This is a genomic window from Bradyrhizobium sp. 2TAF24, assembly GCF_052115025.1.
Taxonomy (GTDB): Bacteria; Pseudomonadota; Alphaproteobacteria; order Rhizobiales; family Xanthobacteraceae; genus Bradyrhizobium_A.
Window position 1 is genome coordinate 225,245 of sequence record NZ_JBFRFW010000002.1, and the last position, 351,764, is coordinate 577,008.

325 protein-coding genes, 5 tRNA genes and 1 other RNA gene (1 of these 331 cut by a window edge) are annotated in these 351,764 nt (G+C 65.8%); 161 read left to right on the forward strand and 170 right to left on the reverse strand.

All coding sequences use genetic code 11. The features are described 5' to 3' along the window. From AB4Z37_RS04330 to AB4Z37_RS04355, 6 genes are all read left to right on the forward strand, one after another. Nucleotides 1-664, forward strand: the 3' portion of a protein-coding gene (locus tag AB4Z37_RS04330; RefSeq protein ID WP_441515452.1) for a pyrimidine 5'-nucleotidase. The gene continues 41 nt to the left of window position 1, outside the view; only the last 664 of its 705 coding nucleotides appear in the window; its start codon lies beyond the left edge, outside the window; the stop codon is at nucleotides 662-664. Between the two features lie 84 nt (nucleotides 665-748). After that, entirely contained in the window at nucleotides 749-1,594 is an 846-nt protein-coding gene (gene dapD / locus AB4Z37_RS04335; RefSeq protein WP_441515453.1) for a 2,3,4,5-tetrahydropyridine-2,6-dicarboxylate N-succinyltransferase, read from the forward strand. Between the two features lie 117 nt (nucleotides 1,595-1,711). Next, the gene (locus AB4Z37_RS04340) at nucleotides 1,712-2,170 is read left to right on the forward strand and encodes a DUF805 domain-containing protein (RefSeq protein ID WP_211974997.1); all 459 of its coding nucleotides are present in this window, start codon (nucleotides 1,712-1,714) and stop codon (nucleotides 2,168-2,170) included. Next, entirely contained in the window at nucleotides 2,171-3,328 is a 1,158-nt protein-coding gene (dapE, locus tag AB4Z37_RS04345) for a succinyl-diaminopimelate desuccinylase (RefSeq protein ID WP_441515454.1), read from the forward strand. It abuts the gene before it with no gap. Beyond that, complete coding sequence (locus AB4Z37_RS04350; RefSeq protein WP_441515455.1) at nucleotides 3,325-3,888, forward strand: phosphorylase family protein; 564 nt, start codon at nucleotides 3,325-3,327, stop codon at nucleotides 3,886-3,888. Before dapE ends, AB4Z37_RS04350 begins: the two co-directional genes overlap by 4 nt. Nucleotides 3,889-4,058: 170 nt before the next feature. Further along, a complete protein-coding gene (locus tag AB4Z37_RS04355; RefSeq protein WP_441515456.1) occupies nucleotides 4,059-4,304 on the forward strand; it encodes a hypothetical protein in 246 nt (81 codons plus the stop codon). 24 nt (nucleotides 4,305-4,328) lie between these two features. Here AB4Z37_RS04355 and AB4Z37_RS04360 read toward each other — a convergent pair whose 3' ends face one another. From AB4Z37_RS04360 to def, 7 genes are all read right to left on the reverse strand, one after another. Beyond that, nucleotides 4,329-12,329 (reverse strand): MBG domain-containing protein, encoded by an 8,001-nt coding sequence (locus tag AB4Z37_RS04360; protein ID WP_441515457.1) that lies wholly within the window; start codon nucleotides 12,327-12,329, stop codon nucleotides 4,329-4,331. A gap of 166 nt (nucleotides 12,330-12,495) precedes the next feature. Beyond that, on the reverse strand, nucleotides 12,496-19,971 hold the full coding sequence (locus AB4Z37_RS04365; RefSeq protein ID WP_441515458.1) for an MBG domain-containing protein: 7,476 nt from the start codon (nucleotides 19,969-19,971) through the stop codon (nucleotides 12,496-12,498). Nucleotides 19,972-19,981: 10 nt separating this feature from the next. Then, a complete protein-coding gene (locus tag AB4Z37_RS04370) occupies nucleotides 19,982-21,793 on the reverse strand; it encodes a ShlB/FhaC/HecB family hemolysin secretion/activation protein (protein WP_441515459.1) in 1,812 nt (603 codons plus the stop codon). Between the two features lie 298 nt (nucleotides 21,794-22,091). After that, nucleotides 22,092-22,829 (reverse strand): tRNA pseudouridine(38-40) synthase TruA, encoded by a 738-nt coding sequence (truA, locus tag AB4Z37_RS04375; RefSeq protein ID WP_441515460.1) that lies wholly within the window; start codon nucleotides 22,827-22,829, stop codon nucleotides 22,092-22,094. Continuing rightward, a complete protein-coding gene (locus tag AB4Z37_RS04380) occupies nucleotides 22,829-23,332 on the reverse strand; it encodes a GNAT family N-acetyltransferase (protein ID WP_441515461.1) in 504 nt (167 codons plus the stop codon). Before AB4Z37_RS04380 ends, truA begins: the two co-directional genes overlap by 1 nt. Further along, a complete protein-coding gene (gene fmt / locus AB4Z37_RS04385; protein ID WP_441515462.1) occupies nucleotides 23,329-24,261 on the reverse strand; it encodes a methionyl-tRNA formyltransferase in 933 nt (310 codons plus the stop codon). Before fmt ends, AB4Z37_RS04380 begins: the two co-directional genes overlap by 4 nt. A gap of 79 nt (nucleotides 24,262-24,340) precedes the next feature. Further along, nucleotides 24,341-24,862 carry a peptide deformylase gene (gene def / locus AB4Z37_RS04390; protein ID WP_441515463.1) on the reverse strand — a complete coding sequence of 174 codons (522 nt, stop codon included), beginning with the start codon at nucleotides 24,860-24,862 and terminating at the stop codon, nucleotides 24,341-24,343. A gap of 173 nt (nucleotides 24,863-25,035) precedes the next feature. Here def and AB4Z37_RS04395 point away from each other — a divergent pair, with 173 nt between their 5' ends. From AB4Z37_RS04395 to AB4Z37_RS04405, 3 genes are all read left to right on the forward strand, one after another. Beyond that, the gene (locus AB4Z37_RS04395; protein WP_441515464.1) at nucleotides 25,036-26,244 is read left to right on the forward strand and encodes a DNA recombination protein RmuC; all 1,209 of its coding nucleotides are present in this window, start codon (nucleotides 25,036-25,038) and stop codon (nucleotides 26,242-26,244) included. Nucleotides 26,245-26,334: 90 nt separating this feature from the next. Continuing rightward, nucleotides 26,335-26,793: a RidA family protein gene (locus tag AB4Z37_RS04400; protein ID WP_441515465.1), complete on the forward strand. Its 459-nt coding sequence runs from the start codon at nucleotides 26,335-26,337 to the stop codon at nucleotides 26,791-26,793. Between the two features lie 62 nt (nucleotides 26,794-26,855). Beyond that, nucleotides 26,856-28,214, forward strand: coding sequence for an AmpG family muropeptide MFS transporter (locus tag AB4Z37_RS04405; RefSeq protein WP_441515466.1), 1,359 nt, complete (start codon nucleotides 26,856-26,858; stop codon nucleotides 28,212-28,214). A gap of 187 nt (nucleotides 28,215-28,401) precedes the next feature. Here AB4Z37_RS04405 and AB4Z37_RS04410 read toward each other — a convergent pair whose 3' ends face one another. The 5 genes from AB4Z37_RS04410 to ffs form a co-directional block, all read right to left on the reverse strand. Next, entirely contained in the window at nucleotides 28,402-28,749 is a 348-nt protein-coding gene (locus AB4Z37_RS04410; protein ID WP_441515770.1) for a hypothetical protein, read from the reverse strand. Nucleotides 28,750-28,877: 128 nt separating this feature from the next. Next, nucleotides 28,878-29,483, reverse strand: coding sequence for a recombination mediator RecR (recR, locus tag AB4Z37_RS04415; protein ID WP_211967464.1), 606 nt, complete (start codon nucleotides 29,481-29,483; stop codon nucleotides 28,878-28,880). Between the two features lie 40 nt (nucleotides 29,484-29,523). Further along, nucleotides 29,524-29,844 carry a YbaB/EbfC family nucleoid-associated protein gene (locus AB4Z37_RS04420; RefSeq protein ID WP_441515467.1) on the reverse strand — a complete coding sequence of 107 codons (321 nt, stop codon included), beginning with the start codon at nucleotides 29,842-29,844 and terminating at the stop codon, nucleotides 29,524-29,526. 69 nt (nucleotides 29,845-29,913) lie between these two features. Continuing rightward, nucleotides 29,914-31,776: a DNA polymerase III subunit gamma/tau gene (locus tag AB4Z37_RS04425; protein WP_441515468.1), complete on the reverse strand. Its 1,863-nt coding sequence runs from the start codon at nucleotides 31,774-31,776 to the stop codon at nucleotides 29,914-29,916. A 177-nt stretch (nucleotides 31,777-31,953) separates the two neighbouring features. After that, nucleotides 31,954-32,044: signal recognition particle sRNA small type (gene ffs / locus AB4Z37_RS04430), an RNA gene on the reverse strand. 93 nt (nucleotides 32,045-32,137) lie between these two features. On the opposite strand from ffs, the gene AB4Z37_RS04435 reads away from it, so the two are divergent. The 4 genes from AB4Z37_RS04435 (at nucleotide 32,138) to AB4Z37_RS04450 (ending at nucleotide 35,077) form a co-directional block, all read left to right on the forward strand. After that, nucleotides 32,138-32,554 (forward strand): HIT domain-containing protein, encoded by a 417-nt coding sequence (locus AB4Z37_RS04435; RefSeq protein WP_441515469.1) that lies wholly within the window; start codon nucleotides 32,138-32,140, stop codon nucleotides 32,552-32,554. Nucleotides 32,555-32,560: 6 nt separating this feature from the next. Next, nucleotides 32,561-33,502 (forward strand): NAD(+) diphosphatase, encoded by a 942-nt coding sequence (nudC, locus tag AB4Z37_RS04440; RefSeq protein WP_441515470.1) that lies wholly within the window; start codon nucleotides 32,561-32,563, stop codon nucleotides 33,500-33,502. Nucleotides 33,503-33,540: 38 nt separating this feature from the next. Further along, on the forward strand, nucleotides 33,541-34,461 hold the full coding sequence (locus AB4Z37_RS04445) for a sugar kinase (protein WP_441515771.1): 921 nt from the start codon (nucleotides 33,541-33,543) through the stop codon (nucleotides 34,459-34,461). A 106-nt stretch (nucleotides 34,462-34,567) separates the two neighbouring features. Then, the gene (locus AB4Z37_RS04450) at nucleotides 34,568-35,077 is read left to right on the forward strand and encodes an Lrp/AsnC family transcriptional regulator (RefSeq protein ID WP_441515471.1); all 510 of its coding nucleotides are present in this window, start codon (nucleotides 34,568-34,570) and stop codon (nucleotides 35,075-35,077) included. A 35-nt stretch (nucleotides 35,078-35,112) separates the two neighbouring features. Here AB4Z37_RS04450 and AB4Z37_RS04455 read toward each other — a convergent pair whose 3' ends face one another. Then, nucleotides 35,113-36,186 (reverse strand): YeiH family protein, encoded by a 1,074-nt coding sequence (locus AB4Z37_RS04455; RefSeq protein ID WP_441515472.1) that lies wholly within the window; start codon nucleotides 36,184-36,186, stop codon nucleotides 35,113-35,115. A gap of 86 nt (nucleotides 36,187-36,272) precedes the next feature. Here AB4Z37_RS04455 and AB4Z37_RS04460 point away from each other — a divergent pair, with 86 nt between their 5' ends. Next, complete coding sequence (locus tag AB4Z37_RS04460) at nucleotides 36,273-37,190, forward strand: LysR family transcriptional regulator (RefSeq protein WP_441515473.1); 918 nt, start codon at nucleotides 36,273-36,275, stop codon at nucleotides 37,188-37,190. Between the two features lie 19 nt (nucleotides 37,191-37,209). Here AB4Z37_RS04460 and AB4Z37_RS04465 read toward each other — a convergent pair whose 3' ends face one another. The 4 genes from AB4Z37_RS04465 to hrpB all read right to left on the reverse strand — a co-directional run bounded on the left by AB4Z37_RS04465 (nucleotide 37,210) and on the right by hrpB (nucleotide 42,483). Next, complete coding sequence (locus AB4Z37_RS04465; RefSeq protein ID WP_441515474.1) at nucleotides 37,210-37,437, reverse strand: hypothetical protein; 228 nt, start codon at nucleotides 37,435-37,437, stop codon at nucleotides 37,210-37,212. A gap of 272 nt (nucleotides 37,438-37,709) precedes the next feature. Next, complete coding sequence (locus AB4Z37_RS04470) at nucleotides 37,710-39,209, reverse strand: phosphomannomutase/phosphoglucomutase (RefSeq protein WP_441515475.1); 1,500 nt, start codon at nucleotides 39,207-39,209, stop codon at nucleotides 37,710-37,712. 148 nt (nucleotides 39,210-39,357) lie between these two features. Further along, a complete protein-coding gene (locus tag AB4Z37_RS04475; RefSeq protein WP_441515476.1) occupies nucleotides 39,358-39,876 on the reverse strand; it encodes a TIGR02281 family clan AA aspartic protease in 519 nt (172 codons plus the stop codon). 132 nt (nucleotides 39,877-40,008) lie between these two features. Continuing rightward, the gene (hrpB, locus tag AB4Z37_RS04480) at nucleotides 40,009-42,483 is read right to left on the reverse strand and encodes an ATP-dependent helicase HrpB (protein WP_441515477.1); all 2,475 of its coding nucleotides are present in this window, start codon (nucleotides 42,481-42,483) and stop codon (nucleotides 40,009-40,011) included. 174 nt (nucleotides 42,484-42,657) lie between these two features. On the opposite strand from hrpB, the gene AB4Z37_RS04485 reads away from it, so the two are divergent. Further along, a complete protein-coding gene (locus AB4Z37_RS04485; RefSeq protein WP_441515772.1) occupies nucleotides 42,658-43,710 on the forward strand; it encodes an acyltransferase family protein in 1,053 nt (350 codons plus the stop codon). A gap of 13 nt (nucleotides 43,711-43,723) precedes the next feature. On the opposite strand, the gene AB4Z37_RS04490 is transcribed toward AB4Z37_RS04485, so the two are convergent. Then, nucleotides 43,724-44,695: a quinone oxidoreductase family protein gene (locus AB4Z37_RS04490; RefSeq protein ID WP_441515478.1), complete on the reverse strand. Its 972-nt coding sequence runs from the start codon at nucleotides 44,693-44,695 to the stop codon at nucleotides 43,724-43,726. A gap of 107 nt (nucleotides 44,696-44,802) precedes the next feature. On the opposite strand from AB4Z37_RS04490, the gene AB4Z37_RS04495 reads away from it, so the two are divergent. The 11 genes from AB4Z37_RS04495 (at nucleotide 44,803) to AB4Z37_RS04545 (ending at nucleotide 55,222) form a co-directional block, all read left to right on the forward strand. After that, nucleotides 44,803-45,654 carry a LysR family transcriptional regulator gene (locus AB4Z37_RS04495; RefSeq protein ID WP_441515479.1) on the forward strand — a complete coding sequence of 284 codons (852 nt, stop codon included), beginning with the start codon at nucleotides 44,803-44,805 and terminating at the stop codon, nucleotides 45,652-45,654. A 68-nt stretch (nucleotides 45,655-45,722) separates the two neighbouring features. After that, entirely contained in the window at nucleotides 45,723-48,725 is a 3,003-nt protein-coding gene (gene polA / locus AB4Z37_RS04500) for a DNA polymerase I (protein WP_441515480.1), read from the forward strand. A gap of 11 nt (nucleotides 48,726-48,736) precedes the next feature. After that, nucleotides 48,737-49,369 (forward strand): LysE family translocator, encoded by a 633-nt coding sequence (locus AB4Z37_RS04505; RefSeq protein WP_441515481.1) that lies wholly within the window; start codon nucleotides 48,737-48,739, stop codon nucleotides 49,367-49,369. Nucleotides 49,370-49,567: 198 nt separating this feature from the next. Next, entirely contained in the window at nucleotides 49,568-50,200 is a 633-nt protein-coding gene (locus AB4Z37_RS04510) for a LysE family translocator (RefSeq protein WP_441515482.1), read from the forward strand. A 124-nt stretch (nucleotides 50,201-50,324) separates the two neighbouring features. Beyond that, the gene (locus AB4Z37_RS04515) at nucleotides 50,325-50,894 is read left to right on the forward strand and encodes a chromate transporter (protein ID WP_441515483.1); all 570 of its coding nucleotides are present in this window, start codon (nucleotides 50,325-50,327) and stop codon (nucleotides 50,892-50,894) included. After that, nucleotides 50,891-51,421, forward strand: a complete 531-nt coding sequence (locus AB4Z37_RS04520) for a chromate transporter (RefSeq protein ID WP_441515484.1) — start codon at nucleotides 50,891-50,893, stop codon at nucleotides 51,419-51,421. Before AB4Z37_RS04515 ends, AB4Z37_RS04520 begins: the two co-directional genes overlap by 4 nt. 116 nt (nucleotides 51,422-51,537) lie before the next feature. Then, complete coding sequence (gene pyrE, locus AB4Z37_RS04525; RefSeq protein ID WP_441515485.1) at nucleotides 51,538-52,101, forward strand: orotate phosphoribosyltransferase; 564 nt, start codon at nucleotides 51,538-51,540, stop codon at nucleotides 52,099-52,101. 108 nt (nucleotides 52,102-52,209) lie between these two features. Beyond that, nucleotides 52,210-53,613: a sodium:proton antiporter gene (locus tag AB4Z37_RS04530; RefSeq protein WP_441515486.1), complete on the forward strand. Its 1,404-nt coding sequence runs from the start codon at nucleotides 52,210-52,212 to the stop codon at nucleotides 53,611-53,613. A 201-nt stretch (nucleotides 53,614-53,814) separates the two neighbouring features. After that, the gene (locus AB4Z37_RS04535; protein ID WP_441515773.1) at nucleotides 53,815-54,552 is read left to right on the forward strand and encodes a DUF2865 domain-containing protein; all 738 of its coding nucleotides are present in this window, start codon (nucleotides 53,815-53,817) and stop codon (nucleotides 54,550-54,552) included. Nucleotides 54,553-54,806: 254 nt separating this feature from the next. After that, nucleotides 54,807-54,986, forward strand: a complete 180-nt coding sequence (locus AB4Z37_RS04540) for a hypothetical protein (RefSeq protein ID WP_441515487.1) — start codon at nucleotides 54,807-54,809, stop codon at nucleotides 54,984-54,986. Continuing rightward, nucleotides 54,983-55,222: a hypothetical protein gene (locus AB4Z37_RS04545; RefSeq protein ID WP_441515488.1), complete on the forward strand. Its 240-nt coding sequence runs from the start codon at nucleotides 54,983-54,985 to the stop codon at nucleotides 55,220-55,222. The genes AB4Z37_RS04540 and AB4Z37_RS04545 overlap by 4 nt, the downstream gene beginning before the upstream one ends. A 14-nt stretch (nucleotides 55,223-55,236) precedes the next feature. On the opposite strand, the gene AB4Z37_RS04550 is transcribed toward AB4Z37_RS04545, so the two are convergent. Beyond that, nucleotides 55,237-55,557, reverse strand: coding sequence for an NIPSNAP family protein (locus tag AB4Z37_RS04550; RefSeq protein ID WP_441515489.1), 321 nt, complete (start codon nucleotides 55,555-55,557; stop codon nucleotides 55,237-55,239). 130 nt (nucleotides 55,558-55,687) lie between these two features. Between AB4Z37_RS04550 and AB4Z37_RS04555 the strand changes: the two genes are divergently transcribed. Then, nucleotides 55,688-56,389, forward strand: coding sequence for an ArsR/SmtB family transcription factor (locus AB4Z37_RS04555; protein ID WP_441515490.1), 702 nt, complete (start codon nucleotides 55,688-55,690; stop codon nucleotides 56,387-56,389). A 3-nt stretch (nucleotides 56,390-56,392) separates the two neighbouring features. Here AB4Z37_RS04555 and AB4Z37_RS04560 read toward each other — a convergent pair whose 3' ends face one another. Continuing rightward, on the reverse strand, nucleotides 56,393-56,758 hold the full coding sequence (locus AB4Z37_RS04560) for a hypothetical protein (RefSeq protein WP_441515491.1): 366 nt from the start codon (nucleotides 56,756-56,758) through the stop codon (nucleotides 56,393-56,395). 177 nt (nucleotides 56,759-56,935) lie between these two features. Between AB4Z37_RS04560 and ligD the strand changes: the two genes are divergently transcribed. Further along, nucleotides 56,936-59,686 (forward strand): DNA ligase D, encoded by a 2,751-nt coding sequence (ligD, locus tag AB4Z37_RS04565; RefSeq protein WP_441515492.1) that lies wholly within the window; start codon nucleotides 56,936-56,938, stop codon nucleotides 59,684-59,686. 25 nt (nucleotides 59,687-59,711) lie between these two features. Here the strand turns inward: ligD and AB4Z37_RS04570 are convergent, their stop codons facing one another. The 3 genes from AB4Z37_RS04570 to bla form a co-directional block, all read right to left on the reverse strand. Further along, entirely contained in the window at nucleotides 59,712-60,605 is an 894-nt protein-coding gene (locus tag AB4Z37_RS04570) for a haloalkane dehalogenase (RefSeq protein WP_441515493.1), read from the reverse strand. After that, nucleotides 60,602-61,195 (reverse strand): TetR family transcriptional regulator C-terminal domain-containing protein, encoded by a 594-nt coding sequence (locus tag AB4Z37_RS04575; protein ID WP_441515494.1) that lies wholly within the window; start codon nucleotides 61,193-61,195, stop codon nucleotides 60,602-60,604. Before AB4Z37_RS04575 ends, AB4Z37_RS04570 begins: the two co-directional genes overlap by 4 nt. A gap of 138 nt (nucleotides 61,196-61,333) precedes the next feature. Further along, nucleotides 61,334-62,221, reverse strand: a complete 888-nt coding sequence (gene bla, locus AB4Z37_RS04580) for a class A beta-lactamase (protein WP_441515495.1) — start codon at nucleotides 62,219-62,221, stop codon at nucleotides 61,334-61,336. Nucleotides 62,222-62,326: 105 nt separating this feature from the next. Here bla and AB4Z37_RS04585 point away from each other — a divergent pair, with 105 nt between their 5' ends. Then, nucleotides 62,327-63,208, forward strand: a complete 882-nt coding sequence (locus tag AB4Z37_RS04585) for a LysR family transcriptional regulator (protein ID WP_441515496.1) — start codon at nucleotides 62,327-62,329, stop codon at nucleotides 63,206-63,208. Between the two features lie 85 nt (nucleotides 63,209-63,293). Here the strand turns inward: AB4Z37_RS04585 and AB4Z37_RS04590 are convergent, their stop codons facing one another. Both AB4Z37_RS04590 and AB4Z37_RS04595 read right to left on the reverse strand, forming a co-directional pair. Continuing rightward, nucleotides 63,294-64,907 carry a phosphoenolpyruvate carboxykinase gene (locus AB4Z37_RS04590; protein ID WP_441515497.1) on the reverse strand — a complete coding sequence of 538 codons (1,614 nt, stop codon included), beginning with the start codon at nucleotides 64,905-64,907 and terminating at the stop codon, nucleotides 63,294-63,296. A 258-nt stretch (nucleotides 64,908-65,165) separates the two neighbouring features. Then, nucleotides 65,166-65,897 (reverse strand): HugZ family pyridoxamine 5'-phosphate oxidase, encoded by a 732-nt coding sequence (locus AB4Z37_RS04595; RefSeq protein ID WP_441515498.1) that lies wholly within the window; start codon nucleotides 65,895-65,897, stop codon nucleotides 65,166-65,168. A gap of 282 nt (nucleotides 65,898-66,179) precedes the next feature. On the opposite strand from AB4Z37_RS04595, the gene AB4Z37_RS04600 reads away from it, so the two are divergent. The 5 genes from AB4Z37_RS04600 to AB4Z37_RS04620 all read left to right on the forward strand — a co-directional run bounded on the left by AB4Z37_RS04600 (nucleotide 66,180) and on the right by AB4Z37_RS04620 (nucleotide 70,259). Next, nucleotides 66,180-66,881 (forward strand): response regulator transcription factor, encoded by a 702-nt coding sequence (locus tag AB4Z37_RS04600; RefSeq protein WP_441515499.1) that lies wholly within the window; start codon nucleotides 66,180-66,182, stop codon nucleotides 66,879-66,881. A 156-nt stretch (nucleotides 66,882-67,037) separates the two neighbouring features. Next, nucleotides 67,038-68,873, forward strand: a complete 1,836-nt coding sequence (locus tag AB4Z37_RS04605) for a stimulus-sensing domain-containing protein (RefSeq protein ID WP_441515500.1) — start codon at nucleotides 67,038-67,040, stop codon at nucleotides 68,871-68,873. Further along, entirely contained in the window at nucleotides 68,870-69,400 is a 531-nt protein-coding gene (locus AB4Z37_RS04610; protein ID WP_441515501.1) for an HPr kinase/phosphorylase, read from the forward strand. The genes AB4Z37_RS04605 and AB4Z37_RS04610 overlap by 4 nt, the downstream gene beginning before the upstream one ends. 134 nt (nucleotides 69,401-69,534) lie before the next feature. Continuing rightward, on the forward strand, nucleotides 69,535-69,936 hold the full coding sequence (locus AB4Z37_RS04615; protein ID WP_441515774.1) for a PTS sugar transporter subunit IIA: 402 nt from the start codon (nucleotides 69,535-69,537) through the stop codon (nucleotides 69,934-69,936). A 5-nt stretch (nucleotides 69,937-69,941) separates the two neighbouring features. Further along, on the forward strand, nucleotides 69,942-70,259 hold the full coding sequence (locus tag AB4Z37_RS04620) for an HPr family phosphocarrier protein (RefSeq protein ID WP_441515502.1): 318 nt from the start codon (nucleotides 69,942-69,944) through the stop codon (nucleotides 70,257-70,259). Nucleotides 70,260-70,288: 29 nt separating this feature from the next. On the opposite strand, the gene AB4Z37_RS04625 is transcribed toward AB4Z37_RS04620, so the two are convergent. Further along, nucleotides 70,289-71,905, reverse strand: a complete 1,617-nt coding sequence (locus AB4Z37_RS04625; protein ID WP_441515503.1) for a glycosyltransferase family 39 protein — start codon at nucleotides 71,903-71,905, stop codon at nucleotides 70,289-70,291. A gap of 158 nt (nucleotides 71,906-72,063) precedes the next feature. Here AB4Z37_RS04625 and lepA point away from each other — a divergent pair, with 158 nt between their 5' ends. Then, nucleotides 72,064-73,869 carry a translation elongation factor 4 gene (gene lepA / locus AB4Z37_RS04630; RefSeq protein WP_441515504.1) on the forward strand — a complete coding sequence of 602 codons (1,806 nt, stop codon included), beginning with the start codon at nucleotides 72,064-72,066 and terminating at the stop codon, nucleotides 73,867-73,869. A gap of 66 nt (nucleotides 73,870-73,935) precedes the next feature. Here the strand turns inward: lepA and AB4Z37_RS04635 are convergent, their stop codons facing one another. After that, nucleotides 73,936-76,167: a putative bifunctional diguanylate cyclase/phosphodiesterase gene (locus tag AB4Z37_RS04635; RefSeq protein WP_441515505.1), complete on the reverse strand. Its 2,232-nt coding sequence runs from the start codon at nucleotides 76,165-76,167 to the stop codon at nucleotides 73,936-73,938. Nucleotides 76,168-76,550: 383 nt separating this feature from the next. On the opposite strand from AB4Z37_RS04635, the gene mepA reads away from it, so the two are divergent. Then, nucleotides 76,551-77,483, forward strand: a complete 933-nt coding sequence (gene mepA, locus AB4Z37_RS04640; RefSeq protein ID WP_441515506.1) for a penicillin-insensitive murein endopeptidase — start codon at nucleotides 76,551-76,553, stop codon at nucleotides 77,481-77,483. Between the two features lie 46 nt (nucleotides 77,484-77,529). Next, nucleotides 77,530-78,357 (forward strand): substrate-binding domain-containing protein, encoded by an 828-nt coding sequence (locus tag AB4Z37_RS04645; RefSeq protein WP_441515507.1) that lies wholly within the window; start codon nucleotides 77,530-77,532, stop codon nucleotides 78,355-78,357. A gap of 5 nt (nucleotides 78,358-78,362) precedes the next feature. Here the strand turns inward: AB4Z37_RS04645 and AB4Z37_RS04650 are convergent, their stop codons facing one another. Then, nucleotides 78,363-79,061, reverse strand: a complete 699-nt coding sequence (locus AB4Z37_RS04650; RefSeq protein WP_441515508.1) for an ABC transporter permease — start codon at nucleotides 79,059-79,061, stop codon at nucleotides 78,363-78,365. A 214-nt stretch (nucleotides 79,062-79,275) separates the two neighbouring features. On the opposite strand from AB4Z37_RS04650, the gene AB4Z37_RS04655 reads away from it, so the two are divergent. The 5 genes from AB4Z37_RS04655 to modC all read left to right on the forward strand — a co-directional run bounded on the left by AB4Z37_RS04655 (nucleotide 79,276) and on the right by modC (nucleotide 82,491). Then, the gene (locus AB4Z37_RS04655) at nucleotides 79,276-79,485 is read left to right on the forward strand and encodes a TOBE domain-containing protein (protein ID WP_441515509.1); all 210 of its coding nucleotides are present in this window, start codon (nucleotides 79,276-79,278) and stop codon (nucleotides 79,483-79,485) included. Nucleotides 79,486-79,487: 2 nt separating this feature from the next. Further along, nucleotides 79,488-80,012: a hypothetical protein gene (locus AB4Z37_RS04660; protein ID WP_441515510.1), complete on the forward strand. Its 525-nt coding sequence runs from the start codon at nucleotides 79,488-79,490 to the stop codon at nucleotides 80,010-80,012. 165 nt (nucleotides 80,013-80,177) lie between these two features. Continuing rightward, nucleotides 80,178-80,963, forward strand: a complete 786-nt coding sequence (modA, locus tag AB4Z37_RS04665) for a molybdate ABC transporter substrate-binding protein (protein ID WP_441515511.1) — start codon at nucleotides 80,178-80,180, stop codon at nucleotides 80,961-80,963. Nucleotides 80,964-80,966: 3 nt separating this feature from the next. Further along, nucleotides 80,967-81,662, forward strand: a complete 696-nt coding sequence (gene modB, locus AB4Z37_RS04670) for a molybdate ABC transporter permease subunit (protein WP_441515512.1) — start codon at nucleotides 80,967-80,969, stop codon at nucleotides 81,660-81,662. A 166-nt stretch (nucleotides 81,663-81,828) separates the two neighbouring features. Beyond that, on the forward strand, nucleotides 81,829-82,491 hold the full coding sequence (gene modC / locus AB4Z37_RS04675; RefSeq protein ID WP_441515513.1) for a molybdenum ABC transporter ATP-binding protein: 663 nt from the start codon (nucleotides 81,829-81,831) through the stop codon (nucleotides 82,489-82,491). Here modC and AB4Z37_RS04680 read toward each other — a convergent pair. After that, the gene (locus AB4Z37_RS04680; RefSeq protein WP_441515514.1) at nucleotides 82,488-84,284 is read right to left on the reverse strand and encodes a potassium/proton antiporter; all 1,797 of its coding nucleotides are present in this window, start codon (nucleotides 84,282-84,284) and stop codon (nucleotides 82,488-82,490) included. The genes modC and AB4Z37_RS04680 overlap by 4 nt on opposite strands. Nucleotides 84,285-84,583: 299 nt before the next feature. Here AB4Z37_RS04680 and AB4Z37_RS04685 point away from each other — a divergent pair, with 299 nt between their 5' ends. The 3 genes from AB4Z37_RS04685 (at nucleotide 84,584) to map (ending at nucleotide 87,570) form a co-directional block, all read left to right on the forward strand. Continuing rightward, the gene (locus AB4Z37_RS04685; RefSeq protein WP_441515775.1) at nucleotides 84,584-85,870 is read left to right on the forward strand and encodes a mechanosensitive ion channel family protein; all 1,287 of its coding nucleotides are present in this window, start codon (nucleotides 84,584-84,586) and stop codon (nucleotides 85,868-85,870) included. A gap of 5 nt (nucleotides 85,871-85,875) precedes the next feature. Further along, the gene (sfsA, locus tag AB4Z37_RS04690) at nucleotides 85,876-86,604 is read left to right on the forward strand and encodes a DNA/RNA nuclease SfsA (RefSeq protein ID WP_441515515.1); all 729 of its coding nucleotides are present in this window, start codon (nucleotides 85,876-85,878) and stop codon (nucleotides 86,602-86,604) included. Between the two features lie 138 nt (nucleotides 86,605-86,742). Beyond that, on the forward strand, nucleotides 86,743-87,570 hold the full coding sequence (gene map / locus AB4Z37_RS04695) for a type I methionyl aminopeptidase (protein ID WP_441515516.1): 828 nt from the start codon (nucleotides 86,743-86,745) through the stop codon (nucleotides 87,568-87,570). Nucleotides 87,571-87,607: 37 nt separating this feature from the next. On the opposite strand, the gene AB4Z37_RS04700 is transcribed toward map, so the two are convergent. After that, nucleotides 87,608-88,102, reverse strand: a complete 495-nt coding sequence (locus tag AB4Z37_RS04700; protein ID WP_441515517.1) for an anthrone oxygenase family protein — start codon at nucleotides 88,100-88,102, stop codon at nucleotides 87,608-87,610. A gap of 190 nt (nucleotides 88,103-88,292) precedes the next feature. Here AB4Z37_RS04700 and AB4Z37_RS04705 point away from each other — a divergent pair, with 190 nt between their 5' ends. Then, nucleotides 88,293-88,943: a TetR family transcriptional regulator gene (locus AB4Z37_RS04705; RefSeq protein ID WP_441515518.1), complete on the forward strand. Its 651-nt coding sequence runs from the start codon at nucleotides 88,293-88,295 to the stop codon at nucleotides 88,941-88,943. Between the two features lie 21 nt (nucleotides 88,944-88,964). On the opposite strand, the gene AB4Z37_RS04710 is transcribed toward AB4Z37_RS04705, so the two are convergent. Continuing rightward, on the reverse strand, nucleotides 88,965-89,591 hold the full coding sequence (locus AB4Z37_RS04710) for a TetR/AcrR family transcriptional regulator (protein ID WP_441515519.1): 627 nt from the start codon (nucleotides 89,589-89,591) through the stop codon (nucleotides 88,965-88,967). A 110-nt stretch (nucleotides 89,592-89,701) separates the two neighbouring features. Between AB4Z37_RS04710 and AB4Z37_RS04715 the strand changes: the two genes are divergently transcribed. Then, entirely contained in the window at nucleotides 89,702-90,445 is a 744-nt protein-coding gene (locus AB4Z37_RS04715) for an SDR family NAD(P)-dependent oxidoreductase (RefSeq protein ID WP_441515520.1), read from the forward strand. A gap of 315 nt (nucleotides 90,446-90,760) precedes the next feature. Here the strand turns inward: AB4Z37_RS04715 and AB4Z37_RS04720 are convergent, their stop codons facing one another. Then, complete coding sequence (locus tag AB4Z37_RS04720) at nucleotides 90,761-91,717, reverse strand: alpha/beta hydrolase fold domain-containing protein (RefSeq protein ID WP_441515521.1); 957 nt, start codon at nucleotides 91,715-91,717, stop codon at nucleotides 90,761-90,763. A gap of 208 nt (nucleotides 91,718-91,925) precedes the next feature. Between AB4Z37_RS04720 and AB4Z37_RS04725 the strand changes: the two genes are divergently transcribed. Together AB4Z37_RS04725 and radC are read left to right on the forward strand one after the other, a co-directional pair. Continuing rightward, the gene (locus AB4Z37_RS04725; protein ID WP_441515522.1) at nucleotides 91,926-92,591 is read left to right on the forward strand and encodes a TetR/AcrR family transcriptional regulator; all 666 of its coding nucleotides are present in this window, start codon (nucleotides 91,926-91,928) and stop codon (nucleotides 92,589-92,591) included. Nucleotides 92,592-92,721: 130 nt separating this feature from the next. Beyond that, nucleotides 92,722-93,438, forward strand: a complete 717-nt coding sequence (gene radC / locus AB4Z37_RS04730) for a RadC family protein (RefSeq protein ID WP_441515523.1) — start codon at nucleotides 92,722-92,724, stop codon at nucleotides 93,436-93,438. A gap of 25 nt (nucleotides 93,439-93,463) precedes the next feature. Here the strand turns inward: radC and AB4Z37_RS04735 are convergent, their stop codons facing one another. Continuing rightward, nucleotides 93,464-94,456, reverse strand: a complete 993-nt coding sequence (locus AB4Z37_RS04735) for a glycoside hydrolase family 19 protein (protein WP_441515524.1) — start codon at nucleotides 94,454-94,456, stop codon at nucleotides 93,464-93,466. A gap of 213 nt (nucleotides 94,457-94,669) precedes the next feature. Between AB4Z37_RS04735 and AB4Z37_RS04740 the strand changes: the two genes are divergently transcribed. The 8 genes from AB4Z37_RS04740 to AB4Z37_RS04775 all read left to right on the forward strand — a co-directional run bounded on the left by AB4Z37_RS04740 (nucleotide 94,670) and on the right by AB4Z37_RS04775 (nucleotide 104,273). Then, a complete protein-coding gene (locus AB4Z37_RS04740; RefSeq protein WP_441515525.1) occupies nucleotides 94,670-95,398 on the forward strand; it encodes a response regulator transcription factor in 729 nt (242 codons plus the stop codon). A gap of 158 nt (nucleotides 95,399-95,556) precedes the next feature. Then, on the forward strand, nucleotides 95,557-96,969 hold the full coding sequence (iaaH, locus tag AB4Z37_RS04745; RefSeq protein WP_441515526.1) for an indoleacetamide hydrolase: 1,413 nt from the start codon (nucleotides 95,557-95,559) through the stop codon (nucleotides 96,967-96,969). Between the two features lie 30 nt (nucleotides 96,970-96,999). Then, entirely contained in the window at nucleotides 97,000-98,181 is a 1,182-nt protein-coding gene (locus AB4Z37_RS04750; RefSeq protein WP_441515527.1) for a substrate-binding domain-containing protein, read from the forward strand. Between the two features lie 20 nt (nucleotides 98,182-98,201). Further along, the gene (locus tag AB4Z37_RS04755; protein ID WP_441515528.1) at nucleotides 98,202-99,056 is read left to right on the forward strand and encodes a branched-chain amino acid ABC transporter permease; all 855 of its coding nucleotides are present in this window, start codon (nucleotides 98,202-98,204) and stop codon (nucleotides 99,054-99,056) included. Next, the gene (locus tag AB4Z37_RS04760) at nucleotides 99,034-100,767 is read left to right on the forward strand and encodes a branched-chain amino acid ABC transporter ATP-binding protein/permease (RefSeq protein ID WP_441515529.1); all 1,734 of its coding nucleotides are present in this window, start codon (nucleotides 99,034-99,036) and stop codon (nucleotides 100,765-100,767) included. The genes AB4Z37_RS04755 and AB4Z37_RS04760 overlap by 23 nt, the downstream gene beginning before the upstream one ends. Next, nucleotides 100,764-101,462 (forward strand): ABC transporter ATP-binding protein, encoded by a 699-nt coding sequence (locus AB4Z37_RS04765; protein WP_441515530.1) that lies wholly within the window; start codon nucleotides 100,764-100,766, stop codon nucleotides 101,460-101,462. The genes AB4Z37_RS04760 and AB4Z37_RS04765 overlap by 4 nt, the downstream gene beginning before the upstream one ends. A 138-nt stretch (nucleotides 101,463-101,600) precedes the next feature. Next, nucleotides 101,601-103,076, forward strand: coding sequence for an MFS transporter (locus tag AB4Z37_RS04770; RefSeq protein WP_441515531.1), 1,476 nt, complete (start codon nucleotides 101,601-101,603; stop codon nucleotides 103,074-103,076). A gap of 138 nt (nucleotides 103,077-103,214) precedes the next feature. Beyond that, nucleotides 103,215-104,273, forward strand: a complete 1,059-nt coding sequence (locus AB4Z37_RS04775; protein WP_441515532.1) for a class I SAM-dependent methyltransferase — start codon at nucleotides 103,215-103,217, stop codon at nucleotides 104,271-104,273. A gap of 27 nt (nucleotides 104,274-104,300) precedes the next feature. On the opposite strand, the gene AB4Z37_RS04780 is transcribed toward AB4Z37_RS04775, so the two are convergent. Genes AB4Z37_RS04780 through AB4Z37_RS04800 form a run of 5 tightly spaced genes read right to left on the reverse strand, consistent with a single transcriptional unit; the run spans nucleotide 104,301 to nucleotide 108,669 of the window. Next, nucleotides 104,301-105,020: an AprI/Inh family metalloprotease inhibitor gene (locus tag AB4Z37_RS04780; RefSeq protein ID WP_441515533.1), complete on the reverse strand. Its 720-nt coding sequence runs from the start codon at nucleotides 105,018-105,020 to the stop codon at nucleotides 104,301-104,303. 2 nt (nucleotides 105,021-105,022) lie between these two features. Then, a complete protein-coding gene (locus AB4Z37_RS04785) occupies nucleotides 105,023-105,994 on the reverse strand; it encodes a 2-hydroxyacid dehydrogenase (RefSeq protein ID WP_441515534.1) in 972 nt (323 codons plus the stop codon). Continuing rightward, complete coding sequence (locus AB4Z37_RS04790) at nucleotides 105,994-106,830, reverse strand: ABC transporter permease (protein WP_441515535.1); 837 nt, start codon at nucleotides 106,828-106,830, stop codon at nucleotides 105,994-105,996. The genes AB4Z37_RS04785 and AB4Z37_RS04790 overlap by 1 nt, the downstream gene beginning before the upstream one ends. Continuing rightward, the gene (locus AB4Z37_RS04795) at nucleotides 106,827-107,642 is read right to left on the reverse strand and encodes an ABC transporter ATP-binding protein (protein ID WP_441515536.1); all 816 of its coding nucleotides are present in this window, start codon (nucleotides 107,640-107,642) and stop codon (nucleotides 106,827-106,829) included. The genes AB4Z37_RS04790 and AB4Z37_RS04795 overlap by 4 nt, the downstream gene beginning before the upstream one ends. 7 nt (nucleotides 107,643-107,649) lie before the next feature. Next, nucleotides 107,650-108,669, reverse strand: coding sequence for an ABC transporter substrate-binding protein (locus tag AB4Z37_RS04800; protein ID WP_441515537.1), 1,020 nt, complete (start codon nucleotides 108,667-108,669; stop codon nucleotides 107,650-107,652). 197 nt (nucleotides 108,670-108,866) lie between these two features. On the opposite strand from AB4Z37_RS04800, the gene AB4Z37_RS04805 reads away from it, so the two are divergent. The 4 genes from AB4Z37_RS04805 to AB4Z37_RS04820 all read left to right on the forward strand — a co-directional run bounded on the left by AB4Z37_RS04805 (nucleotide 108,867) and on the right by AB4Z37_RS04820 (nucleotide 112,958). After that, the gene (locus AB4Z37_RS04805; protein ID WP_441515538.1) at nucleotides 108,867-109,700 is read left to right on the forward strand and encodes a creatininase family protein; all 834 of its coding nucleotides are present in this window, start codon (nucleotides 108,867-108,869) and stop codon (nucleotides 109,698-109,700) included. A 147-nt stretch (nucleotides 109,701-109,847) separates the two neighbouring features. Then, complete coding sequence (locus tag AB4Z37_RS04810) at nucleotides 109,848-110,111, forward strand: hypothetical protein (protein WP_441515539.1); 264 nt, start codon at nucleotides 109,848-109,850, stop codon at nucleotides 110,109-110,111. A 334-nt stretch (nucleotides 110,112-110,445) separates the two neighbouring features. Then, the gene (locus tag AB4Z37_RS04815; RefSeq protein WP_441515540.1) at nucleotides 110,446-112,422 is read left to right on the forward strand and encodes a carbohydrate porin; all 1,977 of its coding nucleotides are present in this window, start codon (nucleotides 110,446-110,448) and stop codon (nucleotides 112,420-112,422) included. 182 nt (nucleotides 112,423-112,604) lie between these two features. Beyond that, on the forward strand, nucleotides 112,605-112,958 hold the full coding sequence (locus AB4Z37_RS04820; RefSeq protein WP_441515541.1) for a VOC family protein: 354 nt from the start codon (nucleotides 112,605-112,607) through the stop codon (nucleotides 112,956-112,958). 42 nt (nucleotides 112,959-113,000) lie between these two features. On the opposite strand, the gene AB4Z37_RS04825 is transcribed toward AB4Z37_RS04820, so the two are convergent. The 7 genes from AB4Z37_RS04825 to AB4Z37_RS04855 form a co-directional block, all read right to left on the reverse strand. Then, a complete protein-coding gene (locus AB4Z37_RS04825; RefSeq protein ID WP_441515542.1) occupies nucleotides 113,001-114,626 on the reverse strand; it encodes an FMN-binding glutamate synthase family protein in 1,626 nt (541 codons plus the stop codon). A gap of 212 nt (nucleotides 114,627-114,838) precedes the next feature. Further along, nucleotides 114,839-116,461: an inorganic phosphate transporter gene (locus AB4Z37_RS04830; RefSeq protein WP_441515543.1), complete on the reverse strand. Its 1,623-nt coding sequence runs from the start codon at nucleotides 116,459-116,461 to the stop codon at nucleotides 114,839-114,841. Nucleotides 116,462-116,766: 305 nt separating this feature from the next. Next, nucleotides 116,767-117,378 (reverse strand): PAS domain-containing protein, encoded by a 612-nt coding sequence (locus AB4Z37_RS04835; protein ID WP_441515544.1) that lies wholly within the window; start codon nucleotides 117,376-117,378, stop codon nucleotides 116,767-116,769. 209 nt (nucleotides 117,379-117,587) lie between these two features. Next, entirely contained in the window at nucleotides 117,588-119,909 is a 2,322-nt protein-coding gene (locus AB4Z37_RS04840) for a xanthine dehydrogenase family protein molybdopterin-binding subunit (RefSeq protein ID WP_441515545.1), read from the reverse strand. Nucleotides 119,910-120,146: 237 nt separating this feature from the next. Beyond that, nucleotides 120,147-120,398, reverse strand: coding sequence for a hypothetical protein (locus AB4Z37_RS04845; RefSeq protein ID WP_441515546.1), 252 nt, complete (start codon nucleotides 120,396-120,398; stop codon nucleotides 120,147-120,149). A gap of 249 nt (nucleotides 120,399-120,647) precedes the next feature. Next, a complete protein-coding gene (locus tag AB4Z37_RS04850) occupies nucleotides 120,648-121,958 on the reverse strand; it encodes an MFS transporter (protein WP_441515547.1) in 1,311 nt (436 codons plus the stop codon). Between the two features lie 98 nt (nucleotides 121,959-122,056). Continuing rightward, complete coding sequence (locus tag AB4Z37_RS04855; protein WP_441515548.1) at nucleotides 122,057-122,965, reverse strand: dihydrodipicolinate synthase family protein; 909 nt, start codon at nucleotides 122,963-122,965, stop codon at nucleotides 122,057-122,059. 192 nt (nucleotides 122,966-123,157) lie between these two features. On the opposite strand from AB4Z37_RS04855, the gene AB4Z37_RS04860 reads away from it, so the two are divergent. Then, complete coding sequence (locus AB4Z37_RS04860) at nucleotides 123,158-123,856, forward strand: GntR family transcriptional regulator (protein ID WP_441515549.1); 699 nt, start codon at nucleotides 123,158-123,160, stop codon at nucleotides 123,854-123,856. An 83-nt stretch (nucleotides 123,857-123,939) separates the two neighbouring features. On the opposite strand, the gene AB4Z37_RS04865 is transcribed toward AB4Z37_RS04860, so the two are convergent. The 6 genes from AB4Z37_RS04865 to AB4Z37_RS04890 all read right to left on the reverse strand — a co-directional run bounded on the left by AB4Z37_RS04865 (nucleotide 123,940) and on the right by AB4Z37_RS04890 (nucleotide 129,365). Then, nucleotides 123,940-124,016: transfer RNA gene (locus tag AB4Z37_RS04865), tRNA-Arg, on the reverse strand. Between the two features lie 205 nt (nucleotides 124,017-124,221). Beyond that, nucleotides 124,222-124,869 carry a hypothetical protein gene (locus AB4Z37_RS04870; RefSeq protein ID WP_441515550.1) on the reverse strand — a complete coding sequence of 216 codons (648 nt, stop codon included), beginning with the start codon at nucleotides 124,867-124,869 and terminating at the stop codon, nucleotides 124,222-124,224. 358 nt (nucleotides 124,870-125,227) lie between these two features. Further along, nucleotides 125,228-126,823 carry a rhomboid family intramembrane serine protease gene (locus AB4Z37_RS04875; protein ID WP_441515551.1) on the reverse strand — a complete coding sequence of 532 codons (1,596 nt, stop codon included), beginning with the start codon at nucleotides 126,821-126,823 and terminating at the stop codon, nucleotides 125,228-125,230. Nucleotides 126,824-127,025: 202 nt separating this feature from the next. Continuing rightward, on the reverse strand, nucleotides 127,026-127,541 hold the full coding sequence (locus AB4Z37_RS04880; RefSeq protein WP_441515552.1) for a hypothetical protein: 516 nt from the start codon (nucleotides 127,539-127,541) through the stop codon (nucleotides 127,026-127,028). Between the two features lie 589 nt (nucleotides 127,542-128,130). Beyond that, on the reverse strand, nucleotides 128,131-128,469 hold the full coding sequence (locus AB4Z37_RS04885) for a hypothetical protein (RefSeq protein ID WP_441515553.1): 339 nt from the start codon (nucleotides 128,467-128,469) through the stop codon (nucleotides 128,131-128,133). 191 nt (nucleotides 128,470-128,660) lie between these two features. Then, complete coding sequence (locus AB4Z37_RS04890; protein ID WP_441515554.1) at nucleotides 128,661-129,365, reverse strand: GNAT family N-acetyltransferase; 705 nt, start codon at nucleotides 129,363-129,365, stop codon at nucleotides 128,661-128,663. A 278-nt stretch (nucleotides 129,366-129,643) separates the two neighbouring features. Between AB4Z37_RS04890 and AB4Z37_RS04895 the strand changes: the two genes are divergently transcribed. Continuing rightward, entirely contained in the window at nucleotides 129,644-130,180 is a 537-nt protein-coding gene (locus AB4Z37_RS04895; RefSeq protein WP_441515555.1) for a hypothetical protein, read from the forward strand. Between the two features lie 24 nt (nucleotides 130,181-130,204). Here the strand turns inward: AB4Z37_RS04895 and AB4Z37_RS04900 are convergent, their stop codons facing one another. The 3 genes from AB4Z37_RS04900 to AB4Z37_RS04910 all read right to left on the reverse strand — a co-directional run bounded on the left by AB4Z37_RS04900 (nucleotide 130,205) and on the right by AB4Z37_RS04910 (nucleotide 134,641). Further along, on the reverse strand, nucleotides 130,205-131,980 hold the full coding sequence (locus tag AB4Z37_RS04900; protein WP_441515556.1) for a hypothetical protein: 1,776 nt from the start codon (nucleotides 131,978-131,980) through the stop codon (nucleotides 130,205-130,207). Nucleotides 131,981-132,381: 401 nt separating this feature from the next. Then, nucleotides 132,382-133,572, reverse strand: a complete 1,191-nt coding sequence (locus tag AB4Z37_RS04905) for a metallophosphoesterase family protein (RefSeq protein WP_441515557.1) — start codon at nucleotides 133,570-133,572, stop codon at nucleotides 132,382-132,384. Nucleotides 133,573-133,768: 196 nt separating this feature from the next. Then, complete coding sequence (locus tag AB4Z37_RS04910; protein ID WP_441515558.1) at nucleotides 133,769-134,641, reverse strand: FkbM family methyltransferase; 873 nt, start codon at nucleotides 134,639-134,641, stop codon at nucleotides 133,769-133,771. Between the two features lie 144 nt (nucleotides 134,642-134,785). Here AB4Z37_RS04910 and AB4Z37_RS04915 point away from each other — a divergent pair, with 144 nt between their 5' ends. Next, entirely contained in the window at nucleotides 134,786-135,958 is a 1,173-nt protein-coding gene (locus AB4Z37_RS04915) for a beta-propeller fold lactonase family protein (protein ID WP_441515559.1), read from the forward strand. Nucleotides 135,959-136,191: 233 nt separating this feature from the next. Here the strand turns inward: AB4Z37_RS04915 and AB4Z37_RS04920 are convergent, their stop codons facing one another. The 8 genes from AB4Z37_RS04920 to AB4Z37_RS04955 form a co-directional block, all read right to left on the reverse strand. After that, complete coding sequence (locus AB4Z37_RS04920) at nucleotides 136,192-136,383, reverse strand: hypothetical protein (protein WP_441515560.1); 192 nt, start codon at nucleotides 136,381-136,383, stop codon at nucleotides 136,192-136,194. A gap of 71 nt (nucleotides 136,384-136,454) precedes the next feature. Next, a complete protein-coding gene (locus tag AB4Z37_RS04925; RefSeq protein WP_441515561.1) occupies nucleotides 136,455-136,874 on the reverse strand; it encodes a c-type cytochrome in 420 nt (139 codons plus the stop codon). 71 nt (nucleotides 136,875-136,945) lie between these two features. Then, a complete protein-coding gene (locus tag AB4Z37_RS04930; protein WP_441515562.1) occupies nucleotides 136,946-137,239 on the reverse strand; it encodes a GYD domain-containing protein in 294 nt (97 codons plus the stop codon). A gap of 78 nt (nucleotides 137,240-137,317) precedes the next feature. Then, on the reverse strand, nucleotides 137,318-137,692 hold the full coding sequence (locus AB4Z37_RS04935) for a cytochrome C oxidase subunit IV family protein (RefSeq protein WP_441515563.1): 375 nt from the start codon (nucleotides 137,690-137,692) through the stop codon (nucleotides 137,318-137,320). A gap of 9 nt (nucleotides 137,693-137,701) precedes the next feature. Beyond that, nucleotides 137,702-138,424: a heme-copper oxidase subunit III family protein gene (locus AB4Z37_RS04940; RefSeq protein WP_441515564.1), complete on the reverse strand. Its 723-nt coding sequence runs from the start codon at nucleotides 138,422-138,424 to the stop codon at nucleotides 137,702-137,704. Between the two features lie 19 nt (nucleotides 138,425-138,443). Continuing rightward, nucleotides 138,444-139,148 (reverse strand): cytochrome c oxidase subunit 3, encoded by a 705-nt coding sequence (locus AB4Z37_RS04945; RefSeq protein WP_441515565.1) that lies wholly within the window; start codon nucleotides 139,146-139,148, stop codon nucleotides 138,444-138,446. Next, a complete protein-coding gene (gene ctaD / locus AB4Z37_RS04950) occupies nucleotides 139,145-140,920 on the reverse strand; it encodes a cytochrome c oxidase subunit I (protein ID WP_441515566.1) in 1,776 nt (591 codons plus the stop codon). The genes AB4Z37_RS04945 and ctaD overlap by 4 nt, the downstream gene beginning before the upstream one ends. 54 nt (nucleotides 140,921-140,974) lie before the next feature. Then, nucleotides 140,975-141,817, reverse strand: a complete 843-nt coding sequence (locus AB4Z37_RS04955) for a cytochrome c oxidase subunit II (protein ID WP_441515567.1) — start codon at nucleotides 141,815-141,817, stop codon at nucleotides 140,975-140,977. A gap of 485 nt (nucleotides 141,818-142,302) precedes the next feature. On the opposite strand from AB4Z37_RS04955, the gene AB4Z37_RS04960 reads away from it, so the two are divergent. The 3 genes from AB4Z37_RS04960 (at nucleotide 142,303) to AB4Z37_RS04970 (ending at nucleotide 144,654) form a co-directional block, all read left to right on the forward strand. Further along, a complete protein-coding gene (locus tag AB4Z37_RS04960) occupies nucleotides 142,303-143,112 on the forward strand; it encodes a DUF2189 domain-containing protein (RefSeq protein ID WP_441515568.1) in 810 nt (269 codons plus the stop codon). A 237-nt stretch (nucleotides 143,113-143,349) separates the two neighbouring features. After that, complete coding sequence (locus AB4Z37_RS04965) at nucleotides 143,350-143,844, forward strand: hypothetical protein (RefSeq protein ID WP_441515569.1); 495 nt, start codon at nucleotides 143,350-143,352, stop codon at nucleotides 143,842-143,844. Between the two features lie 390 nt (nucleotides 143,845-144,234). After that, a complete protein-coding gene (locus tag AB4Z37_RS04970; RefSeq protein WP_441515570.1) occupies nucleotides 144,235-144,654 on the forward strand; it encodes a DUF1810 domain-containing protein in 420 nt (139 codons plus the stop codon). A gap of 398 nt (nucleotides 144,655-145,052) precedes the next feature. Here the strand turns inward: AB4Z37_RS04970 and AB4Z37_RS04975 are convergent, their stop codons facing one another. Then, nucleotides 145,053-146,132 carry a LuxR C-terminal-related transcriptional regulator gene (locus tag AB4Z37_RS04975; RefSeq protein ID WP_441515571.1) on the reverse strand — a complete coding sequence of 360 codons (1,080 nt, stop codon included), beginning with the start codon at nucleotides 146,130-146,132 and terminating at the stop codon, nucleotides 145,053-145,055. 272 nt (nucleotides 146,133-146,404) lie between these two features. After that, nucleotides 146,405-146,959: a hypothetical protein gene (locus AB4Z37_RS04980; RefSeq protein WP_441515572.1), complete on the reverse strand. Its 555-nt coding sequence runs from the start codon at nucleotides 146,957-146,959 to the stop codon at nucleotides 146,405-146,407. 134 nt (nucleotides 146,960-147,093) lie between these two features. On the opposite strand from AB4Z37_RS04980, the gene AB4Z37_RS04985 reads away from it, so the two are divergent. The 7 genes from AB4Z37_RS04985 to AB4Z37_RS05015 all read left to right on the forward strand — a co-directional run bounded on the left by AB4Z37_RS04985 (nucleotide 147,094) and on the right by AB4Z37_RS05015 (nucleotide 156,568). Beyond that, a complete protein-coding gene (locus AB4Z37_RS04985) occupies nucleotides 147,094-147,645 on the forward strand; it encodes a hypothetical protein (RefSeq protein ID WP_441515573.1) in 552 nt (183 codons plus the stop codon). Between the two features lie 296 nt (nucleotides 147,646-147,941). Then, nucleotides 147,942-148,832, forward strand: coding sequence for a hypothetical protein (locus AB4Z37_RS04990; RefSeq protein ID WP_441515574.1), 891 nt, complete (start codon nucleotides 147,942-147,944; stop codon nucleotides 148,830-148,832). A gap of 134 nt (nucleotides 148,833-148,966) precedes the next feature. Continuing rightward, the gene (locus AB4Z37_RS04995; RefSeq protein WP_441515575.1) at nucleotides 148,967-150,892 is read left to right on the forward strand and encodes a hypothetical protein; all 1,926 of its coding nucleotides are present in this window, start codon (nucleotides 148,967-148,969) and stop codon (nucleotides 150,890-150,892) included. A gap of 60 nt (nucleotides 150,893-150,952) precedes the next feature. Beyond that, nucleotides 150,953-153,052, forward strand: coding sequence for a type I secretion system permease/ATPase (locus AB4Z37_RS05000; RefSeq protein ID WP_441515576.1), 2,100 nt, complete (start codon nucleotides 150,953-150,955; stop codon nucleotides 153,050-153,052). Nucleotides 153,053-153,205: 153 nt separating this feature from the next. Beyond that, entirely contained in the window at nucleotides 153,206-154,462 is a 1,257-nt protein-coding gene (locus AB4Z37_RS05005; protein WP_441515776.1) for an HlyD family type I secretion periplasmic adaptor subunit, read from the forward strand. Nucleotides 154,463-154,481: 19 nt separating this feature from the next. After that, nucleotides 154,482-156,059, forward strand: coding sequence for a GNAT family N-acetyltransferase (locus AB4Z37_RS05010; protein ID WP_441515577.1), 1,578 nt, complete (start codon nucleotides 154,482-154,484; stop codon nucleotides 156,057-156,059). Between the two features lie 164 nt (nucleotides 156,060-156,223). Further along, on the forward strand, nucleotides 156,224-156,568 hold the full coding sequence (locus tag AB4Z37_RS05015) for a GrlR family regulatory protein (RefSeq protein ID WP_441515777.1): 345 nt from the start codon (nucleotides 156,224-156,226) through the stop codon (nucleotides 156,566-156,568). A 10-nt stretch (nucleotides 156,569-156,578) separates the two neighbouring features. Here the strand turns inward: AB4Z37_RS05015 and AB4Z37_RS05020 are convergent, their stop codons facing one another. After that, complete coding sequence (locus AB4Z37_RS05020; RefSeq protein ID WP_441515578.1) at nucleotides 156,579-157,586, reverse strand: 2-dehydropantoate 2-reductase; 1,008 nt, start codon at nucleotides 157,584-157,586, stop codon at nucleotides 156,579-156,581. Nucleotides 157,587-157,820: 234 nt separating this feature from the next. On the opposite strand from AB4Z37_RS05020, the gene AB4Z37_RS05025 reads away from it, so the two are divergent. Together AB4Z37_RS05025 and AB4Z37_RS05030 are read left to right on the forward strand one after the other, a co-directional pair. After that, nucleotides 157,821-158,438: a YidB family protein gene (locus AB4Z37_RS05025; protein WP_441515579.1), complete on the forward strand. Its 618-nt coding sequence runs from the start codon at nucleotides 157,821-157,823 to the stop codon at nucleotides 158,436-158,438. Nucleotides 158,439-158,540: 102 nt separating this feature from the next. Then, a complete protein-coding gene (locus AB4Z37_RS05030; RefSeq protein ID WP_441515580.1) occupies nucleotides 158,541-158,825 on the forward strand; it encodes a GlsB/YeaQ/YmgE family stress response membrane protein in 285 nt (94 codons plus the stop codon). Between the two features lie 33 nt (nucleotides 158,826-158,858). Here the strand turns inward: AB4Z37_RS05030 and AB4Z37_RS05035 are convergent, their stop codons facing one another. Further along, entirely contained in the window at nucleotides 158,859-159,641 is a 783-nt protein-coding gene (locus tag AB4Z37_RS05035) for an SDR family NAD(P)-dependent oxidoreductase (protein WP_441515581.1), read from the reverse strand. Between the two features lie 276 nt (nucleotides 159,642-159,917). Here AB4Z37_RS05035 and AB4Z37_RS05040 point away from each other — a divergent pair, with 276 nt between their 5' ends. Genes AB4Z37_RS05040 through AB4Z37_RS05050 form a run of 3 tightly spaced genes read left to right on the forward strand, consistent with a single transcriptional unit; the run spans nucleotide 159,918 to nucleotide 163,040 of the window. Beyond that, a complete protein-coding gene (locus AB4Z37_RS05040) occupies nucleotides 159,918-160,979 on the forward strand; it encodes an acyl-CoA dehydrogenase family protein (protein ID WP_441515582.1) in 1,062 nt (353 codons plus the stop codon). 54 nt (nucleotides 160,980-161,033) lie between these two features. Next, complete coding sequence (locus AB4Z37_RS05045; RefSeq protein ID WP_441515583.1) at nucleotides 161,034-162,194, forward strand: acyl-CoA dehydrogenase family protein; 1,161 nt, start codon at nucleotides 161,034-161,036, stop codon at nucleotides 162,192-162,194. Between the two features lie 24 nt (nucleotides 162,195-162,218). Beyond that, the gene (locus AB4Z37_RS05050) at nucleotides 162,219-163,040 is read left to right on the forward strand and encodes an enoyl-CoA hydratase/isomerase family protein (RefSeq protein WP_441515584.1); all 822 of its coding nucleotides are present in this window, start codon (nucleotides 162,219-162,221) and stop codon (nucleotides 163,038-163,040) included. A gap of 28 nt (nucleotides 163,041-163,068) precedes the next feature. Here the strand turns inward: AB4Z37_RS05050 and AB4Z37_RS05055 are convergent, their stop codons facing one another. The 4 genes from AB4Z37_RS05055 to AB4Z37_RS05070 form a co-directional block, all read right to left on the reverse strand. Beyond that, nucleotides 163,069-165,228 carry an acetate--CoA ligase family protein gene (locus tag AB4Z37_RS05055; RefSeq protein WP_441515585.1) on the reverse strand — a complete coding sequence of 720 codons (2,160 nt, stop codon included), beginning with the start codon at nucleotides 165,226-165,228 and terminating at the stop codon, nucleotides 163,069-163,071. A gap of 64 nt (nucleotides 165,229-165,292) precedes the next feature. Next, nucleotides 165,293-166,081 (reverse strand): hypothetical protein, encoded by a 789-nt coding sequence (locus AB4Z37_RS05060; RefSeq protein WP_441515586.1) that lies wholly within the window; start codon nucleotides 166,079-166,081, stop codon nucleotides 165,293-165,295. A gap of 2 nt (nucleotides 166,082-166,083) precedes the next feature. Beyond that, on the reverse strand, nucleotides 166,084-166,872 hold the full coding sequence (locus tag AB4Z37_RS05065; RefSeq protein WP_441515587.1) for an enoyl-CoA hydratase: 789 nt from the start codon (nucleotides 166,870-166,872) through the stop codon (nucleotides 166,084-166,086). A 73-nt stretch (nucleotides 166,873-166,945) separates the two neighbouring features. Further along, nucleotides 166,946-168,169, reverse strand: coding sequence for an ABC transporter substrate-binding protein (locus tag AB4Z37_RS05070; protein ID WP_441515588.1), 1,224 nt, complete (start codon nucleotides 168,167-168,169; stop codon nucleotides 166,946-166,948). Between the two features lie 350 nt (nucleotides 168,170-168,519). Here AB4Z37_RS05070 and AB4Z37_RS05075 point away from each other — a divergent pair, with 350 nt between their 5' ends. Then, a complete protein-coding gene (locus tag AB4Z37_RS05075) occupies nucleotides 168,520-169,278 on the forward strand; it encodes a thermonuclease family protein (protein WP_441515589.1) in 759 nt (252 codons plus the stop codon). 109 nt (nucleotides 169,279-169,387) lie between these two features. Continuing rightward, a complete protein-coding gene (locus tag AB4Z37_RS05080) occupies nucleotides 169,388-170,836 on the forward strand; it encodes a M48 family metalloprotease (protein WP_441515590.1) in 1,449 nt (482 codons plus the stop codon). A gap of 189 nt (nucleotides 170,837-171,025) precedes the next feature. On the opposite strand, the gene AB4Z37_RS05085 is transcribed toward AB4Z37_RS05080, so the two are convergent. From AB4Z37_RS05085 to AB4Z37_RS05105, 5 genes are all read right to left on the reverse strand, one after another. After that, nucleotides 171,026-171,799, reverse strand: a complete 774-nt coding sequence (locus AB4Z37_RS05085) for a CarD family transcriptional regulator (protein ID WP_441515591.1) — start codon at nucleotides 171,797-171,799, stop codon at nucleotides 171,026-171,028. A 484-nt stretch (nucleotides 171,800-172,283) separates the two neighbouring features. Then, nucleotides 172,284-172,622: a ferredoxin FdxA gene (gene fdxA, locus AB4Z37_RS05090; RefSeq protein WP_441515592.1), complete on the reverse strand. Its 339-nt coding sequence runs from the start codon at nucleotides 172,620-172,622 to the stop codon at nucleotides 172,284-172,286. Nucleotides 172,623-172,760: 138 nt separating this feature from the next. Then, nucleotides 172,761-173,033: an RNA-binding S4 domain-containing protein gene (locus AB4Z37_RS05095; protein WP_441515593.1), complete on the reverse strand. Its 273-nt coding sequence runs from the start codon at nucleotides 173,031-173,033 to the stop codon at nucleotides 172,761-172,763. Nucleotides 173,034-173,053: 20 nt separating this feature from the next. After that, the gene (locus AB4Z37_RS05100; RefSeq protein ID WP_441515594.1) at nucleotides 173,054-176,395 is read right to left on the reverse strand and encodes a helicase-related protein; all 3,342 of its coding nucleotides are present in this window, start codon (nucleotides 176,393-176,395) and stop codon (nucleotides 173,054-173,056) included. Between the two features lie 318 nt (nucleotides 176,396-176,713). Continuing rightward, nucleotides 176,714-177,490, reverse strand: a complete 777-nt coding sequence (locus tag AB4Z37_RS05105; RefSeq protein WP_441515595.1) for a DUF3108 domain-containing protein — start codon at nucleotides 177,488-177,490, stop codon at nucleotides 176,714-176,716. 455 nt (nucleotides 177,491-177,945) lie between these two features. On the opposite strand from AB4Z37_RS05105, the gene rpmB reads away from it, so the two are divergent. Then, nucleotides 177,946-178,239, forward strand: coding sequence for a 50S ribosomal protein L28 (gene rpmB, locus AB4Z37_RS05110; RefSeq protein ID WP_441515596.1), 294 nt, complete (start codon nucleotides 177,946-177,948; stop codon nucleotides 178,237-178,239). Nucleotides 178,240-178,326: 87 nt separating this feature from the next. On the opposite strand, the gene AB4Z37_RS05115 is transcribed toward rpmB, so the two are convergent. Genes AB4Z37_RS05115 through cobS form a run of 3 tightly spaced genes read right to left on the reverse strand, consistent with a single transcriptional unit; the run spans nucleotide 178,327 to nucleotide 182,278 of the window. Continuing rightward, entirely contained in the window at nucleotides 178,327-179,376 is a 1,050-nt protein-coding gene (locus AB4Z37_RS05115; protein WP_441515597.1) for an esterase-like activity of phytase family protein, read from the reverse strand. 5 nt (nucleotides 179,377-179,381) lie between these two features. Continuing rightward, nucleotides 179,382-181,274 carry a cobaltochelatase subunit CobT gene (gene cobT, locus AB4Z37_RS05120; protein WP_441515598.1) on the reverse strand — a complete coding sequence of 631 codons (1,893 nt, stop codon included), beginning with the start codon at nucleotides 181,272-181,274 and terminating at the stop codon, nucleotides 179,382-179,384. An 8-nt stretch (nucleotides 181,275-181,282) separates the two neighbouring features. Then, complete coding sequence (cobS, locus tag AB4Z37_RS05125) at nucleotides 181,283-182,278, reverse strand: cobaltochelatase subunit CobS (protein WP_441515599.1); 996 nt, start codon at nucleotides 182,276-182,278, stop codon at nucleotides 181,283-181,285. Nucleotides 182,279-182,554: 276 nt separating this feature from the next. Between cobS and AB4Z37_RS05130 the strand changes: the two genes are divergently transcribed. From AB4Z37_RS05130 to AB4Z37_RS05140, 3 genes are read left to right on the forward strand one after another with little or no spacing between them, the layout of a single operon-like run. Then, nucleotides 182,555-183,199, forward strand: coding sequence for a DedA family protein (locus AB4Z37_RS05130; protein WP_441515600.1), 645 nt, complete (start codon nucleotides 182,555-182,557; stop codon nucleotides 183,197-183,199). A gap of 26 nt (nucleotides 183,200-183,225) precedes the next feature. Next, nucleotides 183,226-184,242 carry a ribonuclease T2 family protein gene (locus AB4Z37_RS05135; RefSeq protein ID WP_441515601.1) on the forward strand — a complete coding sequence of 339 codons (1,017 nt, stop codon included), beginning with the start codon at nucleotides 183,226-183,228 and terminating at the stop codon, nucleotides 184,240-184,242. A 29-nt stretch (nucleotides 184,243-184,271) separates the two neighbouring features. Next, nucleotides 184,272-184,946: a DUF2161 domain-containing phosphodiesterase gene (locus AB4Z37_RS05140; RefSeq protein WP_441515778.1), complete on the forward strand. Its 675-nt coding sequence runs from the start codon at nucleotides 184,272-184,274 to the stop codon at nucleotides 184,944-184,946. A gap of 4 nt (nucleotides 184,947-184,950) precedes the next feature. On the opposite strand, the gene AB4Z37_RS05145 is transcribed toward AB4Z37_RS05140, so the two are convergent. Further along, a complete protein-coding gene (locus AB4Z37_RS05145) occupies nucleotides 184,951-186,171 on the reverse strand; it encodes a citrate/2-methylcitrate synthase (protein ID WP_441515602.1) in 1,221 nt (406 codons plus the stop codon). A 79-nt stretch (nucleotides 186,172-186,250) separates the two neighbouring features. On the opposite strand from AB4Z37_RS05145, the gene AB4Z37_RS05150 reads away from it, so the two are divergent. Further along, nucleotides 186,251-187,342 (forward strand): citrate synthase/methylcitrate synthase, encoded by a 1,092-nt coding sequence (locus AB4Z37_RS05150; RefSeq protein ID WP_441515603.1) that lies wholly within the window; start codon nucleotides 186,251-186,253, stop codon nucleotides 187,340-187,342. Between the two features lie 86 nt (nucleotides 187,343-187,428). Here the strand turns inward: AB4Z37_RS05150 and AB4Z37_RS05155 are convergent, their stop codons facing one another. Then, nucleotides 187,429-188,058 (reverse strand): J domain-containing protein, encoded by a 630-nt coding sequence (locus tag AB4Z37_RS05155; RefSeq protein WP_441515604.1) that lies wholly within the window; start codon nucleotides 188,056-188,058, stop codon nucleotides 187,429-187,431. Between the two features lie 266 nt (nucleotides 188,059-188,324). Between AB4Z37_RS05155 and AB4Z37_RS05160 the strand changes: the two genes are divergently transcribed. Beyond that, complete coding sequence (locus tag AB4Z37_RS05160) at nucleotides 188,325-188,597, forward strand: BolA family protein (RefSeq protein WP_441515605.1); 273 nt, start codon at nucleotides 188,325-188,327, stop codon at nucleotides 188,595-188,597. A gap of 68 nt (nucleotides 188,598-188,665) precedes the next feature. Here the strand turns inward: AB4Z37_RS05160 and AB4Z37_RS05165 are convergent, their stop codons facing one another. Genes AB4Z37_RS05165 through AB4Z37_RS05175 form a run of 3 tightly spaced genes read right to left on the reverse strand, consistent with a single transcriptional unit; the run spans nucleotide 188,666 to nucleotide 191,749 of the window. Beyond that, entirely contained in the window at nucleotides 188,666-189,976 is a 1,311-nt protein-coding gene (locus tag AB4Z37_RS05165; protein ID WP_441515606.1) for an HlyC/CorC family transporter, read from the reverse strand. A gap of 13 nt (nucleotides 189,977-189,989) precedes the next feature. Next, entirely contained in the window at nucleotides 189,990-191,129 is a 1,140-nt protein-coding gene (gene aroB, locus AB4Z37_RS05170) for a 3-dehydroquinate synthase (RefSeq protein ID WP_441515607.1), read from the reverse strand. Then, nucleotides 191,126-191,749 carry a shikimate kinase gene (locus tag AB4Z37_RS05175; RefSeq protein ID WP_441515608.1) on the reverse strand — a complete coding sequence of 208 codons (624 nt, stop codon included), beginning with the start codon at nucleotides 191,747-191,749 and terminating at the stop codon, nucleotides 191,126-191,128. The genes aroB and AB4Z37_RS05175 overlap by 4 nt, the downstream gene beginning before the upstream one ends. 264 nt (nucleotides 191,750-192,013) lie before the next feature. Here AB4Z37_RS05175 and AB4Z37_RS05180 point away from each other — a divergent pair, with 264 nt between their 5' ends. From AB4Z37_RS05180 to AB4Z37_RS05200, 5 genes are all read left to right on the forward strand, one after another. Further along, nucleotides 192,014-192,160, forward strand: a complete 147-nt coding sequence (locus AB4Z37_RS05180) for a histidine kinase (protein ID WP_441515609.1) — start codon at nucleotides 192,014-192,016, stop codon at nucleotides 192,158-192,160. A gap of 234 nt (nucleotides 192,161-192,394) precedes the next feature. Further along, on the forward strand, nucleotides 192,395-193,381 hold the full coding sequence (gene xerD, locus AB4Z37_RS05185; RefSeq protein WP_441515610.1) for a site-specific tyrosine recombinase XerD: 987 nt from the start codon (nucleotides 192,395-192,397) through the stop codon (nucleotides 193,379-193,381). A 203-nt stretch (nucleotides 193,382-193,584) separates the two neighbouring features. After that, entirely contained in the window at nucleotides 193,585-194,547 is a 963-nt protein-coding gene (locus tag AB4Z37_RS05190; protein ID WP_441515611.1) for an acetyl-CoA carboxylase carboxyltransferase subunit alpha, read from the forward strand. A 278-nt stretch (nucleotides 194,548-194,825) separates the two neighbouring features. Beyond that, complete coding sequence (locus tag AB4Z37_RS05195) at nucleotides 194,826-196,319, forward strand: L,D-transpeptidase family protein (RefSeq protein WP_441515612.1); 1,494 nt, start codon at nucleotides 194,826-194,828, stop codon at nucleotides 196,317-196,319. A gap of 168 nt (nucleotides 196,320-196,487) precedes the next feature. After that, complete coding sequence (locus AB4Z37_RS05200) at nucleotides 196,488-197,180, forward strand: aspartate/glutamate racemase family protein (RefSeq protein ID WP_441515613.1); 693 nt, start codon at nucleotides 196,488-196,490, stop codon at nucleotides 197,178-197,180. A gap of 69 nt (nucleotides 197,181-197,249) precedes the next feature. Here AB4Z37_RS05200 and secA read toward each other — a convergent pair whose 3' ends face one another. Next, nucleotides 197,250-200,084 carry a preprotein translocase subunit SecA gene (secA, locus tag AB4Z37_RS05205; protein ID WP_441515614.1) on the reverse strand — a complete coding sequence of 945 codons (2,835 nt, stop codon included), beginning with the start codon at nucleotides 200,082-200,084 and terminating at the stop codon, nucleotides 197,250-197,252. Between the two features lie 550 nt (nucleotides 200,085-200,634). On the opposite strand from secA, the gene AB4Z37_RS05210 reads away from it, so the two are divergent. The 3 genes from AB4Z37_RS05210 (at nucleotide 200,635) to mutT (ending at nucleotide 203,410) form a co-directional block, all read left to right on the forward strand. Beyond that, nucleotides 200,635-201,570, forward strand: a complete 936-nt coding sequence (locus tag AB4Z37_RS05210; RefSeq protein ID WP_441515615.1) for a peptidylprolyl isomerase — start codon at nucleotides 200,635-200,637, stop codon at nucleotides 201,568-201,570. A 200-nt stretch (nucleotides 201,571-201,770) separates the two neighbouring features. Continuing rightward, a complete protein-coding gene (gene argJ, locus AB4Z37_RS05215; RefSeq protein WP_441515616.1) occupies nucleotides 201,771-203,012 on the forward strand; it encodes a bifunctional glutamate N-acetyltransferase/amino-acid acetyltransferase ArgJ in 1,242 nt (413 codons plus the stop codon). Next, nucleotides 203,009-203,410 carry an 8-oxo-dGTP diphosphatase MutT gene (mutT, locus tag AB4Z37_RS05220; protein WP_441515617.1) on the forward strand — a complete coding sequence of 134 codons (402 nt, stop codon included), beginning with the start codon at nucleotides 203,009-203,011 and terminating at the stop codon, nucleotides 203,408-203,410. Before argJ ends, mutT begins: the two co-directional genes overlap by 4 nt. A 163-nt stretch (nucleotides 203,411-203,573) precedes the next feature. Here mutT and AB4Z37_RS05225 read toward each other — a convergent pair whose 3' ends face one another. Next, nucleotides 203,574-204,449: a methyltransferase domain-containing protein gene (locus AB4Z37_RS05225; protein ID WP_441515618.1), complete on the reverse strand. Its 876-nt coding sequence runs from the start codon at nucleotides 204,447-204,449 to the stop codon at nucleotides 203,574-203,576. 147 nt (nucleotides 204,450-204,596) lie between these two features. Between AB4Z37_RS05225 and AB4Z37_RS05230 the strand changes: the two genes are divergently transcribed. The 5 genes from AB4Z37_RS05230 to AB4Z37_RS05250 are packed head-to-tail and all read left to right on the forward strand — an operon-like array spanning nucleotide 204,597 to nucleotide 207,604. After that, on the forward strand, nucleotides 204,597-205,412 hold the full coding sequence (locus AB4Z37_RS05230; protein WP_441515619.1) for a ComF family protein: 816 nt from the start codon (nucleotides 204,597-204,599) through the stop codon (nucleotides 205,410-205,412). A 27-nt stretch (nucleotides 205,413-205,439) separates the two neighbouring features. Further along, nucleotides 205,440-205,730, forward strand: coding sequence for a glutaredoxin 3 (gene grxC / locus AB4Z37_RS05235; RefSeq protein WP_441515620.1), 291 nt, complete (start codon nucleotides 205,440-205,442; stop codon nucleotides 205,728-205,730). 50 nt (nucleotides 205,731-205,780) lie between these two features. Then, entirely contained in the window at nucleotides 205,781-206,629 is an 849-nt protein-coding gene (locus AB4Z37_RS05240) for a carbon-nitrogen hydrolase family protein (protein WP_441515779.1), read from the forward strand. Continuing rightward, nucleotides 206,626-207,096, forward strand: a complete 471-nt coding sequence (locus AB4Z37_RS05245; protein ID WP_441515621.1) for a DUF1178 family protein — start codon at nucleotides 206,626-206,628, stop codon at nucleotides 207,094-207,096. The genes AB4Z37_RS05240 and AB4Z37_RS05245 overlap by 4 nt, the downstream gene beginning before the upstream one ends. 43 nt (nucleotides 207,097-207,139) lie before the next feature. Beyond that, the gene (locus AB4Z37_RS05250) at nucleotides 207,140-207,604 is read left to right on the forward strand and encodes an EamA family transporter (RefSeq protein WP_441515622.1); all 465 of its coding nucleotides are present in this window, start codon (nucleotides 207,140-207,142) and stop codon (nucleotides 207,602-207,604) included. A gap of 9 nt (nucleotides 207,605-207,613) precedes the next feature. Here the strand turns inward: AB4Z37_RS05250 and ubiG are convergent, their stop codons facing one another. Continuing rightward, on the reverse strand, nucleotides 207,614-208,366 hold the full coding sequence (ubiG, locus tag AB4Z37_RS05255) for a bifunctional 2-polyprenyl-6-hydroxyphenol methylase/3-demethylubiquinol 3-O-methyltransferase UbiG (RefSeq protein ID WP_441515623.1): 753 nt from the start codon (nucleotides 208,364-208,366) through the stop codon (nucleotides 207,614-207,616). A gap of 40 nt (nucleotides 208,367-208,406) precedes the next feature. Continuing rightward, nucleotides 208,407-208,592, reverse strand: coding sequence for a hypothetical protein (locus AB4Z37_RS05260; RefSeq protein WP_441515624.1), 186 nt, complete (start codon nucleotides 208,590-208,592; stop codon nucleotides 208,407-208,409). Between the two features lie 333 nt (nucleotides 208,593-208,925). Between AB4Z37_RS05260 and AB4Z37_RS05265 the strand changes: the two genes are divergently transcribed. The 5 genes from AB4Z37_RS05265 to AB4Z37_RS05285 all read left to right on the forward strand — a co-directional run bounded on the left by AB4Z37_RS05265 (nucleotide 208,926) and on the right by AB4Z37_RS05285 (nucleotide 216,172). Beyond that, on the forward strand, nucleotides 208,926-210,182 hold the full coding sequence (locus AB4Z37_RS05265; protein WP_441515625.1) for an aspartate kinase: 1,257 nt from the start codon (nucleotides 208,926-208,928) through the stop codon (nucleotides 210,180-210,182). 423 nt (nucleotides 210,183-210,605) lie between these two features. Beyond that, on the forward strand, nucleotides 210,606-212,873 hold the full coding sequence (gene ptsP / locus AB4Z37_RS05270; protein WP_441515626.1) for a phosphoenolpyruvate--protein phosphotransferase: 2,268 nt from the start codon (nucleotides 210,606-210,608) through the stop codon (nucleotides 212,871-212,873). A gap of 33 nt (nucleotides 212,874-212,906) precedes the next feature. After that, the gene (prfA, locus tag AB4Z37_RS05275) at nucleotides 212,907-213,986 is read left to right on the forward strand and encodes a peptide chain release factor 1 (RefSeq protein WP_441515627.1); all 1,080 of its coding nucleotides are present in this window, start codon (nucleotides 212,907-212,909) and stop codon (nucleotides 213,984-213,986) included. Nucleotides 213,987-214,012: 26 nt separating this feature from the next. Further along, nucleotides 214,013-214,888 carry a peptide chain release factor N(5)-glutamine methyltransferase gene (gene prmC, locus AB4Z37_RS05280; protein WP_441515780.1) on the forward strand — a complete coding sequence of 292 codons (876 nt, stop codon included), beginning with the start codon at nucleotides 214,013-214,015 and terminating at the stop codon, nucleotides 214,886-214,888. Between the two features lie 555 nt (nucleotides 214,889-215,443). After that, nucleotides 215,444-216,172, forward strand: coding sequence for a DUF4167 domain-containing protein (locus AB4Z37_RS05285; RefSeq protein WP_441515628.1), 729 nt, complete (start codon nucleotides 215,444-215,446; stop codon nucleotides 216,170-216,172). Nucleotides 216,173-216,260: 88 nt separating this feature from the next. Here AB4Z37_RS05285 and AB4Z37_RS05290 read toward each other — a convergent pair whose 3' ends face one another. Continuing rightward, a complete protein-coding gene (locus tag AB4Z37_RS05290; RefSeq protein ID WP_441515629.1) occupies nucleotides 216,261-217,016 on the reverse strand; it encodes a class I SAM-dependent methyltransferase in 756 nt (251 codons plus the stop codon). A gap of 208 nt (nucleotides 217,017-217,224) precedes the next feature. Between AB4Z37_RS05290 and gloB the strand changes: the two genes are divergently transcribed. Beyond that, on the forward strand, nucleotides 217,225-217,992 hold the full coding sequence (gloB, locus tag AB4Z37_RS05295; protein ID WP_441515630.1) for a hydroxyacylglutathione hydrolase: 768 nt from the start codon (nucleotides 217,225-217,227) through the stop codon (nucleotides 217,990-217,992). Beyond that, the gene (locus AB4Z37_RS05300; RefSeq protein WP_441515631.1) at nucleotides 217,992-218,429 is read left to right on the forward strand and encodes a cupin domain-containing protein; all 438 of its coding nucleotides are present in this window, start codon (nucleotides 217,992-217,994) and stop codon (nucleotides 218,427-218,429) included. The genes gloB and AB4Z37_RS05300 overlap by 1 nt, the downstream gene beginning before the upstream one ends. Nucleotides 218,430-218,511: 82 nt before the next feature. On the opposite strand, the gene yddG is transcribed toward AB4Z37_RS05300, so the two are convergent. The 3 genes from yddG to AB4Z37_RS05315 form a co-directional block, all read right to left on the reverse strand. Continuing rightward, nucleotides 218,512-219,381 (reverse strand): aromatic amino acid exporter YddG, encoded by an 870-nt coding sequence (gene yddG / locus AB4Z37_RS05305; protein ID WP_441515632.1) that lies wholly within the window; start codon nucleotides 219,379-219,381, stop codon nucleotides 218,512-218,514. Between the two features lie 109 nt (nucleotides 219,382-219,490). Beyond that, entirely contained in the window at nucleotides 219,491-220,216 is a 726-nt protein-coding gene (gene phbB / locus AB4Z37_RS05310) for an acetoacetyl-CoA reductase (RefSeq protein ID WP_441515633.1), read from the reverse strand. Nucleotides 220,217-220,406: 190 nt separating this feature from the next. Beyond that, a complete protein-coding gene (locus AB4Z37_RS05315; protein ID WP_441515634.1) occupies nucleotides 220,407-221,582 on the reverse strand; it encodes an acetyl-CoA C-acetyltransferase in 1,176 nt (391 codons plus the stop codon). 509 nt (nucleotides 221,583-222,091) lie between these two features. Between AB4Z37_RS05315 and phaR the strand changes: the two genes are divergently transcribed. Then, nucleotides 222,092-222,700 (forward strand): polyhydroxyalkanoate synthesis repressor PhaR, encoded by a 609-nt coding sequence (gene phaR, locus AB4Z37_RS05320; RefSeq protein WP_441515635.1) that lies wholly within the window; start codon nucleotides 222,092-222,094, stop codon nucleotides 222,698-222,700. 107 nt (nucleotides 222,701-222,807) lie between these two features. Here the strand turns inward: phaR and AB4Z37_RS05325 are convergent, their stop codons facing one another. Then, nucleotides 222,808-224,574 carry an EAL domain-containing protein gene (locus AB4Z37_RS05325; protein ID WP_441515636.1) on the reverse strand — a complete coding sequence of 589 codons (1,767 nt, stop codon included), beginning with the start codon at nucleotides 224,572-224,574 and terminating at the stop codon, nucleotides 222,808-222,810. Between the two features lie 199 nt (nucleotides 224,575-224,773). On the opposite strand from AB4Z37_RS05325, the gene AB4Z37_RS05330 reads away from it, so the two are divergent. After that, nucleotides 224,774-225,055: a hypothetical protein gene (locus tag AB4Z37_RS05330; RefSeq protein WP_441515637.1), complete on the forward strand. Its 282-nt coding sequence runs from the start codon at nucleotides 224,774-224,776 to the stop codon at nucleotides 225,053-225,055. 148 nt (nucleotides 225,056-225,203) lie between these two features. Here AB4Z37_RS05330 and AB4Z37_RS05335 read toward each other — a convergent pair whose 3' ends face one another. The 3 genes from AB4Z37_RS05335 to mtgA form a co-directional block, all read right to left on the reverse strand. Continuing rightward, nucleotides 225,204-225,815, reverse strand: a complete 612-nt coding sequence (locus AB4Z37_RS05335; protein WP_441515638.1) for a hypothetical protein — start codon at nucleotides 225,813-225,815, stop codon at nucleotides 225,204-225,206. 193 nt (nucleotides 225,816-226,008) lie between these two features. After that, nucleotides 226,009-226,194, reverse strand: coding sequence for a 50S ribosomal protein L32 (gene rpmF / locus AB4Z37_RS05340; RefSeq protein WP_441515639.1), 186 nt, complete (start codon nucleotides 226,192-226,194; stop codon nucleotides 226,009-226,011). Between the two features lie 153 nt (nucleotides 226,195-226,347). Continuing rightward, nucleotides 226,348-227,055 carry a monofunctional biosynthetic peptidoglycan transglycosylase gene (mtgA, locus tag AB4Z37_RS05345; protein WP_441515640.1) on the reverse strand — a complete coding sequence of 236 codons (708 nt, stop codon included), beginning with the start codon at nucleotides 227,053-227,055 and terminating at the stop codon, nucleotides 226,348-226,350. Between the two features lie 231 nt (nucleotides 227,056-227,286). On the opposite strand from mtgA, the gene AB4Z37_RS05350 reads away from it, so the two are divergent. The 3 genes from AB4Z37_RS05350 (at nucleotide 227,287) to AB4Z37_RS05360 (ending at nucleotide 230,593) form a co-directional block, all read left to right on the forward strand. Beyond that, a complete protein-coding gene (locus AB4Z37_RS05350) occupies nucleotides 227,287-228,210 on the forward strand; it encodes a polyprenyl synthetase family protein (protein ID WP_441515641.1) in 924 nt (307 codons plus the stop codon). Nucleotides 228,211-228,230: 20 nt separating this feature from the next. Further along, nucleotides 228,231-228,911 (forward strand): DUF1345 domain-containing protein, encoded by a 681-nt coding sequence (locus AB4Z37_RS05355; RefSeq protein WP_441515642.1) that lies wholly within the window; start codon nucleotides 228,231-228,233, stop codon nucleotides 228,909-228,911. 74 nt (nucleotides 228,912-228,985) lie between these two features. Continuing rightward, complete coding sequence (locus AB4Z37_RS05360) at nucleotides 228,986-230,593, forward strand: Na+/H+ antiporter (RefSeq protein WP_441515643.1); 1,608 nt, start codon at nucleotides 228,986-228,988, stop codon at nucleotides 230,591-230,593. A 353-nt stretch (nucleotides 230,594-230,946) separates the two neighbouring features. Here AB4Z37_RS05360 and ispG read toward each other — a convergent pair whose 3' ends face one another. The 3 genes from ispG to AB4Z37_RS05375 are packed head-to-tail and all read right to left on the reverse strand — an operon-like array spanning nucleotide 230,947 to nucleotide 233,718. Next, entirely contained in the window at nucleotides 230,947-232,221 is a 1,275-nt protein-coding gene (ispG, locus tag AB4Z37_RS05365) for a flavodoxin-dependent (E)-4-hydroxy-3-methylbut-2-enyl-diphosphate synthase (protein ID WP_441515644.1), read from the reverse strand. 12 nt (nucleotides 232,222-232,233) lie between these two features. After that, on the reverse strand, nucleotides 232,234-233,175 hold the full coding sequence (locus tag AB4Z37_RS05370; protein ID WP_441515645.1) for a DMT family transporter: 942 nt from the start codon (nucleotides 233,173-233,175) through the stop codon (nucleotides 232,234-232,236). A 36-nt stretch (nucleotides 233,176-233,211) separates the two neighbouring features. Continuing rightward, on the reverse strand, nucleotides 233,212-233,718 hold the full coding sequence (locus tag AB4Z37_RS05375) for a Fur family transcriptional regulator (protein ID WP_441515781.1): 507 nt from the start codon (nucleotides 233,716-233,718) through the stop codon (nucleotides 233,212-233,214). Nucleotides 233,719-233,927: 209 nt separating this feature from the next. On the opposite strand from AB4Z37_RS05375, the gene AB4Z37_RS05380 reads away from it, so the two are divergent. From AB4Z37_RS05380 to AB4Z37_RS05395, 4 genes are all read left to right on the forward strand, one after another. Then, nucleotides 233,928-235,037 carry a patatin-like phospholipase family protein gene (locus AB4Z37_RS05380; RefSeq protein ID WP_441515646.1) on the forward strand — a complete coding sequence of 370 codons (1,110 nt, stop codon included), beginning with the start codon at nucleotides 233,928-233,930 and terminating at the stop codon, nucleotides 235,035-235,037. A 131-nt stretch (nucleotides 235,038-235,168) separates the two neighbouring features. Continuing rightward, nucleotides 235,169-235,636 carry a MarR family winged helix-turn-helix transcriptional regulator gene (locus AB4Z37_RS05385; protein ID WP_441515647.1) on the forward strand — a complete coding sequence of 156 codons (468 nt, stop codon included), beginning with the start codon at nucleotides 235,169-235,171 and terminating at the stop codon, nucleotides 235,634-235,636. After that, nucleotides 235,629-236,774, forward strand: coding sequence for an HlyD family secretion protein (locus tag AB4Z37_RS05390; RefSeq protein WP_441515648.1), 1,146 nt, complete (start codon nucleotides 235,629-235,631; stop codon nucleotides 236,772-236,774). Before AB4Z37_RS05385 ends, AB4Z37_RS05390 begins: the two co-directional genes overlap by 8 nt. Nucleotides 236,775-236,821: 47 nt before the next feature. Next, nucleotides 236,822-238,336, forward strand: a complete 1,515-nt coding sequence (locus AB4Z37_RS05395) for an MDR family MFS transporter (protein WP_441515782.1) — start codon at nucleotides 236,822-236,824, stop codon at nucleotides 238,334-238,336. 177 nt (nucleotides 238,337-238,513) lie between these two features. Here AB4Z37_RS05395 and AB4Z37_RS05400 read toward each other — a convergent pair whose 3' ends face one another. Continuing rightward, nucleotides 238,514-239,131 carry a class I SAM-dependent methyltransferase gene (locus tag AB4Z37_RS05400; protein WP_441515649.1) on the reverse strand — a complete coding sequence of 206 codons (618 nt, stop codon included), beginning with the start codon at nucleotides 239,129-239,131 and terminating at the stop codon, nucleotides 238,514-238,516. A 175-nt stretch (nucleotides 239,132-239,306) separates the two neighbouring features. On the opposite strand from AB4Z37_RS05400, the gene AB4Z37_RS05405 reads away from it, so the two are divergent. The 3 genes from AB4Z37_RS05405 (at nucleotide 239,307) to AB4Z37_RS05415 (ending at nucleotide 242,795) form a co-directional block, all read left to right on the forward strand. After that, nucleotides 239,307-240,287: a 3-oxoacyl-[acyl-carrier-protein] synthase III C-terminal domain-containing protein gene (locus tag AB4Z37_RS05405; RefSeq protein ID WP_441515650.1), complete on the forward strand. Its 981-nt coding sequence runs from the start codon at nucleotides 239,307-239,309 to the stop codon at nucleotides 240,285-240,287. Nucleotides 240,288-240,745: 458 nt separating this feature from the next. After that, nucleotides 240,746-241,582: an MBL fold metallo-hydrolase gene (locus tag AB4Z37_RS05410; protein WP_441515651.1), complete on the forward strand. Its 837-nt coding sequence runs from the start codon at nucleotides 240,746-240,748 to the stop codon at nucleotides 241,580-241,582. After that, nucleotides 241,569-242,795 (forward strand): hypothetical protein, encoded by a 1,227-nt coding sequence (locus tag AB4Z37_RS05415; RefSeq protein WP_441515652.1) that lies wholly within the window; start codon nucleotides 241,569-241,571, stop codon nucleotides 242,793-242,795. Before AB4Z37_RS05410 ends, AB4Z37_RS05415 begins: the two co-directional genes overlap by 14 nt. Before the next feature lie 84 nt (nucleotides 242,796-242,879). Here the strand turns inward: AB4Z37_RS05415 and AB4Z37_RS05420 are convergent, their stop codons facing one another. The 9 genes from AB4Z37_RS05420 to AB4Z37_RS05460 all read right to left on the reverse strand — a co-directional run bounded on the left by AB4Z37_RS05420 (nucleotide 242,880) and on the right by AB4Z37_RS05460 (nucleotide 252,455). After that, nucleotides 242,880-244,145, reverse strand: coding sequence for a glycosyltransferase (locus AB4Z37_RS05420; RefSeq protein WP_441515653.1), 1,266 nt, complete (start codon nucleotides 244,143-244,145; stop codon nucleotides 242,880-242,882). Then, nucleotides 244,142-244,783, reverse strand: coding sequence for a hypothetical protein (locus AB4Z37_RS05425; protein ID WP_441515654.1), 642 nt, complete (start codon nucleotides 244,781-244,783; stop codon nucleotides 244,142-244,144). The genes AB4Z37_RS05420 and AB4Z37_RS05425 overlap by 4 nt, the downstream gene beginning before the upstream one ends. Further along, nucleotides 244,776-245,921: a glycosyltransferase gene (locus tag AB4Z37_RS05430; protein WP_441515655.1), complete on the reverse strand. Its 1,146-nt coding sequence runs from the start codon at nucleotides 245,919-245,921 to the stop codon at nucleotides 244,776-244,778. Before AB4Z37_RS05430 ends, AB4Z37_RS05425 begins: the two co-directional genes overlap by 8 nt. Continuing rightward, nucleotides 245,918-246,889 carry an NAD-dependent epimerase/dehydratase family protein gene (locus AB4Z37_RS05435; RefSeq protein ID WP_441515656.1) on the reverse strand — a complete coding sequence of 324 codons (972 nt, stop codon included), beginning with the start codon at nucleotides 246,887-246,889 and terminating at the stop codon, nucleotides 245,918-245,920. Before AB4Z37_RS05435 ends, AB4Z37_RS05430 begins: the two co-directional genes overlap by 4 nt. Nucleotides 246,890-247,289: 400 nt before the next feature. Then, complete coding sequence (locus tag AB4Z37_RS05440) at nucleotides 247,290-248,645, reverse strand: NtaA/DmoA family FMN-dependent monooxygenase (protein WP_441515657.1); 1,356 nt, start codon at nucleotides 248,643-248,645, stop codon at nucleotides 247,290-247,292. A 21-nt stretch (nucleotides 248,646-248,666) separates the two neighbouring features. Then, nucleotides 248,667-249,758 carry an LLM class flavin-dependent oxidoreductase gene (locus AB4Z37_RS05445; RefSeq protein ID WP_441515658.1) on the reverse strand — a complete coding sequence of 364 codons (1,092 nt, stop codon included), beginning with the start codon at nucleotides 249,756-249,758 and terminating at the stop codon, nucleotides 248,667-248,669. A 16-nt stretch (nucleotides 249,759-249,774) separates the two neighbouring features. Further along, complete coding sequence (locus AB4Z37_RS05450) at nucleotides 249,775-250,539, reverse strand: ABC transporter ATP-binding protein (protein ID WP_441515659.1); 765 nt, start codon at nucleotides 250,537-250,539, stop codon at nucleotides 249,775-249,777. A gap of 21 nt (nucleotides 250,540-250,560) precedes the next feature. Then, nucleotides 250,561-251,559, reverse strand: a complete 999-nt coding sequence (locus tag AB4Z37_RS05455; RefSeq protein ID WP_441515660.1) for an ABC transporter substrate-binding protein — start codon at nucleotides 251,557-251,559, stop codon at nucleotides 250,561-250,563. 50 nt (nucleotides 251,560-251,609) lie between these two features. Further along, nucleotides 251,610-252,455: an ABC transporter permease gene (locus AB4Z37_RS05460; RefSeq protein ID WP_441515661.1), complete on the reverse strand. Its 846-nt coding sequence runs from the start codon at nucleotides 252,453-252,455 to the stop codon at nucleotides 251,610-251,612. A 158-nt stretch (nucleotides 252,456-252,613) separates the two neighbouring features. Here AB4Z37_RS05460 and AB4Z37_RS05465 point away from each other — a divergent pair, with 158 nt between their 5' ends. Next, nucleotides 252,614-253,648 carry an aldo/keto reductase gene (locus AB4Z37_RS05465; protein WP_441515662.1) on the forward strand — a complete coding sequence of 345 codons (1,035 nt, stop codon included), beginning with the start codon at nucleotides 252,614-252,616 and terminating at the stop codon, nucleotides 253,646-253,648. A 512-nt stretch (nucleotides 253,649-254,160) separates the two neighbouring features. On the opposite strand, the gene AB4Z37_RS05470 is transcribed toward AB4Z37_RS05465, so the two are convergent. Next, the gene (locus AB4Z37_RS05470; RefSeq protein ID WP_441515663.1) at nucleotides 254,161-257,346 is read right to left on the reverse strand and encodes an autotransporter domain-containing protein; all 3,186 of its coding nucleotides are present in this window, start codon (nucleotides 257,344-257,346) and stop codon (nucleotides 254,161-254,163) included. Between the two features lie 193 nt (nucleotides 257,347-257,539). Then, a complete protein-coding gene (locus tag AB4Z37_RS05475) occupies nucleotides 257,540-258,568 on the reverse strand; it encodes an NAD-dependent epimerase/dehydratase family protein (protein WP_441515664.1) in 1,029 nt (342 codons plus the stop codon). Between the two features lie 774 nt (nucleotides 258,569-259,342). Here AB4Z37_RS05475 and AB4Z37_RS05480 point away from each other — a divergent pair. From AB4Z37_RS05480 to AB4Z37_RS05490, 3 genes are read left to right on the forward strand one after another with little or no spacing between them, the layout of a single operon-like run. Next, complete coding sequence (locus tag AB4Z37_RS05480) at nucleotides 259,343-260,683, forward strand: DNA methyltransferase (protein ID WP_441515783.1); 1,341 nt, start codon at nucleotides 259,343-259,345, stop codon at nucleotides 260,681-260,683. Beyond that, complete coding sequence (locus AB4Z37_RS05485) at nucleotides 260,680-261,831, forward strand: DUF262 domain-containing protein (protein WP_441515665.1); 1,152 nt, start codon at nucleotides 260,680-260,682, stop codon at nucleotides 261,829-261,831. The genes AB4Z37_RS05480 and AB4Z37_RS05485 overlap by 4 nt, the downstream gene beginning before the upstream one ends. Next, nucleotides 261,818-262,582, forward strand: a complete 765-nt coding sequence (locus AB4Z37_RS05490; protein ID WP_441515666.1) for an MAE_28990/MAE_18760 family HEPN-like nuclease — start codon at nucleotides 261,818-261,820, stop codon at nucleotides 262,580-262,582. Before AB4Z37_RS05485 ends, AB4Z37_RS05490 begins: the two co-directional genes overlap by 14 nt. Nucleotides 262,583-262,868: 286 nt before the next feature. Here AB4Z37_RS05490 and AB4Z37_RS05495 read toward each other — a convergent pair whose 3' ends face one another. Continuing rightward, a complete protein-coding gene (locus tag AB4Z37_RS05495; protein WP_441515667.1) occupies nucleotides 262,869-266,663 on the reverse strand; it encodes an AAA family ATPase in 3,795 nt (1,264 codons plus the stop codon). 233 nt (nucleotides 266,664-266,896) lie between these two features. Beyond that, nucleotides 266,897-267,523 carry a hypothetical protein gene (locus AB4Z37_RS05500; RefSeq protein WP_441515668.1) on the reverse strand — a complete coding sequence of 209 codons (627 nt, stop codon included), beginning with the start codon at nucleotides 267,521-267,523 and terminating at the stop codon, nucleotides 266,897-266,899. Nucleotides 267,524-267,770: 247 nt separating this feature from the next. On the opposite strand from AB4Z37_RS05500, the gene AB4Z37_RS05505 reads away from it, so the two are divergent. Continuing rightward, on the forward strand, nucleotides 267,771-268,028 hold the full coding sequence (locus AB4Z37_RS05505) for a hypothetical protein (protein WP_441515669.1): 258 nt from the start codon (nucleotides 267,771-267,773) through the stop codon (nucleotides 268,026-268,028). Beyond that, nucleotides 268,025-268,681, forward strand: a complete 657-nt coding sequence (locus AB4Z37_RS05510) for a nucleotidyl transferase AbiEii/AbiGii toxin family protein (protein WP_441515670.1) — start codon at nucleotides 268,025-268,027, stop codon at nucleotides 268,679-268,681. The genes AB4Z37_RS05505 and AB4Z37_RS05510 overlap by 4 nt, the downstream gene beginning before the upstream one ends. A gap of 83 nt (nucleotides 268,682-268,764) precedes the next feature. On the opposite strand, the gene AB4Z37_RS05515 is transcribed toward AB4Z37_RS05510, so the two are convergent. Both AB4Z37_RS05515 and AB4Z37_RS05520 read right to left on the reverse strand, forming a co-directional pair. Beyond that, a tRNA-Ser gene (locus tag AB4Z37_RS05515) sits at nucleotides 268,765-268,854 on the reverse strand. 426 nt (nucleotides 268,855-269,280) lie between these two features. Then, the gene (locus AB4Z37_RS05520) at nucleotides 269,281-270,522 is read right to left on the reverse strand and encodes an ROK family protein (protein WP_441515671.1); all 1,242 of its coding nucleotides are present in this window, start codon (nucleotides 270,520-270,522) and stop codon (nucleotides 269,281-269,283) included. 873 nt (nucleotides 270,523-271,395) lie between these two features. Here AB4Z37_RS05520 and rplU point away from each other — a divergent pair. The 3 genes from rplU (at nucleotide 271,396) to AB4Z37_RS05535 (ending at nucleotide 272,927) form a co-directional block, all read left to right on the forward strand. Next, nucleotides 271,396-271,782 (forward strand): 50S ribosomal protein L21, encoded by a 387-nt coding sequence (gene rplU / locus AB4Z37_RS05525; RefSeq protein ID WP_441515672.1) that lies wholly within the window; start codon nucleotides 271,396-271,398, stop codon nucleotides 271,780-271,782. 116 nt (nucleotides 271,783-271,898) lie between these two features. After that, nucleotides 271,899-272,171, forward strand: a complete 273-nt coding sequence (rpmA, locus tag AB4Z37_RS05530; RefSeq protein ID WP_211968979.1) for a 50S ribosomal protein L27 — start codon at nucleotides 271,899-271,901, stop codon at nucleotides 272,169-272,171. 165 nt (nucleotides 272,172-272,336) lie between these two features. Then, complete coding sequence (locus AB4Z37_RS05535; RefSeq protein ID WP_441515673.1) at nucleotides 272,337-272,927, forward strand: GNAT family N-acetyltransferase; 591 nt, start codon at nucleotides 272,337-272,339, stop codon at nucleotides 272,925-272,927. A gap of 310 nt (nucleotides 272,928-273,237) precedes the next feature. On the opposite strand, the gene AB4Z37_RS05540 is transcribed toward AB4Z37_RS05535, so the two are convergent. Next, nucleotides 273,238-274,143, reverse strand: coding sequence for a DMT family transporter (locus AB4Z37_RS05540; RefSeq protein WP_441515784.1), 906 nt, complete (start codon nucleotides 274,141-274,143; stop codon nucleotides 273,238-273,240). 266 nt (nucleotides 274,144-274,409) lie between these two features. Here AB4Z37_RS05540 and AB4Z37_RS05545 point away from each other — a divergent pair, with 266 nt between their 5' ends. Both AB4Z37_RS05545 and obgE read left to right on the forward strand, forming a co-directional pair. Next, nucleotides 274,410-275,813, forward strand: coding sequence for an amidohydrolase (locus tag AB4Z37_RS05545; RefSeq protein ID WP_441515674.1), 1,404 nt, complete (start codon nucleotides 274,410-274,412; stop codon nucleotides 275,811-275,813). Between the two features lie 111 nt (nucleotides 275,814-275,924). Then, nucleotides 275,925-276,974, forward strand: a complete 1,050-nt coding sequence (gene obgE, locus AB4Z37_RS05550; RefSeq protein ID WP_441515675.1) for a GTPase ObgE — start codon at nucleotides 275,925-275,927, stop codon at nucleotides 276,972-276,974. A 277-nt stretch (nucleotides 276,975-277,251) separates the two neighbouring features. On the opposite strand, the gene AB4Z37_RS05555 is transcribed toward obgE, so the two are convergent. From AB4Z37_RS05555 to AB4Z37_RS05570, 4 genes are all read right to left on the reverse strand, one after another. Further along, nucleotides 277,252-278,091: a M48 family metallopeptidase gene (locus AB4Z37_RS05555; RefSeq protein WP_441515676.1), complete on the reverse strand. Its 840-nt coding sequence runs from the start codon at nucleotides 278,089-278,091 to the stop codon at nucleotides 277,252-277,254. A gap of 235 nt (nucleotides 278,092-278,326) precedes the next feature. Further along, a complete protein-coding gene (locus AB4Z37_RS05560; protein WP_441515677.1) occupies nucleotides 278,327-279,682 on the reverse strand; it encodes a polyhydroxyalkanoate depolymerase in 1,356 nt (451 codons plus the stop codon). 223 nt (nucleotides 279,683-279,905) lie between these two features. Further along, complete coding sequence (locus tag AB4Z37_RS05565) at nucleotides 279,906-280,730, reverse strand: ABC transporter permease (protein ID WP_441515678.1); 825 nt, start codon at nucleotides 280,728-280,730, stop codon at nucleotides 279,906-279,908. Then, nucleotides 280,727-281,524, reverse strand: a complete 798-nt coding sequence (locus tag AB4Z37_RS05570) for an ABC transporter ATP-binding protein (protein ID WP_441515679.1) — start codon at nucleotides 281,522-281,524, stop codon at nucleotides 280,727-280,729. The genes AB4Z37_RS05565 and AB4Z37_RS05570 overlap by 4 nt, the downstream gene beginning before the upstream one ends. Before the next feature lie 368 nt (nucleotides 281,525-281,892). Between AB4Z37_RS05570 and AB4Z37_RS05575 the strand changes: the two genes are divergently transcribed. The 3 genes from AB4Z37_RS05575 (at nucleotide 281,893) to AB4Z37_RS05585 (ending at nucleotide 284,754) form a co-directional block, all read left to right on the forward strand. Continuing rightward, the gene (locus tag AB4Z37_RS05575) at nucleotides 281,893-283,215 is read left to right on the forward strand and encodes an ActS/PrrB/RegB family redox-sensitive histidine kinase (protein ID WP_441515680.1); all 1,323 of its coding nucleotides are present in this window, start codon (nucleotides 281,893-281,895) and stop codon (nucleotides 283,213-283,215) included. Nucleotides 283,216-283,370: 155 nt separating this feature from the next. Further along, the gene (locus AB4Z37_RS05580) at nucleotides 283,371-283,940 is read left to right on the forward strand and encodes an ActR/PrrA/RegA family redox response regulator transcription factor (protein ID WP_441515681.1); all 570 of its coding nucleotides are present in this window, start codon (nucleotides 283,371-283,373) and stop codon (nucleotides 283,938-283,940) included. 205 nt (nucleotides 283,941-284,145) lie between these two features. Further along, the gene (locus AB4Z37_RS05585; protein WP_441515682.1) at nucleotides 284,146-284,754 is read left to right on the forward strand and encodes a biliverdin-producing heme oxygenase; all 609 of its coding nucleotides are present in this window, start codon (nucleotides 284,146-284,148) and stop codon (nucleotides 284,752-284,754) included. Nucleotides 284,755-284,815: 61 nt separating this feature from the next. Here the strand turns inward: AB4Z37_RS05585 and AB4Z37_RS05590 are convergent, their stop codons facing one another. Next, the gene (locus tag AB4Z37_RS05590) at nucleotides 284,816-285,304 is read right to left on the reverse strand and encodes an MmcB family DNA repair protein (RefSeq protein ID WP_441515683.1); all 489 of its coding nucleotides are present in this window, start codon (nucleotides 285,302-285,304) and stop codon (nucleotides 284,816-284,818) included. Nucleotides 285,305-285,593: 289 nt separating this feature from the next. Between AB4Z37_RS05590 and AB4Z37_RS05595 the strand changes: the two genes are divergently transcribed. The 4 genes from AB4Z37_RS05595 (at nucleotide 285,594) to AB4Z37_RS05610 (ending at nucleotide 291,010) form a co-directional block, all read left to right on the forward strand. Next, complete coding sequence (locus AB4Z37_RS05595; protein ID WP_441515684.1) at nucleotides 285,594-288,068, forward strand: EAL domain-containing protein; 2,475 nt, start codon at nucleotides 285,594-285,596, stop codon at nucleotides 288,066-288,068. A gap of 69 nt (nucleotides 288,069-288,137) precedes the next feature. Beyond that, nucleotides 288,138-288,797 carry an MBL fold metallo-hydrolase gene (locus AB4Z37_RS05600; RefSeq protein ID WP_441515685.1) on the forward strand — a complete coding sequence of 220 codons (660 nt, stop codon included), beginning with the start codon at nucleotides 288,138-288,140 and terminating at the stop codon, nucleotides 288,795-288,797. 100 nt (nucleotides 288,798-288,897) lie between these two features. Further along, a complete protein-coding gene (locus tag AB4Z37_RS05605; RefSeq protein ID WP_441515686.1) occupies nucleotides 288,898-290,544 on the forward strand; it encodes a tannase/feruloyl esterase family alpha/beta hydrolase in 1,647 nt (548 codons plus the stop codon). A gap of 193 nt (nucleotides 290,545-290,737) precedes the next feature. After that, on the forward strand, nucleotides 290,738-291,010 hold the full coding sequence (locus AB4Z37_RS05610; protein WP_211968961.1) for a hypothetical protein: 273 nt from the start codon (nucleotides 290,738-290,740) through the stop codon (nucleotides 291,008-291,010). Nucleotides 291,011-291,056: 46 nt separating this feature from the next. Here AB4Z37_RS05610 and AB4Z37_RS05615 read toward each other — a convergent pair whose 3' ends face one another. Then, a complete protein-coding gene (locus tag AB4Z37_RS05615) occupies nucleotides 291,057-292,466 on the reverse strand; it encodes an MFS transporter (protein ID WP_441515785.1) in 1,410 nt (469 codons plus the stop codon). Between the two features lie 367 nt (nucleotides 292,467-292,833). Beyond that, nucleotides 292,834-292,989 carry a hypothetical protein gene (locus tag AB4Z37_RS05620; protein ID WP_441515687.1) on the reverse strand — a complete coding sequence of 52 codons (156 nt, stop codon included), beginning with the start codon at nucleotides 292,987-292,989 and terminating at the stop codon, nucleotides 292,834-292,836. A gap of 317 nt (nucleotides 292,990-293,306) precedes the next feature. On the opposite strand from AB4Z37_RS05620, the gene AB4Z37_RS05625 reads away from it, so the two are divergent. The 5 genes from AB4Z37_RS05625 to AB4Z37_RS05645 all read left to right on the forward strand — a co-directional run bounded on the left by AB4Z37_RS05625 (nucleotide 293,307) and on the right by AB4Z37_RS05645 (nucleotide 298,219). After that, nucleotides 293,307-294,653, forward strand: a complete 1,347-nt coding sequence (locus AB4Z37_RS05625) for an adenylate/guanylate cyclase domain-containing protein (protein ID WP_441515688.1) — start codon at nucleotides 293,307-293,309, stop codon at nucleotides 294,651-294,653. 7 nt (nucleotides 294,654-294,660) lie between these two features. Next, nucleotides 294,661-295,818, forward strand: a complete 1,158-nt coding sequence (locus AB4Z37_RS05630) for an alpha/beta fold hydrolase (RefSeq protein WP_441515689.1) — start codon at nucleotides 294,661-294,663, stop codon at nucleotides 295,816-295,818. A gap of 31 nt (nucleotides 295,819-295,849) precedes the next feature. Beyond that, entirely contained in the window at nucleotides 295,850-296,038 is a 189-nt protein-coding gene (locus tag AB4Z37_RS05635; protein ID WP_441515690.1) for a hypothetical protein, read from the forward strand. A 42-nt stretch (nucleotides 296,039-296,080) separates the two neighbouring features. Next, nucleotides 296,081-296,485 (forward strand): YccF domain-containing protein, encoded by a 405-nt coding sequence (locus AB4Z37_RS05640; RefSeq protein ID WP_211968957.1) that lies wholly within the window; start codon nucleotides 296,081-296,083, stop codon nucleotides 296,483-296,485. Between the two features lie 309 nt (nucleotides 296,486-296,794). Continuing rightward, nucleotides 296,795-298,219 carry an amidase gene (locus tag AB4Z37_RS05645; protein WP_441515691.1) on the forward strand — a complete coding sequence of 475 codons (1,425 nt, stop codon included), beginning with the start codon at nucleotides 296,795-296,797 and terminating at the stop codon, nucleotides 298,217-298,219. Between the two features lie 245 nt (nucleotides 298,220-298,464). On the opposite strand, the gene AB4Z37_RS05650 is transcribed toward AB4Z37_RS05645, so the two are convergent. Further along, entirely contained in the window at nucleotides 298,465-298,770 is a 306-nt protein-coding gene (locus AB4Z37_RS05650; protein ID WP_211968952.1) for a hypothetical protein, read from the reverse strand. A 227-nt stretch (nucleotides 298,771-298,997) separates the two neighbouring features. Between AB4Z37_RS05650 and AB4Z37_RS05655 the strand changes: the two genes are divergently transcribed. Both AB4Z37_RS05655 and AB4Z37_RS05660 read left to right on the forward strand, forming a co-directional pair. Beyond that, a tRNA-Arg gene (locus tag AB4Z37_RS05655) sits at nucleotides 298,998-299,074 on the forward strand. 170 nt (nucleotides 299,075-299,244) lie between these two features. Continuing rightward, nucleotides 299,245-300,246 (forward strand): tyrosine-type recombinase/integrase, encoded by a 1,002-nt coding sequence (locus AB4Z37_RS05660; RefSeq protein ID WP_441515692.1) that lies wholly within the window; start codon nucleotides 299,245-299,247, stop codon nucleotides 300,244-300,246. Between the two features lie 128 nt (nucleotides 300,247-300,374). Here AB4Z37_RS05660 and AB4Z37_RS05665 read toward each other — a convergent pair whose 3' ends face one another. Next, nucleotides 300,375-301,250 (reverse strand): hypothetical protein, encoded by an 876-nt coding sequence (locus tag AB4Z37_RS05665; protein WP_441515693.1) that lies wholly within the window; start codon nucleotides 301,248-301,250, stop codon nucleotides 300,375-300,377. Between the two features lie 598 nt (nucleotides 301,251-301,848). On the opposite strand from AB4Z37_RS05665, the gene AB4Z37_RS05670 reads away from it, so the two are divergent. The 7 genes from AB4Z37_RS05670 (at nucleotide 301,849) to AB4Z37_RS05700 (ending at nucleotide 311,422) form a co-directional block, all read left to right on the forward strand. Further along, entirely contained in the window at nucleotides 301,849-304,599 is a 2,751-nt protein-coding gene (locus AB4Z37_RS05670) for a restriction endonuclease (protein WP_441515694.1), read from the forward strand. A gap of 873 nt (nucleotides 304,600-305,472) precedes the next feature. Then, nucleotides 305,473-305,688 (forward strand): hypothetical protein, encoded by a 216-nt coding sequence (locus AB4Z37_RS05675; RefSeq protein WP_441515695.1) that lies wholly within the window; start codon nucleotides 305,473-305,475, stop codon nucleotides 305,686-305,688. A 206-nt stretch (nucleotides 305,689-305,894) separates the two neighbouring features. Beyond that, nucleotides 305,895-307,844 carry a hypothetical protein gene (locus tag AB4Z37_RS05680; protein WP_441515696.1) on the forward strand — a complete coding sequence of 650 codons (1,950 nt, stop codon included), beginning with the start codon at nucleotides 305,895-305,897 and terminating at the stop codon, nucleotides 307,842-307,844. A 241-nt stretch (nucleotides 307,845-308,085) separates the two neighbouring features. Beyond that, a tRNA-Arg gene (locus AB4Z37_RS05685) sits at nucleotides 308,086-308,162 on the forward strand. A 472-nt stretch (nucleotides 308,163-308,634) separates the two neighbouring features. Next, a complete protein-coding gene (locus AB4Z37_RS05690; protein ID WP_441515697.1) occupies nucleotides 308,635-309,030 on the forward strand; it encodes a vitamin K epoxide reductase family protein in 396 nt (131 codons plus the stop codon). Between the two features lie 17 nt (nucleotides 309,031-309,047). Further along, nucleotides 309,048-310,589 (forward strand): radical SAM protein, encoded by a 1,542-nt coding sequence (locus AB4Z37_RS05695; RefSeq protein WP_441515698.1) that lies wholly within the window; start codon nucleotides 309,048-309,050, stop codon nucleotides 310,587-310,589. Next, on the forward strand, nucleotides 310,586-311,422 hold the full coding sequence (locus AB4Z37_RS05700) for a class I SAM-dependent methyltransferase (protein ID WP_441515699.1): 837 nt from the start codon (nucleotides 310,586-310,588) through the stop codon (nucleotides 311,420-311,422). The genes AB4Z37_RS05695 and AB4Z37_RS05700 overlap by 4 nt, the downstream gene beginning before the upstream one ends. On the opposite strand, the gene AB4Z37_RS05705 is transcribed toward AB4Z37_RS05700, so the two are convergent. From AB4Z37_RS05705 to AB4Z37_RS05760, 12 genes are all read right to left on the reverse strand, one after another. Next, nucleotides 311,406-311,690 carry a DUF427 domain-containing protein gene (locus tag AB4Z37_RS05705; protein WP_441515700.1) on the reverse strand — a complete coding sequence of 95 codons (285 nt, stop codon included), beginning with the start codon at nucleotides 311,688-311,690 and terminating at the stop codon, nucleotides 311,406-311,408. The genes AB4Z37_RS05700 and AB4Z37_RS05705 overlap by 17 nt on opposite strands. Before the next feature lie 127 nt (nucleotides 311,691-311,817). Continuing rightward, nucleotides 311,818-312,360 (reverse strand): carboxymuconolactone decarboxylase family protein, encoded by a 543-nt coding sequence (locus AB4Z37_RS05710; protein ID WP_441515701.1) that lies wholly within the window; start codon nucleotides 312,358-312,360, stop codon nucleotides 311,818-311,820. A gap of 24 nt (nucleotides 312,361-312,384) precedes the next feature. Next, nucleotides 312,385-313,053, reverse strand: coding sequence for an NrsF family protein (locus AB4Z37_RS05715; RefSeq protein ID WP_441515702.1), 669 nt, complete (start codon nucleotides 313,051-313,053; stop codon nucleotides 312,385-312,387). Then, the gene (locus AB4Z37_RS05720) at nucleotides 313,050-313,682 is read right to left on the reverse strand and encodes a sigma-70 family RNA polymerase sigma factor (RefSeq protein ID WP_441515703.1); all 633 of its coding nucleotides are present in this window, start codon (nucleotides 313,680-313,682) and stop codon (nucleotides 313,050-313,052) included. The genes AB4Z37_RS05715 and AB4Z37_RS05720 overlap by 4 nt, the downstream gene beginning before the upstream one ends. Next, nucleotides 313,679-314,188, reverse strand: a complete 510-nt coding sequence (locus AB4Z37_RS05725) for a DoxX family protein (protein ID WP_441515704.1) — start codon at nucleotides 314,186-314,188, stop codon at nucleotides 313,679-313,681. Before AB4Z37_RS05725 ends, AB4Z37_RS05720 begins: the two co-directional genes overlap by 4 nt. Continuing rightward, on the reverse strand, nucleotides 314,185-314,973 hold the full coding sequence (locus AB4Z37_RS05730; RefSeq protein ID WP_441515705.1) for an HvfC/BufC N-terminal domain-containing protein: 789 nt from the start codon (nucleotides 314,971-314,973) through the stop codon (nucleotides 314,185-314,187). Before AB4Z37_RS05730 ends, AB4Z37_RS05725 begins: the two co-directional genes overlap by 4 nt. Further along, entirely contained in the window at nucleotides 314,957-315,841 is an 885-nt protein-coding gene (gene bufB / locus AB4Z37_RS05735; RefSeq protein ID WP_441515706.1) for an MNIO family bufferin maturase, read from the reverse strand. The genes AB4Z37_RS05730 and bufB overlap by 17 nt, the downstream gene beginning before the upstream one ends. A gap of 48 nt (nucleotides 315,842-315,889) precedes the next feature. After that, complete coding sequence (locus AB4Z37_RS05740; protein WP_441515707.1) at nucleotides 315,890-316,234, reverse strand: BufA1 family periplasmic bufferin-type metallophore; 345 nt, start codon at nucleotides 316,232-316,234, stop codon at nucleotides 315,890-315,892. Between the two features lie 129 nt (nucleotides 316,235-316,363). Next, nucleotides 316,364-317,104, reverse strand: a complete 741-nt coding sequence (locus tag AB4Z37_RS05745; RefSeq protein ID WP_441515708.1) for a DUF6969 family protein — start codon at nucleotides 317,102-317,104, stop codon at nucleotides 316,364-316,366. 118 nt (nucleotides 317,105-317,222) lie between these two features. Further along, nucleotides 317,223-317,420 (reverse strand): hypothetical protein, encoded by a 198-nt coding sequence (locus AB4Z37_RS05750; protein WP_441515709.1) that lies wholly within the window; start codon nucleotides 317,418-317,420, stop codon nucleotides 317,223-317,225. 39 nt (nucleotides 317,421-317,459) lie between these two features. Next, nucleotides 317,460-318,179: a cytochrome c biogenesis CcdA family protein gene (locus tag AB4Z37_RS05755; protein ID WP_441515710.1), complete on the reverse strand. Its 720-nt coding sequence runs from the start codon at nucleotides 318,177-318,179 to the stop codon at nucleotides 317,460-317,462. Nucleotide 318,180: 1 nt separating this feature from the next. After that, on the reverse strand, nucleotides 318,181-318,561 hold the full coding sequence (locus tag AB4Z37_RS05760; protein ID WP_441515711.1) for a thioredoxin family protein: 381 nt from the start codon (nucleotides 318,559-318,561) through the stop codon (nucleotides 318,181-318,183). 155 nt (nucleotides 318,562-318,716) lie between these two features. Between AB4Z37_RS05760 and AB4Z37_RS05765 the strand changes: the two genes are divergently transcribed. Next, nucleotides 318,717-319,277 carry a peroxiredoxin-like family protein gene (locus AB4Z37_RS05765; protein WP_441515712.1) on the forward strand — a complete coding sequence of 187 codons (561 nt, stop codon included), beginning with the start codon at nucleotides 318,717-318,719 and terminating at the stop codon, nucleotides 319,275-319,277. Between the two features lie 12 nt (nucleotides 319,278-319,289). On the opposite strand, the gene AB4Z37_RS05770 is transcribed toward AB4Z37_RS05765, so the two are convergent. Both AB4Z37_RS05770 and AB4Z37_RS05775 read right to left on the reverse strand, forming a co-directional pair. Then, complete coding sequence (locus AB4Z37_RS05770; protein WP_441515713.1) at nucleotides 319,290-319,919, reverse strand: TlpA disulfide reductase family protein; 630 nt, start codon at nucleotides 319,917-319,919, stop codon at nucleotides 319,290-319,292. Next, nucleotides 319,916-320,245 carry a hypothetical protein gene (locus tag AB4Z37_RS05775; RefSeq protein ID WP_441515714.1) on the reverse strand — a complete coding sequence of 110 codons (330 nt, stop codon included), beginning with the start codon at nucleotides 320,243-320,245 and terminating at the stop codon, nucleotides 319,916-319,918. Before AB4Z37_RS05775 ends, AB4Z37_RS05770 begins: the two co-directional genes overlap by 4 nt. 173 nt (nucleotides 320,246-320,418) lie before the next feature. On the opposite strand from AB4Z37_RS05775, the gene AB4Z37_RS05780 reads away from it, so the two are divergent. From AB4Z37_RS05780 to AB4Z37_RS05800, 5 genes are all read left to right on the forward strand, one after another. Further along, nucleotides 320,419-320,859 (forward strand): DUF6789 family protein, encoded by a 441-nt coding sequence (locus AB4Z37_RS05780; RefSeq protein WP_441515715.1) that lies wholly within the window; start codon nucleotides 320,419-320,421, stop codon nucleotides 320,857-320,859. A gap of 113 nt (nucleotides 320,860-320,972) precedes the next feature. Further along, nucleotides 320,973-321,659 (forward strand): haloacid dehalogenase type II, encoded by a 687-nt coding sequence (locus AB4Z37_RS05785; RefSeq protein ID WP_441515716.1) that lies wholly within the window; start codon nucleotides 320,973-320,975, stop codon nucleotides 321,657-321,659. A 24-nt stretch (nucleotides 321,660-321,683) separates the two neighbouring features. Beyond that, nucleotides 321,684-321,950: a nitrate/nitrite transporter NrtS gene (gene nrtS / locus AB4Z37_RS05790; protein WP_441515717.1), complete on the forward strand. Its 267-nt coding sequence runs from the start codon at nucleotides 321,684-321,686 to the stop codon at nucleotides 321,948-321,950. Nucleotides 321,951-322,032: 82 nt separating this feature from the next. Continuing rightward, a complete protein-coding gene (locus tag AB4Z37_RS05795; RefSeq protein ID WP_441515718.1) occupies nucleotides 322,033-322,236 on the forward strand; it encodes a GDCCVxC domain-containing (seleno)protein in 204 nt (67 codons plus the stop codon). 162 nt (nucleotides 322,237-322,398) lie between these two features. Continuing rightward, nucleotides 322,399-323,061, forward strand: coding sequence for a hypothetical protein (locus AB4Z37_RS05800; RefSeq protein WP_441515719.1), 663 nt, complete (start codon nucleotides 322,399-322,401; stop codon nucleotides 323,059-323,061). 163 nt (nucleotides 323,062-323,224) lie between these two features. On the opposite strand, the gene AB4Z37_RS05805 is transcribed toward AB4Z37_RS05800, so the two are convergent. Beyond that, entirely contained in the window at nucleotides 323,225-324,583 is a 1,359-nt protein-coding gene (locus tag AB4Z37_RS05805; RefSeq protein WP_441515720.1) for a tyrosine-type recombinase/integrase, read from the reverse strand. A 131-nt stretch (nucleotides 324,584-324,714) separates the two neighbouring features. On the opposite strand from AB4Z37_RS05805, the gene AB4Z37_RS05810 reads away from it, so the two are divergent. Continuing rightward, nucleotides 324,715-324,807: transfer RNA gene (locus tag AB4Z37_RS05810), tRNA-OTHER, on the forward strand. On the opposite strand, the gene AB4Z37_RS05815 is transcribed toward AB4Z37_RS05810, so the two are convergent. From AB4Z37_RS05815 to AB4Z37_RS05825, 3 genes are all read right to left on the reverse strand, one after another. Beyond that, a complete protein-coding gene (locus AB4Z37_RS05815; RefSeq protein WP_441515721.1) occupies nucleotides 324,778-326,436 on the reverse strand; it encodes a recombinase family protein in 1,659 nt (552 codons plus the stop codon). The genes AB4Z37_RS05810 and AB4Z37_RS05815 overlap by 30 nt on opposite strands. Continuing rightward, nucleotides 326,433-326,822 (reverse strand): HVO_A0114 family putative DNA-binding protein, encoded by a 390-nt coding sequence (locus AB4Z37_RS05820; protein ID WP_441515722.1) that lies wholly within the window; start codon nucleotides 326,820-326,822, stop codon nucleotides 326,433-326,435. Before AB4Z37_RS05820 ends, AB4Z37_RS05815 begins: the two co-directional genes overlap by 4 nt. A gap of 191 nt (nucleotides 326,823-327,013) precedes the next feature. Continuing rightward, entirely contained in the window at nucleotides 327,014-327,328 is a 315-nt protein-coding gene (locus AB4Z37_RS05825) for a hypothetical protein (RefSeq protein ID WP_441515723.1), read from the reverse strand. A gap of 220 nt (nucleotides 327,329-327,548) precedes the next feature. Between AB4Z37_RS05825 and AB4Z37_RS05830 the strand changes: the two genes are divergently transcribed. Both AB4Z37_RS05830 and AB4Z37_RS05835 read left to right on the forward strand, forming a co-directional pair. Beyond that, nucleotides 327,549-327,689 (forward strand): hypothetical protein, encoded by a 141-nt coding sequence (locus AB4Z37_RS05830; protein ID WP_441515724.1) that lies wholly within the window; start codon nucleotides 327,549-327,551, stop codon nucleotides 327,687-327,689. Nucleotides 327,690-327,854: 165 nt separating this feature from the next. After that, entirely contained in the window at nucleotides 327,855-328,817 is a 963-nt protein-coding gene (locus AB4Z37_RS05835; protein ID WP_441515725.1) for a LysR family transcriptional regulator, read from the forward strand. Here AB4Z37_RS05835 and AB4Z37_RS05840 read toward each other — a convergent pair. From AB4Z37_RS05840 to AB4Z37_RS05905, 14 genes are all read right to left on the reverse strand, one after another. Continuing rightward, nucleotides 328,814-329,032, reverse strand: a complete 219-nt coding sequence (locus AB4Z37_RS05840; protein WP_441515726.1) for a DUF2274 domain-containing protein — start codon at nucleotides 329,030-329,032, stop codon at nucleotides 328,814-328,816. The two genes, AB4Z37_RS05835 and AB4Z37_RS05840, sit on opposite strands and share 4 nt — an antisense overlap. A 1-nt stretch (nucleotide 329,033) precedes the next feature. Further along, a complete protein-coding gene (locus AB4Z37_RS05845) occupies nucleotides 329,034-330,191 on the reverse strand; it encodes a TrbI/VirB10 family protein (protein ID WP_441515727.1) in 1,158 nt (385 codons plus the stop codon). Beyond that, nucleotides 330,188-331,174, reverse strand: a complete 987-nt coding sequence (gene trbG / locus AB4Z37_RS05850; protein WP_441515728.1) for a P-type conjugative transfer protein TrbG — start codon at nucleotides 331,172-331,174, stop codon at nucleotides 330,188-330,190. The genes AB4Z37_RS05845 and trbG overlap by 4 nt, the downstream gene beginning before the upstream one ends. Then, the gene (trbF, locus tag AB4Z37_RS05855) at nucleotides 331,171-331,860 is read right to left on the reverse strand and encodes a conjugal transfer protein TrbF (protein WP_441515729.1); all 690 of its coding nucleotides are present in this window, start codon (nucleotides 331,858-331,860) and stop codon (nucleotides 331,171-331,173) included. The genes trbG and trbF overlap by 4 nt, the downstream gene beginning before the upstream one ends. Beyond that, nucleotides 331,857-333,200, reverse strand: a complete 1,344-nt coding sequence (trbL, locus tag AB4Z37_RS05860) for a P-type conjugative transfer protein TrbL (protein ID WP_441515730.1) — start codon at nucleotides 333,198-333,200, stop codon at nucleotides 331,857-331,859. Before trbL ends, trbF begins: the two co-directional genes overlap by 4 nt. A 3-nt stretch (nucleotides 333,201-333,203) precedes the next feature. Beyond that, the gene (gene trbK-alt / locus AB4Z37_RS05865; protein ID WP_441515731.1) at nucleotides 333,204-333,491 is read right to left on the reverse strand and encodes a putative entry exclusion protein TrbK-alt; all 288 of its coding nucleotides are present in this window, start codon (nucleotides 333,489-333,491) and stop codon (nucleotides 333,204-333,206) included. Between the two features lie 22 nt (nucleotides 333,492-333,513). After that, on the reverse strand, nucleotides 333,514-334,272 hold the full coding sequence (gene trbJ / locus AB4Z37_RS05870; RefSeq protein WP_441515732.1) for a P-type conjugative transfer protein TrbJ: 759 nt from the start codon (nucleotides 334,270-334,272) through the stop codon (nucleotides 333,514-333,516). Further along, entirely contained in the window at nucleotides 334,269-336,707 is a 2,439-nt protein-coding gene (gene trbE, locus AB4Z37_RS05875; RefSeq protein WP_441515786.1) for a conjugal transfer protein TrbE, read from the reverse strand. The genes trbJ and trbE overlap by 4 nt, the downstream gene beginning before the upstream one ends. 10 nt (nucleotides 336,708-336,717) lie before the next feature. Then, nucleotides 336,718-336,999 carry a VirB3 family type IV secretion system protein gene (locus AB4Z37_RS05880; protein ID WP_441515733.1) on the reverse strand — a complete coding sequence of 94 codons (282 nt, stop codon included), beginning with the start codon at nucleotides 336,997-336,999 and terminating at the stop codon, nucleotides 336,718-336,720. Beyond that, nucleotides 336,999-337,331: a TrbC/VirB2 family protein gene (locus tag AB4Z37_RS05885; RefSeq protein ID WP_441515734.1), complete on the reverse strand. Its 333-nt coding sequence runs from the start codon at nucleotides 337,329-337,331 to the stop codon at nucleotides 336,999-337,001. The genes AB4Z37_RS05880 and AB4Z37_RS05885 overlap by 1 nt, the downstream gene beginning before the upstream one ends. Beyond that, complete coding sequence (gene trbB, locus AB4Z37_RS05890) at nucleotides 337,328-338,308, reverse strand: P-type conjugative transfer ATPase TrbB (RefSeq protein WP_441515735.1); 981 nt, start codon at nucleotides 338,306-338,308, stop codon at nucleotides 337,328-337,330. Before trbB ends, AB4Z37_RS05885 begins: the two co-directional genes overlap by 4 nt. Before the next feature lie 144 nt (nucleotides 338,309-338,452). Beyond that, complete coding sequence (locus AB4Z37_RS05895) at nucleotides 338,453-338,914, reverse strand: CopG family transcriptional regulator (RefSeq protein ID WP_441515736.1); 462 nt, start codon at nucleotides 338,912-338,914, stop codon at nucleotides 338,453-338,455. Between the two features lie 10 nt (nucleotides 338,915-338,924). Next, nucleotides 338,925-340,913, reverse strand: a complete 1,989-nt coding sequence (locus AB4Z37_RS05900) for a conjugal transfer protein TraG (protein WP_441515737.1) — start codon at nucleotides 340,911-340,913, stop codon at nucleotides 338,925-338,927. A 121-nt stretch (nucleotides 340,914-341,034) separates the two neighbouring features. Continuing rightward, nucleotides 341,035-341,349, reverse strand: a complete 315-nt coding sequence (locus tag AB4Z37_RS05905; protein ID WP_441515738.1) for a DNA -binding domain-containing protein — start codon at nucleotides 341,347-341,349, stop codon at nucleotides 341,035-341,037. A gap of 107 nt (nucleotides 341,350-341,456) precedes the next feature. On the opposite strand from AB4Z37_RS05905, the gene AB4Z37_RS05910 reads away from it, so the two are divergent. Beyond that, nucleotides 341,457-341,741, forward strand: a complete 285-nt coding sequence (locus AB4Z37_RS05910) for a helix-turn-helix domain-containing protein (RefSeq protein ID WP_441515739.1) — start codon at nucleotides 341,457-341,459, stop codon at nucleotides 341,739-341,741. Here the strand turns inward: AB4Z37_RS05910 and AB4Z37_RS05915 are convergent. The 14 genes from AB4Z37_RS05915 to AB4Z37_RS05980 form a co-directional block, all read right to left on the reverse strand. Beyond that, nucleotides 341,738-342,235, reverse strand: a complete 498-nt coding sequence (locus tag AB4Z37_RS05915) for a GNAT family N-acetyltransferase (RefSeq protein WP_441515740.1) — start codon at nucleotides 342,233-342,235, stop codon at nucleotides 341,738-341,740. The genes AB4Z37_RS05910 and AB4Z37_RS05915 overlap by 4 nt on opposite strands. A gap of 4 nt (nucleotides 342,236-342,239) precedes the next feature. After that, the gene (locus AB4Z37_RS05920) at nucleotides 342,240-342,524 is read right to left on the reverse strand and encodes a type II toxin-antitoxin system TacA family antitoxin (protein ID WP_441515741.1); all 285 of its coding nucleotides are present in this window, start codon (nucleotides 342,522-342,524) and stop codon (nucleotides 342,240-342,242) included. A gap of 74 nt (nucleotides 342,525-342,598) precedes the next feature. Beyond that, nucleotides 342,599-344,806 (reverse strand): relaxase/mobilization nuclease domain-containing protein, encoded by a 2,208-nt coding sequence (locus tag AB4Z37_RS05925; protein WP_441515742.1) that lies wholly within the window; start codon nucleotides 344,804-344,806, stop codon nucleotides 342,599-342,601. A gap of 133 nt (nucleotides 344,807-344,939) precedes the next feature. Further along, nucleotides 344,940-345,857, reverse strand: coding sequence for a lytic transglycosylase domain-containing protein (locus AB4Z37_RS05930; protein WP_441515787.1), 918 nt, complete (start codon nucleotides 345,855-345,857; stop codon nucleotides 344,940-344,942). A 5-nt stretch (nucleotides 345,858-345,862) separates the two neighbouring features. Next, a complete protein-coding gene (locus AB4Z37_RS05935; RefSeq protein ID WP_441515743.1) occupies nucleotides 345,863-346,198 on the reverse strand; it encodes a DUF736 domain-containing protein in 336 nt (111 codons plus the stop codon). Between the two features lie 35 nt (nucleotides 346,199-346,233). Next, nucleotides 346,234-346,779 carry a S26 family signal peptidase gene (locus AB4Z37_RS05940; RefSeq protein ID WP_441515744.1) on the reverse strand — a complete coding sequence of 182 codons (546 nt, stop codon included), beginning with the start codon at nucleotides 346,777-346,779 and terminating at the stop codon, nucleotides 346,234-346,236. After that, the gene (locus AB4Z37_RS05945) at nucleotides 346,776-347,294 is read right to left on the reverse strand and encodes a DUF2840 domain-containing protein (RefSeq protein ID WP_441515745.1); all 519 of its coding nucleotides are present in this window, start codon (nucleotides 347,292-347,294) and stop codon (nucleotides 346,776-346,778) included. The genes AB4Z37_RS05940 and AB4Z37_RS05945 overlap by 4 nt, the downstream gene beginning before the upstream one ends. Next, complete coding sequence (locus tag AB4Z37_RS05950; RefSeq protein WP_441515746.1) at nucleotides 347,291-347,545, reverse strand: ribbon-helix-helix protein; 255 nt, start codon at nucleotides 347,543-347,545, stop codon at nucleotides 347,291-347,293. Before AB4Z37_RS05950 ends, AB4Z37_RS05945 begins: the two co-directional genes overlap by 4 nt. Then, nucleotides 347,542-348,195, reverse strand: coding sequence for a ParA family partition ATPase (gene parA / locus AB4Z37_RS05955; protein ID WP_441515747.1), 654 nt, complete (start codon nucleotides 348,193-348,195; stop codon nucleotides 347,542-347,544). The genes AB4Z37_RS05950 and parA overlap by 4 nt, the downstream gene beginning before the upstream one ends. Then, a complete protein-coding gene (locus AB4Z37_RS05960; protein WP_441515748.1) occupies nucleotides 348,192-349,220 on the reverse strand; it encodes a replication initiator protein A in 1,029 nt (342 codons plus the stop codon). The genes parA and AB4Z37_RS05960 overlap by 4 nt, the downstream gene beginning before the upstream one ends. Further along, a complete protein-coding gene (locus AB4Z37_RS05965; RefSeq protein WP_441515749.1) occupies nucleotides 349,221-349,490 on the reverse strand; it encodes a helix-turn-helix transcriptional regulator in 270 nt (89 codons plus the stop codon). 154 nt (nucleotides 349,491-349,644) lie between these two features. Next, the gene (locus AB4Z37_RS05970) at nucleotides 349,645-350,127 is read right to left on the reverse strand and encodes a DUF2285 domain-containing protein (protein ID WP_441515750.1); all 483 of its coding nucleotides are present in this window, start codon (nucleotides 350,125-350,127) and stop codon (nucleotides 349,645-349,647) included. Nucleotides 350,128-350,233: 106 nt separating this feature from the next. Further along, on the reverse strand, nucleotides 350,234-350,431 hold the full coding sequence (locus tag AB4Z37_RS05975; protein WP_441515751.1) for a transcriptional regulator domain-containing protein: 198 nt from the start codon (nucleotides 350,429-350,431) through the stop codon (nucleotides 350,234-350,236). A gap of 311 nt (nucleotides 350,432-350,742) precedes the next feature. Beyond that, a complete protein-coding gene (locus AB4Z37_RS05980) occupies nucleotides 350,743-351,585 on the reverse strand; it encodes a DUF932 domain-containing protein (RefSeq protein WP_441515752.1) in 843 nt (280 codons plus the stop codon). Nucleotides 351,586-351,764: the final 179 nt, after the last annotated feature.

Consider the following 351,764-nt stretch of genomic DNA (forward strand, 5'->3'; position numbering starts at 1 on the left):
CACCTGGGTGTTCGACCTCGACAACACGCTCTACCCACACCACGTCAACCTGTGGCAACAGGTCGACGCCCGCATCCGCGACTACGTCTCCGCCTATCTCAAGGTCTCTCCCGAGGAGGCCTTCCGCATCCAGAAGGACTATTACCGCCGCTACGGCACCACCATGCGCGGCATGATGACCGAGCACGGCGTCAAGGCCGACGACTTTCTGACCTATGTCCACGCCATCGACCATTCGCCGCTCGAGCCCAATCCGGCGATGGGCGCCGCGATCGCCGAGCTGCCCGGCCGCAAGCTGATCCTGACCAACGGCTCGCGCGACCATGCCCGCGAGGTGCTGGCGAGGCTGGGAATCGCCACGCAATTCGAAGCGGTGTTCGACATCATCGCCGCCGAGCTCGAGCCCAAGCCCGCGCTCAAGACCTACCGCCGCTTTCTCGACCTGCACGGCGTCGACCCGGCGCGCGCGGCCATGTTCGAGGACCTCGCCCGTAACCTGACGGTGCCCCACGACCTCGGCATGACCACGGTGCTGGTGGTGCCGGACGGAACGAAGAGCGTGGTGCGCGAGGACTGGGAGCTGGAGGGCCGCGACGCCGCCCATGTCGACCATGTCACCGACGACCTGACCGGCTTTCTGCAGAGGCTACTGCCGAAGCGGTAGGCCTCCCGCGCTTGACTCTGCCCGTCCAAATCCCGACAAAAGCCTCCATCACACGCGCTCCCGCCGCTTTACAAGGAACGAGATATGTCCCTGTCCGCCCTCGAAACCACCCTGAACGCAGCCTTTGACGCGCGCGACACCGTGAGCGCCGCGACCAAGGGCGAGGTGCGCGAGGCCGTGGACCACGCGCTCGACCTGCTGGACAAGGGCGAGGCCCGCGTCGCCCAGCGCCAGGACGACGGCAAGTGGCAGGTCAACCAGTGGCTGAAGAAGGCCGTGCTGCTGTCGTTCCGCCTCAACGACATGAGCCCGATCCCGGGCGGCCCGGGCGGTGCGAGCTGGTGGGACAAGGTGCCCTCCAAGTTCGAAGGCTGGGGTGAGAACCGCTTCCGCGCCGCCGGCTTCCGCGCCGTGCCCGGCGCCATCGTCCGCCGCTCGGCCTTCATCGCCAGGAACGTGGTGCTGATGCCGTCGTTCGTGAACCTCGGCGCCTATGTCGATGAATCGACCATGGTCGACACCTGGGCGACGGTCGGCTCCTGCGCCCAGATCGGCAAGAACGTGCATATCTCCGGCGGGGTCGGCATCGGCGGCGTGCTGGAGCCGCTGCAGGCCGGGCCGGTGATCATCGAGGACGACTGCTTCATCGGCGCGCGTTCGGAGGTCGCCGAAGGCGTCGTGGTGCGCAAGGGCGCGGTGCTGTCGATGGGCGTGTTCCTCGGCGCATCGACCAAGATCGTCGACCGCGAGACCGGCGAGGTGTTCATCGGCGAAGTGCCGGCGTACTCCGTGGTGGTGCCGGGCGCGCTGCCGGGCAAGCCGCTCAAGGACGGCTCGCCGGGGCCCTCGCTCGCCTGCGCCGTCATCGTCAAGCGCGTCGACGAGAAGACCCGCTCCAAGACCAGCATCAACGAACTGCTGCGCGACTGACGCCCAGCACGCGCCGCGGTCACCGTGACCGCGGCGGCCTGTACATCGGATCTGTCATTCGCGTTGGCATCTTCAGGAGATGCGAATGACAGAGCCGGAACTCCAGGGAGACGCGGCGTGGACTGGCAGATGTTCTTGTTCAGCACGGCTGGACGTATCCCGCGGGCCAGATACTGGCTCGCCCTGCTGTTCTACGCGGTGATCATCTTCGCCGGCTTCGCCTGCGCGCTGCTGCTGCTCACCAGCAGCTCCGACATCGCCTCGGTACTGCTTTATGTCGGCGGCGGGCTCTTGTTCCTGCTGCTGTATTTCTCCGTCAATGCCGTCGCCATCAAGCGACTGCACGACCGCGACAAGAGCGGCTGGTGGACGGTGGCGTTCGTGGCGCTGCCGGGCCTGCTGTACGGCGCCAGCAACGGCCTCGTCACGCCGGACAGCAGCCGCGTCCTGCGCATCGCCGCGCTGCTGCTGTTGCTGTGGGGCCTCGTCGAGCTCGGCGGCATCCGCGGCACCAAAGGCCCCAACCGCTTCGGCGACGACCCGCTCGATCCCTCCGCCGAGCCGACAGGATCCTGAATGACGACCGACTCGCTCTCCATCGCCCGCGACCTGCTGCGCTGTCCCTCCGTGACCCCGGCGGAAGCCGGCTCGCTCGGCGTGCTCGAACGCCTACTCAAGGACGCCGGCTTCGAGGTGCACCGCATCACGTTCAGCGAGCCGGGCTGGCCCGATGTCGAGAACCTCTATGCGCGGATCGGCACGACGGCGCCGCACCTGACCTTCGCCGGCCACACCGACGTGGTGCCGGCCGGCGACGAGGCCGCCTGGAGCCACGGCCCGTTCGCGGGCGACGTCAAGGACGGCGTGCTCTACGGCCGCGGCGCTGTCGACATGAAGGGCGCGATCGCTTGCGCGGTCGCAGCGACCCTCGACCATCTCGCCACCCGCGGCGGCACGCCGAAAGGCTCGATTTCGTTCCTGATCACCGGCGACGAGGAAGGCCCCGCGGTCAACGGTACGCCCAAACTGCTGCAATGGGCGGCGGAACGCGGCGAAAAATTCGACCACTGCGTGCTCGGCGAGCCGAGCAATGTCGACGTGCTCGGTGACAGCATCAAGCTGGGACGGCGCGGCTCGCTGTCGGGCACGGTCACGGTCGACGGCGTGCAGGGCCATGTCGCCTATCCGCACCGCGCCGCCAATCCGGTGCCGGATATCGCAGCCATCATCACCGCGCTGTCGTCGGAGCCGCTCGACCACGGCGACGAACATTTCCAGGCCTCCAACCTCGAATTCGTCACTGTCGACGTCGGCAATCCGGCCTGGAACGTAATCCCCGGCCAGGCCAGGGCGCGCTTCAACATCCGCTACAATGACTGCCACACCGAGGCATCGCTGAAGGCGCTCGTCGAGGAACGCCTCGCGAAAGCCTGCGGCAACCGCATCAAGGCGCATATCGCCTGGGAGCCGTCCAACTCTGGCGTGTTCATCGCCAAGCCCGGTCCCTTCACCGACATGGTGATCGGCGCGATCGAGGAGGTCACTGGCCGCAAGCCGGCGCTGAGCACCGGCGGCGGCACCTCGGACGCGCGCTTCATCACCCACTACTGTCCGGTGCTGGAGTTCGGCCTGGTCGGCCAGACCATGCACCAGATCGACGAGCGCACGCCAGTCGCCGATCTCGAAAACCTGACCAAGGTCTATCGCCGCGTCCTGGATCGCTACTTCGCATGACCGTGCTCGTCGTCACCGCGCTGCGCAGCGAGCTGAATGCAGACCGGGCTCCTGACGGGGTTCAGGTGGTGTTCGGCGGGGTGGGCAAGGTCAACACGGCGCTCAACACCACCATTGCGCTGCTCAAGAGCAAGCCGACTTTGGTGGTCAACTACGGCACCTGTGGCAAGATCAATCCGCGCCTGCATGGCCTCCTCGAAATCTCGGAGGTCATCCAGCGCGACATGATGGCGATGCCGCTGGCGCCGCGCGGCGTCACCCCGCTGAGCGACGACGACGCCGTGCTCACGTCCGGCCACGGCACCGCCCTATGCGGCACCGGCGACAGCTTCGTCACGACGAGCGACCCCTGGCTGATCGAGCACAAGGTGGATGTCGTCGACATGGAACTGTTCGCCATCGCCCGGGTCTGCAAGCACTTCGGCGTCGCTTGGCGCGCCTTCAAGTTCATCACCGACGGCGCCGACGACACCGCCCACAACGACTGGACCGCGAATGTCGCCGATGGCGAGGACCTGTTCTGGGACGTGCTGCGGCGGGACGTGCTCGGCCGTCCCTGAACGCGCCGGCCCCGGGCACCATCGAGTTAAGTCAGCCTCACTCACCTCTCTGACCTGCCACCCGCCGGCGCCGGCCGGGATCGTCGTTGCGCGCGTGCCCGGCGTATGCGACGCTCTGTAGCGCTACAACGTCAGATCCTCGAAGACCGCACATGGATCAGAGCCTAGCGATGAAACAGCAATCCCCGACGCGCTTTGCGGCCATCAGCCTCCTGATCGCAGGAAGCCTCGTCACCACGCCGACCTTCGCGCTCAATGAACGCAGTGGCATGCCGCGCGAGCCGCGCAGCGTCCGCGCCATCTGCGCCAAGGAGAGCCAGGGCTATCACCTGCCCTATCGCGGCTGGGTGACCAGAAATCGACTCGCCTTCAACACCTGCCTGCGCGAACACGTGCACGAGATCTGGCCCGGCTGATCCGCCGCGCCCGCCGATCCGGCCTCAGAGCACGCTGAAGCACACGCTGCCGAAGCACACCACGGGCCGGTCGGCCCGCGGGTCGGCGTAGAGAACGTGGCCGTCCCCCGCTGCCGCCGGCTGCGGCGCGCCGAAGAAGGCGATCACACCGGCAGGCAGCGGCGCCGGTGGCGCGACCGGGCTCTGCAGCGTATCGAGAACCGCCGACAGCGAGTTGGCCGGCGGACGCGGCTGCACCGTGAGGTTCGCCCCCACATAGGTCAGGACATAGTTGGCGGACGGTCTGGCGAGGCTGCCCTGGGTGATGGCGTAGGTCCCCGCCGGCGAATTCATGTCCGCCGCCGTTGCCAGCATGCCGCTCAGCGTGTCGCCGTTGACGAGGCCGCGACCGCCGACGCGGTAGGTCAGTGCCGGATTGGCGTCGCCACTGGTCCTGCTGAGGGCGTCGGCCGTCACGGTGATGGGCCGCGGCGTCACCGTCAACGTCCCGCCGGTGAAGCTCGTCAGCGTGTAGTTGGCCGACGCCGCCAGCGTGCCGCGCAGGATGGCATAATCGCCGATATTGCTGGTCGCGGTTGCTGCGGTGGTGAGGCTGCCGGACAGCATGTCGCCATTGACGAGGCCGGCGCCGCCGACCACGTAAGTCAGCGACGGAATGGCATCGCCGTAGACTCGCGACCGGTCGTTCGCGGCCACCGTGATGGCGCGCGGCGTGATCGCCAGCGCCGTCGTATTCCCCGACGCCTGGACGAAGATGTAGTTGCCGTTGTTCGCGGTCAGCCCCGAACCGGTGATGGCGTAGCTGCCAACGCCGGACGCCACGTTGGCGCTGCTCGCGAACATCGCCGTGCCGGTGGTCGCGGTCACCAGCGTCTCGTTGTTGACGAAGCCCGTGACGGTCCCGGAGAACGCCGGGTTGGCGTCGCCATACGACCGGGTGGCCGCATTGGCGGTATAGGTCAGCGTCGCCGGATTGATAACGAACGCCGCCGGGTGCGCAGCAAACGCCAAGGTGTAGTTGCCGCCGGCCGACAGCGAGCCGAGCGTGTAGGCATAGGGGCCACCCGCAACCGTCTCGCCGGCGACACGGCCGAGCGCACCGGTCAAGGCGAGGCCGCTGTCGTCGATGCCGAGACCCGCGTTCACCACCCGCCCGCTCGCGCTGTAGGTGAAAGTCGGGTCCGCACCGCCATAGGTCTTCGACTGTCCGCCGGTCGGCGTCACGGTCAGCGTCGCCGGCGTCACCGTCAGCGTGTTGCCGGCATAGGTGATGGCATAGTTCGCATTGTTGGCGTTGGTCACGCTGCCCTGGGCGATGGCATAGCCTCCACCGACGACGTTCTCTCCGCCCGCACGGCTCAGCGTGCCCGACAGCATGTCGCCGTTCACCAGGCCGTTGCCGCCCACCGTGTAGGAAAGCGTCGGGTCGCCGGTGCCGTAGACCTTGCTCTGGGCGTCCGCCGTCACGGTGATGGCACGGCGTCCGATCGACAGCGCCGTTGAATTGCCGGATGCCTGAACGAAGACGTAGTTGCCATTGTTGGCGATCAGGCCGCTTCCCATGATGCCGTAGGATCCGACCCCCGACGTCGCGCCGGCGGTGCTCGCGAACGTCGTCGTACCGGTGGTGGCGCTGCCGAGGGTGTCGCCGTTGACGAAGCCGGTGACGGTGCCGGAGAACGCCGGATTGCTGTCGCCATACTGCCGCGATGCCACATTGGCGGTGTAGGTCAGTGTCGCCGGATTGATGGCGAATGTCGCAGGGCTGGACGTGAACGCCAGCGTGTAGTTGCCGCCGGCCGACAGCGAGCCGAGCGTGTAAGCATAGGGGCCACCCGCAACCGTCTCGCCGGCGACACGGCCGAGCGCGCCGGTCAGCGCGAGGCCGCTGTCGTCGATGCCGAGCCCCGCATTCACCACACGGCCGCTCGCGGTGTAGGTGAAGGTCGGATCCGCCCCGCCATAGGTCTTCGACTGCCCGCTGGTCGGCGTGATGGTCAGCGTCGCCGGGGTGATGCTCAGCGTGTTGCCGACATAGGTGATGGCATAGTTCGTATTGTTGGCGCTGGTGATGCTGCCCTGGCCGATGGCATAGCCGCCGCCGACGACATTCTCGCCGACGACGCGGGTCAGCGTGCCAGTGAGGGTCTCGCCGCTGACCAGACCGGCGCCGCTGACCAGGTAGGTCAGGGACGGATCCGCGCTGCCATAGACCTTGCTTTGGGCGTCTGCCGTCACCGTGATGGCACGTGGTGTGATCGCGAAGCTTGCCGGATTTGTCGCCATCGCCAGCGTGTAGTTCGATCCTCCGGAGAGCGTATTGAGGGTGTAGCTGTAGGGGCCACCAACCACCGTCTCACCTGCGACGCGTCCCAGCCTGCCTGTCAGCGTGAGGCCGCTATCGTCAATTCCGAGCGTTGCGTTCACCACCCGACCGCCCACTGCGTAGGTGTAGGTCGGATTCACATTGCCGTAGGTCTTGGACTGGCCGCTATTGGGCGCGATGGTCAGCGTCGCCGGCGTAATCGCGAAGCTCGCCGGATTCGTCGCCATCACCAGCGTATAGTTCGACCCGGCGGAAAGGGTGTTGAGCGTGTAGCCGTAAGGACCGCCGGCCACGTTTTCGCCGGCCGCGCGGCCGAGCCCGCCAGTCAGCGTCAGGCCGCTGTCATTGATGCCGAGACCCGCGTTCACCACCTGACCGCTCGCGGTGTAGGCGAAGGTCGGGTCCGCCTGGCCGTAGGTCTTGGACTGTCCGGCGGTCGGGGCGATCGTCAGCGTCGCCGGCGTGATCGCGAAGGCCGCCGGGTTCGCCGCCATCACCAGCGTGTAGTTGGCGCCGGCCGACAGCGAGCCGAGGGTGTAAGCGTAGGGGCCGCCCGCAACTGTCTCACCAGCCGTACGGCCGAGCGCACCTGTCAGCGTGAGACCGCTGTCGTTGATGCCGAGGCCGGCGTTCACCACCTGCCCGCTCGCAGCATAGCCGAAGGTCGGATCGGTCTGGCCGTAGACCTTGGACTGGGCGCTGGTCGGGGCGATCGTCAGCGTCGCCGGGGTGACGGTCAGCGTATTGCCGGTATAGCTGATGGCGTAATTCGGATTGTTGGTGTTGGTGACGCTGCCCTGGCCGATGGCATAGCCGCCACCGACGACATTCTCGCCGGCGATACGGGTCAATGTGCCTGTCAGTGTATCGCCGTTGACCAGGCCGCCGCCACCGACCGTATAGCCAAGCGTCGGATCGGCGCTGCCGTACACCTTGCTCTGGGCATTCGCCGTCACCGTGATCGCACGTGCGTTGATGGTGAGATTGGCGCCCGTGAACGTCGTGATCTGGTAGTTGGCGCTGGCGTTGCCGAGATCGCCGGCCGTGATGCCATAGACACCGACGCCCCTCGACGTCGTCGCCGACGTCGCCAGCGCGCCCGACAGGCTGTCGTTGTTCACGAGCCCCTGTCCGCCGACGGTATAGGTCAGCGCCGGGTTGGCGTCGCCGTAACTGCGCGACTGGGCATCGGCCGTCACCGTGATCTGCCGTGGCGTGATGGTCAGATTGGCGCCGGTGTAGGAGGTGATCGTATAGTTGGAATTGCCGAGGGTGCCCTGCGTGATGCCATAGGTGCCGATACCCGTGGCCGAGGCCGCCGACGTCGCCAGTGCTCCCGACAGCGTGTCGGTGCCGACAAGACCGTTCACCGAATACGTGAAGGTGGGATTGGCATCGCCATAGACGCGCGACGCCGCACTGGCGGTCACCGAGATCGAGCGCGGCGTGATGGTCTCATTGGCGCTGACATAGGTGATGGCGTAGTTGGAATTGCCGAGCGTGCCCAGGTTGATCGCATAGTTGCCGACGTTCGACGTCGAGCTCGCCAACGTCGACAGCCCGCCCGTGAGCACGTCACCGTTCAGCAGGCCGCCGTTGGTGATCTGGTAGGTCAGCGTCGGATCGGTGGTGTCGCCATAGACGCGGGTTTTCGCATCGGCCGTGATCGTCAGCGGTCGCCCGGTCACCGTGAACGTGCCCGGAATATAGACCAGCCGGTAGACGTTGCCCGACGGGCTCGTCACCGCGGCTCCGGATGCGGTGATGGCATAATCGCCGACATTGGAGAACTGGCCGACCGAGGTGAAGAGGCTGGCCAGCGTGGCGAAGCTGTCGCCCGGCTTCAGGTTGCCGTAGTGGGTCGCCGTCAGCGCCGGGTTGGCGTCGCCGTAGTTGCGGGTGACGGCGTTGGGAGCGATGGTCAGCACCGTGAGGAAGGCGTAGAGTTCCGGATAGTGCGCAACGGTGGCGCCGTTGTTCTGTCCGACCTGGTTCGGCGGCGCCCAGACCCCCTGGAAGTCCCAGCCGCTAAAGAGCGTCTGGTAGTTCGAAAGATCCTGCAACTGGGCGGTTGTCTGGCCGGTGGCGTTGAAGGTGTAGAGATTGGTGCCATAGCCCTGGGACATGCCGGTTGTCGTCGTGTCCCAGAACGAGTTCGTAACCCGTCCGATACCGCTGTTGTATCCGACCAGTCCGCCCAGGTCCGATGTGCCGCTGACCGCGCCGGTCGCGTAGGTGCGGGTGATGGTGCCTTGGTTGTAGCCGGCCAGACCGCCCACCTCGGAGCTGCCCGCAAGCCCCGTGACGGTGCCGCTGGCATAGGCGTCGCTGATCGTGCCGAAGGACTGGTTGATGCCGACAAGACCGCCGACGTTCTGCAGACCGCTGACCGTGCCACCGGCATAGGACTGGCTGATCGTTCCGAAATTCGTGCCGACAAGGCCACCCACATAGATACCGGTGCCGGTCCCGGTCACCGATGCCGTGGAATAGCTCTGCGAGAGGATGTTGACGTTGGTCCCGACCAGACCGCCCACACTTTGCGTTCCGGAGACGGTGCCGGTCGAATAGACGTTGGTGATCGTGCCGAGGCTGCGGGCGGCAATCACACCCACCTGATTTCCTCCCGACACCGTCGCGTTGACGACGCCGAGATTCCTGACGATCCCTTCCGCCTCGATAATGCCGAACAGGCCGGCGAGGTCGCCACGGCTGATCGACAGATTCGCGATGGTGTGACCGCCGCCATCCAGCACACCTCGGAACTGGACCGCGCTGCCGATCGGCACGAAGCCATAGCCGTCGCCGAGCACATTGGAGGTGAACCAGTTGCCGGAGCTGCTGCCGAGCGCGGCGGACAGGTCGATGTTCCGCATCAGCGTGTAGGACGCGGTCGGCGCCAGTATCATCAACTGCAGCTGATGCGCATTGCCGATGCTGGTGGAATACTCGCTCAGCAGGAACGGCCGTGTCGCGCCATGGAGGCTGTAGGGGTTGTTCAGCGAGCCATCGGCGTCGACGATGACGAAGCCGGACGCCCCGGGCGTGGTGCCGAAGGTGAGGCCGGGCATGTTGGCCGAATTGGCGAACTGGCCCGTCGTCAGGCCGGTCGCCTGGAAGGTGCCGGTCGCGCCACCGTTGCCGTTGCTCTTGCCGGTGGTCTGGGTGTCCCAGTAGGAATTGGTGACGCTCGCTCCACCCGACACGTCGTAGCCGACAAGACCGCCGCTCTGAGGGTTGTACGTGGCCGTGACGAGACCGGTTGCGTAGGTCTGCGTGATCGGACCCGAATTGGCCCCGACCAGTCCGCCAGCAGTGTAGCCGAAAACGCTTCCCGTCGCGTAGCTCTGCGAGATCGAACTGTTGTTCTGCCCGACAAGACCTCCCGCCGCCCCGCCCTGGGCCGACACATTGCCGCTCGCGTACGAACCGACGATGGACGCACCGTTGTAGCCGACCAGACCACCGGCATTGTCGCCGCCGGAGCCCTGGCCGCGCAACGTGTTGGTCACGTTTCCGGTGGCGTAGGAGAATTGGATGACGCCGCCCGCATTGTAACCGGCCAGTCCGCCGGAATACCGATAGCCCGAGACGCTGGCGCTCGAGAAGGAATTGGTGATGGTGCCATTGTTCTGACCGACGAGCCCACCGACATAGATGTTGCCGGTGATCGCTCCGCTGGTGACGCCGAAGTTCCTGATCTGGCCGCTGTTGCCCGTGAACAGGCCGATGACGTTGGTCGTCGGCCGATTGACCGTCAGGTTGGAAACCGCGTAATTCTGTCCATCGAAGACGCCAGAGAACGGCGTTCCGGAATAGGCGTAGCTGGCGTTCATCGACAGCGTGCCGATCGGCTTGAAGCCCGCGCCGCTGTTCCAGGTCGACGTCACGCTGGCGTCAATATCGCGTCCAAGCGCGTAAGCCCCCGACAAGTTGTTGTTGACGTTCTGCAGGTCATAGACGTTGTTGACCAGCATGTAGGCGGTCAGCGAACCGCCGCCGGCGACCTTGCCGCTGTAGTCGGTCGCCGTCGCGTAGCTCGTGGCATTGACCGACGGCGTGCCCGTGGCGGGATTGCTGGCCGGATTGTAATAGATGTTCACCGCGCCGGAGGTCGACACCTGGATGCCGGCGCCGAACGTGACAGTTCCGCTGCCCATCCCGCTGTTGTCGGCACGCAGGTTGACCGCCGCGCCACCGGAATTGGCGATGGCGGCGTTGACGTTGACATTGTGGTAGGCACTGAGCGTCAGGCTGTTGCCGCTCGACCAGTTGACGGCATTGGCGACGGTGATGTCGCCGGCATCGGTGCCGGCGCTGCCGAAGCCGCCGGTGGTGATGGTGACGTTGGCCGAATTCAACGCCATCTGCAGCGTGGCGACGCTGATGACGCTGGTGCCCGTGGCCGAGATGACTTTGGTGCCGTTGACGTTCGCGCTTCCCTGGTTGGCATCGGTGCCATTGGAGATCACGACGTTGTAGGGATCGAGCAGCAGCGTGCCGAGGCGCCCTTTGGGAGCCGACAGGTCGGTCACGCCGGCGTAGCGGAGCACGCCATGGCTCGAAACCTCGGCTTCGCCGCCGTTGCCGCCAGTATCGCCGCCGCGCGCAGAGATGGTGCCTGCGAAATTGGTCTGGACATCCGACCACACCACCACGTTGCCGCCGTTGCCGCTCCCCGTGGCGTCGGCCTTGATGGTGCTGGCCGCATCCATCGTCACCGTCCGGGCATGTTGCAGCGTGCCGCCGCCCTGACGGTCGCCGCCGACCTTGACGGCGCCGCCACCCGTGCGGCCCGACGCGTCGAGCTTCGCACCGCGCAGCGCAATGTCCCTGCCGGTCACCGTGATGGTACCACCCTTGCCGCTGCGCGACGCCGTGGTCAGCTTGCCGCTGACCGCAACCTCACCGCCCTCGCCGCCGCCGATCTCGATCGCGCCGGTCTTGCCGCCGATCGAGCGCGCCTGCACCAGGCCGGAGATGTTGATGGCGTTGCGCGCCGCCTCGCGCGCCGTCGCCGCACTGATGATCACGGCGCCACCATCGGCCTTGATGGTGCCGGAGCTCTCGATCAGCGCGCCGGAGGTCTTGGCGTTGGTCGGCGCCGCCACCTGCAGGAAGCCATCGCCGGAGAAGTCGAGCGTCGCCTGCTCGCCGGAGCCGAGCCCGACCTTGCCGAGCGGCACATAGATCTTGCCGCTGTTCGAGACGGTGCCGCCGATCAGCGCCATGTAGCCGCCGCGGCCGACCGTGATGGTGCCGGCGTTGCTGACCGCCGCCGACGCGCCATTCCCGCTAAGCGAGCGCTTGCCGTTCATGAAATCGGCATCGGAGATGCCGAGCGTCGAGGCGACGAAGCCGCCGCCGGTGGTGACGGTGCCGCTCGGGGTGATGGCGATGCCGTTGGGATTGACGAGGTAGACCTGGCCGTTGGCGGTCAGCGAGCCCGCGATGCTCGACGGCGTGTTGCCGGTGACACGATTGAGGATCGCCGACGACGCGTTGGGCTGGTTGATGTTGACTGCATAACCCTGGCTAATTGAAAAACTCTGCCAGTTGACCACCGCGCTCTGGCTGCTCTGGTTGATGGTCAGCGTCGTCGCCGACGGCTGCGACACGCTGGCGCTGCCCGCCGCGACGCTGCCGCCGGTCGGCAGGTTCTGCGCAGAGGCCGTGACCACGAGGCCGGGTGCCGTCAACGCTGAGGTCGCAAGCAACAGCGCAAGGTGCGGCGCGCGGGAACGGACACGCGAACAAGAGCCAAAAGGAGCCGAGCGCATCATCTTATTCTTTCAAACCCTGAAACAGGACGTCGCGAGATGATTGTTTGGTCGCGGCGCCGCTGCGGCCATGACCGAATTCGATTTAGAGAGCGCCAAAGCACATGCCCCCGACGCAGACGAACGCCTGGTCGGAGCGAGGATCGGCATAGAACGTGGCAACGCCGTTTGCTGTCATGATCCGCGGCGCGCCCTGAACGGCGGTCACGCCGACCGGCAGCGCCACCGGCGTGGCGTTGGGGGCGAAGAGACGATCGATGATGGCGGAGTAGTTCAAAGCCGGCCGCGGCTGCACGATCAGATTGGCGCCGACATAGGTGAGCAGATAATTGGCCGAGGCAGCGACCGTGCCCTGGGTGATGGCGTAGCTGCCGACCAGCGAACTCGAATCCGCCGAGGTCGCCAGCGCGCCCGTCAGGATGTCGCCGTTGGCGAGGCCCGCGCCGCCGATGACATAGGTCAGCGCCGGGTTCGGCTCGCCATTGAACTTCGTTTTCACATCGGCAGTCACCGTGATCGGCCGTTGTGTCACGGTGAGCGTTGCACCGGTGAAGCCGGCCAGCGTGTAGTTGGCGGACGCCGCGAGGGAGCCCTGCGTGATGGCATAGCTGCCGACATTGCTGGTCGCGGTCGCCGACGTGAAGAGAGCGCCGGACAATGTGTCGCCGTTCACGAGGCCCATGCCGCCGATCGTGTAACTCAGGGAATTGGCGTCGCCATAGATGCGGCTCCGCGCATCCGCTGACACCGTGATCGTGCGTGGCGTCACGGCCAGCGCCGCCCCGGTGTAGGTCAGCGCGTAATTGGCCGAGGCCGCGAGCGACCCCTGGGTGATGGTATAGCCGCCCACGTTGCTGGTCGTCGTTGCTGGCGAGGCGAGGCTGCCGGACAGCGTGTCGCCGTTCACGAGGCCGGCGCCGCCGAGCGTGTAGGTAAAGGCAGGATTGGCGTCGCCATAGATGCGGCTCTTGGCATCCGCCGTCACCGTGATCGCCCTCGGCGTCACGGTCAGTGTCGCGCCGGTGTAGGTCAGCGCGTAGTTCGAAGAGGCCGCGAGCGAGCCCTGCGTAATGGCATAACCACCAATATTGCTGGCTACAGTCGCCGTCGAAGCGAGGCTGCCAGACAGCGTGTCGCCGTTGACCAGACCTCCGCCGCCGATGGCGTAGCTGAAGGCCGGATTGCCGTCGCCATAAGCCCGGCTCTGCGTGTCCGCCGTCACGGTGATGGCGCGCGGCGTGACCGACAGCGCGGTGGTGTTGCCAGCCGCCTGGGCGAACACGTAGTTCGCCGTGGCGGCGGTCAATCCCGAGCCTGTGATGTCGTAGCGGCCGACGCCCGAGGTGCTTGTGGCGCTGGTCGCGAACGTCAGGGTGCCGGTGACGGCCGTGGCCTGGGTATCGCCGTTGACGTAACCGATGACAGTGCCCGACAGCGCCGGGTTGGCGTCGCCATACTGCCGCGTCGCCGCATTGGCCGCATAGGTCAGGGTCGCCGGCGTGATGGTCAGCGTGTTGCCGGTGTAGGTGATGGCATAGTTCGGGTTGTTGGCGTTGGTGACGCTGCCCTGGCCGATGGCATAGCCGCCGCCGATCACGTTCTCACCGGCGGTGCGGCTCAGCAATCCTGACAGCGTGTCGCCGTTCGCGAGGCCATGGCCGCCGACCGTGTAGCTCAGCGCCGGATCGGCCGCGCCATAGACCTTGCTCTGCGCGTTGACCGTCACCGTGATGGGCCGCGGTGTCACGGTCAGATCCGCCGCCACATACGACACCGCGTAGTTCGACGACGCACTGAGCGATCCCTGCGCAATGCCATAAAGGCCGACGCCGGACGTCACGGTCGCTGACGTCGTCAGCGAACCGGAGAGCGTGTCGCCATTGACCAGGCCTGAACCGCCACCGGGCCCGCCGACCGAATACGTCAGGACCGGATTGGCATCCCCATAGTAGCGCGATTTCCCATCGGCGGTGATCGTGATCGGCCGCGCGGTGATGCTGAGATCGGCGCCGGCGAAGGTGATCGCGTAATTGGCGTTGGAGAGAGTTCCGCGCGTGATCCCATAGGCGCCGACACCAGAGGCCGTTGTCGCCGAGGTATCGAGCGATCCGTTCAAAGTGTCGCCGTTGACGAGGCCCAGACCCCCGACCGCATAGGTCAGCGCCGGATTGACATCTCCGTAGTATCGCGACTTCGCATCCGCCGTCACGGTGATCGCGCGCTGGTTCACCGTCAGCCGGCCGTCGTTGGCGAACCTGAATGCATATCCGCTCCGGCTGGTCAGCGTGCCCCGCGCGACGTCGATGGTGTAAGGCGAGCCGGCGACATTGGCCGTCGCGTCGGCGCCGGTCGATGTGACGCTGGCCATGCCGTAGTGCGCCGTCCCGGCGCTGTCGCCGAGATACACGCCGGCGATGCCGGCGTCATAGCCCGTGATCACGTAGTTGCCGGCGATCGCGGCGCTGGCATCCTCGCCATAGGTCTTGCTGGCGTCCGTCGAGGTGACGGTGAGGGTCCGCGTGGCGGAGAAGACGTAGCGGCTGCCAGCGAGCGGGACGCTGCCGGGCGCCAGCGTCGCAAAGGTGTTGCCGAAGATCGCTGTGCGGCCGCTGTCCAGATTGCCGAACGTGTCGCCGGCCGGATTGGCGGAATAGACCAGCCAGCGCCCGCGGGTCGCCGTCACCGCATCCGAGCCGCGATTGTTGATGAAGGCCCCGCTCGCCGCGAGCACCGGGCTGGTGCCGCTCACCGTCACGTCGGAGGCGATGGTGAGATCTCCGCCGGTCGAAACAGTCACTCCGCCGGATGTCGCGACTCCGCCGGTCGTCGCGCCCGTCGCATTCCCGAGCGAGCCGATGGTCAGGCTTCTGGTGTTGATGACGGTCAGGTCACCGGCATTGGCGGCCAGCGTGCCGACCTGGTTGCCTCCGGCATTGAGCGTGAAGGAGCCGGATCCGGTGAGCAGCAGCCCGCCGGCGGAAACGGCCGCGCTCTGCGTCACCGTGCCGCTGGACGACAGCGCCAGTGTTCCCGAGAGCGACAATGCCTGATCGAGGGCGAAGCTCGACGCCCCGCTGTCGATCTGGCGATTGGCGAGGGCTATACTGGATACTACGGTCGAGCCGACGGTCGTGCTGAACGCCGTGTTGAGGGCCGACAGCGAGCCGATCGAGCTGCCCGACGTGTCACGACGCCAGCCGTCGGTCAGATTGAGATTTGTCGTCAGTTGGCCAACAGCGCCGGTGCGGAACGCGATCGCGCCGCTCGAATCCGACGTCGAGGCGGCAATGCCGCTCCCGTTGGCGACCGTCCCCGCAGGCGCGAAGACATAGTAATAGCCGTTGACACCCGTCGACGCCGAACCCACGACCACGCCGCCATTGGTGACCGACACGGTCGTCTGCCAAGGAGAAACGCCGTTCTGCCGGGTGGCGTAGCCGGACACGGCCTGCACGCCGTTCGGGAAGAAGCTCTTGAGGTACGGATAAAGTCCGCTGGCGCCACCCGCGAATGCGCCGCCAAGGCCGCTTGCGCCGCCCGACTGGAATTGGGCCGTGGTCAGATCTTGGCCGCCCCCGCCCCTGCCGGTGGTGGAAGTGTCGGCATAGACATTGGTCAGCGCAAGACCGCTCCCCCCGCCGATCAGGCCGCCGGCGTACACGCCGGCGGAAGGGCCGGTCGCATAGCCGTTGGTCAGCGAACCGCCGTCGCCACGGCCGATCAGTCCGCCGGCATAATTTCCCGCCGCGGCGCCGGTGGCGAAGACATCACGGATGGTGCTGTTGGTCGCCCATCCGACAAGCCCGCCGTTCCTTACGCCGCCGCTGGACGACCCGGTCGCAAACGAATTCACGAGCAGGCTGCTGAACAGATCACCGATCAGCCCCCCGGCGCTTCCCCCAGAGACTGGTGTGGTAGCGTAGGCGTTGGCGACGACGCCACCGTTGTTGACTCTGGCGACCAGCGCGCCGCTGGAATAGCCTCCCGTCACCGAACCGCCGATCACGCCGATATCCCGCACGGTGCCGGTGAGATAGCCGAACAGCCCAGCATAAGTGCTGCTATTGATGGTCAGACCGGTAACGGTGTGACCAAGACCATCGAACGTACCGAAGAAACTGCCGACGATCGCGTTCGAATAGCTGCCGGTCGGACTGAGCGAATTTACCAGCGCATAGTTTCCGCTGCCATTGTTGATGCCGGCGAGGTCATCCATCGTGTAGAGCAGCTGATAGCTCTGGCCGTTAATCGACAGCGTGCCGCCGGCGCTCGCTGTTGCGGCGGAGCCGTCGGCGTTGACATAGGTCAGCGGCGCGCCGATCGCGAACGTCAAGTTCGTGGGGTCGCTCGCGTCGTAGCCGAGCGCCGCCGTGCTTGACCCCCGCATCGTGACCGGAGCGTTGATCCTGAGTGCTCCTGCACTGTTGAGCGTCAGGCTTCCGCCATCCTGGATGGTGATCGCGCTGGAGACGATGAGCGGCGCGCCCGATGTCGTGGTGCGCGCGGCAAAGCTGCTCGCATTGATCGCCTGGTCGACAGTGAAGCTCGCCCCCGTGGCGGTGATATCGTAGACGGTCGCCCCGTTGATGGCCGCGATCGCGGCCGCGTTGCCGCCTGCTGCTGCCGCGACGTTGGTCTTGACGTTGGACAGCAGCGTTGCCGACGTCGGCGCTGTCAGCCGCTGGCCGTAGAGATTGACGCCACCTTGGGACACAGCGCCGGTCGCCGTGGTCAGCGTGGCGGAATTCGCGTTGGAATAGCTGAGCAGGCTCTCGCCGTTGTACAGCGCGCCCGGCGCGAAGGCGAAATAGTAATAGCCGTTCGCGCCCGACGAGATCGTTCCGAGACTGGTGCCACCCGCGACGAGACCGATCGATGCGCCGGCGAGCCCGGTCGTGCCGCCGTCGGAATAGGCTGTTCCGGACACGACTTGCGGACCGCTCGGATAGAAATTCGACAGATAGGGATACAGCCCCGCACCCGCGCCCCAGACCGTGGACGACAATCCCGGCGGCAGAGCCCCCGACTGCAGGTCGGCCGTGGACAGGCCGCCTGCCTGCACCGCGCCGTTGACGTCGTAGCCTGCGGCGGCCGATGTGCCGCTGGTATGCGCGTTCCAATATAAGTCATAGCTGAGGCGAGGGGTGGCCGGCGCGACGTAACCGGCGATGCCGCCGACATACCCGCCGCTGCTGATCACCATGCCGGTGAACAGGCTTTGCTGGATCCCGCCGCCCTCGAGGCTGCCCACCAGACCGCCGACATACTGACCGGCGCTGACCATGCCTGATGCGACGCTGGTCTTGATCAGTCCGGTGTTCCGTCCGGCCAGGCCGCCGGCGTACTGTCCGCCCGTCGTCACATCGCCGGTGGCGAAGCTCGACTGGATCGTGCCCGTGTTGAAGCCGATGAGGCCGCCGACGTATTGCGAGCCATAGACGGTTGCGGAGGAGTAGCTGGTCTGCACCACGCCGCCGTTGTTGCTTCCGGCGAGGCCGCCGGTGGTGAGGTTGCCGTTCACCGAACCGCCGACCAGGCCGAAGTTCGACAGCGTGCCGAACAGCACCCCGATCATGCCGTTGTTGCTGAGGCCACCACCTATGTTCAGGTTCGAGACGGTGTGGCCGAGGCCGTCGAGCTTGCCGCCGAACCCGCCCATTAGTTGCTGATTGTAGGTGATCCCGCTGGCGTCGAGATTGGTGGCGAGCGCGTAGTTGCCGGTAATACCGGCGCCGTAGGTTGCGATCGTGGCGCCGGTCGTCGAATTGATGCCGTCGATGGCATCGAAATTGGCCATCGAATAGACCAGCGTGTACGTCGTGCCGTTCAGCTTGAACGTGCCGCCATTGTTGGTCGCGCCGTAATCGATCGAGGCGCCGCGCGCGAACGTAAGGCCGGTGGTGCTGACATCCGCGACCGGGGCGGCGGTGATGTTGACGGTGCCTGCGCCGGTGACGCTGATGGTCTTGTTGACCTGGACGCCGCCGCTGGCGTTGAGGAGCAAAGTGCCGGAACCATTGAGGGTCACGGGCGCATTGACGACGACATTATGAGCGGCGTTCAGCGTCAACATCGTGCCGGACGACCAGGCAACTGGGGCCACGACGGTGATATCACCGGCCTGCGATCCCCCCGACCCCGTCGTCACGTTGACATTACCGAATCCCAGCGCCGCTTGCAGCGTGCCGACATTGATGATGCTGTCATTGCCGGTTGCGGAAAAGCCTGACGTATCGGCGCCATTCGAGATGATGACGTTGTAGGGATCGAGCAGCAGGGTGCCGAAGCTGCCCTTCGTCGCGGAGAGGTCCGTGAGGCCGGTATAGCCGAGCTTCGCCTTGCCCGAGACTTCCGCCTCGCCGCCATTGCCACCATCGGCGCCGCCGCGAGCGGAGATTCTGCCGGCGAAGTTGGTCTGGACATCCGACCACACCACCACATTGCCGCCGTTGCCGATGCCGGTGGCGTCGGCCTTGATGGTGCTGGCGGCATCGATGGACGTGGTCTGCGCACGCTGCAGCGTGCCGCGGCCCTGGCGGTCGCCACCGACCCTGACATTGCCGCCACCGGTCTTGCCGGAGGCATCGAGCCGGGCGCCGGCGAGCGTGATGTCCTTGCCGGTCACCGTGATCGTGCCGCCCCTGGCCTTGCGCGACGCCGTCGTGAGCTTGCCGCTGACCGTGACCTGCCCACCCTCGCCGCCGCCGATCTCGATCGCGCCGGTTCTGCCGCCGATCGAGCGTGCCTGCACCTGCCCGGAGATGTTGACGGCATTGCGCGCGGCCTCGCGCGCGGTCGCCGCGCTGATGATCACGGCGCCGCCGTCGGCCTTGATGGTGCCGGAGCTTTCGACCATCGCGCCGGAGGTCTTGGCGTTGGTTGGCGCTGCGACCTGCAGGAAGCCGTCGCCGGAGAAGTCGAGCGTCGCCTGCTCGCCGGAACCGAGCCCGACCTTGCCGAGCGGCACATGGATATTGCCGCTGTTCGACACGGTGCCGCCGATCAGGGCCATATAGCCGCCGCGTCCCACCGAGATGGTGCCGGCGTTGCTGACCGGCGCCGACGCGCCATTGCCGCTAAACGAGCGCTTGCCGTTCATGAAATCGGCATCGGAGATGCCGAGCGTCGAGGCCACGAAGCCGCCGCCGGTGTTGACGGTGCCGCTCGAGGTGATGGCGATGCCGTTGGGATTGACGAGGTAGACCTGGCCGTTGGCGGTCAGCGAGCCCGCGATGCTCGACGGCGTGTTGCCGGTGACACGATTGAGGATCGCCGATGACGCGTTGGGCTGGTTGATGTTGACTGCATAACCCTGGCTGATCGAAAAGCTCTGCCAGTTAACCACCGCGCTCTGGCTGCTCTGGTTGATCGTCAGCGTCGATGCCGACGACTGCGACACGCTGGCGCTGCCCGCCGCGACACTGCCGCCGGTTGGCAGGTTCTGCGCCGAGGCCGCGGTGGCGAGAGCCGGTGCCGTCAGGGCCGTGGTGGCGAGCAGCAACGCCAGCCGCCGCGGCCTGAGCCGGAACCGCAGGGAAGCTGTCACGACTGCCGAACGCATCGCGCGCCTCTCAAAACCGGAATGCGGATGTGACGACGACGCGCTGGTTGCTCGCCGCGGTGTTGCTCTGGCCATGGCCGTATTCGATCGCCAGCGTGCCGTTGCTCAGCGTCCCCGGCACGGCGCCGCCGAAGCGCACGCCGCCGCCATAGGCGCTGGCGCGGGTGACGGCCTGTTCCAGCGACGTCGGATTGACCTGGCGCACCTCGCCATAGGCGCCGAACACATAGGGCATCGCGACCACGCCGAACGGCACGTTCTGGATCGGCAGCGTCCAGGGCGAGATGATCTCGCCGCGCGCCACGAAACCGCTGTCGCCGATGATCGATCCCGTATCGAACGCCGATAGGCCGCCGGCATCGGCGATGCCGAACCGTTCGCTGGCGAGCAGCGGCTCGCCGAACGACGTCTGTCCGCGCAGCCCGACACTGACCGCAAGGTGCTCCATGAACGACTGATAGTAGTTCAGCGAGGCTTCGAGCTTCTGGAACTGGGCATCGGCGCCGTTGCGCGACAGCGGCAACACCGGCGTAGCATCGCTGAGACCGCGCGCGCCCAGCCCGTTGACCCCGAACGACGCCTTGACGCGCCCGCTCAGCGTCGCACCCCACGGCGCGTAGTAATCTGCCTCCTGGGTGAAGCGGACGATCCGCAGCCGGTCCTGCGACAGCGGCACGGGATTGGCGCCGACGAACAGGCTGTTGGTTTCGCTCTGGGCGTCGAACGCCAGTTCCTGGCTGTAGTTGAGCATCCGGCTGCGCAGCCACGAATAGCGCAGGCGCAGCGACAGGCGGTCGAACACGTCCGTCGACGCCACGTTCGACTGCGGCAGCGGCGTCGTCCGCGACTGGGTGTATTCCGGATTGAATGTCAGCCCGTCGATGAACACCGGGACCACCACGCCCGCCGCCAGCGAGCGGTTGCGCGGATAGCGACCGAAGAAGTCGCCGTCCTCGGGATGGCCGTTGGCGCGCAGGTAGACCAGCTCGCCGAGACCGGCGACGCTGTTGAGATCGACGCCTGCGCCCCAGAACGTGCGCCCGAGGGCCCTGGACAGCGAGTTGTCGAACGATACCACGCCGCTGACCGGCTGGTACTTGGCGTCGATGACGAGCACCGTCGCGCCCTGGCCCTCGCCGGGCGCCAGCGTCGAGCGCAGGATCACGCCCGGCGTGTCGCCGGCCAGCAGCAGCGCGCGCTCGATCTGGCGCTGCGTGACCTGGTCCCTGCCGCGCAGCGGCTCCAGCAGCGTGGCGATGCGGCCGCGCACCCGCTCCGGAACGTCCTTGAGCTCGATGCGCTGGATGTAGCCACTGACCACCAGGAGCCGCAGCCGGCTACCGTCGACCAGCTTCTGCGGTGGCAGGATGACGCGCGCCAGCACATAGCCCGCCGCGGCATAGGCCGCCTCGAGATCGCGCGCGGCAGCGAATATCTCGGCACCCGAAACCGATCGACCCGACAGCTTCGCCTCCAGCGCCGCGGTGGCGCTCCTCAGCTCGGCGAGGCCGCCTTCGACCCGCACGCCTGCGAGCTTCACGAACAGCTTCTCGGCGCCCGCGGGCGTGCCGAGGCCTGGCCCGCCGTTCAGCGAAAAGCCACCGGGCCGCTCCAGATCCGGCCGAAAGCTTGGCGGCGTGATCTGGGACGCGGTCTGGGCCTGCGCCGGCATCGCGGCGGACATCGCCAGCGCAACCCCGGCGAGGAGCGCAGCGATCCGGCCGCCATGCTGCGGGGCGAGGGCCGGCGATCCCGGGGCATCGGGACGGACCCGGCCAGCGGATTCGCCGGAGCGCACGGTGCGCAGCATCAGCAACGACAAGACTTCGCCCTCACAATCCAACGTCCACGAGCGAAGGGATGGCGAACATCCAGCCCGCCGGTGGTCCGGCAAGAGGCGGCTCGCTCTGTCGACGCTTCGCACGCGTTTTTTGTGCTTTGATTGGCGGATTTTGTCTTCTCAACCGGTGCAAGCCAACGGGCGCACAGGGCAATTTCAGAAAATATCAGATCCTCTGAATCTCACATAAGAATCGATATTCGCTGTGTTTTTCGCCGCAAGCGAGGCTTCGCGACGCCCTCGCGTGAATGCCCCGGAAGAAGGCCGAAATCGCGGGTGATCAGTAGTCGACCCGCATCAGATAAAGCCCCTCCGGCGGGGCCACGGGGCCGCAGGCGGCACGGTCGCGCGCGTCGAGCGCCGCCTTAAGGTCGGCGGGGCTCCAGCGCCCCTCGCCGACCCACACCAGCGACCCAACCATCGAGCGAACCTGGCTGTGCAGGAACGAACGCGCCGACGTCACGATACTGACATGGTCGCCCTCGCGGATCACGTCGAGCTGGTCGAGCGTTCTGTCCGGCGACTTCGCCTGGCATTCGGTATCGCGGAAGGTGGTGAAGTCGTGTTTGCCGACCAGCGCCTGGGCAGCCAGATGCATGGCCGCGGTGTCGAGCGGCTTCGGTACCCGCCAGGCAAAGCCGAAGTCGAGCGCGAGATCAGCCCGCCGGTTGATGATGCGATAGAGGTAATGGCGCTTGATCGCCGAGAACCGCGCCTCGAAATCATCCGCCACGCGCTCGGCCGCCAGCACGCCGACCGGCTTCGGCCGCAGGTGGGCGTTGAGGCCGTCGCGCACCACGTCGGTACGGAAGTCGCGCGACAGATCGACATGGGCAACCTGCCCCCTGGCATGCACGCCAGCGTCGGTGCGGCCGGCGCCATGCACCCGCACCTCCTCGCCGCTCAGCGCCTTCACTGCGGCCTCCAGCACCCCCTGCACCGAGGGATGGTCGTCCTGCACCTGCCAACCGCGGAACGGCCGGCCGTCATATTCGACGGTGAGCTTGTAGCGCGGCATCAGGCGGCCCCCAGCCTCTCGAACGCTGCAGCATAGGCGATGCGTCCCCGGTCGGGCGCGCCCGACGCCAGTGCCAGCGCCTGGAAATAAGGCCCGGCATAGTCGCAGGCGAATCCCGCAGCCGACGCCGCGGAATAGCCGAAGCGGCCATAATAGGCGGGATCGCCGAGCACGAACGCAATGGTCTCCCCGCGCGACTGCAGCCGCTGATGCCCGTCCTCGATCAGCGCCTGGGCAATGCCCTTGCACCGATACGCGGCATCGACCGCGATCGGCGCGAGGCTTGCGCCGGCGATGCGCTGGCCGTCGTGAAGGATCCACAGCCGCGAGAAGGCCACATGCCCCACCAGCACGCCGTCCTGCTCGGCAACCAGCGACAGCTGCAGGTCGCCGTCGTCCCGCAGCCGGTCGACCAGATCCGCCTCCGCCGGCGCGCCGAACGCATCGCGCAGAATGCGCTGGATCACGACGCGGTCCGAGGCGGTTTCAGGCCGGATGTTCATGGCAGTTTCAGCCCGGGCCGCACCGGCGTGCCGCGCAGGAAGACGTCCGCCTTCATCGGCTGCTTGCCGGCGCGCTGCAGGTCCAGGATCCGGATCGCGCCATCGCCGCAGGCGATCGTCAACTGATCGTCCAGCACCGTCCCTGCCACGCCGGAGCCGGCGGCCGGCGCGCAGCGCAGCACCTTGACGCGCACCACTTCGCCCTCGAGCGGCATCTCGCACCAGGCGCCGGGAAACGGCGACAGGCCGTGGCAGTGCCGCAGCACTTCGTGCGCCGGGCGGCGCCAATCGATCCGCGCCTCGGCTTTGTCGATCTTGGCGGCGTAGGTGACACCCTCGCTCTTCTGCGGCGTCACCTGCAGCGTGCCGCGCGCGAGCGCGCCCATCGCCCGGCCCATCAGGTCGGCGCCGATTCGCGCCAGCTGGTCGTGCAGGTCGGTGGCGGTCATCGCATCGGTGACGGCGACGCGTTCGGCCATGGCGACGTCACCGGTATCGAGGCCGACGTCCATCTTCATCACCATGACGCCGCTCTCGCTATCCCCGGCCATGATCGCGCGGTTGATCGGCGCGGCGCCGCGCCAGCGCGGCAACAGCGAGGCGTGCAGGTTGAAGCAGCCGAGCGGCACCGCCTCCAGGATCGCCTGTGGCAGGATCAGCCCATAGGCCAACACCACCGCGGCGTCGGCGCCGAAAGCACTGAACGCCGCCTGGGCGTCCTCGGTCTTCAACGTCTTCGGCGTCAGCACGGCAAGACCGAGCCGCCGCGCTTCGCGCTCGACCGGTGTCACCTGCTCCTTCATGCCGCGGCCAGCCGGCTTCGGCGCCCGGGTGTAGACGGCAACGATGTCGTGGCCTTGCGCCACCAGTTCCAGCAGCGTCGGCACCGCGAAATCGGGCGTGCCCATGAAAATCAGGCGCAGGGACATGGTGGGGCCTTGCTAGGTTCGCACGCGGACAAGGGGAAAGCGCCGGCCAGCCCGAGACGGCGGACCATGCGGGGCGGCCTCAGCCAATCGCCCGCTGCTTCGCCGCCTTGGTGAACTTCTTCATCACGCGGTCGCGCTTGAGCTTCGACAGATAGTCGACGAACAGCACGCCGTTGAGATGGTCGATCTCGTGCTGGATGCAGGTGGCGAACAGGCCGGTCGCCTCTTCATCATGCACCTTGCCGTCGAGATCCAGGTAACGGATGCGCACCGTGGCGGGCCGCTCGACCTCTTCGTAGTATTCGGGAATCGACAGGCAGCCTTCCTCGTAGACCGAGAGTTCCTCGGACACCGAGAGGATCTCCGGGTTGATGAAGACCCGCGGCTGTTTCTGCTCGTCGTCCTTCTTCGACAGATCCATGGTGATCAGCCGCACGGGCTCGGCGATCTGGATCGCCGCCAGCCCGATACCGGGGGCGTCGTACATGGTCTCGAGCATGTCGTCCGCGAGCTTGCGCACCTGCGGCGTGACTTTTTCGATCGGCTTCGACACCAGGCGAAGCTGCTTGTCGGGAAGAATGATGATTTCACGAATGGCCATGGCGCGCGATGTAATCCGGGCTCCCGCCGCGGTCAATTGCGGGGCCGCAAAAGCAGCCCCGGCGGAGCGCACTCGATATTTACCATTGATTAACCATGAATTTTAACCGGTCCTTCATCAAAAATGTTCCCTCTTCGTTCGCATTCAAGGCCGAATCGAGCTAGAAAAGCCGTATGAACGAGATCCTGTTTGTCATCGACGGCACGCCGGTCCGCGCCGGCCTCGCCCTCCTGGTGTTCGGCATGCTGGTTGTGGCCATGCTGCTGGTCATCGCCATCGTGATCGCGCGTGGCAGCGGGCGCAGCCAGGCAACGGCCATGGCCCAGGCGATTCGCGCCGACGAACTGGAGGAGCGCGTGGCACAACTGCTGCGCGTCCAGACCGAGGCCCACGGGCGGATCGATGCCATGGGGCAATCCCTCGCCGGCCGGCAGGCCGAAATGGCGCGGGCGGTCAGCGAGCGGCTGGATGCAGTCGGCCATCGCGTCGGCCAGTCCATGGAACAGACCACGCGCCACACCGCGGAAAGCCTGCGCGTGCTGCACGAGCGCCTCGGCATCATCGACAGCGCCCACAAGAACCTGACCGAGCTGACCACCCAGGTGACGACGCTGCGCGACGTGCTCGCCAACAAGCAGGCCCGCGGCGCCTTCGGCCAGGCGCGCATGGAAGCCATCGTGCAGGACGGCCTGCCGAAGGGTGCCTACGAGTTCCAGCACACGCTCTCCACCGGCAAGCGGCCGGACTGCGTCGTCTACCTGCCCGACCAGCGCCCGCTGTGCATCGACGCCAAGTTCCCGCTGGAATCGGTGACCGCGCTACGCGAGGCCCGCAGCGAGGAGGAAAAGAAGCAGGCGGCGCAGCGCCTGCGCCAGGATGTGATGAAGCATGTCGGCGATATCGCCGACAAATATCTCATCGCCGGCGAGACCCAGGATACCGCGCTGATGTTCGTGCCGTCGGAGTCGGTTTATGCCGAGATCCACGACGGTTTTGACGACATCGTGCAGAAGGCCTATCGCGCCCGCGTCGTGCTGGTGTCGCCGTCGCTGCTGATGCTGGCGATCCAGGTGATGCAGCAGATCCTCAAGGACGCGCGGATGCGCGACGCCGCCGACCAGATCCGCACCGAAGTCATGAACATGATGAGCGATGTCGAGCGCCTGCGGGACCGCGTCAGCAGGCTGGGCGCCCATTTCGACCAGGTCAGCGAGGACGTCCGCCAGGTCCTGATCTCGGTCAACAAGATCGGCAAGCGCGCCGCCAAGATCGAGGAGCTCGACTTCTCCTCTCCCACCGAGAACGACGCACCGGCATCCAAGGCCGCGCCGGAGCTGTTCGCTGTGCCGCCTCCCTCCCGCAAGGTGCGCGCCGGCGAATGACCACGCGCCATACGGTCCCTTGACGGGGCCGCATAGGACGCGTGTCCTTGGCGACCAATGCCATCCGCCGCTGCCCCTCCCGGAGTTCGCATGACGCCCTATGACCGCCTCGCCGCACTCGGACTGACCCTGCCCAAGGCCGCGCCGGCCGCCGCCAACTACCTGCCGTTCCTGCGCCATGGCAACGACCTCTACATCGCGGGCCAAGGCCCATTCGACGCCGCCGGACACCTGCATACCGGCAAGGTCGGGCGCGACCTGACCGTCGAGCAGGCCTACGAGCATGCGCGGCTCACCGGCCTCAACGTGCTGGCGCAGGTCCACGCCGCGACCGGCGATCTCGGCCGCGTCGTGCAGGTGGTCAAGGTGCTCGGCATGGTCAACGCCACCGAGGATTTCAGGGATCACCCCGGGGTGGTCAACGGCTGTTCCGACCTGTTCGTCGCGGTGTTCGGTGACGCCGGCCGGCACCCCCGCTCCGCCGTCGGCATGAGCTCGCTGCCGATGGGCCTGAGCGTCGAAGTCGAGGCGATCTTCGCGATCCGCTAGGCCGCCGGCGGCCGGTTCGCCGCATTGGCCCTCGCCCGCCAAATCAGATAGGGGGAAGGACGATGACCGCCGCCCCCGAGGACACTGTGAAGCCGCCCGCCGCGCGCGCATCATGGCGCGAGACGCTCGCGGTCTATCTGCAACCGCGCGTGCTGGTGGTGCTGTTCCTCGGCTTCTCGTCAGGCCTGCCCCTGGCGCTATCCGCGTCTACCCTGCAGATCTGGATGCGCGAGGCCGGCATCGACCTCGGCGCCATCGGCCTGCTGACGCTGGTCGGCACGCCCTACACGCTGAAGTTCATCTGGGCGCCGCTGGTCGACGCACTGCGGGTTCCGGTGCTGGGCAACCTGCTGGGCCGTCGCCGCGGCTGGCTGGTGCTGTCGCAATTGCTGCTGATCGTCGCGATCCTGCTGCTCGCGCTCGCCGACCCCGGCCGTTCGCCGTTCTACGCGGCAGTCGCCGCCCTGCTGGTCGCCACCGCCTCCGCGACGCAGGACATCGTCGTCGACGCTTTCCGCGTCGAGAGCCTGCCGGAAAGCGAGCAGGCGGCCGGCATGGCGGCCTATGTCGCGGCCTATCGCATCGGCATGCTGGTGTCGACGGCCGGCGTGCTGTTCCTGGTGAGCGGCCTGCAGGGCATCGGCCTCGACGCCAATCCGGCCTGGAAATGGGGCTATGTCATCATGGCCGCCACGGTGCTGATCGGCACGGTGACGGCACTGCTCGCGACCGAACCCGAGCAGTCCGCGCGCTCGGAGGCGGCACTCGGCCACGGCAGCGGCCTGATGCGGGTGCTCGTCGCGGCCCGCGGCGCGTTCGGTGAATTTCTCGGCCGCAAGGACGCGATCGCCGTTCTCGCTTTTGTCGTGCTGTTCAAGTTCACCGACGCGTTCTCCGGCGCCATGACGGCGCCGTTCGTGATCGACCTCGGCTTCAGCAAGGCCGACTATGCCGCGATCGTCAAAGGCGTCGGCCTCGCCGCCACGCTGATCGGCGGCTTCGCCGGAGGCTTCGTCGCCCGCGCCTACTCGCTGCCGGTCAGCCTGTGGATCGGCGGTGCGGTACAGGCGATCGCCAACCTGTCGTTCTCATGGCTCGCAGCGGTCGGCGTCAATCACTACGCACTGGCGCTGGCAATCACTGCCGAGAACTTCACCAGCGCCATCGGCACTGTGATCTTCGTCGCCTACCTCTCGGCGCTGTGCAAGAGCCCGCTGCATACCGCCACGCAGTACGCGCTGCTGACGGCGCTGGCTGCGATCGGGCGCACCTACCTGTCCGCCGGCGCGGGCTACGTCGCCAAGGCGACGGGCTGGCCGCTGTTCTTCGTAATCTGCGTGCTGGTGGCCATCCCGAGCCTTGTGCTGCTGACATGGCTGCAGCGGCGCGGGCATTTCGAAACGCTCGGGCGACGCGCATAAAGAGATTTCCATCAATGCGATCCGCCCCCCTGAGGTGCGCGCGAAGTGAGCCTCGAAGGGCGACGGCCCGAGCGGCAGCTTCGTGGACCGCTCATCCTTCGAGGCGCGCAAGGGCGCGCACCTCAGGATGACGGATGAAGGCTCAATGCCGGATGAAAGCTCATGACGCGAGGAACTTTCGCCGCCGTCAATGGCTGGTGACCAGGCTCCACTTCGACACGATGGCGTCGCTCATCTGGCCGGCAAGCTCGGCGCACGACACTTCATCGGCCTTGATCGACACCTGCTTGCCGATGAAAGCCTTCAGACGGCTCGCCTCGGCGTCGTTGCTGGTCACGATCTGGAACGTCTCCGGCCCGGTCTCGAGATTGCACAGGCCGTTCGGCCCCGGCAGCCGGCGCGGCTCGGTCACGAGTTGGAAGGTGTTGACCCGCTTGCCCTTGGCATCGCGGTTGCGCATCGCCCGCAGCTCGCCCGACAGCACGCCGCCCGACTTGAGCGCCTGCTGCGCGGATACCTCCACCGACATGCCCATCAGCGCGAGGACAAACACGACGGAAGCGAGGACGGCGTTCGTCAGTTTCAGCAGCATGGCAACCAGGTCTCGTTTCCGTTCGGTGGTGACGGGATGAAGAATGACGGCGCGATGGCGCGCGGAGGACTTCAGAACAAGGTCCGCTGCCGCATCGCCGCCGACAGGGTTCCTTCGTCGAGATAGTCGAGCTCGCCACCGACTGGCACGCCATGCGCAAGCCGCGTGATCCGCACCTCGGCCTCCTGCATCAGATCGGTGATGTAGTGCGCGGTTGTCTGGCCATCCACGGTGGCGTTGAGGGCGAGCACGATTTCAGTCACCTGCTTGTCGTGAGCGCGCCCGACCAGCGCGTCGATGGTCAGATCCTGCGGGCCGACCCCGTCCAGCGGCGACAGCGTGCCGCCGAGCACGTGATAGCGGCCCTGCGTGGCATGAGCACGTTCCAGCGCCCACAGATCGGCAACGTCGGCGACCACGACGATGATCGACGAATCCCGCCGCGGATCGGTGCAGACCGAACATGGATTTTGTGTGTCGATGTTGCCGCAGGTCTTGCAGACCTGAATGCGGTCCATCGCCACCTGCAGCGCCGACGTCAGCGGCGCCATCAGCGCTTCACGCTTCTTGATCAGGTGCAGCGCCGCGCGGCGCGCCGACCGCGGGCCGAGGCCCGGCAATCGCGCCAGCAGCTGAATCAGACGTTCGATCTCGGGACCGGCAACCGCACTCGGCATAACAGGCTCTTCAGAGGTCAGACACGGATCGAACGAGCGCTCAGGTCAGCCCCAGGCCCGGCGGCAGCGGCAGCCCGCCGGTCAGCGCCTTCATCTTTTCCTGCACCGCCGCCTCCGCCTTGCGGCGCGCATCGTTGAGGGCGGCGACAATGAGATCCTCGATCATCTCGCGATCTTCGGGCTTGATCAGCGACGGATCGATCTTGATCGCCTTGACCTCCATCTTTGCGGTCATGCGGGCTGCGACGAGGCCGCCGCCGGCAATGCCTTCGACCTCGGTCTGCTCGAGCTCGTCCTGCATCGCCTTCATCTTCGATTGCAGCTGCGCGGCCTGCTTCATCATGCCGAGAAAGTCAGCCATGGGATCCTCTTCGTGACTGGTGCGGGACGACTGATCCCGCGACGTGATCAAAGATCTGAAAAACGAACGTTAGTCGTCGTCATCCTCGCCGTCGAACGGCTCGGTCGCGTCCTCGGCACCGGCGCTCGGCTGCGGCGCAGGCGCGTGACGCACCTCGATAATTTTCGTGCCGGGAAACCGGCTCAGCACCGCCTGCACACGGGGATCGGCCTCGGCCGCACGCTCGCGCTCGCTTCGGATCATCTCGCGCTGGGTGCGCAGCGTCGGCTCGCCCTCGGCGTTCGAGACGATGACCACCCAGCGCCGCTCGGTCCACGCTTCCAGCTTGCGCTGCAGCTCGTTGGGCAGGCCGCGCGGCGCGTTCGGCTCGAGCGCGATCTCCAGCCGGCCGTCGTCGAGACGGACGAAGCGCACATCGCGCTCCAGCGTCTTCTGCAGCAGGATGTCGCGTTTGCCGACGTAATTCACGACCTCCGGAAAACTGCGCAAGCTGACCACGGGCGGCGCCTGTACGTTCGGCACCGGCGGCGTCACCAGTTGCGGGCGCGGCGTGCCGTCGCCGCTGGCGCGCGCCATCGCGACACCGCCCTGAGGGGCAGGTGTCGCCGCGCGCAGCACAGCAGCTGGCGTCATGCCGATCTGCGCGCTCGCGCCGCCACCCGACGGGCTCGCTGCGCCACGCGCGCCACCACCCGAGGCGACCGGCGAACCGCCGCCGTTCTGCTCGATCATCCGGATCGCTTCGTCCGGCGTCGGCAGGTCGGCGACATAGGCGATGCGCACCAGCACCATTTCCGCGGCGGCCTGCGGCCGCGTCGCGGCCTGCACCTCGGCAATGCCCTTGAGCAGCATCTGCCACATCCGCGACAGTACCCGCATCGACAATTTGGCGGCAAACTCGCGGCCGCGCGTACGCTCGGTTTCGCCGAGCGCGAGGTTGTCGGCGGTGGCCGGCACCACCTTGATGCGGGTGATGAAGTTGACGAACTCGGCAAGGTCGCTCAACACCACCACCGGGTCGGCGCCGGTGTCGTACTGATCACGGAATTCCTTGAAGGCGCTGGCGATGTCGCCGCGCGCCAGCGCCTCGAACAGGTCGATCACGCGGGTGCGGTCGGCGAGGCCGAGCATCTGGCGCACGTCCTCGGCGCGCACCACGCCGGCGGCATGGGCGATGGCCTGGTCGAGCAGCGACAGCGAATCACGCACCGAGCCCTCCGCGGCGCGGGCAATCGCCGCCAGCGCCTCCGGCTCGATCTGCACCTCCTCCTTCGCGGCAATGTTGCCGAGATGGGTCATCAGCACATCGGCATCGACCCGCCTCAGGTCGAAGCGCTGGCAGCGCGACAGCACGGTGACCGGAACCTTGCGGATTTCCGTGGTCGCGAACACGAACTTGGCGTGCTCCGGCGGCTCCTCCAGCGTCTTGAGGAAGGCGTTGAACGCCTTCTCCGACAGCATGTGGACTTCGTCGATGATGTAGACCTTGTAGCGGGCGCTGGACGGCGCATAGCGCACGCCGTCGGTGATCTGGCGCACATCGTCGATGCCGGTGTGCGATGCGGCGTCCATCTCCAGCACGTCGATGTGACGGCTTTCCATGATCGCCTGGCAATGCACGCCCGGCGTCGGCATGTGGATGGTCGGCCCGGTGACCGAGCCGTCCGCCAGCGTGTAGTTGAGCGCGCGCGCCAGGATGCGAGCGGTGGTGGTCTTGCCGACCCCGCGGACGCCGGTCAGAATCCAGGCCTGCGGGATGCGCCCGGCTTCGAACGCGTTCGAGACCGTCCGCACCATGGCCTCCTGGCCGATCAGGTCGGTGAAGGTGGTCGGCCGGTACTTGCGGGCGAGAACGCGGTAGCCGCGCGGGGCCACGGAGCTGGAACCGGCCTGATCGTTCGTGTCGGCTCCGGAGGGTCCAGCATCAGCCATCGAACGATCCGCGTAAAAGTGGTCTCTGAGTGATCCGAGCCCCCGCTTGTCCAGGGATCGCGACGATCGGCGGTTACCGCGAGCGGCGCCACGCGTCGCGGGCCTTGGGGGGCATTTCGGACCAGACGGGCGGGCCTTTGGCCGAAAAACCGCTACGGCGGGGGTTTATCAAAGGTGGGAGACTGACGAGCGACCCGATCCGGTTCTCGTTAGGGCTGCTTCCTTCCGGACCTGACCCGGTTGGCGAGTGGCTCGTCCACCGCCAATCTCCCACCCCTATTTGGCGCCAAAGCGGGCGGAAAGCAAGCGCGGTGCAACAACTTCTGCTAGGGTCCGCGGCAGGATCTCGATTGGAAATCGCATGCCTGCCGCCTGGTCGCTCCACCCCCAGCTCGAAAAAGACACCATCAACGTCGGCGACCTGCCGCTCAGCCGGGTGCTGGTGATCCAGGACGCCAACTATCCCTGGTTGTTGCTGGTGCCACGCCGTCCGGACGTGGTCGAGATCATCGATCTCGACGAGGTGGAGCAGGCACAATTGATGACAGAGGTGACCCGCGTCGCCCGCGTGTTGAAAGACGTCACCAAATGCGACAAGTTGAACATCGCGGCGCTGGGCAATGTGGTGCCGCAGCTTCATGTCCACATCATCGCGCGACGGAGCACTGATGCGGCCTGGCCCAGGCCGGTCTGGGGCGCGACCCAGCCCCTCAAGCATGACCCGCAGGAGGTTGCGGACTTCATCAGTGCGCTTCGACGCAAAATCTGGCTCGGCTGACCGTCAATGACAATCACGAACGCGACATTCCCGGTGGGCGCACCGGGATTCTCCACGCATCCGATCGATCGTGCGGCCCACCTGCGCGAGGACGTCGACAAGCTGCTCGCCCTCGAAGATCACAGCCACGCCCGTGCCTATGTGGTGCACCGTGATTCGCTGTTGATTCGTCGCAATGGCGGCTCACCGACCGCCCTGCTCACGCTGGAGGAGGCGCGTGCCTACGGCGCCAATCCCGGCACCGTGTTTCTTGGGTTGAGCGACGGCAAGCCGGTGTTCGGCATGGGCATTGCGGCAAACTCGGTCGAAGCGCTGCTGACCCATGAGGAGGTCGCGGTCAACGACCTGCGCGGCGCGATCACGCAAGGGCTGCTGCCGGTGCACGAGCTCTCCACCATCGCGATGGCGAAGGCGCTGGTCGGCTGGCATCAGCGCCATGGCTTCTGCGCCAATTGCGGCCAGCGCAGCGTGATGGCGAGCGGCGGCTGGCGCCGCGATTGCCCGAACTGCAAGACCCAGCACTTTCCGCGCACCGACCCGGTCGTGATCATGCTGGTGACCGACGGCGAGCGCTGCCTGCTCGGCCGCCAGTCGCAATTCCCGGCCGGGATGTGGTCGTGCCTTGCCGGCTTCGTCGAGATCGCCGAGACCATCGAGGACGCGGTGCGCCGCGAGGTGCTGGAGGAAGCCGGCATCCAGTGCACCGACATCGCTTACTACCGCGCCCAGCCCTGGCCTTATCCGTCGTCGCTGATGATCGGATGCACCGCGCGCGCCACCACCACCGACATCGTGGTGGACAAGACCGAGCTCGAGGATGCACGCTGGTTCGATCGCGCGGAGGCGGCACTGATGCTCAAGCGCGAACACCCGGACGGCAAGCTCGGCCCGCATCCCGTGGCCATCGCCTACCACCTGCTGGCGCAGTGGGTGAACGCCGCCGCCTGACGCGACCGCAGCTTGCGACGTCGCGGGCAAGGATGACGATGATCACTGCCGATCGCCCCTCGCCGCTCATCCTTTGCGTCGGCATGCCGGTGCGCGACCTGGTGTTGCGCATCGACACGCTGCCGTCACCCGGCCGCAAGATCCGGGCCAGCGAGTTCGACCAGATCTGCGGCGGCAACGCGCCGAACGCCGCGGTCGCGATCGCGCGGCTGGGTGGGCGCGTGCGTCTGACCGGACCGGTTGGCGAATCGACCGCCGACACGCAGCCTGTTTTCGCCCTGCTCGACCGCGAAGGCATCGACCTCAGCCACATGGTGCATGTGCCCGGAGCCACGACACCGGTCTCCAGCATCATGATCGACGCCGCCGGTGAACGTACGGTGGTGACCTATCGCGATCCAAAACTCTGGAACGTCATCCTGCCCGAGGCGGACACGCTGCTCGACGGTGTCGATGCCGTGCTCACCGAAAGCCGCTGCTCCGACTTCGTCGCCCCGTTGTGCCGGCAGGCGCGCCGGCGCGGCCTGCCTGTAGTGCTCGATGCTGATCGGGTGATGACGCTGGATGAAGAGGTGCTGGCGCTATCGACCCACGTCATCTTCTCGGCGGAAGCCCTGCACGCAACCGCCGGCAGCGACGACTTTGCCGACGCGCTGGCGCGCATCGCCGGCCTCACGCCGGCCTTCCTTGGCGTCACCCGCGGCGCCGATGGCGTCGACTGGCTCGACGCACAGCACCGGCTCCAGCGCGTGCCGTCGTTCCCGATCACCCCCATCGACACACTGGGCGCGGGCGACGTGTTCCATGGCGCCTTCACCCTGGCCATCGCGGAAGGACAGTCGATCACGCGCGCCCTGCGCTTCGGTTCCGCCGCGGCCGCCCTCAAATGCGCCCGCTTCGGCAGCGCTTTTGCCACACCGCAACGTCTTGAAGTTGAAGCTCTTTTAGCCGACGCCTGAATGGCGTAACGCGCCCGGACGCGCTCCAGCCGCAGAGGCCTTGCGCGAGAAGAATTTTCTATATATGAGGTAGATTATCCCAATTATTGGAAAAAAGTTCTTCGTCATGACTGACCTGGCCATCGCCACCCCAGACACCCACCGCCGGCTCGATGCCATCGACCGCAAGATCCTGACCGTGCTGCAGGACGACGCCTCCCTGTCCGTCGCCGAGATCGGCGATCGCGTCGGCCTGTCCTCGACCCCCTGCTGGAAGCGCATCCAGCGCCTCGAGGCCGAGGGCATCATCCTGCGCCGCGTCGCCCTCGTCGACCAGAACAAGATCGGGCTCGGCATCTCGGTGTTCGTCTCGATCGAGAGCGGCGACCACTCCGAGGCCTGGCTCAAGAAGTTCGCCGACGCCGTCAGCGCCATGCCGGAAGTGATGGAGTTCTACCGCATGGCCGGCGACGTCGATTACATGCTGCGTGTCGTCGTCGCGGACATGCAGAGCTACGACGTCTTCTACAAGAAGCTGATCAGCTCGGTGCCGCTGAAGAACGTCACCTCGCGCTTCGCCATGGAGAAGATCAAGTCGGTGACGGCCCTGCCGGTGCCGCCGGTCAGTGCCGCCTGACCGCCACGGCGCCCGCCGACCGGCGGGCGCGGCCGTCACGCGAACAGGTGGACAGCACCGAGGCTCATCAGCAGCAACAGCAGCAGCGACAGCGTGACAGCCGCGGTCACCTTGCCGCCGACCCGGCCGAGCACGCGCACATCGACACCGAGCCCGAGCGCGGCCATCGACACCACCGTCAGAAAGCCCGCGATCTTGGTGATCGGCGCGATCGCCGCATCGGGCACCAGTTCCAGCGAGCGCAGCGCCGCGAACGCCAGGAAGCCGAGAATAAACCATGGCACGAGGCGGAACAGCGACAGCCGCTTCGGCACAGCCTCATCCGCGCTCTCGCCGCGCAAGGCGCGGCCGAACAGCGAGAAGCCGACCACGACCGGACCGAGCATCAGCACCCGCACCAGCTTCACCAGCGTACCGACCTGGGTGCTGACGAGGCCCGCCGGCACAGTGGCCGCCAGCACTTGCGGCACAGCATAAACCGTCAGCCCCGAAAGGATGCCGTACTGGTTCGCCGACAGCCTGAGCAGCGGAATCAGCAGCGGCAGCCCCAGCACCATCAGCACACCGAGCACCGCGGTGAACGAAATCGATGACGCGATGTCCTCGCCGTCGGCGCCGATCACCGGCGCCACCGCGGCAATGGCCGAGTTGCCGCAGATCGAATTGCCGCAGGCGATCAGGATCGACAGGCGGGTCGGCAACCCCAGCGCCCGCGCAATGACATAGCTCGTGGCAATGGCGACGATGACGATCGCCACGATCACCCCGATCAGCAGCAGGCCGGACGCGGCGACCGCCGCGAAACTGATCGACGCGCCCAGCAGCATCACCGCGAGCTCCAGCAGTTGCTTGGCGCTGAAGGCCACCCCTGCGCGCCAGCGCGCCGACGGCTCCCACGCCGTCCGCAGCGCCGCCCCCAGCAGGATGGCGATGACCAGGGCCTCGACATAGGGATGCGCGAGGCTGAGAGTTTCGACCTCCTGCAGGCCCAACGAAACCAGCGTCACCGCGAGGCAAAGTACGACGCCTGGCAACAGGCCGGCGAGGGATCGGATCCTGCGGTTCCAGCCATTGTCCGAGGGAACGGGCGGCTTGAGGGCGTTTGGCACTTCGATCTCCAGATTTGGAAGATTTTATGCGCCAATCAGCCATTGAAAGATAATATCTTTTCCTCTTAGGCCGATAGAGAAAAGTAATGCCCCTGAACCTGCACTTGCTCCGCCTGTTTGCCACCGTCGCACGGGCCGGCAGCTTCTCCCGGGCGGCGGAGATCCTGCACCTCAGCCAGCCGGCCATCTCCAAGGGCGTCCGCGACTTCGAGGAGCAGGTCGGCTGCCGGCTGCTGGACCGCGAACCCAAGGGCGTGCGGCCGACCGCCGAGGGACTGGCACTGGCGCGTCATGCCGAAACGCTGTTCGCGGCGGAACGCGCCGCCGAGGAAGAGCTGCGCGCGGTGCGCAACCTCGACAGCGGCACCCTGAGAGTCGGCGCCAGCACCACCATTGCCACCTACATGATCGCTGACGGCCTCGCCCGCTTCCACCGCAGCCATCCCAACATCGATCTGCACCTCGTCATCGCCAACACCCGTGACATCGCCGATCTGATGCTTGGCCACGAAATCGAGATCGCGCTGGTCGAGGGTCCGGTGGAGGACGACAAGCTCCTCGCACGCGCCTGGCGCAACGACGTCATGGAGTTGATCGTGGGGCGGGATCACCCCTTCGCCGCCGCGCGCCAGCCGCTCGATCGCGCCCGGCTCGCCGAGGAGATCCTGATCCTGCGCGAGCCCGGATCGGGCAGCCGCGAGGTCGTCGCGCAGGCGCTCGCCACCCACGGAATCGCGCCGGCGCGCACACTGGAAATCGGCAGCACGGAGGCCATCAAGCAGGCTGTTGCCGCCGGGTTCGGCGTCTCGATCGTCTCCACCGCCACCGTGGCCGACCAGGTGCAGCTCGGCAAACTGCGGCAGGTGCCGATCGACGGCGTCCATATCGCACGCACGCTCTGGCAGCTCGATATGCCGGGCCGGGTTCAGATGCCGGCTGCGCGCGCATTCGAGCGGCTGATTCAGCCGCCGGCAGATGCGGCCGCGGCCAGCAACGGCGCCTGACGGCGCGGATCGCAGAGGATCAGGAGAGGACGCCGGCGACCACGCCGTGCAGGTAGGCAACCGCGGCATCGAAGCGGAACGCGACTTCCGGATGGAAGTAGGCGGCCCGCGCCGCGACAATCACCGCAACCAGCGACCAAAACACCAGGTTGCCGCTGCGTGCCAGCCACGCACCGGCAGGCCGCCGATCGACGGCGATCGCGGCAGGAACGGGCTCCCCGAAAGGATCAAAACTGGTCTGCGGCATGAGTTGCTCAGGGCGTTGAAATCACACGTATTATCTCGTTTGCCGGGGGCGCGGTGCAATGGATGCATCGCTGCGATTTTCGCGCCGAAGCTAGCTGTTCCTTCTTTGAAAACCGCCCACCGGAGAACTTCCTTTTCCAGCCGCTTTCGGCGGCCCTCACCCCTCGGTTTCCCCAAGTCGAGACGCTCTCGCCTGCAAGCCGGCAAAAAAGGCTCCGCCCGCAGCCGCGGACGGAGCCTTGAAGCACACCTGCGGAGGCCAGGCCCTTCCGCTCAGATCTTCTGGTTGTACTCACCAACCTCGGGATGCGTACGCAACACCGAATCCATCGCCTCGAACATGTCCCGCATGCGCTGCTCAGACACCGGGCTCTCGACCACCACGACGAGCTCCGGCTTGTTGGATGAGGCGCGCACGAGGCCCCAGCTGCCGTCCTCGACAGTGACGCGCACGCCGTTCACCGTGACGAGATCGCGGATGGCCTGGCCCGCCACCTTGGCGCCCTTGGCCTTGGCGTCCTCGAAATGCCTGACCACCTTGTCGACGATACCGTACTTGGTCTCGTCGGCGCAGTGCGGCGACATGGTCGGCGACGACCAGGTCTTGGGCAGCGCGTCCTTGAGATCGGACATCGTCTTGTCGCCGGCGCGATCGAGCATCTCGCAGATCGCGATCGCCGACACGAGACCGTCGTCATAGCCGCGGCCGACCGGCGCATTGAAGAAGAAGTGGCCGGACTTCTCGAAACCCGCGAGCGCCTTCAGCTCGTGGGTGCGGCGCTTCATGTAGGAGTGGCCGGTCTTCCAGTAAGTTGTGGTCGCGCCCTGCTTCTGCAGCACCGGATCGGTGACGAACAGCCCCGTCGACTTCACGTCGACGACGAACTGCGCGTTCTTGTGCAACGCCGACATGTCGCGCGCCAGCAGCACGCCGACCTTGTCGGCGAAGATCTCCTCGCCGGTATTGTCGACGACGCCGCAGCGGTCGCCGTCGCCATCGAAGCCGAGGCCCACATCGGCCTTGTGCTGGAGCACTGCGTCGCGGATGGCGTGCAGCATCTCCATGTCTTCGGGGTTCGGGTTGTATTTCGGGAAGGTGTGGTCGAGCTCGACGTCGAGCGGGATCACCTCGCAGCCGATCGCCTCCATCACCTTGGGCGCGAAAGCGCCCGCGGTGCCGTTGCCGGCGGCGACCACCACCTTGAGCTTGCGCTTCAGCTTGGGGCGATTGGTGAGGTCGGCGATGTAGCGTGCCGGGAAGTTCTCATGGAACTGATACGAGCCGCCGCTGCCGGTCCTGAAGTCGGCATTCAGCACGATCTCCTTGAGACGCGTCATCTCATCGGGACCGAAGGTCAGCGGTCGGTTGGCGCCCATCTTCACGCCGGTCCAGCCGTTGTCGTTGTGGGACGCCGTAACCATCGCCACGCAGGGCACGTCGAGGTCGAACTGGGCGAAGTAGGCCATCGGCGTTACCGCCAGACCGATGTCGTGGACCTTGCAGCCGGCGGCGAGCAGGCCGGAGATCAGGGCGTACTTGATCGAGGCCGAGTAGCCGCGGAAATCGTGGCCGGTGACGATCTCCTGCTTCTGGCCGAGCTCGGCGATCAGGGTGCCGAGGCCCATGCCCAGCGCCTGAATGCCCATCAGGTTGATTTCCTTGCTGAACAGCCAGCGCGCGTCGTACTCGCGGAACCCGGTCGCCTTCACCATCGGCTCGGATTCGTAGGCATAGGTGTTCGGGGTCAGCGCGGCTTTCGGCTTCGGAAACATCAAAAAGGCCTCGTCATCGGGGAAAGGTGAAGCCATAGCGGAGGCCGGAAAGTCTGAAAAGACCCTCAGCCCGCAATGGCTTCGGAAGGCGGGTCGGCAGGATGGTAGGGGTCAATTGCGGCGCAACAGGTCCGGCTTCGTGACGGATTTATTGCAGGACCATCTGGCCATTGGCGAACTCGAACCGCTTCAGACGGGAGAGATAGGACAGGCCGAGCAGGTTCTCGCTCAGCACACCTTCCGGCAGCACCAGGGCGTCGACGTCACGCACCACGAGACCGCCGACATCGATGCTGGCGAGGCGAATTCGGGCCCCCTTCACGGTGCCGTTGGCAGTGGTCACTGTCGCGTTGAAATCGCCGCGGGACGGCCGCATGCCGATCCGCGCCGCGTCATTCTCGGTCAGCGCGACCACCGAGGCGCCGGTATCGACCATGAAGTTGATGCGCTGGCCTTCGATACGACCATCGGTCTGGAAATGGCCACGCTGATCCCGGGGAATGGTGACGGCGCGGCCACCGGAGGCCGTCGCCTGGACTGGTGCGACCGGGGCCGGCGCCACGGCCGCAGCGTGTGCGGGCGCCGCCGACGTCAGCCGGTCGGCGAGCTGAGCCATAAGGGTTCCGGCCACGATCATGATGGCGGCAAAGATCATAATGCTACGCATGACGCATACACCTGCCTGACCCGCCCGTCGGCGGGATCAAACCATGCCAACCGCGAAGCCGCCGCTGAACGCCGCACCGAGCTTCCCTATTTCAGCGAAAAGGGTGAGCGAAGCGTTAATGACGGCAGTCCGTCAGGTGCCCCGCGGCTTGGCGCGCCGGGTCGGAGCAGCGGACGCCGGATCCTCCGGCCAGGGGTGGCGTGGATAGCGGCCGCGCAGGTCCGAGCGCACGGCGGCGTAGCTGCCGCGCCAGAAGCCGGGCAGATCGCGCGTGACCTGCACCGGCCGGTGCGCCGGCGACAGCAGCTCGACCACCAGCGGCACACGGTCCTGCGCCACCGAGGGATGGCGGTTGAGGCCGAACAGCTCCTGCAGGCGCACCGAGATCTTGGCGCCCTCCTCCGCCTCGTAGTCGATCGGGATCATCGAACCGGTCGGCGCCTCGAAATGGGTCGGCGCCTCGCGGTCGAGCCGTCCACGATCCTGCCACGGCAGCAGGTTCATCACCGCGTCCGACAGATCACCGGCGGACAGCTGCGACAGCGCGGTCTTGTCGAACAGCGCCGGCACCAGCCAGTCGTCGCGGCGTGCGGCGAGCGCCGTGTCCGAGAGGTCCGGCCACTCGTCCGGCGCCGCGGCACGCAGGAACATCACCCGGTCGCGCCACTGCTTGAGCGGCTTGGACCATGGCAGCCGATCGAGCCCGCGATCGATCAGCCCCTGCGCCAGCACCGTGGCGCTCTCCGCCGACGGCGTGATCGACAGCGGCTGCTCGGACAGCACGATGGCATGCAGGCGGGTGCGGCGGCGCGCACGCAGCGCCGCGGCATTGCGGTCAAAGGTGATCTCGTCGTCGGTGGTGATATGGCCGGCGAACTGCGCTTCGATCTCGGCAAGCGTGATCGGCGCCGCGAGCAGGATGCGTCCCTGCGCCGCGGTGCCGGTCAGCTCGGCGACAGCGACGAACGGCGCACGCGCCAGCGCCGACGTCGGCTCGATCGCCGCGCCGCGGCCGTTGGCCAGCACGAAGCTGCCGTTGCCGCGGTTGCGCGCGACACGGTCGGGAAAGGCCAGCGCCAGCATCACACCGGTCGACGGCGGCGACAGATCCGGCGCCTCCCCCTCCGTCGCGGCGACCTGCCCAGCCCAGCGTTCGGCGAGCTGGCGCGCCTGCGCCGCGCGCGGCGAGCGGTCGCGGCGGAACTGATCGCGCCGGGCCTCGAGGTCGACGCTGTCGCCGCCGAGCCCGCGCTCGGTCAGGATCGCGGCGATGGCCGCGGCCTCAGCCCCGCCGCCCAGGCGATGGGAATCCACGATCATGCGCGCGAGCCGCGGCGGCAGCGCCAGCGCACGCAGGCTTTTGCCTTCAGCCGTGATCCGGCCATCGGCATCGAGCGCATCGAGTTCTTCCAGCAGCCCCCGCGCCTCGCTCAACGCCGGCCCCGGCGGCGGATCGAGGAAGGCGAGCTGGCCGGGATCGCGCACACCCCATTGCGCGAGGTCGAGCAGCAGCGGCGACAGGTCCGACGACAGGATTTCCGGCCGCGTATACGGCTCGAACGACGCGGTCTGCGGCTCGTCCCACAGGCGGTAGCACACGCCCGGCTCGGTGCGGCCGGCGCGGCCGCGCCGCTGATCGACCGCGGCGCGCGACGCGCGCACGGTTTCGAGCCGCGTCAACCCGATATCCGGCTCGTAGCGCGGCACACGCGCGAGCCCGCAATCGACCACGATGCGCACACCTTCGATGGTCAGCGACGTCTCGGCGATCGAGGTCGCCAGCACCACCTTGCGGCTGCCCCTGGGCGCCGGCGCGATGGCGCGGTCCTGCGCCGCGGCCTCCATGGCACCGAACAGCGGCACCACCTCGATGCTGGCGTCATGAATGCGCTCGGACAGCATGGTCTGGGTGCGACGGATCTCGGCCGCGCCGGGCAGGAACGCGAGCACCGAACCGGTGTCCGCACGCAGTGCCGCGGCGATCGCGTCCGCCATCTGTCGCTCGATGGTGAGGTCGGTCTTGCGCCCGAGATAGCGCGTCTCGACCGGGAAGGCGCGGCCCTCGCTCTCGACCACCGGCGCGTCGCCGAGCAACTTTGCCACCCGCGCGCCATCGAGCGTCGCCGACATCACGAGGATGCGCAGGTCCTCGCGCAGGCCCTGCTGCGCGTCGCGCGCCAGTGCGAGGCCGAGATCGGCGTCGAGCGAGCGCTCGTGAAATTCGTCGAACAGCACCGCGGCGATACCCGACAACTCGGGATCGTCGAGGATCTGCCGGGTGAAGATGCCTTCCGTGACCACCTCGATCCGGGTGCGCCGCGACACCTTGGAGCCGAAGCGCACGCGATAGCCGACGGTCTCGCCGACCTTCTCGCCCAGCGTCTTCGCCATGCGTTCGGCGCTGGCGCGCGCGGCGATCCGCCGCGGCTCCAGCACGACAATCTTGCGCTCACCGACCCACGGCGCATCGAGCAGCGCCAGCGGCACGCGCGTCGTCTTGCCGGCGCCGGGCGGGGCCACCAGCACGGCGGCGCTGCGCGCGGCGAGTGCCGCGGCGAGATCGCCGAGCACGGCGTCGATGGGAAGGGGACTGTCGAAGGTGCGCAACTCGGGAACCGTGGCTCTGCGGCAGCCGCATGGTTAACGGGGCGGGCTGCGGCAGCCTCATACCAGAGGGCCGCCGCGCTGGCGAGCGATGCTGGCACAGCGCTTGTATCCATAAAGGGAGCGGAAACCCCTGTGGACGATAGTGGCACCATGGCGGCACAGAACGGCACATCGATGGCTCAGGACGGAACGGCCGCTTCGGGCGCGCCGCGGATCGACTTCGTCGACTATGCCAAGGGCATCTGCATCATCATGGTGGTGATGATGCACTCGACCCTCGGGGTGGAGGCCGCCGCCGGCCGCGAGGGCTTCATGCATCTCGTGGTGGCGTTCGCCAAGCCGTTCCGGATGCCGGACTTCTTCCTGATCTCGGGCCTGTTCCTGGCGCGGGTGATCGATCGCGACTGGCGCACCTATCTCGACCGCAAGGTGGTGCATTTCGCCTACTTCTACGTGCTGTGGATGGCGATCCAGTTCGGCGTCAAGGCGCCGGTGTTCGCCGCCGAGCAAGGCTGGAGCCATGTCGGCCTGCTCTACCTCAAGACCCTCATCGAGCCGTTCGGCACGCTGTGGTTCATCTATCTGCTGCCGATCTTCTTCGTCGTCACCAAGCTGACGCGGCGGGTGCCGCCGATCGTGGTCTGGGCGATTGCCGCCGGCCTCGAGATGATGCACATCCCGCACACCGGCTCGACCATCATCGACGAGTTCGCCGCGCGCTTCGTCTACTTCTATTCCGGCTACCTGTTCGCCAACTACGTCTTCGCGCTGTCGGATGCGGCGCGCCGCCACAGCGGCCTCGCGCTCCTCGGCCTCGCGGTATGGGCGTTCGCGGACGCCGGCCTGGTGTACATCGGCGTCAGCGAATGGCCGCTGATCTCGCTGGCGCTCGGCTATGCCGGCGCCTGCGCGATCATCGTGATCGGCACCCTGCTCGCCAAGGTGCGCTGGCTCGACGCGCTGCGCTATTGCGGCGAGCACTCCATCGTCATCTATCTCGGCTTCTTCCTGCCGATGGCCGCGACGCGGACGCTGCTGCTCAAGACCGGCGTCATCGCCGACATCGGCGTCGTGTCACTTCTGGTCAACATCGCCGGCGTGCTCGGCGCGCTCGCGATGTGGTGGGCCGTGCGCGGCACCCGCCTCAACTTCCTGTACGAGCGCCCCGACCGCTTCTGGATCGCGCCGCGCGTGCTCCGCCGCCCGGCGCTGCAGGCGGCGGAGTAACGCGACCGACGCGTCACGGCACAAGGTAGAGCGCGCCGCTGGTGCGGCCCGCCTCGAGATCCGCTTGCGCCTTCGCCGCTTCGTCGAGACGATAGGGCACGCCTTCCCCCTGCAGGACACCGGCCTCCAGCGCGGCGAGCACGGCCTCCGCGGCGCGGCGATAGTCCGCCACATCGTTCATGTAGGCGAGCACGCTCGGCCGGGCGAGCATCAGGCTGCGTCGCGGTCCCAGCTCGCTGACCTCGACCGGCGGGATCGGCCCCGCCGCCTGGCCGATGCTCGCCACCACACCGAATGGCCGCACGCAGGCGAGGGTCCGAGCGAGCGTGCTGCCGCCGACCCCGTCGAACGCGACATCGACACCGCGCCCGCCGGTGATTTCGGCAACCGCCGCGCCGAAATCGGCATCGCGGCCGACGATCACATGCTGCGCACCGGCGGCGCGCGCGCTGGCCGCCTTGGCCTCCGAGCCGACTGTCCCGATCACGGTGGCGCCGAGATGCACGGCCCAGCGCGTCAACAATTGCCCCAGGCCTCCGGCCGCGCTGTGCGCCAGCACCACAGTTCCCGGAGCAACAGGATAGACCCGGTGCAGCAGCATATGGGCCGTGATGCCCTTGACGAATACCGATGCCACCAGCGCGTCCGACAGCGTCGCCGGTAATCTGACGCCGCGCCACGCCGGCAGGATGCGCTCGGCGGCGTAGGCGCCGACCGGGGTGCCGGCGTAAGCGATGCGATCGCCGACCGCGAGCGACGTCACACTGGCGCCAACCGCCTCGACCACACCGACGCCCTCGACACCCGGAATCCCGGCCGCCGGCATCGGATAGAGCCCGGCCCGCTGGTAGATATCGACGAAATTGACGCCGATCGCGGTCTGGCGGATGCGGATCTCGTCCGCTTCGGGCACGGGCAGTTCGACGCTGGCGACCTCGAACTGCTCGACACCGCCGGGTGCGCGCACCCGGACAACCCTGGTCATGGCCATAGCTCTTCTCCTTGTCTCATCCATTGAGATCGAGACTATGGCGACGCCGCCGAATATGCGAAATTGCCCAGATCTGCATTTAGCATGTGAGATTTCGCACAATGACTGACTGGGAGGACCTGCGTCACTTCGTGGCGCTGGCGCGCGAGGGCACGCTGTCCGCGGCGGCCCGCACGCTCGGCGTCGACCACGCCACCGTGGCGCGGCGCGTTGCCGCGCTCGAAGCCTCCACGGGCCTCAAGCTGGTCGATCGCCGCGCCCGAACCACGACGCTGACAGACGACGGCCGGCGCATCGCGACCGTCGCCGCGCCGATGGAGGAAGCCGCATTCGCGGTCGGCCGCGCCGCGCAGGCGGCACAGCCCGGTGTCGACGGGGAGGTGACGATCAGCGCACCCCCGACCTTCGCGAGCGCGGTGATCGCTCCGCAACTGGTACGGCTGCGACAGCAGTATCCCGGCATCCGCATCAGGCTGATGGGCGAGAAGCGCCGGGCGTCGCTCAGCCGCCGCGAAGCCGACCTCGCATTGCGGCTGCTGCGGCCAGTCGAAAGCGGGCTGTTCGTGCGCAGGATCGGCAGTTTCGGCTTCAGCCTGTACGGCACGCCGGCCTACCTGAAGGAGACCCCGCCGCACGCCCTGGCTTTTATTGGCTATGACGCCACCATGGCGGACTCGCCCCAGGAAATCTGGCTCCGCACAATCGTGGGCAATCGCGAGGTCGTGCTGCGCACCAACGACCTGGAGGCTCAGATCGCCGCCGCGCGTTCCGGTCTCGGCCTCGCCGCGCTGCCGCACTATCTCGGCGACGGCGATGCCCGACTGCAGCGCCATGCGGTGACGCAGAAGCCGATCAGCCGCGATGTCTGGCTGCTGGTGCATCGCGACCTGCGCCAGGTGCCGGCGGTGCGCGCGGTGATGACCTTCCTGACGGAATGCATGAAGGCCGGATGACAAAAATTCCGGTGCGCAGCCGTGCCGGAACAGGTGCCATTCCCGGCAAAACTCCCTACATTGCCGCCATGTCCAAAAAGCCCAGCACCGCCGCCGCGACCGCCACGCCCGTGTCCGCACCTGTGTCCGCGCCTGCCCTGAAAAAGGGCGACCATCTGTTCCTGGTCGACGGCTCGTCCTACATCTTCCGCGCCTACCACGCGCTGCCGCCGCTCAACCGCAAGTCCGACGGATTGCAGGTCAACGCGGTGCTCGGCTTCTGCAACATGCTGTGGAAGCTGTTGCGCGACATGCCGAAGGACAACCAGCCGAGCCATCTCGCCATCATCTTCGACAAGTCGGAAGTCACCTTCCGCAACGCGCTTTATCCCGACTACAAGGCGCACCGGCCGCCAGCGCCCGAAGATCTCATCCCACAGTTCGGCCTGATCCGTGAGGCGGTGAAGGCGTTCGAACTGCCGTGCCTGGAGCAGGCCGGGTTCGAGGCCGACGACCTGATCGCGACCTATGCGCGCGAGGCCGACCAGCGCGGCGCTACCGTCACCATCGTCTCGTCGGACAAGGACCTGATGCAGCTCGTGACCGAGCGCATCGTGATGTACGACACCATGAAGGACCGCCGTATCGGCATTGCCGAGGTGATCGAGAAATTCGGCGTCCCGCCGGACAAGGTGGTCGAGGTCCAGGCGCTGGCCGGCGATTCCGTCGACAACGTACCTGGCGTGCCCGGCATCGGCATCAAGACCGCAGCCCAGCTGATCACCGAATATGGCGACCTCGAAACGCTGCTGGCGAAGGCCGGCGAGATCAAGCAGCCCAAGCGCCGCGAGGCGCTGCTGGAGAATGCCGAGAAGGCGCGCATCTCGAGGAAGCTGGTGCAACTCGACGACCGTGTCGCACTGGACGTGCCGCTCGACGACCTCGCCGTGCACGATCCGGACGCGCGGCACCTGATCGCCTTCCTCAAGGCGATGGAGTTCACCACGCTCACCAAGCGCGTCGCCGACTATGCCGAGGTCAACGCCGCCGAAATCTCTGCCGACAGCGGGCTGAAGAGCGCGACGGCTCCCGCCGCGGAAGCAGAGCCGCTGCTGCCGCTCGATGGCGGCGGCAAGCCTGCCACGACGCCCGCGCCGTCCCCGGCGAAGGCGCCGGCTGGCGCGCTGACGCCGCAGATGCTGGCGGCGGCGCGCGCCGAGGCGGGGCAGAACAGCAAGTTCGACGCCAAGGCTTATGCGTCGGTCCGCACCATCGACGAATTGAAGACCTGGGTCGCCCGCGCCAAGGAGCTCGGGCATGTCGCCGTCGACACCGAGACCACCAGCCTCGATCCGATGCAGGCCGAGCTGTGCGGCTTCTCACTGGCGCTCGGCCCCAATGACGCCTGCTATGTGCCGTTGATCCACCAGCAGGGCGGCGAAGGCGCCGGCCTGTTCGCAGGCGGCCTTGCCCCCGACCAGATCAAGCCGGCGGACGCGCTCGCGATCATCAAGCCGCTGCTGGAAGATCGCGGCGTGCTGAAGATCGGCCAGAACCTCAAATTCGACGCGCTGGTGTTCCTGCAGCACGGCATCGCCATCGACCCGATCGACGACACCATGCTGATGTCCTACGTGCTCGACGCCGGCCGCGGCGCGCATGGCATGGACCCGTTATCGGAGAAGTGGCTGGGGCATGCGCCGATCGCCTTCACCGATGTCGCTGGCTCCGGCAAGAATCAGGTCACCTTCGACCAGGTGCCGATCGACAAGGCGACCGAATACGCCGCCGAGGACGCCGACGTCACGCTGCGGCTGTGGGAGGTGCTGAAACCCCGCTTGATCGCCGAGCGCATGAACACCGTGTACGAGACGCTGGAGCGGCCGATGGCCGGCGTGCTGGCGCGCATGGAGCGCCGCGGCATCTCGATCGACCGCCAGGAACTGGCGCGGCTGTCCGGCGACTTCGCCCAGACCGCGGCACGGCTCGAGGCACAGATCCAGGAGATGGCCGGCGGGCCCATCAACCCCGGCAGTCCGAAGCAGCTTGGTGACGTGTTGTTCGGCAAGATGCAATTGCCCGGCGGCACCAAGACCAAGACCGGCGCGTGGTCGACCTCGGCCTCGATCCTCGACGATCTCGCCGAGCAGGGCCACGAGTTTCCGAAACGGATTCTGGAGTGGCGCCAGGTCACCAAGCTGAAGTCGACCTATACCGACCTGCTGCCGACCTTCGTGCATCCGCAGACCAACCGCATCCACACCTCCTACTCGCTGGCGTCCACCACCACCGGACGACTGTCGTCATCGGAGCCCAACCTGCAGAACATCCCGGTGCGAACCGAGGATGGCCGCAAGATCCGCCGCGCCTTCATCTCAACGCCTGGCCACAAGCTGGTGTCGGCGGACTATTCGCAGATCGAACTGCGCCTGCTCGCCGAGATCGCCGACATCCCCTCGCTCAGGCAGGCGTTCCAGGACGGCCTCGACATTCATGCGATGACGGCCTCAGAGATGTTCGGCGTGCCGATCAAGGACATGCCGGCAGAAGTGCGCCGCCGCGCCAAGGCGATCAACTTCGGCATCATCTACGGCATCTCGGCGTTCGGCCTCGCCAACCAGCTCGGCATCCCCCGCGAGGAGGCGTCGAGCTACATCAAGAAGTATTTCGAGCGTTTCCCCGGCATCCGCGCCTACATGGACCAAACCCGCGACTTCTGCCGCGAGCACGGCTATGTGGTGACGCTGTTCGGCCGCAAGTGCCACTATCCCGACATCCGCTCGCCCAACCCCTCGCACCGCGCCTTCAACGAGCGCGCCGCGATCAACGCCCGCCTGCAGGGCTCGGCCGCCGACATCATCCGCCGCGCCATGATCCGCATGGAAGACACGCTGGCGGCGAAGAAACTGTCGGCGCAGATGCTGCTGCAGGTGCATGACGAACTGATCTTCGAGGTGCCCGACGACGAGGTCGAGAACACCCTGCCCGTGGTGCAGCAGGTGATGCAGGATGCGCCGTTCCCCGCGGTCGTGATGTCGGTGCCGCTGCATGTCGACGCCCGCGCCGCCCACAACTGGGATGAGGCGCACTAGCGGGGCGCGTCATGGACACCGCCGCGCTCGTCAGCTGGGCCGCGTTCGCGCTCACGGCCCTGGTCATCGAGATCACGCCAGGGCCGAACATGGCCTATCTCGCCGCGCTGTCGCTTACGAACGGCACGCGGGTGGGTTTCGCGGCGGTCGCAGGCATCGCCCTCGGGCTATCGGTCTATGGAATCGCCGCGGCACTCGGCCTCGCGGCACTGATCGACGGCTCACCCCTGCTCTACGAAGCGTTGCGCTGGGCCGGCGTGATCTATCTGCTCTGGCTTGCGTGGGATGGCTGGCGCAGCGAAGCTGAGACCAGCTCGACCGCCACCGACGATCCGATTCGGCCCGCCGTCGCGTTTCGGCGCGGCCTCGTGACCAACCTGCTCAACCCGAAGGCCGCAGTCTTCTACATTGCGATCCTGCCGGACTTCGTCCGCATCGATCTCGGCGCGGTCGGGATGCAGACGCTCGCGCTCTCGGCGATCTATGTCGGCGTCGCCACCATCGTCCATCTGTCGATCGTGCTGTTGGCCGGCACCTTGCAACACCGGATCGACACCGCCGACAAACGTCGCACCGTCCGGCGCATCCTCGCGCTGCTCCTGGTCGGCATCGCCGTATGGTTCGCCATCAGCACCCAGCGTTAGGACGAGCAGAGGGAACCAGCCCCCGTCAGGACAACACGGTGATCCGGCGGAGATCGATGCAATTGCACCGAGCCCGCGGCTGTCGCGACGCAATTGGGCCCGCACCATGCAGGCCAGCCTTTCCTTCACGCGCCTACTTCGAGCCGACGCGATCGGCTATCCATCTGGCTGCCGTCCTCGCGCCACCGGACCACCATCATGCCTTCGTCCACATCACTGCTTGCCTTCACGCTCGTTGCGTTCGCCATGGTGCTGACACCGGGGCCGAACATGATCTACCTGCTGTCGCGCTCGATCACCCAGGGGCCGATGGCGGGGATCATCTCGCTCGGCGGCGTCGCGCTCGGCTTCGTGGTCTATATGCTGTCTGCCGCATTCGGCATCACAGCCTTCATGATGGCAGTACCCTACGCCTATGACGCGTTGCGCTTCGCCGGCGCCGCCTACCTGCTGTGGATGGCATGGCAGGCGCTCAAGCCGAACGGCCGCTCGCCGCTGGAAGTGAAGACGCTGAGCATCGACAGCCCGCGGCGGCTGTTCACCATGGGCTTCCTGACCAGCCTGCTCAACCCGAAGATCGCGATGCTGTATCTCGCGCTGCTGCCGCAGTTCATCGATCCGGCGCATGGCGTGCTGACCCAGTCGCTCGTCCTCGGCATGATCCAGATTGTCGTGAGCGTCAGCGTCAATGCGCTGATCTCGCTGACCGCCGGCGCGATCGCGCTGTTCTTCCGGACGCGCCCGACCTGGCTGAAGCTGCAGCGCTGGCTGATGGGAACAGTGCTCGCCGGCCTTGCGCTGCGGATGGCACTGGAGGCGCGCCGGGCGTGAGCCTGAGGCTGAAGTCATATTCTAAACGTATGAAAATTGCCTGATCCATATATTGGACAGGTGGCGGACTGTGCTTTACGCCGTCTCTTGAGCCGCCCGGCCATCGCTGGACGGGGAGACCGCCATGGACGCAGCTGCCCAAGTTCCAATTTCTGGCACCCGTGAGCCACCGACCGTCGGAGCACTGTTCAGCGGCTTCCTCATTCTCGGGCTGACCGGCTTCGGCGGCGTGCTGCCGCTGGCGCGACGCATGATCGTCGAGGACCGCCGCTGGCTCACCTGCGCCGAATTCACCGAGCTGCTTGGCCTCTGCCAGTTCCTGCCCGGCGGCAACATCATCAACCTGTCGGTGGCGATCGGCTTGCATTTCCGCGGCATCCCCGGCGCGCTGGCGTCGCTGACCGGGTTGATCGCCGCGCCGACCGCGATCGTGGTGCTGCTCGGCCTCGTGTACGACCGTTTCCAGAACGAGCCCCACATCCAGCACCTGTTCGCTGGCCTCGCCGCAGCCGCGGCCGGCCTGCTGGTGGCCATGGCTGCGAAGATCGCCTGGCCGATCCGCCGCCGCCCCATCGTGATCGCAATCGCGCTGCTGTGCTTCATCGCCATCGGCTGGCTGCGCTGGCCATTGCTGCCGACCATGCTGGGGCTGGCGGCGCTCAGCATCCTGGCGACCTGGAGGCTGGAGCCATGACGGCAATCCTGATCGCCCTTGCCGTCATCTTCGCCCAGCTGTCGCTGCTGGCCTTCGGCGGCGGCAACACCGTCCTGCCGGAAATGCAGCGGCAGGTGGTCGACATCCACCACTGGATGACAGCCCGCGACTTCACCGCGATGTTCGCGCTGGCCCAGGCCGCGCCCGGGCCGAACATGATGATCGTGCCCCTGGTCGGCTGGCATGTCGCAGGCTGGCCGGGCCTGCTGGTGACGTCGCTGGCGAAGTTTGGCCCGAGTTCCGTCCTCACCGGCGTCGTGATGCGCTTGTGGCAGCGCTTCAAGGACCACCCCTGGCGGCGCATCATCCAGGCCGCCCTCGTGCCCATGACCGTCGGTCTGGTCGCCGCCAGCGCCATGCTGATCGCCGAGGCCTCCGACCACGAATGGATCCTGGTCGCGATCACCGCGGGCTGCGCGATCACGGCGCTCACGACACGGCTCCACCCGCTCTGGTTGCTGGCCGCAGGGGCCCTGATCGGCTTGAGCGGGATCGGGCTGCCCTGAGTGACAGGCCGGCCACGGTCAGGACGGCTGGCGCCTGTTGAGGGGCAGACACGGCTCTGGCGTTGCCGGCCCGGCCCCGCTAAAACTCGGCAAATTCCCGAGCCCGAGATCCGTCCGTGTCCAAATCCGCCGCCCGCGCCCGCCTCGCCGACATCATCGCCAAACGCTCCTTCGGGCGCGGCGAGATCACCCTGGCTTCGGGCCGCAAGAGCGATTTCTACTTCAACCTCAAGCCGACGATGCTGCACCCCGAGGGCGCCTCGCTGCTGGCGGAGCTGACCTATGAGGCGCTGAAGGACGACAACCTGGACTATGTCGGCGGCCTCGAGATGGGCGCGGTGCCACTCGCCGGCGCCATCGCCCAGTTGTCCTGGATCAAGGGCCACCCGATCGCCGCCTTCTTCGTCCGCAAGAAGCCGAAGGAGCACGGTGCGCGGCTCGCGGTCGAGGGCCTTGCCAGGGGTGAGACGCTGGAGGGCAAGCGCGTGGTGATCGTCGAAGACGTCACCACCACCGGCGGCTCCGCCATCAAGGCCGTCGACGCGGTGCGCGACGCCGGCGGCGAGATCGCGCTGGTGCTGACCATGGTCGACCGTGAGGAAGGCGCCACCGAAGCCTTCCGTGACGCCGGCATTCCATTCCGCTCGCTCTACAAGGCCAGCGAGTTCCTCAAGCCGTGAGACTGCGGCCGCAGGTCGCGCCGCCACTGTTGCTGCACGACTGTCCTGCCTTTGCGATCCCGGGTGTTGGATGCTAGGCCAACCCCCAGTTCTCGATGGGGCTTGGTCATGGTGTCACGGCTGCTCGCCGCCGCAATATTCTCCCTGCTGACCTCGTCCGGCGCCCTGGCCGCCTCGGACGCCGCGCTCGACGGCGCTCGGCTGAACTGGGCCTGGGCCTTGCCGTTCGCCGGCATCCTCGTCACCATCGCCACAGGCCCGCTGCTGTTCCCCCGTCTCTGGCATCACCACTATGACAAGCTGTCGCTCGCCTGGGCTGTCGCGACGCTCACGCCGATCGCCGCCCTCTACGGCGCACCCGCCGCCGGTGCCGCCCTCGTCCATGCCGCGCTCGGGGAGTATCTGAGCTTCATCGTCCTGATCTTCGCGCTGTATGTGGTGGCGGGCGGTATCCTCATTTCCGGCAACCTGCGCGGCACGCCGCTGGTCAACACCGCCCTGCTCGCGTTCGGCACCGCGATCGCGAGCGTGGTCGGCACCACCGGCGCCGCCATGATCCTGATCCGGCCGCTGCTGCGCGCCAACGCGCATCGCCCGTCGAACGCCCACGTGGTGGTGTTCTTCATCTTCCTGGTTTGCAATATCGGCGGGGCGCTCTCGCCGCTCGGTGACCCGCCGCTGTTCATCGGCTTCCTCAAGGGCGTCTCGTTCTTCTGGACCACGCAGCATCTGTGGGCGCAGACCCTCCTCGTCAGCGCAGCCCTGCTCGTGGTGTTCGTGGTGATCGACATCGGGCAGGCGCGGCGCGAGCCAGCCACGGGCAAGGCCCCGCCACTCGCCTTGCAGGTTCACGGCCTGATCAACCTCTTGCTGATCGCGCTGATCATCGCCGCGATCCTCGGCTCGGCATTCTGGCGGCCCGGCGTGACGTTCGACGTCTACGGCACCCCGCTCGAGCTGCAGAACCTGCTGCGTGACGCCGCGCTCGTCGTCATCGCCCTGCTGTCGCTGTGGCTGACGCCGGACGAGCATCGCGACGCCAACGGCTTCAGTTTCGAACCGATCCGCGAGGTCGCAATCCTGTTCGCGGCGATCTTCATCTGCATCATTCCGGTGATGGCGATGCTGCAGGCCGGCGCTGCCGGGCCGTTCGCGCCGCTGCTCTCCGCGGTCACCATGCACAATGGTGAACCGCACAACGTGATGTACTTCTGGCTCACCGGCATGCTGTCGGGCTTCCTCGACAATGCGCCGACCTACCTGGTGTTCTTCGGTCTTGCCGGCGGCGATGCGGCCGAGCTGATGACGACGATGGCGCCGACGCTCGCGGCCATCTCCATGGGCGCCGTCTACATGGGCGCGCTGACCTATATCGGCAATGCGCCGAATTTCATGGTCTACGCCATCGCCGGCGAACGCGGCGTCAACATGCCCGGCTTCTTCGGCTACATGGCGTGGTCGTTCGTGATCCTGATTCCGATTTTCATCGTGTTGTCACTGTTCGGCATCTAGCGATTCGCTTACCGCATTACCGTCAGCAACATCGACGCACGGCGGCGGTCCGACCGTGCTCACTCACCGCTCGTTTACCATCTTTCGATAATGTGAGCGCGCCGGGGTGGATACGCCCTGGCGGCATGGGAATGGCATGGCGTGGAGTCGGCGGTGCTCGAGAAATCTGACGTTGTGCGCCGCCTGGTGCTGACCGCCGCCATGGCTCTCGCCGCCGGCGCGGCGATGCCTGATCGCGCCTCGGCCGGCTTCCTGGACTTCCTGTTCAACGGCGGTCCCGCCCAGCGCACCCCGCAGGCCAACACGTTCGATCCCTTCGGCCTCAATCCTGCTCCGCCGCCCGCAACCGCCCCCGCCGCCCCACGCGCCGATGCCGGCCGCACCACCGGCTACTGTGTGCGCGGTTGTGACGGGCGCTATTTCCCGGTGCAGGCCCGCGGCGGGATGTCGCCTGCGCAGGTGTGCCAGGCCTTCTGCCCGGCCAGCACCACCAAGGTCTATTTCGGCAGCACCATCGACGGCGCCATCGCCGCGACCGGCGAACGCTATCCCGACAGCGACAATGCCTACGCCTATCGCAAGGCGCTGAAGGCCGACTGCACCTGCAACGGCCGCGATCCGACCGGGCTCGCGCCGATCGACATCTCGCTCGACAGCACCCTGCGCCCAGGCGATGTCATCGCCACCGCGGACGGCCTCGTCGCTTATTCGGGAGGGCGAGGCGGCGGCACTGCCGACTTCACCCCGGTCGCCAGCTATCCGGGATTGACCGCAGAGGTTCGCGCCAAGCTCGGCGTGATGAAAGTGACGCCGATCAGCGCCGATCTCTCCGATTCGTCAGCTGCCGCACCGACGGACGCGCCGCGAAGCACGCTGCCGCCTGGCACGACAGTGCCGAAGGGTGGGGCGCAGAAGCAGAAGCGCGCTGGCCTCGACTGATCGGCGGACCGCGCTGCCGTTAGGGAGCCCACCGGTCGCCCTTGTGACGGGGATTTCCGGCCCAGACCACGCCGACCTTGAACGCCGGATCCGGCGCAAGTGCGCGGCGCCATGTGTCGCATTTCGCCGGATCCGGAGCGCGGTAGGGCACGTCCGCCGGAATCCGCGGCATCCTCCCGCCGCCCCTGCCCGTCCAGCGCAATGGCCAGATTGAGCGCTGCCTGCAGCGAAGCCGGCATGGACCGCAGGACCTTGTGGCGGGCCGCTTCGGCCTCGACAAAGCGGCCGAGCATACACAGTGCGGCAGCGAGCTGGACACGCAGCTCGACATCCCGCGGCTGCAGCGCGACACCGCGCTGGAACGCCGCGAGAGCGCCCTCCTGCTCGCCCTTCACCACCAGCGCATCGCCAGCGTGCCGAAGGCCCGTGCGTGATCCGGCGCAAGATCGAAGACCCGCTGCAACAGCACCGCCCCCGGGCCGCCCGGTCCGACACAAAAGGCAATGACCGCCGCCAGATGCAGCGCATCGACATGGTCAGGCTCGACCGCGAGGAAGCCGTTGCAGACGACCTCGGCCTCGCCAGGCCGGCCACGTCATGGCCGACGGCCGTCTCCAGCATCGCGCTGACGGATGGCAGGACGATTTCAGGCGCACCGCGAGCCGATTGACCGGCCGGCGCCCGTCATCCGGCGGGCGCCGCCTCCACCTGCCGCAGGAACGTGCGCTCCTCACCCAGAATGAAGCGCTGCTCGGTCGCAAACGTAAAATTGTCCCGTCCGGCGGCATCCGCACGAAGCCGCGCCCGATAAGCTTCATAGTCCGCCAGCGACGGAAACGAGATCAGGCCGAATGCAATATCGTTGGTTCCCTCATGCGGCATCCAGTAGCCAATGAGGCTGCCGCCACAGGCGGGAATGATCTCGAGCCAGCGACGGGCATAGGCCTCGAACGCCGCGGCCTTGAACGGATCGATCCGGTAACGAATGAAGACGGTGATGGTCATTGCAGCCTCGCTGACGTGATGGGGAGCACGACCCTAACCGGGCCCGCGCGAGGAATGGTTCGACCGATATCGAAGCGTCTCCTCGATTGCGCGATTGCCGGCGCCACCAGTCCTCGACTACGCTCGCCTGATGAAGACAGGCCCTGATATCGCGTTGCTTGGCTCCCTGATCGGCGACCCGGCGCGCGCCAACATGCTCACCGCGCTGATGGACGGTCGCGCACTGACCGCGAGCGAGCTCGCGCAGGAGGCCGGCGTGACCCCGCAGACCGCCAGCTCGCATCTTGCCAAGCTGCAGGCCGGAGGTCTGCTGTCTCCCGAAAAGCAGGGCCGCCATCGTTACTTCCGCATCAGCGGGGAGGAGGTCGCCGCGGCACTCGAAGCGCTGATGGGACTTGCCGCCCACGCCGGCCATCGCCGCGTCCGTACCGGGCCGAGGGACCCTGCCATGCGCGAGGCCCGCGTCTGCTACGATCACCTCGCCGGCGACCGCGGCGTGCAGATGTTCGATCACCTGACACGGCGCGGCCTGATCAGCTACGACGAAGCCGAACTGTCGTTGACCGTGAAAGGGCAGCGTTTCGCGGAAGATTTCGGAATCGACCTCGCGGCGATCAGCAGCTCACGCCGACCACTGTGCAAGGCCTGTCTCGACTGGAGCGTGCGCCGCAATCATCTCGCCGGCGCGTTTGGCGCCGCGATGCTCGACCGCTTTTACGAGTTGAAGTGGGCGCGCCGCGAAAAGAATTCGCGCGTGGTCAGCTTCAGCCGCCGTGGCGCCGAACAGTTCGACACGCTGTTCGCCGCCCCCCGGCGCAGCACCGGCACATAGCTCTCAGCCGTTCTGGGTCGCCATGGCCGTCACCAGCGACACACTGCCGTCGACCGGGCTCGTCACCGCGGTGCGGATCTGCGCTTGCCCCTGCTGCGCCAGCGTGAACTTGGTGTCGCCGATCCGGAATGAGCTGTCCTTGATCAGGACGTTCTGATAGCTGACCGTGGCACCGCTCTGGTACTTCACCTGGGCACGAAAACCGTCGACGTTCGAGACCTGGATCGAGAACTTCTGGTTGTTCGAGTAGGTGCCGCTCCAGGTGCCCTGATAGCTGGCCGGGTCGACATTGACATAGGGCGTGTTCGACGACGGCGAGAACGACGCGGTAGCGTAGCTGGACTGGAGGATGCTGTAGATATCCGACATGGCCGCGCCTTGATGCTTGCGTGTCGATGCCATTACGATGATGCGTGGTTAACAAAACCTTGCTGCCGCCTCCCGAAGGGGGGCGCGGAAATGTCACGAAACAAAAATCCGGCGGTACCGGCTCGAAACCGTCCTTGTTACCGCCGCGGCGCGGCGTCATGAAAGCAAAGGTGGATCTTGGCTCCACGGAAACCGGCCTCCACAAAGGCGCCCGGAACACCTCGGGCCTCGCGGCCGTCGGCTTCGCCCAAGCGCGGCGCGGCCACCTCCCCGTCCCGGACGGCTGCCGATCCCAAGCTCTCCACCTATCGCGCCAAGCGCGACTTCTCTCGGACCGCCGAACCCCGCGGCGACGTGCGCATCGCGGCGGCGCCGCAGTTGCGCTTCGTGGTGCAGAAGCATGATGCCACACGGCTGCACTATGATCTGCGTCTCGAGCTCGATGGCGTGTTCAAGTCATGGGCCGTGACGCGCGGCCCTTCGCTCGATCCCCATGACAAGCGTCTCGCGGTCGAGGTCGAGGATCATCCGCTCGACTACGGCGACTTCGAAGGCACGATTCCCGATCGGGAGTATGGCGGCGGCACCGTGCAGATCTGGGATCGCGGCTACTGGCTGTCGCACGATCCGCACAACGGGCTTGCCAAGGGCGACCTCAAATTCGCGCTCGCCGGCGAGAAGCTGCAGGGCGAATGGGTGCTGGTGCGGATGAAGCACGACCGCAGCGGCGGCAAGCGCACCAACTGGCTGCTGATCAAGCACCGCGACGCCTATTCCAGGATCGGCGACGGCGATGAACTGCTCAAGCGGGACCGCTCGGTGGCGTCGGGCCGCACGCTGGCCGACATCGCGGCGGGGACGGGCCCACGGCCCAAGCCGTTCATGCTGACGAAGGCTGTCATGGCCGCGGATGCGGTGTGGGATTCGAGGGAAGGTCTCGCCGCACAGATCCGTGCATCTGCCCGCGCTCCGAAGGGGCGTCGTGCCGAACCCACGCTCACTGGCGAAGCCGGCGCGCTGCCTGCCTTCGTCGATCCACAGTTGTGCACAACGGTCGACCATCCGCCCTCCGGAGACGGCTGGGTGCATGAGATCAAGTTCGACGGCTATCGCCTCCAGATGCGCATCGCACGTGGCAGCGTTGCGCTCAAGACCCGTAAACAGCTTGACTGGGCGGACAGGTTTCCCACCATCGCGAGGCACGCGAAACGCTTGCCCGATGCGATCATCGATGGCGAGGTGGTGGCGCTGGACAGCGAAGGCAGGCCGGACTTCTCCGCGTTGCAGGCAGCGCTGTCCGAGCGCGATGACCGCGACCTCGCCTTTCTCGCCTTCGACCTGTTGTTCATCGATGGCACCGACCTGCGCCAGCAGCCGCTGCTGGCGCGCAAGGCGCGCCTCAAGGAGCTGATCGAGGCGCAGTCGGCTACGGCACAGAAGATCATTCGCTATGTCGCGCACTTCGATGTGGACGGCGCGGCGATGGAAGAGGCGGCGCGTCGGCAGCTGCTCGAGGGCGTCATTTCGAAGCGTGCCGACGCGCCCTACCGTTCCGGCCGGACCGACAGCTGGACCAAGGCCAAGACCCGCCCCGGGCAGGAGGTGGTGATCGGTGGCTGGAAGACCACGGGTGGCAAGTTTCGCTCGCTGATGGTCGGCGTGCATCGCAGCGGACATCTCGCCTACTGCGGCCTCGTCGGCACCGGCTACGGCAAGGCTGCGCTGAACATGCTGATGCCCGCGCTGAAGGCCGCGGCCGCGAACAAGAGTCCGTTCAGCGGCGACAATGCGCCGCGCGGCGGGCGCGACGTGCACTGGGTGACGCCGGCGCTGGTGGCCGAGATCGCGTTCGCGGGGTGGACCGACGGCCGCAACGTACGCCAGGCCGCATTCAAGGGCTTGCGGCTGGACAAGTCGGCGGACGAGGTGACGGACGAAGCCGGCGACAGTCCGGCGTCCCGCACCGCCGCACCGACCAGCCCTGCAGCAACCAAGAATGCGGCTCGCTCCGCGCCGGCATCAGGCACGAAAGCCGTTGCCGTCAGAGGCGTCACCATCTCCAGTCCAGACAAGGCGCTGTGGCCCGACGCAGGCGATGGCGCGCCAGTGACCAAACACGATCTGGCACTGTACATGGCAGACATCAGTGACTGGCTGCTGCCGCACATCGCCGGGCGTCCCTGCTCGATCGTCCGCGCGCCCGATGGCATCGGCGGCGAAACGTTCTTCCAGCGCCACGCCAGCAAAGGCATGTCGCCCCACCTGACCGCGACGCGGGTTTCTGGCGAGCGGCAGCCCTATCTGCAGATCGACAGCGTCGAGGGGCTGGTCGCAGTGGCGCAGACCGCGGGCCTGGAGCTGCATCCGTGGAATTGTGCGCCCGGCGACCCGCAGGTGCCGGGCCGGCTGGTGTTCGACCTCGATCCCGCTCCCGAGGTCGACTTCGCCCGCGTGATCGCCGCCGCGCGCGAGCTGAAGGACCGCCTTGCCGCCGTCGGTCTCGAAAGCTTTTGCAAGACCACCGGCGGCAAGGGCCTGCACGTGGTGACACCGCTGCTGCATGACAAACGTCATGCAGCCACGTGGCAGGAAGCGAAAGCGTTCGCACAGGCGGTCTGCCGGCAGATGGCCGACGACAGCCCGAAGCTCTACCTGATCAACATGGCCAGGAAGCTGCGTGACGGCCGGATCTTTCTCGATTACCTGCGCAACGACCGCATGGCGACCGCGGTCGCGCCGCTGTCGCCACGCGCTCGTCCGGGCGCGACCGTGTCAATGCCGCTGACCTGGGCGCAGGTGAAGGCCGGTCTCGATCCCAGCCGCTTTACCGTGCGGACCGCGCCCGGCCTGATCGGCAAGAGCAAGGCGTGGGCCGGCTACGACGCGGCAGCGCGGCCGTTGAAGGCCGCGCTGAAAACCTTTCTTTGAACTTCTGCGGCGCAGCGGGCGCCGGTCATGCGGCCTTCGGCAGGAGACGGCGCGCCATCCAATCGGCGATGCCGCGACCGATCGCATCGGCGTGATCTTCCTGCAGATAGTGCGCGCCGGCGCCGAGCTCGACCAGTTCGCAGTCGTGCAGCTTCGCCGCGAAGGCCTGCGCATCGGCCGGCGACACCAGCGCCCCCGGAGTCACCGAGAACAGCAGCTTGGGATAGCGCGAGGCCGCGAGTGCCGCATGGGCCGACGTCAGCGCATCGTGCACCGCCGGCGGCTGCCCCTCGATCGGCAATTCGTTAGGCAATTTCAGGATCGGCTTGCGCGACTGCGGTGTCGGGAACGGCGCGCGATACGCGTTCATCTCCTCGTTCGACAGCTTGCGCAGCACCGAGTTCGGCAGCACCCGCTCGATGAACACGTTGTCGTGCAGGATCAGTTGCTCGCCCTTGCCGGGCGTGCGGAAGGCCTGGAACAGGGCTCGTGCTTCCGGCCGCTGGTGAAACTGATCCCATGTCGCGAACGGCCGGATGAACTCCATGAAGGCGAGACCGGCGACATTGTGCGGATGGCGTGCCGCATAGTGGAATGCGAGCGCGGTGCCCCAGTCCTGTGCGACCAGGATGACATTGGTCAGGCCGAGCGCAGCGATGAAGGCGTCGAGATAGCGCACCTGATCGGCAAAGCTGTAGTCGATGTCGGGCTTGCCGGACGTCCCGTAGCCGATGAGATCCGGCGCGATGCAGCGCGCCTGCATGGCGACGTGCGGAATGATGTTGCGCCAGATGTAGGACGATGTCGGATTGCCGTGGAGGAAGACGATGGTGGGTCCATCAGTGCCCGCCGAGGTGTAGGTCATCATCGAGTCGAGAACGGAAATCTGGTGCGAAGCGAGCTGCGAATTGCGGGTCATGGCCTGGTCTTTCCGAAAATCGTTGCGAGGGCAATAGACTTGAAACGTTCGAGCGGCGCGGGACTGCGATCGACTTTCATGCGCAGCATCGCGCCCTGCCATGAGGCGAGAAGGAAGTCGGCGAGATCATCCGCCGCGAAGGCGTCGGTGATCTCGCCCGCGGCCTGCGCCTCGGCGATGCAGTCCGCAAAAGGTTGGCGCCAGAGCACGAAGATGTCCGACAGGCGCGCGCGCAATCGCTCGCTGGTGCCGGCCGTCTCCAGGCTGAAGTTGCCGATCAGGCAGCCGCGCGCGAAGTCGGCCTCGGCGAGTTTGGTGGTGATGAGGTCGAGATAGCGCTTGAGGCGCGCGGTCGGTGGCTGCGCGGCGTCACCAAGCGCCTCCGCCACCAGGCCCTGCACATAGGCGAAGTAGCGATCGAGCACCTCCAGCGCGAAGTCCTCCTTCGAGCGGAAGTGATTGGTGAAGGACCCCTGGGGAGCCTTGGCGGCCGCGACGATGTCGCGGACGCCGGTTGCTGCGTATCCCCCGGCCCAGATCAGGTCGTGGCCGGCTTCGAGGATCTGTTGCTTCAGGGATGCTTTTGCCATGTCCATATTTAATACGTACGTACGTATTAAAGTCAAGCCTGATGTTTCCTCCCGCCGGCGTCCCCGCGAGCATCAAAAAAGGGCGGCCAATCAGGCCGCCCTCACCACACCGCGACGCGAACGCCAGCCCCCGGCCGATCAGCCCCCGAGCGCCGAGACGGCCGCCCGCCCGACCGCGGCGATGGTCGCGTTCTGCTTCTTCTCGTGAGCCTGGGTGAGATAGACCGCGACGATAATCGGGGCGCGCTGCGGCGGCCAGATCACAGCGACATCGTTGGCCGTGCCGTTGCTGCCGCTGCCTGTCTTGTCGCCGACACGCCAGCCCGCCGGCATGCCGGCGCGCAGGCGTGAATCCCCAGTGGCGCTGGCGCGCAGCCACGCGATGAGCTGGTCGCGGGACACCGGCTGCAGCGCATGGCCGAGTGTCAGCGCCTGGACGCTGTGGGCCATGGCGCGCGGTGACGTGGTGTCATTGTCGTCGCCCGGCTTCCCTTCATTGAGCCCCGGCTCGACGCGGTCGAGCCGCGTCACCTCGTCACCAAGGCTGCGGGCAAAAGCCGTGATCGCCGAAGGGCCGCCGAGGCTCGCAACCAGGAGATTTGCGGCGGTGTTGTCGCTGCGGGTCATCGCCGCCTGACAGAGTTCCGCCACCGACATCCCGTCGCCATCGATCAGCTCCTTCGTCACCGGCGAGAACGGGACGAGGTCGCCACGGCTGAACCGGATGCGCCGCGCAAGGTTCTCCTTGCCGGCATCGACGCGCGCCAGGATGGCGCCGGCGACCAACAGCTTGAAGGTGCTGCACATCGCAAAGCGTTCACCCAACCGCTGGCCGAACAACGCACCGTTTGCCGTGTCCAGCACGGCGACGCCGAGCCGGCCGCCGCTGTCGCTTTCCAGCACTTTCAGTTCCGCGAGGAACTGGTCCATGGCGGAACCTGCGGCCCGCGCACCGCGCAGGCTCGCCAGCGCGCTGGAACCCGCCGCGGCGAGGCCCGCCGCCACCACAAATCGTCTCGTCAACATGTCTTCGAAACCCCATCCATTCGGTGGCGGCACCTTGGTCGCGATGGCCCGCCTTGACAAACGATCAATCATCGGACGAGACATTAGAAAAATTTGGGTCACGACATGCGATCATCCCACCTGCCGCTCAACGCGCTGCGCGCCTTCGAAGCCGCCGCAAGGCAGCTCAGCTTCACCCGCGCCGGCCTCGAACTGCGCGTGACGCAGGCCGCCGTCAGTCACCAGGTCAAGAGCCTCGAGGACCTGCTCGGCGTGCAGCTGTTCCGCCGCCTGCCGCGCGGCCTTGCGCTCACCGACGAAGGACAGGCGCTGCTGCCGGCGATCGCGGATTCGTTCGACCGCATTCGCGCCACTCTCGACCGCTTCGAGGGCGGCTACTTCCGCGACGTCGTCACCGTCGGCGTGGTCGGCACCTTCGCCAGCGGCTGGCTGCTGCCGCGGCTCGCCGCATTCGAGAAAGCCAACCCGCGCATCGACCTGCGGCTCCTCACCAACAACAACCGCGTCGACATCGCCGGCGAGGGCCTCGACTTCGCGATCCGTTTCGGCGACGGCGCCTGGCATGGCACCGAGGCGGCACGGCTGTTCGCCGCGCCGCTGACGCCGGTGTGTGCGCCGAAGATCGCCAAACGCCTGCGCCGGCCGTCGGACCTCAAGCGCGAGGTGCTGCTGCGTTCCTACCGGCCGGACGAATGGCCGCTGTGGTTCGCCGGCGCCGGTCTCGTCTGCCCGACCCTCAAGGGCGCGATGTTCGATTCCTCCATCATCATGGCGGAAGTCGCCGCGCGCGGCGCCGGCGTCGCGCTGCTGCCCCCCAGCATGTTCGCCGATCACCTGCGCCAGGAGCGGCTGGTGCGGCCATTCAAGACCGACATCCACACCGGCGACTACTGGCTGACCTCGCTGCGCTCGAAGCGGCAGACGCCAGCGATGCAGGCGTTCAAGGACTGGCTGATTGGTGAGGCCGGCAGGATGGAGCGCGCCTGACACGCGCAGCGCCGCTGGCCTGCGGCCATGAAAAAAGGGGCGGCCCGACGGGCCGCCCCTTCATCATTCACGATAACGCGTCGGCTCACTCGGCCGCGAGCTTGACGTCCGGCGCGGCGGCGCGGACATCGGCATCGACCTTGGCCTCGAACTTGGCGAAGTTCTTCTGGAACATGGCGACGAGGTTGCGCGCCGTCTTGTCGAACTCCACCTTGTCCTTCCAGGTGTTGACCGGATCGAGAATCTCGCTGGAAACGCCGTCCAGCGCGGTCGGCACCGCGAAGCCGAAATACTTGTCGGTGCGGAATTCGGCGTTGCGCAGCGAACCGTTGAGCGCCGCGGTCAGCAGCGCGCGGGTCACCTTGATCGGCATGCGGCTGCCGATGCCGTACTTGCCGCCGGTCCAGCCGGTGTTGACCAGCCAGCAGTCGACATTGTGCTTGGCGATCAGCTCGCGCAGCAGGTTGCCGTATTCGCTTGGGTCGCGCGGCAGGAACGGCGCGCCGAAGCAGGTCGAGAACTCGGGCTCAGGCTCGGTCACGCCGCGCTCGGTGCCGGCAACCTTCGCGGTGTAGCCGGACAGGAAGTGGTACATCGCCTGCGCCGGGGTCAGCTTGGCGATCGGCGGCATCACGCCGAACGCGTCGGCCGCGAGCATCACGAGGTTCTTCGGCTGGCCGGCGCGGCCGGTCTCCGAAGCATTCGGGATGAAGTCGAGCGGATAGGCCGAGCGGGTGTTCTCGGTCTTCGAGCCGTCGTCGAAATCGACGACACGGGTGATCGGATCGAACACCACGTTCTCGAGCACGGTGCCGAAGCGCTTGCTGGCGGCATAGATCGCCGGCTCCGCTTCTTCCGACAGCTTGATGCACTTGGCGTAGCAGCCGCCTTCGAAGTTGAAGACGCCGCTCGCGCCCCAGCCATGCTCATCGTCGCCGATCAGCGTGCGCTTAGGATCGGCCGACAGCGTCGTCTTGCCGGTGCCGGACAGGCCGAAGAAGATCGCCGTGTCGCCATTGGGCCCGACGTTCGCCGAGCAGTGCATCGGCATCACGCCCTGCGCCGGCAGGTAGTAGTTCAGCGTGGTGAACACCGACTTCTTCATCTCGCCGGCATAATAAGACCCGCCGATCAGGACGATCTTGCGGGCGAAATCGATGGCCACGACGTTCTCCGAGCGCACGCCGTGACGTTTCGGGTCGGCCTTGAAGCTCGGCAGATCGACGATCGTCAGCTCGGGCGAGAACGACGCCAGTTCAGAAGCCTTCGGGCGGATCAGCAGGGTGCGGATGAACAGCGAGTGCCAGGCGAGCTCGGTGTAGACGCGCGTCTTGATGCGGAAGTCCGGATCGGCGCCGCCATAGAGGTCCTGCGCGAACAGCGTCATGCCTTCGGCATGCTTGATGAAGTCCTGATACAGCGCCTCGAACTGCTCGGCGGTGATCGACTGGTTGCCGGCCCACCACACGTTGTTTTCGGTGGTGGCGTCACGCACCGTGAACTTGTCCTTCGGGCTGCGGCCGGTGAACACGCCGGTTTCGGCACACAGCGCGCCGTCGGCGGTCAGCTCGGCTTCACCGTTGCGGAGCGCGTGTTCGTAGAGCGCAGGCGTACCCAGATTCCAGTTCACACCCTTGAGGTTCTTGAAACCGAATTTGTCGGCGCCGTACGCGCCGTTGTGTACGCCAGTCTCTTGCACAGATAGTCCTCCTTGAACCCGCGAATCGCCTGACGCCCAGCGACGCCTGACACCCCTCTGGTCGCGGTGACCGAATGATGACGGTCGGCTCCAATCCGCGATCTAATAGTGCTCAACACGTGGGTTGCCAAGCCGATCCCGGTCAATTTGGTTTATTCAAACCCCGGAAAAACATGATGCATTGCGGAATCTAGGAGGATTCTCCGCGACCATGATGCGTGAGCCATCAAGGCGCCGGGAAACCGAGCAAAAGCTCCCTCAACATGCCCTGGCGCGCTCCGCCAACTCCTTCAGCACCTTGCGCAGATCTGCCGGCGCGACGATCCGCCGCGGAAACGCAAGACGCAGCACCTGCTGATCCTGCTGCAGGTCCATGCCTTCGGGATCACAGCCGACGCAGCGCCAGTCACCGGCCGCAGCACCGAGCAGGCGAGATGCGTACAGCGACATGGTCTCGCGATGATCCGTATTCATATGGCTGAGAATATCTTCCTCGGCCGCCAGCAGCGCATCGGCGCCGCTGAGATCGGTCAGCACCTGCGCCGGGACGAGGTCGACGATCCGCCCGAAGCCGGCAACCAGATGCACGGACACGATCCGGATCACGAAGAACGAAAAATCCTTAAAATTGACAAAGGCTTCCGCGGATGGATGGGCGGCCAGATAGCGTCGCCTGAGCGGATCGACCGCCACTTCGCCGACCGCCTCGGCAACACCACCGGCCATGATCCGGGAGCCTTCCAGCGGATCGCCGGCACGGCGCTCGTCCAGCATCAGCGACACCCGCGGGTCTGCCATCAGGTTGCGGGTGTGCAGCGCGAGGCGCGAAATCAGCAGGATCGGCGCACCGTCAGGCGCGCTCGCGACTGTGACCAGCGAGCAATAGGGATCACCGGACCCGGCCATCAGGGTCGCCAGCGCACCCTGGCGGCTGCGGCGCAGCAGGCTGCGGGCAAGCTGGCCGGGATCGAAGTCGGCGTCGGGTGTCATGGGAACCTGCTATTTTGAAATTAAAGGGTTTTTTGCCGGGGTGATTGGGATTATATAACTTTGGAACCGCCGACGGCGCAGGAACGTTTCTGGGAACTCGGTCACATTTCAGCCCAGCTTGCATTGCTCGCTGGCCCCGATCGAAGGTCGTTTTGAGGCCTTTTCCGGTTGAGCGTTCTCTGGAAGCGTTTTTGTCGAAGCGTCTTGAAAAGCGTCTTTAAGCAAAACGTCTCGGGACGAGGAGCGCTCGCCGCCATAGCCACCGAGTTTGAAAGCAGGCTCATGCCCACAATCGCCTTGGTCGACGACGACCGCAACATTCTGACTTCCGTTTCGATCGCGCTCGAAGCCGAGGGCTATCGGATCATGACCTACACGGACGGGGCTTCGGCGCTCGACGGTTTCCGTACCAGTCCGCCGGATCTCGCCATCCTCGACATCAAGATGCCGCGCATGGACGGCATGGAGACGCTGCGCCGGCTGCGCCAGAAGTCCGACCTGCCGGTGATCTTCCTGACCTCCAAGGACGAGGAGATCGACGAGCTGTTCGGCCTGAAGATGGGCGCCGACGACTTCATCCGGAAGCCGTTCTCGCAGCGCCTGCTGGTCGAGCGCGTCAAGGCCGTGCTGCGCCGGTCGATCCCGAAGGATCCGACCGCCACGCCGAAGGAGGCCGACCCCAAGGCGCTCGAGCGCGGCCTGCTGCGGATGGATCCGGAGCGGCACACCTGCACCTGGAAGAACGAGCCGGTGACACTGACCGTCACCGAGTTCCTGATCCTGCAGGCGCTCGCCACCCGCCCCGGCGTCGTCAAGAGCCGCAACGCGCTGATGGACGCGGCCTATGACGACCAGGTTTATGTCGACGATCGCACCATCGACAGCCACATCAAGCGGCTGCGCAAGAAGTTCAAGATGGTCGACGACGATTTCGAGATGATCGAGACGCTGTACGGCGTCGGCTACCGTTTCAAGGAAACCTGATTACGGTCACGCGGGCCGAGGCCGCCAGCGGTGGCTCCGGCCCGGCTCTGTGGGAACCTGGTCCGTACCGTTCCGATTGGACCGGCGTGCGTGCTGGGATAAACTGACGTCGAGGTCCGCGCGCCGGGCCCGACGCAACAACCAGGCCGCTTCCCTTTGCTTGATCGCCCTGTTCAAGATCGCGATTCGGACACGGACGACGACACCCTGCCGCCGGTCCTGGAGGCCGAAGCCGACGCGACGGAGCTTGCGGAGGCCAAGCCCGCTCCCGGCTGGCAGCGTCCGCTCGGCTGGCTGCGCCGCGCCGGCCAGTACATCTTCGCGCTCAGTTTCTCGAGTCTCACGCGCCGCATCGTCTCGCTCAACCTCGCGGGCCTGATCGCGCTGGTCGCCAGCATTCTCTACCTGTCCCAGTTTCGCGCCGGCCTGATCGACGCCCGCGCGCAGACCCTGATGACGCAGGCCGAGATCATCGCCAGCGCCATCGCCGCCTCGGCGACCGTCGAGACCAACACCATCACGATCGACCCCGACCGTCTGCTCGATCTCAAGCCTGGCGAAACCTACGGGCCATCGGAAGACGTGCTGTCCGGCCTCGACTTCCCGATCAATCCCGAGCGGGTCGCGCCGGTGCTGCGCCGCCTGATCTCGCCGACCAAGACGCGGGCGCGGATCTATGACCGCGACGGCGTGCTGGTGCTCGACAGCCGCAGCCTCTACGGCCGCGGCGACGTCTTGCGCTTCGACCTCGCGCCGCCGTCGAGCGAGAAGCCAGGGCTCGTCGAGCGCATCACGATCGCCGTGCGCACCTGGCTCAACCGCGGCGACCTGCCGCTCTACCGCGAACTCGGCCCGGAGAACGGCAACGGCTATTCCGAGATCGGCGACGCCTTGAACGGCCAGAAGGCCAGCATGGTGCGCATCAACGAGCGCGGCGAGGTGATCGTCTCCGTCGCCGTGCCGGTGCAGCGCTTCCGCGCCGTGCACGGCGCGCTGATGCTGTCGACCCAGGGCGACGACATCGACCAGATGGTGACCGCCGAGCGCCTCGCGATCCTCAAGGTGTTCGGCCTTGCCGCCGCGGTCATGATCATGCTGTCGCTGCTGCTGGCGAGCACCATCGCGGGCCCGGTGCGGCGACTCGCCGACAGCGCCGAGCGCGTCCGCCGCCGCATCAAGACCCGCGTCGAGATTCCCGATTTCACCGGCCGCCGTGACGAGATCGGGCATCTTTCGGGGGCGCTGCGCGACATGACCGAAGCGCTCTACAATCGCATCGAGGGTATCGAACGCTTCGCTGCCGACGTGTCCCACGAGCTGAAGAACCCGCTGACTTCGCTACGGTCCGCCGTCGAGACGCTGCCGCTCGCGCGCTCCGACGCCAGCCGCAGCCGTCTGCTGCATGTCATCGAGCATGACGTGCGCCGGCTCGACCGGTTGATCTCCGACATTTCCGACGCCAGCCGTCTCGATGCCGAGCTGCAGCGGCAGGATGCCGCGCCGGTGGACATCCGCCGGCTGCTGAACACGCTGGCCACGGTCGCCAACGAGACCAGCCACAGCAACAATGTCCGGGTTCAGGTGCGCTTCGAGGGCAATCCGCAGGACTCGTTCTCGGTCCCCGGACACGACTCGCGGCTCGGCCAGGTGGTGTCCAACCTGCTGTCCAACGCCCAGTCGTTTTCCACCAGCGGCGCCTCGGTCCGGGTGCTGTGCCGCCGCGTCAAGAACAACGCAATCGAGATCGTGATCGACGACGACGGGCCGGGCATTCGTCCCGGCGCGCTGGAAAAGATCTTCGACCGCTTCTACACCGACCGACCGGAACAGGGCTTCGGCCAGAACTCCGGCCTTGGCCTGTCGATCTCCAAGCAGATCGTCGAGGCCCATGGCGGCCGGATCTGGGCCGAGAACCGCGCGGGCAAGCCCAACGCCAGCGGCGATACGCCGATTGCCGGCGCCCGCTTCATCGTCAGGCTGCCGGCGCTATGACGGCGGCTGCGGACCCGAGCATTCACGCCTCCGCCGTCAAGGTGGGCGACCGGGCGGTCCTGATTCGCGGCCCGTCGGGATCGGGCAAATCGCGCCTCGCCTTCGATCTGATTGTGGCCGGCCGGGCCGGGCAGATTCCGCCGGCGACGCTCGTCGGCGACGACCGGGTCCTGCTCGCGAAGCAGGACGCCCTGCTGATGGCCCGCCCCGTTGCCGCGCTCGCCGGACTGATCGAAATTCGCGGCCTCGGCCTGCGCCGGTGCGACTTTGTGCCCGAGGCTCCGGTTGGTCTGGTGGTCGACCTGGCGGCGCCGGATGCGGAGCGAATGCCCCCCGCAGTGGCGCTCGAAATTCGCTTAAAAGGTATTATAACACCAAGAATTCCGGTCGGCAGCGGTTTCGCCGCTTTTCCATTAGTGGTGGCGGCACTGCTGACGCCTCCCGGCTCCGTACCAGATCCTCGACCTTCGCATGATTGCCGGAAGGAGTTTGGTAACCATATAAGCCCCACTATCGCCACCGAATAGACCGCGTCCACCGCCCCTTCGGCAGCCCCGGAAGGCGCAGGATAGCGTCAACATCCCCCCTTGCCTCGGGGCTCTGGATGGTCAAGATGTGGCCCTTTCGTGCGGTGCACCAATGCACCCGCGAGGAGTCTTCGATGATTGGTTTAGTCCTAGTGACCCATGGGCGCCTTGCCGACGAGTTTCGGGCCGCGCTTGAACACGTGATGGGTCCTCAAAAACAGATCGAGGCGATCACGATCGGCGCCGAGGATGACGCTGACTTGTGTCGCAGCGACATTATCGAGGCCGTGAAGCGCGTCGATACCGGCCAGGGCGTCGCCATCCTCACCGACATGTTCGGTGGCACGCCGTCCAACCTCGCGATCTCGTGCATGAGCCGCCCCAAGGTGGAGGTGCTCGCCGGCATCAACCTTCCCATGCTGGTGAAGCTCGCCAAGGTCCGCGACGACCTGCCGCTGCCCGACGCGATTGCCGCCGCCCAGGAGGCCGGGCGCAAATACGTCACCATCGCCAGCCGTGTGCTTGCCGGCAAATGACAGCGATGGCGGACAACGGCGGCAAACCCGACACCCTGTCCACGCTGCCCGGCGTGTTCGTTCGCGAAGTCCCCATCACTAACAAACGTGGCCTGCACGCACGCGCGTCTGCCAAGTTCGTGCAGATGGTCGAGCAGTTCGACGCTGATATCACCGTCACCCGCAATGGCGAGACGGTCGGCGGCACCTCGATCATGGGGCTGATGATGCTGGCCGCCGGCATCGGCACCACCATCCTGATTTCCGCGAAGGGCCCTGAAGCGGCCAACGCGCTCGAGGCCATCACCGCCCTGGTCACCAACAAGTTCGGCGAAGACGAGTAGCGCGTCGCAGTCGGCGTGCGCGCCGCCGGCTACTGTGCGAGCGCTGCCGGCGGCACCACATAGACCTTCCAGCGCACCAGCGGACCGGACGCCCCGTGGAAGAAGCGGCGGGCCGAGATGTTGAGCTGCTCAGCATTCGCCGCATGCTTCGCCATCCAGGCCTCACAGATCCCGAGGCGATAGTCACCCTGATCGCAGATGCCGATGAACCCAAGGCGTTTGGCCTCGTCGAGCGAGGTCAGCCCGGACGACCAGAGTTCGCCGGGCGTCAACGGCGCCGGATGGTCGGGACTGTAGAACACCATCGGCTGACCGGCTTCCGTGGTGGCCGCGACCACAGCCCAGCGCGAACGGAAGCGCGTGTGCCAGATGTCGGTCAGTTGCTGGGCGAACTGCGCCGTCGGCGTCGAGGTCGAGCCGATGCCTGCGGTCTGCTTGACCGAGCTCTGCGCGATCAGCGGCGCCACCACCAGCGCGACCAGGGTCATCGCCAGCCAGATCAGCACCAGCCGGCCGATGGCGATGCGTTGCACACGCAGGTGCGGAATCGCGAGGCACGCCAGCGGCACCAGGAAGAACAGCGGAATGCCCCAGTCGGTCTTGATGTAGATCGCGAAGGCCACCGCCGCGACGGGCGGCACGAGGCCGATGATCCCCTGGATCATCCAGACATTGCGGGCCTGCGCGAGGTCGACGCCCGTCGAAGCCTGCGACATGCGAATCATCGAGCGCCACCACGGCTGGTTGAGCGGCTGCCAGAACAACGCGCCCCAGCCCGCGAGCAGCACCGGCGTGAGCAGGGCAATGTTGTGGCCGACATACAGCAGTGCAAACTGCGCCGCGCGGGTACGGGACCCCAGCTCATAAACGTCGCCGGCATAGGTGAAGGGAGCGAAGTTCACCTGGACCAGCCACCAGACATGGGGAGCAAGACCGGCGATCAGGACCACCAGCGCCACCCACGGCGCCGGGGAGCGGATGAACCGCATCCGATCCGGATGCGCCAGCACCGCGAGCCCCGCCGCGCCGATCACGGTGAACGCCCAGTACTTCGTCATCACGCCGGCGACCGCCGCAAGCCCGAGCCAGACGCCGGCACGCACGCTGCGCCGCTCGAACGCGGACAGGAACGCGAGCACGATCAGCGGCAGCGTCACCAGTTGCAGCAGGTCGGTGTTGTACTTGAAGCCCTTGAAGTTGAAGATCGGATAGATCGCCAGCATCACGACGGTGAGGAAAGCCCGGCGGCGATCGACTACACGCACGGCAATGTACCAGCAGACCACCAGGCCGACGCTGACCGTCGCCATCGCCAGCGCATAGCTCGACCAGTCTGTGACCGGGAAAACCCTGAACCAGAGGCCGGCGACCCATCCCGACAGTGGCGGGTGCTTGCCATAGCCGAGCAGGAACTGCTGCCCCCAGGCAAAGGCCTCGGCGACGTCCATGTGGACATCCTGGGCCGCCTTCAAGGCCGTCAGAATCACCGTCCAGAGCGCCGCGTGCAGGGCCGCGAACCAGATCACGGCCGCGGGCGCGGTGCTTTCGTCCGTCGCCCACAGGGCGAGCCGGGCCGCCAGCAGCCGCACCCCTCTCCCGCGCCGCGCCCGCGTGGGCAGGGCCTTGATCGATTGAACGTCCGTCATCGCGCCATCCTTGGTACGTTAGCTAGAGCATTTTCCGGCGCGGAGGAATCGGGATTGCGGCTCGGACCTTAGCAGGAACGCTATGGAAGCCTGAAATCTGGCCGGATTCGGGCCGCAAGGCGGTTGCCGCTGAGGACCGCCAATGCTATCCCGCCGCAATGGTTACGACGCCGATTTCCAACATCCGCAACTTTTCCATCGTCGCCCATATCGACCATGGAAAGTCGACCCTTGCCGACCGCCTGATCCAGCTGACAGGGGGATTGGCGGAGCGCGAGATGAAGGAACAGGTGCTCGATTCGATGGATATCGAGCGCGAGCGCGGCATCACCATCAAGGCGCAGACCGTGCGCCTGAACTACCGCGCCAAGGACGGCAAGGATTACATCTTCAACCTGATGGACACCCCCGGCCACGTCGACTTCGCCTACGAGGTCAGCCGGTCGCTGGCGGCCTGCGAGGGCTCGCTGCTGGTGGTGGACGCGAGCCAGGGCGTCGAGGCGCAGACGCTGGCCAATGTCTATCAGGCGCTCGACAACAACCACGAGATCGTGCCGGTCCTCAACAAGATCGACCTGCCCGCCGCAGAACCGGACAAGATCAAGCAGCAGATCGAGGACGTCATCGGCATCGATGCGTCCGACGCGGTGATGATCTCGGCAAAAACCGGGATCGGCATCGGCGACGTCCTCGAGGCGATCGTCACCCGCCTGCCGCCGCCGAAAGGCGACCGCGATGCGACGCTGACGGCGCTGCTGGTCGACAGCTGGTACGACGTCTATCTCGGCGTCGTGGTGCTGGTGCGTATCGTCGATGGCGTTCTCAGGAAAGGCCAGCGCGTCCGCATGCTCGGCACCGGCGCGGCCTACGACGTCGAACGGGTCGGCTTCTTCACGCCCAAGATGCATCAGGTCGACGAGCTCGGTCCGGGCGAGATCGGATTCATTACCGCGGCCATCAAGGAGGTCGCGGACACCCGCGTCGGCGACACCATCACCGACGACCGCAAGCCGGTCGCCCAGATGCTGCCGGGCTTCAAGCCGGCGATCCCGGTGGTGTTCTGCGGACTGTTTCCGGTCGATGCCGACGATTTCGAAACATTGCGCGCCGCCATGGGCAAGCTGCGGCTGAATGACGCGAGCTTCTCGTTCGAGATGGAGACCTCCGCGGCGCTCGGCTTCGGCTTCCGTTGCGGCTTCCTCGGCCTGCTGCACCTCGAGATCATCCAGGAGCGGCTGTCGCGCGAGTTCAATCTCAACCTGATCGCGACCGCGCCGTCGGTGATCTACAAGATGAGCCTGACCGACGGCGAGGAGATCGAGATCCACAACCCGGTCGACATGCCGGACGTGGTCAAGATCGCCGAGATCCAGGAACCGTGGATCGAGGCCACCATCCTGACGCCGGACGATTACCTCGGCAGCGTGCTGAAGCTGTGCCAGGACCGCCGCGGCAATCAGAAGGAGCTCACCTATGTGGGCGCCCGGGCGATGGTGAAGTACGAGCTGCCGCTCAACGAGGTGGTGTTCGATTTCTACGACCGCCTGAAGTCGGTGTCGAAAGGCTACGCCTCGTTCGACTATCATCTCACCGACTACCGTGCCGCCGACCTCGTCAAGATGCAGATTCTGGTCAACAACGAGCCGGTCGATGCGCTGTCGATGCTGGTGCACAGGACCCGCGCCGAAGGCCGCGGCCGCGCCATGGTTGAGAAGATGAAGGAGCTGATCCCGCCGCACATGTTCCAGATCCCGATCCAGGCGGCGATCGGCGGCAAGGTGATCGCGCGCGAGACGGTGCGCGCGCTGCGCAAGGACGTCACCGCCAAGTGCTATGGCGGCGACATCACCCGCAAGCGCAAGCTGCTGGAAAAGCAGAAGGAAGGCAAAAAGAAGATGCGGCAGTTCGGCAAGGTCGACATCCCGCAGGAAGCCTTCATTGCTGCGCTCAAGGTCGACAGCTGAGGCGCGTCGCCTCGAACCGTCCCAACTCCGCCCGCAGGCGCCGTCTCACGGCGCGTGCCACCGGCTTCATGCCACCAGATTGGTCTCGGACGGCGCCTCTTCGTCGCGCGCCAGCCGTTGCGCCCGCAGCAACTGCACGATCTCGTCGTTCGGCCGCGCCCGGCTGAACAGGAAGCCCTGCCCTTCGTGGCAGCCCTCCGTGCGCAGGCAGCTCAGCTCCGCTTCCGTCTCCACTCCCTCGGCAGTAATGGTGACGCCGAGCCCCTTGCCGAGGCTGATGATGGAGCGCACGATCGCCTGTGCATCGCTGTTGGCGCCGAGATCGCGCACGAACGACTGATCGATCTTGATCTTGTCGAACGGGAAGCTGCGCAGGTAGCTCAGCGACGAGTAGCCGGTGCCGAAATCGTCCATCGAGATCCGCACACCCAGGGCGCGCAGCGCATGCAGGGTGGCGATCACTTCGTCGCTCTTCTCGAGCAGCAGCGTTTCCGTGATCTCGAGCTCCAGGCGCCGCGCCGACAGGCCGGATTGCTTGAGCGCGTCCATCACCACCGACAGCAGATTGCCGGCACGGAACTGGAGCGGCGACAGGTTGACCGCCACACGCACGTCGTCCGGCCAGGTTGCGGCATCCATGCACGCCCGCCGCAGCATAATCGAGCCGACCGCGTTGATCAGGCCGGTTTCCTCGGCCACCGGAATGAACTCGCCCGGCGACACCATCCCCCGCTCGGGATGCGGCCAGCGCACCAGCGCCTCGAAGCCGGTGACGCGGCCGCTCTTGAGATCGACCAGCGGCTGATAGTAGGGCTGCAGCACGCCGCTCTCGATCGCGGCGCGCAGCTCGGTCTCGATCCGGCGGCGCGCCTGTGCACTGGCATCCATGCCCGGCTCGAAGAAGCTGTAGGTGCCGCGCGCCTCGCGCTTGGCCCGCGACAGCGCCATGTCGGCGCTCTTGAGCAGCTTCTCGGTATCGTCGCCGTCGCCCGGCGCCAGCGCGATGCCGATACTCGCGCCGATCACCACCGAATGGCCGTTGAACAGATAAGGCTGGCTGATGACGTCGAGCAGTCGCTTGGCCAGCGGCACGATGTCCTCGGGGCGTCCGATCGGGGTCTGCAGGATCGCGAACTCGTCGGAGCCGAGCCGCGCCACGGCGTCCTCCTCACGCAATGACGATCGCAGCCGCTTGGTGACGCTGCGCAGCAACTCGTCGCCGATGTCATGGCCGAGCGTGTCGTTGATGGTCTTGAAATTGTCGAGGTCGAGAAACAGCAGTGCGATCTTCTCACCCGAGCGGCGGGTGCGGGCGAGCACTTCATCCAGCTTCTGTCGCAGCAGGTTGCGGTTGGGCAGGCCGGTCAGGCCGTCATGCTGGGCCACGAAGCTGAGACGCTGTTCCGCGCGCTTGCGCTCGGTAATATCCATCAGCGCCAGCAGCACCACCGGCCGGCCGTCGTAGATCAGATGACGCGAGTAGATCGCAAGATCGATCAGCGTGCCATCGGCCTTGACGTGCTTCCAGGTGCGGGCTGAGCTTTCATCGCCGCTGCGATCGCCAGTCCAGGGCAATTCCGCCTCGAACGCCTGGATGTGACGGATGGTCAGCTTCTCGAAGTCGGTGCGGCTGTAGCCATAATGGGCGATGGCCGCATCATTGACGCTGAGAATATGGCCGGCCGCCGGATCGCACACGATCATCGGCACCGGATTGCCTTCGAACAGCAGGCGGATCGATGCCTCGCGCTGCTTCAGCTCGGTGATGTCGACGCGCAGACCGATGATGCCGCCGTCGCCGGTCATCCGTTCTTCGATCAGGATGCAGCGGCCATCGGCCAGGATCTGCTCGTGCCGCCCGTCCGGGCGATGCAGCTTCTCAAGCCGGTCGGCGAGCCATTCCTCTTCACGCCCCGCGGCCTCGACATAATCGCCGCGCTGAACACCGATGCGCAACGTATCCGAGAGCCGCGCACCGGGCTCGAACAGGTCGGCGCTGCGCCGGTAGATTTCGGCGTACTTCTTGTTCCAGAGGATGTAGCGGCCGTCGGAATCCAGAAAGACGATTCCTTCGGGCAGGATATCGATCGCCTCACGCAGCCGCTCATGGGCCCTGCGCGCATCCGCGATGGCCGCGTCTGCTTCGGCGCGAACCCGGTCGACATCGGCGCCACGCGCCGCTCGCTCGCCGCGCGCGACAAGCCGGGGCTCCGGCCGTCGCGACAGGCGCGCGACCGACCGACCGAGCGGCTTGGTCGTTCTTTTCTTTCCGATGATTTTGCGCCGCTTCTTCGGCATTCCAGACGCCCTGCACTCGCATCCTGCGATCCAGTGTTGTCGGCCAAGTGTCTGAAAAAACGGTATCTTGCGCCGCGTACACCGTGCGCGCGTCCGCAAAACTACGCCCCCACGGCGGCGATCCGCTGCCCGTTTCCTGGGCGCGCGCTCTCCTTCCACGCGATTCCTGCCGAAATTTCATTCAAATGACACGGCAAGGCGTGCTTTGAGCACCTGGACGGCTGTCGTTGAACAAATTCGCGCCTGCCACCCGATCCGCCGGCGCGAACGATTGTCGCAGTATCGCGGACCGCCCATTCATGTTCAGGGTTAATCGTGTGTTGATATCGGCATGCCAGCCTGCATAAGGCAGATCACCGCGAGTTGAGCTATAAAGCCCGCGCATGTCGATCCGCCGCCTGATTCTCGCCGTCCTGCTGCCGGCCGTTGTCGCGGCCTCCCCGGGAGCGTTCGCCCAGGACAAGGGCACGCTCGATCCCAAACCATTGCCTCCGCTGGCCCATCCCGACGATCCCGCGACCGCGGCAAAGGAGCTGTTCGGCCGCAAGGTGCAACCGGCGGCACTGGCGCCGCGTGCGATCGGCTTCTATGCCAAAGGCTGCCTCGCGGGGGGCGAAGCACTCCCGATCAACGGTCCGACCTGGCAGGTCATGCGCCTGTCGCGCAACCGCAACTGGGGCCATCCGGAGCTGATCGCCCTGCTCGAACGGTTATCCGCCAAGGTGCACAAGGCCGCCGGCTGGCCCGGCCTGCTGATGGGCGACATGGCGCAACCGCGCGGCGGCCCGATGATCACGGGGCATGCCAGTCACCAGATCGGCCTCGATGCCGATATCTGGCTGACGCCGATGCCGAACCGGATGCTGTCGCGCAACGAGCGCGAGGAGATGTCCGCCGTCAACATGGTCTCGACCAGCCGCCTCGACATCGATCCCAAGGTCTGGACCCCAAAGCACCTGCAAGCCATCCGCGCCGCGGCGGAGGAACCGGAAGTGGAGCGGATCTTCGTCAACGCAGCAATCAAGAAGGCGCTGTGCCGCGAGGCCGGAAGCAACCGCGCCTGGCTCTCCAAGGTACGTCCAATGTACGGGCACGATTATCACTTCCATGTCCGCATCAAATGCCCGCCCGGTAATCCGGATTGCACCCCACAGGAGCCGCCGGCAGCAACGGACGGCTGCGGCCATGACCTCGATTACTGGTTCAGTGATGCGGTGCTGCATCCCAAGCCGCCGCCGACCCCGCCGAAGCCCAAACCGCCATTGACGCTGGCTGATCTCCCCGCCGCCTGCAAACAGGTGTTGCAGGTGCCGTGATCCGCTGGCGGCTTGCCGCTGCGCGCCGCGCATTTCCGGAGAGCCAATGATCCGCCTGTCGTGCTTCCCCGCACTCCTCGCCGCCATCGCCGTCCTGGCGCTCGGCGGCGACGCCACGGCCCAGCAGCGCACGATCACCGTCGCCTCCACGACCTCGACCGAACAGTCCGGCCTGTTCACGTTCCTGCTGCCGCGCTTCACTGCGGCGAGCGGCATCGCGGTCAAGGTAGTAGCCGTCGGCACCGGCCAGGCGCTCGACATCGGCCGTCGCGGCGACGCCGACGTGGTGTTCGTCCACGACAAGCCCGCCGAAGAGACATTCCTCGCCGAAGGCTACGCCGTGCGGCGCTTCGACGTCATGTACAACGACTTCGTGGTGATCGGCCCGAAACGCGATCCGGCGCATATCGCTGACACTGAGGATGTCCTCGCCGCCTTCCGGCGCATCGCCGAGGCGCAGGCGCCGTTCATTTCGCGCGGCGACCGTTCGGGCACCCATGCCGCGGAGCTGCGCACCTGGAAAGACGCCGGCCTCGACATCGATGCCATCAAGGGCGCCTGGTATCGCGACATCGGCCAGGGCATGGGCCCTGCGCTCAACATGGCCGCCGCCACCAGCGCCTATCTGCTGTCCGATCGCGGCACCTGGCTGTCATTCCGAAACAAGGGTGACCTGAGCATCCTGGTGCAGGGCGACCGGCGGCTGTTCAACCAGTATGGCGTGATGCTGGTCAATCCCATGAAGCACCCGCAGGTCCATGCCGCCGACGGCCAGGCCTTCGTGGACTGGCTGATCTCGGAGGACGGCCAGGCCACGATCGCCGCCTACAGGATCGGCGGTGAACAGCTGTTCTTCCCCAACGCCGGCCAATAGCGCTTCTAGCTCTCGCCGATGCGGCTGTTGACGACAAACGCCACCGCGCTCACCAGCACGCTGAGCGCGATCAGGACAAGGCCGAGCGCCAGCGCCAGCTCGAGCGCGCCCTTGCCGGTCTCCAGCGCGATCGCCGTGGTCATGGTGCGGGTGTAGCCGCGGATGTTGCCGCCCACCATCATGATGGCACCGACCTCGGCAATGGCGCGGCCGAACGCCGCCAGGAAGGCCGTCAGCAGCGACGCGCGGCCGATCACGAACAGCAACTGAAGGCTGCGTGCCTTCGACAGGCCGTCAAGGCGCATCAGCTCACCATATTCGCTCCAGAGCACGCTGACCGGCCGGTGCACCAGTGCAATCACGATCGGCACAGTCAGGACCACCTGGGCCAACACCATCGCGCCCGGCGTGAACAGCAAGCCGGCGAACCCGAATGGCCCGGAACGCGACAGCAGCAGATAAATGGCAAGGCCGACCACCACCGGCGGTAACCCCAGCAGCGCATTGACGAGGATGATCAGTGTGTGGCGGCCGCCAAACCGGCCCACCGCCAGCAAGCCGCCGAGCGGCGCGCCAATGACCATCGCGATCAGGCTCGCCGACAGGCTGACGCCGAGCGACAGGCCGACGATTCCGAAAAGGTCGGAATCGAACGCCCCGATCAGGGCGAGACTCGATGCGGCGGCATGGAGGACGTCGGGCATTCGCTGTTATCTAGCCTGTCGCACGCCCTGGCACCACCACGCCGACAGCCGGAGTTGCCGCGGCTACACCGTTTCCATGACCGGCAAAACCGTCTAAGAAAGCGAGGTCGTGACCCTGCACGGGCACGATCCCACCGGAACGGCGGTTCCCAGCGATTTCAAAGGCCATCAGACCGTTCATCGAACGGCATGAGGCTTCGCTTGCGAGGACCGCATGCGCATCAGTGCACGCAACCAGATCAAGGGCACCGTCGTCGATATCACCAAGGGCGCGACCACCGCCCATGTTCGCGTCGACATCGGCAATGGGCAGATCATCACTGCCGCCATCACCAACGAAGCCGTGGACGAACTCGGCCTCAAGGTGCAGGGCTCCGCCACGGTCGTCATCAAGGCATCCGACGTCATGATCGGGGTCGACTGATCATGCGCCGCTTCATCCTGACCGGCGGCGCCCTGGTCGCCGCCAGCGCGGCATGGGCCGCCGAGCCCAGCGGCTGCGACAAATTCAAATGGCCGATCGATCGTGAGCGCGCGATCCTGCGGTCGGAGCCGCTCAAGGTCGAATCCGGCGCCACTGCCGCGCCTGCGTCCACACAGCCGGTCCGCATCGCGCTGCGGCCGGCCGCGGAGGCGCAACTCCCGACACCGCCGGAACGCGCACCCCGCTCCTCCGACACCTATGCCGGCTATATCCGGCTCCCGGCGCCGCCAACCGCCGGCACCTACACCATCAGCCTGTCGGCGGCGGCCTGGCTCGATGCCGTCCAGGACGGCAAGCCGCTGAAGACCGTGGCCTTCAGCGGCGCGACCGATTGCGACGGCATCCGCAAGGTGGTCACGTTCGCGCTGCAGGCGGCACCGCTGGTGGTGCAGGTCAGCGGTATGGCCGCCAACTCCATCACGGTCGCGGTGACACCGGCTAGCGCCAGGCCCGCGAGCGCCCGGTGAGATGTGACGCCATAACTCTTTGACCGCGCAACCATTCCTGCTAGTTTGCCGGCGTTGTCCGGGCCTACCGTAAGTGGCCGGGACTGCGGGACGGCGCTCCTGCGGATCAATCTCGACCACTGACGCGGGAGCCGGATGCGCGCCCGCCGACGGAGCGCATGCATCATGTTCAGTCTCATATCCCGCCTGCTCGTCGCAGCATTGCTGTTCGGCGCGAACTTCTCCCCGACCTTCGCTGAGGACAAGACCCTGACGGTGTTCGCCGCCGCCTCGATGAAGAATGCGCTCGACGATATCGATGCTGCCTACACCGCCAAGACCGGGGTCAAGGTCGCGGCGAGCTATGCCGCGAGCTCGGCGCTGGCGCGCCAGATCGAGCAGGGCGCGCCCGCCGACGTGTTCCTGTCCGCCGACACCGACTGGATGGACTACGCCACCCGGAAGAAGACCATCAACGACGCGACGCGGGTCAACCTGCTCGGCAACAAGATCGTGCTGATCGCGCCCAGGGATTCCACCACCGCCAACGTGGCGATCGGCGCTGGCTTCGACCTCGCCAGGCTCGCCGGCGACGGCCGCATCGCCACCGGCGACGTGCAGGCGGTGCCGGTCGGCAAATACGCCAAGGCCGCGCTGGAGAAGCTCGGGGCGTGGGAGGCCGCAGCGCCGAAGTTTGCGATGGCCGACAGCGTGCGCGCCGCGCTCACCCTGGTGTCGCGCAAGGAGGCAGCGCTCGGCATCGTCTACGAGACCGACGCCAAGGTCGATCCCGGCGTGAAGATCGTCGGCGTCTTCCCGGAGGGATCGCACCCGGCGATCATCTATCCGGTGGCTGCGACCACGACGGCGAAGCCCGAGACCGGCGGCTATCTCGATTTCCTGCGCTCGACGACCGCGCGCACGATCTTCGAGAAGTACGGTTTCACCGCGCTGACCCGCCCCTCCACCTGAGCCGTGTTCGACATCTCTCCCCCCGAATGGACCGCGATCCTGCTTTCACTCAGGGTCGCCACCGTCGCCACGCTGATCGCGACGCCGATCGGTGTCGCGATCGCCTGGCTGCTGGCGCGCCGCGAGTTCTGGGGCAAGGCGCTGCTGGATGCGATCGTGCACCTGCCGCTGGTGCTGCCGCCGGTGGTCACCGGCTATCTGCTGCTGCTGTCCTTCGGCCGCCGCGGCCTGTTCGGCGGCTGGCTCGCCGACCATCTCGGGCTGGTGTTCTCGTTCCGCTGGACCGGCGCGGCGCTGGCCTGTGGCGTGATGTCGTTTCCGCTGCTGGTGCGCCCGATCCGGCTGTCGATCGAGGCCGTCGACCGGCGGCTCGAGCAGGCGGCGAGCACGCTCGGCGCGGCGCCCTGGCGTGTGTTCCTGACGGTGACCCTGCCACTGGCGCTGCCCGGTATCCTCGCCGGCATGGTGCTCGGCTTTGCCAAGGCGATCGGCGAGTTCGGCGCCACCATCACCTTCGTTTCCAACATTCCCGGCGAGACCCAGACCATCTCATCCGCCATCTACGCCTTGATCCAGACACCGGAGGGCGATCGCGCCGCGTTGCGGCTGGTCGTGGTCTCCGTCGTGATCGCGATGGTCGCCTTGATCGGGTCCGAGTGGTTCGCGCGGCGCGCGACCCGTAGGCTGCATGGGCACTAGTGGAGCGGATTTGACATTCGCGCGGCCATCGCCGCGAGTCGCGACGCGAATGTCAAATCTGAAAGCTCCACTAAAAATATAAACTTGCGAGTGTCATTATCGCTTCGCAAGTTCGTACGGAGGTCGACTGGAATGCAACGAACTTGCGAAGCGGGACACTAGCACGATGCTGCGCGTCGACGTCTTCAAACGGCTTGGCGAAGTCGCGATCGAGGCGGCATTCGAGAGCAAGGGCAGCGTCACCGGCCTGTTCGGCACGTCGGGCGCGGGCAAGACTTCGCTGGTCAACATGATCGCCGGCCTGCTGCGGCCGGACCGCGGCAGCGTATCGATCAACGGCGACGTCATGGACGACACCGCCAAAGGCATCCATGTGCCACCGCACCGCCGCCACATCGGCTACGTCTTCCAGGACGCGCGACTGTTTCCTCATATCAGTGTCCGCAGCAATATCGACTACGGGCGGCGCATGAACGGCTTAGCCCATGATCCGGGGGCAGAACGGCATGTCGTCGACTTGCTCGGCATCGAGGCCCTGCTCGACCGGCGTTCCGGAGGACTTTCCGGCGGCGAACGCCAGCGCGTGGCGATCGCCCGCGCATTGCTCGCCAAACCCAAGCTGCTGCTGCTCGACGAACCGCTGGGCTCGCTCGACGCCGAGCGCAAAGCCGAGATCCTGCCGTATCTCGTGAAGCTGCGTGACGAGGCCGGTGTGCCGATGGTGTATGTCAGCCACGACGTCGGCGAACTGCGTGTGCTCGCCTCCCATGTCGTGGTGCTGAAGCGTGGCCGCGTCGCCGCGACCGGTGGCCCGGAGATCCTGGCCTAGCTCTCGACCAGCGACGTCCACACCCGCCGCAGCGCCGTCTTGACCACCGCCACGCGGGTCGGCGGCGGTGCGGGCGGCTCCTCGTCCTCCGGCAGGCGCAGACCCACCACGTTGACCCGGTTGCCGCCGATGTTGCGGGCAACCAGAACGATGGAATCCAGCGGCAGCGTCGCACCGACCTTCGGCGCATGATCGAGGTGCACGTCGAAATAGTCGGCGAGCGTCAACGCTACCTCCTGCGGGGCGACCTGGACACCATAGGTGTCCGACAGCGCACCGAGCGTGATCTCGCCGGACACCATGAAGTCGCCCAGCAGATGCGGATCGGGCGCGACCACCACCGCCATGTCGCTGAAGAAACGATCCAGCGCCTCGGCCTTTTCCGGCGGCGCCAGCAGGTAGAGATAGTCGCCGGCCACCACCGACCCGGCTTCGGTCGGCGACAGAATCCTTTCCTTGCGGATCACCAGCGTCGGTTTCGACCACGACGGAATGATGCCGCGCCGCACGAACAGGCTGTTCGGCCGCACCGCATAGCCGACCAGTTGCTGCTCGAGCTGTCCGGGCAGGTCGAGCTCGACCCGCCGCGGCGCCCGATCCGTCCGCGGCAGCGCCACATGCAGGCGCCGCGCCGCCGCCGCCAGGGTCCAGCCCTGCAGCAACAGCGAGATCACCACGATCACGAACGCCACATCGAAATAGAGGTAAGCTTTGGGCATGCCGACCAGCAGCGGGATCGACGCCAGGAAGATCGCGACCGCGCCACGCAGGCCGACCCAGGCCATGAACAGCTTCTCGCGCCAGTTGAAACGAAAGGGCGCGAGGCACACGAACACCGCGAGCGGCCGCGCCACCAGCATCAGCACCGCGGCCACCGCCACCGCCGGCAGCACACTGCTGACCAGCCGCTGCGGCGACGCCAGGAGGCCGAGCAGCACGAACATGACGATCTGCGCCAGCCAGGTGGCAGCGTCGAGAAACACCACCACCGAGTTGTGCGCCCGTGTCGGCCGGTTGCCGATCACGATGCCGGCGAGGTACACCGCCAGGAAGCCGGAGGCATGGAAGATCTGAGCCAGCCCGAAGATCACCAGCGCGGCGGTGGTCACGAACGGTGCATGCAACCCCTGCGGCAGCGCCACGCGGTTGAGCCCGAGCACCACCAGACGGCCGCCGGCGAAGCCGACCGCGGCGCCAAGGACTGCTTCCTTGATGAACTCGATGGCCACCTGCCCGGCCGAGCTGTGGCCGACCGACAGGACCTCCACCAGCATCAGGGTGAGGAACACCGCGAATGGATCGTTGGTGCCGGATTCCGCTTCCAGCGTCGCGCCGACACGGGGACGCAGGCGCAGCCCCTGTGCATGCACCAGCAGGAACACCGCGGCTGCGTCCGTGGACGCGACCACGGCGCCCACCAGCAGCGCCTCGGTCCAGCTGACGTCGAGTGCATAATGAGCGACCGGCGCGGTGATCAGCGCGGTCAGCAGCACGCCGACCGTCGCCAGCATCATCGAGGGGGCCAGCACCGTCTGGATGTTCTGGAATTTGGTCTTGAGGCCGCCGTCGAACAGGATCAGCGCCAGCGCGACCGAGCCCACCAGATAAGTCGTCCCGACATCGCTGAAGGCAAGACCGCCCGGCCCGGCTTCGCCGGCGAGGATGCCGAGGCCGAGGAAGACCAGCAGCAGGGGCGCACCGAACCGCAGCGCGACGAGGCTGGACAGGATGCCCGCCATCACCAGGACTGCGCCGAGAAGGATGGCGATGCTGAACGTGTCGAGAGACGCCATTGTCCGCCTGAAATGCGTGGATTTGCATCCATATCGCCCCCTTGCCGGCAGGCCAACCCATTTCTCACACATCACAAAAGGGCCGGATTTACCGACCTTAAGTCCCGCGCAAGCCCGTGGCGGATGGCTCTCCCGGGTCGGATATGGAATTCTGCGGCGGCATCGAATCACGCGCCGCGCCCGGCCCGGGACATTGCAGGCGAGACCGAGAACGACGCGGTGCCGGACATCGAGCAAAGACTGGAGAACTGAACTTGGCTGACGACAAGGCGGCGACGGACCTGAGCGCATTCTACGACATGCTGCAGGGCGCATTTCGGTCGGTTGGCGCCGAAGTCACCTCGCCCTGGTTCTACACCCAGCTCGGCCTGATCATGGCGGCGGCCGGCGTCGCCATGGGCCTCGCGGCGGCGCTGCGGTCGCGGATCGACGTCACCTCGGTGGCCATGGGCTGGCCGACGCCGCTGCGGCTGCTGGTCCGTGTGCTGCTGCAGAGCACGACCACGGCCTTCTTCGCCGTCATCACCCTGATCATGCGGATCGTCATGGTGACGATGACCTGGCCGAGCCGCAGCTATCTCCTGATCACCGCGGCGAGCCTCGCCTTCGCCTGGCTGATCATCCGCCTCGCCACCAGCGTGATCCGCAACGAGTTCGCGGTCCGCTTGTTGTCGGTATCGGCCTGGACGGTTGCTGCGCTCAGCATCATCGGCCTGCTCGACCAGACCCTCGACGCGCTCGACTCGGTGGCGGTGGTGCTCGGCGGCATCCGCGTCTCTCCGTTGCTGGTGATCAAGACCACGGTGGCTATGGCGGTCGCGCTATGGCTCGCCAGCGTCGTCAGCAAATTCCTGGAAAGCCGGATCAACAGCGCGAGGGACCTGACACCTTCGCTGCAGGTGCTGCTGGTCAAGATGGTGCGGCTGCTGTTGATCGTCATTGCGGTCGCGGTGGTGCTGTCGGCGGTCGGCATCAACCTGTCGTCGCTCGCGATCTTCTCCGGCGCGGTCGGCGTCGGTCTCGGCTTCGGCCTGCAGAAGATCGTCGCCAATTTCGTCAGCGGCATCATCCTGCTCGCCGACAAGTCGGTGAAGCCGGGTGACCTGATCACCGTGGGCGATAATTTCGGCCGCATCAGCGCCATGAACACCCGCTACATCTCGGTCGCTGCCGGCGACGGGCGGGAATTCCTGATCCCGAACGAGGACCTCGTCACACAGAAAGTGACGAACTGGACCTACACCGACAAGAACACGCTGGTGAAGGTGAAATTCCGCACCAACTACGACGCCGACCCGCGCGCGGTGTGCAAACTCGCGGTCGACATCGCCGTCGCCACGCCCCGTGTCACCAAGCTGAAGCCGCCGACCTGCCTGATCACCGAATTCGCCGACTACGGCATGAACTTCGCGCTGACGTTCTGGATCGCCGATCCGGACGCCGGCATGGACAATGTGCGCAGCGACGTCATGCTGGCGCTGTGGGACGCCTTCAAGCGTGAGGGAATCCGCGTGCCCTACCCGGTGCGCGACATCCGGGTGCGCGGCCCGCTGCCCGTCGACGCCGTGCTCGAGCAGCCGAACTGACGCCGATGCGGTTTGCCAGCGACCTCGTGCCGGCCACCCTGCTCCGGCGCTACAAGCGCTTTCTCGCCGACGTTGCGTTCGCCGACGGCAGCACCACCACGGTCCATGTCGCCAATCCCGGCGCGATGACCGGACTGCAGCCGGCGGGCGCACGGGTCTGGCTGTCGAAGTCTCAGAGCAAGACGCGCAAGCTGCCGTATTCGTGGGAGCTGGTGGAGGCTGATTTCGGCGCCGGCCCCGAGCTTGTCGGCGTCAACACCGCCCATCCCAACACCATTGTCGGCGAGGCGCTCGCCGCCGGCGCCATCGCCGAGCTGTCGGGCTACGCCACCATCCGCCGCGAGGTGAAGTATGGCCAGAACTCCCGGGTCGACTTCCTGCTGGAGGACCCGCAGCGGCCACCCTGCTATGTCGAGGTGAAGAACGTTCACCTGATGCGCCAGCCCGGGCTCGCCGAATTCCCCGATTCGGTCACCGCCCGCGGCGCCAAGCATCTTGACGAGCTCGCGGCGCTCGCAGCGACCGGCATCCGCGCGGTGATGCTGTATGTGATCCAGATGGGGTCGGCGACCGCCTTCACCCTCGCTGGGGACATCGACCCGGCCTATGGCCGGGCTTTCGACCGCGCCCGGTCGGCCGGCGTCGAAGCGCTGGCCTACACCTGCGCCCTTTCACCGACGGAAATCGTGCTGGCGCAGCCGGTTCCACTGCGAATCCCGCCTCTGGCAGGCTAGGCCGCGTTCGCCGCAGGGCGGCCACCCGCCGCAGCCCCTGCCGGATCGCTTGCGTCGGCGGCCGCAAGGCTTAAATTAGCGTCAGATCCGCCCCGCGGGGCGCCCCTTCCCCTCCACTCCTGTCGTGAAGAATCCCGGATGAACTACGTTGAAGCCACCGACGTCTCGCTGCGCAAGACCGGCCAGATCAAGCTGTATGGACCGGCGGCGTTCGCCGGCATGCGCAAGGCCGGCGCGCTGGTGGCGCAGTGCCTCGACGAGCTGGTCGCGCTGGTGAAGCCCGGCCTGCCGACCGCGAAGATCGACGACTTCGTCCGCGAGTTCGCCTTCAGCCATGGCGCGTTCCCCGCGACGCTGATGTACCGCGGCTACCGCTATTCGACCTGCACCTCGATCAATCATGTGGTCTGCCACGGCATGCCCGGCGACCGCCTGCTCAAGGAAGGTGACATCGTCAATATCGACGTCACCTTCATCGTCGACGGCTGGTACGGCGACTCCAGCCGGATGTATCCGGTCGGCCCGATCGCGCGAAAGGCCGAGCGGCTGATCGAGGTCACCTACGAATCACTGATGCGCGGCATCGCCGCGGTGAAGCCCGGCGCCACCACCGGCGACATCGGTCATGCGATCCAGAGCTTCGTCGAGCCGCAGCAGATGAGCGTGGTGCGCGATTTCTGCGGCCATGGCCTCGGCCGCCTGTTCCACGACGAGCCCAACATCATCCATGTCGGCCGTCCCGGCGAAGGCGTCGTGCTCAAGCCCGGCATGCTGTTCACCATCGAGCCGATGATCAATCTCGGCAAGCCGCACGTCAAAATCCTGTCCGATGGCTGGACCGCGGTGACACGCGACCGCTCGCTGTCGGCGCAGTTCGAGCACTCCGTCGGCGTCACCGCGACCGGCGTCGAGATCTTCACGCTGTCGCCGAACAAGGTCGACAAGCCGCCGTTCGTCACCGCCTGAGCGGCCGCACGAAGCGCCCTCGCAGAGCCGGGCGCGATCAGCGATCGCGCCCCAGCATCAGCACCGCCACGAATACGATCGCCGCGCCGAGCGATGCGAGCGTGCGCACGTGGTTCCAGAACGTCCACGTCTTGAGATAGTCGGCCCACAGCGCCAGCGCCGCCGCGCCACCCGCCGGCGCCGCGGCGAGCGCGTCGTTGAGCGGCACGTTGCACACCATCGTCACGCCGACACAGCCGATCAGGTAGAGCACCGCTGCGGCCAGCAGCAGAACGCCGTCGGCCTGCCCCCAACTGCCCCAGGACGCGATCGCGAGCGCGAGGCAGAGACCACCGGTGCCGAGGAAGGCGAGCATGAACAGCGGGTTGATCACCGTCACATTGATCGCGTTCATCGCCGCCATGCCCTGCTCGGGCGCGAGACGGCCGAGCGCGGCCATCACGAAGGTGGAGAAGGCGAAGAAGATGCCGGCGACAAGACCACTGCCGATCGCCGCAGCGAAAGTCCCGGCCACGAGCGCGCGCTCAAGCATGACAGCCTCCCCACGCAGCGATACGGGCTTCTGCGACAACCCGCGACTGCGCCTGGCCACAGCGTCCCGTGACGCCTGGAAGTGAGGTGGATGTTCCGGATTGATTTGCCATTTTCCCGCCTCGGCATAAAGTGAGGAATGCTCACTTTATAAAAGTGATAATCCCTCACCTTTTACGAGTCAAGCCGGAATGCCCAGGCCACGACGCACCCCGGACCGGGTCGACACAGAAGCTCAGGCGGATCCGCCCGTCCGCAGCCTCGCCCAGCAGCGCAGCCGCGACCGGCGCGACCTCATCCTCGCGGTCGCGTCGGATCTGATCGCGGGCCATGGCAGCGATGCGATGAAGATGAGCGAGGTGGCGCAGCGCGCCGGCATCTCGATCGGCTCCCTTTACCAGTACTTTCCCGACAAGCGCGCCATCATCCGCGCCCTCGCCGAGCGCACCCACGCCGAGAGCCGGACGTGCATCGAGGCAGCGCTGCTGAATGTCGGCGATCTCAAGGGCCTGCAAACCGCGTTCGCCGGGCTGATCGATCAGTACTACGCGCTGTTTCTCGCCGAGCCTGTGATGCGCGACATCTGGTCAGGCACCCAGGCCGATCCGGAGCTCCGCGCGCTGGAGCTTGCCGAGAGCCGCGCCTGCGCGGCGCTGCTCGGCGCCATCCTGGCGCGCATCCATCCGGCGGTGCCGCGCCCGCGCATCGACGCCACGGCGCTGATGGTCTGGCAGCTGGGAGAAGCGGCGATGCGGCTTGCGATCTCGCTGGAGCCCGCGGAAGGCCGCGAGGTGGTCGAGGCCTACAAGCGCATGACCCGCCACACGCTGGCGCAGCCGTGATGCACGCCGCGCGTCCAAGCCTCAGCCGTTGACCGCCGGCGCAACAGCGCCGATCAGCGCCGGCCACGCCGCCAGCGCGGCGCGGGCAATCGCCTCGAGTTCACGCCGGCTCGCGCCGTCGCGAGCCTGGATCGACATGCCCTGCTGCACCGTGACGTAGTATTGCGCGATCGCCGCGATGTCGGCCGTCGGCACGATCTCGCCGTCCACGATGCCTTGCTGAAGCCGCTCCTTGAGGCCCGTCACCGCTTCCGCGCGCATGGCGATCAGCGTCTGGCGCACGCTGTCGGAGTGCTCGGCCGGATGCAGCGCCGACAGCACGATGAGGCAGCCCGGCGGCTTGCTGCGCCGCGTGAACACCCGCGCCGTCGACATCAGGTAGCTCTCGACCGCCGCGAACGCCGTCGGCGCGCTCGGCACGCCGCCCCAGATCTCCTCGCCTTCGGTGGCGCTGTAATGCCGGAGCGCGTCGCGGAACAGCTCCTCCTTGCTGCCGAACGCGGCATAGAGGCTCGGCGAGGCGATTCCCATCGCCTGCGTGAGGTCGGTCATCGACGTGCCCTCATAACCCTTGCGCCAGAACACCTCCATCGCACGGGTCAGGGCCGCCTCCTTGTCAAAAGCTCTCGGTCGACCACGTTCGGCCATGGGTCCATGTCCACCCGATATCTGTATCGATCAATAAATAATTCCCTTGACTCGACGATGCAACCACCTAGTTTCTGTGCCGATCGATACATAATTCAGGAAAACTGATCATGAGCGGACTTCTTCAAGGCAAACGCGCCCTGGTGACCGGCGCGAGCCGCGGCATCGGCGCCGCCATCGCACGGCGGCTCGCCGCCGACGGCGCTGACGTCGCCATCACCTATGAGCGGTCCGCGGAGGCCGCCGGGGCGGTGGTCGCCGAGTTCAAGGCGCTCGGCCGCCGCGCCCTCGCCATCAAGGCCGACAGCGCCGATCCCGTCGCGGTGCGCGCCGCCGTGGACCAGGCCGCGCAGGCATTCGGCGGCCTCGATATCCTCGTCAACAACGCCGGCATCTTCCGCGCCGGCTCCCTGGACGACATCACCCTCGATGACATCGACGCCACGCTGGCGGTGAACGTGCGTGCCGTCATCGTCGCGTCTCAGGCCGCGGCGCGGCACATGGGCGACGGCGGCCGCATCATCTCGATCGGCAGCAGCCTCGCAACCCGCGTGCCGGACGCCGGCATGAGCCTGTATTCGATGAGCAAGTCGGCGCTGATCGCATGGACGCAAGGCCTTGCGCGCGACCTCGGCGGCCGCGGCATCACCGTCAACCTCGTGCACCCCGGCTCCACCGATACCGACATGAACCCGGCCAACGGTCCGCATGCGGAGGCGCAGCGCTCGCGCATGGCGATTCCGCGCTATGGCCGCGCCGAGGATGTCGCTGCGCTCATCGCTCTGGTCGCCGGCCCTGCCGGCCGTTCGATCAACGGCGCCGGCCTGACCATCGACGGCGGCGCCAACGCGTGAGCGCCCGCGCGGCAGGCGCTGACGATCACGGTGATCGTGCCGGCGGCCGCGACGATTGTCGTGGTCGCCAGCACGCGAGGCATGGTTCGCCTGCGGTTCGCGCCTGCCTGGGACCATGCGCGCCGCGCGCGGTCTCCCGCGCGCGACGATGGCGTCAATTGGCGGCGTGGACGGACGGACGCTTCTGCGCCCATGGCGCGGCCAGCTCGACCTGACGGGCCAGATTCAGCAACACACGGAGGCCGCCGGCGCTCCCGTGACATTGAAGAGCGGCGTGAAAGGCAGCGGATCGAAAATGCAGCGGCACGATGCTCATCAGCCGAGCGAGGCTCGGAGGAATTCGAGGATCTCGGCGCGCGCCACTTCAGCTTGCGGCTCTATTCCGGGCAGGGTGAGAAACGCGTGCTGCGCACCGGGATATTCGGTGAGCCGGACGGATGTCCCGGCAGCGCGCAATCGTTCGGCATAGTCGCGGCCGTGATCGGCCAAAGCATCCTCGGTCGGAACGACGACGAGCGCGGGCGGCAGGCCGCCGAGATCCTCGGCGTGGATCGGCGACACTTCGCGGGCGTCCGCGCCCGGCGGAACGGCAAGCCGCTGCAGCCAACGCAGCAGCGGCATCGCGCGGCTCGGACTGTACGCATAGCGCGTCATGGAAGGGTACGCGAACATCGTTTCTGTCACGTCGGCAACTGGATTGACCAGCACCTGTGCCCTGCAGCGAAGTCCGGCGGCCCTGGCCCGAAGGGCTGTCAGTGCCCCGATCAGCGCCCCGCAACTCTCGCCGAAGATGGCGATGCGTGATGCGTCGACGCCCCACTCGGCAGCGTGCTGCGATAGGTGGTGAAGCACATCCCAGCCATCCGCAGCCGCCGCCGACAGCGGCATGTCGCGATGAAGAAGGCGGTGCTCAACCGAGACAACGACCGCAGGCAACCCGGCTGCAATGGAGCTGTTGGCCCAGTCGCACTGCACGGCTGTCCCCACAAAGCCACCACCATGGACATGGAGCACGAGTGGCAATGGCGCGTGTCCCGACCGGCCTGGATTGATCATGGCTGGTCGGTACACCCGGACCAGTTGCTTTCGCCCCGGCAGGACGACCTCCTGCCACGCGATCGCCACGTTGGCATCGGGCTCCCCGAGGAAGGCTCGGGCTGCGCTGGAGGCGCGGAAGCGGTTTTCCGCGGCGACGTAAACTTCCAGGTCTGCATCCGTGATGGCCGACCAGTCAGGCTCGGCCGGACGGCTGATAGCCGTGACGTCATTCATGTGTCCCGCTCCCTCTCACTGGGGGCCGGATTGTCCTGCATCTGCCTCTCCGCCCAGCGAGCGAGGAGCAGGACCCAGTGCGCAAGCCGGCCTGCGATATCGCTGCTCCGCAGCGATGCACCCTATTATGCACTCACTGAGTGCATTATCAAGTGCATTGCTGGTGCTGCATGGCGTCCGTATGGTGAGCGCCCAAACGGAGAGGGGCATGACAGGCCGAAGGCGCTGGACGACCGAGGATATTTTGGACGCCACGGAGCAGTCGCTGCGGACCGACGGCGCCGAAGCCTTCAGTGTGCGCAAGGTGGCCGCAGCGCTGGGAACGGATCCATCGAGCCTCTATCGCCACTTCCGCGACAAGACCGAGCTGCTGCGCGCGCTCACCGACCGTGTCCTGAAAACGGCGATGGACGATTACCGCGGCGAGGGCGACTGGAAGCAGCGCATCGTCGGTTTGGCACTCCGCTTGCGGGAGACGTTTGGCGAACGTCCTGAACTCGCGGCGATCTGGGGACGTTATGCGTCGGGTGGCGCCGGATCCCGGCAGGTGGTGGAAGACATCCTGCAGGCCTTGCAGATGTCGGGCCTGCCCGACGAGCAGATCCCGCTGCATTACCATCGGATCGTGCTGCTCATCGCCGCGCTGATCGTCTCCGATGCGGGGATCGGCACCATCGCCGCCGACGAGTACGAGCGTGGCCTGGAGCTGTTCCGTGTCACCGTGCTGGGCGCCGATCCCGAGCGCTTTCCTGCCCTGGCGCGTTTCTCGCGCGACCTGCTGCCCCTGGGGGCCGAACGCCGCGCGGCGTTCGAGGCAATCCTCCGCGCTCAACTCGCCGAGATCGAAACGAAAATCCCCCGCAAGGCAGGCTGAATCCGCGTGGCAGGTCCCGCCGCGGAGGCCCCCGCGGCCATTACCCGGCGCGACAGCGTGCATTTGCCGGTTGCAAATGCCATGCGTCGCGGCAAGGTGGAGGCCTTGCCGGGAGCGCGTGCCAGTCTTCATGTCCAGCACCGATGATACCGCCCGATCGCCCGAGCCGGCGGACACGCCGCATTACCACGGCCATCGCGAACGGCTGCGCGAGCGTTTTCGCAACGCCGGCGCCGATGCCCTCAGCGACTACGAGATGATGGAGCTGGTGCTGTTTCGCGCACTGCCGCGCCGCGACGTCAAGCCGCTCGCCAAGACCCTGCTCGCCGCCTTCGGTTCGTTCGCCGAAGCGGTGCATGCGCCGCCGGCACGGCTGCGCGAGATCGACGGCGTCGGCGACGCGGTGATCGGCGAGCTGCAGCTGATCGCCGCCTCGGCCGGGCGCATCGCCAAGGGTCAGCTCAAGAAGCGCACCGCGCTGTCGTCGTGGAGCGACGTCGTCGATTATTGCCGCACCGTGATGGCGTTCGCCGACAAGGAGCAGTTTCGTGTCCTGTTCCTCGACAAGCGCAACCAGTTGATCGCCGACGAGGTGCAGCAGGTCGGCACCATCGACCACACCCCGGTCTACCCGCGCGAGGTCGTCAAGCGCGCTCTCGAGCTGTCCGCTACCGCGGTGATCCTGGTCCACAACCACCCCTCCGGCGACCCGACGCCGTCGCAGGCGGATATCAAGATGACCAAGGCGATCGTCACCATCGCCGAGCCGCTCGGCATCGCCGTGCACGATCACATCATCATCGGCAAGAATGGCCATGCCAGCCTGAAGAGCCTGCGGCTGATGTGAGCGGACCGCGTCATGCGGCCGCCGGTCAGTTGCCCGGAAGCGCCCGCTGCCCCTTCTCGAAGGCGTCGACGAAATCCTCCAGGCCGAAGCTACCGCCGTTGACCGCCCGCCTTGCAGCGCGCAGATCATGACGCGACAGTGCAGTGCGGATAGTGGTCTGATGATCCCACAGGAATTGCGCGAGGATGCGCCCGGCGAGCTCACCGTCATTCGCTCGCTCCGGATCAGCCACCAGGTCGATCCCAATCTCGTCACCAATCCGTCGGTAGTTGGCCCGCCCCGTGAGCTGCACGAAGCCGCGCCCCTTGAAGCGTGCGCCATCGCCGGGCTCGATGTTGCCGAGGTCTCGCCGATTTTCATAGAGATCGAACGGAGTGTCGCGGGTATTGAACCGGCTTATGCCCTCCGACACCGGTACGAAGCGTGCGGCTTCGGCGCGGATGGTCGAGAGCGCCATGTTGAGCATCTGCGGATCGGTCAGTCCTGCCCGCTGCAGGCCGCGGAGCACGAACGGCAGGTTCTCGCGGATGTTGCCGAGCCTCGTGAATGGAAACAGCTCCTTGACGCTCTCCGGCGTCACCCCGCCGCGATGATCGTCGCTGTGCGGCAAGGTGAAGGTGAGGCCTTGGGCCGAATGCCCCCCGCCAGCCGGGCAAGTGCCCGGACCGTACCCCTCATAGAACATCGCCCGGCATTTTTCGCAGAACCGCCAGTTGCCTTGTGCGGTCGGCGACACCTTCGTGGAATGCGGCAACGTGAACGTCACACCTTGGGCTCTATGCCCGCCGCCTGCCGCACAGGTTCCTGCCCCATAGCCTTCATAAAACATCACACAGCAGCGCTGGCAGAAGCGCCAGTCACCCTGCGCACGCCCAGTGGCGGCGGCGCTGTGGGGCAGTGTGAAGGTGAGCCCTTGGGCGACATGGCCGCCGCCGCCCGCGCAGATTCCAGCGCCGTAGCCCTCATAGAACAAGGAGCGGCATTTCACGCAGAATCGCCAGCTGGATTGCCACGGCATGCGATGCGTCCCGCGATCCCTGGAGGCCACCGATCCGGCCGGCTCATCGCGCATGAGTCACGGCCGCGAACCAACAGGTTCAATTTTGCGTTGGCCCGCCGGTGACGACCACAGTCTCGCAATATTTTGCCAAGTCCCCGCCCGACCACCTTGGCACGTCCCTTGCTCTACGACAGAATTACCGTCGGAGGATCGACCAGGGAGACGGCAGCGATGACAACCATCAGAGATGTCACGTCCGATGAATTGCAGTTGTTCGGCGCGATCGTCGGCCGGCTGGAACGGCTGACACCGGAGACCGACCTGCGCGCCGCCGTGCTCGGCGACGTCATCCGCCTGCTGCGCGCCGATTTCGGCGCCTCCTATGTCTGGCGTTCCGAACTGGTGCGCTTCCAGCATCGCGTCGGCCACAACATGGATCCGGACAACCTCAAGACCTATGACGAGTGGTTTCAGTTCCACGACCCGATGACAGCGCAGCTGCGGCAGTGCCGCCGCGCCACCTTCGTCGAGCAGGTACTGCCGCGCCGCGAGATGGTCCGGACCGAGTTCTACAACGACTTCCTTGCCCGTGACGGCTTGCACCACGGCATCAACATGTACGTGTTCGACGGCGACCAGGATCTCGGCGACTTCCGCATCTGGCGCAGCGCCCATCGCCCGGATTTCGAGCAGCGCGACCTCGACCTGCTGGATGCGCTGGAGCCGTTCCTGCGCCGGGCGCTGCAGCGCGGCGCGCAGCGCTACGAGCAGCTGACCCCACGCGAGAGCGATGTCGCCGCTCTCGTCGCGCGCGGCTGCACCGACCGTGACATCGCCCGCCTGCTCAACATCGGCTTTGCCACCGTGCGCACCCACATCAACCGCGCGATGCAAAAGCGCTGCTGCGCCAACCGCGCCGAGCTGGCGGCCCTGATCGCCCGCGAGGGCCTGAACGCCTGACACCGCATTCGCGGCGGGCCTGAACGGCCCGCCTTGTGCTCATGGTGCGGCGCGATATGACCCGTTGCGCCCAAACATCCACATTTCTGTCGATACCGCCAGCCCTGACCGGTCGCTAGCATCCTCACCCCGAAAACCGGTGTCGTGAGGCTTGCTCCATGAAGGCGTACCATGAACTCGATGTCGTCGCGGCGGCGCAAGCGATCCGCGCCGGCGAGGTGACGGCGGAAGCGCTGACTGAGGCGCTGCTCGCGCGCGCGCAGGCGCACGCCGACCTCAACGCCTTCACCGCGCTCGATGCCGACCAGGTGCGCCAGGCCGCACGCGCCGCCGACCGGCAGCGCCAGGCCGGCGGCACACTCGGCCCGCTGCATGGCGTGCCGATCGCGCTCAAGGACAACATCAACACCACGGCACTGCCGACCACCGCCGGCACGCCGGCGCTGCGCCAGCACCGGCCGAAGCGCAACGCGCCGGTCGCCCAGGCGCTGTTCGATGCCGGCGCCATCCTGTTCGGCAAGACCGGCATGCACGAGCTGGCGTTCGGCATCACCTCGAACAACGGCGCCTTCGGCGCCATCCGCAATCCTTATGATCCCACCCGCATTCCCGGCGGCTCGAGCGGCGGCTCCGGCGCCGTGGTCGGCGCGCGCCTCGTGCCCGCGAGCCTCGGCAGCGACACCGGTGGCTCGGTGCGCGTGCCTGCCGCGTTCTGCGGCGCCTTCGGTTTCCGGCCCTCGCTGCTGCGCTGGGCGCAGGACGGCATCGTGCCGATCTCCACGACCCGCGACACCGCCGGGCCACTGGCGCGCCGCGCGGCGGATCTTGCGCTGATCGACAGCGTCGTGACCGGCGAGACGCCGGTGAGCGTGCCGGCTTCTCTCAAGGGGCTGCGGGTCGGCGTGCCACGCACCTACTTCTGGGAAGACATCGACAGCGAAACGCGACGGCTGTGCGAAGCCGCGCTTGCCACCATGAAGGAGGCCGGCGCCGTGCTGATCGAGGCCGACCTGCCCGACGTGCAGGCGCTCGACGAAGCCGTGGGCTTCAGCGTCGCCCTCTACGAGGTGCACCGCGATCTTGACCGTTATCTCGAGAAGGAAGGGCTGAACATCCGCTTCGCGGACATCGTCGCCGGCGCCGCCAGTCCCGACGTCAAGGGCATCCTCGGCTCCGTGCTCGATCCGGCGACCGCCGTGCCGGAGGCGATCTACCGCGAAGCCCGCGACACCCACCGGCCGCGGCTGATCGAGGCCTACCGCAGCTACTTCGCCGCGGGCATCGACGTCATGGCGTTCCCGACCACGCCGCTGCCGGCGCCGCCGCTCGGCGAGGACGAGACCATCACACTCAACGGCCGCGCGGTGCCAACGTTCATCACCGTGGTGCGCAACACCGGCCCGAGCAGCAACGCCGGCATTCCCGGTGTCAGCATCCCGGTCGGCCTGACCGCGGCGGGGCTGCCGGTCGGCCTCGAGCTCGACGCCGCCGCAGGGCGCGACTGCGACCTACTCGCCTGCGCGCTGGCGCTCGACACGCTGCTGCCGCCGCTGCCGGCGCCATCACGCTAACCACGACAAGCACACACAGGGGGAACGACCATGCCGAAATCCTTGATGCTCAGCCGCCGCAACCTGTTACGCACCGCCGCCGCAGGCGCGTTCGCCGCCAGCCTGCCTGCCGTGATCCGCTCCGCGTCCGCCGCCGGTCCGCTGAAGATCGGCGTCTTCGTCTCGGACTCCGGCCCCGCCGCGCTGTTCGGTCCGGCACAGCGCGCCGCCGCCGAACTCGGCGCCGCCACCGTCAATGCTGCCGGCGGCGTTCTCGGCCGGCAGGTCGAGATCGTCTATGCCGATGGCGGCGCGGCGCCGGCCGAGGCTTCCAAGAGCGCGGTACGCCTGCTGCTCAGCGACAAGGTCGAGCTGATCTTCGGCGCCCACGACAGCGCCGTGCGCCAGGGCGTCGAGAACGCCGTCAAGGGCAAGGTGCCCTACGTCTATACGCCGGTGTTCGAAGGCCAGGACTGCTCGGAAAATGTCTACTTCCTCGGCGAGACGCCGGAGCAGCAGTTGCAGAAGTCGCTGCCCAAGCTGGTCGAGCTGGCGAAGGGCAAGACCTTCTACCTGATCGGCGACGACTATGTCTGGGCCCGCACCACCAACGAGCAGGCCAAGAAGTTCATCGCCGCGCTCGGCGGCACCGTGGTCGCAGAGGACTACTATCCGTTCGGCGCGCCCAACAAGTTCGAAAGCTCGGTGACCAAGATCAAGAGCGCCAAGCCGGCGATTGTGCTGGAAACCCTGGTCGGCGGCGACAACGTCAACTTCAACCGCACCTTCGCCGACTTCAACCTGTCCGACGACATCCTGCGCATGTCGTGCCTGCTGGAAGAAAACACCCTCGCCGGCATCGGCAAGGACGCCAGCAAGAATCTCTACTCCAGCCTCGGCTATTTCGCTGACATCGACACCCCCGAGAACAAGGCGTTCATCGGCGCGCTGACCAAGAAGTACGGCGACAAGGCGCCGCAGCAGTGCACCATCTCCAAGGGCCTGTATGACGCCTTCGTGTTCTCGGCCGCCGCCGCCACGAAAGCCAAGTCGCTGGACGCCAAGGCCTTCGCCGCCGCGGCCGACGGCCTGTCGTTCGACACCCCGAGCGGCACCATGACCGTGCGTCATCGCCATACCGACAAGAACGTCTTCCTCGCGCGTTGCGACGGCACCAAATTCACTGTCGTCGAGACGTTCAAGGCGGTCGCAACGCAACAGACCTGCAGCTGAAGGCGGACAGAAGGTCGCCGATGGATCCTGTCGTCGTCACCCAGGCGATCAATGTCGTCTATGAAATCCTGATCCTGGCGCAGGTCGTGCTCGGCCTCGCCGTGGTGATGGGCCTGCTCAATGTGCTCAACATCGCCCATGGCGAGTTCGTCATGGTCGGCTGCTACACCGCCTATATGGTGCAGAAGGCAGGGCTGCCGTATCTCGCGGCGGTTCCGGCCGCCGCGATTGTCTGCGGCGCCATCGGCCTCGTGGTCGAGCGCGTGCTGATTCGGCCATTGCGCTATGATCCGTTCGAGACCCTGCTCGCCACCTGGGGGCTTGGGCTGCTGCTGCGCAAGCTGGTCGAACTGGCGTTCGGCCGCGGCTTTCGCAGCGTCGACATTCCCATCAGCGGCTCGGTGACGATCCTTGGCGAGGCCTATCCAGCCTATCGCCTGCTGCTGATGGCGATCTCCATCGCGGTGCTGGCGCTGCTGTTCGTGTGGTACGCCCGCGCCCCGACCGGCGCACGCATCCGCGCCATGGTCGGCAACCCCGTGCTCGCGGAGGCCGTCGGCATCCGCACCCGCCAGCTCGCCCGCAACACCTTCGTCGCCGGCACCGCCTGGGCCGGCATCGCCGGCGTGATGATCGCGCCGCTGACACCGGTCGAGCCATTCATGGGCCTGACTTTGATCGTCAACGCATTCTTCGCGCTGGTGGTCGGCGGCATGGGCACCATCACCGGGCTCGTTGCCGGCTCCGGCATCATCGGCGGCCTGCAAAGCGGCCTCTCGGCGGCCGTCAGCCCGACCACCGCCTATCTCGCCATGCTTCTCCTTTCCATCCTGTTCCTGTGGCAGCGACCCCGTGGCCTCTTTCCTCGGCCGTAATGGCCTCGTCCTCGCGCTGCTGCTCGCAATCCCGGCGTTCGTCGGCGATTTCTGGGCCTACCAGCTCGGTCTCTATCTGCTGTATGCGCTGGCGGCGATCGGCGTCGGTCTCGCCTGGGGGCAAGCCGGCATCCTGCCGCTGGGGCAGGGCCTGTTCGTTGCCTTCGCGGCCTACCTCACCGCCTACGGCCTGTTCGGGTTGGGGGCATCGCCGCTGGCCTATGGCCTGCTGCCGCTCGCGGCGCTGGCCATGGCAGCCCTCGGCTTCGTCTTCGCCGCCGCCGTGTTTCGCGGCCGCACCGAGAGCGGCCCGTCGTTCTCGCTGATCACGCTGGCGTTGACCCTCGCCGCGTTCCAGGTCGCGACCACCTGGACGAGCGTCACCGGCGGCTTCAACGGCCTGCGCAATGTTCCGGGCCTGCCCGGCCTCGACGGCTTCCTCGACCTTTACTACCTCATCGCCGTGATGCTGGCTCTGGGCATCGCCGGCGTCGACTGGCTGCTGCGCGCGCCAATCGGCGCGCTGTGGCGCGCGGTCGCCGAGAACGAACGCCGCCTCGCCTTCCTCGGCTATGATACGCCGCGGATCAAGGCCGCGGCGTTCGCCGTGGCCTGCGGTCTCGCCGGCCTTGCCGGTGCGCTCTACGCGCCGCAGCAGAATCTCGTGACCCCGGATCTCGCCGGCTTCGCCTTTTCCGGCGACCTTGTCGTGTTCGCCGCGGTCGGCGGCCGCGCCACTGTGCTCGGGCCCGTCGCCGGCGCCGTCGCAGTCGGCATCCTCTCCGCCGAATTACGCGATCGCTTTCCATGGTGGGAGATTGTGGTGGCGCTGTTCTTCATCGTCGTGGTGTTGCGCCTGCCCGGCGGCCTGATGACTTTGATCGAGCCGCTGAGGCGCTGGCTGCCGCTGCGCGCCGGCAAGATTCCGCCGCATGCCGCTCCACTCAAGCCGCGCAAGGCGGCGCCGCTCACCGTCGCCTTTGACGACGTCCATGTCCGCATGGGCGACGTCACCATTCTCGACGGCCTGACGCTGACGACGGGCGCGCAAGCGATCCTCTGCGTGATCGGCCCGAACGGCGCCGGCAAGACCTCGACACTCAATGTGCTGACCGGCGCGCTACCCATGCGGGCGGGCCGCCTCGTCATCGATGGCCAGAATGTGCCGCGGCCGCGCCCCGCCACGGTGGCGCGCACCGGCGTCGGCCGCAAGTTCCAGACGCCATCGGTGTTTCCGCGCCTGACCATCGCCGAGAACCTCGCGATCGCGTTATGGAGCGGCCGCTGCGGCTGGTTCGACCTGCTGCGCCCGAGCCTGTTCGGCTGGACCACGCCGGTGCTCGACGAAATGCGTCATCGCTTTCCGTTCCTGTCGGACGCCGACAAACCAGCCTCGGACCTCTCCCATGGCGAACGCCAGATCCTTGAACTGACCATGGCGCTGGCAACCGAACCACGCCTGCTGCTGCTCGACGAACCCTGCGCCGGGCTCTCCCACGAGGAGACCGGCGCGGTGATCGACGCGGTACGCTGGGCACAGCAGCATCTCGACTTGCGGATCATCATTATCGAGCACGACATGGAGCTGGTACGCCGTCTCGCCGACCGCGTGGTGGTGCTGCACCAGGGCCGCTTCCTTGCCGACGGCAGCGTCGAGCAGGTGCAGACCAATCCGGACGTCCGCGCCGTCTATGTCGGAGGCACGCGATGACCGACACCGCCATACTCGCGCTCGACCGCCTCTGCGGTGGCTATGGCTCCGGCCTCGTGGTGCGCGGCGTCACCGCGGCGGTCCGTGCCGGCGAAGTGCTGTGCGTCCTCGGCCGCAACGGCGTCGGCAAGTCGACGCTGGCCAAGCTCGCCTCTGGCTTCCTGCGCCCGTCGGACGGCACCGTGACGATGGCGGGCCGCGATATCACCACGCTGTCGCCGTCGCACCGCGCGCGGCTCGGCCTGACTTACTGCCCGCAGGAGCGCGTCGTCTTCGACGATCTCACCGTCGCTGAAAATCTGACGCTGATGCGGCCGACACGGGATCTTGCCGCCTTCGAGCCGTATTTCTCCGTGTTCCCACGGCTCGCCGAGCGGCGGCGCCAGCATGCCGGCACGCTGTCTGGCGGCGAGAAGAAACTGCTGTCGTTCGTGCGCGGCCTTGCCGCGGACACCGGCCTCGTGGTGATCGACGAGCCGACCGAGGGCGTGCAGTACGAGAACGTGATCCGCATGGCCGACCTGATCGCCGAGCGCAAGCGGCAGGGCACCGCGTTCCTCGTGATCGAACAGAACCTGACCCTGGTCGAACGCATCGCCGACCATCTTGTCATCATGGACCACGGCGAGGTCGTGCGCACGGGAACCGCCGCCGAGCTCGCGGGCGACGATGTGCTGGCGCACCTCACCGTGTGAGGCAGGTTGCCGCGGCTGCGCGACCCCGCGGCGGATCCGTCCCGCGCGACCTTGACCTCAACCCGGGTTGAGGTTCTATCAAAGGGTCGGCGTTCGGGGCCCACCCGCGCCAGAACTTCATCTCACCGGAGCCGACTCTTGTCTTCTTTGTCCAATTCGTCCAAGGCAGTCGCACGCGCCGTGGCGGGGGATACCGCCAGCGCAGCCACCACGCCCCAGGGCTGGGCGACACTGCTCGGCGGTCGCAATGCAATCTCCTCGCTGGTGCTTGCCGGCGGCGTGGCGCTGCATGCGATCAATGTGTTCCTGACGACCACCATGCTGCCGTCGATCGTCCGCGACATCGGCGGGCTCAGCTACTATGCCTGGAACACGACGCTGTTCGTGATCGCCTCCATCATCGGCGCCACCTGTTCGGCGCGCCTGTTGCAGCTGCTGCGACCACGCGGCGCCTATGTCACTGCCGCGGTGCTGTTTGCGCTTGGCGCGCTGGTGTGCGGCTTGGCCCAGGCGATGCCGGTGATGCTGGCCGGGCGCACGGTGCAGGGCCTCGGCGGCGGTCTCCTGATCTCGCTGTCCTACGCCATGATCCGCCTGCTGTTCCCGCAGCCACTATGGCCCCGCGCCATGGCGCTGGTGTCCGGCATGTGGGGGATCGGCACCCTGGTCGGGCCGGCGCTCGGTGGCGTGTTCGCCGAACTCGACGCCTGGCGCAGCGCATTCCATGTGCTGATCCCGCTGGCGCTGACCTTCGCCGCCATCGCCGCGGTCGTGCTGCCGCGTGATGTCGACGCGCGGCATCCGTCCCCGCTGCCGCTGCTGCAGATGGCCCTGCTGGCCGCTGCGGTGCTCGCGGTCTCCGCCGGCAGCATCTCCACGCGCCCCACCTGGAATGTCGCGGGCCTTGCGGCCGCCGCCGCGCTGTCGCTCCTGATCGTCCGCAACGAGCGGCGGAGTCCGCGCCGGCTGTTGCCGCGCAATGCGTTCCGCCGCAATGCGCCACTCGGCCTCGTCTATGCCGTGATGTCCCTGCTGGCGATGACGGTGACCAGCGACGACGTGTTCGTGCCGCTGTTCCTGCAGGTGCTGCACGGCCAGTCGCCACTGATCGCCGGCTACCTGTCCGCCCTGATGGCAGGCGGCTGGACGGTCGGTTCGGTCACCAGTTCGAACTTCGCCGGGCGGAAGGTGCGGCGGATCATTGTCGCCGCGCCATGCGTCTCGCTGGTCGGAAGCCTCGTTCTGCTCTGGCTCATGCCAGCGGCGAGTGCGGACACAGCGCACCTCGTTATCCTCGCCGGCGGCCTGTTCAGCCTTGGCCTTGGCGTCGGCATGGCCTGGCCGCACCTGCTGACCTGGGTGCTGACATTCGCCCCACCCGATGAGCAGGATCGCGCTTCGGCTTCGATCACCACCGTGCAGCTCTATGCGACGGCTGTCGGCGCCGCGGCGGCAGGGCTGGTCGCCAACACCGCAGGCCTGGTCGACCCGGGCGGAGCGGTCGGCACGGCCCGCGCGGCGCTGGCGCTGTTCGCCGTCTTCAGCGTGGCGCCGGTGCTGTGCCTCGCGATCGCCCTGCGCCTCGCACGCCTGTTGGCGGTCGCAGCGCGATGAGCGACAGGCCGGCACGGCAGGCCTGCTGACCTTTCACCCTCTTCGAAAGAAGGAGCCCCATCCGCCGGACGAACCATGAACTTTACGACCGGCGGGTGGTCTCATCATCGTGTCTTCGTCTTGCGACCGGAGGACGCGATGCAGCAACCTGACCAGACCAAGCTCGATGCTTTTCTCGGCCGAATGGTGGGCGATCTCGGCAGCATCGCCACAGGCGCCCTTGTGGTGCTCGGCGATCGTCTCGGTTTCTATAAAGCCATGCGGGACTCCGGCCCGATCACGTCGGAGCAGCTCGCCAAACGCACCGACACCTATGAGCGCAACGTGCGTGAATGGCTGGCTGCGCAAGCCGCCGCCGGCTATGTCGACTATGACCGGGATTCCGACACATTTTCGCTGAACGCGGAGCAGACGACGGTGTTCGCCGACGACGACAGCCCCGCCTTCATGGCTGGCGCCTTCGAGGTGCTCGCGGCGCTGTGGATCGACGAGCCGAAAGTGGCCGACGCTTTCCGCAGTGGACGCGGGCTGCCCTGGCACGATCACAGCGCGTGCCTGTTCCGCGGCACCGAGCGCTTCTTCCGCCCGGGTTACAACGCCAACCTGGTGCCATCCTGGCTGCCCGCGCTCGACGGCGTCGTGGAGAAACTCGAGCGCGGCGCCGAGGTCGCCGATGTCGGCTGCGGCCATGGCGCCTCGACGATCGTGATGGCCCGGGCGTTTCCGAAATCGCACTTCACCGGCTTCGACTATCACTCGCCCTCGGTGGAGCGTGCCCGCAAGTCCGCCGCCGAAGCCGGTGTCGCAGGCAACACACGCTTCGAGATCGCGACCGCCAAGACGTTTCCCGGCAGCTATGATCTCATCGCGTTCTTCGACTGCCTGCATGACATGGGCGATCCGGTCGGCGCCGCACGGCATGTGCATGAGGTTCTGACACCGAATGGCACCTGGATGATCGTGGAGCCGTTCGCGCACGATCAGCTGACCGCGAACCTCAATCCCATCGGCCGGGTGTATTATGCCGCGTCCACGATGATCTGTACGCCGGCATCACTGGCACAGGAGGTCGGCATGGGCCTCGGCGCGCAGGCGGGCGAGGTGCGGTTGCGGCAGGTGGTGACCGCCGGCGGCTTCACCCGTTTCCGGCGTGCCGCGGAAACGCCGTTCAACATCGTGCTGGAAGCGCGGCCGTGAAGCGCTCCGCGCCATGTGGCGGCCGGTTTACTGCTTGATGAGGATGAAGGGATCGACACTGTCCGGAACGCGGCGCCACTGCGCGTTGTCGTCGGCCTCGAAGCGCCATATCTCGCCCTTGGCCGAGATCAACTGCAGCTCGCCGCGCTCCAGCCGCCAGCTCACCGGCCCGAAGCCCGTCACCGCCGGATCGCAGCGCGGCTTGAGGTAGACCGTAAAGATATCGGGGGCGATCTCGGTGTTGGTCAGCGTCAGGCTGCAGATCGCGCGGTCGTTGCCGCGCACCACCGACCAGTCGCCGATCAATTGGTCGGTCGACTTGGCGAGTGCCCGCGCCGCGGCAAGGTTCTGCAGGAGGTAAACGCCCTCACCCGTGCGCCGGCCCTCGAAGATGCCGCTCTCCACCTCGGTGACGTCGATCACCGGCTCACCCTTGGCATCCTGCAGCCGCACGATGTCGAGACCCCTGATACTCCAGGTCGCAATCTCACGGGTGAAGGGCAGCGCCTCGGCGCAACCCTTCTCGAGCTCGAGTTTCATCGCGCCGCCGCCGGCCGGATCGGGCTTGAGTGTGATCACGCAAGTCTTGCTGCGCTCGGCCGTGGCGAGTTCCCACTGGCCGACCATGTCGTGGGCGAGCCCCTGCGGATCGTCGCCACGCGCCGGCAGGGCCGTGACCGCGAGCAGCGCCAGCGCGCCGGCCAAGGGCCGACGCCACCGGATCGCCTGCACCGCGGCCCGCGCCATGTTCAGCGTCCCTTGACAGGGGTTTCCGCAATGGGGGTCAGCGGCGGCTTGCCGTCGAACCAGAGCTGGAGGTTGTCGACCACCAGCTTGTCCATGGCGTTGCGGGTGACGATCGAGGCCGAGCCGACATGAGGCAACAGCACGGTGTTCTGCAGCGCGCGCAGCTCATCGGGCACGTTCGGTTCATTGGCGAACACGTCGAGGCCGGCACCGAGGATCTTGCCCGCCTTGAGCGCCGCGATCAGCGCCGGCTCGTCGATCACCGAACCACGCGCGACGTTGACGATGACGCCGTTCGGTCCGAGGGCGTCGATCACCTCGGCATTGACGATCTTCGCCGTCGACGCACCACCCGGCGTAATGACGACCAGCGTGTCGACCGCCTTCGCCATCTCCACGAGGTTAGGATAGTGCTTGTTGTTGACGCCCTTGGCCGGATTACGCGAGTGATAGACCACCGGCACCAGCGACGCCTCGAGCCGGCGCGCAATCGCCTGGCCGATGCGGCCCATGCCGACCATGCCGACGGTACGGCCGCGCAGCGAGCCGACGGTCAGCGGATAGTTCTGCGTCGCCCACTGGCCAGCACGCACGAAGCGGTCGGCGCGCACGAACTCGCGCAGCGTCGCGATCAGAAGGCCCATCGCAACGTCCGCGACCTCCTCGGTCAGCACGTCCGGCGTGTTGGTGACGATGATGTTGTGGTCGCGCGCATGCGCCCAGTCGACATGGTCGTAACCGACGCCGAAGCTGGAGATGATCTCGAGATTGGGAAACTTGTCCATCATCGCCTTGTCGGCGCTGACGAGCCCGGTGACGGCGACGCCCTTGATGCGCTCGGCGACCGCGGGAGTGATACGGCCGAGGTCGCCGTGGCTCTCCGCGGCGTGCACCGTGAACGACGCGCTCAAGCCTTCCGTGACGAGTTTCTTGGGCTGCCCATATATCAGGACGTCGGTCTTCGCGGCGGTCATCAGCTATCCTTTCCAAGCGCGCTTTCGTGCCAGCGTCGTAGCACAAGATATGACGCCAGCGAGAGCGTCATATAAATCACAATACCGGCGACCGAGAGCAGCAAAAGTGCGGCGAACATGCGCGGAATATTGAGCCGGTAGCTCGATTCTGCAATGCGGTAGGCGAGGCCCGAACCAGCCCCTGCCGATCCTGCTGCAATTTCAGCCACCACCGCCCCGATCAGCGACAATCCGCCGGCGATGCGCAGGCCGCCCAACATGTAGGGCAGCGCCGACGGCAGGCGCAGCAGGCCAAGCGTCTGCAACGGGGACGCGCCATACAGCGTGAACAGGCCGGCCAGGTTGCGGTCGACGGATTTGAGGCCCAGCATGGTGTTGGACAGCACCGGGAAGAACGCCACGATCCACGCGCAGGCGACCACCGCCACCGGCTGCGGCAGATAGATCAGCAGCAGCGGCGCGATCGCGATCACCGGCGTCACCTGCAGCACGATCGCGTAGGGCAGCAGCGCATATTCGAGCCAGGTCGAGCGGCTGAACAGCAACGCCAGCACAATGCCGCCGATCGCGGCGGCCACGAACCCCTCCAGCGTCGTCACCAGCGTGACCAGCAGCGAGCTGAACAGCAGGTTCCAGTCCTGCGCCAGCGTGATGACCACGTTCAACGGGCTCGGCAGCACATAGGGCGGAATGGCGTTGATCCGCACCACTGCCTCCCACAGGCCCATCACGGCGGCCAACACCAGTGCCGGCAGCAGCATGCGAAGCAGACGACCGGCCTGTCCCGACGATGTCGGATGCACGGCATCCGGCGCGGATTGATCACGGGAGCTCATGTCGTCCCCTCGCCGCTGGCCCGGGCGAGCGCTGCCGATACCTCACGGCATTGCGCCGCATAGCTCGCCGAGGTGCGGAACGCCTCCAGCCGCGGCTCCGGCGCGACGACGCGAAATTCGGCGCTGACGCGCCCCGGACGCGGTGTCATCACCACCACCCGCTGCGACAGGTAGACCGACTCGAACACCGAATGGGTGACGAACACCACGGTCTTGCGCAGGCTCCGCCACAACGCCATCAGATCGTTGTTGAGACGGAAGCGCGTGATCTCGTCGAGCGCCGCGAACGGCTCGTCCATCAGCAGGATGTCCGGATCGGTGACCAGCGCGCGCGCCAGCGACACCCGCATCTTCATGCCGCCCGACAGCTCGCGCGGATAGACGTCGGCAAAGTCCGCGAGCCCGACCCGCGCCAGCGCATCGCGCGCACGGCTGTCGGCGTCGGCGCGCGCCATGCGCGCGAGCCGCAGCGGCAGGCGGACATTGTCGAGCACGCTGGCCCAGGGCATCAGGGTCGGTTCCTGAAACACGAAACCGATGGCACGGCCGCCTGCCGCCACCGGCCGGCCTGCCACCTGCACAGTGCCCGAACTCGGCCGGCTCAAACCCGCGATCAGCCGCAGCGCCGTCGACTTGCCGCAGCCCGAGGGCCCCAGCAGCGAAACGAATTCACCGCGCCGGATGTCGAGATCGAGCGCGGCAAGCGCCTGCACGCCATTATCATAGATCTTGGCGGCTTCACGGAAACGCACCGCCACGTCCGCCGGCAGGCTGGCCTCGCTGACGGCCGCACCGGCCGTGGAATCCGACATCACGCCATCAGTTCTTGGGACGACGGTCGAGGCCGACGCCCTTGTTGACATAGCGCAGCGTGTAGGAGGCCTTGAAGTCGATGTCGGAGCGTACAACACCGGCACGCACCATCTTGTCGAAGAAATTCGCCATGCGCGCGTCGCTCATCGCACCGATGCCGTCCTTCAGCGTGTCGCCGGAATCGACAATGCCGTACTCCTTCATCTTGGCGACCGAGTAGGTCAACAGTTCGTCGGTCATGTCCGGATTGAACTTCTTGATCAGCGCGTTGCCAGGACGGTTGTCGCCATAGAGATAATTGTACCAGCCGACAATCGAGGCATCGACAAAACGCTGCACAAGATCCGGCTTGTTCTCGGCGAGATCGCGCCGGGTTTCGATCAATGTCGAGTAGGTGTTGAAGCCGTAGTCGGCGAGCTCGATCACGGTCGGCTTGAAGCCGGCCTGCTTTTCGACCGCGAACGGCTCGGAGGTGACGTACCCCTCCATCGCACTCTTCTTGTCGGCGAGGAACGGCTGCGCATTGAAGGTGTAGGGCTTCACATTGGTCTCGTTGAAGCCGTATTCGGATTTCAGCCACTGGAAGTAAGTCTGCATGCCCTCCTTGGAGACGAACAGCGTCAGCGGCTTGAGGTCCTCTAGCTTGCTGACCCTGGCGTCAGGATGGGCCAGGAACACTTGCGGGTCCTTCTGGAACATGGCGGCAACCGCCACCACCGGCACGTTGTTGGCGACCGCATCGAACGACTGCAGCGAGTTCGCGCTCATGAAGAAGTCGAGCTTGCCGGACGCCAGCAGGATGCGGTTGTTGATGTTGGGACCGCCGGAGACGATGGTGACATCGAGGCCATAGCGCGCATAGGTGCCGTCGGCCACCGCCTGGAAGAAGCCGCCGTGCTCGGCCTCCGCCACCCAGTTGGTCCCGAACGAGACCTTGTCGAGCTTGGCGGGCGCCTGTGCCAGCGCCGGCGAGGCCGCTGCCACGAGGCCAACCATCAGGGCACGAAACAGCGCAGCAGGTCTCATCATCGGGCTCCGTCGGCGAACATCGGGAGGGAACGGCCGGATGATCGGCCGCCGTCGCGGCAGGCGACGGCCGCAAGCTACCTTGCAACGCCGCCCAAAGAAATAGCGGCCGGCGAGGGCCGCCTCCCCGCACGGCGATGTCCCCTTGGACGCCACCTTCGTGTAGAAAGCAGCGACACCCCCGGCGAGACCGAACCGTGACCGTGACCAGCCCCGACCATCACCCGCCCCGTGACTGGACTGCCATCCGCTGGAGCGAACTGCCGGCTGGGGCCACCGCCGACTGGATCGCGGTACTGCCGCTGGCGGCCACCGAGCAGCACGGACCGCATCTGCCGATCGAGACCGACACGCTGATCGCCGAGGCGTTCCTCGCCCGCGTCCGCACGCTGCTGCCGCCTGCGATCCCGGCGACCTTCATCCCGGTTCAGGCGGTCGGCCTGTCGACCGAGCACATCGACTTTCCGCAGACGGTGACGCTGTCCACGGCCGCAGCGTTGCGCTCTTGGATGGAGCTCGGCGCCGGCATCGCCGCGGCCGGCATCCGCAAGCTGGTGATGGTGACGAGCCATGGCGGCAACAGCGCGGCGATGTCCGTGGTGGCGCAGGATCTGCGCGCGCAGCACGGCCTGCTCGCGGTGACGACGGGATGGCACCGCTTCGGCCAGCCGGCGGGGCTGTTCACCGACACCGAGGTGCGCCACGGCGTGCATGGCGGTGCCATCGAGACCTCGATCATGCTCGCCGCCTATCCCGAGCGCGTGCGCCGCGACCGCATCGCTGACTTCCGGCCCGCCAGCCTCGACTTCGAGGCGCACTATCGCTGGCTCTCGACCCATCGCCCCGCCCCCTTCGCCTGGCAGGCGCAGGATCTCAATCCCTGCGGCGCAGCCGGCGACGCGACACAGGCCTCCGCCGACAAAGGCGAACTGCTGCTCGACCACGGCGCGCGCGCCTTCTGCGAGCTGCTGGCGGACGTCGCCGGCTTCGACATGGCGGCGCTGCGCAACACGCCACAGCCGCTGCTTTAAGCCCGACATGTCTTGCGAAAGCCGGTTTTGGTTCGATCGGCCGCCAGACTTTTTCTTCATCCGCACCGTCGAACCCGTTCCATCCGGCGTTCGACGAACCGGCATGCACCCCGCTGGGGCGCCCCAACACCGGATGGAGATTAAACCATGTCGATCAAGACCAGGATTGCCGCCCTCGCCCTCGCCGCGCTCACCCTGACCGGCGGCATGGCCGCCACCTCGCGTCCCGCGGAAGCCCGCGGTCTCGGCCTCGGCCTCGGCATCGCCGCCGGCGTGATCGGCGCAGCGGCGGTCGGCGCCGCGATCGCCAATGGCCCCTACTACGACGGCTACGCCTATCGCCGCTGCGGCTGGGTCCGCCAGTACGACGCTTACGGCAACTACATCGGCCGCGTCCGCACCTGCGACTGACACCCCGACGGTGGATCCGCGTCCGACACGGGCGCCTCATCCACCCCGTGTCGTACCCGACCCGCCCGGTTGTCCCCCCGGGCGGGTCATCCTTTTGCCGGGCCGCGACCTCCCGCATCCGTTACATATCTGTCGTAAATCCGCGCCATGCCGGCTTAGGGCGCGCTGCAGGCCCCCTCTCCCCGCCGGTGCAGTTCCTGTGCTGTTGCGGGCATGGCTCACCCCATGAAAATCGACCGCCCTGCGCTTCGGCCTCGGTGGTGCGGGCAGGCCGCCTGTGCCAGAGGAAGACCTCAGGCACGAGACCGCCCCCGAATCGACGGCCCCGGAGACGATGAAGACGCTACTTGCCGGCATCATGCTCGCGGCACTCTGCCGCGAAGCCGCGGTTGCCGCCGACCTCGAAACCATGCCGCTGAAGGCATCTCCAGCGGCCCCGGTCTTCGACTGGACAGGCATTTATGTCGGCGGCCATGCCGGGTATGGCGGCGGCGGCTTCGGCCCCGACACCCATGGCCAGCCGCTGCAGGGAGCGCTCCTGCCCCACAGTTCCACCGGCATGATCGGCGGCTACCAGATCGGCGCCAACCTTCAGCTTCCCAGCCGCCTGGTGCTCGGCGTGGAAGCCGACATGTCATTTGTCTCGCCGGTCGACCGCAACAAGATCGAACGCGCTCCCTTCGACACCAGTCTCGACCATCTCGGCACCATCCGCGGCCGCGTCGGTTATGCCTTCGGAACCTGGCTGCCTTACCTCGCCGCTGGCCTCGCCTGGGGGCGGACCACCGCCACCATCAACGACGCCAACGGCGACGGCATCGACCGCAAGGCCCACCAGCATTACGGCTGGACCGCCGGTGCCGGCGTCGAGGTCGCGCTGTTCGGCAACTGGAGCGGCAAGGTCGAGTACAGCTACACTGATCTCGGCGGCAAGACCTACAGCTTCGATGGTCTCGGCATCCCCGATACGCGGGTCGACCCGAAACTGCAGACGGTCAAGGTCGGATTGAATTACCGGCTGTGGGACGGGCCGCTGTGGGCGCCGACCGGCACGGCCAGCGCGCTGCCGGATTCCGATAGCTGGTCGATCCATGGTCAGACCACCGCCATCCTGCAGGGCTATCCCGGCTTCCGCTCCCCTTACCAGGGCGGCAACAGCCTGCCGGGCGGCGGCCTCGGCCGTGACACCTGGACCGCCGACGCCTTCCTTGGCTGGCGGCTGTGGGACGGCGGCGAACTCTATTTCAATCCCGAGCTGGCCCAGGGCTTCGGCGTCGGCGGCACGCTCGGCCTTGCCGGCTTCCCCAACGGCGAGGCGCAGAAGGGCGGCGCCGAATATCCGAAATTCCGGCCGCAGCGCTATATCTTCCGCCAGACTTTCGGCCTCGGCGGCGAGCAGGAGGACGTCGCCGACGGCCCGATGCAGCTCGCCGGCAAGCGCGACATCGATCGCATCACGGTGACCGTCGGCCGCTTCGCCGTCGGCGACTATTTCGACGGTAACTCCTACGCCAAGGACCCGCGCGCCGACTTCATGAACTGGGCGATGTGGGCGTCTGCCGCCTACGACTTTCCCGCCGACCTGCCCGGCTTCACCCGTGGCGCGGTGGTCGAGCTGAACCGCAAGGACTGGGCGCTGCGCGCCGGCCTGTTCCAGGTGCCGGCCGCGCCGAACAGCGACACGCTGACCTTCAAGGGCGCCGGCTCCGTGGTCGAGTTCGAGGAGCGCCACACCCTGTTCGGCCAGCCCGGCAAGCTGCGGCTCGGCGTCTTCGCCAATCGCGGCATCACCGGCAGCTACAATCAGGCGCTGGCGCTCAACGCCATGGATCCATCGCTCGCCATTAACGACGCGATGGCGAGCCTGCGCCAGGAGCGATGGAAGTACGGCTTCTATCTCAACGGCGAGCAGCAGGTCGCAACCGACATCGGCGTGTTCGCGCGCCTCAGCTGGAACGACGGGCGCAACGAGATCCTGTCGTTCACCGACATCGACCAGAGCCTGTCAGGCGGCATCTCCGTCAAGGGCAGCTACTGGGGCCGCAGCGCCGACACGTTCGGCCTCGGCGGCGCGATCAACGGGCTATCGCGGCCGCACCGTGACTTTCTCGCCGCCGGCGGCAACGGCCTGCTGATCGGCGACGGCGCGCTGAACTACCGGCCCGAACAGATCCTGGAGACTTACTACGCCTACGCGCTCAGCAAGAGCGTGACCCTGACGGCGGACTATCAGCTCATCGTCAATCCCGCCTATAACGGTGATCGCGGCCCGGTGTCGCTGTTCTCCGGACGCGTCCACGCCGAGTTCTAAAGCCTTTTCGAGCGAAGCATGCCCCCGGACCTGATCCGGGGACGGGCACCGGTTCGCGCGAGGAAAGTGCGTCAGAACATGGCTTGGAGCGCGTTCGCGCTTTCATCAGAGGCGGACGCGCTCCAGGATCCGGCTGGAGCCGCCGGCATGACTGCCTCGCTCGCTTCGAACCAGGACGCCCCATGCAGGTCAAACGCATCGTCGCCAACATCGGCGCCACCGACATCGGCAAGGCCCGCGCGTTCTATGGCGACCTGCTCGGCCTCGATCTTGTGATGGACCACGGCTGGATTGCGACATGGGGCTCGGCGCAGGCGATGACCGTGCAGGTCAGTATCGCCAGCGAAGGCGGCTCGGGTACGAAAGTGCCGGACCTGTCGATCGAAGTCGACGATCTCGAGGCCGCTCTCGCGCGCGTCCGGGCCGGCGGCATTCCACTGGAATACGGCCCGGCGGACGAACCCTGGGGCGTGCGCCGCTTCTATGTGCGTGATCCGTTCGGCCGCCTCGTCAACATTCTGACGCACACCGGCTGACCGGCAGCGGCGCGAGGCCGCCGCCCTGTGTAACCGACCGCCTCAGCCCGCCGCCGCGAAGGTTTCCGCCTGAGCCAACGCCCAGGCGCGCTTGAAGCGAGGATCCTCGGTTCCGTTGATGAGTTCGCCCGGCCGCAGTGACGGATAAAGCTTGTCGAACGACATCACCTCGACGCCAGACACGCGCCGCGAGAAATGCACCGGCTTCATTTCGTCGGGATGCATGAATCCGCCGGCCGCCGTCAGCTCGGCCAGCGCGTGCAGTGTCGCATGATGATAGTTGCAGACCCGTTCGAGCTTGTCGGGGATCACCAGCGCACGGTAGCGCGTCGGATCCTGGGTGGTGACCCCCGTCGGGCAGCGATCGGTATGACAGCTCAGCGACTGGATGCAACCGATCGAAAACATGAAGGCGCGCGCGGCGTTGCACCAGTCGGCGCCGATCGCCATGGCACGGGCGATGTCGAAGGCCGTGGCGATCTTGCCCGCCGCGCCGATCTTGATGCGGTCGCGTGCATTGATGCCGATCAAGGCGTTGTGAACGAAGTTGACGCCCTCACGCATCGGCATGCCGAGATTGTCCATGAATTCAAGCGGCGCGGCACCTGTGCCCCCCTCATTGCCGTCCACCACGATGAAATCCGGGTAGATGCCGGTCGCGAGCATCGCCTTGCAGATCGACAGGAATTCCCAGGGATGGCCGACGCAGAGCTTGAAGCCCGCGGGCTTGCCGCCGGACAGGCGCCGCATTTCGGCAATGAACTGCATCATGCCGACTGGCGTCGAGAACGCCTTGTGATAGGGCGGCGAGATGCAGTCCTTGCCCATGGGCACGCCACGGATCTCGGAAATCTCCTGTGACACCTTGGCCGCCGGCAGCACGCCGCCATGGCCGGGTTTGGCACCCTGGCTCAGCTTCAGCTCGACCATCCTGATCTGGTCGATGGTCGCGAGCTTCTCGAACTTCTCCGGATCGAAATTGCCGTCCGCGGTGCGGCAGCCGAAATAGCCGGAGCCGATCTCCCAGATGATGTCTCCGCCCATTTCACGGTGATAGGGGCTGAAACCGCCTTCGCCGGTATCCTGAGCGAAATCGCCCTTCTTGGCGCCGCCGTTCAACGCGCGAACGGCGTTGGGGCTGAGTGCGCCGAAGCTCATCGCGGAAATGTTGAAGATCGAGGCGGAGTAGGGCCTGGTACAGTCAGGGCCGCCGATGGTCAGGCGAAACTTCTCCGACGCCATCGGCTTCGGTGCCATCGAATGGTGCATCCATTCATAGCCCTCCTGATAGACGTCGTTCTGGGTGCCGAACGGCCGTTTGTCGAGGTCCATCTTGGCGCGCTGATACACCACCGCGCGAATGTCGCGGCTGAACGGCTTGCCGTCCTTCTCGCTTTCGAAGAAATACTGCCGCATCTCCGGCCGGATCTCCTCCAGCAGGAAGCGGATATGCGCCGAGATCGGATAGTTGCGCAGCACGGCGTGCCGCTTCTGGATCAGATCACGGAAACCGAGTGCCGTCAGCGCGCCGAACACGACCAGCGGCAGCAGCACGATATCGAAGGCCTTGTGGTCGACGATGCCGATGCCGAGCAGCAGCACGGTCACGACCGAACAGATTGTGAGGACAATGAAACGCGGCGTGAACGGCAGCATCAATGTATCCATAACCACCTCGTCTCCTGGCTCGGCCGGCACTGTTCACCCCCGGTCGCGCGGCCGCCCCGCGGTCGAACCGGGACGAGACTTATACACCATGCGCGGGCCGACAGGACGATCCTGCGTGATGCACTGCATCAAACCGCATGTGACCGGCTTCTGAAATGCGAAGAGCCGCGCAGGACCTGCGCGGCTCCTCAGTCCTCATTGCGATGCGCCGATCAGAGCAGGTGATAGAACAGGTAGTACAGGCTGCCCGACAGCACCATCGCGGCCGGCAGGGTCAGCACCCAGGCCAGGGCGATGTTGCGGATCGTGGCCCACTGCAGCCCCGATCCATTGGCGGCCATGGTGCCCGCGATGCCCGATGACAGCACGTGGGTGGTGGAGACCGGCAGGCCGTAACCATCCGCCGCCGCGATGGTGGCGGCAGCCGTGATCTCGGCGCAGGCGCCCTGGGCATAGGTCAGGTGGGTCTTGCCGATCTTCTCGCCGACCGTGACCACGATCCGCTTCCAGCCGATCATGGTGCCGAGGCCGAGCGCGATCGCCACCGCGATCTTCACCCAGGTCGGGATGAACTTGGTCGCAGCGTCCAGCGTGCCCTTGTAGCCGTTGAGGATATTGACCTCGTCAGCGCTGAGCTCGCTCTCCTTGTCCTTCATCAGGAAGCGGATCGCTTCCGAGGCGAGGTACATGTCGTTGCGGGTGTTGCCGACCGCTTCCGCGGGGAACTTGGCCAGCGAGCCATACTGTGTGACCTGCTGGCTGATGTCGCGCACCAGCACCGCCAGCGAGGGATAGGTGCCCTCGTTGATCTGATGGGCCGCGACATAGTTCGTCACCGCCGGACGCGGGTTGCCGAGCACATTGTAGCCAGCGGCCTTGCCCTCGATCACCTTGCTGGCAGCGGCCGAGCTCGCCACGAAATGCTCGGTCTGGCTCGCCGGCAGCGCGCGGTTGAGCGCGTAGGCGGTCGGCACCGTACCGATCAGGATCAGCATGATCAGACCCATGCCCTTCTGGCCGTCGTTGGAGCCGTGGAAGAACGACACCAGCGTGCAGGTGAGCACCAGGATGCCGCGGATCCAGATCGGCGGCGGCTGGTTGCCCTTCGGCTCGGCGAACAGCGCCGGCGCCGCGCGCAGCATCACGGTGCGCAGCACCAGCAGCAGCAGCGCGGCCAGCGCAAAGCCGAACAGCGGCGACAGCAGCAGCGCCTTGCCGATATTGCCGGCCTGCGACCAGTCCACACCGGAGGTGCCGCTGCGACCGTGCATCAGGGCATTGGTGATACCGACGCCGATAATCGAGCCGATCAGCGTGTGCGAGCTCGACGCCGGCAGGCCGAAATACCAGGTGCCGACATTCCAGGCGATCGCCGCGATCAGCAGCGCGAACACCATGGCGAAGCCGGCGCCGCTGCCGACCTGGAGGATCAGCTCGACCGGGAGCAGCGACACGATGCCGAACGCCACGGCACCGGACGACAGCAGCACGCCCAGCAGGTTGAACATGCCGGACCAGACCACGGCGACATGCGCGGGCATCGAACGGGTATAGATCACGGTCGCCACCGCATTGGCGGTGTCGTGGAAGCCGTTGACGAACTCGAAGCCGAGCGCGATCAGCAGCGCGACGAACAGCATGATGTAGGGCAGCAAGCTGGTCACGCGCGCGCCGGTGGCGTCGACGTCGACATAGATGCTGTAGGCAACGAACAGGAGCGCGGCAGCGACAATGCCGATGTAGATGACACCGGTCAGCGGGTGGAAGCCGCGATCGAGATCCGGTCCCTTCTGCAAGGCAGGCTCGATCGAGCCGGGTAAAGCAACGTCGCTCATGGTTAGGCCCCTGTTAATGGTACTGGGGGGAACCTTGACCGGCGCTGTTGAAATCTCGATGACAGAAACGGGAAAAAGCCGAAATTGCGTCCAGTCCCGCCGTTTTTGGGCCGCCTTCCGCGACGCGGCGAACTTTGATGTCCAAACATTGCTGCGCGGGCGCGCGACGCTATCAATAGCGCCACCGCACACTTGCGTCATCAATAGATAGTCGAAAGTCGCCCGCGCGGACGCCAGTGTCCCCGGTTCGCAAGTTCACCGCACTTGCAGCAACCTCCGTACCAGCTTGCGAACCGATCAGGACACTAGATCACGTCCATCACGATCTGCTCGGCGGCCACCTCGAGCTCCGCCGGGCGGGGCGCTGCCGTCGCGGCCGGGTCGATCACCACCGCCCAGTGCGGCGGCGCGCGATCCCTGACCCGCATCAGCCCCGCCAGAGAAAACCGCCTCTCGGTGCTGCAGGCATGCAGCGAGACCACGATGAAGTCGGGCCTGTCGGCGCTCCCCGCGTAGGGCAGCAGCAGCAGCTCGATGGTCACCGGGCAACCGTCCATGTCGGACACCGGCACGATCGCGAAGATCGGCAGCTCCGCCGCTACACATGCCTTCCAGATCGGCATCGCGACCTCGGCCATTGCCGGATCGAGGCAGTCACGAATGGTGCGCCCGGTCATCGCCGCATCATAGATGGCCCCGACGCGCTCGCCTGCTTTCAGGCAGCGAAAGTCGACGCCATCGCCGCTGCGCACCACTTCGCACAGCAGCAGGTCCAGCGCATCGCCGGCGCGCTCATTCGGCTCGAAGCTCGCGATGGTCGGCACCGCCCTGCCGGACCGCGCGCGAAACCAGTCGCGCACCAGGCTGACCTGCCGGATCGATCTGACGATGCTGATGTGCGATCTCTGGAATTGCATGCGGCTCATCGGCCTCGGAATCTCGAAATCAGGAGGCGGGAAAACGCGACTTATGCAGCAAAACGTCCATGGCGCGCAACGCGCGGACGACAGCTATAAATGATTCGTGTGCGCTGAGAAGCATATGATGACGCCGGCAAAGCACGCGCCAACGCCTGTGTCATCCATCACCGGCCGCGCCGATCGCGACCGGTGTTGAACAATCGATCTCAGGCCGATGGCGCTGCCTGCAGCGCGGACCACACCTTCATCGGCGTCAGCGGCGCATGCAGGTTCTTCACACCGGCGCCGCTCAGCGCGTCCATCACCGCATTGACCACACAGGGCGGGCCGCCGATCGCGCCGGACTCGCCGCAGCCCTTGGAGCCGAGCGGATTGGTGCGGCAGGGCGCCGATTCATCCAGCGTCACGCGGATATCGGGCACGTCGTCGGCGCGCGGGATGCAGTAGTCCTGATAGGTCGCGGTCAGCAGCTGGCCGTCCGGATCATAGACCACGCCCTCATAGAGCGCCTGGCCGATGCCCTGGGCGACGCCGCCATGGATCTGGCCGCCGACCAGCATCGGATTGACGGCGACACCGACGTCATCGACCGTGGTGTAGCGCGCCACACGCGTGATCCCGGTCTGCGGATCGATCTCGACCTCGCAGATATGGCTGCCGTTCGGCCAGCTCGGCCCGTCGACCTTGCCCTCGCTGTCGACGCTGAGTCGTTCGCCGGCCTCTCTCTTGGCGAGATCGAACAGGCTGACGCGGCGGTCCGTGCCTGCGACCGTCAGCCACCCGCCATTGTACTCGATGTCACCGACACCGGCCTCCAGCACATTGGCCGCGCTCTCGCGCGCCTTGGTGATCAGGTCGCTCGCCGACACCACCGCCGCGGTGCCGCCAACGAACAGCGAGCGCGAGCCGACGCTGCCAAAGCCCTGCGCGAGGTCCGTATCGCCCTGCACCACCTGGATCTTGTCCATCGGAATCCCGAGCGCGGCGCTGACCATCTGCGAATAGGCCGTCTCGAGCCCTTGCCCCATCGCCTGGGTGCCGGAATGCAGCACGACGCGACCGTCGCCGGTGGCATGCAGGCTGACCTTCTCGTTGTGCACGGTGCCGCCGGTCCACTCGATGTAGCTGGCAAGGCCGCGGCCGTAGAGCAGGCCCTTCGACTTTGCCGCACGCTTGCGCGCGGCAAAGCCGTCCCAGTCGGCAAGCTCCGATGCGCGGTCGAGCATATGCGCGAACGCGCCGCTGTCGTAGGTCTGGCCGGTCGCGGTGCGATAGGGCATCTGGCCCGGCTTGATGAAGTTGATCTTGCGCAGCTTGCGCGGATCCATGCCGATCTGCCGCGCGGCGGCGTCCATCAGCCGTTCGACGATGTACACCGCCTCGGGGCGACCCGCGCCGCGATAGGCGCCGACCGGCGCGGTATTGGTCATCACCGCCTTGACGTCGATGTGCACCAGCGGCAGGTCGTAGGTGCCGGTGGCGACGAACGGCCCGAGGATCAGCGGGATCAGCACGCCGGTGCCGCTGAGATAGGCACCGGTGCCGCCGATCGAACGCACACGGAATGCCTGCACCCGCCCCTTGGCGTCGAGCGCGAACTCCGCGGTCGACGTCAGATCGCGGCCATGGGTACCGCCGAGGAATTCGTCGGTGCGATCACCGCGCCAGCGCACCTTGCGCTTCAGCTTCACCGCCGCGTAGGCGACGACGCCGTCTTCCGGATAGACGCCGGTCTTCTGGCCGAAGCCGCCGCCAATGTCGCCGACGAGAATATGCACGCTGTCTTTCGGACGCTTCAGCACCGCATCCGCCAGCGTGTCGCGGGTGGTGGTCGGCGTCTGGGTCTGCATGTGCAGCGTCAGGCGGCCGGTCTTGGCATCGACCTCGGCGATGGTCGAGCGCGGCTCCATGGCGGCCGGCGCGAGGCGCTGGCTGACGACATCGAGCGACACCACATGGGCCGCGGCCTTGAACGCCGCCTCGACCGCCGCGGCGTCGCCATAGCTGGTGGCGGCGACGATGTTGTCCGGCGCCTGCGGCCACACCGCCGGCGCACCCGGCGCGATCGCCGCCTGCGGATCGGTGACGGCCGGCAACACCTCATAGTCGACCGCGATCGCTTCCGCCGCAGCCTGCGCGGCCGCGCGCGACGTGGCGACCACCGCAGCGACGGCCTCGCCGGTGAAGCGCACGACCTCGTGCGCCAGCAGGCGGCGCTCGGGGAAGGTCATCGGCGAGCCATCGGGCCGCTTGAACACCGGCAGGGTCGGCAACGAGCCGATGCCATCGGCCATGAGATCAGCGCCGGTGAAGATCGCTTCCACACCGGGCATCGCCCGCGCGGCGGCGGTGTCGATCGCGGTGATGCGGGCATGGGCGTGCGGGGAGCGCAGCAGCACCAGCCACAGCGCGTCGGCATGCGCGATGTCGTCGACATAACGGCCGTGACCGGTGACGAGGCGCTGATCCTCGACACGCCGCACCGGCTGGCCGGCGCCGAACCGCAGCTCCTTGGGCAGAATATTCATCGCGTCATCCCTCTCGCAAGCCGGCCGCAGGAGGCCTCGCCGGCTGGTCGCCGCTCGGGGACGTCAGGCCGTCGCAAGGAATGCCACCCGACGAAATTTCGCGAGGCAACGCACGATGACCCCGCCTCCGGCGGACAGTTCGGTTCGATGTATTGCGACGGCACGATGAACGCAACGGGCAACCCCCATGGCAGTCACCCCGCCGTAACCGGCGTCGCCGCCTACGCACGCGGCGCCTCAGTGTCCATCCACCAGCCTGCGACAGGACGGGCTGAGCTTGTCGTGGTTCTGCAGCAGGCATTGATGGACGGCCATATCGCCATCGCTCATCACCTTGCGGCAGTGACGCGACACATCATGGGAGCAGGCCCGCTCCTGCGCCTTGCGCGTATCGTCCTGGGCACGCGCCGGACCTGCGACGCCCGTGACGGTCGGGACAAGGGCGAACAGCACAGCAAGGCGGGACCATGTCGGCGCGGAATGCTTCATGACGGCCCTCAAGATCTCACGGAATGAAGACCCCTTACCCTATCCGATAGCTGGCCCTGCGGGTACCCAGGAAAGGGCCGCGTGACGCTCCGCACCGCCAGAGTAGCGCTCCGGCCCCGGCCAGACAGCGGGGTTTTCGTGGGCTCGCCATGCTGCATGCCCCGAGGGGGCGACGGCCCGCGCCGGATACGACACCGGGCCTGGCGCTCCTCCGGGCCCGGCAGGCCGCCGGCGACGCCGGCCCAGCCCCTACGCCGCGGACCGACGGTCGACGCGCGACACCGCGACGAACGAGACCACGGCGCACAGCATGATATAAACTGCGATCGAGGCCCAGTTGCCGCTGAATTCGCTCAGCAGCCAGGTGGCGACCAGCGGCGCCGTTCCGCCGGCGACCGCGGCGCCGATCTGGGAGCCGAGGGTGATGCCGGTGTAGCGCACCCGGGTCGAGAAGATCTCCGACATCAGCGTGCCCAGCGTGGCGACGATCGGCGCCCAGATCAGGCCGACAGTGACGACGGTGGCGAGCGTGATGCTCCAGGGCTGGCGCAGGTCGAGCAGATAGAAATAGGGAAACGCGAACGCCGCCATCAGCACGGTGCCGGTCAGAAAGACGGCCTTGCGACCGATCCGGTCCGACAGCCCGCCCATGATCGGGATCATGCAGACGGTGACCAGTGACGCGATGGTGATGGCGTTGAGCACCGTCACCTTCTCGAACTTCAGCGTGCCCGTGGCGTAGCCGACGACGAAGGTGGTGAAGACGTAGAACGGCGCGGTCTCCACGACCTTCGCGCCGGTCGCGATCAGCACCTCGCGCCAGTGATAACGCACGGTGTCGATGAGCGGGATCTTGGCGACATCGCCGCTCTGCTTGGCCTTCTTGAAGTCCGGCGTCTCGTCGATGCCGTTGCGGATCCACAGCCCCAGGAACACCAGCACCGCGCTGAGCAGGAACGGCACACGCCAGCCCCAGGCGATGAATTCGGCGTCCGGCAGGATCGACATCAGCGTCATGGCGAGCGTCGCCAGCAGCATGCCGAGCGGTACGCCCATCTGCGGGATACTGCCGGCGAAGCCGCGACGATTCTCGGGCGCGTACTCATAGGCCAGCAGCAGTGCGCCGCCCCATTCGCCGGAGATGCCGAGGCCCTGGATCACGCGCAGCGTCACCAGCAGGATCGGCGCCCACACGCCGATGCGGTCATAGCCCGGCAGCAGGCCGATCAGGAAGGTCGCAAACCCCATGCAGGACAGCGTCAGCACCAGCGTCTTCTTGCGGCCGATGCGGTCGCCGATATGAGCAAACACGAAGCCGCCGAACGGCCGCACGAAGAACGGCAGCGAGAAGGAGAGATAGGACAGCAGCAGCGCGACGACAGGGTCGTAGTTCGGGAAGAACAGGCGATTGAAGACGAGGCCGGCCACCGTGCCGTAGAGAAAGTAATCGAACCACTCGATGGCGCTGCCGGTCAGGCTGGCGAACAGGACCTTGGTTTTCAGTCCGTCGCCGATAGAGGCCGGCGCGGCGGCCACCTCCACATTGGTCGTGCTGCTCATGTTGATTCCCCCTTATGTCCGATCTTTGATGTTCGGGGGGACGCGACGCGTCCCCCCGCAGGCGATGTCGGATCGCTTGTTGGCGCGGCGCGATGGCCTCACGCGGCCGGGCGCGCGAAGGCCTGCAGATCCGCAATGGTGCGGGTGATGACGGCCAAGACCTGCGCCCGTTCTTCGCCGACCAGCGGCAGGCGCGGCGCGCGGGTCCATTCCGGCGCGCCATAGACGAGGTGCTCGGCGAGCTTGATGTACTGCACCAGCTTGACATGGGTATCGAGATGGAAAGCCGGCGTCATCAGGCGGTAAAGCCCGAGCGCCTCGGCAAAGCGGCCCCTGGCGCAGAGATTGAAGATGCCGACGCACTCCCGCGGCCAGGCGTTGGTCATGCCGGAGACCCAGCCGGTAGCGCCCAGCGCCATGCTCTCGACGATCAGGTCGTCGACGCCGCAGAAGATCTGGAAACGGTTGCCGAGCGCGACATACATGTCGGTGATGCGGCGGATGTCGCCGGTCTCTTCCTTGATGCAGACGATCGACGGCGTATCCGCGAGCTCGGCCAGGATGGCAGGCGTGACGTCGACGCCATAGGCGATCGGGTTGTTGTAGATCATGATCGGCAGCGGCGTCGCCGCGGCGATCGCCTTGTACCAGGCCGCGGTCTCGCGCGGATCGGTCTTGTAGCCGAGGCTCGGGAACACCATCAGACCCTCGGCGCCGAAGCGCTCATAGGCGCGGGCAGAGGCGGTCGCCGCCTCCAGCGAGATCTCGGCAAGACCCGACAGCAGCGGCACGCGGCCGTCGACGACCTCGGCCGCGGCGCGGATCACGCTCTCCCGCTCCTCCGGGCGCAGCGAGGCGTTCTCGCCCAGCATCGGCAGCACGATGACCCCGGACACGCCGCTCTCGATCAGCCGGTTGATGCTGGCTTGCGTCGCCTTGAGGTCGACGGCGCCGTCCTCTCGCATCTTGGTGGTGACGGCAGGGAAAACGCCCTTCCAGACGGTCATCGACAGGTATCCTTTCCTCGTTCGGACCGCTTTGTGTCCGCTTTGTGATTGGATCCAATCTACAATTAGACAAAATCAGATGTCCAGCTTCATTTGCGGGCGGCGGCGTGGTATACTCAACGCCTGAAATAACTTTGTAATTTCAGATTGTTATCCGAATCTGGAGGCAATCTGCCCGACCGATGGCTGAACATGTCGCCGAGACTGCCCTCTCCGAAAGCACACCGGATCAAGCGCCAGAGCATCCCGGACTCGCTGGCGGAGTCCCTGCGCGAACGCATCCTCAACGGCGAGTTCAGGGAGGGCGACCCGCTGGTGCAGGAGACCATTGCGGCCGAATACGACGTCAGCCGCATGCCGGTGCGCGAGGCACTGCGTCAGCTGGAAGCATCAGGCCTCGTCAAGCTGACGACCCACAAGGGCGCAGTTGTCACCTCCCTGCCCAGCGAGCAGATCAGCGAGCTGTTCGACCTGCGAGCGATGCTGGAATGCGACCTGCTGGCGCGGGCGCTGCCCCACATCACGACAGATGATCTCGCCACCTCCCGCGCGGTGCTGGCGCAGCTCGAGGACGCCTATCACCGCGAGGATGTCGGCTCCTGGGGCCGGCTGAACTGGGAATTCCACCGCAGCCTGTATCTGCCCGCCAACCGGGTGCAGACGCTGGCGGTGGTGCAGGGTATCAACCTGCAGACCGATCGCTACATCCGCCTGCAGCTGCTGCTGACCGGCGCGGTCGCCGACGCCGAGGTCGAGCATCGCGAAATCCTGCGGCTGTGCGAGGAAGGCGACGCCGAGCACGCCGTGCCCTACCTGAAGCGCCACATTCTGTCGGCAGGCCGCAACCTGCTGGCGGCGATCAAGGACCGCCACGCCGCGGATGCGGCGTAGCGATGCCGCACGCGCGGGCGGCGTCCATCAGGACGCGCCGCGAAAGCGGCGGAACGTCATTTATCGGCGTGAGGAAAAGGCGCTGGCGATCCCGGGAAGACTCGAACTTCCGACCTACGGTTTAGGAAACCGTCGCTCTATCCGGCTGAGCTACGGGACCGACGGCCCCTGCATAGCAAAGCCGGGACGAAGATGCTACCCGCGCGACGGCGCCTGTCACGATCTCGACGTCACCTGGCTGCCACAAGTCCTGATCGCCTGGTCATGGCATAGCGGCCCGCCTTCACACAGGCCACGACAACGGCGACCAGGCAGCGCAGCCATGGCTGACCGACAATCGCAGCGTCCCAGCCCATGCCAACCGACTACAAACACGCACTTCGATCACTGACCTGCAGTCTGGTCAGCTTTCGGTTCTGATCGACCGACCAATTGACCGAGACTGTCACGCCGCAGACGAGGCTGGACCACTGGTACGTCATCCACCGTGTATCTGGAGGGCACTCGCCGAAGCGAACCACACGACCTTCCCTCGCTTCCAGCCGGCAAGCATAGAGCGCAGGCTCGTCCTTGAAACCCTGCCTTAGCAACACGGACCTCAGCAGCGCTTCGTCCGTACCATGCGGAAATCTGGCGTTGAGGGTATCCGTCATCTGCTGATCTGCACCTGCAAACCGCGCCGCATCGCCGAGTATCGCCGGCGGCCCCCAATTATAGCTGAAGTACAGCCAGACTGCGCCGGCGCCGAAAGGCGAGAATATGAGCGCAAACGAAACCCACAGCGCCCAACGCTGCTCATTGAGCGCAAACTTGCGCAGCGCGAAAGCGAACGATGCGATCAAAAGCACGACCGATACCGGAACAAGGTAAGTGTAGCGGGCCAGTGTGACCGCAAGCAGACCTGTCAGCAGGCTTCCGGCGAAGCCGACCAGATTTCGCCTCACGATCGCCAACAGGGAAGCCGCGATCGACATACAAAGGAAAACAAAAATCCCTTGATCCGGCCAAAACATCCCGCGCTCCCACAGCCGCTGAGGACCAGTAGTAACCTAAACTCTCGCTTCAGTGTAAGCGACCGATAGTGCGCTGGCCTGCTTGAGACCTCGAAACCAGAGGCCACCTATGGGAGCGGACAACCAACCGACAAGCGGATGCCAAAGCGGCACCGCAGCCGTCACGCCTGGCGACCGCAGCAGAACACCCGGACTGCAGGTGCAGCAAAGTGAAGATGCCTGGCGGCCTCGCCGTTGAGCAGGCCATTCTTCGCGCGCCCCCGAATGGCTAAAGCCGCGGTTGAGAACCCGCCGCCGATATCACCTTTTGATGACGTTGCCGCCCTGTCATACGGGGCCTCGGTCCAGCTATCGCGACCTAGCTCCCGCACAGCTGCCGCGCGTCCAACAAACGGCGAACGGGACCATCATGTGACGCGTCGCACACTGGCTTGGCCAACGTCAGCGCCTCGCCGCGACGGGCATCATCGAGCGAGGCTGCCAGCATCGCCCTGAGCGGGACTCCGACCGCCGGCAGAAGCGGCCGCCATGCATCCTCTTCCGCAAGTCCCGCACGAGCCTCTCGCTCGGCGCCGGCACGATCGTTCAGATCGAGCAGGCGCCCGGCGAGCATCAGATGCGCGCGCGGATCACGCGGATACTGCTTCACGAGATCCTGTGCTCTTGCGGTGACTTCCGCGGCACTCTTCGGGTATCGTTCGGCAGGAATGAATTGCGCCATCAAGGAAACGCTCTCGTAGTTTCGCGCAACGCCGAACACCGGATAGGCCAACGCCAGCGTGGACACGCAGGCGATGGCCGCAGCGATCCTGCGGCCGCTCGGCAGCGGTGATGCCGACGACCAGACGGCCAAAATCAACAGCCCGGCCGCCACGCCGCCAACGGCGCCGCCGAAGTGAGCGCCATAGTCGACCTTCTTTCCACTCAGCGCGCCCGTGAGCGGCAGCAATGCCGGAATCAGCACATAGATCGCATTCCTCTGCAGGGTTGCTCTCAGTCGACCTACCGGAAAATGCCGGCTGGTCACCAGCATGGCGGCAAACAGCCCCGTGATCGCGCCGGACGCTCCGACCGAGACGATCGAAGCGCCATTGAACATCAACGATCCCAGCGATCCGCACACCGCCCCCGCGGCATAGATCAGTCCGAACCAGGCGCGCCCAACCAGATGTTCGTAGCGAAGCCCCGCGACGAACAAAGCGACGCAGTTGAGCAGGAGATGCATGATATCGATGTGCAGGAACGGCGCCGAGAGCAGCCGGTACCAATCGCCTGCGATGACGAGCGATCGCGCCAACCCGCCCATCGCCACCAGCGTCGCGATCGACGGCTGCAGCGGCCCGGTCAGCGGACCGACTCCGAACCTGATCTCGGCTGCGAAAACCGCAACCAGCACGGCCAGGATCGCGACCGTCAGGACCGGAAATGTCTTTGGCGCCGTCGCCACCGTGGGCGGCACGAGGTCGGCGTCCGCCTCACGCGGCGACGCCAGGAGACGTTCGATGAAGGCGGCAAGCCCGACCGACCTGATCAGCGGGCGATGCGAGCTCCAGACCCGCCCGGACGCCGGATCGACCGTCATCGCGACGGGAATGACTTTCGCACGCCACTTCCGCTTGTAGGTGTGTAGCCGCTGCTCCTGCCCCGGCGATGGCGGGCCGATCTCGATGATCGTGATCGACAGCGGCATCTTCGCGCCGTTGACACGGCCGGTATAGTGCAGACAGCCGTCGCCGATCTGCCGGACATCCTCGACAGACAGCGCGAACTCCCGGCCCGGATGCGCCTCCCGATCGACCAGGCAGACCATGTTCAGCGTAAGACCATCCGACATGGTCAGCACGACGTCGCTGGCCAGGGCCAGTCCTGTGGCCTTCGGCACATGCGTGATACGATAGCCTTTCTTCGCCACGAGCTGCTTTGCGAGATAGCTGCAGAACGTGTCCACCGACATCACCGAGCCTCGCGCGTGAAGCTCCGGCCCATCACTGTCCGACATTAAAAGCATCCCGATGAAAATAACGACGCCCGCACGGGCAGGCGCCTCGATCAGAAAATTGAATACAAGGAAGACTACACCAAAAACGTACTGCGGAAAGCAGGTTGTGGCGCGGCTGCACAGCCCGGCTGTTCAGGATCCCGCCGTGCGGGCTTTGTCACGGACAGGTCGTCACCTGATTGCTGCAGATCCCGGTCACCCAGCCGCGACGCGGCGGCTCGCCGGTGAGATGCGCCGTCACCTCGGCATACGTGCCCGAGCAGCTGTGGACATGGTCGATGATCGCCGAATCCGGGCCGCTCGATCCGTCGCGCGACTGCAGCTTGGCGGATATGGCGCCATCGGCCTTCGGCGCCCGCCGCAGCTCCGGACGGTTGATCGTAAACCGCACTTTGTCGCCGAACACCCAGCCCGGCCCGGCGAACACCAGTCGATCGCCCTTGCCGCTGCCGTAGTCGACAACCCTGACGTCCCTGACCAGCAGCCAGCCATCGCGGCTGCCCATGATGCGAAATTCGGCCGCGTAGGAATCGCCGTCCTGCTGCTCCGGCGGCGGCACCCGGGCAATGACGGCAGCATCCAGCCGCGGCGCAGCCCGCACATTGAGGCCGGCCGGATCGCTATCGCTCGACCAGCCGGCAATGGCGCAGGCCGTCGCGCCGCTCGTATCCACGGGCGTCTCCGACCGCGCGGCGCCGGCGCAGAGGCAGGCGGTGAGCCCCACGATCGTCAACCCCAACAGTCCTGTTCTCATATGCATCTCGCTTGTCGCGTTTCATATCGGAAAGAGAGTCGCATGAGAAACAAGGGAAGTTCAAAGATGCCGCCCGCCTTCGCAGGTTCCATGGCCCGCCTGCTTCATCCATCGACTGTCCAAAAGTGACGATGGTCACCTTCCGCGGGTAGGACGCTCCCCCTAACGTCCGCTCGGCCCGCCACAGGAGGGGTGATGCGAACGACCGCGCCGATTGGAACAGCCTTGATGATGACCGCGCTCATGCTCGGCGTGAGCGAAACGAGCGCGCGAGCGGACGACGCTCGCGGTGAGCCGTCGCAGCAGAGCGCTGACGTGCAGCAGGATAAACAACGCCCGCAGCCCGTCAGAGTTATTCTGCCGGCCCCGTGGGAGCCGATCGCACCTGCCCGACCGACCACCGCTCAACGACAGTCCCGCACCAACTGAAGCGACGCAGCGGTACGACCAGTGCTCGCAACGCTAGGCGGGTTTCCCGTGAGTCTGTCCAGCGCGTTACCGCCGCTTCTCAGCTCACCGCCAGCCGAAAGCGAATATCCGTGCTGGCAATGACGCGTCGATCAGGCGTCATGATGGCCACGTCCACCACGTGCAGCGACTTCGGGCGGTCGTAGATATATTTGAGATGGGATGGCTGCCCGAATTCGGGTGTGACAATGAAATCCCCGGACCGCAGCGCCCCCACCACCAGCTTGACCGCATCACGGTTCAGGAGCGACGAGCCGAACAGGGCGTCAATGAGCGCCGCCAGCGTCATCCCGTTCGTCAGCATCACGCGCGCAATATCGTCGCCGAAGTCCTGCCTCAGGACGTGAATAATCGCTGCGATGTTCTCAGGATCGCGCATCCCTCCGTTATAGGGCAGGTCCCCGCGCCACATCCAAACGTAGCGGCAAAATCCGGTGGACAAGCGCACGCGACAAAGCCGGCGCGAAATTCGGGAACGACGCCTCGTGGTCGGCCGCGCCTCATCGACACGACGCGAGGTCGAACGCTCCGCAAGGTTCCCAAGCGGCGCGCTCGCTGGCAGACCGTCCGTCACTCCGCCGGAGGCGCGAGCAATCGCCTGAAAAGAAGGCTGCCGCCGGCATGGCGCAACTCCGGATGCCAGGGGATCTCGGCACGCCCGACCTCCTCGAAGCCGGCGCGACGGTAGAGCGCGATGGCGCCGGCGTTGTCCGCCCAGACATGCAGCGTCACCGACGGAAACGACTGGCGGCGCGCGTCGTCGATGACAGCACCGAGCAGCGCCTCGCCAATGCCGCTGCGCCGATGGCCGCGGGCTACGGCGATGTCATTGAGGAAATAGCTGCCGGGATCACAGAGCTCGGTGCGCGGACGCAGAAGCGCTTCGCGCTCGGTCGGCGGCGCGCGACCGGCCTCTTCCTGGATCAGACGCGCCGGAAATGCACTCGCCATGCCGACGATCTGCCCGCGTGACACTGCGACCAGAGCATGCCGGTGTGACATCGTCCCGGTCGGCGCGGCGATCAGGTCGCGGGAGATGCGCAGCGGGTCCGCCGTCGGATCGAGCTCCCGCAGCAGGAACGTAAACGTATCGCCGCCGGCAAGGCCGGCGAGTTTCGCGATCGCCCTGGCATCGTCGATCGTTCCGCGACGAATGACGCAGCGCCGCGACCCCGCAAGGTCTGCCGCGGCGGCCGCGCCAGGCCGCGTCGGGCTTGCCCCCCTCGCGGACGCCGTGCCGTTTCGTTGAGTCGCGGGAGTGATGCGAACGGGCATCGCGCTGTGTTCCACTCGCATCGAGATTGGCGGGTTGAATACCGACGCTAGAAGCGCATCACGCGTGCGCCAAGAGCACAGCGCTGTCGCGACATGAACAGAAGTTATTGGAAACTATTGGAAATATCGCGTCGACACGCGATCCGGCGGGAACCTGCCGCGGCACGACGGCGACACCGCGACGACATCGGCTGGACGTATGGTTGGATTGCGGAGATCCTCAAGGCGCGACAATCTCCGGTATTTCACGTTGCCATTTTCAAGAAGGAGCATTTCTCATGACCCGCCTCATTGCCTGCCTGATAGCATCGGCCCTGATATGCAGTCCGCATCCTGCGCTGTCTGCCGGCGCCTCCGGTGGCAGCGGACTGCGCGGCAAACATCTGGTGCTGTCCTGGAGCGACAATCGCGTCGAGAAGATCATCGCGAGCGGTGAAGAGCACCCGATCAACCAGCGATCGGTCGTCACGGTCTATGTCAGTGCCGAGGGACGCTTCTTCAGCCAGTTCGGCCGCAGCGCCGGACGCGGCATCATCGATCACAAGGAGGTCTCCGGCGACCGCAACATGCTGCACTGGCGGAACGAGGGGGCAGCGCTGATCGCCGATCAGACCTTCGTACGTGGCGTGCGCCGCCTCATCGTCACGTTCGACGCCGGCTACAGCTCCTGCACGCTGCGCGTGCTCCACGGCAAGGAAGCCGGGTCATCGAACATCACGTATCTCACCATGGACCGCAAGGTTCCGGTCGAGGTGGCCACCATCACGGTCACCTCGACATCTTGCAGCATCGCGACGGGCAACCCGTTCGCCTGAACGCGACCGCCCGATACGGCCACGTCAGGCGCCGGGCGTCGCAGCCCGCCGCCTGACAAGCCCCCACATCAGCAGGACGACCAGCGTGATGGCCGCCGCCAGCAGGCTGGTCCAGGTCGCCAGACGCTGCCACAGCGGCTGCGCGAATGCGAACGGCCGATAGTTGCGGAACGCTTCGGCATCGGCGGCCTGAGCCAGCGTGAAATGATCCCCCGGCCGGCATTGGTTCTCGGCACCGAACAGATAGCAGGCGGGATTCTTCAGGTTGAGCACGCCACTGACCGTCTGGTCCACCCGCCCGAGCCGCAGGGGCGCGACAGGAAACTTCTCCCGTCGATAGCCGAGCAGCGGTTGGTAGCAGTCGAGCTGAGAGCCTCCGGCGATCATCGCGTCGTTGGACATCACCATGAAGCGATCGGTATCGACGATCGCCTCGATCGGCGGCACGACGCCCGTGGCGCGAGCGCGCGCATAGGCAGCCTCGATCGGCTTCGATTGATATGGCTGGCCGGCGTAGTAATCCCGTTCGGTCAGCGCATTCTGCAACACCACCCCACCGAGGCAGAGAACCGCAGAGGCCGTGCATAGACGTGGTCTTGCCGCTTCCGGCCACGGTATGCCATCGAGCGCGAGCGAGGCGAGCACGATCACGACCGGGATGTAGGCACAGAAAAAGCGCAGAAGACTGCTGCTGTTGCCGAAGTAGGGCAACGACTTCAGAAAGCCGGTCCAGACCGGCGCGTGCCAGTTCAGCAGCAGGGGACACGCCAGCAGCATCGCGATCGCCAGCAGCATCAGGATACGGTGTCCGGACAGCGGCTTCCAGCGACGGCGATGCACAAGCCCGACGACCACGGCCACCACCAGCAGCAACGCCGGCACGATGGAGACACCGTACTCCCATTCGTTCCGCTCGAACGGCCACATCGTGTTGGCGAGCTGCGCATTGGGATCTGCCGGGACCGACACGAACAGCATCTGCGCCACCATGCGCAGCAACAGCAGGAAATCGGGCACGCCCGGCAGCGGATACTGATCACGCGGGAAATGCGCCAGCAGCGCCAGCTCCGCGGTCAGCTTGCCGGCACAGAGCAGCAGCGACAGGAGGCCGGCGGCGGCGAGCCGCAACCACGGCTCCCATCGCCAGCCGAACCGCAGGGCATGCACCAGCAGGATGACCGCCGTAGCCAGCAGCACCGGCGGAATGCCATGAACCATGCCCGACTGGAACATGTAGGCGAGGCAAAGCCCCGCCACACAGATCCGGCCGAGGCGCGCCAGCACCGGCTCGGGCGCCCTCCCCACCGGCAGCAGCATCAGGACCATCAGTGGCGCCAGCGCGAAGGCATGGAACGTGAGGTGGCCGATCAGCACGCGGTAGATGAAGAAACCGTTGAACACGAACAGCCCTGCCGCCAGCACCGCCGCCGCGCGAGAGGTGCCGAAGCCGACCCGCATCAACCCATACGCCCCGCACAGTGCAATCAAGGCGAACAGGCAGAAAGTGACCTGGATGGCCCGCACCGGCGACATCAGGATCACGAGCGCCTGCGGCAACGAGAGGTAGGCGACATTCGGATCAGGGAAATAGGGAAAGCCGCCGCATTGCGCCGGCGAGAACCATGGCAGGATCCCCACCCCGTTGTGCAGGAACCAGTAGTAGCCGGCCAGCATGTTGGGGAGATGCAGACCATAGTCATGGCCCATCGTCCCGATTGCTGTCGGCAGAAACGGCAGGAAGATGGACAGGCAGGCGAGATACGCAAGGCCGCACAAAAGGCCGGCGACCGGCCGGCTCATGCCTTCTCGATCATCATGGCGCACTTGAGATCTCGCGGGTACATCGACTGGATCGCGCCGCGGCCCGTGGACGCGAACACGTGTAAGGCGAACAAATCCTAACCACCACAACAGGAGACTTTCAGCACCGATTCGCGATGATTGCCAGGCAATGTATCTCACGGAGGCGGCAACGCCATGGGGGATGGCGCAACCCACGAACAGTCCGCAAAGGGATACCGCTATCGGTATTCGAGAACGCCACCGAACGGTATCTTCGCTTGCCGCGGCCGATCATCGGCACATGGTTCGATCACATCGTCCGATGAAAGCGTCGCGCGCGGCCGAATCGTTGTCCGACGGCCGCCCTCCCCGACACCACAGCGCCGCCGGGCTTGCGCCCGGCCGGCGCCGGGACACGATCAGAGCGTTGGGACCGATTTCGGCGCCTTGAGCATGATCGGCGCCGCCGGATAGCTGAAGGTATCGCCGGCTTTGACATGACCGGCGCGGTCGACCTCGATGGTCGCACCGGAAATGGTGTCGTGGTCGATCGTCAGCGTCATGAAGCCCCAGGACTGGGCGGCGACATATTTCAGCACCGCACCGGAATCCTGTGCCGCGTCCCCGGGCGCCGAATGCACCGCATGCAGGTTGTGATAGCCGCCATTGCCACTGACGATGAACGGCGTCGGACCACCCGGCGCGATGGTCTGCTCGATGCGCTGATAGTTATGGACGTGGCCGGACAGCGCCAGGTTGGGCACTCGCCCGGTATCGCGAATCGCGTTCTCGAGCACGTCGGCCATCTTCGAGCTGCCGCTGTGATAGACATCGAACGAATAGATCGGATGATGAAGCGCGAAGATCAGCGCCCGATCCGTCGGCGCGGTGGCGAACTCATTGGTGACCCATTGCTGCTGCACCGAATCGATCGAGCCGCCTTCCGGCACATTGGTGTAGAGGCCAACGATGGTGGCGTATGGCGTGACCAGCGTCCAGTACACGTTCGGCAGATTGAGCTGTACCCGCGGTGCGTCCTTCGAGATCGGATCGACGTCGGGATGCTCCTGCATGAAATACTGCACCCAGCCATCGAGCGATGTCTGCTGCGCGGGGTCATCCACCTCGCCGTCATGATTGCCGGGAATGGAGAAAATCGGCACGTCGTAGTGCGAATAGGGTTCGTAGAACTGGGCGTAGTAATCGTCCTTCATGCCGGTGAAGTAGACGACATCGCCGACATGATAGCAGAACCTCGGCTTTGCACCCCTGGCGTCGGACAGGTGAGAGATCATCTGCTCGGCGACGTTGCTCTGGAACTCGCCGTCCTGCACGCCACCGGTGTCGCCGACCACATGAAACACCATCTTCTTGTCCTGCGCGATGGCCGCGGCGATATCCGGGAAGGACTCGGAGAGGTCGTAATGATAAGGCGGCAGCCCGAGCGGGCGCGGCAGCGGCTGATAACTGACATTGCGATGGCTGACCGGGTGCAACGGGCTGACACCCGAATGGGCCTGCGAGTGCTTCGGCTTGGGCCGCGGCCGAACCTCGCCGGGGCGGATCACACTGCGGGACGCGACGTTGGTGGTCTTTGCGGAATGGGCCATGTCGAAATTCCTCAAATGATCAAAAGCGCGCTCAGAAGCGGCACCGATGACAGCACGGCCAGCGGCGTCACCCAATCGATTCGATTCAAACAGATTTCAATGACATACAAACGGCAAGACGCTGCCGCCGGAGCGTCAGGCCTGGCGCCGCGACGCTCCACGCGCGATCACGGGCAGCGCGATCCAGCCGCCTCGTTCAGCCCGGCGGGTTCGCGCGGCTGCCCTGCACGACAGCGATATAGCGCGCACGCGCATCCGGCGACACTGCGCCGCGCGCGGTCAGATGATGCAGGCAGTTCATCGCGAGGTCGAACGAGCCGTAACAATGATGCGCGATGACGGCGAGATGCTTGAGCTGCTCGACCTCCATCGCATCCGGCTTCATGAAATCGCGGACATAGACCACGTCGGCTTCGACCAGCTGATTGAACGCCGCCGCCGGATTCGACCCCTGCATTGGCGCGATCATCTTCTTGTTGATGGCGGCGAACATGTGCGGGACGAAGCCCAGGCCGCGCAATTCGAGATCGATGTCGCCGAACACCGGCTGGCCCTTGTAGAGCGGGATGAACGACACTTCGGTCTGCACCGCCACCGCTTTCGCGAGGCGCGCGCGGCCGCTCCTGAACACCGACAGTTCCGATCCCTGGATGTCGATCTTCAACAGGTCGAGATCGGCAATCTCGACGATGTCGTCGAGCCTGCGGGTTTCAACCGCGATCTCGCGCACCACCGTTCCAAGCTCGGTGAAACGCGGGAAGTGCCGCAGCGGCACCTCATCCGGCTGCAACAGGCTGGCAAAGCCGATGCCGCGGCAAAGCTTCAGCGTGTGGCTGCCACCATCTCCCACGGCGTAGGGCAGATAGGTTTCCAGATCGCTCTTGGCCGCATCCAGCGGCGCCAGCACATCGGGAAACGGATCGAAGCCGATCAGCCGGCATAACCGCTGCTGCAACAGCGACTTGTAGGGCGGATCACCATCGATCGGGTTGGCGCCGACATCGACGATGCTGGTCAGCCGCGCCGGCTTCAGCAAGCCGACCAATGTATCGCCGATCTCTTGTGCCATCGTCTCGCTCTCTGAACGCCATTCTGCCGCAGCGCAGCGGCGGCGCATGGAGCCGCTCCCCTAGCGCAGGTCTCGGGGAGCAACTAACATGCGACGGAACGCTCAACAATGACACTGCAAAAGCCATCTGGGGAGGACTTGGGAATGTCGATCCGCCGTCATGTCGCAGCCATGCTGGGGACTGCCGCCCTGCTGGGAGTCACTGTGACCATCGCGCAGGCCGCGCCGTTCATGGTCGTCGGCACGGACGAAAAGGCGCAGTGGGATGCCGACGGCAAGGTGCTGTTGTCGCCCGCCGGCAAGGACGCCGTGCTGGTTGTCGATCTCGCCAAGCCGGAAAGCCCGAGGATCGTTGCGACACTGCCACTGAAGAATTCGGTGGTCGGCCCGCCGGTCAACATCGATATCGACCCGACGGGATCGGTCGCCCTGGTCGCCGACTCGGTCGACGTGGTCAAGGACGGCGACGCACTGAAGCAGACGCTGGACAACAAGATCTACGTCATCGACCTCAAGGCCAATCCGGCCAGGCTGGCAGGCACCGTCACCACCGGCAAACAGCCATCGGGCCTCAGCTTCAGCCCGTCGGGCAAGATGGCGATGGTTGCCAACCGGGGCGATAATTCGATCTCCGTGCTGGCGGTCAACGGCACCGACGTCAAGGTCGTCGACACCGTCGCCATGGGCGACAGCGTCTCGCAGGTGGTGTTCACGCCGGACGGCAAGCGCGCGCTTGCCACCAAATTCCCGGCCCACAAGCTCGCGGTGCTCGATATCGCCGGTGACAAGGTCAGCTACAACAAGCTCGACCTGCCCACCGGCCTGTGGCCTTACAATGTCGTGGTCGATCCCAAGGGCAAATTCGCGTTGACCGCGGACAATGGCGGGGCTGGCTCGTCCGATGGCAGCGTCGACACGGTGAGTGTGGTCGATCTTGAGGCCAGCCCGCCGCGCGTGATCGACCGCGTTGTGGTCGGCGACGGCCCGGAAGGCCTCGCGATCAGTCCGAAAGGTGATCTCGCCGTGGCCGCCATCCTGCGCGGCTCCAACATGAAGAACACCTATTTCTACAACAAGACCGGCAGCATCTCGGTGCTGCGGATCAACGGCAAGAAGGTCACCAAGACCCAGGACGTCGAGGTCGGCGGCCTGCCGGAAGCTGCGGCCTTCACGCCGGACGGAAAATACCTGCTGGTCGGCAACTATCTCGACAGCGACTTTTCCATCCTGAAGGTCGCCGGCGGCAAGGTGGTCGACACTGGCAAGCGCTTCAAGGTGCCGGGTCATCCGGCATCGGCACGCATGAGCAAGCAGTAGCTCATCGCGGCCTGCCCGACGCCATCAGCGCCGCCCTCGACCGCGGGGCGGCGCTTTTATTTGGAACCGGCCAGCCAGCGACATCTGACAACGAGACCGCGGGCCGTTGGTCCCGACTGAATGATGTCCCGCGTCCATGTCCTGCTGCTGCCGGGCGCGCTCGTCGACTTCGTGACAACCGATGAGACGGCTGCCCGCGCGGCCGGTTCCGGCAACGGCACCCCACCGCAGGGTCAATGGGTCGCGTCGGACAGCGGATGGGATGGATGCCGTGTGTCGCCGCGCCGGTTCTGCGGGCGGACGTAGATGATCACGGCTTCCGGCCATTCGGCCTTCGCCTTGAGCGCCGCGATCAACGCATCGTCCGCTTCCACCATGAGGCGGTCGGCCTTGCCATGCAGTTTGAACCCGATCGTGAAATGCATCGATCGTCTCCTCTGTCGTCGAGGCACACGCCTCGCTGCAAAGCCCCCCCCTTTTTAAGTCGAAGCCGGCGCTACATCTTGGCCAGCCGGCCTGCATTCTCCAGCGCCGCCTTCTTCTTGCCCGTCGCGTCGAACTGCTTCAGATACGCCAGCAGATCGTCGACCTGCTTGGGATCCTTCACGCCGCCAAAGGCCATCTTGGTCCCTGGCACCTTGGCGCGCGGATCCTTGATGTAGTCGCGGAAAGTGGCCTCGTCCCAGGTCAGGCCGGAGTTCTTGTTGGCGGGCGAATAGTTGAAGCCTTCGACACTGCCGGCCTTGCGGCCGATCACGCCATTCAGCACCGGCCCCACGGCATTCTTCGCGCTCTCGCCGATCTGATGGCAGGCCTTGCACTGGACGAAAATCTTCTCACCAGCCGCCGCATCCTGCGCAACTGCCGGAGCCGCGGCGAGCCATCCCGCTCCCAACACAACGACGAACAAACGCATGCCACCCTCTCCACGGTTGCCACATTCACACTTTCGTCACCGTCGACCGACGGCCGCACTGCATCGCCCGATCAGCCGAGCGACGCGATGATTTCCCGATAGGCCGCTTCCGGAAACGCCTTCAGCGTGCGCGTGCGGATGTACCCGAGCATCCCGAGCTGAAGATTGAACCGCGCCGCTACTGCATCGTCGGGAGCTTCATAGATGGCGACGATGTCATAGTCGCCCATGGTGAGGAAGAACGCCTTGAACTCGCCATCCATGTCCTTGAGGGCCTTCTTCGCCATATCGAGGCGCCGCGGCGAGTCCCGCACGCTCTTCATGCCGTGCTCGGTCCAGTTCGCCAGAACGACATAGGTGGTCATGGCCATTCTCCGTGCGTCACGAAGCCCCCACGAGCCATCGACCGCTCCACCGGGCCCGACTGGTTCGGCACCCGCCCCTCAAGGACCGCGGCCGAAGAATGTCAGCCGGCTGAGCAGCGTGTAATGCGCCTCGAACATCATCATCGCCGTGAACACCAGCACGAAAACCGGCGGCACCAGGATGGCGTAGACGAGCGCCAGCCGCTCCCAGGCCATGTGCATGAACACGGCGACGATCAGGCCGGCTTTCAGGACCATGAACAGCAGGATCAGCGTCCAGCGCAGATAGCCGTGCACGCCGAAATAATCGACCAGATAGGAGCCGGTGCTCAGCACGAACAGCCAGCCCCAGACCACGAGGTACAGCTTGATCGGGTGCTGCTGTCCCTCGGCATGGGCCGCCGGCGCGGCGGCGTGGGCATCGGGCACAGCGTGCAAGGTCACTTCAGCCATGATCGCCTCTCACCACAGATAGAAGAAGGCAAAGATGAACACCCACACCAGGTCGACGAAGTGCCAGTACAGCCCGGTGATCTCGACGATCTCGTAATTGCCCCGGCGACTGGTGAAGAAGCCCCGCCGCTCGCTGTCGAAATCGCCGCGCCAGACCTTGCGGGCAATGATCAGCAGGAAGATCACGCCGATCGTGACATGGGTGCCGTGAAAACCGGTGATCATGAAGAAGCAGGCACCGAACTGCTCGGCACCCCACGGGTTGCCCCATGGCCGCACGCCCTCCATGATCAGTTTCGTCCATTCGAACGCCTGCATGCCGACGAAGGTCACGCCGAACGCCGCCGTCACCAGCATCAGGATCGCGGTCTTGGCACGATCGCGCCGGTAGCCGTAATTCACGGCCATCGCCATGGTGCCGCTGCTGCTGATCAGCACGAAGGTCATGATGGCGATCAGGATCAGCGGAATTTCCTCACCGCCGATTTTCAGCGCGAACACCTCGCTCGGGTTGGGCCACGGCACCGTGGTGGAGGAGCGCGCCGTCATGTAGGACAGCAGGAAGCAGCCAAAGATGAAAGTGTCGCTGAGAAGGAAGATCCACATCATGGCCTTCCCCCAGGAGGCGCTCTTGAACGCCCGCTGATCAGAACGCCAGTCGGTGACGAAGCTGCGCCAGCCCTCCGGCGGCGTCCGGGGGGCTGCAGAGGGGGTCAGCGCGGTCTCGGCCATGGACGCCTCGCTTTTCCTTTCAGGACACCAGTTGGCGACAGGTATCGAAGAACGCCACCATCCAGCCGCTGAGCAGCGCAAGCAGCACCAGCCACACCAGCAACAGGAAATGCCAGTACATCGCGCACAATTCGACGCTCAGCCGCAGGCGCGGCAGGTCGGCGCCACGCCAGGCGCCGGCGATGGCGCGGCCCAGCGCGACAAGCCCGCCAAGCAGATGCAAGCCGTGAACGGCAGTGACCAGATAGAAGAACGAGTTGGCGGGATTGCCCGCGACCCCATAGCCGGCGGCCAGCAGCTGCTGCCACGCCAGCAACTGACCGACCAGAAACACGACCGAGGCGACGCCGGCGGCGAGCAACCCGGTGACGGTCCCTTCCTGATCACCACGGCGGGCCGCGCCTTGCGTCCACTGCAGCACGCCACTGCTCAGCACCAGCACCAGGGTGTTGAACCACACCAGCCAGGGAATCGGCACCGGGCGCCAGTCCAGCAGCGCCATCCGCATCACATAGGCGCTGATGATCAGCGCAAACAGCGACCCGGCGACGGCGATAAACACCCCAAGGCCGACCTTGGCGGTCGGCGGCGACAGCCGGCCGCCACCGGGGAAATCCGCGATCACGCCCTCCTCGAGCCAGGGCTTGGCGGTGAGCCGCTGGTGTGCAAGCCACCAGCCGGCCACAGCCGCAAGCCCGATCACGAAGACAACGATCACCGTCATGTCCGGCTCTCTTCCTCGCTCCAGCGGATCGACGGCTGGTTCTGCGGCACATAGTCGTGGTTGGAGCCGGGCACGCTGTAGTCATAGGCCCAGCGGTACACCACGGGCAGCTCCTTGCCGAAGTTGCCGTGCCCTGGCGGCGTCTCCGCTGTCTGCCATTCCAGCGACGTCGCCCCCCATGGATTGCCGCCGGCCTCCTTGCCGTGACGCAGGCTCCAGATCAGGTTGAACAGGAACACGAGCTGGGCGAACCCGACGATCAGCGCCATCACGCTGATGAAGGCATTGAGATCATGCGCCGAGGCCGGCACGAACGCGGTCTCGCCGATATCATGATAGCGGCGCGGCATGCCGAGCAGGCCGAGATAGTGCATCGGGAAAAAGATGGCGTAGGCGCCAAGGAACGTGACCCAGAAGTGGAACTGGCCGAGCCGCTCGTTGAACATCCGCCCGGTCATCTTCGGATACCAATGATAGATCGCGCCCATCACCACCAGGATCGGCGCAACCCCCATCACCATATGGAAGTGAGCGACCACGAACATGGTGTCGGACAGCGGCACGTCCACCACCACATTGCCCAGGAACAGGCCGGTGAGACCGCCGTTCAGGAAGGTGACGATGAACGCCAGCGCGAACAGCATCGGCACCCGCAGATGGATGTCGCCGCGCCACAGCGTCAGCACCCAGTTGTAGACCTTGATCGCCGTCGGCACCGCGATGATCAGCGTGGTGGTGGCGAAGAAGAACCCGAACGCCGGATTCATGCCGCTGACATACATGTGGTGCGCCCACACCACGAAGCTGAGCGCGCCGATGCCGACGATCGCCCACACCATCATGCGATAGCCGAAGATGTTCTTGCGGGCGTGGGTGCTGATGAGATCAGAGACGATGCCGAACGCCGGCAGCGCGACAATGTAGACTTCGGGATGACCGAAGAACCAGAACAGGTGCTGGAACAGCAGTGGACTGCCGCCGCCGTACTTGGTCTGCTGGCCCATCTCCACCAGCGCCGGCATGAAGAAGCTGGTGCCGAGCACGCGGTCGAGCAGCATCATCACGCTGGCCACGAACAGCGCCGGGAAGGCCAGCAGCGCCATCACGGTGGCCGTGAAGATGCCCCACACCGTCAGCGGCAGACGCATCAGCGTCATGCCGCGGGTGCGCCCCTGCAGCACGGTCACGACGTAGTTCAACCCGCCCATGGTGAAGCCGATGATGAACAGGATCAGCGACACCAGCATCAGGATGATGCCGGCCTCCTGGCCGGGGCTGCCCGACAGGATCGCCTGCGGCGGATACAGCGTCCATCCCGCGCCGGTCGGACCGCCGGGCACGAAGAAGGTCGACACCAGCACCAGCACCGCGAGCAGGTAGATCCAGTAGCTGAGCATGTTGACGTAGGGAAACACCATGTCCCGCGCGCCGACCATCAGCGGGATCAGGTAGTTGCCGAAGCCGCCGAGGAACAACGCCGTGAGCAGGTAGATCACCATGATCATGCCATGCATGGTGATGAACTGCAGGTATTGGTTGGCGTCGATGAACGAAAAGGTCCCGGGAAAGCCGAGTTGCAGCCGCATCAGCCACGACAGCACCAGTGCCACCATGCCGATCGCCAGCGCCGTGCAGGAATACTGGATCGCGATCACCTTGGCGTCCTGCGAGAACACGTACTTCGTCCACCAGCTGTGCGGGTGGTAGAGATCGACCTCCGGCACCTCGGCCGGCGGGATGACGACAACTGTATCGGACGGGATATCGACCATCGCAGCGCCCTTCCCTGTTCATCTCGGGCACGGCGCGAACCATGCCCCCTGTCGTCACCGCGGCCCCTCGCCGTCAGGCCGGTAGGCCGCTTTCCTGATCGGGCGCTGGCCCGACAGCTCGGCGAAGGTGCGCTGCTGCTCCAGCCACGCATGATATTCGCCCTGCTCCTGTACGATCACGGTGCCGCGCATCTGCGCGTGCGCGAGGCCGCACAGTTCGGCGCACAGCACCTCGAAGGTGCCGGTGCGCGTCGGGGTCAGCCAGAAGTAGGTGACCGAGCCAGGCACCATGTCCATCTTGGCGCGGAACTCGGGCACGTAGAAATCGTGCAGCACGTCGATCGAGCGCAGCAGCACCTTGACCGGCTTGCCGACCGGCAGGTGCAGATCGCCGCCATCGATGATGATGTCGTCCTTGCCGTTCGGATCGTCCTGGTTCAGACCGAGCGGATTGTCGGCGCTGATGTTGCGCGCATTGGTGGTGCCGAGCCTGCCGTCCTTGCCGGGCAGACGATAGCTCCAGCGCCATTGCTGGGCCATGACCTCGACGTCAGTCGCCTCCTCCGGCACGGTGACGAACTGGTGCCACACCACGAGGCCCGGCGCGAGCATGGCGGCGACGCCGATAGCCGTGCCGATGGTCAGCCAGGATTCCAGCTTGTTGTTTTCCGGCTCGTACGCCGCGCGCTGCCCCTCACGGTGGCGGAAGCGGAACACGCAATAGGCCATGAATCCGATCACCGCGACAAACACGATGCCGGTGATCCAGAACGTGACGATGATGGTGTGGTCGATGTATTGCCAGTTCGATGCAATCGGCGTCCACCACCATGGGCTCAGGAAGTGGAACACCACCGAGGCAATCGCGACCAGAAGCAGTACAAGTGCAACGGGCATTCCTCGTTCATCCTTGCCTGGCGCGGCTTGGACACGAACTCGGGCATGGCTTCATATCGGCATCGGTGGCGGCTACCGGCGCGCCATCGGTGTGTCTCTTGCCACGCCCATTCCCATCGGCCGCGACGTCAATTCATTAGAGAATTCAGAGAACACGTTACGACCGTCAGTCTCTCCGAGCACACTCACTGAGCTTCAGGCCTGCAGCTAGGATGTTCCCCGGAAGGCGCGGTTGTCAATAGATCGCCCGTGCACGCGCACGGCGATCGGCCGCCGTGACGACGCCGGCCGATTATTTTGCAGTTGCACAATCCACGCGGCCGATGTCCGGCGTCGAACGCCCGTCCTGCACGTGACCGTTGCCGGGAAAGCGGCTAGATTGCCGGCGGGTCGTGACGATGGGGTCCGGCAGAGCTTCCAGCATTCGTTTGCCGAGCGTGTCGCGGCTTCTCGCGGCGCGCTGCGACCGGAGAGGGGCTGCAGCCATGGTGACACGCACTTCAGACAATGCGACGCCGCTCGCACCGCACGCGTCGGTGGACGGCGCACCGATCATCATCCGCAACATCACCACCGCCGACCTCGGCGAGGCACTGCGTCTGGGCTGGGAGGACTTCAAGGCGATCCCGAGCCACGCCGTGATGCTCTGCGTGATCTATCCCGTGCTCGGCCTTGCCATCGCCCGCCTGGTGCTCGGCTACTCGGTGCTGCCGTTGCTGTTCCCGCTGGCGGCCGGCTTCGCGCTGCTCGGTCCGTTTGCGGCCCTCGGCCTCTATGAGCTCAGCCGCCGCCGCGAGCTCGGCGAACAGCCCTCCGCCTGGGACGCGATCCGCGTGCTGCGTGCGCCCTCGTTCGGCGCCATGCTGGGGCTTGGCGTGCTGCTGCTCGCGCTGTTCGTGGTCTGGGTGGCCGCCGCCAATGCCATCTATGTTGCATCCTTCGGCCATCAGCCGGCGGCCAGCATTCCGGACTTCGTGACCCGCGTGTTCACGACACGGGAAGGCGGGATGCTGATCGTGGTGGGCTGCGGCGTCGGCTTCCTGTTCGCGCTCGCGGCCCTCTGCATCAGCGTGGTCTCCTTTCCTCTCATGCTCGACCGCCATGCAAGTGCCACCGACGCGGTGCTGACGTCCCTGCGCGCGGTTCTGGTCAACCCGGTCAACATCGCGTTGTGGGGCCTGATCGTCGCCGTGCTGCTGGTTGTCGGCTCGCTGCCGCTGTTCCTGGGACTCGCGGTCGTGCTGCCGGTCCTCGGCCACGCCACCTGGCATCTGTACCGCCGGATCATCGCCTGAATTCGCGCTGGCCGGCCGCGTGGCAAACAACCGCGGCCGGCCACGGCACGCGCAGCAGCGTCATCGCGACGATGTGAAACAGCGACAGCCTGGCGCAAGGGTGCTTGGCCTGCAGCCTGTCCGATGACGCCGCACGATCACGGCGCGGCGGCAGTCACCCAAATTGCGCCTCTTTTGACAGGAACTAGTTCCACTCGTCGTGGTTGTCAGCGGACTGCTTCAAGGATGAACATCTCAATGCTTCAGCGTGTTTTTTCCCGCCGCGCGGCGGCGGCTGTCGTGCTGTGCTCGATCGCCCTCGCCCCTGCGGCCAGCTTCGCGCAATCCGCGCCGTTCGCGAGCCTTTCCGGCGTGTGGACCGGAACCGGATCGATCTCCCTTTCCGATGGCAGCCGCGAGCGCATCAAGTGCCGCGCGACCTACGCGGTGGGCGACCACGGCAACGGCCTGCAGCAAACGCTGCGGTGCGCCAGCGACAGCTACAAGTTCGAGCTCAGCAGCAACGTCCGCAACGCCAATGGCGTCATTTCAGGTAATTGGACCGAGGCGACGCGCGGCGTCAGCGGCAGCCTCGAGGGCAGCGCCCGCAGCGGCCTGTTCCAGGTCGTGGTGTCCTCGCCTGCTTTCACCGCCAGCCTCAGCCTGGCCACCCAAGGCAACACCCAAACCGTGAAGATCACCTCTCAGGGCACCGAGTTCTCCGGGGTGACCATCACGCTTTCCCGCTCGTAGCCAGGAGCGGCCCCATTCGCCGCCTTGCACGACGGCCACGAACTTCGATCGAAAGCGACCATCGCCCGGACCTTGCGGTCGGGGGGCGGCGGCGCGAACATGTGCGCCGACCATCCGCAGATCACGCGCTGGCCGGTGCCGCGGCGAGCCGTTGCGCCGGAATTTCAGAACAGGTCAGGGTGCCTGCCGCAAGACGACGGGCCTACGGGCACGCGCACCTCTCCGCACCGCTTCCCCCTGGCTTTCCCGGGGGCGATCGTCCCCACGACCTGTACACACCGCTTGCGCGTGCCACTCCGCCCACGCAATCCTTCGTCATCGAATGACCGCCATCGCGCGGCCCGATTGTATGAGTTTGTGAGTCCAACCAGCCGAAAGTCATGTCCCGTCATGGATGACCCATACGCCCTGCAGCGTTTCGTCGACGCCCAGGAACCTGTTTATGGACAGGTACTTGCAGAGTTGCGGGCTGGCGCCAAACGCACCCACTGGATGTGGTTCGTCTTCCCGCAGCTCGCCGGGCTCGGCCATAGCCCCATGGCCAAACGCTATGCAATTTCGTCAGAGCTCGAAGCGGCATCTTATTTGCGCCATCCGGTGCTGGGAACGCGATTACGGGAATGCACACAACTGGTTCTCGCGGTGGAAGGGCGATCCGCGACCGCCATCTTCGGAACGCCGGACGACCTCAAATTCCGCTCATCGATGACGCTGTTCGCACATGCCACCGCCGACAACACGCCGTTCCGGCAGGCGATCGATAGGTATTTCTCCGGACAGTTCGATCAGGCCACCTGCGACCGGCTCTGAGACTGCGATCATCTCCTGCACCGGAACCGCGGCTCGCCGAAAGGCGCTGCAAGACCGTCGCCGGCATCGTGGTTCACCCGCCGGCTGAACGAAACAGGCGGTGGCGATGTACCGTCCGATCATGATCGCGATGATGCCCGCCAGCCCGCGCTGCGCATCATCTCAAGCGCGCCAACCCCTGCCCGGATCGGCGACATCTGCGGATCAGCGATTGGGATGAAGCCGCTTGCCCTGATCGATTGCCTGCGACATCGGTGCGCCGGCACCAATCAGATCCGGTTCGGCGGCGACAGCGAGGCATCGGCCGATGCGACCCGACAGATCCAACACGGCGATCGCTGTCGGCGCAGGAACAGTGAAGTACCGAGGTCGACTGCGGACGAACAGCGTCCGCTCGGTTACGGCTCGGACCCGCTCTGCCCGTCGACATGATCGTCAAACAGGCTGCTGGTCATGACAGCGACTTCCGTGCGGTTGCGCGCGTTCAGCTTCTTCATGATGTGGCGGATATGCACCTTGACCGTGCTTTCGCGCATGTTGAGTTCATAGGCGATCTGCTTGTTCGCCTTGCCGCGGTGCAGGGCCTCCACCACCATGATCTGCCGTGCGGTGAACATGTTGTTGCCGTTGGCCGAGGTGTCGCGGCGCGATGCCAGCAGGCTGCTGACTGGCACGAACGTTCCGCCCGCCTCCACCAGACGCACCGCCTCGATTGCCACGCTGAACGCCATGCTGGTCGGAATGTAGCCGCGAACGCCTTTTTCAAGGGCTTCCATGATGCGATCGCCGTCCTCGACGTCCGACACCACGATCACCGGCACGCTGACGGCGACCTTGCCGAGCGCCTCGATCTCGTCGGCGAGATTCGCGGCCGCCCGACGGCGGCCGTGCGTGAACAGCAAGATGACTGACGGCAGCGGATAGTCGCCCTGCTGATCGAGCCACGCCGCGAGCGATGAAAATGCGACGACCGCATGATGCGTATAGGCGAGCTGCAGGCACTGGGCCAAGCAATCACGGACGAGGACGCGCTCGCCAATCACGACGATCACAGGACCATGCTTGTGGCCACGATCGCCCGCATCATCCAGGCGGGCAAGCAGCGCCTCCGCGTCAACGCCGTCGGCGCGCGCCCGACTGCCTGGATTCGACGATTCCGCGGGGCGCATGCGGGCCGGATGGTCCCCATTCGCCGCCGGACTGGCCAAGGCCTGCGCCCGACCAACCGGCCGGAAAGGATCGACCGATGTCGTGGCGGACGCGTGGCCTTGCAATTCAACCGGCGCAGAGCGATGCGGCTGCCGCGCTGACGCGGACGATACCGTGAAGGGGGCATGTAACGCGCCGCTGCCCGCCTGATCGGCTGCGAAATCTCCCGATCGCCGATCATCACGCGGCTGCTCTATTGTTTCGATTCTGCCGGCCGGCGATGGATGAAGCCCGAATGGCCGGGCACCCTTGGTTTCCGTGAATCTCATGCCAACACCCCTCACAACTGGGCTTCACTGAAACGCGGCGTCGTCGCGCGACCCATCCTTGCACCGCGTACTCGTCCCTCGATTCACCTCCTGATGTTTCGATCTCGCCGGCTTGTCCTCCCGCCCGGCCAACCTCGCCGCATGTCTCCGCCTCGCATCGACAGAGATCGTTTTATTAGATTATGCACGGCAGACTATACCATGTGTTCATGACGATAGGACACAGCGGCACGTTTTGGTGCATGGTGAGCGCCTGAACAACAATCGCGATATCACTGCCGCGGCATTGCCAGCGGAAGTTGCGCTATATATGCGTCGAAGGTATCGCTCCACAGCGCCAGCATCGCATCGCGCCGATCGATCTGCTCAGCCGTACTGACGCTCTCGCCGCTGTCGAGCATCTGCGCCGGGAACGGCACGATGCCCCCCGGCCAGGCATCGTTCTGGAGCACAGCGTGGGCTGCACCACCATAGAGATGCAACCCGAGTGCAAGTGCGCGCTGACGACCGAGCTCGAACTGCTGATGCCGTGCACTGCTCAGCAACAGCGCCTCCTCGCCGATCAATTCAGTCCGCAGGCCTGTTATCTCACTCCAGGCCTGCGACTGGACGCTGCAGAGAGCCTCATCCTGCAACCGCGCAACTTCTCTCTTGGCGACGATGGTGATCAACATCACCATGAAACCGACCAGATACGGATCGAGCCAGGCGATATCAGGGATTCCGTTCAGCCGTGAGCGGCTGCTATCCACCAGCGGCCCGATCAAAGCCACTGCGGCCTTGCTGCCTCTGCGAACGGCCGATGCTGAAAGGGCACGACGCAGCATGTTCGCCTTCCCGGCCAGCCATCAAAGTACGCGCCGGCTCTTGTCTTCCGAACCAGCCTGCGAGAGCATGCGGCCTGTTCCCGCGATCAGCCGGATCATCCATCATCCCGGCCCGGCGGGATCGGAGTGCGATCATGTCCGCAAGCCGGCTGCCTCCGAAACCTGATTTCGCTGCGCTCGAAGCCGCTGCTCCCAGAACCGCGGATCGGCGAACCCTGATCCTGTCGCTGATCGGCGCTCTTGTGTCCAACTGGTCCAACAATGAGAGCCTGTTCATCTACATTCTGATGCTGCTGCTGAACACCGATCAGGCGTCCGCCGCAATCGTATTCGCGACATTGAACACAACCAGGGCACGGCTCGACCTCATTCAGCGACTATCGAAGATCAAAATCAAGGACAAGATGCTGGACAGGGAATTGAATCGTCTGATCGAGCGCTTCAATGAAAGCACGCAGATCCGAAACGAATTCAACCACTGCATGTACATGCTCGATACCAACGGGGCGATTGCTCACACGCAGTCCATGAGACTGATCCAGACACGGCGCGATCTTCAGTTCGGTGAAGTCAAGCCGGTCGATGACGCCCGCATCAAGGAAATGTCAGAGGCCGCTCACGAAATGGCGCGGATCAACCGCGAGATCTGGGACTTCCTGCCGCGCCTGGAAGCGCATCTGCACTGAGACGGGAGCTTCCCCAAGCGTTGTAGAGGTTACATCGGATGGCGTAGCTGCTCATCCATCGAAAGCCATCCGTCGTATCAGCGCCTCTCCCTTTGCCACGTCCCTTTGCCCGCTCGGGCAACTACCCGCTCTGCGCCGGATGGCGGAGGCTTCGGCCGCGGACCAGGGCCCTTCCGCCCCAACTCCGCGCCGGAATAGCCGGCACCGCAACAGCATCGTTGTCCGCAGCAGCCGCCGACGCAGAAGATCAGCGCGCTTGTGAAGGCTGACGGTGCTCCAACCCAACGGAGCCCATCATGGGTAAGCCGAAGTACAAGTATGACCCCACACAGAACCAGGACCAGTCGCAGGCTAATCTGCAAGGGCAACTCCAGGGCCAAGGTCAGGGTCAGTTGAACCTCCAGGGGCAGGGACAGGGCCAGGGCCAAGGCCAGCTCAACCTGCAGGGTCAGGGACAAGGTCAGGGTCAGGGCCAAGGTCAGGGCCAGTCCGAAACGCAGACCGCCACCCAGTCGCTCAAATCCAGCAGTGACAACTGGAACGGCAATGGCAATGCCAATGGCAATCTGAACGGCAACGGCAACCTGAACTTCAACGACAACAAGAACAGCGACAGTAACAGCAACAGCAACACCAACAGCAACGACAACAAGGTCGACAACAGCCTTTGCAACAACGTCGACAACAAGGTCGAGAACACCATCGACAACAAGGTCAACGTCGATGTGAAGATCGATCTCTCTCTCAGCGCCAACGGCCTCAGCGCGCCGGTCAACGATCTGCACGGCATGCACGACTTCAGCGACTCGCTGGTCATGCCGCAGTCCGTGACCCAGACACTCGACGGCAACGGTAGCCTGTTCAACATCGACCAGATCAACAACCTGGTCAGCAATGGCACCGTGTCCGATCCGACGGTCTCGTTCACAGGGTCCGGCTCCTACGAAGACCCGAGCGCGGGCTTCCACATGGACGCCAAGATCACGGGCGGCGAAGCCAAGGTCGAGAACGCCCATACCGGCGATGTCTCGGGCGCCAACGCGTCCGGCATCAACGCCTCGGCTGCCGCGACCCTGACTCAGGATGCATTCACCCAGACCATCACGCTGGGCGCCAACATCCAGTTCAACAGCCTGACTCTGAACAATGCAGGCCACGATTTCACCGACGATCACCACACTGGTTAACGATGAAGGGGACCTGCGCGCGCCCTGCCGCGCAGGTCCCCTGTCGCGTGCGCTTGGCTATGCACTCCGAGAAGAGCGTCCCGTGAAGACCTGAACGGGCGTCGCTTTCCGCACGTCTGCAACAGGAGGCTGCCATGCTGCCCGGCGGCATCACCGAAGCAATCTGGCACTTCTCCGGTTATCTGCATCTGTTTACCGATATCGCCCGCGACAGGGTCACCCTCGACGAGGGGGTCTATCGCGCCCAAGTCGACGATTACACGGCCAAGCTCCCACAGTTCGAGACACCGCCTGCCGAAGACGACATCACCCCTGCACCGGTCCTGCCACCGCCGCCACTCTTCGAGCCGGTCTCATCCACGCACCTCGCACCACTCAGGCACGCGCTGCCGAACGCAGAGATTGAACCCGACGATCTCGCCCCGCCACGTCTGCTGGGCAACCTGCCGATGATGGCCGGGGCCGCCGGCGCGGCCGGTTCAAGCTTCGTCATCACCGTCACCACCCAGCCCGGCGGCGATCAGAGCCAGATGGAAATCCATCAGATCAATGTGATGGACAGCGACAACGCGCTGGTCGTCTCGTCGAATCCGGAGCTGACCGCACTGCTCGCGCAAGAGACCGGCCACGTGCTGGAGCAGATGATCGCGGGCGTCGACCATGCCCTTCCGGTGACCTGGAGTGTTCCGCAAGACAACACCGCGGCAGCATCGTTCGCAGCTACCCACGACCAGGGCTGGAGCAGCGGCGGCGGCCAGCCGGATACCCACAGCGTAACACCTGGCTATTATATCAACGGCGTGCTGCAGGATTCAGCACTTCCCCCTCCCGACCAGGCGCCTCTCCCGACCCCTTGGCAGCCGCCGGTACTGCCGCATGCCATGGGACAATGGGCCTTCGACGGCGGCAACACCAGCATCAACGCCGCCGAGATCGTCGACCTGACGAGCTCCGCGCGGACGATGATCGTGCTCGGCAACTACTATAACACCGACGCAATCTTCCAGACCAATTCGTACTTCAACAACGACCACATCACCATCGCCGGCGGACAGAACACGGCACTCACAACCGGGGGCGATAAAGCCATCAACATCGCCGACTTCATTCAGCACAACGGCGTCTATGCCACGCTGCCGAGCTACTTTGCCGGCCCTCACTGGAGCGTCGATGTCGTCAACGGCGATTACTACAATGTCAGCATGCTGGTGCAGACCAACTATCTCTCCAACAACAACATCACCGTTCAGCAGAGCTGGGATACCCGCTATGAAGTCCTGGCCGGCGGCAACCAGCAGGAAAATCTGGCCCAGATCCACAATGGCGGCTTCGATTACGACCTGATCGTGGTCAAGGGCAGCTTCAACAGCATGAATGTGATCTTCCAGAACAACATTCTGCTCAACAACAACATCATCAAGATGGCCGGTGACGGGATCCATCCATCGCAGACCGTCGATGTCGGCGGCAATCAGCTCACCAACACGGCGACAATCGAAAATTTCGGCGGCAACAGTTTCGAGCAATTCAATCCGTCGCTGCAGGGGCTCGTCAACGCCGTCGCCTCCGGCGCACCCGAGCTCGATCCCGCGCTTGGCAACCTCGTTGCGGGCAACGGCGGCACCTTCCACGTCCTCTATGTCACGGGCAGCTATTATGACGTCAACGCCTTGTGGCAGACCAACGTCGTCGCGAACAATAACGTCGCGCTGCAGCTGCTCGAGCCGCCGTCCGCCGGACCGCTGTCGTTCTACGGCGCGGGCCCCGAGACACAGTTCGTGTCCGTCGGCAACAATATCCTGGCCAACGATGCCGCCATCATCAATGTCCTGCCGACCACGACGAGCGTCGCCGGGCATGTCTATGGCGACACCATCCTGTTCCAGGCCAACCTGGTGTCGCAGAACAACGACCACGTGACCCATGCCAACCCGCAAACGCTGGTCCCCGAGTTGATCGCCTTCATCAGCGGTGATGCCGAAGCACCGACACCGGCGCCGGTGCAGCCGCCCCTCACCGTTCCCGTCCATGAAGATCCGATCGCGAGCATGACGCATTAGGGCACCGTCGGCACTAATGCCGAGCACCATCACGAACGCTCAAGGCTGAGGAGAGCGGAGATGAATTCGCAGGGGAACGAAACACCTCCCGAGGCCCGACATCGGGACGCCGCCAGCGACAATGTGCTTCCATTTGGTCATCGAACCGGCCAGCCTCCCGCCCCGGCGACCTCCGATCCACCACCGAACCTGCACCAGGCTGCATCCTCGTCAGCGGACACGGCTGCGCCACAGCCGAAGTCGATCGCGGCGCATCTCGCGGCGCTGTCCGCGCTGGTCTCCGAACGCGGCCAATCGAACGACGCGCGAGCACCGACGCCACCGCCGACAGCGAAGGCCTCCCCCGGGCCCGGCAGCGGCCGAGGCGGCGGCTCCGCGAATGGTCGCGGCGGCGGTGGCGGTGGCGGCAGCGAGCCACCACGACTGCACCGCCGGTCCAGTGACAACGAGTTCCGCGATGTGCTCAACAGCGGCCTCGAAGCGGTGCGACGCAATCTGATGACCGTCGGCGTGTTCTCGGTGGTGGTCAACCTGCTGGTGCTGTCGATCCCGATCTACCTGTTCAACATGTCGGATCGCGTGCTGACCAGTCGCAGCGTCGACACACTGATGGTGCTGACCACGATCGTGATCTTTGCGATCGCCGCCCATGTGCTGATGGACATGATGCGCCGCTTCATCCTCATGCGGGTCGCCGTCGAGACGGAAGCCAAGCTCGGCGGGCCCGTGCTGAGCGCGGCCGCTAAAGCCGCACAGAACGGCTCCAGCCGCGAGTTCCAGACCCTCGCCGACCTGCAGCACCTGCGCTCGTTCATCACCGGCCCGGTGCTGCTGACGATTTTCGACACTCCGGTCGCGCCGGCCTACCTCACGGTGGTCTTCCTGATCCATCCGCAACTCGGCCTGATCGTGCTGGCCGCCGGCATCCTGCTGTTTATCGTGGCGCTAATCAACCAGCGCGTCACGGCTATTCCGTTCACCCGCGCCAACGCCTTCGGCACCCGTGCCAACCTGCAGGCGGAAGCGATGGCCCGCAACGCACAGGTGATCAACGCCATGGGCATGATACCCGAAGGCGTTCAGATCTGGGGCCAGGAAACGGTGGAATCCCTCAAGGCCCAAGTCGTCGGGCAGGACCTCAACATCCTGATGACCGGCATTTCCAAGTTTCTCCGGCTCTGCACCCAGATCGCGATCCTCGGCTGGGGTGCCTGGCTCGCCCTCGACAATCAGCTCACCGGCGGCATGATCATCGCCGCATCGATCGTCGCCAGCCGCGCGCTGGCGCCGCTGGAAGGCACCATCGAGGGCTGGCGTCACTTCGTCCAGGCCCGCTCGGCCTATGCCAGGATCCGGGCGTTGCTGCAGAACTCGCCGCTCAATCTCGAGCGCCTGCGACTTCCCCGCCCGGAGGGACGGCTCAGCGTCGAGCGCATCCTGTACGTCCCGCCGCCGACCAAGAAGGTGATCCTGAACGGCATCAGCTTCCAGCTCGAACCGGGTGAATCGCTTGCCATCGTCGGCCCGTCGGGCACCGGCAAGACCATGCTGGCGCGCATGCTGGTCGGCTCGATCGTGCCGACCGCCGGCAGCGTGCGGCTCGACATGATGGACCTGCGCAACTGGGATCCGCGCCAGTTCGGCGAGAACGTCGGCTACCTGCCGCAGGACGTGCAGCTGTTTCCGGCCTCGATCAAAGCCAACATCGCGCGCATGCGCGACGACGCCCGCGACGAGGACGTGTTCGACGCGGCCGAGACCGCGGACGTGCACCAGATGATCTCGGAATTCTCACAGGGCTACGAGACGGTGGTCGGCATGGACGGCAGCCCGCTCTCCGGCGGGCAGCGCCAGCGGATCGGCCTTGCCCGCGCGTTCTACGGCAATCCTCGCCTGCTGGTGCTCGACGAACCCAATGCCAACCTCGATGCCAGCGGCGAGGCCGCGCTGGCCCGGGCGCTGGTGCGCGCCAAGGACAAGCGCATGACGGTGGTCACCGTGACCCAACGCCCCGCGCTGCTGCGCAGCGTCGACAAGATCATGATCCTGCACAACGGCGCCGTGCAGGCCTTCGGCGAGCGCGACGAGATGATTCCGTTGCTCACCGGCCGCAAGCCGCCGAACGGATCGCCCAACGGTCCACCCATCATCGACTCATGATCGGTGCAACCAACAAGGTGCAACGCCATGAAATTCCCGATCAAGTTTCCCTGGAAAGCCAAGGCGCCCGGTCATCCGCCGCCCGACCTGCCGCCGTGGTACGCCTCGCTGCCGCGATCGACCCGCGCGCCGACCATCGGCGGCATCGTCATCATGGCTGCCACCGTGATGGGCTTTGGCGTCTGGGGCAACACCGCCCCCATCGCAGGCGCCGTGGTGGCCTCGGGCGTCTTTGTCGCGACCGGCCAGAACAAGACCATCCAGCACCTCGAAGGAGGTGTCATCCGCGACATCATGGTGCGTGAAGGCGACGTGGTGGAGCCGGGGCAGACCTTGCTCGAGCTCGACCAGACCACCGCCCAGGCCGAACTGCGACGACTGTTCCTGCGCAGCATGCGATTGACGGCAATGGACGTGCGTCTGCAGGCCGAGGTGCGCGAAGACGAGGGCATCAAGTTTCCGCTGGAGCTGACAGTGGCCGCGGACGATCCCGAGGTGAAGGCCATCATCGGCACCCAGCTGCTGACCTTCGCAGCCCGGCGCAACAACTTGAAGAGCGACATCGCCAGCATCGACGAAGGCATCAAGGCCCTGAACGAACGCATTACCGGCTCGCGTATCCAGCTCGACAGCGTGCAGCGTCAGATCAAGTTCGTCGTCGAAGAGGTCGGCGAAAAGGAATATCTGCTGCGCAGCGGCCTCGTTCGCAAGCCCGAGGTTCTGCTGCTGCAGCGAACCCAGGCCAACCTGGAGGGCGAAGTCGGCCGCATCATGGGCGACATCGGCGACGCCAAGGAACGCATCGCGCGATCGCAGGAGCAGATCAACGGCGTGCGCAAGAGCGCGATCAAGACCGCCGTCGAGCAATTGCACGAAGTGCGCGGTGAACTGGCTGACGTCAACGAGCGCATGCTGACCGCGCGCGGCGTGCTCGGCCGCACCACCATCGTCGCGCCGGTCAAGGGTGTCGTGGTCAAGCTGCGCTACCACACCCAGGGCGGCGTGGTCGAGCCCGGCAAGCCGATCATGGAATTGCTGCCGCTGCAGGAGGAACTGGTGATCGAAGCGCGCGTGCGGCCGCAGGACATCGACAGCGTCAAGCACGGCCAGCACGCCATGGTGCGGCTGACTGCGCTGAGCCAGCGCGTCACACCAATGATCTCGGGCGACGTGGTCTATCTGTCTGCGGATACCCTCGCCGATGAGCGAAAGTCGCAACAGATCGGACCGACCGATATCTATCTGGTGCGAGTCAAGCTCAACAAGGATGAAGCTGCAGCCATTCCCAGCTTCAGCCCGACGCCGGGAATGCCGGCCGAAGTCTACATCAAGACGACCGAACGCACGTTCTTCCAGTACATCACCAAGCCGATCCACGACAGCATCGCGCGGGCGTTCCGCGAGCGCTGACCGCCACAGGAGGCGTCTGTTGCGCATCGACATCATCGACAGGGTGGAGACCTTCCACCGTCTCAGGGACAACTGGAACGCGGTCTATGATGCCGATGCGGATGCTCAGCTGTTCTTGTCGTGGGAATGGCTCGCGGGCTGGTTGCCGAACCTTTCGACCCCCTGGGTGATCCTGGCGGCACGGGACGACCAGCCGGAGGATGCTCCCTATGTGGCATTCTTTCCGCTGCGTTTCGAAGTCAAGGCCGATGCCGCCGGACACCTGACCAACGAACTGAAGATGGCCGGCAGCTACGCCGCGGACTACACCGGACTGATCGCCCGGCCGGACGCCGAAGCTCGAGCCATCGCCGCCTTTGTACGCCAGATCAGGCAGTTGCACTGGGCGTCGTTCAGCGTCGATAATTTCCGGGGATCGGCGCTGCGGTTCCGCCAGTTGTTGGCTCATTTCTCGCAGGCCACGTTCGTCGCCACCCCGCTCAACCGCGTCAACGCGCACGATCAGGTGGACAACGCCATCTGTCCCTATGCGCAGCTGCCGCCCGACTGGAATGCCTATCTCGACACGCTCAGCGCCAACACCCGACAGAAGATTCGACGGCTGCTCAAGCTGGTGGATTGCGGCGACGCCTACCACATCACCCACACGACTGCAGCAACCGTCCAGAACGACCTGCGGACGCTGCTGAAATTCTGGGAGGCGAGGTGGCGATCTCGCAAGGGCGACTCCGTCGAGGCCCTGGTGCGTTCCAACTTCTTCATGCTGCTGCGCAGCTTCGAACGTGGGTTGTTGCACTTGCCGGTTCTATGGCATGGCGACCGCCCGCTCGCGGCGCTCGCCACCCTGATGGATGCCCGGAAGAGGGCCTTCCTGTTCTACATCACCGGGCGCGACGAAACGTTCGACGGCCCGCCGCCCGGCCTGATCCTGCATGGCCACAGCATCCGCCACGCCATTGCCAATGGCTTCACGCGCTACGATTTCCTGCGCGGCAACGAGCGCTACAAGTACTCGTTTGGTGTCAGCGAGGAGCGCCTGCACTGCCATGTCATCGCGACCCGTGACCATCGCAATCTCGGCGGCAAGCTCGATCCTCACGCGGTAGCCGGCGCACTGAAACTCGCCACCGAACGGCATCAGGCCGGCAAGCTCGCCGAAGCGGAAATCGGATATCGCCAGATTCTCGAGACTGCCCCGCGCGACGACAACACCCTGCACCGCTTCGGCCAGCTGCTGGCCACGAAGGGCGACCACCGCGCGGCGAAGCGTATCTTTGCGCGGCTGATCGAGGTGCGGCCGGACACCTTCAAGCCGCGGCTGTGCCTTGGGCAATCCTGCGAAGCCCTCGGACAGTTCTCGGAAGCCGCCGATGCCTATCGCGAGGTCGCGCGGCTCCAGCCGGATGCTCCGGGCATTGCTGGCCTGCTCAGCCGCGCCCTGCTCAGAGCCGGCCGTAACGAGGAAGCGCTGCGTCTGGTCGCATCGGGGGCGGCGGCACAGCCGCCGATCGATGGTATTCCGCTGCCACAAGATATGCCATCAGCGTCGCCACGTCCTCCGCACACCACCGCGCCGACGCGCGCGATCCCGGCCTGATCCATCGCACATGCCCTTCGTCATGGTGTCTTCATGCGCGTGCTGCGCGCATGTTCGGAGCCATGCCTGCTGGCAGTTGCCGCGCACGGCAAAACAGCACGATCGCCCGTTGCACCGAACCGCCAAGCTGCCCTATGACTGCGCTCGGATGGGTGCATGAGATCATGAAGAACGGTCTCTATTCGATGCACGTCAGGACGCTTGACGGGCATTTCGGCAAGGGCAGCGGCGTCCTCGTTTTCCGCGACGGCACGCTGCTCGGCGGCGATGCATTTCTGTACTACACCGGCAGCTACACCACCGACGGCACCACGCTGAAGGGGGAACTGCTGATCGACCAGCACACCCAGCCACGCGACGTCGCGCCGCTGTTCGGCGGCCGTCCTGTCAGCATCGGCTTCTCCGGCAAGATCGGCGACACCGAGGCGACCGTCGGCGGCACCGCGCTGTTCGGCAAGCAGAGCATTCGTCTGGCGGCCACGCTGCGGCGGGTCGCGGACCTCGATTGAAGCATCCGCATCAGCGCATTGTCGCCCGGATCTGCTGCGGCGTCAGGGCGGGCGATCCCTGGTGTTTCGCTTCGGCGGCCTTGATCAGCGATACCACGCGATCGGATATCGGCGTCGGCAGCTCGTGCCGCTCCGCGAGCGCAATAATCGCACCCTGGAGATAGTCGATCTCCGTGCGGCGGTCGCGCTGCAGATCCTCCCACATCGACGAGCGCGCCTGCGGATCGATCCGAATCATGGCGCCGGCGATCGCGCGAAACAGCGGATCCGGCAGCCGCAGAATGGCCGGCGTCCAGGACGCAGGCAGCGGCGTGGTCGACACCGGCGCGATGCCCTCGGCCGCGAGCACGTCGAGCGCTTCGGCGATCTGATCGGCCAGCAGGCGCCGCCATGACCGCTGCGAGAGCTGATCGCGGAGCGGCAGGCCGGACAGCCCATTGAGCGCGTTGTTGAGATTGACCAGCAGCTTGCCCCACTGCACGCCAAGGATGTTGTCGCTGGCGCGCAATGGCAGCGCAGCCGTCGACAGCCGCGCGGCGGTTGCGGCGGCGTCCGCGGCGATAACGATGTCTCCGGAGGTCGAGCGATGAAAGCGCCCCCGCCCCATCGCCACGACGTTGAACGGCACCATGCCGGCGAGCACCGGCTGCGTCAGACGCCGCGAAAGCACCGGCGCGTTGGCGACGCCGTTCTGCAGGCTGACGATCACCGCATCGCGCGGCGCGTGCGCGGCGATGGTGATCGCCATCCCGGCCGTATCGGCGCTCTTGACGCAGACCAGCACGATCGCAGCTTCGCGAAGGATCGCAGCGTCGTCCGAAACCGTCATCGCACGCGCCGACACCTGCCGGTCACCGCCATCGAAGCTCGTCAGCCGCAGCCCGTGCGCCTCGATTTCATCGACGACACGCGGGCGTGCAAGCAAGCCGACCGGGCGTCCCGCCGCCGCCAGCATGCCACCGACAAAGCAGCCGATGCTGCCGGCGCCGGCCACCACGATCCTGTCCGCTGCCGCCATCCTGCCCCCTTCCCATACCTCTCGGAACCTGCCGTGGCATGAGCAAACACCCTCATGAGGTCCCGCGCACGCCCGCTCCGACGGCTCGGGAGCCAACCTGAACGCCAGCCCAACAGCTCCCGATTCGCTGCAAAATATTCCTCCGCCCGCCCCGTCTTGTCACCTTCACGGGAGCTAACTACTGTTTTGGCTCAAGGGCAGACACCCAAGGCTGACGAGCGACAGGAGACCATCATGGGCTTACTCGACATTCTGAACGGCATGCAGAATGGCCCTCGCGGCCCCAGCGCCCCCAGTGATCCCAGCAAGAGCAGCGGCGGCATGTCGCCACTGACCATGGCGATCCTGGCCTTGCTGGCCTACAAGGCCGTGAAGAAGATCGGCGGCAGCCATCCGACGACCGCGGCTCCCGCAGGTGCACCGCCTGCGCCGACGCCAGCGTCATTGCCGGGCAGCACTGGCGGTCTCGGCGGCCTTGCCAGCAGTCTCGGCGGAAGCTCGGGCGGCGGTCTTGGCGACCTGCTGAAGGGCGGCCTCGGCGGGCTTCTGGCCGGCGGCGCGGCCGGCACCGTCCTCAGCGGCGGCCTCGGCGATCTGCTCAAGCAGTTCCAGGACAGCGGCCATGGCGACACCGCGAGCACCTGGGTGGGTTCAGGCCCCAACAAGGCCATCTCGCCGGGAGACCTCGCCAATGCGCTCGGCGTCGACCAGATCAACGAGCTGGTCTCGCAGAGCGGCATGTCACGCGAGGCTCTGCTGCAGGGGCTGAGCCAGCATCTGCCCGAAGTGATCAACCAGCTGACGCCGAATGGCCGGTTGCCGACCGATCACGAAGCTTCGCACTGGCTGTGACACCCTTCCGCCGGCACCGGTTCGCTTGTGCCGGCCTGATGTTCCGCCGCCCGCGTGCGGGGGATCTCGCAATTTGGCTTCACCCACCGGAAAGGCGTTAGCATGGGCGGCATTCTCTGGATCATCATCGTTGGTTTCGTCGCCGGAATCATTGCACGGCTGCTGTCGCCCGGCCCCAACAATCCGTCGGGCTTCATCCTCACCACCGTCCTCGGAATCGTCGGCGCGTTCCTGGCGACCGCCATCGGCCAGTGGATCGGCCACTATGGCCCGGACCAGGGCGCGGGCTTCATTACCGCGACGATCGGCGCACTGGTCGTGCTGTTCATCTGGAACCGGCTGGTGGCGGCGGGTGTCATCCCCGACCGCGGCGCCGGACCGCGCTGACGCCTCTCGCCCTGATGCGCCCGACCGGGCGCGTCAGGTGGCGAGGTGCATGCCGGCATCCATCCGCACCAGCTCCCCGGTCATGTGGCCCGATTGTGGGCCTGCCAGGAAGCAGACCAGCTCCGCCACGTCCTGCGGGCTGGACGCGACATGCAGCGGCACCTTCTGCTTGACCATGTCGCGCACACGCTGGGCGCCTTCCACGCCGCGGCCCTTCTCGAACCATGGTGTGTCGATATAACCCGGACAGACTGCGTTGACGCGGATCAGCGGTGCCAGCGCACGCGCCAGCGCGATGGTCATCGCATTCAGCGCGCCCTTGCTCGCCACATAGGCCAGCGACGAGCCGATGCCGGTCAGTCCGGCGATCGAGGACACGTTCACCACCGTCGACGAACGCTGGCGTTCACGCGCACCGGCCTCGAGCAGCGGCCGCGCGGCCCGCACCATCTGGAACGGCCCGATGGTGTTGACGCCATAGATGCGCTGAAAGTCGTCGGCCGAGAGCTGATCGAGCAGCGTGTGCTCGACATGCTTGGTGACGCCGGCATTGTTGATGAGCACGTCGAGGCCGCCCCAGGCCGCGGCCGCCTCCGCGATGCGCCGGCAATCGTCGTCGCGCGACACGTCGCCCTGCACCACGATGACCTCTGCGCCCGCCGCGCGGCAGGCCTCTGCCGTGCGCTCGGCATCATCACGGCTCGAGGCGTAGTTGATCAGGACGCGCCCGCCATTCTGCGCCAGCTTCAACGCCGCTGCGGCGCCGAGACCTGACGCCGATCCCGTCACGATGGCCCGCAATCCTTCTGTCGACATCGGCCTCTCCAAAAATCCCGCGCGCCCGCACGCCTTGCCACGAGCGATCAGGCTAGCGCTCATGGCATGACAGGAACAGCCCTTTCACCAAACCGCGCAGCGGAATAAGCGCGCCTCGCGGAATTCGCTCATGCCTGAACCGCAGACGGCATTGCGGCGCGCTGCGCTTGTCAGCCCGCAGCCTTTTCCTCATCATGCGCGCAACATCAGGGAGACCCCGTCCCGGCCCATGACATGGTGTCCGGGATGAGAAGCATGTCTTCTGTCGGAGGATCCGTGACGGAGCCAGAGAACATCGTTGTCGCAACGGCGACGCGCATCTTCACCGATCTCGCCGATGCCCAGGGCATCATCCAGTCGCGCAGCGCCGACTGGAAGGCGCCCCTGTGGCGCGCACTCAGCGACGCGGGGCTGCCGCTGGCCTGGGTGCCCGAAGCCTGCGGGGGATCGGGCGGCGATCTCGCCGACGGCTTCGGCGTGGTGCAGGCGGCCGGACGCGCCGCGCTCGCCGTGCCGCTCGCGGAAACCCTGCTGGCGGGCTGGCTGCTGGCGCAAGCCGGCCTGTCCGCGCCGGCCGGGACGATGACGCTCGCACCGGCCATGCCGAACGATCGCATCGTGCTGACCGCCGACGGCACGCTGAACGGCAGCGTCCGCCACATTCCTTTTGCAGCGGACGCCGAGCATATCGCCGTGCTCGCAGATGGTCCGTCGGGCGTCGTCATTGCACTGGTCGCGGCTTCGGACTGCCGGATCATGCCGGGCGACAGCCTCGCGGACGAGCCGTCCAATGCGGTCGTCTTCACGCGCATCCCGCCCGCGGCCATCGCGCCGGCGCCTGCGGGCTGGGATCGAGCCCTGCTGCTGCAGATGGGCGCTATCGTCCGCAGCCTGCAGATCGCCGGCGCCCTCGAGACCGCGCTCGAAATCACCGTGCGCTACGCCAACGAACGCGTGGCGTTCGAACGCCCCATCGCCAAGTTCCAGGCGGTGCAGCACAACCTGGCGAGGCTCGCCGGCGAGGTCGCGGCGGCGATGACGGCGGCCGGCTCGGCCGCCGATGCTGCGGCCCGCGGCGCCACCGGCGACGCCCTGCTGCTGGAGGCGGCGGCCGCCAAGATCCGTTGCGGCGAGGCAGCCGAAACAGCAAGCGCCATCGCCCATCAGGTGCACGGCGCCATCGGCTTCACCAGCGAGCACGTTCTGCATCGTTTCACGCTGCGGGCGCTCGGCTGGCGCAACGACTTCGGTCATGAGAGCCATTGGGCGGCGGTGCTCGGTGGGCGCGTCGCCGCACGCGGCGCCGACGAGCTCTGGCCGCTGCTGGCTTCGCGATGACCGCGCCCGCCACCATGCGTCGTTCGATAGCTGCGTCCTGGGAGCGCTTTGATCATGTCCGCCGCGCTGCACTTTGACCCGATCCGCCTGCCGCCGGAATGCGAGCAGCTGCGCCACGAAGTCCGTGCCTTCCTCGCCGAGGAGGCGGCCGGCGGCACGTTCGACCCGCACCGGCCGCAGTCTGAGGATTTCGACGCCCCCGGCTTCAGCCGCCGGGTCGGCGCGCGCGGCTGGATCGGCATGACATGGCCGAAAACGTATGGCGGCCATGAGCGCAGCTTTCTCGAGCGCTATGTGGTCACCGAGGAGATGCGGGTCGCCAACGCGCCGACGCGCCGCTTCTTCGTCGCCGACCGGCAGAGCGGTCCGGTGCTGCTGAAATATGCCTGCGAGCGCATCAAGCTCGACATCCTGCCGCGCATCTGCCGCGGCGAGCTGTGCTTCGCGATCGGCATGAGCGAACCGAACTCCGGCTCCGACCTGTTCGCGGCCAAGGCGAAGGCCAGCAGGACCGACAGCGGCTGGCGACTGAACGGCACCAAGGTCTGGACCACCTCGGCCCATGTCGCCGACTACATGCTCGGCATCTTCCGCACCGCGCCGCCGACCAAGGAGAACCGCCGTCACGGCCTCACCCAGTTCCTGATCGACATGAAGGCTCCCGGCATCACCGTCAACCCGATCGGACAAATGAGCGGCCGGCATGATTTCAACGAGGTGGTGTTCGACGACGTGCTGCTGCCGGAAGACCATGCGCTGGGTGAGATCGACGGCGCCTGGAAGCAGGCGACAAGCGAGCTCGCCTATGAGCGCAGCGGCCCCGAACGCTTCCTGGAGACGCACTATGTGCTGACCGAGCTGGTCCGCGCGCTCGGGCCTGCCCCCGATGTGCGCGGCGCCGAAGGAGTCGGTCGCCTGGTGGCGCAGCTGCACACCATGCGGCGGATGTCGGTCTCCGTCGCTGGCATGCTGCAGGCCGGCAAGGAGCCGGTGGTGGAGGCCTCCATCGTCAAGGACATCGGCACCATCTGGGAGCAGCAGCTGCCGCACCGCGTGCGCACGCTGTCCGCCTTCGTCGAGCCCGACGCAACCAATCACGAGACGCTGAGCCGGCAGCTCGACTTCGCCATCAGGATCGCGCCGAAGCTCACCATCCAGGGCGGCACCACCGAGGTGCTGCGCGGCATCATCGCGCGCGGGCTTGGCCTGCGCTGACACTCACGCCACGGAGATTTCTTCATGACCAGCACCACGGGCCTCGACATCGCGCTGGAGCAGACCGGCTTCGTCACCACCATCGAGATCCGCCGGCCGCCGCTCAACTTCTTCGACATCGTGCTGATCCGGCAGATCGCCGACGCGCTGGACAAGATCGACGAGGATCCGGCGACGCGCGCGGTGGTGCTGGCGGCGCAGGGCAAGGCATTCTGTGCCGGAGCCAATTTCGGTGACCCGTCGCGCCGGGAGACCGCGCCCGCCGAGAGCCGCGACAAAGGCCGCGACCCGGCCAGCAACCTCGGCGAGATCAGCCATCTCTATTACGAGGCAGTGCGGATCTTCCGCGCCAGGAAGCCGATCATCGCCGCCGTACATGGCGCCGCGATCGGCGGTGGCCTTGGCCTTGCGATGGCTGCGGACTTTCGTGTCACCTGCCCCGAGGCGCGCTTCTCCGCCAACTTCACCCGGCTCGGCTTCCATCCCGGCTTCGGCCTGACCGTCACTTTGCCGGAAGCGATCGGCCGGACCAATGCGGAGCTGATGTTCTACACCAGCCGCCGCGTCACCGGCGAGGAGGCGCTGAAGATGGGGCTGGCCACCGCGCTGGTGCCGCAGGATCAGGTCCGTGCGGAGGCCATCAAACTGGCGACCGAGATCGCCGAATGCTCACCTCTCGGCGTGATCGCGACCCGCGCGACGGTGCGCCGTGGCCTTGCGGACCGCGTCCGCGCCGCCACGGAGCACGAGCTTGCCGAGCAGACGCGGCTGCGCGCCACCGAGGACTTCCGGGAAGGCGTCAAGGCCACCGAAGAGCGCCGTGTGCCGAATTTCACGGGCCGTTGAAGCTCTCCTGCCGCACACCCTGGAGCCCCTAGGCGGCCGGCAGTGCCGCCACCATCAGGGCATCGAGCACGGTGACGCCTTCGCCATCCCGATGAACGACCACCGGGTTGAGTTCGATCTCGGCCACCACGTGGCGCAAAGCGGCGGCGAGCTGCGACACCTGCGCGATCAACCGCGCCAGTGCGTCGATGTCGGTGATCACCGAACCGCGGAAGCCATGCAGCAGAGGAGCCGATTTCAGCTCATCGAGCATGGCGACCGCCTCGCGCTCGCTCACCGGCGCCGGCCGATAGACCACATCGCGAAACAGCTCGGTCGCAATGCCGCCGAGCCCGACCATCACGATCGGCCCGAAGGTCGCATCGCGTACCGTGCCGACGATGATCTCAACGCCTGCCTTCGCCATCGGGCCGACCAGCACACCGAGCAGATGAGCATCCGGACAGTGACGCCGGGCATTCTCCAGCAGCACATCGTAGGCCTGCTGTGCCTTCTCCGCATCGCGGATGTCGACATGCACACCGCCAACCTCGCTCTTGTGAGCGATGCTGCGGGACTGGATCTTCATCACCGCGGGGAAGCCGACCCGCTCCAGCGCCTCGGGGAGTTCGCCGCGATTGCGCACCAGCACCTCCGCCGGCATGGCGATGCCACAGTCGCGCAGCAGCTGCTTGCTCTCGTACTCCGACAAATTGCCGGACAATCCATCTAGCACGCTGGCGGCCGCGATCTCTCCAGCCGCGACGGCCGCAGCCACGTGCGGCGTGGGAACGAACGCCGCGCGGCGCGTCATCGCGTGCGTCGCACGGCCGAGCGAGGCGAGGCCGGGGAAGACGACGAGGCCGGCCTCGCCAAGGCCGTCGCGCGCGAACTGCGACGGCAATGTATAACTATGGATCAAGATCGGCTTGCGGGCGGCGTCCACGACCGGCTTGATCTCGGCGACCTTGAGCGGCATGCGCGTCTCGCTCGCCAGCGACAGCACCACGACGATGAGATCGACCTCGTCGGACCGTGTCAGCCGTTCGACGATGACCTGCAGCCCGCCGCTGTGCACCGCCTGCGCCGTGATGTCGACGGGATTGCGCGGCGAGCCGTAGGACGGGATCAGCGCCTGGATTTCGGCCTGCAGCGACGGCGACAGTTCGGGGATCGTCAGCCCCTCGCCGGCGAGCGTATCGGCGACCCAGGCGCCGGCGCCGCCCGACACCGTCACCACCGCCACGCGCCCCCCCTTCGGCCAGGGATTGGCGGCGAATGCAGCCGCGATCGCCACCGCCTCGTCGATGTCATGCGCGGCGATCAGGCCATATTTGGCGAACACCGCATCATAGGCCGCATTCCAGCCCGCCATGCTGGCAGTGTGCGAAGCCGCCGCGCGCTCGCCGGCGCTGGTCCGCCCGACCTTGGTGACGATGACCGGCTTGCCGAGCTCCGCCGCCCGCTGCGCCGCCACCTCGAACATCGCTGGATCGCGAATGCCCTCGATGAACAGCAGGATGACACCCGTCGAGGTATCCTGCACCAGATAATCCATCACCTCGCCGGCGGCGAGGTCGGCCTCGTTGCCGGTGCTCATCACATAGCTGACCGCCACGCCCATCGCCTTGGCGCGGTTGTAGATCGCAAAGCCGATGCCGCCGCTCTGCGCCACGATGCCGATGCGCTGCCGCGTCGCGATCAGGCGCGGCGCGTCCGGCCGCACATCCACCGTGGGACTGAAGGTGGCAGCGACGCGCCGCGCCTCGTTGTAGAAGCCTTCGGCGTTCGGCCCGGAAATCCGCATCCCGGTGCGACGCGCGAGTGCGGCGATGTCGCGCTGGACATCGGCGCTGTCGCCGCCGCCTTCGGCGAACCCCGAGGAGATGACCACGGCATTGCGGGCACCAGCCGCCGCGCACTCCTCCAGCGCCGCCAGCACCTGCGGCGCCGGAATGATCACAATGGCAAGATCGACCGGCCGCCCGATCGCCGCGATGGACGGGACACAAGCGAGACCGTCGATCTCGTCATAGCGCGGATTGACCGGATAGATCGCACCCGCATAGCCGTTGCGCCGCAGGAAGGTCAGCAGCAGACCCGGAATCTTGGTGCCATCGCGCGAAGCACCGATGATCGCGATGCTGTCCGGGGAGAAGAAGCTATCCAGCGGATGCGCTCGCGGCGCATCGACGGCGGCCTGGTTCATCGATCACGCTCCTTGTTCTTGTTGTTGCCGGCCGCGCAAGCGCTGGTCCCTCATGATCGGCGCGTCATGGCGATGATGCGCGAGCCCCGACGGTGCGCCAGGTTACCCTGACGCCGCCGATCGCGATGCCGTCAGCCGCGACGGGATAGCCCCTCGCCTGGGCGCTGCGGGCGATGGTGTCGCCATCAGCGGCTTCGAACACGAGGCCGCTCAAGGCATCGGCCGGCCCGGCCGTAAACCGCAGGGCGATATCTTTGAGCGCGATGGTGGGCGCACCACCCGGACCGGTGCCCATCGGGGCGTCGAGAATTGCGCTCCAGTGGCGCGCAAGATCGGCCGGCTCCGGGCTCTGCAGGACGACCTCGACCAGCCGGCGGGTGACATCGGTGCGGATGAAGGTGTGCCAGTGCGGCCCCGCGGGCGGATAGGGACCGCGCAAGTTGTCGCTGCCCGCCGTGTGGTTGAACTCGATGAAGGCGGCACGGCAATCCCGCGGATGCAGTTGCACACCGAGGTAGGGCGGCCGGTCGATCACATGGGCCACCCGCACGCCGATGCGTTCGGCGTGAGCACGCCGCGCGGCGGGATCGTCGCAGGAGAAGATCGCCATGTAGCCGCCCTGCCCTTGCGTCTTCGCCAGGAAGCGGCCCGCGGCGGTGCCCTCCATCGTCGGCGCAACCACTTCCAGCAGGACGGTATCGACGGGCATCAGCGCATTGGCGAGGCCGTAGCGCGCCACGTTCGGATCGCGATAGCAGACGGCGAGGCCAAGGATCGCCGCGAGGTCCCCGACCACCGGTTCGAGCTGTGACGCCACCAGACAGATCTGCCGCAGCCGGAGATCCGCCGCCACGGTCAGTGCCCCTTGAAGACCGCAGGCCGCTTCTCGACGAAGGCCTTGGCCGCCTCCTTGTGATCGGCGGTGTCCGAGCAGCGCGAGTGATGCAGCGCTTCCCCGTCGAAGCAGGCTTCGAGGGAGAGCTGTTCGGCGTTGTTGATGTTCTTCTTGATATAGCCGTAAGTCACCGTCGGCCCGCGCGCCAGCGACATCGCCAGTTCGTGCGCGGCAGCGTCGATCTCCGCGTCCGGCACCACGCGATTGACCATGCCGAGCGCCAGCGCCTCCTGCGCCGTCAGCACCGGCGACAGCAGGTAGAGTTCGCGCGCCCTGGCGCTGCCGAGCAACTGGGTGAGGAAATAGGTGCCGCCATAGTCGCCGGAATAGCCGACCTTGGCGAACGCGGTGGTGATCTTGGCGGAGGCCGATGCCACCCGCAGGTCGCAAGCGAGCGCGATCGACAGGCCGGCGCCGGCCGCGGCACCGTCGATCTGGGCGACCACCGGCTTCGCCATGATGTGCAGCAGACGCGACACCTCCATGCCGCGCCGCAGCTGCGTCACCTTCGCCTCGAGCGATGGCGTCTCGGTCGCGCTCGCCATCGCCTTGACATCGCCGCCGACACAGAAGGTGCCGCCGGCGCCCTTCAGCAGCACCGCCCGCACCTCGGCATCTTCCGCGGCGCGGCGCGCCGCCTCGGCGAGCCCGCGGCTCATGTCGGCGTTGAGCGCGTTGCGCCGCTCCGGACGGTTCATGGTGATGGTCAGGAGGCCGTGGTCGAGCTGCTGCAGAACGATGTCGCTCATGGCAATCTGTCCTTGACGATGTGGAAGCGGTTCGGACGACGGCCCTCGCCGCCGTCCAGGCCGTGCTGCCGCGTTACTTCTTGACCAGCGGACAGCGCGACTCCGACAGCGACTGGAACGCCTGGTCGCCCGGCACGGTGGCGAGCAGCTTGTAATCGTCCCAGCGCCCCCTGGACTCGGCCGGCGACTTGACCTCGAACAGGTACATGTCATGCACCATGCGGCCGTCCTCGCGAATGCGGCCGTTCTTGGCGAACATGTCGTTGATCGGCGTCGCCTTCATGATCTTCATGACCGCCGCGGCGTCGGTAGTGCCGGCCTCCTTGACCGCCTTGAGATAGTGCAACACCGACGAATAGACGCCCGCCTGCGCCGAAGTCGGCGGCCGCTTGACCCGCTCCATGAAGCGCTTGGAGAACGCGCGGGTATCGTCGTTGAGATCCCAGTAGAACGCTTCCGCCAGCAATAGCCCTTGCGAGGTCGGCAGGCCGACGCTGTCGATATCCGTGATGAAGGCCAGCAGCGGCGAGACCTTCTGACCGCCCCTGGTGATGCCGAACTCCGCCGCCTGCTTGATGGCGTTGATGGTGTCGCCGCCGGCATTGGCGAGGCCGATGACCTTCGCCTTGGAGCTCTGCGCCTGCAGCAGGAATGAGGAGAAATCCGAGGTGTTGAGCGGATGCTTGACGCTGCCGAGCACCTTGCCGCCGGATTTCACCACCACATTGCTGGTGTCCTTCTCGAGATCGGCGCCGAAAGCATAGTCCGCGCTCAGGAAGAACCAGGTGTCGAGGCCCTGCTTCACCGCGGCAAGGCCGGTGACGTTCGCCTGGGCAAAGGTATCGAACACATAGTGGACGGTATAGGGGCCGCAGGCTTCGTTGCTGAGGCGGATGGATCCGGGGCCGTTGAAGATGATGATCTTGTTGCGCGCCTTCGCGATCTCGCTGGCGGCGAGCGCCGTGGCGGAGGCGGCGACATCGACGATCGCCTCGACACCCTGGTTGTCGAGCATGTCGCGCGCGATGTTGGCGGAGAGGTCGGCCTTGTTGAGATGATCGGCGGCGATGATCTCGATCCTGCGGCCGAGCACCTGACCACCGAAATCTTCCGCCGCCATCTTCGCCGCGGCCTCGCTGCCGACGCCGGTAATGTCGGCGTACAGTCCGGACATGTCGAGAATGGCACCGAGCTTCAGCGGCGGCTTGTCCTGCGCGCCGGCGGTGCCCGCCGAAAGACACAGCACGGATGCCAGCGCAATGGACGCAACGGTGGCGAAGGACGGTCGTCGTAGCATGGTTTCCCCCTCATGCGACGTCGCTGATGTTTCGACGCCGCTATTTGTTGCGGTGATCATGCCGCAACGCCTGCGACGCGGCAAGTCAAACACTTGTTTGAAACCGCAGGGCTCATCTCCGCGAGCGTCGGCGCAACCACGCGATACGTCCAACCACGCAACAATTCCGCAAAACGGAATGGTTTCTGCCGCTCGCACGCAACATGCAATGCGCCGCGATGGACGACGTCATGCATGCGTCATGTCGCCCGTGCGACCTGTGCCCGGAGAAGATGGTGGCGCGAATACGCTGGACGCGTTGCGACACGCGCGCCACCATCGCCCCGCAGAGACAGAGGGGAGATACGCGCATGCGCCTCGCGCTGTGCGGTCCGCTTGGCGCCATGATCGCGGTCGCGACGCTGATCGCGCCGACGGCGAAAGCGGCCTGTTCCTATGAGGCTCAGGGCGACGGCCACGTCGATGCCATCATCGATGCGCGCACCTTCCGCCTGCAGGACGGCCGCGAGATCCGGCTCACCGGCATCGAAGCCGTGCCAGGCGGAAACACCGCGCCGCTCACTGCGCAGGTCGCGGGACGCGATGTGCAGTTGCTCGGGCCGGACGATGCGCCCGACCGCTATGGGCGGCAATCGGCCATCGTCGTCGCGGCGGGCTCCCAGGCGTCGGTTCAGATCGAGCTGCTGCGGCAGGGATTCGCGCTGTTCTCGGGCTTCGTCGCCGATCGGGCATGCGCCGCGGAACTGACCCAGGCCGAAGCCGAGGCCCGCGTCGCCCGCCGCGGTGCCTGGAACAGCGATATCGCCATAAAAAACGCCGAAAGGCCGGGCGATATTTCGGCCTTGGTGGGGCAGTTTGTCGTCATCGAAGGCAAGGTTTTATCAGTCCGACAGGCCGGAGCGACAATTTATGTCAATTTTGGCCGCCGGTGGACAGAAAGCTTTGCCGCCACTATTTCAAGGCGCATGATTGCGGCGCTCGAGGCCTCTGGCCTGTCGCCAAAATCGCTCGAAAATCGGCGTGTTCGCGTTCGGGGCTGGGTCGAGTTGCGCGGGGGGCCGCGGATCGACGTGCTGCAGCCCGGGCAGATCGAGCTGACCGGTGAATAGTGGCTGCGGGTAGTCATCAGTTTGATTTGAGATTTTTGGGGCGGATGGGACGGAAGTGACGGCGCTGGGAAGACGACCGGAACGTTTCCTGCGGGGAAGGTCCCGCCGCATGCTCGCGGCGCCTGTCGTGCTGGCCGTCCTGCTCGGCCTTGGCGGTTGCGGCGACACCACCCGCTTCCAGACCGCGACGACCCCGGTGGTCTCGGGCACGGCCAAATTCCCCAAACCCGTGGCACAGACCCCTGCCACCGAACGCGAGCATGAACGCATCCTCGCGTCCTATGGCGGCCCTTACAACGATCCGAAGCTGGAGGCGCTGATCGGCAAGACCGTCGACCGTCTGGTCGCCGCGTCGGAGCGCCCGGACCTCTCCTACAAGGTGACGATCCTGAACTCCGGCGCCGTCAACGCCTTCGCGCTGCCGACCGGCCAGCTCTATGTCACCCGCGGCCTGGTTGCGCTCGCGAGCGACACCTCGGAGCTGTCGTCCGTGCTGTCGCACGAGATGGCCCATGTGCTCGCCAAGCACGCCGCGATCCGCGAGGACCAGGCCCGGCAGGCCGCGCTGGTGACGCGCGTGGTCCAGGACATGAGCGACGATCCCGGCCTGACCGCGCTGGCGCTGGCGCGCTCCAAGCTCACCATGGCCAACTTCTCGCGGGCGCAGGAGCTGGAGGCCGACGGCATCGGCGTCGGTATCTCGGCCCGCGCGCATTTCGATCCCTATGGCGCGGCGCGCTTCCTCAGCGCCATGGAGCACAACGCCGCCCTCAAGGCACAGCGCTCCGGCCTCGACCCGCGCTCGCAGGATTTCCTGTCGTCGCACCCGGCGACCCCGGAGCGCATCCAGAACGCGCAGGCCAACGCCCGCCAGTATGCCGGCCCGCAATCGCCACCGCGCGACCGCGATGAATACCTCAATGCGATCGACAACATCGTCTACGGCGAAGACCCGAGCGAAGGCTTCGTGCGTGGCCGCCGCTTCCTGCATCCCAAGCTCGGCTTCACCTTCACCGCTCCGGATGGTTTCTCGCTGGAAAACACCGCCCAGGCGGTGGTCGGGGTGCGCGAGGGCGGCAGCCAGGCGATGCGTTTCGACGTGGTGCGGGTGCCGAGCGAGCAGCCGCTCGGCGAATATCTGGTCTCCGGCTGGATGGAGAACGTCGACAAATCCTCCGTCGAGGACCTCTCGATCAACGGCTCGGCGGCGGCGACCGTGGTCGCGCGCGGCGATCAGTGGCAGTTCCGCGTCTATGCGCTGCGCTTTGGCAGCGAGGTCTACCGCTTCATCTTCGCCGCCCGGCAGCGGACCAACGAAAGCGACCGCAGCTTCCGCGACACCGTCAACTCGTTCCGCCGCCTGACCGCGGCGGAGATCCAGGAAGCGCGGCCGCTGCGCATCCGGGTGATCAACGTCCAGCCCGGAGACACCGTGGAGTCGCTCGCGCACCGCATGGCCGGCGTCGACCGCCAGGCGGAGCGCTTCCGCATCATCAACGGGCTCGACGCCAAGGATACGATCAAGGCGCGCGACCGCGTCAAGATCATCGTCGACTGAGCCCGTTCGCTTCTGATGGAATCGCGAACGCGCTCTCATTTTTTGGTTTGACGCGTTGTCTTCACGCGAACCGGGGCCTCCCCCGGATCAAGTCCGGGGCATGCTTCGCTCGAAAACACGCTCGCTACGCAACAAAAAAGCCCGGCGCATGCGCCGGGCTTTTTGTTCTTGGGCAGTAGGCCGCTGCGATCAGGCCGCCTCGTCCTCGGCGACCGAATCCTCGCCGTCGGCATCGTCCGCATCGGCCTCGCCATCGCCTTCCGCTTCGGCCTTGGCCACACCGCGGCGCGGGCTCTTGGCGAGCGACGCCTCGATCTCCTTTACCGCCTCGGTCTCGGTGATGTGCTGGACCACGGCGATCTCGCGCGACAGACGATCCAGCGCCGCCTCATAGAGCTGCCGTTCGCTGTAGGACTGCTCGGGCTGCGACTCGGAGCGATAAAGGTCGCGGACCACTTCGGCGATGGCGACGATATCGCCCGAATTGATCTTCGCTTCGTACTCCTGGGCCCGGCGCGACCACATGGTGCGCTTGATGCGGGCGCGGCCCTTCAGCGTCTCCAGCGCCTTCTTAACCAGCGCCGGTTCCGACAGCTTGCGCATGCCGACCTGGGCGACCTTGGCGGTCGGCACACGGAGCGTCATCTTGTCCTTGATGAAGTTGATCACGAACAGCTCGAGCTTGGCGCCCGCGATCTCCTGCTCCTCGATCGACAGGATCTGCCCAACGCCATGCGCCGGATAGACCACGAATTCATTGGTCTTGAAGCCCTGACGCTGGGTCAACGGCTTCTTCGGCTCCTCCACGCGCGGCTGCGCGGCCACGGGCTTCACGGCAGGCTTGGCTGCAGCAGGCGCCGCAACCGGCTTCGGAGCGGCCGGCTTGGCGACGGGGGCAGCGGCCTTGGGAGCAGCTGCCTTCGCAACGGGGGCCTTGGCAGTCTTGGCAGAGGTTTTTGGCATTTCACTTCTTGTGTTCTTGGAGGATTTGACAGGCGCAGGTTTCACTGTCGCCTTGTGAGCGGTCGATTTCGAGGCCGCTGCGCGGGCATCCTTCTTGGCGGAACCTTTGGCAGGGCTTTTTGACGCACTACGGGCGGCGGCAGTCGTCTTCTTTGCCGTTTTCGACGAAGCCGATTTGGATGACGCCGATTTAGACGTACTCTGGTTACGCGTTTTGCTGGCCACAACCTGCGCGTGGAACCGCCACGCCCCTGTTCAATGATTATGGGGAACCCAGCGGGCCATAAGCAGGCAACACGGGGTCCGGCTTATTGAATGTGACCAGAATAACACATTTCCCGCAAAAATCAATGATTTATGCGGGTTCGGCAGTGCAGCGAACGCGGCCACTGAAGCCCCGTTCATTAATTAGGGTTAAAAGTCGATTCGGTTTTCCGGAAAATACCCGGAAAAACGGCGCCAACATGGCGCCGCCACCGCAACTTTAGTCGCCACTGCCGGGGTTCGAGGAAAAATACTTCTCGAATTTGCCCTCGACTCCATCGAATTCCTTGGCGTCCGCCGGCTGATCCTTCTTCTGGGTAATGTTCGGCCAGCTCTTGGCATAGTTGGCGTTGAGCTCAAGCCACTTCTCGAGACTGGGCTCGGTATCCGGCTTGATCGCGTCCGCCGGGCATTCCGGTTCGCAGACACCGCAATCGATGCATTCGTCCGGATGGATCACCAGCATGTTCTCGCCCTCGTAGAAGCAATCGACGGGGCAAACCTCGACACAATCCGTGTACTTACATTTGATGCAGTTGTCTGTGACGACGTAAGTCATCCAAGGCTCCGGAACCGGTCTGATATCACGCGATGGCGTAGCGCAGGACGACCGCTGCTGCAAGCCAAGCGCTGCATAGCAGTAACCCGGCCATCACCCAAGTCCTCAGGACTGAGGAGGCGGGGCCGGCGCGCGGCTTCAGACCGGCGACGATCCCTGCAAATCTTCATAGAGTGTCCGCGCCGACGGTGCATCCCCCCTGCGCTCGGCAAAGCCGGCCACTTTCAGCAGCCGCACCGAACGATCGAGCGCGATGGTCAGCACGTCACCCGGCTTCACCGCATGGCCCGGCGAAGTCTCACGCTCGCCGTTAAGACGGACGTGGCCGCTGGAGACCAGCGCCGCCGCGTCGGATCGGGTGCGCACCACCCGCGCGTGCCACAGCCATTTGTCGATGCGCTGACGGTCCACGCGGGCGGTAGATCCCTTGCCTAGCCGTCCTTGCGGTTGGCGGTGAGCTGTTCCTTCAGCGCCGCGAGCTTGGCGAACGGCGAGTTCGGATCGATCGGCCGGTCGCGCTCGCGGGGCGGTGCACTCTGGCCATGACGCTGGCCATGCGGCGGACGTCCTTCGTTGCGGCCGCCGGCATTGCTGCCCCGGAACTTGCCCTTGAAGCCATCAGGGAGGCGTCCGCGCTGCTTGTTGCGGTTGTGCCCCTGCGACTCGCGCGCTGCTGCGCCGTCGCCCGCTTCCGCGGCAGCCTGGTCCTGACGTGGCCTGCGATCGTCGCGACGATCACGCCGGCCGCGGCCCTCGCCGGCTGCGGCATCCGCCCCGGCATGGGACTGGCCCCGACGAGGATGGCGATCATGGCGCGGCCGCCGGTCTTCCGAGCGTCCGCCCGGACGCCAGACCTCGACCAGTTCCGGTTCGGCTGGAGCCGCCGCTTCGGTCGCGGCCTCAGCGGAAACGTGAGCCTCCGTCGCCTCAGCCGCGACCACCTCGCTGGACGCTTCCGCGACCGCAGCGCCGGCTTCGTCGCCGGCCACCGGAGCGTCGACCGCCGCCTCTGCAGCTGGAGCCTCTTCCACAGCAACGGGCACGGCTTCCGGATCGGCAGCGAGTGTCGCTTCGGCGACAGGCGCCGCCAGCTCGGCCGGCGCATCCACAACGGCGTCCGGAACCTCGGCGGCATCAGTCGCCAGCGCGACATCGACCGCGTCGACGGCAACCTGATCCGAAGACACTTGATCGGGAGGCAGCTGATCGGGAGACACCTGGTCCGAGGTTGCCTGATCGGACGCAGCCTCAGCGGCGGGCGTCTCGCTGGCGGCGGCCACCACCGGCTCCGCGGCAGGCGCGGGCGGCAACGGCGGACGCTTCTCCATCCGATAGCCCAGCGCGCGCAGCACCGAGGCAAAGTCCTCGCCGGCCGACCCCGTCAGCGACGTCATCGCCTGAGTCACCGTGAAGCCGCGGCCGTCGAACGCACCCGGCGGCTTGGGGCCCGGCGAATTGTCGCGCCAGGCCAGCGCCGGGCGGATGAGATCGGCGAGGCGCTCCAGAATATCGACACGAACCGCACGCTCGCCGCACTGGCGATAGCCGAGCACGCGGTAGGCATCGCGGTTCAGCGCCTTGTCGACCGGGAACGAGGTCCGGCCGCTGGAGGCCAGGTGCTGGGCACTCGACAGCGCCGAGACATCGACATTGTCCTGCTTGTGCGCCCACAGCAGCGACGCGATGCCGCGGGCCGCCGGCTTCAGCAGCGAAGGGACATAAATATGGTAGGCGCCGAACCGCACGCCGTACTTGCGCAGCGTGGCGCGCGACGGCTGATCGAGATCCTTGATCTCGGCAGCGACCTTCTGCCGCTCCAGGACGCCGAGCGCCTCGACGAGCTGGAAGGCGATGCCACGGGCGATGCCGGTGACGTCCTCGGCCTTGGTCAGCTCGAACAGCGGCCCGAGCAGCTTCTCGATGTGGGTCTTGAGCCACAGGTCGAGCCGGGCCTGCACCGCATCGCGCGGCGCGCCGGTGAGGCGCTCGTCGGCGATGATGCGCACCCGTGGATGCAGCACGTCGTCGGCCGCAACCAGCTTGGCCACCGCGTCGCCGGTCCAGCGCAAGGTGCCGTCGGAGGCCAGCACGAACTGGTCGTCCGGCGCCTTCGACAGCTTGTCGGCGCGTGCATCGATTTCCCCGGCCAGCGCCTTGAGCGCCGCAGCCTGCAGCGCCTTGGCCTCCGACCCCGCTTCCGCGGCATCCGGCGCAAACATGAACCCGTCGAGCCGGCCGATCACATGGCCCTCGACAACGACTTCGCCGGTCTTTCCAATTTCCGTATTCAGCATCGTGTTTTCTCGCAAGCGGCGCATCAATACACTGGTCCGGCGATCAACGAAACGCTCAGTTAGCCGTTCATGCAGCGCATCTGACAATTTATCTTCCACGGACCGGGAAATACCCTGCCAATGCTCAGGGTCGACCAGCCAGTCAGGGCGGTTGGCCACGAAGGTCCAGGTCCGAATCTGGGCGATCCGCCCGGATAACGTATCGATGTCCCCGTCGGTCCGGTCGGTCTGGGCGATCTGCGCCGCGAACCAGTTGTCCGGAATGCGACCTTTTTGCATCAAGAACCCGAACAGGGTTGTGACAAGCTCGGCATGCGCTGCGGGCGCGACCTTGCGGTAGTCCGGGACCTGACAGGCCTCCCAGAGCCGCTCGATCGCCTCGGCGCCGTGCGCCATGTCCCGGACCTCGGCGTCACGGGAGACGTGGTCGAGCACCCGCAGGTCCTCGGCCACCGGGGCACGGGTCAGGGCCTCATGGTTCGGAGACTGCGCCAGCGACACCTGCAGCGCGCCGAGTGAGGAGAAATCGAGCCTGGAATTGCGCCACTGCAGCAGCTTGACGCTGTCGAAGGCATGGTTCTGCAGCGCATCCACCAGCTCGGGCTCGAATGGCGCGCAGCGCCCGGTGGTGCCGAAAGTGCCGTCACGGGTGGCGCGGCCGGCCCGGCCGGCGATCTGGGCGAACTCCGACGGCGTCAGGCGGCGGAACTGGTAGCCGTCATATTTGCGGTCGGACGCGAACGCGACGTGATCGACGTCGAGATTGAGCCCCATGCCGATGGCGTCGGTCGCCACCAGATAGTCGACATCACCCGATTGGAACAAATCGACCTGGGCGTTGCGCGTGCGCGGCGACAGCGATCCCAGCACCACTGCGGCGCCGCCATGCTGGCGGCGGATCAGCTCGGCGATGGCATAGACCTCGTCGGCAGAGAACGCCACGATGGCGGTGCGCCGCGGCTGCCGCGTGATCTTGCGATCGCCGGCGAACAGCAGACTCGACAGCCGCGGCCGTGTCACCATGCTGGCACCCGGCAGCAGCTTCTCGATCATCGGGCGCATCGTCGCCGCGCCCAGCAGCAGCGTCTCGTCGCGGCCGCGCCGGTTGAGAATGCGGTCGGTAAAGACGTGGCCGCGCTCGAGATCCGCGGCGATCTGGATTTCGTCGACCGCGAGGAACGAGACGTCGAGATCGCGCGGCATCGCCTCGACGGTCGAAACCCAATACCGCGGCCGCGGCGGCTTGATCTTTTCCTCACCGGTAATCAGCGCGACCTCTGCCGGGCCGACCCGCGCGACGATCTTGTTGTAGACCTCGCGCGCCAGCAGGCGCAGCGGCAAACCGATGATGCCCGAGGAATGCGCCAGCATGCGCTCGATGGCGAGATGGGTCTTGCCGGTGTTGGTGGGGCCGAGCACGGCGGTGACGCCGGCGCCGGGCGCGCGGCCGCTCGCCTGCGACAAGGGAGACAAGGACATGAGCTTCAGCAATCCCCGGCTAGATCTGTTTCACATTGCGACGCGAAATGCGTGCGGACTTAAGCTCTGGAACGAGTCCGGAACGAACCACGTCCGAATCGCTGACTCGCGCGATGTGCGGACAAGGCGCCCCAAGATGTCGTTGCTCGTCGCAGATTTCCGGCACTACATCGAGATTCCGCCGTGCAAAATCACGTGATACGCGCACCCAAACGTTAACAACGGGGTGCAGCGCCTTCCCGACAGGAGTCAACAGGATTCCTTGCACGATGCGGGCTCCCTTCGGCGATTTTTCCAACGAGCGCTGAGAGCCTTGAGCTACTGCGTTTTCGCTGTCGTCCGCACGGTGGCGGTGGACACGAACTGGGTGGCCTCCAGGGCCGCCATCCCGACCGGCGTCGGCACCAGCACCTTGTAGGGAACGAGCACGCGGGTGCCGGCGATCGGCGCCAGCCACACTTCCATGTTGCGCTGGGCGATCAGGTACTTGATCGCCGGACGGTCGGGCACATAGCCCGCGATCGGCCGGAACGCGATGGCGCAGACCACGACCGGCCCCTGATATCCCTTGGCCGATACCGTCTCGAGGCGCTTGTAGTCGAGACGCAGGTCATAACGCATGCGCCCGTCGAAAATCGCCGCATTCGACTTGCAGGCCTCCGGGCCGACCGGATCGGCCGTCCCCGGCACACGCACCAGGGATCCGGTCATCGGATCGACGACACCATGGCGTTGCGCCTCCGTCACCGGAATGCGCTCCGGCGTCGGCTCGGGCTCCGGCTCGATCGAGCTTTCCTTGACGCTCCCGCCGGTGAGCTGAATGCGGATCGTCTCCGACTTCTTGTCGGTGGTGAGCGTCGCGGTGTAGTTCACCGGTGCAAACTGCCCGTTGACCATCCGCCCCTGTGCGGCGCTGGTGCCGGAGCCGCCGGCAACCGCTTTCAAAAGGCCCGTCGAGCCGCCACTTGCCGAGGCCGAGAATTGATCATCGGAGATATCGATGACCCAGGAGCCCTTGCCGACCTGGATGCCTGCGAGGCTCGCCTCATAGCGGGCTTCGAGCCGCCCCTGGGCGGACGCCGCGACCGGCGCCATCACCACAGCCGCGAGGCATCCGGCGCCCAGCCCGAGCCGAGCCCACGACCAATGGCCACCTATCTGGAAAAACCGATCAACCACCACCAACGGCGAGTCCTGTTCCACACCCTTGAGGCATATAAGCGAACTTTGCGGCAAACACAGCGGCCGCCGCTAAGGCATTTTCCAACAAGGTGAAATTCGGGGCGTCGGCGGGCCCTGCAGTCATCGAGGGAATAGTGCGGCGGCGATTGCGTCGTTAGTATGTTGGGGCCCTCGGCGCCAAAACCCGGCCCTAATCGGCTTAAACGGGCTAAATTACCGGTTCCATTGGTTTCTTCGCGAGGAGCCGGTCGCTTTGGCTTGACGATGGCCGCTGTGCCCCCTATACGTCCGCGGTTCCTGAAATGGACGCGATTTTAAACCCCCGTGCGCCTTAGGGCAGCTTTCGGGGACGACAGAGGATTTCGCCAATGTCCCGGCGCTGCGAACTGACCGCTAAAGGCCCCCAGGTGGGTCACAAGGTGAGCCACTCCAACATCAAGACCAAGCGCCGGTTCCTGCCGAACCTGTGCAACGTCACCATGATTTCCGACGTCCTCGGCCGCTCGGTGCGGTTGCGCGTGTCGACCAACGCGCTGAAAAGCGTCGATCACCGCGGCGGGCTCGATGCCTATCTGCTGAAGGCGAAGGCCACCGACCTCTCGCCGCGTGCGCTCGAACTGAAGCGCCAGATCGAAAAGAAGACCCTGGCCGCAGCGAGCTGATCGCCGGACTGGATCGTGATGAACGAAAAGCCGGGCCTTTGGTCCGGCTTTTTTGTTGTGCGGCTGCGCGCCTCGCCGCCACCCTGATTACGGATCGACCAGCTTGAACTGCAGCAGCAGCGTGCGCTGGAGCAGCGAGAAATTGTCATCGGAGACCATGGTCAGGATGGTGTCGCCGTCCGCACTCTGATGCACGTCGATCCCCTCCATGTTGTCGACCTCGTTGCCGAGATCGGCCTCGAAGATGGTCGGGCCGTCCACCACCTGTCCGGGGGCCACCGCACTCAGCGGAATCCGGCGGATACGGATGCCGACCCCCGAGATGAAGGAGAACTTGCGCTCGAGCAGCAGCAACGTTCCCGACGGCAGCAGCGCCACGTCGCTGACGTCATAGTCCTCGGTGCGGCGGACGCTGAACTGTCCGGGCGACGGCCCTCCGATCAGGAATGCGAGAATATTGCCGGCCGAATCCAGTCCGCGCTCGGAGATCGCCAGCAGCGTGCCACCGAGCGGCATGGTGTGCGGCACGGCGAGGAGCGCTTCCACGCCCTTGTTGTGCGGCAGCCTGCGCAGCAGCGGCGGCGCGCTGATCGGCTCGCCGCGTGCCCGCACCCCGTCCCGACCGAACGTCTCGAACTTCAGGATGTGGTTGACGCGCTCGATCCCGATGTAGGCCGCCGCGCCATCGAACGCGAGCGACTCGGTATCGTACCAGCCGCGACGGGCGATCGGCACACCGTCCGGTCCGAGGATCGGCGCCGCCACCACATTGGCGAGCCCTGCGAGCTGCTTGCCACGATAGACGAAACGGCCGGTGAACCAGTCACCCTTGTCGCTGATGGCGGTGAAGCTTTCGCCGCGCGGATCGAGCCGCAATGCCGACAGTCCGCCGAAGCCGCGGAAGGATGATGTCAGCACCAGGCCACTGACGAACTCGAGCGATCCGAACCGCACCCGTGACGGCTCGCGATGAGAAAAATAGCTGATCGGACGGCTGTTGACCTCGATCGCGACCGGGCCCGACGACACGGCCGTCTGGGCGCCTCCTGGCGACGGCGTCAGCGACGCCGCGACCAGCGCGAGCGCCGCCGCAGCAACCCATGGCAGCAGTCTCCCACGGCCGGATCGCACGGACATCGGGCTCAGGAGTGCAGACGCCGTCGGCTGCGCGGCGCCGCCGGCACCTCTGTTTCGCTGAACAGCTCGGCAAGCTTCTCGGTGATCGCGCCGCCCAGCTCTTCGGCATCGACGATGGTCACCGCGCGGCGGTAGTAGCGCGTGACATCGTGGCCGATACCGATGGCGATCAACTCGACGGGCGAGCGGGTCTCGATCTCCTCGATGATATGGCGCAGGTGGCGCTCCAGATAATTGCCGGGATTGACCGACAGGGTGGAGTCGTCGACCGGCGCGCCGTCGGAGATCATCATCAGGATCTTGCGCTGCTCGGGGCGCCCGAGCAGGCGCTTGTGCGCCCAGTCCAGCGCCTCGCCGTCGATGTTCTCCTTGAGGAGCCCCTCGCGCATCATCAGGCCGAGATTCTTGCGCGCGCGGCGCCAGGGTGCATCCGCGGACTTGTAGACGATGTGCCTGAGGTCGTTGAGACGGCCCGGATTGGCCGGCTTGCCGGCAGCGAGCCAGGCTTCACGCGACTGGCCGCCCTTCCAGGCCCGCGTCGTGAAGCCGAGAATCTCGACCTTGACGCCGCAGCGCTCGAGCGTCCGCGCCAAAATGTCGGCGCAGGTCGCCGCCACCGTGATCGGACGGCCGCGCATCGAACCGGAATTGTCGAGCAGCAGCGTCACGACCGTGTCGCGGAACGTCGCCTGCTTCTCGTGCATGAACGACAGCGGGTGGAATGGATCGGTGACCACGCGCGATAGCCGCGCGGGATCAAGGATGCCTTCCTCGAGGTCGAATTCCCAGGCACGGTTCTGCTGCGCCATCAGCTTGCGCTGCAGGCGGTTGGCGAGCCGTGCCACGATACCCTGCAGATGCGCCAGCTGCTTGTCGAGATAGCTGCGCAGCCGCTCGAGCTCGTCATGCTCGCACAGGTCCTCGGCGGCCACCACCTCGTCGAACTTCGGCGCGAAGGCATGGTACTCCGGCCCGCGCGGCTCGTTGCCGCCGCGGTGCGGCGGCCGCGACGTCTCGCCGGGCGTGTCGTCGTCGCCCATGTCGCCGTCGTCGAACATGTCGCTCGCCGACGCCTGGGCGCTCTCCATCGCGCTTTCGGACAGCTCCTCGCTGGTCGCCTGCGCCTGCTCCGCGCTCATCTCCTGGGCGGCGTCGGTGTCCGGCGAGCCGTCGGCGCCGGACTGATCCTTCTCGCCCTCGCGCTCATCGTCCTGCTGGTCGTCGTCGTCCTGGTCGGCGTTCCGGTCCTCACCGAGTTCGAGCGCCTCGAGCAGGTCGTGCACCGCGTCGCCGAAGCGCTCCTGGTTCTCGGTCAGCTTGTCGAGACGGTCGAGGCGGGCGCCGATCTTGTCTTCGAGAATCGGCCGCCACAGGTCGACCACCTTGCGCGCCGCCGCCGGCGGCGCCTGGCCGGTCAGCCGCTCGCGCACCAGCATCGCCAGCGCGTCGGCAAGCGGCGCGTCGGCACGGTCGGTGATCTCGTCGAACTTGCCGCGATGGAAGTGGTCGTCGAGCATCGCCGTGAGGTTCTTGGCGACGCCGGCCATGCGGCGCGCGCCGATCGCCTCGACCCGCGCCTGCTCGACCGCCTCGAACACCGAGCGGGCCTGCGGGTTCGCCGGCAGCAGCTTGCGATGGACCTTGGGATCGTGGCAGGCGATCCGCAGCGCGACGGAATCGGCGTGACCGCGGACAACGGCGGCATCGCGCCGGCTCATCTTGCGTGCCGGCTCCGGCAGCCGCGCCTTGCCGGGCGACAGGCCCGGCCGCTCGGCCGCAAAGGTGACATCGAGCTCCGGCTGCCTGGCAATGGCGCGCAGGCAGGAGCTGACCGCGCGCTTGAACGGCTCGGTCGGCGCTTCCTTGGAGCTGTTCCGGAACTTGATGTTGGAGGTCATCGCCCCGCTCAGCTCAGTGCGACATTCACCGCGGATTCAGGCAGCTCGGCATTGAAGCAGCGCTGGTAGAACTCGGCCACCAGCGGACGCTCCAGCTCGTCGCACTTGTTGAGGAAGGTGACGCGGAAGGCGAAACCGATATCGCCGAAGATGTCGGCGTTCTCCGCCCAGGTAATCACCGTGCGCGGGCTCATGACCGTCGACAGGTCGCCATTGGCGAACGCGTTACGGGTGAGGTCGGCAAGACGGACCATCTTGTTGACGATCTCCCGGCCTTCTGCCGTGCGGTAGTGACGCGCCTTCGCCAGCACGATCTCCACTTCCTCGTCATGCGGCAGGTAATTCAGCGTGGTGACGATCGACCAGCGGTCCATCTGGCCCTGGTTGATCTGCTGGGTGCCGTGATAGAGGCCGGAGGTGTCGCCGAGACCGATGGTGTTGGCGGTCGAGAACAGGCGGAACGCGGGGTGCGGCTTGATCACCTTGTTCTGGTCGAGCAGTGTCAGGCGGCCGGACACCTCGAGCACGCGCTGGATCACGAACATCACGTCGGGACGACCGGCGTCGTATTCGTCGAACACCAGCGCGACGTTGTTCTGCAGCGCCCACGGCAGGATGCCGTCACGGAATTCGGTGACCTGCTTGCCGTCGCGCACCACGATGGCGTCCTTGCCGACGAGGTCGATGCGGCTGATGTGGCTGTCGAGGTTGACGCGCACGCACGGCCAGTTCAACCGCGCCGCCACCTGTTCGATATGGGTCGACTTGCCGGTGCCATGGAAGCCGGTGACCATGACGCGGCGGTTCTTGGCGAAGCCTGCGAGGATGGCGAGCGTCGTCGCCCGGTCGAAACGGTAGTCCGGATCGACGTCCGGCACATGCGGATCGACTTCAGAATAGGCAGGAACTTCGAGGTCGCTGTCGATGCCGAACACCTGGCGGACCGACACCTTCATGTCGGGCAAGTTGGCCGGTTCGGTCGCGGTCGTCGTGGCGGCGGTCATCAATCCTCCGTGATTTCGGGCGCTCCCGAAGCCAGGCGTATTCGAGCTTGCTACGGTTTGGGCTGCGGGACGAAACCTAGCAGACAGACGCGGCGGGCAGAAGCCCACCTATCAATCAAAGTTTCGTTGCGATATCATTTAGATAAGCTGGGTGAGCTGGTTTGGAAAGGCTGCCCTGCGAATTGGAATGACGATTTCCTTCCCGACGATGCGTTTCCCGTTCGATCCACCCCGTCCGGCCCGGGGGATGCCCCACAACCTGCGAGAGCGCGACCTTTGACATCTCCGTTGTACAGCCTGGTCGCCCTGGTCTCCGCGCATCCGGCCTGGGCTTACGTCACCGTGTTTCTCGCGGCCTTGCTCGAGGCCGTGCCGGTGGCCGGGTCGTTCATCCCCGGCTCCACGGTGATTCTCGGGCTCAGCGCCGTCATCGCGACCGGCGGGCTGCAACTTCCTCCGATGCTGGGCTGCGCTTTCGCGGGCGCGGTGATCGGTGACGGCGCCGCTTTCTGGCTCGGCCACCGCTCCAAGCGCCGGATCCTCCAGACCTGGCCACTGGCGAACTATCCGACCGTCATTCTCCGCAGCGAGGAATTCTTTGCCCGTCGCGGCCTCCTTGCGGTGTTCCTGGCGCGGTTCGTCCCGCCGGTCCGGGCCTTCGTGCCGGTGACCGCCGGCGCACTCGGTATGCCGCCGCGGCGCTTCTTTCCCGTCAACATCGCAGCCGTGGCGCTGTGGGCACCGCTGCATGTGGTGCCCGGCCTCCTGGCTGGATCGGCGCTGAAGCAGTGGGGCACGGCACTGCATCATCACGTCGCCGCGCTCGTGCTGCTGGCGACCGCCGCCGGCGTCGTCGCCTGGGGGATCCGACAATACCTGCACCGCGCCGATCGCCTGAACGACCGAATCGGCATCACATGACCATCCATTCGCGAGGGTATTTGAGAATGCGCCTGCTCCCATTCCTGCCGTCGACCGTGCTGCTGCTCGCGGCGTCCCTGACATTCCAGACACGCGCCCATGCCGACGAGCCGATGCGCGGCACCTTCACGGCCAGCAAGACCTGCCCGGCCGTGCAATCCATTCGCAAGCAGACCAATCCCGGCAATGTCGCGCTCGAGGTCGGCCACGGCTATCGCCTGCTCGCCCGCAACAGGTCGGACGCCACCCACTACCGCGTCGTGGTCGAGACGGCTGACCCACAACAGCGCTGGGTCGCCGTCGACTGCGGTGCGGTGAACGACAGCGCTGCCGTGCCGCCGGCTCCGGCCACGCCGCGCCGAACCGAGGCTCCGCCGAGCGACGGCAAGGCATCCTATGTTTTTGCCATCAGTTGGCAGGCCGCGTTCTGCGAGGGCATGCCGGACAAGGTCGAATGCCGCACACAGACCGACAACCGCTATGACGCCACCCACTTCACTCTGCATGGCCTGTGGCCGCAGCCGCGCGGCAATGCCTATTGCGGCGTCGCCGCCCGGGATATCGACGCCGACAAGTCGCATCGCTGGGAGCAACTGCCAGCGCCGGAGCTGCAGCCGGCCACCCGCACCGCGCTCGAAAAGGCGATGCCGGGCGTCGCCTCTTATCTCGACCGCCACGAATGGACCGAGCATGGCACCTGCTTCTTCGAAAAGTCCGCCGATGCCTATTTCCGCCGCGAGATCGCGCTGATCGGCGAGATCAACACCTCGCCGGTCCAGAAGCTGTTCGCCGACAATATCGGCCGGCAGATCCAGACCAGCGATATCCGCGCCGCATTCGATCAGGGTTTTGGTGCCGGTGCCGGCGATCGCGTGCGCGTCGCCTGCAAGCGCGACGGCAACCGCCGCATCATCGTCGAGCTGACCATCGGCCTGCGCGGCGACGTCACCGACGGCGCGCGGCTCGCCGACCTGATCGCGCAGGCATCGCCGACCGATCAGGGATGCACGTCGGGGATCATCGATCCGGTCGGCCTGCAATAACGCCGCAGACGAAACGCGAGGGGTGCCCCCTGGAAACCGCGCTCTACCTGCCAGTCAAAGCCTTTCTCGAATCCCTCGGCTACGCCGCCAAGGGCGAGATCGGCGGCTGCGACGTGCTGGCGGTTCGCGATGGCGAACCGCCGGTTCTGGTGATCTGCGAACTGAAGCAGCGCTTCAATCTCGAGCTCGTGTTGCAGGGCGTCGATCGCGCCGGTGCCTGTGACGAGGTGTGGCTGGCGGCGCGCGTTTCCGCGCGCGGCGCTGGCCGCGAGAGCGACGCGCGCTTCCGCAACCTCTGTCGCCGGCTCGGCTTCGGCCTGCTCGGCGTCTCCGACACCGATATGGTCGAGGTCATCGTCAGCCCTGAGGCGCCGCAGCCACGGCGCGAACCGAAGCGCCGCTCGCGCCTGCTCGCAGAATACCGCAAGCGCCGCGGCGATCCGGCGCTCGGCGGCAGCACCCGTGTGCCGCAGATGACCGCCTATCGTCAGCAAGCCCTGCTCTGCGCCGCGGCCCTGCAGGCGGGACCACAGCGACGGCGCGATCTCGCCGCCGCGGTGCCCGAGGCGCCGAAGATCCTGCAGCACAATGTCTATGGCTGGTTCGACCGCGTCGAGCGCGGCGTCTACACGCTGACGGACCAGGGCCGCGCGGCGCTCGAACGCTGGCCGCAGCAAGGCGCCGGCACATCGCCCCCCGCATGAAGTCCTAGCGAGGCGCCGGGATGCTGCGCCCCTGCGCCGGTCCGATATAGCGGGCGCGCGGCCGGATCAGACGGCCATAGCGCAACTGCTCGCAGGCATGGGCGATCCAGCCAACGGTCCGCGCCATGGCGAACAGCGCGAGCTCGCTGCCGAGCGGCAGCCGCAGGGTGTGGGTCAGCACCGCCAGCGCATAGTCGATATTGGCGAACTCACCGGTCGCCTCCAGCACCTGAGCCGGAATGTCCTGCGTGAAGCGCGTCGACGCGCCGGCCTTGGCGAGCGCGCGCAGCAGGGCCCGCGCCCGCGGATCGCCCTGCTTGTAGACCCCGTGGCCGAAGCCGGCGAAGCGCTCGCCGAGCGCCACCCGCTCCCGCACCACCGGCGCCACCTCGCCGTCGACCAGCGAGCGCACGAACTGCGCCGCCAGCGCGCCCGCACCGCCATGCTTGGGCCCTTTCAGCGCCACCAGGCCGGCGATCGTCGCGTCATACAGGTTGAGGCCGGTGGACGCCGCGCAGCGCACCGTGAAGGTCGAGGCGTTGAGCTCATGATCGGCGAGCAGCACCAGCGCCCGGCGGATCAGATCCGGCGCGGCGGCCTGATCCGGCGCCCAGGCCCGCGCGATCTGCCGGTGCAGCGGCTCCGCCGACGGCGCGGCGCCGAGCATGGTCGCCACCACGAGGCGCAGAATGCGGCCGCCGGCCATGGCGCGGCCGTCCGGGGCGCGGGTGAACGCCTGGGGATCGGCGCTGGCGGCGAGCGCCAGCACCGCGATGGCGCGATCGATCGGCGCGGCATCGCCGGCTGCAGCCGCGATCACGCGCATCGCCTCGGAGACATGCGGCATGTTGCCGGGCACGAAGGGATCGACACTCGCCGCGTCCCACAGCAGCGTGGCCGCATGTTCGAGGGTATCGGCCTCCGCGAGGCTGATGCAGTTGACCCCGCGATAGATCGGGCCGTCCTCGGTGATGGTCGCCACCGCCGAATCCAGCACCGGCAGGTCGGCATCGAAACTCTTCAACCCGCGCGGCTCCGGCGACGGGATCCGCCGCTCCTTGAGCGCCCGCACGTCTTCCGCCCGATAGCGGCGGCTGCGGGAGTCCGCCGTCGGCTCCGAACGGATCAGCCCGCGGCTGACATAGGCGTAGAGCGTCGCCGGGGAGATCGCGAGCTCGGCGGCGGCTTCCCGGGCCGACAAATAGAGTGAGTCAGCTTTTTTCATATTGATTGATATAATCAAGATTGATCAATCTGTCGAGCAAGCCGACCTTGAAGCGCGTGAACTGGCTCAGGAGGCCCTCATGAATATGCAGATCAGCAAAACCCCGATCGGCCTGGACGGCATTCCCGCCGCCGAGACCGTGCTCAGCCATGTCGATGGCGAGCGCGGCGAGCTGATCATCGCCGGCGAGCGGGTCGGCGACCTCGCCCGCAAGTCCAGCTTCGAAGGCGTGACCGCGCGGCTGTGGTCGAGCGGCACCGGTCAGCCGATCGGCGAGGCTGCGGTGCGCGCCGCGCTCGGCGCCGCCCGCGAGCGCGCCTTCGTCCGCCTGCCGGAGCTGCTGGCCGCGAGCCGGGGGCTGTCGATCGTCGACGGCTTCCGTGCAGCGATTGCCGCGCTGCGCGCCGAGAACGGCCTCAGCCACGAGGCCACCATCGTCGGCGCCTTGCCGGTGATTGCCGGCGCGCTGATCCAGCGCGCGCGGGGCGCCGAGCCCGTGGCACCCGACGCAACCCTCGGCCACGCCGCCGACACGCTGGCGATGATCCATCGCCGCAAGCCCGACAGCCGCGAGGCCGCCGCGCTCGATGCCTATCTCGTCACCGTGTGCGATCACGGCATGAACGCCTCCACCTTCGCCACCCGCGTCGTCGCCTCGACACATGCCGACCTGTTCGCATCCGTTACCGCCGGCTACTGCGCCTTGACGGGCCCGCTGCATGGCGGCGCGCCGGAGCCGGTATTGGAGATGCTGGACGCCATCGGCGACCGCGCGCGCATCAAGCCGTGGATCGACGACGCGCTGGCGCGCGGCGAGCGCCTGATGGGCTTCGGCCACCGCATCTACCGCGTGCGCGATCCGCGCGCGGACGTGCTGAAGGGTGCGATCGAACGGCTGGCGACCAACGGCACCGACCTGCCGTTCGCCGGCGAGGTCGAAGCCTATGCGCGCGAGGCGCTGCGGCGCGAGAAGCCGAACCGGCCGCTCGACACCAATGTCGAGTTCTTCACCGCGATCCTGCTGGATGCGCTGGCAATTCCACGCCAGGCATTCACGCCGATCTTCGCCGCGGCACGCGCCGCCGGCTGGACCGCCCATGCGCGCGAACAGCAGCGCGGCGGCCGGCTGATCCGCCCGAGCTCGGCCTATATCGGACCGCTGCCGGCGTGATCACAGCCACCTTGCCTTGCCCGCCAACAAAAGAGGCCGCGCACAGCGCGGCCTCTTTGATCTCGATGCCCAATATGTCGCAGCGCTCAGCGCTGCAGTGTCTTGAGATAGTTATACGCCTTGATGATCTCGATCAGGCGATCCTCGGTGGAACGGTCGCCACCGTTCGCATCCGGATGATGCTGCTTCACCAGCATCTTGTACTTGGTCTTGATCTCTTCCGTGGTGGCCGAGGCGGACAGCCCCATCACCTGCAGCGCCTTGCGTTCGGCATTGAAAACCTTGCGGGTCTCCTGCTTGGCCGCGCCGCCGGGACCCGGCCGCCAGGAGCCGCGACCGTTCAACTCGCTGAACATGCTGAAGGGGTCGGCCGCGCCGTCGAACTCCTCCGGGCTCGCCTTGCCCTTCACCCCGCCATTGGCGCCCATCTTCCAGGTCGGCCGATGGCCGGTCAGCGCATCCTTCTGATAGCGCGCGACCGCGTCGTCGCTCATCCCCGAGAAGTAATTGTAGGACGCGTTGTACTCGCGCACGTGGTCGATGCAGAACGTCCAGTACTCGCGCTCATGCCCGCGCCCCTTCGGCGCGCGATGCGGGCCCGCCTTGTCGCAGCCCGGCCATCCGCACATCGCCACCTGCTCGCGAACCCGCGGCTGTTTCTGCTGCGTGCGCGGCTTGATACGAATGCTATCGAAGAATTTTGAATCCGAATCCATGGTCGACTATGGCCCCGCGGCGTCAAAAGCTTCAAGTCTTGACACGCATGTTAATGTGCTTAGCTAAAGTCCTGCGCTGACTGCAACGGCGACATCGCGTCGCCAAAAGCTGGCAGCGACATGGCTTGTAATGATGTGGTCGGCAACGTTGAAGCCGACAACATGGACAAGGTCATGGCGACGCCACGACGTCATTGCGTCCACGACCCCCGCCCGCCGATCACAACCTGTCACGTCAACCTGCCACGCCCGGACTTAAGTCGATCATGACGATGAAAGATAACATCACGAAGAAGTTGACCGAAGCTTTCGCGCCGGCCCACCTCGACGTCAGCGATGAATCCCATCTGCATGAAGGCCATGCCGGCCATCGGCCCGGCGGCGAGACGCATTTCAGGATTTATATCGTATCGGACGCTTTCGCTGGCAAGGGGCGGATCGATCGCCATCGCATGATCAACACGCTGCTCGCCGGCGAGCTCGCCGGGCAGGTGCATGCGCTCGCGATCAAGGCGCAGACGCCGACCGAAGCAAATTAGCGTCGATTTTTCCGGTTCATGGAACCCGCCGCACAGCCGGGTGGGACGCGAATGTCAGATCCGCTCCACTAAAACGACGAGCCGGCGCGGCGCCGCCGTGGCGCCGTGGGAACCTCCGCCTCACCCAGCAGTGGCACGATCCGCAGTGCCGTGATGCGGTTGCGCTCGCGCCGCAGCACGCGGAAGCGAAAGCCGTGGAAGGTGAAGCTCTGGCCGCGCTCGGGGATCGAACGCGCCTCGTGGATGACGAGACCGGCGATCGTGGTCGCCTCCTCATCCGGCAGATTCCAGTCCATGGCGCGGTTGAGGTCGCGGATCGGCACCGAACCGTCGACCAGCACCGAGCCATCGGGCTGGGCGCGCACACCGGCCACCACCACGTCGTGCTCGTCGGAAATGTCGCCGACGATCTCCTCGAGGATGTCTTCCAGCGTCACCAGCCCCTCGACCTCGCCATACTCGTCGACGACAAGGGCGAAGTGGGTCTTGCGGCGGCGGAACGCCTTGAGCTGCTCGGACAGCGGCCGCATCTCCGGCACGAACCACGGCGACGCGGCGATGGCATTGACGTCCACCTTGGAGAGATCGCCGTCGGCGGCGCGGATCGCGCGCAGCAGGTCCTTGGCATGCAGCACGCCGACAATGTTCTCCGGCTTGTCCCGCCACAGCGGGATGCGGGTGTATTCGGTCGCCAGCACCTCGCGCACGAGGTCTTCCGACGGCAGGTCGGCATTGATCAGCACCATCTCGGTACGATGGACCATCACGTCGGACACCTGCAGCTCGCGCAGGTCGAGCAGGCCGCCGAGCATGTCGCGGTCCTGCTTCTCGACGCCGCCCTCATGATGGATGAGATCGACCGCGCCACGCAGCCGCTCGGTCGGCGACAGCAGCGGCTGGTTGACGCCGACCGGGATGCCGAACAGCCGCATCATGCCCCGCACCACCGCCTCGATCACGGTCAGCACCGGGCCGAGCAGCATCACCAGAAATTTCATCGGCCGCGCCACCAGCAGCGCCACGCGCTCCGGCGCGTTGATGGCGACCGTCTTGGGCAGCACCTCGGCAAAGATCACCACCAGCACGGTCATGGCGCCGGTGGCATAGAGCACGCCGACCTCACCGAACCAGGCGGTGAAGATGCCGGTGGCGAGCGCGGAGGCGCCGATATTGGCAATGTTGTTGCCGAGCAGCAGCGCCCCGATCATGTGCTCGCGCGCATTGAGCAGCGAGCCGACGATGCCCGCCTCGCGGCTGCCCTGCTTCTGCAGCCGCATCATGCTGGCACGGGACGACCCCGTGAGCGCCGTCTCACTCGCCGAGAAGAAGGCAGAGATGACGAGGCAACCGATCACAACCGCGAATGAGAGCCAGTACATGTCTTTCTTTTGGTCAGACGAGCTTGCGCGCGAGGAATTCGCGCACCACCGCGGGCTCGATATCGGAACGGATCACGGCCTGGCCGATCGCCTCCAGCAGGATGAACGTCAGCCGGCCGCGCTTGACCTTCTTGTCCTGGGCCATCAGCGCCATCAGGGCATCGGCGTCGGCAAGGCCCTCCTGGCGGAAGCCGGCGATGTCCTGCAGATGGGTCGGCAGCCCGACCGCAGCAAGATGCCGCTGGATGCGCGCGGCATCCGCCGGCGCGATCAGGCCGAGTTCGGCGGACAGTTCCGCCGCCAGCACCATGCCGACCGAGACGCCCTCGCCATGGAACAGGCGGTCGGAGAAGCCGGTCGCCGCTTCCAGCGCATGGCCGAAGGTATGGCCGAGATTGAGCAGCGCGCGCTCGCCGGTTTCGCGCTCGTCGCGCGCCACGATCGCCGCCTTGGCGCGGCAACTCGTCGCGATGGCATGCTCGCGCGCGGCGCCGCCGGAAAAGATCTCGGCATGGTTGGCCTCGAGCCAGGCGAAGAAGCCGGCATCACCGAGCAGACCGTATTTGGCGACCTCGGCATAGCCGGCGCGGAACTGGCGCTGCGACAACGTGTCGAGCACCGCAGTGTCGGCCACGACCAGCACCGGCTGGTGGAAGGCGCCGATCAGGTTCTTGCCCTGCGGCGAATTGATGCCGGTCTTGCCGCCGACGGAGGAATCAACCTGGGCCAGCAGCGAGGTCGGCACCTGCACGAAATCGACGCCGCGACGCACCAGCGAGGCGGCAAAGCCGGCGAGGTCGCCGACGACGCCACCGCCGAGCGCGATCACAAGATCATTGCGCTCGATCCTCGCGCCGATCAGCCCTTCGCAGACATCCTGCAGCACGCCATAGCTCTTCGACGCCTCACCCTCGCCGACCACGATGCGCGTCGTGGCGACACCGGCCTGGGCAAGCGCCGCTTCGGTGGGCGCAAGCCAGTGCTGCGCGACGGTGCGGTCGGTAACGATCGCGGTGCGCACACCGGGGCGCAGCGCGGCAATGCGCTGTCCGAGCGAAGCCAGCACGTCGCGACCGATGATGATGTCGTAGGCCCGTTCGCCGAGCTCGACCGCGACAGTGATCGGGGCGGAGCGGTTCAGCGGCGCGGTCATCGGATCTCACTCAGTTGCGGAGTCTCTGCTCCGTCGTGGCACAAATGGTGATAGAGGACGTCGACGCACTCACCGGCGATCTTGTCATGCGGCTCGTCGCGCGACAGCACGGTGAGGTCGGCCTGCGCGTAGACCGGATAGCGCGCATCGATCAGCCGGCGGATGGTCGCACCGGGGTCTTCAGTCTGCAGCAGCGGGCGATCGGCCCGGCGCTTGACCCGGCGCAGGATCACGTCGGCATCGGCCCGCAGCCATACCGACACCGCACGGGCACGGATGCGCGCGCGGGTGTCCTCGCGCATGAAGGCGCCCCCGCCGGTGGCGAGCACGCCAGGCGCGCCCTCCAGCAGGCGGGCGATCACCCGCGCCTCGCCGTCGCGGAAATAGGGCTCGCCATGGTCGGCGAAAATCTCCGGAATGGTCATCCCGGCATGGGCGACCTCGATCTCGTGGTCGGCGTCGGTGAACGGCAGCTGCAGGCGAGCGGCGAGGCGGCGGCCGACCGTCGACTTGCCCACTCCCATCATCCCGACCAGCACGATCGAGCGAGCACCGAGCGCCGCCACGATGGCGGCCTCCCGGCCGGACGAAACGCTCTGCTGTGACGCCGCCTCGATCATCAACCAAACCTTGTGCGCCGGCGGACCGGCGACTGCGATCAGGTTCCTATACTACCCGGATCAACCCGGTTGCCAGAGGCATCGCCCGCGGCGGGGCCGATTCATCCCGTCCCTGGGGCGGAACATCGCCACCGAGCCCAGGTTGCGCCGCGTCGGGCTGCAAAACCGCACTGGAATCATGATATTGTCGGGTCACCCTGGTTCCAAGGCCTGTACAAGGCCCGTATAAGCAACCGCAGCGAGACGAACCGGGGACGCACGTTCATGCCCAGCCTGCTACGATTTCTGGCCGTCGTCGGCGTGATCGGCGGGTTGATCTATGGCGGCATCTTCGCCCTGGCGAACTTCGTCAAGCCGGCCCCGCGGGAAATGACCGTTACGGTGCCGCCCGACAAGTTCCTCAAGCGCTGAATCGGTAACCCGCACCGCGATAGGACACTGGCAACTTTCTGGTCCTAATGTCCGGGTTTGAGGGTCGAAACTCACGCCGCCTTCCCCCTCATCCTGAGGAGCCCGCGTAGCGGGCGTCTCGCAGGATGAGGCCATGCGTTGCAGCCCATCGGCCTCATGGTTGAAGACGCGCGGCCTTTGCCGCGCTCCTCACCAAGAGGAGATAGGCAATGCCGGCCGCACCCAAGCCCGTACATGCGATCTCACACCACCTCCGATGTCCGCCTCACCCAGCTCTTCCTGGACATGCTCGCCGCCGAGCAGGGCGCCGGCGACAACACGCTGTCGGCCTATCGCAGCGACCTCGAGGACTTCTCGGCGTTCCTCAAGCGCAGCAAGTCGGACTTCGCCCGCGCCGACACCGAGATGCTGCGTGGTTATCTTGCCGATCTCGACACCCGCGGTTTCAAGTCGTCCAGCGTGGCACGGCGGCTGTCGGCGATGCGCCACCTGTTCCGCTTCCTGCTTGCCGAGCGCATCCGCGATGACGATCCCGCGGCGATCCTGTCCGGCCCCAAGCGCGGCCGCGGCCTGCCGAAGGTGCTGACCATAGCTGACGTCGACCGCCTGCTCGCTCACGCCAAGACACAGGCCGAAACACCAGACCAGTCGGCGGGCCAGCGCCTGCGCGCGCTGCGGCTCGCCTGCCTGCTGGAAGTGCTGTACGCCACCGGCCTGCGGGTCTCGGAGCTGGTATCGCTGCCGGTCTCGGCAGCGCGACGCGACGCGCGCATGATCGTGGTGCGCGGCAAGGGCGACAAGGAGCGGCTGGTGCCGCTCAACGACGCCGCACGCCGCGCCATGGCGGACTATCTCGCCGCGGCGGGCGCGGCAGCGCCGGCCGCGGCCAGGACAGGCGGAGGCGCGCCGCCGTCGAAATGGCTGTTCCCGTCATCGGGTGACAGCGGCCACCTGACGCGCCAGCACTTCGCCCGTGAGCTCAAGGAGCTCGCCGCCGCCGCGGGTCTTTCGCCTCGTCTCGTCAGTCCCCATGTGCTGAGGCATGCATTCGCAAGCCACCTCCTGCACAACGGCGCGGACCTGCGCATCGTCCAGACGCTGCTCGGCCACAGCGACATCTCGACCACGCAGATCTATACCCACGTGGTCGAGGAGCGCCTCAAGAGCCTGGTGCGCGACCTGCACCCCCTCGCCGACAAGCCGGCTGACACCGGCAGCTAGCTGGCGGCCGGATCGGCGTGTATTGACTTGCGCGGTGCGGGAGTCCAGTTTCGCCCGCCGCTGCCGGCGCCCGCTCGCGGCGCATTCAGCGAAACGGCCATCCGGTCGCCTCGAAATAGCGTTAATCTCTTGAAGATACGCGACTTCTTGACGTGATCCGAATTCCCTTTCACCTGAAAATGCGGTAGCTCAATGGTTCTTTCATGCCGGATGTGATGCGCAGTTATCTCGATTTCGAAAAGCCCGTCGCCGAACTCGATTCCAAGATCGATGAGCTCCGTTCGCTCGCCGCTGGCGGCAGCGACATCAGCGACGAGATTTCCCGCCTCGAGGACAAGTCCCGGCAGGCGCTGGACGAGCTCTATGCCGGCCTCAGCCCGTGGCAGAAGACCCAGGTCGCGCGTCATCCGCAGCGGCCGCACTGCATGGACTACATCAACGCGCTGATCACCGAATTCACGCCGCTTGCCGGCGATCGCAAGTTCGGCGAGGACGAGGCGCTGGTCGGCGGCTTCGGCCGCTTCAAGGGCGAGAGCGTCTGCGTCATCGGCCAGGAGAAGGGCGCGACCACCGAGAGCCGCCTCAAGCACAATTTCGGCATGGCCCGCCCGGAAGGCTACCGCAAGGCGGTGCGGCTGATGGAGATGGCGGATCGCTTTTCGCTTCCGGTGATCTCGCTGGTCGATACCGCGGGGGCCTATCCCGGCATCGGCGCCGAGGAGCGCGGCCAGGCCGAGGCGATTGCCCGCTCGACCGACGCCTGCCTCCAGCTCACCGTGCCCAACGTCGCCGTCGTCATCGGTGAGGGCGGCTCTGGCGGCGCCATCGCGATCGCCACCGCCAATCAGGTGCTGATGCTCGAGCACGCCATCTACAGCGTGATCTCGCCGGAAGCGGCGTCCTCGATCCTGTGGCGCGATTCCACCAAGGCACAGGAAGCCGCCACCAGCATGAAGATCACCGCGCAGGACCTGCTGCGGTTCGGCGTGATCGACAGCATCCTGCGGGAGCCCGCCGGCGGCGCACACCGCGATCCCGACGCGATGATCGCCACAACTAGCGCCGCGATTGCGCTCGCCCTCGACGACCTGCGCCATCTCGACGGCAAGACGCTGCGCGACCAGCGGCGGCAGAAGTTCCTCAACATCGGCCGCAAACTGGGCTGAGAATCCAAGTACGCCCGAACCTCGGGGATCCCGCGCGAAACGGATGCGGGTTCCGGCATTGTGGCTTTTTCTGGGCTTTGGAACCGCGCTTTTCCTGCTCCAGCGCATGCCGCATCCGGGCGTTCATCATTGATTCACCAACCAGCCCCGCAGCTGGCTGGCCGCCGTGAAACGGGTTGCGGCTGATCCCCCTTAAGGATAAAAATTTAGGGATCGGCGCAGGGGCACCGACTTTGACTGGGGTCTGGGGACTCTCCCACCGTTCGCGGAGCTTGGTTTTGAAATCTCGCACGCCCGTTCGCGCGCTTCTCGCATCGGCTGCCGTCGTGGCTGCGATCGCGCTTGCCGGGTGTGATGGCGACAGCCTGTCGACGAACGCGAAGGCCAACAAGCCGCTTCCTGAAAAGCTGGTCACCGAGATGGACCAGAAGAACATGGACAAGGCATCGCCGATGCTGGTCCGCCTGTTCAAGCAAGAAGCCGAGCTCGAGGTGTGGAAGCAGGACCGTTCGGGCCGCTACGCGCTGTTGAAGACCTATCCGATCTGCCGCTGGTCCGGCGATCTCGGCCCGAAGATCCGGGAAGGCGACCGCCAGGCGCCGGAAGGCTTCTACACCATCACGCCGGCGCAGATGAATCCGCAGTCGGCCTATTATCTGTCGTTCAACATGGGTTACCCCAACGCTTTCGATAAGGCACTGGGACGTACCGGCTCGCAGCTGATGGTGCATGGCGACTGCTCGTCGCGCGGCTGCTACGCCATGACCGACGAGCAGATCTCGGAAATCTATTCGCTCGGCCGCGAATCCTTCTTCGGTGGCCAGCGCGCCTTCCAGGTCCAGGCCTATCCGTTCAAAATGACGGCGCAGAACCTCGCGAAGCATCGCAACAACCCGAACATGCCGTTCTGGAAGATGCTGAAGGAAGGCAACGATCACTTCGAGGTCAGCCGCCAGGAGCCAAAGGTCGACGTCTGCGATCGCCGCTACGTGTTCGACGCCCAGGCACCCGCGGGCGCGAGCCGCGCTCCGAATTTCAATCCGACCGGCGCCTGCCCGGCCTACCAGATTCCGGAAGAGCTCGCCGAAGCGGTCCGCGACAAGCAGCGCGAGGACGAGGTCAAGGCCGCCGAACTGACGTCTCGCGGCACGCCGGTGGCGCGGATGAACACCGGCATCGACGGCGGCATGAACGCGGTGTTCGCCGCCAAGCTGCCGAACGGCCAGACCGGCCTGTCCGACACCAACAGCAACTACTCGGTGGCGTCCTACTCCGCTGCGCCCGGCACCATTCCGCCGACGGTCAATCCGCCGCGCGCGCCCGAGCCGGAGCCGACCGCCCCCTTCCTCGGTGCTCCGCCGGCACCGGAGGCCGCCGCGTCGCCGCAGCCGCAGGCGGCATCAGCCGCCGGCAATGATGGCGCCGTGTCCGGCAACTTCTTCCATTCGCTGGCACGCAAGGTCGGCATCGGCAATGACACCACGGCGACAACCCCTGCACCGGCAGCACAGCCTGCAAAGCCGGCTGTCGCAACCAAGCCGCCGGCCGCGCGCCCGCCCGCAAGCGTTCTCGCAGCCAAACCCGCGGCCCCCGTCCACGATGTGCGCACCGCCGACGCCAAACCCGTCGCGCCCAAACCCGTCGCCAGCGCCCAGGCCCAGCCGAAGCCAACGACCACCGCATCGAACGCCCCCGCCGACCAGCCGTTGTCGGGCGCCCAGCCGATCGTGCCGACCAACTCGTTCGAGAACCGCTGGACCAACTTCCGCTGAGGCGGCCAGTCCTGGTTCGGACGTCAGCTCTTCCGATCGCCTCGATCCCTTTCGCCAGACCGCTCGCACGCCGGCAGCGGCTCTCCCCTCGACATCCCCTGCACTGACGGCAGGCGCGCAGCTTTCCCGGCGGACTCGTGCATCGGGCTCAACAGCGGGCCGTGACACATGAAGACCATCGGCATTCTCGGCGGCATGTCGGCCGCATCGACCCAGATCTACTATCGGGAACTGTGCGCCCGGACGAGAGCACGCCTCGGCGGCCTTCATTCACCCGAACTGCTCATTCGATCGCTTGATTTTGCGGGGATCGAAGCCTTGCAGATCGCCGGCAACTGGCGGCAGGCCGGAGAACTCCTCAACCGCGAGGCCAGAGCGCTGGAACGCGGAGGCGCCGATTTCATCATCCTCGCCACCAACACCATGCACAAGCTGGCGGAACAGATGATGCGAGGCGTCTCTATTCCGATGCTGCACATCGCCGACGCGACCGCCATGCGCATCCGCGAGAAGGGATTACGCTCACCGGGACTGATGGCGACCGCCTTCACAATGGAGCAGTCGTTCTATACCGATCGGCTGATGGCAGCGAACCTTACCCCGATCATTCCGGACACGCCCGACCGCGCGGTCACCCATCGCATCATCTATGACGAGCTCTGCCGTGACATCGTCACCAAGGACAGCGAGGCGACCTATGTCGGAATCGCGCAGCGCCTCGTGGACCGGGGCGCGGACTGTCTGATCCTCGGCTGCACCGAGGTCGGCATGCTGCTCAATCAGGCCAATGTGCCGGTGCCGGTTTTCGACACCACCCTGATCCATTGTGACGAAGCGCTGAACCTGGCGCTCCGCAGCTAGCGCGCGCCGGTTGAGCGCCGCCGCCTACCTACGGCCTTCCCAGAACGATCCTGAAGGCCGGACGGCCGCTTAGACGTAGCGGCCGTGGCAGTGCTTGTACTTCTTGCCGGAGCCGCACGGGCAATCTTCGTTGCGGCCAACCTTGCCCCAGGTGGCGGGATTGGCGGGATCGCGCGCTTCAGCGGCGACCGGCGCCAGCGCGGCGCTGGCGAACGCCATGGTGTCCTCGCCGGTGATGGGATCGGCATGGTGTGCCTCCATCTGCGGCAGCTGCGGCTGCTCGCTCTCCGGCGGCACGATCTCGACCCGCATCAGCTGGGCGGTGACCGCCTCGCGCAGCCGCCCGATCAGTGCCTCGAACAGGTTGAACGCCTCGGCCTTGTACTCCTGCAGCGGATCGCGCTGGCCATAGCCGCGCAGGCCGATGACCTGGCGCAGGTGGTCGAGCATCACGAGATGCTCGCGCCACAGGTGGTCGAGCGTCTGCAGCAGCAGCGACTTCTCGACATAGCGCATCACCTCCGGGCCCCACTGCGCCACCTTGGCCGCCATGTGCTCGTCGACGTGCTTGATGATGCGCGACAGCAGCTCCTCGTTGGCGATGCCCTCTTCCTTGGCCCATGCGTCGACCGGCAGATCGAGCGCCAGCACGCGCTGCAGCTCGTCCTTGAGGCCGACGACGTCCCACTGCTCGGCATAGGCATGCTCGGGCACGTGCTTGGCGACGAGGTCCTCGACCACGACATGGCGCATGTCGGCGACGGTCTCGGCGACGTTGTCGTCCTTCATCAGATCGATGCGCTGGTCGAAGATGACCTTGCGCTGGTCGTTCTGGACGTTGTCGAACTTGAGCAGGTTCTTGCGGATGTCGAAGTTGCGCGCCTCGACCTTCTGCTGCGCCTTCTCCAGCGCCTTGTTGATCCAGGGATGGATGATCGCCTCGCCGTCCTTGAGGCCAAGGCGGGTCAACATGCTGTCGAGCCGGTCCGACCCGAAGATGCGCATCAGGTCGTCGTCCAGCGACAGGAAGAACTTGGAACGGCCGGGGTCGCCCTGGCGGCCGGAGCGGCCGCGCAGCTGGTTGTCGATGCGGCGTGACTCGTGGCGCTCGGAGCCCATGATGTAGAGGCCGCCCGGCTTGGTCACGGTCCGGGCCGGGCGATTGCCCTTGGCCGGCTCGATCTCGACGACTTCCTCGGCCTTCAGCACGATGTCGCGGAAGCGCTCGATGTCGGCCTTGATCTGCGCGATACGCGCCTGCTTCTCGGCCTCGTCGGTGATCCCGGCGGTTTCCTGGGCGACGCGCATTTCGAGCGAGCCGCCGAGCTTGATGTCGGTGCCGCGGCCGGCCATGTTGGTGGCGATGGTGATGGCGCCGGGCACGCCGGCTTCCGCCACGATGTAGGCTTCCTGCTCGTGGAAGCGCGCGTTGAGCACCGCGAACAGCTTCGCCGGCTTGCCGGCGCGGGCGGCGGCGTAGAGCTTCTCCAGCGCCTTCGGGTTGCCGAAGTCGATCTGCTTGTAGCCGTTCTCCTTGAGGAAGTCGGCGAGCACCTCGGACTTCTCGATCGACGCGGTGCCGACCAGCACCGGCTGCATGCGCGCATTGGCGCGCTCGATCTCACTGAGGATCGCAGCGTGCTTCTCGTTGCCGGTGCGGTAGACCTCATCGTCCTCGTCGAGGCGCTTGACGGTGACGTTGGTCGGGATCTCGCGGACCTCGAGCTTGTAGATGTCGAAGAACTCGTCGGCTTCGGTCGCCGCGGTGCCGGTCATGCCGGCGAGCTTGTCGTACATCCGGAAGTAGTTCTGGAAGGTGATCGAGGCCAGCGTCTGGTTCTCGGGCTGAACCTGGACATGCTCCTTCGCTTCGAGCGCCTGGTGCAGGCCCTCCGAATAGCGGCGGCCCGGCATCATGCGGCCGGTGAACTCGTCGATGATCACCACCTCGCCGTCCCGGACGATGTAATCCTTGTCGCGGGTGAACAGCGAGTGGGCGCGTAGCGCCTGGTTGATGTGATGCACGACGGAGACGTTCTCGACGTCGTACAGCGAGTCGCCCTTGAGTTGGCCGGCGTCGCGCAGCAGCGTCTCGATCTTCTCCATGCCCGCTTCGGTCAGCGTCACGGTGCGCTGCTTCTCGTCGACCTCGTAGTCGGACTTGTCGAGCCGCGGGAGGAAGGTGTCGATGGTGTTGTAGAAATCCGAACGGTCGTCGAGCGGACCGGAGATGATCAGCGGGGTGCGGGCTTCGTCGATCAGGATGGAGTCGACCTCGTCGACGATGGCGAAGAAGTGCCCGCGCTGGACCATGTCCTCGAGGCGGTACTTCATGTTGTCGCGAAGGTAGTCGAAGCCGTACTCGTTGTTGGTGCCGTAGGTGATGTCGCAGGCGTAGGACTGCTTGCGCTGTTCGTCGTCGAGGCCGTGAACGATGATGCCGGTGGTGAGGCCGAGGAAGCCGTAGACCTGGCCCATCCAGTCGGCGTCGCGCTTGGCGAGGTAGTCGTTGACGGTCACCACATGCACGCCCTTGCCGGCGAGCGCATTGAGGTAGACCGCGAGGGTCGCGACCAGCGTCTTGCCTTCGCCGGTCTTCATCTCGGCGATGTCGCCCTCGTGCAGCACCATGCCGCCGATCAGCTGGACGTCGAAATGGCGCTGGCCGAGCGCGCGCTTGGCCGCCTCGCGCACGGTGGCGAAGGCCGGCACCAGCAGGTCGTCGAGCGTCTTGCCGTCGGCGAGCTGCTTGCGGAACTCGGCGGTGCGCGCCCGCAGCTGCTCATCGGTCAGCTTGACCAGCTCCGGCTCCAGCGCGTTGATGGCGGCCACCCGCGGCTGGTAGGCCCGGATCCGCCGCTCGTTGGCTGAACCGAAGAACTTGCGGGCAATCGCGCCGATCATAGCCATTCCTGTCGTTTGCAAGCCGGCCGTCGCAGCCGCGACATCTGGCCAGTCGAGAGAGGGCCGAAAGGCCCAGCAAGTGTGCTCGTGAGGGGTGTGCCGCAGCCGAAAATCTCGTGTCCGGGCAATCCCTTGCGCATGAGTGCGGGAAACACGGTCCGAGGTTCGTCGGCGCTGGCGCGACCATATACGCACCACGATCTAAAGGCCACCTAAAGACCTTGGCGGGGCAGAGATATGAGGGGGTTCGAGCCTTGTCAACGGCGCAAGCATTTCAGGAATTTCATGATTTTGTCGGGTTTGTGAGATGGCTTTTGGCCCGCCTCCCGTACCTTGCCGCAGCGCCGACTGGGAGGTTCGGCCATCCAGCGCATCGCTGTTGACCGCCTGCGCGTGCCCGTGTCGCAATCGGCCTTGATCCGTGGAGGCGGCGAGGTCCTGCGAGCACTGCTTTTCGGACACGAGGAGGTTGCCAACCGCATGTGATTGGGCGAGTGTCCGCCGCCGCGCGACGCTGCCTCGCGCGACTTTGACAAATTAAGGATTTTCCATGATCGCTGCCCCGTCCCGAACGATGACTGTCCTGCGCATCGGCCTGCTTGCAGCGGCCGCGACAGGGTGTCTCTCCGTGGCGCTGCTGACCGGCCTGCCGGCCCGCGCCCAGGACTCCAATCCGGTCATCGCCAAGGTGAATGGCAGCGAGATCCGCGAAAGCGACATCGCCGTCGCTGAGGAGGAACTGGCGCCCAGCCTCGCCCAGATGGATCCCGCCACCAAGCGCGAGAACATCATCAAGTTCCTGATCGATATGAAGATCGCGGCCAAGGCCGCCGAAGAGAAGAAGGTCCAGGATCGCGACGACTTCAAAAAGCGCCTGGGGTTCGCCAAGGACCGGCTGCTGATGGACAGCCTGCTGGCGACGGAAGGCAAGGCCGCCACCACCAACGAGGCCATGCGCAAGGTCTATGACGACGCGGCCAAGCAGATTGCCGCCGAACAGGAAGTGCGTGCCCGCCACATCCTGGTCGAGACCGAGGATGAAGCCAAGCAGGTGATCGAGGAGCTCAAGAAGGGCGCCGACTTCGCCGAGCTGGCGAAGAAGAAGTCGAAGGATCCCGGCGCCTCCGACGGCGGCGACCTCGGCTTCTTCACCAAGGACCAGATGGTGCCGGAGTTCTCCGCCGCCGCCTTCGCGCTCGAGCCCGGCAAGATCTCCGACCCGGTGAAGTCGCAGTTCGGCTGGCATGTCATCAAGGTCGAGGAAAAGCGCAACCGCAAGCCGCCGGAATTCGACCAGGTCAAGGGCCAGATCGAAACCTACGTCACCCGCCGCGCCCAGGCCGAATACGTCACCAAGCTGCATGACAGCGCCAAGATCGAGCGCCTCGACCAGGCCGCGAACGACAAGGGTGACGCCAAGCCGGATGCCGCCAAGCCGGACACCAAGGCCGACACCAAGCCTGCCGAGCCGGCGAAGAAGAAGTAACGATCGTTCGTCATCGACCGACCAAAACGGCCGGGGCGCACCACGCCCCGGCCGTTTCATTTCGAAAAGATGACAGCCGAAAGACTGCTTCGCGCGCCGAACAACCGCGGCAAAAGCCCCGCGACAAACGGCAGCATCACGGCTAAATACCGCAGCTGTCGACTCGCGCCCCTCATCAGCCCATCATCGCGGAAGCTGCCATGTCCACGTCTGTCTCCCCCCTCGCCCCGACCAACGTGCCCGAGCTGCCGGAACTCGCCGGCGTCCGTCTCGCGACCGCCGCTGCCGGCATCCGCTACAAGGGACGGACCGACGTGCTGCTGGCGCTGCTCGATCCGGGCACCACGGTGGCCGGCGTGTTCACGACGTCGAAGTGCCCGTCCGCTCCCGTGGAATGGTGCCGCACCCGCCTCAAGGGCAAGACCGCCCGGGCGCTGGTGGTCAACTCCGGCAACGCCAATGCCTTCACCGGCAAGACCGGCCGCCAGTCCACCGCGCTGACCGCGACGATCGCGGCGAAGGCGATCGGCTGCAAGGCGGACGAAATCTTCCTCGCCTCCACCGGCGTGATCGGTGAGCCGCTCGACGCCACCAAGTTCAACGGCGTGATGGACACCCTCGTCGAAACCGCCGTGCCGACCGGGTGGAATGACGCCGCCCGGGCGATCATGACCACCGACACCTTCCCGAAGGTCGCCACCGCCCGCGTCAAGCTCGGCAAGGCGACCGTGACCATCAACGGTGTCGCCAAGGGCGCCGGCATGATCGCGCCGGACATGGCGACGATGCTGTCGTTCGTGTTCACCGACGCGCCGATCGCCGCGCCCGCGCTGCAGGCGCTGCTCAAGGCCGGCGTCGCCGACACCTTCAACGCCGTGACCATCGACGGCGACACCTCGACCTCGGACACCCTGCTCGCCTTCGCCACCGGAGCGGCCGCCGAGCACGGCGCACCGAAGATCAGCCGCGCGTCCGATCCACGTCTCAAGGGCTTCACCAAGGCGCTGCATACCGTGCTCGCCGACCTTGCCGAGCAGGTGGCGCGCGACGGCGAAGGCGCCCGCAAGCTGGTTGAGATCGTGGTCGAGGGCGCGGTATCGCAGCCCTCCGCCCGCCGCATCGCCATGTCGATCGCCAATTCGCCGCTGGTGAAGACCGCGATCGCCGGCGAGGACGCCAACTGGGGCCGCGTCGTCATGGCCGTCGGCAAGGCCGGCGAGCCGGCGGACCGCGACAAGCTGTCGATCTCGTTCAACGGCATCCGCGTCGCCCACAAGGGCGCGCGCGATCCTTCGTACAACGAGGAGAAGGTGTCGGAAGCGATGACCAGGCCCGAGATCCAGATCAAGGTCGCGCTCGGCCTCGGCAAGGGCCGCGACCGCGTGCTGACCTGCGACCTCACCAAGGAATACGTCGCCATCAACGGCGACTACCGCTCGTGAAGCTCACCCTCGTGGTCGCCTGCGCGCTTGTCGACACCGACAACCGCGTGCTGATCGCCCAGCGTCCGGAGGGCAAGTCGCTCGCCGGTCTCTGGGAGTTTCCCGGCGGCAAGCTCGATCCGGGTGAGCGACCCGAGCAGGCGCTGATCCGCGAGCTGCACGAGGAGCTCGGCATCACCGTGCGCGAGGCCTGCCTCGCGCCGCTGACCTTTGCCAGCCACGGCTATGACGACTTTCACCTGCTGATGCCACTGTACATCTGCCGGCGCTGGGAAGGCACTCCGGCGGCGCGCGAAGGACAGAGCCTCGCCTGGGTCCGCGCCAACAAGCTGCGCGACTACCCGATGCCGCCGGCCGACCTGCCGCTGATCCCGCATCTGACGGGACTGCTGCTGTAACGGCCGAGCTGCAACCTCGCCGTGATTCCGCAAGCCGCGCGGCGGCTATCTCTAAGCTTCGAGATTCCGGGTTCGTCGCGGAGCCTGTCATCGGGCCGCGCGGTGCGCGGACGAGTTGGCGACGCCCCGGAATGACGGAACGAAATTCTTCTAGCGGCAGCGTCTACTCCCGCCGTTTCACGGCTTCCGCAAGACTGTGCTTGGCCGATCCGGGTTTCAGGGGCTGCTGCTGGCTTTGGTGCGGGGCCCAGCCGGACAGCCAGACCACGTCGAAGGTCGCGCGGATGCGGCCGTCGGCATCGGCGAACCGCTCGCCATAGATCTGCGCCATGCGCAGCAGCGTGGCGCGGCGCAGCGGCGTGCGGCGGCGCTCACGCAGCACGTTGGTGGCGCCCATCCGCCGCAGATCCTGCATCAGCGCGAAAGCATTGTCGTAACGCACCACGATGCGATCGACGTCGGCGACCGGCAACGCGAAGCCGGCACGCTGCAGCAGCGCGCCGAGATCGCGCAGATCGGCGAACGGCGCGACGCGCGGCGACAGGCCGCCCTCAATTTCGGTCTCTGCCGCGGCGAACGCCTGGCGCAGCTCCGTCAGCGTGTCGCCACCAAGCAGCGCCGCGAGCAAAAGCCCGTCAGGCTTGAGCGCACGGCGCAGCTGCGCCAAAACACCCGGCAGGTCGTTGGCGAACTGCAACGCCAGCACCGACACCACGAGGTCGAGCGACTGCAGCGCCAGCGCGAGATCCTCGCGCGCGCCCGCGAAGACGTCGACACGCGTCGCCGCGCCGAAGCGCACGCGTAGCGCCTCCGACATCACCTCGCCGGGCGAGCCGAGATCGGCGACCGCGGCGAAGCTGCGCAGCACCGCACCAAGGCGCTCCATCGCATCCTCTGCAACGCGGTCGAGCAGGAAAGTCGCCGGGCCAAGACGCGCGGCGCGGCGCTGGCGCGCCTGCAGCAGCGCATGATCGAACAGCACCGGCGCGGACGCGCTCGATCCGGCTTGGCTGCTCGCGGGAACGGGCCTGTCGGCCATGACTGACGAAATCCTTCTCGATCAACGGACATCGCATCGCTGTAGCACCTTCACGCGACCCGTGCCGCAGCAAAACATGCCATCACGCAGTCGCGCCTTGAGAACCTGCCATGCAGGCGATAGCCTTTTGCCGTCATGGGCCCCACGATGGATCACGCCACACCCGCCCAGGGCCTTGCCTCCGGACAGGGCCTGCTCGGCACATGCCTGAACGCGGCGCGATCCATGCTCGCGGGCGCGGCACGGCTGACCCTCGACGTGGCTCTGCCGACCCTGTGCGTCGCCTGCCGCGAACCGGTGGCCGGCGAAGGTGTCTGCGCCGCCTGCTGGGCGCAGCTGTCGTTCATCGCGCCGCCCTGCTGTCCGCGCCTCGGCATTCCCTTTGTCTACGATCCCGGCCCCGGCCTGCTGTCGATGGAAGCGATTGCCGCGCCGCCGGCCTATGAACGCGCCCGCGCCGCGGTGCGCTATGACGATACCGCCAAGGCCCTGGTCCATGGGCTCAAATATCAGGACCGCAGCGACCTCGCCCCGGTGATGGGACGCTGGATGGCGCGCGCAGGCCGTGAGCTGCTCGACGACGCCGAGGTCATGGTTCCGGTACCGTTGCACTGGCGGCGTGCCTGGAGCCGACGCTTCAACCAGTCGGGGCTGCTCGCGCGCGTGGTGGCGACGCAGGCCGGCCTGCCGGTCGCCAGCGACGCGCTTCGCCGCGTCAAGGCGACGCGGCAGCAGGTTGGCCTTACCCGCTCCGAGCGATCCGACAATGTCCAGGGCGCCTTCCAGGTGCCCCCGCACCGGCGCAGCGCGATTGCAGGCCGGCATGTGGTGCTGGTGGACGACGTCCTGACGTCCGGCGCCACTGTCGACGCCTGCGCACGGGCGCTGCTGCGCGCCAAGGCCCGCCAGGTCGACGTGCTGGTGTTTGCGCGGGTTGTGGACAGCTTCAAAACCCCCATATAATTGCAACAGGTATATGACGAGGCCCCGATGACGTCCGCTCCCGTGACCGCTGCCGTGGAAATCTACACCACATCGACCTGTGGCTATTGCCGCGCCGCCAAGTCACTGCTGGCGCGCAAGAACGTCGCCTTCAAGGAGATCGACGTGGCGACCGACCGCGCGCTGCGCCAGGCCATGGTGGCGCGCGCCAACGGCCGCACCACCGTGCCGCAGATCTTCATCAACGACGCCCATGTCGGCGGCTGCGACGATCTCTACGCGCTCGACCAGGCCGGCAAACTCGACCCGCTGCTCGCCGGCGGGGAGGCGGTGTCGTGAGCGCCGCGGCGCCCGTCGAGCGCGAGGCACCCACGCCGTTCACCGCGGCGATGATCCAGATGCGCACCTCGCTGTCGCCGGAGCAGAGCTTCGAGCAGGCGGCCACGCTGATCCGCAAGGCCACGGCCGACGGCGCCGATTACGTGCAGACGCCGGAGATGAGCAACCTGATGCAGGAGAACCGCCATGCGCTGTTCACGCTGCTGCAGGACGAAGAGAACGATCGCTCGCTCGCCGGCTATCGCGAGCTGGCGCGCGAACTCAAGATTTTCGTGCATGTCGGATCGCTGGCGGTGCGGGCCACGGCCGAGCGCGCCGCCAACCGTTCGTTCCTGATCGATCGCAGCGGCGACATCGTCGCGCGCTACGACAAGATCCATATGTTCGACGTCGATCTCGGCAACGGCGAGACCTACCGCGAATCGGCCAACTATCAGCCCGGCGAGGTCGCCGCGGTCGCCGACCTGCCGTGGGGCCGGCTCGGCCTGTCGATCTGCTACGACCTGCGCTTCCCCGCGCTGTACCGCGCGCTGGCGGAAGCCGGCTCCTCGTTCATCAGCATCCCGTCGGCGTTCACCCGCAAGACCGGCGAGGCGCACTGGCATGTGCTGATGCGCGCGCGGGCGATCGAGACCGGCTGCTACATTTTCGCCGCCGCCCAGGGCGGCAAGCACGAGAACGGCCGCGAGACCTTCGGCCATTCACTGATCGTCGACCCGTGGGGCACGATCCTGGCGGAAGGCGACACCGAGCCCGGCGTGGTCCTGGCGAAGATCGACCCCGCGAAGGTCGAGAGCGTGCGCAAGAGCATTCCCTCGCTGCAGCATGGGCGCCGCTTCGGCGTCGCCGACCTGCATGGCGGTCCCGGCCATCTGCAGCTCGTGCGGAGCAAGGCATGATCCGCTACGCGCTCCACTGCGACAAGGGCCACAGCTTCGAAAGCTGGTTCCAGGATTCGGCGGCCTATGACAGCCAGCGCAAGCGCAAGCTCGTCGCTTGTCCGGCCTGCGACTCCACCGAGGTGGAAAAGGCCCTGATGGCGCCGCAGCTGCCGCGCAAGAGCAACGCCAAAGCGGCCGCGGCGCGCCCCGCCGCAGCGGAAACGCCGGTGCCCGCGGAAGCGGTGCCGCTGGTGTCGGCGCAGGAGCTCGAGCTGCGCGCCAAGCTCAAGGAGCTGCGCGACCATATCGTCAGCCGGGCCGACAATGTCGGCGACAGCTTCCCGACGGAAGCCCGCAAGATGCACTATGGCGATATCGAGCACCGCCCGATCTACGGCGAGGCGACCATTGATGAAGCTCGCGCGCTGGTCGACGAGGGCATCGAGGTGGCGCCGCTGCCCGTGCTGCCCGACGACCGCAACTGACCGCACGATCCGTCTCCTCCCGCTTGATGCCAAGGACGATACGATGGCTTCCGATGCTTGGTCGTCTTGGCAGGGATCCTGGCAGGGATCTTGGCAAGTATGGGCGCTGCTGTCGGCGTCGTTCGCCGCACTGACCGCGATCTTCGCCAAGGTCGGCGTCGAGAACATCAATCCCGATCTTGCTACCTTCATCCGTACATGCGTCGTGCTGGCAAGCTTCGCGCTGCTGCTGGCCACGACCGGCCAGTTCCAGTCACCGGGCGCGATCACCGGCAAGACCTGGACCTTCCTGGTGCTGTCGGGGCTCGCCACCGGCGCGTCGTGGCTGTGCTATTTCCGTGCACTCAAGCTCGGTCCCGCGACACTGGTCGCGCCGATCGACAAGCTGAGCGTGGTGCTGGTGGCGCTGTTCGCTTTCGTGTTTCTCGGCGAACGGCCGTCGGCGACCGGCTGGGCCGGCATCGCTCTGATCTCGGCAGGTGCCGTGCTGCTGGCGGTGAAGCGCTGACGCCGCGACTTAGCCTGCGGCTTCCGCCACCACCATGTAGTTGACGTCCATATCCGACGACAGGCTCCATTTGTCCGCGAACGGACTGAACACCACGCCGGACTGCTCGGTGACCATCAGACGGTTGCGCTCGAGATGCTGGGTCAGCTCGTCCGGGGTGACGAACTTGCCCCACTCATGGGTGCCGCGCGGCAGCCAGCGCAGCACATACTCCGCACCGACGATGGCGAGGGCAAAACTCTTCCAATTGCGGTTCAGCGTCGACACCACCATCAGGCCCGACGGCTTCATCAGCGCCGCGCAGCGGTCGAGAAATGCGCCGACATCGGTGACGTGCTCGATCACCTCCATCGCCAGCACCACGTCGAAGCGCTCACGCGGATCGATCTCCTCGACCATCATGCAACGGTAGTCGATCAGCAGGTTGGAGCGGGTGGCATGAAGCTTGGCGGCCGCGATGTTGGTCTCCGACGGATCGATACCGATGACCTGCGCGCCGAGCCGGGAAAACGGCTCGCACAGCAGCCCGGCGCCGCAGCCGATGTCGAGGATGCGCAGCCCCGACAGGCAGCTCAGGCTGCGCACATTGCGCTCGAACTTGCGGCAGGCCGCATCGCGAATGAAGCCAAGCCGCAGCGGATTGATCTTGTGCAGCGGCGCCATCTTGCCCTTCGGATCCCACCACTCTTCGGACAGCCGCGAGAATTTCGCGACTTCCGCGGGATCGACGGTCGAGGATGGAGATGAGGTGCTGGCGGCCATTGTTCAGTAACAGTTCGAGTTCGGTAACAGTTTGATGAGGTCATCGGTACGCTGGCGAAGCAGGCCGGCGCACGGTGATATGATTGCGGAATTGCAGCGGCGAGGCAATCATCGCGATGGTTTTCCGGCGCTCGCCCACACCCAAGATGGTGACGTCGCCGCAACCGGAAATCCGTCCGCAGGCAGCTTGATCGGCATCGACGTTTCCCGCCCTGTCCAGATTCATCTCGAAGGCAGAGCGCTAGATGAATCCCGCCTTGTGGACAACCCACGGCGTGATGACATCCGCCTCGGCAGCCCAGCGGCCGGAACCAGTCCGCACGGTCCAGTGCAAGGCGGCCGGCGCCACGATCCGGTCAGGACCGGGGCCTGGTCGATGCCGCACCCCGTCCCTGCCCCCGCCCCCTTTGGCCGCCCGATGGCTTGCCCGAAATCGCGGCGTTATGTATACGCGCGTTTTGGCTGGCGCGCGCCCTTCCTTTTTACGCGCCGGTTCAGACCGTTAGATAAACCCGCAACCCGCACCCGACGTGTTGCCCAGAAGGACTGCGCCACCCGCATGGCCCGGCTCGTCATGAAATTCGGCGGCACTTCGGTCGCCAACATCGAACGCATCCGCAACGTGGCGCGGCATGTCAAACGCGAGGTCGACGCCGGGCATGAGGTCGCCGTGGTGGTGTCGGCGATGTCCGGCAAGACCAACGAGCTGGTCGCCTGGGCGACCGAGGCCTCGGCCCTGCACGACGCGCGCGAGTACGATGCCGTGGTGGCGTCCGGCGAGCAGGTGACCTCGGGCCTGCTGGCGATCGCGCTGCAGGCGCTCGGCATCCAGGCGCGCTCCTGGCAGGGCTGGCAGATTCCGATCAAGACCAGCGACGCCCATGCCTCCGCCCGCATCCTCGGCATCGACGGCGACGAGCTGATCAAGCGCTTCAGGGAACGCAAGGAGGTGGCTGTCATTGCCGGCTTCCAGGGCATTCACGAGGAAACCGGCCGCATCACCACGCTCGGCCGCGGCGGCTCGGACACGTCGGCGGTGGCGATCGCCGCCGCCATCCACGCCGACCGCTGCGACATCTACACCGACGTCGACGGCGTCTACACCACCGATCCGCGCGTGGTGCCGAAGGCGCGCCGCCTCGACAAGGTGGCGTTCGAGGAAATGCTGGAGCTGGCGTCCCAGGGCGCCAAGGTGCTCCAGGTGCGTTCCGTGGAGCTCGGCATGGTGCACAATGTGCGCGTGTTCGTGCGCTCCAGCTTCGACAAGCCAGAAGATATCGACCCCAATGCCAACCAGCCGCCGGGCACCCTGATCTGCGGCGAGGAGGAGATCGTGGAATCCGAAGTCGTCACCGGCATCGCCTTTTCCAAGGACGAGGCCCAAATCTCCGTGCGCCACATCGAGGACAAGCCCGGCGTTGCCGCCGCGATCTTCGTGCCGCTGGCGGACGCCAACATCAACGTCGACATGATCGTGCAGAACGTGTCCGCGGACGGCAAGACCACCGACCTCACCTTCACGGTGCCGGCGTCGGACTACGTTCGCGCCAAGGAGACCATCTCCAAGGCCAAGGACACCATCGGCTACAAGTCGATGGACAGCGCCACCGACGTCGCCAAGGTCTCGGTGATCGGCATCGGCATGCGCAGCCACGCCGGCGTCGCCGCCCAGGCGTTCAAGGCGCTGTCGGAGCGCAACATCAACATCCGCGCGATCACCACCTCGGAAATCAAGTTCTCGCTGCTGATCGACGCCGCCTACACCGAGCTTGCGGTGCGCACGCTGCACACCCTCTATGGGCTCGACCAGGCCTGAGACGGCCGTGGCGGCGACGTCGCCCGGAGACATGCCGCGCGCCACGCCCATGCGCGCGGCAGATCGTGCCCGAAGCTTCGGCAGCATGTCCGCACGGTCCGGGCCGCGGTAGCACAGCACCCTTTTCCAGCCCGTTTGGGAACCTGCCTGGACGGCCCGCGGCGGCCTGTCACGGACGGCCGGAAAGCCATCCACATGCCCGGCGTCTGGCAGGCGTTTTGCTTGGCAAAACAAACACAATTTCGCTATACGCCTGAGGAATAGGCAGCGGCAAATTGTGTCACAGTTTGCGGGTTTCCGATTCGACCGCGGCGCGGCCGAATCGGATGGGGCACGTGAAAAGCTGTTATATTCCTGAAGGTTAGATCCTGCGCGCAGCCTCGGGCGAGCGCCGGGATTTGCGAGACGCGGAGGTGTCGGCATATGCGGAGCACGCTGGGAGGCCCCCGCGTCCTGTTGAGACGGCTCCGCGAAGTCATGGCCGAGCCGGTCAGCGCCCAGGAGCGGCTGGACAAGATCGTGGTGCTGATCGCTGCCAACATGGTGGCGGAGGTGTGCTCCACCTATGTGCTGCGCGTCGACAACACCCTCGAGCTCTACGCCACCGAAGGTCTGAACCGTGACGCGGTCCACCAGACCGTGCTGAACGCCCATGAGGGCCTCGTCGGCCTTGTCGCCAGCGAGGCAACGCCGCTCAACCTCTCCAACGCCCAGAACCACCCGGCGTTCTCCTACCGGCCGGAGACCGGCGAAGAGATCTACCACTCCTTCCTCGGCGTGCCGATCCTGCGCGCCGGCAACACCCTCGGCGTGCTGGTGGTGCAGAACCGCGCCCACCGCACCTATGTCGAGGAAGAGGTCGAGGCGCTGCAGACCACCGCGATGGTGCTCGCGGAGATGATCGCCTCGGGCGAGCTGTCGGCGCTGGCCCAGCCCGGCGCCGAGCCGGCCGCGCGCCACTCGCTGCACAAGGCCGGCTCGATCCTGTCCGACGGCATCGCGCTCGGCCATGTCGTGCTGCACGAGCCGCGGGTGGTCATCACCAACTACATCGCCGAGGACCTGCAGAAGGAGGTCAAACGGCTCGATACCGCGCTCGCCAACCTGCGCTCCGACCTCGATCGCCTGCTCGAGCGCGGCGACATGGCCGAGGGCGGCGAGCACCGCGACGTGCTCGAGGCCTACCGCATGTTCGCCAACGACCACGGCTGGTCGCACAAGCTGCATGAAGCGGTCGCCACGGGCCTCACCGCTGAAGCCGCCGTCGAGCGCGTGCAGTCCGACACCCGCGCACGCATGCTGCGCTCGACCGACCCCTACCTGCGCGAGCGGCTGCACGACCTCGAGGACCTCGGCCACCGCCTGATGCGGCAGTTGATGGGGCAAACCCACGCGCCGTCGCGCGAGCAGTTGCCCGACAACGCCATCCTGATCGCGCGCGCGATGGGCCCGGCGGCGCTGCTCGACTACGACCGCAAGCGGCTGCGCGGCCTCGTGCTGGAGGAAGGCACGTCGAACTCCCATGTCGCGATCGTCGCCCGCGCGCTCGGCATTCCGGCGGTCGGCGAGGTGCCGAACGCCGCCGGCGTCGCCGATCCCGGCGATGCGGTGATCGTCGACGGCACCTCCGGCTCGATCTACTTCCGCCCGTCCGCCGAAATCGAGGCGGCCTATGCCGAACGCGTGCGCTTCCGCGCCCGCCGCCAGGCACAATACCTCGCCCTGCGCGACAAGCCGACGGCGACCAAGGACGGCCAGCCGGTCGAGCTGATGATCAACGCTGGCCTCGTCATCGACCTGCCGCACATCGAGGACACCAACTGCTCGGGCATCGGCCTGTTCCGCACCGAGCTGCAGTTCATGGTCGGACAGAGCCTGCCGCGCTCGAGCGAGCAGTTGCAGCTCTACCGCGCCGTGCTCGATGCCGCCGGCAGCAAGCCGGTGACCTTCCGCACCCTCGATATCGGCGGCGACAAGGCGCTGCCGTACATGGAGACCATCACCGAGGAGAATCCGGCGCTGGGCTGGCGCGCGATCCGCCTCGGCCTCGACCGCCCCGGCCTGCTGCGCGGCCAGATCCGCGCGCTGCTGCGCGCCGGCGGCGGCCGCGCGCTGAAGATCATGTTCCCGATGATTTCCGAGGTCGCCGAATTCGACCAGGCCAAGGTTATCGTCGAACGCGAGCTGACCTATCTGCGCCAGCATGGCCACGCGCTGCCCGAACGCATCGATATCGGCACCATGGTCGAGGTGCCGGCGCTGCTCTACCAGCTCGACGAGCTGCTCAAGCGGGTCGACTTCGTCTCGGTCGGCTCCAACGACCTGTTCCAGTTCCTGTACGCCGTCGACCGCGGCAACCCGAAAGTGTCGGAGCGCTTCGACACGCTGGCGGCGCCGGTGCTGCGCGCGCTGCGCGACATCGTGACCAAGGCGACCGCGGCCGGGAAGTCGGCATCGCTGTGCGGCGAGATGGCCTCGCAGCCGCTCGGTGCGCTGGCGCTGCTCGCCCTCGGCTACCGCTCGCTGTCGCTGTCGGCCACCGCCCATGGCCCGGTCAAGGCGATGATCCTGGAGCTCGACGTCGGCAAGGCGGCCGCCATGATCAAGCCGCTGCTCGACGCCCCGGCCGGCAGCGTCTCGATCCGCGACCGGCTCAAGGAATTTGCCGAAAAGGAAGGACTGCCGCTGTAACCCGCCATCGCGGACCAGCGCCCCGAACACGCCATGTTGCCCGAAGCCAAACTCGACGTCCTGCTCGCGCGCCACGCCGCGCTCGAAGCCGAACTGCTCGGCCAGGTCTCTTCCGAGACCTATGTCCGCGCCACCCGCGAACTCAGCGAACTCGCGCCGGTGGTCGAGGCCGTGAAGGCCTATCGCGCCGCGGTGCGCGAGCTCGCCGACATCGACACCATGATCGCGGACCCCTCGACCGATGCCGAGATGCGGACCATGGCCGAGAGCGAACGGCCGCAGCTCGAAGCGCGGCGAGAGGAGCTCACCCAGGCGATCCGCATCGCGCTGCTGCCCAAGGATGTCATGGACGACCGCAACGTCATGCTGGAAATCCGTGCCGGCACCGGCGGCGACGAGGCGTCGTTGTTCGCGGGCGACCTCTACCGGATGTATGAGCGCTTCGCCGCGCTGCAGGGCTGGAAGGTGGAGGTGATGTCCGCCAGCGAAGGCACCATGGGCGGCTTCAAGGAAATCATCGCCGAGGTCCAGGGGCGCGGCGCCTTCGCCAAGCTGAAGTTCGAATCCGGCGTGCACCGCGTGCAGCGCGTGCCCGACACCGAGACACAGGGCCGCATCCACACCTCGGCGGCGACAGTCGCCGTGCTGCCCGAGGTCGAGGACATCGACGTCGACATCAAGAACGACGACCTGCGCATCGAGACCATGCGCGCCGGCGGCGCTGGCGGCCAGCACGTCAACAAGACCGAGTCGGCGATCCGTATCACGCATATCCCGACCGGTATCGTGGTGATGATGCAGGACAGCCGTTCGCAGCACAAGAATCGCGCCAGCGCCATGAACATCCTGCGCGCACGCATCTATGACGCCGAGCGCCAGCGCCTCGACGCGGCACGCTCGGCGGACCGCCGCGAGAAGGTCGGCTCGGGCGATCGTTCGGAACGGATCCGCACCTACAACTTCCCGCAGGGCCGCGTCACCGACCACCGCATCAACCTGACGCTCTACAAGCTGCCGCAGGTGATCGCCGGCGAGGCGCTCGGCGAGCTGATCGACGCACTGACCACCGAGCACCAGGCGGCGCAGCTCGCCGCCGAAGGCGCCGCCGCGTGAGCGGCAGCTACACCGGCCTGACCGTCATGGCGGCGCGCCGCGAGGTGACGCGCGGCCTCAGGGAGGCCGCCATCGAGACGCCGGAGCTCGACGCGCGGCTGCTGATCGGCGCGGTGCTCGCTCTCGACCTCACCGGACTGACCACCGCGCAGACGCGACTGGTCACCGACATCGAGGCCGGGCAGCTTGCCGGCTTCGTCGCGCGTCGCATGGCCGGCGAGCCGGTGGCACGCATCCTCGGCATCAAGGAATTCTGGGGCCTGCCGCTGGCGCTGTCCGCCGCAACCTTGGTGCCACGCCCCGACACCGAAACGCTGGTGGAAGCGGCACTCGATATCGTGCGCGCCGACGCGAGGGGCGCACCGCGCCGCGCACTGCGAATTGCCGATCTCGGCACCGGCTCGGGCGCCATCCTGCTGGCGCTGCTGAAGGAATTGCCGGATGCGCGCGGCGTCGGCACCGACGTCAGCACCGAGGCGCTGCACACCGCGGCTGGCAATGCAGGGCGCCTCGGGCTTGCCGAACGGGCAAGCTTCGTTCAGTGCAGCTATGCGCAGGCGCTGCACGGCCCGTTCGACATCATCGTCTCCAACCCGCCCTACATTCCGACCGGCGACATCGCCGGCCTCGACATCGACGTGCGCGAGCACGATCCCGTTCTCGCACTCGACGGTGGCGCCGATGGCCTTGATGCCTATCGCAGCCTGATTCCACAGGCTGTGACGCTGCTTGGTGGGGGCGGCGCATTGCTGGTCGAGGTCGGTCACGACCAGAGCGACGCGGTCGCCCGCCTGATGGCCGCGGCCGGGCTCGCGCTTGCCCCTGTCCGGGCCGACCTCGCCGGACTCCCGCGCGTCGTGATCGGGCGAAAATGGGGCCCGGAAGCTGATTTTTCCCAATAAAAACCTCTTGGAATATCGCTCGAGAGCGACTAGGTTCCGGACACAGCATCGGTCCCAGGCAGCCCACCCCGCAGACGCTGCGGAGGCTAAAGCTCTCCCTGTCGAGAGCCCGACCGAGTGAAAGGTTCCAAAAGACCGGTTGTATGGAGCGCGAAGGCTGGAGCAGCCGCGCCGCCCGCAATCGCCAAGCGAACGAAAGCCTGATATTGCGGCTATACACTCATTTCGAGATGTCGGGCCTGTTGCATGCCTGACCAGCGGATCGAGCCGGCGGCCTAGGTGACGCCCGGCATGTGGGGGACGCGTCCGTGGTGACCACGACGGATGAAATGGATCTCGCGTTTCGCACCCGGAACGCGCGCCACTTGATGATTGCCGGGGGATGCTGTTCCGACACCCCCGTGGCCGACGATACCCCTCCCGGATCCTCGGCGCTGACGAAGGGAACTTCTGAACCACCACGCTGGAATTGAACCTGGCGATGAGTCGGGCGCCGCGCGCGTCCTTCGCATCCATTACGACATCGAGACTTCAGGGTTGGCGAAAAGGCACGACATGAGAAACGGTCAGAACAACAACAAGCGGATGCGGAACCGGAATAATCACAGCAACAATAACAACCGCCGCGGCCAGAACCCGATGACCCGGGTGTATGATTCCAACGGACCTGACGTCAAAATCCGCGGCACCGCCGCTCATATCGCCGAAAAATATCTGCAGCTTGCCCGCGACTCGCAGAGTTCCGGCGACCCTGTCGCGGCGGAAAACTACTACCAGCACGCCGAGCACTATTTCCGCCTGATCGCCGCCGCCCAGGAGCAGTTCCGGCAGAATCAGCCGCAACCGCAGCAGCAGGTGCGTAGCGATCAGGACGGCGACGACGAGGAGAGCTTCTCCAATTTCGGCACCGAACCGGGCTTCGGCCTGCGCGAGCCACAACCGTCCTACCAGAGCCGCGAATCACAGCAGTCCTATCAGCCGCGCGAACAGCATCGTGATCGCGACCCCGGCTCGCGCGAGCAGCCGCGCGAGCAGAACCTGCGCGAAGGCCGTTCGCAGCCCGCCCACCAGGACAGTGACGCCGGCGATGTCGATCGCCTGCCGTCGTTCATTACCGGGGCCCAGCCGCAGCCGAATAACGGCACCAACGGTTATGAGGGCAACGGCCACCAGGGCGGCGACCGTTTCCCGCCGCGGCGCCGGCGCCGGCCGCACGGCCCGCGCGGCGAAGGCCGCAACGCCGCGCAGCCGAGCCTGAGCGAAGACTTCTCGTCGGGCGAGTGATCGCCCTGACGTTGCCGCAGCGGTGCGACGACGTGATACGACGACTTGATACGACGACAGCGGCGCGACCGGACGGCGATGACCTCGCCTACGGCGCGCCGATTTCGTCTCTGCGGGGCGCCGGTGTCGGCACCAGCACCGGGTCGAGCGCGGGGATCAGCCGGGTGCGCTGCCGCCGCGCCGGAATCGCGCGGTAGACCTGCTTGGTCGCCTCGACGATATGGACCCCTGCGAACGGCGAGGAGATCGCAGCACTGAGCCGCTCCCAGGCCACCGCCGACCGCAGGATCCAGCCGCCGTCGATCGGCGGCACGAACAGTGCCTCGCTCCACGCCGACGGCGTGAACCAGGTCTGGCGCAGCAGCTCCGTGATCTGGCTGCGCGAGTAGGGCCGGCCATGGCCGAACGGCGTCTTGTCGGTCCGTGTCCAGACGCCGCGGCGATTGGGAATGATCGCCATCATCCGCCCCGACGGCGCCAGGATGCGCCAGACCTCGCGCAACAGCCCGGCGGGATCATCCGACATCTCCAGCGCATGCACCAGCAGGATGCGGTCAACGGCCGCATCGGGCAACGGCAGCGAGAACTCGTCGACCAGGGTCGAGAGACATGGCCGCGAGGTCGGCCACTTCAGCACGCCCTGCGCCGCCGGCATGAAGGCGATGCAGCGCTCCGAATCCTCCCGGAACAGGCCGAGATACGGCGTCGGATAGCCGATGCCCAGCACCCGCAGCCCCTTGGCCTGGGGCCACTGGGCGCGGATGCCCCGATTGATCAGGCGCCGCGCCACCACGCCGAGCGGCTGCGAATAGAAGTTGCGGAGATCGATCACATCCATCGTCATTGCCGCCATCCTAGCATGATCAGTCATGGCCGTGCAGCACGACCGGGCCTGTCCGCTGCGGGAGCGGATTTCAACCCGTCGCATGGCTGTGCTAGCGTTGGCGCAAACCGGTGTCCCAAATCCGAAATTCGCATGATTCGCGGCAAGCGCTTCGCGAACTTCGGGTACAGCGAAATCGCGAACCTGGACGCCAGACGATGGAGTTCTCATGGCTGCCGATATTCGCCTGTTTCCCTGCCTTTCGGACAATTTCGGTTATTTGATTCATGATCCCGTCAGCAAGGCGACGGCCTCGGTCGATGCCCCGGAAGCGGGTCCGATCATCAAGGCACTGCAACGCGAGGGCTGGACGCTGACCGACATCCTGGTCACGCATCACCATGCCGACCATGTCGGCGGCATCGCCGAGCTGAAGGCCAGGTACAATTGCCGCGTGGTCGCCCCCCACGACAAGGCGGTGGCGATCGCCGACGTCGACGAGCGCGTCAAGGAAGGCGACACCATCCATGTCGGAACGCTGGCGGCCCGCGTGCTCGAGACCCCCGGACACACCCTCGACCACGTCTCCTATCTGTTCGCGTCCGAACATGCGGTGTTCTGCGCCGACACGCTGTTCTCGGTCGGCTGCGGCCGGGTGTTCGAGGGCACCTATCCGATGATGTGGGACTCGCTGCTCAAGCTGCGTGCCCTGCCCGACGATACCCGTGTCTATTGCGGCCATGAATACACGCTGTCGAACATCAAGTTCGCGCAGGGCATCGAGACGGACAACGCCGCGCTGAAGGCCCGCGCCGAGGAGGCCGCACGGCAGCGCGCCGCCAACCAGCCGACGGTCCCCACCACCATCGGCGAGGAGAAGCGCACCAACGTGTTCCTGCGCGCCGACGTCGCCTCTGTGGCCACCGCCGTCGGCCTCGCCGGCAAAAGCGCCGCCGAGGTGTTCGGCGAGCTGCGCGAACGCAAGAACCGCGCCTGATGCCCGCCGCGCCGCTCGACGCCGCCGCCGTCATCGCACGGCTGCATCTCACGCCGCATCCCGAGGGCGGCCACTATCGCGAGGTATTTCGCGATAGCCGTTGCGATGCCCACGGCCGCGCCGCCTCCACCGCAATCTATTTCCTGCTCGCGCGCGGTGAACGCTCGCACTGGCACCGGGTCGATGCGGTGGAGGTGTGGCACTATTACGCCGGCAGCCCGCTGACGCTGCAGGTCGCCGACGAGCACGGCCGCCGCACCCTGCATCTCGGCCCCGACCTGATGGCCGGAGAAGCGCCGCAGATCGTCGTGCCGGCGGGCGCGTGGCAGGCGGCCGAAAGCCTTGGCGACTGGACGCTGGTCGGCTGCACGGTGGCCCCCGGCTTCGACTTCGCCGGCTTCGAGCTGGCGCCGCCGGGCTGGACGCCGGACGCCTAGTTATTTGTTTGACGCGTTTTCTTCACGCGAACTGGTGCCCACCCCCGGATCAGGTCCGGGACGTGCTTCGCCAGAAAGCGGTTTAACGCACCCGGCGCAACAGATCGCGCGCAGCGATCAGGCCGCCGCCGGCGATCAGCACGGCGGCGATGGCCAGCGACGGCGTGGGCTGTGCGAAACCGGCGAGAATCAGGAAGCCGGTCGACAGCAGCGGCGTCGCATAGGACAACGCACCGAGCAGGCGGATATCCCCCTGCTTCATGCCAATGTCCCAAACATAGAACGCAGCGCCCACCGGACCGAGCCCGAGCGCGATGACGCAGAACCATTGCAGCGATGTCTGCGGCCAGACCGTGGTCTCCAGCGCCACATGGCACAGCCAGGCCAGCACCGCGGTCGCGGCACAGAAGCCGGCGACCGCATCGGTCGGCACCGCCTTGAGCCGGCGCGACATCACCGAATAGCCGGCCCAGATGAAGGCGGCGCACACCGCCGCCGCAAAGCCCGGCAGATAGTCGCCGGTCACCTGCGCGCCGCGACCGACCACCAGAAGCGCGGTGCCGGCGAGGCCGAGCAGCGCGCCAATGATGTGATGCGCGGCGAGCCGCTCGCCCGGCAGCAGCGCGGAGAACAGCACGATCAGCAGCGGCCAGAGATAATTGAGGAGGCCCGCTTCCGCCGGCGGCGCGAACCGCAGCGCCAGGAAGTACAGCGCGTGATAGCCGAACAGCCCGCCGACCCCGACCAGCCACACCGTCCAGGGCTGACGCAGCGCGCGCGCCGCGCCGGGACGCCATAGCCAGGTCAACGGACCGACACAGGCGCCGAGCGCGAATGTCATGGCTGCGAGCTGGAAGGCGGGAATCCGGCCGGTGGCGACGGTAAGCGCTGCAAGCAGCGACCACATCACGATCGCGCCGAGACCAATCAGAGTGGCGGAGCCTGGAGTCATCGCCGCGTTATGGCAGAGCGCGGCGATTCGCGCTCTGCTTCTAACGTCGTATTCATTACGTCATCGCGACGACAGGCCGTCGCCGCCGCGGGCGGTCGCCCCAGCGGCCTCAGGCGTGATACTGGCCGCCGTTGATCGTCAGCGTCGAGCCGGTGATGTAACCGGCGTCGTCGGACGCCAGGAAGACCACCGCACGCGCGATCTCCTCCGGCTCGCCGAGGCGATTGACCGGGATCATCGGCAGGATGCTCTTCTCGACCACGTCCTTCGGCACCGCTTGCACCATCTCGGTGTTGATGTAGCCCGGGCAGATCACGTTCACGGTGATGCCGCCGCGCGCGTTCTCCAGCGCCAGCGCCTTGGTGAAGCCGATATCGCCGGCCTTGGCCGCGGAATAGTTGACCTGGCCGAACTGGCCCTTCTGGCCGTTGATCGACGAGATATTGATGATGCGGCCGAACTTACGCGCGCGCATGCCCTCGATGACCGGCCGTGTCATGTTGAACAGCGAGCCGAGGTTGGTGTTGATCACCGCATTCCATTGCTCCAGCGTCATCTTGTGGAAGGCGCCGTCGCGGGTGATGCCGGCATTGTTGACCAGCACATCGACCGGACCGAGCTCGTCCTCGACCTTCTTGATCCCCTCGGAGCAGGCGTCGAACGAGGCGACATCCCATTTGTAGACGGGAATGTGTGTCTCGGCCTTGAACTTGTTCGCGGCCTCGTCGTTGCCGGCATAGCTCGCGGCAACCTTGTAACCGGCTGCCTTCAACGCCTTGCTGATCGCCGCACCGATCCCTCGCGTCCCACCCGTCACCAACGCTACACGTGCCATGCTCAGGTCCTCCTTGACGTGATCAGCCGATTTTTATCGTTGTCAAAGTATTCCGAGCAATTGTGAGAACTGCAAGACCAAAACTTGACGAATGATCCGGCAAACAAGCCGGCAAACAAAAATGCCCGGCACGAGGCCGGGCATTCGAGAGTAAGCTAGCGAATTGTGCGACGCGCTGACGCGCGGCGTATCAGCGCTCGACGCAGAGCGCGATGCCCATGCCGCCGCCGATGCACAGCGTGGCGAGGCCCTTCTTTGAATTGCGCTTCTGCATTTCGTGCAGCAGCGTCACCAGGACGCGTGCGCCGGAGGCGCCGATCGGATGGCCGATCGCGATCGCGCCACCATTGACGTTGACCTTGGAGGTGTCCCAGCCGAGGTCCTTGTTGACCGCGCAGGCCTGCGCGGCGAAGGCCTCGTTGGCCTCGATCAGGTCGAGGTCGTCGGTCTTCCAGCCGGCCTTCTTGAGCGCGGCGCGCGACGCCGGGATCGGCCCGGTGCCCATGATCGAGGGATCGACGCCGGCCTGGCCCCACGACACGATACGGGCGATCGGGGTGCGCCCCTCCTTGGCGGCCTGCTTGGCGCTCATCAGGACCAGCGCAGCGGCGCCGTCATTGATGCCCGAGGCATTGCCGGCGGTGACGGTGCCGTCCTTCTCGAACGCCGGGCGCAGCTTGCCCATGGCGTCGATGCTGGCGCCATGGCGCGGATACTCGTCGGTGTCGACCGTGACGTCGCCCTTGCGGGTCTTGATGACGAAGGGGATGATCTCGTCCTTGAAACGGCCGGCCTTCTGCGCCGCCTCGGCCTTGTTCTGCGACCCGACGGCGAACTCGTCCTGCTGCTGGCGGGTGATCTGGAACTGGCGCGCGACATTCTCGGCCGTGTTGCCCATGTGGTAGCCGTTGAAGGCGTCCCACAGGCCGTCCTTGATCATGGTGTCGACGAATTCGACGCCGCCCATCTTCACGCCGCCGCGCAGATACTGGGCGTGGGGCGCCATGCTCATGGATTCCTGGCCACCGGCGACCACGATCTCGGAATCGCCGTTGACGATGGCCTGGTAGCCGAGCGCCACGGAGCGCAGGCCCGAGCCGCACAGCTGGTTAACGCCCCAGGCGGGGCTCTCGACCGGAATGCCGGCGGCGATCGAAGCCTGGCGGGCCGGGTTCTGGCCCTGCGCCGCGGTCAGGATCTGGCCCATGATCACCTCGGACACGCGGCCCGGCTCGACGCCTGCCCGCTCCAGCGCCGCCTTGATCGCGGCCGCGCCGAGGTCGTGGGCGGGAATATTGGCGAAAGCGCCGTTGAAGGCGCCGACAGCGGTGCGGGCGGCGCTGACGATGACGACATCGTCGGACATGAGATTTCTCCTTGGCTTGAGTATCGGGGGCACAGGCCCGTGCCGGGGCTGGCAGAGCGAGGTCTCGAACCTATCCTGTTGAGCTACGGCAGGTGTGTCAATCGGCCTGTGCCGCGAATCGCGGAGCGCGCCGGCCGGCTATGCCCGCGCCTCCGGAACGGCCGCCGCGCGAAGGCCGAAACCTGCCATTTCCGGCGAAAAGACACCATCGACTACGCCCTCCCGAGCCGGCCTGCGGCCCGGCCTTGCCAGACCCGCAGGGGCGCGGCCGTCGCGAACGCACGCTCGCCCGCTCACACGGCCCCGGACGCAGCAGCCCGCCCATGGTCGTTGCCGCCCGCGCGCGAACGCGCCAAGCCGCTACGCCACCACGAGGGTGCTAGGGCATTAACTGTGCTGCACAAAACGGTAGCCGAGCGGTTCCGGACATGCTTACTTTGTTGCGTTGCATTGACCTTCCCCTCGGCAGTGTCCGGTGAACTGCCAAATCTCTTTAGCGTGTGAGACCCATGGCGAAGTCAGAAACACCCATCACGATCAAGAAATACGCCAACCGTCGGCTCTACAACACAGGCACCAGCACCTACGTCACGCTCGAGGATCTGGCCGCGATGGTGAAGGACGGCGAGGACTTCCTCGTCTACGACGCCAAGACCGGCGACGACATTACCCGCTCGGTGCTCGCGCAAATCATTTTCGAGCAGGAGAACAAGGCCGGCCAGAATCTGTTGCCGACCACCTTCCTGCGCCAGCTCATTCGTTTCTACGGCGACAGCATGCAGATGGTGGTGCCGAAGTATCTCGAGGCCTCGATCGAATCGCTCACCCGTGAGCAGGAGAAGTTCCGCAAGCAGATGACGAGCGCGTTCGGCAGCGGCCCGTTTGCGCCTCTGGAGGAGCAGGTTCGTCGCAACATGGAGCTGTTCGAGCGCACCTTTGCGATGTTCAAGCCGTTCGGCCTGGGGTCGCTGCGCAAGGAGCCCGAGCCGGAACCAGAGCTGCCGGCAACGCCGGACAGCGCGCCGGAACCCGACGACATCGACAAGCTGCGGCGCCAGATGAAGGACATGCAGGACCGCCTCGACAGAATGTCGAAGGAACCCGAAAAGAAGGAGTGACGTTCGGGCCGAACACGCCTGCAACGCACGACACCATCAAGCGCTGCCGCACACCGGCAGCGCTTTTCCTTTTCCATCGCGTGGACAGCACCGCCCCGCGCGCACTGTCAGCCCGCGACGGAGCGCCCGCCAAACGCCGGCTTGGCCCATGGCCGCTCGGGCGTGGCAAGCCCGGTGAGCCGGCCCTGGATGTAGTCACAGCCCCAGCTGTCCAGCAGCGTCGCGGATTCCTCGTCCTGCACCCATTCGGCGACCGTCTTGATGCCGAGCCGATGGGCGAGATCGATCAGGGTCTGCACGAAGGCGCGGTCATCGGACGAATGCGGAATGTTCTGCACGAACGCGCCATCGATCTTGACGAGATCGACGCCGAGCTTGCGCAGGTTGCGGAACGAGGTATTGCCGGCGCCGAAATCGTCGATCGCGATCCGGCTGCCGAACTTCTTCAGCCGCGTCACGAAGCCACGCACGTCGTCGATGTCCTGGATCGCCACCGTCTCGGTGATCTCAACGATCAGCCGCTCGGCAACACCGGGGTGCGCCCGCAGCAGAATCTCGATGCGCGACCACCACTCCGGATCCATGGTGGTTTCCGGCGAGATGTTGAGGCTGAGCTGGATCTGCGGCGCCGTGGCGAGCTCGGCGACGACCAGTTCGAGCACCCGCTGATCGACGAGGTGGATCAACCCCAGCTTCTCCGCGACCGGAACGATGTCCGGCGCCAGCAGCAATTCGCCACTGTCCTGGCGCATCCGCACGAGGCACTCGTGAAAGGCGACCGCGCGGGAGCGCAGGTCGACTACCGGCTCATAGGCCACCACCACGCGACGCTCGTTGAGGGCGCTGACAATCTCATCGGTGACACGGATGTTGACCCGGCGCTGCGCTTCGCGCTCGACATTGGGCCGCCACGTGAGGAAGGTGCCGCGACGGCGTGCCTTGGCCCGTTCCAGCGCCTCCTGGGCGCGCACCATCGCCTCTTCGGCGGACCGTGCATGGCGGGGCATGCTGACCGCGCCGATCGATGCCGTCAGCGATACCGGCCCGGACTTCGTCGGCACCACGTCATGCCGAATCGCGGCCAGGAAACGCTCGGAAGCGATCGTCATCTGGTCGGCAGTACAGTTCTTCAGGATCAGGCCGAACTTGTTGCCGGAGAAACGGCCGAGCACGTCGCCGCCGCGCAACCGCGCGCGAAGCCGCTGGGCGATCTCCACGATCACCTCGTCGGCGACATCGAACCCGAAGGCCTCGTTGATGTGCGCCAGATGATCGACGCCGACCAGCATGAAGCCGGACGGCGTGCGAAAGCGCGCCGCCTCCTCGATCGCTTCGGCAAGCGCCGCCGCCAGCTGCGTGCGGTTGAGCGCTCCGGTCAGCGGATCACATTGCGACAGCTTCAGCAGTTGCTCGTCACGGGCGTGGCGCTCGTTGTTGAGGCGCACGACCCCCTGCACGCGCGCTGGCGCACCGTCGAGTCCGGCAAACCAGCACCCGGTTTCCTCGAGCCACAGCACCTCGGCGGTCGCATGAAGGCGCACACCATATTCAATCTGGTAGGCAACGCCACTGCCGGCATCGCTGCGGCCCGGCGCCAGCACCGCGTCGGTCCGGATGCTGCGTGCCGGCTCGATCAGCTGCGCAAACGCGCTGCCGCTGGCAAGCGCTTCGGAAGGCAGGCCGGCGAACAGCCGCGTGGCCGCTTCGCTCCAGCCCATCGCATCGCTGGCGAGATCCCAGATGAACGTCGCCTGCCCGAGCGCGGCGAGCACCGCCGCGGCGTCGGGACCATCGGACGCCGGCGCAACCGCCCCGGACGCGGAGTCCGGTCGCCTGGCAGCACTCCTAGCCGTCGGAATAACAGCCGGTTTCAAGGTCGCCTCGTTGCGGCACACCGCAGATGATTCGCACCATGAGGATAACGTCTTTGACGCACCAGATTATGCCGAGTTCCTAAAGAACTTAAAAATCGTCGCATCCGAACCGCCGGTAGCGTCCTGCCGGAGGGGTTCGGCACGCCCCTTGCGATGACGGTCTCAGGAGGGACTTCCTGTCCCAAAACGAGACACGACCATGTTCGAAGATGACGCATCCGGCGCACCCCAGGGCCGCTCAGGCTCCTCCCGCACCGCGCTGGTGCCGCTCACGCCGACGTCGGCAGGACCTTCCCTGGGGCGGACCCGCCCGGATTCCTGCTTCGTGACCCAGCTGATCGCCACCGCGACACACGTGCCACAGACCCGGACCCTGTGCCGGGCAAGCCCGCAGGATGCGCAGGCGAGCTACCGGGCGACCGCCCGCCGCTCACAGCCGCAGCCGGCGGCCCGCGCGACCGGCGCCGCCCGCGTCGCCTAGAGCGGGGCGACGGTTCGCGCGAAGACAACGCCTCAAAGCAAATAGCGGGAGCGCGTGGCCGCGCGAAGACCAAGCCTCAAGACAATACACCGTGCGCGCGCAAGCGGGCGCACGCAAGACGAACGGGACACTTCGGGATCGGGCGGCTTCAGCGGCTCGGCTGATCGACCGGCGGAGCACCTGCCGGCAGGCCGGGCGCGGGCGTCACGCTCGGCGCCCCCTGGACGCTGCGGGCCGGCTCCATGGTGGCCATCGGCGGCGGCGGCTCGGTCTCGCGGGCCGGCTCCGGCGCGGGCGCGACAGGAGCGGCGGCAGCCTTCGGCGGTTCGGGAACCGCAACCGGCGCGGGCTCCGCGGCAACGCTCGGCGCCACGGTCGCACGGCGGCGGTTCTCCCGCCGCAGGCGCAACGACACGCCGGCGAGGAAATCGACCAGCGCCAGCACGGTCAGCAGGAAGAACACGGACGTTGCGAACTGCGGCAGCAGCAGGAATTCTGCCACCGCGCCAGCCAGAACCAGCAGCGCCAGGAAATGGTCGGTGAAGTATTTGCCGCCGGGGCGTGCGGCCTTGATCACCTCGAACAGCAGCAACAGCATGCCGAGAGCGACCAGGATATCGCCGAAGGTCACCTTCCAGGTGGCCTTCGACATCAGCGTCACCGTGATCAGCGGGTCGGTGAACGACACCCCCGGCATCAGGAAGACGATGATATTGACGATGGCGAGCGGGATCAGAAGCAGCGGGAAACCGACCAGCATCGGCGAGGCCTTCCTCTCGATGGGGACATCAACGCCCGGCGCGCCCCGCGCCCCACGCCATCATATCGAAGAATCATCGTATCGGAGAATCATCGTACCGGAGACTGCCTGACGCCCGCCGCCTGGGGCGACGCGCGGGCAATCTCCGATCCCGCCGTGCCGCAGGGCGCGGCGCAGCCGTCAGATGCGCCGATCAGGCGTCCTTCTTCGGCTTCAGGACCTGGCGGCCCTTGTACATGCCGGTCTTGAGGTCGAGGTGGTGCGGACGGCGCAGTTCGCCGGAGTCCTTGTCCTCGACATAGGTCGGCGACTTGAGAGCGTCGGCGGAGCGACGCATGCCACGCCGCGAGGGCGAAGTTTTTCTACGGGGAACGGCCATATGAGTGGTCCTTGCAGGTGATCGTTCGAGCCATCGGCGCCCGCTCGCCCCCTTTTGACTTTGTTAAAGGTAAAGGGCGGCTCGGCGGCGCCGCCGGCGCGAGCTCAAAATTCGGATTAAGGCCGGCCTTATAGAGGATGAAGGACGGCGAATCTAGGGGGGCGAGGCCCCTGATTTTCCTGAAAAAGCGCCGCGGTTCCGGCCAAGGCACCCCGGCGCCCCCTGCGATTGCGCCCGAATGACATATTTTGCGGCGAGGCGACGCACCCCCGGACCCGGATTCCGGGCACTGCGAACCACCGGATTGGGCAGGATCGCGGCCATCAGCGCTGCCTCGCGCGCTGACAGGGCTGCGGCCGGCCGGCCGAAGGCATAGGCCGCCCCCGCTTCGGCGCCAAACCGGCCTTCCGGCCCCCATTCAGCGATATTGAGATAGATTTCCAGGATCCGCCGCTTCGGCAGCACAAGGTCGATCCACAGTGCCAGCGGCAGTTCCAGCCCCTTGCGGACCACGCTGCGGCCCGGCCACAGGAACAGGTTTTTCGCCACCTGCTGGGTGATGGTCGAGCCGCCGCGCGCCACTTCGCCATCTTCGGCGTCCTCGATCACTTCGTGCAGGGCGCCCCAGTCGACGCCGTGGTGGCTGCAGAACCGGCCGTCCTCGGACGCGATCACCGTCCGCGGCAGCGCCGGCGCGATGGCATCGAGATCGACCCAGGTCCGTGTCATCGGTGCCCCGGTCAGGCGGCGCCACAGCATCAGCGTCGAGACCGGGTGGCCGGAACCGTAGGTCAGAACCAGCACGTAAGGCGCCGCCAGAACGATCACCACGATGAGGAGAAGGCTGCGGACAACGCGCAAGGGCTGTGCTACCGGCTCACGGACATTGCGATACGCGATCGTGGCAAGGCCCGCCCGGGCCGAACACGGCCGGTCGAGGCCCCCTCCCAGGGGGCCCTCAGCCCGGCCCCGCCCTCCTGCATATCCCGGATCGGCCCCGCGCTCCAGCAAGCGGCGCGGCGGGGGCGGCGGAATTGACGGAGCGGTGGCCATGACCGATTGTCGCGGCGGATTTTTCTGGAGTTTTGCTGAATGACCCTCGCTTCCCCGCAGGATTTCACCACGCGGCTCGACAAAACAGCCGAAGACACCGAAACCCTGCTCGGCCACATCCTGTCCGACGACGTCCTGGAGAACGAGATCGCGCGCCCGCAGCGCCTGATCGAAGCGATGCGCTACGGCAGCCTCAATGGCGGCAAGCGGCTGCGGCCGTTCCTGGTGGTGGAGAGCGCGGCGCTGTTCGATGTGCCCCGGCCCGGCGCGCTGCTCGCCGGCGCGGCGCTCGAGGCCATCCACTGCTACTCGCTGGTCCATGACGACCTGCCGGCGATGGACAACAGCGACCTGCGCCGCGGCCGCCCCACCACCCACAAGGTCTATGACGACGCTACGGCCATTCTGGCGGGCGACGCGCTGCTGACCATCGCCTTCGACATCAGCACCCGCGACGAGATCCATCCCGACGCCGACGTGCGGCTGAAGCTGACCCGCGCGCTCGCCCGCGCCGCCGGCATCGGCGGCATGGCCGGCGGCCAGATGCTCGACCTCGCCGGCGAAGGCCGCTTCGGCGACAAGATCCAGCCCGACGTCGCGCGGCTGCAGCAGATGAAGACCGGCGCGCTGCTGCGCTTCGGCTGCCAGGCCGGCGCGATCCTCGGCCGGGCGTCGGATGCCCAGTACCAGGCGCTCGACGACTACGGCCGGGCGTTCGGCGAGGCGTTCCAGATCGCCGACGACCTCCTCGACATCGAGGGCGACGCCGCCGCGCTCGGCAAGCCCGCCGGCCAGGACGCCGCGCTCGGCAAGGCGACCTTTGTCACGCAGCTCGGCCTCGACGGCGCCAAGCAGCGCCTGCGCGACCTGCTGGCGACCGCCGACCGGGCGCTGGCGCCGTTCGGCGCCAAGGCCGACGTGCTGCGCGCCGCCGCCCGCTTCGTGGCGGAACGCAAGAACTGAGCCAGGGGTCCGGAGGCGCGATGGCGGCGAGGGACGATCACGACCGCCATCTGCAGCGCCTGCTCGGCCTGCCGCGGCTGCTGCGCATCGTGGCGGCGCGGCCGCGCTTCTTCATCGCCATCGCCGTCGGCCTCATCGCGCTCGCCGTGCTGCCGGCGGCGTTGCGGCAGAGCACGCGGCTGCTGATGGCCTGGGACATCTCCAGCGCGCTGTACCTGCTGCTCGCTTTCACCACGGTGATGACCACGGGAACGGCGCGGATCCGCCGCCGCGCGGCGCTGCACGACGACGGGCGCTTCGCCGTGCTGGTGCTGACCGCGGTCGCCGCCTTCGCCACACTCGGCGCCATCCTCGCCGAGCTCGCGCCGGCGCATCGCGGCCCTTATGCGCCGGTGCTGGCGACGGTGACCATCGTGCTGTCCTGGGCGGTGATCCACACCACCTTCGCGCTGCATTATGCCCACGAATACTATCGCGGCGATCGCATCGGCGGCCTCGCCTTTCCCGGTGACGAGAAGGAACCGGACTACTGGGACTTCGTCTACTTCTCGTTCGTGATCGGCATGACAGCCCAGGTCTCCGACGTCGGCATCACCGACCGCATCATCCGCCGCACCGCGACCGCGCACGGGGTCGCGTCATTCATCTTCAACACCGCGCTGCTAGCGCTCACGGTCAACATCGCCGCGAGCGCGCTATGACCGGCCGGCCGGCACGGCCGTATCGCTGGTGACGACAGCCGGACCTCCGGCCTCCTGACGGGATGAGCACCGCCATGACCGAAAGCTTCCTGATCGTCCTGCTGCTGCTGACCGCGATGGCGGCGACCGCCGCGGTGGCACGCCGCTACCAACTGACCCCCGCGCTGGCATTCCTCGGCATCGGCATTGCGCTCGCGTTCATTCCCGGCATGCCGCGGATCGCGCTGGAGCCGAAGGTGGTGCTGCTGATCGTGCTGCCGCCGCTGATCTATTCCGCCGGCGTGTCGATGAGCTGGCGCGAGTTCAGGTCGAACCTGCGCCCGATCGCGCTCTTGGCGATCGGCTGCGTCATCTTCACCACCTGCGCGGTCGCCGCCGGCGCGCACTTCCTGCTTGGCCTGCCCTGGAGCCTCGGCTTCGTGCTCGGCGCCATCGTATCGCCGCCGGACGTGGTGGCGCCGCTGGCGATCGCCCGCCGGCTGCACCTGCCGCACCGCATTCTGGTGATCCTGGAAGGCGAGGGCCTTGCCAACGACGCCACCGCGCTGATCCTCTACCGCTTCGCCGTGCTGGCAATCAGCACCGGCAGTTTTTCGCTGGGCGAAGCCGCCGGAACATTCGTCGCCATCGTCGCCTGCGAGGTGCTCTTCGGCATCGCGGTCGGCTGGCTCAGCCTGCGGCTGCGGCGATGGGCCCGCGATGAGCGCGCCGAGATTTCGCTGTCGCTGCTGACGCCCTATCTCGCCTACTGGGTGCCGGAGCATCTCGGCGGCTCCGGCGTCATCGCCACCGTCGCCGCCGGCCTCTATGTCAGCTGGAACGGGCCGCTGCTGATCTCGGCGGCGACCCGCCTGCAGGGCATTTTCCTGTGGGACTTCGTGATCTGGCTGATCGAGGGTTTCCTGTTCCTGCTGATGGGCTTCCAGATGCGGCTGCTGATGGAGAAGTCCAAGGTGGTGCCGCTGCACGAGGTGATGACCGCGATCGCCCTGACCTCGGCGATCGTCATCGCGGCGCGCTTCATCTGGGTGTTTCCCGGCACCTACCTCACGCGCGCGATGAGCCGGCGGCTGCGCGAGCACGATCCACCGCCGCCATGGCGCTCGACCCTGGTGATCAGCTTCACCGGCATTCGCGGCGTGGTGTCGCTCGCCGTCGCGCTGGCGCTGCCGCTCACCCTGCCGAATGGCGAGGATTTCCCCTCCCGCGACCTGATCCTGTTCGCGAGCTTCGGCGTCATTTTCATCACGCTGGTCGGCATCGGCCTGACGCTGCCCATCGTGGTCAGGCTGCTCGGCCTGTCACATCACGGGTTGATGGAGGCACGGCGCGAGCGCGAGGCGGAGATTGCCGCACGCCGGGAGATCCTGCAGTCGGCGCGCCAGTCGCTGGAGGACCTCACCACCGACCGCGAGCTGACGCCGAGCCTCGTCAAGTTCCTGGAGGCGCGGCACGAGACGCGCACCCGCGCCATCCCTGAGCCCCCCGCCGAGGCGGGCCAGCACACCCCCGCCACCATGGGCGCGCCGATCGTGCGCGAGCTGATCACCGCCGAACGCAAGTTCCTCCACGGCCTGCTGCGCGAAGGCAAGATCACCGACGAAACCCGCCGCCGCATCGAGCGCGACCTCGACCTCGAGGAAGCCGTGGTCAACAACCGCGAACGCAACACGCCGCTGTGAGGGGGCGCGGCGAGATTTCACCGGCCTCTCTCCTCATCCTGAGGAGCCCGCGCGGCGGGCGTCTCGAAGGATGAGGCCCCGAACGTAGACGATACCATCAGGAGCGCCTCGGCCTCATGGTTCGAGACGGCGCTGGTGCGCCTCCTCACCATGAGGGGAGAGGCGCTGCGACCTTTTCAGCGTCATCACCGGGCCGACGCGAAGCGTCGTGCCCCGGTGATCCAGCTTTAAAAAGCTCTCGTCGCGTTGCAAGTAAGCTGGCTTGCCGGGTCAAGCCCGGCAATGACGCATTGGGTGTGGCCGACGCCGGCCCAGCAATTGGAAGGCCGAAGGGCGACGGATCACCGCCGCCGCTATTCCGCGGCGGTCTGGCCGGTGACGCCGTAGCGGCGTTCGATGTAGTCCATCACCATGACCTTGAAATCGGCCGCGATGGTCGGGCCGCGCAGGGTGGTGAACTTCTTGCCGTCGACGAACACCGGCGCCGCCGGGGTTTCGCCGGTGCCCGGCAGCGAGATGCCGATGTCGGCGTGCTTGGACTCGCCGGGACCGTTGACGATGCAGCCCATCACCGCGACGTTGAGCGTCTCGACGCCGGGATAGCGCGTCTTCCAGTTCGGCATCTCGTCGCGGATGAAGTCCTGGATGTCGCGCGCCAGTTCCTGGAACACGGTGGAGGTGGTGCGGCCGCAGCCCGGGCATGCCGCGACAAGCGGCACGAACGTACGGAAGCCCATGGTCTGCAGGATCTCCTGCGCGACCTGCACCTCGAGCGTGCGGTCGCCGCCCGGCTCCGGCGTCAGCGACACGCGGATGGTGTCGCCGATGCCCGACTGCAGCAGCACGCTGAGCGCCGCCGCGGATGCGACGATGCCCTTGGAGCCCATGCCGGCTTCGGTGAGGCCGAGATGGATGGCGTAGTCCGAACGGGAGGCGAGATCGCGATAGACCGCGATGAGGTCCTGCACCGCCGAGACCTTGGCCGACAGGATGATGCGGTTCTTGGCGAGGCCGATTTCCTCGGCGCGCTGCGCCGACAGCAGCGCCGACTGCACCATGGCCTCGCGGGTCACCGCGCGGGCGTCGCGCGGGGTGGCGGAGGTGGCGTTCTCTTCCATCAGGCGGGTCAGCAGTTCCTGGTCGAGCGAGCCCCAGTTGGCGCCGATGCGCACGGCCTTGCCGTGCTTGATCGCCATCTCGACGATGGCGCTGAACTGGGTGTCGCGCTTGTCCTTGAAGCCGACATTGCCGGGATTGATGCGGTACTTGTCGAGCGCTTCGGCGCACGCCGGATGCTCAGCGAGCAGCTTGTGGCCGATGTAGTGGAAGTCGCCGATCAGCGGCACCTTGATGCCGCGCTTGTCCAGCGCCTCGCGGATATGGGGAACCGCCGCCGCCGCCTCGTCGCGGTCGACGGTGATGCGGACCATCTCGGATCCGGCACGGGCAAGCGCCGCGACCTGGGCCACCGTGCCCGCGACGTCGGCGGTATCGGTGTTGGTCATCGACTGGACCACGATCGGCGCGCCGCCGCCGACGGTCACGCCGCCGACCTTGACTGCGGTGGTCTTGTGCCGCGGCGCGGGGCCGGCGACGTCGATCTCTGACGGATTTTCGAGCTTGCTCATGGGCCTCAGATATCAGGTTTTTGTGACGGACAGCAACGGATCAACCGCCGCCGGCGACGGACGGTTGACGAGAATAAGGCCGGCCAGGACGAGCACGGACGCGCCGGCGAAAGCGATCGTCATCGGATCGTGCATCACGAAATAGCCGGCCGCGACCCCGAACAGCGGCGTAATGAAGGTGAAAGCCGACAATTTGCTGGCGGAGTAGGTCCGCACCAGCATGAACCACAGCAAGAAGGTCAGCCCGACCACCCAAAACGTCTGATAACACAATGAGATAAGGGCGACTGTGCCAGGAAGGGCGGGAAGCCTTTCGCCAAACGCCAGCGACGCGAGGCCAAGGATCGGGATCGACACCGCCAGCTGGTAGGCCAGGGTCTTCTCCGCTGGCGCCCGCAGCAGCGGGGTGAGCTTCACCACGATAGTGGTCGCCGCCCAGAGAATGCCGCCGATCACGATCAGGCCATCGCCCATCAGCACCTTGCCGTCGACGCCGACCTGAGGCACGCCGATGGCGAGCGCGACGCCGGCGAACGACAGCGCGAGGCCGCCCCACTGCGCCGGTCCGAGGCGCTCGCCGAGCAGGCGGAACGAGCCGAACGCCACCACAAACGGCGCGACATAGAGGAACACCACGGCGCGGGTGGCACTGGTCCACATCAGGCCACGGTAGATCACGACGAATTCGAGACCGAACAGCAGGCCTGCCAGCAGACCCGCCTTCAGCGTATCATCCGCGGTGAAGATCCTGACGCCGCGCAGGCGCGCGATCAGCAGCACGACAACAAGCCCGCCGGTCGAGCGCAGGGTCGCCATCATCAGCGGCGGGATGTCAGACAGCGCGAGCTTGATCGCGATCTGGTTGAAGCCCCAGCTCAGGCACAGCATCAGCATCACGGCGACGGCGCCGAGGGTCAGCGGACGGCCCGCTGCGGACGATGGTTGCGAAGACATGGAGACCTTATGCCGGGCGGATGAGCGCCATTGTTGTTATGATGTTGTCTGGCAATGCACGCATGTGCCGGTGATTTCGACGACGGACAGCTTGGGCGAAAAGCCCGTGCCGCGTGCCGCCTCGTTGATGGCATTGGCGATCGGCGCGGCGGGAATTTCGCCGACGGAGCCGCAGCGGTCGCAGATCAGGAACGCGACCATCGCGATGTCGTCGTGGTTGTGAGCGCAGGCGAGAAAGGCGTTGCGGCTCTCGATGCGGTGGACGAGGCCGTTCTCCATCAGGAAGTCGAGCGCGCGGTAGACGGTAATCGGCGCCGGACGCGCGATGACCTTGGCGAGCTCGTCGATGATCTCGTAGGCGCCGAGCGGACGATGGCTCGACAGCAGCGCCTGCAGCACCTGGCGGCGGATCGGCGTGAACTTCTGCCCCCGCCCCTCGCACACCATCTCCGCATGGCGCAGCGCGTCTGCCGCACACCGGCCATGATCATGATCGGGCGTCGGAAAAATCAGCGCGGTCGGCGTCGGCTTGGTCGGCGTCATCATCGAACCATTTACTCGCTCTTGGGCGATTCCGCTCGGTTTTTCGGCATCTTGTTCCCGCAAGCGGGCCATGCATCAATTTTTTGCAATGCAATATTTTTCATTGCAACGCAACAAAAAGCCCCCAAATCTCCGCCAGACTGAACGCCGTCGCCTGCGGGGCCGACGCATCGCGAAACGTATTTTTCCAACGACAGCGAGCCAGTTCCTTGGTCACCAACCTGAAATCCTACCTCGACGGTCTTGCGAACTGGACCCGCCGCAGCAGCGCGCGCGCACCGCGCCCGACGGCCAAGAAGATCAATCTCGCCCTGCAGGGCGGCGGTGCCCATGGGGCTTTTACATGGGGTGTGGTCGACCATTTGCTAGCCGATGGGCGGCTTGAGATCACCGGCATCTCCGGTGCGTCTGCTGGTGCCGTCAATGCGGTGCTGCTGGCCGACGGCCTCGCGCGCGGCAATGTCGACGACGCCCGCAAGCAGCTCGCCGACTTCTGGCGCGCCGCCAGCGTCGGCGGCAGCCTGCCGCCGGTGCAGCGTGCGGTCACCGACCGCATGCTGTCGCTGATGCCGTTCGCGGCCACGCCGATCCAGAACTGGTTCGAGGCGATGGCACACTATTTTTCGCCCTACGACCTCAATCCCCTGAACATCAACCCGCTCGGCGACCTGATCGCCCGCTCGGTGGATTTCGAGGCGGTGCGCAATGGCGACATCGAGGTCTTCATCTCGGCGACCAACGTCCACACGGGCCGGCTGCGCATGTTCTCCCGCGAGACGATCACCGCCGATGTGGTGATGGCGTCGGCGGCGCTGCCGTTCATGTTCCGCGCTGTCGAGATCGACGGCATTCCCTATTGGGATGGCGGCTACATGAGCAATCCGGCGATCTTCCCGTTCCTGCAGGCGACCGACGCCGAGGACGTGCTGGTGGTGCAGATCAATCCGGTGAGCCGGCCATCGACGCCGCGCACGTCCTCGGAGATTCTCAACCGTCTCAACGAGATCACCTTCAACTCGGCGCTGATCTCGGAGCTGCGCAGCATGGACTTCGTCAACCAGCTGATCGACGACGGCCATCTGCCCCGCGGCACCGGCAAGGACCAGTACCGCCGACTCAACATCCACCGCATCGACCTCGGCGGGCTCGGCAGCCGGCTCGCCGCCTCCAGCAAGCTCAAGACTGATTACGACTTCCTGGAGCTGCTGCACCGCGCCGGCCAACGCGCGGCGCGCCGGTTCCTCGACCAGCATTTTGACGCCATCGGCAAGACCAGCACCCTCGACCTCGCCGCCGAGGCCGGCGTCGAATGGGCCTGAGCTAACCCCCTGATTTAAAATTAACTTTTTATTAGCCATGCGGTGCGGTCAGGGGCCGTCGGCGCAAACGCCGCTCGTCGAATTCGTGAGCTAGCTTATTATATCGCAAGCTTAGGAGCTGGTTCCGGCCGATGCCGAAGAGCAATCCCGATTTCCTGTTCGCCCTGTTCGAGACTCAGCGGATGCTGCGGCTGTACGCCGACAAGCTGGCGACGCGGTTCGGCATCACCCGCGCCCAGTGGGCGGTGCTGGCGAAGCTCGCGCGCACCGAGGGGCTCAAGCAGTCGGAGCTCGCCGATCTCATGGAGATGCAGCCGATCACCCTGACGCGGCTGATCGACCGGCTCTGCGACAACGACCTGATCGAGCGGCGCGCCGACGCAAGCGACCGCCGCGTCAACCGCCTTTACCTGCGCCCGGCCGCGCGCCCGCTGCTCGACAAGCTCGCGGAACTGCGCGCCGAGATCACCGAGACCGCGCTCGGCCGCATGACGGCGGCCGAGGCCGAAGGCCTCGTCACCCAGCTCGAACTCATCAAGGACAATGTGCGCGACGCCTTGTCGAGCGTCCCGAATTCGAAGGTCCAACGTTATGGCTGATCCCGTCTTGAAGTTTCCGCCCGATGAGAAGCGGCCGGACAGGCCGGCGGCGCGCAACAGCTGGCGCGAGCGACTGCGCGACAACCGCCGCATGCTGCTGCTGGTGGTGCTGCCGCTGGTCGCGGTGGTCGGCGGTGTGCTGTTCTATCTCTCGGGCGGGCGCTACGCGACCACTGACGACGCCTATGTCGGAGCGCAGAAGGTGCTGATCACCCCCGACATCTCCGGCAAGATCGACAAGGTCGTGGTGCGTGAAGGCCAGCGCGTCAAGGCCGGCGACGAGCTGTTCGAGATCGATCCGGTGCCGTTCCGTCTCGCCCTGCAGCAGGCGCAGGCGACGCAGGAGACCGCCAAGACCAACTACAACAATCTGAAATCGAACGTGCAGTCGTACAGCCAGATGCTCGACCTCGCCAAACAGGGCGTCGAGCTCAAGCTGCGCGACGTCGAGCGCAAAACCACGCTGGTGAAGAGCAATTTCGGCTCGCAGCTCGACCTGGACACCGCGACCACCAACCTCGTGGTGGCGCGAGCGCAGCTCGAGCTGTTGCAGCAGCAGCTCTCGACCGCGATGAACCAGCTCCTGAACAATCCCGACCTGCCGCTCGACCAGTTCCCACCCTACCGGCAGGCCCAGGCCGCGCTCGGCGAAGCGCAGCGCAACCTCGACCACACCGTGCTGAAAGCGCCGATCGACGGCGTCGCCACCCAGGTCGACAGCATCCAGCTCGGCCGCTTCATTCCGGCCGGCACCCCGGTGTTCAGCATCATCGACGACGCCCGCCCATGGGTCGACGCCAACCTCAAGGAATCCGATTTCACCTATGTCGGCGTCGGCCAGCCGGTGACGCTGAGCGTCGACGCCTTCCCGGACCATGCCTTCAAGGGCACCGTCGGCTCGCTGAGCCCGGGCACCGGCGCGCAGTTCGCGATCCTGCCGCCGCAGAACGCCACCGGCAATTTCGTCAAGGTGGTGCAGCGCGTGCCGGTGCGCATCTACTTCGATGATGGCGACAAGGTGGTGCGCAAGCTCAAGGCCGGCATGAGCACCTATGTGTGGATCGATACCGGGCATCGCCGGTCGCTCGCCGGCCTGCTCGGCTTCTCCTCCGCCACGGCGCAGGAGACCGACCGGTGACCGCCGCCGCCACCTCCTCGGCGGCGGTCCCGGGCTTTCGCCGCAACATGGTGACGATCTGCGCCATGACGGCGACCATCATGCAGGCGCTCGACACCACGATCGCCAACGTCGCGCTGCCCTACATGCAGGGCACGCTGTCGGCGTCGCAGGACCAGATCAACTGGGTCCTGACGTCCTACATCGTCGCCGCTGCAATCATGACCGCGCCGGTCGGCTGGATCGCCAACCGCTTCGGCCGCAAGCGCATCTTCATCATCTGCGCCGCCGGCTTCACGGTGGCCTCGGTGCTGTGCGGCCTTGCCCAGGATATTACCCAGATGGTGCTGTTCCGCCTGCTGCAGGGCGTGTTCGGCGCCGCGCTGGTGCCGCTGTCGCAGGCGGTGATGCTCGATTCCTACGCGCTGCATGAGCGTGCCACCGCGATGTCGATCTGGGGCATGGGCGTGATGATGGGCCCGATCATGGGCCCCTCGCTCGGCGCCTGGCTGACCGAGACCTACTCCTGGCACTGGGTGTTCTTCGTCAATCTGCCGTTCGGCGCCCTCACCGTGCTCGGCCTTGCCACCTTCATGGAAGAGACCAAGCCGAACACCGCGCTGAAGTTCGACTGGTTCGGCTTTGCAGCCCTCGCGGTCGGCATCGGCGCGATGCAGATCGCGCTCGACCGCGGCGAGCAGCTGGCGTGGTTCGAATCGCCGGAGATCATCGCCGAGACCATCATCTCGATCGCCGGCTTCTACTATTTCTTCGCCCACTCCCTGACCACGCCCAAACCGTTCGTGCAGTTCGCGATCTTCCGGGATCGCAACTTCATCAGCGGCTGCGTGTTCATGACGGTGATGGGCCTCGTGCTGTTCTCGACCATGGCGCTGTCGTCGCCCTACCTGCAGAACGTCATCGGCTACCCGATCATCACCGCCGGCCTGCTGCTCGCCACCCGTGGCAGCGGCACCTTCGTGGCGATGATGCTGGTCGGCCGGCTGATGAAATACTTCGAGGCGCGCACGCTGATCATCACCGGGCTGTCACTGATGACGGTGTCACTGTTCATGATGACCGGCTTCACCGACCAGACCCAGGCTCCGACCATCATCGGCTGGAGCGTCGCGCAGGGCTTCGGCCTTGGCCTCGTGTTCGTGCCGCTCAGCACAGTGTCGTTCCTGACACTGCCGCCGCAGCTACGCACCGACGGCACCGCCATGCTGACACTGCTGCGCAATGTCGCGAGCTCGGTCGGCATCTCGGTGGTGATCGCCGAGCTGACCCAGGGCGGCCGGCGCTATTACGCGATCCTCAACGAACACATCACGCCGTTCAACAACGCGATGCAGATGCCGGACGTGGCGCGGATGATCAACATGAACACCGACGCCGGCCGGGCGCTGGCGGACGCGATGCTGCAGGTCCAGGCCCAGATCATCGCGTTCGCGCGCGACTACCAGCTGGTCATGATCGTGACGTTGTGTTCGATCCCGCTGGCGCTGATGATCGGCTCGACCAAGGCGGCGCTGCGCAAGCAGACGCAAGCCGCCTCCGATCACGCGGCGGTGATGGATTAGGTGCGGACCGGAGCTTAGTCCTAGCGATCCGTCGAAGACGGATCGCGCTGGCCGGGCATGACGGAGAACAGCGGGCAATCCGTGTGCTTCAACAACGGCTTGAAAATGCGGGCTGCATTTTCCAGTCAGACTCTCAGCGTGACGGATCACGTCGATCGAACTTCAGCTCATCACGCGTCAGTGCACACGCACGAAGGTGCTGAACTGAAAATTCTGCACCGACTGCCACGGCGTGGCGTGCTGGTGCCGGCGGCTGTCGACCGGCGTGAAGGCGGGCCCGAGCAGCGTCGCGAGGCTGTCGGTGCTGTGCCGCGTCACCGGCAGGCCGCTGCATTTCTCGGGTCCATCGAGCGCGAAGGTGCCGATGATGGCATGACCGCCGACCTTCAAGGCCTGTTTGAGCCGCGCGAGATACGCCGCCTGCTCTGCGGGCGCCGTGAGGAAGTGGAAGGCGGCGCGGTCGTGCCAGACATCGTAAGTTGCCGGCGGCTGCCAGGCGGTGACGTCGGCGACGATCCAGTTGACGCGCCCGGCCGCTTCGCCGAGCCGCGCCTGCGCCGTCGCGAGCGCGGCGGACGACAGATCCAGCACGGTGAGAGCGCGGTGGCCGCGCGCCAGCAGGGCATCGACCAGCCGCGACGCGCCGCCGCCGATATCGACGATCGCCGACGCCGCCGTGGCACCGGTCAGCGCGATCAGCGCCAGCGACGGCGCGGGATCGTCCTGGAACCAGCTGACGTCGCGCTCGCCCTTGGTGCCGTAGACGGTGTCCCAATGGGTCTGTCGGTCGGTCATGGTGTCAGCCTCTTCTTCGCCCATCGTCACTCTGCCGCGTGAGATAGGATGCCACGCGCCCGCCGTCGAGGGCCGACGCGGCGGCGGGCCGCCTCCTCCAGATTGTCTCGCAGGTTGTCTCGCCGCGCCGTGCACCCTAAGCTGGTGTTTTGCCATCGGAGGCCTGCCCGCCCGCATGACGGTCCTTCCCGTGTCCATCACCGCGACCGGCATCTACACGCCTCGCACCTCGATTCCCTCCGCAGACATCGACAGCGCCAACGCCTGGCCGCAGGGCCGCAGCGAGAAGCTGACCGGCGTCGCCCGCCGCGGCGTGGCGGCGGAGGACGAGAGCGCGTCGCTGATGGCGAGCGAAGCGGTGCGCGCAGCGCTCGCCGCCGACGCCGCCGACACGCTCGACCGCCTGGTGGTGGCCTCGATCATGGCCGAGCAGCCGATCCCGACCACGGCGACGCTGGCGGCGCGCCGGCTCGGCCTCGACGGCATCACCGCCTATGACGTCAACGCCTCGTGCCTGGGATTCCTGCAGGCCGTCGAGGGCGCGGCCGCGGCGATTACGCTCGGCACCTCCGCCAAGGCCGCCGTGGCCGCAGTGGATCTGGCGACGCTCGGCCTCGACCGCGCGGACCCGGCGACGGCGCCGCTGTTCGGCGATGGCGCCGCCGCCGCGGTGCTGCGGCGCTCCGACGGCGCGTCCGCGATCCTCGCGCTGCGGCTCGAAACCTATCCCGACGGCGCCGAGCTCTGCGAAATCCGCGCCGGCGGCTCGCGCTGGAATGCGCGCCAGCCGCCGCCTTCGACCAAGGATTATCTGTTCCGCATGAACGGCGCGGCGCTGGCGCGCCTCGCCATGGCGCGGCTGCCGGACTTCATCACGCGGGTGCTGGCAGAGGCTGGCGTGCGACTCGACGACATCGCCTGCATCATGCCGCACCAGGCAAGCCGCCTCGGCCTGCGCTTTCTCGAGCGCCTGCTCGGCGGCAAGCGCGCCGCGATGGTCGACATCCTCGCCGACCACGGCAACCAGGTCAGCGTGTCGCTGCCGACCGCGCTCCACCACGCCGTCACCACCGGCCGCCTGCGCCGCGGCGACCTCGGCCTGATGCTCGGCACCGCCGCCGGCTTCGGCATGGGCGCGATGGTGTTCAGGTATTGAGGCGTGGCGGGGTGGTGCGGCGTTTGAACAACGTGATCTGTCAGTCTTCAAGGCCTGCTTCGTTCGCCCGTGCCTCGGATCGGGACATGGGGCGTCTTCACATATTCTGCGTCATCACCGGGCCGACGCGAAGCGTCGAGACCCGGTGATCCAGCTTTACGATCTCTCGTCGTGTGGCAAGGCAGCTGGATTGCCGGGTCAAGCCCGGCAATGACGCAGTGGGTGTGGCGAGCGCCGCAAATAAGCCGGACAGCTGTAGGACAAGCCCGGCCACGACAGAGAAAACCGGAAAGCACGGCCTTGTCACGATGGTCCGACATTTGTCCCGGTCATGACGGGTTCAACAGCAATCGCTCTGTTTCATCGGCTGCTTTTTATGTCAGACTCTCAGGGGTGACGGATCCCATCTGAACATCCATCCATCCCGCTTGTAAGCCCCTCTTCAGGTCCCCAAACCCTTGCGCGTCGAACTCGATCTCATGGTCTGCGGCAGTTGCCAGCATCCGACCTGCATGGTGACGGGGCGGGCCGGGCTTGGCCGCACGACATTTCCGGCCCTGGTCGGGCGCATCAGCCATCCGACGCGCGGCACGGTGTTGTTCGACACCGGCTATGGCGAGGCGCTGCGCACGGCGAGCGATCCGGTTGCCCGGCTCTACCGCCGTTTCCTGCCCTACCAGCTCGCGCCGGGGGAGGCCTGTGTGCACCAGCTCGCCGCGGCGGGTGTCGCCGCCGGCGACGTTCATGCCATCGTGCTGTCGCACCTGCATCCCGACCATGCCGGCGGCCTCGCCGATTTTCCAAAAGCCAAGGTCTACCTGTCGCGCCGGGCGTTCGAGGCGCGCGCGCCGGCCGGCTTCGGCGCCCGCCTGCGCGCCGGGCTGATCCGCGACCTGTTTCCGACCGACCTCGGCGAACGCGCCACCTTTTTCGAGGACGCACCACAGGTGACGACCGCGCACGACGACGAGTTTGCCGAGGGCGCCGACGTGTTCGGCGACCGCAGCGTGATCGCCGTGCCGCTGCCCGGCCATGCACCGGGACAGTTCGGCATCCGCATCGAAACCACTGGCGGGCGCGACGTGTTTCTCGCCGCCGACGCCGCGTGGCTGTCGCTGTGCTACCGCGAGCAGCTCGAGCCGCTGGCGCCGGCGCGCGCCTTCATCGACGATTATGCGGCGTACCTGCAGACCCTGGCGCGCCTGCAGCGCTTTGCGCAGCAGCGCCCCGACGTGCTGATCGTGCCGTCGCACTGCTTCACCGCGATCGAGGAGACGCGGCGTGAGCTTGCTTGACGCCGTCACCGCATTCACGCGCGCCAAACTGCGGGCGCGCTCGCCGCGCCGGCTCGCCGCCGCCACGGGTCCTGCGCCCGATGCGTCGGCCCCCATCGTCAGCCCGCAGGACTATCGCGGCCACTTCGCCGCCTGGAACACGCTGGGCCTTGGTCTCACAGAGGCGCGCGAACTCGCGCGGCGCGAGGCGGCGGGCGAGCCGACCGGCCATCCGGATCTGAGCTTCGGGCTCTCCACCGGAACGCTCGGCGATCCCGGCGTGTTCATCGCGTCGCGTCGCGACCGCGCGCGCTGGCTCGGCACGTTCCTCGCCCGCGTGCTGGCGAGTGGCGAGCTCGTCGACTTCGTACGCGCAGGCCGTGTCGCCGTGCTGCTGCGCCATGACAGCCGCCTCTATCACCAGACGCAGACGCGCACCGCGTTCTTCCCGCTCGGGCGCGGCGTCGAGGCCGTGGCGGAAGGCCTCGCCGCATTCCGGCCCAACATCATCGTCGGCCCGCCCTTCGCGCTGCGGCGCATCGTCGAGAGCGCGACGTTCGCGCACGCACCATGGCAGGTCCGCCTGATCGTCGCCGGCGGCGAGCCGCTGTGGCCCGAGGACGAGGCGCTGCTGCGCGCGCGGCTCGGCGCGCCGGTGCGCCAGGTCTATCAGGCGGCGGAAGGCTTTTTCGGCGCGAGCTGCGCGCATGGCCGGCTGCATCTCAATGTCGACATCGTGCAGATCGAGCGCGCCACGTTCACGCAAGCGCCCGAGCGCTTCATCCCCATCGTCACCGACATGACCCGCCATGGCCCGCAGCGCCTGCTGCGCTATCGCACCGACGACATCGCGATCGACGCGAACGGGCCCTGCCCGTGCGGCTCGGCGCTGCCGTCGATCACGGCGATCGAGGGCCGCCTGTCGGACGCGATCGTGACGCCGTCGGGCACGCTGGCGTTCCCGCGTGCCATGCATGCGGCGATTGCACCGGAGATCGACAGCCAGCCGTTCCAGCTGGTGCAGACGGACGCGGCGCGCCTGACGCTGCATTTGCCCGAGCGCGTTGCGCCCGCTGCCGCCCGCCGCGCCGCGGAGGCGGCAGCCGCCAGCACCGGCTGCGAGGTCGCGACCGCACCGCTGGCGCTGCCGCCGCTCGACGACAAGTTCCGGCGGTTCGCGCGGCGCCTGCCGCACGTGGCGGATGTTGCGGCCCGGCTATCGTTTCGCACGTAGGGGCCGGCTGGTCCGCTGGCGCTGCAAGCGTGGCTAGCGCCACAGTTGATGAGTCGATCGAGATTCCGGGTCACGCCGCAGGCGTCAACCCGGAATCTCGGCCGGACGTCCGCCGACCGCGCTGTCGACCGCGGCAAGGAACGCCTCGCGCGGGCGGTAGCGTGCCGCGGCGTGGGCGAGGGCTGGCAGGGCGGGAAACAGCTGCGGCTGCAGCGCGCGGTCGAGGGCGGCCAGCGTTTGCGTGCTCGCAAGACGCGCCGCGCGCAGGCCCGCGCCCATGGCGACGATGCGGGCGGCGAAATCGAACTGGTCGTAATCGTGCGGCACGACCACGGCGGGCTTGCCCGCTGCGATGGTCGCATAGGTGACGCCGGCGCCGCCATGGTGGATGACCGCATCGAACGCGGCGAGCTGTGTGTCATAGGGCACGAAGGGCAGCAGCACGGCGTTATCAGCCACCGATTGCGCCGCGATGCTCGGATCGGTCGTGCCGAGGCTGCCGACAAAGGTGACACCGGGCCGCGCCGCGGCGAGAGTTCCGATGTCGTTCGCGAGCGTTGCCTTGGCCCAAGGCAGGTGGGTGCCGAGAGTCACCAGCACGCGCGGCCGGCCCGGCGGCAGTGGCACGGGGGCGATCGCTTCGGGATGACGATAGAGCGGGCCGATCATGGCGAAGGCCGCCGGCCAGTCGCGCGCGAACTCGAGCTCCGTCAGGCCGAAGCCGAGAATGGCTGTCGGCGAATAGCAGGTCTCGCTGCCGTCGGGGCGGTAGAGCCGCGCGCCGAGCGCGGCGAGCTCGCGGCGTGTTGCCAGTGCAAACGCCGTCTTCATGGTGCGGACGAAGCGCCAGCCAGCGGCATCGCGCAGGCGATGCAGCGGGCCATCGCCCGCGCCCCAGCCGCCGAGATAGGACGGCGGGCCGCGGCGGCCTTCGATGGCGAAGGGCGTGGCGATGGTGGTGATCCAGGGCAGGCCGAGCGCGGTGGCGGCAAGCCCGGCGGAGACCGCGACGGAATCGGCGACCACGAGATCGGGCGGGTCCACGCGCCACAGCGCCAGCAGCTCGTCCCGCGCGAGGCGCGCGACGGCGAGCGAGCGGCGCAGCTGCGCCAGCAGCCGCAGCGGATGGCTGCGCACCGGCTGCGCGGTGTCGGCGATTGCCTCCAGCAGCGGGCCTTCGAGGCAATCGAGCGTGACGGTGGCGAGCCCGCGCGCGGCGACGGCGGCGCGCTTGCGCGCGCCGGTGATCACGCTCACCTCATGGCCGGCGTCCCGCGCCGCCTCGACCAGTTCGAGCAGCGGATTGAGATGGCCGGCGAAGGGCGGCGCGACAAAGGCGATGCGGGTCATCGGCGCGCGCCCGCGAAGAACGCCGCAATCGCGGCCCGGGTGGCATCATCGGTGTAATAATCGAGATGGCCGCAGCGCGGGCGGACATCGACCGCGCCGCGCCACAGCGCGCGGCTCCAGATATCGCCGCGGCCCTGCACCACCAGCATGCCGGCGAGCCGGCCGGCCGGCGGCAGGCGCCCCGCCGGACCGACGACCGCGGCCCAGATCTCCGGACCTTGCGCCGGCAGATGGGCGAGCGCATCGGCCAGCAGGTCGATGCCGCAGCTGCCGGTGACCAGGAAGAGACGGCGCCCGGTGCGCGCCAGCAGCGTGCCGACGCTGGCGGCGAGGCCGGCGCGGTAGACGGGATGGCCGCGTGCCCACAGCCACTGCCGCGCATTGCGCAGGCTGGCAAGCGCGATCGGCACCGCGCCAGCCGCCGGCGCCGCGAAATCCGCATGCCAGGGAAAGCCGACCGGCGTCATCACCACATCCGCGGGCGCGACGGCATCGAGAAAGGCGCGCTTGTCGGCGGGCAGCGCGCTGGTGGTGAAATCACTCTGGCCGGTGAGGAGACACAGCCGCCGCGCCGCCGGAGGCAGCAGGAAGCCGGCGGGATCGAGCCTGGCGAGGCGCTGCGCGTAGCTGTCAGCCATCGACGATCCGCCGCCCTTCGAGGGTGATGGCGCGGTCACGCCAGCGGATGCGGTGCGGCAGGAGGCTTGCGGACAGCGCATGCAGCGGCAGCAACAGCTCGGCAGCGATCTCGAAGGGAATGTCTGACAGCGGCGTCGCGCGGCCGGTGAGCCGCCGCACCAGCGCACGTGTCGCCAACGCCTTCGCGACCAGCAGGACGATCGCCACCGCGACGGCCGATGCGGACACGCACAGGCTCGCCAGCAGCAGCGGCAGCACCAAAAATTCGGGCAGCACCACCAGCAGCGCGATGCCCGGCGACAGGTTGTCGCGGAGATAGAGCCGGGCGAACACCATCCAGCGCCGCATCAGCGCGAACCAGTGGCGCGCGCCCTGCACCGTGGTGATGACCGTGACCGGCTGGCTCGACTGCACGATGCGCCCGCCGGCATCGAGAAACAGCCGCGCCAGCGCATAATCGTCGGTGACCTCGTGGACGATGCGCGCGAAGCCTCCGCGCGCGCGGAGGTCAGCGGTGCGCATCAGCGAGAACATGCCGTTGATGGTGCGCGCGAGACCCAGGCGGGCGGCGGGCAGATAGGTCAGCGCCGAACTGGCATTGACAAAGCCGGTAACGAGCCGCGAGCTAAGGGTGGCGCGCGCGGCATAGAGCGGCAGGCCGGTGACGAGCACGCCGGGGCCGGCCTGCGCCGCGACACGGCCGAGGGCGCCGGGCGGCAGGATGGTGTCGTCGTCGAGCACCGCGACAAACGCGGTCGCGACATGATCAAGCCCCGCCGCGAGCTTGACGCTCTTGGGATTGAGCCCGGCCGGCGGGCGCGGCGCGATCACGACGGTCGTCGCCGGATGGCTTGTTGCCGCCAGCGCCTGCCGCGCCGCGGCCTGGCCCGCCGCATCGTCGTCGTCGACCAGCCAGAGGAAGCGCGCCGCCGGCGCGTGGCGCAGGTTGGCTTCCAGGCAGCCCTGCAGCGCGGGATCGCCGCCGAGGATCGGCTGCAGCACGGTGACGGCTGTTTCATCGCCCACGGCCGTCAGCCGTGCCTGCGCCGCGATCTCGCGCAGCGCCAGCCCGCGGCGCACGAGATCGAGGCCGACGAACGACACTGCGAGAACGCCAAAGACGATGGCCGCCGTCACAGTTGCGCTCCCGCCTGATGCCAGGCGACGAAGGCGGCGATGCCTTCCTGCGTGGTGAACGGCGGCGGCCCGATGAGATCGCGCATGCGCTGCGGCGAGAATGTCTTGCAGTGGGTGAGCGCGGAGACGCCGAAGCGGGTGATCGGCGGCTCGCGCCAGCCGAACAGATGGCGCGAGCCCCATTCGGCGACCGCGGCGAGGCGCATGGCGCTGTCGTAGGACCAGCGGAATGTGGGCAGGGGATAGCCGAGCCGGGTCAGCACGTCATCGAGCATGCGGCCGGTGTCGATCGGCTGGCCGTCGGTGACATGGACCACGCCGGCGAGGCGCTTGTCGATCGCGACGGCGACGGCGTGCGCGAGATTATTGATGTAGACGACGTCGGCCAGCGGCGCGGCGCCATCGCTGCGGACGATGCGCGGCAGCACGCCCTTGCGGGCGGCATCGAGGATGCGCGGGAACAGCACAGTGTCGCCGGGACCATAGACCGCGCGCGGCCGCAGGATCGACGCGGCCGGCCATGCCGCGCGCACCATCTCCTCCGCTTCGCGCTTGGCGGCGGCATAGCCGTTGATCGGCTGCGCGGGATAGGGATCGTCCTCGGTGAGGTCGAACTGATCGCCGGCGCGATAGAGCACCGCCGTGGTCGAGATCAGCACGAAGTGACCCGCGTCCGTGCGCTGCGCGAACGCAAGCACATGGCGGGTGGCATCGACGATGTTGCTGCGATAAGCGTCCGGCCGCGCCCACGGCGACGCCAGCGCGGCGGCATGCACCACCACATCGGCGCGCGGAAGATCCGGCGGCAGCGGCGCGGCGAGATCATGCGGATACTGCCGATCGACCGCGCCGGCGCGCGCCGGCCGCCGGCTGACGCCCGTGACCTGCCAGCCCCGGGCGCGGAACGCCCGCCCCAGCGCGCTGCCCACAAAACCGCTGGTGCCGCTGATCAGGATGGTGGGAGGCAAGCTGACGCTCCGGAGGGATCTGGTTCACCCCGCGTGCCATGCCGACACGCGCGCTGATCCCTATACAACGGATTGTCGGCTTTGTGACCGTGGGCCGGGCACGGCCGCGCAGCGTCCCGGGTGTCCGCGAGGGGCGCAGCACCTGCACCGGACGCCTCGCGAGCCCATCCCTTCCATGTTTTTCGGCGTCATCAGCGGGCCGACGCCAACGGGTCCGCGCAAAGCGCGGCCCGACGACAGCTGACGGGCAATACGGCGTGTTCTTCGCTGCCCATCAGGTCGCCACCATCGACTTGACGGGCTCAAAAAGTGTCGGTGATGTCTCCGAACACCCGTCGGCCATGTCCCCGGAATGAACATCAGGCCCGGCAATGACGCAGTGGGTGTGGCCGCTCCCTCCTCACCCCGCCAAGCGCTTCGGCAGGGTCCGCGGCGGTTTTGTCAGGCCGAGGTGATCGCGGAAGGTGGGGCCGGAGTAGTCGGTGCGGTAGAGGCCGCGGCGCTGCAGTTCGGGGACCACGAGGCTGGTGAACGCCTCGACGGACTCCGGCACATAGGGCGGGAAGATGTTGAAGCCGTCGGCGGCGCGCGCGTCGAACCAGAGCTGGATGTGGTCCGCGACCTCGCGGGGATTGCCGACGACGATGGCGCCGATGGTGACATGCCCGATGATGAGGTCGCGATAGGTCAGGCGGTTGGGGCCCGTGACGTCGCGGCGGGTGAGGCGCGTGACATGCGCGAACAGCCGCTGGCCGTCGTCATTGGCCTCTGCCAACACCTGCGGATCGACAGGCGCATCGCGGTCGCGGTCGGCGATGTCGACACCGATCACCGCCGACACCGCGGTGAGGTTGCGGCGCTTGCCCATCCCGCCGAGGGTGCCGTACCGGCCGGCCCCGCCGCCATCGCCCTCGGGGTCGAGCGCAATGAACGAGTTGAGGTGGTCGAAGATCGCGACGGCCTGCTCCGTCGTCTCGGCGACGATGGGCGTGAGCCCGGGCAGTATGGCGATGTCGCCGTCGCTGCGGCCGTATTGGCGGGCCCTCGCCTTGATGTCGGCATAGTAGGCCTTCGCGCTCTCGAGCGTCGCCTGGCCGGCGAAGATGACGTCGGCATCGCGCGCGCCGAGCTCGCGCGACCGATCGGAGGTGCCGGCATGCAGGATGACGGGATGGCCCTGGGGCGGACGCCGGACATTGAGCGGGCCGGCGACGTCGAAATAGCGCCCCTTGTGATGGAGCGGCGTGGTCGCATCGCTGTCCCACAGCCCCCGCACCACGGTGACGAATTCATCCGCCCAGTCGTAGCGCTTCTGGGTGTCCCAATGCGCCTCGCGCGAGAAATTGCCGGCGGCGATCTCGTCGGCGCCGGTCACCAGATTCCATGACGCGCGGCCCTGGCTGAGATGATCCAGCGAGGCGAACATGCGCGCGAGGTTATACGGATCGTAATAGGTCGGATTCGCCGTGACAACGATGCCGATATGGCTGGTCGCCGCCGCGAGGCTTGCGCCGGACACGAACGGCTCGAGGCGCGACATCTGCGAGGGGTTGGTGGTCTGCAGGCTGGGGTCGCTGGCGAGCCGGTCGCCGAGGAAGAGAAAGTCGAACTTGGCCTTCTCCACCAGTTGGGTGACATGCTGCAGGAATTCGATATCGAAGGCCGCGTCGGCATGGGACGACGGATAGCGCCACCCGCTGGGGTGCGTGCCGCCCGCCCAGAACATCAGACCGAAATGCAGTTCGCGCTTGGACATGATCAATCGCCCGGGACTGGTTCAGGCCGCCGTACTGGCCGGCGGGGTTGCGGAGGTGTCGAAGATGTTGCGCGGCCGTGCCAGGCCGAGCCGTTCGCGCAAGGTGGTCGCCCCCTCGCCGGATCGCAGCCGCTGCCGCCGCGCCAGCTCCGGGATCACGTGCCGGGATAAGGCCTCGGAGCCGCCGCGCAGCACGGCGGGCGCCACCACCACACCATCGAGCCCCACGGCATCGGCCAGCGCCGCGATCCGGTCGGCGATCTCGGGCGCGGTGCCGGCCAGGCGATGGCCACCGGACGTGCCCACTCCGCGCGCCGCATCGTGCGGCGCGACGAACGGCACGACCTCGGCGAACAGCACGACCTGCTGGCGCTCACGGCCGGCGGCGTGCGCGGCTGCGAGCACGCCATCGCGCAGGGCGGCGATCGTCTCGGTCTCTCCGGCACTCAGGAGGACGATGTCGGCATGCCGGCCGGCAAAGGCCGCCGACCCGCTGTCGGTGACGCGATGGGCCACGACGACCTGCCCCTGGGGCGGCCGGGCGACGTTGAGCGGTCCCTTGACGCTGAAGCGCGGACCGTTGTGATCGATGGGGTGGATCTTGCCGCCGTCGACGAACACGCCGCTCGCCTTGTCGCGCACGAAGGCATCGTCCTCCCAGCTGTCCCACAGCCGGCGCGCGATCGCGACGATCTCGTTGGCGCGCGCCTCATGGGCGTCCGCGGGTTCGCCGGCGCGTCCGTAGTTGGCGCCGGCAGGATCGGCCGCGCCGGTCGCGACCAGCCAGCCGGCGCGGCCATGGCTGACATGGTCGAGCGAGGCGGCGAGCCGCGTGACGTTGTAGGGCTCGACATAGCTGGTGTTGGCCGTGGCGATCAGACCGATGTGGCGCGTCCGCGTCGCGAGGAAGGACGCCGTGGTGAACGCCTCGGTGCGCGCGGGGGCCGCACGCCCGACGCTGTCGTCGATCATGAGGAAGGCGAACCCGGCGCCTTCGAGGTCCTGGGCGAGCGTCGTCAGGTGAGCGGGGTTGAGGGGATCGAAGCTGTCGTCATGGCTCTGGTGGCCGGATTGCGGCGCATAGACAAAGCCGAGGTGGAGCGGGGTGGGCATCATGATCTCCAGGCGGTCAGGCGGCGGTGGCGCCCGGCTCCAGCGCGCGCAGCGCTTCATAGATCCGGGCTTCCCGCTGCAGCAGGTCGATGTCGCCGCGCCGGCGCGGGCGCGGCAGGTCGAGGGTGACGATGTCGGCGATCCGGCCGGGGCGCGGCGATAGCAGCACGATGCGGTCGGCGAGGAACACCGCCTCGCCGACATCGTGGGTGACGAAGACGATGGTCTTGCGGCGCTGCTGCCAGATGCGGATCAGGTCTTCCTGCAGCTTGTTGCGGGTGACGTAATCGACGGCGCCGAACGGCTCGTCCATCAGGAGGACGTCGGGATCGCCGACCAGCGCGCGGGCGATGCCGGCGCGCTGCTTCATGCCGCCGGAGATCTGGTGCGGAAACTTGCCGCCGAAGCCGTCGAGGCCGACCAGGGACAGATGCTCGTCCACCAGCCGGCGGGCCTGCGCCTTGTCCATGCCGCGCAGCTCGAGCCCGAGCCCGACATTGGCGGCCACGGTGCGCCAGGGATAGAGCGAGGCATCCTGGAAGACGACGCCGAGCTCGCCGCCGGGACCGGTGATCGGGCGGTCGCGGAACAGCGCCGCGCCGCCGCTCGGCTGCTGCAGCCCGGCGAGAATTTCCAACAGCGTGCTCTTGCCGCAGCCGCTGGCGCCGAGCAGCACGATGAACTCGCCCTCCTCGATCGACAGGCTGATGTTGCTGAGCGCGCGCACGGGCGGCGTGCCGGGATAGGTCTTGTCGAGGGACCTGACGGTGAAAGCCAGCATGGTGCTCGCCGCGCTCCTCATCTACTGCGTCTTGCGCGTGGGGTAGACGAACGGCTTGACGTACTCCTGCGGGATGAAGCGGACGTCGATGTATTTGGCGGCGTCGTAAAACTCCTTCTGGTTGCCGACATCGATCTCCATCTGTTGCGTGTCGTGGATCGCCTTGGGATCGACCGCGGGATTGGCGTCCCAGACGTCGTCCTCCTGATGGAGGGCGCGCTTCACCGCCTCCGGATTGATCTTCAGGCGGGCCTGCAGCCAGGGCAGATATTCGTCATAGTGCGCCTTGGCGTAGGTGTAGGACTTGAAATAGGCCCGCAGACCGCGGCGCAGCAGCTCGGGATCCTTGGCGATGACATCGTCGCCGGCGATCAGCACGCCGGTGTGATAGGTCGGCAGGTAGTCCCAGGCGCGGGCGAGCGTGGTCGACACGCCCTCGATCTCGCCGAGGGCGGCGAAGGGTTGATGGATGATCGTGGCGTCGACCTGGCTGGTCTCGAGCGCACCATACGCTTTCTCGGTGGCGCCGGCCGCGAACAGCGTGACGTCGCGGTCGGGATCGATGCCTTCGGCCTTCAGCAGATAGCGCGCGACCGAGGCGAGGTTGCCGCTGGTGTCCGGCCCGACGCCGATGGTCTTGCCCTTGAGGCCGGCGAACGACGTGATGCCCTTGCGGGCGATGAGGAAATACGGCCCCTTGGAGCGGAAGGCGGCGGAGACGATCTTGATCGGCGCGCCCAGGGCGGCAGCGCGCAGATAGACGCTGGTCGGCCCGAACGCGAAGGTCACATCGCCGCGCGACACGGCGGTCACCGGATCCTGGGTGCCGACGAATTCGACGGTGAGCCCCTCCTCGGCGAAGAAGCCTTTCTCGACGCCGAACACGATGGGCTGCTGGGTATAGGCCGTGGTGTCCTGCAGCTTGAGCGTCTTCTTGTCTTGCGCGTCGGCCGCCGCGGAGAAGCCGAGGGTGAGCGCCGCGATGGCGACGAGACGGGCCGCAAGGCCTGTGGAGAGCATGATCGATCCCTTGATTGAACGACAGCGGAACGACGCCGAGCCAGGACTGCTCAGACGTATTTCCATTTGAGCAGCACGCGCTTCTCGACGACGTCGACGAGATAGATGATCAGCAGCGCGATCGACGTGACGAGAATGACGAGGGCGAAGACGGCGGCGGTGTCGTAGATGCCTGACAGCTTGTTGAGGAGGTTGCCGACACCGGCCTTCGAGGCGACGATCTCGGCAAACAGCGTGGCGAGCAGGCAGGTCGCCGCCTCGATGCGCACCGCCGCCATGATCGACGGCGTGGCTGACGGCAGCACCACCTTCCAGATGATCTGGCGCTGGCTGGCGCCGAGCGTGCGGGCCACCTTGATGTGGTTGTCCTGGACCTGCTTGATGCCCGCGATGGTGTTGAAGACGAACAGGAAGTAGCAGAACAGGAAAATGATGAAGACCTTGTGGCCGAAGCCGAGGCCGAGATAGAGCGTAAGCAGGGGAATGATGGTGACCTTGGGGATCGCCATCAGCCAGACCAGGAACGGATTGAGGAACTGGTTCACCCGCGGGAACAGGCCCATGGCGATTCCGGTCGCGATGCCGAGGACGGCGCTCAGCCCGACGCCGACACCGGCCTCGGCGAGCGTCACCGACAGGTGGTAGAGCAGATTCTCCCGGGTGAAGAGCTGCGGGAAGGCGGCGACAATCTGGGTGGGCGACGCCAGGTAGATCCGCTTGACCGCGCCGCTGTCGACCGCCACCTGCACGGCCAGCAGGATCGCGGCGACCACCGCGACCTGGGCGATCACGATCCACGGCAGCCTGACGCCGACGACGAAGGACAGCAGCGCCGCGCGCCGGCCCTTGGCGGCAGCCGGCACGCCGGCGGTGGCTTCGATCGTCTCGACGGACATGGCCCGGCCTTCTTCGCGCTGGAGGCGAGCACCGTGGTCACGCCTGCAATCCTGCCGTCACGCTAAACTCTACTATACCGATAGACAATATATTATTTGTGCGACACATGATGGCAGCCGCCGCGGACAGGCGGCGCGACAGTGAAGGACGATACGCAATGAAATACGGCACGCTCGGCAACACCGGCATCCAGGTGTCGCGACTGGCCTTTGGCTGCTCCAGCTACGGCTCGAAGAATTGGATGCCATGGGCGCTGAGCGAGGAAGAAGCGCAACACCATTATCGCCGTGCTTTCGAGGCTGGTTTTTCCTTTTTCGATACGGCCGATTCCTATTCGACCGGCCTCAGCGAGGAGATTCTCGGGCGCGCAGTGAAGCGTTTCGGCCCGGGGCGCGACCGCATCGTCATCGCCACCAAGGTGTTTGGCGCCATGGGCCCGGACGCCAACCAGCAGGGCCTGTCGCGCAAGCATATCCGCCATGCCATCGACGACAGCCTGCGGCGTCTCGGCACCGACTATGTCGACCTCTACCAGATCCACCGCCTCGATCCGCGCACGCCGGATGAAGACGTGCTGGAAGCGCTGGATGCGGTGGTGCGCGCCGGCAAGGCATTGCACATCGGCGCGTCGAGCATGCATGCCTTCCAGTTCGCAAGGCTCCAGGCGCTGGCCCGCGCGAACGGCCTGACGCCGTTCGTCACCATGCAGAACAAGTACAATCTTCTCTATCGCGAGGAGGAGCGAGAAATGCTGCCCCTCTGCCTCGACCAGGGCGTCGGCGTGATCCCCTACAGCCCGCTCGCGCGGGGACTGCTCGCCGGCAGCCGCCGCGCGGACACCGAGCGATCGCGCGTGGTGAAGGATTTTGCGCGCCCCGAGGACGACGCCGTGATCGACGGCGTGTTTGCCGTGGCGCAGGCCCGCGGCTACAAGCCGGCGCAAATCGCGCTCGCCTGGCTGCTGCACAACCCCGCCGTGACGGCGCCGATTGTCGGCGTTACCAAGCTCCACCACATCGACGACGCCATTGCCGCGCTCGACATCGCCCTGTCCGACGACGAGCTCGATACCCTCGAACGCGCCTACCGCCCGCAACAGGTTCAGCACGACCGCAATGAACAGCTCCTGCCGGGGCAGACTGCGGCGGCGGATCTCAGGCATCTGTTCCGCGGTGGCCGCGTGCAGCAGTGAAGGGCTGATCGTCAAAGCCCGCTTCCGAGATTGGCTGAAGGACCGCCATCCCTATCTCGAATTCAACGGCGACGTAGACGACTTGGCCAGCGACATCAGCGATGACCTGGTGAGTATTGCTGGCCGCCGCCAGGATTAGGGGCCTCAGCTCGCATTTGGCCCGGTCGCGATGAGCGCCGGGCTATTTGTTCGCCATTGTCACAACGAGTAACAGCCCGACCTGGCCCCCTCCCTGGCAACCTCTCCAGCCCCCACTTCGATGAGATCAATCCTGGCTGAATGGCGCAGAGGGAGTCAGTCGATCCCCAGTGAGAGAGGGGGCATTTTCCACCTTCGCGGACCACGACCTGCCGTTTGAGCCGCGGCCGGAGAACAGGATTCCGCCTCTCACAGGCCCTGTTCTGCGCACGTGCCTCCGCCAGGCTTCCAAGCATGAGCATCAGCGCCGCCGCCAGGCCGATCGCGCCTCGCGGCAAGAAATTCATGTCCCATGCAGGAGACATCGTCCCCGCTCACCACGCATAGCGGACCACGCCCTTGCCGGCGTAGCTCTTCGTCACATCGGAGAATTCACCTTCGAAGGTCGCGGCGGTGGACCAGCCATTCGGCCATCTCATCTCCGCGGCGGCGGTGGCGAGCGCGGAATCGGCTGCCGGCCGTGCGCCGCTGACGACGAAGCTCGCACCAGGCAGTGCCTGGAACGTCGCTGCCACGGCGCGATCCGGGTTGAAGTCGTGCGCCCAGGCGGCGCGGCCGCGCAAGGTGAGCACGCCGTCCTGCATGGCGAAGGATTTGTCCGTGCGCAGGCCGAGCTCGCTGCGCGCGCCGGTCACGCTCCTGGCGGCATATGCCAGCGCGAAAGCATTGCTTCCCGAGACGACCGCTTCAGCATAGGCCGGCCGATCGAACGTCGTGAACTGGCCCACGGCATAGGGCGTGATGCCGATGCCACCGGCCCACGGCGCAATGAGGCGATAGCCGCCTTCGACGCGGCCGCTCCACGCATTGACGTTGAACTCAGCGCGCAGGCGATCGACGCTGCCGAGCGTGACGATGCGATCGGTGGTGACGTCCTGCCAGCCATAGGCCAGTGCCGCCGAGATGTAGCTCGGGCCGTTGTTGTGGCGGACATAGGCCCCGGCCTGGAACAGATCGGAGCGGCCGGAGCCGCCACCTGCGACGGAAAAGCTGGTGCCGCCGCCGGCCAGCGAGAAGCCGGCGAGCGTCTGCGGCGAGAAGGCGTATTCGGCGCCGGCGGCGGTGCCGAACAGGCGGCTTGTCGCGCTGTTCGATCCCTGCGCGGTGTTGCCGTCCGTCGTCTGCAATCCGCCGAAGCCGGCGGCCCACACGCTCCAGCGCGGCTCGAAGGTTTGGGCCAACGGCGCCTTGGTGAACATGGCGTAGGCATCGCGCGCGGCACCACCCGACGCGCTGTCCGCATAGGCCGACGTTGCGGATGCGCCGGTCTCACGGACGGTGCTGAAGGGATCGGTGAGAAGGCCGATGAACTGGCCCATCGCCTGGAAGGTGGTCTGTTGCGAACCCACCGCCGTTTCGCCGGAGGCCTGCGTCAGGCCGGCGGACGTGAGGCCGCTATAGACCTGCGAAATGCCGCCATTGTTGTTGAAGGAAGTGATGATGGCGTCGCCGACCTTCTGCTGATTGCCGCTCAGCCCGCCGCCCGACGGCGGAACGAAGTTCAGGACCAGATTTAGGTAAGCGTGGGTTGCGTCGTAGCTCAGCGTGGTGTGGAAATTCGACGGCAGATTGGTCTCGACGATGGATCCGAACGTGCCGCTGACGCTGCCAGCGCTCAGGATCGTGTATTGCCTGGCGACGTAGCTGCCGTTGGCATAGACCGCCGCGAGTGCCGATCCGCCCAGCGTCGCCGCGCCCGTGACATTGACCAAGCTCGCGGCCGCCGGATTCAGCTGAACCTTATAGATGGCGCCCGACTGCAACGCGAGATTGCCCGTCACCATCATCGACGTGCCGGGCGTACCGTTGCCGGGCGCGAAGATGCCCCCGCTCGCAATCGTCAGCGTTGGCACGACAGCACCGCTGTTGATGACCGATCCGGTCCCGGTCAGGCCGCCGATGATCTGATCGAAGCCGTTGAGATCGAGCGCAGCGCCGCTTGCGACCGCGTAGCTGCCGTTTGGAGAAAACGCGCCGGCGATGCCGGCTTGCAGCGTGCCCGCACCGACGAAGGTGGCCCCGGTGTAGGTGTTGGCGCCAGCCAGGGTCAGTGTGCCCGCGCCGATCTTGGTCAGTCCTCCGGTGCCCGAAATGGTTCCGGAAAACCTGGTGCTGGTGCCGTCGTTGCCCGTGGTCAACGTCGCCCCGCCAAGCGTCACGCGTCCGCTGCCAGCCAGCGAGCCGATGTTCTGATTGAAGCCGTTGAGGTCGAGGATCGCGCCCGTTGCCACCGCATAGGCGCTGAACGGCGAGAAGACGCCCGCGCTACCCGCTTGCAGCGTACCGGCATTGACAAGGGTCGGTCCGCCGTAGGTGCCGGCGCCCGACAGCGTCAGTGTGCCTGCACCGATCTTGGCCAGCCCGCCCGGCCCGCTGATCGTCCCCGACAGCGCTGCGTGGTTGCCTGCCGTGTCAAACGTGCCGCCGGCGGCCGTCAGTGTGATGGGCAGCGCGCTCACAATGTTGGTGCCGGCGAATCGCAGCGTGCCGCCGGTGAACACTGGGCCGCCGACGCCGGTGCAGCCGAGCGCGCCCGCCGTGTTGGCCTTGAAGGTCAGCCCCGCGGCCAGCAAGGCGTTGCCGTTGCCGCAGACGCCGGGAGACTGCGGACCATTTCCCACGGCCAGCGTGGCCGTCACCGTATTGGTCGCGGTGTCGATCACAGACACCGTGTTGCTGCCGTTGTTGGTCACATAGACGTGGCTGCCGTCGGCACTCATGGCGAGCCCGAGCGGAATAGTTCCGACCGCGATGGTGGCCGTCACCGTGTTGGTCGCGACGTCGATCACCGAAACCGTATTGTCGTCCCGGTTGGTCACATACACGTGGCGGCCGTCGGCACTGACGGCGACCGCGCTTGGAATGGTTCCGACCGGGGCGGTGGCCGTCACCATGTTGGTCGCGGTGTTGATCACGGAAACCGTATTGCCGCCGAGGTTGGTCACATAGACGTGGCTGCCGTCGGGACTGGCGGCGACCTGGCCCGGAGAACTTCCGACCGGGATGGTCGCCGTCACCGTGTTGGTCGCGGTGTTGATCACCGAAATCGTGTTGTCGTTCTGGTTGGTCACGTAGGCGGTGCCGTTGGCACTGACGGCGATCCCCTCCGGAGAATTTCCGACCCGGATGGTGGCCGTCACCGTGTTGGTGGCGGTGCTGATCACGGAAACCGTGTTGCTGCGGATGTTGGTCACATAGACATGGTTGCCGTCGGCGCTGACGGCGACCTCCCACGGATTTCCGACAGGGATGGTGGCCGTCACCGCATTGGTCGCCGTGTCGATCACGGAAACCGTGTTGCTGATGTTATTGGCCACGTAGACCAGCGACTGGTCGCCGCGCACCGCCACAGCCGCGGGAAACAAGGAGCCGGCGTTGATACTCCCCCTGGAGTTCGTCGTCGTATCGATGACCGAGATGGTATTGCTGCTATTATTGGGCACGTAAACAAACGGGCCCGACTGCGCGCGCGCCTGCGCCACGTGCCCGAGCGTGAGCACCAGCGCTATCGCTGACAATCTCAGCAGCGCGGCCCGCAAGCGGAGGGGCGCCCCGAAACAATCTCTCCCCGTCCTCAACACCACCCCCATCGCGCATCCGCGGGTCCGTCTCCGACACGACTCTTCTCATTGGCTGGGGGGAGTGTCCTGATACGCAGCGGGCCACTTTCTGAAGCTTTCTGATATTTCCGTTTCAGATGTGTTTTTCGGTCATTTTCGACAGACTTCCGGTCGAAGGGCCGGCTGGAGAGACGCTTTGGGGGATCATTTGCTGCGTTTCGCCTGCGTCGAGCGGGATCAGCAGCGTGGGGCGCTGCGGGGGCCCGATGAGGTCGAGCATGCGCTGCGGCGAGAACGTCTTGCAGTGGGTGAGGGCGGAGACGCCGAAGCGGGTGATCGGCGGCTCGCGCCAGCCGAACAGATGGCGCGAGCCCCATTCGGCGACCGCGGCGAGGCGCATCGCGCTGTCATAGGACCAGCGGAATTTGGGCAGGGGATAGCCGAGCCGGATCAGCACGTCATCGAGCATGCGGCCGGTGTCGATCGGCCGGCCATCGGTGACATGGACCACGCCGGCGAGGCGCCGCTCGATCGCGACCGCGACGGCGTGCACGAGATTGTCGATGTAGACGACATCGGCCAGTGGCGCGGTGCCATCGCTGCGGACGATGCGCGGCAGCACGCCCTTGCGGGCGGCATCGGGGATGCGCGGGAACAGCACGGTGTCGCCGGGGCCATAGACCGCGCGCGGCCGCAGGATCGACGCGCTGGGCCACGCCGCGCGCACCATCTCCTCTGCTGCACGCTTGGCAGCGGCGTAGCCGTTGATCGGCTGCGCGGGATAGGGATCGTCCTCGGTGAGATCGAACTGATCGCCGGCACGATAGAGCACCGCCGTGGTCGAGATCAGCACGAAGTGATCGGCCGCCGTGCGCTGCGCGAACGCGAGCATGTGGCGCGTGGCGTCGACGATATTGCTGGTGTAATCGGCCGGCCGCGCCCAGGGCGACGCCAGCGCGGCGGCATGCACCACGACATCCGCGCGCGGAAGATCCGGCGGCAGCGGCGCGGCGAGATCATGCGGATACTGCCGATCGACCGCGCCGGCGCGCGCCGGGCGGCGGCTGACGCCCGTGACCTGCCACCCCCGGGCGCGGAACGCGCGCCCCAGCGCGCTTCCCACAAAACCGCTGGTGCCGCTGATCAGGATGGTGGGGGACAAGGAGAGGCTCCGGAGGGGTCTGGTTCACGCCGCGCGCCACGCGGAAGCGCAGACTTATACAACGGATTGCCGGCTTTGTGATCGTAGTTCGGGCGAGGCCACAAAGCGTCCCGTGTGCCTGCCATCGGGGGCGGTACTCGCCGAGAACTGATCATGCGGCACAAGCCGTAAGATCCCCTACCATCATCGACCACAACGAAGCGATGCCGCTGATCCGGCGGCAGCGCGAGGCTATGCGATGAACGTGTCGGCAACCTGCTGCGCCTCTTAGAGCGCTCCAGGCCACGCACCGAGACCAGAGCTCCATCACCAGCATCTATTCGGCTTTAGTGGGCGGCACCCAGGTGCGCCGCAACGGCCGCTCGACTAGGCAGTGCAGCTCGTGCTGAAGACTATGCCCCTAATGCGCCACGTTCCCTCACCCCACCAAGCCGGAGCCTTTCAAAAACTGCTTGAGGTTGATCACAGAGGGATGTCGGGTAGGGGACGCAGAACTCGCTGGCGATCTCGGCCAACATTTACTTCTATGAATTTACTGCATAAATAGCGATTCTGCAATGGTGCGCTGGGCTGCTTGTTACAATAACCGCCACTGCACAGTGCCGAACTTTGGCAAGGACCAGGATGTCTCTGCCTCTTCCAGAGCCAAGACCAAGTTAGTCTACAGGCGAAGCTCTTTGACTGTCCGATGAGGAGGGAAGGATGGCCATCAATCTCTGTGGATAGAACATGCTTCACGTCGCCCAGCTTGATAGGTTAACAGCCTGATCGACAATTACGACTGCATGGACGCCACCCGAAGTGACAACCGATCTTGAAATTATATCTCCCAAACGTACTGGCAAGCTTGAGAACCAGTGGGAAGGATTCTTTCCTTACTATGCTGGCTTTCCAGAGGCGTTCGCCTTAAGGATTCTGAAGACGTCTCGTCTCGATTCCGAAGCAGTAATATGGGACCCGTGGAATGGGAGCGGAACAACCACTTACGCAGCAGCGAAGCTCGGGCTAGCTTCAATCGGATTCGATATTAACCCCGCGATGGTCGTAGTCGGCCGAGCTCGATTGCTTGCCTCGACTGAAGCCGACAGCATAGAACCCATCCTTCTGAAAATTCTGAAGTCATCGCGAACGAACCGACCAGATATTTCGCATGAAGACCCGTTGCTGGACTGGTACGGCCCGGAAACCGCGTGCACGATACGAGCAATTGAGCAAAGTATTCGAAGCCATCTCGTAGGCTCATCAACCATTACGACCGAAGGAACCAAGCTCGAGAATCTATCCTGCCTAGCCGCAGTTTTTTACGTGTCCCTCTTTTCAGTCGGCCGGACACTGGGCGCAAAATTCCGAGCGTCCAATCCGACTTGGATTCGCCGCCCTAAAGCAAGCGAGCGCAGAATATCGGCATCCCGCGCCCGCATCGAAATTGCGTTTACCGATATGTTGACGCAAATGGCCAAGGCACTTCAGCTGTCGCCCCCTGCCCAGCACGAGATCGTCGGCGCATCTAGAATTAAGGTTGCGGACTCAACCACAATCCAACTACCCGACAAAAGCATCGATATGGTGTTAACGTCGCCCCCTTATTGCACTCGGATCGACTACGCGGCCGCTACTAGAATTGAGCTTTCGATACTCGATCCATTACTCGACTCGAGTGTTACCTCGCTACGCCGAGACATGATGGGGTCAACACAAGTTCCGAAGGGCACGATTCAGCCCAATGAGGGCTGGGGGCACACATGTTTGAGATTTCTCAGCGCTCTTCGGGGACATTCCTCAAAGGCTTCCGCGAGCTACTATCACAAGACTCATTTGGACTATTTTGAGAAGCTGTTTCGATCAACCCGCAGCATATCGCAGTCTCTGAAAACTGGTGGATCGGCAATCATCGTAGTGCAGGATTCTTACTACAAAGATATTCACAACGACCTCGCCCAAATCGTCACTGAAATGGGATCATCTGTCGCATTGACGCTAAAGCGACGAGAGGACTTTAAATCTCATCGCTCAATGTCAGGCATAAATACGCACTCCAAGTCCTACGATCGTCCATCGGGAGCGGTAGAAACAGTGTTATGCTTCGAGAAATCGAGCGGGGAAATCCATTTATGAGCGATGACTCGTCACGAACGAACCTAATTTCGGCGATCGCAGACAACATCAAACAGGCCAGCACCCAAGCTCTCGACATATCATTCAATGAGCTCTTGGATATGGCTACTAATAAAGAGCTCAATATCGCTCCAGACTACCAAAGGCTATTCCGCTGGACGGAAGGGCAGCGGTCGCGCTTTATCGAGTCTTTGTTGCTAGAAATGCCTGTGCCCCCGATATTCGTTATAGAAGAGGACGACGGAAAGTATCAGCTTATTGACGGACTGCAGCGCTTCTCTTCGTATCTTCATTTGCGCGGCAAACTAACAGCGCCCCATTTGCCCATCCCTGTCTCCGAAGGGAATATGCTTAGGTTATCCGACTGCGATATAGTCAAGGATCTTAACGGGCTAACTTTCCTTGAGTTTCCAACAACCCTACAAATTCGGGTAAAACGAGCCTTCATTCGAATGGAGGTTATACGGAAGGAAACGAATCCGCAGTTCAAATACCATATGTTCAAACGCCTCAATACAGGCGGAGATCGGCTGTCTGATCAGCAAGTACGCAATGCAACTATTCGCCTGCTGGACTCCAATTTTCCCGACTTCATCATTCGCCTTAGTGGACTGCCGCCCTTCAAGAAATGCGTAGAGAATTTGACGTCTGAGCAGAGATTGTCCAGCTTTGACCAAGAGTTAGTGCTGCGTTTCTTCGCACTAAAGAATCGTCGAGAAAAATTCAAACATGACATCTCCGACTTTCTTACTGATTACATGGAAGATGTGGCCGACCCAACAAAACCCGAAGCGTTTAACTACTCCAACGAGGAGGCTATTTTTATTAAGACATTTGAAGCTCTAAATCGAACGCTTGCTGATTATTCATTCGCACTCGTAAACCGGGCCAAGAATGCAAAGAGCGATTTCACTGCCAGCTTCGGCATCTATCATTTTGAGTCGATCACCATTGGCCTCCAATCAATCATCAATAGAATCTCTTTGGACGATCAAACTCAAATGAAGAAGCTGGAACAGGAGCTAACTGCGATTAAGCTCGATCCAACTTTCATTGGAATAACGACTGGCGGAGGAAAGAACTCACCCGGGTTACTTGCCCAACGTATCGACCATGTGTCCGAGCGGCTCATCAATGCATTCCCCTGAGCAAACTTACGAAGAGCTGGAGGATGACCGCGCGTCACGAGAACGGGAAATCCGCCTGATCGAGAACACCATCGCAAAGTCGAGCAATGAGCAGGAGCAAAACATGCTCCGCCGCTCACTTGTACTGCTAGCGTATGCTCATCTAGAAGGCTTCGTAAAATTCTCACTCGCAGCCTATGCCGGCGCCGTTAACTCGCTGCAGTTGCAATGCAAAGACGCATCGACACCGCTCGTCGCACTAACTCTCAGCAGGGCATTTTCCGCTCTTCGGGACGCCAACAGTAAGCACCCGGAATTCTCGCGCCTTAGCGAGGACAAGGAACTTCACCTACTCGCTAGAGAGCGGTCATTCATTGAAAATTTCGAACGAATAATCTCCACGCAGGTTGAAATCCCCGACCACGTCGTCGACACAAAGTCAAATTTGAGTTCGCTCGTCTTGAAGCGAAATCTTTATCAGCTAGGTCTTAAATATCCGATCGTCGCGAAGCACGGGAGCACCATCGACCGGCTTCTTGGCATGCGCAATGCTATCGCCCATGGCGACAAACTGAAAACGCCAAAACCGCATGACATTTCCGAGTATCTTTCCGCATCGTTCGCGGTGATGAAGTTTGTGCAAGATGAAATCTTCGCTGCACTTAGAGACAAAGCCTATCAACGCGATGCGTCATTGCCCCTCACTCTCCCCCTGCCACCAACGGGATTAGTTACGAAAGCAATCGAATTCATTAAATCGGTGCGGATTTAGATCGGCGCGCCGCGCCTAGATACATTTTTGATCGAGGGCGCAGCTTCCGCGGGAGCAATCCCAAAAGACGGCGTTAAACATTTTGGACAAGCCATTCCCCAGCCGACAGCTCGCCGACCAGCCTCTTCCACAAGCAAATTCTCAAGGCTTCGTCACCATCGGCGAAATCACGGAGAAGCTTTTCAAAGAGACCGAGGATTTCAAGCCGCAGCAAAAGGCGAATTAAACGTGGTTGCGCGAACTGGTCCGCTCGACTGCTACCTTCGTGCGTGAGGTTCTTTCGAAGCTAAGCACCTTCACCGCACACCCAGTCAATCATCTTGCGAAGAGCTACGCTGTCCAATCCCTGGCTTGGACCATCTTCCGTCACAATCAACCGCCCTTCAGGGGAGGATGCGCTCCAACACTTCACACCGTTTCGCGCATAGAACGCGAGCTTCTTCTTCCAGCGATCCGCGTAGTCCTCTTGATCGAGCATCCCACAATGCTCCCAATACCATGTCTCGCCGTTGCGATCCTCGATCGAGAAATCTGGCCAACGTGTTTCTCCGTCAGCACCGACAACGGCGCGCTCAAAGAAATACCGAATTCCGTGTTTCTTCTCGGCTTCGAAGAGCAGGTCTGCGATCACCAACTCGGATTTTGAGCTCACGAGATCGCCACGCGCGCTGCGATGAATGAGCTTTTCCTCAAGGAAGGTCCGCCCCACGGGGCCAGCCGTCAGCCCAGGCGGCGGCGAAGCTTCGATCATGCTCGGCGCTGTAAAAAGATTCGTCACGCGCCGAGCTACTTCCGAAAAGTACGGCGAGCGGTACGCGCGCAGATGAGCCAAACTCCCCTGATGGAGAATAATCACGCGATCCACCTGGCGCGTAAGCGCCGTGTATAGCATCTCGCGCGACAGAAGGCGGCTCCGTTCCGGTAACACGAGCATGACTTTGTCAAACTCGCTGCCTTGCGCCTTATGCACCGTCACCGCATAAGCCAGCTCTAGAACCGGCGATCTTTCCTCGCTGAAATACCCTCCGCTAAACCCGTATGTGAGCTCAGGCTGCGAAGCGAACTGCACGTTTGTGTACCCAAGCCGAGAGTTGCTGGACGACGCTTGGCCGACGACGATTCCAATCTCTCCATTGGCAACGTACCCGCTGTCTTTGTCGCCCGTCGCAATCGCGTAACTTTGATGCCGATGGTTTCGGATGCATATGACCTTGTCGCCATAAGTAATTTGTTCCGGCCCGCGCGGTTCTACCGTCCGGAAGCGCCATCGCGGCGGTCCTTCATTCGAAGTGCGTGCAAATTGCAGGGTCTCACGGCGGAAACGCGCCTTGATATGACGGTTGATATCGATTGAACCACTCGACAAATTGCGATGCGGGGTCAGGATTTGCCACGCTTCGGTCTTTTTGATCTGCGGCCCTGCATTGTAGTAGATGTGGCCGTTCTGCTCCGCGCCACCAAGCGACAGGCTCATCGCTTTCTCCTTGTTCTCTCCGGTGAGGCCCAGTTCTTCCTCCAACACCTCATCCAACACGTTGCGCAAGTCGGCGGGCGACTTCCAAGCAACGACTCGAAGCCGTTCATCCAACTTACCCGCGAGAACACGGTCTAGAATTTCGTCTTCGCCGGGCGGCAAGTTTCTTCCGGAGAACAAATCCGCGAGCTGGACATCTGCGCAGGCAAGATCGCGCAACCGAGAACTGGCGATCTTGGCCGAGGCGTGGCGGCGCCTCACCGTCAGCGCGGCGATCCCCTGTCCACCATGCTCGCGTTCCAAATACGAGATCACGTCGACGAAGGGCCGTCCGGCGCCGATGGGCGGAAGCTGCCTTGGGTCGCCCACGAAGATCAGTTTCGCGGAAACCGGTAGCGCGTCGACGAGCCCTGCAAGCTGGTCCTCGGTCAACATGGAAGCCTCATCGACGATACAAGTCGTGACGCCATCCGCCTGGGGCGCCTCAGCACTCGCGAAGTAGCGTCCAGTGTTCCCGTCGTACCGGCGATACTGCATCAGAAACTGGGCGAGGGTTTGCGTCTGCTCTGGCAAGCCTGTCTGCTGGCCAAGGCGAACGCGGGCCTTTCCGGTCGGCGCGAGCAATGCTAGGCCCGAGCCCACTATCTTCTTTTGCTCAAGGAGCTGACGAAGGACCGTTGTCTTGCCCGTACCTGCCGCGCCGATCAGTACTGAAAGACGGGTGGCGGCCATCACATCCAATGCGGACGCTTTCTCCTTGCGAGCTTTCTCTTCTTCCTTGTCATCCTTCGGAATCGGACCAAACGCGTTATCAAGCTTCGCGCGCCAATCAACCTTGGTGGGAGCGATCTTTCCTGTCATCCGGTCAACCACCGCGCGGCGGATGACCTCACCGTAGTCAGCGTACCGTTTGAGTTGGCCAGCAAGACCGCCGAGCGATGGTACTAACGCGACTACGATCTCGTCGCTGAAATCATCCTTGCATATCTCCATCGCAGTCCCGTCAAGCGCAATCGGGCGCGTCGCCGGCAACTCCCTAGCGGCTTCATGAATGTCACTCGCCCCCAGCAACGAGTGGCCGCCTATCGCGGCTGCCCGTTCGAGTATCATGACACCCGCTGCGCGCAGACGCCTCGGGTCATCAGGCTCTTCCGCATCGATGGTGCATTGTTTCGGCAGAGGGTGCCGCTTGAATATTTCGTGGTCTGAGAAAAGCCCCCGATCGATTGTCCAAAGGCCAATCGGATCAACCTCGGCCCTATCACGCTCATAAAGAAGATAGGGATTCTCAAGAATTGAGTCAGTCAAATCCTTCTTCTTGAACCAGCGGATCGCTTGGTCACGCGTCAGTTCAAAGCGCGAAAGCAGGCGTAAGAGTGCCGCGCGCCTGGGCTCCGACTTGTGCAGATGCTCCCAGCGCTTTCCGAGCATCGTCGTGATCTTGGGCGCATCGGACGGCGCGGCAAGCTTCTTACGGAAGATCTTATCAGTGATCTCCCACGGGTCATCGGATTCCGAAAGCGTCGCGGACAAGGCGAGTGCAAACAGCGTCCCATTGAAACCGTCTTCCAAAGACGAGAGCGCACTGCCGAGGCCAGGACAGGGACCACTCAGTTTCCACAGACGGTTTATTTGGGCATCGATCCACGCAATCTGCTCGGACCACGGGCCGGCGAGAAGCTTTGAGGCACGTTCAAGCGCCGTCTTGCAAGCCATGAGCGAGGTAATCGCCACGCCGTGCGAAACATGTTCCGAAGCATACGAGAACTGGGCACGCGCCTCGTCCGGCGCGCAGGCCAGGAATGACGCCGTATCGATTGATGGATCGTCCGCAGCACGCTCCAAGATCGCATGATAGGGAAGAACGATCCCTCCGACGAAATGCCCAGGGTTGTTTTTGTCCGGCCGGATCGAATGCTGGATCGGCCGCTCCCACATCATTGCGCGTAGGTGATTTTTTGGCGCCCCGCGATCATAATTGTACTGCTCAACCTTGCCCTTATGTGCAAGAAGGCCAACGGCCACGATGACGCGCCGGTCATCATCAACGAGTGGTGTGCGCTTTGCGTAGAAAAATACAAGCGACTCTTCTTCGATGCAGCGGCCAGCAAAGGCATCGAGCAGAACCTGTTGGTTGTCGTGATTTTGTACCCAGTCGGTGCGGGCGAGGAATTTCGGCTCCGTTGGCTCGCGTTCCTCACTAACCTCAAGTCCAAACTCCTTTGCAATATCGTAAGCATTTTCGCGCAAGAGCCAGCGAAACGGCACCAGCGTTGCCCCGTAGGCCGGCACGCGAACCGGCGTGCGTTCAATATGCCTGTGTGCGTCGCTCCACTCCGCATAGTCGAGCCGCACTTGCAGCAAGACCTCGCGATCCGACAAGAATGTCGCGCGCTCCTTGAAACACGCAGGCTTGTCCTTGAGCGGCAAGTCGGCCATCCACTGCCCGCGCAGGCCGTCCTCCTTCGCATCGTTGCGATTCTCCGCAATCGCCTTCAAGACAACGCAAGACTGGTTGTTGGACGGATCGGTGCAAACACGGCCGTCCCACCGCGTATCCTGCCAAGGCACGCGCACCGAAAGATGCGCTACCGCTGCTCCCTGCATCGCTTCCCCCAGTCGTTTCCACTATCATGCTATATGCCGCATGAATTGCAACCGCACGAAAGGTTGAGGGAGGCTTCCGCTTGGGCAATTTCGGCGCGCCTCAAAGCTCACACCGCCACCAGGGCCCACAGATGATCGGCATCGCGTCCAACCAGGACGCAGCATCACTGTCGCAGCCCGTCGTGAAGCCGAATCGAGTACGGCTCCAAGCGGCTTCGACAGCGTCGGCGGAATCAGGAAAGATCAGCGACTCTGCAGATCGGCCGGTGGAGTGCCAGCCTGCGGGCCCGACGGCGGCGCGGTCGGCGCGCCCTGGGAGCTACAGGCGGACTCGATGGTGGCCAGCGGCGGCGGCAGTTCGGACTCGCGCGTCGGCGCCGGCGGCACAGGAGCGGGCGGCACGGGTGCCGCGGCGGGCTTCGGCGGCTCGAGCGCCGCAACGGGTGCGGGCGCCGCGGCGACGTCGGCGCCGCCACCGCGCGACGGCGATTGTCGCCGCGCAGGCGCAGCGACACGCCGGCGAGGAAATCGACCAGCGCCAGCACGGTCAGCAGGAAGAACACCGAGGTGGCGAACTGCGGCAGCAGCAGGAATTCCGCCACCGCGCCGGCGAGAACCAGCAGCGCCAGGAAATGGTCGGTGAAGTATTTGCCGCCGGGGCGCGCGGCCTTGATGACCTCGAACATCAGCAGCAGCATGCCGAGGGCGATCAGGATATCGCCGAAGGTCACCTTCCAGGCGACCTTCGACATCAGCGTCACCGTGATCAGCGGGTCGGTGAACGACACGCCCGGCATCAGGAAGGCGATGATGTTGACGATGGCGAGCGGAATCAGAAGCAGCGGGAAACCGACCAGCATCGTCAAGGCCTTCCTCTCGATGGGAACGTCAGCCCCCGTCGCGGGACTTGTGGAAGCTGGTGCGATGATGCAACCCATAGTGGGCCGCTCTCGACTCTTGACTTTTCATATAAAAATCAAACCCTTAATTGCTTCCGAACCAACCCTTGCCGCCGGCCACGCGCAGCCCCGTTGACTTACCCCAACGCCGCGCCATCTTACCAACCGGCAACCGTGGCATGACCGCAGACAGCTGAAGAGCATGGGCATGTTTCCCGCGTCGGTTCTGACGACCGTGAATGCGCCGTACAGCAAGAAGCTGGACGCGCAGACGCTTGCCTATTGTCTCACGCATCCGGCTGCGGCCCAGGCCTGGCCAGGGCAGATGTCGGCGTTTTTCGGCGAGGTCGCGCCGGAGGCGCAGAAGGCTTTCGCCGGCGCGTTTGACATCAGCGAGGCCGACCTCGTGACCGCCGCAAAGACATTCGCCCATTATTCCGGCGAATCCTATCCGCTCGCGGGATGAGCACGAACGGACCCGACTGGGCGCGCCTTTTACGCATCGCCCGTGCGCTGATCCGCCAGGTCAATGCCGAACACGTTGTGATCGACTCATGGTCGCTCGGCGGCGGCACCGCGATGATGCTGCAGCTCGATCATCGCGACAGTCAGGACATCGATATCTTCCTTCCCGATGCACAGTTACTGTCGTTTCTCGACCCCAGGCTGCATGATTTCCAGTTCGAGATCGCGCCGTCCGACTATGGCGGCGACGGCAGCAAATTTCTCAAGTTGGCTTTCGCGGGAATCGGGGAGATCGATTTCATCGTCGGACAGGCCGTGACCGCCAAACCGACCATGACGCAGACAGTCAAGGGCGAGGACATTGCACTGGAAACCGTTGCCGAAATCATTGCCAAGAAGATCTGCTATCGTGGCGCGACCATCAAGCCGCGCGATATCTTCGATATCGCGGTGGCCGCACAGCACGACCGCAGCGCCATTGTCGGCGCGCTGAGAGACCATCCGGATGGTGTCGCCAAAACGCTCCGCGCCATGGAGCGATTGAAGCCTGACTTCGTCAACGCGGCGATTGCGGCGCTGAGCATCAAGGATCGGTTCAAGCCCGTCGCATCGACTGCTCTTGCTGATGCACGAGAGGTTCTGACGTCCGTCTGATCACGCGGCGCGCGGCCGCAGGCAGTCCGTCGGATACGGCCGGAAAGAGGCAGGCTGTCGGGCACAATCTGCGCGGCCAGAACTGGCGGAGAGGGAGGGATTCGAACCCCCGATAGGCTTGCACCTATGCCGCATTTCGAGTGCGGTGCATTCAACCACTCTGCCACCTCTCCGCGGGGCCGAAGCGGCGGGGTGGCCCGCCGGGTTGCGGGGGGTGTTCTATGCGAGGATTCCCGGCGAGACAAGGCGTCCGGCGGGGTGATTTTGCGGCGAGCGGACGGGAAATCGCGGTCCGCGGGGCGGAAAGGGCCCCGGCAGCCGTGGAACGGGGCCGCGGGGCGGGATTTTGAGGGCACAGAGGGGCTCGCGGACGCCGGCCCTGCGCGGGCCGGCGGTCGAGGGCCGGCGAATCGGCGGGCGTCTTGGGCATTCCTTCTTGGGCATTCTTTATTGTGGGCGCAGACCTGCTGCCGCCGCGGTGACCCGCATGTCGCTGCGCTCATGCGCACTACAGAATTGGGAGGCGCCGGGACCTCATGGTTCGAGACGCGCGGCTGCGCCGCGCTCCTCACCATGAGGGAGTGGGAGCGCCCCCGGCCTCACCCCTTCCTGCCATTCTTCTTCTCGGCCTTGGCGTCGGTCTTGCCTTCCGCCTTGCCGTCGCCGGCGTCCTTGCTCCTGGCGGTCTTGTCCTTGCCGTTCTTGTCCTTGTCGGATTTGCCCTTCTCATCAGCCGGCTTGTCGTCCTTATCCCTGCCTTTCTCTTTCTCGCGCGCCTTGTCGTCGTCCTTCCTGCGGTTGGTGAAGCGGGCGTTGCCGAGGCCGGTGCCGATGGTGAGCACGCCCCAGCGCCGGCACTGCTGCATGAACGGCACTTCGGACAGGCCCTGCACCACGCCGTCGTTGTGCATCAGCACCACGGTGTCGTGCTCGCCGATCATGGGAATGGCCGACATCAGCTCCTGCGGCAGATTGAAGCGGCTGCTCTCCCAGTTGCCAGGCAGATTCTGCGCGCCCTTCTCGATGGAGCCGTCGCCGTCGATAACGCCGGGGCAGGACACGCCGATGAACGGCGCGAGCTTGAGGCCGGCGGTGTCGGCCTCGGCGATCAGGCCTTTCAGCATCTTCACCAGCTTGCGGACGGCGCCCTCGCGCGTCGGCTCGTCGTCGGCATGGCGCCAGAGGTCGGAGCTCCAGACGCTGGCCTTCGACAGGTCCGGCGTCTTCTTCTGCCGCGTCTCGACCACGCCGCAGCGGATGTTGGAGCCGCCGATGTCGATGGCGAGCAGGCTGTCATAGCCCTCGAAGATCCATGACGGCGCGAGGTGCGCGCAGCCGATCAGGCCGGCTTCATCGGGATGAAAACGAATCGGCACGAGGTCGATCTTCTCGCCCTCGGCCTTGAGAATGATGTCGGCGCGGGCGATGGCAAGCTCGCCGATGCGGCTCTGGCGAAAGCCGCCGCCGACCACGATCACCTCGGTATCGGCCCATGCTTTCGTCTTCAGGAAACGCCGCGTGACATGGGCGAGCGATTGGGCGAAATCCTCGATGGCGCTGTGCACCAGCGCGGCGGCGGCGGCATCGTCGCCGACCAGCACCTTGTCGAGGTCCTTCTTGCTGATCTCGCTCGACGGCGTCTTGCCGAACGGGTCCTCCCCCGCCTTGCGCAGCGGCTTGCGCCAGGCATCGAGCAGGTCGACGAACGCGCCCTTGCTGGCGCGGTCGCCGAGGAAGCCGTCGTCATCCCTCAGCTCGATGTTGTAGCTGTCGATGTCCACCGACGGCAGCCGCTCCGCCCCGTGCCGGCCGATGCCGGCGGTCGTCATGTCCTCAGCCATCCAGTCCCTCCGCGTGCGCTGGACAACGGCGGGGGAACCGGATGGTTGCGTGGGAGTGGGGCTGGGTTGGGCAGGCTCGGGGCCTTCCGATTGGCCAAGGCGCCGGAAGGGCAGTTCTGACGTCCGGTCCGAGGTGTCGGCCATGTCTCCGAACGGGTGTCGGCGATGTCTCCGGACTGGCTGGGACATACAAAAGCGGAATTGGCGCGGAATGATTTCTAACCCATTGATAATATTTCGTTTCTCGACATTCACCCCACCCACGGCGTCATGGCCGGACTTGATCCGGCCATCCAGCTTGTTCGCTGCACGACGGAAGGCCCAAAAGCTGGATCACCGGGTCACGGCGCTGGCGCGCCGGCCCGGTGATGACGCTGAGATGGGAGGCGGCGCGGAACCCTGGAGGTGTGGCTGCTGCGCGCGCTGCCACCCACGGCGTCATTCCGGGGCGCGCCGCAGGCGCGAACCCGGAATCTCGGCGCCCCCCGCCGAGTTCAGCCATTGCGAGATTCCGGATCGCCGCGAAGCCTGTCATCGGGCCGCGCTTCGCGCGGACCCGTTGGCGGCGTCCGGAATGACGGGGGGTGGAGGCACCAGCGACCGGGAACTCGCCGAACACCCCCAAACCACGGCCAAATCCCTCATTTGCGAGGGCTTTTGGCGGGGAATCGCCTTGACTCGGGGGGCTCAGCCTTTATAACGCCCGTCATCCGGCGTGGGCTTGCTCGCGCCGTTTTGTCTTGGCGCGACCCGAGCCGTCTTTTTATGGGACCTCGACCGGCGCCAGGCGCAATCGCAACGACTGACAAGAAGCCGGCCCGGAGGTCCTTAGGACATCCGAAGGCGCGGGTTTGAACACGAAGGATGAAAACGATGTTCGCAGTCATCAAAACCGGCGGCAAGCAGTACCGCGTTGTCCCGGATGATGTGCTCGAGATTGGCAAGATCGCCGGCGAAGTCGGCACGATCGTGCAGTTCCCCGAAGTACTGGTGCTGGGCCTTGACGCGCCCGTGCTCGGCGTCCCGACCGTGGCCGGTGCATCCGTCGCCGCCGAGGTGCTGGACCACAAGCGCGGCCCGAAGGTCATCGCCTTCAAGAAGCGCCGCCGCAAGAATTCCCGCCGCAAGCGCGGCTATCGCGACGAGCTGACGCTGGTCCGCATCACCGAGATCCTCGCCGACGGCAAGGCCCCCACCGTGGGTCCGCGCCCGAAGAAGGCGAAGGTCGCCAAGGCCGAGACCGCGGAAGCCGCCGAGTAATCGGCGCCGACGCGTTTTTCTTCCGCACCGGCGCCGCTGAAGGCGACGGTGACAAAATGTGAAATGATTCCTTCGCGGAATCGGTTTAAGCATTCGAACGAATTCGGAGACGAGCCATGGCTCATAAAAAGGCAGGCGGTTCATCGCGCAACGGTCGTGACTCGGCCGGCAAGCGCCTGGGCATCAAGGCGTTCGGTGGTGAGCACGTCATCCCCGGCAACATCATCGCGCGTCAGCGCGGCACCAAATGGCATCCCGGCCTCAACGTCGGCATGGGGACCGATCATACCCTCTTTGCCAAGGTTGAAGGCCGCGTCGAGTTCCGCGCCAAAGGCCGGGGCCGCACCTACATTTCGGTCCTCCCGATTGTCGCTGCCGCCGCCGAATAACCAGGTGGACACATATCGCGTCCGCCGGCCCTGTTGAACCGGCGGAGCGCTCAAAGCTCCTAAGGGGAGGCGGGCAACCGGCCTCCCCTTCTTCGTTTCGCGCCGTCCAGCACCTCCCGATCACCGGCAGGCCGCGGCGCGGAAAAAAGCCCCAAGGAGCATCACATGTTGCAGGAACTGCCCACATCTTCGTTGCGCGAGGAAAGTAGCGTCGTCCTCGAGACCGCCCGGCTGGTGTTGCGCCAACCGACCCTCGCGGACGTAAAAGCCATCGCGTGCCTCGTCAACGATCGCCGCGTGGCCGAAAACCTGCGTCGCGTGCCGCATCCGTATACGGCCGACGACGCCATTGCCTTTATCAGTCATGTCGCCGCCACCGATCGCGACACCGTTTTCCTGATCGAGCACGAGGGCCGGCCCGTCGGCATGGTGGGCCTCGACTGGTCGCAGCCGGAGACTCCGGAGCTCGGCTACTGGCTCGGCGTCGACCACTGGCGCCAGGGCATCGCCACCGAGGCCGCCCGCGCCGTGATCGACTATGCGTTCGAGGAATTCGCCATCGAGCAGATCATCGCCGGCGCCCGCGTCGTCAATCCGGCGTCGCGCCACATCCTGGAGAAGTGCGGCTTCCAGTGGACCGGCGTCGAGCTGCATCGCTTCCTGGCGCTGGGTTCGTCCACCCCGGTCGACCGCTTCCGCCTCGACCGCAGCGTGTGGGCCTCGCTCAAGAGCTGGGGCGCCATCACGCGGCGCTGACACGAAGGGCGCTCGCACCGCGGGCGCCTTTCGCGTGCACGCTGTCGCCTGTTCTCTTCGGCGTCATGCGCCGCTTCGCCCTCACGCTCCTGCTACCGAGGCATTGCGCCCCGCTCCTCACCCTGGGGAGCCCGCACCGCGGGCGTCTCGAAGGGCGAGGCCGAGGCGCACCTGGCGGACGAACAATGCAGCCGGCTTCAGCAATGGCGTCATGGTTCGAGACGCGCGGCTTCGCCGCACTCCTCACCATGAGGAGAGAGCTCCGCGCCCAGCTTCCTAACCGCACGTCATTCCGGGACGGGCGACAACCTCACACCGGCGGCGGGGTGAGGCCGTCGGCCTGCCGGCCCATCGCCTGCTCGCGCAGGAAGATGTAGAAGCCGGCACCGACGATGATGGCGGCACCGACGAGCGTGGCGGCGGAAGGGATGTCGCCGAACACGACATAGCCGAAGATCACCGCCCAGATGATCATGGTGTACTGGTAGGGCACGACGATGCTGGCGGGCGCGAGCTTGAGTGAGCGGTTGAGGCAGAACAGCGCGCTCACCGAGATGACGCCCGCCACCAGGAACAGGCCGAGATCCGGCAGCGATGGCGTGACCCAGGCGACCGGCGCCAGCACCGCGCCCACGGTGAACGTGCCGGCGAACTGGCTCGCCGCCAGCACCACGTCCGGCGTCGCGCGCAGCATCCGCGTGATCACCATCAGCACCGAGAACGACAGGCTGCCGGCGAGCGCGATCAGCGACGGCCAGCCGATGCTCTGCGACGACGGCTGCAGCGCGATCAGCACGCCGCAGAAGCCGACGCCGACCGCCGTCCAGCGCCGCCAGCCGACCTGCTCGCCGAGAAAGATGGCGGACGCCGCGGTGACGAAGATCGGCGCCGCGAGATAGCAGGTGATGATGTCGGCGAGCGGCAGATAGACCGCGGACAGGAAGAACATGCCGACTTCGGCGGTGGAGAACACGATCCGCGCCAGCTGCAGCCACGGCCGCTCCAGCGCGGTGAACACCGCGCGCTGGCGCCAGATCATCGGCGCCAGGATCAGGAAGGCGGCGCAGGCGCGCAGCCACAGCAGCTGCCCGACGGAATAGGTCGCGACAATGTATTTGCCGAGCGCATCGCCGAACGAGAACGTGAACACCGCCGCCAGCATCAGCCCGATGCCGGCGAGCGCGGAGGCTCCCTGCGGCTTGTCCATCACGGTCATGGCGAGATCCTTGGGCGAGATCGGGTCTGAAGAACGCGTGCTGCTGAACTCGTCATGGCCGGGCTTGTCCCGGCCATCCACACCTTTGCTCGCCATAGCGCTGTGAAGACGTGGATGCCCGGCACAAGGCCGGGCATGACGAAGAAGGGACATCTCATCGATAAACGGCCGGGCGGCCACGATCAATCGGCGAGACGCCACACAAGCGGGATTGACGGCGGTGGTGCGCGTCTTCGATGATCGCATGATCTTGGGAGAGCCATCAGATGCACCGTTGTCGCACGCTTCGCCCCGCCACCGCGCCGGGGCGCGCGGTCACCTTCATGACGCCGGCCGTCCTATCCTTTGCCGCGATGGCCCTCGGCCTGATCGCCGGACTGACCTGCGCGTCCCCCTCGGCACGCGCTGAGGTCGACGTGGCCGGCGTCAAGGCCGCCGTCGCCGTGACGCTGGCGCGCGAGTATCCCGCGCTCGACGCGCTCTACAAGGACATCCATGCCCATCCCGAGCTCGCCTTCCAGGAGGACAAGACCGCGGCGAAGCTTGCGATCGCAATGCGCGCGATCGGCTTCGACGTGACCGAGCATGTCGGCAAGACCGGGCTGGTGGCGCTGTACAGGAACGGCGACGGCCCGACCATCATGGTGCGCACCGAGCTCGACGCGCTGCCGATGGAGGAGAAGACCGGCCTGCCCTACGCCAGCCATGACAAGACCTTGTGGAACGGACGCGAGACGTTCGTGGCCCACAGCTGCGGCCATGACATCCACATGGCGAGCTGGGTGGGAGCGGCGAAAGCGCTGGTCGAGCTGAAGGAGCGCTGGCACGGCACGCTGATGTTCATCGCCCAGCCGGCGGAGGAGGAGGTGACGGGCGCCAAGGCGATGCTCGACGACGGCCTGTTCACCCGCTTCGGCAAGCCCGACATGGCCTTCGCGCTGCACGACGGGCCCGGCGCCTACGACACCCTCGCCTACCGCACCGGCATCGGCTCATCGAGCTCGGACATGGTGCAGATCACGTTCCGCGGTCGCGGCGGCCACGGCGCCGTGCCGCAGACGACGATCGACCCGGTGATGATGGCGTCGCGCTTCGTGGTCGACGTGCAGAGCGTGATCAGCCGCGAGAAGGACCCGACCGAGTTCGGCGTGGTCTCGATCGGCGCCATTCACGGCGGCACCGCCGCCAACATCATTCCCGACAACGTGTACCTGGCCGGAACCATCCGCGCCTACAAGCCCGAGGTGCGCGCGCGGCTGTTCGCCGGGATCGAGCGCACGGCGAAGTCGGTCGCCGCGATGGCGGACGCCCCCGCGCCGGACTTCAAGATCACCGAGGGCACCAAGCCCGTGATCAACGACGCGGCCGTGGTCGGCCCCGCCGAGCGGGTGCTGAAGGCGGCGTTCGGCGACAAGGCCCGCCAGACGCCGGCGATCACCGCGAGCGAGGACTTTTCCGAATTCGTCGCCGCCGGAGTGCCGTCGATGTTCTTCAACATCGGGGTCTACCCGCCGGAGCAGGTGGCGGCGGCGCGGAGCAGCGGCACGCCACTGCCCGCCAACCATTCGCCGCAATTTGCTCCGGTGCCGCAGCCGACCATCGAGACCGGCGTGACCGCCATGACGCTGGCGGTGCTCAGCGGGTTCGATCGCGGCGCGGCACGGAAATAGGGGCGGCGGGCGCGCCGTCCGCACGGGTGAAACCCGCCGATTCCGGCGGTTTTCGCCCGATCCGGGCGGATAAGGTAGGCACGGCGGCGCGATCTGTGATACCCCACCGCCATGAAATTCCTGGATGAAGCCAAGGTCTATATCCGCTCCGGCGACGGCGGCAACGGCTGCGTTGCGTTCCGGCGCGAGAAGTTCATCGAGTTCGGCGGGCCGAGCGGCGGCAACGGCGGCAAGGGCGGCGACGTGGTCATCGAGGCCGTCGACGGCCTCAACACCCTGATCGACTACCGCTACCAGCAGCACTTCAAGGCGCCCAAGGGCACCCATGGCATGGGCAAGGACCGCCATGGCGCCAACGGCAAGGAGATCGTGCTGAAAGTTCCGGTCGGCACGCAGGTGTTCGACGAGGACCGCGAGACCCTGCTGGCCGACTTCACCACCGTCGGCCAGAAGATGACCATTGCCCAGGGCGGCAATGGCGGCTTCGGCAACGCGCACTTCAAGTCGTCGACCAACCGCGCGCCGCGCCATGCCAACCCCGGCCAGCCGGGCGAGGAGCGCTGGCTGTGGCTGCGGCTCAAGCTGATCGCCGACGCCGGCCTTGTCGGCCTGCCTAATGCCGGCAAGAGCACCTTCCTCGCCGCGGTGAGCGCGGCCAAGCCCAAGATCGGCGACTATCCCTTCACCACGCTGCATCCGCAGCTCGGCGTCGTCACCATCGACGGCCGCGAGTTCGTGCTCGCCGACATTCCCGGGTTGATCGAGGGCGCCCATGAAGGCGCCGGCCTCGGCGATCGGTTCCTCGGCCATGTCGAGCGCTGCCGTGTGCTGCTGCATCTCGTCGACGCCACCTGCGAGCACGCCGGCAAGGCCTACAAGACGGTGCGTGGCGAGCTCGAGGCCTATGCCGAGAGCCTCGCGGAGAAGATCGAGATCGTGGCGCTGAACAAGATTGACGCGGTCGATCCGGACGAGCTGAAAGAGCAGGTCAAGCGGCTCAAGCGCGCGGCGAAGAAGACGCCGCTGCTGATCTCCGGCGCAACCGGCGCGGGCGTGCCCGAAGCGCTGCGCGCCCTCGTCGAGGTGGTCGGCGAAGCGCCGGTGTCGCTGAAAGCCCAGTCCGCCGCCGACGCCGCGCCATGGTCGCCGCAGGCGGAGTGAGCGGCGACATCCGCCGCGATCACGCATAAGCGCGTCGCGCCCGGCGCGAGGCCCGTCCGTCCACCACCGTCAAGCGCGCGCTTGACGCCACCCCTCGTCCTGAGGAGCCCGCACCGCGGGCGTCTCGCAGGATGAGGCCACAGCGTCGCCAGCCCGCGACAAACGCCGTTGCAAACCCGAGCCGCAGCGCCTTGGCCTCATGGTTCGAGACGCGCGGCGTTGCCGCGCTCCTCACCATGAGGAGACAGGTTTCAGCACACGGAACAAGGCCGCAGCCCTACTCGTCGACGCCGTAGCGATGCAGGTCGTTGCCGTGGGTGTCGAGCCAGGTCTTGGCGCGCGATGTCGCCGGGCAGATGCGCTCGACGACGCGCCAGAAGCGCGGCGAGTGGTTCATCTCGACGAGATGCGCCACCTCGTGGGCGGCGAGGTAATCCAGCACATGCGGCGGGGCGAGGATCAGGCGCCAGGAATAGGACAGCATGCCCGCGGCGGTGCACGAGCCCCAGCGGCTCGACTGGTCGCGGATGGTGATGCGCTTGATGCGGACGTTGAGCTCCTCGGCATAGCGCTGCGACGCCCTGGTGAGCTCGCGCCGCGCCTCGCGCTTGAGGAAGTCGGCGACGCGGCGCTCGATATGCTCGACGCCGCCGGCGACGCAGAGAATGCGCTCGCCGCTGTCACGCGTTTCCGTCCACACGGTTCCACGCTCGCCGGCGCGATGCACGATGCGATGCGGCGCGCCGCGCAGCGGCACGGTCATGCCGGCCGAGAACGGCACCGCCTTCGGCAGGCCACCGAGCCGCGCCGCGATCCAGGCGCCATGACGCTGCGCGAAGTCGCGGGCATCGGCGACGCTGCCACGCGGCGGCATGGTGAGAATGGCTTCGCGGTCGCTCGGATGAATGCGCAGCGTGTAACGACGCGCGCGGCGATGCCGGCGCAGCCGCACCGAGTAGATCGCCGAGCCAACCTTGACCGCAATGGCATGGGGCTCGGCAGGACGCCGATAAAGAAGGGCACGCACGGCCATGTCGGAGGATCCGGGGTCGACCAATTCCCCCGGAGTCTGCCACATCCGCTGCCACCAGAATTTATCGGCGCAGAAACAAATCATTTGCCCAACATATAGGAGTGGGCGGGCGCCTGTCTCCCACATGGAGAGGCGCGGAACCGGCTTTGGGATTCAGATCTTAGGTCGCGCCGGGAACCATTCCAGCGACTCCGGATTCATCGCATTGCCGCAATCGGCGGCCGAATTCTGCGAGACTTTCCAAAGACTTGCGGCCCGCTGCCGAGGCAACGGGCCGCGCGGCCGTTTCTGGCCGAAAACACGCGATTTCGGTAATCCGTTACTCCGCGGCCCCCGCCCGGGTGGCGGAATCGGCCTGCGGCGCGCGCTGGGCGCGGCCATGGGCCGACGACACCATGAAGTCGGAGATGCGCGGCAGGATTTCCGAGCGGAAACGCGAGCCGTTGAACACGCCGTAGTGGCCGACGCCCTTCTGGACATAGTGCACACGGCGATCCATCGGGATGGCGCTGCACAGACGATGCGCCGCCTCGGTCTGGCCGAGCCCGGAGATGTCGTCGTTCTCGCCTTCGACCGTCATCAGCGCGATGCGCTCGATCTTGGAGGGCTGCACCAGCTTGCCGCGATGGCGCATCTCGCCCTTGGGCAGCAGATGGCGCACGAACACCTGGTCGACGGTCTGCAGATAGAACTCGGCGGTGAGGTCCATGACCGCGAGATACTCGTCATAGAACTGGACATGCTTGTCGACGAGGTCGCCGTCACCCTTCACGAGATTGGCGAACAGGTTCTTGTGGGCGTCGACATGGCGGTCGAGGTTCATGCTGATGAAGCCGTTGAGCTGCAGGAAGCCCGGATAGACATCGCGCATGAAGCCGGGGTGCGGCAACGGCACCTTGGTGATGACATGGCCGCGGAACCAGTCCATGCCGCGCTCTTCCGCGAGCTTGTTGACCGCGGTCGGGCTGGAGCGGGTGTCGATCGGGCCGCCCATCAGCGTCATCGACACCGGCACGAAGGGATCGTTGTTGGCTTCCATCACGGCTGCGGCGATCAGCACCGGCACCGACGGCTGGCACACCGCCATCATGTGCACGTCGCCGCCGAGGTCGTGCAGCATCTCGACGATGTAGTCGACGTAGTCCTCGAGATCGAAGCGGCCGGCGGACAGCGGCACCATGCGCGCGTCGGCCCAGTCGGTGATGTAGACGTCATGGCCGGGCAGCAGCGCTTCCACCGTGCCGCGCAGCAGCGTGGCGTAGTGGCCGGACATCGGCGCCACCAGCAGTACGCGCGGTTGTGGCGTGCGCAGCGGCTTCACCAGCTTGCGTTCGAAATGCAGCAGGCGGCAGAACGGCTTCTCCCACACCGTCTTGATCTCGACGGGCACCCGCATGCCGTTGACCTCGGTATCGTCGAGGCCCCACTCCGGCTTGCCGTAGCGGCGCGTGGTGCGCTCGAACACCTCGCAGGCCGCCGCGATCGACTTGCCGACCTGGGTGTGCGCCCAGGGATTGAACGGGTTGGAGAACATCAGCTTGGTGGCGTCGAACACCGCGCGCGCGGGATTGAGCGACGCCTGCCCCATCTCGTACATCCAGTACATCGGCGTGGTGAGCGCAGGACTGTCTTCCGCAGGAAGGTCCGGTGCGCCGCCAAATTCACCAATCGGCATGCTGTCCCTCTGAAATATCATTTCGCGTTGCGGCAAGGTGTCCCCTCCGTGACACCTCGTCAATGCTGAATTCGAACTAATGGGGGATATGGTGACGATTGGGGGCTAGCTGTGGCTTTCCCCCCGGTTCGGACAGTCATTCTGACGCGATTGCGGCCGCGCCGGCGCAGCAGACGCCGGGTTCCCGCCGACGCCGGCTCCCGCCGGACGTGCAGATTCGGCGTTATTCGCCGGTCTGAACCAGCGCGCCGTTGATCCGTGCCGAGCGCAGCAGCGCCAGGAACACGCCGATCGCGGTGGCGAACAGCGCGAGGTTGATGGCAAAGGCCTCGATCATCAGGTCGGCGCGGAACGCATGATCGATCAGCACCGCGCGCATGCCTTCGAACACGTAGGTCGGCGGCAGGCACCACGCCAGCCACTGCAGCCAGGCCGGCAGCACCGCGACCGGATAGTAGACGCAGGTCAGCGGCAGCAGCACGAACATCAGCGTCCAGGCGAGGCCCTCGGCGCCCATGCCGTTGCGCAGCACGAGGCCGGAGGCGATGAGGCCGAACGCCCAGCTGGTGAAGATCAGGTTGCAGAAGAACGCCACCAGCGCGAAGCCGAGGCCGTAGAAGTTGAAGCCGAAGAAGCCGACCGCCAGCAGCGTCATCGGGATGACGCCGATGGCGAGGCGGATCAGGCTCATCACCATCAGCGACAGCACGAACTCGCTGACCTTGAGCGGGCTCATCATCAGGTTGCCGAGGTTGCGCGACCACATCTCCTCGAGGAACGACATCGAGAAGCCGAGCTGGCCGCGGAACAGGATGTCCCAGAGGATCACCGCGCCGATGAAGGTGCCGCCGGCGCGGGCGAAGAAGCCGGCATTCTGCGAGATGTAGGCCTGCGAAAACCCCCAGGTGATGAGCTGCAGCGCCGGCCAGTAGACCAGCTCCAGGAGGCGCGGCCATGACGACGTCAGCAGGTACCAGTGGCGCAGCACCATGGCGCCGACACGATGCCACGCGATGCCGGAGCGGACGTCAGGCTCGGTGGCGGTCATGATGCGGCAGTCCGGCCGCGGCCGCGCGCGACGTCCAGAAAGACCTCTTCCAGCGTGTCGCGGTTGTAGTGCGCCATGATGCCTTGCGGGCTGTCGTCGTCCGCGATGCGGCCGCGCTTCATGATGATGACACGGTCGCACAGCCGCTCGACCTCCAGCATGTTGTGCGAGGCCAGCAGGATGGTGGCGCCGGTGGCGCGGCGATAATCTTCGAGGCGGCTGCGGATCCAGTCGGCGGTGTCGGGATCGAGCGAGGCGGTGGGCTCGTCGAGCAGCAGCAGCTCGGGGCGGTTGATCAGCGCCTTCGCCAGCGCGACGCGGGTCTTCTGCCCCGACGACAGCTTGCCGCTGGGTCGGTCGAGGAAGTCACCGAGATCGAACTCGTCCGCCAGCGCCGCGATGCGCGCACGCACGTCGGCCACCGCATAGAGCTTGCCGAACACCGTGAGGTTCTGCCGCACGGTGAGCCGCATTGGCATGTCGACATAGGGGCTTTCGAAATTCATGCGGCCGAGCACGGCGGCGCTGTCGCGCGGCATGGCGTGGCCGAGCACCTGCACGGTGCCCGAGGTCGGCAGCACGAGGCCCATGATCATGGCGATGGTGGTGGTCTTGCCGGCGCCGTTGCCGCCGAGCAGCCCGGTGACCGTGCCGCGGGGAATGGTGAAGGAAATGCCGTCGACCGCATGGGTGGTCTTGTAGAGCTTGACCAGGCGATCGACCACGATCGCGGCGGACGCGCCCTCCTGGCCCGCCGCCGGCACACCGATCGGCGCCGGTTGATGCACGGTCATGGCCTGTTCCATGCGCCATCGCGCGGCGAAGCGCAAGGCGGGGGGCGGAGACGCCGCGGTGATGACGCAAAAGGTGTGGCGCCAGCGGTGCCCTGAAGAGCGACGCGCGGCATCCGCAAGCCTCTCTCTTCATGGTGAGGAGCGGCGTCAGCCGCGTCTCGAACCATGGAGGCCCCCGCATCGCGCGCATCGACCTCAAGGTTCGAGACGCCCGGCTCGCGCCGGGCTCCTCACCATGAGGGTGAACGCCCGTCCCGGAGGAAACACCGCTATCCCCGAACCTGCAGGGCGATCCGGCGCAACGGCTGCGACATCGTAGAGCGGCCGGCGGTTTGTCCCCGCCCGCCCGCGCGGGTATGGTCGCCGCCATGACCGATGTGACCGTTCCCGAATTCCGCTACCACCGCCGCTTCGTGCGGCTCGACACCATCCTGCGGCTGCGCTGGCTTGCCGTGCTCGGCCAGCTCGCGGCGATCTTCATCGTGGTGCAGGGGCTGGAATTCGACGTGCCGATCATCCCCTGCGTCACCGTGATCGGGCTGTCGGCGCTCTTGAACCTGTCGCTGCAGATGGCGTTCAACCCGCGGCGCCAGCTCGAGCCGATCCATGCCGCGGCACTGCTCGGCCTCAACATTCTCGAGCTCGCGGCGCTGCTGTTCTTCACCGGCGGGCTGCAGAACCCGTTCTCGTTCCTGTTCCTGGCGCCGGTGCTGATCTCCGCCACCGCGCTGACCACCCGCCTGACGCTGGCGCTGGGGCTCCTGGCGATCGCCTGCGCCACCGCGCTCGGCTTCGTGCACCTGCCGCTGCCCTGGAACAACGACGAGCCGCTGGCGCTGCCGCCGATCTACATGACCGGGGTGTGGCTCTCCATCGTGCTCGCGATCGGCGTCACCAGCCTCTACACCTTCCAGGTGTCGGAAGAGGCGAGCAAGCTGTCGGACGCCCTCGCCGCCACCGAACTGGTGCTGACGCGCGAGCAGCATCTCACCCAGCTCGACGGCCTCGCCGCCGCGGCCGCCCACGAGCTCGGCACGCCACTCGCCACCATCTTCCTCATCTCCACCGAGATGGAGAAGACCATGGACCCGGCAAGCCCGCTGGCGTCGGAGGTGCGCACCCTCGCCGAGCAGAGCAAGCGCTGCCGCGACATTCTCGCCAAGCTGACCCAGCTCTCCGCCAGCGGCGCGCCGTTCGACCAGATGCCGTTGTCCACCCTGATCGAGGAGGCGGTGGCGCCGCACCGCGACTTCGGCATCGCCATCAAGGTGCGGATCGCGGTGGCCGGCAGCACCGAGCCGGTGGCCAAGCGCAACCCGGCCGTCCTCTACGGGGTCGGCAACATCCTGGAGAATGCGGTCGACTTCGCCCGCGAGACGGTCGAGGTCAATGCGTGGTGGAACGCGGAGAATGTCGAGATCGTGATCTCCGACGACGGCCCGGGCATCGCGCCCGACATGCTCAAGCGCATCGGCGAGCCCTACCTGTCGCGCCGGCGCAGCGACGAATCCGGCGGCCAGCATGGCGGGCTCGGGCTTGGCGTGTTCATCGCCCGCACACTGCTGGAACGCACCGGGGCGCGGCTGTCGTTCAGCAACCGCGCCTTCCCCGATCACGGCGCGGTGGTCCAGATCACGTGGCCGCGGGCGCGCTTCGAGAACAAGGAAACCCTTGAAGAAGCAACGTCTTAAACAAACCTGCGCGTTTTGCCGCAGGGCAAATGGCGGCCGCCAACCTTGGCAGTTGCCATGATGGCGGCCATATCTATGCATAGCTAGGTTGCGTTTCCGCGGAGGTCGGCCGCAACAACCGGATCGCCGGTGATGCGCCGCGCGCGCTAGACTCGATGAGGATTGAAACCGTGAACGCAGTGACCGCCGTGCAGGAACAGACCGACCGCTCGCTCCTGATCGTCGAGGACGACAAGGCCTTTCTTGAGCGGCTGGCCCGCGCCATGGAAAGCCGCGGCTTCGAGGTGACCTCGTGCGAGACCGTGGCCGACGGCCTTGCGGAGATCGGCAAGCATGCCCCGGCCTTCGCCGTGGTCGACCTGCGGCTCGGCGACGGCAACGGCCTCGACGTGGTGTCGGCGCTGAAGCGCCAGCGCCCGGACGCCCGCGCCATCGTGCTGACCGGCTATGGCAACATCGCGACCGCGGTGACCGCGGTGAAGCTCGGCGCGGTCGACTATCTCGCCAAGCCCGCGGACGCCGACGACGTCGTCGCAGCCCTGCTCGCCAGCAGCGCCGAGAAGATCGAGCCGCCGCAGAACCCGATGTCCGCCGACCGCGTGCGCTGGGAACACATCCAGCGCATCTACGAGATGTGCAACCGCAACGTCTCGGAGACCGCGCGCCGCCTCAACATGCACCGCCGCACCCTGCAGCGCATCCTCGCCAAGCGCGCGCCGCGCTGAGGCGCAGCCTTCACTGCAAGCGAATACCCGTTGCAAGCGAATACCCGGCCTGGCGCCGGGTATTTTGTTGTGAGCGTCTGCCCTCGGGTCCCATTGTGAAGAATGTTCCTCGTCCCGAGGGGCGGACGCCCCGGCCATGGAACCTTTTGTTCCTGCCGTCGTTGGTTCTGCGACCGTAGAGGCCAGCACACCCGAGGCGCAGACCATGGCCGTGTCGATCCAACAACGCATCCGCGAGGCGACGAGACTGTCCCACCAGCGGCTGGACGCGGCGATGGCCAGCGTGGACCTGCGGCGGCCGGCCTATTACGCGAGCTTCCTGCGCGGCCAGGCCGAAGCGCTGGTTCCACTGGAGACGGCGCTGGAGCGCGGCGGCATCGACGACATCCTGCTCGACTGGCCGCAGCGCGCGCGGATGCCGGCGCTGGAACACGACCTCTCGGTGCTCGACATCGCCTGCGATCCGCTGCCGGTGCCCGACCTGCAGGGCGCCGCCGTGATGCTGGGCGCGGTCTATGTGCTGGAAGGCACCCGCATGGCCGGCCGCAGCATCCTCGCCCGCCTCGCCGACGAGCCCGATGCCGCGGTGATCGGCGCCACCGCCTATCTGCGCCACGGCTTCGGCAAGCGGCTGTGGCCGAGCTACCTCGCCGCCCTCGAAGCCCATGCCGAGGCCCGCCACGCGCCCGAGCGCGTCATCGACGGCGCACAGATCGCGTTCGGCATGTTCGAGAGCGCGCTGGTCCCGGTGCTGAGCGACGCCGTCGAACGCAGCCGCGACACCATCCGCCTGGTGCCGACCGCGCCGGCGTAGGGTGCCACATCTTCAGCGTCATCACTGAGTGAAGACCCGCCCTGAACGTCACCGGAGCGCCCTAGTCGAACGGCTCATGGCCCTGCGGATCGGCGAGGCGGTTGAGGCGCTGGGCGGCGGCCATGGCGAAGCGCAGCATCATCGCCTTGCGGGTGGCGGCGGGCAGGCGGTGCTGCGGTGCCTCGGCATGCAGATGCGCGCCATAGGCATCGGCGACGATCAGGCCGGCTTCCTGCGGAAACAGCTCCGCCGACATCTCCGCGGTGAAGGCGAAGAACAGCCGGTCGCAGTGCTGGCGGTACTCCTGCCATTTCTGGTCGGCGCGCAGGTCGGCCGGCGACGACTTGATCTCGATGATCCAGACTTCACCCTGCGCATTCAGCGCCACGAGGTCGGCGCGGCGGCCCGACGGCAGCGCAAGTTCCGACAGGCAGGAGAAGCCGCGCGCGCGCAACAGCCGCGCCGTGCCGCGCGCGATGGCGAGCGCGGTGTCGGACTGGCGGCCATCGACAGGCAGCGCGGCGGTGACGGGCAGCAGATGCAGGCTCATAGACACGCCTTAGCAGAGTCGCACCCGCAAGCCGAGCGCGGTCGCAAACTGCGTGATGATACCACCGGACGATCGGATGACCGCTGACATCTACGGGAAACTACGGAAATTCGTCGCCGAATTGCGCTCAAATGGCGCAAAACGGATTTACGCCGAATTCACGCATCCGCGCGGTTCCAGCGCAATTTATGCAGAATTTAGCCGCCCTTAAGCTTGCGACGGGCAGAATTTTCCCAAGCGCGGCCTGCGATCGATGGCGCCATTTTCTCCGGCGCGGACGCAGCCTTGCATGGAATGGGACGGGCATATCATCAAGGGCGGCACCTCATCGATGGCATCGCGGCTCAACGAAGACCAGGCGCATCTGTTGCGGCTCGTGCTGCCCTTCATCGCCATCGTGCTGCTGCAGGCCTTCCTTGCCGGCGTCAGCTTCAGCATCCTGTCGTCGGTGCGCGCCTATGTCGGCGGCGAGAACCTGTGGTCGAAAGGCCAGAAGGACGCGGTCTACTTCCTCACGCAATATGCCGAGACCGGCAGCGAGGCCTCGTACCAGCGCTATCAGAAGGCGGTGGCGATTCCGCTCGGCGACCGTATCGCGCGGCGCGCGCTGGAGGGAAACCCGCCCGACATCGCCACCGCGCGCCGCGGCTTTCTCGCGGGCGGCAACCATCCCGAGGACGTCGACGGCCTGATCTGGCTGTACCGCTACTTCCGCGAGCTGCCGGCGTTCAAGGCCTCGATCGGCAACTGGATCGCGACCGACCCGCTGCTCGACGAACTGACGACGCTCGCCGCGCTGATCCACGCCGACATCTCGACCGATCCCGCCGCACACGCGCGCCCCGCGGCCTGGCCGCAGCGCATCGACGAACTCAACGACCGCCTGTCGCTGGAAGCGATCCGGTTCTCGGCCAGCCTCGGCGCGGGCTCGCGGCAGGTCAAGCTCATCCTCACGGTGGTGAACCTGATCGCCGCCGCGCTGCTGGTGGCGCTGCAGGTGTTCTACACCCGTCACTTCGTCGGCCAGCGCCAGCGCTTCGAGTGCGAACTGCGCGACGAGAAGGAGCGCGCGCAGATCACCCTCGCCTCGATCGGCGACGCCGTCATCAGCACCGACGCAAAGGGCCGCATCGACTACATCAACCCGACCGCGGAGCGGCTGCTGGCCTGCCCTGCGGCGGACGCCAGGGGCGCGCTGCTGACCACGCTGGTGCGGGTGGTGGACGAGGCCTCGGGCAAGGACGAGACCGTGCGGATCGACCGCATCTGGGATCATGGCGAGGCGACCGCGAGTCCGCGGCCGCAGCGGCTGCTGCGCCGCGACGCCACGGAGGTGCCGGTGTCGGTGGTGGGCGCGCCGCTGCGCAAGGACGGCCACGCCGCCGGCGCCGTATTGATCCTGCACGACATGACCAGCGAGCGCGACTACATCGCGCGGCTGTCGTGGCAGGCGTCGCACGACGCGCTGACCGGCCTTGCCAACCGCCGCGAGTTCGAGCGGCGGGTGGAAGCGGCGATGGCGCGCACCGGTGACGCCGGCGACGACGAGGTGCATGCCCTGATGTTCCTCGACCTCGACCAGTTCAAGGTCATCAACGACACCTGCGGCCATGCCGCCGGCGACAAGCTGCTGTGCCAGATCGCCGGCGCGCTGCCGCTGCACCTGCAGCCCGGCGACCTGTTCGCGCGGCTCGGCGGCGACGAATTCGCCGTGCTGCTCGAGCACTGCGAGATCGACCGCGCCTCCGACATCGCCGAGACGCTGCGCCATGCGGTGCAGAACCTCAGCTTCAGCTGGAACGGCAGCGCGTTCAGCATCACCGCCAGCATCGGCCTCGTCGCCACCGGTCGCGGCCGCGCGAGCCTCGACGAGGTGGTGCGCACCGCGGATCTCGCCTGCTACATGGCCAAGGAGAAGGGCCGCAACCGCGTGCAGTTGCACGACCCCAGCGATTCTGAGCTGCTGCACCGCTTCGGCGAGATGGCCTGGGTGCAGCGTATCCACGAGGCGCTCGAAGAGCAGCGGCTGTGCCTCTACGCCCAGACCATCGCACCGCTCGGCAGCGAGGGCGAGGCCGGCGGCCATGTCGAGCTGCTGCTGCGGCTGCGCGACAAGGACGGCCGCCTGGTGGCGCCCGGCGATTTCATCCCTGCCGCCGAGCGCTATGGCCTGATGCCGCTGCTCGACCGCTGGGTGGTGAGCCGCGCCTTCCGCACCCTCGCCGACCGCTTCGGCGGCGCCGGCCTTGCCACCTGCGCCATCAACCTGTCGGGCGCCACCTTCAACGACGACAAGTTCATCGACTTCGTCCGCGCCCAGTTCGAGCTTTACGGCATCCCGCCGTCGATGATCTGCTTCGAGATCACCGAGACCAGCGCCATTGCCAGCCTCGACAGCGCCAACCGCTTCATCGGGCTGATGAAGCAGATGGGATGCCGCTTCGCGCTCGACGATTTCGGCAGCGGCATGTCGTCGTTCGCCTATCTCAAGCACCTGCCGGTCGACTATCTCAAGATCGACGGCAGCTTCGTGCGCGACATGCTGGACGATCCGATCGACCGCGCCATCATCGAGATGATCAACCGCATCGGCAAGGTGATGGGCAAGCGCACCATCGCCGAGTTCGTCGAGAACGACGCCATCCTGGCGGCGCTGCGCGCCATCGGCGTCGACTACGCCCAGGGCTATGGCATCGGCCGCCCCGAGCCGTTCGAGCGCTTCGCCGACGCCAATCCGCAGCCGGGCCACCGCCAGGTCGCCTGACGCCACCGCGGTCCCTTCCGCGCACGAAAAGAGCTTGGCCTGCCGGCAAAAATCGGCAATGTGGCGGGCATGACCCAGCAAGCTGCCAAGGCCCGTGCGGCCATCATTCCCGTCACCCTGTTCCAGCAGAACTGCACACTGCTGTGGTGCGAGACCACGCGCCGCGCCGTGGTGGTGGATCCCGGCGGCGACGTCCCGGCGATCGCGGACGCCATCGCCAAGACCGGCGTCACCGTGGAGAAGATCTGGCTGACCCACGGCCATATCGACCATGTCGGCGGCGCGGCCGAGTTGAGCGACGCGCTGAAGGTGCCGATCGAGGGCCCGCATATCGCCGACAAGTTCCTGCTCGACCGCGTGGTGGAGAGCGGCGCCAATTTCGGCATCACCGGGGTGCGCAACTTCACGCCCGACCGCTGGCTCGACGAAGGCGAGACGGTGAGTGTCGGCGAGCTGACCTTCCAGATCCTGCACTGCCCCGGCCATTCGCCCGGCAGCGTGGTGTTCTTCAATCCCGACATGCGCTTCGCGCTGATGGGCGACGTGCTGTTCAACGGCTCGATCGGCCGCACCGACCTGCCGGGCGGCAGCCACGCCACACTGCTCAAGTCGATCACCGAGAAGATCCTGCCGCTCGGCGACGATGTCGGCTTCATCTGCGGCCACGGACCGGGATCGACGGTGGGCGACGAGCGCCGCAGCAATCCGTTCCTGAACGGCGAGGCCTGATCCGCACGTCCGCGCGGTGCGCGGAACTCGCGCGCCCTCTTGCCAAGCGGCCGTCCTGCGGCAATAGTTATGAGACATAACTATATCGGGGAGGCGCGCCATGGCGCGACGGGTGCTCGTCGGCGGCTTGCTGGCCGCGACTGCTGTGATTGCGCCGGCTGCGGCGCAGTCGTTCAAGGCCGCCTGCGAGGCGCTGGCCGGCGCGCCGGAGGTGACGCTCGCGACCTTTGTCGCCGCCGGCCCGCAATCCTTCGCCGGGCCGCCGCCCTTCTCCATCGATGCGCCCGACCACTGCCTGGTGCAGGGCGCGGCCGCGCCGCATGTCGGCATCGACGGCAAGCCCTACGCGATCGGCTTCGAGGTCCGTCTGCCGGCGAACTGGAATGGCAAGTTCATGTTCCAGGGCGGCGGCGGCTCCGACGGCGTCCTGCGGCCGGCCGTCGGCATCCAGGCCACCGGCGCGGTCTCCGCTCTCGCCAGGGGTTATGCGGTCGCCTCGACCGACGCCGGCCACCGCGATGAGCCGGGCCCTGTCGGGCCCTACCTGTTCGGCCTCGATCCGCAGGCGCGCATCGACAAGGGCTACAATCACATTCCCGTGGTGACCGCAAAGGCCGAGGACGTGATCCGCCGTGTCTATGGCCGCGCGCAATCGCGCGCCTATTTCGTCGGCTGCTCCAATGGCGGCCGCCAGGGCATGGCCGCAACGCAGCGCTATCCCGACCTGTTCGACGGCATCATCGCCGGCGCGCCGGCCTATCGCGTGCCGCGCGCGGCGATCGAGGGAATCGCGGAAGTTCAGCAGCTTGCCGCGATCGCGCCGAAGGGCAGCGACGGCCGCCCCGACCTCGGCGCCGCGCTGAGCGCCGATGACATCAAGCTGGTGGCCGACAAGGTGACGCAGGCCTGCGACGCAGCCGACGGCGTGGCCGATGGCATGGTCAACAATGTCCGCGCCTGCCGCTTCGACGCGGCGACGCTGGCCTGCACGGGCGGCCAGACCACGGACTGTCTCGCCCCCGCGAAGGCGAAGACGATCGCCGCGATCTTCCGCGGCACGACGCTCGCCGATGGCAGCGCTCTCTACGCCGAATGGCCCTACGATCCCGGCATCGCGGCGCCGGGCTGGAGCGTGTGGAAGACGGGCACGCCCGGCAAGACACCGCCGGATGCACGCAACGTCACGCTGGTGCCGGGCTCGGTTGCCTACTACTTCTCCTCGCCGCCGGAAAAGCCCACCGATCTCTACAACTACACGCTGTCGTATGACATCGCCCGCGGCGTGCGCGCGGTCGAGGCCACCGCGGCGCCATTCCTCGAATCCGGTTCATCGATCGAGAGCGCATCATCTATCGACGTCGACCGCTTCAAGGCGCGCGGCGGCAAGATGATCTTCTTCCATGGCATGGCCGATCCGATCTTCTCGGCCAACGACACCATGGCCTATGTCGACGCGCTGGGACAACGCTATGGCCGCGCCGACGACTTCACCCGGCTCTATCTCGTGCCCGGCATGAACCACTGCGCCGGCGGACCCGCCACCGACCAGTTCGATGCCCTTGCCGCGCTCGACGCCTGGGTCGACAGGGGCGAAGCGCCGCAGAGCCTCACGGCGCGCGCGCGCAATGTCCCGGGTGTGCCTTGGCCGGGCCGCACCCGGCCGCTGTGCCCCTATCCGGCCTATGCCGCCTACGCCGGCAGTGGCAGCCTCGAGGAGGCGGCGAATTTCACCTGCAGACAGCCGTGACTGCGCGCACGTCGCCTGCGCCGTGAGGCTCCGAGGCGTCGACGCGCGGCGCAGGCTTCGGATCAATGACGCGTCGAGAGCGCCGATATCATCGGACAGCCTCGCTGGCGCCGGCGCGCGGCGCGCTGTAGCATCCGTCCATTGCTGAGCACGGACGAGGTTCTCGATCATGCATCGTTTATTGGTTTCGTCGATGTCCGCCGCGGCGATCGCCGTCGGTCTGGCGCTGGCCGCAACGCCCGCCGCCGCGCAATGCGATCCCGCCATCTGCGCGAACCCTTACGAGGCGCTTGGTGTCAGCGAACTGGCAAGGCCGTTCTGCCTGTTCGATGCGGTCGTCTGGGCCAGTCCGGCCTCGCGCGTCTATTACCGCGCCGGTGAACGCCGCTACGGCCGCACCAGACACGGCCGCTATGTCTGCGAGGCCGACGCAACCGCGGCCGGATACCGGGCCAGCCGGCGCTGAGGCGCGGCAACGCGCTGCCATTCACACCCCGTGATTCAAGCCGCGGTCAGAGCCTCGCGGCGGCGCGGCGCATCCAGCTGAGAAACATCAGGCTGACGACGATGGCGGCGGCGACGCAGGCGAGCGCCGCCAGCAGCGCCTGCCGGTCCGTGCCCCAGCCATGGGCGGTGAAGAACACCGCGCCGATCACCGCGACGCCGGCGGCATTGGCGATCTGGGTGGTGGTGCCGTAGAGACCGGAGCCCGATCCGGCGCTGGCCCTGGCCACCGTGGCCAGCACGGTGCTCGACAGCGGCGCCATGACGAGACCCTGGCCATAGCCGAACACGGCCAGCGGCAGCATGAGGAGCCATGGCCCGGGTGCCGCGACCAGCGCCACCATCAGCGCCAGGGCGGCGAGCCCCGCGAGCGCAACGGCGCCGCCCTCGATCAGGACACGCACGCCGCGATGGGCCGCCCGCGCGGCACTGTGGCGCGACGCCGCCACGAAGGCGAACGCCAGCGGCACCACCGCCGCTCCGGATTGCAGCGCGCTGAATTGCAGCGCGGTCTGCATGAACAGCGTGATCACGAAATAGAACGACAGGTTGGCGAAAAAGAAGAAGAACACCGCCCCCAGCCCGCGCGCGAACACCGGCGCCGCGAACAGCGCGAGATCGATCAGCGGCATGCCGCCACGCGCCATCACCCGACGCTCGAAGCGCGCGAAGCCCGCGATCACCGCCGCCCCCGTCAGCATGGCGCCCCAGACCCACGGCGCCCAGTGCAGGTCGCGGCCGAACAACAGCGGCCCGATCACGCCGAGCAGACCGACGAACAGGATCATCGCGCCGGCAATATCGAGCCGCGTGCCGGGCCGGCGTGCCGCCGGCGGCATCAGTCCGGCGGCGGCCGCGGCGATCGCGACGCCGCAGGGCACATTGACGAAGAACACGCTGCGCCAGCCAAGCCCGGCGACATCGAGCGTTACCAGCCATCCGCCGAGCAGGAAGCCGGCCGCGCCTGCAAGCCCGAGCACAATGCCGTAAATCGCAAAGGCACGGCCGCGCGCCGCGTCAGAAAACAGCACATGAATGGTCGCCAGCACCTGCGGCACCATCAGCGCCGCGGTCGCGCCCTGCGCCAGCCGCGCTGCGATCAGCTCCGGGCCGGACCGCGCAAGGCCGCACCACAGCGATGTCAGCGTGAAGCCGAGTACGCCGGTGATGAACGTCGCCTTGACACCATGGATATCGCCGAGCCGGCCACCGGTGATCACCAGCGTGGCGTAGCCGATGAGGTAGATCGCGACCACCGCCTCGATCTGAGCGGCACTGGCCTGCAGCTCGACGGCGATCGTCGGCAGCGCGACATTGACGATGAAGGCATCGACGCCGAACATGAATTGCGCCGCCACCACAATCGCCAGCCCCCACCACCGCCGCGTGATGACACCCGCCTCCGGCGTGGTCTCCATCCGCGCGGGCGCGGCCGCCACGCCTTCGGACGTCCCGCGTCCGGCAACCAGATCCGCCGTCGTCGCCATCTCGGTCATATCCTGTCGCCCTGCCCTGCATCGTCCACGCGCCGAAAGCGCGACGCGGCCGACGTTCGCAAACCGGGCGACGCGGATCGATTACCTCACAGGTCATGGCGCAGCAGGTCGCGGCGCAGCAGGTCGGCAGAATGTCGTGGCGCGGAAGGTTATGACGCGCGAACGCAGGGCGTGGCCTCAGGCATCACAACGGATGCGGGCCGCCCTCGCGCGACGGAGATGATGGTGGGGCAGGAATGCGCACGGCCGCGATCCGTCGACAGGCCGCGTTGGGGCCGCTGGACACAGCTCAGCGGACCATCGACATCAGCACGGGGCCATCGGCGGCGGCGGGCGGGCCGTTGTAGGCGAAGGTGCCGACACCCGGCAGGCGCTCGGCGATGCCGGCGGCGGACACGCTGCCCATCAGGGCGATCATGCCGATCCAAAATCCGAGCGTGCGCATCGTCCTCTCCATCGTCCGCAATCCCGCAACGGCTGTGCCGTCGCACGGGTGTCATGGGTAGCTGCCCCACGTCCCCGGCGGATGACGTCGCAGCACGAAAATGGTTTCGTCACAGACCATCGTGTTTCATCACAGCGGCGGGATGACACAATTGCCCGGAACCTGCCTCAATTGCGGGCGGTGGCAGCGGGTTGAGGCCCTGCGGGCAACCACCGAAAGGCACCGCCGGGATGGTCGCGGGCCAAGCGCGGGACTGGCGCGACGGGATATTTGCGCCTACCTGTTCGACGGTCAGACCTGTCGAAAGCGAGCATCCCTTGGCCAAGCCCCCCGGCGCCCTCGATCCCGCCCCCCGCCAGTATCCGCGGGCCGTCACCCTGGTGCGGCGCTCCGCCCGCGGGCCGGCGGCGGCCCCCGCGGTGGTCAGCTTCGCTGACATCGAGAACTGGCTGCTGCACGAGGCCGCGGCCGAAAAGGACATGCTGCTGTTCCTGGAATCGTTCCTGTGGCGAGTGGTGGCCGCCGGCGGCACCATCGCCCGGGTCAGCCTACACATCGGCACGCTGCACCCGCAGCTGGTCGGCTTCGCCTGGAACTGGAATATCAATGACGGGCTGTGCGACGAGGTGAAGGTCGCGGAAGCGGCGACCCATACCGACAGCTTCACCCGCAATCCGCTCTACCGCGTGTTCAATTTCGGCGAACACATCCGCCGCCAGCCCAACACGGTCGAGGCGCAGGCCGAATTCCCGCTGATGGCCGAACTCGCGGCGGCCGGCATGACCGACTACATCGCGCTGCCGCTGTCGAGCGCCGGCTACCGCAACGCCATCACCATCGCGACCAAGCAGCCGGGCGGCTTCACCGAGGCCGCGATCAGCCGCTTCTCACACCTGCTCAGCCTGTTCGCGCTGCATGTCGAGCGCTACACCGCGGTGCGCATCTCCGACAACGCGCTCGGCGCCTATCTCGGCCGCAGCGCCTCCACCAAGGTGCTGTCGGGCTCGATCAAGCGCGGCGCCGGCGAATCGATCCGTGCGGTGATCTGGATCTCGGACCTGCGCGGCTTCACCGACCTGTCGGACCGCCTGTCCGGCTCGGACATGCTCACCCTGCTAAACGCCTATTTCGAGGCAATGGCCGGCGCGGTGCTGGCCCATGGCGGCGAAGTGCTGAAGTTCATCGGCGACGGCCTGCTCGCGGTGTTTCCGCTGCAGAGCGAGGACGAGGCGGCGGATGCCGCCCGTGCCGCGCTCGATGCCGCCGACCAGGCCCTCGCCGGGCTCGACGCGCTCAATGCCTGCACGCCGGCGGCGATCGCCAACACCGCCGACTGGGCGCCGCTGCGTGTCGGCATCGCGCTGCATGAGGGCGAGGTGTTCTTTGGCAACATCGGCTCGGCCGAGCGGCTCGACTTCACGGTGATCGGTCCCGCCGTCAACGAGGCGAGCCGGGTCGAGGCGCTGCAGAAGACGCTCCGCCGCAGCATCCTGATCACCGACGCGGTGGCGCGGCATCTCGACCGGCCGCTCGACGACCTCGGCCGACACACGCTGCGTGGCGTTGCGGCGCCGATCGCGGTCTACACCCCGAGCGACACCGCCGCACGCGATGCCGCCCTCCACCCGCAGCCACGCCGCGAGCCGAGCCCGGCTGCCTCCTGAGGCCACGATGACCGCTGCCCTTCCCGACCTGCCGTTGCCAGCCGGCGTTCGCACGCGCCAGGTGGACGGCATCAACGGCCTGTCGATGCATGTGCTGGAAGCCGGCCATCCCGGCCAGCCGCTGGTGGTTCTGCTGCACGGCTTTCCCGAGCTCGCCTACAGCTGGCGGGGGATCATGCCGGCCCTGGCGGAGGCAGGCTTCCATGTCCTCGCCCCGGACCAGCGCGGCTATGGCCGGACCACCGGCGCCGATAGCAGCTACGACGCCGATCTCCGCCAGTTCGGGCTGCTGAACCTGGTGCGCGACGTCGTCGGCCTCGTCGCCGCGTTCGGCGCACGATCAGTCTCGACACTGGTCGGGCATGACTACGGCTCCGTCGTCGCCGCCTGGAGCGCGGTGCTGCGGCCCGATCTGTTCCGCTCCGTGGTGTTGATGAGCGCACCGTTCGGCGGCCCGCCGCCGCTGCCGTTCGACACCCTGCGGCGCGGACCTCCGGTGCCGCCCCCCGACCTCGACGCCGCGCTCGCGGCGCTGAACCCGCCGCGCAAGCATTACCTGACCTATTATGCGACACGGCAGGCGAACGCCGACATGCTCCGCTGCCCGCAAGGCGTGCACGCCTTCCTGCGGGCCTACTATCACCACAAGAGCGCCGACTGGCCCGGCAACCAGCCCTACCGGCTCGCATCCCTCACCGCGGCCGAACTGTCGAAGCTGCCAACTTACTATGTCATGAACCACGACGAGGACATGGCAACCACGGCGGCCCGCGAGATGCCCTCGCCGGACGAGATCGCCGCCTGCACCTGGCTGCCCGAGCACGAGCTCGCCATCTATGCCGCCGAATATCAGCGCACCGGCTTCCAGGGCGGCCTGAACTGGTACCGCACCCGCTTCGTCCCCGCGATCAATAGCGAACTGCAGACGTTTTCCGGTCGCACCATCGACATCCCCTCGTGCTTCATTGCCGGCGCCAGCGACTGGGGCATCCACCAGCGGCCGCACGATTTCGAGCGCATGCAGCAGGAGGCATGCACCGACATGCGCGGCTGCCACCTGATCGACGGCGCCGGCCACTGGGTACAGCAGGAGCAATCCGCGGCGGTGGCACGGCTGCTGACGGATTTCTGCCGAGAGCAGGTGGCGGAACACGAGGCCAGATGACGAAGCCAGCGAACGGAGCGGAGACGACGACATGACGTCATCTGATGCACGCTGCCCCTCCACATTCAGCGTCATGCGCGGGCTTGACCCGCGCATCCAGCTTCTTTCTTTCACAAAGCTGGATCACCGGGTCTCGGCGCTGACGCGCCGGCCCGGTGATGACGGAGAATGGGGAGAAGCGCCCTGCCTCATCGGCATCAGCCGGTCGAGCGCCGCCTGACATACAGTACTTTCGATTCATTCCTGACCCAAAGGCTCACCCATGTCCCCGGTATCGCTTCTGCTCAACATTCTCTGGATCGTGATCGGCGGCTTCTGGATGGCGGTCGGCTGGGCGGTCGCCGCCGTGATCATGGCGATCACCATCATCGGCATCCCGTGGGCGCGCGCCGCCTTCAACATCGCGCTCTACACTCTGCTGCCGTTCGGCCAGCGCGCGGTGTCGCGCGCCGATCATTTCGGCCAGCATGACGTCGGCACCGGCCCGCTCGGCCTGATCGGTAACATCATCTGGTTCGTGCTCGCCGGCTGGTGGCTGGCGCTCGGCCATCTCGTCACCGCGCTGCTGCTCGCCATCACCATCATCGGCATCCCCTTCGCCTGGGCCCATCTCAAGCTCGCCGGCATCGCGCTGTGGCCGATCGGCAAGGTGATCGTGCCAGCGTGAGGCGCGCAATGCCACGTGGTCGAACGCGTACGTTGATCATGCAATGATTCCCCTCATGGTGAGGAGGCGCGCCAGCGCCGTCTCGAACCATGAGGCCGAGGCGCTGCGGGCTGTGGCCTCGTCCTTCGAGACGCCTGCTGCGCAGGCTCCTCAGGACGAGGAGAGAGCGCGTGGCCCGCAGCGCCATAAATTCCGCTTCGCGCAATGCATGGACGCGCGCTCCATCATCGTCGTGACCTGGCCAGCCGCACCGCATGCTGGCGGCGCGTGCCGGCTTCTGCATAATGCCTCCCGACACAGGGAGGCTCCATGGCATTCAAGGATTACGACGCGTACGACGGGCTCGGTCTCGCCGGGCTGGTGCGCAAGGGCGACGTCAGCGCGACGGAATTGCTGAATGAAGCGATCGCGCGCACCGAGCGGGTCGATCCGCAAATCAATGCCGTGGTGGTGCGTCATGACGATTATGCGCGGCGCCAGATCGAAGCCGGGCTGCCACAGGGGCCGTTCACCGGCGTGCCGTTCCTGCTGAAGGATCTGGAGCTGCTTGCCGGCACCCGCACCACCTTCGGCGCGCGGCTGCTCAAGGACAATGTCGCCGACCATGACGGCACCTTCGCCACGCGCTGCCGCGCCGCGGGCCTCACCATCTTCGGCAAGACCGCGACGCCGGAGTTCGGCCTGATGCCGACCACCGAGACCGCACTGTTCGGGCCGACACGCAATCCGTGGAATCTCGACCATTCGTCCGGCGGCTCGTCGGGCGGCGCCGCGGCCGCGGTGGCGGCGCGCATCCTGCCGGTGGCCCATGCCAGCGACGGCGGCGGTTCGATCCGCATTCCGGCATCCGCCTGCGGCGTGTTCGGCCTCAAGCCCACGCGCGCCCGCACCCCGCTCGGCCCCGACCGCGGCGAGGGCTGGGGCGGCTTCTCCTGCAACCACGTGGTCAGCATCAGCGTGCGCGACAGTGCGGCGATGCTGGACGCGCTGCATGGCGCGGAGCCGTCGAGCCCCTACACCGCGCCGGCGCCGGAGCGGCCCTATCTCGATGAGATCGCCCGTCCGCCCGGCCGGCTACGCATCGCCTTCAGCGCCACCTCGCCGGCCGGCGACGCGCTCGATCCGGAGGTGATGGCCGCGGTGCGCGAGGTCGCGACACTGCTGGAGAGCCTCGGCCACCATGTCGAGGAGCGCGGGCCGAAGCTGCCGCTCAATCCGGCGGAGGCGCTGCAGATCATCGTCGGCGCCAACACCGCGCTGACGGTGCGCCTCGCCGAGCAGCGGCTCGGGCGCCCGGTCACCGATCGCGAGTTCGAGCGGCTGACGCTCGCCAGCGCCGCCAACGCCGGGCATGCCTCCGCGGTGGACTATGTCGCCGCGCAGCAGGCCGCGTTCCAGATCTCGCGGGCGCTCGCGACCTTCTTCGAGGGTTGCGACGTGTACCTGACGCCGACGCTCGGCACCCCGCCGCTGCGCATCGGCGTGCTCGACACCATGGCGGCGGACCTCTCCGGCATCTCGCCCGCGCTGCGCGGCTACATGCCGGCGACCGCGATGTTCAACATGTCGGGGCAGCCAGCGATGTCGGTGCCGCTGGCATGGAGCGCGTCCGGCCTGCCGCTCGGCATGATGTTCGCAGGCCGCTTCGGCGACGAGGCGACGCTGTTCCGTCTCGCCGCCCAGCTCGAACAGGCGCGGCCGTGGAAGGGACGGCGTCCGCCGGTGTGTGCGTAGGGCGCCATGTCATGCGAGCAGCGGTTGATACTGAAAGATGAGACCGCAGACCATGTGATCCGACGCTCTTCAGGGATCACTCCCCTTGCGCCTCAGTATCTGACTTGAAGCCAACGCTGGCTTTTTGTCGTCGCCGGCGTGTCCCGGCGACGGCAAACTTTAAGATCGGTGGCTGCAGTATCGATCACGCGCTGTGCGCGAGCGCCAGCGAACCTCGAAGAGTGACGGACCATGGGCCCGCGCGCTTACGCCAGTGGGCGCTTGACGCCGCCGCCAAGCGGACGGCGCACCACCTTGCGCTCGACCACGACGGCACGCTGGCCGCCACGCTCGGTCGGGATCGAGCGGATGCTCTGCGGAGCGCTCGGCCGCGCCTTGATCACCTGCGGCCGCACCTTGGCCGGATCGAGGCCCATCAGCGCCGAGGCGATGTCGATCTGGCCTTCCAGATCGTCGGTAATGCCCTGGGCGGCAAAGATCGCCTCGTCCAGGGTCGGGGGATCGTGCCGGACCCGGCGCGTTCCGTATTTCGTCTTCCAGTCTTCGCTCATCTCTCGGCTTGCTGCGTTAAGCCCGGCGCGGGACCTCCCCGCAGCCGGCGGCCGATGCCGCCGGACAACCGTCAGCTTACCTTTTACCCGAAATGATTCAAATGTATGACCCCGCCCGCGGCATGGCCAGGAAGCAAAAAGCGCAAGGGAATGGCGACCTTAAGCCGCCGAAAAGCGCCCGCTCCCCCGTTGCCCCTCTCCCGCCAATCGGCTAAAGGAGGGCGAAAGCACCCGTAGCTCAGCTGGATAGAGCGTTGCCCTCCGAAGGCAAAGGTCACACGTTCGAATCGTGTCGGGTGCGCCAGCTCTAAGACGCTTATTTCATTGGCGTTTGGGTCGGCGCTGTCGCTCCCGGATTTTCCAAAGAACCCGATCCGTCACAGCCCTGTCACAGCTGGACGGAAAACTATGCCAACGATCCGAAAACGAGGCGGCAAATGGCAAGCCCAAGTGCGCCGAGCGGGTTACCCCGCATTGTCGAAATCATTCTCCACGCGAGCTGACGCCGTTGCTTGGGCGCGGGAGAAGGAACGATCAATCGATCGCGCCGAGTTACCCTTTGACATCAAAGAACTGAAACGGGTGACGGTCAGTGATCTGCTCAAGCGATACGAGCAGGAGATTACGCCAAAGAAACGAGGCGCGATCTTCGAGCGTTCGCGGATTCGCCAAATGCTCGCACACCCAATGTCTCGAACAAGCCTGCACCACCTGTCCGCCGCCACTATCGTTCGGTTTCGCGATGATCGCCTGAGGAAGGTCGAACCTCCGTCAGTGCGCCGCGAGTTGGTCATCCTTCGTCACGTCTTTGAGATTGCCATACGAGAATGGGCCGTACCGATCCGCGAAAACCCATTTAAGCGAGTGAAATTGCCTCATGACGCCCGCCCACGGGAACAACGCTTGGTCGGCGAAGACGAAGAACAACTGCACGCCGCACTGGATGAGCGTTCAGCTTGGTACCTGCGCCCCATTTTAGTCTTACTGATCGAAACTGGGATGCGCCGCGGCGAACTCCTTTCGATTCGTTGGCAAGATATAGATTTTGATAGCTGTACCGTTCGAATTGCGAAAACTAAGAACGGCCATCCGCGCCGAGTACCGCTAACGCCAGAGGCCGTAAATACCTTCAAATCTCTGCCGAAAAGTGGTGAAAAGGTCTTCAACGTAACCGCGAATGCGGTGAGGCTCGCGTGGGAGCGTCTTAGACTAAGAGCATCTTTGAAACATCTACGGCTACACGACCTTCGCCATGAAGCTATTTCACGATTCTTCGAGGCGGGGCTAACCGTTCCTGAGGTTGCGTTGATCAGTGGTCATCGCGATCCTCGAATGCTGACGCGTTACACTCATCTCCATCCCGAGGTAATTGCTCGTAAGCTGGGCCAGATCAGAGGCCAGCCATCGGACCTTGGCAATGAGAGAAGCCAATCCCATAAGCGCTCTTTAGTTAAAGCGAGCGATCCGCCCCGGTAGAAGCTATACACGCCCTCGTTCGTAATGTTCTGTGGCGACAATCCCCTGCCAAGCCCAGTCCAAAAGGGCGGATAAGCAGGCAGCGTCGTATGGATAATTAGTCTTGAGAACTCGTGCATACGCGAGCATCAGGGCACCGCTCGATACTCAATCACAGTCCTACCGCTCGGATCTGTCTTGCCCGGCCGGCGCAAGTAGATGCGCCCACAAGAATTCCATTCAGCCGAATTGCGCTCGCAATAGTTGACGATCAACATCGATTGATAGGGTTGCGCCAACAGCAGTTTTATAATCTCCCCCCAAGAACCGTCCGATAAATTCCATCCTCCACCATCAATCATCAAAAGTGTTGGACTAGTCCTCGCTCGCTCTCGCGCTAGCGCCGCCGCAAATTCGACAATAATCCGGAATGATTCGCTGCGTGACAAGGACAGATAGGTTTGTTCGAAGCCAGCAGCTGTTCGAGTCACGAGAAGCTCGCAGTCTGCGGGATCGCTTTCGTCCGAATCCGGGTCTTGGGCTCGGTCGGCGAAACGGATGGCACTCAAGTAGCCAGAGCCGTTGCGGATAATCTCGGTAGCCAAGCCTCTGATTACGCTGATATCGACGCCTAGTTCGCCTGCGATCCGGAGTAGATCGTCAGGCAATTCGCGAGCCTTGACAGCTTCTTCTCGCACATGAACGACTTGAAAATCACGCGGCGCCAGATGAAAGGTGACATCGTCTATCCGATAATCTCGACCGTTGGCGTTGCTTGAATACTCAAACCTATGAGGAATTGGCGAGGAGTACCGGACGTCCAGTCTAATCTCCTCCCCCTTCCAGCGTTCCGCCTGCCGCCCACCCGCTGCTTCACAAATCCACTCAAATAACGACGTCTTTCCCACCGCTTCATTGCCGTCAATTATCGTAATCTTAGACAGCTCGAAACTAGAACGAGTTTCAAAACGTGGGCTCCGAGAGATTGTGATCGTTTGGATCCATCCCACGCCTGGCTGGGACATTCCTGTGCGCAGTCGCTGGGCTTCCTGTTCTCGAGCTCGCTTCCAATCCTTAAGCGTCTCGACCTGATAGCCTCGCCCGCCATTTGTATCAATTTCTCGCCCGTGATTTGCGCAGCACCAAATACCGTTCTCTACGCTGGCCAGTTCTTCGTCCGATAGTCCACCTCTACCTCGCGGGCCATTTAGAGCGGCACTGTTTATGTGAGCCGCCGTTCCTACGTTTGCAGTCTCGCCGCTCGAATCACCTGGACCTACCGTGATAACTGGGCATCCCGGGACAGAACAACGCCACGCCACTCTTTCAGCCAGTATCCTTCGCGTGGCAGCGCTGAATTCAACATCGCCCCTTCCTGCCATAACAGTCTCCACTATCGATCAGCGCATTATCCATTTGGCTCGGGTTCAACGCCGCCAGCAAGGCCAAGCTGACGGAGATGGAAACACTAGCCAAAACACATCCAACATGCGTAACTTCTGCCCGTACTATATTAGGCCAATAGATTCGAGCGCCAAATCTTCATCGGGGCGCACCGCAAACAATAAATGGCACTTAACTCCCCTGAGTAAATGTCCGTCGACGTTAGCTCCTAGGATTCTCATGTCTAATTCCTACTTGATTGAAGTTGCTGTCCCCGAAGGAACAAGCAACACAGAACGGGGCCGCGTTCTCGAACGGTTTGCACGTCGATTCCTCGAAACCCAGAACTACAAAATAACCGAAGAGCTTCGCGTCACCGCGTCGGAGATCGACCTGCTAGGATGCGATAAAACGACAGGTGAGCGCATATTTGTTGAGTGTAAGGCCCATCGCGCTGCCATTTCGAGCGAAGTTCTTCAAAAACTGCTTGGAAACATTACATTCAAGAATTATTCGGCGGGCTGGCTTATATCCACCTTTGCCCTTGGAAAGGATGCCAAAGGCTTTGAAGATGAATGGAATCAAAGACCACCAGAGGAGCGTCGCAAGCTTCGCATCTACCCTCCCGAAAAATTGGTGGAAAGGCTCGTCGCAGCTCGCATCATAGTGGACGTCGATTCCCTTGTCATCGACCGCAGCCGCTTTCGAACCGGAAGTGAAGCATACCTACTAATAACTCAAACCTCCGAGTTCTGGGCACTCCCAGTCCTTGCGGAAGGTACAGGTATTCAAATCGCCGCTCTCTTGTTCGACGCAAGCAATGGCAACGCGATTACTGACTCCGCCACGTTAGATTGGATCGACCGAACCGATCGCAGCTTACAGCTTCCATGGATATCCGATTCAGCCAATCCGACCGCAATAGCTACTGCTACATCTCGTCTCGCGTTGGAGCTAGAAAGCATCGTAGGCGTGCCAGTTGCAGATCATTGGGCGGACTATCGGCCAGCTCGACCGGAAGATTTTGTTGGCAGAGAAACAGTTCAGAATACCATCTTTGGATTCCTTGATAGCGTTCGCACAAAAGCCACCGAGACCAGACTCGTCGCAATCAAAGCGCCATCTGGCTGGGGAAAGAGTTCTAGCGTCCTAAAGATCGCCTCGCGGGCCACCAACGTGAGAAATCGAGGCAAGTACTTTATCTTTACGGTGGATTCCCGCGCGGCAACAACTCGAAGGTTTCCAGAACTTGCCGTTGCAAGCGCTATCCGCGAAGCTGGGCGGAAAGATTTTATCTCTCTTTCAGACTCCATCGATTTCGGCGGCGCCACGAGTTTTTTCTCTACATCGAAGATGAAGACTATCGGGGAAACTCTAAAACAAGAAGAAAAAGTCATTTGCGTCTTCTTTGATCAGTTCGAAGAGCTGCTGTACAAGGCTGATTTGGTCGAAGTGTTCGAAGAGATGCGACGAATCTGTGCGGCCGTCGAAGAGTCTCAAATCAACATCGTCATTGGGTTTTCATGGAAAACAGACGGAGTGATCCCTACAGAGCATAATGCCTATCACATGTGGCATACGCTAGCGGATCGGCGCTTCGAGATCGAATTAGCTCCGTTTACTGAAAACGAGGTCGTCCTAGCAATCAACCGCTTTTCGAAAGAACTCGACAAGCCCGTCATCCCGCAGCTTAGACGCGTCTTGCAGGACCACTGCCAAGGCTTTCCTTGGCTACTTAAAAAACTTTGTGTTCACATACTGGACCTCTCGAAGAGCGGAATTGACCAAACCGATATTCTCAATCGTTCAATCAATATTCAAAATCTATTCAAGAAGGATTTGGAGAATTTGTCGTCGGCAGAGACCGCATGCATAAAGCAGATAGCGACAGAATCACCGGCTGAATTTTTCAAAGTCGTTCAAAATTTTGGAGAAGAAATAGTTTCGAGACTTGTAGACAAGCGTTTGGTGATTCGCAGCGGAACGCGTTTAACTATCTATTGGGACATCTTCCGTGACTACATTCTAACGGAGAAAATCCCCTACATCCCGGTCACCTATGTGCCTCAAGCAAATTTTAGTAGGTACGTAAAAGCGCTTGCATACATGGTCGGCAAGAATGAGTTATCTTACCACGATCTCGCCACTCAGATGAATTTGGGGATGGGCGCAGCGGATAATTTAGTTCGCGACCTTGTAAACCTTGGGCATGTGGACGCTAACCGGAAGGAGCACCGAATTGAGCCAACTTTCAAGGATGAGGCTCGCGCTATTGAGATAGCGCACTCGTTTTGGCGCTCACATGAGGTAGTCCGTCGGCTACTCGCAACAAGACCAAGCGGAGGTGCCTTCCGAGAGACTGAGTTTGTGGCTGTATATCGAGCTGCGAACAAGCGCAGTGCGTTGGGCGACAATGCAATTAAAGCCTATGCTATGAGAATGCTTCGGTGGCTGATTGGGATCGATCTCGTACGTCAAGACGGAAACAATCTCATTTTGCGCGACGCTCCTGCGCTTTCTTCAATTCAGTCGCTCGAAGCAATAGTGGTCCAGCGCTCACAAATGTCGGAATTCTTTTTGGGAGAAGCACCGCCCTCTCGTGTTTTAGCGGCCTATCGAGAGCTATCTACAGGAGCGCAGGCGTTAACCCGAATGGAGATAGAGAAGCGACACGGGCGCAATACTTGTTACGCACTTATCAAGCTCGGATTGATGGACCAAGACGGCTCAATTCTCGGAACGACCACGCCAGAGGTGGAAGTAGTTATTGCCACGAGAGCTCGAAGTAAGGAAACAGTCGCTTTCGTTTGCGACATGCTCGCCGAGAATCCACTTCTTTTAGGGGCAGAGATCGGCAGACGGTTGGCAAAGGAATTCCGAACCGAATGGTCCGATGGGTCACATCGCCGACATGGTGGCGCGTTGCGAAAGTGGGCCAAGTGGGTAAATTCGGTTACTGGGACAGCAAACCCGACGCTGCTCTCCCGATGAGAATCGAGCCCGACGGCTTGGTTCTATAGAAAGTCGAATGAGCGCTGTAGCCAAGCGACGGTATTCGGTTTTTCTCCCGCAATTCTTGGACGGACTGCAAGAACGAGAAAGAAATTTGATTGGTATGACGCTTGAGACCGTTTCGGATCGGCTCTTATGCTTGCCCTTGCAAGAAAGCAGGGGCTGTAGCGCGATGACACCTTCGCCAATGTGATTGTAGTGGCGCAGCCTCAGGCGATTGGAGACTGAAACGGCTTTGCCTGGGCCTCATCGTGACGATCAAGGGTGGTATCCCAGCCAACTGCCATCGATTGAAGCAAAAAGGACAATTACGTCCACTATAAGAGAATTGCTGCCCCGTCCCATGTGTGTCAAATGGGCAACACTCGCCGCATTAGAGACCGCCACCGCCCATTCAGCAGGGCGAAACGCTCCAGCAGCCATATTCACTACCACTTCTATCAGTTCTGGCCGCAGGAATGGGATCAGGAGCGATCCCCGCATCTTGCGTAATCACCCGATTCTGACAGCGCTTTTCACTGACAAGCCATAGAGATCAGCTACCGCTACGCTGGCTTAAAGGTGCGCACCGACGCGTATGCCGCATAGCAAAGTACCCTTCGTGGCTCCTCAACCAAACAAGATCGCGGTGGTCAAAGAGGATGCCCGCATTGTGAAGACAAAGCGTCTCATCGCCCCCATTTGACTAGCGACCCAAGCACACCGCAACGACGCATCGGCACCTCGCCTGCGTCGCTGTTTCGGTGGGTATTCCTTGCGTCTACCAATGACCACAGCCGTCTACTGGCCTTCCAGGCCACATCGCCAACCTCGAACAACTGCTCAATTCCAATTCAAAAGGAGACTAATCGCGTGAACCACGCCCCCTCGGCGAACCGGATTCATTATCGCGAACGATCAACCGACCATGCCTGCAAGAAAGGACATGTCCTATCCGTAAGGGTCGATGAAAAGATGTTAGAGAAGCTCACCCAACTCAGGAAGCTCTTGGCTACGCGGATCGGCGTTCGCGAAACCACGATGTCAGCGGCGCTTGCCTATTGCATCACCACGGCTAATGCCACCTGACGCTGTAGAATCCCCCTCAAAGCCCAAGTCTCTTATTGTGGGTTGAGGGGGTTTTATCCCACATAGTCCGTCCCTGGACTGCCCCTCAATGCTCTGACCTCTTACTTACACGCAGAGGGTTTTTACCCCATCCCATCCACATCCCCGGCCCACCTCTGCTCGCGATTGCGGGCGAGAGCGTTGGTCTATGCTCACTTGAAACATCAATGAACACAGAACTACGCAGCTCTTATGATGCTGCCATCCAAGACCAAGCTCAGCGCCGCAACCAGACCGTTACGCCATTCAGCCAGACCGTCTCAGATTCCGTGTTCTCGGCTGGTATCCTAGCAATGCGAGACCGCGAAGCCGGCGTCGCCCAGTACAGGATAGTCCCAGCCCCGACCGGAAGCGGCAAAAGCAGCTGCGCCCAAGCATTCATCAAGGCTCTTACCGACACCATGCCCGATGGCTCAGTTCTCTACCTCGTTGAAACTCGTCGCCACGCCGATGACGTCTACCGGGAAATGTCTGCTCTCATTGGAGCAAGTCGAGTAGCCGTATGGACTGTTGCTCACGACATAGAAACTTCGCCAGAAACGGCTATTCAGGAATACGGCTTCAACCCGTCCCAACACTTTTCTGTCGATGAGCTATGCAATTATCCCGTTCTAATTGCCACGCCGGGATTCTACGTTGGTCCTCGCGCAGCCAAGGCAACGCTGTATCGAGGCCAACCCAGACAACTTACATTCTTCGACGAACGGCCTGACGCAGTCAGCATCTTCGATGTCGATACAGGCCTGATCAAAGTCGTTCGAGATCGAATAGCACAGCAACATACATCGGCATCTGATGTCGTAAAGCGACTGACTGAGTTACACGACTATCTTGAAGCTATTTGGCAGTCAGCATCAGATAAATCAGCTTTTGATGTCCTGCCACCTAGTCGAACCTTGGACATCGGCTGGTTCGCTACGTCGAACGCAACAAAATATCTTTTGTCACCGAATGAACAGACGAAAAATGTATTCGGGTTCGCTCGCGCCTTGGCAAACGGCTTCGCGTTTCTTGGTCGTTACGACGCAATAGGAAACGGTGCGCGGTTCATCGGTTACGAAATGAAGGTGCCGCCGACCCCCGGCATGATCATCCTGGACGCTACGGCCGATATTGATGGGTTATCGCTCATTGCCAAGAATCGGAATGTCGTTCCTGTTCCTCAAATCGACTTTGGTAATCTCACCATAACTCATATCGACCCTACACCGCTCCGATTAGGCAGAAAGAAGCACCGCAAGCTGGCTGACGTCATTACAAAGTCTACATGGGCACAGCCTTATGCAGATTGGATATCGGAAACGGTGAAGCTTCACACGCAACCGGGCGAACAGGTCTTAGTGGTTGTTCACAAGGGCCTGCTCGATCACGAATACCTTCCGACCAATTGCGACTTCGATACTCCTTATGATTTGGAAGGTCGCAATGTCTGCTTTGTCCATTGGGGCAAAGGTATCGGCTCCAACCGTTGGAAAGATGCTGAGGCCGTATTTCTGTTTGGAGAATTTCACAAACCGAAGCGGATTACCGTCGCCGCCGGTCTCGGTTGGGGCGAGGAGCCAGCTACACGAGCTGCATTGCAGCCTTACCAAGCATGGAATCGGAAAGATGGGCCATTCGTCGCCCTGAGAGATGGCGACCTCTGCCGATGGATGAAGCAGATGGCGATGCGGGGCAATGCCCGAAACATTGATAGCAACGGCACCTGTGGCATCCAGCGCCTTTACGTCACAGGTGAGTTGGATCGGCTGGTGTGTCACTCGGAATGCATGTTTCCGGGTGCCAAGCTCGTCTTGGATGATCCTCAAGCGAGATTCCAGCACGGGGGAATGGAAGCAATGATCGCCCTGTTGCTATCGACCGAAAAGGATTCTCTCAGCACCGCGGAAGTGAAGAGACTTACGGGTGTTGACTTGCAAAAGAACCGCAACAGAGACCTACCAAGATCGGAAGTGCAAGCAGCGATGCGCCATGGGCGTTGGGACTACGTCACGGGGGCAGGCAGGGGCAAAATGGGCGGCTTCATCCGGCTCTTGCCGGAACTATCGGAGGAAGATCGAGGGGCCGTCTCCTTGTTGAACAATGTCCTGCCGAGTTTCGAGGTCGCGGAGGGCTGACCCTAAATTTCCAGAAAAAGTTCGAGAGGCCAGCGTCTGGACGGCGCTGGCGCTTTCCCCCACGTGGGGCTGGCACAGTTCTGTCACAGCCGAGTGTGACAAGCTCAACATCACCGGGCTAGCCGAACCGATAAACCCGTTGCGCGGCCTATGTCGTATGATATTGTGAGAGCGTGTAACGGATTGGTTCTCAAAGAGAAAACGGAAGACGAACCGATTGTGCGACCAGCGCTAACCTGATGCACCCGTAGCTCAGCTGGATAGAGCGTTGCCCTCCGAAGGCAAAGGTCACACGTTCGAATCGTGTCGGGTGCGCCAATTTCTCTTATTCTGCAGCGCGATGCGCGTGCCTAGATCGAAACCGCAGCACTGTCTGTTTCATGCGAGTAAGCATTCTGATGAAGATTGTCGCCGCCCGTGGGTAGGGTTGGCAACGATCGATGTTGATCGCAGGTTCGATGGTTTTGGCTGACGGACGGGAAACCGGCCAATTGCCGCACCATCGCCCAAGCGGACTTATCGGCCATCAAGTTTGCGAAAACGCCCAGTAGATGTCGAGATTCGGCTGGCCCTATTTCATTTGCGGCGAGCCGAAGTCACAGGCACAGGCGGACACGGCGTCGATCTTCGCCCGCATTTAACCTTTGCCGCAGGCCTCGTGCCCCATCCCGCGACTAAAGTCGGCGCGACGACTGTAACCTTTCCAAAGCCCGGTCGAACCATTTTGTCGATGCCGCGCAATCCGTCGGGCCGATGCGGCGATCGAGGGTACTAAAGGGTTACCGCTAGGATGAGTTTCTTCCGCTACATCGCATTTGCCGTCACGGCAGCGAGCGCCGCGGCAATGTTCTATGTTGGGCTGTATCAGAGCCGTCTAGTGGGCCGCCTTATTTGCCCGTTCCTCGGCCGGCAGTGTGAAGGCGTCGCTGACGCACCGTTCGCGCGGCCATTCGGCATTCCGGACGGCTACATCGGAGCGGCTCTGTATATCGTGATCATCGGGCTGCTGTTGGCGCCACCCGTCCGCTGGGTTTGGATCGCACTGCTAATTTTGGCTGAGGCCGCGACCGCGGCGAACGTGCTTGGAATCCGCGACATGATGAATTTCGGCGGCTACTGCTTCTACTGTCTGACCACCGCGGCGCTGTCTCCGGTGCTGCTCTACTCGGTCTGGAAGCTCGGTTGATGTCTGAGGATCCGGCTATGGAAGCGAAAATCGCCCCTGCATTGCCGCACAGTCTAGCTCCGGAGGAAGGCCCTCCCCGTCGGCGGGCGGATTCGGACTACGTCTTCCACGAACTCACCCGCAGCATCTGCCCGTCCTGCAAGACGGTGATCGACGCCAAGATCCTGCTCCGCGACAACAAGGTCTACATGAGCAAGCGGTGTCCGCACTGCGGTCCGTTCATGGCGCTCGTCTACGAAGACGCGCAGGCCTACGCGTCTTTCGCCCGCTTCAACAAGCCCGGCACGATTCCGCTGGCGTACGGTTCGGAGCATGACAAGGGCTGCCCGCACGATTGTGGGCTCTGCCCCGACCACGAACAGCACGCCTGCCTCGGCATCATCGAGATCAACAGCGTGTGCGACATGGACTGCCCGCTCTGCTTTGCGGACGCCGCGCCCGGCTTCAGCCTGACCTTGGAGGAAGTCGAGCTGGTGCTGGACGACTACGTCCGAACGGAAGGCCAGCCGGAGGTCATCCAGTTCTCTGGCGGCGAGCCCACGATGCATCCGCGGATCATCGACTTCATCCGCGCTGCGTACGCCCGCGACATCCGCTTCGTCATGCTGAACACCAACGGCAGGCGCATCGCCCGCGACGACACGTTTCTGGCGGAACTCGAAAGGGTGCGCCCCTCGTTCTACTTTCAGTTCGACGGCTTCGAGCGCGAGACCTACCGCGCGATCCGCGGAGAGCCCGACATCCTCGAGGAAAAGCTGCGCGCTCTCGATCGGCTGGCCCAGATCGGGCTCGACGTCACCATCGTCCCCGCGATCGAGCGCGGCATCAACGAACACGAAATCGGGCGGATCGTGGACTTCGCGATCGAGCATCCGGCGATCCGCGGCATCACTTTCCAGCCCGCCTTCCATGCGGGACGGCACTCCGCTCACGACCCGATGCAACGCATGACAATCCCGGAGATCGTCCGGCTGATCGAGGCGCAGACCGGCGGCAAGTTCGTCGCCTCCGATTTCGTGCCGGTACCGTGCTGCTTCCCCACCTGCAATTCGGTGACCTACGCCTTCGTCGAAGACGGCAAGGTGACCCCTTTGCCGCGCATCGTCGATGTCGGCGACTACCTCGACTACATCACGAACCGCATCGTGCCGGATTTCAGCCGCGAGGTGAGGACGGCCCTGGAAGGGCTCTGGTCCTCATCGACCGTTGCCGGCTCCGAATCTTCCGAGCGGCGGGTCGCGATTTCGTGCCAGACCTGCGACCTTCCGGATGGCCTAGCGATCAACAGCATCGCCAAGAACATGATCATGATCATGCTCCAAGACTTTATGGACCCATGGACGTTCAACCAGAAGAACCTGATGAAGTGCTGCAAGGAGTTCCTGTTGCCGGGCGGCAAGCAGATTCCGTTCTGCGCGTTCAACTCGGTCGGCTACCGCGAGCAGGCGCGCGCGCAACTCAACGCCATGGAGCCGGAGCGCCGGCGCGCACGGAAGGAGGGCCGGCCCTTTGAGCCGAAGCCCATCGTCTTCGATTTCGGCGACAAGCACCCCCGATGAGCCGCCCCGAATCCGCGCCGGAGACCCTCAAGCAATGCTGCGCCGCGGCCTACGACCACGACGCCGTCCGGATGCTGGTCGGCGACGCGCTGCACCCAGGCGGCGCCCGAGTCACCGAGCGTCTGGGACGGATCCTGAATCTGGGACCGGATGCGCGCGTCCTCGACGTCGCGTCCGGGCGCGGAGACGGCGCTCTGGTGATCGCCGCCCGCTTCGGTTGCGAGGTCGTCGGTCTCGACCTCGGACGGCGGAACGTGAAAGCGGCGACAAAACAAGCCAGAGAACGGGGGCTCACCGACAGGAGCGCGTTCTACTGCGGCGACGCCGAGAGTTTGCCATTCGGCGACGAGACGTTCGACGCGGTCATCTGCGAGTGCGCGCTGTGCACGTTCCCGGACAAGCCGACGGCGGTAGCGGAGTTCGCGCGAGTGCTAAAGCCCGGCGGACGGGTCGGCATCAGTGACCTCACGCGGAGCGGCCCTCTGCCCCGCGAGCTCGAAGGTGTCGCCGCCTGGATCGCGTGCGTTGCGGACGCACGGCCAGTCGACGAATATCGTGCGCTGCTCGCCGGCGCCGGCCTGGCTGTCGGCGAGACAGAGGCGCACGACGGCGCCCTCGTCGATTTCGTGGCGGCCATCCGGTCGCGGCTGTTCGCTACGGAGATCATGATCGGGCTGAAGAAACTCGAATTGCCCGGCACCGACCTCGCGACGGTCAAGGACATAGTTCGCCATGCGCTCGCTGCGGCGAAGTCCGGCATGCTCGGCTATGCGATCATCACGGCCGCAAAGGACGCCGTTCCGCGCGCCGGCGATCTCAACGCACGACCTTGACGCCCTTCCAGAAAGCGACTTTGCCCGCGATGTTGGCGGCCGCCGGCCTGGGATCCGGATAGTACCAGGCGGCGTCGGGGTTCACGCTGCCGTCCACGTCGATCGTATAGTAGTGGGCAGTGCCCTTCCAAGCGCACGTGGTGACGGTGTCGCTCTTCTGGAAATATTGCTTGGATAGCGAATCCGGAGGGAAGTAGTGGTTTCCCTCCAGCAATTCGGTTTGCTCCGCTTCAGCGATCACTTTGTCGTTCCAGATGGCTTTCGGCACGAATCCTCTCCTTGCTCCCGAGCTGTGCCGGCGATGAATCCACCGGGGCCGCCGCTCTTTCCTGGACTGTTCGCTGGGCGTGACGATTTGGTTACGTAGATTTGCGTCGAAGCGGTCCTGCCCCGGGTTATCCAAGCATCTCGATCAGCGGGAGATAACCGCGGTCGGCGAGGCGCTGCGCGGCGACGCCCACGTAGGCCTGATCGAGCTCGATGCCGAGGCCTTCGACGAGCCGGTTCATGTAGTTGAAGAGCGCCACGGTGGCGACGAGGTGGTAGTACGCTTGGCCGTCCCACCCCGCGATGAAGACGGCATCGATGTCGGACTTGGTCAAGCCGTCGGCGCGTTCGGTCAATTTTGCGGCGAGCTCCAGCACTGGCCGCATCTTCGCAGGTACGTCGGCCTTGGGATCACCGGCAAGTAGCGCAGCAATCGCCCCTTGCGGAATGCCCAGACGCTCGGCGGTCGCCGTGTGCACACCCTGACAGTACCGGCAACCGTTCAGTCCGGACACGTAGGCGGCGATGAGTTCCCGTTCGGCCTCARTGAACGGCGACGGGCCCCGCAGCAGCACTTCGTGGAATTTGAGCAATGGCCGGTTCGTCTCCGGAAACATCCTGAAGACATCCAGCAGCGTGGCCTTCTCGGGCAAGGTCGGAAGGTGAGCCATCTGCGCTCCTCGGCGATCCAATAGCTAATTTCTGATGTCGGAGCGCGGGGCCATCCACTCCAACATCCGACGGCCGAATAGGCCGCCGAGACCGACGAACATGGCCGCCGTTCCGATGTTGAACATGATGATCATCAGGGTCGCGTCGGCGGAATGAAAGAGCGAGAGGGCCGTTGCGGTTATCGCGGCGACCGACAGGCTCCCCATGAACGTCACGGCCGTCGGGCGCAGCGGCGCCGCGTAGCGCAGCATGACCAGCATCGCGAGCGACAACGGCAGGCTCGTCAGAACCAAGGTCGCGAGGCAACGTGTCGCTTCGCCGACACTGACACCGTTCGGCCCTATCGATATCCATTGCGTGAGACACTGATAGCCGATGTTCGACAGCCAGATCGCCACGGCCGGCGCGGGAAGGAGCAGCCACAACCGCGAGCGGTCCGGCAGGCTGACCAAGAATGCAGCAATGGCGGCGAGCACGCCCGTCAAGGCCGCCCCGGCCACGCCGCCGGCGAAAGCCGGATCGTGCAGCCGCTGCGGGAGATCTGGCCGGATCCCCTGGCTGACCGCAAGAAGCGTCACGACCACCGCCGCGAGGAGAAGCCAGCCAGTCGCCCGTATCGCCGGCGGCTTCAACCGCCGCACCGGCTTCATATTGGCGGCCAGAGATTCGATGAGATCAGGTGTGGCAATCATGACTCGCTCCGATCGCCCAGTATCTTCCGCAGGCTCTTTACCGCCCTATGAACGTTGACCTTGAGCGAGGCGATCGACATCCCGCTCGCCGTCGAGGCCTCCTTCAGCGACATTTCGTTGAGCTTGAGAAGTTGTACTGCCTTGCGCTGCATGGGGGGAAGCTCGTTGATCGCCTTTTCGAGTTCGTGTCTGTCTGGTCTCTCTTCAAGGTTCGCTTGAGGCTCGGAAAAGGTTTCATGCTCCGGCATCAGGGGCGTTTCCCGGCCTCGCCTGCGCCCTTGCCGCCGCAGCCGGTCGATGAACCGCCGGTTCGCGATCGTCACCAGCCACGGACCGAAAGGCCTGGTAGGATCGAACGTATGCCGGATCGCGTGGACGGTTAGCAGGATGTCCTGCACCGCGTCCTCGACGTCGCTCGGATCTCGATGCCGGCGCGCCGCCAGCGAACGCAGGTAGGGCGTGATTTCGCGAAGGAGGCGCTGATAGGCCGACCTGTCGCCGTCCTGGGCATGGGCCATCAGGATTGCCCAGTCGGTATCGCGGATCGTGGGCTCGGGGCCGGCCGGCGCCGCGTCGGCGTCACTGCCGACGAGCCTGAGCTGCGGGGGCCGGCCATTGCGTTCGATCATGGGCGGCCTCCATCCGGCGCTCGGGATCGACTGAGCGAGGCCGCGAGCTGGTCGAGCGAAAGCCGTCCGGGACCGAGCGCCATGATGGCGAGGGCGAGCCCAGCCCAGGGCAGATGGAAGTTGGCCCACCCCTCCGGGACGACGAGTTGGATAACCGCCGTCATCACCAGAAGCGCGAGCGCGCTGAATCGCGTCGCGAGGCCGACGACCAGTAGCAGCGGCAGCACGATCTCCGCAATGCCGTCGAGATACGCGAAAAGTCCCGGCACCGGGAAGTCGTAGGCATGCCCGAAAAGGTGAAGCTTGAACTCGTCCTCGAAGAGGTACGACGCCGCCGGCGATAGGGACAGGAAACCGTCCCACTTCGTCAATCCGGATTTGAGGAACGGCACGGCTAGAGCGACGCGCAGCAACGGCGGCGCTAAGACGCCGGCGCCCCGCGCGAGGCGTTCCGTCGCGCCACGCACGACCTCGTCGAGGGTAGAGATGGTCGCAGACGAACTCATGGCCTCAGCGGCTCCCTTGCGGTCCCGAAGCCGATCACCGCGCCGACCTGGATCAGATCCGTCAAGTTCGCCGCCAGATCAAAGCCCGGGCTGCTGACCAGGGCTTCCTCGAGCGCGGTCAGCACCGATCTTCCGGACGCGAGAGCGCGGATGAAATCCGCCGAACCAGGCGGAATCGATCGGACCTCGACCTCGGCCTCCGGCCTGACGACGAGGGCATCTTCGCCGCCCGCGGCGAGGTCCACTTGGGCGGGCGCGCCGTCCTCGACGTTCATCCGCCAGATCGTTAGTGCCGGAAAGCGCGAGCTCACGATCCGGACGGACGGATGCAGCGTAAGACTCACATCCGGCAACAAGTCCGGATCGATCTCCGAGAACGCTGCAGGGCCGATCGGCGCGGCCTCGGCCGAATGGTAGGCCTCGATCCATGCCCGCTCGATGCGCGCCACGTCAGCCAGATACGGCAACACCAAAGCGGGTTCGAACCGGTCGATGAAATCGGGTAGGCCCGCGCCATAGTCGAAGAGCATCGGCGACCGGGGCAAAGCGCCGACGACGAAGGCGCGGGCCAAGGCGTGGAAGAATTCCGATCCGACGATGCGATGCACGGCGGGATAGGCATCCTTCAGTGTCTGCGTCAGGCCCACCATCACGTTGTTGCGATAGACGGCGAAACGCGTCGAGCTCGGTTTCCCGTCCGGTCCGACCAGACCTGGCGGCGCCGGAATCGCCGGATCGAGCAACGCGGCCGCGAAGCCGCGCTGCAGTTCAGCAAGCGACTGCATGGCGCCGTTTCTCCGGAGCGTTCGCGGACATGATCTGCTCGGCCCGTTTCGCTTCCGCGGCGAGCGTCGACCAGGCCGGCACTTGGGCATCCCACTCGATCAGCGTCGGAACCGGACCGACGAGCCGCACCGCGAGCTCGTAGAGATACCAGACGGCATCCTCGACGGGGCGATCATGAGTGTCGATGAGAAGCGGCCTGCCGGCCTCGTCGGCCTGCCGGTCGTTTCCGGCGAGGTGGATCTCCCGCACGCTCGCGAGCGGATAGCCTTCGATGTAGGCGACGGGATCCCACTGCTGATTGGTCGATGCGACGAAGACGTTGTTGACGTCGAGCAGCAGCCCGCAGCCGCTGCGACTGGCCACTTCGGCGATGAAGTCGGTCTCCGCGTAGGTGCTCTCGGCGAACGCGACGTAGGTCGATGGATTTTCGAGCAGCATTTGACAGCCGAGCGCGGTCTGGACCTGATCGATGTGCTCGACGACCCGCTGGAGCGTTTCGGAAGTGTAGGGAACGGGAAGCAGGTCGTTCAGGAAACCGGTGTCATGTGTCGACCACGCCAGATGCTCGGAAAACAGACCGGGTCTGTAGCGCTGCCGGAGCAGTCTCAGCTGCGCGATATGATCTTCGTCCAGCGGCCTGTCCGCGCCGATCGACAATCCGACGCCGTGAAGCGACAACGGATAGCGCTCCCGGATCGCCGAAAGGTAGCGATGCGGCGGACCGCCCGCGCCCATGTAGTTCTCCGCATGCACCTCGAAGAAACCGATGTCCGGCGCCGTATCGATGATCGTGCGGTAGTGCTCGGCCTTCAAGCCGACGCCGGCGCGCGCCGGTATGCGATCTTCTGGCGATGACGGAATGCGCATGGTGATCTCGAGGATGAGGGCGGGCCGTCGCGGCCCGCCCTGGTTTCGTCAGGCCTTCGGGGTGAGGCTTCCGGCGCCCTTTGGCGTATTCATGGTCGTGCAGGTGCCCTTAGGCTCGAGCTTGAACGCGTTGCCCTGATAGTCGACGGTGCTGGTGCCGGCGCAGGTCGTGCCGGCTCCGGCGAAGCAGTCGTTCTGGCCCTTGAGAGCCACGCCGAAGCACTTCTCCATCTTGCCGCCCTCCATCGCCTTCATGGTCTGGGCCTGCTTCTCCTTCATCATCTTTTCCATATCGCCTTTGTTCATCTGCGCGGTGGCGGACGTGGCGGCGAGCGTTCCGACGGCGACGGCAAACGCGCCGGCGACCATTGCGTTGAGCGTGCGATTGGACATTCGAGTTCCTCCGGGTTCGGGGCGACTTTGCGAAGTGCATGGGTCGCTGGTCCGACGGGCTGCTCTTCCCGTCTGCACCCATTGTTCGCCGCGATGTCCGAAAGGTTACCCTCGCGAAGGCGCGCGGCATCACGCACCGCTTTCCAGCCGTGCGTCGAGCCACGCGATGTGCGCCTCGAGCGAGATGTCCATCGCCGACGTGATTTCGAGACGCCGGTCCTCGAAGACGTCGGTGCCGGGATACGCTGCACGCCAACGATCGACCGCGGCGTCGCGTTCGTGGAGAAGCCGCTCGATCTGCGGCCTGAACAGAACCATCATCGAGGTGATCCAGCGGTCGAGGGGCCGCTTCCCGCCGACGGCGAATCCGTCGAGCATGGCGATCACGTCGGAGGCGCGATACCACGTCTCCGCTGTCACCCAACGGTTCGTGGTGAACAGCCGCTCCGGCATTCCCGTCGGCGTCATCGAGATCGCGACGAGATGGGAGATCGCAGCGCTATCTTCTGCCGATCGCGAGCTGTAGCAGTCGAGCTCCGCTGGATGGACTCCCGGCGGCATTCCCGCCGCGCCCATGAACGCGTGGAAGTGCGCGTAATCGGGACGATCCCGGTCGTCCGGGGCGTGGGCGTGGAGGAAGAACTGCGCGTGGGTGACCGCGTCGCGTACATCGTCGTGCGGGTAATGCTCCCACTCGACGAAGTCCTCGCTACCACGCAGCGCCTCCAAAACCAGGTTGCTTCCGCTTTCGTGAAGCCCGCGAATGCAGTCGACGGCGGTCTCCGCGGCGGTCGCCATGCGCGACAGCATCTCCGGCGAAAACGCTGGCGCGTCGTCAGCAAGGTGTACTATCGCACGCTGAGCGATCATGTCGTCAGTTAACCTTGAACTGGGACTGGCCGGAGACGGCGTCATCGGGATGCCCGCCGTCTCCTCCACTCGATCTCGCAATATCGCTGAACGAGATACGTCTATGAACCAGCCTTCGTTACTTCTTGGCGGCGCAGGGGTTCGTCTTGGCCGCGCAGGGGTTCGCCTTGCACGGGTTGGCGGCTCTCTTGGCCGATTTGTGCTTGGGCGCACAGGGGTTCGAGCCGGCGGCCGCTGGGACCGGGGTCGCGGCAACCATGCCAGTGACCGCGGCGATCGCGCCCAGGGTTTGCAGGCTCCTCTTCAGCGAAGGCATTTCGATATCTCCATGGTTGTTAAGACAATCGACGGGCGTTCATAGACGCGTCGTCACGTTCACCAGCCATTCCGGCATGGCGTTCGTCAGCGAGGTCTCGACGATCTTGTCGAGGCCGGTAAGCACGAAGAGTCCGATTCCGAAGAAGGCGGCCCCCATCAGCGGTTTGCCGATCCGGGAGGCGCGCGCCATCCAGTCCCGCCGCGCCATGATCGCCTGGCGCGAACCGTAGGCGAGCGCGAGGATCGGGGTCGCCGCACCGAGCGCGAAGGCCGCCATGGTCGAGGCCGCCCGACCGATATCATCGCCCTGCGTTGCGAGACCGATCGCGGCGCCGAGCGTCGGCCCCGAACACGGTGACCAGATCACACCGAGCACGGCGCCCAACGCGAACTGCCCTCCGATTCCGGACGGCCGAAGCCGGTCCAGCAGGACTTGGCCCCTGCCGGCAAGCGGAGACGCGATGGAGGCCAATCTGCCCTGCAGCGCCGGCACCAGAAGGACCACGCCGGCCGCGCCCATCAGGGCCGCGACGGCCAGCCGCAGCGTCTTGGGATCGATGCCGACGCTGAAGCCGGCCGAGGCGAGCGCGATGCCCACGCCAGCAAAGGACGCCGCCAGACCCGCGGCGAGCGCCACGGGTCCCCACAGATGCCGCTCGAGTGCGCCGAACAGCACGATCGGCAGGATGGGAAGCACGCACGGCGAGAGCGTCGACAGCGCGCCGGCGGCGTAGCCCAGCGCGAGGTTTGCGGACATCTCAGAACGCCTTCGCCACCAGCGCCCGCAGCGGCGCCGGATCGGTCTCGCCGGTGGAGCGCGCGACTTCCTTCGATCCCTTGAACACGATCAGCGTGCTCTGGTATTGGACGCGAAACTGCTTCAGGACATCCTTGGCGCTATCGAAATCGACGTCGTAGACGACCAGATCCGGATGCTCCTTCTCGATCTCCTGCACGATCGGCTTCTGCTGCTTGCAGGTGGGGCACCACGGCGCGGTGACGTCGACGAGGATGGACTTGCCCGCGGCCTGCGAAGCCTGAAAGGCCTTGGCGTCGAAAGGCTGTCCGGCATTCGCCAGCGAGGGCAGCGCGAGGACCGCGGCGATAACGATGGCCGTACGCAGGAAGCTCGAGGACATGACGGTGGTTCTCCGTGGATGCTGAGAAGTCTCGAGGCCATGGTTCGCCCACTCCGGAGAAAGGTTACGTGGGGGTCGGAAAAATATCGGACGTGCCTGCGGGCGCGACGCACTCTACACATGACCGCAGGGCTTCCGCAGAAAGGACAAGCACGATGACGGATCTCGTCCCTCTCTTTCCGAACCAAACCGTTCCGCCGCTACGCGTCGATCTCGCCGGCGGCGGACAATTCGATCTCGCATCCGAAAGACCGTCCAACTTCACGCTCGTCGTCTTCTACCGCGGGCTTCATTGTCCCATCTGCAAGACGCAGCTCAAGAATCTTGAATCCAATCTCGACGATTTCGAAAAGCGGGGTGTCGGCGTCGTGGCCGTATCGACCGACTCCAGGGAACGTGCAGAACAGACACGGGAAACATGGGGGTTGTCCCGGCTGCGCGTCGGGTACGGGCTGTCGCTCGTCGCAGCCAGGCACTGGGGACTGTACGTGTCGTCTGGACGCGGCAAGACGTCGGCCGGCGTCGATGAGCCGGCGCTCTTTTCGGAGCCTGCCATCTACCTGGTAAGACCGGACGGCAGCCTCTACTTCGGCAGCGTACAGACCATGCCGTTCGCGCGACCGCATTTCTCCGACATTCTGATGGCGATCGATTTCGTCGTGAAGAACAAGTATCCCGCTCGCGGCGAAGTAGCGGACCTCCAGAAGACGGCGTAGGGGTCGCCGGCCCTACGTTCTGCTCAGATAGGCAATGAGGTCGTCCGCCACCGGGGACGACCAATCCGCGTCACCCGGTATGTAGCCGACGATCGCGCCAGAGGCCGAGACTGCGTAGGTGATCGGCATGCCGTAGAGCGCGAACGGCGCCTTCTTGGCGTTGTCGGCATCCGAGTGCGCGACAAATCCGTTGGGATCGAGAAAGATCGGAAGTGCCTTCAGATCGAGCGACGTCACGAAGCGCGCGACTGTCTCGCGCGGCCCGCGATCCTCCGAAATGGCGGCGACATGCACTCTGCCGCGCCAGGATTCCCGATACAGCCTGTCGAGCGCGGGCAACTCCATGCGGCAGGCGGCGCACCACGAAGCCCAGAAGTTCACAAGAATCGGTTTGCCACGCAGCGCCAAAAGATCCGCCGTGCCGCCTTCCAGGCGGAACAGCCGCAGCGGCGGCAATTCCTGAGCAGGGCGGAGGATGGTGAACTGGTAGCGTCCGGATTCGAACCTGGGAACGTCATCCTCAGCGGAGACAGCTTCGCGCGACGCGAGCCCGGTCGCCAGGCCGGCCAACGCGCGCAGGACCCTGCGGCGCGACGGCATCCGCGCCGCGCCTGAACCTGCGCCGGCGCCCGCCTCCTTCAAGCGATCTCCTGGACCGACAGCACCGGCGATGCCTGTGGGACGGCCGGACGGAACGCGGTGAAGAAGAACAAGGGATTGGGCAGCCAGTACATCCACCCGATCGACGGTTCGCGGGTCCCGTCCGGAAGCTGCAGGTCGAGCCACACGTACAGGAACTTGTACACGCAGAGCCCAGGAATCCAGTTCGGCTTCAGCCGCGCTGTCTTCAGGTACTTTCGCGCGATGTAGTAGTTGCCCTCGAAAGGCGTGATCCCGAAGAGCCCGATCGGCCCCTCCGCGATGATCTCGCCGCTCGCTCGATGCGTGATCCGGACGTGGCGCGACATGCTTCGACTTTCCGTACGATACCTGCGGATCGGTTCGCCATATCCGGCGAAAGGTTACCTGCCGTTGCGCGCCAATTTTGGGCGTAACCATCCTGTCCCACCCGTCGAACCGCTCGGTGACGGTCCGTCGCCGACGGACAGATGGAGGACATGCAATGACTACTGGAAATTGGATGAAGGGCTTGGTGGCGGGCTTCGTCGCCACCGCCATTCTTTCCGCCCTCATAGTGATGAAGGCGATGATGGGCGTGATGCCCGAGCTCAACCCGGTCAAGATGATCGCCGACATGCTCGACGCACCGCCGGCGGTCGGCTGGGCGATGCACTTCATGATCGGAACCGTGCTCTGGGGCACGCTGTTCGCGTGGCTGAACCCCGGCCTTCCCGGCGGAAGCCACTGGCTGAAGGGCATCGTGTTCGCCGTCGGCGCTTGGCTCGTCATGATGGTCGTGATGATGCCGATGGCTGGCGCCGGCCTCTTCGGATCCCACCTCGGGATGATGGCGCCGATCATGACACTGATGCTGCACATCGTCTTCGGCTTCGTTCTCGGCGCCATTTATGCGCTCGAGCGGCCGGACCCTACGGGTGTCCTTCAGGGAATGCGTACCTGAACCCAGTAATCCAGCGCTTCGGGGGAAGGCCCGACTCTCCTGAAGCGCGCGCCCAAAAACGCGAAAAAAGGATTAGCCTGAGTGCAACTGACCTTCCGATGGAGAGGAGCATCATGCCGGAATTGGGCGAAGTACGGGTTTGCGTCTTCGACGCCTATGGGACTCTGTTTGATTTCGCTTCCGCGACCCGCGGTTCTGGCGATCTGCTCGATGGCGCTGAACTCGACAAGTTGACCGCTCTCTGGCGCGACAAGCAACTCCAATACACTTGGCTGCGCGCGATCCAGGAGAGGCATGCCGATTTTTGGCAAGTTACTGGAGACGCCCTCGACTTCACGTTGGACACGTTGAAGCTCGATCGACCGGGACTGCGCGACAGGCTGATGGAGCTTTATCTGACACTCGAGGCGTTCCCCGAGGTGCCGGACGTCCTCCGCCAACTGAAGGCTGCCGGCAAAAGAACTTCGATTCTCTCGAACGGATCTCCGGTCATGCTCAGATCCGCTGTAGAGCATGCTGGTCTGGCCGACCTCATCGATTGCGTCTTGTCGGTCGAAGAGGTCGGAGTATACAAGCCGCATCCGCGCGTCTATCAGCTCGCGGTCGACCGGTTGGGTATTCAGGCCTCGCAAATATCTTTCCAATCCTCAAATGCGTGGGACGCTTATGCCGCGTCGGCGTTTGGCATGAAAGTCGTCTGGTGCAATCGCTATCGCCAGCGAAAGGAGTGCCTCCCGGGTCAACCCGACTTCGAAATCGAAACGCTGGCGGAACTGCCAGCTATTGTCGAAGCAATTTAATAAGCGCGGCTCAGGAGACAGACAGTGACATTGAGGCTCGCCTGTCACTATGCGCTCTCGGACGGTGTACCTCGCCGGTCGTTTTTCGCGGCACTTGTTGTTGGGACAGTGCTGAACTTCATCAACCAAGGCGACGCCCTGTTCGGCGGCGCGCCCGTCAACTGGTTCAAGATCATCCTGACCTACTGCGTGCCATATGCCGTCAGCACCTATGGCGCGGTTTCTGTGCAAATCCGCCAGGCCGCGTCCGCAGGCACGGTCGGCTCTATCGACCCACGACCACGACAGTGAATCTGCCTCCACTCGGCCGAGCCAGGGCGGCAGCTCGAAGATAATGCGCCCGTGAGCGGCCCGATTCTATATGGAGGTCGATATGAAGCAGGAATCCGTCGTCAGCTGCCCTAATTGCGGCAACGAGTCGACCGAGTTGATGCCGGTAGACGCTTGCCAATTCTTCTACGACTGCAGGGGCTGCGGCGCCAGATTGAAACCGAAGGATGGCGATTGCTGCGTGTTCTGTTCGTACGGAACGGTGCCATGCCCGCCGGTTCAGGAAAGCGGCGGCCGTTGTAGATAGGCTCCTCTGGTTGGCCGTAAAAAAGAGACCTCTCGCAGGTAACCTCGAGGCGGCACGCAGCGAACTGTGGGGCGAGCCTCCGTTTCCGCCTGATGCCGTTATAGGCGCCGGGCTGACGTGCGGCGCCGATTGCTCGGTCATCTCGAAAGGCAACGATCCCAAATGAAGAAATCGCTCGAACGACGTCTGTTCATCTCGGTCGCGGCGGCTGGACTGCTCATCGCTTCCATCGGCAGCAGCTTCGCAGCCTCGCCTATGAAACTGGAGTTCATCACTCACGCTGCCTTCTTTTCGGCAGAAACCAAGCAGCCGAAAATTCTCGACCCTCAGGTCTTCGTCGAGGACGCTGCTGCTCCGGAGGCGACGGGGCCTCAGGGCATCAAGCACGTCGCCGGCGTACGGCCGCCGTTCATTGACCAGGACTCCAAGACATCGAAGCTGTTCAACGCAGACCATAAGCCTCTCGGCTTCGATCTCCAGTCGTGGCTGTCCGCCACCGGGACCGTCACCATCGCAGAGAAGGACGGCAAGGTGACGCTGGAGGCGACGTTCAAGAACCTGCAACCGAACGCAAGCTACAGCCTTTTCGAGAACCATTTCGACACGAAGCCGGTCACGTTCACACCGATGGACGGCGCCGGGAAGACGAACAGCTTCACGGCGAAGGCCGACGGCACCGCCAGCATCACCGTGACTCTGCCGAGCATGCCAACCCACGACAACGCTGTCCTCGTCATCTATAACAGCGACGGGCAGCCGCACGGAATGGAGCGCGGCCGCATCGGGGTGGACGCCCATCACCAAATCATCGCGCGGCCGGAGTGATCCTTGCGAGCCACTTCGGGGCGACCGTTGGTCAATCTCGTTTCGAATGTCACCCGCCCAACCCGCACTCCTGATGAAATGCGGGTTGGCGCCACTTTCGGAGCCATACGGACATCGAGCGTGGCCATGTCTGCAACCCGTGATTCACGAATAGTTCGATGCGTTAGGCAGCCAAGCAGCGCTCCGCTTCGAACTCCTCCGGGTCTTCGTATGAAGCCCTCTTCAGGAAGCGGGCCAAGGCGGCTTTTCGTGAATCGCGATCCAACGCATACGCGGTTTGCTTGAACTCGATGCCATCAAGCAATCCTTGAATGTAGCCCGAGATCGTGTCCGCAGCCATGATGAGCGCCGTGTCGAGTGTATGGATGTATTTGCTGGTTACCGAACCCTTGGCATGGCCTACCAGCGCCGCGATAGTCACCTCGGTAAACCCAAGATCGTTGGCGATACTCGCGAAGCTATGACGCAGGACGTGGGGAGTAATATCGGGTAGCGCAGAGTCCTCGAAGAGATGTTTCCAGTGGTTCGGGAAACTGCCGAACGCGTTATCCTCACCCTGCCCCGGAAAGACGTACGTGCCGACATCGTCAGTCCGCCGTCGCTCGAGATATTCGACAACTGGCAACCCAATAGGACGGATGGATTCACCCTCTTTGCTATCCTCCAATCGCAAGCAACTCGACTCGGTGTCCGCCTCCGTCCATTTCAACGCGATCATCTCGCCGCGTCGGCAGCCGGTCAGCGCTAACTGACGAACGATATCCACGATCATGGCGTATTTCTCTTGCCTAGCAGCGTTGCGGAGCATCCGACCGAGTGTGCGATACTCCGCCTCCGATAGCCGACGCTTCCGAACGTTGTCTTTTGGCTTGCGGACGCCGTGGGCCGGGTTGCTTTCGATGATGCCCGCGTCGACTGCGTAGGTCAGGATACCACCGAGAAGACCGACGGTCCGCGTGGCCGTCCCCGCACCACCTCTGACAATTGCCTTTCCCCGCAGCTTCTTCGTCTTGACCGAAACCCGCGTCTTTCCGGCCATGATGTCCTTGAGAACCTTGTTGATGTCGGTTTTGGTTAGATCCTTGACCCGGCGGGTCCCTATGAGCGGAACGATATGACGCTCAATACGGCCAGTGTCGGTGGTGGTTGTCGAAGCCTTCTTCGGCCGACCACCCTTGCCGAGGATAAGTCCGGCCTGGAGGTCAGCGAGATAGCGGGTGCACAGCTCCTTCACGGTGATCGCCTTGTGATCAAGCTGGCGATCTTCCGCGGGATCATCACCCCCAGCGACCCGCCCCAATTGTACCTTCGCTTCCCGGCGTGCGGTTTCTGGCGCCCAAGCCCCGTGAAGCCCAATCGTGTAGCGACGCGAGCGACCTCCCGTTCGGTATTGGATGACGTAGCTTCGCTTGCCTGAACTAAAGACCCGAACTCCGAAACCGGGCAGTTCGTCGTCCCAGATCACGTAGTCCTTCTCCCGGGCCCCGGCCGCCTCGACAACCCTCTTTGTAATCTTGACCATGACGTTCCTTCGTTCCGGCAACATCTCTCGCGTAAGCAGGACGTAAGCAGGCGGGAGAAAATTGGAGCGTGATTTCGGATAGGAACGTCGCTTCTGTTCTTGAGAATATCCAGTTGCTTCAGCTGGATAGCGTAGCCTAGCGCGCCCTATCGCATTTTTCGGATGGGCACGTTATCTTGCTCCGAAGGCAAAGGTCACACGTTCGAATCGTGTCGGGTGCGCCATTTCAGTACAGAACTATGAACGCCGAACGCCGCCGATTTCACGCTAGAAGCGGCAAGGAGCGTTCGCAGCAGTTCTGGTTTCGATCCCATAATGCGAACTTCGGTATCTGCGACCTCGATGCGCTGCGCCAATGCGCGCAAGTGATCCCGCCGATAGCCGCCGCCTTCAAGTCGCAGCCCGTCACGCGCCGCGCGGGAGAACGTCCCGATCATGTCCGGCGTAACCTTCTGATTTCCGGCGCTGTCGAGCATAGCTTGAAAACGCCCCGCATCGGCCTTGGCCTGATCCCGAATTGCCTTTAGGCCGGTGATGCGCTCTTTGAGCGCTGAATCCCCCAGATCGGCGACACCGGATTCGATGGCCTCGTAGAGCCGGTTGAGCCGCTGGTCGGTCTCTGTGATTCGCCGATTGAGCTCGGCAAGATGCTCGCGGCGGCGCTCAGCGCGTTCCTGGCGGCGGTCGATAACGCTAGCAAGGATAGCTTCCAGCCGTTCGGGTTGGAGCAACCGATCTTCCAGATGACCCGCAATCAGATCGTCAAGCTTGTCCATCGGGATCGAGCGGCCCACGCAGCCGGTCTTGCCCTGTCGGGCCTTGGTGGAACAGGTATAGTAGCGATAGGTGCCTCCTGCGCTTCCTCTGCCGGTGCGGAGCGTCATCGCGCCCCCGCATTTGGCGCAGAAGCAGATGCCGGTCAGAAGCGTGGGGCCACTGGTAACACGTGCCGGCACCAGCATCGGATTGCGAGATTTCAATTTGGCCTGCACCGCATCAAAGGTCTCGCGGTCAATCAGCGGCGGCACGGCCATGACAGCGACCTCGTTTTCGGGTTTCTTCTCCCGGTCTTTGTGCGAGCGCGTGTTGAACCTGTGCTCGCCGATATAGGTTGTGCGGGTAAGGATCGCGTGGATTTGCGCGAGGCCCCATCGCCCGCCGTCACGAGTGAAGATGCGACGTTCATTGAGATGGCAGGTGATGGCCTTGACACCCATCGGGCCGGAATTGCCGTTACCTTCAAGGAACAGCCGATAGATCAGTCGCACGGTCTCGGCGTGCAACGGGTCGATCTCCAGTTTTTTCTTGGTCTTCGATCCACGCTGTTCGGCGGCGACGATGCGATAGCCGATGGGCGGCAGCGCGCCGTTCCAAAAACCCTGCCGCGCATTCTCATTCATGGCGCGCAGGACGTGCTTGGCGTTCTCCTTGGACTGATACTCGTCGAACAACGCCATGATCTGGCGCATCATGACGTGCATCGGGTCGTCGCCCATCTCCTGGGTGATGGAAACGAGCTTGACGCCGTTCTTGGCGAGCTTGCGGACATAGAATTCCAGCTCGAAGTGATCGCGGAAGAAGCGCGAGAAGCTGTGAACCACGACGACATCGAACGGCGCAGGCTTCGACGTGCCCGCCTCGATCATGCGCTGGAACTCGGGACGGCGATCGTTGGTGGCCGAGGCGCCGGCCTCGACAAAGGTGTCGATGAGCTCATACCCGCGCGCCGCGCAATAGGTTTCGCCCTGCTTGCGCTGGTCGGGGATCGACACATCATGCTCGGCCTGCCGGGCAGTCGAGACGCGCAGATAGAGCGCAGCGCGGGTAGTGACGTTGGGAGTGTGAAGGTTCATCGCCGATCTCCCGGCGCCTTCTGTTGCTCGGTCAACGGCAAATCCAGCTCAACCCGGTCATGGACGAGCTTCGGCGCGAGCTTGAGACCTTCGCCCTTTTCCAGGCGAACAAGGCCGTAGCCCACCATGGTCTTGAGCGTGCGTGAGAGGTTGGACTTGGCGCGGCCGGTAATCTGCGCCAGTTCCTCCAGCGAGTCCGGCGCCTGCTCGGCGATGATGCGCAGCAGCGCGCGGTTGTTCGCCGACAAGACCTTGGCGAAGGATTCGGTGGAGGTGAACCATACCTTGGGCTCGCCCGTCGCCGGCTTCTGTTGGCCGCGCACGACCTGCATGGTGCGAGCCTTCATTTCCTTGTAGTCGGCAATTCCGACCTTCAGCGTCGTCATCAGATCGCACCTCGCTCCTTCAACACCGCATCCATCAACTGCCAGAGGTCGACAGTGAATCGTGAACGAGTCGTCAGGCCGTGCGATTTCCCGACGAAGCCGGAACACGCGTAGTGAAAAACTTCACCCAATGACCGACTTCGGAGTCGACGACGAGCACCTCGCCAGCGAGAATCGTGTTGAAGCTCGGATCACGGCCTTCGCTCATTTGTATTGTTATCAGACTGCGATAACTTCGTCAAGTCTTCTTCGGCTTGAGTCGGACCGAACAACTCGTTGAAGACATCGGCGAACCAGCGCTCGAACACTTCGATTTCAGCCACGGTGATCGGCACGCGTTCGGGCCAGTCATCGACGACGCGCCGGGTTCGGGGTGCGTTCGTGTGGGACGCGCTGCGTCGCGCCGACGGCGCGTTGTCGTAGTAGTCATAAAGATCGTCCGGCAGAGCGCCGGGAACGGGAGGCCGGGGCCGGCCTTTGTGACGGTGGACACGCGATTGGCTCATCACCGAACTATCGCGCGAGGCAAGACTACGAAGAACGACCCAATTCTACGCCAGATTCAGAACGCATGGAGTGAGGGATTCTAGACTGATTTCGCCGTCAGAACAGCAACAACACGTCTATTTTTTCAGCTCTCCTCGGAAACGAGGAGAGACAGCGCCCCCGAAAGTCGAGAATTTCACTCGAGATTTTTTCGCGGATTTCGATTCTACGGGGACGTGTATGCCGTTGAGGACAGAGTTGAATGGCGACTGGATTGGCCAATCGCTGACGAGCGAAATGACATCAAGAACAGTGTCGGCCTTGGTCGATCACATCGGCAACAGCGTCCATGTCGGCAGCAGCCTGCGCTACCAGTTCTGAGGCGGGAGGTCACACCATCGATAGTATCCGTTGCTCGGTGACCGCAGCCGTAAGTGAGAGTTCGACAAGAGGTACTGACGTCGCCGCGCTGGCAGTCTACGGCCGCCGGCAGCGTCAAGGATGTCGACGCCACTACGGCCGCGCAGCAGCATTGGGAGTACGATCGTGAGGCGTCGTCCCTGCAAGTGGCCGGAGGACGCCGATAGCCTGAACTGCCAACAATGTCGCCTTCTGGGTACGCGCATCCCGCTCGCCTCGTTGATCCAGGCTGTCGCAGTCGGCGAGCATCTGAACTTCCGGCATGCGGCCACTGCGTTAGGCGTCAGCCAGTCCTCAGTGAGCGAGCGCATCCGCGCGTTGGAAGAGACGCTCGGCGTCCGTCTTTTCGAGCGGCGGCACCGCGGCGTCCGGCCGACCGAAGCCGGACGGTTCTTTCTTGCCCAGGTTGCCGACGGAATCGACCAGCTTGCCTACGCGGTGAAGACGGCCGGGATGATCGGCACGGGCGAACTCGGCCGTGTGCGGGTCGGTGTGCCGACGACGATCGCCGCCGGATTCCTGGCCGACCTTCTCCAACGCTACCGTCAGCAATGGCCTGGTATCGAATTGGAGCTATTCGACGGACGCGCCAAGGATGCAATCCTGCAAGTGCGCGAAGGCCGGCTGGATGTCGCGTTCGTCGCCGCGATCGCCGATGTTCCGGATTGCCACAGCCGGGCGCTTTGGACCGAACCCCTATTCATTGCGGTGCCGGCGCGCGATCCTCGTGCAAGCGCCGATGCGGTGCATTGGTGCGACCTGAAGGATGATTTGTTCCTGGTGCGCTACAATGGAACCGGGCCACAGGTGCATGACCATGTCTTTCGCCGTTTCGCAGAGCGTAGCCTGCAGCCGCGTGTGCAACGCTGCAACGTCGACCATTGCCTGCTCATGTCGATGGTGGCGGCAGATTACGGGATAACGCTTTGCAGCGAGACGACAGCCCAGGTCGCTTTTCCCGGTGTCACTTTCCTGCCGCTGTGCGACGAACCGGAGCCACTCAGATTCGGCGCTATCTGGTCGCCGCACAATTCCAGCAAGGCGCTTCGCGGCTTGCTGGATCTCGCGCGCAGCCGCGCCACGATCTAGCTCGACGCGCGGCGCGCCTTTGCAAATGCCCGGTCCGTCGCGATGAAGCGTTCCAGCATGGGCACGATCAGCCGGAACGGATCGATCGGCGGATTTCCCGCCTCGGCCAGCAAGCGTCCATATTCAAGAAGATCGCGGTGGAGCGGCGCGGGCAATTCCAGCGACACCTTCACCGGCTTGTCGTCTGCGATGGGGCCGAGTTTCAGCTTTGCCATGTCAGCCTCTGTAGGATTCGAGGATCAAATCGCGCGTGACCACGATTCGGACCGGGAAGCCCGGCCGGATGGTCAGCGTCGGCGCAACCTGCAACTGACGGCGGACGATCTGCTGTCCGGCGTCATTGATGGTGTCCTGGCCGCCACGGCGAATGGCACGCAGCAGCCGGTCCTCATCATTGACAGCCATCTCTGCCCCGACCGCGAGCAGCGTCGAGAGGCCGGCCGCCTTGGCGAGATCCCACCAGTGATAGTCGACGCCATCCTGAAGACCGGCATAGCCGGCCGCATCGGCGCCGGGCTGGCGCTCCAGCACGATGGAACGGCCATTCGGCAGGATGAGCCTGTTCCAGACGAGCAGCACGCGGCGCTGCCCGAACTGCACGTTGTTGTCGTACTGGCCGATGATCCGCGTGCCCTGCGGCACGAGCAGGATGCGGCCCGTGGGGCTGTCATAGATGTTCTCCGTCACTTGCGCCGTGATCTGACCCGGAAGATCGGAACGAATGCCGGTGATGAGCGCTGCCGAAATCATGGCGCCGGCCTGGAGCACGAAGGGCGATGCCGGGGGCGTGATGCGATCCGACGACGTGGTGCGGTGATCGACAGGCGCGTTTAGGAAGGCGAGCTGCTTGTCCTGCGCCGTTTGCTGGCTGGGCTGTCCCGTCATCAGATCAAAGCCGGCGAGATTCGGCATGGTCGTGGTGTTCGATGCTGTGGCCGTGGCCGCGTTGCCTGGCGCGGTCTGGAAGAAGACACGACTGGTGCGCGCGGCCTCGTCCTCGGCCCGCCGACGTTGTTCAGCTTCATCGACCGCGGGCGTCGTGACGGTTGGCGGCACGACCGGCTGACCCCTATTCTGTGCGTCGAGGATCGGGCGGCCGAGATCGCCGGGCAGCGGCGGGCCGAGGACAGGGCCGGTGTAATCGCGCGGCAGGCCCGAGAGACCATCGGCGGGTTGCCGATTGGTGGTGGAGTAAAGCTCTTTGCCATCGTCGCCGGGCGCACGCGTCTGAAGCGCGTAGATCAACGACCCGCCAATGCCGATGGACACGACAACGCCGATGCCAGCAAGCACCTTGCGCGACAGGCGGGTGACGCGTGGCGGTTCGGCGCGAAGCCGCATCGGCGCGGCAACGTTCGTTTCATCCTCGCTCATGACGACGGCCTCCCGTCCGTGCGGACGATCCTGACGGTCTGCTGCTTGTCGCCGCTGCCAAGGCGCAGCTCGGCCGCGCCGAACAGACGGTCGACGATCAGGATGTTCTGGTAGATGCGGCTGTTGACGATCTGCGCTTCGCCGTCCGGGCCGATGACGAAGATCGGCGGCATCTCGCCCTGGACGATGCCGCGCGGAAACTCGACATAAACGCGCCTGCCGTCGTCATAAACGGTAATCGGCTTCCATGGCGGATCGTCGCCAGTCAGACCGTAGCGATAGTTGCGAGCCGTCGCCGCCGGGATGACCGGTGTTGCCGGCCCGTTCTGCCGCTGCCCGGCTGGCGGCTGCGGATAGGCCCAGGCCACGGCCGGCATGTAGGGTTTTGGGCCGGAGCGCAGCTCGAGCATATAGGTGCGCCGGTCGGTGGTGACGACCAGGTTGGTGGTGAGGTCCGGGCGCGAGGGCTTCACCAGCACATGCACGCGCCGGGTTACGCCGGAGCCGGATTCGGTATCGCCGATGATCCAGCGCGCGGTGTCGCCGGCCGCGATCGGCCCTGCGCCGGTCAAGCTCTCGCCCGGCTCAAGAGCGATGTCGGTGATCTGGCCAGGCGCGGCATAGACCTGATAGAGCGCGCCTTCGGACCACGGATAAACTTGGATCGCGTTGTAATAGCCTTCGCGGCGTGGCTGGACGCGCGCAGCGGCGTTGGCGTTTTCTACGCGCTCTGTCGGTGTTGAAGCTTGTGTCCCGCCCCGCGTCGGCGTCCAGGCCGGCGGGATATGCAGCGGCTTCGGTCGATCGTCGGCGACGGACGCGGGCACGGCCGGCAGCGGCGGTACATCAGCATCGTAGCTGATCTGCGGCGGCTTCTGCGGCGTGGCGCAGCCGGCGAGCATGGAGCCGGAAAGCAGCAAAGCCGCAAGTCCGGATTTACGGATAGAAGGTTTTGCGCCTTTGCGGATCGTCGGTCGGCTCATTGGCTCATCTCCCGCGACCAGTTGATGGCATTGACGTAGATTCCGAGCGGGTTGGCCTTGAGCCGATCGGCGTCGCGCGGCGGCTGGATCACGATGGTCAGGATCGCGGTCCAGCGTTCGGTGGTGGCGAGCTGACCACTCTCGTAACGGCGCTCGGTCCAGGCAACGCGAAAACTGTCCGGTGACGCGCGAATGACGCTCGACACCTCGACGGCGACCTGTTGCTTCCCGACCTTGATGAAGGGGTCGTTGGCGCGGGCATAGTCGTTGAGCGCCGCCGAGCCGCGATCGGTGGTCCATTCATAGGCGCGCAGCCAATTCTGGCGGACAATGACCGGATCGGCCGGTGTCGAACGAACCTGTTCAATGAAGCGCGCCAGATGCCATGCCACCTGCGGATCGGTCGGCCTGTAATCGGCCGTTGCCGGCGCGACCGTCTGCGCCTGGCCGAGATTATCGACCTGCACGACCCAAGGCACCACGGTCCCGCTCGCGGACTGCCAGACAAGGGCTGCGGCGAAACCGGCCGAGAGGATCAGCGATCCGAAGGCCATCGCGCGCCAATTCCTCGCCTGGACGCGCGCGGACCCAATCCGCTCGTCCCAGACCTGCGCGGCGCGCTGGTATGGCGTCTCGGGTTGGGGTGTCTTGCCGTAATGCGCGGCGGGTCGCTTGAAGAGGTTCATGTGCGATCACTTTCAGAGAGATTGATGGAAGAGCCGGAGCCGTGGCTGTCACCGGAGCGGACGGCATGCGCGGTGGTTTGGACGGCATGGCCCATATGTCCGCCGCGTCGCATGCGCTGCGCCCAGGCGGGCGGCGGGGCGCCAGAGGACTGAGAGGGTACGGATGAGACCGCGCCGACAGCCGAACCCGCGGTCGAAGAGCCGCCAGTCGCACCGAACCCGGCTTTCACGCCGCCGGCGAAGCTGGCCTTGACGCTCGCGGCAGCACGTCGAAGCGGCGATGTCGCAGCACCGCCGGCCGCGCGCGTCACGCCCCCGAGACCTGATGCGACGCCGGCCGCTCCGGATTGACCGAGCGAGCCGAGGCTGTAGGCGGCCGAAGCAGCACCCGCCGCGGTCGCGCCGCCACGCACAGCGGCTGCGCCGGTCGAAAACGCGGCCGCTCCACCTCTCGCAGCGAGCATCGCGCCGCCGCCCGCGGCAAAGGCAGCGCCGCCGACGGCAAGGCCAGTGCCGACCGCCGCGCCTGCGCCCAGTTGAGGACCACCAGAGACGAGGCCGTTCGCGATACCGGGTCCGAAAATGCCGAGGCCGACCAGCGACAAGGCGGCCAGGACAACGGCCATGGCGTCGTCGATGGACGGGGTCTTGCCGCCGAAGCCTTGCGTGAACTGGCCGAACAGCGTCGAGCCGATGCCGATGATGACGGCGAGCACCAGCACCTTGATGCCAGAGGAAATGACGTTGCCAAGCACGCGCTCGGCCATGAAGGCGGTCTTGCCGAACAGGCCGAACGGAATGAGGACGAAGCCGGCGAGCGTCGACAGCTTGAACTCGATCAGCGTCACGAAAAGCTGGATCGCTAAAATGAAGAAGGCGAGGATGACCAGCGCCCAGGCGAACAGCAGGCACGCGATCTGGATGAAGTTCTCGAAGAACGCCACCCAGCCCATTAAATCAGAAATCGAGTCGAGCAGTGGCCGGGCGGCGTCGAGCCCGGTTTGCGCGACTTTTCCGGGCCGCATCAGATCCTGCGCGGTAAAGCCCGTACCGCTCGCCTTCAGGCCGAGACCGGCGAAGCTGTCGAAGACGATTTTCGCGAGATTGTTCCAATTGCCAATGAGATAGGCGAAGGCGCCGACGAACAGCGTCTTCTTCACCAGCCGCGCCATGATGTCGTCATCGGCGCCCCAGCTCCAGAACAGGGCGGCCAGCGTCACGTCGATGACGATCAGCGTGGTAGCGATGAAGGCGACTTCGCCGCCGAGCAAGCCGAAGCCGCTGTCGATGTAGCGGGTGAAGACCCCAAGGAAATTGTCGATGACGCCCGCGCCCCGCATGCTTCACCGCCCTTCCGTGGATTGCGGAGCGACGGGCGCGGGCGTCCGGCCTAGGAAGCGGTCGCGGGTCTCGGCCCAGACGCGCAGGCATTGCGCATCGTCGGCCGCCTTCTGTCCAAGCTGCTGGCACCGGCGCTGGTTCTCACGCAGCGGATCGCGCTCGGGCTGGACGAGGCGCACCGGCGGCGGTGCCAGCGCTTCATCCTTGCGGGTCAGTTCGATCGCGGTCGCCGTGATGGCGACCGCGACGAGGGCAATTGCGCCGAAGCGCGCCAGCAGCTTTCCGTCCATGGTAACTCTCGCCCTTTGACCGTCAGTTGCCCCTATTGAACATCTGCGCGTTGCCGGGCTGGTAACCGCTGCCGGGCGTCAGGAAGCGCCGGCGCTGCTCGCGCCCCTGCGCGGCAGCAGCGGCGCGCTCGGCTTCGGTCAGCGCGCTCGCTCGGCCATTGGCCGACATCAGCGCAATCAGGTCGGAAAGCTGCTGCGACTGGAGCGCGAGAATCTGGTTGCCGGCTTGCGTCGCCTGCAATGCGCCGGTCGCGCCCTGGCTCTGGCCGACGAGCGATGACATCTGCGTGCGGTTGGTGTCGATGTTGCCGACGACACCGGCCTGCACGCGCATGGCGTCCTGCAGGCCGCCGACCGTGTTCTGCCAGCGCGAGCGTGCATCGGCGATGAGCTGCTGGTCGGAGGCCGACAGCGAGACGTTGCCGTATTTCTGCTGAAACGCCTGGTCGATCTGCTGGACGTTGAAGGCGATGTTCTGGGCCTGGTTCAGGAGCTGCTGCGTGCGCTGGACCGATTGCTGGATCTGCTGGAGCGCGGAGAACGGCAGGCTCGTAAGATTGCGGGCCTGATTGATCAGCATCTGCGCCTGATATTGTAGGCCAGTGATCTGGTTGTTGATCTGCTGGAGCGTACGCGCGGCGGTCAGCACGTTTTGCGCATAGTTCGACGGATCGAACACGATGAGCGCGTGGGCCGGCGTCGCCAGCATCGGCGCCAGCACGATGGGGGTGGATAGGAGCGCGACGGCAAGCCGCGCTGCGCGGGAACGGCACAGGGTCATGAGGATGTCTCCTTGTTGGTGAGGGTCGGGATGAGATCGACGACCCAGCTCACATCGCGAGCGTTGAGCCAGGCGGTGAGAAAGCCGTCGCGGCCGTGCTCGGCGACGATCTGCGCGATCAGCGTCTGGTCGGATTTGGAGGATGCGGCGCAGAGCGCGAGGCCGACCTCAGACAGGCCCAGCTCGAACAGGCGGTTGCCGCGCCGTGACTGGCAGTAGTAGTCGCGTTTCGGCGTCGCCCGCGCGAGGATTTCGATCTGGCGGTCATTGAGGCCGAAACGGCGATAGATCGCCGTGATCTGCGGCTCGATGGCGCGTTCGTTCGGCAAGAGCAGCCGCGTCGGGCAACTTTCGATGATGGCCGGCGCGATGTTGCTGCCGTCGATGTCGCTGAGCGACTGCGTGGCGAAGATGACGCTGGCGTTCTTCTTGCGCAGCGTCTTCAGCCACTCGCGGAGTTGGCCGGCGAACGCGTCGTCATCGAGCGCGAGCCAGCCCTCGTCGATGATGAGAAGCGTCGGCCGTCCGTCGAGCCGGTCGCCGATGCGATGGAAGAGATAGGCCAGCACGGCCGGAGCCGCCCCGGTGCCCACGAGTCCTTCGATCTCGAACGCTTGCACATCGGCCGAGCCCAAATATTCGGATTCGGCGTCGAGCAGCCGGCCGTAAGCGCCGCCAACGCAAAACGGGCGCAATGCCTGCTTCAAGTCGTTCGACTGGAGCAGCACGGTGAGCCCGGTGATCGTGCGTTCCTCGACTGGCGCGGAAGAGAGCGAGGTCAGCGCCGTCCAGATATGCTCCTTGGCCTCGGGCGTGACGGGCACACCCTCGCGCATGAGAATCGCGACGATCCAGTCCGCCGCCCAAGCGCGCTCATAGGTGTCGTGGATGCGGGCGAGCGGCTGAAGCGAGACAGAGGCGTCCGAGCCTTCGGTCAGGCCGCCGCCGAGATCATGCCAGTCGCCGCCCATGGCGAGCGATGCGGCCCTGATGGAGCCGCCGAAGTCGAAGGCGAAGACCTGCGAGTGGCCATAGCGGCGGAACTGCAAGGCCATGAGCGCGAGCAGCACGGACTTGCCCGCGCCCGTGGGGCCGACGACGAGGGTGTGCCCCACGTCGCCGACATGCAAAGACAACCGGAACGGGGTTGAGCCTTCGGTTCTGCCATAGAGCAAGGGGGGTGCGCCGAAGTGCTCGTCCCGTTCCGGCCCCGCCCATACCGCCGAGAGCGGGATCATGTGAGCGAGATTCAAAGTGCTGATCGGCGGCTGCCGGACATTGGCGTAGGCATGTCCCGGCAGCGAGCCGAGCCAGGCGTCCACTGCGTTGACGGTCTCGACCATGGCCGTGAAGTCGCGGCCCTGGATGACCTTCTCGATAAGGCGCAGCTTCTCGTCGGCGCGACGCGGATCGGCGTCCCAGACGGTGATGGTGGCCGTGACATAGGCCATGCCCGCCATGTCGGCCCCGAGCTCCTGCAAGGCCATGTCGGCGTCAGCAGCCTTGTTCGCCGCGTCCGTGTCCACGAGCACGGACGCCTCGTTGGTCATCACCTCTTTCAAAATCGCGGCGATCGACTTGCGCTTGGCGAACCATTGCCGCCTGATCTTGGTGAGCAGCTTCGTCGCGTCGGTTTTGTCGAGCAGGATCGCCCGCGTCAACCATCGATACGGGAAAGCGAGGCGATTGAGATCGTCGAGCAGACCGGGTGTCGTCGCGGTGGGGAAGCCGACAATGGTGAGGATGCGCAGGTGCTGATCGCCAAGCCGCGGCTCCAGCCCGCCGGTCAACGGCTGGTCGGCGAGCAATGCGTCCAGATAGATCGGCGTCTCGGGGACGCGCACGCGATGGCGCTTGGTAGAAGCGCAAGAATGCAGGTAGGTCAGCGTTTCCGCGTCATCGAGCCAGGCGCATTCGGGCATGAAACCATCGAGCAGCGCCAGCACGCGGTCGGTGCGGTCAGTGAAGCCGCGCAGCGCTTCATGGGGATCGACGCCGGACCGCTCGCGCCCCTCATAGAGCCAGGATTCAGTGCGCGCGGCTTCCTCGGCCGGCGGTAGGTAGAGGAAGGTGACGAAGTAGCTCGATATGAAATGCGCGCCTTCTTCCTCGAAGTCGGCTCTGCGCTCGGCATCGACCAGCGCGGAGGCCGGATCGGGAAACGTGCTGTCCGGATACGTCGCGGCCTCGTGGCGCTGCGCTTCGACAAAAATGCTCCATCCCGAGCCCAGGCGGCGGAAGGCATTGTTGACGCGGCCGGCGACCGCGACCAGCTCGGCCGCGACGGCGGAGTCGAGATCGGGGCCACGAAAGCGCGCGCTGCGCTGAAAGCTTCCATCCTTGTTGAGAACGACGCCTTCGCCGACGAGTGCGACCCACGGAAGGTAATCGGCAAGCCGGCTGGCGGTGCGGCGATATTCGGCAAGGTTCATCATGGCCGCGCCTTCACACCGATAGATGACCGGGGATGCGCAGGTGCCTGCGCCCGACTTCCACGAACAGCGGATCGCGCTTCGCCGCCCACACTGCCGCGAAATGACCGATGGCCCAGATGGCGAGACCGACGAGCCAGAGACGCAGACCAAGGCCGACTGCACCGGCCAGCGTTCCGTTCATGATGGCGATGCTTCGTGGTGCGCCGCCAAGCATGATGTGCTCGGTCAGCGCGCGACGGACGGAGATCGAGAACCCCGGCACCGCATCGAGCTGTTCGAAGGCGGCCGCCATCAGATGAGCGCCCCGCCGCCGAACGAGAAGAACGACAGGAAGAAGCTCGACGCGGCGAAGGCGATCGACAGGCCGAACACAATCTGGATCAGCCGGCGGAAACCGCCCGACGTATCGCCGAAGGCGAGCGTCAGGCCGGTCACGATGATGATGATGACGGCGATGATCTTGGAGACCGGCCCCTCGATCGACTGGAGGATCTTTTGGAGGGGTTGTTCCCACGGCATGGAGGAGCCGGAGGCATGTGCGGCCGGCACGAGGACAAGGTTGACGTAGGTGAAAGCGGCGGCCGTCGTGACTAAACGGCGGGCGCGCATCGTGATGCGGATCATTGGGCTTCTCCTGTGTTCGGTGTGGTTGGGGTGATGCGGTAATCGCCGTCCGGACCGAGCCCTTCGACGCGAGCGAGTTCGGCGAGCCGGCGCGCGGAGCCACGGCCGGAGAGCACGGCAACGAGGTCGATGGTCTCCGCGATCAGCGCGCGCGGGACGGTGACGACGGCTTCTTGAATGAGTTGCTCAAGACGGCGCAGTGCGCCGATCGCGCTGCCGGCATGGATGGTGCCGATACCGCCCGGATGGCCGGTGCCCCATGCCTTGAGCAGGTCCAGGGCTTCGCTGCCACGGACTTCGCCGATGGGGATGCGGTCCGGCCGCAGGCGGAGCGACGAGCGGACGAGATCGGAGAGCGTCGCCACGCCGTCCTTGGTTCGCATGGCAACGAGGTTTGGCGCGGTACATTGCAGTTCGCGCGTATCCTCGATGATGACGACGCGATCGGCCCCCTTCGCCACCTCGGCGAGCAGCGCATTGGTGAGCGTGGTCTTGCCGGTCGAGGTGCCGCCCGCGACAAGAATGTTGGCGCGGGAAACGACGGCCGTGCGCAGCATCGCGGCCTGGTCGGTAGTCATGATGCCGGCCGCGACGTAGTCGTCGAGGGTGAACACGGCGACCGCCGGCTTCCTGATCGCGAAGGCCGGTGCTGCGACGACCGGCGGCAACAGACCCTCGAAGCGCTCGCCGGTCTCGGGGAGTTCGGCCGAGACGCGCGGGCTGCGTGCATGCACCTCGGCGCCGACGTGATGAGCGACCAGCCGCACGATGCGCTCGCCATCGGCGGCCATCATCGTTTCACCGGTGTCGGCAAGCCCTTCGGACAGGCGGTCCACCCAGATGCGTCCGTCCGGATTCAGCATAACCTCGACCACAGCCGGGTCTTCGAGATACTGGGCGATGGCCGGGCCGAGCGCAGTGCGCAGCATGCGGGCGCCGCGCGCGATCGCTTCTGGTTTGTGGTGAGTGGCATTCATCCCGGCCCCGATTCCTGAGGGGGCGCGACAGACGGTCCCCGCAACGGGGTCGATTAAAAGAGCCGGAAATCGGTCCGGTTCAACAAGTATCTAAGTGGATGCGGTCATGGCGAAGAAAAGGCGGCTATCGGCGGAATTGAATGTTCAGCCGGGATCGCCGTTCGTCTTGAAGCGTGCGTCGCCTGTGCCATCGCGCAGCGAGTCGATATCGCGCGACAGCTCTTTCAGGAACCGGTCGCCGGTCGCGAGTCTCCTGCCGAGCGATTGCATGAAGCCCTCGAACCGTTCCATTCCTTTCGCGCGCGCCGAGGCTTGTGCGCTTTCGGACAATGGCGGTGTGATGGTCAGCCAAAAGCGGATGAACAGCGAGAGGGTCTCGCCCAGAATGGCCAGATCCTCGTCGAGGCCGTCGACCTGGCGGCCGAGCTTGTCCATGCGGCGCGCGAACACGGCTTCGAGCCGCTCGGACGCATCGGCCGAGAGGAAGGATGCGACCGCCGCCTCGATGACCGCGGACTTCGAGACGTTGCGCCGAAGCGCCAGCGCCTCGACCTGTTTGAGCAGCGCCGGATCGAAATAGACGTTCATGCGGGTCTTGGCCTGCACAGGCATCCTCCTACAATTCGATGCCGTCGGCCGGGTCCATCGTCGCCTGTCGGGCGACGATGCGCTGGCGCATCGCCCGCGCCTTGGCGGCGTCAACGTCGGGCTCGTCGTCCAGGAGGTCGAACTCGTGCCCGGCTTGGCGCTCGGCCGGAATGACCTCCTCATGCTCGGGCAATTCCGGCTCGCGGCGGATGCCGGCATTGGCCGGATCGCCATCGGCGCCGTCGCCTGTCGCGGCTGTCGTCGCTTCGGCCGATGGCGCGATCACACGCATCGACCAGTCATCCGGCGCCGTCATCGTCGTGCCGGGTCGCGATGCGGCCGGATCGGGCGGCGGCAGGATGCGCTCCTTGAAGCGCGCGTCCTCGAAATAGCGCGCCTTCCTCGCCCGGATCGGCGGCGTGCCCGCCACCATGACGATCTCGTCGCTGGGCGGAAGCTGCATGATCTCGCCGGGCGTCAGGAGCGGCCGCGCCGTCTCCTGGCGCGATACCATCAGGTGCCCGAGCCATGGCGCCAGCCGATGGCCGGCATAGTTGATGGAGTCGCGCAGTTCGGTCGCGGTGCCGAGCGAATCCGACACGCGTTTGGCGGTGCGCTCGTCATTGGTCGCGAAGGCGACGCGCACATGGCAATTGTCGAGGATCGAGTTGTTCGGCCCATAGGCGCGCTCGATCTGGTTGAGGCTCTGCGCGATCAAAAAACTTTTGAGACCGTAGCCGGCCATGAAAGCCAGGGCGCTCTCGAAGAAATCCAAGCGTCCGAGTGCCGGAAACTCGTCGAGCATGAGCAGCAGGCGATGGCGTTTGCCCGACGCCTTCAATTCCTCGGTCAGCCGCCGGCCGATCTGGTTGAGGATCAGGCGGATGAGCGGCTTGGTGCGATTGATGTCGGAGGGCGGCACGACGAGATAGAGCGTGGCCGGACGCCGACCGCCAACCAGATCGGCGATGCGCCAGTCGCAACGCGCCGTCACTTTCGCGACGACCGGATCGCGGTAAAGACCGAGGAAGCTCATGGCGGTCGAGAGCACGCCGGAGCGTTCGTTGTCGGATTTGTTGAGCAGCTCGCGCGCGGCGGACGCGACAACGGGATGGACGCCCGCCTCGCCGAGGTGCGGCGCCGACATCATCGCGCGCAGCGTCGCTTCGACCGGCCGGCGCGGATCGGAGAGGAAGTTGGCGACACCTGCCAGCGTCTTGTCGGGCTCGGCATAGAGGACATGGAGGATCGCGCCGACCAGCAGGCTGTGGCTGGTCTTCTCCCAATGGTTGCGCTTGTCGAGACTGCCTTCAGGATCGACGAGGATGTCGGCGATGTTCTGGACGTCGCGCACCTCCCATTCGCCGCGCCGGACCTCCAGCAACGGGTTGTAGGCGAACGACTGCGCATTGGTTGGATCGAACAGCAACACCCTTCCGTGCCGCGCCCGGAAACCGGCCGTCAGGGTCCAGTTCTCGCCTTTGATGTCGTGAACGATGCAGCTTCCCGGCCAGGTCAACAGCGTCGGCACGACGAGGCCGACGCCTTTGCCACTCCTGGTCGGTGCGAAGCACAGCACATGTTCGGGGCCGTCATGGCGCAGATGGTCTTGGGCATGCCGGCCGAGCAGGACGCCATCGGGGCCGAGCAGGCCGGCGGCACGGATTTCCCTGTCCTCGGCCCAGCGAGCGGAGCCGTAGGTCGCGACATTGCGTGCCTCGCGCGCACGGATGAGCGACATGAGGATGGCGACGGCGATGGCGATAAAACCGCCTGATGCGGCGATCGCCGCCCCTTCGAGGAAGATGGATGGCGCATAGGCGTCGAAGGAATACCACCACCAGAAGAAGGCCGGGGGGTAATAGACCGGCCAGCCCGCCAGTTCGAACCACGGGTGGCCAAGCTGCGCCTGAAAGCCGAGCCGCCATGCCGTCCATTGGGTCGCGCCCCAGGTCGTCGCCAGAACGATGGCGAGGACGACAGTGATCTGACCCCAGAGGACGCGGGTTCCCGACATACAGACTCCAATCGGCAAAACAGACGGTGCCGATCAGAGAATGGGCGTTCGCGCGAGACTCAACGAAAAAGACGGTTCGGCGCGTCGCCGGATACCATGGCGTAGAAATCGGATGGTTCGCTTAGTGCCGCGTCTTGCCGCGAGCCTCCTCCGTGGCTTCCGCGACGGCCTGCTGGAGAATGCGGCGGTAGCCCTGACTGGTCATCCATTGCGCACGGGCGAGATGGCTCTCCCAGCATGCCCTTGTGCGGGCTTCATCGGCGACCGGATCGCGGTGCAGGACGATCCGCGCCACCTCGGTCCAATCCGCTCCGTCCGTTTGCGCATCGAGCAAGCGCATGTAGGTCACGTAATGCTCTTCGTCATAGGTCGTTATGTCGGGTCCGTTCGGGGCCTCGTCATCGACATCGGGATCAAGCTTGGGTCTGACGCGCATGGAACGCCCTCCCTTCAGGGCCAACAACACCAAAAATCCTGAACTGGGATAATCCCATATCAGGATTACCGGAATGGCCTCCTTTGATCAACGGAGCGCCGTTCCGAATGCAGAAGTCCTTGCGCACGTCCCGACAGCAGCTTCTCCTGTCCCTGCTCGTCCAAGCACGCAAGGCGAAAGGCATGACCCAGGCCGACGTTGCCGCGGCGCTCGACAGGCCGCAATCCTTTGTCGCCAAATATGAGAACAATGAGCGACGGATTGATGTCGTCGAGTTCATTGACATTGCCGGGGTGCTGGGCGTTTCGAGTGTCGACATCCTGAGCAAGATCGAAGCGGCCGGAGACCGCCCAAAACGACCTGTCAGGCGGAAATCACAACCCATCGGCTAGCTGCCGATCAGGGCGCGAACGTCCTTGAGAAGAACGAACAGGTGCATCGGGTCGCTCGGCGATGCGATGAAATCGAAATGTTCGTAAAAGGCCTGCGCCTCCTCATCCTTGGCATGGACGGCAAAGGCGCGCAGGCCCGCGATCTCGGCGGCGGCCAGTGTGCGGCCGAGCGCATCCTTGAGCAGGCCGGAACCGATCCCCTTGCCTGACCAGGCGCGGGCGACCGCAAGGCGCGCGAGGATCATCAGGGGGACTGGATGTCGGGCGACGCCCTTCTGCAGCCGCCCGGGCGCATCGTCATAGGCCACGTCGCCATAGGTCAGCGTATAGTAGCCGACCACCTCGTCGTCCGAGAGGGCGAGATAGGTCTGCGCGCTGTTGGCAAGCTGGTTTTGCAGGGCAAAGCGGATCAGGAAGCGGTTGAGCGGCTCCTTGCCGCAATCGAACCCCTCGACGCGATGGTCGCGCCGCAGCTTCTCGATGCGGAGCGCCACGGGGCTATTTGCCAGGCTGCTCAAACACGCCGGGCTCGCTCAGGAGCCGCTTCAGTCTCGGCAACGGACGGGGCGGCGCATCGAGCGCGGTGAGGAAGGCGTGCCAGCGCTCCGCGTCCAGCCCGAAATGCTGGCGGTCCGGCAGGGACTCCTGGGCGCGGGCGAGCGCGCTTTCCAGAACGAACTCGCTGACCGACCGTCGCTCGGCCCGGGCCGCGGCGTTCAGCACGCGCTTAGCCTCTCGCGTGAGCCGCAGGTCGAGTTTTTCGGATCGGGTTGCATTGGCCATGGTGGCGCCTCCTGATCCCTCATATAGCATACCCGGTCTCCTTTGTCATGACATTGTCTGGCAGATTGTGGCGATCATAGCCCAAGCCCCCGCTGCCTGCCGAGCTGCCACGAAACCGAGGCTCCCTGCACGATGCCCGCGACCTCGCGGCCGAGCTGGCGGTCGATGACCGGCCGCCAGGGAACGAGCGTGAACTCTTGGCTCTTCTCGACGATGGCGAACCTGCCGCTTGCGAGCTGGATGGTCCCGGTGAACGTGCCGCTGACGGTCTCGCCGTCTCTGGCCGCGCGAAACGGCATCGGCTTCTGCGCCGCCAGCTCGGTGCCGGCGCGGGCGACCTCACGCTCGCGCAGTGCGGCGAGCAGATTGCGGCGGTAGAGAACCCCACCGTTCTGCTGGCGCGTGGCATCGCCCTGGTCGATCAGACGCTCGCGGCGGTGGTCCATCGCCTGGCTGACCGCCTGTCCGAAGCCGGCTGGCGCGAGATCGGACGCTTCGCCTGCGATCAGCCGGCGATCGAGCCAGGTCGCGCCGTCCGCCCCGATCTGGCTTTCCAGGTCGAAGGCTGAAAGGACGCGGATATTGGCGCGGGCGCTGCGGCTGGCGTCATGGGCGGCAGCCCGGCTCTCGAAATCGTCGGGGATGCGCCATTGGTCGGCGTCGATCCGCTCGACGATGCCGGCGCGGCGGAGCGCCTCCAGCCGGCGGACATGAGCGTCGACGAAGCCTTGGTGATCGCCGCCCGGCACGCGGCCGTCGAAGCGCACCTGCTCCAGATGGCGGCTCGGCCGGTAGATGCCGTCCTCAGCCATGCCGACGATAGCGCGATCGGACGGCCGTGCCGCGGTATCGGCCGGACCGATCTCAACGATGCTGCCGATGCGCGCTTCCTCGACGCGGGCCGGATCGAAGCCAGAGACATGATGGGTGCGGCCGTCGACCCCGTCGACAACCAGGGTGAGGCTCTCGCCCAATTCGTCAGCGAGATGCTTGTCGATGACGCGACCGGTGATCGGCGCGGCGGGCGCGCCGTCATGAATCTGGAAGCTGGCCGGATCGCGCTCCTGCCCCTCGGCCTGGAGCGCCTTGTGCATGGTGCGGATGATGTCTCCACGCTCGCCCAGCTCGCGCAGGGTTGGCTCCAGCCGCACGCTCAACTCCCAGACGCCAGGCGCATGCTGGGTGGCGAGCCCCATCTTCTCCAACTTGCCGAGCCGGGCCAGGCGCAGCGCCCGTCTAGCGATGCCGCGCGGATCGCCGTGCTCGGGCCGAAGGTCGATCAGGCCGTCACGGGCCTCTTCGATCATGGCGCGGTCGATGCGGGCGAAGCGATCCTGGCCGAGTTCGGCGGTGAGCTTACGCTGCTGTTCGATCTCGGTGACGGGGCCGAGCTCGAGCGTCGCGAGCGCGCTGGCGCGTTCGCGGACGCCGTGGGCGACATAGTCGCCGTTGATGACCAGATCCTCGCCCAGTTCGTCGCGGCCGTTGACGATGACGTGGACATGAGGATGACCGGTGTTGAAGTGATTGACCGCCACCCAATCGAGCTTGCTGCCGAGGTCGGCTTCGACCTGGCTCATCAGGTCGCGGGTGAAGCCGGTGATATCGCCGAGATCGGCGCCATCCTCCGGCGAAACGATGAAGCGGAACTGGTGGCGATCGTCCTTGCCGCGATCGAGGAAGGCATCGCCGTCGACGCGGTCCTCGGTCGCCGAATAGAGGTGACCGCGTTCGCCGTCGCGCGAGGTTCCGTCACGCTGGATGTAGCGCAGATGGGCGGCCGCCCGGCCATTTTTTCCGGCGGCGCGGACCGAGCGCGATTTGACGATGACGCGGCGACTGCCGGGCTGGCGATGGCTCCAACCGTCCGAGAGGTTGCGCGCACGCACGAAGGCCGCGCCGCGGCCGCGCTTCACACCCCGGCCGCTCGCCAGCGCCGATCGTGATCCGCTCTTGGCAGCGCGGTCCGCACCAGCGGCACGCCCGCCGCGCGATGGCGATCCGCCATGCTGGCGGGCGATCTTCTTGACCTTGGTGAAGAAGCTCTTGGTCTTGGCGCCGGCGCGGGCATCGGAGCGGATGCGGCCAAGGCGCGGGCGGAAGCGGTCCTCATCGTCGCTCATCGGCGCAGTTCCCGCCGACGGCAGGGATTTCCGGCCACAGTGCCGTCGAACGCCCTGCAAAAGCTGGCTATCCGAAGGACGACGGCACCATGCCGATCGTTCGGGGGTGCCGCCCCCAACAGTGTGCAGACAAGGGCTTGCCTGGCGGATCGGCCCCATGGGGTGCCGTCCGCTTTAATCTTGCCCTCCCGCCTTTCCGCCCTTTCTGCCGTTTCAACCCTGAATGCAGCCAAGCGCGAACCTGCCCGACTGCACACCGAAATGACCGCCGCTGAGCGCGGGAGCGCCATCCTCATGGCGTGCCTCCGTCGCTCGCGCGGGCCACGAAAATGCTGCCACTCTGCGGCTCCGTGCGAGCAGAATCGCGCACGGGAACGGTTGCGCGTGTGTCGCCGGATTGCGCAATGGATGGCAGAGCGGCAGCAATCCCGCTGTCGTTCGGACGCGTGATGAACAGAGGGGCTTCGCGCCAGTCGGGCGGCGGTGCCGGCTGCCGGGTTGGCGCATCGGATACAGCCGCACCACCAAGGATCGGCGCGAGTGCGGCGACATAGGCGCGTGTCTCGGCCGGCAACGGGCGGCCGGACGCGCGATGCTCGTCATAGCGATTGGGACCAGCATTGTAGGACGCGAGCATCGCGGCGACATTGCCGTAACGATCCCACATCTCGCGCAGAAAGGCCGTGCCGGCGAGGATGTTAGCGCGCGGATCATAAGGATCGCGGCCGAGCCGATGACGGATGCGCAGCCCCGCCCAGGTGTCGGGCATGACCTGCATCAATCCGACCGCGCCGACCGATGAGATCGCGCGCGCATCGCCCGCACTCTCAGCGCGCAGCACCGCACGAATCCAGCGCTCGGGAATGCCGAAGCGCTTCGAAGCTTCTGCAATGGGCGCAGCATAGGGATCGACAGCGGGAGCGCGCGCGATCGGCATGGATTGCGCGACCGCCAAGCCGCTACCGACTGACAGCGTGCCGACCGCGAAGAGAACGGCACAACGGCGTAGCGCCTTGTCTCCGCTGCGCCGCAAGCCTGCCAGCGTGCTCGCTGCGGTCAAGGGTGCGCGCGAAGCGCCGGCGAAACGCCGCCCTTGACCTTCGCTGCGCGCGCCGGCCGTCTGACCGTCGAGCGGGACGAAGGGATGAGACGGCTTTTCCGCGAACCAAGGGATGGCGGTTTTGAGCGCGATCGTGACGGGATGGCGCATGGTCTTCAGTCCCGCTCGGCGCGCTTGGCTGGACGGTTCCAGTGCAGCGACCATGAGGATTCATCGTCGCCATTGCGGAACAGGTTGGCGCGGATCGGCTGTGGCAAGGCTGGGTCGTCGATGAGCAGCGAAACGTAGCTGCCCGCTTTCTCGCCGGTGCGCTTCCAGCCCGCGCCGATCTCCGGTCCGTCTTCCGCGCCGTGATGGACGCGATAGTCAGGCGCGTTCTCGGCATCCGAAGGTTCCGCCGGAACGATGGTGATGTCGCGGTAGAGCGTGAGCGTGTGAACGCGCCCGACGAAGCCCGATTTCTCGGCGGTGAATTGACCAATCTGCGGCATAGCAAGTCTCCTGTGGTTGGGGTGGGAAAGCGATGTCAGTGCGTTGGCACGCGCCACTGGTAGCGGCCGTCGCCGTCCTCATCGGTCCACAGCGGGACCGCGCGACCGATGATCTGGTCCGTGGAGGTCAGACCGAAGTAGCGACCGTCGAGGCTGTCGCGGACCTGCCAGTTCATGAGAAAGACCTCGCCGGTCTGGATGCGACGGCAGCCCTGCCAGACCGGGAGATCGCGACCGGCGCGGTCGCGGTCACGCGCCTCCCCCATCGCGATGCCGTCAACCGTGACGGCGCGGCCGTTGCGGCAGACCGTTTGCCCGGACACAGCCAGCACACGCTTCATGAGCGGCACGCCTTTCGGTAGATAGCCGCGCTCGCTAAGGAAGGTCGCGAGCGGTTCAGGGGCGTCCACGGCAACGAGATCGGTCACCTCGAACGGGCCGTCGAAGTCGATCGTGTAGAAGCCGATCGGAGCGCTCGCGCTGGCGTTCCAGATCAGTTTGATCGGCATCGGCGTGAGGCCGGGATAACCGACGCCCGCGGCAGCAAGAGCCGTCGCGATGATGAGGCCAGCGCGCGTCATGGCCCGATTCTCCGGCGGCGAAGCCAGGCGGCATGCTGCGCGGACGTGTAGGTGCGCGGCGTCTCGCCGACGCTCAGCCGGTTGTGGACATGCCGCCAATGCTCCGGCGCCGCGTCCGCCGGATCGAGACCGAGCGCCTCTACCGCGTCGATGGCTTGCAGCGCCCGTTCGACCTTGGGCCAGCCGTCGAGGCGCAGCAGTATGTCGCCGCCGGGCCGCACGAAGGGCAGCGTCTGGAACGGCTCGCCGCGGCCGACCGCCCGCACGATGTCGATACGCGAGATGATCGTTCCGAAATCGTTGGAGGCCCAGCGGACGAAGGCGAAGATGATGTCCGGCGCGAAGCCGACGATGCTGCGGCGGCGGTCGAGGATCTGCTCGTAGCTCTTGCGGCCGAATCTGATCCAATTCTCGATTTTCCTTTGGCTCCGGGTCAGTTCGACGAAGGTGGTGAAGGACGCGGGACCGGCCGGCAGCGGACGGCCGCGCATGCGGCGCGCCGCATTGCCGGTCATGGGGTGTCTCCCTCAGTGGATGCGAATTCGCGTGCGAGCAGCGCGCGCAGCATGTCGGCGACTGTCTCCCCGCGCCGGAAGGCCGCGACCTTGATGCGGCCGCGCAGCTCGGGCGTGACATCGATCGTCAGCCGCGCGGTGAAGGTTGCGGCGTCGTTTGTGCGCTGGGCCTGCGCGTCGGCTGCCTTGATCCAGCTCTCGGCGTCGCCCGGACGGGAGGCGAAGCCGCGCTTGCCGGTGCGCCCGGTCATGGCGCGATCCTCGCGACGCGGAGCCGATCGATCTCGGCTGCCAGCGCGGCGATCTCGCGTGCGGCCGAGCTGTCATCATCGATCTCGCAGGCCAGCCGCCCGGACTGCGCGGCGTCGGCAAAGACGACACGCTGGCCAATGGTGGTGGCGAGCACCGGCGGGTCGTGATCAACCAGCGTCTCAGCAGTCTCGCGGGCAATCACGGTGCGCGCCGCGCAGCGGTTCAGCACGAAGCGCGCGGCGAGCTGCGGCCGGTAGATGCGCGCTTCGCTGAGAAGCGCCAGCATCTCGGCCGACGCCCAGCCATCGAACGGCGACGGCTGCACCGGGATCAGCACCAGGTCGGCGGCGAGCAGCGCCGAGCGCATGAGGCTGGCGATACGTGGCGGACCGTCGATGACAACATGATCGGCGTCACGCGCCAGCTCGGGGGCTTCGCGATGCAGCGTGTCGCGCGCCAGGCCGACGACGCCGAACAGGCGCGGCAGGCCCTCGCGGCTTCGTTGCTGCGACCAGTCGAGCGCCGAGCCTTGCGGATCGGCGTCGATCAAGGTGACACGGTGTCTCCTGGTGGCCCATGCACCGGCGAGATGCAGCGCGAGCGTGGTCTTGCCGACACCGCCTTTTTGATTGAGGAGCGCGACGATCATGGTGCACTCCGGCGGGTAGCACAGGCACCATGCCTCGCATGTGCGCGCGTCAAAGAAGAAGAGTTAGAATCTTTGTTAGATTCTTCTATAGAGTGCGTCGCGCGATTTGCGCCTGATGTACCGATAGTGCGTGCGCCTGATGTACCGATGCCATTCACATGGTTTTCAACAGGCACTGTGGATGGATTTTCGGGAAGGAAACGCAGCAGTTCGCGGCCGTTCTCTCGCTCGATCTGGAGGCGATAACCCGGCAGCGGCTGACGCGCCGCGATGCGGCGCAGGTCGAGTGCGAAATCGGAGATGCGCGCGAGACTGCCGGACTTGACGTGGAGATGAGCAATCTCGAACAGCCAGCCGTGGCGCTGGCGGCCGGCATGCTTGCGCGCGACGCGATAGAGCCAGCGTTCGATGCCGCCGGTCAGCCGGAAATAAGCCGGGTCGATGGTGAGCACCAGCGAGCGGTCGACGACGCCGTTGTAGAACCATTCGGGCAGCACGAACTCCATGCCCTCGACGCGGCCGGCATGCGTCGTCATCTCCTCCCATTCGTTGATCCAGGAGAACTGCCGGCGGCGCCAATGCGCGCCGTTGCGGATCGTGGTGGCGATGACGGTCGATTGCAGGCGCGCGAGCGCGGCCTTCAGCAATAGATATTGGCGGTTGCCGGTCGGGCGGCCGATGCCGCGCAGAAGCTGGTAAGGCGTGAAGCGGAAGAAGCGTGATGTGGTGAGGCCGCGGTTCTCGGCCTCGACAATCTGCGAGGCGGCCCAGATCAGCACGTCGGCGTCCCAGATTGTCGCCATGCCGTGCTCGGGCATGGCGAACACCTGCACCTCGACATCAGCGGCCTGGTAGAAGATCGGTCGGGTGCGTGGCGTTTTCGCCAACGAGAAGAATGGCCGCTCCATCAGATCGCGCTGGTCGCGGGGCGATGCGTCGCCGCCGATCACCACGAAGGGATTGAGGTTGGTCCGTTCGCTGGCCTTGCGCTGACGCCCGCGTCGATGGTCATCGTCGCGCAGCATTCAGTGTTCGCCCCGCTCAGCCGGCGTTAAACGGCGCGCCGGAAACACGCGGCCGACATCCTTGTCGCGCGTCGATTTGCGGGCGCCTATCGCGGACCAGGCTTGCAGATCCTCGACAGCGTAGACGACGCGGCCTCCGATCTTGCGATAGATCGGACCGGTCCCGTAGGTGCGATGCTTCTCCAGCGTGCGCAGCGAGATTCCGAGAAAGCGCGCGGCATCGGGCGTGCGCAACAGGCGTGGCGGCAGGTCCGCCTTCAGGTCGGCCATGAGATCACCTCTGGTTCGTCATGCGTGGGGCTGCCGGCGGCGACAGCGTGCGATGGCGAACCATGGCGAAGGATCGGCGGCGCGGAGCGTGCCGCATTTGCGCTTATGCGCTGGCGGCACCCCTTTGTAAGACACGCTATGCGGCGGCGTCTGCCTATCGGCGGCGCGGCTTGATCGGATAATGGAGCAGCAGCCGGTATCCCCCCTTCATCATGCTCAGGCTGTGGGCCACGAGGCGGCGGGCCTGGTTCTTGCGTGGGTCGTTCTCCCAATCCTCCTTCGTGCCGCGAAAGCCGAGGAGGACTTCGGCGATGGTGCGGTAGCTCTCGCCGCGCTGACGCGCATCGAGCGCTCGCAGGGAGAGGATGTGGAACCGCCGAAGCTGGATCGGCATCGCGCGGAAGTCCGGGCCTGGCGCACGGCCATTGAGCGCGCGCCAGAGCCGTCGCGCAGCGTGCACGCGCAGTTCGAGAAGCGCGTCCAGCGGCAAGACAACAGCGTAGAACGTCGCCCCGTCGGAAGGGGCCTCGACGAGCCAGAACTGATGCGTGACGCCATCGGCCTGCCAGACGCCGTGCCAGCCGTCATCGGCCCGGCGCAGATCGAGGCCATCGAGCTGCGTCAGCGGAATCGGCACGATCGCTTGCGCAACGATCGGTCGCGGCGCTGTGGTGAGGTGAACAGCCTGCGGTTGCAGGCTTGGAATCCAGAACAGGGATTGCCGATCGGGCGGCGTCTCGGGATCACACGGGAAATCGCAACCCCCAGCGTTTCGAAAACGCCGCCAGCGACCGCGCGGACGGGTTCCCGAGACGCCCGATCTTCTGGAAGTCTCGATGATAATTATCATCGCGGCGGAGATATTCCCAAGCGAAGCCGGCGGCGGGAATGGTCTCGGCATGCTGATACGCCGCCGGCGAACGCCAATCGATGCTGAGCATAACATCACCTCTCATTGACCGGGTCATGCAAAGCCAACACCCGGACAGAGAGTTTCAGCGACCAGGCAGCGTTTTTGCAGCCGCCAAAGGCGGATATGTTGATCGTGCGTAGCGATCGATATTGGTTATTTTCTTCTTAACATCGCATGCGTGTCTTTGCGAGCCGGGCGAAGCCCGGCGAGCGGCGGCCGTGCCATGGGCGCGGCCGCGCCGCCGATCCGCAAAGCCGGATCGGCGGAAAAAAGCCAGATACGGACATCCTGAAAGACGCTGAGCCGTAGAGCCGGAAACCCGGCTCCACGGCTCGGCATCTATGCGGTCTTCAAGCGCTGCATCCCCTCGGCGAGCGTCCAGAGCGCGCGATTGAGGCTGACATTCTGATCGATGCCATTGATGGCGCGTGTCTGGCTGCGGCGAATGCGCCCCTCGGCGTTGCGCTTGCGGCCATGCACTCCGCCGCGAATGACGTTTTCCTGAATGACGTTGAACGTGGTCCAGAGGCTTTGCCCGACATCCTCACGACGGCGCGGCGCGATGATCTGGTCAGGCTGAAGCGGGCTTTCATCCTCGCCATAGCGAGCCACAAGGCTTGCCTCGGCAAAAACGCGCTGCTCGTCCTGCGACAGGCGGGTTTCCTTCATTGTCTGGCTCGCGTCGATCAGGCGCGGGAAATCCTCCGCGACGGTGTAAACGCCTTCGATGATGTCGTGCTGAATATTGCCCTTGTGTGGCACGCGGACTTCCTCGAAGCGCTCGCCCGCGATCATGCTGTTGGTGCAGACGAAACGGAGCATGCCCGCAAACATCTGATAGGCTGAGGTCCCGTCATGACTGTTGACGATGATAACTTCGGCGGCCTCGGGCTTGCCGATGCCCTCGTCACGGCGAAGGCGTAGCATGTGCTTGGCGTGGCCGTGGCGGCTGCCGTCGCGCGGCACGGACTGGACGGCGAAGAACGGAAACCAACCTTCGCGACGCAATCCCTCCACGATGTCGATGGTGGGGACATAGATATAGCGTTCCGAACGGCTGTCATGCGCCTCGCGCGCGAAGATGGACGGGACATGCCGGTAAAGCTCCTCATTGTCGAGCGGCTCGCGTCCGCTGATCTGGTGGGCGTTGCGGCCGAAACGGGTTGCAAGCTGGTGATACATAGCCGGTTCCTTTCCTTGGGCGTGGGTTGGAGCGCAGCGCTGCGCTGCAACCCTGGCCGTCGCCGAGACCGGGTGTGCAAACGGAGGGGTGGCTTCGCGGGGAACCGGCTGCAGGGAGCGCAGCGACCGAAGCTGGGCGGAAGCCCACTCCGAAGTGCGCCGAGGGCTGGCCCTAAGCA

Coding starts and splice junctions, on each gene's coding strand:
- dapD (WP_441515453.1), top strand. CDS start 749: ATGTCCCTGTCCGCCCTCGAAACCACCCTGAACGCAGCCTTTGACGCG.
- dapE (WP_441515454.1), top strand. CDS start 2,171: ATGACGACCGACTCGCTCTCCATCGCCCGCGACCTGCTGCGCTGTCCC.
- AB4Z37_RS04350 (WP_441515455.1), top strand. CDS start 3,325: ATGACCGTGCTCGTCGTCACCGCGCTGCGCAGCGAGCTGAATGCAGAC.
- AB4Z37_RS04355 (WP_441515456.1), top strand. CDS start 4,059: ATGAAACAGCAATCCCCGACGCGCTTTGCGGCCATCAGCCTCCTGATC.
- AB4Z37_RS04365 (WP_441515458.1), bottom strand. CDS start 19,971: ATGCGTTCGGCAGTCGTGACAGCTTCCCTGCGGTTCCGGCTCAGGCCG.
- truA (WP_441515460.1), bottom strand. CDS start 22,829: ATGCCGCGCTACAAGCTCACCGTCGAATATGACGGCCGGCCGTTCCGC.
- AB4Z37_RS04380 (WP_441515461.1), bottom strand. CDS start 23,332: ATGAACATCCGGCCTGAAACCGCCTCGGACCGCGTCGTGATCCAGCGC.
- fmt (WP_441515462.1), bottom strand. CDS start 24,261: ATGTCCCTGCGCCTGATTTTCATGGGCACGCCCGATTTCGCGGTGCCG.
- def (WP_441515463.1), bottom strand. CDS start 24,862: ATGGCCATTCGTGAAATCATCATTCTTCCCGACAAGCAGCTTCGCCTG.
- AB4Z37_RS04395 (WP_441515464.1), top strand. CDS start 25,036: ATGAACGAGATCCTGTTTGTCATCGACGGCACGCCGGTCCGCGCCGGC.
- AB4Z37_RS04400 (WP_441515465.1), top strand. CDS start 26,335: ATGACGCCCTATGACCGCCTCGCCGCACTCGGACTGACCCTGCCCAAG.
- AB4Z37_RS04405 (WP_441515466.1), top strand. CDS start 26,856: ATGACCGCCGCCCCCGAGGACACTGTGAAGCCGCCCGCCGCGCGCGCA.
- AB4Z37_RS04410 (WP_441515770.1), bottom strand. CDS start 28,749: ATGGGCATGTCGGTGGAGGTATCCGCGCAGCAGGCGCTCAAGTCGGGC.
- recR (WP_211967464.1), bottom strand. CDS start 29,483: ATGCCGAGTGCGGTTGCCGGTCCCGAGATCGAACGTCTGATTCAGCTG.
- AB4Z37_RS04420 (WP_441515467.1), bottom strand. CDS start 29,844: ATGGCTGACTTTCTCGGCATGATGAAGCAGGCCGCGCAGCTGCAATCG.
- AB4Z37_RS04425 (WP_441515468.1), bottom strand. CDS start 31,776: ATGGCTGATGCTGGACCCTCCGGAGCCGACACGAACGATCAGGCCGGT.
- AB4Z37_RS04435 (WP_441515469.1), top strand. CDS start 32,138: ATGCCTGCCGCCTGGTCGCTCCACCCCCAGCTCGAAAAAGACACCATC.
- nudC (WP_441515470.1), top strand. CDS start 32,561: ATGACAATCACGAACGCGACATTCCCGGTGGGCGCACCGGGATTCTCC.
- AB4Z37_RS04445 (WP_441515771.1), top strand. CDS start 33,541: ATGATCACTGCCGATCGCCCCTCGCCGCTCATCCTTTGCGTCGGCATG.
- AB4Z37_RS04450 (WP_441515471.1), top strand. CDS start 34,568: ATGACTGACCTGGCCATCGCCACCCCAGACACCCACCGCCGGCTCGAT.
- AB4Z37_RS04460 (WP_441515473.1), top strand. CDS start 36,273: ATGCCCCTGAACCTGCACTTGCTCCGCCTGTTTGCCACCGTCGCACGG.
- AB4Z37_RS04465 (WP_441515474.1), bottom strand. CDS start 37,437: ATGCCGCAGACCAGTTTTGATCCTTTCGGGGAGCCCGTTCCTGCCGCG.
- AB4Z37_RS04470 (WP_441515475.1), bottom strand. CDS start 39,209: ATGTTTCCGAAGCCGAAAGCCGCGCTGACCCCGAACACCTATGCCTAC.
- AB4Z37_RS04475 (WP_441515476.1), bottom strand. CDS start 39,876: ATGCGTAGCATTATGATCTTTGCCGCCATCATGATCGTGGCCGGAACC.
- AB4Z37_RS04485 (WP_441515772.1), top strand. CDS start 42,658: ATGGCTCAGGACGGAACGGCCGCTTCGGGCGCGCCGCGGATCGACTTC.
- AB4Z37_RS04490 (WP_441515478.1), bottom strand. CDS start 44,695: ATGACCAGGGTTGTCCGGGTGCGCGCACCCGGCGGTGTCGAGCAGTTC.
- AB4Z37_RS04495 (WP_441515479.1), top strand. CDS start 44,803: ATGACTGACTGGGAGGACCTGCGTCACTTCGTGGCGCTGGCGCGCGAG.
- polA (WP_441515480.1), top strand. CDS start 45,723: ATGTCCAAAAAGCCCAGCACCGCCGCCGCGACCGCCACGCCCGTGTCC.
- AB4Z37_RS04505 (WP_441515481.1), top strand. CDS start 48,737: ATGGACACCGCCGCGCTCGTCAGCTGGGCCGCGTTCGCGCTCACGGCC.
- AB4Z37_RS04510 (WP_441515482.1), top strand. CDS start 49,568: ATGCCTTCGTCCACATCACTGCTTGCCTTCACGCTCGTTGCGTTCGCC.
- AB4Z37_RS04515 (WP_441515483.1), top strand. CDS start 50,325: ATGGACGCAGCTGCCCAAGTTCCAATTTCTGGCACCCGTGAGCCACCG.
- AB4Z37_RS04520 (WP_441515484.1), top strand. CDS start 50,891: ATGACGGCAATCCTGATCGCCCTTGCCGTCATCTTCGCCCAGCTGTCG.
- AB4Z37_RS04530 (WP_441515486.1), top strand. CDS start 52,210: ATGGTGTCACGGCTGCTCGCCGCCGCAATATTCTCCCTGCTGACCTCG.
- AB4Z37_RS04535 (WP_441515773.1), top strand. CDS start 53,815: ATGGCTCTCGCCGCCGGCGCGGCGATGCCTGATCGCGCCTCGGCCGGC.
- AB4Z37_RS04550 (WP_441515489.1), bottom strand. CDS start 55,557: ATGACCATCACCGTCTTCATTCGTTACCGGATCGATCCGTTCAAGGCC.
- AB4Z37_RS04555 (WP_441515490.1), top strand. CDS start 55,688: ATGAAGACAGGCCCTGATATCGCGTTGCTTGGCTCCCTGATCGGCGAC.
- AB4Z37_RS04560 (WP_441515491.1), bottom strand. CDS start 56,758: ATGTCGGATATCTACAGCATCCTCCAGTCCAGCTACGCTACCGCGTCG.
- AB4Z37_RS04570 (WP_441515493.1), bottom strand. CDS start 60,605: ATGACCCGCAATTCGCAGCTCGCTTCGCACCAGATTTCCGTTCTCGAC.
- AB4Z37_RS04575 (WP_441515494.1), bottom strand. CDS start 61,195: ATGGCAAAAGCATCCCTGAAGCAACAGATCCTCGAAGCCGGCCACGAC.
- bla (WP_441515495.1), bottom strand. CDS start 62,221: ATGTTGACGAGACGATTTGTGGTGGCGGCGGGCCTCGCCGCGGCGGGT.
- AB4Z37_RS04585 (WP_441515496.1), top strand. CDS start 62,327: ATGCGATCATCCCACCTGCCGCTCAACGCGCTGCGCGCCTTCGAAGCC.
- AB4Z37_RS04595 (WP_441515498.1), bottom strand. CDS start 65,897: ATGACACCCGACGCCGACTTCGATCCCGGCCAGCTTGCCCGCAGCCTG.
- AB4Z37_RS04600 (WP_441515499.1), top strand. CDS start 66,180: ATGCCCACAATCGCCTTGGTCGACGACGACCGCAACATTCTGACTTCC.
- AB4Z37_RS04610 (WP_441515501.1), top strand. CDS start 68,870: ATGACGGCGGCTGCGGACCCGAGCATTCACGCCTCCGCCGTCAAGGTG.
- AB4Z37_RS04615 (WP_441515774.1), top strand. CDS start 69,535: ATGATTGGTTTAGTCCTAGTGACCCATGGGCGCCTTGCCGACGAGTTT.
- AB4Z37_RS04620 (WP_441515502.1), top strand. CDS start 69,942: ATGGCGGACAACGGCGGCAAACCCGACACCCTGTCCACGCTGCCCGGC.
- AB4Z37_RS04625 (WP_441515503.1), bottom strand. CDS start 71,905: ATGACGGACGTTCAATCGATCAAGGCCCTGCCCACGCGGGCGCGGCGC.
- lepA (WP_441515504.1), top strand. CDS start 72,064: ATGGTTACGACGCCGATTTCCAACATCCGCAACTTTTCCATCGTCGCC.
- AB4Z37_RS04635 (WP_441515505.1), bottom strand. CDS start 76,167: ATGCCGAAGAAGCGGCGCAAAATCATCGGAAAGAAAAGAACGACCAAG.
- mepA (WP_441515506.1), top strand. CDS start 76,551: ATGTCGATCCGCCGCCTGATTCTCGCCGTCCTGCTGCCGGCCGTTGTC.
- AB4Z37_RS04645 (WP_441515507.1), top strand. CDS start 77,530: ATGATCCGCCTGTCGTGCTTCCCCGCACTCCTCGCCGCCATCGCCGTC.
- AB4Z37_RS04650 (WP_441515508.1), bottom strand. CDS start 79,061: ATGCCCGACGTCCTCCATGCCGCCGCATCGAGTCTCGCCCTGATCGGG.
- AB4Z37_RS04655 (WP_441515509.1), top strand. CDS start 79,276: ATGCGCATCAGTGCACGCAACCAGATCAAGGGCACCGTCGTCGATATC.
- AB4Z37_RS04660 (WP_441515510.1), top strand. CDS start 79,488: ATGCGCCGCTTCATCCTGACCGGCGGCGCCCTGGTCGCCGCCAGCGCG.
- modA (WP_441515511.1), top strand. CDS start 80,178: ATGTTCAGTCTCATATCCCGCCTGCTCGTCGCAGCATTGCTGTTCGGC.
- modC (WP_441515513.1), top strand. CDS start 81,829: ATGCTGCGCGTCGACGTCTTCAAACGGCTTGGCGAAGTCGCGATCGAG.
- AB4Z37_RS04680 (WP_441515514.1), bottom strand. CDS start 84,284: ATGGCGTCTCTCGACACGTTCAGCATCGCCATCCTTCTCGGCGCAGTC.
- AB4Z37_RS04685 (WP_441515775.1), top strand. CDS start 84,584: ATGCTGCAGGGCGCATTTCGGTCGGTTGGCGCCGAAGTCACCTCGCCC.
- sfsA (WP_441515515.1), top strand. CDS start 85,876: ATGCGGTTTGCCAGCGACCTCGTGCCGGCCACCCTGCTCCGGCGCTAC.
- map (WP_441515516.1), top strand. CDS start 86,743: ATGAACTACGTTGAAGCCACCGACGTCTCGCTGCGCAAGACCGGCCAG.
- AB4Z37_RS04700 (WP_441515517.1), bottom strand. CDS start 88,102: ATGCTTGAGCGCGCGCTCGTGGCCGGGACTTTCGCTGCGGCGATCGGC.
- AB4Z37_RS04705 (WP_441515518.1), top strand. CDS start 88,293: ATGCCCAGGCCACGACGCACCCCGGACCGGGTCGACACAGAAGCTCAG.
- AB4Z37_RS04710 (WP_441515519.1), bottom strand. CDS start 89,591: ATGGCCGAACGTGGTCGACCGAGAGCTTTTGACAAGGAGGCGGCCCTG.
- AB4Z37_RS04715 (WP_441515520.1), top strand. CDS start 89,702: ATGAGCGGACTTCTTCAAGGCAAACGCGCCCTGGTGACCGGCGCGAGC.
- AB4Z37_RS04720 (WP_441515521.1), bottom strand. CDS start 91,717: ATGAATGACGTCACGGCTATCAGCCGTCCGGCCGAGCCTGACTGGTCG.
- AB4Z37_RS04725 (WP_441515522.1), top strand. CDS start 91,926: ATGACAGGCCGAAGGCGCTGGACGACCGAGGATATTTTGGACGCCACG.
- radC (WP_441515523.1), top strand. CDS start 92,722: ATGTCCAGCACCGATGATACCGCCCGATCGCCCGAGCCGGCGGACACG.
- AB4Z37_RS04735 (WP_441515524.1), bottom strand. CDS start 94,456: ATGCCGTGGCAATCCAGCTGGCGATTCTGCGTGAAATGCCGCTCCTTG.
- AB4Z37_RS04740 (WP_441515525.1), top strand. CDS start 94,670: ATGACAACCATCAGAGATGTCACGTCCGATGAATTGCAGTTGTTCGGC.
- iaaH (WP_441515526.1), top strand. CDS start 95,557: ATGAAGGCGTACCATGAACTCGATGTCGTCGCGGCGGCGCAAGCGATC.
- AB4Z37_RS04750 (WP_441515527.1), top strand. CDS start 97,000: ATGCCGAAATCCTTGATGCTCAGCCGCCGCAACCTGTTACGCACCGCC.
- AB4Z37_RS04755 (WP_441515528.1), top strand. CDS start 98,202: ATGGATCCTGTCGTCGTCACCCAGGCGATCAATGTCGTCTATGAAATC.
- AB4Z37_RS04765 (WP_441515530.1), top strand. CDS start 100,764: ATGACCGACACCGCCATACTCGCGCTCGACCGCCTCTGCGGTGGCTAT.
- AB4Z37_RS04775 (WP_441515532.1), top strand. CDS start 103,215: ATGCAGCAACCTGACCAGACCAAGCTCGATGCTTTTCTCGGCCGAATG.
- AB4Z37_RS04780 (WP_441515533.1), bottom strand. CDS start 105,020: ATGGCGCGGGCCGCGGTGCAGGCGATCCGGTGGCGTCGGCCCTTGGCC.
- AB4Z37_RS04785 (WP_441515534.1), bottom strand. CDS start 105,994: ATGACCGCCGCGAAGACCGACGTCCTGATATATGGGCAGCCCAAGAAA.
- AB4Z37_RS04790 (WP_441515535.1), bottom strand. CDS start 106,830: ATGAGCTCCCGTGATCAATCCGCGCCGGATGCCGTGCATCCGACATCG.
- AB4Z37_RS04795 (WP_441515536.1), bottom strand. CDS start 107,642: ATGTCGGATTCCACGGCCGGTGCGGCCGTCAGCGAGGCCAGCCTGCCG.
- AB4Z37_RS04800 (WP_441515537.1), bottom strand. CDS start 108,669: ATGAGACCTGCTGCGCTGTTTCGTGCCCTGATGGTTGGCCTCGTGGCA.
- AB4Z37_RS04810 (WP_441515539.1), top strand. CDS start 109,848: ATGTCGATCAAGACCAGGATTGCCGCCCTCGCCCTCGCCGCGCTCACC.
- AB4Z37_RS04815 (WP_441515540.1), top strand. CDS start 110,446: ATGAAGACGCTACTTGCCGGCATCATGCTCGCGGCACTCTGCCGCGAA.
- AB4Z37_RS04820 (WP_441515541.1), top strand. CDS start 112,605: ATGCAGGTCAAACGCATCGTCGCCAACATCGGCGCCACCGACATCGGC.
- AB4Z37_RS04825 (WP_441515542.1), bottom strand. CDS start 114,626: ATGGATACATTGATGCTGCCGTTCACGCCGCGTTTCATTGTCCTCACA.
- AB4Z37_RS04830 (WP_441515543.1), bottom strand. CDS start 116,461: ATGAGCGACGTTGCTTTACCCGGCTCGATCGAGCCTGCCTTGCAGAAG.
- AB4Z37_RS04835 (WP_441515544.1), bottom strand. CDS start 117,378: ATGCAATTCCAGAGATCGCACATCAGCATCGTCAGATCGATCCGGCAG.
- AB4Z37_RS04840 (WP_441515545.1), bottom strand. CDS start 119,909: ATGAATATTCTGCCCAAGGAGCTGCGGTTCGGCGCCGGCCAGCCGGTG.
- AB4Z37_RS04845 (WP_441515546.1), bottom strand. CDS start 120,398: ATGAAGCATTCCGCGCCGACATGGTCCCGCCTTGCTGTGCTGTTCGCC.
- AB4Z37_RS04850 (WP_441515547.1), bottom strand. CDS start 121,958: ATGAGCAGCACGACCAATGTGGAGGTGGCCGCCGCGCCGGCCTCTATC.
- AB4Z37_RS04855 (WP_441515548.1), bottom strand. CDS start 122,965: ATGACCGTCTGGAAGGGCGTTTTCCCTGCCGTCACCACCAAGATGCGA.
- AB4Z37_RS04860 (WP_441515549.1), top strand. CDS start 123,158: ATGTCGCCGAGACTGCCCTCTCCGAAAGCACACCGGATCAAGCGCCAG.
- AB4Z37_RS04870 (WP_441515550.1), bottom strand. CDS start 124,869: ATGTTTTGGCCGGATCAAGGGATTTTTGTTTTCCTTTGTATGTCGATC.
- AB4Z37_RS04875 (WP_441515551.1), bottom strand. CDS start 126,823: ATGTCGGTGGACACGTTCTGCAGCTATCTCGCAAAGCAGCTCGTGGCG.
- AB4Z37_RS04885 (WP_441515553.1), bottom strand. CDS start 128,469: ATGCGCGATCCTGAGAACATCGCAGCGATTATTCACGTCCTGAGGCAG.
- AB4Z37_RS04890 (WP_441515554.1), bottom strand. CDS start 129,365: ATGCCCGTTCGCATCACTCCCGCGACTCAACGAAACGGCACGGCGTCC.
- AB4Z37_RS04895 (WP_441515555.1), top strand. CDS start 129,644: ATGACCCGCCTCATTGCCTGCCTGATAGCATCGGCCCTGATATGCAGT.
- AB4Z37_RS04900 (WP_441515556.1), bottom strand. CDS start 131,980: ATGAGCCGGCCGGTCGCCGGCCTTTTGTGCGGCCTTGCGTATCTCGCC.
- AB4Z37_RS04905 (WP_441515557.1), bottom strand. CDS start 133,572: ATGGCCCATTCCGCAAAGACCACCAACGTCGCGTCCCGCAGTGTGATC.
- AB4Z37_RS04910 (WP_441515558.1), bottom strand. CDS start 134,641: ATGGCACAAGAGATCGGCGATACATTGGTCGGCTTGCTGAAGCCGGCG.
- AB4Z37_RS04915 (WP_441515559.1), top strand. CDS start 134,786: ATGTCGATCCGCCGTCATGTCGCAGCCATGCTGGGGACTGCCGCCCTG.
- AB4Z37_RS04920 (WP_441515560.1), bottom strand. CDS start 136,383: ATGCATTTCACGATCGGGTTCAAACTGCATGGCAAGGCCGACCGCCTC.
- AB4Z37_RS04925 (WP_441515561.1), bottom strand. CDS start 136,874: ATGCGTTTGTTCGTCGTTGTGTTGGGAGCGGGATGGCTCGCCGCGGCT.
- AB4Z37_RS04930 (WP_441515562.1), bottom strand. CDS start 137,239: ATGACCACCTATGTCGTTCTGGCGAACTGGACCGAGCACGGCATGAAG.
- AB4Z37_RS04935 (WP_441515563.1), bottom strand. CDS start 137,692: ATGGCTGAAGTGACCTTGCACGCTGTGCCCGATGCCCACGCCGCCGCG.
- AB4Z37_RS04940 (WP_441515564.1), bottom strand. CDS start 138,424: ATGGCCGAGACCGCGCTGACCCCCTCTGCAGCCCCCCGGACGCCGCCG.
- AB4Z37_RS04945 (WP_441515565.1), bottom strand. CDS start 139,148: ATGACGGTGATCGTTGTCTTCGTGATCGGGCTTGCGGCTGTGGCCGGC.
- ctaD (WP_441515566.1), bottom strand. CDS start 140,920: ATGGTCGATATCCCGTCCGATACAGTTGTCGTCATCCCGCCGGCCGAG.
- AB4Z37_RS04955 (WP_441515567.1), bottom strand. CDS start 141,817: ATGCCCGTTGCACTTGTACTGCTTCTGGTCGCGATTGCCTCGGTGGTG.
- AB4Z37_RS04960 (WP_441515568.1), top strand. CDS start 142,303: ATGGTGACACGCACTTCAGACAATGCGACGCCGCTCGCACCGCACGCG.
- AB4Z37_RS04965 (WP_441515569.1), top strand. CDS start 143,350: ATGCTTCAGCGTGTTTTTTCCCGCCGCGCGGCGGCGGCTGTCGTGCTG.
- AB4Z37_RS04970 (WP_441515570.1), top strand. CDS start 144,235: ATGGATGACCCATACGCCCTGCAGCGTTTCGTCGACGCCCAGGAACCT.
- AB4Z37_RS04975 (WP_441515571.1), bottom strand. CDS start 146,132: ATGAGATTCACGGAAACCAAGGGTGCCCGGCCATTCGGGCTTCATCCA.
- AB4Z37_RS04980 (WP_441515572.1), bottom strand. CDS start 146,959: ATGCTGCGTCGTGCCCTTTCAGCATCGGCCGTTCGCAGAGGCAGCAAG.
- AB4Z37_RS04985 (WP_441515573.1), top strand. CDS start 147,094: ATGTCCGCAAGCCGGCTGCCTCCGAAACCTGATTTCGCTGCGCTCGAA.
- AB4Z37_RS04990 (WP_441515574.1), top strand. CDS start 147,942: ATGGGTAAGCCGAAGTACAAGTATGACCCCACACAGAACCAGGACCAG.
- AB4Z37_RS04995 (WP_441515575.1), top strand. CDS start 148,967: ATGCTGCCCGGCGGCATCACCGAAGCAATCTGGCACTTCTCCGGTTAT.
- AB4Z37_RS05000 (WP_441515576.1), top strand. CDS start 150,953: ATGAATTCGCAGGGGAACGAAACACCTCCCGAGGCCCGACATCGGGAC.
- AB4Z37_RS05005 (WP_441515776.1), top strand. CDS start 153,206: ATGGCTGCCACCGTGATGGGCTTTGGCGTCTGGGGCAACACCGCCCCC.
- AB4Z37_RS05015 (WP_441515777.1), top strand. CDS start 156,224: ATGAAGAACGGTCTCTATTCGATGCACGTCAGGACGCTTGACGGGCAT.
- AB4Z37_RS05020 (WP_441515578.1), bottom strand. CDS start 157,586: ATGGCGGCAGCGGACAGGATCGTGGTGGCCGGCGCCGGCAGCATCGGC.
- AB4Z37_RS05025 (WP_441515579.1), top strand. CDS start 157,821: ATGGGCTTACTCGACATTCTGAACGGCATGCAGAATGGCCCTCGCGGC.
- AB4Z37_RS05030 (WP_441515580.1), top strand. CDS start 158,541: ATGGGCGGCATTCTCTGGATCATCATCGTTGGTTTCGTCGCCGGAATC.
- AB4Z37_RS05035 (WP_441515581.1), bottom strand. CDS start 159,641: ATGTCGACAGAAGGATTGCGGGCCATCGTGACGGGATCGGCGTCAGGT.
- AB4Z37_RS05045 (WP_441515583.1), top strand. CDS start 161,034: ATGTCCGCCGCGCTGCACTTTGACCCGATCCGCCTGCCGCCGGAATGC.
- AB4Z37_RS05050 (WP_441515584.1), top strand. CDS start 162,219: ATGACCAGCACCACGGGCCTCGACATCGCGCTGGAGCAGACCGGCTTC.
- AB4Z37_RS05055 (WP_441515585.1), bottom strand. CDS start 165,228: ATGAACCAGGCCGCCGTCGATGCGCCGCGAGCGCATCCGCTGGATAGC.
- AB4Z37_RS05065 (WP_441515587.1), bottom strand. CDS start 166,872: ATGAGCGACATCGTTCTGCAGCAGCTCGACCACGGCCTCCTGACCATC.
- AB4Z37_RS05070 (WP_441515588.1), bottom strand. CDS start 168,169: ATGCTACGACGACCGTCCTTCGCCACCGTTGCGTCCATTGCGCTGGCA.
- AB4Z37_RS05075 (WP_441515589.1), top strand. CDS start 168,520: ATGCGCCTCGCGCTGTGCGGTCCGCTTGGCGCCATGATCGCGGTCGCG.
- AB4Z37_RS05080 (WP_441515590.1), top strand. CDS start 169,388: ATGCTCGCGGCGCCTGTCGTGCTGGCCGTCCTGCTCGGCCTTGGCGGT.
- AB4Z37_RS05085 (WP_441515591.1), bottom strand. CDS start 171,799: ATGCCAAAAACCTCTGCCAAGACTGCCAAGGCCCCCGTTGCGAAGGCA.
- fdxA (WP_441515592.1), bottom strand. CDS start 172,622: ATGACTTACGTCGTCACAGACAACTGCATCAAATGTAAGTACACGGAT.
- AB4Z37_RS05100 (WP_441515594.1), bottom strand. CDS start 176,395: ATGTCCTTGTCTCCCTTGTCGCAGGCGAGCGGCCGCGCGCCCGGCGCC.
- AB4Z37_RS05105 (WP_441515595.1), bottom strand. CDS start 177,490: ATGGCGCCGGTCGCGGCGTCCGCCCAGGGGCGGCTCGAAGCCCGCTAT.
- rpmB (WP_441515596.1), top strand. CDS start 177,946: ATGTCCCGGCGCTGCGAACTGACCGCTAAAGGCCCCCAGGTGGGTCAC.
- AB4Z37_RS05115 (WP_441515597.1), bottom strand. CDS start 179,376: ATGTCCGTGCGATCCGGCCGTGGGAGACTGCTGCCATGGGTTGCTGCG.
- cobT (WP_441515598.1), bottom strand. CDS start 181,274: ATGACCTCCAACATCAAGTTCCGGAACAGCTCCAAGGAAGCGCCGACC.
- cobS (WP_441515599.1), bottom strand. CDS start 182,278: ATGACCGCCGCCACGACGACCGCGACCGAACCGGCCAACTTGCCCGAC.
- AB4Z37_RS05135 (WP_441515601.1), top strand. CDS start 183,226: ATGCGCCTGCTCCCATTCCTGCCGTCGACCGTGCTGCTGCTCGCGGCG.
- AB4Z37_RS05145 (WP_441515602.1), bottom strand. CDS start 186,171: ATGAAAAAAGCTGACTCACTCTATTTGTCGGCCCGGGAAGCCGCCGCC.
- AB4Z37_RS05150 (WP_441515603.1), top strand. CDS start 186,251: ATGAATATGCAGATCAGCAAAACCCCGATCGGCCTGGACGGCATTCCC.
- AB4Z37_RS05155 (WP_441515604.1), bottom strand. CDS start 188,058: ATGGATTCGGATTCAAAATTCTTCGATAGCATTCGTATCAAGCCGCGC.
- AB4Z37_RS05160 (WP_441515605.1), top strand. CDS start 188,325: ATGACGATGAAAGATAACATCACGAAGAAGTTGACCGAAGCTTTCGCG.
- AB4Z37_RS05165 (WP_441515606.1), bottom strand. CDS start 189,976: ATGTACTGGCTCTCATTCGCGGTTGTGATCGGTTGCCTCGTCATCTCT.
- aroB (WP_441515607.1), bottom strand. CDS start 191,129: ATGACCGCGCCGCTGAACCGCTCCGCCCCGATCACTGTCGCGGTCGAG.
- AB4Z37_RS05175 (WP_441515608.1), bottom strand. CDS start 191,749: ATGATCGAGGCGGCGTCACAGCAGAGCGTTTCGTCCGGCCGGGAGGCC.
- AB4Z37_RS05180 (WP_441515609.1), top strand. CDS start 192,014: ATGCCCAGCCTGCTACGATTTCTGGCCGTCGTCGGCGTGATCGGCGGG.
- xerD (WP_441515610.1), top strand. CDS start 192,395: ATGCGATCTCACACCACCTCCGATGTCCGCCTCACCCAGCTCTTCCTG.
- AB4Z37_RS05190 (WP_441515611.1), top strand. CDS start 193,585: ATGCCGGATGTGATGCGCAGTTATCTCGATTTCGAAAAGCCCGTCGCC.
- AB4Z37_RS05200 (WP_441515613.1), top strand. CDS start 196,488: ATGAAGACCATCGGCATTCTCGGCGGCATGTCGGCCGCATCGACCCAG.
- secA (WP_441515614.1), bottom strand. CDS start 200,084: ATGATCGGCGCGATTGCCCGCAAGTTCTTCGGTTCAGCCAACGAGCGG.
- AB4Z37_RS05210 (WP_441515615.1), top strand. CDS start 200,635: ATGATCGCTGCCCCGTCCCGAACGATGACTGTCCTGCGCATCGGCCTG.
- argJ (WP_441515616.1), top strand. CDS start 201,771: ATGTCCACGTCTGTCTCCCCCCTCGCCCCGACCAACGTGCCCGAGCTG.
- AB4Z37_RS05225 (WP_441515618.1), bottom strand. CDS start 204,449: ATGGCCGACAGGCCCGTTCCCGCGAGCAGCCAAGCCGGATCGAGCGCG.
- AB4Z37_RS05230 (WP_441515619.1), top strand. CDS start 204,597: ATGGATCACGCCACACCCGCCCAGGGCCTTGCCTCCGGACAGGGCCTG.
- grxC (WP_441515620.1), top strand. CDS start 205,440: ATGACGTCCGCTCCCGTGACCGCTGCCGTGGAAATCTACACCACATCG.
- AB4Z37_RS05240 (WP_441515779.1), top strand. CDS start 205,781: ATGATCCAGATGCGCACCTCGCTGTCGCCGGAGCAGAGCTTCGAGCAG.
- AB4Z37_RS05245 (WP_441515621.1), top strand. CDS start 206,626: ATGATCCGCTACGCGCTCCACTGCGACAAGGGCCACAGCTTCGAAAGC.
- AB4Z37_RS05250 (WP_441515622.1), top strand. CDS start 207,140: ATGGCTTCCGATGCTTGGTCGTCTTGGCAGGGATCCTGGCAGGGATCT.
- ubiG (WP_441515623.1), bottom strand. CDS start 208,366: ATGGCCGCCAGCACCTCATCTCCATCCTCGACCGTCGATCCCGCGGAA.
- AB4Z37_RS05260 (WP_441515624.1), bottom strand. CDS start 208,592: ATGAATCTGGACAGGGCGGGAAACGTCGATGCCGATCAAGCTGCCTGC.
- AB4Z37_RS05265 (WP_441515625.1), top strand. CDS start 208,926: ATGGCCCGGCTCGTCATGAAATTCGGCGGCACTTCGGTCGCCAACATC.
- ptsP (WP_441515626.1), top strand. CDS start 210,606: ATGCGGAGCACGCTGGGAGGCCCCCGCGTCCTGTTGAGACGGCTCCGC.
- prfA (WP_441515627.1), top strand. CDS start 212,907: ATGTTGCCCGAAGCCAAACTCGACGTCCTGCTCGCGCGCCACGCCGCG.
- prmC (WP_441515780.1), top strand. CDS start 214,013: ATGGCGGCGCGCCGCGAGGTGACGCGCGGCCTCAGGGAGGCCGCCATC.
- AB4Z37_RS05285 (WP_441515628.1), top strand. CDS start 215,444: ATGAGAAACGGTCAGAACAACAACAAGCGGATGCGGAACCGGAATAAT.
- AB4Z37_RS05290 (WP_441515629.1), bottom strand. CDS start 217,016: ATGACGATGGATGTGATCGATCTCCGCAACTTCTATTCGCAGCCGCTC.
- gloB (WP_441515630.1), top strand. CDS start 217,225: ATGGCTGCCGATATTCGCCTGTTTCCCTGCCTTTCGGACAATTTCGGT.
- AB4Z37_RS05300 (WP_441515631.1), top strand. CDS start 217,992: ATGCCCGCCGCGCCGCTCGACGCCGCCGCCGTCATCGCACGGCTGCAT.
- yddG (WP_441515632.1), bottom strand. CDS start 219,381: ATGACTCCAGGCTCCGCCACTCTGATTGGTCTCGGCGCGATCGTGATG.
- phbB (WP_441515633.1), bottom strand. CDS start 220,216: ATGGCACGTGTAGCGTTGGTGACGGGTGGGACGCGAGGGATCGGTGCG.
- AB4Z37_RS05315 (WP_441515634.1), bottom strand. CDS start 221,582: ATGTCCGACGATGTCGTCATCGTCAGCGCCGCCCGCACCGCTGTCGGC.
- phaR (WP_441515635.1), top strand. CDS start 222,092: ATGGCGAAGTCAGAAACACCCATCACGATCAAGAAATACGCCAACCGT.
- AB4Z37_RS05330 (WP_441515637.1), top strand. CDS start 224,774: ATGTTCGAAGATGACGCATCCGGCGCACCCCAGGGCCGCTCAGGCTCC.
- AB4Z37_RS05335 (WP_441515638.1), bottom strand. CDS start 225,815: ATGCTGGTCGGTTTCCCGCTGCTTCTGATCCCGCTCGCCATCGTCAAT.
- rpmF (WP_441515639.1), bottom strand. CDS start 226,194: ATGGCCGTTCCCCGTAGAAAAACTTCGCCCTCGCGGCGTGGCATGCGT.
- AB4Z37_RS05350 (WP_441515641.1), top strand. CDS start 227,287: ATGACCCTCGCTTCCCCGCAGGATTTCACCACGCGGCTCGACAAAACA.
- AB4Z37_RS05355 (WP_441515642.1), top strand. CDS start 228,231: ATGGCGGCGAGGGACGATCACGACCGCCATCTGCAGCGCCTGCTCGGC.
- AB4Z37_RS05360 (WP_441515643.1), top strand. CDS start 228,986: ATGACCGAAAGCTTCCTGATCGTCCTGCTGCTGCTGACCGCGATGGCG.
- ispG (WP_441515644.1), bottom strand. CDS start 232,221: ATGAGCAAGCTCGAAAATCCGTCAGAGATCGACGTCGCCGGCCCCGCG.
- AB4Z37_RS05370 (WP_441515645.1), bottom strand. CDS start 233,175: ATGTCTTCGCAACCATCGTCCGCAGCGGGCCGTCCGCTGACCCTCGGC.
- AB4Z37_RS05375 (WP_441515781.1), bottom strand. CDS start 233,718: ATGACGCCGACCAAGCCGACGCCGACCGCGCTGATTTTTCCGACGCCC.
- AB4Z37_RS05385 (WP_441515647.1), top strand. CDS start 235,169: ATGCCGAAGAGCAATCCCGATTTCCTGTTCGCCCTGTTCGAGACTCAG.
- AB4Z37_RS05390 (WP_441515648.1), top strand. CDS start 235,629: ATGGCTGATCCCGTCTTGAAGTTTCCGCCCGATGAGAAGCGGCCGGAC.
- AB4Z37_RS05395 (WP_441515782.1), top strand. CDS start 236,822: ATGGTGACGATCTGCGCCATGACGGCGACCATCATGCAGGCGCTCGAC.
- AB4Z37_RS05400 (WP_441515649.1), bottom strand. CDS start 239,131: ATGACCGACCGACAGACCCATTGGGACACCGTCTACGGCACCAAGGGC.
- AB4Z37_RS05405 (WP_441515650.1), top strand. CDS start 239,307: ATGACGGTCCTTCCCGTGTCCATCACCGCGACCGGCATCTACACGCCT.
- AB4Z37_RS05420 (WP_441515653.1), bottom strand. CDS start 244,145: ATGACCCGCATCGCCTTTGTCGCGCCGCCCTTCGCCGGCCATCTCAAT.
- AB4Z37_RS05425 (WP_441515654.1), bottom strand. CDS start 244,783: ATGGCTGACAGCTACGCGCAGCGCCTCGCCAGGCTCGATCCCGCCGGC.
- AB4Z37_RS05440 (WP_441515657.1), bottom strand. CDS start 248,645: ATGTCCAAGCGCGAACTGCATTTCGGTCTGATGTTCTGGGCGGGCGGC.
- AB4Z37_RS05445 (WP_441515658.1), bottom strand. CDS start 249,758: ATGCCCACCCCGCTCCACCTCGGCTTTGTCTATGCGCCGCAATCCGGC.
- AB4Z37_RS05450 (WP_441515659.1), bottom strand. CDS start 250,539: ATGCTGGCTTTCACCGTCAGGTCCCTCGACAAGACCTATCCCGGCACG.
- AB4Z37_RS05455 (WP_441515660.1), bottom strand. CDS start 251,559: ATGCTCTCCACAGGCCTTGCGGCCCGTCTCGTCGCCATCGCGGCGCTC.
- AB4Z37_RS05460 (WP_441515661.1), bottom strand. CDS start 252,455: ATGTCCGTCGAGACGATCGAAGCCACCGCCGGCGTGCCGGCTGCCGCC.
- AB4Z37_RS05465 (WP_441515662.1), top strand. CDS start 252,614: ATGAAATACGGCACGCTCGGCAACACCGGCATCCAGGTGTCGCGACTG.
- AB4Z37_RS05485 (WP_441515665.1), top strand. CDS start 260,680: ATGAGCGATGACTCGTCACGAACGAACCTAATTTCGGCGATCGCAGAC.
- AB4Z37_RS05490 (WP_441515666.1), top strand. CDS start 261,818: ATGCATTCCCCTGAGCAAACTTACGAAGAGCTGGAGGATGACCGCGCG.
- AB4Z37_RS05495 (WP_441515667.1), bottom strand. CDS start 266,663: ATGCAGGGAGCAGCGGTAGCGCATCTTTCGGTGCGCGTGCCTTGGCAG.
- AB4Z37_RS05500 (WP_441515668.1), bottom strand. CDS start 267,523: ATGCTGGTCGGTTTCCCGCTGCTTCTGATTCCGCTCGCCATCGTCAAC.
- AB4Z37_RS05505 (WP_441515669.1), top strand. CDS start 267,771: ATGTTTCCCGCGTCGGTTCTGACGACCGTGAATGCGCCGTACAGCAAG.
- AB4Z37_RS05510 (WP_441515670.1), top strand. CDS start 268,025: ATGAGCACGAACGGACCCGACTGGGCGCGCCTTTTACGCATCGCCCGT.
- AB4Z37_RS05520 (WP_441515671.1), bottom strand. CDS start 270,522: ATGGCTGAGGACATGACGACCGCCGGCATCGGCCGGCACGGGGCGGAG.
- rplU (WP_441515672.1), top strand. CDS start 271,396: ATGTTCGCAGTCATCAAAACCGGCGGCAAGCAGTACCGCGTTGTCCCG.
- rpmA (WP_211968979.1), top strand. CDS start 271,899: ATGGCTCATAAAAAGGCAGGCGGTTCATCGCGCAACGGTCGTGACTCG.
- AB4Z37_RS05535 (WP_441515673.1), top strand. CDS start 272,337: ATGTTGCAGGAACTGCCCACATCTTCGTTGCGCGAGGAAAGTAGCGTC.
- AB4Z37_RS05540 (WP_441515784.1), bottom strand. CDS start 274,143: ATGACCGTGATGGACAAGCCGCAGGGAGCCTCCGCGCTCGCCGGCATC.
- AB4Z37_RS05545 (WP_441515674.1), top strand. CDS start 274,410: ATGCACCGTTGTCGCACGCTTCGCCCCGCCACCGCGCCGGGGCGCGCG.
- obgE (WP_441515675.1), top strand. CDS start 275,925: ATGAAATTCCTGGATGAAGCCAAGGTCTATATCCGCTCCGGCGACGGC.
- AB4Z37_RS05555 (WP_441515676.1), bottom strand. CDS start 278,091: ATGATTTGTTTCTGCGCCGATAAATTCTGGTGGCAGCGGATGTGGCAG.
- AB4Z37_RS05560 (WP_441515677.1), bottom strand. CDS start 279,682: ATGCCGATTGGTGAATTTGGCGGCGCACCGGACCTTCCTGCGGAAGAC.
- AB4Z37_RS05565 (WP_441515678.1), bottom strand. CDS start 280,730: ATGACCGCCACCGAGCCTGACGTCCGCTCCGGCATCGCGTGGCATCGT.
- AB4Z37_RS05570 (WP_441515679.1), bottom strand. CDS start 281,524: ATGACCGTGCATCAACCGGCGCCGATCGGTGTGCCGGCGGCGGGCCAG.
- AB4Z37_RS05575 (WP_441515680.1), top strand. CDS start 281,893: ATGACCGATGTGACCGTTCCCGAATTCCGCTACCACCGCCGCTTCGTG.
- AB4Z37_RS05580 (WP_441515681.1), top strand. CDS start 283,371: ATGAGGATTGAAACCGTGAACGCAGTGACCGCCGTGCAGGAACAGACC.
- AB4Z37_RS05585 (WP_441515682.1), top strand. CDS start 284,146: ATGGCCGTGTCGATCCAACAACGCATCCGCGAGGCGACGAGACTGTCC.
- AB4Z37_RS05590 (WP_441515683.1), bottom strand. CDS start 285,304: ATGAGCCTGCATCTGCTGCCCGTCACCGCCGCGCTGCCTGTCGATGGC.
- AB4Z37_RS05595 (WP_441515684.1), top strand. CDS start 285,594: ATGGAATGGGACGGGCATATCATCAAGGGCGGCACCTCATCGATGGCA.
- AB4Z37_RS05600 (WP_441515685.1), top strand. CDS start 288,138: ATGACCCAGCAAGCTGCCAAGGCCCGTGCGGCCATCATTCCCGTCACC.
- AB4Z37_RS05605 (WP_441515686.1), top strand. CDS start 288,898: ATGGCGCGACGGGTGCTCGTCGGCGGCTTGCTGGCCGCGACTGCTGTG.
- AB4Z37_RS05610 (WP_211968961.1), top strand. CDS start 290,738: ATGTCCGCCGCGGCGATCGCCGTCGGTCTGGCGCTGGCCGCAACGCCC.
- AB4Z37_RS05615 (WP_441515785.1), bottom strand. CDS start 292,466: ATGGAGACCACGCCGGAGGCGGGTGTCATCACGCGGCGGTGGTGGGGG.
- AB4Z37_RS05620 (WP_441515687.1), bottom strand. CDS start 292,989: ATGCGCACGCTCGGATTTTGGATCGGCATGATCGCCCTGATGGGCAGC.
- AB4Z37_RS05630 (WP_441515689.1), top strand. CDS start 294,661: ATGACCGCTGCCCTTCCCGACCTGCCGTTGCCAGCCGGCGTTCGCACG.
- AB4Z37_RS05635 (WP_441515690.1), top strand. CDS start 295,850: ATGACGTCATCTGATGCACGCTGCCCCTCCACATTCAGCGTCATGCGC.
- AB4Z37_RS05640 (WP_211968957.1), top strand. CDS start 296,081: ATGTCCCCGGTATCGCTTCTGCTCAACATTCTCTGGATCGTGATCGGC.
- AB4Z37_RS05645 (WP_441515691.1), top strand. CDS start 296,795: ATGGCATTCAAGGATTACGACGCGTACGACGGGCTCGGTCTCGCCGGG.
- AB4Z37_RS05650 (WP_211968952.1), bottom strand. CDS start 298,770: ATGAGCGAAGACTGGAAGACGAAATACGGAACGCGCCGGGTCCGGCAC.
- AB4Z37_RS05665 (WP_441515693.1), bottom strand. CDS start 301,250: ATGTCCCAGCCAGGCGTGGGATGGATCCAAACGATCACAATCTCTCGG.
- AB4Z37_RS05670 (WP_441515694.1), top strand. CDS start 301,849: ATGTCTAATTCCTACTTGATTGAAGTTGCTGTCCCCGAAGGAACAAGC.
- AB4Z37_RS05680 (WP_441515696.1), top strand. CDS start 305,895: ATGAACACAGAACTACGCAGCTCTTATGATGCTGCCATCCAAGACCAA.
- AB4Z37_RS05690 (WP_441515697.1), top strand. CDS start 308,635: ATGAGTTTCTTCCGCTACATCGCATTTGCCGTCACGGCAGCGAGCGCC.
- AB4Z37_RS05695 (WP_441515698.1), top strand. CDS start 309,048: ATGGAAGCGAAAATCGCCCCTGCATTGCCGCACAGTCTAGCTCCGGAG.
- AB4Z37_RS05700 (WP_441515699.1), top strand. CDS start 310,586: ATGAGCCGCCCCGAATCCGCGCCGGAGACCCTCAAGCAATGCTGCGCC.
- AB4Z37_RS05715 (WP_441515702.1), bottom strand. CDS start 313,053: ATGATTGCCACACCTGATCTCATCGAATCTCTGGCCGCCAATATGAAG.
- AB4Z37_RS05720 (WP_441515703.1), bottom strand. CDS start 313,682: ATGATCGAACGCAATGGCCGGCCCCCGCAGCTCAGGCTCGTCGGCAGT.
- AB4Z37_RS05725 (WP_441515704.1), bottom strand. CDS start 314,188: ATGAGTTCGTCTGCGACCATCTCTACCCTCGACGAGGTCGTGCGTGGC.
- AB4Z37_RS05730 (WP_441515705.1), bottom strand. CDS start 314,973: ATGCAGTCGCTTGCTGAACTGCAGCGCGGCTTCGCGGCCGCGTTGCTC.
- bufB (WP_441515706.1), bottom strand. CDS start 315,841: ATGCGCATTCCGTCATCGCCAGAAGATCGCATACCGGCGCGCGCCGGC.
- AB4Z37_RS05740 (WP_441515707.1), bottom strand. CDS start 316,234: ATGTCCAATCGCACGCTCAACGCAATGGTCGCCGGCGCGTTTGCCGTC.
- AB4Z37_RS05745 (WP_441515708.1), bottom strand. CDS start 317,104: ATGATCGCTCAGCGTGCGATAGTACACCTTGCTGACGACGCGCCAGCG.
- AB4Z37_RS05750 (WP_441515709.1), bottom strand. CDS start 317,420: ATGCCTTCGCTGAAGAGGAGCCTGCAAACCCTGGGCGCGATCGCCGCG.
- AB4Z37_RS05755 (WP_441515710.1), bottom strand. CDS start 318,179: ATGTCCGCAAACCTCGCGCTGGGCTACGCCGCCGGCGCGCTGTCGACG.
- AB4Z37_RS05760 (WP_441515711.1), bottom strand. CDS start 318,561: ATGTCCTCGAGCTTCCTGCGTACGGCCATCGTTATCGCCGCGGTCCTC.
- AB4Z37_RS05765 (WP_441515712.1), top strand. CDS start 318,717: ATGACGGATCTCGTCCCTCTCTTTCCGAACCAAACCGTTCCGCCGCTA.
- AB4Z37_RS05775 (WP_441515714.1), bottom strand. CDS start 320,245: ATGTCGCGCCACGTCCGGATCACGCATCGAGCGAGCGGCGAGATCATC.
- AB4Z37_RS05780 (WP_441515715.1), top strand. CDS start 320,419: ATGAAGGGCTTGGTGGCGGGCTTCGTCGCCACCGCCATTCTTTCCGCC.
- AB4Z37_RS05785 (WP_441515716.1), top strand. CDS start 320,973: ATGCCGGAATTGGGCGAAGTACGGGTTTGCGTCTTCGACGCCTATGGG.
- AB4Z37_RS05795 (WP_441515718.1), top strand. CDS start 322,033: ATGAAGCAGGAATCCGTCGTCAGCTGCCCTAATTGCGGCAACGAGTCG.
- AB4Z37_RS05800 (WP_441515719.1), top strand. CDS start 322,399: ATGAAGAAATCGCTCGAACGACGTCTGTTCATCTCGGTCGCGGCGGCT.
- AB4Z37_RS05805 (WP_441515720.1), bottom strand. CDS start 324,583: ATGGTCAAGATTACAAAGAGGGTTGTCGAGGCGGCCGGGGCCCGGGAG.
- AB4Z37_RS05815 (WP_441515721.1), bottom strand. CDS start 326,436: ATGAACCTTCACACTCCCAACGTCACTACCCGCGCTGCGCTCTATCTG.
- AB4Z37_RS05820 (WP_441515722.1), bottom strand. CDS start 326,822: ATGACGACGCTGAAGGTCGGAATTGCCGACTACAAGGAAATGAAGGCT.
- AB4Z37_RS05825 (WP_441515723.1), bottom strand. CDS start 327,328: ATGAGCCAATCGCGTGTCCACCGTCACAAAGGCCGGCCCCGGCCTCCC.
- AB4Z37_RS05830 (WP_441515724.1), top strand. CDS start 327,549: ATGCCGTTGAGGACAGAGTTGAATGGCGACTGGATTGGCCAATCGCTG.
- AB4Z37_RS05840 (WP_441515726.1), bottom strand. CDS start 329,032: ATGGCAAAGCTGAAACTCGGCCCCATCGCAGACGACAAGCCGGTGAAG.
- AB4Z37_RS05845 (WP_441515727.1), bottom strand. CDS start 330,191: ATGAGCGAGGATGAAACGAACGTTGCCGCGCCGATGCGGCTTCGCGCC.
- trbG (WP_441515728.1), bottom strand. CDS start 331,174: ATGAGCCGACCGACGATCCGCAAAGGCGCAAAACCTTCTATCCGTAAA.
- trbF (WP_441515729.1), bottom strand. CDS start 331,860: ATGAACCTCTTCAAGCGACCCGCCGCGCATTACGGCAAGACACCCCAA.
- trbL (WP_441515730.1), bottom strand. CDS start 333,200: ATGCGGGGCGCGGGCGTCATCGACAATTTCCTTGGGGTCTTCACCCGC.
- trbK-alt (WP_441515731.1), bottom strand. CDS start 333,491: ATGGACGGAAAGCTGCTGGCGCGCTTCGGCGCAATTGCCCTCGTCGCG.
- trbJ (WP_441515732.1), bottom strand. CDS start 334,272: ATGACCCTGTGCCGTTCCCGCGCAGCGCGGCTTGCCGTCGCGCTCCTA.
- trbE (WP_441515786.1), bottom strand. CDS start 336,707: ATGATGAACCTTGCCGAATATCGCCGCACCGCCAGCCGGCTTGCCGAT.
- AB4Z37_RS05880 (WP_441515733.1), bottom strand. CDS start 336,999: ATGGCGGCCGCCTTCGAACAGCTCGATGCGGTGCCGGGGTTCTCGATC.
- AB4Z37_RS05885 (WP_441515734.1), bottom strand. CDS start 337,331: ATGATCCGCATCACGATGCGCGCCCGCCGTTTAGTCACGACGGCCGCC.
- trbB (WP_441515735.1), bottom strand. CDS start 338,308: ATGAATGCCACTCACCACAAACCAGAAGCGATCGCGCGCGGCGCCCGC.
- AB4Z37_RS05900 (WP_441515737.1), bottom strand. CDS start 340,913: ATGTCGGGAACCCGCGTCCTCTGGGGTCAGATCACTGTCGTCCTCGCC.
- AB4Z37_RS05905 (WP_441515738.1), bottom strand. CDS start 341,349: ATGCGCGTCAGACCCAAGCTTGATCCCGATGTCGATGACGAGGCCCCG.
- AB4Z37_RS05910 (WP_441515739.1), top strand. CDS start 341,457: ATGCAGAAGTCCTTGCGCACGTCCCGACAGCAGCTTCTCCTGTCCCTG.
- AB4Z37_RS05920 (WP_441515741.1), bottom strand. CDS start 342,524: ATGGCCAATGCAACCCGATCCGAAAAACTCGACCTGCGGCTCACGCGA.
- AB4Z37_RS05925 (WP_441515742.1), bottom strand. CDS start 344,806: ATGGGGCCGATCCGCCAGGCAAGCCCTTGTCTGCACACTGTTGGGGGC.
- AB4Z37_RS05930 (WP_441515787.1), bottom strand. CDS start 345,857: ATGCGCCATCCCGTCACGATCGCGCTCAAAACCGCCATCCCTTGGTTC.
- AB4Z37_RS05935 (WP_441515743.1), bottom strand. CDS start 346,198: ATGCCGCAGATTGGTCAATTCACCGCCGAGAAATCGGGCTTCGTCGGG.
- AB4Z37_RS05940 (WP_441515744.1), bottom strand. CDS start 346,779: ATGACGCGCGCTGGCCTCATCATCGCGACGGCTCTTGCTGCCGCGGGC.
- AB4Z37_RS05945 (WP_441515745.1), bottom strand. CDS start 347,294: ATGACCGGCAATGCGGCGCGCCGCATGCGCGGCCGTCCGCTGCCGGCC.
- AB4Z37_RS05950 (WP_441515746.1), bottom strand. CDS start 347,545: ATGACCGGGCGCACCGGCAAGCGCGGCTTCGCCTCCCGTCCGGGCGAC.
- parA (WP_441515747.1), bottom strand. CDS start 348,195: ATGATCGTCGCGCTCCTCAATCAAAAAGGCGGTGTCGGCAAGACCACG.
- AB4Z37_RS05960 (WP_441515748.1), bottom strand. CDS start 349,220: ATGCTGCGCGACGATGACCATCGACGCGGGCGTCAGCGCAAGGCCAGC.
- AB4Z37_RS05965 (WP_441515749.1), bottom strand. CDS start 349,490: ATGGCCGACCTGAAGGCGGACCTGCCGCCACGCCTGTTGCGCACGCCC.
- AB4Z37_RS05975 (WP_441515751.1), bottom strand. CDS start 350,431: ATGCTCAGCATCGATTGGCGTTCGCCGGCGGCGTATCAGCATGCCGAG.
- AB4Z37_RS05980 (WP_441515752.1), bottom strand. CDS start 351,585: ATGTATCACCAGCTTGCAACCCGTTTCGGCCGCAACGCCCACCAGATC.